Origin of the sequence: Paramicrobacterium humi (genome assembly GCF_900105715.1) — a bacterium.
Taxonomy (GTDB): domain Bacteria; phylum Actinomycetota; class Actinomycetes; order Actinomycetales; family Microbacteriaceae; genus Paramicrobacterium; species Paramicrobacterium humi.
Genome location: NZ_FNRY01000001.1, coordinates 676,416 through 1,121,098, shown reverse-complemented (window position 1 = coordinate 1,121,098; position 444,683 = coordinate 676,416). Strand labels below are relative to the sequence as shown.

The 444,683-nt window shown below is 66.3% G+C and carries 462 protein-coding genes, 3 tRNA genes and 3 pseudogenes (2 of these 468 cut by a window edge); 270 read left to right on the top strand and 198 right to left on the bottom strand.

What is annotated here, in order from left to right:
- From dnaA to BLV49_RS05595, 15 genes are all read left to right on the top strand, one after another.
- A protein-coding gene (gene dnaA, locus BLV49_RS05665) for a chromosomal replication initiator protein DnaA (RefSeq protein WP_091181129.1) crosses the window boundary here: on the top strand, positions 1-963 show its 3' portion. 471 nt of this gene lie to the left of the window's left edge; only the last 963 of its 1,434 coding nucleotides appear in the window; its start codon lies off the left edge, out of view; its stop codon occupies positions 961-963.
- Between the two features lie 392 nt (positions 964-1,355).
- A complete protein-coding gene (gene dnaN, locus BLV49_RS05660; protein WP_091181125.1) occupies positions 1,356-2,504 on the top strand; it encodes a DNA polymerase III subunit beta in 1,149 nt (382 codons plus the stop codon).
- A 29-nt stretch (positions 2,505-2,533) separates the two neighbouring features.
- A complete protein-coding gene (gene gnd / locus BLV49_RS05655) occupies positions 2,534-3,424 on the top strand; it encodes a phosphogluconate dehydrogenase (NAD(+)-dependent, decarboxylating) (protein ID WP_091181120.1) in 891 nt (296 codons plus the stop codon).
- 84 nt (positions 3,425-3,508) lie between these two features.
- On the top strand, positions 3,509-4,672 hold the full coding sequence (gene recF / locus BLV49_RS05650; RefSeq protein ID WP_091186825.1) for a DNA replication/repair protein RecF: 1,164 nt from the start codon (positions 3,509-3,511) through the stop codon (positions 4,670-4,672).
- Positions 4,665-5,156, top strand: a complete 492-nt coding sequence (locus tag BLV49_RS05645) for a DciA family protein (protein ID WP_091181117.1) — start codon at positions 4,665-4,667, stop codon at positions 5,154-5,156. Before recF ends, BLV49_RS05645 begins: the two co-directional genes overlap by 8 nt.
- Before the next feature lie 120 nt (positions 5,157-5,276).
- Complete coding sequence (gene gyrB / locus BLV49_RS05640) at positions 5,277-7,337, top strand: DNA topoisomerase (ATP-hydrolyzing) subunit B (RefSeq protein ID WP_091181112.1); 2,061 nt, start codon at positions 5,277-5,279, stop codon at positions 7,335-7,337.
- A 7-nt stretch (positions 7,338-7,344) separates the two neighbouring features.
- Positions 7,345-9,939: a DNA gyrase subunit A gene (gyrA, locus tag BLV49_RS05635; RefSeq protein ID WP_091181107.1), complete on the top strand. Its 2,595-nt coding sequence runs from the start codon at positions 7,345-7,347 to the stop codon at positions 9,937-9,939.
- Positions 9,940-9,941: 2 nt separating this feature from the next.
- Complete coding sequence (locus BLV49_RS05630; protein ID WP_091181103.1) at positions 9,942-10,346, top strand: DUF3566 domain-containing protein; 405 nt, start codon at positions 9,942-9,944, stop codon at positions 10,344-10,346.
- Positions 10,347-10,420: 74 nt separating this feature from the next.
- Positions 10,421-10,494 (top strand) — tRNA-Ile (locus tag BLV49_RS05625).
- Between the two features lie 34 nt (positions 10,495-10,528).
- Positions 10,529-10,601: transfer RNA gene (locus BLV49_RS05620), tRNA-Ala, on the top strand.
- Between the two features lie 1,228 nt (positions 10,602-11,829).
- Positions 11,830-13,155, top strand: coding sequence for a hypothetical protein (locus BLV49_RS16700; protein WP_143033974.1), 1,326 nt, complete (start codon positions 11,830-11,832; stop codon positions 13,153-13,155).
- Entirely contained in the window at positions 13,152-14,477 is a 1,326-nt protein-coding gene (locus tag BLV49_RS05610) for a DNA adenine methylase (protein ID WP_281245315.1), read from the top strand. The genes BLV49_RS16700 and BLV49_RS05610 overlap by 4 nt, the downstream gene beginning before the upstream one ends.
- Positions 14,431-15,195: a hypothetical protein gene (locus BLV49_RS05605; RefSeq protein ID WP_143033973.1), complete on the top strand. Its 765-nt coding sequence runs from the start codon at positions 14,431-14,433 to the stop codon at positions 15,193-15,195. The genes BLV49_RS05610 and BLV49_RS05605 overlap by 47 nt, the downstream gene beginning before the upstream one ends.
- Positions 15,195-16,319, top strand: a complete 1,125-nt coding sequence (locus BLV49_RS05600; RefSeq protein ID WP_091181089.1) for an AAA family ATPase — start codon at positions 15,195-15,197, stop codon at positions 16,317-16,319. Before BLV49_RS05605 ends, BLV49_RS05600 begins: the two co-directional genes overlap by 1 nt.
- A gap of 305 nt (positions 16,320-16,624) precedes the next feature.
- Positions 16,625-17,635: a hypothetical protein gene (locus tag BLV49_RS05595; protein ID WP_143033972.1), complete on the top strand. Its 1,011-nt coding sequence runs from the start codon at positions 16,625-16,627 to the stop codon at positions 17,633-17,635.
- 231 nt (positions 17,636-17,866) lie between these two features.
- On the opposite strand, the gene BLV49_RS05590 is transcribed toward BLV49_RS05595, so the two are convergent.
- Positions 17,867-18,811: a PDDEXK family nuclease gene (locus tag BLV49_RS05590; protein ID WP_091181082.1), complete on the bottom strand. Its 945-nt coding sequence runs from the start codon at positions 18,809-18,811 to the stop codon at positions 17,867-17,869.
- 414 nt (positions 18,812-19,225) lie between these two features.
- Here BLV49_RS05590 and BLV49_RS05585 point away from each other — a divergent pair, with 414 nt between their 5' ends.
- The 6 genes from BLV49_RS05585 (at position 19,226) to BLV49_RS05560 (ending at position 22,360) form a co-directional block, all read left to right on the top strand.
- Positions 19,226-19,819: an HAD domain-containing protein gene (locus BLV49_RS05585; RefSeq protein WP_091181079.1), complete on the top strand. Its 594-nt coding sequence runs from the start codon at positions 19,226-19,228 to the stop codon at positions 19,817-19,819.
- Entirely contained in the window at positions 19,816-20,157 is a 342-nt protein-coding gene (locus BLV49_RS05580; RefSeq protein WP_091181076.1) for a hypothetical protein, read from the top strand. Before BLV49_RS05585 ends, BLV49_RS05580 begins: the two co-directional genes overlap by 4 nt.
- 187 nt (positions 20,158-20,344) lie before the next feature.
- Positions 20,345-20,845, top strand: coding sequence for a GIY-YIG nuclease family protein (locus tag BLV49_RS17410; protein ID WP_091181073.1), 501 nt, complete (start codon positions 20,345-20,347; stop codon positions 20,843-20,845).
- Positions 20,846-21,003: 158 nt separating this feature from the next.
- On the top strand, positions 21,004-21,357 hold the full coding sequence (locus BLV49_RS05570) for a hypothetical protein (protein ID WP_091181070.1): 354 nt from the start codon (positions 21,004-21,006) through the stop codon (positions 21,355-21,357).
- Position 21,358: 1 nt separating this feature from the next.
- Positions 21,359-22,051: an SOS response-associated peptidase gene (locus tag BLV49_RS05565; protein WP_434061452.1), complete on the top strand. Its 693-nt coding sequence runs from the start codon at positions 21,359-21,361 to the stop codon at positions 22,049-22,051.
- A 57-nt stretch (positions 22,052-22,108) separates the two neighbouring features.
- Positions 22,109-22,360, top strand: a complete 252-nt coding sequence (locus BLV49_RS05560; protein ID WP_143033971.1) for a hypothetical protein — start codon at positions 22,109-22,111, stop codon at positions 22,358-22,360.
- Positions 22,361-22,727: 367 nt separating this feature from the next.
- Here the strand turns inward: BLV49_RS05560 and BLV49_RS05555 are convergent, their stop codons facing one another.
- Both BLV49_RS05555 and BLV49_RS05550 read right to left on the bottom strand, forming a co-directional pair.
- On the bottom strand, positions 22,728-23,561 hold the full coding sequence (locus tag BLV49_RS05555; RefSeq protein WP_091181064.1) for an aldo/keto reductase: 834 nt from the start codon (positions 23,559-23,561) through the stop codon (positions 22,728-22,730).
- A gap of 199 nt (positions 23,562-23,760) precedes the next feature.
- Positions 23,761-24,936, bottom strand: coding sequence for an ROK family transcriptional regulator (locus tag BLV49_RS05550; protein WP_091181061.1), 1,176 nt, complete (start codon positions 24,934-24,936; stop codon positions 23,761-23,763).
- Between the two features lie 313 nt (positions 24,937-25,249).
- Between BLV49_RS05550 and BLV49_RS05545 the strand changes: the two genes are divergently transcribed.
- From BLV49_RS05545 to BLV49_RS05515, 7 genes are all read left to right on the top strand, one after another.
- The gene (locus BLV49_RS05545; protein WP_091181058.1) at positions 25,250-26,539 is read left to right on the top strand and encodes an ABC transporter substrate-binding protein; all 1,290 of its coding nucleotides are present in this window, start codon (positions 25,250-25,252) and stop codon (positions 26,537-26,539) included.
- A 216-nt stretch (positions 26,540-26,755) separates the two neighbouring features.
- Positions 26,756-27,646 (top strand): carbohydrate ABC transporter permease, encoded by an 891-nt coding sequence (locus BLV49_RS05540; protein WP_218132597.1) that lies wholly within the window; start codon positions 26,756-26,758, stop codon positions 27,644-27,646.
- On the top strand, positions 27,639-28,535 hold the full coding sequence (locus tag BLV49_RS05535) for a carbohydrate ABC transporter permease (RefSeq protein WP_091181050.1): 897 nt from the start codon (positions 27,639-27,641) through the stop codon (positions 28,533-28,535). The genes BLV49_RS05540 and BLV49_RS05535 overlap by 8 nt, the downstream gene beginning before the upstream one ends.
- Positions 28,536-28,570: 35 nt before the next feature.
- The gene (locus tag BLV49_RS05530) at positions 28,571-29,734 is read left to right on the top strand and encodes a M20/M25/M40 family metallo-hydrolase (protein WP_176980734.1); all 1,164 of its coding nucleotides are present in this window, start codon (positions 28,571-28,573) and stop codon (positions 29,732-29,734) included.
- Positions 29,735-29,762: 28 nt separating this feature from the next.
- The gene (locus BLV49_RS05525) at positions 29,763-31,139 is read left to right on the top strand and encodes an aminopeptidase P family N-terminal domain-containing protein (protein WP_091181043.1); all 1,377 of its coding nucleotides are present in this window, start codon (positions 29,763-29,765) and stop codon (positions 31,137-31,139) included.
- A 36-nt stretch (positions 31,140-31,175) separates the two neighbouring features.
- Complete coding sequence (locus BLV49_RS05520; RefSeq protein ID WP_091181040.1) at positions 31,176-33,161, top strand: aldo/keto reductase; 1,986 nt, start codon at positions 31,176-31,178, stop codon at positions 33,159-33,161.
- Between the two features lie 45 nt (positions 33,162-33,206).
- Positions 33,207-35,666, top strand: coding sequence for a beta-glucosidase (locus tag BLV49_RS05515; RefSeq protein WP_091181037.1), 2,460 nt, complete (start codon positions 33,207-33,209; stop codon positions 35,664-35,666).
- Between the two features lie 982 nt (positions 35,667-36,648).
- Here BLV49_RS05515 and BLV49_RS05510 read toward each other — a convergent pair.
- Entirely contained in the window at positions 36,649-36,834 is a 186-nt protein-coding gene (locus tag BLV49_RS05510) for a hypothetical protein (protein WP_091181034.1), read from the bottom strand.
- Between the two features lie 259 nt (positions 36,835-37,093).
- Here BLV49_RS05510 and BLV49_RS05505 point away from each other — a divergent pair, with 259 nt between their 5' ends.
- The 4 genes from BLV49_RS05505 to BLV49_RS05490 all read left to right on the top strand — a co-directional run bounded on the left by BLV49_RS05505 (position 37,094) and on the right by BLV49_RS05490 (position 38,999).
- A complete protein-coding gene (locus BLV49_RS05505) occupies positions 37,094-37,678 on the top strand; it encodes a primase-like DNA-binding domain-containing protein (RefSeq protein WP_091181032.1) in 585 nt (194 codons plus the stop codon).
- 114 nt (positions 37,679-37,792) lie between these two features.
- Positions 37,793-38,089, top strand: a complete 297-nt coding sequence (locus BLV49_RS05500; protein ID WP_091181029.1) for a hypothetical protein — start codon at positions 37,793-37,795, stop codon at positions 38,087-38,089.
- A gap of 75 nt (positions 38,090-38,164) precedes the next feature.
- Entirely contained in the window at positions 38,165-38,584 is a 420-nt protein-coding gene (locus BLV49_RS05495) for a hypothetical protein (RefSeq protein ID WP_091181023.1), read from the top strand.
- Positions 38,577-38,999, top strand: a complete 423-nt coding sequence (locus BLV49_RS05490) for a hypothetical protein (RefSeq protein ID WP_091181019.1) — start codon at positions 38,577-38,579, stop codon at positions 38,997-38,999. Before BLV49_RS05495 ends, BLV49_RS05490 begins: the two co-directional genes overlap by 8 nt.
- A gap of 26 nt (positions 39,000-39,025) precedes the next feature.
- On the opposite strand, the gene BLV49_RS05485 is transcribed toward BLV49_RS05490, so the two are convergent.
- Positions 39,026-39,241 (bottom strand): hypothetical protein, encoded by a 216-nt coding sequence (locus BLV49_RS05485; RefSeq protein ID WP_091181015.1) that lies wholly within the window; start codon positions 39,239-39,241, stop codon positions 39,026-39,028.
- A gap of 109 nt (positions 39,242-39,350) precedes the next feature.
- A complete protein-coding gene (locus BLV49_RS16860; protein ID WP_176980733.1) occupies positions 39,351-39,509 on the bottom strand; it encodes a hypothetical protein in 159 nt (52 codons plus the stop codon).
- 173 nt (positions 39,510-39,682) lie between these two features.
- On the opposite strand from BLV49_RS16860, the gene BLV49_RS05480 reads away from it, so the two are divergent.
- The 12 genes from BLV49_RS05480 (at position 39,683) to BLV49_RS05430 (ending at position 48,833) form a co-directional block, all read left to right on the top strand.
- Complete coding sequence (locus tag BLV49_RS05480) at positions 39,683-40,351, top strand: helix-turn-helix domain-containing protein (protein WP_176980732.1); 669 nt, start codon at positions 39,683-39,685, stop codon at positions 40,349-40,351.
- Positions 40,348-41,319, top strand: a complete 972-nt coding sequence (locus BLV49_RS05475; protein ID WP_091181008.1) for a hypothetical protein — start codon at positions 40,348-40,350, stop codon at positions 41,317-41,319. The genes BLV49_RS05480 and BLV49_RS05475 overlap by 4 nt, the downstream gene beginning before the upstream one ends.
- A gap of 100 nt (positions 41,320-41,419) precedes the next feature.
- Complete coding sequence (locus BLV49_RS05470; protein ID WP_091181003.1) at positions 41,420-41,893, top strand: hypothetical protein; 474 nt, start codon at positions 41,420-41,422, stop codon at positions 41,891-41,893.
- Entirely contained in the window at positions 41,890-42,087 is a 198-nt protein-coding gene (locus tag BLV49_RS05465; RefSeq protein ID WP_091181000.1) for a hypothetical protein, read from the top strand. The genes BLV49_RS05470 and BLV49_RS05465 overlap by 4 nt, the downstream gene beginning before the upstream one ends.
- A gap of 123 nt (positions 42,088-42,210) precedes the next feature.
- A complete protein-coding gene (locus BLV49_RS05460) occupies positions 42,211-43,431 on the top strand; it encodes a Fic family protein (RefSeq protein WP_091180997.1) in 1,221 nt (406 codons plus the stop codon).
- A 22-nt stretch (positions 43,432-43,453) separates the two neighbouring features.
- Positions 43,454-43,741, top strand: a complete 288-nt coding sequence (locus tag BLV49_RS16695) for a hypothetical protein (protein ID WP_176980731.1) — start codon at positions 43,454-43,456, stop codon at positions 43,739-43,741.
- 772 nt (positions 43,742-44,513) lie between these two features.
- Positions 44,514-46,139: a translation initiation factor IF-2 N-terminal domain-containing protein gene (locus BLV49_RS17470; RefSeq protein WP_091180994.1), complete on the top strand. Its 1,626-nt coding sequence runs from the start codon at positions 44,514-44,516 to the stop codon at positions 46,137-46,139.
- Positions 46,140-46,246: 107 nt separating this feature from the next.
- Positions 46,247-46,474, top strand: a complete 228-nt coding sequence (locus BLV49_RS05450) for a hypothetical protein (RefSeq protein ID WP_091180990.1) — start codon at positions 46,247-46,249, stop codon at positions 46,472-46,474.
- A 35-nt stretch (positions 46,475-46,509) separates the two neighbouring features.
- Complete coding sequence (locus BLV49_RS05445; protein ID WP_091180987.1) at positions 46,510-46,722, top strand: hypothetical protein; 213 nt, start codon at positions 46,510-46,512, stop codon at positions 46,720-46,722.
- A gap of 227 nt (positions 46,723-46,949) precedes the next feature.
- Positions 46,950-47,663, top strand: coding sequence for an RNA polymerase sigma factor sigma-70 region 4 domain-containing protein (locus BLV49_RS05440; protein ID WP_091180985.1), 714 nt, complete (start codon positions 46,950-46,952; stop codon positions 47,661-47,663).
- Entirely contained in the window at positions 47,660-48,364 is a 705-nt protein-coding gene (locus BLV49_RS05435) for a hypothetical protein (RefSeq protein WP_091180982.1), read from the top strand. The genes BLV49_RS05440 and BLV49_RS05435 overlap by 4 nt, the downstream gene beginning before the upstream one ends.
- Positions 48,365-48,425: 61 nt before the next feature.
- Complete coding sequence (locus BLV49_RS05430) at positions 48,426-48,833, top strand: hypothetical protein (RefSeq protein ID WP_091180979.1); 408 nt, start codon at positions 48,426-48,428, stop codon at positions 48,831-48,833.
- A 46-nt stretch (positions 48,834-48,879) separates the two neighbouring features.
- Here BLV49_RS05430 and BLV49_RS16855 read toward each other — a convergent pair whose 3' ends face one another.
- From BLV49_RS16855 to BLV49_RS05420, 4 genes are read right to left on the bottom strand one after another with little or no spacing between them, the layout of a single operon-like run.
- Entirely contained in the window at positions 48,880-49,029 is a 150-nt protein-coding gene (locus BLV49_RS16855) for a hypothetical protein (protein WP_176980730.1), read from the bottom strand.
- Positions 49,026-49,262 (bottom strand): hypothetical protein, encoded by a 237-nt coding sequence (locus BLV49_RS16690; protein ID WP_143033969.1) that lies wholly within the window; start codon positions 49,260-49,262, stop codon positions 49,026-49,028. Before BLV49_RS16690 ends, BLV49_RS16855 begins: the two co-directional genes overlap by 4 nt.
- A gap of 58 nt (positions 49,263-49,320) precedes the next feature.
- Positions 49,321-50,367: a PDDEXK nuclease domain-containing protein gene (locus tag BLV49_RS05425; RefSeq protein WP_091180976.1), complete on the bottom strand. Its 1,047-nt coding sequence runs from the start codon at positions 50,365-50,367 to the stop codon at positions 49,321-49,323.
- Positions 50,367-50,672 carry a hypothetical protein gene (locus BLV49_RS05420; protein ID WP_091180973.1) on the bottom strand — a complete coding sequence of 102 codons (306 nt, stop codon included), beginning with the start codon at positions 50,670-50,672 and terminating at the stop codon, positions 50,367-50,369. Before BLV49_RS05420 ends, BLV49_RS05425 begins: the two co-directional genes overlap by 1 nt.
- A 113-nt stretch (positions 50,673-50,785) precedes the next feature.
- On the opposite strand from BLV49_RS05420, the gene BLV49_RS05415 reads away from it, so the two are divergent.
- Together BLV49_RS05415 and BLV49_RS05410 are read left to right on the top strand one after the other, a co-directional pair.
- Positions 50,786-51,037, top strand: a complete 252-nt coding sequence (locus BLV49_RS05415) for a hypothetical protein (RefSeq protein ID WP_091180970.1) — start codon at positions 50,786-50,788, stop codon at positions 51,035-51,037.
- A 199-nt stretch (positions 51,038-51,236) separates the two neighbouring features.
- On the top strand, positions 51,237-52,130 hold the full coding sequence (locus tag BLV49_RS05410) for a hypothetical protein (RefSeq protein ID WP_143033968.1): 894 nt from the start codon (positions 51,237-51,239) through the stop codon (positions 52,128-52,130).
- 1,540 nt (positions 52,131-53,670) lie between these two features.
- On the opposite strand, the gene BLV49_RS05405 is transcribed toward BLV49_RS05410, so the two are convergent.
- Genes BLV49_RS05405 through BLV49_RS05390 form a run of 4 tightly spaced genes read right to left on the bottom strand, consistent with a single transcriptional unit; the run spans position 53,671 to position 58,194 of the window.
- Entirely contained in the window at positions 53,671-55,110 is a 1,440-nt protein-coding gene (locus BLV49_RS05405; RefSeq protein ID WP_091180965.1) for an aldehyde dehydrogenase (NADP(+)), read from the bottom strand.
- Positions 55,111-55,120: 10 nt separating this feature from the next.
- Complete coding sequence (locus BLV49_RS05400; RefSeq protein ID WP_091180961.1) at positions 55,121-55,573, bottom strand: MaoC family dehydratase; 453 nt, start codon at positions 55,571-55,573, stop codon at positions 55,121-55,123.
- Positions 55,570-56,946 carry an MFS transporter gene (locus tag BLV49_RS05395; protein ID WP_091180958.1) on the bottom strand — a complete coding sequence of 459 codons (1,377 nt, stop codon included), beginning with the start codon at positions 56,944-56,946 and terminating at the stop codon, positions 55,570-55,572. The genes BLV49_RS05400 and BLV49_RS05395 overlap by 4 nt, the downstream gene beginning before the upstream one ends.
- Before the next feature lie 36 nt (positions 56,947-56,982).
- Positions 56,983-58,194 (bottom strand): CaiB/BaiF CoA transferase family protein, encoded by a 1,212-nt coding sequence (locus tag BLV49_RS05390; protein ID WP_091180955.1) that lies wholly within the window; start codon positions 58,192-58,194, stop codon positions 56,983-56,985.
- 121 nt (positions 58,195-58,315) lie between these two features.
- Between BLV49_RS05390 and BLV49_RS05385 the strand changes: the two genes are divergently transcribed.
- From BLV49_RS05385 to BLV49_RS05375, 3 genes are all read left to right on the top strand, one after another.
- Positions 58,316-59,362: a LacI family DNA-binding transcriptional regulator gene (locus BLV49_RS05385; RefSeq protein ID WP_176980729.1), complete on the top strand. Its 1,047-nt coding sequence runs from the start codon at positions 58,316-58,318 to the stop codon at positions 59,360-59,362.
- 81 nt (positions 59,363-59,443) lie between these two features.
- Positions 59,444-60,553: an ABC transporter substrate-binding protein gene (locus BLV49_RS05380; protein ID WP_091180951.1), complete on the top strand. Its 1,110-nt coding sequence runs from the start codon at positions 59,444-59,446 to the stop codon at positions 60,551-60,553.
- Positions 60,554-60,563: 10 nt separating this feature from the next.
- Complete coding sequence (locus tag BLV49_RS05375; protein WP_091186820.1) at positions 60,564-61,736, top strand: fumarylacetoacetate hydrolase family protein; 1,173 nt, start codon at positions 60,564-60,566, stop codon at positions 61,734-61,736.
- 28 nt (positions 61,737-61,764) lie between these two features.
- Here the strand turns inward: BLV49_RS05375 and BLV49_RS17310 are convergent, their stop codons facing one another.
- On the bottom strand, positions 61,765-62,028 hold the full coding sequence (locus BLV49_RS17310; RefSeq protein ID WP_281245311.1) for a sugar phosphate isomerase family: 264 nt from the start codon (positions 62,026-62,028) through the stop codon (positions 61,765-61,767).
- A 163-nt stretch (positions 62,029-62,191) separates the two neighbouring features.
- On the opposite strand from BLV49_RS17310, the gene BLV49_RS05370 reads away from it, so the two are divergent.
- Positions 62,192-63,160, top strand: coding sequence for a hypothetical protein (locus tag BLV49_RS05370; RefSeq protein ID WP_218132596.1), 969 nt, complete (start codon positions 62,192-62,194; stop codon positions 63,158-63,160).
- A gap of 2,192 nt (positions 63,161-65,352) precedes the next feature.
- Here BLV49_RS05370 and BLV49_RS05365 read toward each other — a convergent pair.
- Positions 65,353-66,990, bottom strand: a complete 1,638-nt coding sequence (locus BLV49_RS05365; RefSeq protein WP_091180948.1) for a DNA primase family protein — start codon at positions 66,988-66,990, stop codon at positions 65,353-65,355.
- A gap of 186 nt (positions 66,991-67,176) precedes the next feature.
- Positions 67,177-67,374: a helix-turn-helix domain-containing protein gene (locus tag BLV49_RS05360; RefSeq protein ID WP_176980728.1), complete on the bottom strand. Its 198-nt coding sequence runs from the start codon at positions 67,372-67,374 to the stop codon at positions 67,177-67,179.
- Positions 67,375-67,516: 142 nt separating this feature from the next.
- Here BLV49_RS05360 and BLV49_RS05355 point away from each other — a divergent pair, with 142 nt between their 5' ends.
- From BLV49_RS05355 to BLV49_RS05345, 3 genes are read left to right on the top strand one after another with little or no spacing between them, the layout of a single operon-like run.
- Positions 67,517-67,978, top strand: a complete 462-nt coding sequence (locus BLV49_RS05355; protein ID WP_091180940.1) for a hypothetical protein — start codon at positions 67,517-67,519, stop codon at positions 67,976-67,978.
- Positions 67,975-69,081 (top strand): tyrosine-type recombinase/integrase, encoded by a 1,107-nt coding sequence (locus BLV49_RS05350; RefSeq protein WP_091180936.1) that lies wholly within the window; start codon positions 67,975-67,977, stop codon positions 69,079-69,081. Before BLV49_RS05355 ends, BLV49_RS05350 begins: the two co-directional genes overlap by 4 nt.
- Before the next feature lie 49 nt (positions 69,082-69,130).
- Positions 69,131-69,532: a hypothetical protein gene (locus BLV49_RS05345; protein ID WP_245723724.1), complete on the top strand. Its 402-nt coding sequence runs from the start codon at positions 69,131-69,133 to the stop codon at positions 69,530-69,532.
- A 19-nt stretch (positions 69,533-69,551) separates the two neighbouring features.
- On the opposite strand, the pseudogene BLV49_RS05340 reads toward BLV49_RS05345, so the two are convergent.
- Together BLV49_RS05340 and BLV49_RS05335 are read right to left on the bottom strand one after the other, a co-directional pair.
- A pseudogene (locus BLV49_RS05340) lies at positions 69,552-69,843 on the bottom strand (transposase); the annotation flags it as partial.
- Between the two features lie 55 nt (positions 69,844-69,898).
- Positions 69,899-70,888, bottom strand: coding sequence for a LacI family DNA-binding transcriptional regulator (locus tag BLV49_RS05335; protein ID WP_091180933.1), 990 nt, complete (start codon positions 70,886-70,888; stop codon positions 69,899-69,901).
- A gap of 118 nt (positions 70,889-71,006) precedes the next feature.
- On the opposite strand from BLV49_RS05335, the gene BLV49_RS16850 reads away from it, so the two are divergent.
- The 11 genes from BLV49_RS16850 to BLV49_RS05285 all read left to right on the top strand — a co-directional run bounded on the left by BLV49_RS16850 (position 71,007) and on the right by BLV49_RS05285 (position 82,151).
- Complete coding sequence (locus BLV49_RS16850; protein WP_176980727.1) at positions 71,007-71,162, top strand: hypothetical protein; 156 nt, start codon at positions 71,007-71,009, stop codon at positions 71,160-71,162.
- A gap of 166 nt (positions 71,163-71,328) precedes the next feature.
- A complete protein-coding gene (locus BLV49_RS05330; RefSeq protein ID WP_176980726.1) occupies positions 71,329-72,510 on the top strand; it encodes a M24 family metallopeptidase in 1,182 nt (393 codons plus the stop codon).
- A 2-nt stretch (positions 72,511-72,512) separates the two neighbouring features.
- A complete protein-coding gene (locus BLV49_RS05325; protein ID WP_091180928.1) occupies positions 72,513-73,301 on the top strand; it encodes an SDR family NAD(P)-dependent oxidoreductase in 789 nt (262 codons plus the stop codon).
- A gap of 28 nt (positions 73,302-73,329) precedes the next feature.
- Positions 73,330-74,694 (top strand): ABC transporter substrate-binding protein, encoded by a 1,365-nt coding sequence (locus tag BLV49_RS05320; RefSeq protein ID WP_176980725.1) that lies wholly within the window; start codon positions 73,330-73,332, stop codon positions 74,692-74,694.
- Between the two features lie 71 nt (positions 74,695-74,765).
- On the top strand, positions 74,766-75,557 hold the full coding sequence (locus BLV49_RS05315; protein WP_091180921.1) for an ABC transporter permease: 792 nt from the start codon (positions 74,766-74,768) through the stop codon (positions 75,555-75,557).
- Positions 75,558-75,619: 62 nt separating this feature from the next.
- Positions 75,620-76,396, top strand: coding sequence for an ABC transporter ATP-binding protein (locus BLV49_RS05310; protein WP_176980724.1), 777 nt, complete (start codon positions 75,620-75,622; stop codon positions 76,394-76,396).
- A 92-nt stretch (positions 76,397-76,488) separates the two neighbouring features.
- Positions 76,489-77,259 (top strand): ABC transporter permease, encoded by a 771-nt coding sequence (locus BLV49_RS05305; protein WP_176980723.1) that lies wholly within the window; start codon positions 76,489-76,491, stop codon positions 77,257-77,259.
- A gap of 26 nt (positions 77,260-77,285) precedes the next feature.
- A complete protein-coding gene (locus tag BLV49_RS05300; protein ID WP_245723542.1) occupies positions 77,286-78,251 on the top strand; it encodes a polysaccharide deacetylase family protein in 966 nt (321 codons plus the stop codon).
- Entirely contained in the window at positions 78,244-79,428 is a 1,185-nt protein-coding gene (locus BLV49_RS05295; RefSeq protein WP_176980722.1) for an amidohydrolase, read from the top strand. The genes BLV49_RS05300 and BLV49_RS05295 overlap by 8 nt, the downstream gene beginning before the upstream one ends.
- Positions 79,429-79,494: 66 nt before the next feature.
- A complete protein-coding gene (locus tag BLV49_RS05290) occupies positions 79,495-80,958 on the top strand; it encodes an aldehyde dehydrogenase (NADP(+)) (RefSeq protein ID WP_091180906.1) in 1,464 nt (487 codons plus the stop codon).
- On the top strand, positions 80,955-82,151 hold the full coding sequence (locus BLV49_RS05285; RefSeq protein ID WP_091180902.1) for a fumarylacetoacetate hydrolase family protein: 1,197 nt from the start codon (positions 80,955-80,957) through the stop codon (positions 82,149-82,151). Before BLV49_RS05290 ends, BLV49_RS05285 begins: the two co-directional genes overlap by 4 nt.
- Before the next feature lie 186 nt (positions 82,152-82,337).
- Here BLV49_RS05285 and BLV49_RS05280 read toward each other — a convergent pair whose 3' ends face one another.
- Positions 82,338-83,183, bottom strand: coding sequence for an IclR family transcriptional regulator (locus BLV49_RS05280; RefSeq protein WP_091180899.1), 846 nt, complete (start codon positions 83,181-83,183; stop codon positions 82,338-82,340).
- Between the two features lie 132 nt (positions 83,184-83,315).
- A pseudogene (locus BLV49_RS05275) lies at positions 83,316-83,471 on the bottom strand (IS256 family transposase); the annotation flags it as partial.
- Positions 83,472-84,388: 917 nt separating this feature from the next.
- Between BLV49_RS05275 and BLV49_RS05270 the strand changes: the two are divergent.
- The 3 genes from BLV49_RS05270 (at position 84,389) to BLV49_RS05260 (ending at position 86,016) form a co-directional block, all read left to right on the top strand.
- The gene (locus BLV49_RS05270) at positions 84,389-85,000 is read left to right on the top strand and encodes a hypothetical protein (RefSeq protein WP_176980721.1); all 612 of its coding nucleotides are present in this window, start codon (positions 84,389-84,391) and stop codon (positions 84,998-85,000) included.
- Positions 85,001-85,077: 77 nt separating this feature from the next.
- On the top strand, positions 85,078-85,620 hold the full coding sequence (locus BLV49_RS05265; protein ID WP_176980720.1) for an RES family NAD+ phosphorylase: 543 nt from the start codon (positions 85,078-85,080) through the stop codon (positions 85,618-85,620).
- Positions 85,621-85,701: 81 nt separating this feature from the next.
- A complete protein-coding gene (locus BLV49_RS05260; RefSeq protein ID WP_091180885.1) occupies positions 85,702-86,016 on the top strand; it encodes a hypothetical protein in 315 nt (104 codons plus the stop codon).
- On the opposite strand, the gene BLV49_RS05255 is transcribed toward BLV49_RS05260, so the two are convergent.
- From BLV49_RS05255 to BLV49_RS05235, 5 genes are all read right to left on the bottom strand, one after another.
- A complete protein-coding gene (locus BLV49_RS05255; RefSeq protein WP_091180881.1) occupies positions 85,964-88,045 on the bottom strand; it encodes an oxidoreductase in 2,082 nt (693 codons plus the stop codon). The genes BLV49_RS05260 and BLV49_RS05255 overlap by 53 nt on opposite strands.
- 5 nt (positions 88,046-88,050) lie before the next feature.
- Positions 88,051-88,908 (bottom strand): SDR family oxidoreductase, encoded by an 858-nt coding sequence (locus BLV49_RS05250; RefSeq protein ID WP_091180875.1) that lies wholly within the window; start codon positions 88,906-88,908, stop codon positions 88,051-88,053.
- Positions 88,905-90,107 carry an acyl-CoA dehydrogenase family protein gene (locus BLV49_RS05245; RefSeq protein WP_091180872.1) on the bottom strand — a complete coding sequence of 401 codons (1,203 nt, stop codon included), beginning with the start codon at positions 90,105-90,107 and terminating at the stop codon, positions 88,905-88,907. The genes BLV49_RS05250 and BLV49_RS05245 overlap by 4 nt, the downstream gene beginning before the upstream one ends.
- Positions 90,100-93,132, bottom strand: a complete 3,033-nt coding sequence (gene aroA, locus BLV49_RS05240) for a 3-phosphoshikimate 1-carboxyvinyltransferase (protein WP_091180870.1) — start codon at positions 93,130-93,132, stop codon at positions 90,100-90,102. The genes BLV49_RS05245 and aroA overlap by 8 nt, the downstream gene beginning before the upstream one ends.
- 112 nt (positions 93,133-93,244) lie before the next feature.
- Positions 93,245-94,336, bottom strand: coding sequence for an LOG family protein (locus BLV49_RS05235; RefSeq protein WP_091180867.1), 1,092 nt, complete (start codon positions 94,334-94,336; stop codon positions 93,245-93,247).
- Between the two features lie 71 nt (positions 94,337-94,407).
- Here BLV49_RS05235 and BLV49_RS05230 point away from each other — a divergent pair, with 71 nt between their 5' ends.
- Entirely contained in the window at positions 94,408-94,821 is a 414-nt protein-coding gene (locus tag BLV49_RS05230) for an NUDIX hydrolase (protein ID WP_091180864.1), read from the top strand.
- 48 nt (positions 94,822-94,869) lie between these two features.
- On the opposite strand, the gene BLV49_RS05225 is transcribed toward BLV49_RS05230, so the two are convergent.
- Positions 94,870-95,385 (bottom strand): DNA helicase, encoded by a 516-nt coding sequence (locus BLV49_RS05225; RefSeq protein ID WP_245723696.1) that lies wholly within the window; start codon positions 95,383-95,385, stop codon positions 94,870-94,872.
- 110 nt (positions 95,386-95,495) lie between these two features.
- Between BLV49_RS05225 and BLV49_RS05220 the strand changes: the two genes are divergently transcribed.
- Together BLV49_RS05220 and BLV49_RS05215 are read left to right on the top strand one after the other, a co-directional pair.
- Positions 95,496-96,038, top strand: coding sequence for a peptidylprolyl isomerase (locus tag BLV49_RS05220; protein WP_091180857.1), 543 nt, complete (start codon positions 95,496-95,498; stop codon positions 96,036-96,038).
- 12 nt (positions 96,039-96,050) lie between these two features.
- Positions 96,051-96,914, top strand: coding sequence for a rhomboid family intramembrane serine protease (locus tag BLV49_RS05215; protein WP_091180855.1), 864 nt, complete (start codon positions 96,051-96,053; stop codon positions 96,912-96,914).
- Positions 96,915-96,923: 9 nt separating this feature from the next.
- On the opposite strand, the gene BLV49_RS05210 is transcribed toward BLV49_RS05215, so the two are convergent.
- Positions 96,924-97,694 (bottom strand): hypothetical protein, encoded by a 771-nt coding sequence (locus BLV49_RS05210; RefSeq protein ID WP_091180852.1) that lies wholly within the window; start codon positions 97,692-97,694, stop codon positions 96,924-96,926.
- Between the two features lie 289 nt (positions 97,695-97,983).
- On the opposite strand from BLV49_RS05210, the gene BLV49_RS05205 reads away from it, so the two are divergent.
- Both BLV49_RS05205 and BLV49_RS05200 read left to right on the top strand, forming a co-directional pair.
- Positions 97,984-98,811, top strand: a complete 828-nt coding sequence (locus tag BLV49_RS05205; RefSeq protein ID WP_091180848.1) for a siderophore-interacting protein — start codon at positions 97,984-97,986, stop codon at positions 98,809-98,811.
- Positions 98,811-99,338 (top strand): flavin reductase family protein, encoded by a 528-nt coding sequence (locus tag BLV49_RS05200; RefSeq protein WP_091180843.1) that lies wholly within the window; start codon positions 98,811-98,813, stop codon positions 99,336-99,338. Before BLV49_RS05205 ends, BLV49_RS05200 begins: the two co-directional genes overlap by 1 nt.
- Positions 99,339-99,425: 87 nt before the next feature.
- Here BLV49_RS05200 and BLV49_RS05195 read toward each other — a convergent pair whose 3' ends face one another.
- Entirely contained in the window at positions 99,426-99,662 is a 237-nt protein-coding gene (locus BLV49_RS05195; RefSeq protein ID WP_091186815.1) for a cell division protein CrgA, read from the bottom strand.
- A gap of 41 nt (positions 99,663-99,703) precedes the next feature.
- On the opposite strand from BLV49_RS05195, the gene BLV49_RS05190 reads away from it, so the two are divergent.
- From BLV49_RS05190 to BLV49_RS05185, 3 genes are read left to right on the top strand one after another with little or no spacing between them, the layout of a single operon-like run.
- Complete coding sequence (locus BLV49_RS05190) at positions 99,704-100,489, top strand: class E sortase (protein WP_091180839.1); 786 nt, start codon at positions 99,704-99,706, stop codon at positions 100,487-100,489.
- A 1-nt stretch (position 100,490) separates the two neighbouring features.
- Entirely contained in the window at positions 100,491-100,649 is a 159-nt protein-coding gene (locus BLV49_RS16845) for a hypothetical protein (protein WP_176980719.1), read from the top strand.
- Positions 100,650-100,658: 9 nt separating this feature from the next.
- A complete protein-coding gene (locus BLV49_RS05185) occupies positions 100,659-101,312 on the top strand; it encodes an anthranilate synthase component II (protein ID WP_091180835.1) in 654 nt (217 codons plus the stop codon).
- Here the strand turns inward: BLV49_RS05185 and pknB are convergent, their stop codons facing one another.
- The 7 genes from pknB to BLV49_RS05150 form a co-directional block, all read right to left on the bottom strand.
- Complete coding sequence (gene pknB, locus BLV49_RS05180; protein ID WP_434061468.1) at positions 101,313-103,034, bottom strand: Stk1 family PASTA domain-containing Ser/Thr kinase; 1,722 nt, start codon at positions 103,032-103,034, stop codon at positions 101,313-101,315.
- A 190-nt stretch (positions 103,035-103,224) separates the two neighbouring features.
- Positions 103,225-105,015, bottom strand: a complete 1,791-nt coding sequence (locus BLV49_RS05175; protein ID WP_091180828.1) for a protein kinase domain-containing protein — start codon at positions 105,013-105,015, stop codon at positions 103,225-103,227.
- Entirely contained in the window at positions 105,012-106,472 is a 1,461-nt protein-coding gene (locus tag BLV49_RS05170; protein ID WP_091180825.1) for a peptidoglycan D,D-transpeptidase FtsI family protein, read from the bottom strand. The genes BLV49_RS05175 and BLV49_RS05170 overlap by 4 nt, the downstream gene beginning before the upstream one ends.
- Positions 106,469-107,872: an FtsW/RodA/SpoVE family cell cycle protein gene (locus tag BLV49_RS05165; protein ID WP_091180821.1), complete on the bottom strand. Its 1,404-nt coding sequence runs from the start codon at positions 107,870-107,872 to the stop codon at positions 106,469-106,471. The genes BLV49_RS05170 and BLV49_RS05165 overlap by 4 nt, the downstream gene beginning before the upstream one ends.
- The gene (locus BLV49_RS05160; protein ID WP_176980718.1) at positions 107,869-109,188 is read right to left on the bottom strand and encodes a Stp1/IreP family PP2C-type Ser/Thr phosphatase; all 1,320 of its coding nucleotides are present in this window, start codon (positions 109,186-109,188) and stop codon (positions 107,869-107,871) included. Before BLV49_RS05160 ends, BLV49_RS05165 begins: the two co-directional genes overlap by 4 nt.
- A gap of 2 nt (positions 109,189-109,190) precedes the next feature.
- The gene (locus BLV49_RS05155; RefSeq protein WP_091180818.1) at positions 109,191-109,706 is read right to left on the bottom strand and encodes an FHA domain-containing protein FhaB/FipA; all 516 of its coding nucleotides are present in this window, start codon (positions 109,704-109,706) and stop codon (positions 109,191-109,193) included.
- Entirely contained in the window at positions 109,703-110,443 is a 741-nt protein-coding gene (locus BLV49_RS05150) for an FHA domain-containing protein (protein WP_091180813.1), read from the bottom strand. Before BLV49_RS05150 ends, BLV49_RS05155 begins: the two co-directional genes overlap by 4 nt.
- A 165-nt stretch (positions 110,444-110,608) precedes the next feature.
- On the opposite strand from BLV49_RS05150, the gene BLV49_RS05145 reads away from it, so the two are divergent.
- Positions 110,609-110,691, top strand: a tRNA-Leu gene (locus BLV49_RS05145).
- 229 nt (positions 110,692-110,920) lie between these two features.
- Here the strand turns inward: BLV49_RS05145 and BLV49_RS05140 are convergent.
- Positions 110,921-112,639, bottom strand: a complete 1,719-nt coding sequence (locus BLV49_RS05140; RefSeq protein WP_143033963.1) for a hypothetical protein — start codon at positions 112,637-112,639, stop codon at positions 110,921-110,923.
- On the bottom strand, positions 112,636-113,940 hold the full coding sequence (locus tag BLV49_RS05135; protein ID WP_091180806.1) for a site-specific integrase: 1,305 nt from the start codon (positions 113,938-113,940) through the stop codon (positions 112,636-112,638). Before BLV49_RS05135 ends, BLV49_RS05140 begins: the two co-directional genes overlap by 4 nt.
- A gap of 491 nt (positions 113,941-114,431) precedes the next feature.
- Between BLV49_RS05135 and BLV49_RS05130 the strand changes: the two genes are divergently transcribed.
- Positions 114,432-115,571 carry an LCP family protein gene (locus BLV49_RS05130; RefSeq protein ID WP_245723541.1) on the top strand — a complete coding sequence of 380 codons (1,140 nt, stop codon included), beginning with the start codon at positions 114,432-114,434 and terminating at the stop codon, positions 115,569-115,571.
- Between the two features lie 765 nt (positions 115,572-116,336).
- Here BLV49_RS05130 and BLV49_RS05120 read toward each other — a convergent pair.
- Positions 116,337-116,699, bottom strand: coding sequence for an ArsR/SmtB family transcription factor (locus BLV49_RS05120; RefSeq protein ID WP_091180794.1), 363 nt, complete (start codon positions 116,697-116,699; stop codon positions 116,337-116,339).
- 81 nt (positions 116,700-116,780) lie between these two features.
- Here BLV49_RS05120 and BLV49_RS05115 point away from each other — a divergent pair, with 81 nt between their 5' ends.
- On the top strand, positions 116,781-118,196 hold the full coding sequence (locus BLV49_RS05115) for an FAD-dependent oxidoreductase (RefSeq protein WP_091186808.1): 1,416 nt from the start codon (positions 116,781-116,783) through the stop codon (positions 118,194-118,196).
- A 65-nt stretch (positions 118,197-118,261) separates the two neighbouring features.
- Here the strand turns inward: BLV49_RS05115 and BLV49_RS05110 are convergent, their stop codons facing one another.
- The 6 genes from BLV49_RS05110 to BLV49_RS05085 are packed head-to-tail and all read right to left on the bottom strand — an operon-like array spanning position 118,262 to position 122,441.
- Positions 118,262-118,687: an arsenate reductase ArsC gene (locus BLV49_RS05110; RefSeq protein ID WP_091180791.1), complete on the bottom strand. Its 426-nt coding sequence runs from the start codon at positions 118,685-118,687 to the stop codon at positions 118,262-118,264.
- Entirely contained in the window at positions 118,684-119,700 is a 1,017-nt protein-coding gene (locus tag BLV49_RS05105; RefSeq protein WP_091180787.1) for a metalloregulator ArsR/SmtB family transcription factor, read from the bottom strand. The genes BLV49_RS05110 and BLV49_RS05105 overlap by 4 nt, the downstream gene beginning before the upstream one ends.
- Positions 119,697-120,806 (bottom strand): ACR3 family arsenite efflux transporter, encoded by a 1,110-nt coding sequence (gene arsB / locus BLV49_RS05100; RefSeq protein ID WP_091180782.1) that lies wholly within the window; start codon positions 120,804-120,806, stop codon positions 119,697-119,699. The genes BLV49_RS05105 and arsB overlap by 4 nt, the downstream gene beginning before the upstream one ends.
- Complete coding sequence (gene trxA, locus BLV49_RS05095; RefSeq protein ID WP_091180780.1) at positions 120,803-121,129, bottom strand: thioredoxin; 327 nt, start codon at positions 121,127-121,129, stop codon at positions 120,803-120,805. Before trxA ends, arsB begins: the two co-directional genes overlap by 4 nt.
- The gene (gene trxB, locus BLV49_RS05090; protein WP_091180777.1) at positions 121,126-122,121 is read right to left on the bottom strand and encodes a thioredoxin-disulfide reductase; all 996 of its coding nucleotides are present in this window, start codon (positions 122,119-122,121) and stop codon (positions 121,126-121,128) included. The genes trxA and trxB overlap by 4 nt, the downstream gene beginning before the upstream one ends.
- A 38-nt stretch (positions 122,122-122,159) precedes the next feature.
- Positions 122,160-122,441 carry a universal stress protein gene (locus tag BLV49_RS05085; RefSeq protein WP_091180774.1) on the bottom strand — a complete coding sequence of 94 codons (282 nt, stop codon included), beginning with the start codon at positions 122,439-122,441 and terminating at the stop codon, positions 122,160-122,162.
- Positions 122,442-123,001: 560 nt separating this feature from the next.
- Between BLV49_RS05085 and BLV49_RS05080 the strand changes: the two genes are divergently transcribed.
- The gene (locus tag BLV49_RS05080) at positions 123,002-123,370 is read left to right on the top strand and encodes an ArsR/SmtB family transcription factor (RefSeq protein ID WP_091180772.1); all 369 of its coding nucleotides are present in this window, start codon (positions 123,002-123,004) and stop codon (positions 123,368-123,370) included.
- On the top strand, positions 123,367-124,407 hold the full coding sequence (locus tag BLV49_RS05075) for a cation diffusion facilitator family transporter (protein WP_091180769.1): 1,041 nt from the start codon (positions 123,367-123,369) through the stop codon (positions 124,405-124,407). Before BLV49_RS05080 ends, BLV49_RS05075 begins: the two co-directional genes overlap by 4 nt.
- Before the next feature lie 63 nt (positions 124,408-124,470).
- Here the strand turns inward: BLV49_RS05075 and BLV49_RS05070 are convergent, their stop codons facing one another.
- From BLV49_RS05070 to BLV49_RS05035, 8 genes are all read right to left on the bottom strand, one after another.
- Complete coding sequence (locus BLV49_RS05070; protein WP_245723540.1) at positions 124,471-125,814, bottom strand: NADH-quinone oxidoreductase subunit N; 1,344 nt, start codon at positions 125,812-125,814, stop codon at positions 124,471-124,473.
- A gap of 111 nt (positions 125,815-125,925) precedes the next feature.
- A complete protein-coding gene (locus tag BLV49_RS05065) occupies positions 125,926-127,416 on the bottom strand; it encodes a complex I subunit 4 family protein (RefSeq protein WP_091180761.1) in 1,491 nt (496 codons plus the stop codon).
- A gap of 3 nt (positions 127,417-127,419) precedes the next feature.
- Positions 127,420-129,366: an NADH-quinone oxidoreductase subunit 5 family protein gene (locus BLV49_RS05060; RefSeq protein WP_091180758.1), complete on the bottom strand. Its 1,947-nt coding sequence runs from the start codon at positions 129,364-129,366 to the stop codon at positions 127,420-127,422.
- Entirely contained in the window at positions 129,363-129,665 is a 303-nt protein-coding gene (nuoK, locus tag BLV49_RS05055; RefSeq protein WP_091180754.1) for an NADH-quinone oxidoreductase subunit NuoK, read from the bottom strand. The genes BLV49_RS05060 and nuoK overlap by 4 nt, the downstream gene beginning before the upstream one ends.
- Positions 129,662-130,225 carry an NADH-quinone oxidoreductase subunit J gene (locus BLV49_RS05050; protein WP_091180750.1) on the bottom strand — a complete coding sequence of 188 codons (564 nt, stop codon included), beginning with the start codon at positions 130,223-130,225 and terminating at the stop codon, positions 129,662-129,664. Before BLV49_RS05050 ends, nuoK begins: the two co-directional genes overlap by 4 nt.
- Positions 130,226-130,227: 2 nt before the next feature.
- Entirely contained in the window at positions 130,228-131,163 is a 936-nt protein-coding gene (locus BLV49_RS05045) for a complex I subunit 1 family protein (RefSeq protein WP_091180747.1), read from the bottom strand.
- The gene (locus BLV49_RS05040; protein WP_143033962.1) at positions 131,160-131,996 is read right to left on the bottom strand and encodes a hypothetical protein; all 837 of its coding nucleotides are present in this window, start codon (positions 131,994-131,996) and stop codon (positions 131,160-131,162) included. Before BLV49_RS05040 ends, BLV49_RS05045 begins: the two co-directional genes overlap by 4 nt.
- Before the next feature lie 341 nt (positions 131,997-132,337).
- Entirely contained in the window at positions 132,338-132,688 is a 351-nt protein-coding gene (locus BLV49_RS05035) for an NADH-quinone oxidoreductase subunit A (protein ID WP_091186805.1), read from the bottom strand.
- A gap of 219 nt (positions 132,689-132,907) precedes the next feature.
- Between BLV49_RS05035 and BLV49_RS17405 the strand changes: the two genes are divergently transcribed.
- The 7 genes from BLV49_RS17405 (at position 132,908) to BLV49_RS17305 (ending at position 137,979) form a co-directional block, all read left to right on the top strand.
- On the top strand, positions 132,908-133,333 hold the full coding sequence (locus tag BLV49_RS17405; RefSeq protein ID WP_350339265.1) for a DUF6153 family protein: 426 nt from the start codon (positions 132,908-132,910) through the stop codon (positions 133,331-133,333).
- 89 nt (positions 133,334-133,422) lie between these two features.
- On the top strand, positions 133,423-133,998 hold the full coding sequence (locus tag BLV49_RS05030; protein WP_091180739.1) for a DUF305 domain-containing protein: 576 nt from the start codon (positions 133,423-133,425) through the stop codon (positions 133,996-133,998).
- Positions 133,999-134,129: 131 nt separating this feature from the next.
- Entirely contained in the window at positions 134,130-135,008 is an 879-nt protein-coding gene (locus BLV49_RS05025) for a F510_1955 family glycosylhydrolase (protein ID WP_091180737.1), read from the top strand.
- Positions 134,965-135,606, top strand: a complete 642-nt coding sequence (locus BLV49_RS05020; protein WP_091180733.1) for a TlpA family protein disulfide reductase — start codon at positions 134,965-134,967, stop codon at positions 135,604-135,606. Before BLV49_RS05025 ends, BLV49_RS05020 begins: the two co-directional genes overlap by 44 nt.
- Entirely contained in the window at positions 135,603-136,331 is a 729-nt protein-coding gene (locus tag BLV49_RS05015; RefSeq protein WP_434061451.1) for a cytochrome c biogenesis CcdA family protein, read from the top strand. The genes BLV49_RS05020 and BLV49_RS05015 overlap by 4 nt, the downstream gene beginning before the upstream one ends.
- 83 nt (positions 136,332-136,414) lie before the next feature.
- Positions 136,415-136,630: a heavy-metal-associated domain-containing protein gene (locus BLV49_RS05010; RefSeq protein WP_091180728.1), complete on the top strand. Its 216-nt coding sequence runs from the start codon at positions 136,415-136,417 to the stop codon at positions 136,628-136,630.
- 1,220 nt (positions 136,631-137,850) lie between these two features.
- Complete coding sequence (locus BLV49_RS17305; protein WP_281245310.1) at positions 137,851-137,979, top strand: hypothetical protein; 129 nt, start codon at positions 137,851-137,853, stop codon at positions 137,977-137,979.
- Positions 137,980-138,093: 114 nt separating this feature from the next.
- Here BLV49_RS17305 and BLV49_RS05000 read toward each other — a convergent pair whose 3' ends face one another.
- The 3 genes from BLV49_RS05000 to BLV49_RS04990 all read right to left on the bottom strand — a co-directional run bounded on the left by BLV49_RS05000 (position 138,094) and on the right by BLV49_RS04990 (position 139,870).
- Positions 138,094-138,750 carry a cation diffusion facilitator family transporter gene (locus tag BLV49_RS05000; RefSeq protein ID WP_245723539.1) on the bottom strand — a complete coding sequence of 219 codons (657 nt, stop codon included), beginning with the start codon at positions 138,748-138,750 and terminating at the stop codon, positions 138,094-138,096.
- A complete protein-coding gene (gene cmtR / locus BLV49_RS04995; protein ID WP_091180723.1) occupies positions 138,747-139,106 on the bottom strand; it encodes a Cd(II)/Pb(II)-sensing metalloregulatory transcriptional regulator CmtR in 360 nt (119 codons plus the stop codon). Before cmtR ends, BLV49_RS05000 begins: the two co-directional genes overlap by 4 nt.
- A 164-nt stretch (positions 139,107-139,270) precedes the next feature.
- Complete coding sequence (locus BLV49_RS04990) at positions 139,271-139,870, bottom strand: DUF305 domain-containing protein (RefSeq protein ID WP_218132595.1); 600 nt, start codon at positions 139,868-139,870, stop codon at positions 139,271-139,273.
- Positions 139,871-140,730: 860 nt separating this feature from the next.
- Here BLV49_RS04990 and BLV49_RS04985 point away from each other — a divergent pair.
- From BLV49_RS04985 to BLV49_RS04945, 9 genes are all read left to right on the top strand, one after another.
- Positions 140,731-141,279: a hypothetical protein gene (locus tag BLV49_RS04985; protein ID WP_091180720.1), complete on the top strand. Its 549-nt coding sequence runs from the start codon at positions 140,731-140,733 to the stop codon at positions 141,277-141,279.
- A gap of 54 nt (positions 141,280-141,333) precedes the next feature.
- A complete protein-coding gene (locus BLV49_RS04980; protein ID WP_143033960.1) occupies positions 141,334-141,624 on the top strand; it encodes a hypothetical protein in 291 nt (96 codons plus the stop codon).
- Positions 141,621-142,550: a metallophosphoesterase family protein gene (locus BLV49_RS04975; protein ID WP_091180715.1), complete on the top strand. Its 930-nt coding sequence runs from the start codon at positions 141,621-141,623 to the stop codon at positions 142,548-142,550. Before BLV49_RS04980 ends, BLV49_RS04975 begins: the two co-directional genes overlap by 4 nt.
- Positions 142,547-143,152: a hypothetical protein gene (locus BLV49_RS04970; RefSeq protein WP_091180711.1), complete on the top strand. Its 606-nt coding sequence runs from the start codon at positions 142,547-142,549 to the stop codon at positions 143,150-143,152. Before BLV49_RS04975 ends, BLV49_RS04970 begins: the two co-directional genes overlap by 4 nt.
- Positions 143,153-143,177: 25 nt before the next feature.
- Positions 143,178-143,492, top strand: a complete 315-nt coding sequence (locus BLV49_RS04965; RefSeq protein ID WP_091180707.1) for a hypothetical protein — start codon at positions 143,178-143,180, stop codon at positions 143,490-143,492.
- A 3-nt stretch (positions 143,493-143,495) separates the two neighbouring features.
- Positions 143,496-144,083 (top strand): HAD domain-containing protein, encoded by a 588-nt coding sequence (locus BLV49_RS04960; protein WP_143033959.1) that lies wholly within the window; start codon positions 143,496-143,498, stop codon positions 144,081-144,083.
- Positions 144,080-144,979, top strand: coding sequence for a hypothetical protein (locus BLV49_RS04955; protein WP_091180701.1), 900 nt, complete (start codon positions 144,080-144,082; stop codon positions 144,977-144,979). Before BLV49_RS04960 ends, BLV49_RS04955 begins: the two co-directional genes overlap by 4 nt.
- 204 nt (positions 144,980-145,183) lie before the next feature.
- Positions 145,184-146,695: an ApeA N-terminal domain 1-containing protein gene (locus tag BLV49_RS04950; protein WP_091180699.1), complete on the top strand. Its 1,512-nt coding sequence runs from the start codon at positions 145,184-145,186 to the stop codon at positions 146,693-146,695.
- A 65-nt stretch (positions 146,696-146,760) separates the two neighbouring features.
- A complete protein-coding gene (locus tag BLV49_RS04945) occupies positions 146,761-148,449 on the top strand; it encodes an SIR2 family protein (protein WP_091180696.1) in 1,689 nt (562 codons plus the stop codon).
- Between the two features lie 969 nt (positions 148,450-149,418).
- On the opposite strand, the gene BLV49_RS04940 is transcribed toward BLV49_RS04945, so the two are convergent.
- Complete coding sequence (locus BLV49_RS04940; protein ID WP_091180692.1) at positions 149,419-150,324, bottom strand: DNA-processing protein DprA; 906 nt, start codon at positions 150,322-150,324, stop codon at positions 149,419-149,421.
- A gap of 166 nt (positions 150,325-150,490) precedes the next feature.
- On the opposite strand from BLV49_RS04940, the gene BLV49_RS16675 reads away from it, so the two are divergent.
- Complete coding sequence (locus BLV49_RS16675) at positions 150,491-151,306, top strand: DUF8757 domain-containing protein (RefSeq protein WP_143033958.1); 816 nt, start codon at positions 150,491-150,493, stop codon at positions 151,304-151,306.
- Here BLV49_RS16675 and BLV49_RS04935 read toward each other — a convergent pair.
- Together BLV49_RS04935 and BLV49_RS04930 are read right to left on the bottom strand one after the other, a co-directional pair.
- Positions 151,303-151,755: a DUF488 domain-containing protein gene (locus tag BLV49_RS04935; RefSeq protein WP_218132594.1), complete on the bottom strand. Its 453-nt coding sequence runs from the start codon at positions 151,753-151,755 to the stop codon at positions 151,303-151,305. The two genes, BLV49_RS16675 and BLV49_RS04935, sit on opposite strands and share 4 nt — an antisense overlap.
- Before the next feature lie 345 nt (positions 151,756-152,100).
- Complete coding sequence (locus BLV49_RS04930; RefSeq protein ID WP_342706614.1) at positions 152,101-153,159, bottom strand: alcohol dehydrogenase catalytic domain-containing protein; 1,059 nt, start codon at positions 153,157-153,159, stop codon at positions 152,101-152,103.
- Between the two features lie 173 nt (positions 153,160-153,332).
- Here BLV49_RS04930 and BLV49_RS04925 point away from each other — a divergent pair, with 173 nt between their 5' ends.
- The gene (locus BLV49_RS04925; RefSeq protein ID WP_091186795.1) at positions 153,333-153,896 is read left to right on the top strand and encodes a dihydrofolate reductase family protein; all 564 of its coding nucleotides are present in this window, start codon (positions 153,333-153,335) and stop codon (positions 153,894-153,896) included.
- A 31-nt stretch (positions 153,897-153,927) separates the two neighbouring features.
- Here the strand turns inward: BLV49_RS04925 and BLV49_RS04920 are convergent, their stop codons facing one another.
- Positions 153,928-154,707, bottom strand: a complete 780-nt coding sequence (locus tag BLV49_RS04920; RefSeq protein ID WP_091180684.1) for an NAD-dependent epimerase/dehydratase family protein — start codon at positions 154,705-154,707, stop codon at positions 153,928-153,930.
- A gap of 90 nt (positions 154,708-154,797) precedes the next feature.
- Here BLV49_RS04920 and BLV49_RS04915 point away from each other — a divergent pair, with 90 nt between their 5' ends.
- Entirely contained in the window at positions 154,798-155,061 is a 264-nt protein-coding gene (locus BLV49_RS04915) for a DUF1905 domain-containing protein (protein ID WP_091180680.1), read from the top strand.
- A 26-nt stretch (positions 155,062-155,087) separates the two neighbouring features.
- On the opposite strand, the gene BLV49_RS04910 is transcribed toward BLV49_RS04915, so the two are convergent.
- The 3 genes from BLV49_RS04910 to BLV49_RS04900 all read right to left on the bottom strand — a co-directional run bounded on the left by BLV49_RS04910 (position 155,088) and on the right by BLV49_RS04900 (position 158,218).
- Positions 155,088-155,810 carry an NRDE family protein gene (locus BLV49_RS04910; RefSeq protein ID WP_091180677.1) on the bottom strand — a complete coding sequence of 241 codons (723 nt, stop codon included), beginning with the start codon at positions 155,808-155,810 and terminating at the stop codon, positions 155,088-155,090.
- A gap of 71 nt (positions 155,811-155,881) precedes the next feature.
- On the bottom strand, positions 155,882-157,576 hold the full coding sequence (locus BLV49_RS04905; protein WP_091180673.1) for an ABC1 kinase family protein: 1,695 nt from the start codon (positions 157,574-157,576) through the stop codon (positions 155,882-155,884).
- Positions 157,577-157,666: 90 nt separating this feature from the next.
- Positions 157,667-158,218, bottom strand: a complete 552-nt coding sequence (locus BLV49_RS04900; RefSeq protein WP_245723538.1) for a PadR family transcriptional regulator — start codon at positions 158,216-158,218, stop codon at positions 157,667-157,669.
- A gap of 119 nt (positions 158,219-158,337) precedes the next feature.
- Between BLV49_RS04900 and BLV49_RS04895 the strand changes: the two genes are divergently transcribed.
- Positions 158,338-159,216 carry a helix-turn-helix domain-containing protein gene (locus BLV49_RS04895; RefSeq protein WP_091180670.1) on the top strand — a complete coding sequence of 293 codons (879 nt, stop codon included), beginning with the start codon at positions 158,338-158,340 and terminating at the stop codon, positions 159,214-159,216.
- 134 nt (positions 159,217-159,350) lie between these two features.
- Positions 159,351-160,337, top strand: coding sequence for an aldo/keto reductase (locus BLV49_RS04890; RefSeq protein WP_091180667.1), 987 nt, complete (start codon positions 159,351-159,353; stop codon positions 160,335-160,337).
- Positions 160,338-160,351: 14 nt separating this feature from the next.
- On the opposite strand, the gene BLV49_RS04885 is transcribed toward BLV49_RS04890, so the two are convergent.
- Together BLV49_RS04885 and BLV49_RS04880 are read right to left on the bottom strand one after the other, a co-directional pair.
- Positions 160,352-160,711: a DoxX family protein gene (locus tag BLV49_RS04885; protein ID WP_176980872.1), complete on the bottom strand. Its 360-nt coding sequence runs from the start codon at positions 160,709-160,711 to the stop codon at positions 160,352-160,354.
- Positions 160,711-161,310: a TetR/AcrR family transcriptional regulator gene (locus tag BLV49_RS04880; RefSeq protein ID WP_091180663.1), complete on the bottom strand. Its 600-nt coding sequence runs from the start codon at positions 161,308-161,310 to the stop codon at positions 160,711-160,713. Before BLV49_RS04880 ends, BLV49_RS04885 begins: the two co-directional genes overlap by 1 nt.
- A 126-nt stretch (positions 161,311-161,436) precedes the next feature.
- On the opposite strand from BLV49_RS04880, the gene BLV49_RS04875 reads away from it, so the two are divergent.
- Both BLV49_RS04875 and BLV49_RS04870 read left to right on the top strand, forming a co-directional pair.
- Positions 161,437-161,976, top strand: coding sequence for a TspO/MBR family protein (locus BLV49_RS04875; RefSeq protein WP_091180659.1), 540 nt, complete (start codon positions 161,437-161,439; stop codon positions 161,974-161,976).
- A 109-nt stretch (positions 161,977-162,085) separates the two neighbouring features.
- Entirely contained in the window at positions 162,086-162,367 is a 282-nt protein-coding gene (locus tag BLV49_RS04870) for a hypothetical protein (protein WP_091180656.1), read from the top strand.
- Here the strand turns inward: BLV49_RS04870 and BLV49_RS04865 are convergent.
- The 5 genes from BLV49_RS04865 to BLV49_RS17300 form a co-directional block, all read right to left on the bottom strand.
- The gene (locus BLV49_RS04865; protein WP_091180653.1) at positions 162,361-163,629 is read right to left on the bottom strand and encodes an RNA polymerase sigma factor; all 1,269 of its coding nucleotides are present in this window, start codon (positions 163,627-163,629) and stop codon (positions 162,361-162,363) included. The two genes, BLV49_RS04870 and BLV49_RS04865, sit on opposite strands and share 7 nt — an antisense overlap.
- On the bottom strand, positions 163,622-164,062 hold the full coding sequence (locus BLV49_RS04860; RefSeq protein WP_091180649.1) for a YciI family protein: 441 nt from the start codon (positions 164,060-164,062) through the stop codon (positions 163,622-163,624). Before BLV49_RS04860 ends, BLV49_RS04865 begins: the two co-directional genes overlap by 8 nt.
- 216 nt (positions 164,063-164,278) lie before the next feature.
- Positions 164,279-164,665 carry a hypothetical protein gene (locus BLV49_RS04855; protein WP_091180645.1) on the bottom strand — a complete coding sequence of 129 codons (387 nt, stop codon included), beginning with the start codon at positions 164,663-164,665 and terminating at the stop codon, positions 164,279-164,281.
- Positions 164,556-164,873 (bottom strand): type II toxin-antitoxin system HicA family toxin, encoded by a 318-nt coding sequence (locus BLV49_RS04850; protein ID WP_091186783.1) that lies wholly within the window; start codon positions 164,871-164,873, stop codon positions 164,556-164,558. Before BLV49_RS04850 ends, BLV49_RS04855 begins: the two co-directional genes overlap by 110 nt.
- 246 nt (positions 164,874-165,119) lie before the next feature.
- Positions 165,120-165,668 carry a TetR/AcrR family transcriptional regulator gene (locus tag BLV49_RS17300; RefSeq protein WP_091180641.1) on the bottom strand — a complete coding sequence of 183 codons (549 nt, stop codon included), beginning with the start codon at positions 165,666-165,668 and terminating at the stop codon, positions 165,120-165,122.
- Between the two features lie 47 nt (positions 165,669-165,715).
- Here BLV49_RS17300 and BLV49_RS04840 point away from each other — a divergent pair, with 47 nt between their 5' ends.
- Positions 165,716-167,230, top strand: coding sequence for an MFS transporter (locus BLV49_RS04840; protein WP_091180638.1), 1,515 nt, complete (start codon positions 165,716-165,718; stop codon positions 167,228-167,230).
- Positions 167,231-167,551: 321 nt separating this feature from the next.
- Here the strand turns inward: BLV49_RS04840 and BLV49_RS16840 are convergent, their stop codons facing one another.
- Positions 167,552-167,818 (bottom strand): immunity protein CdiI family protein, encoded by a 267-nt coding sequence (locus BLV49_RS16840; protein WP_091180636.1) that lies wholly within the window; start codon positions 167,816-167,818, stop codon positions 167,552-167,554.
- A gap of 167 nt (positions 167,819-167,985) precedes the next feature.
- Positions 167,986-169,197: an MFS transporter gene (locus BLV49_RS04830; protein WP_176980717.1), complete on the bottom strand. Its 1,212-nt coding sequence runs from the start codon at positions 169,195-169,197 to the stop codon at positions 167,986-167,988.
- A gap of 85 nt (positions 169,198-169,282) precedes the next feature.
- On the opposite strand from BLV49_RS04830, the gene BLV49_RS04825 reads away from it, so the two are divergent.
- The 5 genes from BLV49_RS04825 (at position 169,283) to BLV49_RS04805 (ending at position 173,519) form a co-directional block, all read left to right on the top strand.
- Positions 169,283-169,792 (top strand): hypothetical protein, encoded by a 510-nt coding sequence (locus tag BLV49_RS04825; RefSeq protein ID WP_143033957.1) that lies wholly within the window; start codon positions 169,283-169,285, stop codon positions 169,790-169,792.
- A 157-nt stretch (positions 169,793-169,949) separates the two neighbouring features.
- Positions 169,950-170,537 carry a diaminobutyrate acetyltransferase gene (gene ectA / locus BLV49_RS04820; protein WP_091180626.1) on the top strand — a complete coding sequence of 196 codons (588 nt, stop codon included), beginning with the start codon at positions 169,950-169,952 and terminating at the stop codon, positions 170,535-170,537.
- Between the two features lie 48 nt (positions 170,538-170,585).
- On the top strand, positions 170,586-171,902 hold the full coding sequence (gene ectB / locus BLV49_RS04815; RefSeq protein ID WP_091180618.1) for a diaminobutyrate--2-oxoglutarate transaminase: 1,317 nt from the start codon (positions 170,586-170,588) through the stop codon (positions 171,900-171,902).
- The gene (locus tag BLV49_RS04810; RefSeq protein ID WP_091180616.1) at positions 171,899-172,288 is read left to right on the top strand and encodes an ectoine synthase; all 390 of its coding nucleotides are present in this window, start codon (positions 171,899-171,901) and stop codon (positions 172,286-172,288) included. The genes ectB and BLV49_RS04810 overlap by 4 nt, the downstream gene beginning before the upstream one ends.
- A gap of 283 nt (positions 172,289-172,571) precedes the next feature.
- Entirely contained in the window at positions 172,572-173,519 is a 948-nt protein-coding gene (locus tag BLV49_RS04805; protein ID WP_091186778.1) for an NAD-dependent epimerase/dehydratase family protein, read from the top strand.
- Positions 173,520-173,574: 55 nt separating this feature from the next.
- Here BLV49_RS04805 and BLV49_RS17130 read toward each other — a convergent pair whose 3' ends face one another.
- From BLV49_RS17130 to BLV49_RS04790, 3 genes are all read right to left on the bottom strand, one after another.
- A complete protein-coding gene (locus BLV49_RS17130; RefSeq protein WP_245723537.1) occupies positions 173,575-174,402 on the bottom strand; it encodes a VOC family protein in 828 nt (275 codons plus the stop codon).
- A gap of 14 nt (positions 174,403-174,416) precedes the next feature.
- A complete protein-coding gene (locus tag BLV49_RS04795) occupies positions 174,417-175,025 on the bottom strand; it encodes a GNAT family N-acetyltransferase (RefSeq protein ID WP_091180611.1) in 609 nt (202 codons plus the stop codon).
- Between the two features lie 74 nt (positions 175,026-175,099).
- The gene (locus tag BLV49_RS04790) at positions 175,100-175,924 is read right to left on the bottom strand and encodes a helix-turn-helix transcriptional regulator (protein ID WP_091180607.1); all 825 of its coding nucleotides are present in this window, start codon (positions 175,922-175,924) and stop codon (positions 175,100-175,102) included.
- A 76-nt stretch (positions 175,925-176,000) separates the two neighbouring features.
- Between BLV49_RS04790 and ilvD the strand changes: the two genes are divergently transcribed.
- The 8 genes from ilvD (at position 176,001) to BLV49_RS04750 (ending at position 182,167) form a co-directional block, all read left to right on the top strand.
- The gene (gene ilvD, locus BLV49_RS04785; protein WP_091180603.1) at positions 176,001-177,920 is read left to right on the top strand and encodes a dihydroxy-acid dehydratase; all 1,920 of its coding nucleotides are present in this window, start codon (positions 176,001-176,003) and stop codon (positions 177,918-177,920) included.
- A gap of 72 nt (positions 177,921-177,992) precedes the next feature.
- Positions 177,993-178,436, top strand: coding sequence for a hypothetical protein (locus tag BLV49_RS04780; RefSeq protein WP_091180600.1), 444 nt, complete (start codon positions 177,993-177,995; stop codon positions 178,434-178,436).
- A gap of 46 nt (positions 178,437-178,482) precedes the next feature.
- On the top strand, positions 178,483-179,919 hold the full coding sequence (locus BLV49_RS04775) for an HNH endonuclease signature motif containing protein (RefSeq protein ID WP_091180597.1): 1,437 nt from the start codon (positions 178,483-178,485) through the stop codon (positions 179,917-179,919).
- Between the two features lie 15 nt (positions 179,920-179,934).
- Positions 179,935-180,219 carry a hypothetical protein gene (locus BLV49_RS16665; protein ID WP_143033956.1) on the top strand — a complete coding sequence of 95 codons (285 nt, stop codon included), beginning with the start codon at positions 179,935-179,937 and terminating at the stop codon, positions 180,217-180,219.
- A gap of 44 nt (positions 180,220-180,263) precedes the next feature.
- Entirely contained in the window at positions 180,264-180,656 is a 393-nt protein-coding gene (locus BLV49_RS04765; RefSeq protein WP_091180590.1) for a hypothetical protein, read from the top strand.
- A 103-nt stretch (positions 180,657-180,759) separates the two neighbouring features.
- Positions 180,760-181,161: a hypothetical protein gene (locus BLV49_RS04760; RefSeq protein WP_091180586.1), complete on the top strand. Its 402-nt coding sequence runs from the start codon at positions 180,760-180,762 to the stop codon at positions 181,159-181,161.
- Entirely contained in the window at positions 181,158-181,730 is a 573-nt protein-coding gene (locus BLV49_RS04755) for an iron transporter (protein WP_143033955.1), read from the top strand. The genes BLV49_RS04760 and BLV49_RS04755 overlap by 4 nt, the downstream gene beginning before the upstream one ends.
- Before the next feature lie 26 nt (positions 181,731-181,756).
- Positions 181,757-182,167 (top strand): hypothetical protein, encoded by a 411-nt coding sequence (locus BLV49_RS04750; RefSeq protein ID WP_218132593.1) that lies wholly within the window; start codon positions 181,757-181,759, stop codon positions 182,165-182,167.
- 13 nt (positions 182,168-182,180) lie between these two features.
- Here BLV49_RS04750 and BLV49_RS04745 read toward each other — a convergent pair whose 3' ends face one another.
- Complete coding sequence (locus tag BLV49_RS04745) at positions 182,181-183,245, bottom strand: ABC transporter permease (protein WP_091180579.1); 1,065 nt, start codon at positions 183,243-183,245, stop codon at positions 182,181-182,183.
- Positions 183,242-184,207, bottom strand: a complete 966-nt coding sequence (locus BLV49_RS04740; RefSeq protein WP_245723536.1) for an ABC transporter ATP-binding protein — start codon at positions 184,205-184,207, stop codon at positions 183,242-183,244. Before BLV49_RS04740 ends, BLV49_RS04745 begins: the two co-directional genes overlap by 4 nt.
- A gap of 195 nt (positions 184,208-184,402) precedes the next feature.
- Between BLV49_RS04740 and BLV49_RS04735 the strand changes: the two genes are divergently transcribed.
- The 5 genes from BLV49_RS04735 (at position 184,403) to putP (ending at position 191,323) form a co-directional block, all read left to right on the top strand.
- Positions 184,403-186,136 (top strand): ABC transporter ATP-binding protein, encoded by a 1,734-nt coding sequence (locus BLV49_RS04735; RefSeq protein WP_091180575.1) that lies wholly within the window; start codon positions 184,403-184,405, stop codon positions 186,134-186,136.
- On the top strand, positions 186,136-188,253 hold the full coding sequence (locus BLV49_RS04730) for an ABC transporter ATP-binding protein (protein WP_091180572.1): 2,118 nt from the start codon (positions 186,136-186,138) through the stop codon (positions 188,251-188,253). The genes BLV49_RS04735 and BLV49_RS04730 overlap by 1 nt, the downstream gene beginning before the upstream one ends.
- A 36-nt stretch (positions 188,254-188,289) precedes the next feature.
- The gene (locus BLV49_RS04725) at positions 188,290-188,892 is read left to right on the top strand and encodes an SRPBCC family protein (protein ID WP_091180569.1); all 603 of its coding nucleotides are present in this window, start codon (positions 188,290-188,292) and stop codon (positions 188,890-188,892) included.
- Positions 188,889-189,554, top strand: a complete 666-nt coding sequence (locus BLV49_RS04720; RefSeq protein ID WP_091180565.1) for a DUF4166 domain-containing protein — start codon at positions 188,889-188,891, stop codon at positions 189,552-189,554. The genes BLV49_RS04725 and BLV49_RS04720 overlap by 4 nt, the downstream gene beginning before the upstream one ends.
- Before the next feature lie 209 nt (positions 189,555-189,763).
- A complete protein-coding gene (gene putP / locus BLV49_RS04715) occupies positions 189,764-191,323 on the top strand; it encodes a sodium/proline symporter PutP (RefSeq protein WP_091180562.1) in 1,560 nt (519 codons plus the stop codon).
- Here putP and BLV49_RS04710 read toward each other — a convergent pair.
- Positions 191,320-192,993 carry a glycoside hydrolase family 13 protein gene (locus tag BLV49_RS04710; protein WP_091180556.1) on the bottom strand — a complete coding sequence of 558 codons (1,674 nt, stop codon included), beginning with the start codon at positions 192,991-192,993 and terminating at the stop codon, positions 191,320-191,322. The genes putP and BLV49_RS04710 overlap by 4 nt on opposite strands.
- 104 nt (positions 192,994-193,097) lie before the next feature.
- On the opposite strand from BLV49_RS04710, the gene BLV49_RS04705 reads away from it, so the two are divergent.
- Together BLV49_RS04705 and BLV49_RS04700 are read left to right on the top strand one after the other, a co-directional pair.
- Positions 193,098-194,138: an alpha/beta hydrolase gene (locus BLV49_RS04705; protein ID WP_091180554.1), complete on the top strand. Its 1,041-nt coding sequence runs from the start codon at positions 193,098-193,100 to the stop codon at positions 194,136-194,138.
- The gene (locus tag BLV49_RS04700) at positions 194,135-194,911 is read left to right on the top strand and encodes a putative protein N(5)-glutamine methyltransferase (RefSeq protein ID WP_091180549.1); all 777 of its coding nucleotides are present in this window, start codon (positions 194,135-194,137) and stop codon (positions 194,909-194,911) included. Before BLV49_RS04705 ends, BLV49_RS04700 begins: the two co-directional genes overlap by 4 nt.
- Before the next feature lies 1 nt (position 194,912).
- Here BLV49_RS04700 and BLV49_RS04695 read toward each other — a convergent pair whose 3' ends face one another.
- The 15 genes from BLV49_RS04695 to BLV49_RS04625 all read right to left on the bottom strand — a co-directional run bounded on the left by BLV49_RS04695 (position 194,913) and on the right by BLV49_RS04625 (position 212,224).
- Positions 194,913-195,926, bottom strand: a complete 1,014-nt coding sequence (locus tag BLV49_RS04695) for a DUF2804 domain-containing protein (RefSeq protein WP_091180546.1) — start codon at positions 195,924-195,926, stop codon at positions 194,913-194,915.
- A gap of 62 nt (positions 195,927-195,988) precedes the next feature.
- Positions 195,989-198,859, bottom strand: coding sequence for an FtsX-like permease family protein (locus BLV49_RS04690; protein ID WP_091180542.1), 2,871 nt, complete (start codon positions 198,857-198,859; stop codon positions 195,989-195,991).
- Between the two features lie 4 nt (positions 198,860-198,863).
- A complete protein-coding gene (locus BLV49_RS04685) occupies positions 198,864-201,734 on the bottom strand; it encodes an FtsX-like permease family protein (protein ID WP_091180540.1) in 2,871 nt (956 codons plus the stop codon).
- Positions 201,731-202,456, bottom strand: a complete 726-nt coding sequence (locus tag BLV49_RS04680) for an ABC transporter ATP-binding protein (RefSeq protein ID WP_091180535.1) — start codon at positions 202,454-202,456, stop codon at positions 201,731-201,733. Before BLV49_RS04680 ends, BLV49_RS04685 begins: the two co-directional genes overlap by 4 nt.
- Positions 202,453-203,055, bottom strand: a complete 603-nt coding sequence (locus BLV49_RS04675; protein WP_091180532.1) for a PadR family transcriptional regulator — start codon at positions 203,053-203,055, stop codon at positions 202,453-202,455. Before BLV49_RS04675 ends, BLV49_RS04680 begins: the two co-directional genes overlap by 4 nt.
- Before the next feature lie 84 nt (positions 203,056-203,139).
- Positions 203,140-203,787 (bottom strand): NAD(P)-dependent oxidoreductase, encoded by a 648-nt coding sequence (locus tag BLV49_RS04670; RefSeq protein WP_091180528.1) that lies wholly within the window; start codon positions 203,785-203,787, stop codon positions 203,140-203,142.
- A 97-nt stretch (positions 203,788-203,884) separates the two neighbouring features.
- Complete coding sequence (locus BLV49_RS04665) at positions 203,885-204,277, bottom strand: VOC family protein (protein WP_091180525.1); 393 nt, start codon at positions 204,275-204,277, stop codon at positions 203,885-203,887.
- A 15-nt stretch (positions 204,278-204,292) separates the two neighbouring features.
- On the bottom strand, positions 204,293-204,637 hold the full coding sequence (locus BLV49_RS04660) for a DUF488 domain-containing protein (RefSeq protein WP_091180519.1): 345 nt from the start codon (positions 204,635-204,637) through the stop codon (positions 204,293-204,295).
- Between the two features lie 43 nt (positions 204,638-204,680).
- The gene (locus tag BLV49_RS04655) at positions 204,681-205,607 is read right to left on the bottom strand and encodes a DsbA family protein (RefSeq protein ID WP_143033954.1); all 927 of its coding nucleotides are present in this window, start codon (positions 205,605-205,607) and stop codon (positions 204,681-204,683) included.
- A 100-nt stretch (positions 205,608-205,707) separates the two neighbouring features.
- On the bottom strand, positions 205,708-206,655 hold the full coding sequence (locus tag BLV49_RS04650; protein WP_091180512.1) for a DsbA family protein: 948 nt from the start codon (positions 206,653-206,655) through the stop codon (positions 205,708-205,710).
- Between the two features lie 66 nt (positions 206,656-206,721).
- A complete protein-coding gene (locus BLV49_RS04645) occupies positions 206,722-208,023 on the bottom strand; it encodes a coiled-coil domain-containing protein (protein ID WP_091180508.1) in 1,302 nt (433 codons plus the stop codon).
- A gap of 40 nt (positions 208,024-208,063) precedes the next feature.
- A complete protein-coding gene (locus BLV49_RS04640) occupies positions 208,064-208,771 on the bottom strand; it encodes an HAD hydrolase-like protein (RefSeq protein WP_091180504.1) in 708 nt (235 codons plus the stop codon).
- Between the two features lie 79 nt (positions 208,772-208,850).
- The gene (gene nucS / locus BLV49_RS04635; RefSeq protein ID WP_091180501.1) at positions 208,851-209,546 is read right to left on the bottom strand and encodes an endonuclease NucS; all 696 of its coding nucleotides are present in this window, start codon (positions 209,544-209,546) and stop codon (positions 208,851-208,853) included.
- A gap of 67 nt (positions 209,547-209,613) precedes the next feature.
- Positions 209,614-210,855: a globin domain-containing protein gene (locus BLV49_RS04630; protein ID WP_091180498.1), complete on the bottom strand. Its 1,242-nt coding sequence runs from the start codon at positions 210,853-210,855 to the stop codon at positions 209,614-209,616.
- Between the two features lie 154 nt (positions 210,856-211,009).
- Positions 211,010-212,224: an MFS transporter gene (locus tag BLV49_RS04625; protein WP_091180495.1), complete on the bottom strand. Its 1,215-nt coding sequence runs from the start codon at positions 212,222-212,224 to the stop codon at positions 211,010-211,012.
- 115 nt (positions 212,225-212,339) lie between these two features.
- Between BLV49_RS04625 and BLV49_RS04620 the strand changes: the two genes are divergently transcribed.
- The 3 genes from BLV49_RS04620 (at position 212,340) to BLV49_RS04610 (ending at position 215,297) form a co-directional block, all read left to right on the top strand.
- Positions 212,340-213,404, top strand: coding sequence for a LacI family DNA-binding transcriptional regulator (locus BLV49_RS04620; protein ID WP_091180492.1), 1,065 nt, complete (start codon positions 212,340-212,342; stop codon positions 213,402-213,404).
- A gap of 70 nt (positions 213,405-213,474) precedes the next feature.
- Positions 213,475-214,764, top strand: a complete 1,290-nt coding sequence (locus BLV49_RS04615; RefSeq protein ID WP_245723693.1) for an amidohydrolase — start codon at positions 213,475-213,477, stop codon at positions 214,762-214,764.
- Complete coding sequence (locus tag BLV49_RS04610; protein WP_091180489.1) at positions 214,761-215,297, top strand: GNAT family N-acetyltransferase; 537 nt, start codon at positions 214,761-214,763, stop codon at positions 215,295-215,297. Before BLV49_RS04615 ends, BLV49_RS04610 begins: the two co-directional genes overlap by 4 nt.
- Here BLV49_RS04610 and BLV49_RS04605 read toward each other — a convergent pair.
- The 7 genes from BLV49_RS04605 to BLV49_RS04575 form a co-directional block, all read right to left on the bottom strand.
- Complete coding sequence (locus BLV49_RS04605) at positions 215,294-215,923, bottom strand: response regulator (RefSeq protein WP_091180485.1); 630 nt, start codon at positions 215,921-215,923, stop codon at positions 215,294-215,296. The genes BLV49_RS04610 and BLV49_RS04605 overlap by 4 nt on opposite strands.
- A complete protein-coding gene (locus BLV49_RS04600) occupies positions 215,920-217,116 on the bottom strand; it encodes a sensor histidine kinase (RefSeq protein WP_143033953.1) in 1,197 nt (398 codons plus the stop codon). The genes BLV49_RS04605 and BLV49_RS04600 overlap by 4 nt, the downstream gene beginning before the upstream one ends.
- Positions 217,117-217,150: 34 nt before the next feature.
- The gene (locus BLV49_RS04595; RefSeq protein ID WP_091180477.1) at positions 217,151-217,984 is read right to left on the bottom strand and encodes an ABC transporter permease; all 834 of its coding nucleotides are present in this window, start codon (positions 217,982-217,984) and stop codon (positions 217,151-217,153) included.
- Positions 217,981-218,886, bottom strand: a complete 906-nt coding sequence (locus BLV49_RS04590) for an ABC transporter ATP-binding protein (protein ID WP_091180472.1) — start codon at positions 218,884-218,886, stop codon at positions 217,981-217,983. Before BLV49_RS04590 ends, BLV49_RS04595 begins: the two co-directional genes overlap by 4 nt.
- Before the next feature lie 94 nt (positions 218,887-218,980).
- Positions 218,981-219,553, bottom strand: a complete 573-nt coding sequence (locus BLV49_RS04585) for an RBBP9/YdeN family alpha/beta hydrolase (protein ID WP_091180470.1) — start codon at positions 219,551-219,553, stop codon at positions 218,981-218,983.
- Positions 219,550-220,863, bottom strand: a complete 1,314-nt coding sequence (locus BLV49_RS04580; RefSeq protein WP_281245309.1) for an MATE family efflux transporter — start codon at positions 220,861-220,863, stop codon at positions 219,550-219,552. The genes BLV49_RS04585 and BLV49_RS04580 overlap by 4 nt, the downstream gene beginning before the upstream one ends.
- Positions 220,864-220,873: 10 nt before the next feature.
- Complete coding sequence (locus BLV49_RS04575) at positions 220,874-221,326, bottom strand: hypothetical protein (RefSeq protein WP_143033952.1); 453 nt, start codon at positions 221,324-221,326, stop codon at positions 220,874-220,876.
- Positions 221,327-221,410: 84 nt separating this feature from the next.
- On the opposite strand from BLV49_RS04575, the gene BLV49_RS04570 reads away from it, so the two are divergent.
- The 3 genes from BLV49_RS04570 to BLV49_RS04560 are packed head-to-tail and all read left to right on the top strand — an operon-like array spanning position 221,411 to position 224,733.
- On the top strand, positions 221,411-221,764 hold the full coding sequence (locus tag BLV49_RS04570; protein ID WP_091180464.1) for a VOC family protein: 354 nt from the start codon (positions 221,411-221,413) through the stop codon (positions 221,762-221,764).
- A gap of 45 nt (positions 221,765-221,809) precedes the next feature.
- A complete protein-coding gene (locus tag BLV49_RS04565) occupies positions 221,810-223,789 on the top strand; it encodes a M13 family metallopeptidase (RefSeq protein WP_091180460.1) in 1,980 nt (659 codons plus the stop codon).
- 38 nt (positions 223,790-223,827) lie between these two features.
- The gene (locus BLV49_RS04560; protein ID WP_091186757.1) at positions 223,828-224,733 is read left to right on the top strand and encodes a serine hydrolase; all 906 of its coding nucleotides are present in this window, start codon (positions 223,828-223,830) and stop codon (positions 224,731-224,733) included.
- A gap of 40 nt (positions 224,734-224,773) precedes the next feature.
- Here the strand turns inward: BLV49_RS04560 and BLV49_RS04555 are convergent, their stop codons facing one another.
- Positions 224,774-225,664: a ribonuclease Z gene (locus tag BLV49_RS04555; protein ID WP_176980715.1), complete on the bottom strand. Its 891-nt coding sequence runs from the start codon at positions 225,662-225,664 to the stop codon at positions 224,774-224,776.
- A 180-nt stretch (positions 225,665-225,844) separates the two neighbouring features.
- Here BLV49_RS04555 and BLV49_RS04550 point away from each other — a divergent pair, with 180 nt between their 5' ends.
- The 6 genes from BLV49_RS04550 (at position 225,845) to BLV49_RS04525 (ending at position 231,599) form a co-directional block, all read left to right on the top strand.
- Entirely contained in the window at positions 225,845-226,591 is a 747-nt protein-coding gene (locus tag BLV49_RS04550) for a DUF1684 domain-containing protein (protein WP_091180457.1), read from the top strand.
- 60 nt (positions 226,592-226,651) lie between these two features.
- Positions 226,652-228,151 carry an ABC transporter substrate-binding protein gene (locus tag BLV49_RS04545; RefSeq protein ID WP_245723535.1) on the top strand — a complete coding sequence of 500 codons (1,500 nt, stop codon included), beginning with the start codon at positions 226,652-226,654 and terminating at the stop codon, positions 228,149-228,151.
- A 61-nt stretch (positions 228,152-228,212) separates the two neighbouring features.
- Positions 228,213-229,175, top strand: a complete 963-nt coding sequence (locus BLV49_RS04540; protein WP_091180454.1) for an ABC transporter permease — start codon at positions 228,213-228,215, stop codon at positions 229,173-229,175.
- On the top strand, positions 229,172-230,035 hold the full coding sequence (locus tag BLV49_RS04535; RefSeq protein ID WP_091180452.1) for an ABC transporter permease: 864 nt from the start codon (positions 229,172-229,174) through the stop codon (positions 230,033-230,035). The genes BLV49_RS04540 and BLV49_RS04535 overlap by 4 nt, the downstream gene beginning before the upstream one ends.
- Positions 230,032-230,847 (top strand): ATP-binding cassette domain-containing protein, encoded by an 816-nt coding sequence (locus BLV49_RS04530; protein ID WP_091180450.1) that lies wholly within the window; start codon positions 230,032-230,034, stop codon positions 230,845-230,847. The genes BLV49_RS04535 and BLV49_RS04530 overlap by 4 nt, the downstream gene beginning before the upstream one ends.
- On the top strand, positions 230,844-231,599 hold the full coding sequence (locus BLV49_RS04525; RefSeq protein ID WP_091180446.1) for an ABC transporter ATP-binding protein: 756 nt from the start codon (positions 230,844-230,846) through the stop codon (positions 231,597-231,599). The genes BLV49_RS04530 and BLV49_RS04525 overlap by 4 nt, the downstream gene beginning before the upstream one ends.
- On the opposite strand, the gene BLV49_RS04520 is transcribed toward BLV49_RS04525, so the two are convergent.
- Complete coding sequence (locus BLV49_RS04520) at positions 231,566-233,086, bottom strand: alpha/beta hydrolase (RefSeq protein ID WP_091180442.1); 1,521 nt, start codon at positions 233,084-233,086, stop codon at positions 231,566-231,568. The genes BLV49_RS04525 and BLV49_RS04520 overlap by 34 nt on opposite strands.
- A 113-nt stretch (positions 233,087-233,199) precedes the next feature.
- On the opposite strand from BLV49_RS04520, the gene BLV49_RS04515 reads away from it, so the two are divergent.
- From BLV49_RS04515 to BLV49_RS04505, 3 genes are all read left to right on the top strand, one after another.
- Positions 233,200-235,419 carry an NADP-dependent isocitrate dehydrogenase gene (locus BLV49_RS04515; protein ID WP_091180440.1) on the top strand — a complete coding sequence of 740 codons (2,220 nt, stop codon included), beginning with the start codon at positions 233,200-233,202 and terminating at the stop codon, positions 235,417-235,419.
- 123 nt (positions 235,420-235,542) lie between these two features.
- The gene (locus BLV49_RS17400; protein WP_091180433.1) at positions 235,543-235,815 is read left to right on the top strand and encodes a type II toxin-antitoxin system Phd/YefM family antitoxin; all 273 of its coding nucleotides are present in this window, start codon (positions 235,543-235,545) and stop codon (positions 235,813-235,815) included.
- A complete protein-coding gene (locus BLV49_RS04505; RefSeq protein WP_091180430.1) occupies positions 235,812-236,210 on the top strand; it encodes a PIN domain-containing protein in 399 nt (132 codons plus the stop codon). Before BLV49_RS17400 ends, BLV49_RS04505 begins: the two co-directional genes overlap by 4 nt.
- A 1-nt stretch (position 236,211) precedes the next feature.
- On the opposite strand, the gene BLV49_RS04500 is transcribed toward BLV49_RS04505, so the two are convergent.
- Positions 236,212-236,640 carry an NUDIX hydrolase gene (locus BLV49_RS04500; RefSeq protein ID WP_245723534.1) on the bottom strand — a complete coding sequence of 143 codons (429 nt, stop codon included), beginning with the start codon at positions 236,638-236,640 and terminating at the stop codon, positions 236,212-236,214.
- 71 nt (positions 236,641-236,711) lie between these two features.
- On the opposite strand from BLV49_RS04500, the gene BLV49_RS04495 reads away from it, so the two are divergent.
- From BLV49_RS04495 to BLV49_RS04465, 7 genes are all read left to right on the top strand, one after another.
- Positions 236,712-237,119: an arsenate reductase ArsC gene (locus tag BLV49_RS04495; RefSeq protein ID WP_091180426.1), complete on the top strand. Its 408-nt coding sequence runs from the start codon at positions 236,712-236,714 to the stop codon at positions 237,117-237,119.
- A 55-nt stretch (positions 237,120-237,174) separates the two neighbouring features.
- Complete coding sequence (locus BLV49_RS04490; protein WP_091180423.1) at positions 237,175-237,501, top strand: DUF1990 family protein; 327 nt, start codon at positions 237,175-237,177, stop codon at positions 237,499-237,501.
- A gap of 62 nt (positions 237,502-237,563) precedes the next feature.
- Positions 237,564-237,911, top strand: a complete 348-nt coding sequence (locus tag BLV49_RS04485) for a hypothetical protein (RefSeq protein WP_143033951.1) — start codon at positions 237,564-237,566, stop codon at positions 237,909-237,911.
- A gap of 72 nt (positions 237,912-237,983) precedes the next feature.
- Positions 237,984-238,313 (top strand): DUF7882 family protein, encoded by a 330-nt coding sequence (locus BLV49_RS04480; RefSeq protein WP_091180417.1) that lies wholly within the window; start codon positions 237,984-237,986, stop codon positions 238,311-238,313.
- Entirely contained in the window at positions 238,310-238,543 is a 234-nt protein-coding gene (locus tag BLV49_RS04475; RefSeq protein ID WP_091180414.1) for a hypothetical protein, read from the top strand. Before BLV49_RS04480 ends, BLV49_RS04475 begins: the two co-directional genes overlap by 4 nt.
- Positions 238,544-238,658: 115 nt before the next feature.
- On the top strand, positions 238,659-240,044 hold the full coding sequence (locus BLV49_RS04470; RefSeq protein WP_091180411.1) for a glycine--tRNA ligase: 1,386 nt from the start codon (positions 238,659-238,661) through the stop codon (positions 240,042-240,044).
- Between the two features lie 135 nt (positions 240,045-240,179).
- A complete protein-coding gene (locus BLV49_RS04465) occupies positions 240,180-240,536 on the top strand; it encodes a DUF4190 domain-containing protein (protein WP_091180409.1) in 357 nt (118 codons plus the stop codon).
- Positions 240,537-240,725: 189 nt separating this feature from the next.
- Here BLV49_RS04465 and BLV49_RS04460 read toward each other — a convergent pair whose 3' ends face one another.
- A complete protein-coding gene (locus BLV49_RS04460; RefSeq protein ID WP_091180406.1) occupies positions 240,726-242,081 on the bottom strand; it encodes a glutamyl-tRNA reductase in 1,356 nt (451 codons plus the stop codon).
- Positions 242,082-242,182: 101 nt separating this feature from the next.
- Between BLV49_RS04460 and BLV49_RS16830 the strand changes: the two genes are divergently transcribed.
- From BLV49_RS16830 to BLV49_RS16825, 13 genes are all read left to right on the top strand, one after another.
- Positions 242,183-242,359 (top strand): hypothetical protein, encoded by a 177-nt coding sequence (locus BLV49_RS16830; RefSeq protein WP_176980714.1) that lies wholly within the window; start codon positions 242,183-242,185, stop codon positions 242,357-242,359.
- A 35-nt stretch (positions 242,360-242,394) separates the two neighbouring features.
- Complete coding sequence (gene hemE, locus BLV49_RS04455) at positions 242,395-243,510, top strand: uroporphyrinogen decarboxylase (RefSeq protein WP_091180403.1); 1,116 nt, start codon at positions 242,395-242,397, stop codon at positions 243,508-243,510.
- Positions 243,507-244,952 (top strand): protoporphyrinogen oxidase, encoded by a 1,446-nt coding sequence (gene hemG / locus BLV49_RS04450; protein ID WP_091180399.1) that lies wholly within the window; start codon positions 243,507-243,509, stop codon positions 244,950-244,952. Before hemE ends, hemG begins: the two co-directional genes overlap by 4 nt.
- A 118-nt stretch (positions 244,953-245,070) precedes the next feature.
- Complete coding sequence (locus BLV49_RS04445; RefSeq protein WP_091180396.1) at positions 245,071-245,436, top strand: hypothetical protein; 366 nt, start codon at positions 245,071-245,073, stop codon at positions 245,434-245,436.
- Between the two features lie 13 nt (positions 245,437-245,449).
- Positions 245,450-245,845, top strand: coding sequence for a phage holin family protein (locus BLV49_RS04440; RefSeq protein ID WP_091180393.1), 396 nt, complete (start codon positions 245,450-245,452; stop codon positions 245,843-245,845).
- Complete coding sequence (locus BLV49_RS04435; protein ID WP_091180389.1) at positions 245,835-246,053, top strand: hypothetical protein; 219 nt, start codon at positions 245,835-245,837, stop codon at positions 246,051-246,053. Before BLV49_RS04440 ends, BLV49_RS04435 begins: the two co-directional genes overlap by 11 nt.
- A gap of 75 nt (positions 246,054-246,128) precedes the next feature.
- Positions 246,129-246,866 carry a hydrogen peroxide-dependent heme synthase gene (gene hemQ / locus BLV49_RS04430; RefSeq protein WP_091186747.1) on the top strand — a complete coding sequence of 246 codons (738 nt, stop codon included), beginning with the start codon at positions 246,129-246,131 and terminating at the stop codon, positions 246,864-246,866.
- Entirely contained in the window at positions 246,863-247,900 is a 1,038-nt protein-coding gene (locus BLV49_RS04425) for a ferrochelatase (protein ID WP_091180386.1), read from the top strand. The genes hemQ and BLV49_RS04425 overlap by 4 nt, the downstream gene beginning before the upstream one ends.
- Positions 247,897-248,901, top strand: coding sequence for a hydroxymethylbilane synthase (hemC, locus tag BLV49_RS04420; RefSeq protein ID WP_091180383.1), 1,005 nt, complete (start codon positions 247,897-247,899; stop codon positions 248,899-248,901). The genes BLV49_RS04425 and hemC overlap by 4 nt, the downstream gene beginning before the upstream one ends.
- The gene (locus BLV49_RS04415) at positions 248,898-249,749 is read left to right on the top strand and encodes a uroporphyrinogen-III synthase (RefSeq protein WP_091180381.1); all 852 of its coding nucleotides are present in this window, start codon (positions 248,898-248,900) and stop codon (positions 249,747-249,749) included. The genes hemC and BLV49_RS04415 overlap by 4 nt, the downstream gene beginning before the upstream one ends.
- Before the next feature lie 31 nt (positions 249,750-249,780).
- Positions 249,781-250,755, top strand: a complete 975-nt coding sequence (gene hemB / locus BLV49_RS04410; protein WP_176980713.1) for a porphobilinogen synthase — start codon at positions 249,781-249,783, stop codon at positions 250,753-250,755.
- Positions 250,743-252,086 carry a glutamate-1-semialdehyde 2,1-aminomutase gene (gene hemL, locus BLV49_RS04405; protein WP_091180374.1) on the top strand — a complete coding sequence of 448 codons (1,344 nt, stop codon included), beginning with the start codon at positions 250,743-250,745 and terminating at the stop codon, positions 252,084-252,086. Before hemB ends, hemL begins: the two co-directional genes overlap by 13 nt.
- Before the next feature lie 71 nt (positions 252,087-252,157).
- Positions 252,158-252,946: a hypothetical protein gene (locus BLV49_RS16825; protein WP_176980712.1), complete on the top strand. Its 789-nt coding sequence runs from the start codon at positions 252,158-252,160 to the stop codon at positions 252,944-252,946.
- A gap of 3 nt (positions 252,947-252,949) precedes the next feature.
- On the opposite strand, the gene BLV49_RS04390 is transcribed toward BLV49_RS16825, so the two are convergent.
- Positions 252,950-253,954, bottom strand: a complete 1,005-nt coding sequence (locus tag BLV49_RS04390) for an MDR family oxidoreductase (protein WP_091180372.1) — start codon at positions 253,952-253,954, stop codon at positions 252,950-252,952.
- Positions 253,955-254,041: 87 nt separating this feature from the next.
- Between BLV49_RS04390 and BLV49_RS04385 the strand changes: the two genes are divergently transcribed.
- From BLV49_RS04385 to BLV49_RS04375, 3 genes are read left to right on the top strand one after another with little or no spacing between them, the layout of a single operon-like run.
- The gene (locus tag BLV49_RS04385) at positions 254,042-254,710 is read left to right on the top strand and encodes a TetR/AcrR family transcriptional regulator (RefSeq protein WP_143033950.1); all 669 of its coding nucleotides are present in this window, start codon (positions 254,042-254,044) and stop codon (positions 254,708-254,710) included.
- On the top strand, positions 254,707-255,624 hold the full coding sequence (locus BLV49_RS04380; RefSeq protein ID WP_091180367.1) for an ABC transporter ATP-binding protein: 918 nt from the start codon (positions 254,707-254,709) through the stop codon (positions 255,622-255,624). Before BLV49_RS04385 ends, BLV49_RS04380 begins: the two co-directional genes overlap by 4 nt.
- Entirely contained in the window at positions 255,621-257,279 is a 1,659-nt protein-coding gene (locus BLV49_RS04375) for an ABC transporter permease (protein ID WP_091180364.1), read from the top strand. Before BLV49_RS04380 ends, BLV49_RS04375 begins: the two co-directional genes overlap by 4 nt.
- A gap of 16 nt (positions 257,280-257,295) precedes the next feature.
- Here the strand turns inward: BLV49_RS04375 and BLV49_RS04370 are convergent, their stop codons facing one another.
- Both BLV49_RS04370 and BLV49_RS04365 read right to left on the bottom strand, forming a co-directional pair.
- Positions 257,296-258,120, bottom strand: coding sequence for an ABC transporter permease (locus BLV49_RS04370; protein ID WP_091180361.1), 825 nt, complete (start codon positions 258,118-258,120; stop codon positions 257,296-257,298).
- Positions 258,117-259,019: an ABC transporter ATP-binding protein gene (locus tag BLV49_RS04365; protein WP_091180358.1), complete on the bottom strand. Its 903-nt coding sequence runs from the start codon at positions 259,017-259,019 to the stop codon at positions 258,117-258,119. The genes BLV49_RS04370 and BLV49_RS04365 overlap by 4 nt, the downstream gene beginning before the upstream one ends.
- Before the next feature lie 135 nt (positions 259,020-259,154).
- Between BLV49_RS04365 and BLV49_RS04360 the strand changes: the two genes are divergently transcribed.
- Entirely contained in the window at positions 259,155-259,412 is a 258-nt protein-coding gene (locus tag BLV49_RS04360; protein WP_091180356.1) for a hypothetical protein, read from the top strand.
- Here BLV49_RS04360 and trhO read toward each other — a convergent pair.
- Complete coding sequence (gene trhO / locus BLV49_RS04355) at positions 259,397-260,305, bottom strand: oxygen-dependent tRNA uridine(34) hydroxylase TrhO (RefSeq protein ID WP_091180353.1); 909 nt, start codon at positions 260,303-260,305, stop codon at positions 259,397-259,399. The genes BLV49_RS04360 and trhO overlap by 16 nt on opposite strands.
- A 42-nt stretch (positions 260,306-260,347) precedes the next feature.
- Positions 260,348-261,160 (bottom strand): endo alpha-1,4 polygalactosaminidase, encoded by an 813-nt coding sequence (locus BLV49_RS04350; protein ID WP_091180350.1) that lies wholly within the window; start codon positions 261,158-261,160, stop codon positions 260,348-260,350.
- A 290-nt stretch (positions 261,161-261,450) separates the two neighbouring features.
- Between BLV49_RS04350 and BLV49_RS04345 the strand changes: the two genes are divergently transcribed.
- Both BLV49_RS04345 and BLV49_RS04340 read left to right on the top strand, forming a co-directional pair.
- Positions 261,451-261,987, top strand: coding sequence for a YbhB/YbcL family Raf kinase inhibitor-like protein (locus BLV49_RS04345; protein WP_091180346.1), 537 nt, complete (start codon positions 261,451-261,453; stop codon positions 261,985-261,987).
- A 45-nt stretch (positions 261,988-262,032) separates the two neighbouring features.
- On the top strand, positions 262,033-262,506 hold the full coding sequence (locus BLV49_RS04340; RefSeq protein WP_091180342.1) for a hypothetical protein: 474 nt from the start codon (positions 262,033-262,035) through the stop codon (positions 262,504-262,506).
- 102 nt (positions 262,507-262,608) lie between these two features.
- On the opposite strand, the gene BLV49_RS04335 is transcribed toward BLV49_RS04340, so the two are convergent.
- The 13 genes from BLV49_RS04335 to BLV49_RS04275 form a co-directional block, all read right to left on the bottom strand.
- Entirely contained in the window at positions 262,609-263,427 is an 819-nt protein-coding gene (locus BLV49_RS04335) for a YidC/Oxa1 family membrane protein insertase (RefSeq protein WP_091180339.1), read from the bottom strand.
- An 83-nt stretch (positions 263,428-263,510) separates the two neighbouring features.
- On the bottom strand, positions 263,511-263,807 hold the full coding sequence (locus tag BLV49_RS04330; RefSeq protein ID WP_091180337.1) for a DUF6412 domain-containing protein: 297 nt from the start codon (positions 263,805-263,807) through the stop codon (positions 263,511-263,513).
- Between the two features lie 34 nt (positions 263,808-263,841).
- Positions 263,842-264,666, bottom strand: a complete 825-nt coding sequence (locus BLV49_RS04325) for a hypothetical protein (protein WP_091180334.1) — start codon at positions 264,664-264,666, stop codon at positions 263,842-263,844.
- Between the two features lie 83 nt (positions 264,667-264,749).
- The gene (locus tag BLV49_RS04320) at positions 264,750-265,034 is read right to left on the bottom strand and encodes a WXG100 family type VII secretion target (RefSeq protein WP_091180331.1); all 285 of its coding nucleotides are present in this window, start codon (positions 265,032-265,034) and stop codon (positions 264,750-264,752) included.
- 101 nt (positions 265,035-265,135) lie between these two features.
- Positions 265,136-265,720, bottom strand: coding sequence for a hypothetical protein (locus tag BLV49_RS04315; protein ID WP_143033949.1), 585 nt, complete (start codon positions 265,718-265,720; stop codon positions 265,136-265,138).
- A complete protein-coding gene (locus BLV49_RS04310) occupies positions 265,704-266,315 on the bottom strand; it encodes a hypothetical protein (protein WP_091180322.1) in 612 nt (203 codons plus the stop codon). Before BLV49_RS04310 ends, BLV49_RS04315 begins: the two co-directional genes overlap by 17 nt.
- Positions 266,312-267,724 (bottom strand): hypothetical protein, encoded by a 1,413-nt coding sequence (locus tag BLV49_RS04305; RefSeq protein WP_091180318.1) that lies wholly within the window; start codon positions 267,722-267,724, stop codon positions 266,312-266,314. Before BLV49_RS04305 ends, BLV49_RS04310 begins: the two co-directional genes overlap by 4 nt.
- On the bottom strand, positions 267,724-268,056 hold the full coding sequence (locus BLV49_RS04300; RefSeq protein WP_091180315.1) for a ferritin family protein: 333 nt from the start codon (positions 268,054-268,056) through the stop codon (positions 267,724-267,726). Before BLV49_RS04300 ends, BLV49_RS04305 begins: the two co-directional genes overlap by 1 nt.
- 77 nt (positions 268,057-268,133) lie before the next feature.
- Entirely contained in the window at positions 268,134-272,630 is a 4,497-nt protein-coding gene (locus BLV49_RS04295; RefSeq protein WP_091180311.1) for a type VII secretion EssC family protein, read from the bottom strand.
- Positions 272,627-273,853 carry an RDD family protein gene (locus BLV49_RS04290; RefSeq protein ID WP_176980711.1) on the bottom strand — a complete coding sequence of 409 codons (1,227 nt, stop codon included), beginning with the start codon at positions 273,851-273,853 and terminating at the stop codon, positions 272,627-272,629. The genes BLV49_RS04295 and BLV49_RS04290 overlap by 4 nt, the downstream gene beginning before the upstream one ends.
- 87 nt (positions 273,854-273,940) lie before the next feature.
- Positions 273,941-274,675, bottom strand: a complete 735-nt coding sequence (locus BLV49_RS04285; protein ID WP_091180303.1) for an ABC transporter permease — start codon at positions 274,673-274,675, stop codon at positions 273,941-273,943.
- Positions 274,672-275,463, bottom strand: coding sequence for an ABC transporter ATP-binding protein (locus tag BLV49_RS04280; RefSeq protein WP_218132592.1), 792 nt, complete (start codon positions 275,461-275,463; stop codon positions 274,672-274,674). Before BLV49_RS04280 ends, BLV49_RS04285 begins: the two co-directional genes overlap by 4 nt.
- Before the next feature lie 33 nt (positions 275,464-275,496).
- On the bottom strand, positions 275,497-276,138 hold the full coding sequence (locus BLV49_RS04275) for a TetR/AcrR family transcriptional regulator (protein WP_245723532.1): 642 nt from the start codon (positions 276,136-276,138) through the stop codon (positions 275,497-275,499).
- Between the two features lie 166 nt (positions 276,139-276,304).
- Here BLV49_RS04275 and BLV49_RS04270 point away from each other — a divergent pair, with 166 nt between their 5' ends.
- From BLV49_RS04270 to BLV49_RS04255, 4 genes are all read left to right on the top strand, one after another.
- Positions 276,305-277,063, top strand: a complete 759-nt coding sequence (locus tag BLV49_RS04270) for a 3-hydroxyacyl-CoA dehydrogenase (RefSeq protein WP_091180299.1) — start codon at positions 276,305-276,307, stop codon at positions 277,061-277,063.
- Positions 277,064-277,093: 30 nt separating this feature from the next.
- On the top strand, positions 277,094-277,846 hold the full coding sequence (locus tag BLV49_RS04265) for an enoyl-CoA hydratase/isomerase family protein (protein ID WP_091180294.1): 753 nt from the start codon (positions 277,094-277,096) through the stop codon (positions 277,844-277,846).
- 22 nt (positions 277,847-277,868) lie between these two features.
- Complete coding sequence (locus BLV49_RS04260; RefSeq protein ID WP_091180291.1) at positions 277,869-278,705, top strand: SDR family oxidoreductase; 837 nt, start codon at positions 277,869-277,871, stop codon at positions 278,703-278,705.
- A 110-nt stretch (positions 278,706-278,815) separates the two neighbouring features.
- On the top strand, positions 278,816-279,832 hold the full coding sequence (locus BLV49_RS04255; protein WP_091180288.1) for an enoyl-CoA hydratase/isomerase family protein: 1,017 nt from the start codon (positions 278,816-278,818) through the stop codon (positions 279,830-279,832).
- Positions 279,833-279,836: 4 nt separating this feature from the next.
- On the opposite strand, the gene BLV49_RS04250 is transcribed toward BLV49_RS04255, so the two are convergent.
- Positions 279,837-280,715 (bottom strand): Fpg/Nei family DNA glycosylase, encoded by an 879-nt coding sequence (locus BLV49_RS04250; protein ID WP_091180284.1) that lies wholly within the window; start codon positions 280,713-280,715, stop codon positions 279,837-279,839.
- Positions 280,716-280,839: 124 nt separating this feature from the next.
- Between BLV49_RS04250 and BLV49_RS04245 the strand changes: the two genes are divergently transcribed.
- Positions 280,840-281,568, top strand: a complete 729-nt coding sequence (locus BLV49_RS04245; protein ID WP_091180281.1) for a PIG-L deacetylase family protein — start codon at positions 280,840-280,842, stop codon at positions 281,566-281,568.
- A gap of 13 nt (positions 281,569-281,581) precedes the next feature.
- Here the strand turns inward: BLV49_RS04245 and BLV49_RS04240 are convergent, their stop codons facing one another.
- On the bottom strand, positions 281,582-281,986 hold the full coding sequence (locus tag BLV49_RS04240) for a hypothetical protein (RefSeq protein WP_143033948.1): 405 nt from the start codon (positions 281,984-281,986) through the stop codon (positions 281,582-281,584).
- Positions 281,987-282,062: 76 nt separating this feature from the next.
- The gene (locus BLV49_RS04235) at positions 282,063-283,055 is read right to left on the bottom strand and encodes a malate dehydrogenase (protein WP_091180274.1); all 993 of its coding nucleotides are present in this window, start codon (positions 283,053-283,055) and stop codon (positions 282,063-282,065) included.
- Positions 283,056-283,219: 164 nt separating this feature from the next.
- Between BLV49_RS04235 and BLV49_RS04230 the strand changes: the two genes are divergently transcribed.
- The 4 genes from BLV49_RS04230 to BLV49_RS04215 are packed head-to-tail and all read left to right on the top strand — an operon-like array spanning position 283,220 to position 287,469.
- Positions 283,220-283,873 (top strand): GntR family transcriptional regulator, encoded by a 654-nt coding sequence (locus BLV49_RS04230; RefSeq protein WP_091180271.1) that lies wholly within the window; start codon positions 283,220-283,222, stop codon positions 283,871-283,873.
- A 24-nt stretch (positions 283,874-283,897) separates the two neighbouring features.
- Positions 283,898-285,421 carry an MmgE/PrpD family protein gene (locus BLV49_RS04225; RefSeq protein WP_091180268.1) on the top strand — a complete coding sequence of 508 codons (1,524 nt, stop codon included), beginning with the start codon at positions 283,898-283,900 and terminating at the stop codon, positions 285,419-285,421.
- Positions 285,421-286,320, top strand: coding sequence for a methylisocitrate lyase (gene prpB, locus BLV49_RS04220; RefSeq protein ID WP_091180266.1), 900 nt, complete (start codon positions 285,421-285,423; stop codon positions 286,318-286,320). The genes BLV49_RS04225 and prpB overlap by 1 nt, the downstream gene beginning before the upstream one ends.
- 33 nt (positions 286,321-286,353) lie before the next feature.
- The gene (locus tag BLV49_RS04215) at positions 286,354-287,469 is read left to right on the top strand and encodes a bifunctional 2-methylcitrate synthase/citrate synthase (protein WP_091180263.1); all 1,116 of its coding nucleotides are present in this window, start codon (positions 286,354-286,356) and stop codon (positions 287,467-287,469) included.
- Positions 287,470-287,487: 18 nt separating this feature from the next.
- Here BLV49_RS04215 and BLV49_RS04210 read toward each other — a convergent pair whose 3' ends face one another.
- From BLV49_RS04210 to BLV49_RS04185, 6 genes are all read right to left on the bottom strand, one after another.
- A complete protein-coding gene (locus BLV49_RS04210; RefSeq protein WP_091180260.1) occupies positions 287,488-287,829 on the bottom strand; it encodes a VOC family protein in 342 nt (113 codons plus the stop codon).
- A gap of 45 nt (positions 287,830-287,874) precedes the next feature.
- Complete coding sequence (locus BLV49_RS04205) at positions 287,875-288,738, bottom strand: hypothetical protein (RefSeq protein WP_091180256.1); 864 nt, start codon at positions 288,736-288,738, stop codon at positions 287,875-287,877.
- A 42-nt stretch (positions 288,739-288,780) separates the two neighbouring features.
- Positions 288,781-289,005, bottom strand: a complete 225-nt coding sequence (locus tag BLV49_RS04200) for a hypothetical protein (protein ID WP_143033947.1) — start codon at positions 289,003-289,005, stop codon at positions 288,781-288,783.
- Positions 289,006-289,090: 85 nt separating this feature from the next.
- Positions 289,091-290,407 carry an MFS transporter gene (locus BLV49_RS04195; protein ID WP_245723531.1) on the bottom strand — a complete coding sequence of 439 codons (1,317 nt, stop codon included), beginning with the start codon at positions 290,405-290,407 and terminating at the stop codon, positions 289,091-289,093.
- 125 nt (positions 290,408-290,532) lie between these two features.
- Positions 290,533-291,219 (bottom strand): GntR family transcriptional regulator, encoded by a 687-nt coding sequence (locus BLV49_RS04190; protein WP_091180244.1) that lies wholly within the window; start codon positions 291,217-291,219, stop codon positions 290,533-290,535.
- A 64-nt stretch (positions 291,220-291,283) separates the two neighbouring features.
- The gene (locus BLV49_RS04185; RefSeq protein WP_091180241.1) at positions 291,284-291,727 is read right to left on the bottom strand and encodes a VOC family protein; all 444 of its coding nucleotides are present in this window, start codon (positions 291,725-291,727) and stop codon (positions 291,284-291,286) included.
- Between the two features lie 122 nt (positions 291,728-291,849).
- On the opposite strand from BLV49_RS04185, the gene BLV49_RS04180 reads away from it, so the two are divergent.
- Positions 291,850-292,413: an acyl-CoA thioesterase gene (locus BLV49_RS04180; protein ID WP_091180237.1), complete on the top strand. Its 564-nt coding sequence runs from the start codon at positions 291,850-291,852 to the stop codon at positions 292,411-292,413.
- Positions 292,414-292,546: 133 nt separating this feature from the next.
- Entirely contained in the window at positions 292,547-293,296 is a 750-nt protein-coding gene (locus BLV49_RS04175) for a CPBP family intramembrane glutamic endopeptidase (RefSeq protein ID WP_091180234.1), read from the top strand.
- A gap of 11 nt (positions 293,297-293,307) precedes the next feature.
- Here BLV49_RS04175 and BLV49_RS04170 read toward each other — a convergent pair whose 3' ends face one another.
- Positions 293,308-294,672 carry an FAD-binding oxidoreductase gene (locus tag BLV49_RS04170; RefSeq protein WP_091180231.1) on the bottom strand — a complete coding sequence of 455 codons (1,365 nt, stop codon included), beginning with the start codon at positions 294,670-294,672 and terminating at the stop codon, positions 293,308-293,310.
- Positions 294,673-294,752: 80 nt separating this feature from the next.
- Here BLV49_RS04170 and BLV49_RS04165 point away from each other — a divergent pair, with 80 nt between their 5' ends.
- Positions 294,753-295,757: a DNA-3-methyladenine glycosylase family protein gene (locus tag BLV49_RS04165; RefSeq protein WP_245723530.1), complete on the top strand. Its 1,005-nt coding sequence runs from the start codon at positions 294,753-294,755 to the stop codon at positions 295,755-295,757.
- 24 nt (positions 295,758-295,781) lie between these two features.
- Positions 295,782-296,987, top strand: a complete 1,206-nt coding sequence (locus BLV49_RS04160; RefSeq protein ID WP_245723529.1) for an MFS transporter — start codon at positions 295,782-295,784, stop codon at positions 296,985-296,987.
- 29 nt (positions 296,988-297,016) lie between these two features.
- Here the strand turns inward: BLV49_RS04160 and BLV49_RS04155 are convergent, their stop codons facing one another.
- The 3 genes from BLV49_RS04155 to BLV49_RS04145 form a co-directional block, all read right to left on the bottom strand.
- A complete protein-coding gene (locus BLV49_RS04155) occupies positions 297,017-297,676 on the bottom strand; it encodes a hypothetical protein (RefSeq protein ID WP_091180228.1) in 660 nt (219 codons plus the stop codon).
- Positions 297,677-297,805: 129 nt separating this feature from the next.
- Positions 297,806-298,765, bottom strand: a complete 960-nt coding sequence (locus tag BLV49_RS04150; RefSeq protein ID WP_091180225.1) for a cation diffusion facilitator family transporter — start codon at positions 298,763-298,765, stop codon at positions 297,806-297,808.
- A 53-nt stretch (positions 298,766-298,818) separates the two neighbouring features.
- A complete protein-coding gene (locus tag BLV49_RS04145; RefSeq protein WP_091180222.1) occupies positions 298,819-299,760 on the bottom strand; it encodes an N-acetylglucosamine kinase in 942 nt (313 codons plus the stop codon).
- Positions 299,761-299,891: 131 nt separating this feature from the next.
- Here BLV49_RS04145 and BLV49_RS04140 point away from each other — a divergent pair, with 131 nt between their 5' ends.
- Genes BLV49_RS04140 through BLV49_RS04130 form a run of 3 tightly spaced genes read left to right on the top strand, consistent with a single transcriptional unit; the run spans position 299,892 to position 302,787 of the window.
- Entirely contained in the window at positions 299,892-300,119 is a 228-nt protein-coding gene (locus BLV49_RS04140) for a heavy-metal-associated domain-containing protein (RefSeq protein WP_091180220.1), read from the top strand.
- Positions 300,120-300,145: 26 nt separating this feature from the next.
- Positions 300,146-302,071: a heavy metal translocating P-type ATPase gene (locus tag BLV49_RS04135; RefSeq protein ID WP_245723528.1), complete on the top strand. Its 1,926-nt coding sequence runs from the start codon at positions 300,146-300,148 to the stop codon at positions 302,069-302,071.
- Positions 302,072-302,076: 5 nt separating this feature from the next.
- Entirely contained in the window at positions 302,077-302,787 is a 711-nt protein-coding gene (locus BLV49_RS04130) for a Crp/Fnr family transcriptional regulator (protein ID WP_091180214.1), read from the top strand.
- Between the two features lie 36 nt (positions 302,788-302,823).
- On the opposite strand, the gene BLV49_RS04125 is transcribed toward BLV49_RS04130, so the two are convergent.
- The 4 genes from BLV49_RS04125 to BLV49_RS04110 are packed head-to-tail and all read right to left on the bottom strand — an operon-like array spanning position 302,824 to position 305,126.
- Positions 302,824-303,588 carry an ABC transporter permease gene (locus BLV49_RS04125; protein WP_091180212.1) on the bottom strand — a complete coding sequence of 255 codons (765 nt, stop codon included), beginning with the start codon at positions 303,586-303,588 and terminating at the stop codon, positions 302,824-302,826.
- A complete protein-coding gene (locus tag BLV49_RS04120) occupies positions 303,585-304,385 on the bottom strand; it encodes an ABC transporter ATP-binding protein (RefSeq protein ID WP_091180209.1) in 801 nt (266 codons plus the stop codon). The genes BLV49_RS04125 and BLV49_RS04120 overlap by 4 nt, the downstream gene beginning before the upstream one ends.
- 26 nt (positions 304,386-304,411) lie before the next feature.
- Positions 304,412-304,774: a DUF1048 domain-containing protein gene (locus tag BLV49_RS04115; protein WP_091180206.1), complete on the bottom strand. Its 363-nt coding sequence runs from the start codon at positions 304,772-304,774 to the stop codon at positions 304,412-304,414.
- A gap of 1 nt (position 304,775) precedes the next feature.
- On the bottom strand, positions 304,776-305,126 hold the full coding sequence (locus BLV49_RS04110; RefSeq protein WP_091180204.1) for a PadR family transcriptional regulator: 351 nt from the start codon (positions 305,124-305,126) through the stop codon (positions 304,776-304,778).
- 135 nt (positions 305,127-305,261) lie between these two features.
- Between BLV49_RS04110 and BLV49_RS04105 the strand changes: the two genes are divergently transcribed.
- The 8 genes from BLV49_RS04105 to BLV49_RS04070 all read left to right on the top strand — a co-directional run bounded on the left by BLV49_RS04105 (position 305,262) and on the right by BLV49_RS04070 (position 313,265).
- The gene (locus BLV49_RS04105) at positions 305,262-305,546 is read left to right on the top strand and encodes a type II toxin-antitoxin system Phd/YefM family antitoxin (RefSeq protein WP_091180201.1); all 285 of its coding nucleotides are present in this window, start codon (positions 305,262-305,264) and stop codon (positions 305,544-305,546) included.
- Positions 305,530-305,952 (top strand): PIN domain-containing protein, encoded by a 423-nt coding sequence (locus tag BLV49_RS04100; protein ID WP_091180197.1) that lies wholly within the window; start codon positions 305,530-305,532, stop codon positions 305,950-305,952. The genes BLV49_RS04105 and BLV49_RS04100 overlap by 17 nt, the downstream gene beginning before the upstream one ends.
- 70 nt (positions 305,953-306,022) lie before the next feature.
- Entirely contained in the window at positions 306,023-306,256 is a 234-nt protein-coding gene (locus tag BLV49_RS04095) for a type II toxin-antitoxin system Phd/YefM family antitoxin (RefSeq protein ID WP_143033945.1), read from the top strand.
- A 3-nt stretch (positions 306,257-306,259) separates the two neighbouring features.
- Positions 306,260-306,631 carry a type II toxin-antitoxin system VapC family toxin gene (locus BLV49_RS04090; RefSeq protein ID WP_091180194.1) on the top strand — a complete coding sequence of 124 codons (372 nt, stop codon included), beginning with the start codon at positions 306,260-306,262 and terminating at the stop codon, positions 306,629-306,631.
- Between the two features lie 53 nt (positions 306,632-306,684).
- On the top strand, positions 306,685-308,115 hold the full coding sequence (locus BLV49_RS04085) for a DUF3375 domain-containing protein (protein ID WP_091180191.1): 1,431 nt from the start codon (positions 306,685-306,687) through the stop codon (positions 308,113-308,115).
- Complete coding sequence (locus tag BLV49_RS04080; RefSeq protein ID WP_091180185.1) at positions 308,112-308,726, top strand: DUF4194 domain-containing protein; 615 nt, start codon at positions 308,112-308,114, stop codon at positions 308,724-308,726. The genes BLV49_RS04085 and BLV49_RS04080 overlap by 4 nt, the downstream gene beginning before the upstream one ends.
- Positions 308,719-312,090, top strand: a complete 3,372-nt coding sequence (locus tag BLV49_RS04075) for an ATP-binding protein (protein ID WP_091180181.1) — start codon at positions 308,719-308,721, stop codon at positions 312,088-312,090. The genes BLV49_RS04080 and BLV49_RS04075 overlap by 8 nt, the downstream gene beginning before the upstream one ends.
- Positions 312,087-313,265 (top strand): Wadjet anti-phage system protein JetD domain-containing protein, encoded by a 1,179-nt coding sequence (locus tag BLV49_RS04070; RefSeq protein WP_091180178.1) that lies wholly within the window; start codon positions 312,087-312,089, stop codon positions 313,263-313,265. Before BLV49_RS04075 ends, BLV49_RS04070 begins: the two co-directional genes overlap by 4 nt.
- A 7-nt stretch (positions 313,266-313,272) precedes the next feature.
- Here BLV49_RS04070 and BLV49_RS04065 read toward each other — a convergent pair whose 3' ends face one another.
- Positions 313,273-315,162: a DUF5107 domain-containing protein gene (locus BLV49_RS04065; protein ID WP_091180174.1), complete on the bottom strand. Its 1,890-nt coding sequence runs from the start codon at positions 315,160-315,162 to the stop codon at positions 313,273-313,275.
- A 74-nt stretch (positions 315,163-315,236) separates the two neighbouring features.
- On the opposite strand from BLV49_RS04065, the gene proC reads away from it, so the two are divergent.
- Positions 315,237-316,082, top strand: a complete 846-nt coding sequence (gene proC / locus BLV49_RS04060) for a pyrroline-5-carboxylate reductase (RefSeq protein ID WP_091180170.1) — start codon at positions 315,237-315,239, stop codon at positions 316,080-316,082.
- Between the two features lie 9 nt (positions 316,083-316,091).
- Here proC and BLV49_RS04055 read toward each other — a convergent pair whose 3' ends face one another.
- Complete coding sequence (locus tag BLV49_RS04055; protein WP_091180167.1) at positions 316,092-316,760, bottom strand: potassium channel family protein; 669 nt, start codon at positions 316,758-316,760, stop codon at positions 316,092-316,094.
- Positions 316,753-318,192: a TrkH family potassium uptake protein gene (locus tag BLV49_RS04050; RefSeq protein WP_091180163.1), complete on the bottom strand. Its 1,440-nt coding sequence runs from the start codon at positions 318,190-318,192 to the stop codon at positions 316,753-316,755. The genes BLV49_RS04055 and BLV49_RS04050 overlap by 8 nt, the downstream gene beginning before the upstream one ends.
- A 71-nt stretch (positions 318,193-318,263) precedes the next feature.
- Between BLV49_RS04050 and BLV49_RS04045 the strand changes: the two genes are divergently transcribed.
- The 3 genes from BLV49_RS04045 to BLV49_RS04035 all read left to right on the top strand — a co-directional run bounded on the left by BLV49_RS04045 (position 318,264) and on the right by BLV49_RS04035 (position 319,199).
- A complete protein-coding gene (locus tag BLV49_RS04045; protein ID WP_091180159.1) occupies positions 318,264-318,701 on the top strand; it encodes an ArsR/SmtB family transcription factor in 438 nt (145 codons plus the stop codon).
- Between the two features lie 101 nt (positions 318,702-318,802).
- Positions 318,803-318,997 carry a helix-turn-helix domain-containing protein gene (locus BLV49_RS04040; RefSeq protein ID WP_091180155.1) on the top strand — a complete coding sequence of 65 codons (195 nt, stop codon included), beginning with the start codon at positions 318,803-318,805 and terminating at the stop codon, positions 318,995-318,997.
- 103 nt (positions 318,998-319,100) lie between these two features.
- Positions 319,101-319,199 (top strand): 30S ribosomal protein bS22, encoded by a 99-nt coding sequence (locus tag BLV49_RS04035; protein WP_003792170.1) that lies wholly within the window; start codon positions 319,101-319,103, stop codon positions 319,197-319,199.
- Between the two features lie 63 nt (positions 319,200-319,262).
- Here BLV49_RS04035 and BLV49_RS04030 read toward each other — a convergent pair whose 3' ends face one another.
- The 3 genes from BLV49_RS04030 to BLV49_RS04020 are packed head-to-tail and all read right to left on the bottom strand — an operon-like array spanning position 319,263 to position 322,015.
- The gene (locus BLV49_RS04030; protein WP_091180151.1) at positions 319,263-319,751 is read right to left on the bottom strand and encodes a GtrA family protein; all 489 of its coding nucleotides are present in this window, start codon (positions 319,749-319,751) and stop codon (positions 319,263-319,265) included.
- On the bottom strand, positions 319,738-320,496 hold the full coding sequence (locus BLV49_RS04025) for a polyprenol monophosphomannose synthase (RefSeq protein WP_091180147.1): 759 nt from the start codon (positions 320,494-320,496) through the stop codon (positions 319,738-319,740). Before BLV49_RS04025 ends, BLV49_RS04030 begins: the two co-directional genes overlap by 14 nt.
- Before the next feature lie 4 nt (positions 320,497-320,500).
- Complete coding sequence (locus tag BLV49_RS04020; RefSeq protein ID WP_176980710.1) at positions 320,501-322,015, bottom strand: glycosyltransferase family 39 protein; 1,515 nt, start codon at positions 322,013-322,015, stop codon at positions 320,501-320,503.
- A 172-nt stretch (positions 322,016-322,187) separates the two neighbouring features.
- Between BLV49_RS04020 and BLV49_RS04015 the strand changes: the two genes are divergently transcribed.
- The 4 genes from BLV49_RS04015 (at position 322,188) to BLV49_RS04000 (ending at position 325,392) form a co-directional block, all read left to right on the top strand.
- Positions 322,188-322,865, top strand: a complete 678-nt coding sequence (locus tag BLV49_RS04015; protein WP_218132591.1) for a response regulator transcription factor — start codon at positions 322,188-322,190, stop codon at positions 322,863-322,865.
- Positions 322,865-324,265, top strand: a complete 1,401-nt coding sequence (locus BLV49_RS04010) for a sensor histidine kinase (RefSeq protein WP_091180136.1) — start codon at positions 322,865-322,867, stop codon at positions 324,263-324,265. The genes BLV49_RS04015 and BLV49_RS04010 overlap by 1 nt, the downstream gene beginning before the upstream one ends.
- 108 nt (positions 324,266-324,373) lie before the next feature.
- On the top strand, positions 324,374-325,039 hold the full coding sequence (locus tag BLV49_RS04005) for a phosphatase PAP2 family protein (RefSeq protein WP_091180132.1): 666 nt from the start codon (positions 324,374-324,376) through the stop codon (positions 325,037-325,039).
- Positions 325,040-325,122: 83 nt separating this feature from the next.
- On the top strand, positions 325,123-325,392 hold the full coding sequence (locus BLV49_RS04000; RefSeq protein WP_091180129.1) for a hypothetical protein: 270 nt from the start codon (positions 325,123-325,125) through the stop codon (positions 325,390-325,392).
- A gap of 33 nt (positions 325,393-325,425) precedes the next feature.
- On the opposite strand, the gene BLV49_RS03995 is transcribed toward BLV49_RS04000, so the two are convergent.
- On the bottom strand, positions 325,426-326,025 hold the full coding sequence (locus tag BLV49_RS03995; RefSeq protein ID WP_091180127.1) for a hypothetical protein: 600 nt from the start codon (positions 326,023-326,025) through the stop codon (positions 325,426-325,428).
- 34 nt (positions 326,026-326,059) lie between these two features.
- Between BLV49_RS03995 and BLV49_RS03990 the strand changes: the two genes are divergently transcribed.
- The gene (locus BLV49_RS03990) at positions 326,060-326,317 is read left to right on the top strand and encodes a glutaredoxin family protein (RefSeq protein WP_091180116.1); all 258 of its coding nucleotides are present in this window, start codon (positions 326,060-326,062) and stop codon (positions 326,315-326,317) included.
- Positions 326,318-326,337: 20 nt separating this feature from the next.
- A complete protein-coding gene (locus BLV49_RS03985; RefSeq protein ID WP_091180112.1) occupies positions 326,338-326,640 on the top strand; it encodes a Dabb family protein in 303 nt (100 codons plus the stop codon).
- Positions 326,641-326,645: 5 nt separating this feature from the next.
- On the opposite strand, the gene aspS is transcribed toward BLV49_RS03985, so the two are convergent.
- Positions 326,646-328,430 (bottom strand): aspartate--tRNA ligase, encoded by a 1,785-nt coding sequence (gene aspS / locus BLV49_RS03980; RefSeq protein WP_091180109.1) that lies wholly within the window; start codon positions 328,428-328,430, stop codon positions 326,646-326,648.
- A gap of 216 nt (positions 328,431-328,646) precedes the next feature.
- Here aspS and BLV49_RS03975 point away from each other — a divergent pair, with 216 nt between their 5' ends.
- Genes BLV49_RS03975 through ccsB form a run of 6 tightly spaced genes read left to right on the top strand, consistent with a single transcriptional unit; the run spans position 328,647 to position 333,683 of the window.
- Positions 328,647-329,282, top strand: coding sequence for a histidine phosphatase family protein (locus tag BLV49_RS03975; RefSeq protein ID WP_091180105.1), 636 nt, complete (start codon positions 328,647-328,649; stop codon positions 329,280-329,282).
- Complete coding sequence (locus BLV49_RS03970; RefSeq protein WP_091180102.1) at positions 329,279-329,884, top strand: TlpA family protein disulfide reductase; 606 nt, start codon at positions 329,279-329,281, stop codon at positions 329,882-329,884. The genes BLV49_RS03975 and BLV49_RS03970 overlap by 4 nt, the downstream gene beginning before the upstream one ends.
- Before the next feature lies 1 nt (position 329,885).
- Complete coding sequence (locus BLV49_RS03965; protein WP_091180099.1) at positions 329,886-330,638, top strand: cytochrome c biogenesis CcdA family protein; 753 nt, start codon at positions 329,886-329,888, stop codon at positions 330,636-330,638.
- Entirely contained in the window at positions 330,622-332,304 is a 1,683-nt protein-coding gene (resB, locus tag BLV49_RS03960) for a cytochrome c biogenesis protein ResB (RefSeq protein WP_091180094.1), read from the top strand. Before BLV49_RS03965 ends, resB begins: the two co-directional genes overlap by 17 nt.
- Entirely contained in the window at positions 332,301-332,666 is a 366-nt protein-coding gene (locus BLV49_RS03955; protein WP_091180091.1) for a DUF3054 domain-containing protein, read from the top strand. Before resB ends, BLV49_RS03955 begins: the two co-directional genes overlap by 4 nt.
- A 21-nt stretch (positions 332,667-332,687) precedes the next feature.
- Positions 332,688-333,683 carry a c-type cytochrome biogenesis protein CcsB gene (gene ccsB / locus BLV49_RS03950; RefSeq protein ID WP_091180087.1) on the top strand — a complete coding sequence of 332 codons (996 nt, stop codon included), beginning with the start codon at positions 332,688-332,690 and terminating at the stop codon, positions 333,681-333,683.
- Positions 333,684-333,695: 12 nt separating this feature from the next.
- Here ccsB and BLV49_RS03945 read toward each other — a convergent pair whose 3' ends face one another.
- The 4 genes from BLV49_RS03945 to BLV49_RS03930 all read right to left on the bottom strand — a co-directional run bounded on the left by BLV49_RS03945 (position 333,696) and on the right by BLV49_RS03930 (position 335,781).
- Positions 333,696-333,893 carry a helix-turn-helix transcriptional regulator gene (locus BLV49_RS03945; protein WP_091180084.1) on the bottom strand — a complete coding sequence of 66 codons (198 nt, stop codon included), beginning with the start codon at positions 333,891-333,893 and terminating at the stop codon, positions 333,696-333,698.
- Positions 333,893-334,315, bottom strand: coding sequence for a hypothetical protein (locus BLV49_RS03940; RefSeq protein ID WP_091180080.1), 423 nt, complete (start codon positions 334,313-334,315; stop codon positions 333,893-333,895). Before BLV49_RS03940 ends, BLV49_RS03945 begins: the two co-directional genes overlap by 1 nt.
- 90 nt (positions 334,316-334,405) lie before the next feature.
- Entirely contained in the window at positions 334,406-335,386 is a 981-nt protein-coding gene (locus tag BLV49_RS03935; RefSeq protein WP_091180077.1) for an o-succinylbenzoate synthase, read from the bottom strand.
- Positions 335,387-335,433: 47 nt separating this feature from the next.
- On the bottom strand, positions 335,434-335,781 hold the full coding sequence (locus BLV49_RS03930; protein WP_091180073.1) for a DUF7882 family protein: 348 nt from the start codon (positions 335,779-335,781) through the stop codon (positions 335,434-335,436).
- 172 nt (positions 335,782-335,953) lie between these two features.
- Between BLV49_RS03930 and BLV49_RS03925 the strand changes: the two genes are divergently transcribed.
- From BLV49_RS03925 to BLV49_RS03915, 3 genes are read left to right on the top strand one after another with little or no spacing between them, the layout of a single operon-like run.
- Complete coding sequence (locus BLV49_RS03925; RefSeq protein WP_176980709.1) at positions 335,954-336,856, top strand: 1,4-dihydroxy-2-naphthoyl-CoA synthase; 903 nt, start codon at positions 335,954-335,956, stop codon at positions 336,854-336,856.
- 30 nt (positions 336,857-336,886) lie between these two features.
- Complete coding sequence (locus BLV49_RS03920) at positions 336,887-338,062, top strand: AMP-binding protein (RefSeq protein ID WP_091180063.1); 1,176 nt, start codon at positions 336,887-336,889, stop codon at positions 338,060-338,062.
- Between the two features lie 39 nt (positions 338,063-338,101).
- Positions 338,102-339,103, top strand: a complete 1,002-nt coding sequence (locus BLV49_RS03915; RefSeq protein WP_091180060.1) for a 1,4-dihydroxy-2-naphthoate polyprenyltransferase — start codon at positions 338,102-338,104, stop codon at positions 339,101-339,103.
- A 9-nt stretch (positions 339,104-339,112) separates the two neighbouring features.
- Here BLV49_RS03915 and BLV49_RS03910 read toward each other — a convergent pair whose 3' ends face one another.
- The gene (locus BLV49_RS03910; protein WP_091180055.1) at positions 339,113-339,373 is read right to left on the bottom strand and encodes a DUF4229 domain-containing protein; all 261 of its coding nucleotides are present in this window, start codon (positions 339,371-339,373) and stop codon (positions 339,113-339,115) included.
- 106 nt (positions 339,374-339,479) lie between these two features.
- Here BLV49_RS03910 and BLV49_RS03905 point away from each other — a divergent pair, with 106 nt between their 5' ends.
- Both BLV49_RS03905 and menD read left to right on the top strand, forming a co-directional pair.
- Complete coding sequence (locus BLV49_RS03905; protein WP_091180053.1) at positions 339,480-339,911, top strand: PLDc N-terminal domain-containing protein; 432 nt, start codon at positions 339,480-339,482, stop codon at positions 339,909-339,911.
- Complete coding sequence (menD, locus tag BLV49_RS03900; RefSeq protein ID WP_176980708.1) at positions 339,904-341,622, top strand: 2-succinyl-5-enolpyruvyl-6-hydroxy-3-cyclohexene-1-carboxylic-acid synthase; 1,719 nt, start codon at positions 339,904-339,906, stop codon at positions 341,620-341,622. Before BLV49_RS03905 ends, menD begins: the two co-directional genes overlap by 8 nt.
- A 75-nt stretch (positions 341,623-341,697) precedes the next feature.
- Here the strand turns inward: menD and BLV49_RS03895 are convergent, their stop codons facing one another.
- The gene (locus BLV49_RS03895) at positions 341,698-342,939 is read right to left on the bottom strand and encodes an isochorismate synthase (protein WP_091180048.1); all 1,242 of its coding nucleotides are present in this window, start codon (positions 342,937-342,939) and stop codon (positions 341,698-341,700) included.
- Between the two features lie 57 nt (positions 342,940-342,996).
- On the opposite strand from BLV49_RS03895, the gene BLV49_RS03890 reads away from it, so the two are divergent.
- The 5 genes from BLV49_RS03890 (at position 342,997) to BLV49_RS03870 (ending at position 348,376) form a co-directional block, all read left to right on the top strand.
- The gene (locus BLV49_RS03890; protein ID WP_091180045.1) at positions 342,997-343,707 is read left to right on the top strand and encodes a demethylmenaquinone methyltransferase; all 711 of its coding nucleotides are present in this window, start codon (positions 342,997-342,999) and stop codon (positions 343,705-343,707) included.
- 113 nt (positions 343,708-343,820) lie between these two features.
- On the top strand, positions 343,821-344,822 hold the full coding sequence (locus BLV49_RS03885) for a polyprenyl synthetase family protein (protein WP_091186731.1): 1,002 nt from the start codon (positions 343,821-343,823) through the stop codon (positions 344,820-344,822).
- A gap of 34 nt (positions 344,823-344,856) precedes the next feature.
- Positions 344,857-346,215 (top strand): FAD-dependent oxidoreductase, encoded by a 1,359-nt coding sequence (locus BLV49_RS03880; RefSeq protein WP_091180042.1) that lies wholly within the window; start codon positions 344,857-344,859, stop codon positions 346,213-346,215.
- A 43-nt stretch (positions 346,216-346,258) separates the two neighbouring features.
- Complete coding sequence (locus tag BLV49_RS03875) at positions 346,259-347,269, top strand: alpha/beta hydrolase (protein ID WP_091180039.1); 1,011 nt, start codon at positions 346,259-346,261, stop codon at positions 347,267-347,269.
- Positions 347,270-347,332: 63 nt separating this feature from the next.
- Positions 347,333-348,376 carry a hypothetical protein gene (locus BLV49_RS03870; protein ID WP_091180036.1) on the top strand — a complete coding sequence of 348 codons (1,044 nt, stop codon included), beginning with the start codon at positions 347,333-347,335 and terminating at the stop codon, positions 348,374-348,376.
- Position 348,377: 1 nt separating this feature from the next.
- Here BLV49_RS03870 and BLV49_RS03865 read toward each other — a convergent pair whose 3' ends face one another.
- Complete coding sequence (locus BLV49_RS03865; protein WP_091180033.1) at positions 348,378-349,808, bottom strand: PucR family transcriptional regulator; 1,431 nt, start codon at positions 349,806-349,808, stop codon at positions 348,378-348,380.
- 110 nt (positions 349,809-349,918) lie between these two features.
- Here BLV49_RS03865 and gabT point away from each other — a divergent pair, with 110 nt between their 5' ends.
- The 3 genes from gabT to BLV49_RS03850 all read left to right on the top strand — a co-directional run bounded on the left by gabT (position 349,919) and on the right by BLV49_RS03850 (position 354,244).
- A complete protein-coding gene (gabT, locus tag BLV49_RS03860; RefSeq protein ID WP_091180029.1) occupies positions 349,919-351,289 on the top strand; it encodes a 4-aminobutyrate--2-oxoglutarate transaminase in 1,371 nt (456 codons plus the stop codon).
- 9 nt (positions 351,290-351,298) lie between these two features.
- Positions 351,299-352,750 carry an NAD-dependent succinate-semialdehyde dehydrogenase gene (locus BLV49_RS03855; protein ID WP_091180026.1) on the top strand — a complete coding sequence of 484 codons (1,452 nt, stop codon included), beginning with the start codon at positions 351,299-351,301 and terminating at the stop codon, positions 352,748-352,750.
- Between the two features lie 72 nt (positions 352,751-352,822).
- Positions 352,823-354,244 carry an aminobutyraldehyde dehydrogenase gene (locus BLV49_RS03850; protein ID WP_091180023.1) on the top strand — a complete coding sequence of 474 codons (1,422 nt, stop codon included), beginning with the start codon at positions 352,823-352,825 and terminating at the stop codon, positions 354,242-354,244.
- Positions 354,245-354,311: 67 nt separating this feature from the next.
- Here the strand turns inward: BLV49_RS03850 and BLV49_RS03845 are convergent, their stop codons facing one another.
- Positions 354,312-355,304, bottom strand: coding sequence for a LacI family DNA-binding transcriptional regulator (locus tag BLV49_RS03845; protein WP_091180020.1), 993 nt, complete (start codon positions 355,302-355,304; stop codon positions 354,312-354,314).
- A gap of 170 nt (positions 355,305-355,474) precedes the next feature.
- Here BLV49_RS03845 and BLV49_RS03840 point away from each other — a divergent pair, with 170 nt between their 5' ends.
- Genes BLV49_RS03840 through BLV49_RS03825 form a run of 4 tightly spaced genes read left to right on the top strand, consistent with a single transcriptional unit; the run spans position 355,475 to position 360,726 of the window.
- On the top strand, positions 355,475-356,743 hold the full coding sequence (locus BLV49_RS03840; protein WP_091180015.1) for a sugar ABC transporter substrate-binding protein: 1,269 nt from the start codon (positions 355,475-355,477) through the stop codon (positions 356,741-356,743).
- 4 nt (positions 356,744-356,747) lie between these two features.
- Positions 356,748-357,830, top strand: coding sequence for a carbohydrate ABC transporter permease (locus tag BLV49_RS03835; RefSeq protein ID WP_091180011.1), 1,083 nt, complete (start codon positions 356,748-356,750; stop codon positions 357,828-357,830).
- Positions 357,827-358,732, top strand: a complete 906-nt coding sequence (locus BLV49_RS03830; RefSeq protein ID WP_091180008.1) for a carbohydrate ABC transporter permease — start codon at positions 357,827-357,829, stop codon at positions 358,730-358,732. The genes BLV49_RS03835 and BLV49_RS03830 overlap by 4 nt, the downstream gene beginning before the upstream one ends.
- The gene (locus BLV49_RS03825) at positions 358,729-360,726 is read left to right on the top strand and encodes a glycogen debranching N-terminal domain-containing protein (RefSeq protein ID WP_091180004.1); all 1,998 of its coding nucleotides are present in this window, start codon (positions 358,729-358,731) and stop codon (positions 360,724-360,726) included. Before BLV49_RS03830 ends, BLV49_RS03825 begins: the two co-directional genes overlap by 4 nt.
- Positions 360,727-360,746: 20 nt before the next feature.
- On the opposite strand, the gene BLV49_RS03820 is transcribed toward BLV49_RS03825, so the two are convergent.
- Together BLV49_RS03820 and BLV49_RS03815 are read right to left on the bottom strand one after the other, a co-directional pair.
- Positions 360,747-361,622, bottom strand: a complete 876-nt coding sequence (locus BLV49_RS03820; protein WP_091179999.1) for a sugar phosphate isomerase/epimerase family protein — start codon at positions 361,620-361,622, stop codon at positions 360,747-360,749.
- 46 nt (positions 361,623-361,668) lie between these two features.
- The gene (locus BLV49_RS03815; protein WP_091179996.1) at positions 361,669-362,157 is read right to left on the bottom strand and encodes a YajQ family cyclic di-GMP-binding protein; all 489 of its coding nucleotides are present in this window, start codon (positions 362,155-362,157) and stop codon (positions 361,669-361,671) included.
- 107 nt (positions 362,158-362,264) lie between these two features.
- Here BLV49_RS03815 and BLV49_RS03810 point away from each other — a divergent pair, with 107 nt between their 5' ends.
- From BLV49_RS03810 to BLV49_RS03805, 3 genes are read left to right on the top strand one after another with little or no spacing between them, the layout of a single operon-like run.
- Complete coding sequence (locus BLV49_RS03810) at positions 362,265-362,738, top strand: transporter substrate-binding domain-containing protein (RefSeq protein WP_091179993.1); 474 nt, start codon at positions 362,265-362,267, stop codon at positions 362,736-362,738.
- Positions 362,735-362,905: a hypothetical protein gene (locus BLV49_RS17360; RefSeq protein ID WP_342706612.1), complete on the top strand. Its 171-nt coding sequence runs from the start codon at positions 362,735-362,737 to the stop codon at positions 362,903-362,905. Before BLV49_RS03810 ends, BLV49_RS17360 begins: the two co-directional genes overlap by 4 nt.
- Before the next feature lie 3 nt (positions 362,906-362,908).
- Positions 362,909-363,727: a cation efflux transmembrane domain-containing protein gene (locus BLV49_RS03805; RefSeq protein ID WP_342706639.1), complete on the top strand. Its 819-nt coding sequence runs from the start codon at positions 362,909-362,911 to the stop codon at positions 363,725-363,727.
- 51 nt (positions 363,728-363,778) lie between these two features.
- Here BLV49_RS03805 and BLV49_RS03800 read toward each other — a convergent pair whose 3' ends face one another.
- The 3 genes from BLV49_RS03800 to BLV49_RS03790 all read right to left on the bottom strand — a co-directional run bounded on the left by BLV49_RS03800 (position 363,779) and on the right by BLV49_RS03790 (position 366,243).
- A complete protein-coding gene (locus tag BLV49_RS03800; RefSeq protein WP_091179991.1) occupies positions 363,779-364,129 on the bottom strand; it encodes a nuclear transport factor 2-like protein in 351 nt (116 codons plus the stop codon).
- Positions 364,130-364,214: 85 nt separating this feature from the next.
- On the bottom strand, positions 364,215-365,264 hold the full coding sequence (locus BLV49_RS03795; RefSeq protein ID WP_091179989.1) for a hypothetical protein: 1,050 nt from the start codon (positions 365,262-365,264) through the stop codon (positions 364,215-364,217).
- Positions 365,245-366,243, bottom strand: a complete 999-nt coding sequence (locus tag BLV49_RS03790) for a LysR family transcriptional regulator (protein ID WP_091179986.1) — start codon at positions 366,241-366,243, stop codon at positions 365,245-365,247. The genes BLV49_RS03795 and BLV49_RS03790 overlap by 20 nt, the downstream gene beginning before the upstream one ends.
- 128 nt (positions 366,244-366,371) lie before the next feature.
- Between BLV49_RS03790 and BLV49_RS03785 the strand changes: the two genes are divergently transcribed.
- Entirely contained in the window at positions 366,372-370,094 is a 3,723-nt protein-coding gene (locus BLV49_RS03785) for a proline dehydrogenase family protein (RefSeq protein WP_091179981.1), read from the top strand.
- 29 nt (positions 370,095-370,123) lie between these two features.
- Here the strand turns inward: BLV49_RS03785 and BLV49_RS03780 are convergent, their stop codons facing one another.
- Positions 370,124-370,378: a hypothetical protein gene (locus BLV49_RS03780; protein ID WP_091179977.1), complete on the bottom strand. Its 255-nt coding sequence runs from the start codon at positions 370,376-370,378 to the stop codon at positions 370,124-370,126.
- A gap of 90 nt (positions 370,379-370,468) precedes the next feature.
- On the opposite strand from BLV49_RS03780, the gene BLV49_RS03775 reads away from it, so the two are divergent.
- From BLV49_RS03775 to BLV49_RS03745, 7 genes are all read left to right on the top strand, one after another.
- Positions 370,469-371,149 carry a DNA alkylation repair protein gene (locus BLV49_RS03775; RefSeq protein WP_091179974.1) on the top strand — a complete coding sequence of 227 codons (681 nt, stop codon included), beginning with the start codon at positions 370,469-370,471 and terminating at the stop codon, positions 371,147-371,149.
- 80 nt (positions 371,150-371,229) lie between these two features.
- On the top strand, positions 371,230-371,661 hold the full coding sequence (locus BLV49_RS03770; RefSeq protein ID WP_091179970.1) for an SRPBCC domain-containing protein: 432 nt from the start codon (positions 371,230-371,232) through the stop codon (positions 371,659-371,661).
- Positions 371,662-371,694: 33 nt separating this feature from the next.
- Positions 371,695-373,095 (top strand): DHA2 family efflux MFS transporter permease subunit, encoded by a 1,401-nt coding sequence (locus BLV49_RS03765; protein WP_091179966.1) that lies wholly within the window; start codon positions 371,695-371,697, stop codon positions 373,093-373,095.
- 25 nt (positions 373,096-373,120) lie between these two features.
- Positions 373,121-374,359, top strand: coding sequence for an LCP family protein (locus tag BLV49_RS03760; protein WP_091179961.1), 1,239 nt, complete (start codon positions 373,121-373,123; stop codon positions 374,357-374,359).
- 86 nt (positions 374,360-374,445) lie between these two features.
- Entirely contained in the window at positions 374,446-376,044 is a 1,599-nt protein-coding gene (locus BLV49_RS03755) for an ATP-binding protein (protein WP_218132590.1), read from the top strand.
- Positions 376,041-376,730 (top strand): response regulator, encoded by a 690-nt coding sequence (locus BLV49_RS03750; RefSeq protein WP_091179956.1) that lies wholly within the window; start codon positions 376,041-376,043, stop codon positions 376,728-376,730. Before BLV49_RS03755 ends, BLV49_RS03750 begins: the two co-directional genes overlap by 4 nt.
- Positions 376,731-376,851: 121 nt before the next feature.
- Complete coding sequence (locus tag BLV49_RS03745; RefSeq protein ID WP_091179953.1) at positions 376,852-377,793, top strand: MIP/aquaporin family protein; 942 nt, start codon at positions 376,852-376,854, stop codon at positions 377,791-377,793.
- A 19-nt stretch (positions 377,794-377,812) separates the two neighbouring features.
- Here the strand turns inward: BLV49_RS03745 and BLV49_RS03740 are convergent, their stop codons facing one another.
- Positions 377,813-378,181 (bottom strand): GntR family transcriptional regulator, encoded by a 369-nt coding sequence (locus tag BLV49_RS03740; protein WP_091179950.1) that lies wholly within the window; start codon positions 378,179-378,181, stop codon positions 377,813-377,815.
- Positions 378,178-378,804, bottom strand: coding sequence for a TMEM175 family protein (locus tag BLV49_RS03735; RefSeq protein WP_091179944.1), 627 nt, complete (start codon positions 378,802-378,804; stop codon positions 378,178-378,180). Before BLV49_RS03735 ends, BLV49_RS03740 begins: the two co-directional genes overlap by 4 nt.
- A gap of 109 nt (positions 378,805-378,913) precedes the next feature.
- Between BLV49_RS03735 and BLV49_RS03730 the strand changes: the two genes are divergently transcribed.
- Both BLV49_RS03730 and BLV49_RS03725 read left to right on the top strand, forming a co-directional pair.
- On the top strand, positions 378,914-380,425 hold the full coding sequence (locus BLV49_RS03730; RefSeq protein WP_091179939.1) for an FAD-dependent monooxygenase: 1,512 nt from the start codon (positions 378,914-378,916) through the stop codon (positions 380,423-380,425).
- Between the two features lie 37 nt (positions 380,426-380,462).
- Entirely contained in the window at positions 380,463-381,362 is a 900-nt protein-coding gene (locus BLV49_RS03725; RefSeq protein WP_091179932.1) for an NADP-dependent oxidoreductase, read from the top strand.
- Positions 381,363-381,486: 124 nt separating this feature from the next.
- On the opposite strand, the gene BLV49_RS03720 is transcribed toward BLV49_RS03725, so the two are convergent.
- Entirely contained in the window at positions 381,487-381,951 is a 465-nt protein-coding gene (locus BLV49_RS03720; protein ID WP_143033944.1) for a hypothetical protein, read from the bottom strand.
- 192 nt (positions 381,952-382,143) lie between these two features.
- Between BLV49_RS03720 and BLV49_RS03715 the strand changes: the two genes are divergently transcribed.
- Positions 382,144-383,607 carry a lipase maturation factor family protein gene (locus BLV49_RS03715; protein ID WP_091179925.1) on the top strand — a complete coding sequence of 488 codons (1,464 nt, stop codon included), beginning with the start codon at positions 382,144-382,146 and terminating at the stop codon, positions 383,605-383,607.
- Positions 383,608-383,612: 5 nt separating this feature from the next.
- Here the strand turns inward: BLV49_RS03715 and BLV49_RS03710 are convergent, their stop codons facing one another.
- A complete protein-coding gene (locus tag BLV49_RS03710; RefSeq protein ID WP_245723527.1) occupies positions 383,613-385,055 on the bottom strand; it encodes a threonine/serine exporter family protein in 1,443 nt (480 codons plus the stop codon).
- Between the two features lie 119 nt (positions 385,056-385,174).
- Between BLV49_RS03710 and BLV49_RS16820 the strand changes: the two genes are divergently transcribed.
- Positions 385,175-385,339 carry a hypothetical protein gene (locus tag BLV49_RS16820; protein ID WP_176980707.1) on the top strand — a complete coding sequence of 55 codons (165 nt, stop codon included), beginning with the start codon at positions 385,175-385,177 and terminating at the stop codon, positions 385,337-385,339.
- Positions 385,340-385,460: 121 nt separating this feature from the next.
- On the opposite strand, the gene BLV49_RS03705 is transcribed toward BLV49_RS16820, so the two are convergent.
- On the bottom strand, positions 385,461-385,898 hold the full coding sequence (locus tag BLV49_RS03705; RefSeq protein WP_091179922.1) for an Lrp/AsnC family transcriptional regulator: 438 nt from the start codon (positions 385,896-385,898) through the stop codon (positions 385,461-385,463).
- A gap of 183 nt (positions 385,899-386,081) precedes the next feature.
- Between BLV49_RS03705 and ddaH the strand changes: the two genes are divergently transcribed.
- The 6 genes from ddaH (at position 386,082) to BLV49_RS03675 (ending at position 390,733) form a co-directional block, all read left to right on the top strand.
- Complete coding sequence (gene ddaH / locus BLV49_RS03700; RefSeq protein ID WP_091179920.1) at positions 386,082-386,939, top strand: dimethylargininase; 858 nt, start codon at positions 386,082-386,084, stop codon at positions 386,937-386,939.
- Positions 386,912-388,117, top strand: a complete 1,206-nt coding sequence (gene rocD / locus BLV49_RS03695) for an ornithine--oxo-acid transaminase (protein WP_091179917.1) — start codon at positions 386,912-386,914, stop codon at positions 388,115-388,117. Before ddaH ends, rocD begins: the two co-directional genes overlap by 28 nt.
- 100 nt (positions 388,118-388,217) lie before the next feature.
- The gene (locus BLV49_RS03690; RefSeq protein ID WP_091179913.1) at positions 388,218-389,276 is read left to right on the top strand and encodes a beta-ketoacyl-ACP synthase 3; all 1,059 of its coding nucleotides are present in this window, start codon (positions 388,218-388,220) and stop codon (positions 389,274-389,276) included.
- A 100-nt stretch (positions 389,277-389,376) separates the two neighbouring features.
- A complete protein-coding gene (locus tag BLV49_RS03685; protein ID WP_091179910.1) occupies positions 389,377-390,123 on the top strand; it encodes a polyprenol monophosphomannose synthase in 747 nt (248 codons plus the stop codon).
- A 32-nt stretch (positions 390,124-390,155) separates the two neighbouring features.
- Positions 390,156-390,362, top strand: a complete 207-nt coding sequence (locus BLV49_RS03680; RefSeq protein WP_245723526.1) for a ribbon-helix-helix protein, CopG family — start codon at positions 390,156-390,158, stop codon at positions 390,360-390,362.
- The gene (locus BLV49_RS03675; RefSeq protein ID WP_091179906.1) at positions 390,359-390,733 is read left to right on the top strand and encodes a type II toxin-antitoxin system death-on-curing family toxin; all 375 of its coding nucleotides are present in this window, start codon (positions 390,359-390,361) and stop codon (positions 390,731-390,733) included. Before BLV49_RS03680 ends, BLV49_RS03675 begins: the two co-directional genes overlap by 4 nt.
- 4 nt (positions 390,734-390,737) lie before the next feature.
- Here the strand turns inward: BLV49_RS03675 and BLV49_RS16815 are convergent, their stop codons facing one another.
- Positions 390,738-390,920, bottom strand: coding sequence for a hypothetical protein (locus tag BLV49_RS16815; RefSeq protein ID WP_091179903.1), 183 nt, complete (start codon positions 390,918-390,920; stop codon positions 390,738-390,740).
- A gap of 25 nt (positions 390,921-390,945) precedes the next feature.
- Between BLV49_RS16815 and BLV49_RS16810 the strand changes: the two genes are divergently transcribed.
- Positions 390,946-391,281, top strand: a complete 336-nt coding sequence (locus BLV49_RS16810) for a hypothetical protein (protein ID WP_091179900.1) — start codon at positions 390,946-390,948, stop codon at positions 391,279-391,281.
- Between the two features lie 139 nt (positions 391,282-391,420).
- Here the strand turns inward: BLV49_RS16810 and BLV49_RS03660 are convergent, their stop codons facing one another.
- Both BLV49_RS03660 and BLV49_RS03655 read right to left on the bottom strand, forming a co-directional pair.
- The gene (locus BLV49_RS03660; RefSeq protein ID WP_176980706.1) at positions 391,421-391,690 is read right to left on the bottom strand and encodes a hypothetical protein; all 270 of its coding nucleotides are present in this window, start codon (positions 391,688-391,690) and stop codon (positions 391,421-391,423) included.
- A gap of 67 nt (positions 391,691-391,757) precedes the next feature.
- Positions 391,758-392,291, bottom strand: coding sequence for a GNAT family N-acetyltransferase (locus tag BLV49_RS03655; protein ID WP_245723525.1), 534 nt, complete (start codon positions 392,289-392,291; stop codon positions 391,758-391,760).
- A 103-nt stretch (positions 392,292-392,394) separates the two neighbouring features.
- On the opposite strand from BLV49_RS03655, the gene BLV49_RS03650 reads away from it, so the two are divergent.
- Positions 392,395-392,883: a general stress protein gene (locus tag BLV49_RS03650; protein WP_176980705.1), complete on the top strand. Its 489-nt coding sequence runs from the start codon at positions 392,395-392,397 to the stop codon at positions 392,881-392,883.
- A 64-nt stretch (positions 392,884-392,947) separates the two neighbouring features.
- On the opposite strand, the gene BLV49_RS03645 is transcribed toward BLV49_RS03650, so the two are convergent.
- Positions 392,948-394,234, bottom strand: a complete 1,287-nt coding sequence (locus tag BLV49_RS03645) for an alpha-hydroxy acid oxidase (protein WP_091179889.1) — start codon at positions 394,232-394,234, stop codon at positions 392,948-392,950.
- Between the two features lie 10 nt (positions 394,235-394,244).
- Entirely contained in the window at positions 394,245-394,940 is a 696-nt protein-coding gene (locus tag BLV49_RS03640) for a FadR/GntR family transcriptional regulator (protein ID WP_281245306.1), read from the bottom strand.
- Positions 394,941-395,049: 109 nt separating this feature from the next.
- Here BLV49_RS03640 and BLV49_RS03635 point away from each other — a divergent pair, with 109 nt between their 5' ends.
- Both BLV49_RS03635 and BLV49_RS03630 read left to right on the top strand, forming a co-directional pair.
- A complete protein-coding gene (locus tag BLV49_RS03635) occupies positions 395,050-395,970 on the top strand; it encodes an RluA family pseudouridine synthase (protein ID WP_245723524.1) in 921 nt (306 codons plus the stop codon).
- Between the two features lie 36 nt (positions 395,971-396,006).
- Positions 396,007-396,741, top strand: a complete 735-nt coding sequence (locus BLV49_RS03630) for an SDR family oxidoreductase (protein ID WP_091179884.1) — start codon at positions 396,007-396,009, stop codon at positions 396,739-396,741.
- On the opposite strand, the gene BLV49_RS03625 is transcribed toward BLV49_RS03630, so the two are convergent.
- The gene (locus tag BLV49_RS03625; protein ID WP_091179882.1) at positions 396,742-397,545 is read right to left on the bottom strand and encodes a FadR/GntR family transcriptional regulator; all 804 of its coding nucleotides are present in this window, start codon (positions 397,543-397,545) and stop codon (positions 396,742-396,744) included. It abuts the gene before it with no gap.
- Entirely contained in the window at positions 397,542-398,360 is an 819-nt protein-coding gene (locus BLV49_RS03620) for an SDR family NAD(P)-dependent oxidoreductase (RefSeq protein WP_091179880.1), read from the bottom strand. The genes BLV49_RS03625 and BLV49_RS03620 overlap by 4 nt, the downstream gene beginning before the upstream one ends.
- Before the next feature lie 143 nt (positions 398,361-398,503).
- Here BLV49_RS03620 and BLV49_RS03615 point away from each other — a divergent pair, with 143 nt between their 5' ends.
- The 4 genes from BLV49_RS03615 (at position 398,504) to BLV49_RS03600 (ending at position 402,686) form a co-directional block, all read left to right on the top strand.
- Positions 398,504-399,799: an ABC transporter substrate-binding protein gene (locus tag BLV49_RS03615; RefSeq protein WP_091179878.1), complete on the top strand. Its 1,296-nt coding sequence runs from the start codon at positions 398,504-398,506 to the stop codon at positions 399,797-399,799.
- 85 nt (positions 399,800-399,884) lie between these two features.
- Positions 399,885-400,808, top strand: a complete 924-nt coding sequence (locus tag BLV49_RS03610; RefSeq protein ID WP_245723523.1) for a carbohydrate ABC transporter permease — start codon at positions 399,885-399,887, stop codon at positions 400,806-400,808.
- A complete protein-coding gene (locus tag BLV49_RS03605; RefSeq protein WP_091179876.1) occupies positions 400,805-401,674 on the top strand; it encodes a carbohydrate ABC transporter permease in 870 nt (289 codons plus the stop codon). The genes BLV49_RS03610 and BLV49_RS03605 overlap by 4 nt, the downstream gene beginning before the upstream one ends.
- 4 nt (positions 401,675-401,678) lie before the next feature.
- Positions 401,679-402,686 (top strand): zinc-dependent alcohol dehydrogenase, encoded by a 1,008-nt coding sequence (locus BLV49_RS03600; RefSeq protein WP_091179874.1) that lies wholly within the window; start codon positions 401,679-401,681, stop codon positions 402,684-402,686.
- 15 nt (positions 402,687-402,701) lie between these two features.
- On the opposite strand, the gene BLV49_RS03595 is transcribed toward BLV49_RS03600, so the two are convergent.
- Complete coding sequence (locus BLV49_RS03595; protein WP_091179872.1) at positions 402,702-403,649, bottom strand: NYN domain-containing protein; 948 nt, start codon at positions 403,647-403,649, stop codon at positions 402,702-402,704.
- A 108-nt stretch (positions 403,650-403,757) separates the two neighbouring features.
- Complete coding sequence (locus tag BLV49_RS03590; RefSeq protein ID WP_091179870.1) at positions 403,758-404,000, bottom strand: hypothetical protein; 243 nt, start codon at positions 403,998-404,000, stop codon at positions 403,758-403,760.
- A gap of 67 nt (positions 404,001-404,067) precedes the next feature.
- Here BLV49_RS03590 and BLV49_RS03585 point away from each other — a divergent pair, with 67 nt between their 5' ends.
- Positions 404,068-404,328 carry a hypothetical protein gene (locus BLV49_RS03585; RefSeq protein ID WP_091179867.1) on the top strand — a complete coding sequence of 87 codons (261 nt, stop codon included), beginning with the start codon at positions 404,068-404,070 and terminating at the stop codon, positions 404,326-404,328.
- A 73-nt stretch (positions 404,329-404,401) separates the two neighbouring features.
- Here BLV49_RS03585 and BLV49_RS03580 read toward each other — a convergent pair whose 3' ends face one another.
- The 5 genes from BLV49_RS03580 to BLV49_RS03560 form a co-directional block, all read right to left on the bottom strand.
- Positions 404,402-405,325 (bottom strand): 2-hydroxyacid dehydrogenase, encoded by a 924-nt coding sequence (locus tag BLV49_RS03580; RefSeq protein ID WP_091179865.1) that lies wholly within the window; start codon positions 405,323-405,325, stop codon positions 404,402-404,404.
- Positions 405,326-405,383: 58 nt separating this feature from the next.
- Positions 405,384-406,019 carry a PepSY domain-containing protein gene (locus BLV49_RS03575; RefSeq protein ID WP_143033941.1) on the bottom strand — a complete coding sequence of 212 codons (636 nt, stop codon included), beginning with the start codon at positions 406,017-406,019 and terminating at the stop codon, positions 405,384-405,386.
- A 75-nt stretch (positions 406,020-406,094) separates the two neighbouring features.
- Positions 406,095-407,507, bottom strand: a complete 1,413-nt coding sequence (locus BLV49_RS03570; protein ID WP_091179861.1) for a rhamnulokinase — start codon at positions 407,505-407,507, stop codon at positions 406,095-406,097.
- Complete coding sequence (locus BLV49_RS03565) at positions 407,504-409,540, bottom strand: bifunctional aldolase/short-chain dehydrogenase (protein WP_091179859.1); 2,037 nt, start codon at positions 409,538-409,540, stop codon at positions 407,504-407,506. The genes BLV49_RS03570 and BLV49_RS03565 overlap by 4 nt, the downstream gene beginning before the upstream one ends.
- 95 nt (positions 409,541-409,635) lie before the next feature.
- Positions 409,636-410,403, bottom strand: coding sequence for a DeoR/GlpR family DNA-binding transcription regulator (locus BLV49_RS03560; RefSeq protein WP_091186716.1), 768 nt, complete (start codon positions 410,401-410,403; stop codon positions 409,636-409,638).
- 155 nt (positions 410,404-410,558) lie between these two features.
- Between BLV49_RS03560 and BLV49_RS03555 the strand changes: the two genes are divergently transcribed.
- From BLV49_RS03555 to BLV49_RS03525, 7 genes are all read left to right on the top strand, one after another.
- The gene (locus BLV49_RS03555; RefSeq protein ID WP_176980704.1) at positions 410,559-411,374 is read left to right on the top strand and encodes a DeoR/GlpR family DNA-binding transcription regulator; all 816 of its coding nucleotides are present in this window, start codon (positions 410,559-410,561) and stop codon (positions 411,372-411,374) included.
- Between the two features lie 53 nt (positions 411,375-411,427).
- Complete coding sequence (locus BLV49_RS03550; RefSeq protein WP_218132589.1) at positions 411,428-412,462, top strand: autoinducer 2 ABC transporter substrate-binding protein; 1,035 nt, start codon at positions 411,428-411,430, stop codon at positions 412,460-412,462.
- A 77-nt stretch (positions 412,463-412,539) separates the two neighbouring features.
- Positions 412,540-414,141, top strand: a complete 1,602-nt coding sequence (locus tag BLV49_RS03545) for a sugar ABC transporter ATP-binding protein (protein WP_091179856.1) — start codon at positions 412,540-412,542, stop codon at positions 414,139-414,141.
- Positions 414,138-415,154: an ABC transporter permease gene (locus BLV49_RS03540; protein WP_091179854.1), complete on the top strand. Its 1,017-nt coding sequence runs from the start codon at positions 414,138-414,140 to the stop codon at positions 415,152-415,154. Before BLV49_RS03545 ends, BLV49_RS03540 begins: the two co-directional genes overlap by 4 nt.
- Positions 415,151-416,236, top strand: a complete 1,086-nt coding sequence (locus BLV49_RS03535) for an ABC transporter permease (RefSeq protein ID WP_091179853.1) — start codon at positions 415,151-415,153, stop codon at positions 416,234-416,236. Before BLV49_RS03540 ends, BLV49_RS03535 begins: the two co-directional genes overlap by 4 nt.
- A gap of 147 nt (positions 416,237-416,383) precedes the next feature.
- On the top strand, positions 416,384-416,569 hold the full coding sequence (locus tag BLV49_RS03530) for a DUF4160 domain-containing protein (protein WP_091179851.1): 186 nt from the start codon (positions 416,384-416,386) through the stop codon (positions 416,567-416,569).
- A gap of 19 nt (positions 416,570-416,588) precedes the next feature.
- Complete coding sequence (locus BLV49_RS03525) at positions 416,589-416,828, top strand: DUF2442 domain-containing protein (protein WP_091179848.1); 240 nt, start codon at positions 416,589-416,591, stop codon at positions 416,826-416,828.
- 9 nt (positions 416,829-416,837) lie between these two features.
- Here the strand turns inward: BLV49_RS03525 and rhaI are convergent, their stop codons facing one another.
- Positions 416,838-418,004, bottom strand: coding sequence for an L-rhamnose isomerase (gene rhaI / locus BLV49_RS03520; RefSeq protein ID WP_091179846.1), 1,167 nt, complete (start codon positions 418,002-418,004; stop codon positions 416,838-416,840).
- 105 nt (positions 418,005-418,109) lie between these two features.
- On the opposite strand from rhaI, the gene BLV49_RS03515 reads away from it, so the two are divergent.
- Complete coding sequence (locus BLV49_RS03515) at positions 418,110-419,126, top strand: LacI family DNA-binding transcriptional regulator (protein WP_091179844.1); 1,017 nt, start codon at positions 418,110-418,112, stop codon at positions 419,124-419,126.
- Positions 419,127-419,129: 3 nt separating this feature from the next.
- On the opposite strand, the gene BLV49_RS03510 is transcribed toward BLV49_RS03515, so the two are convergent.
- The 7 genes and pseudogenes from BLV49_RS03510 to BLV49_RS03480 form a co-directional block, all read right to left on the bottom strand.
- Positions 419,130-419,744 (bottom strand): hypothetical protein, encoded by a 615-nt coding sequence (locus BLV49_RS03510; protein WP_091179842.1) that lies wholly within the window; start codon positions 419,742-419,744, stop codon positions 419,130-419,132.
- A gap of 22 nt (positions 419,745-419,766) precedes the next feature.
- The gene (locus tag BLV49_RS17295) at positions 419,767-420,225 is read right to left on the bottom strand and encodes an FAD-dependent oxidoreductase (protein ID WP_091179840.1); all 459 of its coding nucleotides are present in this window, start codon (positions 420,223-420,225) and stop codon (positions 419,767-419,769) included.
- Between the two features lie 104 nt (positions 420,226-420,329).
- A pseudogene (locus BLV49_RS17290) lies at positions 420,330-420,821 on the bottom strand (FAD-dependent oxidoreductase); the annotation flags it as partial.
- Positions 420,814-421,509 carry a methyltransferase domain-containing protein gene (locus BLV49_RS03495; RefSeq protein ID WP_342706611.1) on the bottom strand — a complete coding sequence of 232 codons (696 nt, stop codon included), beginning with the start codon at positions 421,507-421,509 and terminating at the stop codon, positions 420,814-420,816. The pseudogene BLV49_RS17290 and the gene BLV49_RS03495, both read right to left, overlap by 8 nt.
- Positions 421,509-422,585, bottom strand: a complete 1,077-nt coding sequence (locus BLV49_RS03490) for a type III polyketide synthase (RefSeq protein WP_091186713.1) — start codon at positions 422,583-422,585, stop codon at positions 421,509-421,511. The genes BLV49_RS03495 and BLV49_RS03490 overlap by 1 nt, the downstream gene beginning before the upstream one ends.
- A 68-nt stretch (positions 422,586-422,653) precedes the next feature.
- Entirely contained in the window at positions 422,654-424,159 is a 1,506-nt protein-coding gene (locus tag BLV49_RS03485; RefSeq protein WP_176980870.1) for an MFS transporter, read from the bottom strand.
- 5 nt (positions 424,160-424,164) lie between these two features.
- Positions 424,165-424,590: a MarR family winged helix-turn-helix transcriptional regulator gene (locus BLV49_RS03480; protein ID WP_091179836.1), complete on the bottom strand. Its 426-nt coding sequence runs from the start codon at positions 424,588-424,590 to the stop codon at positions 424,165-424,167.
- Positions 424,591-424,669: 79 nt separating this feature from the next.
- Between BLV49_RS03480 and BLV49_RS03475 the strand changes: the two genes are divergently transcribed.
- The gene (locus BLV49_RS03475) at positions 424,670-425,515 is read left to right on the top strand and encodes an alpha/beta fold hydrolase (protein ID WP_091179833.1); all 846 of its coding nucleotides are present in this window, start codon (positions 424,670-424,672) and stop codon (positions 425,513-425,515) included.
- Here BLV49_RS03475 and BLV49_RS03470 read toward each other — a convergent pair.
- Positions 425,512-426,123 (bottom strand): histidine phosphatase family protein, encoded by a 612-nt coding sequence (locus BLV49_RS03470; protein WP_091179831.1) that lies wholly within the window; start codon positions 426,121-426,123, stop codon positions 425,512-425,514. The two genes, BLV49_RS03475 and BLV49_RS03470, sit on opposite strands and share 4 nt — an antisense overlap.
- Positions 426,124-426,175: 52 nt before the next feature.
- Here BLV49_RS03470 and lplAB point away from each other — a divergent pair, with 52 nt between their 5' ends.
- Positions 426,176-427,225, top strand: a complete 1,050-nt coding sequence (gene lplAB / locus BLV49_RS03465) for a lipoate-protein ligase LplAB (protein ID WP_091179829.1) — start codon at positions 426,176-426,178, stop codon at positions 427,223-427,225.
- Positions 427,204-428,103: a DNA-methyltransferase gene (locus tag BLV49_RS03460; protein WP_434061450.1), complete on the top strand. Its 900-nt coding sequence runs from the start codon at positions 427,204-427,206 to the stop codon at positions 428,101-428,103. Before lplAB ends, BLV49_RS03460 begins: the two co-directional genes overlap by 22 nt.
- A gap of 3 nt (positions 428,104-428,106) precedes the next feature.
- On the opposite strand, the gene sufU is transcribed toward BLV49_RS03460, so the two are convergent.
- Genes sufU through BLV49_RS03425 form a run of 7 tightly spaced genes read right to left on the bottom strand, consistent with a single transcriptional unit; the run spans position 428,107 to position 435,658 of the window.
- Positions 428,107-428,547, bottom strand: a complete 441-nt coding sequence (gene sufU, locus BLV49_RS03455; protein WP_091179827.1) for a Fe-S cluster assembly sulfur transfer protein SufU — start codon at positions 428,545-428,547, stop codon at positions 428,107-428,109.
- Positions 428,544-429,836 (bottom strand): aminotransferase class V-fold PLP-dependent enzyme, encoded by a 1,293-nt coding sequence (locus BLV49_RS03450; RefSeq protein WP_091179825.1) that lies wholly within the window; start codon positions 429,834-429,836, stop codon positions 428,544-428,546. Before BLV49_RS03450 ends, sufU begins: the two co-directional genes overlap by 4 nt.
- Before the next feature lie 41 nt (positions 429,837-429,877).
- Positions 429,878-430,915 carry a LacI family DNA-binding transcriptional regulator gene (locus tag BLV49_RS03445; RefSeq protein WP_091179823.1) on the bottom strand — a complete coding sequence of 346 codons (1,038 nt, stop codon included), beginning with the start codon at positions 430,913-430,915 and terminating at the stop codon, positions 429,878-429,880.
- 30 nt (positions 430,916-430,945) lie between these two features.
- Complete coding sequence (locus BLV49_RS03440) at positions 430,946-432,367, bottom strand: GH1 family beta-glucosidase (RefSeq protein ID WP_091179821.1); 1,422 nt, start codon at positions 432,365-432,367, stop codon at positions 430,946-430,948.
- Positions 432,367-433,251: a carbohydrate ABC transporter permease gene (locus BLV49_RS03435; RefSeq protein WP_091179819.1), complete on the bottom strand. Its 885-nt coding sequence runs from the start codon at positions 433,249-433,251 to the stop codon at positions 432,367-432,369. The genes BLV49_RS03440 and BLV49_RS03435 overlap by 1 nt, the downstream gene beginning before the upstream one ends.
- Complete coding sequence (locus BLV49_RS03430) at positions 433,248-434,291, bottom strand: carbohydrate ABC transporter permease (protein WP_091179817.1); 1,044 nt, start codon at positions 434,289-434,291, stop codon at positions 433,248-433,250. Before BLV49_RS03430 ends, BLV49_RS03435 begins: the two co-directional genes overlap by 4 nt.
- A gap of 53 nt (positions 434,292-434,344) precedes the next feature.
- Positions 434,345-435,658 carry an ABC transporter substrate-binding protein gene (locus BLV49_RS03425; RefSeq protein ID WP_091186706.1) on the bottom strand — a complete coding sequence of 438 codons (1,314 nt, stop codon included), beginning with the start codon at positions 435,656-435,658 and terminating at the stop codon, positions 434,345-434,347.
- A 223-nt stretch (positions 435,659-435,881) separates the two neighbouring features.
- Between BLV49_RS03425 and BLV49_RS03420 the strand changes: the two genes are divergently transcribed.
- Positions 435,882-436,772 (top strand): amidase domain-containing protein, encoded by an 891-nt coding sequence (locus BLV49_RS03420; RefSeq protein ID WP_091186703.1) that lies wholly within the window; start codon positions 435,882-435,884, stop codon positions 436,770-436,772.
- A 3-nt stretch (positions 436,773-436,775) separates the two neighbouring features.
- Here BLV49_RS03420 and pgm read toward each other — a convergent pair whose 3' ends face one another.
- On the bottom strand, positions 436,776-438,398 hold the full coding sequence (pgm, locus tag BLV49_RS03415) for a phosphoglucomutase (alpha-D-glucose-1,6-bisphosphate-dependent) (RefSeq protein WP_091179816.1): 1,623 nt from the start codon (positions 438,396-438,398) through the stop codon (positions 436,776-436,778).
- Between the two features lie 34 nt (positions 438,399-438,432).
- Between pgm and pheA the strand changes: the two genes are divergently transcribed.
- The 4 genes from pheA to gdhA all read left to right on the top strand — a co-directional run bounded on the left by pheA (position 438,433) and on the right by gdhA (position 442,039).
- The gene (gene pheA, locus BLV49_RS03410; RefSeq protein WP_091179814.1) at positions 438,433-439,392 is read left to right on the top strand and encodes a prephenate dehydratase; all 960 of its coding nucleotides are present in this window, start codon (positions 438,433-438,435) and stop codon (positions 439,390-439,392) included.
- Positions 439,393-439,458: 66 nt separating this feature from the next.
- Complete coding sequence (locus tag BLV49_RS03405) at positions 439,459-440,013, top strand: hypothetical protein (RefSeq protein WP_091179813.1); 555 nt, start codon at positions 439,459-439,461, stop codon at positions 440,011-440,013.
- Positions 439,983-440,540, top strand: coding sequence for a hypothetical protein (locus BLV49_RS03400; RefSeq protein WP_091179811.1), 558 nt, complete (start codon positions 439,983-439,985; stop codon positions 440,538-440,540). Before BLV49_RS03405 ends, BLV49_RS03400 begins: the two co-directional genes overlap by 31 nt.
- A gap of 173 nt (positions 440,541-440,713) precedes the next feature.
- Positions 440,714-442,039 (top strand): NADP-specific glutamate dehydrogenase, encoded by a 1,326-nt coding sequence (gdhA, locus tag BLV49_RS03395; protein ID WP_434061467.1) that lies wholly within the window; start codon positions 440,714-440,716, stop codon positions 442,037-442,039.
- Positions 442,040-442,127: 88 nt separating this feature from the next.
- Here the strand turns inward: gdhA and BLV49_RS03390 are convergent, their stop codons facing one another.
- Entirely contained in the window at positions 442,128-443,108 is a 981-nt protein-coding gene (locus BLV49_RS03390; RefSeq protein WP_091179807.1) for a diacylglycerol/lipid kinase family protein, read from the bottom strand.
- 38 nt (positions 443,109-443,146) lie between these two features.
- Here BLV49_RS03390 and serS point away from each other — a divergent pair, with 38 nt between their 5' ends.
- Together serS and BLV49_RS03380 are read left to right on the top strand one after the other, a co-directional pair.
- Positions 443,147-444,412 (top strand): serine--tRNA ligase, encoded by a 1,266-nt coding sequence (serS, locus tag BLV49_RS03385; RefSeq protein ID WP_091179806.1) that lies wholly within the window; start codon positions 443,147-443,149, stop codon positions 444,410-444,412.
- Positions 444,409-444,683 carry the 5' end (the start) of an HAD family hydrolase gene (locus BLV49_RS03380; protein WP_091179804.1) on the top strand. Its footprint extends 520 nt past the window's final position, so only the first 275 of its 795 coding nucleotides appear in the window; its start codon is at positions 444,409-444,411; its stop codon lies beyond the right edge, outside the window. The genes serS and BLV49_RS03380 overlap by 4 nt, the downstream gene beginning before the upstream one ends.

The following is a 444,683-nucleotide window of genomic DNA, read 5'->3' as shown; positions in this document are numbered from 1 at the left end:
GCCGCAGCGGTCGCCGTGTCGGAAGCGCCGGCAAAGGCGTACAACCCGCTCTTCATCTATGGCGACTCGGGGCTGGGCAAGACCCACCTGCTGCACGCCATCGGTCATTACGCGATGAACCTCTATCCCGGCATCCGGGTTCGCTATGTCTCCAGCGAGGAGTTCACGAATGACTTCATCAACTCCATCGCGAACAACCGAGGGCCGGCGTTTCAAGCGCGGTATCGGGACATCGACATTCTGCTGATCGACGACATCCAGTTCCTGCAGAACAAGGCGGAGACGCAGGAGGCGTTCTTCCACACGTTCAACACGCTGCACGACCACAACAAGCAAGTCGTCATCACGAGCGACCTCCCCCCGAAGCACCTCACGGGTTTCGAAGACCGTATGCGGTCGCGCTTCGAATGGGGACTCATCACGGATGTCCAGGCACCCGATCTCGAGACCCGCATCGCCATTCTGCGAAAGAAGGCGCAGAGTGAGCGCCTGCTGATTCCCGACGAAGTTCTCGAATTCATCGCGTCAAAGGTGTCGAGCAACATTCGGGAGCTCGAGGGAACGCTCATCCGCGTCACGGCGTTCGCGAGCCTCAATCACACACCCGTCGACATGACACTCGTGCAGACGGTGCTCAAGGACATCATCACGCTCGACGAGGACAACGTCATCTCACCCGTCGACATCATCAACACCACTGCGGCGTACTTCAAGCTGAGCGTCGACGACCTCTATGGCTCCAGCCGCTCGCAAGCGATCGCGACCGCGCGTCAGATCGCGATGTACCTGTGCCGCGAGCTGACGAATCTGTCGCTGCCGAAGATCGGGCAGCTGTTCGGCAATCGCGACCACACGACTGTCATGTACGCGAACAAGAAGATCGGCGACCTCATGCAGGAGCGTCGTTCCATCTACAACCAGGTCACGGAACTGACCAGCCGCATCAAACAGGGCAATCGCTGACTTCTCTGCTTCACCAGGCATTTTCTTCCCCTGTGGATAACTTGTGGAGAAGATCCGGAAAACTCGCCCCGGAATGGGGACAGCTATGTGCAACCTGTGAATGGCCGCCTCCGCGCCGGATCGGCTCACATCCGTGTAATTCCGCTGTTTCGACAGCAACTCAACAACTGACACTGCTGTAGTTCCGCGAAAGAAGCGGCGTGTCGGCAGTTATCCACAGTTTCCACAGCGGTTAAGAAGATTAAGAGAATTACTTAAAGATCATCGTGCGGGAACCTTCACCGTGGAGCGGCTCGTCGCGGGAGCGGCATCCGATTCCTGTCATTCGGGGCGGCGTCTCGTGGGACTAGCATGGGTTCCGACTTGTTCGACGAATCCGACAGGGGTACGAAGTGCGTTTCAGCGTCAACCGTGATGTTCTGAGCGAAGCCGTCTCATTCGCCGTGAAGCTGCTTCCGCAGCGCACAACCCTCCCGATCCTCAGCGGTGTGCTGATCGAGACGAGCGATACCGGACTCAAGCTCTCGAGCTTCGACTACGAGGTCTCATCGCAGACGGAGATCGACGCCGACGTCGACGAGCCGGGAACCATCCTCGTCTCCGGTCGTCTGCTCGCGGACATCGCTAGTCGACTGCCGAACGCGCCTGTGAAGTTCGCCACGGAGGAGAACAAGATCCGCGTCACGTGCGGTTCTGCGAACTTCACGCTGCTCTCGATGCCCGTCGAGGAGTACCCGACCGTGCCGCACGTCGAGGGGGAGACGGGTCTCGTTCCCGCCGAGGACTTCGCGACCGCAGTGGCCCAGGTCGCGGTCGCTGCCTCGCGCGACGACGTGACGCCGGTCATCACGGGCGTGCAGCTCGAGGTCGGCGACAACTCGCTCGGGCTCGTAGCGACCGACCGGTACCGTGTCGCGGTCCGCGCCATCGACTGGGACGGCAGCGACATCAGCAGCGACGAGCAGCTCACCGCGCTCGTTCCCGCCCGCACGCTGCAGGAGGTCGGCAAGACGTTCGGTCACGGCGGAAACATCTCCGTCTCGTTCGCGCACAAGGACGATCGCGAGCTGATCTCGTTCTCATCCGACAAGAAGACGGTGACCTCGCTGCTCATCAAGGGGTCGTTCCCGCCCGTGCGCCGCTTGTTCCCCGAGAACGTCGACAACTACGCGGTTATCAACACCGCCGAGCTCATCGAGGCGGTGCGTCGTGTGTCTCTTGTGCTCGAGCGGGAGGCCGCGCTGCGGTTCTCGTTCAGCATCGACGGACTCACGATGGAGGCGATCGGTTCGGAGCAGGCGCAGGCCTCCGAGTCGATCGACGCGCTGCTCACGGGTGAGGACATCGTGCTGTCGCTCAAGCCGTCGTTCCTCATCGACGGGCTCAACGCCGTTCGAAGCGAGTTCGTGCGCTTCTCGTTCACGAAATCGGAGAACACGAACAAGCCGGGGCCCATGCTCATCACGAGTCAGTCTTCGAAGGATCAGCCGGGCGCCGACAGCTACAAGTACCTGCTGCAGCCGAACCTTCTGCTGCGCTGACACCGGAGAACGAAGGGGAAGGTGGAAACATGCACATCGGCTTGATCGGCCTTGGCCGCATGGGAAGCAACATGCGCACGCGCTTGCGCAACGCCGGCATCGAGGTGACCGGCTACGACCGCAATCCCGACGTGAGCGATGTGGCGAGCGTCGACGAGATGATCGCGTCCCTTCCTTCCCCGCGCACGGTGTGGGTCATGGTTCCCGCCGGAAAGATCACCGACAGCGTGATCGAGGAGCTGAGTGAGAAGCTCGACGCCGGCGACCTCGTCATCGACGGTGGAAACAGCCGCTTCACCGACGACTTCACTCACAACGACCTGCTCTCGAAGAAGGGCATCGACTACATCGACGCCGGCGTATCCGGCGGAGTCTGGGGACTCGAGAACGGCTACGGCCTCATGGTCGGCGGTCCGAAGGAGCAAGTCGACCGCGTCATGCCGGTCTTCGATGCGCTGCGCCCCGAGGGTCCGCGGGACGAGGGCTTCGTGCACGCCGGCGAAGTCGGTGCGGGACACTACGCCAAGATGGTGCACAACGGCATCGAGTATGCGCTCATGCAGGCGTACGCCGAGGGCTTCGAGCTGCTCGAGAAGCGCAGCGATCTGCTCAAGGACGTTCCCGGCACGTTCAAGGCCTGGCAGCGCGGAACCGTCGTGCGCTCCTGGCTGCTCGAACTTCTCGTTCGCGCCCTCGACGAAGACGACGACCTCTCGGAGATCGAAGGCTACGTCGAAGATTCCGGCGAGGGGCGCTGGACCATCGAGGAGGCGATCGAGAACGCCGTTCCGGTGCCCACGATCTCGGCGTCGATCTTCGCCCGCTTCGTCTCGCGGCAGGACGACTCGCCCGCGATGAAGGCCGTCGCCGCGCTCCGCAACCAGTTCGGCGGCCACGCCGTGAAGAAGGCGGAAGACTAAGAAACCTCGACCGTGATCGCCGGATGCCGCAGCGGCATCCGGCGATCGTCGTCTGGGGCGGCCGTCCCGCCTACGATGGAACGTGTGATCGTCACGCACCTGAACCTCAGCGACTTCCGCAATTATGTGGGCGCCGATGTGGCTCTGCAGGGTGGTGCGAACCTGTTCATCGGCCGCAACGGGCAAGGCAAGACGAACCTCGTCGAATCGCTTGGCTACCTCTCCACGCTCGGCTCGCATCGCGTCTCAAGTGATAAGGCGCTCATCAGGGCGGGTCAGGATGCCGCGATCATCCGCGCCAGGCTGCATCACGCCGGCCGCGACCTGCTCGTCGAAGTGCAGATCAACCGCTCGGCGCCGAACCGGGCGCAAGTGAACCGCGGCGGAATCAAGCCGCGCGAGCTTCCCCGCTACTTCTCGAGCGTGCTGTTCGCACCCGAGGATCTCACGATCGTGCGCGGCGACCCCGGTGCGCGCCGCCGGTTTCTCGACGAACTTCTCGTGTTGCACACGCCGCGACTTTCGGGCGTTCTCGCCGACTACGACCGCACGCTTCGCCAGCGCAACACCCTGCTGAAGTCGGCGCGATCCTCGGGACTGCGCGAGAGCCAGCTCAGCACGCTCGAGGTGTGGGACGACAAGCTCGTCGCACTCGGCAGCGTCATCATCGACGAGCGAGTCGCGCTCGTGAACGCGCTGCGCCGCCCGCTCGTCGAGGCCTACGCCGCCGTCGTCGACGCCGACCACCGGCCGGGTCTCGAACCCGTGCTGTCCATAGCGGGGGCGGATGCCGAGGGCGACGACGATTCCGCAGATCGGAGCGCAGCGGTATCCGAGGGGGAGACCCGACCCACGGCCGACCGGTTCCGCGAGGCTCTCGTCGAACGGCGGCGCGCCGAATTCGACCGTGGACTCACTCTCGTGGGGCCGCATCGCGACGACGTGCGCCTCATGCTCAACGACCTGCCGGTCAAGGGCTACGCGAGCCATGGCGAATCGTGGTCGTTTGCGCTCGCTCTCAAACTCGCCTCCGCCCACCTGCTGCGGCAGGACTCGGCGCTCGGCGACCCCGTGCTGATCCTCGATGACGTGTTCGCCGAACTCGACAAAGGCCGGCGGTCGCGACTGGCCGAGGCGATTCGCGACTTCGAGCAAGTGCTCATCACGGCGGCCGTGCTCGAAGACATCCCCGAGGAGCTCACGGCGCACACCGTGCACATTCGCGCGGGGGAGATCGTCGATGCCTGAGGAGGAATTCGAGACCGAATCGTCCCGCGTGTATCACCGGCTCAAGGCGATGTTCGGCGGGCGCACCTCGGGAGCGCGTCGCGGCAAGCGACGCGACAGTGAGGGATCGAGTGTTCCGTTCGGATCCGGACGGGAGCCCAAGGGTCTCGGCGACGTGGTCAGCGCCCTCACCTCTCAATTGGGCTGGGACTCGCCGCTGGCCCAATCGGAGCTCATCCTGAAGTGGGATGAGATCGCCGGTGCGGACACCGCGGCGCACTCCGAACCGCTCGGCATCGAGCGAGGTGTGCTCACCGTGCGGTGCGAGTCCACGGCCTGGGCGACGCAATTGCGGCTCATGCGCGTGGAGATCATGAACCGCATCGCCGTGAGCTTCCCCGACGCGGGCATCGACAGCATCCGATTTCAGGGACCCAACGTCCCGTCATTCAAACGCGGTCCCAGATCGGTTCAGGGCCGCGGCGTGCGGGATACTTACGGATAACCAGACAAATCTGGTGGTTCTTGCTCTGAAAGGGGCTCAAACGGCCGTTCACGGCCTTTTACCCAGACTCGTTTGGTAGACTCAAATGTCGAATTCCCGACGGTTTGGAGTCCATTTTTCATGTCATCAGAACCGCAGAACGGCGCAGGCGACAACGAATACGGCGCAGATGCCATTCAGGTTCTCGAAGGACTCGAAGCCGTACGCAAGCGCCCTGGAATGTACATCGGATCCACGGGTCCCCGCGGACTGCACCACTTGGTGTCAGAGATCGTCGACAACTCCGTCGACGAGGCGCTTGCCGGTTATTGCGACACCATCCACGTGACGATCCTCGAGGATGGCGCCGTGCGCGTCGTCGACAACGGCCGCGGCATCCCCGTCGACATCCACGAGCGTGAGGGAATCTCGACCGTGCAGCTCGTGCTGACGGTCCTGCACGCCGGCGGAAAGTTCGGAGGCGGCGGGTACGCGGTGTCCGGTGGCCTTCACGGTGTCGGCAGCTCGGTCGTCAATGCGCTCTCGAGCCGGCTCGACGTCGAGGTCAAGCGACAGGGAAACGTCTACACGCAGACGTACCACGACGGCGTACCGGATGCTCCTCTTCACATGGGCGAGGAAACGGACGAGACGGGGACCACGATCACGTTCTGGCCCAACGCCGACATCTTCGAGACCGTCGAGTTCGACTACGACACCCTGCGGACGCGCTTCCAGCAGATGGCCTTCCTCAACAAGGGCCTCAAGATCACGCTCCGCGACGAGCGACCTGCTCACGAGCTCGACGAGCCCGACCCGAGCACGGGCGTTATGAACGTTGTGGACCCCGAGGCCGAGGGGGTCGACGTCAACACCGAGACGCCGGCCGAGCGCAAGATCCCGCACGAGATCTTCCTCTACGAACGCGGACTCGTCGACTACGTGACCTACCTCAACCGCGGCAAGCGCGGCGACATCGTGAACGAAGAGATCATCTCGTTCGAGAGCGAAGACCCAGAGCGCAAGATCGCCCTCGAGGTCGCGATGCAGTGGACGACCGCGTACACCGAGAGCGTGCACACCTACGCGAACACCATCAACACCCACGAGGGCGGAACCCACGAAGAGGGCTTCCGGGCTGCACTGACGACACTCGTGAACCGGTACGCCCGTGACAAGGGAATCCTGAAGGACAAGGACGACAACCTCTCGGGGGAGGACGTGCGCGAGGGCCTTACCGCCGTCGTGTCGGTGAAGCTCGGTGAGCCGCAGTTCGAGGGCCAGACGAAGACCAAGCTCGGCAACACCGAGGCGAAGGCGTTCGTGCAGAAGGTCGTCGGCGACCAGCTCGGCGACTGGTTCGACCGCAACCCCGTGCAGGCGAAGGAGATCATCCGCAAGGCGATCCAGGCCTCGACGGCTCGACTTGCGGCGCGGAAGGCGCGCGAGACGGCCCGGCGCAAGGGACTGCTTGAGGGCGGCGGCATGCCCGGCAAGCTCAAGGACTGCCAGTCGAAGGATCCGACGATCAGCGAGATCTTCCTCGTCGAGGGCGACTCCGCCGGCGGGTCGGCGACGCAGGGCCGCAATCCGAACACGCAGGCGATCCTCTCACTGCGCGGAAAGGTGCTCAATGTCGAGAAGGCGCGGCTCGATCGGGCTCTCGGCAACGCCGAGATCCAGGCGATGATCACGGCCTTCGGCACCGGGATCGGCGAGGACTTCGACGGCGACAAGGCCCGGTACCACAAGATCATCCTGATGGCCGACGCCGACGTCGACGGCCAGCACATCACCACGCTGCTGCTGACTCTGCTGTTCCGCTACATGCGGCCGCTCATCGAGATGGGGTACGTGTACCTCGCGCAGCCGCCGCTCTACCGCATCAAGTGGTCGAATGCTCCGCACGAGTACGTGTATTCGGATGCCGAGCGCGACGCGCTTCTGCGCGACGGCGCCGCTCAGGGCAAGCGCATCCCCAAGGACAACGCGATCCAGCGTTACAAGGGCCTTGGCGAGATGGACTACAAGGAGCTCTGGGAGACCACGATGGACCCCGAGACCCGGACACTGCTGCAGGTGACGCTCGACGATGCGGCAGCAGCTGACGAGATCTTCTCCATTCTGATGGGCGAGGACGTCGAGTCCCGCCGCAACTTCATCCAGAAGAACGCGAAGGACGTGCGATTCCTTGACATCTAACGACGACATGACCCCCGAGGACGAATCGGCGGACGGCGCCTCCTTCGGCATCCACGGCAAGATCGACCAGGTCGACCTGCAGCTGGAGATGCAGCGCTCGTATCTCGACTACGCCATGAGCGTGATCGTCGGGCGTGCGCTTCCGGAAGTCCGCGATGGCCTCAAGCCCGTTCACCGTCGCGTCATCTACGCCATGTTCGACGGCGGCTACCGTCCCGACAAGGCGTTCTCCAAGTGCGCTCGTGTCGTCGGCGACGTCATGGGAAACTTCCACCCGCACGGCGACTCGGCGATCTACGACACCCTCGTGCGCCTCGTGCAGCCGTGGAGCATGCGCTACCCGCTCGCACTCGGACAGGGAAACTTCGGTTCGCCCGGCAACGACGGCGCCGCGGCCCCGCGATACACCGAGACGAAGATGGCTCCGCTCGCGCTCGAGATGGTGCGCGACATCGACGAGGACACCGTCGACTTCCAGCCGAACTACGACGGTCGTACGCAAGAGCCGTCGATTCTGCCGGCCCGCTTCCCGAACCTGCTCGTCAACGGCTCGGTCGGCATCGCAGTCGGCATGGCGACGAACATTCCGCCGCACAACCTCCGGGAAGTTGCCGAGGGCGCCCTGTGGCACCTCGAACACCCCGAAGCTCCCCGTGAGGAACTGCTCGCCGCGCTCATGCAGCGGATCAAGGGACCGGACTTCCCGACCGGCGCGCAGATCCTCGGCACGAAAGGCATCCACGACGCGTACCGCACGGGTCGCGGATCGATCACCATGCGCGCGGTCGTCAACGTCGAGGAGATCCAGGGCCGCACCTGCCTCGTCGTCACAGAGCTGCCGTATCAGGTCAACCCCGACAACCTCGCGATCAAGATCGCGGACATGATCAAGGACGGCCGGCTCGCCGGCATCTCCGACATCCGCGACGAGACGTCAGGCCGCACCGGTCAGCGTCTCGTCATCGTGCTCAAGCGCGACGCCGTCGCCAAGGTCGTTCTCAACAACCTGTACAAGCACACGCAGCTGCAGGAGAACTTCGGCGCGAACATGCTCGCGATCGTGGACGGGGTGCCGCGCACTCTCGCCCTCGACGGGTTCATCACGGCCTGGGTCGCGCACCAGATCGAAGTCATCGTTCGACGCACGCAGTATCGCCTGCGCAAGGCCGAAGCCGACGCGCACATCCAGCGCGGCTACGTCAAGGCGCTCGACGCTCTCGACGAGGTCATCGCCCTCATCCGCCGCTCGCCCACGGTCGAGGAGGCCCGCGAAGGCTTGATTGGCCTGCTCGAGATCGACCAGCTCCAGGCGGACGCCATCCTCGCCATGCAGCTGCGCCGCCTCGCAGCTCTCGAGCGTCAGAAGATCATCGACCGGCTCGCCGAACTCGAACTCGAGATCGCGGACTACAAGGCGATCCTCGCCGACGAAGTGCGGCAGCGCACGATCATCTCTGACGAGCTGCGCGAGATCGTCGACCGCTACGGCGACGACCGCCGCACGGAGATCCTCTTCGGATACGACGGTGACATGTCCATCGAAGACCTCATCCCCGAAGAGGAGATGGTGATCTCGGTCACGCGCGGCGGCTACATCAAGCGCACGCGCAGCGACAACTACCGTTCGCAGCACCGCGGCGGCAAGGGCGTGAAGGGCGCGCAGCTGCGCGCCGACGACGTCGTCGAGCACTTCTTCGTCACAACGACGCACCACTGGCTCCTGTTCTTCACGAACAAGGGTCGCGTCTACCGCGCGAAGGCATACGAGGTGCAGGAAGCCGGTCGGGATGCCAAGGGGCAGCACGTCGCCAACCTTCTCGCCCTGCAGCCGGAAGAAGAGATCGCCCAGATCCTCGACATCCGCGACTACGAAGCGGCGGAGTACCTCGTTCTCGCCACCCGGTCCGGACTCGTCAAGAAGACGCGACTGAGCGAGTACGACACGAACCGGACCGGCGGCATCATCGCCATCAACCTGCGCGATGGCGACGAGCTCGTCTCGGCTCTTCTCGTGAACTCCCGCAACGACATCATGCTCGTCTCCAGGCACGGAATGTCGCTGAGGTTCTCGGCAACCGATGAGACACTGCGTCCGATGGGGCGTTCGACCTCGGGTGTGAAGGGAATGTCCTTCCGTGAAGGAGACGAACTTCTCTCGGCATCCTGGGTTCCCGAAGAGGGCGACTGGTTCATGTTCGTCACGACCGAGGGCGGGTACGCGAAGCGCACGAGCGTCGACCAGTACCGGCTCCAGGGCCGTGGCGGATTGGGCATCAAGGTCGCGAAGCTGAACGACGACCGCGGAAACCTCGCGGGTGCTCTCATCGTCGGCGAGGACGACGAGGTCTTGGTGGTTCTTGCCAGCGGCAAGGTGGTACGCTCTGCCGTGGCCGAGGTACCTGCGAAGGGCCGCGACACCATGGGTGTGGTCTTCGCGCGATTCGCGGAGAACGACCGCATTCTCGCCATTGCCAGGAACGGTGATCGTCATCTCGATGACGAGGAAGCGGAGCCAGGCGAAGCGGCCACTGATCTTGCACAAGCGGTAGACACGGGAGAGGCCGAGAGCGCCGCTCCCGAGGCTCCCGAACAGGAAGAGTAGTAATGACAAGCGTTGCCGACAAGCTGGCCAAGAAGTCAGCACGAAAGCCGTCAAGCAAGCAGGTGCGGCTGAAGCTCGTGTACGTGGACTTCTGGTCTGCGCTCAAGCTGTCGTTCTTGATCGCCATCGCGGTGGCGATCATCACGGTCGTGTTCTTCTTCCTGGTCTTCACGGTGCTCGAGGCGACCGGCGTGTTCAACCAGGTCTCGGACCTCTACAAAGAGGTCACGGGAGCGAAGGCAGGACTCGAGAGCATTCTCGGACTCGGTCGCATCATGGGCTTCGCGCTCGTGGTCGCCATCCTGAACCTCGTTGTCGTCACCGTGCTCGGCGCACTCGGCGCCGCGCTGTACAACTTGAGCGTGAAGGTCACGGGCGGTCTGCTCGTCGGCTTCACGAACAACTGACCGGCCGTTCCGCGGACGGTCGACCGATTGGGAAATCCCGGCTTTTTCGGGTAATCTCGAACTCGGTCAAAAACGGGGCTATAGCTCAGGCGGTTAGAGCGCTTCGCTGATAACGAAGAGGTCCCAGGTTCAAGTCCTGGTAGCCCCACTCACGGGATTCCCGTAAAATCCGTTTCACTCACGGGGCCTTAGCTCAATTGGTAGAGCGCCTGCTTTGCAAGCAGGAGGTCAGGGGTTCGATTCCCCTAGGCTCCACAATTCTGTTTGACTCCTTCTATCCATATGAAGACAGTGACGCTATCTGCTTACTCCCAGATCAAGCGGGATTTTCTAGCAATAGGTGGGTCGCTTTATGGTCTCGCACTAGACGATTAGATGCGTACACGCGGTAGCGGTTCGGTAGCTAAAAGGTAGTAATTCGTATTGGCTCAAGCGTGCCCCGTGTGCCCCGTCATCACCCGGATCGTTGGCACCGCTACCAGTCGGTGCGCCTTATGTGTGCCTTGCATTATCGAGAGATACGGGCCGCGACTCCAGTTGGTATCTCGCCATGTCTGTGTTCCACGAGGTGACCTCAACGGACTTGCTGACAAATGGCCCCAAGCTCGAGGACTAAGGCGCGACGAAATCCAATACGGCAAATCACCCTTAGGAGGTTTGCTGGCCAAGCGCGGTGAACCGTGGCACCGACCGTCAGTAATTGAGGAAGCCCTTCTTGACCATTCTCGCTACGTCAGCGGACCGGGGAAGTGTCTGCCGGGGTTGCGGTTAGCGCTCTCTGCATCGCGGTCAACTCCCCGATGCGAACGTATCCGATCGTCTGTGGCACCACACAAGGTGCGACCCACCCGTCCTTGAAACGGCGGAAGATGAATCCGACTTCGCGTCCTTGTTGGGAACTGCGTGCAATGACCCGATGTGTGATTTGAGTCGCCTCAGTGCTCTAGCGAGTACTGGTCCTATCGGCTTTCGATTTTCAGCTGGATGCGGCGGGCCAGCAGATACTCGTTAGTCGCGTTTCGCCACGTGATTCCGCAAATGCTGTCTTGGTTGGTCGTGGCTGGTTTGGGGTGGTTTCAGCGGAGCTACCCGGCGGGGCGCCGGCACGTCTGTCGAAGAGTGCACCACATCGAAAAACGTGGAACGAATATCGCGATCTACGATATAAAGGACGTATGACCGGAGAGGCAACGGACCTTAGAGCGTTGTCGGCTGTTGTCTGCGGCGCGAGGTATCGTCTAGAAATCTTGTGCGCGATCGCGGAAAAACGCACGTTCACGGCGACCGAGTTGCTTCGAGAGCTATGGCGTAGCGATGATCCACCTTCGCAGTCGACCGTTTCGGTAGAACTGAAGCGACTACGTGAGAACGGACTGATTCAACGGCAGGGTGGGAGCTCGACAGAGCGCTCAATCTATCTAGAGGCCGTCGACTCCCCGGTCTGGGACGCGGTTAAGAGCATGGTGGGAAGCAAATGAGAACGATGCAGCAGACAGAAGCATCTTCGTGGCGCCCCGTGCAGTTTTTGGGCAACAAGCTGCGCGTGCTTGATGAGGTCTCCAAGGTTGTGATCCGGGATCGTGAACCCGGTGCAACTGTCTGGGATGCGTTCTGCGGTTCGACAGTGGTGTCTCAACGTCTAGCGAGCCAAGGGATGCGAGTTCTGGCTACTGACAAGCTTGTGTGCAGCGTCACGTTCGCCCGCGCAATGTTGTCCATTGGGCGGGGCGAGAGAGCCGATGATCTCGACGCGCTTCGCGCGATCGGTTCGCTGCGGATGCCGGCTGACTATGAGCTGTGGGCGCCGTACGTAGAGGCTGAGGAAGTTGCTCTCACGCGTGGCTCTGCAGAAGATGCAATTGCTGTCAGTAGGGCGGTTCCCCTGCGATGGCGTGAGGCTTCCATGTCCCCTGCCTTCCGGAGTGTTTTTGACGAGGTTGACCGCGCATCGATGGATGGAGTCCACAGACCATTCGCCAGCATGACGTCAACATACGCGGGCACGTATTTTGGTGTAAAGCAGGCTATCGAGCTCGATCGGCTTGTGGGTGAAGTTATGCGTCTTTTTGCTCACGGCAAGATCCAGCGTTGGCAGGCTGATGCTGGCCTCACAGCGGTCGCCAGCGCCGCGTCAGCTGCGGTGTTCTCGGCCGGTAAGCATTTCGCCCAACCCATCAATGCAAACCAGCAGCTGACGCCGTTTCAGGCGCGTCGTCTTCTTCAGGATCGAAAGATTGATGTTTCCGAACTCTTCCTGGATGCGCTGAACCAAATTGAGCAGAGCGCGGAACGGAGCGGAACTCATAACGCGTTTGAGCTCGAAGCGGAACACCTCTCAAGTGATCTCCTTATCGAACACGACGTATCGACCGTGTATGCGGATCCTCCGTACACGGCGCAGCAGTATTCCCGGTTTTACCATGTTCTGGACACGCTCACTCTCGGCGTTCCGGCAAACCTGCAACGGAAGAATGGTCAGATTACTAAGGGTTTGTATCCGGTGGAACGATTTAAATCAGCGTTTTGTTCGCGGCGAGCGGCTCCGATTGCATTTCGGAATCTCGCTGAAAATGCCTACGATGCGTCGGCAAGACTAGTGATCAGCTATTCCGAGAGTGCGCCGGGATCAACAGGGAACAGCCGATCGATCAGTCTTGAAGAGCTGCTACAAACTGTGTCTGGGGTTTACGGTGCTTGCAACGTTGATGTGACTACGCTTGATATTCGATACCGACAGTTCAACCAATCATCCGCTGCATATGCATCGCGGGAAGATCCAGAAGTACTCGTTGTTGCGGAGCACCGTTGATTAGCCGATACCTAGGAAACAAGCAGTCCATCATGACTCCGCTTCTGGAAGCCATCGGCGCTCATGCACGTCCGGGCGATCACGTCGTCGACGCCTTCTCGGGAAGCCTCTCTGTCGCGATGGGGCTTAAGTCATCAGGCTATCGTGTAACTGCGAACGACATTAACCTTTTCTCGTCCGTACTGGCTGAGGCGTATCTCGTTCCGACCGCGCTCCCTGACTTTGATGCGTCACGAGGAATCGTCGAGAACCGCGTTGAATCGCTCAGTCGTGTGCGGCAGAGCGCTATCGAGTCTCTTCACCGCCCGGACTACGAAATGATTCTGAACGCCATCGACGAAAGACAGGTCGCTGCGTTGGCAAGTTTCATCGAGTTCCTGAATAGTTGTGATGATCTCGATCTGCCGGATAGCTATCGACGAACTGATTTCTATGACGCATATTGTGAGGCGGGCACCAATTCGCGGTTCGTAAGTTCACGTGGGCGGAGCGGGAACAGGCGATTCTTCAAGCCACAGAATGCTAGGCGAATCGATCGGATCCTCAATCATCTTCGATTTTGGAATCGCGAAGGGTTGATCCGTGATGCAACCCTCGCGATTCTACTGGCATCGACTCTCCGGGCTGTAGAGAAGGTGGCCAATACCCAAGGCACCTACCATGACTTTCCGCGATCGAATTGGGATTCACGCGCACTCAATCCATTGGTTCTTGAAATGCCTGATCTTCGCTACATATACGCGGGCGGCCCCCTTGACCATTACGCAGGGCGAGAGCAGGACACTCTAGAATTCATCTCGTCGGTGGATCATCATTCGGTCTTGTACTTGGATCCGCCTTACAATTTTCGGCAGTATTCTGCGTACTACTTCCTTCTCAATGTGATATGTCGATATGTCGAAATGGAAGATCCGAGTGCCTATTTCGGCAACCTCATGTTTGTGCGAGGGCAGAACCCTGATGACGACTTTGCGTCATCGTTCTGTAAGGCCTCTCGTTTTATTGAGGACATGCGTACGTTGATTCGTCGTGCGGACTGTGACACTGTCGTGATCAGTTACTTCAACGGCAAGAATCATTGGAGCAAGTTCGACAGTGGACCTGACAGCACTGGGCAGCTGCTTTTGGAACAGCTGCTCGCGGAGCCGATGTTCGAACAGGGCAGTCAGCGGACAGTGCTAGTTCCCCGGCGAAACTATGCGAGCTATGTCGGATACACCGCACGTGACGTGAGCGAACTCATTTTGTCGGCTCGGGTAGTGCAGGATAGGGAGGGTGACCCCACAGGAGCTGTTCGCCAGCCAGTACCGCAGATGGTTTGAATCCGTCTTTAGTCGTACTCGGGTGAGTCAAGGCGCTTCGCTTGATCCGTTCGCGACCTCACTCCGGCGAACCGGTGTCATGGTCGATCGTCTCGGCGAGATTCGTGCCACGGGTGTGCCAGGCGGCGATGCGAACCAGGTCGTAACGGATCTCTCGAGTGCCGGCCTAGTGGAGCGCAAGATCGGACCCACGGGCGCCGCAATTGCAGGTGAAGCCGATCTGAGCTCTCTTGGCGCTCGCCTGCTCGAGGAATGGGAATCACTCGGGATCGCGGAGACGACGGAACTCTATGAGCTCGCCAGGGCTGTCGCCCTTGTCCGGATCGGTGTTGAATCGGAACATGTCACGTATCTGAATTTCTATGATTTCTGGAACCAGCTGGTGAGTCTACAGCCCGCGGACTATTGGCTGCAGGACGGCTGGAGATTGTACGCACCGTCATATCTCAACCAAACAGACGACGCAGGGTTCAATCCGTTTTCTGTCATCTGCGTGTTACGGAAAGGCGACGTGTGGTCCCCGGACGCTTGGTTGGCATGGGCGGGCGCGGACCAGAAGCTGGCTCCCCACATCACCAAGTTTGTTGATCGGGTTCCAACTACTCGGCTCGCGGGCAGGCGGAACTTTTGTCGTGCGATGGAGATCTACAGGTTGCATGCCCTTGGATGCTCGCGCGCTCAACTTGAGTCGGTACTTATGAGTTGGAGAGAGAGCTAATGTCGCTTGAGATTGCCGATGAGGCCGCGCTCCGCGCCCTCGAGCGCCGCGCGGAATCGTTTGCGTGGACGCGGGATGTCGTGTCAGCTGCAGCCCCCCGCGTGCCGTTTGCAGAGCGTGTCGATGCGTTGGAGTCCGCTATGGATGACGCCGGTTTGCTCCTTGCGGACAGTTCCGCGCTGGCCAAACAACTTGTGACTGCGATTGAAGCCGGACACGTCGTTCTACAGGGCCCACCAGGAACAGGAAAAACAACGGTGGCACGGATCCTCGCTGAGGTCTACTCCGCGGATCTTCGGGTGACGACATCTACGGCAGACTGGAGCACCTACGACGTGATTGGCGGGTTGCGCCCAGTAGACGATGGGAGCTTCGCCCCAGCGCTTGGAGTCGTGTCCGAGGCAGTACTTGCCTGCGCAGAATCTGTGAACACGGGTGCGAAGAAGGCGACATGGCTCCTCATCGACGAATTTAACCGGGCGGATATCGATAAGGCCATTGGGCCGCTTTACACGGTACTTTCTTCGAACGCCCCGTCCCATCTGTTGGAAACTCCGCTAGAGCTTTGGTTTGAGCGATCAGGCAGAAAGGAGCTGTGGGTTCCGACGGCCTTTAGAATCATCGCAACGATGAATGATGTTGACGCGTCGTACGTCAACTCGCTCAGCCAAGGTCTTTCGCGGCGTTTTCAGTTCGTTTCTATCGGCGTTGCCGTTGACGAAACGGCGGTGATTGCAGAGAGCGAGGCGGCGCTCAGCATGGCTCGACAGAGGTGGTCTGAAGTGACGGGGCTATCCGCAGTGCCGGGAACACCTGCAATTGTAACGGTCTTGGCGAATGTTCTTCATGCGGTGCGTAATCCCGGAGGGAAAGTCCAGTGGCCCTTGGGCACCGCGCAGATCGTCGATGTCTGGTTCTCCCTGCTTGTACAGAGCGACGGGGACCTCTCAGCGGTGGACCTCGAGGCGCTCGATATCTGCTTTGCGGACACGGTTACTCACCAGGCCAGCAACCTGAGCTTGAATGCTTTGAAGGAGATGGCGGATGTGCTTCGTGATTATGAGCTAAGTGCATCTGAGCGCGCGGTTCGACATCTTGCGGATGCGTCCAGCACACGATTCTGAGCGCGACGATGTCCAACGGGGCCAAGGGGTATTTGACTGAATCGGCACGGCTAGCGTCGCTTCAAACTGCAACACTTCTTGCTAGTACGTACTTTAGGCGATCTGGCCAGGCGCGATCGGCACTGCACGGACTGTCCGTCGGTGGAGGTGACGAAGACCGTTCGGAACAGCTAGTTCGTGCGCTTCGCCTTCGCGTCGCTATTCAGAGCGCGGTAAAGCTGACGGATGCCGCGGACGAAATCAATCGACGCCCAACGTTTCACTACCGCCGGCGTCGTCATTCTTCTAGAGGTGAAGTGCGTGGGATGCTAGACCTCACGCGCGTTTCGGGTGGTGTGGGTCTGGTAGGCGAACCGGAGTACCCGATAGTGGTTGTAAAACGGGAGCACGCAGTCCCCGAGAATATCGCGGTGTGTGCTGCACTGCTCATTGTGCATCGCGAGCTAGATCTCGCTCGAGAGTTCATACCGAAAGCCAGAAGAGGTGGTCCGGAGTATGTGGCTGCGGTACGGCTTAATGAAGTAGTTCAGCGAATGCTTCGCCAACCGTGGCTCGCCGGGATACGTGACGAGGCGTTGAATGCCATCCGGAGGGGATCAATTGAGAGCGTGGCTGATGCTGCAAATGGACGCGTTGTTGCTGGGCACACGACAAGTCCGACCGCCTATAAGCGAGTCGTTGATTGGTTGATTGCGAGCCTTGAGGGTGCGCCAACCGAGGTCGGGGGTGAAATCGACTGGTCGTACTACGGATCTGATTTCGATGAGACGCTCTTTGAGCTGTGGTGTCTGGAGCAGATACGCGAGCGGATGAGCGCAAGGTACGGTGGCGAACGCAACGAGTGGATTTATGGTGATCCCCAGCCTGTGTTCGGCTCCGATGACACTCCGAACGGGACGCGACTCTCACTTTACGTGCAAAGTGGTCTTCGCAAGACACTCAATATTGAGCCGCGTTGGCGTAGCGTCGAATCGAGTCGCAAGAATGCTAAATCACGCCTGGGGGGTGTTCCGGATTACCTCGTGGTGGGGAGCGAAGGTCAGCACGTCATTCTTGACGCGAAGCTCCGCGATCGGTCCAGACGTCCAACTGAGGAGATCTATAAGCTTCTCGGCTATTTCAACAATTTCGCGCACCAAGACCCGACCTTTGGAGTCATCTTGTATTACGCGAAAAGCCCTCGTGTTCCTGCATATGAGATGTTCGAGACGGCTGAGGGCGGACAGATTCTCGCGTTCTCAGTAGACCCCGAGCGCCCCGATGGCAACGAAGAGGGCTGGACAGCCCTGCTGAATCTCTTGGACCGGGTCTGCTGACTCACGCACAGCGCGTGTGGTCACAGCTTAGGACCGCCCGGACCGCAGAATGGGAGCAGGCCGGAATTCCGAGGAAACGCACGAGTACATGCTCGGGTCGCACTCTGCGCTCGACTCGATTGTTAAGCGTTACCAGGTGACAGGCGGCCAACATTGCCGTTGGCCTCTTTGGGTGGGAGCCGTGACCCGCGACCCTTGCCTCGATGAATTGCTGGGTACGCTTCGTCTGTCTCATCCTGCGCCAGTCTTCCGCTGATAAGCCACGATGCGATGCCCGTCCGTGCGGGACGTCCGTGTCGACGGCTGCTCAATCAGGGGCAGGAAGGGATCAATTCTGGTCCCGGGCAGCAGATACACCCGCATCCATTCACCGGAGGACTCGAGGAGATTGCGTAGCTGTCTCGCGAACTGTCCCTCCGAAAGCGTGCTTAAGGAAGAACCTTCGGACATCTGAGCAGCCATCCACGCCTGATATATCCGGTGTGCTGACTGCACGAGCACGATATCCGCGACAAACCTGGGCGCGTAGAGGTGCCAGAACCACTGTAGGTCAATGCGAGGAGCATATCCCGGCGCTGCCATTTGCGTGGCCACTCGTGGACGCCTTCGTCGTTCCTGCAAAGGCCAGCGAGCACTCGACGCTTCGCTCTCGCCGTCTTCGATGCAAGCGGGACTGAGCGCCACGCCATCGACGTTCATGCCATATGTAAATGCCGTGATTTGGTGGCCCCTGTTCCGGAGATACAGGAGATTGTTTTCCGTTCGCGAGTGGAAGGACTGGGCGATCACAATGGCGTGCTGTGTTTCATTGATCGCTTCTGGAAGTGGAAGCCCGAACTCTTGCTGGAAGGCATTTAGCAAATCGATGCCGTGCTCGTCACGCGCAAGCCGGATGAACTCCTCCGGACTTCTGTTCTCGATGGCGTTCAGATAATCGAGCACCTGAGCGGTCGTCTCTGGCAATGCTGCCCCGAGCTTCAGCTCGATGACGTAGACGGTTCCGTCCCAGTCGATTGCCAGCAGATCGATTCGGCAGCGCGGCCCTGCGGAGACTTGTCTCCCGATGATCATCACATTCATGTCGAGGGATGCGAGGAGCTGGGGGAGCACAACTTCCAGGAAGCTCTCGAGGTCGGCCTCGCAGTCGAACTCGTCGGACGAGTCACGGTAGGTCACGGTTAGTCATCCTCCTCAAAGCACGGGTGAAGCTGAGCGCAGAGGCAGAATATGACGATCGCTGTGCGGTATCAGGGATCTGAAAGTCCAGCTGCCGAAGCGACACTGGAAGACGAGTTCAACGTGCGACTTGCCTCGAATGCACGGCGTGTCGTGCATTTTCCCTCGCTAACGAACGAATAGTTTGCCCAGGAGCCAGTGATGAATTCCGAGTCGACAGATAGCCGGCATATCGCATGTCCGAGGCGTGACAAGGTTTCAGCCGACACCGGTCGGTCTGAGCACATGCGGACACTCTAAACTAGAATCGTCCCTATAGAAACGCCAGTTCAGGCAGCAAAACGGATTTGCTGGTTTACGAGCAATTTACGGCCTTAAGGAGCCGCGGGGGACTTACGGACCGAGAGGAGCTTTATGCCGGAGCCAGATCTGACGCTGATCGCCTTGGACGTTGACGGCGTGCTCAACTCATTCACGAAGAAGCCAAGGACACCCCACGCGAAGGCGCTAGTGGGCCGGTGGAATATCCAATGGCAGCAGGCGGTCCTCGATCGGCTGAAGGCTCTCCTCGCACTGCCGAATGTCGAGGGCGCCTGGGTGACCACCTGGCTTGAGGAGCCATGGTTGCTGGATGAGCTTGAGCAAGCCCTCGGGCTGGAGGGGCTGGTTCCGCACCGCGCGGACCACCCAGCTGTGCAGACACGATCTGGCCACACCATCATCAACGACGTGTTCGATGAGTACATCTCGTTCTACCCGGAGACCCGTCACTGGTGGAAGCTCCGCGCTATGGAACTCCTTATCGATCGTCTGAGGCCCGCGCGATTGGCATGGCTCGACGACGACCTCGGCAGCGATCTCCATGGAGATTCCTGGCGGCTAGGAATCACTCCTGAGCGGTTCCTCTTGCGCCCTCATGCGGTTTCTGGGCTGCTACCGGGTGACATGAGCCAACTTGAGCACTGGGTGTCCATCGGCGACCCGCCAGCACGGAGGGGTACGGCATGACTCTATCGATCCGCGAAATTACCCGACGTCTGAATGCCGGACTCGGGCCTACCCTGGTCGCCGGATTGGCCGGCGCTAAAGACGCGAGAATTTCCCGGGAGTGGTCCAAACACGATGGGCCCGTACCGGGTCCCGCCGAGGCCAAGCAACTCGCCTTTGCCTATGAGCAGTGGCGGCGAGTGGTCGAGGTCGAGGGTGAGCAGGTCGCCCGGCTCTGGTTCACCGGAGGCAATCCTTGGCTCGGCGACTATGCTCCGGTGACCGCGATACGCGAAGACCGCTTCAAACAAGTCAATGCCGCTGCCCAGGCGCTGATTGATGATGCTAACCATCGGTAAACAGAAGAAACCGGGCTTTACGCTGGTTATCCGGTGGGACGACCTCCCGACACTCACGCGTTGGGTGCCCTCGTTTCAAAAGCAGATCGACAACGCGCGAGTAGAAATCGCGGGAAGTTGAGCCTGTCCGCTGCCGCCGCACGGCTTCTGTCTCGTTGATGTCCGTACAGTTCCTCGCGAGAAAGGCGTGTACGGCTGGTGGTTCACGCCTGATGCCCTTCCGGTCCCGCACAGCGAGTACGCAACCGCGCGAGGTCTTGAGCTTCTCTATGTGGGGATTGCTCCCAGGAAGCCGAGTTTGGCAGGTACGGAGAGCAACAGCCGTCTCCGGGACGGGCTCACTGCACATTCGATGAAGGACGCCTCAAGGTCGACACTGCGGTTGAGCCTCGGGGTGCTGTTGTCGGACGAGCTCGGACTCACCCTCGGCGCGTATGGTGGCAGGCTGAACTGGGGGCCGGCTAGCGAGGAGAAGCTGACGCGTTGGATGCTCGGACACGCTCGCATCAGTTGGGTCATCGATGACGCGCCTTGGGTCATTGAGAAAGAGTTGCTTGCGAGCATCTCGTTGGCGTTGAACCTGGACGGCCGTACCGACGGCTTTGCTATGTCACTCTCCGAAAGACGGCAGCGATTCCGGCGTGATGCTCGTGCGTCCGCGATGGCACCTTCCAAGAATGGAACTTGACTCTGTCCCTCGGCGCCGCGTGGTCACCTCGCGGTGTCGAGCGCATAGCTGCTTCGGAAGATCGTCGATGTTCTTGCTTCCTCAGCTGTCCTCCCGGCCGTTCTACTGAGAAGCAGTTGAGCCTTGTCACCGGCAACTGCAGGGGCGAGAATCGGCCCATGGTGATCACGCAGGCGGACTACATTGCGCACGAGGCTGCAGCTCTGCGCGACGCGCTGACGCGCGGTGACGAAGACGACGCCCGAGAGACCGCCGCCACACTGCGGCATGAGCTGCACTCACTCCTGCAGACATTCGACCCGGAAGGGACTCAAGAACCGAGAGTCACCATGGTGCGAGGCCGTTACGTGTATCCCGACCACACCGGTCTTCCGGACAACGTGTCGCCGCTCTGGCGGGGACCGTACGCGGACGCGCCATCAGCCGAGAGCGATGTTCTCGACGAGGAGTGGATCTCGACGCTCGATCCCGACAAACACCGCCTCTTCCCAAAACCAGGGGAGGAAGACTAGCGTGTGCGGTCGCTTTGCGATGAACAAAGAGACGGACGAACTGATCACCGAGTTCGTCGCCTCCGGCGGAGACTTCCGGGACTGGCGGCCTGCTTACAGTATCGCTCCTACGGACCCGGCACCCATCGTCCGTGAGTGGCGAGACGAGGCAGGGGACCTCCATCGGAACCTCGATGTAGCGAATTGGGGATTCCGGCCCAGCTGGGCCAAGCAGGGCGGTCCTTCACCAATCAACGCGCGTCTGGAGGGCGTCGCGAGCAACGGCATGTTCCGCAGCGCATTCACCGGGCAGCGATGCCTGGTGCCCATGATCGGCTACTACGAATGGGAGCAACAACCGGATGGCAAGCAGCCCTATTTCATACACTCCGGGGACGACTTTCTTGCAGCAGCCGGGCTCTATGCCGCACGGCGCGAAGGCGACGATTGGAAGATAACATTCACGATCATCACCCGCGCTGCTCGCGACGCGTCCGGGGAGATCCACGACCGGATGCCCGTGTTCCTGACCGCGGACGCGTGGGATCAATGGATTGCCCCCGAGAAGATCAAGGACAGCGCTGAAGCACTCGCGACGCTTGACGCGAGTTCGTCTGCGATCGCTTCAACAATGACTACGTATCCGGTAGACCGAAAGCTGAATAACGTACGCACCGCGGATCCAGAAGACGAGACGCTGATCGCGCGTATTTGACCACAAGGGAACGTTCGTTCTAATGAGTTCATGGGACTCAGCAGGTACGAGCGAGGCATGGACCGCGGCATCGATACGTTCCTCACGCGTACGCGTCCCATTTCCCTGAGCAACGAAGAGCTTGACCTCAAGAACAACCCGGTCCGGCGCCCGTCTGCGCCGATTCCGGTGCGCGCCTGGGTGCGCTTTTTCGAAGCCACAGTGCGACCTGACGCCGAAGCGATCGCATGGACAGATAAAGCGGTGCAGGCGCTGGGCGACACAGCAAGGGGCGACGCTCACGGCATGGGTGTGGGCGTCAGCAGTTGAGCGGCGCGGGTAAAGCTAGGGGGTGTTAGGAAGCTGGCTATAAGGGGCACCTGAGTAGCACGAATGAGGGCCCTGGAACGGCTGAACCGCCCGCTCGACTCTCGATTCCACTAACTCCATTCGCGCTCGTTGCCTCGTTCGGAGTAGCCGCGCCCAATGACGAGGTCAAATTGTCACCTGGCAAAAAGCGCCGTGACGCTCACAGGCCCCTCACTGGCTGACAGTATCCCCGAGCAGCCGCCATACGCCCGGTTGCTACCGGGCGCTTCCGGGCGACGACATCGAAGTGCCGAGCTCCGCTCCGACACCGACTTCGAGGTGAGCGAACATCGGTCCGAATTCTAATCGACAGGCCCGCTCGGGCAGATCAATTGAACTCATTCGGGTGCTTGTCGACCCGCCCATTCCGTTCGAGGGCGTCGATGGCGCCCATCTCGTCGCGGGTCAGCTCGAAGTCGAAGACATCGATGTTTTGCGCGATGCGCTCGGCGTGGTTCGACTTGGGGAACACGATGTTGCCGTGCTGCAGGTGCCAGCGGATGACGACCTGCGCGGGTGTCTTGCCGTGGGCGGATGCGGCATCCGCGACGGCTGGCTCGTCGAAGAGCGGGTACTTGCCCTGGCCGAGCGGGCCCCATGCCTCGATCGCGATGCCCTTCGAGTGGGCGAACGAAGTGAGCTCGCGTGACTGCAGTGCGGGGTGCAGCTCGATCTGGTCGACGGCGGGAACGGTGTCGGTCTCGGCGAGGATGCGGTCGAGGTGCTCGCGGAGGAAGTTCGAGACGCCGATCGAGCGGGTCCTTCCGTCGGCCTTGATCTGCTCGAGTGCGCGCCACGTCTCGACGTAGAGGTCGCGCTCGGGCGTTGGCCAGTGGATCAGGTAGAGGTCGACGTGGTCCAGGCCGAGCTTCTCGAGGCTGCGGTCGATCGCGTCGTGTGCCGACTGGGTGCCCTGGTCGGTGTTCCAGAGCTTCGTCGTGATGAACAGCTCGTCGCGGGCGATGCCGCTCTTCGCGATCGCCGCGCCGACGCCCTCTTCGTTTCCGTAGATCGCGGCGGTGTCGATGTGGCGGTAGCCGGCCTGGAGCGCGTCGGTGACGATGCGCTCGGCCTCGGCAGGGTCAACCAGAAAGACACCGAATCCCAGCTGCGGGATGGAATGCCGATCGTTGAGATTTATGGTCGGAACAGAACTGGTCATGTCTTAGCCAATCGTATGTATGAGTGAAGAGGAGCTGCTGCTCCGACTGCCGGAACAACTCTGTTGCGGGTGCCTGAGAACCGGGCTGGATTCGAATGTTAGATTCGGCGCCGTATTAATTTGCCGAACCGCGACGATTCCCGGCGAACAAGCCTTGTGAGAACTCCGGATGAGATTTTAAGAATTTGCTGCTGAGCGATCAGTCGCGGATCTCATAGAGCTGTTCCAGGTCGATGGGCACTATGCCGAGAGCAGCCCGGATGGTCGCATCATCTGGCAATTCGCTAGGGACGATCTGTATATCTGCAATTCCATGCATGGCTTTGAGATCAAACTCCGAGCGCAGGGGGCCGAAGAAGATTTCTCCCGCTCTCGGGAAGCAACCGCTGACGACGATCTTCTCGGGGTTGAGAATGTTTGCAACTTCTCCGAGAACTCTGCCTATGAAGTGACCGGCATCGCGGACTGCGCGAATTGCCGTGCGTTCACCTTCGTGGGCTGCCAGCAATACATCGTCAATTGACGTGTCGTCGCCGTGAAAGGGTCGTAGAACCGCAGCGACCGCGTCGCCGCCAGCGTATGTCTGCAGACAACCACGATTTCCGCAATAACAAAGAGGGCCATGCGCATCGATGGAAATATGGCCGATTTCGCCCGCCCGTCCGCTCGCCCCTCGATATATCTCCCCGTTGAGGACGATGCCTGCTCCAACGCCCGCGTGCGTAAGGACATGCAGCAAGCTCGTCACGTCGCGCCCGGCACCCCAACGAGATTCTGCAAGCGCGGCTGCGTCCGCATCGTTCTCTAGGAACACCGGCTTTTGCAGAAGGTTCTCGAATTCCTGTCTGATTCGCTCGCCGGTCCACCCGGGAAAGATGTGTTGTCCCTCGATTGTACGATGATCTGCATCCTGGGGGCTTGGCATTCCGAGGCCGACGCCTACTATACGACCTGAGTCGATTCCGGCATTCTCCATAAGGCGCTGCGTGGCGGAGATGATGCGCTGGGTTGCCTCATCAGAGGGTGTGTTGACGATGCTGCGCACCGTTTCGACAGATAGAGGCCGATACTCGAGATCACCAAGCGCCACCCGTGTAACGGTCTGCCCGATGTCGATGCCAATGACGTAACCGAGCTCGGGGTTGAAGGCTACAGCGGTGCCTCGGCGATCGGATGTCGCTGCGCCCAACTCCGAGTCGCTCATCACGACGAGTCCCTGAGCGCGTGCTTCTGAGACGATTGCCGACACCGTCGAAGTGGAGAGGTTGCAAGCTCGGGCGATCTCAGCCTGGCGCATAGGACCTCTGGCATGAAGCGTCTGTAATACCGACAGCCGGTTCGAACGCTTCACGTTTACCGAAGTGCCCGCAGTCATGTTTCTCCTTCTTCAAATCCCACCTCAGTTGTGGGCCCGTCGAACTCGTGGCTCACCAATCGTGCTTCTTTCGTACGAGTTGCGAGCGACTTCACGCTGTTTCGATGCTACACGCTCGCAGAGCGAGCAATAATGCTGAAACCACGCTCTTGCATTCCCATACATGTCCGGATAATGTACAACTGTTTCAAAAGAAACCCCCTGCAATGCCGGTTTGGTCCCGACTACGAGCGACCTCAAAAGGTGCTTGAGGTCAAGTCGCTGAATAGATCGGTCTTGCGATCCACCCGAACAACGAAGTTAAGGACGCAGCATGCGAAACAGGAAAGTAGTGCGAGGGGCAGTCGCTCTCTCGGTATCCCTTGCGACAGTTGCAGCGCTGGCGGGATGTGGGAGTTCCGCCAAAGGCGGCGGAGCCGGCGATGGTGGTCTTGAGATCTTGACGTATTGGACGGCCGGTGCGGAGTCGGAAGCTCTCTCCACCATGGTCGACCACTACATGGCAGAGAATCCGGACGCGAAGAAACCTACCGTCGCTGCCATCGCCGGTGACGGCGGAGAGAACGCGCAAGCCGCGTTGCAGTCTCGGCTTGCCGGCGGGAACCCGCCAGATACCTGGCAGACGTCCGCCGGTTACGGCGTGAGCATGTACACCGACGCGGATCTCCTGCAGGACCTAACGCCTTTGTACGAGAAAGAGGGATGGGCTGAGGACCTGCCGGCAGACGTCATTGATGCATCGACAGTGGACGGCAAGATCTATGGAGCCGTGAGTAACGTGCATCGCTCCAACACCCTTTGGTACAACGTGCCGCTAATCAAGAAGATTGGTGCTGATCCTGATTCCTTCAAATCCCTCGCAGACGTAATTGATCTTGCCCCGAAGATTGAAGCCGAAGGCGCTTCGACACTTTGCATGGCAGGTCAGAACGGCTACGGCGGACGCGTCTTGTACGAGAACCTGCTGTTCGCTGCACTTGGTCCCGACGACTGGCCCGCACTCTTCGACGGCTCCATTGGGTGGGACGACCCTCGAATTGTTCAAGCGACGAAGCTGTTTGTCGACTCGATCCCGGTGTGGAACCGCGACAACGCTTCATTGAACTGGCCCGATGCCGTGGCACCGGTTGGAGATGGCGGATGCGCGTTTACCGTCATGGGCGACTGGACCTACGGGCAGTTGCTGCTCAACGGATTCGAATATGAGAAGGACTTCGACTATGCGCTCTTTCCCGGCTCGAAGGGCACCTTCTTCGGAAACATCGACCTCTTCGTCGTCTCTAAGAATGCACCGAACCCAGAGAACGCCGAAGCCTGGGTGCGCACGGTGAACGACCCCGAGGCGCAGGTTGACTTCTCCGAAATCAAGGGGTCCGTGCCGGTGAGGTCGGATGCTGATCTCTCATCACTTTCGCCTTACCAACAGGAGACCGCCAAGCTCTTCCAAACGCAGAAGCGTGGATGGTCGTTCCAGCAGGGCAACATGGCGTCGGCCGACTACGTGCAGCAATTCACCGACCAGATGACGCTACTTACCAACAACCACGATGTTGACGCCTTCATCTCTGCGATGTCTGCGGTCGCCGATCAGCAGGGCGAGTAGTCATCCACGACATTGAAGGGGGTGGGATGCGGAGGCGCCCTGCCCCCTTCTCTCCAACAGGAGGGAAAGTCAGTGAGTAGAACTGACGTCGCGCCAGTTCAGCGCGCGCGAACGCGGAAGCGCCCGCTAACCAGCGCACCCAGATGGGTCATCCTCGTGCCAAGCCTGGTGGTCCTCGCGATCTTCGTATATGGATTCATTGGATTCACTGGGGTCGTGTCGGTCTCGCAGTGGCATGGCTTAGCGCAAGATCTGGCACCGACGGACAATATCAGCAAGAACTACGTGGATCTATTCGCCAACACCCGTTTCCAAAGCGGCATGCGAAACATGGTCATCTTCACAGTCCTCTTCCTTGCCGTAACCAGCTTGGTCGGACTTGGCTTGGCGCTACTCGTGAACCAGGTGGTCATCGCGAAGGGCTTCTTCCGAACGCTCTTCCTGTTCCCCTATTCGCTGTCGTTCGTAGTGACGGGCGTGGCTTGGCGCTGGGTCTTCAACCCCGAAGGAGGGGTGAACGTGCTGTTCAACGCCATCGGCGTCGACGACGCGCTTCGCGCAGTCGGGATCGATGACTTTGGGCCGCGATGGCTGAGCGATCCCCAGGTGTTCTTCGCCGTGAACGACGCGGTAGCCAAGATAATCCCCCCTTTTGGTGCTGTGCAGACACAGTTCGGAATTCCGGCGGCGTTGATCCCGGTAGTCATCGCGGCATGTTGGCAGTTCGGAGGCTTTGCGATGGCTATGTATCTCGCTGGACTCGGATCAATCCCGGGCGAGGTGATCGAAGCAAGCAAGGTTGACGGTGCGTCCGCCTGGCAAACGCTGCGGCACATTACATTGCCGTTCCTTAAGCCGATCACGGTTTCCCTACTCGTCATCCTCGGTTTTACAGCTCTCAAGATCTTCGACCTCGTCTACGTGATGAGTGGGACCGGCCCTGGGTTCGCCACCGATGTGCCCGGCATCTTCATCTACCAGGAGATGTTCCGCGCTCTGAATTACAACACCGCTGCAACCGCCGCGATCGTGCTTCTCGTACTGATAGCAATCATCGTCGTGCCATACCTGACGCGCACATACCGGAAGGCGGGCAGTGATGTCTGAGACCTTGCAAACCGTCGTCCCTTCACAGCGGCTCCGGTCTCCAGAACGGTTGCATGAAAAGGGTCGCTGGCAGGCGGACAGAGGCAAGAAGATTGCCACCCTCGTCGTGTTGGCGCTTGCCGCGGTGTTCGTCGTGCTTCCGCTCTATGTGGTGCTCACCAACGCGTTCAAGACGACTGAGGATGCGCAACTGAGCCAAATGTGGCTGTTGCCGCCCGAGTTCAGTCTGAGCGGGATGAGCCAGGCATGGACTCAGTTGCGCGGCAGCCTTGGCAACAGCATCATCCTCGTGATTCCTGCAACCCTCATCTCGGTGGGCATCGGGTCAATCAACGGGTATGTTCTGGCCAAGTTCCCGCCGAAGTACGCGAACGGCACGATGATCTTCATGCTTCTCGGGATGTTTATCCCATATCAAGTGATCCTTGTTCCGCTGGTTCAGACGCTGAACTTCATCGGACTGTACGGAAACATCCTCGGCCTCATCCTCACTCACATTGTGTACGGAATTCCCATCACAACGCTGATCTTCAAGAACTACTACGCGACGGTGCCGGATGAAATCATCGAAGCCGCGTCGATGGATGGGTCGGGGTTCTGGTCGACCTTCTGGCGAGTAATCATCCCAATCTCCATCCCAGGTTTCGTCGTGGGGATCATCTTCCAATTCACGAGCATTTGGAACGAGTTCCTTTTCGCCCTTGTCATCGTGCCGAACCCCGGGTCGCAGCCGATCACCGTGGCACTCAACAACCTATCGGGCACGTTCTCCGTGCAGTGGAACGTGATCATGGCAGGCGCAATCCTCACAGCACTGCCCACAGCGATCGTGTACTTCCTGCTCGGCAAATACTTCGTCAACGGGCTAATGGCGGGATCTATCAAATGACACTGCAACTTCCAAACACTCAAGGACTAAACGGAATGGATCAGGATCAGGCGCTTGCCGAACTCACGGAACTGACAGAGCTCGGCAATAGGTTCCACGGCGGCTACGGGATTGGGAAAGCAGCAAAGTGGCTCGTAGACCGTTTAAACGCGGTCGGCCTCACCGCGTCGCGCATGCCGGTGGCGCTTCCCGGATGGCACCCCGGAGCGACGGCTACTGTCACGGTCACCCATCCTTGGGAAGAAAAACTTGTGTGCTGGCCCATGCTCTGGAGCAACGGCACACGAGGACCGGTAACGGGACGCGTCGTATTCCTAGGCAATCAGGGAATATGGGGAGATTCGCAGCTGTGGAAGCGCCTATCGGTCGTCGACGATCAAGGGAGCGTTCTTGCGTTCCTCCACGTCCGTGACAAAGGCCCCGCAGCACCGCAGCCCTTACCCTCCGGGTCCGACAGTACGGTGCCTCACCTCTCGATCTCCCAATGGGACGGGGCGGCCATCATCGACCGCATCAAACAAGGCGAGACCGTACAGGTTGAGGTCAACGCTGACTGTCGCACAACATCTGACATGACCAGCGACAATGTCACCGTCACAATCCCCGGCTCGGGAACGGGCCGTGTTCTCGTGTGCGCCCACTACGACACTTTCTGGAATACTCCCGGCGCCTACGACAACGGAAGCGGCACAATTGCACTCCTCAACCTGGCACGGGATCTGTCAGCTAACCAACCCCAAAGAACCGTAGACCTCGCCTTCTTCACGGGCGAGGAGTGGCACCTGGGTGGTTCACGTCGGTATGTCGATGAAGTGGGATCAGAACGCCTGCAGGAGCTCGATTTCGTGCTGAACATCGATGGCCTCGGTGACAGTGACCATATCGAGTTGGCGAGCGGACCGGAAGAGTTCGAACAGCTTGTTTACTCGAAGATTCGAGCGAGTGTGGAACGAACCAGAGCCTCGACGACAGTAGCAACGCGTTTCCCACCGACAAAGGGCACTGACGATATGTCCTTTGCCGTTCAAGGGGTGCCAACTGCGTTTCTGACCTTCAATAACTGGCACAAACTCCACCAGCCAGATGACACTCCTAACGCGGGAATAGCACGGAACATCGCGTGGAGCGTGCCCGTCGTACGCGATCTGATCGAAACGCTAGATCGCCCTGACCGGCTTTCGCACGTCGACTTTCTCTAAGTACTCGAACGCAGATAAGGAACTTGACATGGCGCAGTTGACACATCTTCCGATTCCCAATGTGGTTGTCGGAACGCGGCCGGGGCTCATCCCGGTTGAAACCTATGCGGCACGTATTGCAGCTGCTCAGGAGCTCTTCGACGCGCACGAAATTGATGCGCTCATCGTCTATGGTGACCGGGAGAGCTTTGCCGACCTTTGCTATCTAACAGGGCTTGATCCAAGGTTCGAGGAAGCGATCTTCGTCCTCCAAAGCACGGGACTCGGCACGTTGCTCTTGGGTAACGAGAACCTTCACCAAGAGCCGGCCTCGCTCCTGAGCACCAAGATCGTGCTGTGGCAAGCCCTCAGCCCCGCAGGACAGAAGCGTGACCAGCCAGCCTCGCTGCCTGCGATCCTGCGCGAGGCGGGCGTTGAGCCTGGCATTCGCGTGGGCGTCGCAGGTGGTAAGGCGATGAATGTCGGCTATGTCGAAGACATCCAGCATGCGATCATGGCACCTGCCTACCTCGTCGACACTCTGCGTCAACTGGTCGGATCGACAGGTGACGTCGTGAACGCACAGGCTCTGTTCACCGATCCTCGAGCAGGTCTCCGCACAAGCTCGACAGCGGAAGAGATCGTGCGATTCGAATATGCGGCATCTATCACCGCGCAATCGGTGCAGCGCGCAATGGCAGCAATAGCCGTAGGCGTTCCGGAATATGTCGTCGCAGACGAACTGCGTGATGCAGGGCTACCGCACAGTTGCCACGCCATGATGCAGTTCGGTCCCCGCCAGGGGCTCTACAGTGCAACTGGGAACACGGCTTCGCTTGGAGATGCTTTCACGATCGCTTTCGGCTTGCGAGGCGGGCTCACCTGCCGAGCCGGTGCGGTGGCAGCAAGCGCTGACGATCTCACGGGCGAGAACGCAAACACGTTCGACCCTCTTATCCGGAACTACTTCGATGTCGTCAGCACATGGTGGGAGTCGGTCCAAGTTGACCGCACTACTGGAGCGGTATTCGAAGATGTGGATCGCGTACGTGACGAAACGGTTTTCGAGTTCTCATTGAATCCCGGCCACCACCTCCATCTCGAGGAATGGACGAACTCCGCCTTCGAAGCAGGAAGCGATGTGCCACTCAGATCTGGTTCATTGCTGCAGTGCGACGTGATTCCAGTCGTGCCGCGCAAGAACCAATACGTAAACATCGAAGACGGAATCGCTCTTGCAGACGGTGAGCTTCGCACCGAACTCTCCGCCGGGTTTCCCGAGTTCTGGGAGCGGATCGAACGGCGACGCGAGTTCCTGCGCAACAACATCGGAGTGAACGTGCATGAGTCCGTCCTGCCGCTCAGCGACATTGCGCTCTGGCACGCACCATACGCACTAAACCCCACGCAGGCGCTCACGCGATAGCGCGGCAAAACCTTTCAAGAGCACGAAGGAGACAAAATGGACGAGACCGGGAAACTGCGATGGGGGATCATCGGGCTAGGCGAGATCGCGGGAACGTTCGCTGAGGCGCTGAAGACTAGCTCCAAAGGCGCGCTGGTGGCGGTTGCCAGCTCAGATGCGGGCCGCGCCCGGGACTTCGCGAACAACCACCTCGCACGAGCGCACATCAGCTACGAGGCGCTCCTTGCCGATCCCGAGATCGACGCGGTTTACATAGCTACGGCGCACACGGACCACGCAGAATGGGCCATCAAAGCGCTGGAGGCCGGGAAACACGTCCTTTGTGAGAAGCCGTTGTCTCCCCACCCCGCTACCACCATGGCCATGATCGAGTGTGCCCGCCGCGAGGGAAGAGTCCTCGTTGAAGGTTACATGTATCGCTTTCACCCGCAGATCCAGCAGATGCTCGAGATGATCGCGAAAGGAGCGATCGGAAACGTACGACATGTCAAAGCGACGTATACGTTCAACGCCGATAGATCAGTAGCTCGTCTATACGATTCCGAACGAGCAGGCGGAGCAATTCTTGATGTCGGAGGTTACCCGATCTCCCTCGCTATGGAGGTCGTTGCAGGCGCGAACGGTCGTGCAGGCGCGTTCACCGAGCCTCGCGAGATACTCGCAACGGCGGAACTCTCTGACGAGGGAGTGGATCTGGTTACAACAGCTCACGCCGATTTCCCCGATGGCATCACTGTGCATCTGCGCGCTGGCATCGCCGTACAGCAGGAGCATCACGTTCGCATCACAGGGTCCACTGGATTTATCGAGCTCAAGCAGCCCTGGGCGCCGGCTCCAAGCGAGGCCGCCGAAATCTTGCTGAGTGTGGCTGGAGAAGAGCCGCATAGCGTCGAGGTGCGCTCGGCGAACTCGTACGCCCTTGAAGCAGACGCCTTTGCCGATCTCGTTCGCTCTGGAAAGACGAATAATGACTGGGCGCAGAATTCGATCGCGATAGCGCGCACGCAGTTCCGCTGGCGCACTGCGGCAGGAGTGGCCTATCCGTTCGAGTGTCGCCATGCCGACGTTCGGCCGACCCGCGGCGGGCGATTGAAGAAAAGATCATCGCGGATGAGATACGGGACGATCCCCGAAAGCGATAAGCGCATCTCTCGCCTCGTCATGGGATGCGACAATCAACCCGATCTCATACACGGGAGCGTGATGTGGGACGACTTCTTCGAACACGGCGGCAACGCCTTCGATACTGCGTATGAGTACAACGACAGGCTGCAGGAGAAGCTCCTCGGCCAATGGATGGCCAATCGAGGCGTTAGGGAGGACGCGTTTGTCATCGGTAAGGGGGCCCACACCCCCTACTGCACACCAGAAGATCTCGAAGCCCAGCTGCTCGAAACGCTTGAGGACCTGCAGACGGATTACCTCGACATGTACTTCATGCACCGAGACAACGCGGACATCCCAGTGGGCGAATTTGTCGACGTGCTCGACCGCTATTACCAGTCGGGAACAATCCGCGCGTTCGGTGGGTCGAACTGGAGCCGCCGGCGTTTCGAAGAGGCAAACGCTTATGCACGTGCCGGTGGCAAACAGCCGATGACCGCGCTCAGCAATCACTTCGGCCTCGCGGAAGCGATAGAACTGCCCTGGGCAGGATGTGAGCACGTGACGGACGATGCTTCGAAGCGTTGGCTGAGCGACGAACAGATCCCGGTATTTGCGTGGGCATCGCAAGCTCGAGGATTCTTCGCCCGTGCCGACCGGAACAACACGTCGGACCCGGAACTTGTGCGCTGTTTTTACAGCGAGGAGAACTTCGAACGATTGGACCGCTGCCGCAAGCTTGCGGTTGAGCTCGGTGTTATGTCGACTGCAGTCGCGCTCGCATATGTGCTTCACCAACAGTTCCCGACATTCGCGCTATTTGGCCCCCGTACGCTCTCGGAAGCCACTTCGTCGATGGACGCTGTCGGAATTGAGCTATCACCAGAACAGGTTGCGTGGCTCGACCTCCGCGATTGACGAACACTAAATCGCGTCATCACAGCTCAAGCCAGGAAGAGTTTCATGACTGACAACAACGAGGATCAGCGCTCGCATCGCATCGAACTGACAGCCGCAGACCTCACGCTCGAAGAACGACTGTCATTGACCTCGGGTGATGGCCCGTGGACGACACCGGCAGTTCCACGCGTCGGACTTTCATCGATCAAAATGACGGATGGTTCCAACGGCGCTCGGGGCGACTCCTTCCACGGGTCGACGTCCGTGTGCTTCCCGTCTGGATCTTCCGTTGGGGCCACATGGAACACGGAACTGGCATATGAGCTTGCGACTCTTCTCGCCAAGGAGTGCCGCCGAAAGCAATCAGACGTATTGCTGGGTCCGACTATCAACCTGCACCGGTATCCCCTGGCAGGGCGAAATTTCGAGTGCTACGGCGAAGACCCCTTCCACGCCGGAGCGCTTGCTCGCTCCGTTGTGCGTGGACTTCAGGACGGTGGTGTCGCTGCCGTCCCGAAGCATCTCGTCGTGAACGATTCCGAGATCGAACGCGAAAGTGTCAACGTGCAGGTTGCGGAACGGCCGCTTCGTGAGGTCTATCTCCTCCCGTTTGAGATGGCAGTTCGTGACGGTCGTTCCTGGGCCGTCATGTCTGCATACAACAAGCTCAACGGGACACATTGTTCTGCCAACCACCGTCTGCTTTCGGGAATCCTGAAGGACGAATGGGACTTCGACGGCGTCGTAATCTCTGACTGGGGCGGCGTGGACTCTTCTGTCGACGCGGCAAACGCCGGTCTTGACATCGAAATGCCAGGACCGCCGGACTATTTCGGTCATCACTTGGAAGAGCGCATTCATGATGGCACTGTTGCCGACGCGACGGTGTCCGATAAAGCGAACCGGGTCATCAAGCTGGCGCGCCGCGTCGGTGCGTTCGATCGTACTCCCGGCGCGGAAACATCCGTCGACGATCCCGCGGATCGCGAATTGGTCCGGCACGCCGCCATCGAGGGTATGGTTCTGCTATCGAACGACGGCATCCTTCCGCTGAAACGGTCGGAACTGAGGCGCCTCGCCGTCGTCGGCCCCAAGGCTGCTCTAACAGCGATCCAGGGCGGAGGGTCGTCCCTCGTCAACCCAGCACACGAAGTCAACGTGCTCGACGGAATCAAAGCCGCAGCGGGGCACAAGATCGAAGTTCTGCACGCAGAGGGCGGCTCCATCTCACGATTCGCACCGGTGTTGACGCGTTCCGTTCTCACCAGTGTCGACGGTCATTCCGGGGCAACGCTCGAGTACTTCCGCAGGGGAGAACTAGTCCGCACGGAAACGGTCAGCAAACTGGAGCTGACATGGATCGGAGCGCCTCTCCCAGAAGTCCCAATGGCCGAGACATCGGTGCGAGCCACGGCAGACCTCATTGTGCCGGCTACTGGGGAGTACACTTTCGGAATGGTCAGTGCAGGCCATGCAGTGGCCACGATCGATGGAGAGATCATTCTCGACTCGGACGATGCTGAAGGCGGCGGACCGCACTTTTTCGGCAGGGGTTCCGCTGAGACGTTGCATTCGCTACACCTAGAGTCCGGTAAGAGATATCGCGTGGTCGTCGATCTCGAGACACGGACCGAGAAGTCCGCGACAGCCGGTGTCATTCTTGGCATGCACGCGCCCCAGGCGGACGACCCGATGGCGGAAGCAGTTGCTCTCTCCGAAGATGCAGATGCCGCTGTCGTCGTCGTCGGTACCGGCGGCGAGTATGAGATGGAAGGCGGCGACCGCCCAAGCATGGAGCTGCCGGGCCAGCAAGCCGAGCTGGTAAGACGCGTGATCGCATGCAACCCGCGCACTATCGTGCTCGTAAACGCCGGGGCAGCGGTAGATCTCACTCCTGCAGACGGGGCCGCTGCCCAGATGTTTATCGGGTATGCCGGTCAGGAGATCGGTGCAGCTGTTGGTGACGTCCTCTTCGGCGATGCAGATCCAGGTGGTCGCCTTCCATTCTCCATCCCACGACGAATCGAAGACGCCGTTGAGCTCGGCTACGAGGGCGATGGCGGCGCAGGCTGGTCCGGGTCCGGAGGAACATTCACCTATGCGGATGAAGGGCGCATCGGTTACCGCCACCATGAGCATTCAGGGGTGCCAGCGCTTTACCCCTTCGGCCACGGATTGTCTTACGGCGAGGTGCAGATCAAGAACGTTCAAATGCAGCAGAATCGCCAAGGAGCGCTCGTGACTGCGGAACTCGTGAATTCCGGCACCCGCGCGGCGACGGCGGTCGTGCAGATCTACCTGAAGCTGGCCGATGGTGACGAGCCTCGGAAACTTGTCGCATTCTCTAAACACAAAGTGGCCGAGGGAGACCGTCTACCCATCGAGATTCCTATTGAGCCCCGTTCGTTTCGACAGTGGTCGACCAATGCCGGCCGGTGGGAGCATGTGGCAGGGTCATACCGTGTCGATGTGGCAGTGTCTTCAAACGACACAGTTGTATCGAGAGAACTCAATATCCGGTAGGTTGCCGACGGTTCGGCGCATTCACGCGGACACCTTTCACGAGGTCGTCTAGGGCGAGATCCGGCAGCTGGCTGCCTCAGGCGAAGGCGCCCGAAGCTGCTGCATGCCGAGGCACACCACGTGGTGGACGACACGTAGTCGATGCTCGTGTGCAATAAAGAGATTGACTGGCTCAAGGAGCTAGCTCGGCCAGCCAGAGAGCGTTCGCCGCGCATGGGCCGAAGACCCCGGGCTCAGCATCAGTGAGACGAGCTTCGCCGATGAAGTCGGTGATCCGCAAGACCCGAGTGTCGTCACGATTCGCGACAACGGGCTCACGGAGGTCGCCCCGGGTACGCCAACTGCCCGGGTCTACCTCGAGTAGCTCGTCAGGGCTCGAGTGCCGGCGATAGCATCCGGTAGGACGATCCACGGCCCTGGAACCACCGCGAACGAGCAAATGTACCCGTTTCGCTGGTACGCCGTGCTGAACGCGAAAACACCCGGTCAAGGCCAATATCGCACGGCCGCACCACAGCGCCCGCGCCTCCGTGTAACCGGCAGCAAATCGCAAACGGGTACTTGCGAATTGCTCGCTGACCGGGGATAGCTGTGCACAATCAGGCAAATGTTCCCGATGTACCGGTGTTTCCGCTAAACCCTATGCGTGTGCGCGCATGCGCGCACACGTGTGGAGTTTCTGACTTTTGCTGGTACATCGGGTACATCTCTCTCTATTTCTCTCTACTTCATTGAAATATCAAGCAAGAAGGCCCGCAGCGGCGTACCCTTTCGCAAAATCCACCGGTTACACAAAATCCACGCCTGAGCTTCAGAAAACAATGCTCACCAGCACTTCTTGCCCTCTGAGCAGGAAAAGCGAAACGGGTACATCCGGTGGTACATTTCGCTGATTTCCCCCTCAAGACTGCGCTGAGCACCCCTGAATGGGTGTCAACTGCGCTGCTCGTGGGCAGCTGCAACCCTTATCGAGCTGCCCTGCTCAGAGCTCTTCGGTGAACGGGTCGACCATCGAATGCGCGCCGTGCTCAGGGCACGAGAACGCGACGCGGACGCTGCTGCCCGTATCGATCACCTCAGGAGCACAGTCTCTGCCGCACACCGGACAAGTCCTGTAGCTGTCGTCCTCGGGCATGAGGCCGTCGAGGGGGTCGTCATGCTGTGCCATCTCTCGATCGCCTCCTGCGCTTCCTCGCGTGCACACGTCGAGAGTAGCGGGTGCGCGGCTATCCGTGCCCCGAAACCATTGCATTTATTGCAATGAAAGGCTCTGCGCTCGCGCCTCGAGCATCACCGGCCTTCCGTTCCGGTGCTGCAGCCGGCACAGCCGGCACGGGTGGTGTCCGGGACTGCGCTGTGCGCTCTCCAGCCCTGTGCTGCCCAGCTGAACCCAGCCCACTGTTCGTTCTCAACGAAGGAGAAGAGAAGTGCCTCTAGACCAGAAGACCCTCACCACCGCTCTCGTTCACCTGAGCCGAATCGACGTCGACCGCCCGGTCGGATTCGACGACCTCGTGAGCCTGAACACCGCCCGCGAAGCCGTGAACGATCTGTTCGACTCCTACGTCGACGAGCTGCGAGCCAATCCCGAGTCGACGCCGCTCTGGTCGGCGATCAGCTCTGCTCTGGAGCTGGAAGACCCAGCCCGAGCTGCTGTGGCTTCACGAGCTGCCAACAGCACATCCTCGCAGTCGCGCGACTCGCGCCGTGTGGCGATGTTCTGGAAGACCTTCGAGCCCGAATTCGCCTGGGACTTCCTGCCCGGAACGTTCCTGCACGAGCTCTACCGGCACTGGATGCGGAAGCGCTACCCGCGCGAGGTGCCGGTCTCCCGGCACACGCTCACGCGCCGGCTGAAAGAGATCACCGAGCGCACCGGCGACTGGGGCTACAGCCGCTCCCGTCCCGGCTCGCTGATGAACACTCCGGAGCCGCTTGCTGAGCAGCTCCCCGGCTGGTCGCCCGCGACCTCTGACGCGGCGATCTACGGCCTGAGGCGCCGCTGCGTCTGAGCACCAGGCTCCTCGGCCACCACCTCGAATCCTCCATTCCCCAATAGCAGCATCAATCAACGATCAGAGCCGTCGCGGCATCGCGTGCGGTCAATGCTTCAGTTAGGTCCAACCATGATTCTCATCTTCCGTATCTTCGGCGTGATCGCCGCGCTCATCGCTCTAATGCAATTCTTCAAGGTCCCTGGCGAGTGGGAAGCAGGCGACGGCTTTGGCAGCATCTTGCGCTTGACCTGGTCCATCGGCTGGACGATCTTCTGGTTCTGGCTCGCTCACTCGCGCGCCGAGGACCAGCGCCAGAAGCTCGCCTTCCTGCTCTCGCAGCCGTGCATGCAGTGCGGCTCGGAGGCCTCCATCGGATACCGAGTCTGCGGCAGCTGCGGCCGCGTCAAGCATCCTGAGTTGCGGTAGCCAAGGCAACCGCCCCAGCGTATACTGAGTACGTGACGTACGTGGAGTACGCACGGTACTGGAAAGGCCGAGATCATGTCGCTTGTCGCGGACTACCCGAACTACACGCAGGCGCGAACGCATCTCAAGGACGTGTTCGACGATGCCAAGCGCGGCCGCACCGTCACGCTCCAGCGGGACAACGACGTTGTCGCGGTCACTGCTGTGGATCGTCTCCGGGACTACTTCGCGCGTACCGTGTCGTCTCGGGTGTCTGTGACCCGCGAGGACGGCATCGTGATCGCGACGATGGAGGGCCGGCCGTTTGCATCGGAAGGCGCCACGATCACGGATGCGCTCGACGAGCTCGTCGAGGCACTGCGCGAGTACGCCGAGGACTGGGACGAGCGGCTGCAGTACGCGCCGAACCACCGCGATGCCTGGGGTCTCGTGCAGCTGGTGCGGCTGTCGTCGGACGAGCAGCTGAAGGACTGGATGTCGGCCGGAGGTGAGTAAGCACCCGCCTGGCACCAAGAAGGACCTCGACGCGTTCTGCGAGATCGAGGGCTGGGTTCTCGTCCGGACCGCGCGCGCTCAGAAGATCCGCCACCACAAGACGTGGGAACTCACTCTGTGGAACGGCGACATACTGCGCACGAGGATCTCGCGCCCCGTCAACGGGGAGACGTACTCGCAAGCGCTCTGGAAGCACATCCTGCGCGATCAGCTTCAGGTAACAGAGGATGAGTTCTGGGCGTGTGTCAAAGACAGCGTGAAGCCTGATCGCGGCGAGCCTGAGGCACCGCGCCCCAAGAAGTCTGTGCCGCTTTTCCTGGTCAAGCAGCTCACCGGCCTCGGCGTGCCCGAGGATGAGATCCTCGAACTGGACGCCAAGGGTGCCGCTGAGCTGCTCGCGAAGCTGTTGTCCTGAGCGTGCGGTAGAACCGATCCCCTGCCCTACCCACCGTCCAGCAAGCCGAGCTCATGGCTGGCCTGCAGCGCCCGGCACTGCACCGGGCTCAGATGCTCGGCGGCCAACTGCAGGTCCTCGACGGTGACGTTCCACGGGAAGCCGTCACCGAGGTAGGCGATCTGCTCGACGGGCAGCTTGTGGAGAAGGTAGTCCGCCTTGGTGCGGGCACACCAGAGCGCGGAGTCATGATCGGGCGTCATGGTGCTCCTCGGGTAGGGAGGCTCCCTATCTAACGCTCCGAGCCGGAGAAGCCACCAGACCCCGTGCTGGGGGTAAGTGCGCGAGCCCGCCGAGGGGCTTGAACTCCACCTACTCCGGCTCAGGCGCCTGCTCGGACTCGTGCGCTTCGCCGTTCCACCTGCCGTCCGAGAGGTACCGCAGATAAGCGGCGAAGACATCGGGAGTGATCTCGCCCTCTTGCGGCTCGTACGAGGCCTGGAACTCTTCCCAGCTCATCTTGTCGCTCATGCTCCATGACTACGCCGGCAACCCGGGTCGCGCAAGCTGCTGGACTCGCCGCTGCTATCACTCTGCGGCCGGGAACTGAAGAAACATCCCGTCCGGCATCAGCTGACCTTCGCGTGGTTGCAAATATGGAATCACGAGAGGAGGATTGCGTCATGGACAGTGCAGCAGAGCTCGTGCGCACGGCGCGTCGCTATCGCCGGCTCACCCAGAAGGAGCTCGCCCGAATCTCTGGCGTCTCCGCGGCCACGCTCTCACGCATAGAGAGTGGCCAGGTAGATCCTGCCTACGGCACCGTGGTGAAGCTCCTGCGCACGCTCGGTTTCAAGCCCGGACCGGATCTTCTCGAGCAGTCCACCGACGATCAGATTCTGGCCGCGATCCTCGTCGACCCCTCTCTCAACGAGCGCTTCGATGTCTACCGCGTCGCCGCCCAGGTCTCACCTGTCGCAGCACGAGTGGGCGCGAGAGCGGTGACTGCCGATCTCGGCGAGATGGCTGAGCTTCTGGAGAGCAGCGGCACCACGTACGCGTTCTCGGCGCTGGAAGGCTTCTACGGAGGCTGGAGTGAGCGCGGCCCGCAGTCGTTCTGGCCTGTGGTCTACATCGACGCCGGCTTCGAGCAGCCGTGGCACACACAGCCCATGCAGGGCGCACGGGGCACGGTATACACGTTGCCTCTGACCGAGAATGCCTCGCGCTTCGTCGAGCGAGTGAACACGCTCTCTGTGATGAGTCCAGACTGGTCGATCATCGACACCATCGCTTCCCCAGATCGCCAGTCAGACGTGGGGCTCGACCTGCTCGAAGCAATTGGCAACGCAGAAAAGAGACCAGCGGCATGACCGAGAAAGAGAACGTGCGCCCTCCACGAGGAAGCATACGCCGGGCACCCGCAGGAGGGTTCGTCCAGGATCTCGCCGACGACGCCGAAAGCGCGCGACTCTCGCGCCGGCTCCTCATAGATACGATCCGCCACCTGGAACCGTTCCGCGAGTCGCTCACCGTGATCGGCGCGCACGCTGTGTTCGCCCGGGTGCAGAGCGCTATTCCTGAGATGGAGATGCAGTCGACCAAGGACGCCGACCTCGCGGTGAACCCCGAGTTCGTCGCCAGCGAACCAGCGATCCGCGACCTGATGGCGGCAGCCGGTCTCGAACCTGCGCATCCTGATCGCCCGGGCATCTACGGCTACACGAGCGAATCGGGGACCAGGCAGGTCGAGCGCACGACGATCGACCTGATCGTTCCCGAGGCCTACGCAGGTGCAGGCCGGCGCGCTGCTCGCATCGCCGGGCAGAAGAATGCTGCCACGAAGGCCGAGGGCATCGAGCTCGCGCTTTACGACAGGTCGCCGATGGGGCTGCTGCCATTGCCCGGGGACCCGGATCAAGAATCCACCGAGATCATGGTGGCCGGGCACGCAGCACTGCTGGTCGCCAAGGCGTACAAGATCCGCGACCGGATCAAGCAGTACGACGACCGGCCTTATCGCCTGCGCGCGAAGGACTCGACCGACGTGGGATTGCTCATGCTGACCAGCGATCCGTTCGACGTAGCCGAGACCATGCACCGCATCTGTGCAGAGAGAACTGAGCTCGGCGGCATGGGCAAGGTCGCCGCAAACGTGATCGTGTCGGAATATCTGCGCGATGAAAGCGGCCTCGTCCGGTTGCCGATGCTCAGGCGACTCGAACAACTCGCCGGCCAAGACGCTTCCACAAAGGTCAACAGCTGGCTCCAAGACTTCGACGACGCATCAAGCGGGTGGCGCTCCGCGCAAGCCGACACCTCTCGACCGGGGACTGATTAGCTGGTGCTTCCCGCCAGGAACACATCACGTCGTAGTCATCGGGGCCCGATACGACCACCGAGCACCGCCACTACCACGAGATATCTCAGATAGATCCAACATGAGCACGAAGCGTCGCCTCCCCATCCCGACAGCGAAAGAGCAGCTCAACCGACAACCTGACGCGCCGCATCACGGCACAGCTGCTTCTCTCGCGCTCGAGGTCGCAAAGCAGGTGCGCCAACTCCAGGAGGATGACCTCCGCGGACGCGAGCTTGTCGCCCGGGTCATGATCCACGCCGTGCTGAGCTTCCCGGACAGTCACCTCTCCGATCTCGTGCGAGAACCGGCGAGCACCGGTGATCCGCGTTGGGATGCGCTCCTGCAAGGGCTTATCGCCTGGCGCTGCCAGAGCGCCGATGTGCCCGTAGCTACGCCTGCATGGGCACGTGAGGCTCGTCTCGATGAGGCATGGGCCCCGTTCGGCGGCTCGATCCGCGACGACGGCTGGTACACCTTGTCGGTTCTCGCCACGCCCGCCGCGCTACTGCATCGCGGAATCGTACTGGAGCGCTCAAACCTGAAGGAGCTTTGATAGCCGGCAGCAAAGACCTCGGCGCCGACGACATCCGGCGCCTCCTGCACAAGCTCGACGATGTGCTCACCGAACGCAGTCAGAGTGCCGTGCTGTATGTCGTGGGCGGAGCGAACATGGCTCTCGCGGTGAGCGACCGGCGATCAACAACGGACGTGGACGCGCACTGGGACAAGGTATGGGTCGCTCAGTGATCCCGCAGCACTATTCGGTGCGATGCCAAGCCCGAGGCATCAGACACGCCTGTTCCACTGACCGCTTATAAGTTCCCCATTTATACCAAAGGCTATGTCACTAGCCTTTGGTAAGCTTTCCTCATGACCACGGGTAACGAAGAGCGCGAGCGCGGCAAGCTGGCGCCCGGCTGGCCCGAGATCAGCTACGAACCGTATCCGTGGGTGCGAACCGGTGACGAGGTCGCCTCCCGCCGGGCCCTGCTCCAGGCTCGAGGCGACTACAGCGCTGCTGTTCCTGCGCTCATTGCCGACGCACAGGTTGCCCTCAGCGCCGAGGCGATTGCTCTGGCAGATGACGCGAGCCAGGAGCTCGCCCGGTTCGATGCCGAAGCCGGAACGGTCACTGCACCCTTTGCCTCGATCCTGCTTCGCACCGAGTCTGCGTCCAGCTCGGAGGTCGAGAACCTCACCTCGAGTGCCAAGCAGGTCGCCCTCGCCGAGATCGGCGAGTCCCGCTCCGACAACGCGCGCCTTGTCGTGGCAAACGTCAACGCCATGAAGGCCGCGATCGCGTTGTCCGACCGACTGGACGACACGTCGATCCTCGCCATGCACGACGCACTGCTGCGCGATACTGCGCCCCAGTATGTCGGCCACTGGCGCGAGGAACAGGTCTGGATCGGCGGCGGAGGTATTTCCCCTCACGCTGCGACCTTCGTTCCCCCGCATCACACTCGAGTGCCCGGGCTCATCGCAGACATGCTCGCGTTCGCCGGCCGCACCGATGTGCCGGTGCTCATCCAGGCCGCGATCGCGCACGCGCAGTTCGAGACCATCCACCCCTTCCCCGACGGCAACGGCCGGACCGGCCGTGCGCTCTTACAGGGCATGCTCCACCACGGACGGCTCACCCGCAACGTCACCGTGCCCGTCTCAGCAGGACTCCTGCACGACCTCGACGCGTACTTCAGCGCGCTGACCGAGTACCGAGCCGGGCGACCAGAGGCCATCGTCACCGCGGTGGCAGAGGCTTCTTTCGCCGCCATTCAGCACAGCCGCGCTCTCGTCACAGACATCAGGGCCACAGCGAAGCGCTGGGACAGCCAGGTCGTGGCTCGAAGCGACTCGTCCGTGCACCGGCTCAAGGCGTATCTGTTGCGCCAGCCGGTCGTGAACACGAGGACCGTCGCGGCAGAGCTTGAGATCAGCGAGGTTGCCGCGCAGAACGCGATCGACAAACTGGTCGACGCCACGGTTCTCACGCAGACGAGCACAGCGCGCCGCAACCGCACCTGGCAGGCGCCGGAGATCCTCGCTGCACTCGATGCGTTCGGCGCGCGGGCCAGACGCGGCCGCGGCTGAAACCGGCGCTTGCATGCGCGACATGATCAGCCACGATAAACGAAGGACAACCATGACTACATCAGTCGAACGTATGAACGCGCCGGCTGTGATCGGTCTGTCGTTGTGCCTCGCCGCCTATGCAATCAGCTTTGTGCCAGTGGTCGGCTATTGGCTGTCGTGGCCGCCGCTCGCGGTTGGGGTTGCATGCACTGTGCTCGCGTTGTCGCGGCGTAGTCGTGGTGGGCGCGGCTCATGGTGCGCCTGGGGCGCGCTCGCTGTGGTTGTGCTCGTGCTATTCGTGCCGGGCGTTGTCGTGTTGTCCTGGTGATCCGAACGAGGTCACGGAGAAGCAACTCGTCGAGGAGCGCTCGGCGAACCAGACGCTACGCGAGACGCTCAACGCTCTGATCGCGCGGATTCCTGCCGCTACTGACAAAGAGAAGTAGCATCGGGAACCTGATTATCAGCGAAGCCCGATTCGCCGAATTGCCTCCGGAGCGGCACAGATCGCCGCAAGATCAATGGTTTCCTCTGTCGGACTGGACAGAGCGGTTGCAGCGGAGTCTTCTCGTAAGGGGCTGCCGGCACCATATTGCCCCAGCATGGTCAGCTTTTGGTCAACCTCAGAGGGGTCCGCTCCGGCCGCTGCGGCCCTCTCCTGCTCGTTGAGCACAAACTCGGTCCAACGTTCACAAAGAGCGCCCGCGGCTGTGATTGATCCGGTGTACGTGCCAGCCGTCGAGAATAGGTTCAGAGCCAACGCTACTCCCGCTACGACTATTGACACCAGAGAAATCCCTACAGACCACCAGTTCGCCGTAGTCATTACTTTCGACCTCCTGCACGATCTAGTGGCTTGCAATTTTGACACAACCTCGCATACAGCGCTCTCACCGAGCGCGTCTATTCCTCGTCCGCTATGACCGTCCTCCCATAGGCAGCATGCTCGGCACGGTTACCGGGCAGAAGCTGCAGTCGCTCGTTGAGCGAGTGGGGCTGCTCGTCGGCGCGGTCACGGAACTAAGACCCCCCCTTGTGCGGGGGCCCAGTCGTCAGTACCTCTCGCTAGGGTCTGAAGGGACAGACAGGAAGGGATCGCAATGGCCGCGAAGCCACGCGTGTATGAGGTCGCAGCAGAGCTGGGGATCGACGCGAAAGTCGCGCTCAGGATGCTCAAAGACATGGGCGAATTCGTGAAGGGCCCGAGCTCCACGCTTCAGCCGCCTGTCGCGAGGAAGCTCAAGACGGCCGTGCAGGCTGGAACAAGACCACTCGGAGGCGCTGCGAGCAACGCAAGTGCGGCCATGAAGATGCCGAGACTGCCTGAGTCACAGACGCCGCGCGTGTTCGAGTTCGCCAATCAGCACGGCCAGGGTACGAACCGGGTGCTGCGTGTGCTTCATGATCTCGGGTTTCCCGACCTCAGAGAGACCTCTCGACTGCCGCCGCAGGCGCTTCGCCGGCTGAGCCGAGCGCTGGGGGTTGGTCCGGTGCCGGACGATGCCCCCGCGGAACCCAGTCTCCGATCCCGTGCGCAAGCTCGCGTTGCCCAGAATGCGGCGCGCGCGGGGAGAATGTACCGCCTCCGCGGTCTCGCTCGCGAGCGGTTCCGTGAACAGCTCACAGCGTTGATCCCCGACGTCTACGCGACGTTGAATGAGGGTCGTACCGAAGCCACGGCGCCGGTTCTCATCTTGTGCAGCCAGAACGACGGCACATCTCATACGACCCATGAGCTTCGCACGGTCGATGGCCTGCCGGCGGCAAGCATCGATACCGCCACTGTGTCCAGAGCTCTCCAGCCCATTCGAGATCTCTACGCCTCGTACAAGGCCAACGGCGACGTTCCGCCCTCCTTGTACATGGCAGTGGATTTCGATGCCGGTCACGCATGGATCGCTCGCTCGCTCACAACCCTGGGGCGGCGCGACCGCGCCGTCAACGCTGCGACCCTCGCCCCGGTACCACCGAAATGGCGACCCCCGATGCTTGCATCCAAGGGCTTCGTGGTTGATGCGAAGGCCGCTTCAGAGCTTGCTCGAACTGTCGGCGCTGCGGCGGATCGACCCGAGGAGACGTTCCTCATCAGCGATGACCTGCTGCGTCTGGCCGTCGACAGCCTCAATACCGCACCGCAGCTGCTGCCTTTGCCGGTGCACACCAACGCGCTGTGGGTGTTCGCTCGTCCCGTGGTCATGACGCTCCCGGACGGGATGGTGCGAGGCGTTCGTGCCATCTGGTTCAGGCAAGGCGGCACGATGTGGCGGCTTCGCACCTACGCAGGCAGCACGACGGAGATCAAGCAAGTGGGTGTTCAACTCTCCGGGCGGGTGCCTTTCGTTCCCTCGTGGGAAGAAGAGCACCCTGAGCAACAGGTTCTCGCTGCTGTCTGGGCTCTTATGACCCAAGGTGGTGTGACCGAATCCAGCGGCGAGCCGCTGGGACGTCACCTGGGGGACGCTGTGCCTGCGTCTCCCCGCGGTGCTCTCACCGTCGTCGACGTGAAACCGGGGACCTCGCATGCTGAGTTCTACGGGGGCACTCGTCATTCTGAGTCCGAACGACCAGCCTGGTCGGTGCGAGGTCACTGGCGCCGGCAACCATACCCTTCGCTCGGCTTGGACGAGAACGGCCGGCCACGGACGCAGATGATCTGGATCGCGACCTATACGAAGGGATCTCCCCACGCCGACCCGGCACCCAAGAAGGTGCTCCGCGTCGGGTAGATCGTCAAAGAGATTGTTTCCCGGAACCTTCCGGTATGAAGCGGTCGGAATTCAACGATGCGATCCAAGCTGCAAGCTCCGGTGGGCAGATCCGATAGCGTGCTCTTATGGCAAGATGCACCGAGTGCGGCACGCTCTTCGATATCGACGATGCACGCGACGACTACAACGCGGAGTTCAACGGCGAGCTGGACTACGACGAAGACTTCGTCGGCACAAAGTGCGGCAATTGCGCGATATCGCAGTCCGCGTCCGAGATCAACGTCGGCGCCGCCATCGACATGATGAACGGCGAGATTGAGTATGATGCCGACCACGTGGAGAAGTACCTGTAAGCCACCAGTTCTAACCCGTTTCCCGAGGAGATTTCATGCGTTTTCCTGACGTCGACTGGTCGTGCGATGAGTGCTTCACGTATCTCAATGAACAGCCCGGCTTCACAGACGAGAACGGCTCTTGGACGTGCACCAGCTGCGGGCACGAGTGCGCTGTCACCGCGGATAACATCCTGTCCGAAGAGGCGGTGGAGCGCGCCGAGCAGTGGCTGAGCAACTTTGACCCGAACAACTACCCCCAGCCCTGACGGGTCCAGGTATGAAGCGCTCCCAGCTCGAGCACGCCATTCGAGCTTGGGCGTGTCGGTCGTGCTCCAGACCCCTGGGCGTGGATCGACCGTCAGTACGCGGGCCCCAACCGCTGGGATGATGCTACTGGCATCTTCTGCACGAGCAACTTGCCGGTATCGGGCCATGTGCCGTAGCAATCCGCCCTAACGCCCACTAGACTAGTTAGCAAGCGTTAGGAGGACAAATGCCGAACACGATTGCACCCGGTGCACGCAACGGCAAGAAGGCTTCCCTGCGACAAAAGACCGAGGGATCGGTCACCTACGAAGCCTACGGTTTTGATCATGACGTGATCGACACGGACACCGAGGACGGAGTAGCGCTTTGTGAGCAGCTCGCTCTGCTCCATAGCAAGTTCCCCAACTCGGACCTGATCGACGTGCTTCAGGGTTTCAACGATGCAGTCGGCAAGGAAGAGGATCCTCGCCACACGTCGCTGACAGAGGCAGAGATCTCTGCTCTTCGCGAGGCCGGTTCTCTCGTCGAGGCTGCCGACGCGCTACCGATCAAGGAGCGGCCGAGCGTGCGGACCGCGCTGAGAGAGCAGCAGCTTCTCACAGAGTCGTACACGACCGAAGAGGTCGCAGACCTGCTCGGCGTCTCGGCGAGCAGGGTGCGTCAGCGCAGCGGGGAGAGGTCGCTCTACACGCTGCACGGAACCCACAGAGCCCTGCGCTTCCCGCGGTTCCAATTCACCGACCACGGCGAGCTGCCGGGCTGGGGAGAGGTCAGCAGAGTTCTTCCCGAGTCGGTGAGCCCCGTTGCCGTCGAGTACTTCCTCACGCACACGCACCCGGATCTGGCAGATGGAGAACTCTCGCCCGCCGCGTGGCTCGCCGCAGGCCGGACAGCCGACCCCGTCGTGGCTCTTGCCGAGCAGGCGTTCACGATTCAATGAGCGCGTTGCCCGCGCCCGACTCGAGTAGGTTCCCGACTTCGCTCAGCAACGGCGACGTGCGCACGTTACCCGCTGGCACAACCTTCGGCCGCATCTACGATGCCGGTGGGGCGCATCCGTCGCGCTGGCATGAGTTCCGCCGGTTCGGTCCGACGGGAAGCCGCTTCGATCACCATCCCGAGCCCTCGGGCGTCCACCCGGATTACGGGGTGACGTACGTGGTGCCTCAGATATCTGTCCAACCTGCTGCCCAGACGCAGCAGGTGCTCCTGATATGCCTTGCTGAGTGCTTCAGCGACCGAGGCGTCATCGAGAGAGGCGGCGGCAGTCCTGGCAGCACTCAGCCATATTTCACTCTCTTCAGCTCGGTCCGCGACGTGCAGCTCCTCGACCTCGTGGACTCGTCGTGGTTGGTCAATGCTGGAGGCAACGACACGATCAACACCGGGAACCGTGCAGAATCTCGACCCTGGGCTCGTGCTATTCACGCGAGCTACACCGACGTCGATGGCGTGTTCTACACGCCCCGCACGATTGCAGCCCGGAAAGACCTGCCCCCGGCGCGCGCTGTCGCGCTCTGGGAACGAGCGGAGGATGCTCTTCCGCCCAGTCCTACCGTGAACATCGCGCTCAGCTCACCGGGGCTCACCGTGACGCTGGAGGCGTTCGCGAAGAAGTTGAAACTGGGACTGGCAGGATGACTGCGGCGACGATTTCGTTACAAAGACCCGAGGCTCTCATACACTGACACCCAGAAGAACCATGCCAGCCCTCATCCCCACTAAGCGCATCTCCTCGGAGATCCGCAACCATCTCCTCGCCGGCGACCAGGCCGCAGCTCTTCGCGATGCCGTCGAGATCGCGGGGCGGATCAGAGCGCTCGGCACGATGCCGACTGAGGGTCTTCCTGCGTGGGCGACCGCGAAACCGCCGAGCACGGGAAGCGCTCGCTGGGACACCATTCTCGCCACGGGCATCGCATTCGCGATCGAACAGATCGGCGGCCGGCCGGAACCGTGGATGGAAGCGGTGGCGCCTTTGGATGAGCTGTCGACGCTCAGCGGCTACGAGCCCGGTGATCTGCTCCGAGAGCGACTGCTTGCTGAGACGCCGGCTCGGTTCCTCGGTATAAGAATCCTCTGCCGAGATCGGGACTGGACGATCGCATAATGAGTATCGCCACATGGAAGCTGGCGATATCAGGGGCAGCGCCGGGTCAGGATGCTTTCGCCAGGTCCTTGATCCACTGGGGAGTGTCCACCTTACGCGCCTGATCCGCGTTGACGCGGATGCGAGCAGCGATACGACGCTCAGCCTCGGTTGGCACACGACGACCGGAGCGGTTCTCGCTCTGTGACTTGTTCATGCCGAGCCTCCTGTCTTGCCTCGTGTACGTCGAATATCTCTCAACCGGCGGAGCTTTGTCCATAACGATGCACTTGTCTCGCGCACGCGCGGAGCGCCCGGCTCTTTGCCAAAGCGGCGAACATAGATCTTGCGCAGCTGCTGGAGCTGTTCGCGCTCAAGCTCGCTGATCGGCTCAGCCTTGCCCTCGGCGATGCGGCGCTGCAGACCGCTCGGCTGCTTCACCTTGCCCACGGGAACCACCTCCTCCGGCTACTTCACGCTCCCTGCAGGGAACCTGCTCCCCAGTGTTTCAAGATCCGGCCTCCGCCTCAATGCCCCGCGCCAGCTCATCCGCGAATGCCCGGGTGATCGCATCCTCATCCGGCAGAGCCTTCTGCGCCTCCTCGCCGAGCTCGTACCGGCTGACGGCCACCGGCTGCGTCGTCGACGCGAGCGCGTACCGCACCACGGTGTCGTTCTTGCCGGCGACGAGAAGGATGCCCACCGTCGGTTGGTGCTTGTCGTGTATGCGTAGCCGGTCGTCGACCACGGCGACGTAGAAGCCGAGCTGTCCGGCATCTGCCGGCGTGAACTTGGTCGTCTTCAGCTCGATGACGACGTACCGCAGCTGCTCGACGTGGAAGAACAGCAGGTCGATGTAGAAGTCGTCGCCATCGATGTCGAAGTGCACCTGGCGGCCGACGAACGCGAAGCCCGGACCGAGCTCGCGCATCGTGTCCAGGATCCGGTCGACCATGCGCTGCTCGAGCTCACGCTCGGAGGCATCTCCGTCGACGGCGAGGAACTCGAGCGCATACGGGTCCTTGGTGATCTCCTGCGCCTGATCGGAGTCAGGTCGCTCGAGCGCGCCGGCGAAGTTGCTCGGCGCGGCGGCCTCGCGCTCGTGTAGCCGGGTTGCTATCTGGTGCGCGAGCATCGGCCGGCTCCAGCCGTGGTGCACGTCCTTCGCGGCGTACCAGTCGCGCAGGTCTTGGTCGTCGAGCTTGTCAAGCAGCTCGATCACGTGGCCCCAGGGCAATTGTCCAACGGGTCGTTGGACAATTGCCTCCGAGTCGGGCCACGCCTCGGCGAAGCTGCGCATGTAGAAGAGATTCGCGCGAGAGAACCCCTTCATCGAGGGGAACTCGGCCCGGAGGTCTGTGGCAAGGTGCTCGAGCACCTTCGTTCCCCAGCCCTGAGCCGCTTGGCGTTCCAGGATGGTCCGGCCGATGCCCCACCACAGCCGCAACAGCTCGGTGTTCGCCTTTCGCTGCACCCGCAGACGTGCGGCATGCACTTGCTGCTTGAGCTCCTCGAGCGTGGCTGTGTAGTCGTCGGGGATCAGGTCTGTCGCCATCACTCCACCGTAGAGGCGCGGACCGACAATCTCGCGAGCTGCTGCGGACGGTTCGGGGCGGTCGCCCGCCCCGATAGGGGCACGCTGACGTTCACCGGTGCATCGTGCAGCTCGAGGAACTCGACGTACATCGCCATCGACGTGTTCTCGTGCGCGGGCTGAATCGCAGCGTCTCCTGTGCCGGCGCCGACTCTGAGCTCGATGAGAGCGAGCGAGTCAGGGAAGGCCACGAAGACGTTGGCGCGATCCCCGAACGCTTCCACGCGCTTGATGACCGTCGTGAGGTCGTCGTCGGGAAGAGCCACAACGATGGGTCGCGTACCGTCGGGGCGATGACAGAGATCACCCGGGTCGATGACCACATGCCGTCCCGGTGATTACCCATCAGAACCAACCACACAACGAAAGGGCACTCGCCATGAGCACCGTCCACACCACCTCCACCGCCGAACCCGCCGCGTCCTTCCATACGTGGGTGCTGAGGCAAGCGAGCCGCGACGATCCCATCGGGGATCTCGCCCGCGACTACAAGACCGGCGTGGGTCTCCGCGTGCACGGGCAGGCCAGCAGCCCCGACGGACTGATCAAGATCCTCCGGAAGCAGAACGCCATTCAGAAGGCCATCGACGCCGCAGACAGGCTTCGCGCCGAGTGGGAGAGCCGTCGATGATCCGGCTGCCAGCCCTAACGCATTCAGCTCGTTTACGTGCTCAGAAGCCCCGATTTCAACTCAGCCTCATCTCACTTCAAGGGGCTGTTTTCTGGCCCCCGATAATCGCACATTATCCCGGCTATCGGCGCGAAGCCCTCCTGTTGCAGTTCCACGTGGCTGACCGAAGGGCGAGTCAGCTCGAGGCTAGTGTGGGATCATGACGCGTCACTCAGCCTTCGGTATCGCGAACGCGTTAGGAGTCGATGAGCGAGCTGCGCTCGAAGCACGCATTGTGCATGCCACACGCCAGGGCGCCGATTTGAAGAGGATCGTCGACCGCTGGGTTTCGGGTACCACATTCACTACTCGGACGTCGCTGCTCGGTCCTAACGGAACAGGCTTCAACGTGTACGTCGAAATGTCGCGCCCCCACCCGCACGACCGTTGGGCGACGATTGCGAGCAGCATGGCGCATGCATCGCGCGCTGCGCTCGACAACCTTAACGATCGCTTGTTCGCCCGTTTCGCGAACGGGTCTTACGACCGGCAACGCATCTCGTTTCCAATCACCACGAACGGACGAGAGTGGCGCAAGTGGCGGCAGGCGCACCGGGCGCTTCCGGCATGGATCATCGAACGATATGAGGCGGTTCAGCCTTGGCCGGACAAGGTCGGGCACCACTACGTAGGACTCGCCGGTCTTCAGTGGTACGACAACAAGGATAAGCATGTGTGGTTGCAGGGCATCAGCCTTGCACCAACAGAATTCATCGGTTCCGGGCAGTTCGACATCGAGGGTCTAGACCCGATTCCGGAGATCGAAGTCGACGCACATGACGTGTTCATCTCTCACGGACAGACCCGTGTCCACGTCGCGACTGTCAGCACCCAACGGCGGCTCGTGAATGTAGGCGCCATAGGGGGACAGGAGATTGTCCCGGTTCTTCATTTCCATATCGATGGCGGCGACGGAGTAGACCGCACCTACACCTTGACGGAGATGGTCGAAATTCCTAAGCGTGTTCGGTATGTCCTCGACTACGTAGACGGAAACGCTGGAGCCTTGGCTTGGTTCCAGTCAAAGCCGCGGATTGGTGACAGTTCCTCGTAACCAGCCCTGGTCCAGTTTCGCCGTTCCGCCACCAATTGACCCCAGGCGTCAACCCGCGACTTCGGGCAGCGTTCCTCCGGCGGCCGCCCCGCCACCAGTTGACCCCACAGTTCGGCTCGAGGCCTCGGTCAACGGCTCAGCCCTTCGTATTAGACTCGCCCGCGAATGGCGGACATGGGCATCGGTTCAAAGGTCATCGCGGGGATGTCGAGAACGCCGGCATTGCCTGCGAACGTCGCGATCGAAGCTGATCACTCGGCGTCCGTCCGCGTGCTCAATGTCGCCATAGACGTCCGTGCGCCCGTGGACGGGGGAGCGCCGGAAGCACCGCGTCACCTACGCGCTGGACACGCTCGCGCTGTTCTACCGGAAGGGCGAGGGCGTCAGTGGGCCACTGGAGCGAGTTTCCGGCCAGTACCGCCTGCACCTCGGGAACAGCACGCGCGGGTGATTCGTGCGTGAGCAGCAGATCTGCGCATCCACCAGCAACTGCAGCGGCTTCCATTGCCTCTGTGATGAGATCTTCCTCGAACCAGTCCTTTCCAGGGGTCCGGTAAGACTTATCCACGCTCGATGCGCCACCGAGGGAGAGTACTTCGCGGCCCGCTACCCGAAAGCGGAACGGTCGGGGCAGCAGCCAGACGGCGTCGCTCACTCGGGAGGCCCTTCCGGCGGCGGCCCACTGGCCGGGCGCAATGCGGCCCCAATCTTCATGGCTGCCGAGAGCGACAAGGACGCGATCGATGCCGGCGTTCTTAGCCCAGAAATAGCACGATGACTCCCTCGGCCGAACCGGCCGGGGAGCGGTTTCCCGCGCCGGTTCGGGCAACGTGGGGGACGCGCAGACGCAGAAGGCAGGTCGTCGACCTCGTCCTCGAACGGGCGGTCAGCCGCTACTGCTCTCCACGGCCACTTTCGGGCGCTCTTCCTCGTGCACCTCCTGCTCCGCGTCGCCGACGTCAGCCTCGGATGGAAACTCCTTCCGCGTGACAAGGCGGCCGCCCTTTGCGGCTCAAATGCGTTTGACTCGTGTTGCTCTCGCCCGCCTCTCGCTGGGACTCGTGAGCGTGTTACGCGAAGGCGACTTCACACCGGCGGGCGTGCTTCCCATCCCATCCTCGGCCGAGTTGCTCTGTTGATAGCCTTCGCGCGCGGCGCGTTCCTCGCAGGGCGCGGCGATCGTCACCGCGTACGTCATGCACCAAAAGCCAACCCTGTCCGCCTCGGCGCTGCTGATCTTGTCCAGCGCATCGCTCTACGTCGCGATGATCCTGCTTCCTCTCGACTGGCAGGACGTTCGTGCCGTTGATGGCTCGGTGCAGGTTCCAGCTTATCCCGCATGCCGGAGGTTCTCTTCCTGATGCAAGAGAACCTCCGGCGCTCGCTGCGCCATAGCGTCACCGGAGGTTCTCAAACAACAATAGGAACATCACCCTCGACGGTGTGGAAGCGGCGCTCTGAATCAACCACGCATCCCGCCCACTGGCCCAACCGACACAAGCCCGACCCGTATCAGCCTCCGCACACGGAGCGACTCGGTTTAGCCCCGCTGTGCGGGCAGTCGCAGCTCTCCGTCAACCCGCTGCGGGATCTGGAAGGGGTTGGCATCGAGCAGCGCCGGGGGCAGGATCGCCTGCGGGGCGGACTGGTAGGCGATCGGCCGCAGGAAGCGTCGGATCGCCGTCGCGCCGACGGAGGTGAACAGCGAGGTCGTCGCGGGGTAGGGTCCGCCGTGATGCTGCGCCCAGCTCACCGCAACGCCCGTCGGCCAGCCCTCGAACAGCAGGCGCCCGACCCGGGGCGCCAGCGCGGAGACGAGTTGCGCGGTCTGCTCCCCCTCGGCCGCGTGGATGGTCCCGGTCAGACTGCCGGGGACCGCGGCGATCGCCTCCCCCAGCTCCTCCTGCGACGAGTACTCGACCAGCAGCGTGAGCGGGCCGAACACCTCCTCCGTCAATCGTTGGTCCGAGATGAGCGCCGCGGCGCTCGTGCGCACGACCATCGGGCCGGGGTTCTCCCCCTCCGCCGGTGCGGCCCCCGCAACCACGGTGACGCCGGCATTACCGGCCAGTTCCTCCGCCCCCGCCACATAGGCGGCGCGGATGCGGTCGTTGAGCATGAGAGCATCCGGCGCCCCGGCGCTCCGCGCGACCCACTCGGGAAAATCATTTCCCGCGGGGATGAAGACGATCCCGGGCTTGGTGCAGAACTGCCCCATGCCCATCGTGAACGAGCCGGCCAGCCCCGCGGCCAGCTCCTCGCCCCGCTCGAGCGCCGCACGCTCCGTGATGACGACGGGATTCACTGACCCGAGCTCGCCGTAGAACGGGATCGGCTCTGGCCGCGCCGCCGCCTGGTCGAATAGTGCCCTGCCGCCGGGGATCGAACCGGTGAACGCCCCTGCCGCGATGCCGGGGTGCTGGATCAGCGCGACGCCCTCCTCACGGGAGTGGATGAGCCGGATGCTGTCGGCCGGTGCGCCGGCGCGTGCGAGCGCCTCCACAGCCAGCTCGGCCGTCCTCACCGAGAGCTCGCGGTGACCGGGGTGCGCCTTCACTATGACCGCGTTGCCTGCGGCGAGCGCGGAGGCCGTGTCGCCGCCGAGGACCGAGAAGGCGAACGGGAAGTTGCTCGCCGCCCACACCGCCACCGGCCCCAGCGGCACGAGCATGCGGCGCAGATCCGGACGCGGCGGCACGTCCGCCGGATCCTCGTGGTCGATGGTGACCTCAAGGTAGGCGCCCTCCTGGACGACCAGTGAGAACTTCCGCAGCTGCGCGGTCGTGCGCGCGAGCTCGCCGTTCAGGCGCGGCGACCCCAGATGCGTCTCGCGATCCGCAATCGATACGAGCTCCTCGGCATGCGCGTCCATCGCGTCAGCGATGGCGGCCAGCCATCCGGCGCGCACGTCGAGCGCCGAGCCCGCCCACGCGGCGGATGCGCGCACGGAATCACGGACGAGGGCATTGATGTCGATCACTTCTTCTCCTTCAGGTCGCGTTCTGCGTGGCGGGGCGACGGGTCACGGCGATGAGGTGCTCGCACACCACCGCGACCGCACCGTCGTCCCTGGTGCCGGTGTAGCGCTTGACCACCAGCCCGATCTCGGGCCGCTTGTGGTCGCGCAGATCGATCACCTCGCTGGTTGCCGTGAGGGTGTCTCCGGCCAGCAGCGGGGACGGGAATCGCAGACGGTCGTAACCGTACGCCACTCCGTGCTCGTTGCGCTCGACGGTCATGCCGACGAGCAGGCTGAAGGTCAGCGCCCCATGGGCAAGCTGCCCTCCGAAGCGCTCCGCAGCGAAGTCTAGATCGGTGTGCGCCGGATGGTTGTCCTTGCTGAGCGTGGCGAACCCGAAGATGTCCTCGGAGGTGACGGTGTACGCGGGGAACTCCTCACGCTCGCCGATCGCGTAGTCCTCGAAGTAGCGGTTCGCGCTCATGACAGGCCCACGCGCTCGGAGCCGCGGGCGGGCGTCCGTGACGAGACGGTGCGGATCGCGCCGGTCGTGTCCTCCTCGAACCGGGCGTCGTCGAGCTGATCCTCGTCGGAGCGGAAGTACTTCGAGAAGTAGACGGCGATGAAGGCGATCACGGCGTTCGCGACCATGAAGACCGCGATCAGCGCCCAGTGACCCGTGGTGGCGAAGATGGCGGTGGCGATCAGGGGAGCGGTGCCGCCCAGCAGTGCCCCGCTGACCTCGCGTGCGAACGCGACACCCGAGTAGCGGATGGCCGGCGGGAACAACTCGGCGAGGAAGGCCGCCTGCGCGGCGTAACAGGTTGCGACTCCGCCGACGAAGCACACCGCCAGCGCCAGGATGACGATCACCGGCTGCTTGGTGTCGATCAGCATGAACATGGGGAACGCCCACAGCGCGCCGAAGATCGTGCCGATCATGAACAGCCGGCGGCGTCCGATGCGGTCGCCGAGCCGCCCGAAGAACGGCATGAAGACGGCACCAGAGACGAGCACGATGGCGTTGGTCGCGAGCCCCAGCACGGCGGCGAGGCCGATGTTGTTCGTCAGGTAGCTCAGCGCCCACACCTGCGGGATGTAGGAGAACCCGGAGAGCATGAAGTTCGAGCCGAGCGCGACGGCGAGACGGCGCTTCTCAGTGCGCAGCAGCACCATCAGCGGAACGCGCTGGGCGGTCTCCGTGCCCTTGACCTTCTCGAACTGCTTGGTCTCGTCGACGCGGTGGCGGATGAAGAGGCTCACCAGCAGCAACACCAGGCTCAGCAGGAACGGGATCCGCCAGCCCCAGGTGGAGAACCCGTCACCGGTGAGCGAGAGTGTGAGCTGGAAGACGAGGAGGCCGATTGCCGATCCGATCCAGACGCCCGCTCCCGACCACGAGGCGTAGAAGCCGCGCCGTCCGGCAGGTGCCGACTCGGACGAGAGCACCACCGCTCCGGCGTACTCGGCGCCGGCGCCGAGCCCTTGGAGCACGCGCAGGAACACGAGCAGTGCGGGGGCCAACACCCCGACGACGTCGTAGCTGGGCAACAGGCCGATAAGCGCCGTGCTGATGCCCATCAGGGTCAGCGTGATCATCATGACCGGCTTGCGGCCAATCTTGTCGCCGAGGTGACCGAAGACCATGCCGCCGAAGGGCCGGGCGAAGTAGCCGACGGCGAACGTCGCGAACGACGCCATCAGCCCCACGGCCGGGTTATCGGCGTGGAAGAAGAACTGATTGAAGACGAGGGCCGCCGCCGCGCCGTACAGCGCGAAGTCGTACCATTCGACGAGGCTTCCGATGGCGGAGGCCGTGGCCGCGCGGCGCGCGCTCTTCTCTGATTCGGTATCCATAAGTGCTCCTTTGCGATTGTGGATGATAGTCGGGATCTATGCGGATGCCGGTTGCAGGACGGTGCTCTGGTGGACGGCGCCGGCCGCGACGAGCTCGGCGATCTGCGCGGCGTCGAGCCCCAGCTCGGCGAGCAGCTCCTCGCTGTGCTGGCCCGCGAGCGGCGCCGGGCGGGTGACCTCCTGGGTGGAGGCGCTGAGCCGGAAGTTGAACCCCGGCGTCTTCACCCGGCCCTCGGTGGGATGCTCGTACTCCACGAAGGAGTTGTTGTGCGCGACCTGCGGGTCCTGCATCAGTCCGTCGTAGTCGTACACTGGGCCCACCCAGGCGCCGGCGTCGCCGAGCGCTGTCAGCCAGTGCTCCGTGGAGTTCTTGGCCAGCCCCTCAGTCACCAGCCGCGAGATCTCGTCCTTCTTCTCGAAGCCGTCGCGCTCCACGTCATACTGCAGGAACCGGTCGTCGTCTAAGACGGATGCCAGCAGTGGGGCGTCCGCGAACGACAGGGCGATGTAACCGTCGCTGGTCGGGAAGACGCCGTAGGGTGCACGGATGTAGGAGTGCGCGTGGATCTCCTCGGCGGGCATCTGCGGGATCCCGCCGACGGTGTGCACCGAGATCTCCTGCATCTGCGCGGCGATGATCGCGTCGAGCATGTTCACCTCGACCAGCTGCCCTTCGCCGGTGCGGAGACGGTGGATGATCGCGGCGAGCGTCCCCTCGAATGCGGAGTACGCGGCGAACGCGTCGACGAGGAAAAACGGCGCGGGACGAGGGGCCTCGCCCTCGCGGCCGGCGGAGTACAGCGCGCCGCTCATCGCCTGCAGGATGACGTCCTGCCCCGGCTTGGTCGCGTACGGTCCGCTGCCGCCGTAGCCGGACATGCTCACGTAGATCAGCCGCGGATTGATCTTGCGCAGGGTCTCGTAGTCGACGCCCAGCCGCTCGGCGACGCCGGTCCTGTAGTTCTGCAGGAAGACGTCGGCGGTCTCGACGAGCTTGTGGATCACCTCGCGGGCGGAGTCGTTCTTCAAGTCGAGGGCGATGGACCTCTTGTTGCGGTTGAGAGAGAGGAATGAGGCGTTCACCTGGTTCCCCCGCGCTCCTCCTGCCGCGGCGTGCCGCTGCCACTCGCCCGCGAGGGGCTCGACCTTGACGACGTCGGCACCGAGGTCCGCGAGCTTCTGGGCCGCGAACGGTCCCGACATGGCGATCGACACGTCCAGGACGCGCATGCCTTCCAGCGTCTTCATTACTCACTCCTTTGTCAGCGCTAACGGGAACGCTGCCGGAAACATTAGCACGGGCCCTCCGGCAGCCACCACCCATCCGCTGTTACGCTCGATCCGACCGCGCAACAGAAGGGCGGGTACCATGACCACCCCCGACGGAGCTCCGCGCCGGCGACGCATATCGACCAAGCGCGTGACGCTTGCCGACGTCGCGCGGGCGGCCGATGTGTCTGCGCAGACGGTGTCGCGGGCGATGCGCAATCACCCGGACATCTCCGACGAGACGCGGCGTCACGTACAGGAGACCGTGCGGCGGATCGGCTACGTCCCGAACCTCATGGCCAGCAACCTGGCATCCAATGTGAGCCGGCTCGTCGCGACGATCGTCCCGTCGATCTCCACTTCGGTTTTCGCCGACACCGTGTCCGCCGCATCCCGGGTGCTCGAGCCCGCCGGCTACCAGATGATCCTGGGGGTGACTGAGTACTCCTCCGTCCACGAGGAGCACCTGATCGAAAAGCTCCTGGGCCGCCGCCCCGACGGCATCCTGATGGTCGGCACGAAGCACACCGCGGCCGCATCCCGCATGCTGCGCGCCGCTGGGGTCCCCGTCGTCGAGACCTGGGGCTGGACGAAGCGCCCGGTGGGCAGCCTGGTCGGTTACGCGAACGACGACGCCATGCACGCCCTGGCGCAGGAAGTCCTGAGCGCGGGCTACCGGAACCCGGTGTTCATCGGGTCCGCCTCCGACGGTGATGAGCGCGCGCGCGCGCGCCATGCCGGCTTCACCCGCGCGATGCGCGAGGCCTTCCCCGAGCGAGAACCGCGATTCGTCGACACCGAGGGACGCTCGCTCACACTGCAGTCGGGCGACGAGATGCTCACCAGGGCACGCGAGCGCCACCCCGATGCCGATGTCGCGATGTTCGCCACCGACATCCTCGCTTGCGGGGCCGTGCTCGGCGCGGCGCGGCGCGGGCTGCGCATCCCGGAGGACATCGCCATCACCGGCTTCGGTGACTTCGAGCTGGCGACAGCGATGGATCCCGCGCTGAGCACGGTGACCATCCGGTCGGACCGCATTGGCACAGAATCCGCGGAGATCCTGCTCGCCCAGATGCGGTCGGAGACCACCGGGACCCAGAAAGTGGACCTCGGCTACGAGGTCGTCCTCCGCGGCACGACCTGAGATCGGACGGGGGATTCCGGCGACGCGGTTTGCACGATTTCCCCATGAGCGATACCGTTAGCGCTAACGAAGGAGTTCGCCATGATCTACCGCGGCCTGACCTGGGACCACCCTCGCGGCCTGATGCCGCTGATCGCGGCCGCCGACCGGCTCGCCGCGGCGACGGGGATCGAGATCCGCTGGGACGTGCAGCCGCTGGAGGGCTTCGAAGCCGCACCGATCGTGGAGATCGCCGAGGAGTACGACCTGATCGTGCTGGATCACCCGCACCTCGGTGAGGCCGTGCAGACCGGCTCCCTGCAGCCAATCGACCAGGTCCTCGGCGGCGCATCCAAGGAGCTCGATCCGTCGGCCTTCGTCGGGCCCTCGGTGCGCTCCTACCAGTTCGAGGGCCGGCTGTGGGCGCTACCGCTCGATGCGGCCACCCAGGTGTCGGCGGTCCGCGCCGACCTCGGACCGATGCCGGACACCTGGACGGATGCCGTGGCCGCGTCGTCGGCGCTTCGCACGATGCTCTGCCTCGGCGGGCCCCACGGCATCCTCATGGCACTGTCGATCGCACTGGCCGAAGGTGCCGAGCCCGACGAGCGCGGCGCGGTGCCCCTGGATCGCCTGCGCGACGCCCTTGAGCTCATCGGAGAGCTCGCCGCGAAGAGCCTGCCCGTGATCGACGTCAATCCGATCCGCGTGCTCGATCGCATGGCCGCCGGCGAAGTCGATTACTGCCCTCTCCTGTACCAGTACGTGAACTACGCGCTGCCGGGAGCGGGCCACCGCGTGCGCTTCTCGGGTGCCCCGCGCGGGGGCGCTGGGGTGCGCGGCTCGGTCATCGGCGGGACGGGCCTGGCGGTCTCCCGCCGATGCGAGCCGTCGCCCGAGCTGATCGATCATCTGTGCTGGCTCGTCTCGCCATCCGCACAGACCCGCTTCATCCCCCGCCACGAAGGGCAGCCGGCCAGGAGCTCGGCGTGGACGGATGACGGGCTCAACGACTCGTCGCTCGACTTCTACCGCGGCACCCTGCCGACCATTGAGCAGTCGTGGGTGCGACCGTGCCATGTCGGCTTCCCTCGCCTGCAGAATGTCCTCTCCGCACACGTGCGTGCGGTCGCCCGGCGCGAGGCACGCGCGGCAGAGGCCGCCGCGACCATCATCCGCACACTCGAGAAAGACGGCACGAATGCGCACTGAGCCGCTCCCCTTGCCCGCCCCATCCACCGCCCTGCCCCGCGACGCGGCATCCGCCATCCTGGTCGGACGTGTCTGGCGCCCTGAGCTCTCCGGCCCGAGCGTCGTCGTGATCCGCGAAGGGCGGGCCGTCGACATCTCGTCCCATCACGCGACCATGACGGACCTCGTCGAGCACGTCGCCGGCGGAGGATCGGTCTCTGACCTCTCCGGCGAGGACATCGGATCCGTCGACGACCTCGTCCGAAACGCCGACCCCTCCGCGCGCGACGAATCGCTCCCCCGGGTACTCTCTCCCATCGATCTGCAGGCCATCAAAGCGGCCGGGGTGACCTTCGCTGTGTCGATGCTCGAGCGCGTGATCGAGGAGCGGGCCGGAGGCTCCGCAGAGCATGCGGACGGCATCCGCGCGAAGGTGACGGAGGCGCTCGGCGGCTCGCTGGACTCTCTCGTCCCGGGTTCGGATGCCGCGGAGGAGCTGAAGTCGGTGCTCCGGCGCGAGGGGCTGTGGAGCCAGTACCTTGAGGTCGGGATCGGTCGTGACGCCGAGATCTTCACCAAGGCGCAGACGCTGTCATCCGTCGGCACCGGCGAGACCGCCGGCGTATACTCCCGTTCGACGTGGAACAACCCGGAGCCCGAGGTCGCGGTGATCGTCTCGTCCGGAGGGACGGTGGTCGGTGCGACGCTCGCGAACGACGTCAACCTGCGTGACTTCGAGGGCCGCTCCGCGCTGCTACTCTCCAAGGCTAAGGACAACAACGCCTCCGCGGTGATCGGCCCGTTCATCCGCCTCGTCGACGACGGCTACACGGTCGCCGACATCGCCGAGACCGAGGTCTCGCTGACCGTGCGCGGCGCCGAGGGCTTCGAGCTGCAGGGCTCCTCGTCGCAGGCCGCGTCCAGCCGCACCATCGACGCCCTCCTCTCGCAGCTGATCGGTGCGCACCACCAGTATCCGGACGGCGCGGTGCTGCTCCTGGGTACTATGTTCGCGCCGACGCAGGATCGATCCGAGCCCGGACTGGGGTTCACGCATCGCATCGGCGACGCGGTGACCATCTCCAGCCCGCGGCTCGGCACGCTGGCCAATCGCGTCGGCCATTCCGAGGACTGCGCGCCGTGGACCTTCGGCGTGTCGGAGCTGATGCGGAACCTGGCCGCTCGCGGGCTGCTCGGAGCCTGACCGTCCTCAGCCCCCAGCCCCGTGACGATCACCTGCACGTGCGCCTTGGCGAGCGCGGCGGCGATCGCGGGGGCTTGCGGTCGGTGACCAGCACGTCGATGTCCCGGAAGCTTCCGAGGCGAACGAGGTCGTTGTAGCCCATCTTGCTGGTGGCGGCGACGAGGACAACACGATCGGATGCGGCCATGATCCCTCGCTTCGCGGAGAGTTCGAGATCCCGGAGGCGATCACGACTTCGAAGCCGATCAAGTGTGTCGCCGATTCCTGGTGCGGGTAACGAGACACTTCGCAAGTGGTTGATCAGGTACCGCGAGGAACACGGCGGGACTTGAGGAAGAACTTATGGCGCCTGAGCGGGCCCGGTTGAGGGAGCTCGAGTGGGAGGGACACGAGCTGCGGGCAGAGACGGCGTTCTTAAGAATGCCCAGCACTTACTTCCCGAGGGAGCAGCGGTAGTGAGCAAATACGAATACATCGACTCCCAGCGCAACGGTCCGGCGAACACGAACCCGGTGGTGAAGATGTGCCGCTGGTTGGCCGTGTCGACATCAGGCTTGGGACCGCTGAGGAAGAGCCCGATCGCATTTTTCTGCCGCGCCGACGTCATGTTGAGTGCTACGGCGAACGACCATTTTGTGGTCGACGATTTCAACTCTTGCCTCGGGTTGTTCGTCGAGGGTGAAGATTTGCCGCGCAAGTTCCATTCGTTCGCGGCTTTGCGCAACACTGTCAAGGAAGAGGACTTCCAATGGGGAGCGCGGGTGTCCGTCGGCCTCGACCAGCTCATCAATGACTTCGAGCTCGATTCGCTCGCCTACTATCATCGGGGCCTCAACGGCGAACAACACGAGCGGCTGGGTGCCGGGATGATTCTTGGCGCATCGCTGCTCACCGCGAGGGGAATCCCGACGAGCGGAGAATACGAATTGAGGACAACCGTCGCGCAACTAGTCACTCAAGTAATCGGAGCCGGCGGCTCGTTCTGTGAAATCCAAGCGCTGAACTTCGAAGACGGTGTCGTGGAAATGGGCCACGATGGGCCCGCGCATCTCGCCATGTCATCACAGGATCCACTGCTCCGAGGACTCGGGGTGTATCACGGCAAACGCGGGTGGGGCGTAAGCGTCGAGTTCGACGTCAAGCACGGCCCCGTTACTCTCCTCGGACTAGGTCAAGACCGAGACGGAAGCCTGTGCTTCGTCGCTTCCGAAGGCGCAGTCGTAGCCGGTCCATTGCTCCAGATCGGAAACACAACAAGCCGCGTCGACTTCGGTAGAGACCCTGGAGAATGGGTCGACCAATGGGCAGCTACCGGCGTCGGTCACCACTGGTCACTCTCCATTGGACACCGAAGGGACGACTACCGCGCAGCAGCCTCACTACTCGGCATTCCCTTCCGCACCGTCGACGAAGGCACTAACTAACAGGGTCGGTAGGGCGCGTACGTCGAGCGACGCCGCCTCAGCATAAGGCTTCGATCGCAGTTCTTGAAGGAAAGACTGAACATGCAGAAAGGAAGTCGATATTTTCGAATGCGGGAAGGGCTAAGCCATCTGAGCATCGACATCATGGCGAGCTGGGAGGCTCGAGGCGGTGGAGGCCGACGAGGAGACCGTCAAACTGATTTCAGAGTTCGTCGACGGGAAGATCGCCAGGGAGGATCTCGCCACCACCGCTAGGCGCATCAAGCGATGAAGACGGCCAGCGGATTTGTGGCCGCTTCCCGGCCCCAGGCTGTCCATTTGCTGACCATCCACTGACCGTAATCTGGTCATCCGCTGACCATTGGCTGTCCAGGCACTGCCTTTATCGGGAAGCGGGCGGCTTTCGGAAGAAAACTCGCCATTGTGGCCGGGTTGTGACCACATTATGGTCCTCATCGGGACATCTTCCGCCCACCGTGGGCGGCGGATGGTCACCTCCCGGACACTGTGCCGCTTGCGCGACGCAAATCCGGCTTGTCGCGTCCAACCGAAGCGGGAAGTGTGCGACTCCAGGTGGCGAAGGTCGTTGGCGAAGCGGGAAGCCGATTCAACTCGGGGACTGGGCTCTACTCCACATTGAGAATCGACGAGTCCACGGCCGCCATGTCTTATTTGCTCGGCCGGCATTTCGTCTTGTGGAGCGACGTTGTCGATCCCGATTGCCGCTCACCCGAGTAGCTCGCGGGGACGGTGCAAACTCCGCCGCTGGAGGAAAAAGCTGGCCCCGCATCCATGTCTTCTTCTCGGCAGAACTAACAGGATGGGAAGTTTTGAACCTGCGCTCGATAGGTTCGGACAGGACTGGTACCTCGGTGCCACGAGAGCGAAAACTCTGGTACCAGCCAAACCGCGACTTTCCGCGGGAAAAGGACGTCTCTGGTACCAGTCCACCCATTGGTACCAGCCGATTTCGGGCTGGTACCCACTCGAGTGGTACCAGCATTCTGGAGAACAATGAGGTCTCCGCGATGCTGCGACCAGCGCTGTTGCAGTGCAATGGCAACCGCGCTGCCCGCGGCCGCGTCGGGGACGAATGAGCATGATGCAATGGGCGTCAACGCGCGCTCCCTCGCTTCGCTCGATGCTTGGGCCCACGGTGCCACTTCGTTCTGAACCGTGGGCCCAAGCAAACCCCGACTTTCCAACGGAAAAGGATGGCGATGGGCCCACACCACCCGTTGGGCCCTTCGGGTTCTGGTGTGGGCCCAAGAGTGTTGGGCCCATCCTTTTCCGCTGATACATCAGCAAATCTGACCTCGTTTCTCCGCTGAAGCTCCGAAACGAGGGAGAAAGGAAAAGGGCATAAGAGAGCGTGGCACCGGGCTGCGTTTCCTGCCTCGCTTCGCTCGTTGGAAACTTGCCCGCTGGTCGGCGCAGCCGACGCGCTTTCGGGCGTCCTGCCGACTTCGCTCCGCTCCGTCCTTGTACGCCCTCACCCTCGACGCTGACGCTCCTCGGGCTCTTACTGCGGAGCTGCGCTCCTTGCCCTGGGACGACTCGCTGGCCGTCCCAGGGTGCCTCCGACGATGCCGATCCTCCGCTCCGCTTCACCTCGGACACCGTCGGCTGACCGAGCACGGAAGTCATCCGCTCTCTGCTGTCGTCGATTCTTCGGCGGCTACCGTATCTCGACTCGGACACTTGATCATCACAGCAGTGTCGACAAGATCCCGTTAATAGTTCGCGGAATGATTTAGCGAATGATTTTGCAGGGTAAGCGCATCCTGGGCGCCTGTTGAGCAATCCAAAATTCCGTCGTGATGCAGTTGTGCAATTCCGGGTCATAACTCTCCAAGCGCGCCCGCGTAACTAGGTCTGGTTCCTGAACTTCACAATTGCATGATGTCGCGTTTGGTCGTGCAAGTCTGCTCCTGAGCATTTGCTTGACGACGGGAGCCGGTGGACGGCCGCACGCGGTGTGTGCGCCGCATCGAATGTGAGAGTGGGGATGACAGGTCGGCAGCAGCGCGGCCCAATTCTCGACTCACCACCGACAAGGTGTTCGCAACTCGAACTCGGGGGCATGAATGAGAAAGTCCCGTCCAACCGACAGGCAGAACGGGACTTCACTCGAACTGACGTTGCACACGCATCCATGCCATCGATGGACTGGACTGGACTGCGTGCGTCCGTCAGCCGGTATATGAAGGAGCGGGCGGAGACTTCCACATTTCTTCCGTAAGGTAATCGGTATTTCGCGCTGTAGCCGTGGCAGCGTTGGCGGGATAGCCCGGTTCCTCCTGCGGTTCGGAACCGGAGCGCTCCGAGGCGGCCGGTTGCTGGATGACAACGACACCGCCTGTCCTCTCGATCGCCAGTCCTTCGCGCACCATCCCACGGCTCTTCTTCACAGCGGGGAGCCCTAGTTTGTCAAGTGCGCGACCAAAGTCGGTACGTCCCAGACGATGCTCGCGAAAGATTCCGTCAGCGATCGCCCATTCGGTGTAAGCATCATGCAGCTCCTTGGTTGTGTCACCACCGTTCTTCGGGTTCTCGTCGCAGACGGCCTCGATGAAGCGACTGACATTGTCCTGTTTGGCGGCATAGTCGTTTGTTGCCACCTTCACGGCATCCGGCTCGCTGAGCCCGTGCTCCCAGTAGTCGCGCAATCCCTGCACCGCCCAGGTGACGATCCCATGAACCTCTACCTGCAGCTTTGCGGTCAGCTGGGGATCTCGCTTCTCTGGAGCGATGAAGATGTCGAACGGGATTACCCGCACGCGCTCCCACACCGCCGGGTCGTCTGCGGGGAGGGTTGGCAGGTGGTTAGTGACCAGAAGGATCAACCACGAAGCGATGAAGGTGATGGGATCCTTGTAAAGGCCCCGCGCCGTGACCGGATCGCCGCCCGTCAAGCTCTTGAGGAGAGCTGAGGCGATGCGTGCCATCTTCTCGGTCTCGGACAAGGCCACGAATCGAGCTCCTCGTAGGTCGAACAGTGCTGGGCTCGCGCCGTTGGCGTTGCCTTTGGTTTGTTCGAACAGCGTCGACGGCGCGAAGTGCGCGTAGTCGCCGATCGCATACCCTAACGTCTCGTAGGTGACTCCCTTGCCGTTTCGGCCGGTCCCCGTCGCGATAACCAGGATGTGCTCGAGTTGCTTGCCGACGAGTGCGACACCCAGTACGCGCTGCAGGTAAGCCCTCACATCAGCATCAGGCAAGATCTGCTTGAGGAACGCTTCCCATTGATCACACGAAGCCGAACGATCGTAGGAGCCGCGTGTGACCTTGGTGAGACGGTCTGCGGGATCGTGAGGATACAGCTCGAAAGTCTTTAGATTAAGTGACCCCGAGGGCGTGTTCAAAATGTAGGGGTCGGCATCAAGTTCCGCGGCTTTCACCGCGATACCCGGAAGGCTGGCGGCGAGCCCGAGTACCCCCTTCGCTCCGCTTGCTGTCTGCGACTTCACCAGGTCGTTGTACAGCTCCTTGTCGGCGATCGCGTCGGAAGCGAGTCGGCGGATTGTCTTCATGACTGCATTGGTTGCGGCTTTGTCCCCCTCGTCGACCACCCAGCGCGATCCCTCATATTGGAACCAACCGAGACCGGTGACATGCATAAGGCTCATCTGCGCGTCTGCCGCGAGCTCGTAGGCAATGCGCATGTGCTGCCGATGGTTTTTTGCTTGCTGACGGAGCCAGATCCCTTGCCACTCCAGGTCGAGCGTATCGGTGGCTTGGATAGAAGAGGTGTCGTCCTCATCGACAGGGAAGTGCTGTTGTTGGAACTTCAAGTCTTCGCTTGGTTCGGCGTCTGCTGGTAAAGTCATCGATAGGTTCTTTCAGTCATTCGGCGAGCTGCAACTCGTCGGCTGGAGACGGTTCTCATGTGAAACGCCTCGGCGAATGCCGGGGCGTTTCGTTTGGTCTTGCCCCTCGCGGGGCGGCTGCGTGACCTCACACGGGTTCGAGCTGCTGCTCGATCCAGAGGTCGACATCGGCTTGGCGCCCGGTGCTCAGGAGGCCATCAGGTCTCGGGGGCGGTTTTCGCGGCTCACCAGCCACGCGGTGAAGTCCTCTGGATCGATGCGCCATCGGGCCGACTTTCCGTAGGAGCCGACATTCATCGCCCGGATCTCCCCTTTCGCAATGAGTTGTCTTATCCACCACTCGGTGAGCCCGGTCAGCTCCGCGGCGTCCTTGACGGTGAGCAAGGCGCACTCTCTCTTAAGTTGTCGCAAGTGTGTCGTAATTGGCATGCCACCACGCTATTACACATTGGTAGCACTGGTAGCAAATGTGTGGCAATCTGTATTAGGCAACTCCGCGACCAATTTTGAGCGAAGGGAAGAACTTATGGCGGTGCACGATTTCACGTCCAATGACGAGCAGCGATCAGGAGGGGAACGGAGCGTCAATCCACCCGCGGAGTCGCTCCTCCTCAATGCGGCATATAAGAAGTCGGGCCTAACCGCCGCCGATTTGGCGGCAGCCACTGGCATCAGCGTTGGGGCAATCCGTATCGCGCTCTCGGGCCTTCGATATCGAGACGGGCAGCCAAAGGCGACAGTCCCGCCTGATCAGACTCTCGCTCGATTGGCGTCCGCGCTGGGGATTGTGCCGTCAGTCCTTCAAAGTATTGGCAGGGAGAGAGCGGCGGAACTCCTGGGCGAGGCCAAGAGCACCGCTATCGCCCCTGACCTTGACGCCACCGCGGCCATCGCTGCACGAGAGGCTCTGACCCGTCAGGTCCTCGCGGTGTTCTCCACCGACGAGTTGCGTGCCGAAATCAACCGCCGAACCGGGTCCGAAGGATGACCGTTCACGACCTCTGGAAAGACCTCTCCAAGAGCGAGATCGCGCAGCGCCGGCAGGCGGGACGCGACCGTTGGCAGCGACGCTGGCGCGAAGGTACCGGACGGGCGGCGCAGCAGCGAAAGCAGTCGTACAAGGAGCATCAGAAGGCGCAGGCGTATCTCGACGACGCGAACCACATGCAGAACCCTCGGGCTCAGCGCATTCGCCGCGAGTCAATCACAGTCGGTACTCTGCTTGACCGTCATCTTGCAGCCAAAGCAGACCGCGCGCCCAAGACCGTGGAGGCCGATCACCATCACGCTGCCGGCGTGCGGCGCCAGTTCGGTGATCGCCACGCCTCGACCATCGACACAACTGAGATTGAGGTGTGGTCTCAACGAGGTGACATCGCTCGGTCCAGTCGTAAGAAGCAACTCGAGATCTTCCGGGCTTCCATCAAGCGTGGTATTCGCGACAAGTTGATCGATCACGACCCCACAGAGGGGATCGTTGTGCCGCTGGGGCACAAAGAGCTACCTCACTGGTCTTCAGCCGAACTAATGGCGGTGATCGAAGCGGCAGCCAACGAGCGCGAGAAAGCCCTCCTCGCGGTGCTCGGCTTGATGGGCGTGCGTGCCGGCGAAGCGCGTTCGCTCCTCGTGGGCGACTACAGCGACGGGCGACTCAGCGTTACAACGTCCGGCGTTGACAGCGACACCACTAAGACGCGAGCGGGAAGGCGTACCCTGCCCGTCCCCGGGTTCGTGGTGCCACTTCTCGAGCGGCAGGTCGGCGACCGACCGAAGTCTGAGTGGCTTTTCCCCAGCCCGCGGCTCGCAGGGCAAGCGATCGGAAAGGGCTATGTCTCGGATACCGTCACTCGAGCGGTTGCCCGGGCAAACAAGAACCGCGAAGACCCGATCGAGCGGATCAATGTCCATGGACTACGGCACACATTCGCCGCCATGGCTTTGTCGGAGGCCGGCGCGGACTTGCTCTCCGTGTCCCGCGCAATGGGACACGCACGTCCGTCGATCACATTGGACCGTTACGGCCACCTCGCGCCGGCAGGTCTCGCTCCGCTGATGGACAAGATCGACCAGTTGGCGGTTGTGCAATCCTAGGGTGCTTCGGTGCGGCTTCTCGCGCCGTCCGCAGTGGGAAGATCGGGTCATGGATATCCTCGCACTAGTCATCTCGGCCCTGTCGCTGATCGTCGCCGGCGTCGGGACGTTCCAGGCGAACAAGCGTGCGAAGGAGGCTGTGGGTGAGGCGCGGAGGGCTGCAGCCGATGCACGGTGGTTTGGTGTTCAGGAGGCCGTGCAGCGTCTCGTTGGATTTGACCCTACGGCTGAGCCGGTAGGAGAGCGGCTGGCGAACCTGCGCATCGGGATGATCTCTCTCGTGGATCACCTGGATGACTGGGACGGCCTCGACGCTTGGCTGGACGCCGAACGAACACTTGGCGCGCCGTACGCTCGGCAGGTGATAGAGATTGCCGGGCCCGGCGACACGGTCGAGCAGCACATGACCAACCTCGAGCCCCTGATGACGTGGGCTCAAGCGCTAAGCTAAAATCTCCGGCGTTTCTGGCCCATCGTCCCCTGCCCTGCCCGATCGGGTCCAGGGCGCGAGTCATGAGATAGGCATTTCAGTGCAGAGACATCGTTCGGGAACTCTCCTCGTGCTCTCACTGCTCGACGATATCGTGCGTACAGGGAACTCGATCGCGTTGGTGGAGCAGATCACACGCAGGATCTCGGTGTCCCAATCGAGGAACGGCGTGAACTCGTTCCATGCGTGGTTCCGAAGTGTCAGGATCGCGGGGTATTGGTCTCCCATCTGTCAGCGAACTCATCGAACCGTGCTCGAGCTGCAGCCTCGGTCAAGCCGGCCCAGATACACCGTTCAATCCACAGTCCCTTCACACACGAAGAAAATCTAGGGGCGGCGGGCGGAACTGGATTCGCGTATGCGGAGAACCATCGGAAGCGAGTGCGTCTGCGCCCGCTCGCCGTTGTGTCCCCGCCGTAATTGGCGGAGCCCCTCGGTGACGATCTCCTGAACAGGCTGAACGACAGTGGTGAGCTTCGGCCTGAGCCATGCGCCTACGCCGATTCCATCGAACCCGATAATCGAGAGGTCGTCGGGAATCCGCACGCCATTCTGCTCAGCGGCGGATATGATCCCCACGGCCACAATGTCGCTTGACACGACAAGAGCGGTTGGGCGCGGATCGAGTCGCAGTACGTAGGTGAGCACGCTCGCTCCGAACGACTCGCTGTATGGTCCGCGGAAGATCAACTCATCATCAGGTGTATGCCCGTGAGAGCTGAGTGCCTCGCTGAATCCGCGCAATCGCTCGCGGGCCGACTCCAGGTCTTCGGGACCGCCGATGTGCGCGATGCGCTCGTGATTGAGGCTCAACAGATAGTTCGTCGCCTGATACGCGCCGCTGAAGTTGTCGGCGCCAACGAAAGGTAGCGAGTGCTTCCCCTTCAGCACCACAGGTTCGTCGAGCACGACAACCGGCGTTCTTTCGGCAACAGTTATGAGGGAGGGGTTTGTGCGGTTCATGCCCACATAAAGAATTCCGTGGAGCTCGGGCAGTGTCGAGAGCGACGTGAGGAGCTGCTGCTCTCGACTCGATATCCCGCCCGAGACAGCGACGAATGGGTCGAGACCCTGCTCCGCGCTGGTGCGCGACACCACGTCGGCGAGATCGGCGAAGTACGGGTTGGAAAGGTCGGGGACGATGAGAGCGACGCGTGACTCCCGGCCCTTCTGCCGCTTAGGGGAGTACCCGAGTTCATCCATGGCGGCATGGATCTGTGTCGCGGTCTCCGACGTGACATGCAGCTCACCCTTGACATAGCGGGACACCGTTGAGAGCGAAACACCGGCTTTGCGGGCGACTGCCGACAGGGTCATGACATGTTCCTTCGTTGATCGGCTCTTAAGCCTTGCGTGAAGTCCATTTCCAGCTTAGCATAGGACGCGCAAGGGTTTGCGCAAAACGTGCGCAAGATCGATACGAAACGGAGGTTCAATGGCAAAGCTGCTGCTTGCGAGCGTCCTGGATGAGCTTGGTAGTCGGAATGGGGACGAGTGGTTCTGCGTGCGAAACCAGACCCGCATGCATCACGTTTCGAGCGCGCTTCTGGCGGGTCTCGCCGGGCTTGACCCGCACAGCTACCTCGACTAGGGTGTCCGCAGTGCAAGCAGATCGTCTTGCATAGCAGAATAATAGGTGCGTACGCACAACGAATCTGGATCTATCGCTCCTCATCGACGAGGTATTTCGCGTCAACGATGAGGTCGCGTGGAATTGAAACAAAATTTGTCATTCTGACAAGCGAATTGGAGACAGTGTGGTTACTCATCGCTTCACCTCGGATCAAGAGCGAGAACGTCGTATGGACGCGGTCCGCTCGGAGATGAAGGAAAATGGTCTTGATGCCTTGGTAGTGGCCGGGGCTCCTGACATTAGGTTCCGGGGCCGGATTTTCTACCTAACTGATTACTGGCAACTCCTGGCCGACTCCCATGTGGTCATCACGATGGACGAGGGGCCCATTTACGTCGGAAATCTTGTTTGGGGCCTGTCTCAGGCGAAGCAGAGCGACTGGATTACCGAGTTCCGGATATCTGGTAAGCCCGGTATCGAGGTTGCTGATGTGCTGAGCAAGCGGGGGCTGGACAAGGCGCGGGTGGGCTTGGTCGGCCTCTCGGATGGCGCCTTCGCCCACCAGCACGTGGAAGATCTGCGTAAGAGCCTTTCCGGCGTGAACCTGGTGGATGCAACGGAAATGTTCGAACGAGTGCGCCAGGTCAACAGCGAGGAAGAGTTGGCCAATCTCGGGAAGGCGTCGGCTACTCGCCGCTCAGTTTTCGACGAGCTGCGCAAGTATATTCGTCCAGGCGCGACCGAGCGTGAAGTTGCCGCCCAAGGACACCGCATTTCACGGGAGCATGGCCTGCGGGACCCGATGGTCCTGGTCTGGTCTACCCCCTTCATTGGCGCAACAAGCTTCGGCGAGCCGCGGCCAATCGGCAAGGACTCTGTCGTCACCGTCTGGATCGAGTCGCCGGACGAGAACGGCTACTGGCTGGAATACCGGGAGTGCTATAGCTTCGGTCCGCCAACCAGCGAGTATACGGACTACTGGCAGCTTTACACCTCGGCTCTAAATGCCGGCCTGGACAAGCTGCGACCGGGCAACATGGCCAGCGAGTTTGCAATTGCTGTGCAGGAAGTCATGGCAACCGGTGGGTACAAGGTCGACTTCCCCGACCCCGGCTACCAGCATCAGCAGTACTCCCTGCATGGCATCGGATCTGATGCCATTCAGGGTGTCTGGACACCCGGCCAAGACCGGGGCCTGGCCCACAACGAAATGGTCAACGTCCATCCTGTGATCGTCCAACAGACGCCGGAGCTTGTTGCCAAGTTCGACGTCTTCGGTGTGACCGACAACGTCCTGGTCACTCCCGAGGGTGGCAAATGGGCTACCCACGACCAGAACATCACTCGCGGATTCACGGAGCTGTGAAAATGACTGAACGACTCAACGGCAAGACCGCAGTAATCACCGGTGCCTCAACTGGAATCGGACGGGCCATCGCGCTTCGCTTCGCTGCGGAAGGTGCAGCAGTCGTAGTGAACGACGTGAGCGAGACTCCGCTATGGGGTGGAACCGAGCCCACAGCGGAGGCGATCGCTGCTGGAGGCGGCCAGGCGACGTTCGTCAAGGGCGACGTTTCAGTTGCGGCTGACGTCGATCGCCTTTTCGATGAAGCGAAGAAGGTATACGGCAGTGTCGACATTGTCGTGAACAATGCGGCGATCTTCGATGCCACCAGCGTGTTGGAGACGACTGAGGAGTCCTGGGACCGGTTGATGGATATCAACCTCAAGGGACAGTTCTTCGTGGCCAAACGCGCCATCAAGGAAATGATGGAACAGGAACCCGTTAACGAGGTACGCGGCCGGCTGATCAACGTCAGTTCCCAGCACGGGATGGTAGGACCGCCAGATTTCTTTGCCTACGCGGTGGCTAAGGGCGGAACTGTGAACATGACTCGCCAGCTCGCAGTTGATTACGGCAAGCACGGCATCATCGTGAATGCACTGGCACCGGGGCGAATTCTGGTCCGCCACGAATCCGACGAGATTGCCGCGGCCGAAGATGACACGATCGCTTATTCGCAGTCGCGCACTCCGTTCCACCGCCTCGGTCGTCCCGATGATCTAACCGGTCCAGCGGTTTTCCTTGCCTCCGAGGATTGCACCTATGTATCCGGGCAAAACCTTCTAGTCGATGGTGGCTGGATGGCGTATTAGTACGCCGAATAAGACTAAGGAAAAAGAGATGAAGAAATATCACAGCCACCGTCGATCAGGCCTTGCTCGTCTCGGCATAACAGCGATCGGAGCGGGCCTAGCATTGACTCTGGCAGCTTGTAGCGGGGTAGAGGACGGCAGTGCCAATGCCGGGGTGAGCGAAGACAATGAGCTCCTTGAGAAGTACGACGTAGCCATACCTACAACGGACTTGAAGATGGGGCTAATGCCCTATGGGGACCACATGTCGATGGTCATCGCGTACGAAAACAATTGGTTCGAAGAGGCCGGGATCCAGGTCGACGACAAGCGGGCAACGTTCGATCTGGACCAACTACAGGGCTTGATGATCAACCGCACCTTCGACATCGCCACAAACTACATCCCGGACCAGCTACGGAACGCGCAGGGCTCACCAGACGTGAATTTCCTCGGGATCGTCGACATCACCAGCGGAACCGGTGTACTCGCTGCACCTGACTCAAACCTGAAAACGATCGAGAGCGAGCTCGAAGCTGGAGCCTCCTGGGACGACGCCGTAGCCACCGTGATGAACCAAATGGTCGGAAAGCGGTTCGGTATGGAGGACGTTGGAGCACACCGTGGCTTCATTGACACGGTGATGGATGAGGGCGGCATTTCCTTCGACGATCTGGGCGAGTTCCAGACCTCCAAGGATCCCCAACTGGTGCTAATGGCACGAGGCGACAAGCTCGACTTCGTGCTCCCGCAGGGCGGCGCGATTGAAGCGAAGCTGATTACCGAGGGCTGGTACCCGATCATTCAGCAGCATGATCTGATCGAAAACCTGCCCGCAGGTAGTCCCGAGGCGATCTCTGGGGTTGGAAACGTCGGGTTGTCTATCAACGAAAAATTCTACGAGGAGAATCCTGATGCCGCCTTGCGCATCGCCGGTGTCATGTTCCGAACTATCGACGCCGTGATCGAAGATGTCAACAGCGACACCACTGACAATGTTTCGCTAGTGGCACCGGTGCTGTCAGCTACTACCTCCGTGGAGATCACGCCGGAAGAGGTCTTGTCAATCTACCGTGATGTCGGCCCATTTATCTCCTTTGAGGATCAGGCCGACGTGTGGGCGAATGAGGATTCCCCGCTGTACTACAAGACCGTATACAACCTCCAAATCGAACGAGCTCGTGAAGCCGGCGTGATCACTGATCCGGATCTGGCGGCAGAAGACCTCGCCGGCATTGCCGAAGAGGTGTATATCGAAATGTCGAGGCTCAAGTCGGAATACGAGGAACTTGTAAAAGAGGCGGGCGACCTCACCGGTGAGCAGAAGGAACTGGCCGAGATCGCAGCGAAACATTACGAGAACCGTAATTACCTCGATGCACAGCGCATTTTGTCAGCTGCTCTGAACAGTTAGCGAACACCCACGGTGTGAGGGGCGGCATAGCTGTACCGTCCCTCACACTTGGACAGAGATTAGGAGCTAGAATGCGCTTCAAGTCGTGGGCCCTCACCCTATGTTATGGTCTCGCAGGAATCCTCGTATTGGTGGCCGTGTGGAGCGTCCTTGCTGCCACCCATCCCGGTACTGCGAGATTCCCTTCACTGCTATTCATCGCCGAAACCATCGATGAGAATCTGTGGAACTCGGCAGCGATTGCGTACGCTTCGTTTGGGACAGGTGGAATAGTCTCTAACGTCCTATCGACAGCCGTAAACGTCTTAATCGCTGTTGCTGTCGGCCTAGTGGTTGGTTATGCGGTGGGCATAGCACTCGTTAGATCGAGACGTCTTGCCAACCTTTCCAGCCTCAGCATCGCGCTGTTAGGCACGCTTCCAGTTTTGGTTCTACATCCCTTCCTCACCCTCTGGTTCGGCGTCTCTCAGATCGCGATGGGCGGAATGGTGGTTTTCTACACCATTCTCACCATCATCGAAGCAGTACGCTCCTCGACCGCACGCGCTCAGGACCGTTGGGGTGACTATTCCGCCTCGCTAGGTCTCTCCGGGCCAGGATTCATCACCTCCGTACTGGTACCGGCGAGCTTGCCCGCCACACTCGGCACCGCGCGTGCGGCAGTAGCTTTCGGGTGGGGATTTCAGGCCCTAGCCGAGGTTCTAGGTGGAGCTAGCGGAGCTGGCAGGCTTGTTCGAACGTTTGCCGATGCGACAAACACAGCGGGCGTTATCGGAGTACTGATCTGCCTCGGGATAGTCGCCCTGATAACCGATGCGGTCATCGCTGCTTTGGGTAAATGGGCCGTGAGGTGGAACGAATAATGATCGGATCGACACGAGTAACCGTGAAGTCAACATCAGACGACACCCGGACGGGATCTTTCATGGAGTCTACAGATATAGTTCCAGCGCTTGAAATAGTCAACGTAAGTAAGGAGTTCCGGCTCGAATCTGGAGAGGTGGTGATGGGTGCCCGGAACCAGAACCTCCGCATCGAAAGTGGTGAGTTCGTCTGTGTGATCGGACCTTCCGGGCACGGTAAGTCGACGCTGCTGAACATGATCGCCGGATTCACTAGCCCCACCGCCGGCAGTATTCAGGTCGCAGGGCGCCCGGTCACCAAACCCGGGCCAGACCGAGGCGTGGTGTTCCAACGCGATACGCTTTTCCTCTGGAAGCGTGTCGATGAGAACATCGAGTTTGGTCTCAAAGCTCAAGGAGTTCCCAAAGCGGAGCGAACCAAGATTGTCTCGGAGCTCCTCAAAGTCACCGGTCTGCAAGCCTTCGCCAAAGCCTGGCCTAAGCAGCTCTCTGGTGGTATGCGTCGCCGGGTAGCGATCGCTGCAGTCTTGGCTAACAAACCAGATGTGCTGCTCATGGATGAGCCGTTCGCTGGATTGGATTACCTGCGCCTTTCGCAGATGCACAGCTTCTTGCTAGACCTGTGGCAGGAAAGTGGTCACCGCGCCGTCGTCATGGTCACACATGACGTGGATGAGGCCATCAGCTTGGCGGACCGCGTCGTCTTGGTGAAGAACGGTACGATCGCGCTGAACAAACGAGTCGATCTGCCTCGTCCCAGAACCGCTTCAGACATCACCGGCGATCAGGCGAACGAGTTAAGAGCAGAGCTGCTGCGCGCGTTCGAGAGCGAGAACTGATGTTGCAAAAGAGTACTCAGACGCGTCGGGTTCCGTCGCCTACTCGCTCTTTCACGCTGTGGTGGGGTCTCCTGGGGCTCGCGTGCCTGATAGTGATCTGGCAGCTTCTGTCCATCATTCTCGGTGTATCGCAAGCAGGGGTTAAGCGAGTGCCAGGTCTGCAAGACATCATCGGTGCGATGATTCAATTCTCCGGCTACTGGCCAGGCGGCTTGGGTGCCGGAGATGTGACTCGGGGAGCCGAACGCACGATCTGGGGCGCGGTACTCGGTGCCGCTTACAATAGCTGGTTCACCCTGGTTCGGGTTCTGGTGGGTTTCGCGTTTGGTGTCATTGCCGGTGTTGGCTTAGGGCTGTTAGTTAGCTGGTCGCAAGCCGCGCGGCGGCTCTTCGGGGCCTCGGCACATTTCTTGCGGATGATGCCACTATTGGCGATGATGCCGCTTTTCGGGCTTTGGTTCGCGCGCAGCGAAACGGGTACTTACGTGTTCGTAGCTTTCGCAGTCGCCGTCCTGCTCTTCGTCATCACCCTTTCGGCAGTAGATGGCGTTCCCGAATATTACGTGAACTACGCGATGAGCTTAGGCGCAAGCAAGTTGTCCGTCTATCGTTCGGTTATCATTCCGGCCGCGCTTCCGGAGATTCGTAATGGGCTGCTTCTGGCAGTCCCCTTCGCTTGGAGCGCTGTGTTGGCTGCTGAATTTATTGGTAAGCAATACGGCTTGGGTCGGATCCTCAACTACGCCCAGCTATATGCGGAAACGGACGTCATTGCCGCAACCGGTCTCGTCGTAGTCCTGCTAGCCGCTATTTCATTCTTCCTCGTGCGTCGGTATTTGAACTACCTGACGCGTTGGGTCTAACCATTCCCCATGGGGCATTCTGCCCCATGGCTGCGACACTCGAAATGATTCTGAAAGGCAGACGGTTGCAATTCTCGAACAATCAAAACAGTATTGGGCCGATACGAGATTATATTGGCTACGGCGGGCAGTCGCCCACAGTGCAATGGCCCAATGATGCGAAGCTCGCGATCAACTTCGTGATCAACTACGAGGAAGGATCGGAGTACTCCTTCCTTCAAGATGGCGAGAACGATAACTACGTCGAGGTCACCTACAACTTTCCCGAGAACATACGGGACCTGTCTCGTGAGAGCATGTATGAATATGGCAGCCGAGCGGGGATCTGGCGGCTGTTCCGAATCTTGGAGGAGTACGGCGTTCCGGCCACAATGTACGCCTGCGCACAGGCCTTCGAGGTGAACCCAGTCGTGGCCAAGCACGCGCGGAATGCAGGCTACGACCTTCTTTCTCATGGATTGCGGTGGACCGAGACCTGGCGGTATTCCCGTGAAGAGGAAAAACAGGCCATCGAGACTGCCATCGCCTCTTTCCAAGAGACGTGGGGGGAACGCCCAGAGGCCTGGTACTGCCGGTATGGGTCATCGGTCAATACCCGAGAACTGGTTGTCGAAGAGGGCGGCTTCGTTTACGACTCCGACTCCTACAATGATGACCTACCCTATTATGCAAACGTTGAAGGTCAGCCGCATCTGGTGATCCCATACTCGCTCACCTACAACGATATGCAGGGCACCAAATCTCCGGCAACCTTCGTGGACTACGTCAAGCGCGGGATCGACGAGCTCTGGCGCGAAGGGGACGCTGGTAACCCGAAGATGATGTCCATCGGGCTCCACCCGCGGCTGATGGGGCAGGCGGGCCGTGCCAACGCTCTTCGTGAGGTGATCGAGTACGCGTTGGATAAGGGCGATGTGTGGTTCGCCAGGCGGATGGATATCGCGAAGCATTGGCTCCGGGAACACCCGGCATCGGTCAGCAACAATGCCTGAACTGCTTGAGTCCCTGCGTGACAAGCTCGCAACATTAGAACCGGTACTTTTCGAGCTGAGCGATTACCTGCACCAGAATGTCGAAGAATCCGGCCAGGAGTACCGCAGCGTCGAGCGGCTCTGTTCGGTACTTACGGAATTCGACTTCACCGTAACAAAGGGTGTCGCGGGCCTGCCGACTGGATTCCGCGCCGAATCCGGTCCGCTGGATGCCACCGCGACCGTTGCCTTCCTTTGCGAATACGACGGGTTGCCCCCCTACGGGCAAAGCTGCGGACACAATGTTAGTTCCGCGTGTTCGATTGGGGCCGCATTACTGGTGGCCCCAATAGCTTCCCAGTACGGGCTACGGGTAGTGGTAGTCGGCACTCCTGCAGAGGAGGGGTTCGGCGGCAAGTACGTAATGGCGGACAACGGAATTTTCGATGACATCGATGTTGCACTCTTGGTCTACCCCGGGATGGCAGACATAGCTGCTTCGCGAACGTTATGCGCCAGATCAATAGAGGTGACCTTCACGGGGGCCGCCGCACATGGTGCCGCACACCCGGAGCTTGGCAGGAACGCACTGGACGCGTTTGTCTTGGGTTACACGGCCGTAGCAACTTTACGCCAGCACATACACCCGCAGGCCAAGGTTCACGGAGTGATCCGAGAAGGTGGTTCCCATCCTCAGATCGTGCCGGACCAGATCAGGGGAACCTTCGTGATGCGTGCACCGAACCCAGCAATCCTAGAGGAGCTCCAGCAGCGGGTCACGAATTGCTTCGTAGGGGCGGCAACTCAGACCAACACAGGTGTGACAGTTTCCCCAAGTGCCCGGACGTCCAAGTCAATCCTTCCCAATACGGCATTAGCGCAGGCTTATGAGAATGCATTGAAAATCATTGGCAGGGATGCGATGCCGCCAGATGAGTTGACGGGAGCTTGGTCCACGGACGCCGGTTACTTGAGCAGAAAGCTGCCGCTGTTACAGCCGCAGTTGGCGATGACAGCGAATGACGTCTCACCACACTCGCATGAGTTCCACGCTGCAAGTACCGGAAACCAAGCGCAGGAAGCGATTCGTGCGGGTAGCTTGGCCCTAGCCCTGACCGCCTTAGACATCGCTACTAAATCTGAGCTGGCCGAGCGAATCCGCCAGGAGTTCAGTTCGCGTAGGCAGGCGGAATGTTAGCTAGACGACGAGGCTTGGGCCCATCGGATGACCAACAGCACCAGAAAACAGTGAAGGCGAGGATCGATGTCGACCACAATCGAGCAGCTTGATCGGATAGTCCGAACCGCACACGAGGCATTCGCGGCGGCGCGCGACGTCGCACCGCGAACCCGGGCGAACTGGTTGGAAGCCATTGCAACCGCGCTTGAAGGCGCGGGCGATGAACTACTTGCCCTAGCGCATGAGGAAACGCACCTGCCGGAGGGGCGCCTGCGCGGAGAGCTGGCCCGTACTGTCTTCCAGATCCGATTATTTGCTGATGAGGTACTTCGCGGGGAGCCGCTGGATGCCACCATCGATCACGTTGATCCCAGTTGGGGTATGGGGCCGCGTCCGGATCTACGGCGGGTAAACTTTCCATTGGGCGTCGTAGGAGTTTTCGGCTCGTCTAATTTCCCCTTCGCCTTCAGCGTGATGGGTGGGGATTCGGTCTCAGGGTTGGCTGCTGGCTGCGGCGTCGTGCACAAGATTCACGATGCCCACGAGAAGTTAGGGCAACGAACTGCCGAGATTGTGATCCAGGCCCTGCAAGCGGCCGGCGCCCCGCGTGGACTGTTCGCTACTGTCATCGGCCGCCCTGCAGGGGAGGAGCTGGTAACCCATCGGCTGGTCCGGGCCATCGGCTTCACCGGTTCCACCCAGGTGGGACGACTGCTGCTCGACCGCGCTGCTGCGCGGCCAGAGCCGATTCCCTTCTATGGCGAACTGGCCAGCATCAACCCGGTCTTTGTTACCCAGCGGGCGTGGCAGGCTCGCAAGGAAGAGATTCTGCGCGAATACGTCGGCTCTTACACCCTAGGTATGGGGCAGTTCTGCACGAAACCAGGACTGTTGTTCGTGCCTCAGCTTGACATGGCTACTTCGCGGATCCTGCAGGCGGCGGTTGCCGCAGTGCAACCCGCGCAGATGTTGACCTCAGCCTTGGCAGGGGGATACCGCAAGGTGCGCGATGAGATGCGACACCGACCCAAGGTCGAAGTCCTGGTAGCAGGCGACGACGGTGACTCGCCGGCACCTACCTTGTTGACCACATCGGTCGCTGCGGTACTCGAAAACCGCGACATTCTGGCCGAGGAAATGTTCGGCCCAGCCAGCATTATCGTGCAGTACGACGACGAGTCCCAGCTGACGCAGGTCGCTGCCACATTGGACGGTCAACTTACCACCACCGTTCAGGCTGAGCCGGGGGAGCAACTCACCGAGTTGATCAGCGAACTACAAGCTCGCTCCGGTCGAGTAATCTGGAACGCCTGGCCCACCGGCGTCACCGTTACCTACGCCCAGCAGCACGGGGGGCCTTACCCCGCCACCACTGCTGCAGGAACCACCTCGGTGGGAACCGCAGCGGTACGCCGGTTTCTGCGGCCAGTTTCCTACCAGGGCTTCCCGGATGAGGCTCTGCCCCTGGCGCTGCAAGAGAACAACCCCTGGGGGATCATGCGGCGGGTGGACGGGGAGTGGCAGCATGCCTCCAAGGTGGCCAAGTGAACAGGCAAAGGACCGGCAACGCGCCCGCCAGCTCGCAGGTGCTGCCAGCAGATGCAGCCGCTGCCCTGCTGGTGGGGCGTGTCTGGGACGCCGCGACCGGTGGACCGCGCCCAGTGAGGGTCGACGGTGAAGACGTCTATGATCTGTTCCCGGTCGCCCCGACTGTCGCGGCACTGCTGGAACGACCCGATCCAGTAGCAGACCTACTGGCGGTCACTGGGAGCCCGCGCTGGCAGTTGAGTGAGCTGTTAGCGGCGACTTTTGCTGAGGACCAGCACCGTTCGCAGCTGCTCACGCCAGTCGATCTGCAGGTGGTCAAAGCGTGCGGAGTGACCTTCGTGGACAGTATGATCGAGCGGGTCATCGAGGAACGTTGCGCTGGGGATCCCACTCGTGCTGCCAGCATCCGACAGTCATTAACTACGGTGCTCAGCGCCGAAATCGGGGACATTGAGCCGGGCACGGTCGAGGCCGATCGAGTCAAGCATGTCCTCCTTAAGGAAGGTCTGTGGTCGCAGTATCTAGAGGTGGGTCTTGGGCCAGATCCGGAGGTGTTCACCAAGGCACCGGTACTTGCTTCGGTGGGAACCGGGGCTCGGATCGGCGTGGCGTCCTTCTCGGATTGGAACAATCCCGAGCCCGAGCTGGTGCTCATCGCGGACAGCCGGGGGCAGGCGCGTGGTTGCACGCTAGGCAATGACGTCAACCTCCGGGACGTGGAAGGCCGCAGCGCTCTGCTACTCGGCATGGCCAAGGACAACAACGCCTCAAGTGCCATCGGCCCTTTCATCCGACTCTTTCACGACTCTTTCGCGCTGGAAGACGCGCGCGAGGAACGGCTCCAGCTTCGGGTGACCGGCGCTGCCGACGGCTATGAGCTGGTGGGTGAGAATAACGTGGCGCGGCTCAGTCGTAGCTTTGAACGACTGTTGTCGGCGACTCACGGGGATCACCACCAGTATCCCGACGGTTTCGCGCTTTATACAGGAACTCTTTTCGCCCCCGTCCAGGACCGAGGTGCCCCGGGGGAGGGCTTCACCCACCGGCTCGGGGACCAGGTCAACATCAGCAGTGAGCACTTGGGCGCTTTGATTAACGAAGTCGGGGCAGCGGAGCAGCTGCCCCGCTGGGAGTTCGGGATCCGATCCTTGATGGACTATCTCCAGCAGGAGACAAGACGCGCGGAAGATTAACCGGGCGGCTGCGCAATTTTCAGACAACTTTAGGAGTTGGTCATCTTTGGCCCGTCTCCTAACAGTTCTAGTTGCAGTTGCGACTGATCAAAACGCTCGTTTCACCTAGCGTGCAGTGACGACGCCGAGCTTCAAGCCATCGACGGACGTCCCAACCGGAGTTTTGGTTCAACTAACGCTAGAATCTCACCGTTTGATTTGGCTCGTCCATTCAAGGAGCGAGGGGCTCGCGCTAAGTCGTTGTGATATGAGCGCTGCTTCGCCAGACACAATCGTGCCAAGTTCCAGCAGAACGTCTCTAGTAACCCGGTTGTCTGGTCCAGCGATGCTGATCGCGGCAGTGGGACGGCCATTTCGGTCGAAGATAGCGGCACCGACGCAGCGTATTCCTGGTTCGTTCTCGACGTCATCTACCGCGTACCCGCATTCGCGAATTTTATCTAGTTCTCGGCGAAGCTCATGTGCATCAACAATGGTGGTTGGCGTGCGGCGCGGCAGGCCAGCATTAACCACTTCTTCCAAAACATCTTCGGGCAGGTGGGCCAATAACGCCTTGCCAGCACTCGTGCAATAAATTGGCATACGGCCACCAACACGCGAATGCATACGAAGAACTGCGCGGCTTTCGATCTTGTCTATGTAGATGACTTCGGTGCCCGTGCGCAATAGCAAGTTCGCGGTCTCGCCGGTTAGCTCGTTCAATTTTTGCAGGTGCGGTCGAACGATCTCGCGCAGATCCAGTTGCTCGAGGTAAAGGCCTCCGAGATACGCAGCGAAGGGACCGATCCCATAAGTCTTGTCATCGGAACGTTCAACCAGACCGGCTTCGGTAAGCGGCGCGAGAAGCCGGTGCAGCGTGCTGCGAGCAAGCCCGGTCTCTTCAGTGAGATCTTGGAGCGAACCTCCACGTCCACAGCGCTCTACGATACGTGCTAGGGCATCCAAAACTGCGATCGCGCGACGCAGAGATAGCGAGCTATTCCGTTTTGTCGTTGGAGGTGTCGGACTATCGTCAGGTGGTATTGCCGTCATGGGCCACTTCCTGATAGCGGGCTGGAAATGGATACCTCCGCCCTTCTTGTTGGTTAACAAGCTGTTCCACACGCCAGTTTTCCAGCTGAATATCGGCTACGCAACTACTGAGTTCGCGTAGCAGAAGTGTGCCTCCGACTCGAGCGCGGTCTCCAGAATGGTCTTCGTTAACCCGTCCAAAAGCCGATCAGGACCGACAAGACTGATTCCTTCCGCTTTGGCCCCAGCCAGCAGTTGCTTAGCCATCTTCTGCTGATCAATAATCTCTCCGGTTACGAGATCAATCATCACCGCGGACTCAGCCGCAGCCTCGATTTCCACAGACGTGTCTGACATTGTCTTACCTCTCGGTCAGACCAACCCAGACACACCGCTTAATCCACGGTCCCCCTGAGGCCGCGCGATCTCCGACGATTCACTGTCGAAGGGGGATCCGCTACCGTAGCTGCCTAGGCTTCGGGCAGTCGCGTTCACCGAAAGCGCAGCAATCCTGCTTTCGTCCGCCCGGTCATTGGGCTACGCCAGACCTTAGATTTGGCTGCATGAGTAAGGACGTCTCGCGCTTGCGGGACTCGTCCCACTCATGGCGAAAATTGGCGAAGCCGCTATCGGTGCGCCTCCGGTGCGCCTCGACTGATTCTGAGACTGCTCCTGATCAGGGTATATGCGTCCTGCCGCTATGCTTTGCAAGCAGGAGGTCAGGGGTTCGATTCCCCTAGGCTCCACCCAGTAGCACGTCTAGTTGCGGCTTCCCGCGGTAACGGTCGTACCTCGTGAAAAAGCAGGTCGGCGTTCGTGCCCCCACACCGGCTGACCCGCATCGGCAGCCGCCACGTGCTCCTGCCCGAACGCTTCGACCGCACGGCGCCAGATGGGCCGCATCAGTGCGATGACGCTCCTCGGCCACAGCGACGGCGATCCTGGCGAATATCTGGACATCGCCGAGTAGCTCTTGGAAGTGAGCGCCAAAGCAAAAGACGATGCACGGCAGCTGTTCCGTCGCTTCGCCGTCAGCGTAGGGCTGAACAACACCGACGACAGCCTCCGATACGCGCTACGGAGCTTATTCCTGACATGACGTCTCGCGGCCAATCAGGATCTTGCCTTGCGCTGTGCAAGCTTCCCGCTCAAAGCACCTGAGGCACGTCGACCCTTGTCCGCCACGAATCCTCCGATAGAATAGATCGTAGGAAATGGAGGTCATCATGGCTACGCTTGAAAGGCACCCTTCACCCGAATACGACGCAGAGTACGGCCGAATCCGCGAAGCCCTGAGTCAGGATGCTGGCATCGACCTGTCAACCCGCGAGGTCGTGCGCCTCGTTGAGATCGCACGGGAGCAGAGCTCCATCGACACTCTGTCCGACGCAATGGCACGGATGCCGGCACCGGTAGACCCGGCGGTTGCCCGCGCAATTCAGGCCGGGGAGAACATCAAGAAGCAGATCGAAACGGAGTTCGGCCTGCTCACGAGCGCGGAGGTTGCGGGGCTACTCGGCTCGAGCGCGAACCGTTCCGCTGTACGTTCACTCGCGCGCGATATGCGCGCCCGCGGCGAGCTGCTGGCCATCCGCAGGCTGAACAAGTACCTCTACCCGGGGTTCCAGTTCGACCGCTCCCGAGGCCAGGTACTCCCTGTCGTGAAGCCGCTGCTGCAGATTGCCGACGAGCGCAGCTGGGAACCCGAAGACGTGGTGATGTGGTTGTGCGCTCCGACGACGTACTTCGTGGATGAGAGCAGGCCAGTAGATCACATCAGCAGGGATCCGGATCTCGTCTTGAACGTAGCCAAGCAGGCCTGGGGAGTTCAGTGGTAGCAGCTGTCGTTCCCGACCCGCCGGAGCCCTTCGATGCACAAGCGCTGACTCTCCCCGCAGGCGGGAAACTATTCCGCGTGCACCAGAAGACGCGCCCTGGCAACGAGTTCAATCCCGGCATCGGTGCAGCCACGCGTTTCGCCTTCTTCGGTAACCCCGTCGTGCCTGTGTTGTATGCCGCAGCCACGGAACAGGCGGCGATCGCAGAGAGCCTGTTGCACGATATCCCTCTGAGAGGAGGCGCGCTCCAGCAGTCGGCGTACACCGGCAACCGCATGTCCAGGCTGACGACGACCCGTGATCTGCGACTGGCGCTGCTGGCCGGCCTCGGGCTGCGTCGTCTCGGTGTGATCGCTGACCAGGTCACCTCGACCCCCGCTGCAGAGTACTCCCGCACCGTGCTGTGGGCCGAGGCTGCGCACAAGGCCGGCTTCGATGGTGTGGCGTACATGAGCCGCCAGTGCAACTCAGACGGCGCTTACGCGTTCTTCGGCGACCTGGCTGGCGACGCCTTCGATCTCGATCTGTCATACCAGTGGAACTTCGGGGACGCTTCGACCGGTCGCCAGAAGCTCATCGACTTCTGCAGCGGGCTGCGGGTGAACGTCATCGTGCGTTGAAGACCAACCGCGGCCGCGAGAGCGCCCATAGGCAGCATCATCACATGAGCGCCCAGCATCCGGACGAACCCGATCGTATGGATGATCGTCGTGACAACGCCGATTGAAGCGGGTAAGCCCGTCGCCGTCATGCTCGACGTGAAGGTGCTCGATGAGACGGAACTGGACGGCTCCTCCGTCAAGGCTCGCGTCGTCGAGACGCTCGATTGCGGTTGCATCGGCGGGAGTCGCTTCCCGAAGCGGAAAATCTCCATCCATCTGTGTCTCTCAATCGCCACTGATCGATTTCTGGCTCTCGATCGAAAGCTACGCCTGAGGAACACCGAATTCGGCTGCCTTGACGTCACGAGCGTGCGGCGGCGTCGCCGGCGCGCAGACCCTGTTCAAAAGCGATGACGGCATTGAGATCGGCCGCGTCACGGGCGCCACCCACCACGGTGTGCGAAATCCCGAAATTCGAGAGTTCAGCGGACAGGATCGTGTGCGGCACTTGACCGGCCGCGACAACGACCGTATCGGCCTCGACCAGCCTCTCGACACCGTCGATCCCCACGCGAAGTCCTGACGACTCCATCCGGCGATAATCCACTCCCGTCAGAGTCTCCACACCGGCTGCGCGGATCGCCTGGACCGCCGCCCAGCGAGTGGTCAGTCCCATCCCGGCGCCGATCGGCCCATTCCGGCGCATAATCGTCACGGCGCGAGCGGATGCCGGAGGGAAACCGGCGGCGAGACCGTGTTCCACGAGGAAGCGGTGGCGCTCGTTACGAGCCTGGATTTCGGCAGAGTCTGACCCGGCCTCGGACGCCGTCACGAGGAAGTGTGCAAGATCCACGCCGATTCCGCCAGCGCCGACGATCGCCACACGTGGTCCCACTTCTTCCGGATGAGCGAACGCGTGTGCGTAGTCGAGGATGTTCGGTCCGCTGGGGTCCGTCTGCTCGATGCCCGGGATGGCGACTTGTCGGGGTAGAACGCCGGTCGCGATGATGATCTGATCGAAGCCCTCAAGCTCGGCTGCTTCTGAGACCCGGTGGCCGAGCGCGACCTGCACGCCGAGCCGTCGCAATTCCTGTTCGAAATATGCGACGGTTCCCAGGAAATCCTCCTTGCCGGGAACGCGTCCCGCCATGAGAAACTGGCCACCGAGTTGCTCGTCGGCCTCGAACAGGGTCACGTCGGCACCTGCCGTTGCCGCGGCGCGCGCGGCTTCGAGGCCCGCGGGTCCCGAGCCCACGACGGCGACCGTGCGGCGATGGGGTGCGAGGGTCGGCTCAATCGGGAACTCGATCTCGCGGCCCGCCCGCGGGTTCACCGTGCAGGAGATGGGCTCGCGGCCGAAGCTGCGATCGATGCACGCCTCGTTGCACCCGATACAGGGATTGACGCTCGAGGCGTCCCCGGCGAACGATGTCGCCACGATGGTCGGATCGGCCAAGAAGGGCCGCGACATCGACACCAGGTCGCACGCCCCATCGGTGATGAGTCGTTCCGCCTGATCCACCGCGTTGATGCGATTGGATGCGATGACGGGCGTGTCGAGGCCCGTGGTTCGAAGGGCTGTGCGGACCCGCGCGGCCACTCGCGCCCACACCGCGTGCGGCACCATCGACTGTACGGTCGGAACGCGGGACTCGTGCCAGCCGATGCCGACGTTGACGGCCGCGGCTCCCGCTGACGCCAGTTCGACGGCGAGCTCGTCGGCTTCCTCATCGGAGGACGAGCCGGGAATGAGATCGGCGCCCGACGTGCGGGCGATGACCGGAAGACCGTGCGATTCGTCAAGCACGGCTCGCATGACGGCGACGCCGAAGGCGCGCCGCCTCGCGGCATCCCCACCCCACGCGTCATCGCGCTGATTCGTCACGGGGGAGGCGAACTGGTTGATCAGGTAGCCCTCCGAGCCCATCACCTCGATCGCATCGAAGCCGAGAGCCGCCGCCGCGCGGGCGCCGGCCGCGAAGTCCGCGATCGTCCGCTGGATGTCTCCCTCCGTCATCGCGCGCGGCGTGGTGCGGGAGAACCGGCTGTAGACGGCGGAGGGTGCAACCGGAGTCAGCCCGAACGAGTCCTCGAAGGCGTACCGGCCGGCGTGGAACAGCTGAACGCCGATGCGGGCGCCCGCGGCGTGAACCGCGTCGATGACCGGCAGCCAGCGCTCCTGGTGCTCGGGCTCGTTGATGAGGAAGTAGCCGGCGTTGCCCGCGCCCTCACGGCTGACGGCGGCGCCGCCTGTAATCATGAGCGCGGCACCGCCACGTGCGCGAGCCGTGTAGAACGCGGTGAGCTGGGCCGACGAGTGCTCGCGATTGAGATGCATCGACCCCATCAGCAGTCGGTGCGGAAGCTCGAGCCCGGCCGCCGCCGATTCCGTGCGATTGCGCAGAATGATCGGAGTGCGCAGCGCCGGATAACGGTCGGCCATCGGGGTCAGCCTCGAGTGGGACGGTCGGGCAGCCCCAACGGCTCCGTCGTGTCGTGCCAGTAGGGCGGAGCGGCGACGGTCAGCCCGCCATCGACGACGATTGTCTGTCCCGTGATGTAGCTCGCCCGCGACGAGAGGAGGAACTCGATGGCGTCGGCCATGTTCTGCACGGATCCTGGCCGTCCCAGGGGGATCGCGTCGATGACCGACTGCATGGGCGCCATGCCGGGCATGGAGTAGAAGTACTCCAGCGAGTCGGAGTCGATGAGTCCGCCGTTCACCCCATTCACAGTGACGTCGTACGGTGCGAACTCGACGGCCATGAACCGGATGAACGATTCGACGGCGGCCTTGTACGAGCCGAGGGCGGCGTACGTGGGGAAACCACGCATGCTGCCGTAGCTCGAGACCGCGACGATTCGGCCTCCGTCGTCCATGAGCTTGATCGCCTCCTGCGCGCCCAAGACGAAGGGGCGCAGATTCATGGCGTACGAGCGATCGAGGTGGTGTGGCTTGAGGTCGAGGACGCGCTTGAAGGCGGCGGCCGCCGCATTGTTGACGAAGTAGTCGAGTCGGCCGTACTCCTCGGCGACCGTGTCGAAGAGTCGAGAGATGTCTTCGGGACTCTCCATGTCGGCGCGGACCGCGATTCCCTTGCCTCCGCGGCGCTGCGCTTCGGCGACGACTTCCTCGGCCAGGTCGGCGTTCTTCCGATAATTGACGACGACGGCGGCACCCCGAGACGCGAGATCAAGAGCCAGGGTGCGCCCGATGCCGCGGGAGGAACCGGTGATCAGTGCGACGCGACCGGCGTGCTCGCCCTCGCGTTGGTCGGGACGATTCGAGGCCCCAGAATCGGTCACTGCGCTGCTCCGTTCCGTTTTGAGTCGTCGGCATCGCCGAGAACAGCGCGCGCGACGATCGTCTTTTGGATCTCGTTCGTTCCTTCTTCGAAGCGCTGGGCGCGGGCGTCGCGGTAGACGCGTTCAATCGTCGACGTCTTCCAATAGCCGACACCGCCATGCACTTGAAGTGCCTTGTCGGTCACCCGGGTGAGCATGTCGACCGCGGTCATCTTCGCCATCGACGACAGCGTCGGCGCATCGGGAGAGTCCGCTTCCCACTCGCGCGCGGCATGCAACGTGAGCTGCTTGGCCGCTTGGATGTCGGCCGCATTCTCGGCGAGCATGAACGCGATGGCCTGCCGCTTGGCGATCGGCTTGCCGAATGTGACGCGTTCCCGCGCGTACACGACGGCGAGCTCCTGTGCACGCTCGGCGAGCCCGACGCAGCTCATCGCCACGGAGATGCGGCTCGGAGTCAGGAATCCGCCGAGCGCAATGCGCAGTCCCTCCCCCTCGTCGCCGAGCCGCTGGGCAACGGGAACCGGCGTCTCCTCGAACCTGAGGGTCGCGTGATCGGTGCCGCGAACGCCCATGGTGTTCGACGTGTCCTCGACCTGAGCGCCCGGCGCGTTCCGGTCGACGAGCAACGCAACGAGCCCATCCGGGCCCGTCGTGCCCTCAAGGCGGGCGAAGAGCAGCCAGTAGTCGCACTTGACCCCGAACGTGATGAGGTGTTTGCGGCCGCTCAAGTAATAGGTGTCGCCCTCACGGCGAACACTGCAGCTGATGTCCGCGCCCGAGCCGTTGCCCGGCTCGGTGAGCGTGAACGCGACGAGTGTGCGCCCCGCGATCATCGGCTTGACGTAGTTCTCGATCTGCTCCTCGCTCGCATAGGGGAGGATGGCGCGCCACGTTCCATTCACGACGTGTACGAGCATGCGGATGGAGGCATGCGATCGAGAGAAGATCTCCATGAGCCCCATCCATTGCGTGAAGCTCACACCGCGACCGCCGAGGTCGACCGGGGCCGCCATACTGAGGTAGCCCCGATCGCGCAGTTCGTCGAACAGTTCTCGAGGAACGTCATCGGCGGCCTCGATGCGCTCGGACCACTCTTCACCCGGCCCCCTGACCCAGTCGGTCACCTCCGTCAGAAGCGCATCGTACTCAGCGTCATCGATGCCCGCGGTTCTGGTTCCGACGGCGAAATCAGTCATTGCTGCTCTCCTCATGGGTGTTCGATGCGGCCTCTCCGGTGGCGGCTGCCAGAGCGGCGGCGCGATCCCGGAGCACGAACTTCTGGACCTTCCCGACAGCGTTGCGGGGGATCTCGTCGATGATCTCGAGCCGCTCCGGCCAGTAGTGCTTGGACACGTTCTGCTCGTCCAGGAACTGCTGCATCTGAGTGAACGAGAGACGCTGCCCGTTCGTGAGCGTGACGAAGGCGCACGCGCGCTCGCCGAGCCGTTCATCGGGCATCGCCACGATCGCCGCGTCGTCGATGGCCGGGTGCCGGTACAGCAGCTGCTCGATCTCGGACACCGGCACCTTCTCGCCACCGCGGTTGATGACGTCCTTGAGCCGTCCGGTCACCCGCAGGAATCCCGCGCCGTCGAGGGTCGCGAGATCGCCCGTGCGGTACCAGCCATCGGGCGCGAACACCTCGGCCGACAGATCCGGGCGGTCGAGATAGCCGTCGAACACCGTCGGGCTCGTGAGCTCGAGGTTGCCCTCGGTTCCCGCGGGCACGACGCCTCCCGCGTCGTCGACGATGCGCAGCTGCACTCCTGTCAGCGCTTTGCCGTCGGTTCCCCATGCCTTGCTCTCGGGATCGGACGGGCCGGCGAGGGCGCCGAGCCCCGTCTCGGTGGTGCCGAACGCGCCGCAGATCGCGGCGCCGAGCACGCGTGTGGCACGCTCCGCGAGGGCCCGGGGCACCGCGGCCCCCGTGACGACGAAGATGCGGAGGGATGCCGGCGCCGGAGTGCCCGACTCGACCTGGCGCACGAGATCGACGAGGAACGGTGTCGCGGCCTGCACGAACGAGCCGTCCCACGCCTGCATGACCTGGACCGCGCGCGCCGGATCCCACACGGCTTGCACGATCGCGGGGGCGCCGAGCACCCACGACAAGTACATGCCGTAGAGAAATCCCGTCTGATGCGCGAGCGGCGACGGCACGTAGATGCTGTCCGTCGTCGACAGCGGCAAATGCTCCACCTCCATCCAGGCCGCGCGGCTGAGGGACTCGTGGCGGTGAAGCACGCCTTTGGGCTCGCCGGAGGTGCCCGACGTGAACAGCAGTTGTGCCGCGTCTTCGGGAGCGGGGGAGCGCGCGTCGATCGCCGTCCGGTCCACCGTCGTCATGCCCATGGCGTTGTGCCAGACGTGCCAGCGCACGTCGCGGTTCTTGCACGGCGGCAGGATGTGCGCGGTGCCGGGGGTCGCGTGCAGCACGAGGACGTGCTCGAGGTTCAGCGTGCGCCCGGTCTCCGGGTCATCGAGGATCTGCGCCGTCTCGCGATCGTGCTGCCGACCGCGGAAGTTGTCGACGACGACGAGCACCTTCGCCTTCGAGCGCCGCAAGGCGAACGCCACCTCCCGCTGTCGGAAGATCGGCATGATCGGGCAGATCACGGCGCCGATGCGCATCGCCGCGGCGGCGATGATGACGAACTCGCGGCAATTGGGCAGCTGAACAGCGACCCGGTCGCCGTGCTCCACGCCGAGGTCGAGCAGCATGCTCGCGGCGCGATCGACCTTCTGGTCGAGCTCGAGCCAGCTCAGCGTGTCGGTGCGTGTCGGAGCGGCGTCCACGACCGCGAGCGCGTGCGGCTTCTCCTGCGCCCAGCGTCGGATCCATTCCGCACCGGTCACGCGGCTCGCGATCTCGGCGTCGCCGGTGGGCCGGGTGCGGCGTGCGCGGGCAGTGGGCTTTGCCGGTCCGCTCTCCACCTGCATGTCCACGTGCATGGTGTCCATGGCGTCGAGGAATTCCGGGTAGGAGATGCGATACGCGTTCGGGAAGGTGAGCGTCGAGCGCCCCTCGGAGCCCGACGCGGCGACAGCGAGCGACATGAGCACGCGGTGATCGTTGAACGACGACAGGTGGGCGCCGTGCAGGCGGCACGCGCCATGAATGCGCAGGTCCATGCCGTCGAACTCGAGATCCGCGCCCATGTCGTTGAGCTGCAGCATCGCGACGACGCGGTCGCTCTCCTTGAGCCGTACGTGCTGAACGTTGCGGAAGACGCTCTCACCGTCCGCGAACGCGGCCATGACCGAGAGCACGGGAAGCATATCCGGCAGGTCACGGCAGTCGAGCTGGATGCCGCGCAGCCGGATGCCGTCGTGGCGCACCCGCACGCCTCCGGCGTTCGCGTCGTACTGCATGGGCACGCCCATCTCGCGTGCGACGTCGAGAAACCCGCATTCGGGGTGGTCGACGTCAGCGGAATTCACGCTCGGGATGCCGGTGAGCAGCACGTCGGCGGGATGCACCGCCGCGACGGCGAACCCGAACGCGGCCGAGCCGATGTCCGGCGGAATCTCCAGGTCAGCGGGATGCGCGCTCTGGTTCGGGGGAATGTCGTAGCGGCGTCCGCCGTCGGAGACGTCCACATGCAGGCCGAAGTTGGCCATCATCCGGACCGTCAGGTCGATGTAGTGCCGTTCGTTGAACTCGCCGTCGATGACGACCGTCGTGTGTGCCGTGGCGAAGGGGGCGACGAGAAGCAGCGCCGACACCCACTGCGAGAGGGTGCCGGAGATGTGCACTTCGCCGCCGCTCGGCCGCCCGGAGCGCACCGTCACGGGCGGGCAGTCCGTCGGCGACGAGGCGTCGACGCCCATGTCGCGCAGCGCACGCAGCAGCGGCGCGATGGGCCGGCGCTGAAAGTACTTCTGGCCTGTCACGATCAGGTCGCGATCGGCGAGGGCCGAGAGCCCGACCATGAAGTAGAGCGTCGTGCCCGAGCTGCCGGCCGTGACCCAGTCGCGCCGCGGGTGGTAGCGGCCGCCGTGCACGACGAACGTGTCGCCGTCCACCTCGATGCGGGTGCCGAGGCTGCGCAGCATCGTGACGGTGTAGCGAACGTGGCGCGCGTTGCTCAACCCGTGGATGCGGCTGACACCCGGCGCGAGGGAGGCGAGGATGAGGGCGCGGTGGGCATGGTATTTCGAGTTCGGAACGCGAATCGAACCGTGTGCGCGGGCGGAGCTCCCGGTGACAGACAAATGCATGCGCTGCTCCTTTGCGACGTTGGCGACACCGCAACGGACCGTTCCCAGTTCCGTCGGGGGAGTCCCATGCCGGACGCTACCACCATCCGTCGGCTATCGGCAGAGGGCGGCTCTACTGCCGGCCCTCGAGCACGAGGGCCGCGGCATCCTGCACCGACTCGACGAGGTGCACATGCTGCTCCATCGGCCGGCCGGCCGCGAGGCTCTTCAGCAGCGGCCACGCCGGGAACTCGCGTGTCCAGTAGTCGCCGCCCACGAGCACCATGGGGGCGACAGCGGACTCGTCGGCGTAGTAGTTCTCGCACGCGTCCTGGAAGATCTCCTGCACCGTGCCGCCCGCCCCGGGCAGGAACACGATGCCCGCCTGGCACACCTCGAGCAGGATCGCCTCGCGCTGCGCGTTGTGGAAGTACTTCGCGATCGCCGAGGCGAACGCGTTCGGCGGCTCGTGCCCGTAGTGCCAGGTGGGAATGCCGAGGGATGCCGCTCCCGTGCCGTTCCGCTCGCGAACCTCGAACGCCGCACGCGACCACGCCCCGATGTCGGGCCGGAACCGCGGAACCCGGCGCAGCGTCGCGAGCGCGACCTCGACGGAGTCGGCATCCTCTGCCGAGAGGTACCCGCCGAGGTTCGCCGCCTCCATGGCTCCGGGGCCGCCGCCCGTCGCGACCGTGAGGCGCTGACCGAGCAGCCAGCCGAGCGTCGCGGCATCCGCGTACGTCGACTCGTCACGCTTGAACGCGTGGCCGCCCATGACGCCGACGAGCTCGCGGTCGCTCACCCACGCCGCCAGCGCGGCGTCGATCGCGTGATCGTGCAGCGCCTCGGCGAGAGTCGCGTCGATCGAATGGTTCTGCTGCGACCACGCGTAAGTTCGCGCGTCGAGGGACGAGTGGTAGTCCTCGGTGTCGTACAGCTCGTCCGGCGCGTACAGCGTCGTGCGATACGTGTCGACCGGCACGCTCGGCACCTCGGGAAACACGACGGCGCCGCGGGCGCGAACCGAGTCCTCGTCGTGGTTGTCGAACACGCAACCGAGAAACAGCGCCCCCGCGACGTCGGCGGCGCGCAGCTCGCGAGAGCGCTGCGACAGGTCGACGGCCATGATGCGCCAGCCCGAGAGGTCGCGCGCGCCCTGCGCGAAGCGGCGGTCGAACTCGTCGAGGCTGTCGATCTGCACGATGCGTCCGCGATTGCGCTTCATGCCCCGAGCCTACGAGGCCGACCGCGTCATGCCCAGCGGGCGGCCCCGTCCCGCTTGATAATGTTTCGGGCATGGACATCCGCGTTGCGGCGTATGCCGTCATCGCCGACGGCGATCGGATGCTGCTCGCGCATTGGAACGAGGGCGGCCGCAGCGGCTGGACGCTTCCCGGCGGCGGCATCGAGCCCGGCGAGGCGCCCGCCGACGCGGCGGTGCGGGAGGTGTTCGAGGAGACCGGCTTCACTGCGCAGATCGACGCGACGCTCGGCGTCGACTCGATCGTCATCCCGGCGGTCGCGCGCTTCGCAAGCGGAGCGAACGCGCCGCTGCAGGCGATCCGCATCGTCTACCGGGCGCACATCACGGGCGGCTCGCTCACGTACGAGCTCGACGGCTCGACCGACTACGCCGACTGGCACCGCATCGACCAGATCGGCGCGCTGCACCGGGTGTCGCTCGTGGATGCCGCGCTCCGCATGCTCTGAACGCGACGAAGGGCCGGGACGCACGTCCCGGCCCTTCGCTCCAGCGAGTCAGTTGCTCGGAAAGGCGTCTTCGTCGTCGGCGACCCACAGCTCGTCGTCGGCGCGGAAGGTCTGCCACACGGCGTAGGCCACGGCCGCGGCGGCGGCGATGCCGGCGGTGACGGCGATGGCGGAGCCGATGCCGGACTTCTTCTTCTCGACCTTCTTGGGCTGCACTCGGTCGAAAGCGGCCTTGACGCGCGAGTCGCGAGCGACGTCGCCGAGCGCCATGACGGTGCCGATGGCGCTGCCGACGGCGGGAAGCACCTTCGAGTCGAAGCTGCGCTTTGCCGACTGGCGGGCATCGTGCGTCGCGGCATCCATCTTGTGGACGACCGGCTGGACCTTCTCCTCATACGCCTTGACGACCCGGGGCGCGATCTCCTCGCGGCTGTACGCCTGAAGCTGGCGGCTCGCCTCACGAGCGACGGAGTTGGCCTGGTCGAGCAGATCCTGCTGTGCGGCCCACAGGGCGTTCGCGTCACCCTTGAGACGCTTCAGCTGCTTCTTGCGCTTGCGTGTCATGCTCACTGGGGACCTCCATTGATCTCGTGACGAACGACTCACTCCATCTTGTCACGAGACACTGGGAGGGTCACAAGGCCCACAGCATCCCTTGTGCAAGAATTGCATCTATGTCAAAGCACACCGCTGTCGCCACGATCCACACAAACTACGGTGACATCAAGGTCAATCTGTTCGGCGACCACGCCCCCAAGACCGTCGAGAACTTCGTCGGACTCGCCACAGGGTCGAAGGACTGGACCGACGAGCGCACCGGTGAGACCAAGTCCGGAACGCCGCTGTACAACGGTGTGATCTTCCACCGCATCATCCCCGGATTCATGATCCAGGGCGGCGACCCGCTCGGCAACGGCACCGGCGGCCCCGGCTACAAGTTCGACGACGAGATCAACCCCGAGCTCGACTTCACCGAGCCCTACATCCTCGCGATGGCGAACGCCGGCAAGATCATGGGGCGCGGCACGAACGGCTCCCAGTTCTTCATCACCGTCGGGGCGACGACGTGGCTTCAGGGCAAGCACACGATCTTCGGCGCGGTCGAGGACGAGGCGAGCCGCAAGGTCGTCGACAAGCTCGCGACCGTGCCGACGGACGCTCGCGACCGTCCGCTCGACGACGTCGTGATCGAGAGCATCGACGTCGAGAACGTCTAGTCCTCGGCATCCGTGAGCATCCCGACCGGCCGCGACAACTACTGCTACCGGCATCCTGACCGCCAGAGCTTCGTGCTCTGCCAGCGATGCGGGCGGACCATCTGCGCCGAGTGCCAGACCCCCGCGCCCGTCGGAGTGATCTGCCCCGAGTGCATGCGGGAGCAGCGGGCATCAGCGCCGCGCGTGAAGCCGCGGTCGGTGTCGCGGGTGACGAGCATCATGCGCGCCGACTCCGGCCAGCCCGCTGTCACGTACGTGATCATCGCGCTCACGCTGCTCGTGTTCGTTCTGCAGTTCGTGCCCGGTCTCGACGTGACCAACCGCCTGTTGTTCGCGGGCGTGTACGGCATGCCCGAGTTCGGCCACTTCGAGCCGTGGCGGATGCTGACGGTCGCCCTCGTGCACTCGACGAGCTTCTTCCTTCACGTCGCGCTGAACATGTACACGCTGTGGATCTTCGGCCGCATGATGGAGCCGATGATCGGCCGATGGCGGTTCCTCACGCTGTACCTCGTGACGACGTTCGGCTCGTCGGTCGGCGTCATGCTGCTCGACAACCCGCTGCAGCCGGTCGTGGGCGCGTCTGGCGCGATCTTCGGGCTCATGGGCGCCGTGCTCGTGATCGTGCGCCACCTTGGCGGCAACATGACGGGCCTGCTCGTTCTCGTCGTCATCAACCTCGTCATCGGCTTCATCCCCGGAACGAACATCGCCTGGCAGGCGCACGTCGGCGGCCTCGTCACGGGAGCGCTGATAGGACTCATCTACGCGACGACACGTCGGCGCAGCCAGCAGTCGCTGCAGAAGCTCGGCGTCGCCGGCATCGTCGCGCTTCTCGTGGTCCTCGCGGCCGTCGCGGGGTTCATCTACCACTGATCGCGGCGGTCACCCCTCGAGCGTGACACCGCTCGACGACACCGTCGCCTCGCCGCACGTCACCGACTGCGCCATCACGACGCGCGGGTCATCGGCGCTGAGCCCCGTGCCCACCGTCGTCGTCTCACCGTTGCGCGCCGCGTCGCCGTTCTCACTCAGCTCGATGACCGTCCGCCGTACCGTGTACCGGTCGTTCCCCGTCGGTGTCGCCTGGAATCCGACGAGGGAGTTGTCCACACAGCCGACGCCGGTGCCGTGGCCGCGCAGGTTCTCGAGATCGAAGGTGTACGGCTGGCCCTGCAGATTCGTCGGCTGCACGAAGCCGCAGTCCGTGATGACGTGCTCGAACGCCTCCCGGCCTACCGAGAGCAGCGAGATCGACTGCGCGCCGTTCAGCGTCACCACGAAGCCCGCCGGCGCGACGGGTGACCCGGTGTCGACGGAGTAGGAGAACGTGGCGCCCGAGGCTGTCGTCACGCCGAACCGCACGCCGCTCGACTCGCCCGGGGCGATCCACTCGGTGTCGGCGCGACCGTCGCCATCAACGTCAATCGTCTGGCGGGTAACCGCTCCGGCCGGTGTCGTTTCGTCCGTGGGGGAGCAGCCGGTCTCGACCGGCGAAGCGCTCGACGAGCCGCCCGACGGCGTGGGCCGCGGCGCGCTGTGCGAGGGAGCCGCCGTGGAGGACACGGGCGCCGGCTGCTCGGGCGCGCACCCGGTCACGACGAGAGCGAGAAGTCCCGCTGCCGCGCCGAGAGCCCCGAGACGGTGTGCGCGCATACGCCCAGAATGCCCGTCTCGCCGACGAGTCGCGAGCCCTTCCGCGGCGATTCTCGGAGCCCGCTCAGCTTCTCGTCCACATGCTTCCCACAACTCGTCCCCAGAGTTATCCACAGCCTTGTCCACACTGTGGAGAGAATTACACGACTGTAACTAGAACTCGAACTACACGCGTGTAACTCATCCACAGACGGTGCAGAACGCTGTTGATAACTCCAGTCTCGCCAGGGCGTACGCTGGGAAGACCGATTGTCATGCCGCCACCCGCGGGTACTCGAGAGGACCTACCATGCCCACACGTGAACGGATCCGACACGAGCTGCAGATTCGCCGCACGACAGTGCAGAGCGTGACCCCGCTCAACGACTCGATGGTTCGCGTCACGGTTGCCGACGAGTCTCTCCTCGGTTTCGACGCGCCAGGACCCACCGACCACGTCAAGCTCTTCTTCCCCGACCCCGAGACGGGCAGGCTCACGACGCCCGAAGTGACGGCGGAGGGCCTCAAGCGCCCGACCGACGGCGTCATCCTCTCGCGCGACTTCACGCCCCTCGTCTACCGGGAGGAGAACGCGTCAGGCCTGCCCGAGCTCGACATCGACTTCGTGCGCCACGGCGACGATGGTCCCGCGACGGCCTTCGCGTCTTCGGTCAAGCCCGGCGACCTGCTCGGCGTCGCGGGGCCGCGTGGCTCGAAGCTCGCGCCCGAGGGGATCTCGCGCGTCGTGCTCATCGCCGACGAGACGGCGCTGCCCGCGTTCACGCGCTGGCTCGACCTGCTGCCGACGGGAGTCAAGGTCACGGCGATCGTGCTCGTGAACGACGAGGACGCCGAGACCTACCTCACCGACGAGCACCGCTCGCGCACCAACATCGAGATGCTGTATCGCGAGGACGGTCCCGGGCAGCTGCTCGAGGCCGTGCGCTCGCTCGGCCCGCTCGACGCCGACACGTACGTCTGGGCCGCCGGGGAGGCGAGCGAGCTCGTTCCGGTTCGCCGGTATCTGCGCCGCGATCTCGGCCTGGGCAAGGAACAGGCGGAGGTCGAGGGCTACTGGAAGCGCGGCATCGTGAACCTCGACCACCACGCGCCGCTCGACCCCAGCGACCCCGACTGATGTCTCACGACGCGCACCTCGTCGATCCCACGCATGTCGAGCGCGCGGACATGGACCGCTACAGCTCTCTCGCCGGCCTCGTCGCGAAGGGCGTCGCGATCGTGTCGACGCGCTGGGGCCGGTACGACTACGCGACGACGGTCACCGACTTCCTCTCGGTGTCCTACGATCCACCGACGATGCTCGTGAGCCTCTACGGCCTCTCGCGCACGACGGAGGCGGTCGAGGGATCAGGGCGATTCGCCGTGAGCGTTCTCGCCGCGCCGCAGCGCGTGATCGCCGAGCGGCTGGGTGAGATCGGAGCGCCGCTGCGCGGCCTGCTCGATCTCACACCGCACTGGCGGCGGGAGGAGGGCGCCCCGGCGATCATCGAGGACTGCCTCGTCTGGTTCGAGTGCCGCGTCGCCGACGTGCACCCGGCGGCGACGCACCAGCTCGTCGTCGGCGAGGTCGTCGCGATGGGCCGCTCGACCACGCACGGCGAGAGCTCGCTCGTGCGCTTCCGCTCGGGCTACTCGTCGGCCTGACGGGCACAGCCCGGCGGCATCCGACCGAATTCGGGGTTAACGACTGCGGCCCCCGCGTGAGGCGGAGGCCGCGGTGTGCGAAGAGCGCTACCGCCAGCGCGTGGTCATGAGGAAGCCGACGAAGGCGATGCCGAAGCCGACGAGGATGTTCCACGAACCGAGCGCGGGAACCGGGAAGGCGCCCTGCGAGAGGTAGAAGACGATGATCCAGGCGAGCCCGAGCAGCATGAAGCCGAACATCACGGGCTTGAACCACACGGGGTTCGGTGCGTCGGCTCCACTGCGCTGTTCTGTCACCGCGGAGGAGTTCTTGGAGCGTGCCATGCCGCCCATTGTATATGGTCGACCTCAGTAGAATCAGCGTCATGGTGTCCTCTGTCGACAGCGAGACGGATGCCGCTGCCGCGACGCGCGCCGCACGGCGCAGGCACCGCACCGGCACGGCGGCACGACCGCGGCCTCGCGCGAGCGTGCTCGGCGTGTTCGGCGAACTGCTGATCACGGCCGGGGTGCTCGTTCTGCTGTTCCTCGTATGGCAGCTCTGGCTCAACGACGTGATCGTCCGCGCGCAGCAGGACGAGGTCGCGCAGCAGCGCTCGCAGCACTGGGTCGACGAGGCCGCGGGCGAGCCCGCTCCGCCGGGCGACGACATCATCGTGCCCGCCCAGCCGGACGACGCCCAGATCTTCGGCGTGCTGTTCGTGCCGCGCTTCGGCGAGGACTACGCCGCCGACATCGCGGGCGGCGTCTCGCGAGCGCGCACGCTCGACCCGATCGGGCTCGGCCACTATCCGGGCACGCAGATGCCGGGGGGGCAGGGAAACTTCGCGCTCGCCGGTCACCGCACGACCTACGGCAAGCCGCTCAACCAGATCGCATCGCTTCGCGTGGGCGACGCGATCGTCGTGCAGACGAAGGACGGCTGGTACACGTACCGGTTCCGCACGCTCGAGTACGTCACGCCCACGCAGGTCGACGTGCTCAACCCGGTTCCCCAGTCGGATGCCGCCGCGTCGGACCGCTTCATCACGCTCACGGCGTGCAGCCCCATGTACTCGGCGGCCGAGCGCATCGTCGCGTTCGGCGTGTTCGAGTCGTTCACGCCGACGGCCGACGGCCCGCCGGCCTCCCTCGACCCCGTGGAGAACTGACATGTATGCCGCCCTGTGGCGCTTGCTGCCCGGCCCCGTGTGGCTGCGCATCCTCATCCTGCTCGTACTGGTCGCGGCGGTGCTGTTCGCCCTGTTCACGCTCGTCTTCCCCTGGGTGCAGTCGCTCATCCCGGTGCCGGATGCGACGCTCGAGCAATAGGATTCGTACATGACCCGTGTGCTCGTCATCGACAACTACGACAGCTTCGTCTACACGCTGAACGGCTACCTGCAGCAGCTCGGCGCGCAGACGGAGGTGCTGAGAAACGATGAGTTCGCAGAATCGGATGCCGCCGCCCGCATCGCCGAGTACGACGCGGTTCTGCTGTCCCCCGGTCCGGGAAAGCCGGCCGACGCGGGAGTCTCGATCGCGATCGTGCACGCGGCGCTGGCCGCCGACCAGCCGTTGCTCGGCGTGTGCCTCGGCCACCAGGCGATCGCGGAGGCGTTCGGGGCGACCGTCACGAACGCCGACGAGCTCATGCACGGCAAGACCTCGGAAGTGACGCACGACGACAGCGACTTCTACAGTGGGGTTCCGCAGCCGTTCACGGCGACCCGCTACCACTCGCTCGCTGTCGTCGACGACACGGTTCCCGATGACCTCGAGGTCACCTCGCGCACCACCGGCGGCGTGATCATGGGCCTTCGGCACAGGTCCGCTCCGCTGTTCGGCGTGCAGTTCCACCCCGAGAGCGTGCTCACGCAGGGCGGCTACCAGATGCTCGGGAACTGGCTCGAGCTCGTCGGCCTCACGGGTGCCGCGGCGCACGCGGCGACGCTGCACCCGCTGCTCCGGTCAGACGGAGAGCGCACGGCGTAGCTAGCCGTTGCCCTTGCCGTTGTTCCCCGTGCCGTTCCCGTTGTTGCCCGTGCCGCTGTCTCCGGAGCTGCCGTCGTCGGCGCTGCCCGTGCAGTAGGTGAGCTCGATCGTCGAGTGCTGAGCCACATCGCCCGGTCCGACGGACTGTCGGGTGACGGGATTGCCGTCGGCGGCGGGGCACGAGCTGTCGGTGACCTCGATCACCGTGAGGCCGATGTCGCCGCCCTCGAGCTTCTGCTTCGCCGTGTCGTAGGAGTCGCCGACGACGTCGGGCACGGTCACCATGCCCGACGACACGGTGATGTCGACGCTCGAGCCCTGGGCGGCATCCTGCCCCTTCTCGGGCGAGGACGACAGCACGGTGTCCTTTGGCGCGTTGGGGGACGACTCGCTGCTGATCGAGCCGACCTCGAGGCCCGCCTTCTCGATCGCGTCTCGCGCATCGTCTATCGACATGTTGATGATGTCGGGCACCGTCGCCATCTCGGCGCCCGTCGACACGTACACCTTGACTTGCGAGTTCGGGGAGACCGTTGTCCCCGCGTCGGGATCGACGGAGATCACATGGCCGGCGGCGATGTCGGCGCTCGTCTGCTCGAACTTGGTGGGCAGCAGGTCGAGTCCCGTGAGGGTGTCTTTCGCGTCCTCCCACGTCGCGTCGGTGAGCTCGGGGATGGTTCGGGATGCCGTCGGCATCTGCGCGCCCTGGGGCAGGGTCATGACCCACCACAGAACCGCGAGCAGAATGACGGCGACGACGGTGACGCCGGCCCAGATCCACACCACGGGCGGACGCCGCTGCGTGCGCGTGACCGTGTCGTCGTTGGTGAGCTGACGCAGCGCGTGCTCGGTGACGTTCACGGGCGCTGGCGGCGCTCCGAAGATCTCCGTCGCGTCGTCGTAGCGCTTCGTCGACGTGGTCGCGGCGGGAACGTGCCCGGCGGCGGCCATGCTGAGCTGCTCACTGAACTCAGCGGCCGTCTGATAGCGCTGGAAGCGGTCTTTCGCGAGCGAGTGCACGACGACCTGGTCGAGAGCGGGCGAGACCTTGGGGTTGAGCGCCGAGGGACGCACGGGAGTCTCGCTCACGTGCTGGTACGCGACGGACACCGCCGTGTCGCCCTGGAACGGGGGCCGGCCCGTGAGCATCTCGAACAGCACGACGCCCGCGGAGTAGAGGTCGGTGCGCGCGTCGACGGTCTCGCCCTTCGCCTGCTCGGGCGAGAAATACGAGGCGGTGCCGAGGATCGCGGTGGTCTGGGCGACCGTCGAGGACGTGTCGCTCACGGCGCGGGCGATGCCGAAGTCCATGACCTTGACCTGGCCGGAGGGCGTGATCATGATGTTGCCGGGCTTGATGTCGCGGTGGACGACGCCCGCGCGGTGCGAGTACTCGAGCGCGGTGAGCAGATCCTGCTCGATGCGCACGGCCTCGTCGATATCGAGCGGTCCCTGAGCGATGAGGTCCTTCAGCTGGTGGCCCTCGACGTACTCCATGACGATGAACGGATCGCGGGCGAGCTCTCCGTCCGGCCGGCGGACGGTCTCCTCGCCGGCGTCGTACACGCGCACGATCGTCGCATGCGACATGCGTGAGGCGGCCTGAGCCTCCTGGCGGAAGCGGGTGCGGAAGGCGGGGTCGCTCGCGAGCTCCGATTTGAGGATCTTTATCGCGACGGTTCGCCCGAGCTTGGTGTCGGTTCCCTTGTAGACGACGGCCATGCCGCCGCGACCGATGACGGAACCTACGCGGTAGCGCCCCGCAAGCACGCGCTCTTCGTCAACCACCCCATGAACTCCGAATCGGTCGGGACCCCTTCAGTTGCGGGGCTTCGAACGCGTATAGCTTAGCCGCCGCTTGCTGGCAGGTTGCCTAGGCCGCCCGCTCGCGGAAACGGCTCGCCCGTTCGGCTCAGCGGCGGCTCGGAAGCACGCCGACGGCGCCCGGCAGTCCCTGAGAAGTGCCCTCGTCGCCCGGTGCGGGGGTCGACGAGCTGTCGTCCCAGGTCACTGTCGTGATGGTGTTGGGTGATTGGGCCGACTCGGCCTCCCCGCAGAAGACGCTCCACGAGACGGTGAGCTGGTTCGCCCCGTCATCGATCGTCACGGGAACGTTCTGGTTCCCGCCCGGGTCGATGTCCGTCGACTTGGCCGAGCCGCCGTTGATGTGCAGGCGGTAGCCCGTGACGCTCGTGCCCGTCGGGCAGTTCGAGTACGCGTCCCACGTGACGCTCACGGTCTTGTTCGACTCGCTGGCCGCGAACTGGCAGCCGCCGCCCGTGCAGTTGTTGACGCTCGGCGCGTTCGACGGCGCGTTCGGCGTCGCGAGCGGACCGTACACCGTGAGCGTGATCGTCGTGCCGGGGTCGACCTTGCCGTACGGGCTCACGTCGGTGACCTTGTCGACCTGCTCGCCCGAGGTCGCCGTCGCGCCGACCTTCTTCTCCACCTTCAGGCCGAGCGTTTGGAGTTCCGCGGCGACGTCGTCGTAGGGGCGCCCGACGTAGTCGCTCTCGACGATGTCGACCCGGGTGTCCTCCGGCGTCGGCTCTTGCGACGGCGTCTTGGGCGGCGTCGACGAGCGCGTCGCCGTGTTGGTCGCGGGAGTGTCGCCCGTGTTGTCCTGGTTGACGAGCGCGAGAATCGTGCCGCCGAGCACGAGGATGAGCACTGCGATCAGCACGATGAGCGGCCACGTCCACGGGCTGCGCTTCTTCTTGCCCGTCTCCTCGTCGCCCTCGGCGCCCGCGACGGGCAGTGCCGCGGTGCCGGTGTCCGTGTGCTCCGACAGCAGCTGTGTCGCCTGGTCGTTCCCGCTCGGCACGATGCTCGTGCCGCCCGTGCCCTCCGAGACCGCGGGAACCGCGGCGGTCGCGGCGGCGATGTCTCCTCGGCGCAAGGCGTTCGCGGCCCGCACGACGTGGGCCGCGGAGGCCGGTCGGTCGTCGGGGTTCTTCGCGATCATCGAGAAGACGAGGTTGCGCACGGGTTCGGCGACGGTCGCGGGCAGCTCCGGAGGAGCCTCGTTGATCTGCGCCATCGCGATCGCGACTTGCGACTCGCCCGTGAACGGGCGCTTGCCCGCGAGGCACTCGTAGGCGACGATGCCGAGCGAATAGATGTCGGTCGCGGGAGAAGCCGGGTGGCCGGAGGCCTGCTCGGGCGACAGGTACTGCACGGTGCCCATGACCTGCCCGGTCGCGGTGAGCGGAACCTGGTCGGCGATGCGCGCGATGCCGAAGTCGGTGATCTTCACGCGGCGGTCGGGCGTGATGAGCAGGTTTCCGGGCTTGATGTCGCGGTGCACGAGCCCGGCGGCGTGCGCGGCCTGCAGCGCTCCCGCGGTCTGCGCGACGATGTCGAGCGTCGCGTCGGTGGAGAGCACGTGCTCCCGCTCGAGTGTCGAGGACAGGGCCTCGCCGGGAACGAGTTCCATGACGAGGAACGCGGAGCCGTTCTCCTCGCCGTAGTCGAAGACGTTCGCGATTCCCTCGTGGTTGACCAGTGCCGCGTGCCGGGCCTCCGCACGGAAGCGCTCGAGGAAGCCGGGATCGCCCATGTACTCGTCTTTGAGGATCTTGATCGCGACGGTGCGGCCGATGACGTTGTCGGTGGCCTTCCAGACCTCGCCCATACCGCCGATGGCGATGCGAGACTCAAGCTCGTATCGTCCGCCGAAGGTCACCCCTGCCATGGGTCTCATTCGTTCAGCACCGCCTCAATCACCTTCTTGGCGACCGGCGCGGCGATCTGGTTGCCGCTGCCGGACTGGCCCTTTCCGCCACCATCTTCGATTACGACTGCTACTGCGACCTGGGGGTTGTCCGCGGGGGCGAAGCCGGTGAACCACAGGGAGTATGGCTCGTCGGGTCCGTTCTCGGCTGTGCCCGTCTTCCCCGCCACACTGACTCCGTCTATTGTGGCATTACTCGCGGCCCCGCTCCGGACACTGAGGACCATGGATCCGGCGACGTCGGAGGCGACGTCGGGGGAGACCGCCTCCTTGTACACCTCGGGAGTGAAGCTCTGCAGCACTTCGAGGTTGCGTCCCGTGACCCGGTCGACCAGATTCGGCTTCATGACCGTGCCCTCGTTCGCGATGCCGGCCGACACCATCGCCATCTGCAGCGGCGTCGCCTTCACGCTCGCCTGACCGAAGGAGCTCAGCGCCGTCTCGTCGTCGCCGAGGTCACCGGTCGGGAAGGTGCTCGTGCCGCACTGCAGCGGAATCGTCAGGTCGGCGTCGTTGAAGCCGTATGCCTCGGCGGCCTCGCGGATAGCGTCATCGCCGAGCTTGACGCCGAGTTCGGCCATCGGGATGTTGCAGCTGAGCCGGATCGCGTCGGAGATCGAGACCTCGTCGCCGCTGCCGCACGTGCCGCGGCCCGAGTTGTACACCTTCGTCGAGGTTCCCGGCAGCGTGTACGACTGCGGGTTCGGCAGCTTCGAATCGGGCGTGTAGTCGCCCGAGGCGTACGCCGCTGAGGCGACGACGAGCTTGAAGGTCGACCCGGGCGGGTTCTGGCTTCCGGCGATGGCGCGGTTGAAGAGCGGGTTCGCGGGGTCGTCGTTGAGCGCCTTGTACGCGTCGATGACCTTCTGCGAGTCGTGGCCTGCCAGGGTGTTCGGGTCGTACGTCGGCGTGGTGACCATGGCGAGGATGCGACCGGTCGCCGGCTCGATGGCGACGATTCCGCCCTGGTAGCCCTGCATCGCGTCCCACGCCGCCTTCTGCACGGCCGGATCGATCGTCACCTCGACGGCGGCGCCCTTCGGGTCCTGACCGGCGATGATCTGATTGAGCATGTCGAGGAACTGCGAGTTCGAGGTCCCCGACAGGTACGCGTTCATCGTCTGCTCGAGCCCGCTCGAGCCTTGGGTTGGATTGAAGTAGCCGGTGACGGCGGAGTACATCTCGCCCTCCGGGTACTCGCGCTGGTAGACGTAGCGGTCGCCCGTCGGCGTGGACTGCGCGAGCACGGTGTCGCCGGCGAGGATCGCGCCGCGCTGCGTCTGGTAGCTGTCGTACAGGGTGCGCGTGTTGCGGGAGTCCTGCGCGAGCGTGTCGGCCTGGAACACCTGGATCACCGTCGTCGACCCGAACAGGGCGAGGAACATCGCGAGCACGACGATGCTGATGCGCTTGAATTCCTTGTTCACGCGCTCACCCCCGCCGGCTGGCGCCTTACGCTGTCGCTCACGCGCAGCAGAAGCGCGACGATCATCCAGTTCGCCACGAGGGAGGAGCCGCCCGCCGCGAGGAACGGCGTCGTGAGGCCCGTCAGCGGGATGAGCCGGGTGACGCCGCCGACCATGATGAACACCTGCAGGGCGATCGTGAACGCGAGGCCGAGCGCGAGGAGCTTGCCGAAGTCGTCTTGGCCGACGAAGCCGATGCGGAAGCCGCGCGAGACGAGAACGAGGTACAGCACGAGAATCGCGAACAGCCCCGCGAGGCCGAGCTCCTCGCCGAGGCTCGCGATGATGTAGTCGCTCTCGGCGACGGGCGTGAGGTTCGGGCGCCCCTGGCCGAGCCCGGTGCCGATGAGCCCGCCGTGCGCGAGACCGAAGATCCCCTGCACGAGCTGGTAGCTGCCGCCGACCTTCGCGTCGTACACGCTCGGGTCGAACGCGTTGATCCAGTTGTTGAAGCGGTTGTGCACGTACGTGAGGTACTGGCTCGCGACGGCGGCGCCGACGGCGAACAGGCCGCCGCCGATGAGGATCCAGCTGAGCCGCCCCGTCGCGACGTAGAGCATGACCGTGAACATGCCGAAGTACAGCAGAGCGGTTCCCATGTCGCGCTCGAACACGATGATGAGCATCGCGAACACCCACACGACGAGGATGGGACCGAGGTCGCGCAGTCGCGGGAAGCGCACTCCGAGAACCTTCGTGCCGACCATCGAGAGACTGTCGCGCGTTCGCACGAGGTAGCCGGCGAAGAAGACGGCGAGGGCGATCTTCGCGACTTCACCGGGCTGGAACGACATGACGTCGCCGAGCCCGATCCACACCTTCGCCCCATTGACGCTGCGCCCGAGTCCGGGCACGAGGGGGAGCAGCAGCAGGACGAACGCCGTGAGGCCGAACAGGTAGGTGTAGCGGAACAGCACCCGGTGGTTGCGCAGCCACAGCACGACGATGATCGCGGCGATGATGGCGATCGCGCTCCAGGCGATCTGTCGGGTGGATGCCGCGTCCCAGCCGAAATCGCCGCGTGCGATGTCGATGCGGTAGATCTCCGCGATGCCGAGTCCGTTGAGCACGGTCGCGATCGGCAGCAGGAGCGGATCCGCCTGCACGGCGGCGTAGCGCAGGCAGATGTGCAGGCCGAAGACGAGCGCCGAGAGCGCCGCACCGAAGTAGATGAGGCTGAAGTCGAGCTCGCCGAGGGCGCCGAGCTGCACGAGCATGATCGCGACGGTGTTGACCACGCACGCGAACGCGAGCATCGTCAGCTCGCGGTTGCGCAGCTTCTGCGGCACGTGCAGCTTGCGCATGAGGCGGATGACCGCGGTGTCGGCGGTCACGGCGTCGTTCGAGGTCGCGGCGCTCATCCCTCACCTCCCGCGGTCGGGGTCCCGGTCGGAGTGGGGGCAGGGGTCTGCGTCTCGCCGGGCGCCGGCGTACCGGCATCCGACCCGTCGTCGACGCGCAGTCGGGACACGATCTGGCGCGCGTCGCCGAGGCTCGACGCGCTGATCGTGCGCTCGACCTCCTGCCGGTCGTAGAACGAGAGGCCGTCGAGCGGGATGCCGGTGTCCTGGTACTCGTGCGAGAGCGAGAACGGGCCGACGGACTGCTGGATGCCCTGGAAGATCACGACGGAGTCGTCGTCGGCGCCGACGTAGTAGCGCGTCTGCGTCCACGAGTAGGCGCCGAGCAGGCCGAGAACGAGGGCGAGCACGACGACGAAGATGCCGAGCGCCCACGTGAGCCGGCGGCGGCGCGCGCGGCGCGCGTCTTCTTCGATGAGCTCCTCGAGGTAGTCGTCGGCGGCGGGCTCGAAGTGCGACGGGTCGAGCGGCGCGACGCGGCCCGTGTGCAGCCGGAGCGCGGGAATGAGACCCGTGCGGCGCGAGGGACGCACCTCGAACGCGAGCGGCTGCGAGACCGAGCCGACGATGACGGGCTCCGACTTGGAGCTCTTCGCGCCGATGTCGAGCACCACGACCGTGACGTTGTCGGGGGCGCCGTTGTCGAGCGTCTTCTTGACGAGCCGGTCGGCGGTCTTCTGCGCGTTCTGCCCGGCCGAGACGATCTGCAGGGTGTCGCGGTCGTCGACGTAGTCGCTGAGGCCGTCGGAGCAGATGATCCAGCGGTCGCCGTCGTGGATCGTCATGGCGAACACGTCGAGCTCGGGCGAGGTGTCGACGTCGCCGAGCACGCGCATGAGCACCGAGCGCCGCGGGTGCATGCGCGCCTCCGCGGCGGTGATGCGTCCCGAGTCGACGAGGCGCTGCACGAACGTGTGGTCCGTCGTGATCTGCGTGAGCTCGCCGTCGCGGTAGAGGTAGATGCGGGAGTCGCCGATGTGCGCGATCGCGACCTCGTCGCCGACGACCATGAGCGCGTCGACGGTCGTGCCCATTCCCGTGAGCTCAGGGTGCTCGACGACGGCCTCGCTCAGCTGGTCGTTCGCCGCCATGACGGCATCCTGAAGCGCCATCTGCGCCGCCTCGACGGACTCGTACTTGGCATCCGCTTCCATGATGCGCTTCGCCGCGATGGCGGAGGCGACGTCACCGCCCGCGTGGCCGCCCATGCCGTCGGCGACCATGAACAGGTACTCGCCGGCGTACCCGGAGTCCTGGTTGTTCGAGCGGATCTTGCCGACGTCTGTCGCCGCCGCGCTGTTCGCCTTGATCGGCACGATCAGCCCCGCAGCTCGAACGTGGTCTGGCCGACCTTGACGGGAGCGCCGAGGCGCACCTGGGTGGGCGAGCCGACGCGCTTGCCGTCGAGGAAGGTTCCGTTCGTCGAGTCGAGGTCCTGCAGCATCCAATCGTCGTTCCACAGCAGCAGTCGCGCGTGGTGGGTGGAGGTGTAGTCGTCGCGCAGCACGAGCGTCGAGTCGGCGGCGCGGCCGATCGTGATGGGGCCTGTGCCGAGGGCGAACTCCGTGCCCGTCTTCGGTCCGGCGGTGATCACGATGCGCTTGGCGTTGTGCACGGTCGCGGTGCCGCTGCGGGCGGCACGAGGGGCGGATGCCGCCGGCGGAGGCGCCGCGGCGGGCGCCGTGCGCGGAGCCTGCGCCGCCGCCTGCTTCGGCTCGACCTTGCGGCCCTGGCCGAACAGGTCGGAGCGCAGGGCGTAGACGACGCCGAGCACGAAGAACCACAGCAGGATGAGGAATCCGAAGCGCAGGACGAGAAGGGTGAGTTCACTCACGAGGCCGGCCCCCAGAACCCGCCCATGTCATGGCGTCGGGTGGCGGCATCCGGCCCCGACTGGGGCGGTTCGGAGGCCTGGGCCAGCACGCGGAAGGTGATGCGCGTCCGACCGATCTGGATGACGGAGTCGGGCTGCAGCGCCGCTTGCGTGATGCGGTTACCGTTGAGCGTCGAGCCGTTCGTCGAGCCGAGGTCGCGCACTTGCGCGCGCTCGCCGTCCCAGAGGATCTCGACGTGCTTGCGGCTCGTGCCCGAGTCATCGACGGTGATGTCGGCGTCGCTGCCGCGACCGATGACCGTGCGGGACTGGCGGATCGGGTACCGCTTGCCTGCGATGTCGACGACGGGAGTCCAGCTGACGTCGCCCTTCACGTTCTGCGAGCTGACCTGCAGCATCCCGTCGCTCAGGGAGTCGTCTGCGGTGAGGCGGATGTCGATGCCGCCCGCGAACTGGTAGCCCTGCTGCTTGGCGTGCTTCTGCACGACGCTCGTGAGCTCGTCGACGAGGGCGGGGCCGATGCGCGTCATGCGCTCGTGGTCGGCTGTCGACATGGAGACGGTGAACCGGTTCGGGACGAGGATGCGGTCGCGCGTGACGATCGCGGCCTGGGTGTCGAGTTCGCGCTTGAGCGCACTGGAGATCTCGACAGGCTGGAGCCCGGCGCGAAAGGTCTTCGCGAACGCGCCGTTGACGGCTCGTTCGAGACCTCTCTCGAAGTTGTCCAGAATGCCCACTGGTCTCCCGTTCGGTTCGGTGGCTACGCACATGTTAGTGGGAAGGTCTGGGAGAGGCATCCTGCGCCGCCTGTTCTCGGGGGCTTCGAGGGGTGCCGACCGAATAGGAGTTGCTTGTCGTTTCGTGCTAATCTCGCTGAGTTGACACGCTGAGTGTGTCCACACGCGCGAGTGGCGGAATTGGTAGACGCGCTGGCTTCAGGTGCCAGTGCCCGCAAGGGCGTGGGGGTTCAAGTCCCCCTCGCGCACGCGAGGCTAGATCCGTTAATTCGGACGGCCGGATTCGTTTATTGCTTTTTGCGGGGCCTTTGGTCGCGGTTTTCTATGCGGTGAAGCGTTTTTCGCGTTTTTGCCAGCTCGGCCGGGTCTCTTTCGACAGTTAAAGCGATTCGGCCTTCTTTTTGGGCAGGCCGGATTGTTTCGTTATGCGGGGTGTTTTGCGGCGCTGGTCGCCGCGCGAGTGTGGGTTCGAGTGCGTCAGCTTGGTGGGGCTAAGGGCAGCGTCGTTGTGAGCCGTGCCAGGGGAGTGCCCGAGGGGTCTTTGCGGCGCCGAGCTCGCGTGCCTTCCTCTTCGGCTTGTTTCTCCTCGGCTTTGACGAAGAATTTGGCGATCTTTCGCAGGTTGCTCGCGACGATAGCGACGGTGGCTGCGATGTAGTTGAAGGTGTAGCCGCGTCCGCTTCGCTTGCCTTTATCGCCGAGGAAGGCGAAGCGTTCTCTCTTGCTCTCTTTGTTTTTGGTTTCGACGAGGTTTCGCATCCCGTAGTGCTTCCGCCATGTCTTGGTTTTGTAGGGGAATTTCTGGACGTGCTTGGCGGGGTCGGTTTCCCTTTTGTCGTCGGATTGTTTGAGGCTTGGGGGGAGAGTGACGCTGCCTCGTTCTGTGGGTCGGGGGATTCGCTTTCCTGTTGCGCGGTCGATGGCCATGTAGGTTCCGGGTTCAGGCAGGGTGAAGCGTTGGAAGCCGTCGGCGTCGGGGCGGCCCTTGGGGAGAGCTCGGTAGGGAGCACGGTTTTCGATGTACTGCTTGAACGTCGCCTTGTCGATCTTCTTGTCTGCGTAGTCTTTGGCTGCGTCAATGAGGTGTTGGGGCATGTGCTTGATGTACCAGTTGCCGTCGACGAGGATGAGATCGCCGTAGTGGCCTTGTAGGCCGAGGTTGTTGTCTTTGTAGTCGAAGACGAATTCCACGCCGAGCTTGCGTGCTGGGATCTGGAAGTTTTCGGCTTTGGAGTTGTTGTAGGCGCGGTCGGCGAGGGCGAGGAAGCGGTCGAACCCAAGGGATTTGTGGGATTTGATGAGTTTCAGGCCCTCACCGATTATTTCGCCGGGTCGGTGGAAGCTGACCGCGGTGGCGAGGGAGGGGAACAGCCCCTTCTCGCCGGGCTTGTTCCAGACCATGACCGCGAGTTCGAGTTCGTAGCCGGCTTTGTCGTTCTTCTTTCCTCTTCCGTCGTGTTTCCCGCCGCGGCGGTACCGTCCCGAGGTCGGGTCGGCGTTACCTCGCCGGTAGTTGGGGCTAGTCGGGTTGGGTTTGCCGGAGACCTCGATGAGCGTCGCGTCAATGGAGATGTTCCCTTGGTAGGCATCCCATTGTCTGCGGGGGAGCACCGCGATCGAGGTGTGGACGAGTTGTTCGCAGATCCAGTCCAAGCGGCGCAGCTTGAGTTCGGAGCTCTTCCGGGCCTTGGGTTTGTTCTGTTTCGCGACCAGTTTCTGGTATGCCTTGGGACCCAACCGTTTGTTGCGTCGTACGGGGTAGGGGTCGAGGTGCGAGAGCATCCGGTTTGATGCGTCCCAGATGCGCTTGTACCAGTCCGTGCGGTCGCCCGGAGCGTCGGTGATGCCGAGGAGCTTGAACTCCTTGATGCCGAAGCGGTGGTGGAGCGTATCGGCGAGATCCTGGTACTGCAGGCCGAGGTTCATTTGAGCGTGCAGGAGAAAGAGGACGAGCACGGCGCGGAACGGGATGTATGCCTTTCGTCCCGCCTTTGATTTGCGTGACGTGGTTCGCCATTCTTCGAGTTTGTCCACGACGCCGGACTTGTCGACGATGCGTATTGCGGAGGTCAGGTAGGCGGTGGGGACGGGGTTGCTCGCGTGGGCGCTGTTGTAGTCGGCGGCGTCTGCTCCGAAGAGCTCGAGCATCCTCGATTCCAGGTCTTCCGCTGCAACCTCGACAGGACCGCCGGTCATCGTGCACCGCCGTCGCGGAGCTGACGCCGGTACTCGGTGTCGTCGAGGGAGTCGACGAATTCGAGGTAGCGGGGTAGGTTCTCGAATTTGTCCTGCCCGAGTGCCTTCATGAGTTCCTTGACGCGCGTGCCGGCGCGCAGATGGTTCACAATCCAGGTCGCCCGCAATTGCTGGCTGTTGGGCTTTTTCCCGACGGTGTATTGGGTGAAGCTGCTGAGGAGGTTGCTGGCGTTCGTGCGGTTCGGTGTGCCCCACAGCGGAACGCCGGGTTCCGACTGTTGAAGGAGCGCGAAGAACCAGTCCTCCCAGTCCCGTGCCAGCGGGACTCGGCGAGGTGCTCGCCCTTTGATGCTGATGACGATGCCGGCCTCGTCGGCTGTGACATCTTCGGGGAAGATCTGTGCGATGTCGGAGGACTTCAGGCCGGCGCCAGTGCAGAGGACCAGCATCAGCATCGCCTTGCGGCGCTTCTCCGGCGTCAACTGCCCTAGCGCCCAGGTCCGGAACCCGGCGATCTCCTTATCCGTGTACGGCGTCGCGGTTCGCTTTCGGGCTAGGCCGTCGTACTTGTCCGGGTGCTCTTCCGGAGCGACAACTTCGGAGATCCGGGTGAGCATTGCCCGGTAGTTGCGCCGGGTGCCCTCGCTGCGGGCCTTGTTCTCTTCTGTGCAGTACTGATTGATTGCCTGCCTGCTGAACACGACGTCAGCCTGCATCGGCCAGCCTTGCTCATACACGCACCACACGACGAATGGCGTTGTCACAGTCATCAACAGCTTCGCCGTGTAGGCGGTCGCGGGTGCCGCGAGCGAGCAGGCGTCGGTGACGAATTCCTTGAGGGCATCCCATTCATCGGTCTTCTGTGGGCGATACGTCTTCAATGCGGTGAGTACCTCGTCACTCAGTTGGCTGTAGCTACAGCACTGTAGTACATCAGAGAGGTCCGACACTGCGGCCTCGGCGAAGCGGCCGACGGCGGGCGCTAGGCTCTCCACATGTCTCCGCGCCCCGCTCGTGTCACCCCAGCGGAGCTGTGTGTCGACTGGCCGACGACGCCCAGCGACGACCCGGTCGCCGAAGTCGCCCGGCAATTCGTCGTCACCCTGATTAGCGTGATTGGCGATAGAAGCGTTCGAAGCGTTGCCGAACAAACCGGAGTCCACCGGGCCGCCCTGGGAACCATCCTTCGAGGTGGAAGTTGGCCCGACTCCGCTACCGTCGCGCGGCTGGAGATCGGACTGGATGAGAGGCTGTGGCCTGCTCACGTCAGCCGAGCCTAGGGTTCTGGTTTTTTCGTTCATGTGATGTCCTATGCGGCGACAACGCACACGGGGTGTGGGACAGGCGACATCGTGGTGGATCTTGGGCGCGACCGAGTGTCGGTGGCGCGTATCCTCGGACTTTCGAATGCAGTAATCCTTGATCGACGTGACAAGGCGAACGCGATCGCGGACGTTGAGGCTCGCCGACTCGCTAACGACGAAACCGGCACCCAAGGGCGTCACAGTGCCGCTCCACGTGCCGAACGAAGCAGCTGATGAAGAACGCGCTCGGGGTCCGCTTACTGAACGCCCGGGCGTCGCGCATCTGCATTATTAGACTCAGGGACCGGCATCGTGCCGTTCGTCGATCGGGTACGGTTCGACGAGCGCAGATGTAGGTTCCAGAGGGGTTCCGGATGGGCAAACGGGAGACGCAGTCGCACGAGTCGAGTGCGATACGACACGGGCGTCTGAAACGCCGTAATGCTGGCAGGACGGTTCTCAAGGGCGTGGCAGCTACGGTCACTGTCGTGGCGGTTAGCGCCGTCGGCGTCGGGGCATGGGCAGTAACCGATGTGATGAACGATGTACAGCCAGGGGTTGCGCTGGTTGGCGAGACCCCGGGACAGATCATTCCGGACGTGAACTCCATAGAGGGCGGTATCAACCTTCTCGTCATCGGAAGTGACAGCCGTGCCGGTCAAGGAGATGGCTACGGTGATCCGAAGAAGGAAACCGGTGTTCTCAACGATGTGACGATGCTTCTCCACGTGGCTGAAGACCACAGCAACGCCACAATCGTTAGTTTCCCGCGTGACATGCGCGTTCCCATCCCGCAGTGCCCAAGACCGGAAGAAGACGGCGGCGGCTTTTACAGTGCAATGAGTTCGCAGCCCATCCATGCATCTCTTGGCTACGGGGGCATCGCCTGCACGGCGGAGACAGTCGAACAGTTAACCGGGCTGGATATCCCATTTGTTGGTCTTGTGCAGTTCAACGGTGTCGTTGCTCTGTCGAAGGCCCTCGGTGGCGTTGACGTATGCCTCGCGGCTCCGATCAGCGATAAGCACACTGACCTGGATCTTCCCGCAGGGAACGTAACGTTAGAGGGAGATCTCGCCCTTCAATTCCTGCGCACCCGGTATGGAGTGAGCGACGGATCCGACCTGGGTCGCATCAGCAATCAACAGATGTTCCTGTCCGCGACCGTTCGGGAGTTGAAAGAGGCGGGCACATTAACAGATCCGGTGACGCTTTACAGCATCGCCAAGGTGGCCGCACACAATATGGATTTCTCACAGAACCTCCGCTCCCTGAACACGATGGTGTCGATAGCGCTCACGCTGAAAGACATTCCGAACGACAAGATCACTTTCGTGCAGTACCCCAATCACTATGGGCCGGACGGTGAGGTTTATCCGACCATCCAAGCTGCCGAAGTGCTCATGGACGCGGTGAAGGCCGACAAAGACCTCACCATTACTGACGGAACGGGAGGGTCCGTTCCGAAGGACCAGAAGACAATCGCGCCGAACACTCCTGAAACGACCAACCCAAGCACTGCCTCGCCGGGATCATCAGAAGCTCCCGACGATTCGACTGTGGAGCTTCCACCCGGGGTTTACGGGCAAAGAGCCGACGAAGTGACCTGTGCAGCCGGAAACGGGTAGAAGACTATTCCGTGCACGTACGTCAAACGGTAATGAGGAGTTGTAGCGACCGAGAGCAAGGCGCCCCATCTCAGGGGATAAGGCGCGGGAGCCCTCATACGGGCAATTGTTGATCGCTTGTGCTGACCAGTGAAGTGAGGGATTCTGAGTCCATGGATGATGCGCTAAATTGCCCTCGGCCGCTCGCCAGGGCAGACGCGGTGGCGCTCATTGGGATTCTTGCGAACCTCAACGGGATGATAACTGTGCAAGCTATCGACGGCGCCGACTTCGAGGCCTTCCGTGCGCGTGCCGAAGAGGACGGATACATCCCACCCCAGGGCGGCCACTATGAGCTTCGGCAGGCGCTGGAGGACTTGACACAGCGGGTTAGATACGTGTTGGGGGAGTACGACCACCGCCGCGCTCAGAGCCGGTTCACCCGTCCCCAACCTGGAAGCGCGGGAAATCCGCCGACGGACGCGAACTCCGCATCGATCCCTAGTCGGTTCCGAATTGGGCCGGGTACAGGAGTCGCTACGAGCACGGCATAGACACTTTTCTGTGGGGCTCGGACCCCACATGGCTCAGCAATGTAGAACTCGACCTTGAGCATCATCACCCCACTACGCGCGCGAGCCGGCGCGGGGCAACGGGGCTCCATCTCAGCTCACACTATGCGGCAACGCGCAATCTGGGGCCAGTGAGCCTTGTGTCAAAAACAATCGTTTACGGCCAGTTCATCGCCTTCCTCGTGCCGATCACCTTGGACGCGAAGCGAAAGCCTCAATCGACGGAAATGACCGAAGTGAGCTTACGTGCGAGTTCCGGCAGCGTACCGTCCGCGAGGCGGTAATAGGCCCATCGACCGCGTTGCTCACGTGTTAGAAGTCCGTTGTCGACGAGGATCTTGAGGTGGTGGCTGACGGTCGGTTGTGACAAGCCGACGGGGGCTGTGAGGTCACACACGCAGGCTTCGCTCTCGGTGTGGGCGGCGACGAGAGCGAGCAGCTGTACGCGTGTCGGGTCGCCAAGCGCTTTGAATGCCGTTGCAAGCTCTCGGGCCGTTTCGGCGTCAACGCCGGTGTTCGTAGATGAGCAACAGGTGTTGTCGAGTACTGCCCCGGTGACCGCTTCTGTTGTCGTCATGACTCCATCTTGTCATCCATTGATGAATGTCGATAGGTTGGGTATCGCATTCATTGATGAACGTCGATTTGAGGAGTGATGATGAGTGAGGTTGCACGGGACCAGCTGCCGGTTGTCGTAATTGGTGCAGGGCCGGTGGGTCTGGCTGCGGTCGCGCACTTGATGGAGCGCGGCGTGGAGTGCCTGCTTCTGGAAGCTGGCGATCGGGCGGGCTCAGCGGTGGCGTCCTGGGGACACGTGCGGCTGTTCTCTCCGTGGCGTTATGACATCGACGGCGCGGCGCAGCGGCTGCTTGAGAAGACAGGCTGGGTCGCCCCTGACTTCGACGCGCTGCCTACCGGAACCGAACTCGTGCGCGAGTACATGGAGCCGCTGGCCAAAACGGCGGAGCTGGCATCGCGTCTCCGGCTCGAGACGCGCGTGATTGCGGTCGCTCGTGAGGGCGGAGACAAGACCCGCTCGCTCGGACGTGAGCGTCAGGGGTACCGAGTGCGCACTATGAACGCGGAAGGACGGGTTGAGGACGTGCTGGCCCGAGCCGTGATTGATGCCTCCGGCACGTTCGCGTCATCGAACCCGCTGGGCATGAGCGGATTGCCGGCGGCAGGCGAAGTGGAGGCCGCGTCGTTCATCACTGGGCCGCTCCCCGATGTGCTGGGCGTGCAACGCGACCGGTTCGCGGGCAAGCACACGCTGGTTGTGGGGATGGGGCACTCGGCCGCGAACACGCTCCTGAGTCTTGTCGACCTCGCGGAATCGGAACCGGGCACGACGATCACTTGGGCGATCCGCGGCGGCTCTCCGCGTCGTGTGTTCGGCGGCGGCATCGATGACCAGCTCCCGGCACGCGGACAGTTGGGAAGCCGGCTCCAGCAGGCCGTTGAGAGCGGAAAACTGACCCTGCTCAAGCGGGTGTCGATTGAGCAGCTCGTTCCCGGTGAAGAGACGGTGCAGGTGCTCGGCCAGAGCAGGGATGAGCCGTTGGCGCTTGATGTGCACGCGATCGTGAACGCGACAGGGTTCCGGCCCGATCTGACGATGTTGCGCGAGGTTCGCCTCGAGCTGGATCCGGCGGTGGAAGCGCCCACCAAGCTGGCGCCACTGATCGATCCGAACTTCCATTCGTGCGGCAGCGTGCCACCGCACGGTGAGGCGATGCTGTCTCACCCTGACGACGGGTTCTACCTGGTGGGAATGAAGTCTTATGGGCGGGCGCCGACGTTCCTGCTCGCCACCGGGTATGAGCAGGTGCGCTCGATCGCGGCCGCTCTTGCCGGTGACCGGGAATCGGCCGACAAGGTGGAGCTTGATCTGCCGGAAACCGGAGTTTGCTCGACTGACCTCGCGTTTGATGTTGATGGTGAGGCTGCGGGCGGTTCGTGCTGTGCGGTGCCGGCGGGCCCTCAGCCGGTCGCTCTCGGGGTCGGTGCTCCGACCGGGAATGGGTTTGCGACAGGTGTTGTGCACGGCCGTTCCGGCGACGACGCCAACAGCTAATCGATGCCAACAAAAGAGCTGCGGGCCGGGGCGCATTGCCCCGGCCCGCAGCTGTTGGTTGTTCCTCAGCTGTCCGTGCTGATGGGAGTGATTCCCAGTTCGTCGATCAGGGTGAGCACGCGGGAGCGGATATCGTCGCGGATTGGTCGCACGGCTTCGATGCCCTGTCCGGCCGGGTCATCGAGTTTCCAGTCTTCGTAGCGTTTGCCGGGGAAGAACGGGCAGGCGTCGCCGCAGCCCATTGTGATCACGACATCGGAGTCTTGCACAGCTTCGGTCGTGAGGATCTTGGGTTGCTCGGCTGTGATGTCGATGCCGACTTCGGACATCGCTTCCACTGCCACCGGGTTGATCTGGTCGGCGGGCATCGATCCTGCCGAGCGGACCTCGACAGCATCCCCGGCGAGGGCTTTCAGGAATCCTGCGGCCATTTGGGATCGGCCGGCGTTGTGGACGCAGACGAACAGGGCGGAAGGCTTGTTGGTGCTCATGAGTTTTCTCCGGTCTTCTTGAGAAGCAGGTTGGGTGTGAGTTCGTTCACCAGAGCGCGCACTCGGGTGGCGATGTCGTCACGGATCGCTTTGGCTCCGATTTCGGAGGCGAGAGCGGGGTCGCCCACGGCCCAGTCTTCGTAGCGGACGCCGGGGATGACGGGACACACGTCCCCGCAGCCCATCGTGACGACGACGTCGGCCGCGCGCACGGCATCATCGGTCAGCGGCTTCGGGAATGCTTCAGCACTGTCCGCGGCATCCAGCTCATCAAGCAGGATCCTGACGTTCGGGTGGATGTCTCGCGCCGGCCGGGAACCGGCCGAGCGGGCGATAACCCGGCCCTGCGCATAGTGGTTGACAAGGGCCGCTGCCAGCTGGGAGCGGCCCGCGTTGGCGACGCACACGAACAGCACTTGCGGCACCGTCTTGTCGCTGCGGGAGATGTCGGTGAGGCGTTGCCGCGCGAAGCGTTCGGTCAACGTCGTCAGGTGCGAGGTCACTGTGGCGTTTCTGGCCAGGGCTGTGTATGACTCCCGCACCGTGCGCAACACCAGATCCTCAGACAACGCGGGAAAGGCGCGCCGCAGGCTTTCGGCCGCATGAGTCAGCCCGCCGTCCACATCGGACAATTTAGTTGTGGCCGCAGGCAGGGCCGCCGATGCGGTCGCGGGTGCGAATGCGTCCAGAAGCGTCGTGATCGCCGGGTGCAGCTCCGGGATGATTCGGTACCACACCCAGGTTCCGCGTCGTTCGGATGTGAGGATCCCCGCGTTCTTGAGCACCTTCAAATGGTGCGAGACGGTGGGCTGGGACACGTTCGTCAATTCGGCCAGGTCGCACACGCACGCCTCGCCACCAGGGGTAGCGGCGATGTAGGAGAGGAACCGTAGCCTCAACGGTTCTGCCAGCGCTTTCAACGCCGTCGTGATCAAACCGGCCGCTTCATCACTGATCGCATACCCGGCGGCTGTCGGGCTGCACTCGACCTGTGGCTCGACAACGCTGCTCATGATCGCATTCTTTCTGGTTCGGCGGACCCGACGCTGCCGGGTTGCGGCGTGAACCAGCGTCGGCCGACCCATAGCGACACGTAGACGAGGCCGACCAGCACCGGCACTTCGATCAGCGGGCCGACGACACCGGCGAGGGCTTGCCCAGACGTAGCGCCGAAGGTGGCGATCGCCACGGCAATCGCGAGCTCGAAGTTGTTGCCCGCCGCGGTGAATGCCAGTGTGGCCGAGCGCTCGTAGCCCAGCGACAGGGCTTTGCCGGTGACGATGCCGATCGTCCACATTACCGCGAAGTACGCCAGCAACGGCAGGGCGATGCGCACGACATCCCAGGGGTTGCTGGTCACGGCCTCACCCTGCAGAGCGAACAAGAGCACGATCGTGAACAACAGGCCGTAGAGCGCCCAAGGTCCGACGCGGGGGATGAATGTCTCCTCGTACCACCGGCGGCCCTTGCGTCGCTCTCCGAGCCAGCGAGACGCGAAACCCGCTAGCAAAGGGACGCCGAGGAACACGAGAACGTTCAGCGCGATCTGTCCAACGGACACGTCCAGACCGTTTGTGTCCAGGCCAAGCCAGCCGGGCAGGATTGTCAGGTAGAACCAGCCGAGCAGGGAGAACGCGACGACCTGGAATACCGAGTTGATCGCCACGAGGACAGCTGCCGCTTCACGGTCGCCGCAGGCCAGATCGTTCCAGATCACCACCATCGCGATGCACCGTGCGAGGCCGACGATGATCAGGCCGGTGCGGTACTCCGGAAGATCCGGCAGGAACACCCAGGCGAGGGCGAACATCAGCAGCGGACCGACCAGCCAGTTCAGCACAAGGGAGGAGGCAAGCAGTCTCTTGTCGCCGGTCACCGCGGCGACCTTGTCATAGCGGACCTTGGCTAGCACCGGGTACATCATCACGAGCAGACCCAGTGCGATCGGCAAGGAGATCCCGCCGACTTCCATGCTCGCCAGCACATCAGAGACTCCGGGAATGAAGCGGCCGAGGGCAAGGCCGGCGATCATGGCTAGGCCGATCCACAACGGCAACCATCTGTCCAGCGTCGAGAGGCGACGGCTAGTGTTCGTGCCGATGCTAGTTGTCTGAGTCATGCCAGCAGGCCCTCGATCTTCTCCGCGATAACCGGTTTCGGGTGGGCGCCGATCAAGGTATCCACGAGCCGTCCGTTCTTGTAAAAATTCATCGTCGGAATCGAGGTCACTCCAGCATCCATGACGGTGGCTGGGTTCGCGTCCGCATCAAGCTTTGCGATCACCACGCGACCCGCATACTCGCCGGCCAGCTGGTCCAGGATCGGTGCGACACGTTTACACGGCCCGCACCACGTTGCCCAGATGTCGAGAACGACAGGCAGCTCGGAATTCAAGACTTCTTCGGTGAAAGTGTCATCTGTCACCGCTACAGGGGTGCTCATCGTGCAGCCTCCAATTGTGTGGGGATTACTTGCGGGTTTGGCGCCACGTCTTCTGCTCCTACCTGCTCGGCAAGAAAGCGCTGAGCGTCAAGCGCTGCGGCGCAGCCGGTGCCCGCCGCGGTCACCGCTTGGCGGTATCGGTGGTCAACCACGTCTCCTGCCGCGAAGACGCCCGGAAGGTTCGTGAGCGTTGTTGGCGCGTCCACGACGACGTAGCCGTTCTTGTCCAGAGTGATCTGGTCAGTGAGCAGTTCGGTTCGTGGTTCGTGGCCGATGGCGACGAAGATTCCCGTCACATCCAGCGGCCTCTCTTCACCGGTAGCTGTGTCGCGCAACGTCACAGATTCCACCTTGTCGGTGCCGTTGATCGCTGCAACCTCGCTGTTCCACGCGACATCGATTTTTGGATCCGCAAAGGCTCGGTCGGCCATGATCTTCGAAGCACGGAATGCGTCGCGGCGGTGCACGATCGTCACTTTGGACGCGAAGCGGGTGAGGAATGTTGCTTCTTCCATTGCCGAGTCTCCGCCGCCGATCACCGCGATGTGCTGATCGCGGAAGAAGAACCCGTCACAGGTGCCGCACCACGACACTCCGTGTCCGCTCAGACGCGCCTCGTCCTCAAGGCCGATTTTCCGGTACGCCGACCCTGTGGCGAGAATCACGGCCCGAGCCGTGAACGTTTCCCCGTTTCCGGTCGCGACCGTCTTCACTGGGCCATCCAGGTCCAGCGTCGCTACGTCGTCAAGGAGCACGCGGGCACCGAAACGCTCCGCCTGCACTTGCATGGATTCCATCAAGTCGGGGCCTTGAACCCCTTCGGAGAAACCGGGGAAGTTCTCCACCTCCGTTGTCGTGACCAAGGCACCGCCAGCGGTCACTGAACCGGCGATAACGACGGGGGATAGCCCGGCGCGTGCCGCGTAGATCGCGGCGGTATAACCCGCGGGGCCCGAACCCACGATCACAAGGTCTGTTGGCTGTATCGACATGCTTCTATATTGACATACATCGATTCAAGTTGAAACTTTCATCGCCATTTCCGCGAGGTGTGATCGTCGGGCACCACAAGCACCGGGCGCTGCTGTAAACGCGTGAGTGATGCAGCTATCGAGCCGCTGAGTAGGTCTTCCAACTCGTGGCTGATTCCCTTGCGAACGCCGCCGACAACAATCAACCGGGCATCGCACTCATCGGCAAGGCGGCTTAGGGCGTGAGCAGGATCGCCACCCAGCAATCTGAAATCCCAAGCGACCTGCCCGACAATAACGGCGCTCACCCGCTCGGTGATGCGTGTCGCTACTGAGCGCATCTCCTCATCAAAAGGGGGCGCAGGGATAAAGTCTCTCGACGGCTGGCTGGCTCCTGTTCAATGAGCGCACTGTTTATCTCGACATACGCAACGACCAGTTCAGCTCGAAGATCATGCGCCAGAGCTGCCGCAACTTCGATAACCTGCTCGATCCTCGACGGGGCAACGCCCACTAACACCGTCCCGCTACTGCCAGTCTCAATCATGTCCCTACCCCGTCCGCTGGATGGAAACTGGCTCTATATTGACACTTTTCGAAGTAGAAACCTATAGCCCAAGCCGGATTGAGCACCAGGGCCCTAAACGAACGTTTACGGCGCAAGCTACAGGTCGGTAAATGCGGCACATGACACGCCGAGCCCGAACGGGCTGAAACTGCGGGCCGAAACCAAGGGGTGCGGCATGGGGCGTGTCGAAGCTAGTTGACATCATGATCCTTCGGCCGGCTCGGGCCGAAAACTCAGTATGTCGACGCATCTCCACCGGCCGGAGCCGGTGTGAACTACTCCCCTTCATCACTCAGACTAGACGAATCAACAGCATCATGTAAGGATCTGCGTATGGATGCAGATAAAGCGATATGTGGTCGTGAAGTCGATAGTCAGTACGTTGAGCTGGCGGTTGAGGTGTTCTCCATGCTGGCGGACGCCACGCGCGTGCGGATCGTGCTCGCGCTGCGTGACGTGGAGGAGCTATCGGTGAATCACCTGGCGGATATCTTGGACAAGCCGTCGTCGGCCGTGTCTCAGCACTTGGCGAAGTTGCGTCTGGGACGGATCGTGGCGACGCGGCAGGACGGGCAGCGGGTGTTCTACCGGCTGGAGAACGAACACGCGAAGCAGCTCGTTTCTGACGCGATCTTCCAAGCCGAGCATTCGCTCGGCGGCGTCCCTCGACACCACCACGTGCAGGACGGGGAGAGTGCATGAGCCAATCCCACGAGCACGCGCACAGCCACGATTCCCACGAGCACCCGCACGGTCACAGCCATGACCATGAGCACGGTCATAGCCATCCCACGGGTTTCAAGGGATTCTTGTACGGGCTGTTCGTGCCACATTCGCATGACGCGGCGGACTCGATCGATGATGCCATGCAGAGCAGCGCAAAGGGCATCCGGGCCGTCAAGCTATCTCTCCTGGGCCTGGGCGTAACGGCAATATTCCAGCTCGCTGTGGTGCTGATCAGCGGTTCGGTCGCGCTGCTGGCCGATACGGTGCACAACTTTTCCGACGCCTTGACCGCGATCCCGCTGTGGATTGCGTTCCTTCTTGGCCGTCGCGCTGCCACTAGACGTTTCACCTTTGGCTACGGGCGGGCCGAGGACATGGCCGGCCTTTTCATCGTCGCGATGATCGCGCTCTCGGCCGTGATAGCTGCCGTGGAATCCATCCGCAGGTTCTTCGAGCCCCAGCCGCTGGACAACCTCGGCTGGGTCCTGGCCGCTGGACTGATCGGCTTCGCCGGCAATGAACTCGTCGCGATCTACCGCATCCGGGTGGGCCGTCAGATCGGATCGGCCGCGCTGGTCGCGGACGGGGTGCACGCCCGCACGGACGGCTTCACCTCGCTGGCGGTCGTACTGGGAGTCATCGGCGTATGGCTCGGCTTCCCGCTGGCCGACCCGATCATCGGCCTGCTGATATCCGTTGCGATCGCCGTCCTGCTGTGGGGCACAGCGCGGGACATCGGCCGTCGCCTGATGGACGGCGTTGATCCCGAGCTGGTCGGCCGCGCTGAGAACGCGATCGAACCTCTCGCCCCGGCCGGTTCAGCCGTTCGGATGCGTTGGATGGGCCACAAGCTGCACGTGGAACTCTCCATCCCCGCAGACGACGCCAGCACCGTGGAATTGAAAGACAGAAGCCGTTCCATGGAGCAAGCGATCCGGACCGCCCTGCCCAACGTCGGCTCCGTGGTCAGCATCCCGGTCTGGGACACACCGACCGAAACCGTTACCAGCTAGACCTCGCCCACATCCCCAGGAACCCCAGGTGGGGTTCCCGGGCCGGGGCGAGTGAGGCCACAATCAGGGACCAAGGGGAGACTTCGCGGTGATTGACAGGATTGCTCCGGCCAGGAGCCCGAGACCGAGCACGGATACTGCTCCGATGATTGCAGAGCAAGCTGCCCAGCGGCGTCTAACGGTTGCTATGCGGGCGATGGGTTCGGTGTCCGATGGGGAGGACGGATGTGCCTCTGTCCGGGAGAAAACCGGTACGAGCCAGCGAAGGTAGTAAAAGAGGCTGACCGCCGTGTTGATAGCTGCGACGATGACAAGCCATACGAGATCTCCATCCCAGGCCGCGGTGAAGACCGTGAGTTTGCCCACGAACACGGCGGTGGGTGGTGTGCCGACGAGTCCGAGCAGGCTCACGACGAGTGCGCCGGCGATCCACGGGTGGGCGCGAGCTGCCCCACGGTAGTCGGCGAGGGTGCGGCGAGTGGGAAGCGCGGCCACAACGGCGAAGGCTGTGAGGTTCGTTACTGCATAGCCCACCAAATAAAGGAGTAACGATGGCAGGGCGAGGTCGGTGCGCCCGGCGGCCGCGACCGGCAGGAGCAGGTAGCCGACCTGGCTGACGGTCGACCAGCCGAGCAGCCGGCGAACGTCGTCCTGCCAGAATGCGGCGAGGTTTCCCAGCGTCATGCTTGCCGCAGCGAGGATTCCGACCAGTAGTGGCCAGTCGATGCTTCCGGGGAGGGTGTCGAGGAGCCGGTAGGCCGCGACGAGGGCGCCGATCTTGGGAACGGTGGTGAGGAAGGCGGCGACGGTCTTTCCGGACGCCTGCGTTGCGTCGGGAATCCAGAAGTGTCCGGGTACACCGCCGGCTTTGAACATCAGGCCGCCGAGTATCCCGACGACCCCGACGGCGACTGCGGCAGCCGGCGCCTCGACCAGAGTGAGCCCGAGCTGACGGTAGGAGGTTCCCCGGCCGATTGCGAACAGCACGGTGACGCCGAGCAGCATCGTGATCCCGAGTAACGCACCAAGCAAGTACGTCTTCAGCGCGGCCTCCGCAGCACCCGGTGAACGACTCATTCCAACCAGGGCATACAGCGGGATCGAGGTGAGCAGGTATCCGGTCACGAGAATGAGGAGGTCGCTTGCGCCGGAGAGGACCATGGCGCCGAGTGCGGCGAGAAGCAGGAGGGCGTGGGTCTCGCTTTCCCGACGGGTACCGCTGAGCTCCTCGATTCCGAGCACGATGACGAACGCCGTGGCCAGAGCAATGATGATCCGCGCGAAACTGGAGCCGGCATCAATGGAGAAGCTCGACTCGAAAATCGTCATCGGCGGCTGGGCCGCTCCGGCCGCACTCGCGATCACACTCGCTAGCAGCGCCAGAATGGCGATCCACCGGGTTACCACCTGGCGATTCCGGGGGAGGAACGACCCGGCGAGGAGCGCGACGATCGCGCCGCCTAAGACGCACATCTCCGGCAGGAGGGCGAGTGTGTCAGATGTTAGATTCAACCGCTGTTACCGCCCGACGAGATCGACGACGACGGATGCCGCGGGCTCGATGACGTCGAGCAGGAAGCGTGGGAACACTCCGATGATCACCGAGAGCACCAGCAGTGACCCAATCGAGAGCACTTCGCTGGTTTTCAGGTCACCGAATCCGCTGGACAGCCCGCGGGTCTTCCCGGTGAGCAGGTGCTGCGACGCGCGGAGGAACAGTGCTGCGGTGATCAGGATGCCGGGGAGTGCGAGCAGGCTGAGCGGTACGGTTCCGATGCTGCCGGCGAAGATCTGGAATTCGGCGATGAATCCGCTGAAGCCTGGCAGCCCGAGCGAGGCGAAGGCTGCGACGGCGAAGAATGCCGCGTACCGGGGGGCCGGTGCGGCCAGCCCGCCGTAGGAGTTCAGGTCGTAGCTCTGCCGCCGTTCGTAGAGCACGCCGGCGAGGAGGAAGAGCGCACCGGTGATCAGGCCGTGGCTGACCATCTGCACCATGGCGCCGGTGACGGCGACCTGTTGCGCCTGGGCGGAGCTGTCGCTGACCACGCCGGCCGCGCCGACGGCCAGGACGATGTAGCCCATGTGGTTGACGGAGGTGTAGGCGATCATCCGTTTGACGTCGGTTTGGGCGAGGGCGACGAGTGCACCGTAGAGCACCGACACGACACCGATGATGATGATGACCCAGGCCCAGGAGCGCCAGGCGTCGGGAAGCAGGGGCATGGCGATGCGCACGAAGCCGTAGGTGCCCATTTTCAGCAGCACGCCCGCCAGCACGGCGGAGCCGATGGCGGGGGCGTCCGTGTGTGCCGGGGGCAACCAGGTATGGAACGGGAACGTCGGGGTCTTGATTGCCAGGCCGAGGAAGATGGCGGCGAGCACGAAGCCCCCCGCGACCGGGGCGTTCTGGAACGGGGCGGACTTTGCGAGTTCGACCATGTCGAAGGTGTGCGGCTCGGCGCCGAGGTAGAGCCCGATGAATCCGAGCAGCAGGGCAAGGGAGCCGAGGAAGGTGTAGAGGAAGAACTTCAGGGCTGAACGGGCGGCGTTGCCGTGACCCCATCCGGCGATGATGAAGTACATGCCGACGATCGAGAGGTCGAAGAAGACGAAGAACAAAATCAGGTCCTGCGCTGCGAACAAGCCGAGGCAGGCCGACTGGAGAAAGAGGAAGAGAGCGGCTTGCGGCCGTGGCCGGTCGGTTTCCCTGAGCGCGTAGACCGCGCAGGCGGTGAAGATCACGGCGGTGAGGGTGAGCAATGGGAGGGACAGGCCGTCGACGCCGATGTGGTAGCTGCTGCCCACGCTTGGCATCCACTGCAACTGTTCCTCGTAAGCGAGGGCACCCGGCTGCGGGTTGCGGTAGCCGATCCACATGCCCACAAGCAGCGCCACATCGATCAGGGTTGTCGCCAACCAGCTCCATCGGGCGACCCGGTCGGGAACCTGTGGCACCACGGCCAGCAGCGCCGCGGCCAGCACGGGGAGGAAGATGACAAGACTGAGCACGGGCTACCTCACAACGAGAAGAAGGACGACGGCGACAGCGAGAACGACGGTGATCTGCGCGTAATACTGGTGGAGCCGGCCGGTCTGCGGCCGCCGAGCTGCCGAGCCCAGCCGACGAGCCGTGCGGGCTGCGGCTTCGACCGCCGCATCGACGCCGCTGGTGTCAGCCGCCGCGGCGACGGATGCGGCACGCACGCCGGCACGAGCCGTCGCGGTGACCGCCGCATCCAGGCCTCGGTCATCGAACAGGGCCAGGCTGCGTGCTCCGCGCACAGCTTTACGAGCGACGGCGTGAATGCCGCGGTCGAGCACCGCGTCGTCGAAGCGGGCCAGCCGTTCACTCAGGGAGAGCACGGGAGTGACCACGAGTACACGGGTGGTCTGCTCCAACCCCAGCCACTTCTCCGCCCACGCCGGCTGGGGCATCCGTTTCCAGGCCACCAACCCGAGCACGAGGAGCGCCAGGATGGCCGAGCCGGCCAGTTCGAGCAGGCCCGGCCGGGGGTCGGATTGCGCTCCGAGCTCACCGCGCAGCCAGTTTCCGACGGGGGGAAGGGCGAGTACTCCGGATACTGCCGCGCCGGCTGCCAGTACGACCAGCGGTATCCGTTCCCAGGTGCCGACGTGCCGGGTGCCGGGCTGCTCGGTGTCGTACTCGTCGCGTGCGTTCGACAGCGGGCGACGCCACACCATGACGAGAGCCTTTCCTGCGTAGGCGGCAGAGAGCGCTGCGGCGGCCAGCCCGACGACATACAGCAGCGGGTTTGCCTCGAGCGCTCCGGCAAGAACATCGTCCTTCGTCGCCCAGAGCGAGAGCGGAACGACGCCGGCCAGTGAGAGCGCGCCGACGGCGAACGTCACTCCGACCAGCGGCCAGCGACGTGCCGCCCCGCGGAGGGCTGAGAGCTGTTTGGTTCCGAGGGCGCTCAGCCACGCGCCCGCGGCCAGGAACAGCAGGGCTTTCGTCGACGCGTGTGCGATCAGGTGCGCTGTTCCGCCGGCTATCGAACCGACACCCGCCGCTAGCACCACGAAGCCGAGCTGCGCTGCAGTGGATGCCGCCAGGAGCTGCTTGAGGTCGCGCTGGGCCACGGCGACTGCTCCCAGCAACAGGGCGGTCACAGCTCCCACCCACGCTGCCGTCGGGCCAGCCCAGCCGGTGACCTCCAGTAGCGGGGAGAGTCGGAGGAGGAGGTAGCCGCCCATCGCCACCATGGCCGCGGAATGCAGGAGGGCGCTGACCGGGCTCGGGCCTTCCATCGCCCGGGAAAGCCAGAAGCTAAAGGGCAGTTGGGCGGCCTTGCCGAATGCGGCCATCAGGATTCCCGCGGTGATGAGGTGGTGCCAGGGGGAGGCTGCTGTCGCGAGGTCCGCGAGTCCCAACCCGGCGCCGCCGGCTATTGCGGCTCCGGCCGCAATATAGAGGCCGAGATCTCCGATCCTTGTCGTGATGAACGCGGTTAGTCCCGCTGTGACCCGGAAGTCTTCCCGCCAGCGGAAACCGATCAGCGCATAGGACATGGCGCCCATGATCTCCCAGGCGAACAGCAAAGCGGGCAGTGTCGTGGCGGTCGCCGTCACCGCAACGGCCGCCGCGAAGATGAGCATCAGTCCGTGGAAGCGCGCCGGCGCTTCGGTTCCCTCAGCAGCTGCGAAGACCAGGACCGCGAGGGTGATGACGGCGACCGTCGGTACGATCATCGCCGAGAGCCCGTCCACCGCTAGCCCGAATGGGGCACCGGCTAAGAACGGGACTTCGACGGCGGGGCGGGAGAAGGCGACGACGAACGCCGACGCCACGGTCACGGCCGCAGTGCCAAGGGATACCGGAACCGCCACCCGGTTCGCGTGCTGGCCCGTGATGCAGAGCGCGATTCCCGCGAGAGCGGGCAGGCCGACGAGAAGCCACAGCGACGTCACACCAATCGCACTCACTGCTGCGGCGTTCATCCGGAGAGGTCCGTTGCCGAGTCGGTCATATCGGACCCGCGGGACCGGTGCAGGAGGGTGGCGACCGCGAAGCCCATTGCCATCTCGACGGTCATCGCTGCGATCACCACGAGCAGGAGCACCTGTCCGTCCGGGGTCGGTGCGAGGAACCACCAGAAGGCAGCCGCAGCGAGGATGACGCCGTTGAGCATCAGCTCCAAACCCATCATGACCATGACGACGACCTGCTGGGAGAGCGCACCGTAGAGCCCGACGCAGAATAGCGCCGCGGCGGCGATAAGAACGAGCTGCAGTGTCATTTGCCGAACCCTCCTTGCTGCGGGTCGTCGGGGCTGGGACGCTGCAGGTTGTCGCCCCACCGGTCATAGCGGCCGCGGGGGTTCGCGAGCACGAGTGCGGCGACGATCGTGGCGAACAGGATCGGGCTCACGGTGAGCATCACCAGCATCTTCGACCCCATGATCGCCTCGCCGAGGGATGCGGTCGAGTCGGTTGCCGGCGAACCGACGCGCGCCGGCCAGGGAACGAGCAGCGCCCCACCGGCCAGCAGGAGGAAGGTTCCCCCGGCGAGGATCGCCGACCAGCGCTTGTTATGCACCATGCTCATCGGCATGAGGGCGGGGTTCATGCCCATGAACATGATCATGTAGATCGCCATGATGGCCATCTCCATCACCATCATGAGAATCGTGATGACCCCGACGTAGTCGAGGTCGAACATCAGGAGCATCGCACCGACCGCGACGAACGAGACAGCCAGGGCGTAGGTCGCGCGCGCCATCGAGTCGACACGGAAGACCGCGATTCCCGAGGCGAGAGCAATGACCGCCAGTACAGAGAAAACGATGATCGACAGCATCCTCAACCCCTGACAGCCACGACGATGGAGACAATGAGCGTCTGCAGAAGAACGACGGGGAGCCCGATCATCCACGCGACCTCGGCGAGACGATCGGGGCGCACCTCCGGCATGCGATGCCGCACGGCGACGAACGCCGCAAGCAGCAGCAGGGTTTTCACGAGCGTCCACAGCCAGTCCGGTAACAGCGGGCCGGCCCCACCGCCCAGAAAGAGGGCAACGGCGAAGGCGGCGCCGGTCGTGAGCAGCGCATAGCGTCCCGCGAGAATCAACAGCCGGTCCACTCCGGAGACCTCGGTGAGGATACCGCCGGCGATATCTCCGCTCGCTGCGGTTGCGAACGGCCCCCAACTGGAGAAGGCGACGACGCTCAGGCAGTAGACGACGAAAGCGACGGGCATCCAGACGATGAACCACAGCTCCTGCTGAGCGGCAATCACATCGCTCACCCGCAAGCTCCGCGCCGCGACGGCGGGGGTGACCAGTGCGAACATCAGCGGCAGTTCATATGACACGGCTTGCGCGAGAAACCGGTAGCCGCCGATCAGCGAGTAGGCGCTGTTCGCGCCCCAGCCGATCAGCCAGACGACCGCCCAGACCATGACATCCATCGCGTTGAACCAGACGACCCCGACCGGTATGTCGGCCAGGACCCACGGCCCCATCGGGATAACCGCCGTCTTCAGCAACGCGACCACCACGAGGCCGGAGCAGCCGATACGCCACAGCAGCACGTCGGCCGCTACGGTGGTGCGCCGCCGCTGCCGCATCAGGCGAGCGAGCTCGAACACCGGAGCGGCCGCCCCCGACCGGAAGGTCCGGCCCTCGGCCCGGGCGACGAGGATCCCATTGAGAGCCGCTGCTGCCAGGGCGAGAAGGCCGAGCACGACCGGGGCGAGCAGGGCCCAGGCAGGATTCGTCCCGGCGGCGTCCATCATGTGCGCGGCTCTCGATCCTGGGCGATCTGGGCCGTCTGGATTGCCAGGCCGGCGACGATGAGTCGCGCCGTCGCAACATCCGTGCCGCTGAGCAGTCGTGGGATTGCGTCCAGAAGGCTCCGCTGCAGCTCCGGGTTGTCCGGCGACTCGTACGCTTCCCTGTTGTCCCGGGCGATGCGCCGCGCCTCGTCAAGCCAGCCGATGAGACGGTCTCGCACCGTCTCAGGCTCATCCTGGCCAATTCCTTCCCCGGCGTTCGCGAAGGCACCGCCGACGGTGATGCCTTTCAGCGCCCAGCGCAGAAGCCAGGAACGGCTGACGCTCCGCGCGAGGCCGTCGAGGTCCGCTGCAACGTCGACCAGTGCCGTGCCCGCCGACACCTCGTCGCGAATCCTTCGTGCGCGGCCTGCCGCATGCGACCATCCGGCCAAAGCAAGCACCTGCACAGCGGCATCGGAAAGACGGATGACCGTGCTCCGTCGTTCGTCCTCCGCCGACCGGTCATTGTTCCCGATAGGGCCGCCGTTGTTCGGTTGCAGTCCCGCCGGCAGGACTTCGGGTTCAGCGCTCACGATCACATCGCCCTGAAGCGCACAGTGCACCACGAGGCCCGCGGGCCAGTGGGGGAGTACCGGGCCAAGGGGCACGTGAAGGACATCCATCTCAAGGCCGTCGCGGTCAGACCCGCCGCTCGCCAGAGGAATTCCTCCCGGCATCGGCATGTCCATGCTCATGTCCATGTCCATGTCCATGTCCATGTCCATGGGCTTGCTGTGCTCGGCCGATTCCTCGTTCCCGCCGTGCTCTGCAGGCTCGGTCTCCCTCGTCTCCATCGGTTGGTGCGAGCGGGTCCGTGCATCGCCCTGCTGTCTGCCGTCATCGAGTAGTTCAGTCGCTGCCTTCTCCAGCGCTGAGGCGACGTCGCTTGCGCCGTGGACTGCTACCCGGGCACGCGGACCGGGAAGCTGCGACCAGATTCGTGCGCACACGGACTCGAGCTTCTTCCCCGGTACTCCACACACCAGTAGCACGTCGGCATCCGCCGGGGAACGTGCCGCCGCCCAGCCCCGGCGGGCGAGTTCCGCCTCGACCCGCATCCGAGTCACACCCCACCCAGGTGCCTCGACGACGAGAACATGGACGCTCTGCACCGCCCGGAGCGCGATACTTGCCCTCAGACCCACCGCAGCGCTCCCTCTCGCCAGGCCCAGACGACAGCAACCATGAGCACGCCGAGGAATACGAACATCTCGATAACGGCACCGATACCGTCTCGTGCGACGACCACTGCCCACGGATACATGAAGAGCATCTCCACGTCAAAGGCGAGAAAAAGCAGGGTCAACGGATACCACCTGGCGTGGTACCGGGATAGGGCATGTTCCTGCGCTGCCCAGCCGGAGAGAAACGGCATCCGTTCAAGCGGGTCTGCGGCCACGGCGGTATACCGGGCCAGCAGGTAGAGGCCACCGACTGCCAACAGCGCGGCGGCGAGAAGGACGGCAATGCTGATGTAGGTGGACACGCACTTCCTCCCGCCACTCCTCGATTCCACGGCGCTATCAGATCAATCAGTTCTCCGACCCAACATAACGCTCGGGTGCGCTTTTGCGCCGCGGAGATTAAGAGAACTAGCAGACGATGCTCGCTATAGGGGATGTTTTTGAACCAAACTGGATTTCGCAGACTCGACACATCGAGAACTGGAATAGTTAGTTAACAATCGAACGAGGGAGGTTTCAACGTGCATGCCCTGCAGCGACGCTTGACGCCGGATGGCGTGGCCTCTCGCAACCTGCTGCTGAGCGTTCTCGCTGTTCTTGCTATTGTTATCGGCTTGCTCTCAATGCACTCGTTCACAACGGCTCCGGAGCATTCCATAGGCGCCACGAGTCCGGTCATCACGACGTCGACAGTCGATGTCTCACCGATGCCTGATCATGGTCAAAACGCTGCCGATTGCACAGGAGCATGCGGCAGCGAACACGCAATGACCGTCATGGGATGTGTGCTCGCGCTGCTCCTCTTGCCCGTGCTTTTCGCTGTACCACTTCTGTGCACTCGGATTGCTGCCCTTGTTCGCCCTCTCACGCTGATGCAGGGCAACGCCGGAACTGTTTCTGTTCCGCCTCAGCCGTCACTTCACGCACTCTCAATCAGCCGTACCTGATTCTCTCCCGTGCCGGTGCTGTCACCGGTTGCACTCGCGCCTGGATGGGCGCGTGGGAATCATTCGTACCTGCTGATTGAAAGTGAACAATGAGAATTCGTACTATTTCGCTGTCCTCTGCTGCCCTGGCAGCAGCTCTTGTGCTCGCCGGCTGCTCCGACCCCGGCAGCGGCAGCGGTTCCACCGCCGACAACTCGCCATCGGCGCAAATCTCGTCGACGACATTTAATGACGCCGACGCCGACTTCGCGATGGGAATGGCTGCCCACCACGAGCAGGCGATCGAGATGTCCGACATGCTGCTGGCCAAGGACGGTGTAGACCGTCAAGTAGTAGCACTCGCTCAGAAAATCAAAGAAGCTCAGGGCCCGGGGATCGAGACGATGAACTCCTGGCTAGAGGCATGGGGCGTAGAGAGCGATATGCAGATGGATCACAGGATGATGTCCGGCGAGGACATGGGCAAGCTCGACGCTGCTAGTGGCGCGGACGCTTCCTCGCTGTTCCTTGAGCAGATGATCGAACATCACAGGGGCGCGGTCACTATGGCTGAGGCCGAGATCGATCAGGGAAACAACGCGGATGCGCTGGCTCTTGCCCAGAAGATCATCGACGACCAGAACGCCGAGATCCAGAAAATGCAGGACCTCCTCGAAACCCTGTAGCAAGAAGAACCGGGTGGTATCTAACTTCTGACTTTAAGGATTGATTCAGTGAATCTCTGTACATCCATGTTCGGCCTGTGCTTCGCAACATCAACCATTGCCGCAGTAGACGCGTTAGAAAGGGGTCGAGCATGACTCGCCTGCTTCGAACGGCGATGGCCGCCAGCACCTGTGCTGGCGTGATCCTGACGCTGGCCGCGTGCTCAACGACTCAGCCGCACGACGCGCCGGCAGCTGCGTCCGAACTTGCTCACATCCACGCGCTCTCGGAATCGACCGAGGGTGCTCTCCTGGTCGCCTCTCACAATGGGATCTACGAGGTCACCACGGGAGAAGCAGCGGAGATCGCCGGCCCTATCGGAGAAATCGCCTTCGACTCGATGGGTTTCGTCGCAGCCGGCGACACCTGGTACACCTCCGGGCACCCCGGAGAGAGTTCTCCGCGGGATTTCGCGGCACCGAACCTCGGCTTGCTCAAGAGTGAGGATCGCGGGAAGAACTGGACCCGCGTGTCACTGGCCGGGGAAGTGGATTTCCATAGTCTCACCGCAAGCCCGGCTGACTCCAAACGGTTGTACGGCATCCGGACCGACTCTCAGGAGATCCAGATCAGCACGGACGGCGGGGTGAGCTGGAAGCCGGGCGCCAGCCTGGTGGCTCGTGCACTTGTCGCGGACAACAACCCCGACATCGTGTACGCGACGACCGAGAACGGCCTCGCTATAAGTTCTGACGCCGGTGCCACGTTTAGCATTGCGACTGACGCCCCGCCACTGTTTCTTCTGGCCGCCGATCCGACACGTGGCGGCAGCCTGGTCGGCATTGACACCTCCGGCACCGTCTGGGAACAGCAGAGCGACCGCGACTGGGTCTCCGGCGGCACCATCGACGGGATTGCTCAAGCGCTCACCGTCACCTCGAAGGGTTCTCTTGTGCTCGCTCTCGAACACGGCATCGTCACATCCGATGACCTCGGTGAAACTTGGAGCACCATTGTTGACATCGGCTAAGACGAGCACGGCCACAAGGCGTCTCCTTGCTGCCGCGGCGGCTACGCTTCTCGCCATCACGCTGGCAGCGTGTTCCGGGAACGCGGACCTCTCTGCACAATACCGTTCTGGCAGCAACAAGGGATATATCGCCGGCGACGGCTCGATCCTGGAAATCCCAGTCCCAGACCGTGGAGCGCCGGTCACTTTTAACGGTACCAGCGACACGGGCGCAGAGATCAGCTCTGAGGACTATGCCGGTTCGGTTCTCGTCGTGAATTTCTGGTATGCCGCCTGCGCGCCATGCCGGGCAGAGGCCCCAGATCTGGTGAGCACGTACCAGGACCATCGTGCTGACGGTGTCAGCTTCCTCGGGGTGAACATTCGCGATCAGGCTGCAACCGCACGAGAGTTCGCCAACGCCTACGGCCTCAGCTACCCCTCCATCGCTGACACCGACGGGAGCGTAAAGCTCAGCTTCGCGGGCGAACTGGCACCGAATGCTGTCCCCACGACCCTGGTGCTCGACCATGAGGGCCGCGTGGCCGCGCGAGTGCTCGGCCGGGTGGATGGATCAACGCTGAGCGCACTGATTGACCGGGTGGTGGAGGAGGCGTGATCCCGGAACTGGTCTTCAATGGGCAGCTCATCGTTGCTGTCCCGCTCGCGGTACTCGCCGGAATCGTCTCCTTCGCCTCACCGTGTGTGCTGCCCCTGGTTCCGGCTTACCTCGCTTACGTGACGGGCACGGCCAATCCACAGGAAAAACGTGCGCGCGCGTTCCTCGGGGTGGGCCTATTCGTGCTCGGCTTCACCATCGTGTTCGTCACCTACGGTGCACTTTTCGGAACGATCGGTGCCTGGCTGATCCAGTGGCAGGATCTCATCACCCGCATCCTCGGCGCGGCCGTCATCGTCATGGGGCTGGCCTTCCTTGGCTTAGTTCCAATCCTGCAACGAACCGCACGCCTGAATCTCACCCCCAGCGCGGGCCTCACCGGGGCGCCGATTCTCGGCATCGCATTCGGGCTCGGCTGGACGCCGTGCTTTGGGCCGACGCTAGTGGCCATCTCCGCACTCAGTCTCGACTCGGCATCCGTCGGCCGCGGCGCCCTGCTCGGATTCGTATACTGCCTCGGCCTCGGGATCCCGTTCCTGCTTCTTGTGCTCGGGTTCGGCTGGGCCTCCCGTTCGATGGCGTTCCTGCGCAACCACATCAAAGCGATCAACATCCTCGGCGGCATCGTGATGATCCTTCTGGGCGTGCTGATGCTCTCCGGCCTGTGGACGTTCATCATCGGCAACATCCAAGGCTGGATCGGAGGCTACGAGCTTCCCATCTGAACCCGACCTTGAAGGAATATCCACGGTAGGTATGTCGTTGGCACGGATACCCCGAGGGGGTATCGAGTGAAGGAGAAGAACCCATGAGCGTAAAGAGCGAATATCAGGTCACTGGCATGACCTGCGGGCACTGTGAGATGTCCGTGCGGGAAGAAGTGTCGCAACTGGCAGGCGTAGAGCAAGTCGATGTCAGCGCGGCAACCGGCCGGTTGACTGTGACATCCGGGCAGGGCACCGAAGATGCGAAGGTGCTCGCTGCGGTCCAGGAGGCCGGGTACTCCGCCGCCGCGGTGTCATAGCGGACGCTGGCACGCAAACGACGGCCAAAAGAGTTGCTACCTCAGAAGTAGCGGCTCAGTCGACCACCAGCACCAGCACCAGCAACGGCAGCGGCGATCGTTGGGGTATTTGCCCATGAGGCATCGAGCGCGATTTGATGGAGGTTCTTGATCACCTGAAAGGTCGAGAATCAATGCCAGCAATGAAGAAATATCCGCCGGAGTTGAAGGAACGAGCGATTCTGCTCGCGACGAGCAGGGTGGCCGCCGCGGTGCGTGCAGCCGTGTTGGGCAGCAGCTCGGTATCAACGTCGGTGCTTTACGTGGCTGGGTCCAGCGTGCGAGGTCGATGAGGACTGCAGGCCGGGAACGACAACCGATGACGTGGCCTGTCGAGAAAGAACAGCACTTCTATTCACCGTGATGTGAGACATGTTCAAGAACAAAATGCTCAACATCACGATCATCAAGTAACAAGAAGTCGACCAGATGAAACAATTCCTCGAACGCTACTGACGCAACTCCGCCAAATAGCAAGGCGTGGCTGAGGGCAACGGCTCCTACGGGGTGCGGGTGCGAATTGACTGTCGTCACATCATCCTCTTAGCCGATTGAGGATTCGGGGGAAGAGAAGCCCATGAGCACGTACTGACTGGTCCTGGGGTTTGCGTTCCTGCCCGCGGCAGGAAACCTCGCCGGAGTTATCCTGGCCGAGCTATTTCGGATTTCGAGTCGCACACTTAGTCTCGCGCTGCACCTTGCGGCGCGGATCGTGCTCGCGTCATTGGCTTAGAACTCATGCCCCAAGCTCTAGGAGGAGAGCGGTCATGGGCGCCGCTACTCGCATTCGTCGCCGGTGGGGTGCTGTTTATTGGACTCGATCGACTGGTCGGACTGGTCAGGGCTCGCCTTGGGGGCACCGATCGGCAGGCCAGCGCCCTGACTATCTTCTCCGGGGTATCCATTGACCTGTTTAGCGACGGTGTGATTATTGGCACTGGGACCATCGTCTACCCGGTCCTGGGGCTGCTCCTGGCGATTGGCCAAGTCCCGGCAGATATCCCTGAGGGATTTGCGGCGATCGCTACCATGCGACGTGCTGGCATACCCTGACTCCAACGGATACTGTTCGCTGCTGGCTTCACTGTTCCGGTACTGCTAGGGGCCACCCTCGGCTATTTCGCCCTGCGCGAGGCTCCTGAGATCATCACGCTGTCCGTCCTCGCCCTAACCGGCGGGCCTTGACCGCCGTCGTGATCGAAGAGATGATCACCGAAGCCCACGAAGGCGACACCTCGCAACTAGGTCCCATCGCCCTGACCGCAGGGTTCGCGATCTTCGGCGCCATCTCTGTTTACTCGGGACTTTGAAGCGACCACTAGCCGATAGGAGGCCGAGAGCGATCAGGTGGCATGCATGGACAATTGCCCCAACAAGGTGTCCGCTTGGGATCGGAACTGGCCCGGAGATCGAGGTCGAACCAATCAATGGTTAGCGTCCTCCTCTTCGAGGCCCTCGAAAACTTCGAACGGTGATTCGGCGTCGCCGCGCCATGCTTCAATGCCTTCACGGATTGCGAGCACCGCGACGATGAGCGCGGCCACTGAGTCGGCCCACCACCAGCCGAACAGGCTGTTGAGGATGAGGCCAACGAACACTGTCCCGGACAGGTAAATGCAGAGGACGAGCTGCTTCGCGTCGGCCAGGACGCTCTTCGAGTTGAGTTGACGTCCTGTGCGCACCTCGAACCATGCCAGCAGGGGCATGATCATGAGGCTCAGCGCCGTGATACCCAAGCTGAATGGACTGTGCTCTGCACCCTCCTTCTGGACCAGGCTCAGCACGGCGTCGATCGTGACGTATACGGCCAACGCGAAGAACGCGAGCCCGATCGTGCGAACGGTCACCTTCTCCCACCGCTCCGGATCTTTCCGGGTGAACTGCCACGCGATCGCCGCCGCGGAGAGCACTTCGATGACTGAGTCGAGACCGAAGCCGATGAGGGCCGCTGAAGAAGCAGCTGTGCCGGCCCACACGGCCACAATGGCCTCGAACACGTTGTACGCAATGGTGAAACCCACGATGAAGCAGACACGACGGTGGAGCGCAGCACGGCGCTCGACCGATAGGGAAACGCTCACGACTCCACTTCCATCTCGCAGCATCCGGGGACCGTACAGGAGTCATCGAGACACGGTGCGTGCTCATCGACGGCGAGCGTCACATCGACAAGCGCAGTGAGCGCGGCCGCCAGATGCGGATCAGAGATCTCGTACCGCGTCTGCCGTCCTTCAGGCTCTGCAACGACGATCCCGCAGTCACGCAGACAAGTCAGGTGGTTGGAGACATTGGATCGCGACAACCCCAATGCCCGCGACAACACAGCGGGGTAGCTTGGTCCTTCGAGCAATGTCATAAGGATCCGGGAACGAGTCGGATCGGCCATAGCTCGACCGAGTCTGTTCATAACATCGATGCGGGTAGCGATAGCCAGCATGCAATGACTATACAGCAGTCGATGAACTAGATTGAATGAGCGGAATGCACCGGACTTCGCTCGTGAAGTGCGGTTTTCGCCAACTCAAGTTGGGCGATAGCAAAAGGTGGTAAAGGACACTTTGAGTCCCGAGTGCGAATGTCCTGGTTGTGGTCTTTACGCCGTTACTTTGCCGGACATTGGCGTTCGGCGGCCTCCTCAAAGTCGGGAACCGCCCGGGACTCAGCCTCCTCTCGTGTTTTGGCTGCACCGTTCCGTTCAATGTCCCGGATCAGCCAGTCCATCTCGAGGATCTCTCGCCGCTGGGACTTGCTGATCTCAACCGCCAGTTCGCATACCCGCACATCCTGGTTTTGGAAGCGCTCGGCGCGGGTAATCGCGAGGGAATGATGGGGGATCATCGCGCGCATGAACGCAGTGTCGTCGACAGTGATCTGGCTGCGGTCGAGCGCGATTCCCCCTCCGATGAGCAGCAGACTCGCGACGATCACGGCAACGTTGGCCTTCAAATTCTTGTACATGCCCAGCATCCAAGCGAGCATTATGAGCCCCATGGTGCCACCCATGGTGAGCGCCATGAATACGCGACTCTGGCTGAAGCGCACGTGGCTCCATTCCCAGGAGCCGGTGAACATGACAAAGTACATCAGCACCATCGCGGTGAGGATCATAGCGGCAAAGCGCAGATACATCGTCAGCGAGTGATGCTCCTGCTTCTGGTCATTTGGACGCCGCTCGGCATCGTCGTGTTCACCCTTCGACATTTCGCCTCCTCGTTTTCCTAGACACACCATTTGAGCCGCGTAGAAGGGGTGCCACAAGGGGGTTGCGCGAAGCCCGTGCACCATCGGTTGCATGGCCTTACGGCGCGGTGAGGGAGGGAAACTCACCAATACCGACCCTTCACCGGAAATATCAATGACCGAGCCACCTTGCGCTTGTGCGTTGGGGAAGGGTAAGCGGAGCGCCCTGCTCCGGTTCTTCGCGGCAGCTCCTGAGCCAGACGATCACAACGCAAGGATTTCTGCCGAGCCACAAACGATCGTTTATGGCGCACCTGACACGCCGAGCCCGAGCGGGCCGAAGCTACTGGCCGAAACTGGAACGGTGGCCGCACCCATCAGGTAACGTACCCCCCACCAGCGGGACCACCAGATTGTGTCTTGAAACCTTAGGGATACGAGACGTCTCATGCCCTACCGTTTCTGTCCTTCAAATATGCCGGGATCTCGTGGCCCGGCGATTCTAATAACTACGTCTCGTGACCTGATGTTTGAGTGACCGTACGCGCCGTTAGTAATGAGCCATGCCAGTCGAGCGTAAGCGCGTCGGGTTGGACCGGCTCGTAGATGCTTCTGTTGCCTTCTTCTTTTTCAGCGCTATGCCGATCAGATCCTCGAGCGATGCATGTGCGGGTCCTCCGCCATGCGGTGATTGTGGATCCGTGCACCACTAAACCGCTCTTTCGTGCCCTGTGGAGCGCGCAGATCAAAGTCCAGCATGCATTACTTTCCCGAGGGCGTTGCAGCTTGCGCGATCGCGGTGCTACTCGCCCAACACCATCAACTCGGATGCCGCGCATAAGCCTCCCGAGAACGCATCTCGCGTTTTCGGGAAGGAAAACGTGCACGACGCATTACGTGAACTCATCACGGAGTTCATCAACAATGGCAGTGATCCCCGGTCGGCAGTATTCGCTGCGAACGAATACGCCTTTCACACGGGCGCCTACCTTGAGGGTGGTGAACGTGTGCGGGAGTGGATTCGCCGGGTGAACGACCTTGATGCTTTCCTCGCCGGACACGGTCGGTTGCCGCGGGAGCGCGGCGAGCACACGTCCGCAGCCGAGGCTGCGCTTGCGGGCTGGGTGCGGTATCAGCGGCGGGCGGCGACTCGTGCCCAGCATTGTGTGTACCAGCAGCGGCGTCTTGAACTGGTGCCTGGTTTCAGCTGGGATCCTCGCAGGGATGCGCAGCTAGCTCACGAGCGTGACTACCTGGAGTTCTTCACAGGTCACGGTCAGGCACCCAGCTACCGCTCTGCTGAGGCGGGGGAGCGTCGCCTTGCTGATTGGGCGGCGAAACGGCGGATGGCTGCGCGGCGCGGTGATTTGTCTGCTGAGGAGGTGGAGCGGCTCCGAAGAGTGGGGATCACTGCCCCGCGACGGAAGTGAAGCGTATGCCAAAGCGGGAACGAGGCATCTGGTCGCGGGATTAGCTTCGCAGTTGTGCAGTCTCTCATTTCCAGTATGTCCGGCGCGTATCGCGTCCGCACGACCTCCGGTGCGTCCTATGTTCTTGATTTGACCCGGCGAACAATGATCCGCGAACGCGGGCTCACCGATTTCTCTGCGAAGCTTCGGCGTGATGGGGACGAGGCGATCCTGCTTCAGGTGATCCAGTGTCAGCTGGGCGCAGCCATGGTGTTGTTGATTGATCTCAGTTGGCCCGCGGTGATGAACACCACCCGGGTTACGACCGATGTGCTCAGCATTACCGAGATTGAGGACGCGGCATGACGTGCAAGGACCAGCCTGTCGCTGATTGCCCTGAGAACGCTATTCGGCGTGACGTGTCGGCCGACGTTGTCTGGCATGACGCGTCGGCGACATGGCCGCTCCTCGGCGGCCGTCGTATCGGGCTGATGGGTGATGTTCACGGGGACCGAAACCACATCTTCCGGGCCGCGAATATGTTCGGCCGCCGCGGCATCCGCGTGATAATTCAGCTGGGGGATTTCGGCATGATCTGGCCGCGCCGGAACTGGCCTATCGATTTGAATGCCCTCGACGTGTTCCTCGGGGACCAGGATCAGACGTTGTTGTTTGTCGACGGGAACCACGAGGATCACCCGTTGCTTGAGACATTCCCAGTCTCGTCGACTGGGATTCGGTGGGTGGGGGAGCGGATAGGGCATCTCCCACGCGGCTATCGCGCAGTGTTTTCGAACGGGATTCGGCTCGCTGCGCTAGGCGGCGCCAATAGCATCGACCGGTATCGAAGGCTGGAAGGCCGTGATTGGTGGGCGCAAGAGCAGATCACGCTCGCCGATCTCCGTGTGCTCGGGGAAGAGCCGGTGGACGTGCTTCTGTCGCACGACGTACCGCTTGGTGTCCCGTCTTTGGACCGGCACCTTGCGTCGATTCGCGACTTCGTGCCGCGGCAGGGGATCCGATATGCCGAGCGCGGGCGACGCATGTTCCATGAAGGATTCGTGCAGGTGCGCCCTCGGCTCTCACTGGCCGGGCACTACCACTGGCACGTCGACGAGACCATCGAGTTCGAGACCGAATCGGAAAGCTTTGCGACCCGCGTTGTCGTACTCGATGCTCAAGGAGCATCGCGGGGCAATTGCGCGATTCTGAACCTCGACGACCTCAGCGTTGAGGTCATCGATGTGGAGGGTCGGCCATACCTCCTCGACCACCTAGGAGTGCACCGATGAGTGAGCAGAACGAGCTGGACGGCCAGCTGGTGCGCTGGCTGCTCACACAACCGCTGGAAGAGCTCGAGGCCGAAGAGGAGTCGGAACTGCCGCGTCCGCGCGTGTCACTGACAGCATCCGAGTACTACGGCCTTGCAAGAGGCTTCCCGATCGAGGTTCACCTCCCGGACGGCAAGCGGATGCTGATCACACTTGGTAGGAACCCGGACGTGGCAACTCTGGAACACCCCACCAGAGGCAGCTGGTTCTCGGCAGTCGGCCCGGTATTCAGCGAGCATCAGCTCGCCGACTGGTTGGAACTAAGCAGTGCCGAGCTCCAATCGCTCGTCGATGCGCGCAGAGTCCTGACCGTGACGGGCTTGGACGAGACCGAGCCGCATTGTCCGATCTTCCAATTCGCGCCCGACAAGTCGCTCCTGCCGCGACTGCCCGAGCTGTACCCGATTCTGGAGAACATCGGCGGACCGTGGGACATCGCACTGTGGCTTAACTCGCCGTATTCGGGTTACGGGCGGTTATCGGCTGTTCAGATGCTGCGCCTCGGCCACGGTGATCTCGTCATCGCCCATGCGAAACGCGACGCCACCCGATCACGAGCCTGACTTGCGACGAAGGAAGGAGCACAGCATGAAGCAGCAACCGACACCGTGGCCCGGCGGCCTCAGGCTGCCGATCAACACCAGTATTGAAGACCTCATGAACCAACACGGCAACCTCGTAAACCTCCCTCCCATGCGGTGGCAGCTATCCCGGCACCTGGAGATCGACATCGAGGGCTGGCCGCTCAACGACTCGGCACAACAACGCGAACACACGACGCGAGCATGGGCTTCATCTCTCGGGCTACATGAACTTGACGACGTTTACTGTGAGGGCGTCGTCGATGACGTGACGATCGCACTCAGCCCCGAACCACTCGATGACGACCCCGCCGGCACCTGAACGATGAACAAAACACGACGCCCCGGCCGCATCAAGTTCTTTCTCGACTTCGACGGTGTTCTACAAACCCCAAATGCGTCCGAGCATTGGTCCCGCACCCGCACTCGACGCGTCACCTACCGCAACACAGACGGGACTCCCCATCCGGGTTTCGTGATCACCTGGGCGCCGGAGCTGGTCACGCAGCTCGAGGAGCTGATTGACGAGTTCGACCTCGAACTGCTGTATCTGACGAGCTGGCTCTACCCGGAATCTGCGCTAACCAGTTTCCTTGCCACGATCGGTGGCCTCCGAGGAGGACACGCGCTGCGCATGCCACAACGAGAGGACGGCCTCTACCTGCCCTGGCGGTGGAAGATCCAGGAAATACACCGTGTTACGACCGCTGAACCGGGACCGGTGATCTGGATCGATGACATCGACGCCAGAACCTTCGGCCACGAGATCAGCGAGAGCGAACTTGGACATCCCAGCCTTGTCCTCGCCCCGGACTCCGACACCGGTCTCACCCGTGATCACCTCGACCAGATCCGCACCTTCTGCCAAGGCGTTTCCACCAGGCAACAAGCCGCAGGAGGACAAGAGGCATGACGGTCCTCATCCTCGACATCGACGAAGTCATCCAGGCCCGCCACATCGGCGACGAATGGGGACACGCTCGCACCGCAAGGATCCAGCTGACGAAGGCACGATACGGTGCTGAGATCGCTGGAACCTACTATGTCCGCATTAGTCGCGAGCTCTTCGACGCCCTCAACGCACTGGACGTTGAGGTGTGGTGGTGCTCAACCTGGAACCAGAACAACGCGATCGAAGAGTTCCTCAACGAGACACGGCCAGGCGGCCGACTCGCCGAGGGCCGGGTTCTGCCCCACCCGCCGTTGCGTCCCGGCGCGACCTTGTCCGAGGACCCGAACTGGAAGATCACCACGATCAACGCCGCCCTCGACGAGTACCCACAGCCCTACATCTTCGCCGACGACATCTACGCCCACCCCGATTGCCAACGAGAAATCCTGCAGCGACACCCGGGCTTACCGGGCTTGTTCATCCAACCCCTCGCGCATCGGGGACTCACCCGCGAACACGTCGAGTCGATGCGCACCTTCCTGGAGGAGAACCGCACCGCCCCCTACATCGACACGATCGGGCCATGGGTCGCCGAGCACACAGTGCGTTCCCGTCTTGGGGCCAGCGAGGACGAACTCCGCGGAATGCGAGAACGCCACCAAATCCTTGGCGTGGACTTCAACACAGGCGCGTACTATCCCATCCAGCAGTTCAGGAACGGAACCCTTATCCCCGGGCTCCACCCTGTCCTCACGGCCCTGGCAGCCGGCTTTACGGACATGACTCAAGCAGGGTGGCTTGCCGATCAGGCCTTCGAGCGCGCCAGCACCACACGCTGGGATCTCCTCCGTGAAGGCAAGATCACCCTCATCAAACAATGGGCAATCGAGGACACGGACCGACTCACCCGACCGTAATCCTGGGCGAACGCTGGAGCAGCAGCAGTGCAGATCTGACGGCCATGTCGCGCATCATTCTCCGTGCTCGACACCCGGTGGATGACAGCCCGCATAGAACCCTGAACGCAGATCGTATTCGTCGCAAAGCGTCAGGGGCCACCAATCCGTCGACTGCGAAATTCGCAGTCTCTTGCATCAACGACGCCTTCCCATGCACTCCTTATGACCGGGCCCGACTACTTCGGGCTCTCGTTCGCCTGTTCGGATGCTCTCGTCAGCTCCCGGAGGGGGACGGAACACCTCGACAGGCTCGTGTTGTGCATACTGAAGTTCATGGACGGCGAGGGCGAGTTGAACGAGTGGCATGGCTACTGGTGGTTACCAGATGCCCCGGACGACCGTGTCCCCGGTCGGTTAAGTGTCGAAGCCAACGGTTCGACACACCTCGAGCTCATCGGCGGCTTCGACTTGACGAACAGAGCCGCCCGGCCTGGCCCAGTCGTGGCCAGCGAGCGGCATCGGGACGTGCCGGTGCTGCTCGGGGAGGCCGAGGGGACACCGATTACGCTGCTGGAGTGCTTCGAGCTGGCCAGCCGCGGTGGCTTCTTCTCGCGTCCGACGTTCCAGCGCATGCATGTACACCAAGCGCTCGTGGGCGCCCACATCACTGACGACGAACCGGTCTTTCGCTCGGCCCGCATCCAAATCGAGAATTTGGCCACCTGGCTAGCTCTTCCGACATCCATGCGATCTTCGGATCTTGGTAATGGAAGCCATGAGGCATCCGTGCGGCCCGCTGAACCGCGGACAGTCACGGTAGACGGGTGGAGGATCGAAGCTCGCGCACACGCACAGCACTTTCAAATGACGCGAACCCGGGAGCGCGAAACCGTCGCCAGCGACATCACGGCGTATCTCTTCCTCACTCCCGATTCATCCACGACCGCGACTGGGTTCGATGAGATGATCCTTCGAATCATGGACCTCGTAACCCTCGCGTCCGGGAAACCGTCCGGCCTCATCGGCGCGACACTCAGCCATGTTCGGGAACGTGAACACCGCATGGCTGATGGATCGACGCGCAGCTACCCCATCGAGGTCGAGTCCTACGGGCGCCGTGTACATACTGCTGAACCGGCCGCCCCCGGCGTATCGGAGCACGACTTCCGATTCACCTGCGACGACCTCGCGTTCGACCGGCTCTTGACTGAGTGGATGCGCATCCGCGACGCAGCGCCGGCCGCGTGCAATGTCTACTTCGGCATGAGCTATTCGAACCCTGGATTCACCGAAACACGACTGCTGATGTCCGTGATCGCCGCCGAAGCGCTGCATGGCTCCCTTCGCGGAAATATCACGGACATGACGAAGGAGCATTTCGCCAAGCTCCGTGATGATGTGCTCGCCGCTATTCCGGACGAGGACGACAAAGCCTGGGTGAAGCGCGCTCTTCGCAACGCCCCAAGCCTGAGGGAACGCCTTCGAGCACTCGCTTCCATACCCGACCAGAAGGCTCGCGAGGCACTCGTTCCCGACGTCGAAGAATGGGCTGGCCGGCTCGTCCGCGCTCGGAACGGGCTCGCTCACAGCGGAGACGAGAACGGGGATCCGAACATCTTTGAACTCGCCTGGGCGACCTCCGGACTCATCGCCCTCATACTGATGTCCGAGCTCGGTCTCCCTGCCACGGTGCAGCAGCGGGCCGCTACTAGCGTGCTAACCGTGGCACGCTGACGGAGAAACGGGGCAAAACTGGCAACATAATTGGGGGTTATCAGCGGACAAGGCGCTCTTTATGGGTGGCTGAGAGATTCTGGGGGAGGCCTAGCATTGACGTAGCGAGGAGCCTCGTTTTCTTGAGCTCAAGCGAGCAGGTTCTTGCGACGACGAATGAGGGGTTGATGGTGGAGGCCTTGAAGGAGATCAAATCTCTGCTCTCCAGTTCAAATACGTTACCGGTTCTCTTTGTTGGCTCCGGGCTATCTCAGCGGTACCTCGGTTCTCCCACTTGGGCAGGTTTACTCGAGTACGCTGCGACCCTGGTTCATCGGTCGCTGAGCTACTACGAGGGACTAGCCGCCGACGGTCCCTCTAATCTGCGGCTTCCGCGCATCGCGTCGCGGATTGCCGAGGATTTTTACCGAGAATGGTTCGACGATCCGGAGTATGTGGCTAGTCGCGACAAGTACGAAAAGCTTGTGCGCAACACGGGCGATCCATTGAAGATCGAGCTTGCCCAATACCTCCAGGGTCTCTCGATTACTAATGACGAGACGATAGCTGAGGAGATGGAAAAGCTCTCTGCTGTACGGACTCACGCAGTAATTACGACCAACTATGACTCGATCCTTGAAGATGCTCTCCCTGACTTAGAGCTTTATGTGGGACAGCAGTCGGTACTATTCTCTGCGACCCAAGCTGTGGGCGAGATTTACAAAATACATGGATCGGCCGGGGATCCGACATCAATGGTTTTGACAGATGAGGACTACAAGGAGTACTGGGCCCGCAACCCATACCTTATCGCAAAGGTACTCACGCTCTTTGTCGAGCATCCAGTGATCTTTCTGGGCTACAGCCTTACGGACTCTCACATCCAAAAGCTTCTGGGCAACCTCGTCGAGTGCTTGACGGAGGAACAGCTGGATACGCTCAATCGGCGTCTCATCTTCGTTAACCGTCCGAAAATCGATCGTGCGGAAGGCCTCCGGGACTCGACGATTACCGTTGAGGAACACAGTTTTCGCGTCCAAGAACTGATCATTGAAGACTATGGATCTCTCTATGATGTCCTGGCAGAGCTCCCGCAGCATTTTCCAGTTCGTCTGTTGCGGCAGTTGAGCGAAAGTGTGTACCAGCTGGCGTACTCGAGTGAGCCGACGGGACGCGTGTATGTCCTCCCCTTCGAAGAAGCTCGCGAAGACGAGGTTGAAGTCGTCGTCGGAGTCGGGACCATGGAGCGCCTGGGGCTCAAGGGATACTCGGCGTTCACTCGCACAGAGTTCTTTCTCGACATGCTTGTGGGCGCAACAGACCATAATGTTCCGAACATGATGAATGAGTTGCTGCCGTCGGTATTCCGAGTGGCAAAGTTTGCTCCAATTTGGTATCCCTTGTTTCTCGCCGAGCGAGCCGGGGACACCGTTGACCTTTCGGCGCTGCCCAGGCGGGCGCGAGCCTTGCTTGAAGGAGAAACTGCATTGACTCCATATCCTGGGCGCCGGCCGCCGGAGTGGGATCAGCTCCGTTTCTCAGAGCTGCTCGCCTCCTACCCGGATCTCGCGACAAATCTCGGCGTCGGTTGTCGGTACGAACTGGAAGATGTTCTTGTCCTACGTGAATACCTACGTCCCGAACTCGTTGGCAAGACGACCATACAAACACCCTTGGCTAAGCTGTGTTCTCGGTTCGATCTGCTTGCCTTTGGGCACGGATTCGACGGAGACCGGCGCGAACTGCACCGAGAACTGGGTTTCAAGTGTGCATAGCTTCGCTGCTGCGAGCAGTCTTCGTCGGCGTCCGCGGAGATGGAGCGCGGGCGGAAAGTATGTTCTGGTGAGTGTTGAGCGATCGAGCGTGTGTAGGGCATGTTCGGTCATACACGATCGCGGAGCACGTAGACACAAGCAGGAGCGTGGATTGGTGTATCTATGCTGGCGGCGGCTTCTGGCATCCGCTTATGCTGTCTCGTCGGGCTCGATGGACCGGACAGATATTGCTATCAAAGGGCGAGGCTTGATGGCATCGCAGAAACGTACCGTGGTCAGATCGGCTTGGGTCCAGGGCACGGCCCAGTACAACAGCACGCGTTGCGATCCCCGCAAGCTCGAACGCGGCAGCGACCGACTGAACATGCCCCCCACTGACCCACGTATCGTCGAGGATAAGCACGCGCTTGATCTCACCTAATTCCTCTGTATCGATGTGCCAGTTGGCAGGGTCTAACCGCCTACGCTCGTTTCGTTCGTTATCGGATCGCCCAACGTACCGAGGTGTAACCCGCGGAATTGAATTGGCGAACATCGACAGGAAGTTCGTTGTAAAGGGATGTGGGCCGTCGCGGAGCCCACTCGTACTGGGAACAGCTGCTATTGCGAATGACCGCTCGGTATGGTCCGGAATTATGCATTCGGCGTGTTTCGTAAAGGCCAGCCACATGAGAGAGCGAAGCCGGGCCTGCTGCATTGGTGTGCCGTCAGGCCGCTTGTAATGGAGAAGGTCCGAGTAGCCTTGACCCGAGTAATTCTCTATTTGCGCCATCGGTGCCCAACTGAGCATCACTACGCCGCGCGACAATTGACCGCCCCATCTGGAATGGTTTTCGCATGGAACACACATCGTGTAAAGCGGTCCACTCGTTGGGGCAGTGCATACCGAGCAAAGGCCCGCCGTAGCCGACGGCGGGTTGACGTAGGTACCGCGGATCTGGCGCTCAAGATCCTCGGCGGCCGGCTGGCTCAAGCGCGGAGGAGGGTGCCGAACCCCCAGTCGCCCGCTGCGGCCCTGCGGCTCCGGTGGATTTCCTGCACAGCAGTGAACGCCTCCCGCGGCGTGTCGACGACAGTCACTTCGTAGCCTTCGCGCTTAAGGTCACGTGCCCAGCCGGCTGAGCGCAGCACTTGGCTCGTAATGATGACTGGGCGCCCGTGTTTCACCGCGGCCTTGGCCTGATGCATAGTTCCCGACGTCTCTCCAGCTTGGACGATCACAGTCAGAGACGCAAACCCGGACATCGTGATGTTGCGCATTGGGAACTTCGGCTTCGATACGGCTGTTCCAGGGGCAAACTGGGAGAGGAGGAGGCTGTTCGCGACCTCGTCCTGAAGATCACGGTGCTCGGGCGGGTAGTAGACGCCGAGACCAGCGCCAATCACGCCGATGGTGCGTCCACCGGCCTCGAGGGAGGCGCGCATCGCCACGCCGTCGATTCCTCGAGCAAGACCGCTAACGACCGGCACTCCCTGAATTGCGAGGAGTCGCGCAAGACTACGGGCAAATTCCTTACCCCACTCATCGGGCGCCCGAGTACCCACGATGGCTACTGAGTCTTCGTCGCCGACGTCATGAAAACCTTGCCACCATAAAACGGGCGGGGCGTCGTGCACCGTGCGTAGCTGGCGGGGGTATCCATCACCTCTTATTGTCGAGAGATGGAAACCCTGCGCTTCATAGCTGTCTATTGCTTGGCTGGCGGTTCGGATTTCCTGATCGAATCCGTCATCGAGTAGCTCGTTGGAGAACTTCAACCTAAGTACTGCCTCAGCAGAACCGAACTCCTCAATACGCAGCCGAGTCTTGGCCCACGAGAATCGGGGAGTGGTTGCCATCGCGAACAATGCCAAGTCTTCCAATGGCCGTTCCATACGCCCAGACTAGTCCGAGGTCCCGACATTTGCCCTTTCCTCTCTGATGGGAAGGCACGTCAGAGCGAAGCGCGGCGCCGCTCGACGACTATCGCGTGGCCTCAACTGGGGCAGGTCTGCTTCACTTGCCAGAACTACATTCGTATTTATGCGCGTAAGTAGCGAGATGGCCGATGTTCTCATCACGGTGAAGACTTCGCCGCAACCATCCCTCAAGTACGGCGACACTGTGTGCGTTGCAGGTATCAGGATCGACGGTGGCCGCTTCGACTGGGTTCGAATCTATCCGATCCCATTTAGATGGCTCGGTTCGGATCAACAGTTCAAAAAGTACGACGTGGTCCGAGTCGAATTGCGTAGGCGAGACCAGGACTCGCGTCCTGAGAGTTATTCGCCCACCATCGATTCAATAGAGAGAGTTGCTCACAAGGACAAATGGAAGGATCGTGAGCCGATCATGCGGCACGTCGCCCGCACCTCGACCTGTGAAATGCGACGGAATGCATCGGTGGCACATAACGCGCCTTCGCTTGGCATGGTGGATATCGCTGAGATCGTTCGTTTTGACTTCGCTAAGCACCCCGGATGGACTCCCGCGGAAGCGAAGAAAATTGCGGCCGCAATGGAAATGCCGAGTGCCGACCTGTTCGGCTCAAGACTTGTACCGCCGAAGCTGGTAGCGCCGCGATTCAAAGTGAGCTATCGATACCGATGCTCGGAGCCACCGTGTCCCACGCATACGGGCCAAATATTGGATTGGGAGCTGAGCGAACTACAGCGACATCTCAAGGGGAAAAGTGACGAAGAACTTCGAGCTGCGGTCAAGACGAGGTTTGTTTACCAGATGATGAATCCGAGAAAGATGACGTCCTTCTTCATGGGCAATTTTGAGGACCCTCGGAAGAGGCACAACTTCAGTGTGCTTGGCGTGTATTACCCTGACCGGACTACCGCCATGGATGTGCCACTGTTCGACCTCTAGCAGGTCTGGGCGACGTCGAGCAAGAGATTCGCCTCGTGCAGAACTTCATGCCGATGACAATGAAGCTCGGATTGCTCAAAACAGAAGACTGCAACGTGTTGATGGGCAGCGAGCTCGGCCAGTTCGTGAAGTGCATCCGCGGCTGGCTTGGCAGCCAACCTCTCCCGGAAAGTTGCGCGGGCGGCGTTACCGTCATTTGTGCCGGTATATGCATAACCGGCGCGGTTGTCCTTTGGGTTACCTAGTGCCGGGCGATGGAGGTATGCGATCCCGTGTTCGGCTAGGTGAGCGGCTAGTCGGCTCTTCGAGAAACCGGGTTTTCGAGAGATAGCGTTGAGGCGAACGTCTACCAGCAGGGTGACGCCCCATCGCGAGAGTCTGTCCGACAGTTCTTCGACGGCTAAGCCCTCATAGCCAACGCCAATTAGCCCGCCGGTTTCAGTCCACATCGAAGCCATCCTCTCACGAGAACCGCTACTTCTTGAGTCGAGAGGCGGGAGTGCGAGGAACCGTGCCCCACCGCCGTGCATAGGAGCGAACCTTTCGTAGCCTAGCTGTCCCGGCTCGCCCGACTGCGTCGAATCGCCGACTGACTCTGAAGCTTGAAGCAGCGAGTCTCTCTTCCCACCGCCGGTCGACTCAAGACCGCAGAAACCAGCACTGAATCCCGCGCCGCGGAGCCAGCCGTCGCACCAGGCTTTGAGCTGCTGGAATGAGTCTGCTCTTAGCGTGGAACGGTCAGTTTCCTGTACGGTACGTGTCCAGCAATCAGGCGGCATCCGGGATTTACGGAATCACCCACGCGAATGAAGCAGCCCCTGATCAGGAGATTTGACCTCCGGATCTGGGGCTGTTCTCGTTCGCCCTGCGAGAAGAGGATCAGGCGCGCAGGAGCACTTTGCCGGCACGCCCGGGGCGGTTGTGGGCGGCGATGGCGTCGGCAATCCGTTCGAGGGGAAGACTTCCTCGACGGGAAGCGTGATGTCGCCGGCGACGGCCCGCTGAATCACCTCGCCGATCAGGGCACTGCGCGCCTCGGGAGCCAATGCGGGCATCACCTTCGCACCCCAGAAGCCCTCGATCGTGACGCCACGGAAGATGACGTCGGCGATCGCGGCCTCCATTCGCCACGAGGCCATGCCGCCGAACAGCACAAGCCGGCCGCCATCGGTGACCAGGCTGAGCATGTCGCCGGTCGCGGTCCCGCCGACTGAGTCGACGCCCGCGATGATCGCCGCACCGTCAGTGATCTCGGTGACGCGCTCGCGCCAGCCATCCGCGTCGGTAGCGACGATGTTCTGGATTCCTGCCTCCGCGAGCTCCTCGACACCCGCGCTGCGTCGCACGAGGCCGAGAACATTCACGTCCCGGCTGCGGGCGAACTGTGCGACCAATCGACCGACGGCGCCGCCTGCCGCGTTCTGTGCGATCCAGTCGCCCTGGCTCGCCTTCAGCGTGTTCAGCAGCGCGAGCGCGCTTGCTGGCATTGAGATGAGCTGGGCGGCGGTCCCGTCGTCGAGTGAATCGGGCACAGGGACGAGACCGGCCGCGTTCGCGACGTATTTCTCCGCCCAGGCGCCGAACGAACCGCCGGTCACGCGCTGGCCAATCGCGAGGTGAGAGACTCCCTCGCCCAGTGCCTCGACGACGCCGGTCGCCTCGGTCCCAGACGCGGCCGGCAGTTCGGGCTTGAAGCCGTAGTCGCCCGCAACGGTGAGCAGATCGTGGTTGTGGATGGGCGAGGCGGACATCCGAATCAGTACCTGGCCTGGGCCGGGAACCGGATCGGGGACGGTCTCGATGTGGAGTTCGCTGCTGGGGTCGCCGAAAGCGTGGTGGATGAGTGCGCGCACGAGACTAGCCTCCTGTCGGTGGGTCACTCGGTGCAACCCGGTTGTGCTTCGGAGCATTCCGGCGAGAGCATGCTCCATCTCAACGCTGTGAGGGGGCAATTTGTAGACGGGCAGCGATCACCGGTGGGAACCTATCGATGGGCGACGCGGCCCGCATCGAGGGAGAACACGAGATGAGACCACTTCGATACTCGATCAACGTCACGCTCGACGGCTGCTGCCATCACGAGGCAGGGCTTCCCCCGGACGAGGAGTCGATGCGCTACTGGTCCGCTGAGATGGCACGGGCTGATGCCCTGCTCTTCGGTCGGGTGACGTACGAGATGATGGCGCAGGCGTGGCGGAAGCCGGCCACGGGGACCTGGCCCGAGTGGATGGATGAGTGGGAGCTTCCGTTCGCCGAGGCGATCGACAAGGCGAAGAAGTACGTCGTGTCGAGCACCCTGAGCGGAGTCGATTGGAATGCCGAGCTGGTGCGCGGCGACCTAGGGCACGCGCTTGAGCGGCTCAAGCAGGAGCCAGGTGAAGGCTTGTGGGTGGGCGGCGTGACGCTGCCCCTGGCGTTGGCAGATCTGGGACTCATCGACGAGTACGAATTCATCGTGCAGCCGATCCTTGCCGGACACGGGCCGACGTTGCTGGCCGGCCTGCGCGAGCGCATCCAGCTTGAGCTCGTGGAGCGCCATGAGTTCCGGTCGGGAGCTGTCGCCGTGCGATACCGGCCCGTTCCGGCCTGACGATGACGCGGCGGCAGCGTGCGCGCTGCCGCTAGCTCCAGTGCTCGCCGGGCATATTGCGCGCCTCGGCGGCGGGGCCGGCGAGGCGAGTGTCGGGCGCCAAGGCGCTGGATGCAGAGACGGCTGCGCGCTCTGCGGGGTGGAAGCCGATTCCCTGCCCCTCGGCCACCTCGAGGGCGTCGGCTCCCGTAGCCGAGACGCCCCAGACGATGTGATGTCCTGGTCGGTCGAGAGCGTGGACGGCCTCGATGAGGCGGGCCGCGTCGGCTGGAGCGAACCAGGTTTGCGGCCCCAGTCCGGATTCGGGGTCGTCGGAGAATGCGCAGATGCGCGCGGAGACGACGGTCATCCCATACCGGTCGGCGTACATGCTGCCGAGGGCTTCCATCGCGGCCTTCGATACCCCGTAGAACCCCTCGGGACGCGGAATGAGCGTGCCGGTGCGACGCGCGTCTTCCATCGTCGACATTCCGACAGCGTGAATGGAACTCGCGAGCATGATGCTCCCGACGCGCGCGTCCTTCGCCGCCTCGAGCACAGCCTGCGTCCCGTCGATGTTCGTCTGCAGCAGGTCCTCCCACGCCGTCTCGCTCGGGATGCCGGCCAAGTGGATGACCGTGTCCGCGCCGCGGAACGCCTCGCGCAGCGCGTCACGATCGAGAATGTCCAGCTCGATGACGACATCATCGGATGCCGCTGAGCTGACGCGTTTCGAATCGATGAGCACGAACTCCCGTTCTGGTCGGCGCAGCAGCGGCAGCACAGTGGCGCCGATTCTCCCCGCCGCGCCGGTGATCGCGATTCTGTCCATCCGCGCCCCCACCTGTCGTTGGCTTCAGAGTCTTGCACACGGCCGGGCGGTGGCTCGAGAATGGGCACCGGACGAAACCAAGGAGCTGTCATGGCAGTCTTCCGCACTGTTCTCGAATCGACCGGCGGCAACAACGTGGGAATCGTCGTTCCCGAGGAGGTTGTGCAGAGCTTCGATCGAGGCAAGCGCGTTCCCGTCATCGTCACCATCGACGGCGGCTACGCGTACAAGAAGACCATCGGCGTGATGGGCGGTCGCTACCTCGTCTCGTTCAATGCCGACACGCGGAAGAAGACGGGTCGTGGTGCGGGTGACGAGATCGAAGTGGGGCTCGACGTCGACCCTGACCGCTGATCCCGTGCGGTCGGGCGGAGTCACGCTTAGGCGGGCGCGAACTCGAGACCGCCCCAATGGCCGGGCTCGGTCAGCTCACCGTAGGTCAGGTCGACGCCCTCGGACGAAACCGAGGCGGTGCACGCGAGAAGCGACAGGGTCGGGAAGCCGTGGGCGCGGTTGTCGCGGATGATCGCGTCGTCGTCGGTGGGATCGAGTGCCGCGGACCGAGCGACGAGCTGCAGCCACGGCTCCCACCAGCGCTCGCCGTCGGCAACGCCCGTGTCGCGGAATTCGTCAAGCCACCGGGCGATGCGCGGCGTCGCCGGGTCGTCCAGGCCGTCGTGCGCGATCATGTGCGAGCCGGGTTCGAGGGGCGTCGTCGTGAGCTCCACGCCGTTCCACGTGATCACTCGCGCGCCGTGCGCGTCGATCTCGACGAGGTTGAACCCGTGGGCCGGCGGCTCTTCGGCAGGGGAGCGGCCGGCGACGGAGTCGAGGACGATGGCGCCGCGCGAGACGAGCTCGGAGTCGGGGCGCCTGAGCACGTCGGCGCGGTTCAGCAGCACGGCGAGCCGAGACCGCGCCGGGTCGGCGGCGAGCCAGGCTCCGCCAGCGCGGACGTCGCGCACGCCAAGCACGCCGGGAAGGGTGTCGGGCCACCACGCGCCGAGCGGATTCCACGCGCGTGCCGGATCCTCATCGCGCACGGCGAGCAGGCGGATGGGAGCGTCAGCGGCATCCGGAACCCGAATGAAGACCGTGCACACGGCGCCCTCCGTTCTGTTCTGAAGCCGACACTTCCCGACTGTACCGCGTGGGTCGGCAACCCGGCCAAGCGTCACTGCGGCCCGCGGCGTTCGAGGAAGCCGGTGAGCAGCACGTGCACGAGCGGAATGACGGACACGACCATGAGAACGATCGCGACCGGTGTGTTGAAGGGCAGAAGCAGCGCTCCACCGATCAAGAGCCCGGCGAACAGGAGCGCGGAGACGGCGCGGAGGCCGATGCGCTCGAGCCGATTCAGGCGACGTTCGAGGCGCGAGGTGTCGAAGGTGATCTCGCCCTGCTCGATCGTCGTGATGACGGCGTCGATGCGCTGGGGCAGGCGCGCGGTGACGCCGACGGTCGTCCAGGCCTGCTGAGCGACCTCCTTCACGGTGCTGCGAGCCTCATCGCGCAGGAGCTGGTTCGCGTAGGGTTCGACGGCGTCCCACACGTTGAAGGCGGGATTGAGGCCGCTGCACATTCCGGAGGTGAGCGACACGGCGCGGAAGAGCAGCAGAAGCTTCTCGGGAAGCTGGAACGGCAGGGAGCGGATCGTGTCGCCGAACTCGCTCGCGAAGTCGCGGAACTCGCGCGGATCGATGTGGCTGAGCTCCACGAAGCCCATCCCGCCGAAGCGTGCGAACAACTGGGTCAGCGCGCGCTCGAACTCCGCCGTGTTGGCTGCCGGCAGCAGCATGCCGATCTCTTGGGCGGCCTGGACGAGCTTGTGCCCGTCGCGCGCGGCGACCGCGATGACGAGCGCGCGAAGACCGCCCCTGATGCCGTCGGGAACCTCGCCCATCATGCCGAAATCGATGAAGGTCAGCCGCCACGCGGGGCGCCCGCCTTCCGTTCGGCCGGCGATCGGCGTGACGAAGATGTTGCCCGGATGAGGGTCGGCATGGAAGAAGCCGTGGGTGAAGACCTGCTCGAACATGACATCGGCGAAGCCGTCGGCGACGTCTGCCGGGTCGATTCCGGCCGCGCGCAGGGCTGCCGTGTCGTTGATCTTTATCGCGGCGACGTTCGACAGGGTGAGAACGCGTCTTGTCGTGCGTTCCCAAGCGACCTCGGGAACGTTGACGCGCGAGTCGCCGGCGAAGTTCTCGGCGAACCGCTCGGCGCTCGCCGCCTCGTGGAGGTAGTCGACCTCTTCGAGGCTCGTCTGCGCGAACTCCTCGACGAGAGCGCGGACGTCGACGCGCTCCGAGACGATGCGCACCTTGCGCAGCCATCCCGCCGTGCGGCGAAGCGCCGCGAGATCAACGGCGATGATCTTGTCGATGCCAGGGCGCTGCACTTTGACGACGACCTCGCTGAACCCGGCGTCGGCCGCCTGGAGTTCCGAGAGACGGGCTCGGTGCGCCTGCCCGAGGGATGCCGCCGCGATGGGCGTTTCATCGAACCAGGCATAGGCCCGTTCGAGCGGCACACCGAGTTCGGCTTCGGCGAGCTTCTTGATCGCGTGAAACGGCACCGCGGGCACTTCATCCTGCAGATCGGCGAGTTCCGCCGTGACCTCGGGCGGGAGGACGTCCATGCGCGAGGAGAGGAATTGGCCGACCTTGATCATGAGGCCGCCGAGCTCGATGGCGAGCGTGCGGAACCGTCGGGCGAGACGCCGCGTGCGCGCCTTGCGGGAACGCTCCGCGAGCGCCTCGAGGCCGACCCGCGGGAGGAACAGCTCGTACCACCAGATCTGCACGAGCTGCCGTGCGGCAAAGCGCAGAATGCGGCGGTAGCGGGCGCGGTAGACGCCGTCCGTCATCGCGTCATCCTCTCACCGGCCCAGGCCGGGCCTGTGGTTTACCGAGCGACGTGAGGCGAGAAGCCCCGCCACGCCACCGCGTTCAGATCGTCAGCCCTCCGCAAGGATCGAGTACAGCTTACGACGCGCGTCGTCGAGGATGGCGACGGCCTGCTGCGCCTGTTCGGGGGTGCCCGTCCGGGCAACCTGCGCCGTCGCGCTCGCGAGGTCGATGCCGGCCTTCGTGAGCGCAGCGTGACGGGAGCCGTTCCGTGCGCCTTTCGCCTCCCACGGCGCCGGGGCGTCGGCCGAGTCCGCCGCTTCGCGACCGGTATCCGTGAGCGAGTAGGTCTTGCGGCCGTTCAGCTCTTCCGCCGTGATGAGTCCCTCGTCGGAGAGCTGTTGGAGAGTCGGGTACACCGAGCCGGCGCTTGGCTTCCATGCGCCGCCGCTGCGCTCTTCGATCTCGTGCATGATCTGGTAGCCGTGCATCGGCTCGATCGCGAGCAGCGCCAGCACGGCGGCGCGCACATCGCCGCGTGCCATGCGTGAGGGGCCGGCGTGCTGCTCGAAGGACTTGCGAAGCTGATCCATCGCATCGACGATCGCGGACGCGGGACCTCCCGCAGCCCCGAACATGTGTGAGTTGAATGAGTTGTTCACTGTGGCCTCCTCGAAGTGGTGGTTAACGATATATCGTTCACAGTCGGTAGGGAAGAGGTGCGCAACGGTGTACTGATGGTGCCTCCCATACCGTGGCGCGGAGATCTACCGTAGGAGTCATGGACCAGCGAGTCGAGATCTCGGAGTTTCTGCGCACACGTCGGGGCCGGATCACGCCGGAGCAAGCGGGAATTCTTGGTGGCACGCGACGGCGGGTCACCGGGTTGCGCCGGGAGGAAGTTGCGCTGCTCGCCGGCGTGAGCGTCGAGTACTACGCGAGGATGGAACGCGGCAACCTCGGGGGCGTCTCCGCCGAGGTGCTCGACAGCGTCGCCCGTGCCCTCCGGCTCGACGACGCCGAAGTCGACCACCTGATCGACCTGGCGCGGTCCGCGGGACCGCAGCCCGTCCGCTCCCGCAAGCGCCCCGCGGAGCAGGCGGTTCGCCCGACCCTGCAGCGGTTCTTGGACGCCGTCACCGGGGCCCCCGTCTGGGTGCGCGACCGACGCATGACCTTCGTCGCCGCCAACCCTCTCGGTCGCGCACTGTATGCGCCGATCCTCGATGACCCGGTGAACCAGGCGAACACCGCACGGTTCATGTTTCTCAATCCCGCCGCTCACTCGTTCTTCCCGGCGTGGGAGCCGTCCGCGGACGACCTTGTCGCGACCCTGCGAAGCTATGCGGGGCAGAACCCCCGCGATCGAGGCCTCACCGACCTCATCGGCGAACTCGTGACCCGAAGCGACTTCTTCAGAGAGCGCTGGGCCGCGCACAATGTGCGCCACCATCGAACGGGCATCAAGCGCATTCGGCACCCCGAGGTCGGCGACCTCGAACTCGCCTATGAGGCGGTGGAGCTGCCCGCCGACCCCGAATGGTCCATGTTCGCCTATACCGCGGAGCCGGGAAGCGCGACGGAGGAGCGTCTTGCCATCCTCGGCAGCCTTGCCGTCGACAAGACGAGGAGCGTCGCCGACGAGGCCGAGGCTCGCTGAGGGTGCCCTGCCAGTACATGGAAGATCCGTGACTGGTTGGCTGGCGGCATCCGCTATTGAGTGTTCATGAGCACGTTGGCGAACGCATCGCAACGGCAGGTGATTCAGTCGTCAAGAGAGAAGAGGAGCGACACATGCACACCAGGGCACTCGGACAAGGACTCGAGGTCTCGGCCGTCGGCTTCGGCGCGATGGGGATGTCGCAGAGCTACGGGCCGAATCCCGGAGACCGCGATGACATGATCGGCGTGCTGCGCTACGCCGTAGAGCAGGGAATCACCCTGATCGACACCGCCGAGGTGTACGGACCGTACGTGAACGAGGAGCTCGTCGGCGAGGCCATCGCGCCGATCAGGGACCGCGTCGCGGTGGCGACGAAGTTCGGCTGGAACATCGTCGATGGCCGCATGCAGGGCACGGATTCTCGACCCGAGCAGATTCGCCGAGTCGCCGAGGGCTCCCTCAAGCGGCTCGGCGTCGACAGCATCGACCTGTTCTACCAGCACCGCGTCGACCCGAACGTTCCCATCGAGGACGTCGCCGGCGTCGTGGGAGAGCTCGTCGCGGAGGGGAAGGTGAAGCACTTCGGCCTCTCTGAGGCGAGTGCAGCGACGATCCGGCGGGCGCACGCCGTCTTCCCGGTGACCGCCGTGCAGAGCGAGTACTCGCTGTGGACGCGGGATCCGGAGGCCGAGGTGCTGCCCACGTGCGCGGAACTCGGCATCGGCTTCGTGCCGTTCAGTCCGCTCGGCAAGGGCTTCCTCACGGGAACGGTGTCGCCCGGCGACACGTTCGCCCCGGGGGAGATCCGCGCGCGGGTGCCGCGCTTCGAGGCCGAGAACCTCGCCGCCAACGAGGCGCTCATCGACCACGTTCGAGCCCTCGCCGAGCAGCGGAGTGCCACTCCGGGCCAGGTCGCCCTCGCGTGGCTGCTGGCGCAGTATCCGTTCATCGTGCCCATCCCCGGCACGCGGCGACGTGAGCGCATCGACGAGAACATGGGTGCCACGGCAGTCGCGCTCTCAGCTGACGACATCGCGGACCTCAACGCGCTCGTCGAGCGAGTGGGTGTCGCCGGAAACCGCTACGACGATGCGGGGATGAGAATGGTCGGGCTGTAGCCGGCGGCGATGCCTCAGCCGAGGTAGGAGACCAGAAGTACGGCGAGTGACAGCGCGAGCATGCCGAGGCAGTTGACCCAGAACTCGCTGCGCATGAAGCGAACGCGGATGTGCGCGTAGCCGGCGACGGCGAAGTACGCGACGACGCCGGCGTTTGCGGCGAATGCGACCCCGGGCACCGCGAGGCCGAGGAGGAGACCCGCAGCTGCCAGAAGCTTGACGACTACGAGGGTCCACCACCACTCGCGCGGGAAGCGCACGCCGGTGAGGCAATCGCGAACGAAGCGCGGCGGCAACGCGGTCAGAATCGCGTCGCTGAAGATGATCAGGGCGAGAACGACGGTCGGCCACCAGGGACCGGGCAGGAGAATCATCACGACTCCGAATCTGGGCTGGACGAGATGACCGCGACGATGGATCTCAGCTCGCGCAGCGCCGCGGGGAGGTCTGAGCCGCTGCCCGCCCACGCGAAGAGGATTCCGAGGTAGGCGAAATAGACGGTTCGGGATGCCGCTGCCGCACGCTCCGGCGACAGCCCCGACCGGGTGAATTCGTGCGTGAGCGACTGGAGCAGCTCGTCGGCCAGACGCGTGAAGATGACGGAGTCGTGGGAGCCGCGCACCAGCAGTGCCGCATACTCTCGCGAGAGCTTCTCGTCACTCGAGAACAGCTCGAGGAACGGCTGAAGCAGCGCCAGGATGCGTTCTCCCGCATCGCCATCTGGCGCTGTCACAGGACGACGCTGCTCGCGCTGCATGGTGGCAACCGCGGATTCGAACACGGCGACGAGCAGTGCGCCCTTGTCGCCGGCGGCCATCACGGTGCCCGTGCTGACTCCCGCCTCGATTGCGATCTGCCTGATAGAGGTTGCCGAGAAACCCTGCTCCCGGAAGAGCCGCTCAGCCACCGAAATGACGTGCAGGCGGGTCTCGTTCCGACGGTCACTCCGAGACTGAACGCGTTCACTGAACATGTTCAGTACTGTAGCGCGCGGGAAGGCGCATCCGCAACCTTCACCGTCGTGGCGCGATCCGCCACCCCCTGTTCACCACGGGGCAGTCGACGTAGCATGGCGAGCAACTCTCGAAGGAGAAGATGCATGTTCGCAAGGAAGCTCCTCACAACGGGCGCTCTCGTCACCGCCACCGCGGCCGTGGGGTCGATCGCCACGCAAGACGTCGACAGCCGCTGGTACCGCAAACTGCGCAAGCCCGACTTCCAGCCGAGCCGCAGCGTGTTCCCGATCGTGTGGCCGGCGCTATACGCGAGCATCGCGCTCGCGTCGGCGGGCGTGCTCAGCGTCGGCGCAAAACGGCGCGCGGCTCGCACTCGACTTGTCACAGCGGCAGGGGGAGGGGAGGCCGCCGAAGCCGTCGCCCCGGACAACCCGGCGCGCGGCTACCGCCGCGCTCTGCTCGCGAACCTCGCGCTCAACGCCGGCTGGTCGTGGACCTTCTTCCGCATGCACGACCTCGACCTCGCTCGCGTCACGGCGAGTGGCTTGGCGGTCAGCAGCACAGACCTCGCGCGCCGCGCGGGCCGGGTGAACAAGGGCCTCGGTCTGCTGCTCGTTCCGTACGCCGCGTGGTGCTGGTTCGCATCGCTTCTCACCTCGCGCATCCGAGCGCTGAACAGCTGAGTCGCGCACCGAGGCAGAGGGGCCTTGCCACCAGTAGAGTGATGCGCGTCGAGGGAGGCGTGCGTGCGGCATTCACGCGTGGGGGACGCTGGGACTCGCGGTGGGCGCTGTGGCAATCCTTGGCGCATTCGGGGCGATCGGCATGTCGGATCGACCCCTGCAACGCTCCATTGCGTACCGTGTCGTCTCAGCCTGCTGGGGTGCAGGTGCAGCGACCATCATCGCGTGCGTCTTCTTGGCGGCTCTCGATGGATTCTCGGGCGGTATCTTCGTTTTCTACTTCGCGATGATCCTGGGGTTTCCCGCCGCGGTCACGGCGGGATTGCTCATCGGCCTGGCGGAAGCAGCAAAGACGTCCCGTGCGAGCCGGTCACGCGCGATACGTCAGTGAGCGGTTCGCCCGCCGCGATCCTGGATCTCGAAAGGTGTGAGCGCTTCAGCCTTGAGGATCAGCGCATGCTTCTCGCGTTCGTTCTGCGTCAGCTCCGCCGCGGCGATCAGCTCGACCCGCGCCTCCTCCCGCCTGCCCAGCCGGGCGAGCAGTTCGCCGCGCACGCTCGGCAGCAGGTGCGAGCCCCGCAGTGCGCCTGCCGCGGCCAGTTCGTCGACGATCCGCAGAGCGCTTGCGGGGCCGGTCGCCATCGACACGGCGACCGCGCGATTGAGATCGACGATCGGGTTGGGAGCGAGATTCCCCAGTGCCTCGTAGAGCAGCACTATCCGGTCCCAGTCCGTCGACTCGACGCTCGACGCGAGAGCGTGGCACTGCGCGATCGCGGCCTGAAGCGAATACGAGCCCCGTCCGCGGCCGAGCGCGTCGGCGCGAGCGAGGGACGCGCTGCCGCGACGAATCTGCGCCAGGTCCCAGCGCCCCCGCTCCTGGTCGGCGAGCAGAATCGGGTTGCCGGCGGCATCCGTTCGCGCACCAAACCGCGAGGCCTGGAACTCCATGAGGGCAACGAGCGCGTGCACTTCGGGCTCGCGCGGGAGCAGACCGGCGAGCACGCGGCCGAGCCGCAGGGCTTCGTTCGCGAGATCGGGACGCATCCACGCGTCTCCCGCCGTCGCCGCGTAGCCTTCGGTGAAGACGAGGTAGACCACGCCCAGAACGCCGCTCAGGCGCTGCGGCCACTCGTTGGGCTCCGGCGTCTCGAATGGCACGTGAGCCTCGGCGAGCGTGCGCTTCGCGCGGGTGATGCGCTGCTGAACCGTCGCGACCGGGGAGAGCAGCATCCGCCCGATCTCCACCGAGGTGAGACCGCCAACGACTCGAAGGGTCAGCGCCACCTGCGACTCGCGTGACAGCACCGGGTGGCACGCGGTGAACACGAGCCGGAGCACGTCGTCACCGATCGGCCGCCACTCGTCATCGCGAGCCTCCTCGAGGTTGCGCGCGAGCTCCCGGTAACGCTCTTCGAGCCGGTCCCGGCGCCGCCATGCGTCAATCGCGCGCCGCTTGGCGACGGCGGTGAGCCACGCACCCGGATTCGCGGGGACGCCGTCCGCGTCCCACTGCTCGAGGGCGGCGATGACGGCGTCCTGCGCGAGATCTTCGGCGAGGCCGACATCTCCCGTGACGCGCGCGAGGGTCGCGACGACCCGAGCGCCCTCGATGCGCCAGATCGCTGCGACCCTCGCGTGCAGATCAGCCATTGGCCGTGGCGCGCTTCGCCTGCTCGTCGCGCCAGCCCTCCTCCTTCTTCACGTACTCGTTGTCGGCGTAGTCCTCGAAGTCGGTCATGTCGGTGACGCGACGCACTTCGAGCTTGCTGCCCGGGCCGAGCGGGCACCGGCTCGCCCATTCGATCGCCTCGTCCTTGCTCGACACTTCGATGATCCAGAAGCCGTTGAACAACTCGTGGATCTCGCCGTACGGGCCGTCGGTGACGATCGGCGTCTCGGCGGCGAAGTCGACGACGAAGCCCTCGTCGGCATCCGACAGCCCTTCGCCGGCGAGCAGCACGCCCGCGTTCATCATGGACTCGTTGTATCGGCCCATCGCGTTGATGACCTCTTCGAAGTCCATCTCCTTGTAGGCCTCGACCGCCGTCTCGCTCACGTTGCGCATGATCAGCATGTACTTCATTGTGTGCTCCTTGAGTAAGAGGACGCCTCTGCGTCCTTCTACTATGTCGTCGAACGGCGAGGCACGGAATCGACATCGACGGAAAAGAAACTCGGATGCCGCCACTCAATCGCGCCAGAGCGCTCTGAGTACGCGAATGCTCTCATCGAGGTCGATGTTCGAGTGCTGGCTTGCCGACGACGAATATCTTTACGTCGAGCACCCGTAAATCGCAGACTATTTGTGGGCGAGTAACTGGTACACGCGAGCACGAGTGACCCCGAGGACACGTGCAGCGTCCATCACAGACATCCGATAGGTGTGACGAAGCGTGTGCGCCGCTTCTCGCCGACTGCGAGCGGCCTGCGTTGTAGCGACGTGCGCCTCTTCGTCGAGTTGTGCGGCGCGCTCGAGAATGGCGGCGACGTCGTCGGGTCGCACGATATCGACGTCGAGATCGAAGGAGTCGGGATCAATACGGAGCGCGCCGGCGACTAGGTCCCGTCCCATCTCGTCAACTCCGGCAAGTGAGCGTGCCTGGGTGCGGTAGTCGATGTCGGGGGCATCGATGATCCACCATGAACCCTGGCGGGAGATGTTGAGTTTGTATGTTGTGCGGACCATTACGTTGCTCATTCCAGATGTCAGGAACATGTCCGACGATCTTTTCTATGCTGCGCAGTACACCGGGCGATATCTTCCGGTGACGAGGCAGAGGAACCGCGCGAGAACCGTCCCTTGCCCACCACGTGTGAGGACCAGTTTCGCGCTCGATCGTGTACCCGATCGTCCGTAAGAATCGCTCGACCTCGCTGCGTTTGACGTCCTTCATAGCAATTGTATACCCCGGCATAGACAGACACTGTTTATCCCGCATAGGCACCGTCGAGAAGTGGAGCGGTGAACCAGATGCAAACACAACACCAGCATGAGCGACGTGTTCAAGTCTTGTCTCGAGGAGAGACGTGGATAACGGATTATGCGGCCTGCTGTGGAGGGCAACTTTGCGTTACCTCGCAAGACCCCGGAGCTCGGATGCCGCTGAGCGTCGTTCGCGCTTCCTGCCGCGTCCTGCTGCTCAGCGTGTGGTGAGGCGGCGGGCGACCGCCAGCATCCGTTCGGCGAAATCCGTCGCGTCGCGGCGGTTGAGTTCTGGATATGCCTCGGGCAGTGCGCTCGCGAAGTAGAGCCCGTCGCTCATGAACAGCAGGGCAAGAGCGATGTCGGCGTCGTGCACCTCGGCCATGAGTGCGTCGTGCCAGCGAGACCTCGTCTCGGCGAGGGCGGCGGTTGCGTCGCGGTCGCCGCCCTGTGCGAGCGCCACGGTGGCGTTGATCACCACGTCGTACTGCGTGCCGGCATCGGTCGACGTGCGGATGAAGTAGGCGACAGGTCCTTCGGGAGCCGCGGCCATGGCCACGTCGTCTTCCTCGACGAAGCGGTGGAGACGGGCGAGGACGCCGTCGACGAGCGCCTTCTTCGATCCGAAGTGGTACAGCAGGCCGCCCTTCGAGACACCGGCGCGCGCGGCGACGGCCTCGAGAGTCGCGCTCTTCTCGCCGCCCTCAATGAGCAGGGCGCAGAAGGAGTCGAGCAGGCGGTCGGCGGTGGTTCGGGTCTCAGCCATGATGCTACTATACCGTCCAGACGGTACAGTTTCGACGGAGGTGGAAAATGCAGACTGCGGAGGTCCCCGTGGTGCCCCGGGCCGGCATGCGCGAGTGGGTCGGCCTCGCGGTGCTCATGCTGCCCGTGCTGCTGATCTCCGTCGACAACACGATCCTCAACTTCGCCCTGCCCGAGATCTCGGAAGCACTCATACCGTCCGGAACGCAGCTGCTCTGGATCCTGGACGTGTACCCGCTCGTGCTCGCCGGACTCCTCGTGACGATGGGCAGCCTCGGCGATCGCATCGGGCGCCGCAAGCTCCTGCTGATCGGCGCCGCAGGATTCGGCATCGTCTCGGTGCTCGCGGCATTCGCGCCGACGGCCGAAGCACTCATCGCCGCGCGCGCGGCGCTCGGGCTGTTCGGCGCGACGCTCATGCCCTCGACTCTCTCGCTGCTGCGCAATCTGTTCCTCAACCGCGAGCAGCGGCGTCTCGCCATCGCCGTGTGGGGCAGTGGCTTCGCCGGCGGCGGCGCGCTCGGCCCGATCGCCGGCGGCTTCCTGCTCGAGCACTTCTGGTGGGGCTCCGTGTTCCTGCTCGCCGTTCCCGTGCTGCTTCCCTTGTTCGTGCTGCTCCCGCTTCTCGTCCGCGAGTCGAAGGACCCTGTCGGCTCGCGCATCGACCTGTGGAGTGCTGCGCTTGTGCTGCTCACGATGGTGCCGCTCGTCTGGGCGATCAAGAACGTCGTCGATCAGGGCGCGAACATCGCGTCCGGGCTCGCCCTTGTCGTGGCGATCGTGAGTGGCGTTCTGTTCGTTCGCCGGCAGCTGCACCTTGAGCACCCGCTGCTCGATGTCTCCCTGTTCAGGAATGCGGTGTTCAGCGGGGCGATCGCGATCAACCTTCTCAGCATCATCGCGTTCGTCGGCGGCCTGTTCTTCATCACACAGCACCTGCAGCTCGTGCTCGGCCTCTCGCCGATGATCGCCGGACTCGTTCTCGTGCCCGGACTCGCCGCGATGATCATCGCAGGACTCGTCGTCGTGCCGATCGTCCGACGTGTGCCCGCCCACATCGTCATCGCCGTCGGACTGGGCTTCTCGGTGCTCTGCTACGGCAGCATCGCCGTGCAGGGCGGCACGGTCAGCGCGTGGGGAATCGCCCTCGCCATGGTCGCGCTCGGCATCGGAGTCGGCGGCGCCGAGACCGTCTCGAACGACCTCATCCTCGCCAACGCTCCCGCCTCGAAGGCCGGAGCGGCGTCTGGACTGTCAGAGACGGCGTACGAGCTGGGATCCGTGCTGGGCGTCGCGACTCTCGGCAGCGTCCTGACAGCCTCCTACCGCGGCCACATCGAGATCCCTGCCGGCGTCAGCAGGGCGGATGCCGCGGCCGCAGGTGAGACAATCGGCGGCGCGATGCACGTGGCAGGCGAGCTGCCCGAGGCGATCGGCAACGCTCTTCGCGAGGCGGCGATCACCGCGTTCGGCAGCGGGGTGTCGATCGCGTCCTGGCTCGGCGCGGGCCTCATCGTGGTGGCGATCGTGGTGTCGCTCGTCACGCTGCGCCGCGCGTCGTAGGCGCCGTTAGTCATAATCGATGCATCGCACATTATGAGTAACGCCGTTACTCATAATCCTCGACACGGTTCTTATGAGTAACGCTGGTCCCTCTGGGATCGCACGTGGCTGTTGTCACCCGCCGCGGGTGGCGAGGATGACGATACCCGTGCCGTTCTCGTCACAGGCCTTCGAGATCGCGTCGCGTGTCTGCGAGACGTCGTCGATCACATCGAAGCGCTCCCTGAAGGGGCAGGGATCAGGGCGAGGCTCCATCGTCTCTTCAGCATGAGGTGATCCTAGCGACCTGCCCACGCACCGACGGTAGAGCTGCGGCCCAGCTCAACTCATGAAGCGCTGAACCACCTGCGCTCGGCACAGCAGCTCGGCCTCGAGGCGGTCCACGAGTTCGCGTCCTCGCTCCTCCCTCGCGGACCTTTCTGATGGCGAGGACCAGCCGGAATCCAGAGAGACGTTCGCTTCCCAATCGGCCTGCCACTGCCGCAGGTCCTCGCCGAGGCGACCGCTGATCCCGAGGTCCTCTGGCTCGAGCGGTGTGTGCTCGCCCCAGAGCGGATAGGCAACTGTCCACTCGGGGTAGACGAACACGATCGGGAGTTCCCCGACGAAATCATCTGCTGGTGTCGAACGCGTTCCGAAGCGTCACTGCCGCTGGCACTCGCCAAGCCCGGGAGCGTGCGGCATTGTGGGCCCTCCTCCCAGTCACGGCACACGTACACCGTGCCGAGGACGCGCAAGGATTGCAGGGCCCTCGGTCAGCTCGCCCGGCGCGCTCGCGCGGCGCGAGCGGCATCCGTTCCCACGCTCAGAAGGAGGCCGGCGGCGAACAGTGCGACGGTGACGGCCGGCAGCGTGCCGAGGCCGCTGTGCGAGAGGATCAGGCCGCCCAGAAGCGCTCCGCCGCCGATGCCGACGTTGAACGCGGTCGTCTGGAGCGCCGCGGCGAGATCGCGCAGTCGGAATGACGCGGTGTGCAGCATGCGCGTCTGCAGCATGGCCGGGATGCCGCCGAACGCGACGCCCCACAGCACGAACGCCGCGGTCGCGACGGCCTGGTTCGCGGTCGCGAGAGCGAACACGGTCACGGCGGCCATGAGGGCGAGCACCGCGATCGCGAAGCCGCGCTTGGGGAACCGGTCGGTGGCGAAGCCGGCGATCACGAGGCCCACGGCGCCGGCGCCGCCGAACAGGAACAGCAGGAACGCGACGCTGTCGGCCGAGAATCCGGCCGCTTGCACGAGCCACGGCGCGATGTACGTGTAGAACGTGTTGTGCGCCGTGAGCATGAACAAAATCACGATGCAGACGATGATGATGCCGGGCAGGCTGCGGTCGCGGCGCACGGGAATCGCGATCTCGCCCGTGCGGAGCGGGACCTGATGGTTCACGGCCGGCAGGAACCGCACGACGACGATCGCGAGCACGACGACGATGCCCGCGATGATGGCGAAGGCGGCGCGCCAGCCGAGCTGGTGGCCGAGCGCCGTTCCGACGGGAACGCCGAGCACGAACGCGGCCGATCCGCCGCCCGAGGTGATGGCGACGGCACGGCCGAGCTGGTGGGCGGGCACGAGGTGCGCCGAGTAGGCGGCGACGACAGCCCAGAACAGGCCGTGCGCGAGCCCGCCGAGGATGCGCGCGCCGACGAGCAGCTCGTAGGTGGGCGCGATCGCGGCGAGCAGGTTCGCGAGCGCGATCACGAGAAGCACGATGACCACGAGCGCCTTGCGCGACACGTTGCGGGTGACGGCGGCGAGCGGCGTCGTCGCGACGACGACCGTTCCCGCGAACACGGTGACGAGGTAGCCCGCCGTCGAGAGGCTCACGTCGAGCTCCTTCGCCATGTCGGGCAGCAGCCCCGTCGGCAGAAACTCGCTCGTGACCGAGACGAAGATCGCGCCGGCGAGGGTGAGCAGTCCGATCCAGGGGAAGCGTGCGTCGTCTGACGCGGAGTCGTGCGAGGACACAGCGGGCCGTTCGTGAAGGGGAAGAGCAGAAGCGTCCAGCTTACGGGTTCGCCGTTCGCCCAGTCGCCGCCCGTACGCTGTGCCCATGAGCGACATCGAGACCCGACGCAGCCCGTGGCTGCGTGTCGGAGTGTCGATCGGCACCATCCCCGCCTACCTGCTGCTCGTGCACCTGCTCGGCGGCATCGTCTACCGCGCCATGCAGAGCGGGCTCACGCAGGTCGACCGCCTCGTCTCGGCGGGCGTGTGGGCCGTTCTCGGCGCGATCGTCGTCGGCGGCCTCGGCGTGCTGCTCTCCCGGCGCGGCACCCTGTACTGGTGGGTCGCTCCCGTCATCGGTCTCGTCGCGCTCGCCGAACTCGTCATCGTCGTTGTCGCCCTGTTCGTGCCGGGCGGTGAGGCGCCGGCATCCGCTCTTCTCTCGCTCGCCTCGCCGCGCTTCTGGGCCGTGCATCTCTGGATGCCGCTGACGCTCGCCCTCTGCGTCGCTCCGCTGCGGCGGCGCTCCCCTGTCAGGGCGGCGCTCATCGGCGTGATCCCGTATCTTGCCGCGGGTCTCGTTTTCATCACAATGCTCTGGCTGGGGCTGTTCTGACGCCGCTCCGCTCGCGGCATCCGATCGCCGCCCCGCGAGATCATGCGGAACTTCGCGCCGCCATATATCACGCGGGATCGGGCAAATCTGAGGGGTCTCCGGGTATCTCGCCCAGCTGTTGAAGCGACTACAGGGCCTCGGTAACGTCGGGGGCCATATGTCTGTGACTGAAGAGATCACCCCTGTCCATGATGTCGAGACCCCGCCGGGCGCGCTGATCGTCGAACCCGAGGTTCGGCACGCCGCCGAGATGTGGCGCGTCGCGCGCGACTCGAAGACGCTCGACGTGAACTCCTCGTACGCCTACCTCGTGTACTGCCGTGACTTCGCCCGGACCAGCCGTGTCGCCGTCATCGACGGCCGCGTCGTCGGCTTCGTCATCGGCCACGTGCGCCCCGAGAGCCCGCACCACCTGTTCGTGTGGCAGATCGCGGTCGACGAGAGCGCCCGCGGCAAGGGACTGGCCGGGCGACTGCTCGACGAGCTGTTCGGCGCCGTCGCGGCATCCGACGATGTGCACTCCGTCGAGACCACGATCACCGACGACAACGAGGCGTCGCAGAAGCTGTTCGCCTCGTTCGCGAAGCGGTGGCAGAAGGCCCCGATCACCGTCGACCCGCTGTTCGAGCCCGCCCACTTCCCCGACGGGCACGACGCCGAGAAGCTCTATGAGATCGGCCCGATCTTCGTCCTCGACGACGGGATCGCCGACGATGCTCGCGAACTGGTGGCGACTGAGCCATAGCGGCGTCCTCGTCCATCCGCTCGATTTCCTCACACCGTTAGGAACCCCATGTCTCCCATTACCGACCGCACCATTTCCCTCGAGTCCGAGGTGCGCAGCTACTCCCGCTCGTGGCCCGTGGTGTTCGACCGCGCCCGCGGCAGCAAGCTCTACGACGACGAGGGCGCCGAATACCTCGACTTCTTCGCCGGAGCCGGTGCTCTCAACTACGGGCACAACAACCCCGCGCTCAAGAAGGTGCTGCTCGACTACATCAGCGACGACCGCGTCATGCACTCGCTCGACATGTTCACGTCGTCGCGAAACGACTTCATCGACACGTTCAACTCGCTCATCCTCGAGCCGCGTGGTCTCGACTACAAGATGGTCTTCCCGGGGCCCGGTGGAGCGAACGCCGTCGAGGCGGCGCTCAAGCTCGCCCGCAAGGTCACGGGCCGTGAGTCCGTCGTGAGCTTCACGAACGGCTTCCACGGCATGACGCTCGGCGCCCTCTCGGTGACCGGCAACTCGCTCAAGCGCGGCGGCGCGGGCGTTCCGCTCGTGCACGCCACGCCCATGCCGTTCGACGACTACTTCGACGGCGACTACCCCGACTTCTTCTACTTCGAGAAGATGCTCACCGACAGCGGCAGCGGCCTCAACACCCCCGCGGCCGTGATCGTGGAGACCGTGCAGGGCGAGGGCGGCCTCAACCCGGCGCGCGTCGAGTGGCTGCGTGGGCTCTCCGAGCTGTGCCGCAAGCACGACATCCTACTCATCATCGACGACATCCAGATGGGCTGCGGCCGCACCGGCACCTTCTTCAGCTTCGAGGAGGCGGGGATCGTTCCCGACATGGTGTGCCTGTCGAAGTCCATCTCCGGCTACGGCATCCCCATGGCGCTCACGCTCATCAAGCCCGAACTCGACGTGTGGGAGCCCGGCGAGCACAACGGCACGTTCCGCGGCATCAGCGCGGGCTTCGCCACGGCCGCCGAGACGCTGCGCGCGTACTGGGCCGACGACGCGTTCAGCTTCGAGATCCGCGCCAAGGCCGAGAAGGTCGCGAAGCGCTTCCAGTCGATCGTCGACGTCACGCCCGGCATCACCGTGGGCGTGAAGGGCCGCGGCCTCGCGCAGGGCATCGAGTGCGCGACAGGCGAGATCGCCGATCGGGTCAGCCAGGCGGCGTTCGAGCGCGGACTGCTCATCGAGACCGCCGGGCCGGAAGGCCAGGTCGTCAAGGCGCTGCCCGCGCTCACCATCACCGACGAGGAACTCGAGGCCGGGCTCGAGATTCTCGAGGGAGCCTTCGCGAGCGTCGCCTCGGGAGAGCTCGCCGACTCGGCATCCATCATCCCCGGCCGAGAGGAGAGCTACGCATGATCGTCCGCACACTCGACGAGATCACCGACACCGACGCCGACATCAAGACCGACAACTGGCGAAGCAAGCGCATCATCCTCGCCAAGGAGGGCGTCGGCTTCTCGCTGCACGAGACCACGCTTTACGCGGGGACCGAGAGCGAGTTCTGGTACGCCAACCACATCGAGGCCGTGTTCATCACGCAAGGTGAGGGCACCATCACCGACAAGGGCACGGGAGAGACGCATGAGCTCAAGCCGGGGACCGTCTACCTGCTCAACGATCACGACAAGCACATCGTGCGCCCGCGCACCGAGATCAAGTGCGTGTGCGTGTTCAACCCGCCGGTGACCGGTCGCGAGGTGCACGACGAGAACGGCGTGTACCCGCTCATCACCGAAGACTGAGAGATCGGATGCCGCCGACGGCGCCCCGCACGGGCCCCGTCGGCGGCATCCGTCGTTTAAGCCGCAGAGATCGCGCGGCTAATTTCTGCAAATGTGGACGACACGCCGATTGAGAACGGACTTGTGCGGCGTGGCGGCCCGTTCTGCAGATTTAAGCACGTGGTTTGAGGGCTCCTACCTCTCGTCGCCTGCGAGTATTGCTGATCTTCTGTAAACGGAAACGTGCTCGACCCGAGATATTGGCGCGCGACAATCGTCCACTAACGTGGCCGCGGAGGATTTCATGCGTGCGATCATCTTGGGCGGAACCGGTGCGATCGGTGGCGCCACCGCGTTGCGCCTCGCTTCGCGGGGCTGGGACGTCGACGTCACGGGGCGTCACGCGAATGCAATGCCCGGCGAGCTCCGCGACGCGGGTGTTGCCTTTCACGCCATAGACCGGGCGGATACGGGAGAGATCGCCACCCTGATGGGCGAGGGTGCGGAGCTTCTCGTCGACGCCGTTGCCTACTCAGCGCGCGATGTTCGCGCGCTTCTCCCTGTCATGTCGTCCGCGGCGTCAACGGTGCTGATCTCGAGCCGCGCCGTCTACGTCGATTCCGTCGGCAGACACATCAACGGCGACGAGCGGCCGCGCTTCGAGCTTCCGATTCGCGAAGACAACCGCACCCTGCCGCCCGCTGGCGACGAGGTCTCGCCGTTCACCCGCGAGGGCTATGCGCCCTCGAAAGTCGCCGCCGAGAACACAGCGCTCGACAGCGGGCTTCCCGTCACCGTCATCCGACCGTCGAAGGTGCACGGCCGATGGGCGCGGAACCCGCGCACGCGGTCGTTCGTCACACGGATGCTGCGTGGCGAGCCCGTGATCGCTCTCGCCGACCGCGGAGAATCCGTGGACCATCTCACTGCCGCCGTCAACACCGCTGCCCTCATCGAGACTGTCGCGCTCCGGCCGGGGCGGCGCATTCTGAACAGCGCCGATCCCGACGGTCCGACCGCGGCGCAGATCGTCGCCGCTGTCGGCGAACACCTGGGATGGAGCGGAAGGCTTGACCTCCTGCCGGCCGGCGCTGATGGCGGGGAGCATCCGTGGCACGCTGCGCATCCGATCGTGCTCGACACCTCCGCATCGCTCGACCTCGGCTACCGCCCGATCGGCACGGCCATCGAGCTGCTCGGCGACGAAGCACATTGGTGCGCAGATGTCGTTCGCCATGAGACGTCAGGCTAGTCATCCCACGCCGGAGCGCACGGCGTGAGGTAGAGCGGGCACGCGAAGTTCGCGGTCAGTCCCGGTGGGCGACGATGTTCAGGATGCTGCCATTCGGCGCGCGCACGAAGAAACGACGCACGCCCCACTCCTCCTCCGTGAGGGGATGGACGATCTCGTAGCCACGACGCTGGGCCTCGGCATACGCGGCGTCGACATCGTCGACGTGAACCGACAGCTGCGAGTCTTCCGGTGCCGTGGCATCGCGCGTGACGAGCTGCACGTGCGCGCCGGTGTCTGGTGAGGTGAAGCGCGCCACCCAGCCGAGGTTGAACTCCTCGTCGCTCAGGCCGAGGAACTCGACGTAGAACTCCTTGGCCGTCTCGATGTCGTCGACGGGAAGATTCGGGGTGATGACTCTTGCGTGCACCGCTTCCTCTGCCGATGGTGGCGTCGCTCGTTCCTCCGCGCCAAGCTCCTCGGCGAGTTCGACGATGATTCCCTCGGGACCGCGAACATAGCAGAGGCGGTAGATGTCCTCGTAGTCCTGCACCTCCCCGACCATGTCGTAGCCCATTTCTCGAAGATGCGCGAGCGTGGCATCGACCTCGTCGACGACGAATGCGAGGTGCCGCAGGCCGCGCCGGTTCGCAGGCGGCTGGTTCGGGGCGCCGTCGATGCCGGGGGAGTGGAACTTCGACAGCTCGAGCCACACGTCGCTGCCCGGCACCCTGAGGGAGACGATCTCGCTGCGCACTCCGTCGAGGCCGATGACCCTGTCGACCCACTCGCCGTCGACGGATGATCGCCCCTGCACGTTCACCCCGAGAGCAGCGAAGAACGAGATCGCGGCATCGAGGTCGTCGACCACGATCCCCACATGATTGAGGCTGCGCACACTCATGACTCGGCCGCCTTTCAGAAGTCGATTCGCATGACGACGCGGCGCTTCGTCGGCCGGCTCACCTCTGTGAACCCGGCATCCGCGAAAATCCCCCGGCTTCCCACGAAGAGCTCACCCCATGTCACCTTCGTGTCCGGGGTCGTGATCATCGGGTAGCCCTCGAGCGCCCTCGCTCCCCGATCTTGAGCGAAGCCGACGGAAGCGCGAGCAAGAGCGCGGCTCACACCGCGTCGACGAAAGCCCGTCCGTGTCACGAAGCAGGTCACCGACCACACGTCGCCGTCCGCTCGGTCCTCGTTCCGGCCCGCCCAAGGAATGGTCGAACGTGAACTGAGCAGCCGCGGGTACGCGGTGCGTGGCTCGACGGCGCACCAGCCGACGGGCTCATCGTCGAGGAACGCGACAAGCCGGCTCGTCGACGACGCCTCGGGATTCCCGCACTCCGTCTGTGCATAGTGCGCCTCGGTTCGCTCCTCGATGGGAGTGGCCCGGAACTCCTTCTGCTGTGACTTGAACCACTGGCAACGGCAGCGCGCCGGCTCGCCGCGCGTGCCGAAAATCACATCAAGCTGATCGGCGGTCGCCTCGTTCGCGGGAACGACTCGCATCTCCGGTTCGGCCATGAGTCCTCCTTGACGGTGCAGCCGCGTCACAAGGAAGGGTACGCCGCGGAGCCGGCGCAGTACACGCCCGCACGCTATTCGCGCAGTCGGGCGAGGCGCTCGGCGGCATCCGTCCCCGGCATCGGGGTGTAGACGACGACGTGGATCTCGGGGTGGTCGGAGAGAGCGAGCTGGTGGTGCTCGAGATGCAGCAAGCCGACGTCGGGGTGATCGAACAGTCGCTCGCGCGAGGCGAAGCGCTGGATGTCGCGGCTGTCCCAGCCCGCGCGGAACTCGGGACTCGCCTCGCGCAGGCGCTCGACGAGCACGCCGTGCGCCGGATCGCCGAGGCGGGGCCCGGTCTCGGCGCGGAACTCGCTGAGGAAGCGGCGGCTCGTGAGCTCCCAGTCGGGGAGCAGCCGGCGGACGTATCCGTCGGTGAACACCATCCACAGCAGGTTGCGGTTCTCGGGCGCCACGGAACCGATGCCCGGGTAGAGGCGCTCGTAGGCCTCATTCCACGCGAGCACGCCCCAATCGGGGGCGAGCGCGAAGGCGGGCACATCCCACGCGTCGAGCAGGCGCTTCAGGTGGGCAGGCGCCTCATGGCTCGGCGGTGCGCTCGCCGCGGGCGGCGCCGAGTAGCCGAGAAGGGAGAGGACGTACGCGTGCTCTGAGGCATCGAGGCGCAGGGTGCGCGCGATCGACTCGAGCACCTGGCGGGACGGATTGATGTCGCGGCCCTGCTCGAGCCACGTGTACCACGTGACGCTCACGCCCGAGAGGTACGAGACCTCCTCGCGACGAAGCCCGGTGTCCCCGCCTCGGCTGCGCGGCGGCAGGCCCACCTCGGTGCGCGAGAGCTGGGTGCGCCGGTCGCGCAGAAAGCCCCCGAGTTCCGTGCGCCGCGAATCCGCCATGACTCAACACTAGTAGTGCCACTACTAGTAGAAACACTGCCTTCCGGCATCCGCTCGACTGCCTCAAACTGCTTGCATGCCCCAATTGCGCTCTCGAACAGTCACCCACGGACGGAACATGGCCGGAGCCCGCGCACTGCTGCGCGCGGCCGGCGTCGCGGGAAGCGACTTCGGCAAGCCGATCATCGCGATCGCGAACAGCTTCACCGAGTTCGTCCCCGGCCACACGCACCTGCAGCCGGTCGGCCGCATCGTCTCCGAGGCCGTGAAGCAGGCGGGCGGCATTCCCCGCGAGTTCAACTCGATCGCGGTGGACGACGGCATCGCCATGGGCCACTCGGGCATGCTCTACTCCCTGCCGAGCCGCGACCTCATCGCCGACTCGGTCGAGTACATGGTCAACGCGCACTGCGCCGACGCGCTCGTGTGCATCTCGAACTGCGACAAGATCACGCCGGGCATGCTCATGGCGGCGCTGCGCCTGAACATCCCGACGGTGTTCGTCTCCGGCGGCCCGATGGAGTCCGGCCGGGCGACACTCGTCGACGGCACGGTGCGCTCGCTCGATCTCGTCGACGCGATATCGGATGCCGTGAACGAGAGCATCTCGGACGCCGATATGCTCCGCATCGAGGAGAGCGCGTGCCCCACGTGCGGTTCGTGCTCGGGCATGTTCACGGCGAACTCGATGAACTGCCTCACCGAGGCGATGGGGCTCTCGCTGCCGGGCAACGGCTCGGTGCTCGCGACCCACACGGCGCGCAAGGTGCTGTACGAGAACGCTGGCGCCACGGTCGTCGACATCGCGAAGCGCTACTACGACGAGGACGACGCGTCGGTGCTGCCGCGCTCGATCGCGACCCCCGAGGCGTTCGGCAACGCCATGGCGCTCGACATCGCCATGGGCGGCTCGACGAACACGATCCTGCACCTGCTCGCCGCCGCGCACGAGGCCGGCGTCGACTTCGGTCTCGACGAGATCGACGCGGTATCGCGCCGCGTGCCGTGCCTCGCGAAGGTCGCGCCGAACGTGGCGAAGGACCGCACCTACTACATGGAGGACGTGCACCGCGCCGGCGGCATCCCCGCGATCCTCGGCGAGCTGCGTCGCGGCGGTCTGCTCAACGAGGACGTGCACAGCGTGCACTCGCCCTCGCTCGTCGAGTGGCTCGACGCGTGGGACGTGCGCGGCGGAGCGGCATCCGACGACGCCATGGACCTCTGGTACGCCGCACCGGGCGGCAAGCGCTCGTCGACGGCCTTCAGCCAGTCGGAGCGCTGGGCGACGCTTGACACGGATGCCGCCGAGGGCTGCATCCGCGACGTCGCCCACGCCTACTCGAAGGACGGCGGGCTCGCGGTGCTGCGCGGCAACCTCGCCGTCGACGGCGCCGTCGTGAAGACCGCCGGCGTCGACGAGTCGATCTGGACGTTCTCGGGCCCGGCCGTCGTGTGCGAGTCGCAGGACGAGGCCGTGCAGAAGATCCTCTCGAAGGAGGTCGGCGAGGGCGATGTGGTCGTCATCCGCTACGAGGGCCCGAAGGGCGGCCCGGGCATGCAGGAGATGCTGTACCCGACGTCGTTCCTCAAGGGCCGCGGGCTCGGCAAGAAGTGCGCGCTCATCACCGACGGCCGCTTCTCGGGCGGCACCTCCGGCCTCTCGATCGGCCACATCTCGCCCGAGTCGGCATCCGGCGGGCTCATCGCCCTCGTCGAGGACGGCGACATCGTCTCGATCGACATCCCGAGCCGCTCGATGACCCTCGACGTCGACGAGGCCGTGCTCGACGAGCGCCGCCGCGCCCTGCTCGCGAACGGCGGCTTCAAGCCGCGTGAACGCGAGCGCGTGGTCTCGCCGGCGCTTCGCGCGTACGCCGCGATGGCGCTATCGGCCGACAAGGGCGCCGTGCGCGACGTCGACAAGGTCGAGCGGGCGCTGCGCCTGGTCGAGGCACAGGATGCGTTGGGGGCGGATGCCGCTGCGCTGCAGCCCTGACACCGCGCTGTCACCCCAACAGGTGTGACGCGATGGTCCGACGGCGTCGCCCGGCTGGTGCACACTGAAAGCATGTGGCGCTTCGGGAACATCGTGACGATGGTGCTCGCCGCGACCGTCGGAGGAGCCGTCGCGGGTGGTGGCTATACAGCCGTCGGCACGCTCATCGAGGGGGCGAACTCGCCCGACGGGATGGCTCCGGAGCTCGCCGTCGTGTTCGGGCTCATCTCGGCCGTTATCGGTGCCGTCGTCGGGCTCGTCGCCTCGGTTGCCGCCGCTCTCGTGCTCGTGCTGCTGAGGCACTCGAGCGACGCCCGCAGCCGGATCTGGATCGCGACCGCGGCCGCGCTCGTCACGGGCTGCGCCGCACTGACGTGGCTGTTGCACGAGATCGGTTCCCTGAAGCACGGCCTCGTGCTCATCGGCGTCTGGGGGCTTCTCATCGTTGTGCTCGCCTCGCTGGGCCTGAGCATCGCCGAGCGCGCGCAGCGAGCACGAGTGAGGAACTCTGGCTAGTACGCGTATTCGAATGAATGTCGGTGGCTCGTGATTGACTACCGTCATGAAATTCGAAGACGAATTACGGGGCAGACCCGATGATCCCGGCGGTCCTCGCCGTTGGGCCGACCGGCTCTCGGGCCTGGTCGACGACATTGCCGCCCAGCACGCGCGAATCGCTCGCGCTCAAGCGAAGATGACCGGCCAGCTCGTGAACGTTCTGGAACTCGCACTGTCGGACCCTCAACTGGTCACGGGCTCCGGGGCTGCCGACGGCAGGACCCGCGAGATGGTTCGTCGATCGCTGGGTGCCGACCTCGCGCTCGCGCTGCACGTGTCCGAAAGCAAAGTCCGGTCCATGCTCGAGACGGCCGAGGTGCTCGTCGCCGACTTTCCGGACACTCTCCGGTCGCTGAAGGCCGGCCGGATCTCGTTGCCGCACGCGGAGTGCATCGTTCGGGAGTCGACCGGACTGGATCGCGACGACCTCGCCGTGTTCGAGGAGGCGGTGTTGGAGTACGCGGAGACGAGCACACCGAGCCAGCTGAAGGCGCAGGCGATCCGCATCCGGGAAGGCCTTGCGCCGGAGTCGATCACCGAGCGCCACACGAGCGCCCTCGAGGAGCGGCGCCTGGAAGTGTGGAAGGGCCACGACGGCATGGGCTGGCTCGCCTGCTACGACCGCATCGAAATCGTGCAGAGCCTCTACAACGCGTCCCACGCCACCGCGAAGTCGTTGCGGAAAGCGGGCGACGAGCGCACCGTCGCCCAGCTGACCGTCGACTCGTTCGTCGACGCCGCGATGACGGGCTTCGTCAGCGGCACCGACCCGGCCGACGATGACGCGGCGACAGGTCCCGCGCTGGCTGGCCGTATGGGGGCGATTCGCCCGACCGTGCACGTGACGGTTCCGGTGTTCACACTCATGGGACTGAGTGACGAACCGGCGGATCTCGAGGGATACGGGCCGATCGACCCCGAGACCGCCCGCCGGCTCGCCGCACAGGCGCCAAGCTTCACCCGCCTGCTGACGAACCCCGAGACCGGCGCGGTCCTCTCGGTGGGCCGCGACCGCTACCAGGTGCCCGCGGACCTGCGGAAGGCGATCGAGATCCGGGACGTCACCTGCCGGTTCCCGGGCTGCAACCGATCAGCCCGGCAGTGCGACCTCGACCACGTGGTCGATTGGCAGTTCGGAGGTGAGACCGACCTCGACAACTGCCAGGCCACGTGCAGAGCGCATCACACTCTGAAGCACGCGACCAGATGGGCCGTCGAACGCGACCCGATGGGCAACGTCATCTGGACATCACCTCTCGGACGCAGCTACCGAATCCGGACGGAATCGAAGGTCGGATTCGAGCCCCTCGATCGGGACCGGCCGGTAGATGACCACGAGATCGCTGACCTCGTCGGTGCCGACGCCGATGAGCCAGTCGACGCGACCATCGCGGACGACGAGAAGTGGGCCGACGAATACCCGGAGAATCCGCAATTCTGACCTGACCTTCGACGCTTGGACGAAACGGGTTCACGCGTCGGGACAGACGAGAACGTCGAGTCGAGCCGACTATGGACGGTTCGGGCCGTTCGGGGTGCCCTGCGCATCCGTTTGGTGCTGCGCGTCGGCCCGCTGCTGCGCGTCGAGCGATTCGAGATGGCGCGCGCTCTGTTCGGTGACGACCGCGATGCGCCGGAGGGCCGCAGTGATGCTGATGGCAGAGAAAAGCAGAACCAGCACGAGGGCGATGAGAATCCACGTCACATCGATGGCGCGCGGCTAGCGATCAAAGCGGCTTGACGACAACCGATCCGGCCGATTGACTCGAGGCGGGGTGCTGCGACGTGCGCGGAAGCGGTCTGCTCCTTGTGGCGCTGGTCGTGTGCGGCATCCCTCTCGCGATCGGCATCGCATGGGGGCAGTCATGGCCGACGTACGTCACCTATGTCGCGTGGGGAGTGTTCGCGGTGGTTGCGATCATCCGATCTCTCGTGCGCAGGAGGCGGCGCAGCGTGGCCGGCTCCGTCATGGGAGCGGGCGAGGTGTACAACGAACTGTATCTCGGGCGGCCACGAACCACGGTGACGTATGGCTCGACAGACGAAGTCGTCGCCGAGGAGCAGCTTGTGCGCCGAGACGAGCTCGGCGAGGGAGTGGTTCACCTTGACACGTCCCCAAGCGACCATCCGGGTATCGACGGCGACAGCGCCGGCGATCACGGTGAGGAGCGCACGTGAGCCCGCGATTGTGCCACTCTCGTGCGCGAATGGGAAGGCATTGAAGCGGCGCGGGGGCGGCGCCTAGCGTGGCGGCATCCCCAATCGAATGCGGAGGTGCCCTATGGCAGACGGGACGCACACGAACGGCGGAGACGACGAGCTCCGCACCGGGCCGGACATGTCGGAGTCGGCCAAGCGGGCCCAAGTGATCGCATCACGCGAGGAGAAGCCCGATCATGACGGCGCGACCCTCGCCACGGCGAGCCACGACGTGATCGTGGCGTGGGCGGAAGCACGCGGGGGAACTCCGGCGACGGTCGAGGCGACCGAGCAGGGAGATCGTCTCGGCGTGCTCGAGATCGACTTCGTCCACGACGACGGTTCCTTGCGGGAAGTGTCGTGGGACGAGTGGTTCGGCACCTTCGACGAGCGCCGTCTCAATTTCATCTATCAAGAGACCAAGAGCGACGGAAGCCAATCGACGTTCTTCCGTCTCGACAACCCGGAGCGTGAGGACGCATGAGCAATCAGACACCGCCGATGGATCCGAACACCTCAGAGGCGACCCAGCCGCAGCTCGATCGCGCAGTCGCCCAAGGCGACGCGTATGGCGAGGCGCTGCGCTACATGACCGAGGAGGTCGCGAAGGACGGCGGAAAGCAGCGGGTCGGCGACTACCTGATCGGCTACGCGGTCGAGGACGCGGAAGGCATGTACGACTTCTCGAACGGCGAGCTGACGTGGCAGAACCCGCATGAGGAGAACCTGCACCTCGAGATCGTCGTGTGCGACGCGTCCGATGGCCGTTTCATCCCCGCGGTGTCGGTCAGCGCCACGCTCATCACGCCGAGCGGCGAGGAGCTTGGCCCTCACGAGCAAGTGCTCGTGTGGCATCCGATGATCTATCACTATGCGCGCAACTGGACGGTGCCCGAGGACGGGGATTACACGTTGCGCGTGCACGTCGAGCCGCCGACGTTCATGCGCCATGACGAGATCAACGGCCGCCGGTTCACACAGGCCGCCGACGTCGAGTTCACCGGCGTCACGGTGAAGCGCGGCGCCGAGCCCGTCGAACCACCGCAGTCGTAACAGCTGCGACAACGAGAGGAGCAGAGATGGCAGACAACACGGAAGATGTCGGTGCGGGACCGGACGACGGCAAGGTGCGGACGGGTTCCGAGTCGTCGGACTCGCTGAAGTACTCGCAAGAGATCACCTCGCCGGACGACGAACCCGAGCGGGAAGGACGCTCGCTCGTCACGACGAACCACGAGGTCATTAAGGAATGGGCGGAGGCGCGCGACGCGACTCCCGCGACCGTCGAGGGCACCGAGCACGGCGACCATCTGGGCGTGCTGCGCTTCGACTTCGGCGGAGGAAGCGACAACCTCGAGCACGTCTCATGGGACGACTGGTTCAAGACCTTCGACGACCGCAGGCTCAACTTCATCTACCAGGAGCAGAAGTCGGACGGCTCGCGGTCGAACTTCTTCCAGCTGGAGAACCCCGACCGCGAGGACGCGTAAGCGTCCCGCGCGCTCAGGCGATCCGGCTGCCCTTGGGCAGCCGCCCGGCGGGCGTGTGCGTGCGCGCCCACGCCCACCACAGCGCGCCTGCCGCGAGGAGAACGTGGATGCCGACGCCGGCGAACCAGCTCGGCACGGCTCCGTCGTGCACCTGCTGCGGCGTCTTGTAGCCGGGCGGAGTCTGCCCGGTGCCGATGGCTTCGCAGTCGTTCACGTAGGTGTCGAGCTCCGGCACAGTCTGCAGGGAGCGCACGCCGCTTGAGAGCGCGCTGAACAAGTTGGACGGATTTCCGTGCGTGTCGAAGCCGCCGGGTGCGGCATCCGCGATGACGACGTAGGGATTCGCCGCGAGAATTCCCCAGTACAGGTCGAAGCGCGGAACCTCGCTGTGGCTGACGACCGGCTCGGTGCAGACGGGATCGATCGGCTCTCCCGTCTCTTCGTCGTACGACGGGGCGTCATAGCCGACGTACGTGTAGGTCGCGGGGGAGCGAGTGACGCTGCCGAGCAGCCCGAACGAGATGAGGGTGCCGACGCTGAGGGCTGCGATCACAAGGTAGCTGAGCACGATCGAGAACAGCGGGCGCGTGACGATGCCCGACAGGCCCACCCCGATCGCGGCGAGCACTCCCAGTTCGATGCCGAGCACGAGGATCGAGACGGCGATCGTGGCGGCATCCAGATTGCCGAGCACGAGAGCGATGGCGATGAAGGGGACGCTCGCGACGAGGAACGCGAGGGAGCTGACCCAGGCGGCCACGAACTTGCCGAGAACGAGCTGCCACGTCGAGAGCAGGGTCACCTGTGTGGTGGCGAGGGTGCCGGACTCGCGCTCGCCGTTGATGGAGTTTCCGCTGAACGCGGGGGTGGCGAGCGTTCCGAGCAGCAGCACGAAGTAGACGATGAGCGAGTACAGCCAGCCGCCTGAGTCGTAGCCGCTCGACACTCCCCAGAGCAGGGCCGTGACGAGGCCGACGAGGAGGACGAAGATGCCGATGAGCACATACCAGGCGACGCCGCGCACCCGCTGGCGCAGCTCGAGGCCGATGACGAGGCCGATTCCGCGGGCGAATGTCATGCGACTCCTCCCTTCGGCTGGGGCGGCTGTTCCCGCGTGAGGTCGAGGAACGTGTGCTCGAACTCGCCGACGGCAGGCGCGAAGGAGCTGATCTCGATGCCGGCGGTGACGAGAGCTCTCAGCAGCGCGGCGGCGTCTGCTTCGCCGCTCACGCTGACGAGGACGCCGCGGCCGTCGGCGGCGATGCGGCCAGGATCCACGCCGATCTGCGGGAGGAGGGCGGTGAGCCGTGCGGCGTCGAGCGCACGGATGCGCCACTGCCGCGGAGCGGTCGCGGCACGACTGATCGCGTCGCGCGACGCGGTGACGCCGGCGGACATGTAGACGGCGGCATCCGCCATCTCCTCAAGCTCGGCCAGCACGTGGCTCGAGACGAGGATCGCGGTTCCTTCGTCCGCCAGCCGCCGGAGCAGCGTGCGCAGATCAGCGCGGGCGGCCGGATCCAGACCCGAAGCGGGTTCGTCGAGCAGGAGCACGCGCGGATTGTGCACGAGGGCGCGCGCGAGGCTCAGCCGCTGCTTCTGCCCGCGGGAGAGCACGCGGGCTGGCTGATCGGCCAACGCCGCGAGACCGACGAGGCCGATGAGCTCGGCGGCGCGCTGGCGTGTGGCATCCGTTCCGATCCCGTACATGCGCCCGGTGATCTCGAGCGCCGTGCGGGGACTGAGGCTCGCCCACGAGCCGAGGATGTCGGGCATCCAGCCCATGATCGAGCGCACGGCCGCCGGTTGCGTGACCGGGTCGTATCCCGCGATGCGGATCTCTCCCGCGTCGGGACGCAGCAGGCTCGCGAGCATGAGCATGAGGGTCGTCTTGCCCGAGCCGTTGGGGCCGATGAGGCCGGTCACGCTGCCCGCCGGAACCTCGAAATCGGCGGATCGCACGGCGTGCACGTCGCCGAAGGAGCGCGCGACCCCGCGGACGACGATTCCTGCGGGCGGCACGGCGGATGGGTCGCTCACGGCGCTCCCTTCTGGGATTTTGCTTGAGCCTAGCGGAGTGAACGGCCAGAGCCGGGCGGCAGAGCACGTCGCTGACGTCGAAGAAGGCAGAATATCCGCCTTCGGATGGATAGCGCCCGGCATCCCGACGGGGTTAGTCTCTATTGCTCGCTTGATCCGACTCCTGCGAGCCTGACTTCCGAACAGGACGTTCTCGTGGCCCTTCTTCGCCTTTCCCTTCACTATGCCCGGCCGTACTGGCCGTGGATCATCGGCGTCGTCGTCTTGCAGCTCGCATCGACGATCGCCACTCTCTACCTGCCCAGCCTCAACGCCCGCATCATCGATGAGGGCATCGCCAAGGGCGACACCGAGTTCATCTGGAACACGGGAGTCGTCATGCTCATCGTGTGCTTCGGGCAGGTGCTTGCCGCTATCGCCGCGATCTACTGCGGTGCTCGCGTCGCCATGGCCGTCGGCCGTGACTTGCGCCGCGCCGTGTACCGCAAGGTCGACAGGCTCACGGCCCTCGAGGTCGGGCGCTTCGGAACCCCGACCCTCATCACCCGCAACACGAACGACGTGCAGCAAGTGCAGATGCTCGTGCTCATGACCCTGAACTTCATGGTCTCGACGCCGATCATGTGCATCGGCGGCATCATCATGGCGTTGCGCGAAGACGTTGGCCTCTCGTGGCTCGTCTGGGTGTCGGTCCCCGTGCTCTTCGTCATCGTCGGCATCCTCGTCAAGCTCCTCCTCCCGCTCTTCCGAGAGATGCAGGAGCGCATCGACACGATAAACGGCGTGCTGCGCGAGCAGATCGTCGGCATCCGCGTCATTCGCGCCTTCGTGCGCGAGCCGCACGAGACCGAGCGCTACCGCGACGCGAACGAGGCGATCACCCGCGTGTCGGTGCGCGTCGGCAACATCTTCGTGCTCATGTTCCCGGTCATCATGATGATCCTGCACCTCGCGACGTCGGCCGTGCTCTGGTTCGGTGGTCACCGAGTGGATGCCGGTGAGATGCAGGTCGGCTCACTCACGGCCTTCCTGCAGTACCTGCTTCAGATCCTCGTCGCCGTCATGATGGGCGTGTTCATGGTCATGATGATCCCGCGCGCCGTCGTGTGCGCCGAGCGCATCGACGACGTGCTTCGCGAAGACGACCACGCCGTGTCCGACCGCCGGACGGCGGGAACGCCCGAGCGCGGTCGGGTGGAGTTCACCCACGTGACCTTCGGGTATCCCGGCGCCGAGCGACCGGTTCTCGACGACGTGAGCTTCGTCGCCGAGCCGGGGAAGACGACAGCCATCGTCGGTTCGACCGGCGCGGGGAAGACGACGCTCGTCAATCTCATCCCGAACCTCTACGAAGTGCGCCACGGCGCCATCACGATCGACGGTGCATCCGTGAGCGACCTCACGCGAGCGCAGCTCGCGAGCGTCGTCGGTCTTGTCCCGCAGAAGCCGTACCTCTTCTCGGGAACTATCGCGAGCAACCTGCGCTTCGGCCGTCCCGACGCGACGGACGAAGAACTGTGGGAGGCGCTGCGCATTGCGCAGGCCGACGACTTCGTCGCGGCAAAGCCGAAGGGGCTCGCCGAAGCCGTCTCCCAGGGCGGGACGAACGTGTCCGGAGGCCAGCGCCAGCGTCTGTGCATCGCACGCGCACTCGTCGCGAACCCGAAGGTCTTCCTGTTCGACGACTCGTTCTCGGCACTGGACGTCTCGACGGACGCGCGACTGCGGGAGGCGCTCGCCGATTCGATAACGGATGCCGCGATCATCGTCGTCGCCCAGCGCGTGTCGACGATCCGTGAGGCGGACGAGATCCTCGTGCTCGACGCCGGCGTCATCGTCGGTCGAGGCACGCATGACGAGCTGCTGGCCACGAACGAGACCTATCAGGAGATCGTTGAATCCCAGCTGAGCGTGGAAGGAGTCGCCTGATGGCCCGTCGCGACAAGAAGAATGCGGCATCCGCGACCGGGATCGCCGAGGCGGAAGCGCAGAAGACCGACGACGAGCTGCTCGAGTTCACGCCCGCGGAAGCCGACGGCGACATGTTCGGCGGCGCACCCGCGAAGAAGGCGAAGCACTTCGGGCCCTCCGCCAAGCGACTCATGGGGCTGCTGAAGCCCGAGCGTGCGGGAATGTCCATCGTCGTCGCGCTCGTCGTCGTGTCGGTCGTGCTGACCGTGATCGCGCCCAAGGTCCTCGGCGCGGCGATGGACGTCATCTTCAATGGAGTCATCGGCGCGCAGCTTCCCGCCGGAGTCCCGCTGCAGACGATCATCGACCAGGCGAGGGCGGCCGGGCAGGATGACTTCGCGCAAATGCTCGCGACCGCGAACGTCGTTCCCGGTCAGGGCATCGACTTCGTCGCGCTCAGCCGGCTCATCTTCATCGTGCTCGGCATGTACGTGGTCGCCTCGATCCTCATGTGGGCGCAGGGCTTCATCCTCAACGCTCTCGTGATGCGGGTCGTGTACCGCCTGCGCGAAGACATCGAGGCGAAGCTCAACCGGCTTCCGCTGAGCTACTTCGACACGCGCCAGCGCGGCGATCTCATGTCGCGCGTCACGAATGACGTGGACAACATCCAGGCCTCGCTGCAGCAGGCGTTCTCGCAGCTCGTGCAGTCGCTGCTCACGATCATCGGCATCGCCGCGATGATGTTCATCGTGTCGTGGCAGCTCGCGCTCATCGCGCTCATCGCCCTTCCGCTCTCGGGCATCATCGCCGGCGTCATCGGCGTTCGCTCGCAGAAGCTGTTCGCGGCGCAGTGGAAGAACACGGGAACGCTCAATGGCCACATCGAGGAGTCGTACTCGGGTCTCGAGCTCGTGCGCGCCTTCGGCCGCGACGCCGAGATGCTCGAGGAGTTCGACGACCGCAATGAGAAGCTTTTCACGGCGTCGTTCGGCGCGCAGTTCGTCTCGGGCATGATCATGCCGGCCATGCAGTTCGTCTCGTACCTCTCGTATGTGCTCATCGCCGTCGTCGGCGGCTTGCGCGTGGCATCCGGTCAGATGACCCTCGGCGACGCGACAGCCTTCATCCAGTACTCCCGCGAGTTCACGCAGCCGATCAGCGAGATGGCCGGCGTCGCGAACATGGTGCAGTCGGGCGTCGCCTCGGCCGAGCGCACCTTCGAGCTGCTCGATGCCGAGGAGCAGGAGCCCGACGATGTTCGCGCCACGCTGCCGTCCACGACCGATGGTCACGTGAGCTTCGAAGACGTCTCGTTCAGCTACTCGCCCGACACGCGTCTCATCGAGGACGTCTCGTTCGACGTGAAGCCGGGCCAGACCGTTGCGATCGTCGGCCCGACCGGCGCGGGCAAGACAACCCTCGTGAACCTCGTCATGCGGTTCTACGAGATCACCGGTGGCCGCATCCTGCTCGACGGCATCGACACGCGTGAGCTCTCGCGCGCCGACCTGCGCTCGCGCGTCGGCATGGTGCTGCAGGACACGTGGCTGTTCGAGGGCACCATCCGAGAGAACATCCGCTACGGGCGGCTCGACGCGACCGACGAGGAGGTCGTCGAGGCGGCCACCGCGACCATGGTCGACCGCTTCGTGCGCCAGCTTCCCGACGGGTACGACACGATGGTGGATGCCGAGGGCGGAAGCGTCTCGGTCGGCGAACGCCAGCTCATCACGATCGCCCGTGCGTTCCTGGCCAACCCGTCCCTGCTCATCCTCGACGAGGCGACGAGCTCGGTCGACACGCGCACGGAGCTGCTCGTGCAGAACGCCATGGCAGCGCTGCGCACCGACCGCACGTCGTTCGTGATCGCGCACCGGCTCTCGACGATCCGCGACGCGCACACGATTCTCGTGATGCAGCACGGCGCGATCGTGGAGCACGGCACGCACGACGAGCTTCTCGAGAAGCGGGGCGCGTACTTCGAGCTGTACATGACGCAGTTCCGCGGTGAAGATCGCGAGGAGCAGTTCGAGACGGAGGAGGCACTCGAGGCCGTGACCGAATCGCCCGTGACCCAAGACGTCCCCGCCGCGACGGGAGCGATCCCGACGGTGAGCGACACGGCGGAGTGACGCCGTTCTCGCGCGGCCGTGCTCCAGACTGGGAGCATGGCCGCGCGGGGGATCTACGTCGAGACGCTCGTGCGCGCCGATATCGACAGGCTCTGGCAGCTCACGCAGGACCCCAAGCTGCACGTGCGGTGGGATCTCCGCTTCAGCGCGATCACGCCTTTTGAGGATCTCGCCGGCGGCGGCTATCGCTTCCGCTACGAGCGCACCCTGCCGTTCCACACGATCGTCGGGACGGGCACGTCGATCGGCGAGAAGACCTCGCGTGACGGCATCCGCACGTCTGCCTTGCGATTCACGACCCGCGACCGGCTCTCGCCCCTCGGCGACGGCAGAGGGTACTGGCGCTACGTGCCGACGGCCGAGGGAACGCTCTTCGTCACCGGCTATGACTACGAGCCGGGCTGGGGTCGCGTCCTCGACCGCCTCGTCATGCGGCGGCTGCTCGGCTGGATGACGGCGTGGAGCTTCGATCGGCTGCGCATCTGGGCGGAGACCGGCGCGGAGCCGGCCTCCCTGTTCTCCGTTCTCGCCGTCTGGCGCGCAGACCGGCCCCGAGCCTCCCGGTGTCGCCGGCAGCCCCGCGCAGGACACGCGCTGAGCAAAGCCCCCGCCACCCTCGACACGCTGGAGGCGCCGTGACCTCGATCTTCGAACGCGCACTGGGCGCCGACTTCACCCGCCTGCATCCGATGATGCAGAAGCGCTTCGGCGTCGGCCTCTCGAGCGGCTATGCGTGCGTGGGGCGCGGCACCCTCACGATCACGCGCGGGCCGTGGTGGACGGTGCCGTTCCTGCAGTTCGGCCGGCTGCGCAACATCCTCACGCCCGTCACGGGGGTCGACGTTCCGTTCACGGTCGAGAACTATCCGTACCGCGACCCGCTCGGCCGCGAGACCGTCACCTTCGTGCGGGAGTATCGCGCCGGTCGGCGGCCGACGCGCTTCGACGCCACGATGGTGCTCGGCGCGCGCGGCGTGCTCGACTACCTCGGCACGCACCAGCACCTCGCGGTCGACCTCGAGCTCGCCGTGGACGCCGACGGCGGACTGCGCCTGGAATCCGGCCCGCAGCGCTTCTACGAGGGCCCGATCGCGTTCCGGTTCCCCATGCTCTTCAGCGGCTACGCGAGCTTACGCGAGCGGTTCGATGACGAAGCGGACCGGTACCGCATCTCGCTGCGCGTGAGCAACCGCGTCTTCGGTTTCCTCTTCGGCTACGAGGGAACCTTCACGTGCGAGTTCTCGGATGCCGCCGACGCCCCGGACCGGCTCAAACCCGTGCGCCACGAGCACCGCATGTAGTGCGAACCGCTGCATGCCGCTCGGCGCATATGAGCGATTCGACGCGCCTCTCGCACGGAACGGGTTTGCGGGCGCGTGCGAAATGCGCTTGGCTTGCTGAGGCCTCGCGGCGGAAACGACTCACCCGTTCGAGGGTCAACCTTGCCAAGGGCCTCTGCCATAGTGGAAGGAACCCTCACAGAGTCGTGAGGATGATTGCGAGGAGATTCATGTCCGACCAGACATTCCAGACCATCGCCATCGTGCTGTACTTCGCGGGAATGCTCACCATTGGATGGTTCGCATATCGGCGCACGAAGGACAATCTCGACGACTACATGCTCGCGGGCCGCGGCCTCAGACCCGGCGTCGCGGCGCTCAGCGCCGGAGCATCAGACATGTCCGGATGGCTCCTCATGGGCCTCCCCGGCGCCATCTACATCTCGGGACTCGTCGAGGCGTGGATCGCGATCGGACTCACGATCGGTGCCTGGCTCAACTGGAAGTTCGTCGCACCTCGCCTGCGTGCGTACACCGAGGTCGCCGGCAACTCCATCACCATCCCGAGCTTCCTCGAGCACCGGCTGCGTGACCGCTCCCGCGCGCTTCGCATCGTCTGCGGGATCATCATCCTCGTCTTCTTCACGTTCTACGTCTCGAGCGGCATGGTCGCCGCCGGCAAGTTCTTCGAGTCGAGCTTCGGCATCAACTACCTCTGGGGCATGCTCATCGTCGCCGTGATCACGATGATCTATACGCTCTTCGGCGGCTTCCTCGGCGCGACCCTCACCGACGTCGCGCAGGGCATCCTCATGCTCGCGGCGCTCATTGCCGTTCCCATCGTCGCCGTGATCAACGCCGGCGGACCGGCCGCGACCGTCAGCGCGATAAACGAGGTCGACCCGAACCTCCTGAGCCTCGTCTCGGGCGGAACGGTCCTCGGCATCATCTCGGCGGCGGCGTGGGGCCTCGGCTACTTCGGCCAGCCGCACATCATCGTGCGCTTCATGGCCCTGCGCACGCCGCAGGAGGCGAAGGCGGGCCGCCGCATCGGCATCGGCTGGATGGTCCTCACCGTTCTGGGCTCGATCGCCACGGCGCTCATCGGCATCGCGTACTACCACAACAACGGCGGATCGCCGACGGATGCCAAGAGCGGCGAGACCGTCTTTCTCGACCTCGCGCAGATCCTCTTCCACCCGTTCATCGCCGGACTCGTGCTCGCCGCAGTTCTCGCTGCGATCATGTCGACGATCTCATCGCAGCTCGTCGTCACCTCGTCGGCGCTTGTCGAAGACCTCTTCAAGATCATCGCGGAGAAGACGGGAGGCGTCGCGCGGCTGAAGGACAAGACGTATGTGACGCTCGGTCGTCTCGGCGTTCTGGTGGTCGCCATCATCGCCGTGCTTCTCGCGATCAACCCGTCGCAGAGCATCCTCGACCTCGTGGGCTTCGCGTGGGCGGGCTTCGGCGCGTCGTTCGGGCCGATCATCCTTCTGTCGCTGTTCTGGAAGAAGCTCAGCAACTGGGGCGCACTCGCCGGTCTCATCACCGGTGCCGTCGTCGCCTACGTGTGGGGCCAATTCGGGGCCGATATCTTCGGTGCGGAGTCGTGGGTCGCGCAGACGTACGAGATCATCCCGGGCTTCGTGGCCAACCTCGTCGTCGCTATCGTCGTGAGCCTGTTCACGTTCAGGCGGAACGGGGACATCGAGGAGGAGTTCACGCGCACCGCCGAGATCTCACTGCCGAACTACCGCGCTCCCGAGGTGGACGCCGCGGAACGCTAGGCGGGCCGGATCCACACCGTCGTCTCGGCCGGCACCTCAGCGTCGGCCGAGACGGCGCCGCTCGCGACGAGCACCCGGCCGCTCAGAGCGACCGGCTCGTCGCCGAAGTTGGCGATGACATGCCAGCCGTCGTGGCGCGCGAAATGCAGAACGTCGCGTCGAGGCGCGTCGAGCCACTCCAGCGACTCCCCGCGCTGAAGGCTCCGTCTCGCCGCGATGGCGTGCCGGTAGAACTCAAGCGTCGAACCCTCGGAGCCTTCCTCACCCGACGCGGCGTACTCCGCGAACCACGGCGGCTGCGGCAGCCACGGTGTTCCCGTCGAGAAGCCGAACGCGTGCGCGTCTGAGTCCCAGGGCAGCGGGACGCGGCATCCGTCTCGTCCTTTTCGCTCGTGCCCCGTGCGCTCCCAGATCGGGTCCTGCAGGGCGTCGGCCGGCAGATCGGGAACCTCGAACAGACCGAGCTCCTCACCGTTGTAGAGGTAGGCCGAGCCGGGAAGGGCGAGCATGAGCAGGGTCGCCGCGCGGGCACGACGCAGGCCCTGCGCGACGTCGACGGCAGGATCGGCGCCGTCGGCCATCTTCCAGCGGTCGAGGTCGGTTCCGGCCGGCAGCCCATACCGGCTCGGATGCCGCACGACATCGTGGTTCGAGAGCACCCACGTGCTCGACGCCCCCGAGGTCTCGGCCTCGGCCAGGTTCTTCGCGATCGTCATGCGGAACTCCTCAGCTCCCCACGGGGCGGTGAGGAGGTCGAAGTTGAACGCTTGGCCGAGCTCGCTCGGACGCGCGTAGAGTACGCGCCGCTCCGCGGGAACCCACGCCTCCGCCACGGCAGACCGCGGCGGGTCGTACTCATTGAGCACGCGGCGCCAGCCCTCGAAGATCTCGTGCACTTCGTCGCGATCATACAGCGGGTCGCTGCCGTCGAGCGGCAGTCCCTTGTCGAGCGTCGTCTGACTGCGCAGCGGCTCACTGAGGTCTTTCGCGAGTCCGTGCGCGACATCGACCCGGAAGCCGTCGACGCCTCGGTCGGACCAGAACCGGAGCGTGCGGTGGAAGTCCTCGCGCACCTCGCGATTGCTCCAGTCGAAGTCGGGCTGCTCCTTCGCGAACAAGTGCAGGTACCACTGCCCGTCGGGCACGCGCTGCCAGGCGCTGCCGCCGAAGTGGGAGCGCCAGTCGGACGGCGGCTCGTCGCCGTTCTCCCCTGTGCCGTCGCGGAAGATGTAGCGGGCGCGCGCCGCCGAGCCCGGCTCGGACGCGAGCGCCTCCCTGAACCACGGGTGCTCGCTCGAGCTGTGGTTCGGCACGATGTCGACAACGATGCGCATCCCGGAGGCGTGCAGCGCGGCGACGAGCTCGTCGAAGTCGTCGAGCGTTCCGAAGCGCGGATCCACGTCACGGTAGTCGGCGACGTCGTAGCCGCCGTCGGCGAGCGGAGAGGGATAGTGCGGACTCAGCCAGACGGCATCCACCCCCAGTCTCTTGAGGTAGGGGACCCGCGAGATGATGCCCTGCAGGTCGCCTTCGCCGTCCCCGTTGCTGTCGTTGAAGCTGCGCGGGTACACCTGGTACACGACCGCCTGGCGCCACCAGTCCCGGCCCGGAATCGGCTTGTCGGTATCGGATGCGTCAGCGGACACGGCGTTCTCCCATCGATCGAGCATGCACCTCGACCGTGCCGCACTCGCCGTGATTGCGCAAGACCGCGCGAAGCGCAACCCGCACGGCAGGCTTCGACGCGCCCACCGCGAGACGTTAAGCTCGCCGAATGACCTCACGCGCTGTCCGCGAGCCGGAGCCCCGAAGCCGGTACGCCGTTCGGCAGCTCCTGCTCGCGGCCGGCGCCGTGCTCGCCGCGATCGGCCTCGTCTTCTCGGCGAGCCCGTGGCCGTCGGTGCTGCTCATGCGCGCGGCCTTCGACCGGGGTGCGGCGGGCATCGCCGACGAGATGCGCGACCACCAGCCGACACTCGACATCGAGAGAACGCGTGACGTGCCGTACGCGACCGACAGCTCCGACGAGACTCTCGATCTGTATCGCCCGACCGGCGCGGGCCAGCCGCTGCCGGCCGTCGTGTGGATTCATGGCGGCTCGTGGATCTCGGGCAGCGCCGCGAACGTGCAGCCGTACCTCGAGATGATCGCGAACGACGGCTACGCTGCGATCGGCCTGAACTACACGCTCGGGCCCGAGGGCACGTACCCGACGGCGTTCGAGCAGCTCAACACGGCTCTCGGCTACATCTCCGATCACGCCGCCGAGCTGGGCGTCGACGCCGACCGCATCGTGCTCGCGGGCGATTCCGCGGGCGCGCAGCTCGCGAGCCAGCTCGCCGTGCTCGTCACGAATCCGCATTACGCGCACTTCACGGGCATCACGCCCGGTCTCGCACCGGACCAGCTCGACGCCGTGATCCTGCACTGCGGCGTCTACGACATGGACGCGATGGCCGACCTCACCGGCTTCGACGCCGCGGGACTCAAGATCGCGCTGTGGGGCTACACCGGTACGAAGGCATGGTCGCAGCTCGCCGCAGGTTCCCTCATGTCGACGATGGAGTGGGTCACCGAGGACTTCCCCGCGACGTTCATCTCGGGCGGCAACGGCGACGGCCTGACCTGGATCCAGTCGCTGCCCATGTCGCAGACCCTCCGCGACGAGGGCGTGGATGTGACCGAGGAGTTCTTCGCAGCCGACCACGAGCCGGCCCTGCCGCACGAGTACCAGTTCCACCTCGACCTCACGGACGCCCGCGCCACCTACGACAAGACGATCCAGTTCCTCGGCGCGGTGACGGCCCAGAAATGACAGCGAAGGATGCCGCCCAGCTGGCGAGCCGCCTGCGGGCAGCGGGCTGCGTGTTCGCGGAGGACGAGGCGGCGCTGTTCCTCGACGCCGCCGCCGCCGGTGACGAGGAGCTCGGGACGATGGTGGCGCGGCGGATCGCCGGCGAAGCCCCCGAGCACATCGTCGGCTGGGCCGAGTTCTGCGGACTGCGCGTCCGCGTGGCGCCCGGCGTCTTCATCCCGCGCCGGCGCACGGGCGCGCTCGTCGAGCAGGCGGCGCGGCTGTGCTCGCCCGGATCAGTCGTCGTCGACGTGTGCTGCGGCTCCGGTGCGATCGCGCGCGTGCTCGCCGAGCGGCATCCGGACATCGAGTCGTATGCCGCGGACCTCGATCCGGTCGCCGTCGCGTGTGCACGGGAGAATCTCGCGGGACACGGCGCCGTGTTCGAGGGCGACCTGTTCGACGCGCTGCCCGCACGCCTGCGCGGCCGCGTCGACGTGCTCGTCGCCAACGTGCCCTACGTCCCCTCGGCCGAGCTCCGGCTCATGCCCGCCGAGGCGCGCGAGCACGAGCCCGCGATCACGCACGACGGCGGAAGCGACGGCCTCGCCGTGTTCCGCCGGCTGGTCGCGGCGGCGCCCGGCTGGCTCGCGCCGGGCGGCAGCATCCTGAGCGAGATCAACGAGAGCCAGGCGGATGCCGCTCTCGCGGCGCTTCAGGGCGCCGAACTCTCCGCCAGCACCGTCGTCGACGACGAGCTCGAGTCGACCGTCGTGATCGGCGTGCGCGGCTGAGTCACCAGCGGTTGCGCACGTCTTCGGCCCAGCCGACGAGGTCATGGAACTCGATTCTCGTGCCGCGGTCATCGCGGAACCAGCCCGAGTAGCGACCAAAGCACTGGTGCGTGCTCGAGCTGAGGATCCCGAGGTCGGTGCGCGAGATCTTGTCGTAGAACGGTTCGAGGGTGAGCTCGATGCTCTCGCCCGAGATACGCCACGGCGCGAGGTAGTGCGCGGCGTCGAACTCCCAGCGCAGCTCCTCACTGATCTTGTGCAGTCGACCGTCGACGAGAAACGCGTTCTCGGTCGAGCCCGTGCCGTCGGTCCACTGACCGCCGATCTGGATGCCGAGCACGTGCCCGTTGCTCTCGCCGGAGCCGGCGCCCCAGTTCCAGCGCACGTCGTACGGCCAGCGACCGCGGCCGTGATCGAGCACGGCCCAGCAGTCGCCGTCGCGGAGGGGGAACTCGACGCCGTCGATCCACAGCATTCCGGACGCCGGTCGGGCGACGTCCTTCACCGTGTACTGGAACAGCCGGTCGCTCCACGGCACGACGACGCCGAGCCTCTCATGGCCTGAGGGAAGCGCGACTGCCACGTCAAAGCGGAGCCCGTCGATCTCGGCCCGGACACGAGTGCCATCGGGTTCCTCGCTGATCTCGATCGCGAGGTTCTTCGCCGTCGCACGCGCCGTGCCCTCGCCAAGGGAGCCCGGCAGCATGACACCGCCCGCGAACGGCGTGACCGCGTTCGCCGAACGCGCCTCGTGGCTGCGCCGGTCGAGCACCCACACCTCGTGCACGCCGGCATAGTCCAGCGATGAGACGGTCAGCGCGAGGATGTGGGTGGGGGTGATGACGTTCCAGTACTCCCACCGCTTGTTGCGGCCCCAGAACCGCGCGCCGCCGATGCCGCTCGTGTCAAGCAGAGGCTGACGTGCCCAGCCGACCGCTTCGGGATTGAGGCGCCCGTTTGGCCGCGTCAGCGACACGGGCTCGGTGATCTCGCGCTCGTGCAGATGTGGGGGCATCGGCGTCCTCCGTGTTCGGGGGTGAGCCGATCGTAGCGTGCCGCAGGGCGTCGCGGCATCACCTACCCGATCGCGACACGGCGCGCGAGGGTCGTGGGCTTGGACGCGACGAGCCAGCTGCCGATGGCGATGGCCAGCGGCATCCCGATCACGAGCGCCCCGAGCGCGATCCACGGCGGGTCGAAGGCGACGTACCCGCTCGTGTCGATGAGCGAGATGCCGTACGTGGTGATCAGCCCCGCGATCGTGCCCGTCACGGTTCCCACGCCGACGAGCACCACCGCCTGCCAGAACGCGAAGGCGCGGCGCAGCGACCGGGTCGCCCCGACGGCGGCGAGGGTCGCGTCGTCGGCGCGGCCGTCGGCGCGTGACAGGCCGATCGCGACCGCGCTGGCGCCCACGAACAGGGCGCCGGCGATCAGCAGCACCGCGAGGATGATGTACAGCCACGTCGGCTGGGGGCCGTTCTCGACCTGCACGTTCGTGCCCAGCGCGGTGAGACGCTCATTGAGGGCGTCGACCTGCGATTGCGTGAACGGCTCGTGTCCGGGTGCGGCCACGAGGGCGCGCGGCTGCGTCTCGATGCCGAGGGTTCGGGCCGTGGCCGCCGAGATGATGACCGGGTCCGAGGCGAGCACGGTGGGCTCCGCGTACACGGCGGGAATCGCGCGGGAGCGCTCCGGGGTGGCTCCCGCGTCCGGGTTCCAGCGCTCGGCGTCGGGCGCCCACCAGTCGAGGGTGACTTCCTGGTTCAGCAGGAACACCGGGTTCGTGGTGACGGCCGCACCCTGCGCGAACGCGTCCCGCGTCGCTTTGCTCGGCGCATGCCCGAGGAAGAGCGCGAGCCCGTCGGCGTCGGAGATGATGACCGTGTTCACGTTGCCCGCCCGGTTCATCAGCGGCATGTCACAGCGCGGGTCGGTGTCGGCGAGCTTTCGCGCGTAGGTGTTGTACTCGGCGCTCGAGAGCGAGTCGGCGAGTGAGGCGTCGTAGTCGGCCGAGCCCGGATCGGTGGGGCACATGTTCGCCGGTGGGTACACCGGCACGACGGACAGGCCGGAGAGCGGCTCGCCCGTGTCCAGATCCCAGACCACCTTCGGCTCGTCGTATCGGGCGGTGGCGGCAGGGGCCAACTCGTCGCGGACCAACGTGGTGAGCGCCGCCAGATCGGTCGGGTCCTCGTCGGGCGCGGCGGTGGGGATGTAGGTCACGGCCTGGCCCGGCTGGGCCTGGTACCAGTGGTAGGCCGCGTTCGAGGTGCTGGTGGACACGGTCACGTTGATGACGACCACGGCGAGGAAGGCCGTGACCATGATGGCCGCGAACGCGGGCACGGAGCGCGCCCGGTTGGCGGCGCTGTCACGAGAGGCGAGCCGCGCCCCGAGCCCCACGCGCGAGACGACGCGGGCGATCACCCGCAGCACCGCGCCGCCGCACATGATCACGCCCACCTGCAGCACGATCGGCCCGCCGATGACGCCGGCGAGGCTGAGCCAGAACCCCCAGCCGCTCATGGACGCGCCGGCCCAGTTGAGCGCCCGAAGGCCGAGGGCGCCGACCAGGGTCGCCGCCACGCCGATCACCAGGTAGCTGAGACCCCACCGCGTGGCCTTCGCCGAGACCTGCGCGGGCTTGCGGCTGCCGCGCAGGGCGGCGAGAACGTCGAACTTCACGGCGGCGCGCGCCGGGGCGATCGCGGAGCACAGGCCGACAAGGGTGGCGACGAGCAGGACCGCGCCGAGCGTGACCGGTTCGGCGTGGAACCCCCAGTACTGCGTGGCGCTGCCGTTGTTCGTGGCGCGCATGAACACCGCGGCGGCCGGCACGCCGAGAGCGAGGCCGATGACGCCGCCGATGAGGCCGAGAACGAGGCCCTGGCTCGTGACGACGCGATACAGCATCCGCCGTTCACCGCCGACGCTGGCGAGCGTCGCGAGCGCCCGCTGCTGCTTGCGCGCCCCGACCGCGAAGGCGGCGCCGGCCAGCAGCACGATCTCGAAGATCGCGAACGCCGCTGCGAGCAGGAGCATGACGCCGAACTGGCTCCAGAATCCGCCGCTCATCGCGAGCTCGCCGGCGCTCGCGTGTTCGAGCACGTTGCGCGAGAGCACGGTGACGCCCGCGTCGTTGAGGCCGTCGAGCTGGTCGCGCGTGATGACGGTGTCGGGCAGGTAGTAGCTGGTCTCCCAGGTCTCGAGCGCGGTGCCGAACGTCGTCGCGGGCGCGTAGATCCACTCCTCCTCGTCCGTGCTCATGGCGTCGTCGAGCACGCCCGTGATGTGCAGCGATTCGGCGGGGTCGGTGAGCGTGATCGTGTCGCCGACACGGGCGCCGAGCCGGGCGAGGGTAGCTTCGCTGACGAGCACGTCGCCGGGCTGCGCCGGCGCGGCACCGCGGACGATGTGCGTGCGGCCGGCGAAGTCGTCGCCCCAGAGCGGACCGAGGGCGACCAGCAGCTGGCCGACACCGCTCTCGGTCTCGGCGGTGACGGAGGCCGTGGTCAGGGTTGTGAGCCTCGCGCCGGGGAACAGGGCCTGCACGCCCGCCTCATCGAGCCGGTCGCCGGGCCCCCCGGACACCGGACCGTCGTCGGGCGAGTGGTAGTAGCGGGGTTCGACGGGATCCTGCACCATGCCGGAGTGCGTGCCGATGTCGGTGTAGAGCTTCGCCTCGTTCTGGCCGAGTTCGGCGGCGATCTTCTCCTGCGGCGTCGGGAAGGTGCTCTGCCCGATGACGGCCGCGGCGGAGAAGCCCGCCACCGGGAGCAGCACCATGATCACGACGATCAGGCTGGTGCCGCGTGAGCGCCACACGGAGCGGCGGGCGATGCGCAGCGCGAGCCGCCATTCGGCGAGGGAGCGCCGCAGCCGGTTCTGCTCGCGGTCGGGACCGCCGCGCTTGTAGCGCGGCTGTGATGGAGAGTGTCTGGGCAACGGTCTATCCAATCGCAACTCGACGGGCGAGGGTCGTCGGCTTGGAGGCTACGAGCCAGCTGCCGATCGCGATCGCGACCGGCATCCCGATGGCCACGAAGCCTAGGACGAGCCATGGTGGAGTGAAGGGTCCCGAGCTAAAGGCTCCTGCTACTCGGAGTCCGTAGCTGATCAGCAGTCCGGCAGTGGTGCCAATCAGTGTGCCCACGCCCACAAGGATGATCGCCTGCCAGAACGAAAATGACCGGCGCAACAGGCGGGTTGCTCCCACCGCAGACAGGGTCGCATCGTCGGCGCGCCCATCTGCGCGCGACAACCCGATTGCAACCGCGCTCGCGCATACAAACAGCACCCCAGCGAGGAGGGCGACGATCGCAATGATGTAGCGCCAGGTCTGGTCAGGGCCACGCTCCACGAAAACGCCGCTGTTCAGCGCCCCAAGGTCGCCATTCAATTTGTCGATTTGCGCTTGGCTGAATGCCTCGGACCCGGGTGACGCGACGAGGCGGCCTACTGCGAGTGAGATTCCCAGGGTCTCCGCCGTTTCGGTGGACATCAGCACTCTATGGGGAAGCGGGTATGTCGCCTTGACGCTGACGGCGCGCATCGTCGTCTCAGTGAGGGGTTGCTGGCTTGGAAGTTCAGAAGAGCTGCCTGAAGGCCCTTCGTCGGCCGCCCACCACTGCAAAGTGAGGTGGCCGTCATTGATCAACATGGGGGCCGAAGACACGACGCCGCCGCTCTCGAAGGTTTTTCGAACGTCATCCGGAACGTGACCTCCAAGCCAGATGGCCAGCCCGGCGAGAGTCGTCACGCTGATCTGGTTCCAACTGTGAGATACAAGCTCCGCGGACGCGCTGCAGCGCGCGTCCGTCGCCGTGAGATGTTGTTGTTCCAGAGCCGCTGCCGAACTCGACTCCCACACGCCGGCGTCATATTCGGGAGAAAGTGGATTGGATGGACAGAGGTGTGCGACCGGAACGCTGGCTGTCACGTGTACCCCGTCGCTCGGCATGCCCGTGTTCGGGTCAAGCTCTATAGCGGGATCGTAGAATCTCGCAACGCTTGCCATTGGCGCGTCCTCCGCGACAATGGCCTCGATATCGCCGACGGCGACGCGCTCTGAATTATCCAAGTTTTTCGGGATGAAGACCGTTGCCTGGCCTGGAAGCGTTGAATAAACGTATTGGGCAGTGAGCTGTTGCGTCTGCACGGTACCGATGCAAATCACCGTGATGGCGAGAAAAGCGGTCACCATAACGGATGCGAACGCGGGCACACTGCGACGAGTGTTCGAAGCGCTGTCCCGTGAGGCTAGACGGGCTCCGATGCTGAAGTGCGAGGTGAGACGAGAAATCGTGCGGAGCACAAGGCCGCCGCACATGATCGCACCGATCTGAGCGATGAGCGGACCGGCGATCATGGCGCTGAGCAGCACATCCGTGAGTGCTGGATGCGCGTCCCACTCGAGATTGCGGATGGATATGGCCGAACCGATCGTGGAGACGATGCCTAAGATCATGAACGCCAGACCGAAGCGCGGAGCCGCTCGCGATGGTGCAGCCGCCCTTCGACTCCCGCGTAAAGCGGCAAGCACATCGAACTTAGCGGCTGCACGAGCCGGAATAACGGCTGACGTCAACCCCACGATTACGGCGAGGGCAATGATGGCTCCGAGCACAAGCGGTTGTGCGTGAAAGCCCCAGTACAGCGTGGCGCTACCGTCGCTCGTGATGGCCATGACCACGGCCGCGGTCGGAACACCGATGACGACTCCAACGATTCCGCCGATGCCTCCGAGCACGATTCCCTGCGAAAGAACGATTCGCCGCATGACTCGCTTGCTTCCGCCAACGCTTGCGAGCGTCGCAAGTGCGCGTTGCTGCTTGCGCGCACCCACGGCGAAGGCAGCGCCCGCGAGCAAGACGATCTCAAAGATCGCGAATACGGCTGCCATCGCTATGAGAACACCGAACGGTTGAAAGGGACTCGATGCTCCTGCGAGTTCTAGGGACGTGGCGTGGGAGAGGATGTCGCGAGAAAGCACCGTGACCCCGGCATGGTTGAGTCGCGCGAGGTCGCCCATGTCCACAACAGTGTTGGGCAGAAAGTAGCCGTCGAGGCGCGTACTCAGAGTTGAGGCGAAATCGCCCTCCGGCAGGTAGATCCGTTCGACAGCATCCGCATTCTGTGCATCTCGGAGAACGCCAGTGATCGTGAGATCCGCCTGGCTCGGGCTCACGATGGTTACGCTGTCGCCAACGTGCGCACCCAGATGCTCGAGCGCGGCGGACGTGACAAGGACCTCTGAACCGGTGGACGGAGCACGGCCCTCGATGATGTTTGTGCGCCCTGTGAACGCGTCATCCCAGAGAGCGCCGACAGTAACTGGAAAGCTCGCAACTCCGTGCGAGGTCTCGGCCCGAACATCGCTGTTGCGGACGACGAACATTTCCGTGCCCGCGGGAAACAGAGCCCGCACACCGTCCTCATCGAGCGGCGTACTCGGCGTGGAACCTAACGATGGTGAGTTGATGTCATGGGGGTCAAAGCGATTCTGAGAGGCATGCGGATTCGGACCGATGTCGGTGTAGAGCTTCGCCTCGTTCTGGCCGAGTTCGGCGGCGATCTTCTCCTGCGGCGTCGGGAAGGTGCTCTGCCCGATGACGGCCGCGGCGGAGAAGCCCGCCACCGGGAGCAGCACCATGATCACGACGATCAGGCTGGTGCCGCGTGAGCGCCACACGGAGCGGCGGGCGATGCGCAGCGCGAGCCGCCATTCGGCGAGGGAGCGCCGCAGCCGGTTCTGCTCGCGGTCGGGACCGCCGCGCTTGTAGCGCGGGCGCTCCGTCGCGCCCGTGCCGTGGCGGTTCATCGCTCGACGGTTCCGGTGAGCAGAGACTCGATCGGGGTGACGGTCGACTCGTCGACGATGCGGCCGTCGCGCAAGAACACGATGCGGTCCGCCCAGGCGGCGTGGCGCGCGTCGTGGGTGACGAGGATGCCGCCCGCTCCCGCGTCGACGCGGCCGCGCAGCATCCGGAGCACGACGTCGCCGGTCTCGGAGTCGAGGGCGCCGGTCGGCTCGTCGGCGAGGATGAGCTTGCGTGGCCCGACCACGGCGCGGGCGATCGCGACGCGCTGCTGCTGGCCGCCCGAGAGATCGTCGGGGAAATGGTCTGCGCGGTCGGTGAGTTCGACGCTCGCGAGGGCGGCGTCGGCGGCGGACTTCGCCTTGCGGGGCTTCCAGCCGTCGAGCTCGAGGGGGAGCGAGACGTTCTCGCGCGCGGTGAGCGTGGGGATGAGGTTGAAGTCCTGGAAGACGAAGCCGAGCGTTCGGCGGCGCAGTGTCGCGATGGTCGCGGGCTTCGCCTCGCTCAAGTACGTGCCCTCGACGATGACCTCGCCGGCGGTCGGCGTGCTGAGCCCTCCCGCGACGGCGAGAAGCGTCGACTTGCCCGAGCCGGAGGCGCCCATGACGGCGACGAGCTCGCCCTCGCTCACGGTGAGGTCGACACCGGCGAGAGCGGTGACCGAGGTGGCGCCCTTGCCGTAGTGCTGCGACACCCCGTCGAGGCGCAGCAGTTCGGCGCTCATCGCGCCGCCCCCTCTGCGGGAGTGGAGACGGGTCTGCCGCGGCGCGGCCGCTCGGCGGCAACCGGCATGACCCGGTTGGCGTGACGCTTGAGCCGCGTCTCGACGTGATCGAGCCAGCGCACCTCGGCCTCGGCCTGGAAGATGAGGTTGTCGACGACGAGCTGCCAGGCGAGCTCTTCGGGGCCGTCGGCGTCGCCGCCGTTGTATTTGGTGCGGGTGAGGGACTGCAGGTTCGCGAGCGACGCGCGGCGCTGCACCTGCACGACCTGAGTGATGTCGACGCCCGGAAGGGTCGCCGCGAGGGCCAGTTTGACGGCAAGCTCGTCGCGCGTCGACGGGTTGCGCTCCACCGGGGAGGACAGCCAGCCGGCGACCTCGGCGTGACCGGCCTCGGTGATCTCGTAGTACTGGTGCCCTTCGGCATCCGTCTCGCTCTTGATCACGAGGCCGTCACGCTCGAGGCGCTCGAGCGTCGAGTAGGTCTGGCCGACGTTGAGCGGCCAGGTCGAGCCTGTTCGCCGGTCGAACTCGGCCTTCAACTGGTAGCCGTAGGCGGGCCCCTGATCCAGGATCGCCAGAAGGCTCTGCTTGACGCTCATTGATTCCCCCACCTATTGCGTACTCGGTATGCAGAAGTATATGCATACCGAGCGACTAAATGGGAGGAGTCCTTTCCGCGTGTTTCAGTAGGCGACGGTGAACCGGGCGCGGTTGTGCGTGGGCTCCTCGATCTCGTCGGCGAACGCGATAGCGAGATCGGCGCCCGAGATGTACGACTTTCCGTCGGCGTCGCTCAGCAGCACGTCGTCGCCGACGCGGAACGACCCCGTGCGCTCCCCGGGAACCCAGGAGCCGAAGTCGCCAGCGGGGCTCACGTAGAACCAGTCGACGTCGGTCTTGCCCGACCGCAGGTAGTCGAGCACCTTCTTGTGCGACAGCGACTCGTTCTTCGCGACCTCGGGGAACTCGGGCGTCTCGACCAGCAGCGGGCCGTCGTCGCTCACGAAGAGGCTGCCGGCGCCGCCGACGAGCCCGAGACGGGCGCCCTGAGCGGATGCCGCTGCGGCGACGCTCGGCATGGCGTCGAGCAGCTTCTCGCCGTTCTGCTCCGCCGCGCGAAGAGCGACGATCAGCACGTCGGCGCCCGTGCTCACATCGCGAACGAACTCCGCGTCGTGAACGCTGCCCTGTCGAGCCGTGAGCCCCTCCCGATTCGCGAGCGCGCTCGTATCGCGCGCGACGCCCGTGACCGTGTGGCCGCGAGAGAGCAGCTCATCGGTGATGTGCCCTCCCGCATATCCGGTTGCTCCGAAGACGACGACGTGCGACATAAGGGTTCCTCCAGCGATCAGGGCGGCGAAGTGCGCGCCACTGTCACCAACCGCGCCGGGACGAGAGTTGTTCCCCGAGGCGGGCCCGGAACCGCTGCTACTCCGCGCGCACCACGGAGAGCACGTTGCCCGCGGGGTCGCGGAACCACGCGATGAACGGTTCGCCGTTCTCGTCGCTCATGATGCCGTCGGCGTCCGTTGTCATCCCGGGAAACTCGTCATCGCCGTAGATCTTCGTCGTGACACCCCGTTCGTTCAGAATCGCTACAGCGGGCGCGACGTCGCGCACGGCGAAATTGAGCACCGTGAAGGTCGCCGGCACATGGTCGGGCTTCGCATAGATGAACGCGGTGCCGCCGCCGAAGAAGTGGAGGCGAACGCCGCGCTCGTCGCGATCGTGCGACAAGCCGAGAGTGTTGCCGTAGAACGCCTCTGCGGCATCCAGGTCGTCAACGGAGAATCCGCTGAATGCGGGCGTCTGACCGAACATGCTGTGCTCCTCTCGTCAGCCCTCGAGGTAGTCGCGAAGGACGCGCGCCTGGTTGCGCTCGGGGTCCTTGGCGCTGAACAGGAGGGTGAGCGTCTTGTGCGTGCGGGCGAGATCGCGCAACTCGTCGACGGCGTCGTTCGCGTCGAGCTCGGCCCGATACCGTGAGGCGAACTCGTCCATGCGCTCCGGATCGTGGCCGAACCACTTGCGCAGCTCCGTGCTCGGTGCGACGTCCTTGAGCCACGCATCGGCATGAGCGTCGTCCTTTGCCACGCCGCGCGGCCAGATGCGATCAACGAGAACCCGAAAGCCGTCGCCCGGGGCAGCGTCGTCGTACACGCGCTTGATCTCGATGCCCATGGCCGGGAGTCTACGCCCGGCCATGGGCACTCGCCAGAGGTCGCTACTTCGTGCTCGTGGCGGTCGGCTCAGGCGACTGGCCCGCCGACTCGTATGCCTGCTGGATGGCGCTCGAGAGTGCCGCGGGGTCGGTGATGCTGCCGCCGTAGAGCTCGCCGTCGATGAGCACGGTCGGCGTGCCCGAGAGCGGGGCGGGCGTCGCCATGTTCGGCAGGTCCTGCTTCATGGCGCGGTCGGTGGCCTGCGAGACCCACGAGCTGAACGTGCCGTTGTCGATGCAGCTCTTCACCTTCTCGTTCGTCACGCCCGCTCCCTGGATGAGCGTCCACAGTTCATCGTCACTGAGCCCTGACGTATTCTCCTCCGGCTGGTTCATGAAGAATGCCGAGTTCACGGCGAGGAAGCTGTCGGGCTCGTAGTTAGCCACGCAGGCCGCCGCGTTCGCCGCGCGCGTCGAATACTTTGTGCCGTTCGAGAGACGGTCGAGGAACGAGATGGGGTGCACCTCGAGGGTGATCGTGCCCTGCGCGGCCATCTGCGTCAGCTGGTCGCCGTTCGCGGTCTCGAACTGGCCGCAGTACGGGCACATGTAATCGAGGTAGACCGCGACGTGCACCGCGTCAGGGTACTTGCTCACGTCCGTTGCGACGGGATCATCGCCTGCCTTGAGCGCCGGAGTCGTCACGACGCTGGGCTGACCGGAGTCGCCCGCGATCAGAACACCGTCGCTGAGCATGTTCTGCGGACCCGCTGTCGTCTCGGTCGGCTTCGACGACGTCACGATGATGAGCACGATCACGACGACGGCCGCCACGACGACAGCTGCGATTCCGCCCTGCCACGCCCAGCGCACTCGTCGCTGGTGCCGCTCCTGACGTTCCCTCTCCTGCTTCGCGATCTCGCGAATGCGCTGTTTGCGCTGGTTCTTTGAACCTCCGGCGGGGCTGGGACTGCTGGGTTTCGGGCTCACGGCTCATCCTGGTCGAAGCGGGGAAGGGGACTTTTCGACCCTACGCCAGGCCGTTTGCCTTCTCATGTGTGAGGGCTGTGAGAAGTCGCGGCCCATACCCCTATTTCACGGGCGTCTCGGTGGGGGCGGGGGTCGCGCTCGGCGTCGGGCTGCTCGCGTCGGTTCCCGTCGACTCGTCCGAGCTGAGCATCTGCGAGATGAAAGTGATCAGGTCGGTGGGCTTTGTGATGTCTCCCGTGAACTTCTCGCCGTTGACGAGGACGAGCGGCGCTGTGGCGACCGCGTCGACCTTCGTGCCCGGGAGGGGACCGTTCGCGGCCTTCTGGGAGGCGTCGGCGACCCAGTCGTCGAAGCGGCCGTCGGTCACGCACTTCGACACGTCGGTGTTTGCTCCGCCGAGTGCGGGGGTGAGAGCGGTGATGACGCCTGCGGCGTCGATCGGCTTGTCGGTGACGGCCGGGTTCGCGTCGAGCAGTGCCGTGTTCGCGGCGAGGAAGCTCGACGGGGCGACGTCGGCCACGCAGGCCGCCGCGTTCGCGGCGAGGCTCGAGTAGTTGTCTGTCTTCGCGTCGTAGCCGTCGAGGGCGATCGGGTGCACCTCGAGCTGGATGTAACCGTACGTGAGCCACTGCTGAAGCTGCTGCATGTTGGCGGTGTCGAAACTCGCGGCATCCGTGCTGCCGTAGTCGACGTACAGCGTCAGGTCGACGACTCCCTTCGCGGGTGCGGGAGTGGGAACGGGGGCCTGGCCCCACTGACGAGCCGCCGTGGAGACCGGAGTGACGGACTGGCCGTCGCCCGTGAGCACGAGGCCGTCGCTCAACATGTTCTTCGGGCCTTCATGCGCGATCCGCAGGTTCGTCCACACGACGAGCGCGATCGCCGCGAGGAGGGCGACGACGAGAAGGACGAGTCCCGAGATGCCGAGGATCTTGTTGCGCTTGCGCCGCTTGCGCTCCGCCTCCCGCTTGATGCGGGTCATCTCTCGCTGCAGCTCCCGCCGTTCCTTCTTGGTCAGGCCGGCGAGTTCCTTCTTGTCGATCGTCATGCGGGGGCGCAGTTCCTTTGCTCGTGGTCTCGCACGAAGTGTAGTCGCTGCGACTATGGGGACTGCTCAGCGGCGGGCGATGGGTGCGGTGCGCGGTCCCACGTCATAGCGGGCGAGCGCGTCGGCGTCCTGGGCCACGCGAGCGGCCCGCCGGGCGGCATCGAGAGCAGCGACGGGATCGGACTCCGCTTCGGCGAGGGCAAGCTGCCGCTCCGCCTCCGCAAGGCGCGTGCGGGCGTCGGCCCCGACGCGCTGGCGGTTCGCGGTGATGAGCTCGCGCGCGGTCTCGAGATGGCTGCGCGCCATGAAGAGCGCTCCCGTGAGCGCCTCGCGGGCGTTGTCGATGCGCTGCTGCTGAGTGCGCGCTGTCGCGAGGGCCTCGTCGAGTCGATCATCCGCGGTGCGCACACGCTCGATGGCGGCCAATGGATTGCGCAGCCCTGTGTGGCTCGCCTCCGCGTCGAGCACTGTGCGGAGGGCCTCAACTGCCTCGCCGATCTCTCGAGCGGTGGCGGGCAGCTCGCTGGCGTCGCGCACGCGGGCGGCGTCGTCGGCGTGCCGTCGCGCGCGCTCGCGGATCTGGACCAGCTCGTCGTCGGCGGCTCGCAGCCGCTCCGCCGAATGCTCGAGGGCCGTGAGCGCGTCGGCGGCCGCGCCGACCGCCTGCTCGGCCGCTTCGATAGAGGGCACGGCAGGAACGGCGGAGTCCGTCGCCGCCGCAGCGTGACCGACTTGGCCCTCTGCGATCAGCAGCTGAGCCTTTGCCGTCGCGACGGCGTCCGCCTGGTCGGCGAAGGCCTCGGGCGCGTACTCGTGGCCGAGGCGCTCGCGCAGCTCGGCGGCATCCCGCAGTCGGGCCTTCACGCGCTCGAGTCGCTCGGTGAGCGTGCGGAGTCGGTCGGGGGCAGCGCGTTCGGCGGCTCGGCGATCGTCGAAAGTGGATGTCGTCGCGTCCAGCTCATTGCGGGTCTGCTCACACAGTTCGAGGATCCGCTCCGACCACCTGCGGCGTTCGCCGTCCGTGTCGGGCACTTCGTCGCTCAGCCGTTGCCGCAGCCGGAACGCCTCGCGCAGCGTCGTGCGAGCCGATTCGAGGGTCGCCGCGAACTGGCGCGTTGCATCGTCACCAAACTGGGCGACCGCGAAGTCGAGCTCTTGCGCGCCGCGCCGAACGGACTCGTCGGCGCTCACGAGCGCTTGGCCCGCCCGGATCTCGAGCTGATCCAGGCTCTCGGGGCGCGGATCTACGATGCGTCCCGCAGCGATCGCGCGACGCCTGCTCGCCTTCACGGCAAGGGTGATCGCGACGGCGATCACAGTCGCTGTGCCGAAGACGACGAGCGAGGGCACCCACCACAGACCTGCCATGTGACGAGTGTAGGAAACTCGCCTTGGCGTTGCAGTGGAGTCAGCCGAGCAGCAGCTCCCCGAGAGTGTCGACGGAGTGCACGATCGCCATGGCGCCCTCGGCCTCGGCGGGGGAGCCGTAGCCCCATTCGACGATGATCGAGGGGATGCCGTGGGCCGTCGCGCCCTCGACGTCGTAAGAGCGGTCTCCGATGTACACGCTGTGCGACGTGTCGACGCCCTTCTGCTGCAGGCGCTTCAGGGCGAGCGCGATGACATCGGCCTTCTCGCTCACGCTCTCGTCGGCGCTTGCGCCGCAGACGACGTCGAAGCAGTCGATGAGGCCGAAGTGCGAGAGAACCTTCGTCACCTGGTACTCGGGCTTGCTGCTGGCGACAGCCACAGGGACTCCGGCGGCCTTGATGCGCGCGATGAGACCGGCGAGGCCCGGGTAGACGGCCGAGCCGGCCCACGGGCCCTCGGCCTCGGAGATCGAGCGGTAGACGCCCAGCGCGTCGACGGCTTCGTCGGGGGTGAAGCCGTAGTTCTCGAGAGACTCGAGCATGGGCGGGCCGACCCAGCCGAGGAGCTCGTCCTCGGTGGCGGCGGGGCGGCCGACCTTCTCGAGAGTGCGGAAGATGCGGTTGACGATTCCGGGGGCGGAGTCGGTGATAGTGCCGTCGAGGTCAAAGAGAATGCACGACCACGTACGGGTGATCTGCGGGGCGGCCGTTGCCGCGTCCGCGAGGGAGGGGGATTCAATAGTCATGACCCGCCTATGCTAGATCACTTCCCCTGAGCGCGCTCTCATAACGATCGAACCTGACCCGAAGGTGGGGCAAGGCGGCTCAGAACAGGCGGCCGTCGATCAGGTCCATGCCGCGCATGGCGTCGTAGTCGAGAACCAGGCAGCGGATGCCGCGATCCTCCGCGAGCGTGCGCGCCTGCGGCTTGATCTCCTGGGCGGCGAAGACGCCGCTGACCGGAGCGAGCAGCGGGTCGCGGTTCATGAGCTCGAGATATCGGGTGAGCTGCTCAACGCCGTCGATGTCGCCACGACGCTTGAGCTCGACGGCGACGGAGGCGCCAGCGGCATCCCGAGCGAGAATATCGACCGGTCCAATGGCCGTCATATACTCGCGGCGCACGAGGGTGTGGCCCTCGCCGAGCAGGTTGATCTGCTCGGCGAGCAGCTTCTGCAGGTGGGCCTCCACGCCGTCCTTCTGCAGACCGGGGTCGATGCCGAGCTCGTGCGCGGAGTCATGCAGTACTTCATGGATGGAGACGACGAGCTGGTCGCTCGTCTTGCTGTGCGTCACCTTCCACAGCTGAGCGACGCCGAACTCGCGCTGCTCGTCATCGGGGTCGGCGACCGAGAGGGTGCACGGGGGGCTCATCCAGTTGAGCGGCTTGTAGCTTCCGCCGTCGGAGTGCACGAGAAGGCTGCCGTCGCTCTTGATCATGAGCAGTCGCGTGGCCAGCGGAAGGTGAGAGGTCAACCGACCCGCATAGTCAACCGAGCACTTCGCAATCACCAATCGCACCCTGCGAGTGTACCTGGCGCGCGCGAAGGAACCGACGGCGAGAGGCCTGCCGTCGGACCCGCCGGAATCAGGCTCCCGAGCCGACGAGCTCGCGGGGCGCGTGGGCCGGGAGCCAGGCATCCGGCCCGAACACCTCGTAGTGAACATTGGCGTCGTCGACACCGAGCTCCTCGAGCTTGGCGCGGACCGCCTTCATGAACGGCGCCGGACCACACAGGTAGACCTGCGCGTCCGGGGCGAGAGCGACCCGATCGAGGTTGATGAGCCCCTCGAACACGGCCTCCGTCTCCGGATGCGACGCCAGGTCCTCGTACCAGTGCATGAGCAGGGCGTTCGGCAGCTCGGTCACGAGGTCGGCGAGCTCTGCGCGGTGCGCGTGGCGGGCCATCGACTGGTCGGCGTGCAGCACGGTGATCTCACGCGGGCTCTGTCGGCTCGCGAGGTGGTTGAGCATTCCGATGATGGGCGTGCAGCCGATGCCGGCCGAGATCAGAACCAGCGGGCCCGTTCCCTCGTCGAGGACGAGGTCCCCGTAGGGGAGCGAGCAGCGCAGCCCGTCGCCCTCGAAGAGGGTGCGGTGCAGGTGGTTCGAAACCTGGCCGGCAGGGATGCCGCGCGCCTCCCGCGCCGGCTCGGCCTTGACCGTGAAGCCCCACGCGCGATTGCTCTGCGTGCGGGTGAGGCTGTACTGCCGGATCTGTCGAGCGCCGTCGGGCAGCGCCACCTGCACCGAGATGTACTGCCCGGGCAGCGCCTCGGGAAGCGGGCTGCCATCGGCATTCGCCACCTCGAACGAGACGGTGTCGGGCGACTCCTGGCGGCGGCTTCGCACGCGCAGCTCGCGCCACACGTCGTCCGGTTCGACCCCGAATCGGGCATACAGCGCGGTCTCGCGGCCGACAAGCACGGCGGCCATGTCCCAGTAGACCTCCGACCAGGCGTCCACGACCTCGTGCGTCGCGGCGTCGCCGAGCACGATGCCGATCGCCTCGAACAAGTGCTGGTGGACGATCGAGTACTGCTCCGGGGCGATGCCGAGCGACGCGTGCTTGTTCGCGATGCGGTTCAGCATGGCGTCGATGCTCGGGGCGTCGTCGCGCACGAGCAGGGTCGCGTAGGCGCCTATCGCTCCGGCCAGCGCCTTCTGCTGCCCGCCCTGGGCCTGATTGCCCCGATTGAAGAGATCCTGTTCCAGCTCCGGGTGGGCAGCGAACATGCGCTGGTAGAAGATCGGTGTGATGTCGCCGATGGCCGCGCTGATGGCAGGCAGCGTGTCTCGGACGATGGCGGTAGCGGATGCTGAAATCACGGTGTTCCTTGTTCTCCCCCGCCGGCGAGAGGCCCTGGAACGGACGGCGCTCGCCGGCTCACGTCGACTTCTACACAACGTAGAAGTTCTACACGTTGTAGAAGTATAGGTCGCGGGTCACCCCTGAGCGGGGGTCACGCCGTGTTTAATCGCGTCAGTTCACGGCGTGCTGCTTCGCACGCTCGCGCGCGGCGGGAGAGGCGATGCCGGCGAAGGCAATGAGCGCGAGCACAACGAACAGGGCATTGAGCAGGCTGATGTGGTCGGCGAGAAGGCCGATGAGGGGCGGTCCGACCAGGAACGCGCAGTAGCCGATGATCGCGACGGCGCTCACGCGAGCGGCCGCGTTGCGCGGCGCGTCTGCCGCAGCCGACATGCCCACGGGGAAGCCGAGGGAGGCGCCGAGTCCCCAGAGGATCGCTCCGACGATGAGCATCGGCAGTCCGGGGGCGATGATGAACAGGAACAAGCCGAGAACGGCAGACACCGAGCACGCAACGAGCACGGGAACACGGCCGAACCGGTCGAGGAACGGACCGCCGACCACGCGGCCGGCCGTCATCGCCGTGAGGAAGACCGCGAGCACCGTGGCTCCCGTCGACTCCGTGAGGCTGTGCCCGTCGACGACGGCGAGAGCGACCCAGTCGTTCGCGCTTCCCTCGGCGAACGCCATTCCGAGGATGATGACGCCGATCGCCAGCAGCCGCAGGTCCTTCCACACGGCGAGATTCGCGCGAAGGCGAGAGCGCCAGTTCTCGTGCGAGGCGGCCTCGTCCTCGAGCTCCTCGCGCACGGGGACGTACCGCACGGCGGCCACGGCCGCGGCGACGATGAGCACCGCCATGCCGAGCGCGTGCCAGATCAGAGGAACGTCAAGCAGCTCGGCCAGGGCGGCGATGCCCGCGCCGACGACGGTGCCGCCGCTGAAGCACGCGTGCATGAGCGGCATTATCGTCTTGCCGAGCGCCTTCTCGCTCGCGGCGGCCTCGACGTTCATGGTCACGTCGACGCTGCCGTTCCCGAATCCGAATAGGCCGAGGCCGATCCCCACGAGCGCGGGCGTGTAGAAGACGGCGGCGCCGAGCCCGATGAGCGTCAGGCCCGCGGCGACGAAGCTCAGAGACGTCACCATGCTGCGTCGGGCGCCGAAGCGCGCGAGCATGATGGGGGAGAGGATCAAGCCGATCACCGAGCACACCGACATGCACATGACGAGCAGTCCGACCGCTCCCGTCGTGATGTCGAGGTTGGCCTTGATCGTGGGCACGCGAGCCGCCCAGGTCGCGACGCTGAGCCCCGAGAGCGTGAATACGACGAAGATGGCGTTGCGCCAGGCGATGAGCTGCCCGCGGGCGATGGTGTGGGTCACGGTCGTCTCTCGAGAACGGGGATCGAATCGATTCGATCAAGGGAATCCAGCCTAAGCTAGCCGAGACGATCGCAGAGCGTCAAGCGTATCGACACTGATCGAGCAGGAGACAGTCATGCCGCGGAACCCCCTCCCCGACGGCCGTCCGACCCTCGCCGACGTCGCGTCGCGGGCGGGGGTGTCTCCGTCGACGGCCTCCATCGCGTTCAGCGGGCAGGGGCCGGTGTCGGATGCCACAAAGCAGAAGGTGCTGCAGGCGGCATCCGACCTGGGCTATGCCGGCCCGGACCCCCGGGCCGCGGGACTGCGCAAGGGACGCAGCGGCATCGTCGGAGCCGTGCTCGCCTCGCGCATCGGCGTCTCCTTTCGAGACCCCGTTCTCATCCAGACGCTCGACGGGCTCGCTGAGGAGCTGAGCGGAATCGGCGCCGGCCTGCTGCTCATGAGCGAACAGGACGAGGGATCAAGCCAAGTGACCATTGTGGACGCTCCCGTCGACGCGGTCGTGCTCATGGGCTGGCACGGCGACCTCGCGCAGACGATCGACGTGCTGCGTCGGCGCTGCGTCCCCGTCGTGGCGATCGAGTCGGACGATGTCGGCGACAACCCCGTGATCAGCGTCGACAATCGCGGCGGCTCCCGCCTTCTCGCGCAGCACTTGCGGGATCTCGGGCACGAGCGCGTCGCGGTCGTCACCCTCGGCATCACGCGGCCCACGCGTCCCGTGCCCCTCACGCCGGAGCTCGAGGCGCTGAGCGTCGCTCCCGCGAAGGCGCGCCTCGCGGGAGCGCGCGAGGTCTACCCGAATCTCACGGGCTGGGTCGCGGGCGCCAGCCGAGTGGATGCCGGCAAGCACGCGGCCCGCGCGCTGCTCGACGTTCCCGCCGACGAGCGCCCCACGGCGATCATCGCGCAGAGTGACCTCATCGCCGCGGGAGTCATCGCTGCCGCGGAATCGCTCGGGCTCGAGGTGCCGCGCGACGTGAGCGTGGTCGGCTTCGACGGCATCCGCGTCGACAACCTCGCGCCTCGCCTCACGACCGTCGCGCAGCCCGCGCAGGCAAAGGGGACGGCGGCCGGCCGTGCCGTCATCGCGATGCTCGAGGGGGAGCGCGCGGAGTCGACCTCGTTCGAGGTGCGGTTCATCGCCGGCGAGACGACGGCGCCGCCGCGGGCGTGAGCCGGCGGATGCCGCGAGCAGGCGTGCGGGATACGCTGGAGTCACGACGATCGGAGGCAGCGTGGCGAACGTGAAGGTGCAGGTCGAGCCGGTGGCGAAGGCCTCCGGCGACGCCGCCGACGAGCTGCGCTCGGTGTACGAGGACCTTCACCGCAACCCCGAGCTGTCGTTCGCCGAGCACCGCACGGCGGGCATCGTCGCCGAACGGCTGCGCTCGCTCGGCTACGCCGTGCAGACCGGGATCGGACGCACCGGAGTCGTGGGCGTCCTCGCCCGCGGCAGCGGCCCGACGGTGCTCGTGCGCGCCGACATGGACGCGCTCCCCGTGCGGGAGCAGACGGGGCTTGCCTACGCCTCGACGGCGACGGGCATCGATCCCGCGGGCAACGAGGTGCCCGTCATGCACGCGTGCGGTCACGACATGCACGTGACCGCCCTGCTCGGCGCCGCCGAGGTCCTCGCCGGCGAGGCCGCGGAGTGGGCCGGCACCCTCGTTCTCGTCTTCCAGCCCGCCGAGGAGAACGGCGGCGGCGCGCAGGTCATGGTCGACGACGGCCTGTTCGATCGAGTGCCGACGCCCGACATCGTGCTCGGCCAGCACGTGATGCCCCTGCCCGCCGGGACTCTCGGCGCCGTCGCGGGTCCCGCGTTCGCGGCGACGGACGAGCTCGACATCCGCATGTTCGGGCGTGGCGGGCACGGCTCGCAGCCCGAGTCGACGATCGATCCCGTCGTCATGGCGGCCGCCACGGTCATGCGGCTGCAGGCAGTGGTGTCGCGCGAGATCGCGGGGGCGGAGACCGGCGTGCTCACCGTCGGCCAGATCCACGCGGGAACCAAGAACAACATCATTCCCGACGAGGCCCGCCTCGGCGTGAACATCCGCAGCTACACCGACTCCGTCCGAGAGCGGCTCGTGGGCGCCGTCACTCGAATCGTGAACGCTGAAGCACAAGCATCCGGCGCCGCCCGAGAACCTGAGATCAGCCGCGGTGACGCGTTCCCCGTTCTCGTGAACGACGCGCAGGCGACCGCGAGAACTCTCGACGCCTTCCGTGCGTGCCTCGGCGACGGAGCCGTCATCGAGGTGCCCCGGCTCATGGGCAGCGAGGACGTCGGCAACCTCGCCGCCGCGGCCGGCGCTCCGCTCGTCTACTGGCTGCTCGGCGGAGCGGATCCGGCCCTGTTCGCGGACGCCGCGCTCGGCCCGTCGCTGCCGGCGGGCGTGCCGTCGAACCACTCGCCGTTCTTCGCGCCGCTGCCCGAGCCGACATTGCGGACGGGCATCGCGGCGCTCGTGACGGCTGCGCTGACCTGGCTCGATGACCCGAACGAGACGACAAGCAAGGGGGAGCGATGATCAAGGTTCTGTACTCCGACGACGGCGTCGTGATGCTGAGGCCGCTCACGATGGCGGATGCCGACGCGCACCTCGCCGGCCAAGACGTCGAGTACGTCACGTGGCTCGACGGGGCGGACGGCACCGAGGCGACGGAGAAGCGCCGTCTCGCCGACGCCGAGAAGGCCTGGGAGGCCGGTGGCCCCACGTTCGCCTTCGCGATCATGAGCGAGGGCAAGCTCGCCGGCACGATCACGGCGGAGGTGGGTCGTGAGGACTTGCACGACAACCAGGCCGACATCGTCTACGGGCTGTACCCCGACACGCGCGGTCGCGGAATCGCGACGCGCGCGGTGATGCTCATGGTGTCGTTCCTCGACCAGGTGCCGGGCATCTCCGAGGCGGTCATCCGTGTGTCCCCCGCCAATCCGCGCTCGCGCTCTGTCGCCGAACGCGCCGGGTTCGAGCCGCTCGAGACCGAGCAGACGGCGGGTTCCGAGTACGAGTGGCTGAGCAGTCGGGTCTCCCTCGTGCCGGCCGAGGCACGAGGCTAGAGCAGCCCGAGTTCCAGAGCGAGCGTGACCGCACGCGTGCGGTCGGAGACGCCGAGCTTGTCGAACGCGTGCAGCAAGTGCGTCTTCACAGTCGCCTCGCCGATGAACAGCTCCCGCGCGATCTGCGGGTTGCTGTGCCCCTTCGCGACGAGCCGCAGAACGTCGAGCTCGCGGGGGCTCAGTGCGGGAAGCTGCCGGTCGTCGGCGCCGCCGCGCATGCGCTGCACGAGCGTCGCCGCAATCGACGGCGCAAGCACCGTCTTGCCGTCGACAACCGCGCGAACGCCCGCCACGATCTCCTCCGCGGGCGCGGCCTTGAGCAGGTAGCCTGACGCGCCCGCCTCGATCGCGCTCAGAATGTCATCGTCGGACTCGTACGTCGTCAGCACGAGCACGCGCGTCTGCGGGCGCTCGGCGAGGATGCGCGCGGTGGCGCTCGCGCCGTCGAGCTCCGGCATCCGCAGGTCCATCATGACGACGTCGGGTTCTGTCGCGAGCGTGCGCTCGAGCGCCTGCGCGCCCGTCGCCGCCTCGGCCACGACCTCGATGCCGTCGGCGAGGTCGAGCAGGCCGACGATGCCGCCGCGCACGATCGGGTGGTCGTCGGCGACGAGAACGCGGATCACTGAAATGCCTCCTGAGGGTGAACGGATGGATGCGGGACGCGCACGGTCAGGCAGACGCCGCCGCCGGGGGCGTCCGTCACCTGAAGGCTCCCGCCGACGAGCGCGAGCCGATCGCGCATGCCGACGAGGCCGAAGCCGCCCTCGTCGGCGAGCCGATAGCCGCCGAGGCCGCGGCCGTCGTCGCGGATGACGAGCACGGCGAAGTCGCGCTCTGTCGCGAGCGAGAGCGACACCGCGGTCGCGCCCGCGTGCTTGCGAATGTTCGCCAGTCCCTCTTGCGCGCAGCGCAGGATGACGACCTCGAGATCGCGGGAGAGCGGAACCTCCAGGTGAGCGTCGACGGCCACGCGCACGGCCGTCTCGCGCTCGAAGCGCTCGCCCAGTCGCACGAGGCTCGCCTCAAGCGATCCGGATGCCGCCGAGGGGGTGACCGCCGCGTTCGAGGCGACGAGCGCGCGGGCTTCGACGAGCGCCTCGCGAGCGGTCTCCTCGATGAGCTGGGCGGCCTCCGAGCCGGTGTCCTCGAGGCGGAGGCGCTGGGCGAGCATGACGATGCTCGTGAGGCTCTGCGCGATCGTGTCGTGGATGTCGCGCGCGAGTCGCTCGCGCTCGGTGGCCGCCCCGGCCTCGCGGTGCGCCGCTTCAAGCTCGCCCTGGGTCGCGGTGAGCTCCTCGAGGAGCCGCTGACGTTCGACGCCCCACGTGGCGATGCGCGTGATCCACAGGCCGAGCGCCACGCTGAACGCGGCCGACACCACGGAGATCGTGAACCCCGTGCCGATGCTGCCGCTCGTCCAGCCGCCGCCGGCCGCGTACGCGGTTCCGAAGAGCGCAGCCGCGCAGATGTTCGCAATGACAGCGTGCACCGTCGAACGCGCGCTCATCCAGATCAGCGGCATGACGACGATCTGCGCCGACATCATGTTCGGGTCGACGAACACGCCGACCGTGACGAGGGCGAGCAGCGCCGCCTGCAGGCTGAGCCCGAGCCCGAGCGGCGGATCCTCATCGTCGGCGAGGTCGATCGCGATGAAACGGCGGGCGCCGAACGCGTACACGGCGCCGATCCCGGCAAGGACGCCGATGAGCACGATGCGCTCGCCGGCACTGTTGTCGGGGTTCACGAGGAACAGCGCCGCGAGCGCCACGAGAGTGACGCCGGCGGCGATGTCCCACCAGGTGCGAGTGTTCACGCTGATCACTGTCTCACGTCCGGCCCGGCCGCCCTCACTTGTCCTTGTGGATCCAGCGGAATGTGAGCCGCGCGAGCACGAGGCCCACGACGATCCACACGGCGAGCATGATCGCGACGAGCGGCAGATCCCAGGCGCCGCTCTGCTCCGCGGCGGCGTAGGACTCGGGCAGGAACGCTCCGCGCAGTCCCTGCGCCATCCAGCGCACGGGGAAGAATCCCGCGACGCTCTGCAGCCACTCGGGCAGCGCCGAGAACTGCAGGTACACACCCGAGATGAACTGCAGAACGAGCACGATCGGGATGATCACGGCCGACGCGGTCTTGCCGGAGCGCGGCAGCGCCGAGAGCGCGATTCCCGCGAACGAGCACGCCGCAATGCCGAGCACGTACACCCACGCGACGATCGCCCAGCCCTCGGCCGTGTCAGGCAGCGCCGCATCGAAGCCGAGCACCGCGACGCCGACGAGCAGCGCGAGCTGCAGCAGGCTCGTCACGACGACCTGCCCGAGCTTGCCGATGAAGTACGACACGGGCGACAGCGGCGAGCCGCCGAGGCGCTTGAGCGTGCCGTCGCTCTTCTCGACGGCGATGTCGCCCGCGAGGTTCTGCACGCCCGACAGCAGGATCGCGCCCGCGATCAGACCGGGCAGGTAGTAGGTGGCCATCGAGACGCCGTCGGGCAGCTCCTGGTCGCTGAACACCGTCGCGAACAGCGCGTAGATCAGCGTCGGGAAGAGGAAGGTGAAGAACACCTGGTCGCCCGCGCGGAAGTACATCTTCAGCTCGAGCGGGATGCGCCGCAGGCCGAGGCGAAGCGAGCGCCCCGCGGGAAGCGTCGGGATGAGCGGTGCGGTGAGGGCGGTCATGCTGCGAACTCCTGTTCGGTGTCGGATGCTGCGGCAGCGGTCTCGCCGGCGTCCGCGTTGATGAGGGTGAGGTAGACGTCTTCGAGCGTCGGCCGCACGATCTCGACGTCGCGCGGCTCCGCGCCGGCCTCGGCGACGAGTGCCGCGACGGCGGTGGCCGGCTCGTGGGTGCGGATCTCGCGGCGCCGGCCGGCGGCATCCGTCCACTTCACGAGGGGAGTGCGAGCCTCGCGGCCGCCGATCTCGTCGATAGCGCCGATGTCCACGAGGCGGCCGCCGGCGATGACCGCGGCCCGGTCGCCGAGCTGTGCGGCCTCGTCGAGGTAGTGCGTCGTGAGCAGAATGCTCGTGCCCTCCGCCTTGAGCGAGCGGATGAGCTCCCAGAACTGGCGACGCGCCTCGGGGTCGAAACCCGTCGTGGGCTCGTCGAGGAACAGCAGCTGCGGCCGGCCGATGATGCCGAGCGCGACGTCGACGCGGCGGCGCTGGCCGCCCGAGAGCTTGCCGATGCGGGTCTTCTGCGCCGCCTCGAGGCCGACGGCCTCGATGACCTCGTCGACGCCGCGCGGGCTGGGGTAGTAGCCCGCGAACTCGGTGAGCTGCTCGCGCACCGTGAGGTTGCCGGACTCGCCCGTCGACTGCAGCACGATGCCGAGCTGCGCGCGCCAGCCGAGGTCGCCGCGCTCGGGGTCGACGCCGAGCACGCGCGCCTCGCCGCCGCTGCGGCGGCGGTAGCCCTCGAGGATCTCGATGGTCGTGGACTTGCCCGCCCCGTTCGGGCCGAGCAGGGCGAACGTCTCGCCGCGGCGGATGTCGAAGCTCACGCCGTCGAGCGCCGTGAACGAGCCGTAGCGCTTCTGGAGGTCTCGTACCTCGACGATGTTGTCTGTGTGTGTTGGCATGCTTCCACACTGGCCGAGCGGATGCCGCCGGCAGAGCGTCCGACCGGCTGATTCCGCCCTCCACCGATCGGTGGATGCTTCGGTCGCTCGCGGCTCAGCCGTCCAGCATCCCGTCGATGATCGGGAGCAGCTCGGGGATGCTGCGGCAGCCCTGCCGCTGCACGAAATGACCGCCGTCCGGGATGATCGTGAGCGGGGCGGCGAGGTGCTGCGCGAGTCGGGCGGTGATCGGCGGGGCGACAGTCGTGTCGTTGTCGGAGCCGACGACGTGCCGCTGTCGTGCGCCTGCGATGATCGCTTCGAAGTCGACGGGCTCCGCCGTGAACGGATCCAGTTTCGGCAGGTTCGGCAGCGGTTCGGCGAAGCCCGCCACGAGGATGAGGCCGCGCAGGCTCCACGGGCGCGGCATCCGATCGAGAACCCGAAGCGTCGTGATGGAACCGAGGCTGTGGCCGATCAGGATCGTGTCGTCGTCCACCTCGCCGATCGCCTCGGCGAGCGTCGAGACCCATGGCTCGAGCTCGGGATCCGTGGAGTTCGGCAGCGCCGGCACGCGCACGACATCGTCGCCGAGCGTGCGCGCATAGTGCTCGCGCAGCCACGGGAACCAGTGCATCTGCGGGTTCGCGAGGTAGCCGTGCGCGACGACGATGCGAAGGCGGCTCATGCGCCGGTCCTCATCCACGTTGTCGTGCGGGAACGAATGCCGAGCGTGACGGCCCGCGCGGCGATGTAGCCGAGGCTGAAGGCCGCGGTCAGCCAGGCGAGCCCGGCCGCGCCCGTCGGCTGCGCGGCGTAGACCCAGAGGGCGAGCGGCACGTAGCAGGCGAGGTTCACGATCCCGGTGAGCGCAAGGTAGCGCGCGTCACCCGCGCCGATCAGCACCCCGTCGAGGACGAAGACGAACCCGCCGAGCGGGACGCTGACGCCCAGCACGACGAGCGCGGGCTGCATCTGAGCGGCGAGCTCGGCGTCGCCCGTGAAGAGGTGGCCGAGCACTCCGCTCAATCCGGCGATGATCGCGCCGATCACGACGCCCGCCCAGAGCCCCCAGACGATGCAGCGCGCGAGCACGGACCGGACGGCGTCGACGTCGGAGGCCCCGAGATTCTTGCCGATGAGGGCCTGCGCGGCGATCGCGAGCGCATCGAGTGCGAAGGCTGCCGTCGAGTACAGCGTCATCATGATCTGGAATCCGGCGAGCTCGCTTGTGCCGAGCGAGGTCGCGACGAAGATCGACAGCAGCATGGCCGCGCGCAGGCTCGCGGTACGCACGAACAGCCAGCCGCCCGAGAGCGCGGAGCCGCGCAGCCCCTCGCGGGTCGGGCGCACGGTGGCGGACGTGCGTCGGGCGTGGCGCAGTACCACGGCGACGTAGACGGCGACCATCGCCCACTGCGCGACGACCGTGCCGAGCGCGGAGCCCGCAATGCCGAAGTCGAGCACGTACATGAAGACGTAGTTGAGGCCGATATTCGCTGCGAACCCGCCGACGGCGACGAACAGGGGAGTGCGCGTGTCCTGCAGCCCGCGCAGGAGCCCGGTCGCGGCGAATACGACGAGCATCGCCGGGATTCCGGCCATCGAGATCGAGAGATAGGTCGATGCCTGCGCTGAGACGGAAGCGGTCGCCCCGAACGGTGCGATGAGAATCGGGGTCGCGAGCCAGCCGAGAAGGGCGAGAACGACGCCGAGCCCGAAGGCGAGCCAGATCCCGTCGATGCCGACGGAGACGCCGCCGCGCTCGTCGCCCGCGCCGAGCCGCCGGGCGACGGCCGGCGTGGTCGCGTAGGCCAGGAACACCATGAGGCCGATGATCGTCTGCAGCACGGCGCTCGCGATCCCGAGTCCCGCGAGCGGTTCGACGCCGAGGTGGCCGACCATGGCGGAGTCGGCGAGCAGGAACATCGGCTCGGCGATGAGCGCCCCGAGCGCGGGGACCGCAAGGCGCAGAATCTCGCGGTCGACGGCTTTCACGGCTTCGACTCTATCGGCGGGAGGCCGCCTCGACGCGCTGCGACTGCTTGATCTGGATCAGCGCGATCTCGAGGCGCGCGAACTCTTCCGCGACCTGGGTGAGATCGAGCTGGTCGTGCGCGCGCATCGACAGCGCGAGCTTCTCGACGACGGAGACCTGCACACTCGCCTGCACCCTCTCCTCGGGGAGCCAGGGGGCCTCGATGAAGGGGCGCAGCGCGTAGAGGAGGTCTTCCGTGCGCATGCATCTCGTGAAGGCGCGCCGGGGTTCGAACGTCTTCTCGAGGGTGAGCAGCTCGAAGGAAACGGAGCTGAGGCAGCGATGGCCCTCCGCCTCGAGGTACTCGCGCAGTCGCGCCTCGACCTGGAAAACGCGGCGCAGCCTGCGCCCCGTCTTGTGCTCAGTCAGATCGTCGAAGAACGGCACCAGGACTTCGTCAATCGTGGGGGAATTGCTGTCCATGCACGAAGGATGCCACCACCCTCCGACACCCGTTCTGGCGCCGGGGGCTACCGGAGGTCGGGGGTCTCCCGTACTCTCGACCGCATGATCGGAAAACTGCACGCAACCGTCATCGACTGCCCGGATCCGGCCGCGCTCGCGCCGTTCTATGAGGAGCTGCTCGGCATGGCTCGCGTCGAGACCGAGGACGACTGGATCACGATCGGCTACGCCGAAGGCATCCCCGCCGTGGCGTTCCAGCAGGTCGAGAACTATCGCGCACCGGAATGGCCCGACCAGGAGGTGCCGCAGCAATTCCATCTCGATGTCATGGTCGACGACCTCGACGAGGCGGAGCGGCAGGTGCTCGAGCACGGCGCAACCGACACCGGCAAGAAGTACGAGCACTTCCGGGTCTTCCTCGACCCCGCCGGTCACCCCTTCTGCATCGTGCACTGAGCCGGGTACGACTGCTCCGTCGGTCGCCTCACGTAGGCTGGGCGCATGACTGATGTTGCGCTGTCCTCCGGCATCGAAGCCGACAAGCTGAACCCGAACATCCGACCGCAAGACGACCTCTTCCGACACGTCAACGGCACGTGGCTCGACGAGACCGAGATCCCGTCCGACAAGGCGCGGTGGGGCACCTTCTATCAGCTGGCGGAGACCGCTGAGAAGAACGTGCAGCAGATCATCCTCGATGCGCAGAACGGCGTCTTCGACGACACGGATGCCGCGGTCGAGGCGCGCAAGGTCGGCGATCTCTACGCGAGCTTCATGGACACCGAGCGCATCGCCGAGCTCGGAACCGAGCCCATCGCGGAGCAGCTGCGGGCGGCATCCGAGATCTCGTCCATTCCCGAGCTGCTCGCCACACTCGGCCGACTCGAGAACGACGGCGTCGGCGGCTTCATCGGCATGGGCGTCGACAACGACCCGGGCAACCCCGAGCGCTACATCATGTTCATCGTGCAGTCCGGCATCACGCTGCCCGACGAGAGCTACTTCCGGGAGGAACGCTTCGCTGAGACCCGTGAGGCGTACCTCGGCCACCTCGAGCGCATGTTCACGCTCGGCGGCCTCGATGACGCGGCCGGTCGTGCTCGCCGCGTTCTCGATCTCGAGACGCAGATCGCGTCGCATCACTGGGACAACGTGGCAACGCGCGACGCGCAGAAGACGTACAACCTCTACACCGGAGACGACGCCTTCGCTCTCGTCAAGGGCGTGGATCTGACGCCGTGGCGTGAGGCCATCGACGTGCCGGCGTCCGCGCTCGCCGAAGTCGTCGTCATGCAGCCCTCCTTCCTCGAGGGCCTCGGCGACGTGCTCGTCGAGGAGAACCTCGACGCCTGGAAGGACTGGGTGGCGTGGAAGGTGCTGCACGGCGCAGCGCCGTACCTCACCGACGACTTCTCGGCCGAGAACTTCGACTTCTACAGCCGCACCCTGACGGGCACGCCCGAGCAGCGCGAGCGGTGGAAGCGCGGCGTCTCCCTCGTCGAGGGCGCGATGGGCGAGGCCGTCGGGCGCGTTTACGTCGAGCGTCACTTCCCGCCGCAGGCCAAGACCGCGATGGACGAGCTCGTCGCGAACCTCGTGGAGGCCTACCGGCAGTCGATCTCGACGCTCGAGTGGATGAGCCCGGCCACGCGCGAGCGGGCGCTCGAGAAGCTCGAGAAGTTCACGCCGAAGATCGGCTACCCCGTGAAGTGGCGCGACTACTCGAGCCTCGAGATCGATTCGAGCGATCTCGTGGGCAACGTGCGCCGTGCCGGTCGATTCGAGCAGCACCGCGAGGTCAGCAAGATCGGGAAGCCCCTCGATCGCGACGAGTGGTTCATGACGCCGCAGACGATCAACGCCTACTACAATCCGGGATTCAACGAGATCGTGTTCCCTGCGGCCATTCTGCAGTACCCGTTCTTCGATGAGACGCGAGACGCCGCGGCGAACTACGGTGCGATCGGCGCCGTCATCGGCCACGAGATCGGGCACGGCTTCGATGACCAGGGGTCCCGCTACGACGGGGACGGACGACTCGCCGACTGGTGGACGGAAGCCGATCGCGAGGCGTTCGAGAAGCGCACCGGCTCTCTCATCGAGCAGTACAACGCGCTCGCCCCTGAGCAGGTTCCGGACCATCACGTGAACGGCGCCCTCACGATCGGCGAGAACATCGGCGATCTCGGCGGGCTCAGCATCGCCTGGAAGGCGTACTTGATCTCGCTGGACGGGCAGGAGCCGCCGGTGGTCGACGGCTTGACCGGGGCCGAGCGCTTCTTCCTGTCGTGGGCGCAGGCCTGGCGGCAGAAGAGCCGCGACGCCGAGGTGATTCGCCTGCTCGCGATCGATCCGCATTCGCCGAACGAGTTCCGGTGCAATCAGATTGTCAGGAACATCGACGAGTTCTACGCTGTCTTTGGAGTCACGGAGACCGACGCGCTGTGGCTTGCGCCCGAGGAGCGCGTCACGATCTGGTAGCTGGAGCATCCGGTCTCGTATGAGGGAGTGTGACGCGCGTGTCATCACCGGCCCACCCGCCTGAGCGTCGAGTGCGCCCACGAGACCGGCGCGCGAGGCATCGGGCCAGCGAGCCTGCCGACAGCTTCGAGCGCGGGTTCACCGCCCTCGGTGTGCTCGCGCGCAACGGCGTGCAGGTCTCGGCTCGCATCATGGATCTGGCCAGCGGCCGCGAGCTGCTCGCAATCGACGACTACGTCGTGATGCCGACCGCCGGAATCGGCACGGTGTTGCTGCTCGCCGAGGTCGCGGCGCGACTCGACGATCCGGACTTCGAAGGGCTCGTCATCCTCGACCGCGAAGCGCGCGACAACGTGGGCGACGGCGGCATCTGGCAGCACTTGCAGGCGCCGTCGTTTCCCGTCGCCGACCTCGCCGTGTTCACCGCCGCGGCGGGCGACAACCTCGCCACAAACGTGCTGCTGCGCGAGATCGGACTCGAGAAGGTGCACGAGCGCACCGAGAAGCTCGGTCTCAACCGCACGGCCCTTCTCGACTCCGCACGCGACCAGCGAGGACCCGACGACGCGCCGCAACTCTCCGTCGGGTCGATGCGAGAGCTCGCCTGGCTGTTCTCGGAGGTTGCGCGCGGCGAGGCGACGAGTCCGACCGCGAGTCAGCGGCTCGTCGACTGGCTCTCGCTCAACATGGACCTGTCGCTCGTCGCGTCCGCCTTCGGGCTGGATCCGCTGTCGCATCGGCAGGGCACCCACGAGCTCACGCTCTTCAATAAGACGGGGTCGGATGCGGGCGTGCGCGCTGAGGTCGGTGTGCTGCGGGGGCCCCGGGCGGGCGTGGCGTACGCCGTCGCAACCTCGTTCAGCGACAGTGATCTGCTCACACGCCTCGCTGTCATCGACGCCCTGCGCACACTCGGCAACGACCTGCTGGAGTACGTGCACTGAGCAGTGTGAGCGCTCGCGCTATCCCAGGCATCCCTGGCCACTATCGCCGGCGTCGGGCCGGCATCGGGAAGCGATCGAAGTCGTCGGCTGCCGCAACGATCGTCTCCGGTGCGCGAGCCTGCGCTTGAGCGACGAGCTGATCCGTGTTCGGGTAGCGCGAGGAGAAGTGCGTGAGCACGAGATGCCGCGCGCGTGATGCCCGGGCAAGCTCGCCGGCCTGCCCAGCCGTCAGATGCAGATAGTCACGGGCGAGATCGGCGTCCTCATCGGCGAAGGTGCACTCGCTGACGAGCATGTCGACACCGTCGGCGAGCTCTTCCGCGCCGGCGCACGGAGCGGTGTCCATGATGAATGCGAAGCTCTGGCCGGCCCGTGGCACACTGACGTCGTCGAGACGCACGCCGCCCAGCGAGCCCTCTCGCCGCAGCCGTGCGATGTCGGAACCGAGGATGCCGGCTTCGGCGAGTTTGTCGGGGAGCATCGTGCGACCGTCCGGCTCCGTCAACCGGTAGCCGAACGCCTCCACGCGATGCCGGAGCGGCGCAACCCTCAGGTTCTCAGCGACCTCGCCGGCGGCATCGTGCGGGACCAAATGAAGGTTTGGCGGCGGAGTCGCCACCGAGACGAGCGCACGAACAAACTCTTCGCCGCTCGACGGGTAATGGAGCTGCACGTCGTGCTCGACGCCGTCGGCCGCCAGTCGGGAGATCACGCCCGGGAGACCATAACTGTGGTCGCCGTGCACATGAGTGAGGCAGATGTGCGTGATCTTCGACGCCGATACCCCGGCGAAGGTCATCTGCCGCTGCGTTCCCTCTCCAGGGTCGAACAGATAGCCCTCACCATCCCAGAGCAGCAGGTAGCCGTTGTGATTGCGCGTGCGCGTCGGCAGGTGCGACGACGTGCCGAGGACGACGAGTTCGCGAACCATCAGGCCTCCTTCGGGCCACGATAGCGCGCACAGGCCCCGCTCAGGGGCGCTCGGGCGGTGCAACCCGCGGAGTGATCGCCGCGATCGGTAAACGCGGGAATACGAACGGCCGTGCGTGCGCTGTCATTTTCGGACACGCGTTTTCGCGTGCGACGATTTCTGCTTCACGATCGAAGAGACATGACCGAACCCACCCTTGCCGCAGCGCGCGCCGATCACGATGCGTGGCGTCGCGAGCGCCGCGATTCCGTGACCGCGCCCACCGGAAACCTCGCCCTCGTCGAGACGCGGTGGCTGCCGGACGGCGCGCGGCCGAACCTCGCGTCTGAGCGACAGGGCGCGGCGGCATCCGTCACCGTCACGAGCCTCAAGCGCCGGAACATCGACACGGGCGCCGACGAGTACGGCCTGCGCTTCTGGGACGCCGCGTCGCCCGCGATCCGCGCGTTCGAGCAGATCTCGACGTTCCCCTACGACCCCGACTGGGTGGTCGAGGCGACGTTCACGCCGGTCGACGCCGGGCGTACGATCCCGTTCGAGCACATCCGCGACAACGGCGGCACACGCGAGCTCGTCGTGCCGGGCGATATCACCTTCCGCCGCGGCGGCGTCGACTACCGGTTCGCCGCGTTCGATGACGGCGGCGTGCTTCTGCTCGTCTTCGGCGATCCCACGAACGGCCGCGACGATGACACGGGAACATACGGTTCGGGCCGGTTCCTCTTCGTGCAGCGCGCCGACGACGGCGGGTTCGGCCAGCCGGGAACCGTGACCCTCGACTTCAACCGCGCCTTCGTGCCGCCGTGCGGCTTCTCGGCGCAGTACAACTGTCCGCTGCCGCCCGCGCAGAACCGCTTCGCGGAGCCGGTCATCGCCGGTGAGAAGCAGGTGCGGTTCACGGGCGGCTTCGACATCTACTCGGCCTGACCGGATGCCGCCGCCCGCGGCATCCGCTCGCCTCGTCTTTTTCAGTCAAGGAGAACAACAGTGAAGAGAACCCTGACCATCGCCGCCGCGCTCGTGAGCGCCGCGCTCGTTCTGACCGGCTGCTCGGCCGGCGGCGGAGGCGGCAGCTCGAGCGGCGGCGCCGACGCGACGATCGAGATCGGCTCGCTGTACGAGCCGCAGAACCTCAGCAACACCGGCGGCGGCGGGCAGGGCGTCACCGAGGCGCTCAGCGGCAACGTGTACGAGGGCCTCTACAAGCTCACCGACGACGGCAAGGTCGAACCGCTGCTCGCGAAGAGCGACGAGGTGAGCGACGACGGGCTCACGTACACGTTCACGCTGCGCGATGGCGTCACCTTCCACTCGGGCAAGACGCTCACGTCCACCGACGTGAAGCGCAGCATCGAAGCCGTCACGGCCGAGGACTCGCAGTCGGCGCGCAAGTCGAGCTTCGAGGTCGTCGACTCGATCGAGACGCCCGACGAGAAGACCGTGGTCGTGCACTTGAAGCAGCGCTCGATCTCGTTCATCTACAACCTCAGCTACGTGTGGATCGTGAACTCCGACGCGAGCGACCTCACGACGAGCGAAGATGGCACGGGTCCGTACACGCTCGGCGACTGGAAGCAGGGCAGCACGCTGAGCCTCGAGCGCTGGGACGGCTACTGGGGGCCCAAGGCGAAGAACGCCGAGGTCGTCTTCCACTACTACAGTGACGCGACCGCGCAGAACAATGCCCTGCTCACCGGGCAGATCGACATCATCACGAGCGTGCAGAGCCCCGACGCGCTCAGCCAGTTCGAGAACAACGACGACTACACCGTGAACGACGGCGCATCGACGACGAAGGAGCTGCTCGCGTTCAACGACCGCGTGAAGCCGTTCGACAACACGCTCGTGCGCAAGGCCGTCTACTCCGCGATCGACCGCGAGAAGCTGCTGAACTCCATCTGGGGCGACTACGGAACCCTCATCGGCTCGATGGTGCCGCCGACCGACCCCTGGTATGAGGACCTCACGAAGGTGAACCCGTACGATCCCGACCTCGCGAAGAAGGAGCTCGCCGAGGCCGGTTACCCCGACGGCTTCAGCTTCACGCTCGACACCCCGAGCTACGACCCGCACCCCGCCGTCGCGGAGTTTCTGCAGGCCGAGCTGAAGAAGGTCGGCGTCACGGTGAAGATCAACACGATCAGCGCCGACGAGTGGTACACGAAGGTGTTCCAGAAGCACGACTTCGAGGCGACGCTGCAGGAGCACGTCAACGACCGCGACGTCGTCTGGTACGGCAACCCCGACTTCTACTGGGGCTACGACAACGCCGACGTGCAGAAATGGGTCGCCGAGGCCGAGCAGGCCCAGACGACCGACGAGCAGACCGCGCTGCTGAAGAAGGTCAACGAGCAGATCGCCGAAGACGCCGCGAGCGCGTGGCTCTACCTCTACCCGCAGATCGTCGTCGCCGCGAGCGACGTCACGGGGTACCCGATCAACGGCCTCAACTCGCAGTTCTACGCGTACGACATCGTCAAGAAGTAAGCGAACGGATGCCGCGGCGCCCCGTGCCGCGGCATCCGCACGCCCGTTAGTCTGACTCTGCATGCTTGCCTACCTGCTTCGCCGATCTGTCTTCCTCGTGGTGTCGCTCATCGTGGCCCTCGTGGTGATCTTCGTGCTGCTCCGCCTGCTGCCCGGCGACCCCGCGAACGCGCTGCTGTCGGCGAACGCGACGCCCGAGCAGATCGCGGCGGCCCGCGCGCAGGTGGGCTCCGACAAGCCGCTGCTCGAGCAGTTCGGGCTGTGGGCGGGCCAGATGGTGCGCTTCGATCTCGGCGAGTCCTACATCAGCACGCTTCCCGTGGGCCCGGAGGTCGCGTCGCGGCTCGTCATCACGTTGCCGCTGACGCTGCTCTCGTTCGCGCTCGCCCTCGTGCTCTCGCTCGCCGCCGGCGTCGTGGCCGCCGTGAAGTCGAACCGCTGGTACGGCATCGCGCTCTCGGGCTTCGCGCAGCTCGGCATCGCCGTCCCGGTGTTCTGGGTCGGCATCATCCTCGTCTGGATCTTCGCGCTCAGTCTCGGCCTGCTGCCGAGCGGCGGCTTCCCGCGCGAGGACTGGGCCGACCCCGCCGACGCGCTCACCTCGCTTCTGCTGCCGATCATCACGATCGCCGTCGTGATGAGCGCCTCGCTCACCCGCTACGTGCGCTCGGCGACCCTCGACGTGATCGGCAGCGGCTACGTGCGCACCGCACGGGCGGGCGGCGCGAGCTTCGCCGAGGCGCTGTGGCGGCATGGCCTGCGCAACGGCGCCGTGCCCGTCATCGCGATCCTCGGCATCGAGCTCTCGACGACGCTGCTCGGCGCCGTCGTCGTCGAAAGCGTCTTCACCCTCCCCGGTCTCGGCAGCATGCTGCTCGACGCCATCGCCCAGCACGACTTCCCGAACATCCAGGGCGTGCTCGTGGTCAGCACTCTCTTCGTGCTGCTCGTCGGCTTCGCCGCCGACATCGTGCAGCGCCTCGTCGATCCGCGCTTGCGGCGATCAGTCTCGGGGAACCGATGAGCTCAATAGCCCTGCAGGATGCCGCTCCCGACGTGCCGCGCCGCAAGCGCCGCGGCCGCCGCGCCACGCTCGTGATCGGCATCGTCTTCGTCGCAGCCGTCATCGTGCTCGCCCTCGTCTCGCTCGTGTGGCTGCCCTACGGCCAGTCGGACACGAGCGGAACCAGGCTCGAGGGTCCGAGCGGAAGCCACCTGCTCGGCACCGACAAGCTCGGTCGCGACCTGCTGACCCAGCTCATGATCGGCGCCCGCATCGCGCTCCTGGTCGGCGCGGGCTCGGTCGCCATCGCCGCGGTGCTCGGCCTGCTGCTCGGGCTCATCGCCGCCTTCGCGAGCCCGTGGCTCGACGACACCCTCTCGGCCGCCCTCGACGTCATCATCGCGTTCCCCGTCCTGCTGCTCGCGATGCTCGTCGTCGCCGTGCAGGGCGCGTCGCTGTGGTCGGCGATCCTCGCGATCGGCCTCGCCCAGTCCGCCGTCGTCGGCCGACTCGTGCGCATCCTCGCCCGCCGCGTGCTGCGCGAGCAGTACATCACCGCGGCCCGCACGAGCGGCACTCGCCTGCCCGGCATCATCGCCGGCCACGTGCTGCCGAACATCGCCCCCATGCTCGGCGTCAACCTCGCCCTGCAGTTCGGCGTCGCCGTGCTCGCCGAGGCGAGCCTGTCGTACCTCGGGCTCGGCGCCCCGCCGCCCAACGCCTCATGGGGGCGGATGCTGCAGGAGGCGCAGGGCACCGTGCTCACCGCGCCGGTCGGCGCGATCGCTCCCGGTATCGCCCTCGTCGTGCTCGTGCTCGGCGTCAACTTCATCGCCGACGGTCTGCGCGACGTCGCGGATCCAACGAGGAGCAGTCGATGAGCCTTCTCGAGGTCTCCCGTCTCTCCGTGCGCACGGCCGACGGCGATGCGCTCGTCGACGACCTGTCGTTCTCCCTCGACGCGGGCCGGCGCCTCGGCCTCATCGGTGAGTCCGGCTCGGGCAAGTCCCTCACCTCCCTCGCCGTCACAGGGCTGCTCGGCGCGGGTCTCGAGGCGTCCGGCTCGGTGCTCCTCGACGGCCAGCAGGTGATCGGCGCCCCCGATCGGATGCTGCGCCCGCTGCGCGGCCCGGTCGCCTCCCTCGTCTTTCAGGAGCCGCTGAGCGCCCTCGACCCGCTCATGCGCGTCGGCCGGCAGGTCGCCGAGCCCATGCGCCGCCACCTCGGGCTGCGCGGTGCAGAGCTTGACCGCGCGGTCGCCGCCGCGCTCGCCGAGGTGTCGCTGCCGGATGCCCGCATCGCCCGCGCGTATCCGCACGAGCTCTCGGGCGGCCAGCGCCAGCGCGTGGCCATCGCTCTCGCTCTCGCAGCCGGACCGCGGCTGCTCATCGCCGACGAGCCCACGACGGCTCTCGACGTGACGGTGCAGGACGAGGTGCTCTCGCTGCTCGATCGTCTCGTGAACGAGCGCGACATGGCGCTGCTGTTCATCAGTCACGACCTCGCGGTCGTCGCGCGCATGGCCGAGAACGTCGTCGTGCTGCAACACGGTCGCGCCGTCGAGTCCGGGGACGTGCGCGAGGTCGTCGCGGCGCCGCGGGAGCCGTACACCCGTCGTCTCGTCGACAGCGCCCGCCTGCTCGACGCCGCCCTCGATCAGGGCCCGGACGCCGCGGACGGAGGAGCCTCATGAGCCTCCTCGAACTGCGCGACGCGAGCTTCGCCTACGGAAAGGGACAACCCGTCGTCGAGGGAGTGTCCGTCTCGCTCGACGCCGGGGACACCGTCGGCCTCGTGGGTGAATCGGGTGCGGGCAAGTCCACGATCCTCGCTCTCATGCTCGGCCTGTCCTCGCCCACGGCGGGCGAGCTGCTCTTCGACGGGAAGCCGCTCGAGCGCCGCGACGCCGCGACGATGCGCCTGTTCCGATCGAGCGTGCAGACGGTGTTCCAGGACCCGTACTCCTCACTCGACCCGCGGCAGCGCATCGACCGCATCGTCGCCGAGCCATTGCGTTCCCTGCGCATCGCCTCGGGCGACACGGCACGGCAGCGTGTGCGCGAGGCGCTCGACTCGGTCGGGCTGCCCGCCGATGTGCTCGAACGGTACCCGCACGAGTTCTCGGGCGGACAGCGGCAGCGCATCGCGATCGCGCGCGCGATCGTCTGCCGACCGCGCGTGCTGCTCGCCGACGAGCCCGTGAGCGCTCTCGACGTGACGACGCGCATCCAGGTCATCGACGTGCTGCGACGCCTTCGGTCCGAGACGGGCCTCGCCCTGCTGATGGTCTCGCATGACCTCAGCACCGTTGCGGCGCTGTGCGAGCGCAGCATCGTGCTCAAAGACGGCCGCGTCGTCGAAGAGGGGGCGACGCGCAGCGTCCTGTCGTCGCCGTCGACCGACTACGCCCGTCAGCTTGTCGCGGCGGTTCCGCGCCTGCCGTAGCCGGCGCTCGCGCGCTCGGCGACAGCCGATTCCCGCGCCATCCGGTTCACCTCGTCGGCGACGACATCGAGCGTTGGGGCGGCGCTCAGCAGCCGGAAGTGACCGGCGGCATCCACTTCGATGTTGCGCGCGCCGCGCAGCACGCTGCCCTCGGGAACGTGAGGGTCGAAGTGACCGTACACCGACGTGATGCGCTCGTCGACGGAAGTGTCGCCGGCAAGGGCCACGATCGTCTCGTCGTCGGGCAGGAACGCTCGGATGCTGGGATCGGGGGAGTAGCGGGCAAGATGGGATCCCGCGAACGGCGTGCAGATGGCGACGAGACCGAGCACCTCCACGCTTCCCCACAGCATGAGCTGCTTGCCGATCAGGCCGCCCTTGCTGTGCGCGACGATGATGCGGCCTGCCGCGGGCGCGGCCACCTTCGAGAGAGCGCGATCGAGCAGCTCGGCCGTGCGTGCGACGCTGAGCCGGTTGTAGCGCATGCCGTGCACGACGCTCACCCGGTAGCCGGCCGATGAGAGCCGGTCCGCGAGCGGCTTGAGGAACACCCAGGTCTCGTAGATCCCCGGCAAGATCACAATCGTCGGCTTAGACCGGTCGCCGCGAGAGTAGCGCGCCGGCGCACGAAGAAGCAGCGCGGCGATCTGCCAGCGCACGGCGTACACGTAGTCGAGCGCCCACCACAGCGCGGCGGCTCCAAGGCCGCGGCGAGCGGGAGGCAGGTCCGCGCCGGCCAGCTCCGGCTCGACGGCGCCCGCGTGCTCCGCGATCAGCCGGGCGATGCGTTCGCCGCCCGTGATCATCGTCTCGTGCCCGCGCCCCGGGATCTCGACGAGGCGCGCGCTCGGCGCAAGGCGCGTGACCTCGCGTGCCCAGTAACCGGGCACGACGGTGTCGCGTGCCCCGCGGATCACGAGCGTGCGCGCCGAGACCCGCGGCAGGGCATCCTCAATGCGATGCTCGAGCATCAGCCCGAGCTTCTTGAAGTACCAGCGCGGTCCCGCCATCGCGTAGTACATGAGCCCGAGCCGCATCACCTTCGGGTTCGACAGCGACACATCCTGCAGCAACCTCAGCGCCTGCATGATGCCCGAGCGCTCGCGCCGGTTCACGGTCGGTGCGATGAGCACGACGCAGTCGCTCACATCCGGGTGCCGCGCGACGGCCTCGGCGACGATCTGCGCGCCCATCGAATGCCCGACCAGCACAGGCCTGCTCAGTCCGAAGTGCCGCACGAGCTGAGCGAGCAGATCTCCGGATGCCGCCATGTCGAGTGCGTGCTCCGGTTCCGGTGCGTCACCGAACCCGGGCAGGTCGAGGGCGTACACGCGACCGGTCTCGGCGAGCGTGTCGGCGAGCGTCGACCAGTACCGGTGCCCCATGCCGATGCCGTGCACGAGAACGTAGTCGGGGCCGCCGTCGACACCCGAGATCGTCACAATCGTCGTGCGCCCTTCGCTGACGAACTCCCGGGTCTCGCTCATGAACAGAGTCTACGAATTCGCCGAACCGCCGTGTCGGGTAGTTTTGTAGAGGTGCGCGGGATCCACGCGCCGCGTTGTCACCGCAGAAATCGAAACCGAGGAAGCGCAAATACATGGCGACCATCATCTACACGCACACCGACGAAGCCCCGATGCTCGCGACCCACTCGTTCCTGCCGATCGTGCAGGCGTTCGCGAGCAAGGCCGGCGTCGCCGTCGAGACCCGCGACATCTCGCTCGCCGGCCGCATCATCGCGGCCTTCTCCGACAAGCTGCCCGAAGGCCAGCGCCAGTCCGACGCGCTCGCCGAGCTCGGTGCCCTCGCGCAGACGCCCGAGGCGAACATCATCAAGCTTCCCAACATCTCCGCCTCCGTGCCCCAGCTCAAGGCCGCGATCGCGGAACTGCAGGCGCAGGGCGTCGCCCTTCCCGCATACCCGGACGAGCCGGCGACCGACGAGGAGCGCGACACCCGCGCCCGTTACGACGCCGTCAAGGGCAGCGCCGTGAACCCGGTGCTCCGTGAGGGCAACTCCGACCGCCGCGCACCGCGCGCCGTCAAGGAGTACGCGCGCAAGCACCCGCACTCGATGGGCGCGTGGAGCGCCGACTCCAAGACGAACGTCGCGACGATGAGCTCGGGCGACTTCCGCTCGAACGAGAAGTCGGTCACGCTCCCGGCCGACGACGTGCTGCAGATCCGTCTCGTCACGTCCGACGGCGTCACCGTGCTCAAGGACGGACTGAAGGTCCTCGCCGGCGAGATCGTCGACGGAACGTTCATGAGCGCGAAGGCCCTCGACGCCTTCCTCGCCGAGCAGGTCGCACGCGCGAAGAAGGAGGACATCCTCTTCTCCGCCCACCTCAAGGCGACGATGATGAAGGTCTCCGACCCCATCATCTTCGGCCACGTCGTGCGCGCCGTCCTGCCCGGCGTCTTCGAGAAGTACGGCGAGCAGCTCGCGGCAGCGGGCCTCCGCGCCGACAACGGACTCGGCGCCATCCTCGCGGGCCTCGACCAGGTCCCGGCCGACGTCGCCGATGGTGTGCGCGCCGCGATCGACGAGGGCTTCAAGAGCGCCCCGAAGATCGCGATGGTCAACTCCGACAAGGGCATCACGAACCTGCACGTCCCCTCCGACGTCATCGTCGACGCGTCCATGCCGGCGATGATCCGCACCTCGGGCCACATGTGGGACGCCGACGGCCAGGAGGAGGACACCCTCGCCGTCATCCCCGACAGCTCGTACGCCGGCGTGTACCAGGCGGTCATCGAGGACTGCAAGGCGAACGGCGCCTTCGACCCGACCACGATGGGCTCCGTGCCGAACGTGGGCCTCATGGCGCAAAAGGCCGAGGAGTACGGCAGCCACGACAAGACCTTCCTGATTCCGCAGGACGGCTCCGTCGAGGTGGTCAACCAGACCGGCGACGTGCTCATCCAGCACGACGTCGAGGCCGGCGACATCTGGCGCGCATGCCAGACCAAGGACATCCCCGTGCGCGACTGGGTGCGCCTCGCGGTCGAGCGAGCTCGCTTGTCCGACACTCCCGCGGTCTTCTGGCTCGATGAGGACCGCGCTCACGACGCCGAGCTCATCATGAAGGTCAACGACGAGCTGCCCAAGCACGACACCGACGGCCTCGACATCCGCGTCCTCTCGCCCATCGAGGCGACGAAGCTCTCGGTCGAGCGCATCCGCCAGGGCCTCGACACCATCTCGGTGACCGGCAACGTGCTGCGCGACTACAACACCGACCTGTTCCCGATCCTCGAGCTCGGCACGAGCGCCAAGATGCTCTCCGTCGTCCCGCTTCTCGCCGGCGGCGGGCTGTTCGAGACCGGCGCGGGCGGCTCCGCTCCGAAGCACGTGCAGCAGCTGCTCGAAGAGAACCACTTGCGCTGGGATTCGCTCGGCGAGTTCATGGCTCTCGCGGAGTCGTTCCGGCACCTCGCCCGCGCGACCGACAACGCCCGTGCCGCCGTGCTCGGTGAGACGCTGGATGCCGCGACCGCGACGTTCCTCAATGAGAACAAGTCGCCGTCCCGCCGCGCGGGCGAGCGCGACAACCGCGGCAGCCACTACTGGCTCGCCCGGTACTGGGCCGAGGAGCTCGCCCAGCAGACGGACGACGCCGAGCTCGCCGCAGCGCTCAAGCCGATCGCTGAGGCGTTTGAGGAGAAGTCTGACGCGATTGAGCAGGAGCTCATCGAGGTGCAGGGATCGCCTGTCGACCTCGGCGGCTACTACCGTCCCGACGAGAAGAAGGCCGACAGCGTCATGCGTCCGTCGACGACGCTCAACAGCATCCTCGACACACTGCACGACTGACGCGCCTATCCGGCGAAACGGCGGCTCCTCGTACGGGGAGCCGCCGTTCGGCATGTGGTAGCGGCTCCTCGGCGGCTGACGCGCACCGTAGATAATTATCTACAAGACGGGTATCATTCAAATATGAGTCTTCCTGCCCGTCCAGAGGCGCACATCTCGCTCGGACAGCTCCGACAGAATCCGACGGAGATGGTGCGTAATGTGCGCGACGGTGACGAGTACGTTCTCACTGATCACGGGCGTCCCGTCGCCCGGATCGTGCCGATCGCACCTGATCCGTGGGTGAGTCGGGCAGCAGCGATGGTCGCGTTCCGGCACCCGGCCGATTCAACCTGGTCCTCTGAACTCAATGAGGAAAGAGCAGCGTCCGATCTGAGCGACCCCTTCGTGCAATGAGGGCGATACTCGACACCAACGTCCTCGTTTCAGAAAATCTGGGGACGTACCCCGATATCGACGCCTTCGCAGTCACCTCGGTCTCATACGCGGAGTTGCGATTCGGGGTCGCGGCGGCCAAATCAGGCGATGCCACGGCTTTGAGGCAAGTGCGATTGCGTGACATTGAACAGCAATTCGGTCCGGGCTTGCCCTTCGACGACCGTGCCGCCTTCAGTTTCGGGATCCTGACCGAGTTTCTGCTCGCACGAGGCCGTTCGCCGCGGGGCCGAGTAGCCGACATCATGATCGCCGCCATCGCTCACGCTCACGATGCGGCGATCATCACGCACAATGTCGACGATTTCCGCGGACTTGAGCGCGCCCTCACGGTCATCGCGGCAAACGAGAACTGAGTCAGTCGATCAGATCGGATGCCGCCAGGCGCCGCAGCACCTCGGCGCCAGCCGGCGGGCAGCGGTGCACGTCTGCCATGGAGATCCAGTGCAGCTCGCTGACTTCCGCAGAGGGTCGCGGAGCCACATCCGGTTCCCCGCCGAAGACGGTCATGCGCACCAGGCGCCCATCCGGCTCGCCGTGTGCCTGGGTCACGACGGTGAACAGCTCCGCCACGGTGTCGGGGACGAGGGTCGTGGAGATCTCCTCGCGCGCTTCCCGCTGCGCGGCCTCGAGGAGAGTCTCGCCTGGATCCACTTTGCCGCCCGGCATGTAGACGACGTCGCGGCCGCGAGCGGTGACCATGAGAACCCGTCGGTCGCGGATGATCGCGACGGCGGCGACGAGGATGTCGGGAAGAGTACGGCGGGTATTCGTGTCACTGCTCACTCCTCCAGTCTGCCCTGTCCATCTGCGCGTCGTCTCGCTCGGGCATACTGGGACCGAGCAAGGGAGAATGCATGTCCGAGCGCCCCACCACCCTCTTCGTCTGCGTGCACAACGCGGGCCGCTCTCAAATGGCCGCGGGCTACGCGCGCGAGCTCTCCGGCGGCAGGATCGACGTGCTCTCCGGCGGATCCGAACCCGGTGACCGGATCAACCCGGTCGCGATCGAGGCGATGGCCGAAGACGGCATCGACATCACCGATGCGGTGCCGCAGCGACTCGCGACGGATCACGTCGCAGCATCCGATGTCGTGATCACCATGGGCTGCGGAGATGCCTGCCCAGTCTTCCCCGGGAAGCGCTACGAGGATTGGGAACTGGAGGATCCTGCCGGGCAGCCGATCGAGGTCGTGCGCAACATTCGCGACGACATCAAGTCGCGCGTGCGAGCCCTCGTCTATGAACTACTCGCTCATAGTTGACGGAGATTGCTGAGGACGTTCTGACGATGAGTCTCACTTCTCCCGCAACTGAAGTGTGGGCGGCGCGAAATCACGGCCTTCGCTGCTACGAGGAGAGCACGACGCTCGGCGCGGGCGACGTTGTCTGGCGGCGGGCTTCGAGTTTGTGTGCACGGCCGTTCGAGTGGACTTCGCGTACCGCACGCTGCCCGGACACCCGATCAGCGGAGAAGAAGCGTTCATCGTCCATCGCAACGGCGATTCCGTGGTGCTCACGATTCGCTCGCTGACGCGGCCTGCAGATTCTCCGGTCTGGGCCCCCATGCACCCGTTCCTCCGGGCCGCTCAGGCCGCGCTGCGCCGCCGATACCGCTCCGCCCTCGGGATTGAGGCTACTGCTTAGTTTCCATCGCGGGCGATGTCAAGGACTGGTCGTGCGCTTCCCGCCCTTATTACCGTTCGGTGATGGATCGGATTTTCTACGCTGGCGGTGAGGCCGTCACCGGCACGGCTATCGCGAAGGCTCTCTTGGAGTACGCCGAGGGGCTGGCGAGATCGAACACATCGGCAACGGTCGATATTCCGACGTTGCTCGAGAACGGATCCGTCGGCCGATCGAAGTTTCTCATCGGGCCGGCAAGCCAGCTGATCACTGAGACAGAGCCGACCGAACATGACGAGATCATCGACGAAGCGCTCATCAAATCCTTCCAGGACGAAACGCGTGAACTGCGTCAGAATCAGCCCCACAGGCTTTCTGCCAAGGAGCAATCGCCGCAGATCGACGTCCCGAACTGGATCGATGATCTGTAGGTCGCTCGGGTCCGCACACCGATCGGGCAAACCTCGCTCACAGCGGGTCCGGCACGACGACGGGAGACACTCATGGGAATGCTGACGTATGACTCTACGCTCACTGTGGACTTTGAAGACCGGGTGCTCGCGCATCTGCAGCTGGTCATCGGAGCGAAGCTTCGCCGCAACGAGGCGTTCTATTTCTCATGGAAGGACGACCCGAAGATCGGGGACGGCAGAAGCACACTATGGATGCACCCGACGATTCCGCTTCACTTCAAATACAGCGGGAGCAAGTCCCCGGCGGTCAACCGTGACTGGATCGACGAACTGATGCTGACCGCGAACGCTCCAGGAGGGCTGCAGATCGTTCCGGAGCCTACCCATTCCGCCAACGTGACTACGGACGACGAGGCGTGAAACGGGTCAACGTGCTGTACGGTGGCGCCCAATACGCTGCCCGTGCGGAAGATTACGAACAGCTCAAGTCGCGCATCGCCGAAGCGGTCGAGAGCGGTAAGCCCGGCTGGATCCGCGTGAATCGCGGTGAGGGCAGGCCGACGCCGGCGGAGCTCCTCGTCGGCCCCGGAATTCCGATCGCGCTGGTGACACTTCCGACGGACGATGAAGTCCCAGCCGAAGAGGAATGAGGCGAGCGAGAAGGGAGTCGCATCGGGCGATGTGAGGGAGCAACGCGCACTCGTTAGACTGGGATCTGCCGCGTAATCCGGCAGTTCTCGACGACACACCCCCTCAGGAGCCACCGTGGCCGCACCCAGCAGACTCGACGCCGTCATCGCCCTCGCCCGCCACCGCGGGTTCGTCTTCCAGGCCGGTGAGATCTACGGCGGTTCGCGCTCGGCGTGGGACTACGGGCCCCTCGGCGTGGAGCTCAAGGAGAACATCAAGCGCCAGTGGTGGCAGAACTTTGTGCGCGGCCGCGACGATATGGTCGGTCTCGACTCGTCGCTCATCCTGCCGAAGCAGGTGTGGGAAGCCTCCGGCCACGTCGCCACCTTCACCGACCCGCTCGTCGAGTGCCAGCACTGCCACCACCGTCACCGCCAAGACCACCTCATCGAGGCGTTCGTCGCAAAGAAGGGCCGCCAGCCCAAGGATGGCATGAGCGAGATCCCGTGTCCCGACTGCGGCACCAAGGGGCAGTGGACCGAGCCGCAGATGTTCTCGGGCCTCGTCAAGACCTTCCTCGGACCCGTCGAGTCCGCGGCCGGGCTGCACTACTTGCGTCCGGAGACCGCGCAGGGCATCTTCGTCAACTTCAACAACGTCGTCACCGCCTCCCGCAAGAAGCCGCCGTTCGGCATCGGCCAGGTCGGCAAGGCGTTCCGCAACGAGATCACGCCCGGAAACTTCATCTTCCGCACGCGCGAGTTCGAGCAGATGGAGATCGAGTACTTCACGGCTCCCGACGACGCGGACACCTGGTTCAAGCACTGGGTCGACGCGTGCTGGGACTGGTTCGTCGACCTCGGCATCAACCCCGACAACATGCGGCAGTTCGACGTCCCCGAAGACGAGCGCGCGCACTACTCGGCGGGCACGATCGACTTCGAGTACCGCTTCGGCTTCGCAGGAAGCGAGTGGGGCGAGCTCATGGGCGTCGCCAACCGCACCGACTTCGACCTGCGCTCGCACTCGGAGGCCTCGGGAACCGAGCTCAGCTTCTTCAATCAGGCCACGGGGGAGCGCTACATCCCTTACGTGATCGAGCCGTCGTTCGGCCTCACCCGCTCGATGATGGCGTTCCTCGTCGACGCCTACACCGAAGACGAGGCGCCGAACACGAAGGGCGGGGTCGACAAGCGCACAGTTCTCAAGCTCGACCCGCGGCTCTCGCCCGTCAAGGCCGCCGTGCTCCCGCTCAGCCGCAACGAGGCGCTCTCGCCGCTCGCGCGCGAGGTCGCGGCAAACCTGCGCGCCCAGTGGAACGTCGACTTCGACGACGCGGGCGCGATCGGCCGTCGCTACCGCCGCCAGGACGAGATCGGCACCCCGTACTGCATCACGGTCGACTTCGACTCGCTCGACGACAAGGCCGTCACGGTGCGCGACCGCGACACCATGGCGCAAGAGCGCGTCTCGCTCGACCGCCTGTACGGCTACCTCGCCGAGCGGCTCAAGGGCGCCTGATCCACGGGCGGGCATGGGGACCCCTTCCCGTTGACGCCCGCTCCCGGGATGCGCCACGCTTGGAACAAGACGCCATGGCGGCGGGTGCGCCAGCCAGATGCCGCCGCACCATGGACGTGAGAAAGGAACCCACGCATGTCTAACACTCCTCCTCCCGCAGCACCGGCTCCCGGTCAGTACCCGGGCAACCAGCAGCCGTACCAGCAGCAGCCCTACCAGCAGCAGCCGTACGGCTACGCGCCGGCCCCGCAGGACAAATGGAACGTCCTCGCGATCGTGTCGTTCGTCGGCTCGCTCATCGGGTTCTCCATCATCGCTGCGATTCTCGGCTTCGTGTCGCTCTCGCAGATCAAGAAGACGGGCGAGAAGGGCCGGGGCCTCGCGATCGCGGCGGTCATCATCGGCATCGTGTCCGTCGTGATCCAGATCATCGTCGTCATCGCCGTGATCGCCGCCATCGGCGCCGCGTCCACCTACGACTACAACTACTGAGCTGGCGTCGCGCGAGAGCCCGCTTCGGCGGGCTCTTCGTGGTTAACGCGTCCGGCAGGCAGCTTCGCTAATTTCTGCGATTCTCGTGACACTCCGCCGCGCCTGAGTCCCGTTGCGGCGTGTCGGTCCGGATCGCAGAAAACGTGTCGGCAACGGCCATACGCGGGGAGTTGTCCTGCGCAGGCGCGGCTACGAAGCCGCTTCGCCGTCGCGTTCCGCAGCGGCATCCGCGTCGACGTCGATGCCGAACAGTGCCTCGAGGGCGTCCACGTAGCGCTCCGCCTCGCCGTCGCGTGCGAGCTCGCGGGCACGGGTCGTGGGAGTGTGCAGCAGGCGGCCCACCAGGTGGCGCAAGGCGGATGCGGCGACCCCGTCGGGATCGCGGTGCGCGATGCGCGCGATCTCCTCGTCGAGGATGCGCTGACCATGCGCGCGTAGCGCGACGACGGCGGGAGCGAGAGACTCCTCGTGCGTCACGCGTGTGAAAGTGCGCGCGGCCTTTCCGACCATCGCACGAGCGACCTCGGTGGCCTGCAGCTCCTCGAGCGGCGCGTGGATGCGGATGGTCTCGAGGTCGACCAGCTCGACGCCGTGCACGCTCGCCACGTCGGGGTCGACGTTGCGCGGCAGCCCGAGGTCGATGACAAGCTGGTACGCGTCGTGGTTGACCGGACAGCCGGGTGTGCCGTCGCGATGCAGAACGTCGCGTACGTGCGCCGATGTGTGGGCGAGCGCGTACTCCACCCGCGCCCGCTGCAGGATGTCCGCGTCGAGAACGAAGCCCTCGGTGACGGTGCACGTGACGATGACGTCGGCGGCGGCGACGACCGAGGCGAAGTCCGCCGGATCGACGGTGGCGATGCCGTGGTTCGCGGCGAACGTCGCGCCGCGCCCCGAGGGGGAGAACACGCTCACGTCCGTGACGCCGCGATCGCGCAGCGCCGCGAGGCTCGCTCCCGCGTACGCGCCCGTACCGATGAGCAGCACGCGCATGCTCGACCAGTCGGTCACGCGGCTCGAGGCGAGCTCGAGCGCGAGGCGCACGATCGAGCGGCCCGCTCGGCCGATCGGAGTGCGGTTCTTGATGCCCCGAGACGTCTGCGAGGCGCGCTGGAACAGTCGTTCGAGCGTCGCCGTCGTCGTGCCGGCCTCGCGCGCGCTCTCGAGCGAGCGCCGCACCTGGCCAGCGATCTCGCCCTCGCCGACGACGACGGACTCGAGACCGGAGGTCACGGCGAACAAGTGCTCGGCGGCACTCTCGTCGGTCTTGACGTGCCACGTGCGCTCAAGGGTCGCCGCGTCGATGCCGGACGCCCCGGCGACGACGGCCGTCGCGGCGGAGACTGCGCCCATTGCGGCATCCGGCCCGTCACCGTCGATGTCGACGTACACCTCAAAGCGATTGCACGTGGCCACGACGACGCTGCCGCGCACGCGCTCGGACGCGGTCGTGATGCTCGTGGCCACGGCGTCGGCGTCGAGGGAGAGCTGTTCCAGCAGATCGAAGGAGGCGTTCTTGTGACTCGCCGTCAGACTCATGAGCACGCGTTAAAGGGTACCCCGCCGAATCTGGACGAAAGTTCTATGCCACGTAGAAAACGGATGCCGCTACCGCGCACTCGCCGAGGCGGCGGTAACGTGTGCGAATGGACTCGAACTCATGGCTGGCCGGAGGCGGCGGGTGGCTCACGCTCGCGCTCGTGAACGCGGGACTCGCGGAGCAGAAGGGCCGCTCCCGGCTGGGCTGGTTCCTGCTCTCCTTGCTGCTCGGCCCGATCGCGACGGCGCTGATCGTCGTGTGGGCACCGCCATCGAAGCCGTGACGCCGCCTCCCCGTCCCGTTTGAGACAATGAGCGAGTGCACCTCGATTCTCGCCACCCTCTCGCGTCCGGGCTGACTCACGATTCGCGCCTCGTGCGCGCCTACCGCGGCGACCGGCCCGACGTGACGCCCGTGTGGTTCATGCGGCAGGCGGGGCGATCGCTGCCCGAATACCGCGCCCTGCGCGTGGGCACGGCCATGCTCGACGCGTGCCTCAACCCGGGCATGGCGAGCGAGATCACGCTGCAGCCGGTGCGCCGGCACAAGGTCGACGCCGCCGTGTTCTTCTCCGACATCGTCGTTCCCCTGCGACTCGTCGGCGTCGACGTCGAGATCGTGGCGGGCAAGGGCCCCGTCATGGGCGAGGCCATTCGCTCGAACGACGACCTCGACCGGCTTCTCGCTCTCGACCCGGCCGTTCTCGACGAGCGCCTCACGGCCGTGACGGAGGCCGTCGCCCAGACCGTCGCCGGACTGCGCCGCATCCCCGGGATCGACGGCGCGACGCCGCTCGTCGGATTCGCCGGCGCGCCGTTCACGCTCGCCGCCTACCTCGTCGAGGGCGGGCCCTCGAAGGATCATCTGCGTGCTCGCGCGCTCATGCACAGCGATCCCCTCGCCTGGTCGCGGCTCATGGCGTGGACGGCGGACGTCACCGGGCGCTTCCTCCGCGCGCAAGTGCTCGCCGGCGCCTCTGCCGCGCAGCTCTTCGACTCGTGGGCAGGCGATCTGTCGCTCACTGACTACTCCGAGCACGTCGCGCCGGCCTCGGCCCGCGCCCTCGAGTACGTGAAGGACCTCGGCTACGAGCGCGGCGGCGAGAGCCACAGCGTGCCGATCGTGCACTTCGGCGTCGGCACGGGCGAACTCCTCGCCGCCATGCACGGCGTGGGCGCCGACACGGTCGGCGTCGACTACCGCATCCCGCTCGACGAGGCCGAGCGCCGGCTCGGCGGCGGTGTGCCGCTGCAGGGCAACATCGATCCCGCGCAGCTGGCCGCGCCGTGGGAGGTGCTCGAGCGGCACGTGCTCGACGTGCTCGCGCGGGGCGCGAGCGCCCCCTCGCACGTGCTCAACCTCGGGCACGGGGTGCCGCCGGACACGGACCCGGAGGTGCTGACGCGCATCGTGGAACTGGTGCACGCACGATGACCGCCGGCGTACCTTCTGACAAGCACGTCGTCGTCATCGGCGGCGGAGTCGCCGGACTCGTCGCGGCGCTCGAGTGCGCCCGCATCGGCGTGCGCGTCACCCTCGTCGAGGCCGCCGACCGGCTCGGCGGCTGCATTCGCACGGAGGAGGTCGCGGGCGTCGCCGTCGACGTGGGAGCCGAGAGCTTCGCGACTCGCGGCGGGACCGTGCGCGCACTCATCGAGCGGCTCGGACTCGAGGAGGCCGTGATCGCCCCGAACAGTGCGGGCGCCTGGCTGCTCTTCGGCGATTCGGCGGCCCCGCTGCCGAAGGCCGGCATCCTCGGCATCCCCTCGAACCCGCTTGCCGACGACGTGCGGGCCATCATCGGCTGGAAGGGCGCGTGGCGCGCGTACCTCGACCGCGTCAGGCCCGTGCTCACGATCGGCGACGAGCGCAACCTCGGAGCGCTCGTCGAGAAGCGCATGGGGAAGGCCGTGCTCGAGAACCTGGTCGCGCCGGTCACGAACGGCGTCTACTCCGCCGAGCCCAGCCAGCTCGACGTCACGCGCGCGGCACCCGGACTCAATCGCGCGCTCACCGTCGCGGGCTCCCTCTCGGGCGCCGTCGCGACGCTGCGCGACAACGTGCCGGCCGGCTCCGCCGTCGGCGGCTTCCGAGGCGGAATGACCGTGCTCGTCGAGGCGCTGCGTGCCGCGCTTGAGAACTATGCCGTCACCGTGCTCACCGACACCCGGGCGCAGGCGATCGAGCCGCTCGACGGGGAACGCTGGCGCGTCGTGACGGAGACTTCCGAGGGGGAGGGTGCCGAAACCGACGCCGATGCGGTGATCGTCGCGGTGCCCGAACCCGTCGCTGTCGAGCTGCTTGCACCGCACGTGCCCGCGTTCTCCGCGCACGCGGCGGCGCGCCCTCCCGCTGTCGACATCGTGACGCTCGCGATCGACAGTCCCGAACTGGACGCGGAGCCGCGCGGCACCGGCGTGCTGACGGCCCGCTCGGCGAACCGCGTCGCCAAGGCGCTGACGCACTCGAGCGCGAAGTGGGAGTGGCTCGCCGAGAGCATCGGCGCACCGCACCGGCACATCGTGCGCGTGTCATTCGGGACGCAAGGCGCGTCGAGCCCCCTCGAGGGCCTCGACGAGGGCGCCGTCATCGACCTCGCGCGCCGCGAGGCGAGCGCGATGCTCGGCGTGTCCATCGCCGCAGACCAGGTTGTGGATGCCGTCCGCACCTCGTGGGCGGGCACGCTGCCGGCCGCGTTCTCCGGGCAGCGGGAGCGCGCGGCGGCGCTGCGCGACGCGATAGCCGCCGTGCCGGGACTCGACGCGACCGGCGCGTGGCTCGCCGGAACCGGTCTCGCCTCGGTCATCCCCGATGCGACGGAGGCCGCCGGCCGGGTGCGGCATCGGATCGTCGCGGAGGCGCTCGGCGCAGATTAGCCGCATCCGTTCATTCCGACCCGGGCATAGAAAAAGCTGGGCGGAAATGCAAGCCTTCGTCACAAGAGCCTGGGGGCGTTACGCTGGACACATTCGAGACGCGACGACAGGAGGCAACATGAAGGGGAAAGTGCTGTTCGTAGCCGGGCTCGCAACCGGGTACGTGCTGGGAACCCGCGCCGGACGTAAGCGTTATGAGCAGATCAAGTCCGGCTGGCAGAAGATCTGGCACACCGCACCCGTGCAGAAGCAGGTCGCGAACCTCGAGGGTTTCGCCATGGCGCGCGTCTCCGAAGTGCCGAAGGCGCTGTACACGGGGGCCAAGAAGCTCGCCTCCACGCTCAGCTCTGACACGACACCGGGTCAGAAGCTCGACGCGACGATCGCGACGGCGAAGGACACCGCGGAGGACGTGGCCGAAGTGAGCGAGCGCGCGCAGGCCGAGGCGGGCGGTTCGCCGTCGTCCGGCGCACCGAACAAGTAGGCGGGAGTCGACAATGACTGATCGCAGCAACGAGTCGCTGTTCACACTGATTCGCTCGCTTCCCGAGCTGTTCACCAACCTCATCAAGGCCGAGATCGAGCAGCTCAAGACCAAGGCCGTCCACATGGGGAAGTACGCCGGAATCGGCGCGGGCCTCTTCGTGGGCGCCCTCATCTTCCTCTACTTCGCGATCGGCGTGCTCGTCGCCGTCGGCATCCTCGCTCTCGCGCTCGTCATGCCGGCGTGGCTCGCGGCCCTCATCGTCTTCGTGGTCTTCCTGCTGATCGCCGTCGTGCTCGCGCTCGTTGGAGTCGCGTTCTTCAAGAAGATGGGCCAGGACCCGGACCCCGTCGAGAGCATCAAGCAAGACATCGACGCCGTGAAGGGAATGGGCACTTATGACCGCTGATCGCACTCCCTCGACTGCTGAGGCGCGAGCGCAGCTGACCGCCGCTCTCGACGCCATCGAAGACAAGCTCAACCTGCCCAAGCAGGCGAAGGCCCGCCTGGAGAAGCTGCGGATCGACAACCCGACAGCGCTCATCGCGGGAGCGGCGGGAGCCGCCGCCGCGCTGGGACTCGGCGTATGGGCCATCGTGCGCGCCGTCGTCAAATAGCCGCCGGTTCCTCACGCCGATAAGGTCGGCGGCGCCGTTTTGCTCTGCGCCCCCGACTGGTGGAGGATGGAGAACATGACTGCACCTGCTTCGGCAGAGGCATCGTCGAACCCCCACGACGCCTCCCCCTCAACTCCCGCGCAGGACGCTCCGGTCAGCGGTTTCACGCTCTGGGCCGTCTTCCGTCGCAATCCCGCCACCCCCGTCACCGTGACCGACACGTCGGTGAGCGAACTCGACGCGGCGGTGAGCGCCGCCGCCGAGCGCGGCGTGACGATCCGCGGCTTCTATGACGTCTCCGGCTTCAAAGCGGACGCGGACCTCATGATCTGGCTGCACGGCGATGAGGCGCACGACATCCAGGCGGCGCTGCGCGAGCTTCGCCGCACCTCGCTCATCGCTCCGCTTCTCCCCACGTGGAACGCGATGGCCGTGCACCGCGACGCCGAGTTCAACAAGCGGCATGTCCCCGGCTTCCTCCGCGGCCTCCCGCCGAAGAACTGGATCGTCGTCTACCCGTTCGTGCGCAGCTACGACTGGTATCTGCTTCCCGACGACGAGCGCTCGAAGATGCTCGCCGACCACGGCCGCAAGGGCGCACAGTTCCGCGGCGCGATCGCGAACACCGTCGCGGCGTTCGCCCTCGGCGACTACGAGTGGGTGCTCCCCATCGAGTCGGACGAGCTCACGGAGCTCGTCGACATGATGCGCGACCTGCGCTACACCGAGGCGCGCCGGCACGTGCGTGAAGAGGTTCCGTTCTACACGGGCCGTCGCATCGAGACGGCCGAGATCCCGGAGGTTCTCCGTTGAGCTATGACGCGATTCTTCTGGCCAGCTTCGGCGGCCCCGAAGGGCAGGATGACGTCATCCCGTTCCTCAAGAACGTGACGCGCGGCAAGGGGATCCCCGAAGAGCGGCTCGAAGAGGTCGCCGTGCACTACCGCCACCACGGCGGAGTATCGCCGATCAACGAGCAGAACCGGGACCTCAAAGCCGCCCTCGAGGCGGAACTCGCGCGTCGCGGCATCGACATTCCCGTCTACTGGGGAAACCGCAACTGGGACCCGTACTTCACCGACGCGCTGCGGGAGCTGCACGCCGACGGGAAGCGGGACGTGCTTGCGATCGTGACGAGCGCGTACACGTCGTACTCGGGTGTCAAGCAGTACCACGAGGACTTCGACCGGGCTCTCGACGAGACCGGGCTTCGCGACAGTGTCCGCATCACCCGAATCCGCGAGTTCTTCGACCACCCGGGATTCGTCAGCCCGTTCGTCGAAGGCGTGCGTGAGGCGCTCGATTCGCTGTCGGATGCCGCGAACACGCACGTCATGTTCGTCACCCACTCGATTCCCACCGCCGCCGCGACCGAATCAGGTCCTGAATACGGCGAAGGCGGAGCGTACGAGGCTCAGCACCGGGCTGTCGCGGAGGCGATCATGCGCCGTGCGGGCTCCGATGCGCCGCACAGCCTCGTCTACCAGTCCCGCTCCGGGAACCCCGCGACGCCGTGGCTCGAGCCGGACATCAACGACGCGATCGCGGAACTCGACGGCGTCGACGCGCTCGTGATCGTGCCGATCGGGTTCGTGAGCGACCACATGGAAGTGCTCTGGGACCTCGACAACGAGGCCCTCGAGACGGCACGCGAGAACGGCATCCGCGCTGTGCGCGTTCCCACCCCCGGCGTGCACCCGGCCTTCGTCGCGGGGCTCGTCGACTTGCTCGGTGAGCGCCTGCAGAACATTCCCGATGCCGAGCGGCCGCACGAGACCGACCTCGGTCCATGGCCCGACCACGCACCGCAGGGCGCAGATCTGGCGGGGGTGACCCCCGCGTCATGACCACGTTGCTGGTCGGCACCCGCGGCAGCGCCTTGGCGACAGCCCAGGCCGGCGGCGTCGCGCGCGCTCTCGCCGATGCGATCGGCGGCGAGGCCGAGCTGCTCACGGTCACGACCCACGGCGACACCTCCCGCGCCTCGCTCTCGACACTCGGCGGCACGGGGGTGTTCGCAGCGGCGCTGCGCGACGCGCTGCTCGACGGCGCGTGCGATCTCGTCGTGCACTCCATGAAGGACTTGCCGACGGCCGCCCTGCCCGGCCTCGTTATCGGCGCGGTTCCTGCCCGCGAGGACGCCCGGGATGCCTTGTGCGCGCGCGACGGGCTCACTCTCGATGAGCTTCCCCACGGCGCTCGCGTCGGGACCGGCTCACCCCGCCGCATCGCGCAGCTCAAGCATCGCCGGCCGGACCTCGACGTCGTCGACATCCGCGGAAACGTTGGGACCCGGCTCGGATTCGTCACGTCGGGCGAGCTCGACGCCGTCGTTCTCGCCGCGGCCGGCCTCGCGCGGCTCGGGCTCTCGGAGGCCGCAACCGAGTTCTTCGACATCGAGACCTGGCCAACGGCGCCCGCGCAAGGCGTGCTCGCCGTCGAGGTGCGCAGCACCGATCTCGAGACCCTCGCCGCCGACGCGCCTCTCGTGCGCGCCCTCACCGCGGTGACGGATGCCGCGGCCGAGGCCGCCGCCACAGCCGAACGTGCTGTCCTCTCCCGATTGGAGGCCGGCTGTGCGGCGCCCGTCGCCGCGCACGCGGTTCTCAGCGGGGGAGAGCTCACCGTCGATGCGCACGTGTATGCGCTCGACGGAACCGCCGTGCGCGCCCGACAGCAGCGCGTCACCATCGGTGACGTGTGGGCGCCCGCGTCGGGCCCGGATGCCGGACCGGCCGTCCACGACACGGGTGCGCTCATGAAGCGCGCCGCGCGCGCGGGTACCGAGCTGGCCGACGCCCTCCTGGCCGCTGGCGCGGCCGACCTTGCACCTCTGAGGGAATCATGACTACTGCACCGAGCAAACCGCTGAAGGGCTGGCGCGTCCTCGTGCCGCGCGGCGGCCCGTGGGGCGACGGGGTCGCGGCGGAACTTCGCGACCGTGGCGCGACGCCCGTCATCGCTCCCATGGTGAACTTCGCGCCCACGTCCGACCCGGAAGGCCTCGCCCAGGCTCTCAAGCGGCTCGAAGCCGGCTACTTCGACTGGGTCACCCTGACGAGTGCGACGACTGTCGACGTGCTGTACACGCAGAACGTCACGATCCCGCGTCGCACGAAGGTCGCCGCCGTCGGCGAGACCACGGCGGCCGCGCTGCTCGCCGTCGGCTACCACGTCGATCTTGTGCCGGCGAAGGACAACTCGGCGAAGGGCATGGTGTCCGAGCTCACGCAGCTCGAGCCGACGCCGAAGAAGTTCCTCACGCTGCGCTCCGAGATCGCGAAGCCCGTACTCACGAAGGGGCTCATCACGGCGGGGCACGACGTGCACTCGGTCGTCGCGTACCGCACGATCGGAGAACCCGTCACGCAGAAGGTGCGCGACGATGTCGCCAGCGGCCGCACCAACGCGATCCTCGTGACCTCCGGCTCGGTCGCCGAGCAGGTGGTCGAGCAGCTCACGCCGCTTCCACCCACGACGCTCATCGCGGCTATCGGACCGCGCACGGCCAAGGATGCCGCAAAGGCGGGCCTCGCAGTCCACATCGTGTCACGGCGACAGACCGTGACCGACCTCCTCGACGCGATCGTCAGGGTGGTCGAATCCGGCGGCCAGGACGCCGCCGTGACCTCGACGGCGCAAGGCGAGGTCATCACCTCGGCCATTCGCATCGTCGAGGAACGCAATGCGCAGTGACCCTGCGCGATCCCCGAGGGACAGGACTACGGTGACAAATCCCACCATCAGACCACGTCGCCTTCGCACGACCCCGGCGATGCGCCGGCTCGTGGCAGAGACGAGGCTGCACCCCGCCGAACTCATTCTTCCGATGTTCGTGCGCGAGGGCGCTACGGAACCCGTGCCGATCGGCTCGATGCCCGGGGTCGTGCAGCACAGCATGGACAGCCTTGTGCGAGCGGCAGAAGAAGCGGTCACCGCGGGAATCGGGGGCGTCATGCTGTTCGGTGTCCCCGAGACGCGCGACGCAATCGGCTCGCAGGCGACCGACCCCGACGGCGTTCTCAATGCAGCGACACGGCGGCTCGCCGACGAGTTCGGCGGCGATCTCGTCGTGCAGACGGACTTGTGCCTCGACGAATTCACCGACCACGGCCACTGCGGCGTCCTCGACGCACGCGGAAACGTCGACAACGACGCGACGCTCGAGCGATACGCGGAGATGGCGCTCGCGCAGGCTCATGCCGGTTCCAGCATATTGGGACTCAGTGGGATGATGGACGGCCAAGTCGCCGTCGTCCGGGAGGCGCTCGACGCGGCCGGATTCATCGATACGGCCGTTCTCGCCTATGCGGCCAAGTACGCGTCCGCATTCTACGGGCCTTTCCGCGAAGCCGTGGACTCGCAGCTCGCGGGTGATCGGCGCACGTACCAGCAGGACCCGGCGAATCGCCGTGAGGGCTTGCGAGAAGCGACGCTCGATCTTGCCGAGGGAGCGGACATCGTCATGGTCAAACCGGCGATGAGCTACCTCGACGTTCTCTCCGACGTCGCCGAGATCTCCGACATTCCGGTCTGGGCATATCAGATCTCCGGCGAGTACGCGATGATCGAGGCTGCCGCGGCGAACGGCTGGATCAACCGGCGAGCAGCGATCGAGGAATCGGTGCTGAGCATCCGCCGCGCCGGCGCCGACGCCGTGCTCACCTACTGGGCTATCGAACTCGCAGGATGGATCAAGTGAACGAGGAACTTTTCGCGCGGGCCAAGCAGGCTATCCCGGGAGGCGTGAACTCCCCGGTGCGCGCCTTCGGCTCGGTCGGCGGCACACCGCGCTTCCTCGTGAAGGCATCCGGTCCCTACGTGTATGACGCTGACGGCAACGAGTACGTCGACCTCGTCGCCTCCTGGGGTCCGGCGATCCTCGGCCATGCGGATCCCGCCGTCGTCACGGCGGTGCAGGACGCCGCGGCGCTCGGACTCTCCTTCGGCGCGTCGACGCCGAGCGAGACGCAGCTCGCGGAGCTCGTCGAGCGGCGCATCGTCGGGGCCGGACCTGATGGCGGCAGCATCCGTCCGGTCGAGCGCCTTCGCCTCGTCTCCACGGGCACGGAAGCGACGATGACCGCGATCCGTCTCGCCCGCGGCTTCACGGGCAGGGACCTGTTCATCAAGTTCGCCGGGCATTACCACGGGCACTCCGACGGGCTCCTGGCTGCGGCCGGATCCGGCGTCGCCACGCTCGCGCTCCCGGGTTCGGCGGGCGTTCCGGCGGCTATCGCGGCGCAGACTCTCGTGCTGCCTTACAACGATCTCGATGCGGTGCGCACGGCCTTCGCCGAGCGCGGCGACGAGATCGCCGGAATCATCGTTGAAGCCGCCGCCGCGAACATGGGCGTGCTTCCGCCGCTGCCCGGGTTCAACGCTGCGCTGGCTGAGATCGCACACGAGAACGGCGCGCTCCTGATCCTCGACGAAGTGCTCACCGGCTTCCGCGTGAGCGCCGCCGGCTACTGGGGCCTCTCGACGAACGAGGGCCCCGCGTACCAGCCGGATCTCTTCACGTTCGGCAAGATCATCGGCGGCGGAATGCCCGTCGCCGCGCTCGGCGGTCGAGCGGCCGTCATGGACTACCTCGCGCCGGCGGGACCCGTGTACCAGGCCGGCACGCTCTCCGGAAACCCCGTGGCTATGGCCGCGGGAATCGCCACACTCGAAGGCGCCACCGCCGAGGTGTACGCGAAGCTCGACGCGACCGCAGATACGTTCTCGTCGGCGGTGTCGCAGGCGCTCACCGCGGAAGGCGTCGCGCACACCGTGCAGCGCGCCGGCAATCTGTTCAGCTTCGCGTTCACGAGCGAGACGCCGCGCGACTACGCCGACATGCAGGCGCAGGACACGTGGCGGTATCCGCCGTTCTTCCACGCCATGCTCGACGCCGGAGTGTCCCTCCCGCCGAGCGTGTTCGAGGCCTGGTTCGTCACGGCCGCACACGACGAGCGGGCCCTCGGCCGCATCGTCGACGCCCTCCCTGCGGCGGCACGCGCAGCGGCATCCGCTACCCCGATGAGCTGACCAAGCTGGGCGTTACCTCTTTGTGAGGTTTCACCATCCCGATAACGGAATATGGACGGCAGACTAGAGGCATGGCTTCAATCCTGCTGCACGCCGATCGACTCGAGATCAAGCTGACCGCGGCAGAGAAGATGCTCGCCAGGCGCAAGGATGACGTCGTCATCCCACGCGAGAGCATCCGCTCCGTGTCGCTCACCGACGACCCGTGGATCTGGATTCGCGGCGTGCGCGCTCCCGGAACGGCCTTTCCGCTCACACTCGCGGTCGGACAGTGGAAGTTCCACGGCGGCAAGGACTTCGTCCTGCTCAAGGGCTCGCGCCCCGCCGTCGTCATCGACCTCATCGATGAGGAGTTCCGCCGGGTGCTCGTGTCGACACGCAAGGGACTCGAGCTGATCGCCGCGCTGCGACTCGAGGAGCGCAAGCCGCGCAAGGTACGCGTGCACATGGCTCAGCCGCGCACGAAGGCAGTGGCAAGCGTGACGACGCTGCCGACGGCGAAGAAGCCAGCGGCCAAGAAGCCCGCGGCGAAGAAGCCGGCGGCCACGATGACCTCTCCGGCCGCCCCGACGGCGGCCGAGAAGACTGCTCCGAAGAAGGCGGCTCCGAAGAAGGCGGCTCCCAAGAAGCCCGCCGCGCCCAAGAGCGCGCCTGGGTCGACGGTCGCCGCCGCCCCATCGGCGCAGGCGCCCGCAACGGCGAAGGCTGCTCCGAAGAAGCCCGCCGCCAAGAAGCCGGCGACGACGAGCGCGGCCAAGAAACCCGGGGCCAAGAAGCCGGCGGGCGACAAACCGGCGCCGAAGAAGCCAGCTCAGAAGCCCGACGAGACCGAGACCGGATCGCCCGGCCAGGAGTCGTAGCCGCTACGCCGTGACGTCGATGACGCTGCGGCCCCGCACTTTTCCGGCGAGCACGTTCTCGGCAATCGAGCTGGCCTCGGTGAGCGCGAACACTTCCGTCATCTCGTCGAGAAGCGCGAGGTCGAGGTCGCGAGCGAGCCGTGACCACGCCTCCTCGCGCAGCGTGAGGGGCGCGTCGACCGAGTTCACTCCCGCGAGCGTCACGCCGCGCAGGATGAACGGCAGCACCGTCGCCGGCAGATCGGCGCCTTGCGCGAGACCGCACGCGGTCACGACTCCGCCGTAGCGGGTCTGGGCGAGCGCATTCACGAGGGTGGCGCTGCCGACCGCGTCCGCGACGGCCGCCCACCGCTGCGACTGCAGCGGTTTGCCGGGCTCCGACAGTTCTGCCCGATCGAGCAGTTCGCTCGCGCCCAGCCGGCGCAAGTACGCGCCCTCGGTGTCTACCCGGCCCGTGGAAGCGACGACCTCGAATCCGAGGTGTGCGAGAAGGGCGATCGTGATCGACCCGACGCCGCCCGCCGCTCCCGTGACGAGCACGGGACCGTCGCCGGGGCGAACGCCATGCCGCTCGATGGCGAGCACCGCGAGCATCGCCGTGAACCCGGCCGTGCCGAGCGCCGCGGCCTGCGAGGGCGAGAACCGGCCCGGAACACGCACGAGGGAGGCGCCGTCGACGCGAGCGAGCTCGGCGAGACCGCCGTCACGGCTCTCGCCAAGGCCGGCGCCATTCAAGAGCACGCGATCGCCCGCGCTCCAGCGGCCCGACTCCGAGGAGCGCACCGTGCCGACCACGTCGATGCCGGCGATGAGAGGCCAGGTCCGGACGATCCCCGGCCGGCCCGTGAGGGCCATCGCGTCTTTGTAGTTGATGCTCGAGGCGGCGACGTCGATCCACGTGTCGCCCTCTGTCAGTCGCGCGGAGTCGAGTTCGCGCAACGTCGCAGTCTGGCGCTGCTCGCCGCCGGCATCCGTCTTCTCCACCAGCCACCCGCGAAACGTCGTCATGCCGCCAGCCTACGGGCGCGCCAGGCGGATTGCGAGAGCGTCGCACAGCCCCTTGCAACGCGGCTATACAAGCGTATAGTGCTGATCGTGAGGACGGATGACATGGGAACCGACGGCCGCACGCGGCTCATCGGCGCCGCAATCGAGAGCTTCGCGGCGTCGGGCTTCGGCGTGCCTGTTCGTGCCATCGCGGACCGCGCGGGTGTCACGGCGGGGCTCATCCGGCACCATTTCGGGTCGAAGGATGCGCTGCGCGAGGTGTGCGACGCCGAGGTGCTCGCGCGCTACCGCAGCCTCAAGCGCGACGCGATGGCGCAGAGCCCCCTGCCCATGTTCGGGGCCGTGTCGAAGAATCCCGGAAACGCGGTGCTCATCGTCTACGTCGTGCGCGCGGCGCGGGAGGGCGGCGAGACGGCGCGCCGATTCCTGGAGCGGTTCATTGCCGAGGCACTCGCGATCTCTCGAGAGGCGACGCACGACGGGCTGCTCGTGTCGAGCCGAGACGAGCAGGCTCGCGCGCGCTACCTGATCACGATGACGCTCGGGGCGCTCAGCATCCAGCTCGCGCTCAAGCCCGAGATCGCGCTCGCCGACTTCCCGCGCGTGCTCGACGAGGTCATGGCGGAAACGACGCTGCCCGCTCTCGAGATCTTCACCGAGGGAGTGTTCGCTGACCGCCGCTACCTCGACGCCTACCTGGAGTACCTGCACAGTGACAGCGCGCCGGATGGGCGCGACCAAGGAGTGGGATCATGAACGGCAGCACGGCCATCGAGATCACGGGTCTCGTGAAGCGCTTCGGGCGGGTGACGGCGCTCGACGGGCTCGACCTTCGCGTCGACGCCGGCCGCGTCGCGGGATTCCTCGGGCCCAACGGTGCGGGGAAGTCGACGACGATCCGCGTGCTCCTTGGGCTGCTTCGCGCGGACGCGGGCAGCGCGCGCCTTCTCGGCGGGGACCCGTGGCATGACGCCGTCGAACTCCACCGGCGCATCGCCTACGTGCCCGGCGACGTGAACCTCTGGCCCAACCTGACCGGCGGTCAGGCCATCGACATCCTCGCCCGGTTGCGTGGCGACCACGACGAGCGCCGCCGGGACGCGCTGATCGAGCGGTTCGACCTCGACCCGAGCAAAAAGGCGCGCACGTACTCGAAGGGGAACCGCCAGAAGGTCGCCCTCGTCGCCGCGCTCAGCTCCGACGCCGAACTCCTCATCCTCGACGAGCCGACCTCGGGCCTCGACCCGCTCATGGAGCAGGTGTTCAGCGAGTGCGTGCGTGAGATCGCGCACGACGGACGCAGTGTGCTGCTCTCGAGCCACATCTTCGCCGAAGTGGAGCGGCTGTGCGACACCGTCACGATCATCCGCACCGGCCGCACCGTTGAACAGGGCACCCTCGCCGAGCTGCGGCACCTGCATCGCAGCACGGTGACGGTCGTGTCGGATGCCGCCGGCGACACGCTCGCCGGAACCCCGGGCATCGCCGACCTCACCTCTGACGGCGACCGCATCAGCTTCACCGTCGACGACGAGAACCAGCCGGAGGTGCTCCGCCGCATCGCCGGGCTGCAGCCGCGCTCGCTCGTGATCACCCCGCCCTCGCTCGAGTCGCTGTTCCTGCGGCACTACGGCGGCGCGCTCGCCGACGAGGAGAAGGAGGCGTCATGACGCGCGTCGCACAGCCGCCTCTCGCGGGGCGGCATGTCACGCCCGCGGCGGTCCGCCCGGCGGCATCCGTCGTCTCAACCGCCGTCGGAACGGGCACGATGCTGCGGTTCGTGCTGCGCCGCAACTGGCTGCGCATGCTCATCTGGATCATCGTGCTGGCCGGCATGGTGCCGCTCGTGTACTCGAGCCAGCAGGAGGCGTTCCCGACGCAGGCGGCCCGCGACGCCTACGCGCAGGTTGCGAACACTCCGTCTGTCGCCGCGCTCACGGGGCTCCCGTACGCGGCGGGATCGCTCGGCGGCATCCTGGTCATCAAGCTCTGGATGACCCTCGCTGTCGGCATGGCCTTCGCCGTCGTCTTCCTCGTCACCCGCAACGGACGCGCCGACGAGGAGGCCGGACGCACCGAGCTGCTGCGCGCCGGCGTGCTCGGCCGGCACGCGCCTACGCTCGCTACGGCGGCCGCGACTGCGGCGTTCAGCGCGGTCATGGGGCTCGCGATCACCGCTCTCGCCCTGGCCTGCGGGCTCGACGGCGGCGGTTCGTGGACCCTCGGCGCTTCGATCGCGGGCACCGGGATCGCGTTCACCGGGGTGGCGCTCCTGTGCGGGCAGCTCACGCAGACCTCGCGTGCGGCCAACGCGCTCGGCAGCGTCATCATCGCGCTGGCCTACCTCGTGCGCGCCATCGCCGACGTGGGGGCCACGGACGCCACACCGCACCCGCTCAGCTGGGCCTCGCCGATCGGCTGGGCGCAGAACATGCGCGCGTACGGCGACGAGAACTGGTGGCCGTTCGCGCTTCTGGTCGCGCTCGGGGCGATCGGATGCTGCGCCGCGCTCGCCATCGAATCGCGCCGTGATCTCGGCGCCGGGGTGCTCCCGCAGCGGCCGGGCCGGGCACGCGCCGGCGCGGTCCTCGGTTCTCCGCTCGGCCTGCTCACGCGGCTGCTCATCGGACCGATGATCGGCTGGCTCGTGGGCGCGACGCTGTTCGGCGCGTTCTTCGGCGGTGTCGCCCTCAAGATGGTCGACGTGCTCGAGCCGGGCAGCGCCTACGCAATCGCCTTCGCGGGTCGGGGTGACCCGCTCGCCGGAATCCTCGGTCTCTTCAGCATGGTGAACGGCATGCTCGCCGGCGGCTTCGCCGTGCAGGCGGTGTGCGCGGCGCGCATTGAAGAGGCGAACGGGCGGCTCGAAGCGCAGCTCGCCACGGCCCTCTCTCGCACACGCTGGCTCGGCGCGCCGATCGTGCTCGCCCTCGTCTGGTCGGCGCTCATGCTGACCTGCAGCGGCGCCGCGCTCGCCGGGAGCTACGGCAAGGCCGGCGCCTTCGGCGAGCTCGTCGCGGCTTCGCTCAGCTACCTGCCCGCGTGCGTCGTGCTGATCGGCATCGCCGTCTTCACTCTGGGCTGGCTGCCGCGGCTGAGCATCACGATCTCGTGGGCGCTCTACGGAGCGTTCGTGGTGGTCGCCATGTTCGGCCCGCTGCTCCGCGTGCCCGACGACGTGGTGAACACGACGATCTTCGCCGCGACGCCCCGGCTGCCCGCCGACGATCCGCAGGCGACGCCGCTCATCGTGCTGAACCTCGTCGGCATCGTGCTCGCCGCGCTCGGGCTCTGGCGGTTCCGCCGCCGGGACATTCCGGCGTAGCCCCGCGCAGGCAGACTCACGTGATATCGCGGCGCCATGTGACGAGCCAGCCGATCACGGAGACGACGACGGCGATCGCCAGCAGCACGAGGCCGCCCTGCCACCACTCCAGACTCGTTCCGCCGCCCGCTCCCGCGAGAGAGTAGAAGCTCGCTCCCACGAGCGCATCGCTCGCCGCCCCGGGCAGCCACTTCGTCACGTCGCCGATCCAGTCCGCGAGAGTGCCGAGCGACCGAAGGATCGGCTCGACGAACTGCGTGAAGGCGAGCACGATGACGACGGTCGCGACCTGGTTCGGCACGGCGGATCCGAGTCCGACGCCGATCGCGGCCCACAGGGCCATCGCAAGCACCGAGCGTGCGATGAGCGCCCACGTGTCGCCCGAATCGAGCGCTGTGTCGATGTCGAACGCAGCGAGCACAGCGGAGCCTGCCCCGACCGAGCCGAGAAGCGCCACGACACCGAAGAAGGCGCCGATGACGAGCAGCGTGGCCCATTTCGCTCCGAGAACGATGCCGCGTTTCGGCGTCGCGAGGAACGTCGGCGTCAGCGTCTGGTGCCGGAACTCACCGGTCGTCGCGAGCGCGCCGAGCAGGAACGGGAAGACGTAGCCGACGGTCGTGCCGAAGCTGTAGACGAGCGGAGCGAGCCCGCTTGTCGGCATCCCCTCCACGCCTTGCGCGGCACCGAGCAGTCCCTTGGAGGTCGCGCCGAAGAGCGCCCCGATGCCGCCGGCGAGCAGCACGACGTACGAGAACAGGATGATGAGAAGAATCCACCAGATTCGCGTCGTGAAGACCTTCGTGAACTCGGCCCGAGTGGCCGCGATGAACATGCTCATGCGTCTCCTCCGCCCACGAGGGACAGGAACCGTTCCTCGAGTCCCGAAGCGCGCCGCGCGAGCGCGTTCAGCTCCACTCCCGCGACGAACGCGGCGTGCCCGACGGCGCCGGGCTCGACCTCGTAGACGGTGAAGCCCGATCGGGCGATATCGAAGCGGAACCCGGCCTGCTCGAGCGCCGCGCGCAGCGCCTCGCGATCCGGCGCGTCAACGTGCACGCTCATGCTGTCGCCCGCGTCGAGGTCCGCGAGGGTTCCCGTGTGCACGAGCTGTCCCTTCGCGATGATGATCACGTCGTCCACCGTCTGCTGCACTTCGCTCAGCAGGTGCGACGAGATGAGGATCGTGCGGCCCTCCCGCGCGAAGTGGCGCAGCAGCTCGCGAATCCACTTGATGCCCTCGGGGTCGAGGCCGTTCACGGGTTCGTCGAGAACGAGAACGCCAGGGTCGCCGAGCATCGCGTAGGCGAGCCCGAGGCGCTGCCGCATGCCGAGCGAATAGCCGCCCACGCGCTTCTCGCCGAATCCGGCGAGGCCCACGAGCTCGAGCACCTCGCCCACGCGCGACGATGGGATGCGCGCCGCTTGCGCGTAGATCGACAGGTGATGCTCCGCGCTGCGCCCCGGGTGAAAGCTCGACGCTTCGAGCGCCGCCCCGACGGTCGTGAGCGGGGAGGGCAGATCTCGATACCGGATGCCGCCGATCGTGGCGGTCCCGGAGGTCGGCGCGACCAGTCCCAGCAGTGAGCGCAGCGTCGTCGTCTTGCCGGCTCCGTTCGGTCCGAGGAACCCGGTCACGCGCCCCGGTTCGACAGAGAACGAAAGGTCGTTGACGGCGGTGAAGCCGCCGAAGCGTTTGGTGAGACCGGAAATCTCGATCGGCACCCCGGGACTCGGCATGCACACTCCTCTCCTGACTGTGCTCCAATTCTGGCGGATGCCGCGACCGGCGGGCATCCGCCGTCAGGCGGAGATTGGGCCTTGCCGTCGTGCCTCGGCGGCCGTACGGTCGAAGCACGAGGGAGAGGAGCTGACATGAGCGACCCCGAATTCGAACCGAACTTCCCCGAGACCGAGTCGTCCGTGCTCGCGGACGCCGAGGCGAACGAAGCCGACGTCATCGAGCAGCACCAGGACGATCTCAGCCAGACGCCGGAGGACGTCGACGAAGGCGACGCTCCCCAGGGCTACGGAGACGAGGCCGAGACGGAGCTCGACGACGGCAACGACTTCGAGGAGACCGCGAGCGACTACGAAGAAGAGGCGCAGGGCAGCGACTACGACGACGAGTGAGCCGCGTGCTCCACGCACAGGGGAGCGGATGCCGCGTGCTCATCGCACACCACGAGCTGCGTCCGGCATGCGGGGTCCGCGCAGTTCTGCATGTGCGCCGTCGCGCCCTCGCAGACGCAGCAGCGGCCGATGACGGCGGCCTTGTCTGAGAACGCGAGCGACATGCGCTTGTCGAACACGTAGAGCGAGCCCTCCCACAGCCCGTCGTCGGCGAACGCCTCGCCGTATCGGGCGATTCCGCCGTCGACCTGGTACACCTCGGTGAAGCCGCGCTTGCGCATGAGGCTCGAGAGCACCTCGCAGCGGACACCGCCCGTGCAGTACGTCACGACCGGCTTGTCCTTCAGCCCGTCGTACGCGCCAGAATCCAGCACGTCGACGAAGTCGCGCGTGTTCTCGACGTCGGGCACGATGGCGTTCCGGAACCGGCCGATCTCCGCCTCGAAGGCGTTGCGACCGTCGAAGAACACGACCTCGTCACCGCGTTCCGCGACGAGCGCGTTCACCTCCTCGGGCGAGAGCCGGATGCCGCCGCCGACGACGCCGCTCTCGTCGACCTCGAGCTCGCCTGGAGCGCCGAACGACACGATCTCGTCGCGCACCTTGACGCTCAGCCTCGGGAAGTCGAGGCTCAACCCGTCATCGTCGAGACCGGTGCCTTCCGACCACTTCACGTCGAGGTTCTTGAACGCCGGGTACTCCCGCGTCTTGCGCAAGTACCGCTTGACTGCGCCGAGGTCGCCGCCGACCGTGCCGTTGATGCCGTCCTTCGAGATCAGGATGCGCCCGCGCAGCCCGAGCGACTCGCACAGGTCCCGCTGCCACAGCCGAATCGCCTCGGGGTCAGCGAGCGGAGTGAAGGCGTAGTAGAGCAGGATCTTCGGGATGGCCACCGCTCGATTTTACGGTGACCACGCTGGGATCTTCCGGCACCGTCAACACTTCTCGTAGGCGTACGCGCCGTCGGCGTCGGCAACGAGATCGACGTCGCGGAGAATGGCGTCGTCGGGGAGGGCGCCCGCTTCGCACGCCGCATGAAAGGCATCCGGCGCGTACTCGATGTCGAGCACCCGATCGTAGCGCTTCTCGAAGACGGCGCATTCGTCGAACGCCCCGCACTCCTCGGTGATCGCGAAGTCGAAGTCGAGCCGTTCACCGAGCAGCTCGGCGGCGTTCTTCTGCGCCGCCGCGAGTCCCAGACCGTGAGCGATGCCGATGAGCGCATCGGCGAGGGCCGCGTTATCGGCCGTGCTCAACAGACCGTTCGACCGCTGGTACGAATCGAGGTTGTCGAACTCGACCGCGTCGAAGCCCGCGTCGGCGCAGCCCTCGAGCACCGGTGCGAGCCGTCCGGCTATCGCTTCGCGTGAAGCGGCCGTCGACGTGTCGAGGACGGCCTCGTCCGGCCAGTCCGGATCCATGACGGGCTCACCCGCATCGACGAGGACGAGGCCACTCCAGTCGTCCGCTTTCCCAGGCTGGGTCTGGAAGGCGTTGACGTAGCAGACATTGTACGCATCATTCAGTGTGGGAGCGGTGCTGTCGCGCACGACCGTGCCGACGCCCTCCGACGGAGCGTACGGGCCGCCGAGCTGATAGTCGAAGGGTCCGGGCGGCGGGAGCGCGACAGCTGCCGACGATCGCGGCATCCGCTCGCTCTGGTCGGGGCCGGAGGGCGTCTGATCGGACGTGCAGCCGGTGAGGAGAACGGCGACGCCCAGTGCGGCGCAAGCGACCCGGCGGCTCATGCTCCGAGTGTAGGGTGTCGCCGCGTCACACGCCCTTCGTGAGGAGCCACACGGCGGAGAACGCGCACGTCAACGCGACCACACCGACAAGGGTTGCGATGACGAGCAGGGACTTCGAGGTCTTCGTGATTTCACGCACGATCCAAGTTCATCGGATGCCGCCGGCCGCCGCGTCACCCGAAGGGATGGTTCCACTACGCCCCCGGTATGAGAACGGCCGTGGCGGCATCCGTTTCCCTGCCGCCGTCCCGTCGATAGGGTGGAGAGAACCCGACAGAACGGAGCTGTTCATGTTCGATTACGACCCGTACGCCCAGCTCGACGCGGTGCCCGCGTTCGCCGTCGAGAGCGATGACCTCGACCCGGACCTTCCGCTCAAGGCGCCGCAGTATTCGGCCTCAGCCGGCGGTTCAGACACGTCGCCGCAGCTGTCGTGGTCGGGATTCCCGCCCGAGACGAAGAGCTTCGCGGTCACCGCATACGATCCCGACGCTCCCACCGGCTCCGGATTCTGGCACTGGGCCGTGTTCAACATTCCCGCCGAGGTGACGTCGCTGCCCTCGGGTGCCGGCGCTGCCGACTCGGGTCTCCTGCCGGAGGGAGCGATCACGCTTCCCAACGAACTGCGCGAGCCCGCGTTCACGGGAGCCGCGCCTCCCGAGGGGACAGGCGTGCACCGTTACTTCTTCGTCGTGCACGCGGTCGACGTGCCCTCGCTCGACATCGACGCGCAGTCCACGCCCGCGGTGCTCGGCTTCAACCTGCACTTCCACACGCTCGCGCGCGGCATCCTCAAGGGCATCGGCGAGTTCGGCGGCGCTGCGTGACGGGTCGCTTGCCTCAAATGGCGATCTGCAGTCACATACGGCCTCGTGGCGGAAGAGGATGCGCATCCCGGATCACGGCTCGCGTCGCTCGGCTGGAACGGTGCGCAGTGGGTGCGTGGACAAGCGGCAACCGCACGAGCCTCGTTCGGCACGGAGCCGCAGGTCGGCGGCGGCCTTCTGCCGCGCGAGGTGGCCGTCGGCGCGCGACTGGAACTCGACGAGGGCACGGGCCGGCCGTACATCCTCTTCGAGGCGGCCGCGAACGACTTCGCCGACCCGAAGTGGGTGAGCGAGGCGCCGTGGAACGGCTCGCCGCGCTGGCCGCAGTCGCCGAGCCTCCTGTGGCCCGACGACCACGCGTGGCTGCTCGCGACCGAGATCGACTTCGACTCCACCCTTGTCGGCGGCAGCACCGCGCTGATTCGGGAGCTCGTGCAGACGCCGGGCATCGAGGCGCTGCCCCTGCGCCCCGACGCGGACCTGTCGTGGGACGGCGCCGAGGTCAACCGCCCGGCGTAGGCCGCCCGGCGCCTCATTTGTGGCAAAGTGCGCAGACGCTTCCCTGCGTTGAGCAGTTTGCCACCAACGAAGCTCTGCTCGAGGCGAGTGGGCCGCGCGAGCCTATGCCGGCTGCGGCGCCGCGCCGGCGGCATCCGTTCCCTCTGCCGGCTTGTCGGCGCCGAGAACTTTGCGCAGGATGATGCGCTCGCCGAGCGTCCACGAGACCGTCACGAGCAGGTAGATCGCGGCCGCGAGAGGCACGAAGGTCGCCACGATCGCGGTCATGAACGGCATGAAGCTCAGCACCTTCGTGATCTTGGTCATGTCGGGCAGCTGCGGCATGCCGGGCGCCGGCTCGGGACGGGCAGCGGCGGGCGGCGTCGCTGGCATGAGCAGCGAGCGCGATGCCTGGGCGACGACGGCGATGATCAGCACGATCGCCGCGTAGAGGAGAGCAGAGGCGAGGGCGACGGTGCCGGTCGAGATCTGATGGACGAGGCTGTCGCCGAGCTGCACGCCGAACACCGTGTGTGTGAGCAGGTCGTTGGCCTTGCCGCCGATGGTGTGCAGGATGAACAGTCCGTATACGGCCATGAGCACGGGGGTCTGCGCGAGCATCGGCAGGCAGCCGGCCAGGGGAGAGACCTTCTCCTTCTGATACAGCTCCATGGTCTTGCGCTGCAGCAGCTCGGGCTTCCTCTTGTACTTCTTCTGCAGTTCGGCGAGCTGCGGGGCAAGCCGCTGCCTGTCGATCTGCGCCTTCACCTGGGAGCGACCGACGGGAATGAGCAGCGTGCGCACGATGACGGTGAGCAGCACGACGGCGAGGGCGGCGCTCGCGCCACCGGCGAGCGGGGTGAGCAGGTCGCTCAGGAACGTGAGGACGGTATGGGCGATGTTGATGAGCGCCGCGATGGGCGCGAATTCGTAGAGGTTCATGGGTCACTTTCGACAGGGCGTGCGGGTGTCGTGTGACCGTCGACGGATGCTGCCGGGCAGCGTGCTTCAGAGCGAGCGCAGCGTCAGGCGACGGCCGGGACGCCGGCACCCGGTGCTCGCGGCTGCGGCTTGCCCGCGGCATCCGGAGCGCTCTGCGAAAGAAGTCGGGCGATGTCGCGCGGGGGGACGATGCGCTCGGGCGGGCGTGCGCCGAAGACGAGGGCCGCGAGAACGAGGCTCGTGCGCGCGTAGACGAGAACGGCGCCGCCGGCGAGGCCGATCGCGGCGAGGAGCGCGAACTGCCAGAGCGTGTGCTGGCTTGCGGACAGCTCGAACGCCGCGGTGAGGAACCGCGTGAGAATCTCGAGGTACTGCAGCACGGCGGCAGACTACCACCCGGGACTGCGAGCAGGCTCAGCCGCCGGTGACCTCGCGGCGCATGCGACGGCCGTACTGCACATTGTAGGCGGTGACGAGGCCGATCATGAGGGCGAGGCAGAGCCAGGCCACGACGCTCGGCAGCAGTTCGCCCTGGAAGCTCACCCACATGAGGAACTGGACGAGCATGCGGTTCGCTGTGAGGCCGCTGCCGGCGTCGGGGGCGACGAAGTACATTCCCACACCGAATCCGAGCGCAGCGGGAAGGATCAGAGCACCGCACACGAGCTCTCCGCGGGAGGCGAGGCCGCCCGAGAAGCGTTCGATGGAGGCTGCGGAGCCCTTGCGCATCGAGACGGCGACCGCGAGAACCGGCAGCACGATGATGAGGAAGACGACGCCGGCCCCGAGCGCCACGGCGATCAGGGCGAGCAGCACGAACAGCCCGATGATCTGGTAGATCGAGGAGAAGTCGTCGTCGAAGCCTGCAGTGGGAGTGCCGGGCGGGGTCACGATGAGCATGGCGACCGCGACCACGACGATGGGACCGAGGAGAAGGTAGGGCAGGGAGGGCGGCGTCGAGGTCAGGGCGTCGCCGAGATCTCGTGCGCCCCGGTTGCGGACGATGAGCATCGCGACCATCTGGACGGTCGAGGCGATGATAAGTCCGATCCAGTAGATGAGGGTGAACGCCGCATAATCCTGCGGTGTGGAGACGACGAAGGCGAGCCAGCTCCAGATGCCGAGCACGCAGCTGAGCGCGAACACTGAGATCTCGAGCATGCCGAGCCGTCCGACAGCGGCGCGCACCTTGTCGGACGCGCTCGCGGGGCGCTTGGGCTGTGACGTCTTCTTAGTCATTCTGCTTCCACGATACGGGGCATGCGAAGAGGGTGTGCGGCAAGCCTCGCTCGCCGCACACCCTCCGAAGTCTGCTGTGCCGATCAGCGGGCGTTCGACGCGTCCCACTCTTCAGCGGACTGGGCCATGTTGCGCAGCGCGCCGGTCATCTGCGTGATGCCGTCCACGGCCTGGTTCATGCTCGAGTTGAGCTTGTTGTAGCCCTCGCCAAAGGCGGGGGATGCCTTCTGGGTGACGAAGTTGCTGCCGAGGAGCGAGTTGACCTCGCTCTGCAGCTTCGTGAGCAGACCCTTGATCTCGCCCTGGCCGCCATCAAGCTTGGTGGCGGTCGACCGCATGGACTCCGGAGTGAGGCTGATGTCGTTCATTGTCAGACGACCTTTCTCTGTTGTTGTGCGGACCCGCGCTAGCGGCTCCCCTGCCGTACGGTATTCAGGCTATCGACGGGCCGATTTGAGGTCGATGGGGACTAGTCCCCAGTGCCGTCGTCGCCAAAGACGCAGCTCTCCATGAGAGCCGCGAGGTCGTCGATGGCGAGCGTGCCGTAGTCGAGGTCGGGAGTGGCGGCGTCGATCATCACAACGAAACCGGCCTTCTGCCCGATGAAGCTGACGTGCATGATGAGCCGACCGGAGCTCTCGTCCTTCGTATAACGAACGACTCGGGTGACCTGGCCGAACGCCTCGGAGCCGAGTTCGTCGACGATGGGCGGCCGTACGGCGTCGGCGTCGTAAGCGCCTCCCAGCTCGGAGAGACTCTGCTGTTCAAGCAGCACGCCGGGACCGAGATAGACCTTGGCAATGAGCGGCATCTTGAAGGGATCGCTCATGTACCAGAACATGTCGTATAGCCCTTCCCAGGGCTCGGCGGGGATGCTGCGGGCGTAGGCGACGAGCGAGTCGCGGATCGCCGCCGGGTCCGTTGTGCCGACCGAGTAGGCGTCGGCGACGGCATCCGCCCAGTCGTCCTTGTTCGCGTACGGCCCGAACGGATACTCCAGAGGAACAGGCGTCCACAGCATCGCGTCGTGGTTGACGTCAAGCGTTATCATCATGAACCCAGATCAGTGACTGCATCATCGCGTCGAAGATGAGCACGAGTATCTCTCGGTACTCGTCAGCGATCCCCTCGTGCTGCAGCACGTTGTACGTGAAAAGGATGCCGGATCCCTGCTGCGGCTCGGGCATCGGGAACAGGTAGAAGACATTCTCGGCGTCCAGGCCGGACAGCTCATCCTTGCCGTGGCTCGGAGCCGACCAGCGGTAGGCGGTGCCGACGGGAACGTCGACGGACTCGACCTCCCGGCCGTGTGTCAAGTGCGCGAGTGCGCCGTCCACGCCAGCGGGTCCGAGCGCGACTCGCATCGACGTCAGCGACGCGGGGATGGGAGCGTCTCGATCGTTGCCCTGCGGGATGAAGATATCGATGCCGCCGGAATCGCGAAGTGACTTCACCGCTCGGTACGTGCTTGCGCGAACTTGCGCGAGGAGCTCGCTGTTCCCTGACTGCTCGAGCACGCGAGAGATGTGCGCGAGCAGGCGTTCCGCCGTTCCACGCCCGACGGGAAACTGCTGCCATCCGGGCGGAAGCACGATCTCGTACGCGGTGATCTCCCGCCGTTCGCCCACAGCCGCCTCACGCGACGTCATCGTGTCGACGCGTAGGGGTTGTCAGTTGCGACGGCGTCCACCTTGTAGCCGGGATCCACGAGACGTTCCTTGAGATCCGTGTTCGTGGGCGCTGGATCGCTTGTCATCCAGCCATGCACCTGCTCGATCTTGCCTTCGATCGTGTTCGCCCTCTTGACCGCGTACTCGACCCCGGTGGCGACGGAGCCTTCCGACTTGATCACCTGCTGCGCCGCGTTGATGGGAGCGGCGTGGGCGCGGATGTGCGGGCTCAGCTCCTGAACGATCGCTGCCTGTCGCGTCTCGAACAGCCAGCCGCCGTGCTTCATCGTGTTCCACACGTCGCGAGCGCGCGAGGCGTTCGTGCCCCGTTCGATCGTCGAGTTGAGTACGTTGACGTGGTGCGGCCGGATCTTTCCGCTGTTGCTCAGCGTGACCTTCTTCAGCGTCTCGGTGTACAGCTTGCGTGCCTTGAGCGCGTTCGTCACCTTGGAGACGAAGCGGATGTTCTTGACGAAGCCGGCGCCGACGTTCTTGAACCGCGTGACCAGGGTCAGGCCCTTTCCAAAGAACTTCCCGAACGGGATCAGGCTGACGGCGCTGAGTATTGCGTCGCCCCAGCCCTTCTTGCCCGTGACGGCGAGCGTCGCATTGATGATCAGCGTCACCGCCGTGATCGCCGTCGCGACGGCGAACAGCACGAGGGCGAGGGGGCCCGTGGCGAACAGGGCAACGATCGTGATCGCCAGCGCAATCCAACCGAGGATGTTCTGCAGCCCTTCAAGGAAGCCGGCGAAGTTGTCCCACCAGCTGTCTTTCGCCGGGTTGTTGTCCGCGACGCCCTGAATGCGGCCGCGCGCCGTCTCCGCTGCCGTGTCGAGGTCGCCCTTGGCCTTGTCCCACTTCACCTTGTAATCGTGAAGCTCGCCCTGCAGGCGGTCCCGGGTGGAGTTCGCTGAGGTGACCGCATTGGACTTGCGCTCGATGTCGCGCATGTGGGCTTCCCTCTGCCCGTCATCCGTCGGGAGTGGCGCGTCCACCGCTTGCGTCTGCGCATTCTTCGCGGAGGCGGCGTTGTTCTCGGCCGTCGTGACCGAACCGACGATCGCTGTGGCGCCGTCCGTCGCCGCCTTGGCATCCGTCTGGCTCGTCTGCAGCTGCTGCTGGTACTCGCCGAGCGCCCAGCCGGTGTTGTTGTACAGCTTGCGGGCCTTGGCGAGGGCGTCACGCGCTTCACCGGCGGCGTCACGCAGCTCGTCGATCTTCTGACTCTGCGAGGAGCTGCTCGAGTGAATGTTGCCGAGCATCTCGGTGAGTTTGTCGATCGTCGAGGCGACGTTCTTCATCCGACTGACCTCGTTGCCGAGTTCGGTCGGGTTGCCCGTGAGGTAGGCCATGTGATGGCCGTTCGGCGTGCGAAGGTCAGCCATCAGTGTGCTCCGTTCGGGTTCTCGGGCCCCGGCTGGTTCTCAGGGCTGAGCTCTTCTGCCGTCTTCGTGTCCCACTCGGTCCAATCGTTGATGACCTTCTCGACGGCCTTCCGCATCTTCTCAGCGGCCTCGACGATGCCTTTGCGGTTGTCGTCCCACGAACTCTCGAAATGGTGGACTGCGCCTTTGAGGTCTGGCTCCGGATCGCCGATCAACGTGTTGATGTATCCGGTGATCTTTTTGATGTTCGACATTTCCTCGTGCACGAACTTGAGCCCGGACTCGATGTCCTTGAGCTCTTCGAGGTCGATGATCAGTGTGCTGTACCCCATGAGCCTCTTCCCTTCGACGACATCTTCGACGGTACCGATCGCTTGACCTCGGTGAAATGGGGAGCCCTCCCCATTCGTCAGTCCGCGAGCGGCAAGTGCACCTTCTTGACGGATGCCCCCGCAACGGCGAACCCGCGGCCGGGAGGGGATTCGTTGCGGCTGATGCGCGGGAACGGCACCTTGAACACCGAATCACCGTCATACGTGTCGGGCATGAGCACGATACCCTTTCGCGCTGCCTTGACCTCAGCGACGAGACCCCAGCCGGCCGAGAGGGCGCTGACATCGCCGTCGGTGAGGAGAGTGTGATCGCTGCGGTTCACGGCCTTCACGAGCTCGGTCATGGCGGAGTCGGCGGCGCCGCCCTGGAATTCGGCGACGGCGTCGACGACGATCACGAGCGGATTCGTGACTTCCTCGTCGTTCACGAGCGTCGTGAGCTCCCCGGCGAGCTCCATCGCAGCCTCGGGGTTGAGTGCGGACTCCACCCACGGCATCGCATCCCTGAGGGCCGAGCGTCGGCTGCCGAAGAAGAACGGCTTCGCCGCCGGGTTCGCACGCAGGAGCGACTGAGTGAGGGCCAGTACGGCGTTTGTCTTCCCGCTCGCCGGCGGGCCGGCGACGAGGAAGGTGCCGTATGGTTCGAAGCCGACGGGTGCGAGCGTCTCGTCCGCGACGCCGAGCACCGGCTGCGAGCCGACCGTCGCCGGGAGCTCCGCGAGAGCGATCTCGCGCGGCAGCTGACCGACGGCCGGTGCAGGCGCGCGGCCGAGGGCGCGGATCTGTGCGGAGATCTCCTCGAGCGCCTTCGACTGCTCGGACACGTTGGCGGTTCCGCCGGGAACCGCGATCTGCGCCTCGTAGCCGTCGATGATCGCCCGGCCCGGGGCAGAGCCGGCGTCGAGGATGTCCTTCGCAACATCGAACATGAGGTAACCGGTCTCGTCGGCGAGGCGGAGCACGATGCGCCGCTGGATGTTCGAGCTCACGGCGGTCGGCACGGACATCGCGCGGTCGGCAGTGAAGATCACGTGGACACCGAGCGGGCGCCCTTCGCCGAGGAACTGCACGAGCATGTTGTAGTACGCCGACCGGCCGAGGCCCGTGTCGTAGTCGTCCTTGAACGCCGGAAAGCCGTCGAGCACGAGAAGGATCCGAGGCTCGTCCGGCCGGTTCGCGATCTGGCGGTACTCGACGATGTTGCTCGCATTGCAGTCGGAGTAGCGCCTCGAACGATCGTCGATCGTCTCCCGAATCGTGGACAGCAGCCTTGTCACGCGCTCGTGATCGTCGCCGGTCACGACCGATCCGACATGCGGCAGCGATTCCAGCATGCGCAGACCGCCGGTGCCGAAGTCGAGCCCGTACACGTGGACGGGACCGCCCGTGCGGTTCAGCCCGGCGGCGACGGCGAGGCTCCGCAGCGCTGCGCTCTTGCCGGACCCGGAGGTGCCGAAGATCGCGAGATGTCCGTCGCGATCGGGAACGAACGTCGCGGTCTGCTGCTCCTGGAGCTCCGGCCGGTCGACCATGGCGAAGGCGATCTCGCTGTCGCTGGCCTGGTCGAGCGAGAGGATCTCGATCGTCGTCTCCAGCTCATCGAGCCACGGACGCCGGGGAGCCGGGATCCGGGCGATATCGGACCCGGAGATCATCGTCTGCACGAGGCGGGTCTGATCGTTCGGGCCGAGGTCGGCGTGCTCGATGTCGGGGTCGCCGACGGTCTCGACCTCCCAGCGCACCTCGGCGCCGAACCGCAGCTCCGAGACGAGCACCGTCACCGGCTCGGGCTCGCTGCTGGTCCACCCGCCGGCGTAGCCCGACTGGAACGGGATGAGCCGCCCGGGACCGGTCTTGGCGATGCCGCGGCCAGGGATCGACGGGTCGAATCCCCCCGCGACCTTGTCGCCGACGACGTCGGTGCTGTCGTTCTCGTCGGCCATGCGCAGCGCCACTCGGAGGTTCGTGTTCGCCCGCAGGTTGTCCTTGATCACTCCGGCCGGTCGCTGCGTCGCCATGATGAGATGGATGCCGAGCGAGCGCCCGCGCTGAGCGATGTCGACGACGCCGTCGACGAATTCGGGCACTTCACCGGCGAGCGCGGCGAACTCGTCGATGACAAGCACGAGCGCGGGCGGGCACTCGGGGTCGCCGCGCTTCTCGAGCTCGAGGAGATCCTTTGCCTTCTTGCGGTTGAGCAGGTGCTCGCGGTGGTGCAGCTCCGCGCGCAGGCTCGTGAGCGCCCGGCGCACGAGGTGCGGGCTCAGGTCGGTGACGAGGCCGACGCAGTGCGGCAGGTTGACACATTCGGCGAACGCCGAGCCGCCTTTGTAGTCGACGAAGAGGAAGGTCACACGATCGGGGCTGTACTCCGCGGCCATGCCGAGCACCCACGCCTGCAGGAACTCCGACTTTCCCGAACCCGTCGTGCCTCCCACGAGGGCGTGGGGTCCCTGGGTGCGCAGGTCGAGGTGCATCGCGTCGGGCGAGCCTTGGCCGATGAGCGCACGGAGCGTTCCGGCGCGCTTGCGGGCCACCGGCGGCGCGCCGCTGCGGTCGTGCACCGAATTGTTCTGCATCCATCGTTCGACGACGGCTGACGGATCCGACGCCAGATCCTCACCGAGCAGGGTCACGAGCGAGACCGTGCGCGGCAGGTCGCTCGAGTCGGCGACGACGGCGCTCGCGTCGACGACCGGTGAGAGCCGCTTCGCGAGCACACTGGCGTACTCGGCCGAGACGCCCTCGATGCGCACGCCCTCGATCCGCTGGGCCGTGCGCACGAATCCGACGACGGCGTCCTCGAGGCTGTCGTGCACCTCGACGAACGTGCGGCACGAGGCGGGAATCGCCTCGACGGTCGGCGCCATCCAGATCGGATAGATGCGCGCGTCGGCCGCCCGCTCGACCACTTGCACGAGGCGAGCGCGGTCGACGGGCGCGTTGTTGTCGACGAACACGATGAGAGCGGCATCCGGAACACCCTTCGCATTCCGGTCGCCGTCCCCGCCGATCTTTCCGCCGCGGTGCGAAGCGGCCTTCGCCGGCGACTGCGCCCCGCGCATCGTGCGGTCCTTCTCCTCGACGCGCATCGCGATGAGTTCTTCGAGCGAGTTCAGGATGCTGGTGCCCGTCGTCGCGCTGTCGGCGAGGTGCACGCCCTCGAGCGGGCTGTGCGGCGACGCGGTGTGCGGCAGCCACTTCATCCAGTCGAACTCCGGCGTCGACGCGGGGCTGAGGATCGCGGCGAAGGCGACCTCGGCGGGGGAGTGCAGCCCCGCATACTGCACGGCGAGGGCGCGGGCGGTGTCGGCGACGTTGGTTGGCGTGCCGCAGATGCCGAGCGCTCCGGCGAGGTGCAGGTTCTCGACGACGGGAACGTCGTCGATGAACTCGGTCTTCTCGCGGAGCCTGTCGACCATGCGCGTGTAGGCGGGAAGGCCCCTGCCGGTGTCGTTCTTCGCTATCGTGTTGCGGCTCGGCATGCGGCCGAGGCCGATGCGCACGTCGAGGAAGTTCCAGTGCTCCGGCCGTCTCGTCCAGAGCATGGGCCCGAGCTCGTGCGCCTGCGAGTACACCTCGGCCACTGAGGGCGCCTCGGCCAGGCGCGCCTCGCGTTCGCGGGGCTGCTCGTGCAGGAGCTGCTCCTCGAGCTCCTCGAGCTGCACTTCGAACTCCTCGACCATCTTCTTGAGCCGTTTCTTTCCGCCGCTCTTCTGCCCGAGAACGTTGCCGAGCATCATGAGGGGGGAGAGGAACACGATCGTCAGCACGATCGGGCTGCGCGTGGCCGCGAACATCACGACGCCCATCACGACGGGGGCGAGGATCATGATCCACGAGAACGACGGCGGATCCGATTCGGTCGGGACCTCCGGCACGGGGTAGCTGCGCTCGTTGTAACGCACCTCGACGCGCGGCGAGCGGTTGAAGCGCAGCGAGCCGCCGCGCTCGAGCACATGCTCGCCCGACACGGTTGAGCCGGTGCCGAGAAGCGAGACGCGCAGCTCGCTGTCCCCGAGAACCACGGGTTCGCCGTGCCCGAGTGCCACGCGCGTGACGAGGCCGCCGTCGATGACGATGCCGTTCGCGGAGTTGAGGTCGACGAGCTCGATCGAGCTCTCGTCGATCTCGAGTCGTGCGTGCCGCTTCGACACGAGCGGGTCGGTCAAGTGAACGGTGCTCGCCGGGTCGCGGCCGATTGTGCTGCTGCCGTGCGGCAGCGGCACTTCGAGGCCGGCATCCGGACCCGACTCGACTCGCAGAACCGCGATCGGAGCCGCCGCGCTGCCGCGCGGGCGATACGCCTCGGCGTGCACGACGCGAGCGTCAAAGCCGGAGCCGACGGGCGCCTCACCGATGGGCAGGGCGGGATCGAGCTCGACGAGCGACGCGCCGCCGGGAGGGGCGACGGCGAGAGTCAGGCGCTCCGTGGGCAGTGTCGCGCCCGTGCCGAGCGGGTCGGAGTCGACGATGGCGCGAGCGACGTCGCCGACCGTTGCCGTCGCGTCGGCGGTGACGACGATGTCGGCACTCGGGTTGGCAGAGCGCGCGAGGGTGAGCTTGAGCTTCACGATTCCACTCTCGGGTCGGGGGATCCGGCGACCCGGAACCAGCGGTCGCCGAGCTGAACGATGTCGTTCCAGCGCGCGGTCACCGTCGCGCCGGGCTCGACGGCCGTCACGGTGCCGTCGATCGTGCGCAGCGAGGTGCCGTTCGTCGACTGCCGGTCGGTGATGGCGAGGCCGCCGTCGACGACGGTGAAGTCGATGTGGGTCTTCGAGAGCGATCGGGACTCGTCGTGCACGGCGACGACGCTGTCGACGCGCGTCGCCTGGCGCGGGCTCGGGTCCCGGCCGAGGATGCCGCGACCGCGGACCTCGTGCGTGCTGCCGTCGTCGAGAACGAGGAGCGCCGTGAGCGCAGGCGCGGGCGCCGAAGCGACCGGCTGCGGTGACGGTGGGAGCGGCGGAGGGACGGGAACCGGTGGCACCGATGCCGTTGCGGACCCGGGAACCGCTGGCGGGGGAGTCGGGGCCGGGCCTTCAGCCGGTGTCACGCCTGCCGGAGCGCCGACGACGCCCGCGCGGGAGCGAGTGGCGAGAAGGAACGGCGCACTGTCGGCGCTTCCGCTCGCCAGCGACGGCAGCCGTGTCGCCTCCGCGACAGGTTCGGCCTCGACGGCCCGGCGCGCGTGGCGCAGCGCCTTCGCGTCGAAGGGGTCGAGACCGTGCCGCACGTCGATCATCCAGTTGCCGCCGATGACATCGAGCCAGCCGCGGCCGCGCGCGGACCACGCCGGCGAGCACAGCAGAACCAGCGCTCCGACGAGTGGCACGATGCTGTTCGCGGCGGCGAGCACGGCGGCGCGTGCAACGATGCGCCAGAACCCGGGCCGGTCGAAGCGGGCGACGTTGACGGAGCGGATGCCGAGCACGCGCTTGCCGATCGTGTAGCCCGTGCGGCCGTGCAGAGCCAGCTGCACCACGACATAGACGGAATACAGCAGCCAGCTGCTCGCCGTCACGATGATGACCGCGAGGATGTCGGCCTGGCCGAAGACCGCCTGCGCGGTGACAGCCTCGCCGACGAACCGCGCGACGAACGGCACGAAAGCTATCAGCGCGGGGAGAAGAAGGAGCAGCCCGAATGCGGCGTCGATCAGGAACGCGAGGCTGCGCCGAACCGGCGGCGCGGGTACGAGACCGAGCCGTTCGGCGTACGCGGGGTCGGGGCGCCCCTCGGAATCGACACCCGGTATCGGCTGCGGCTCCTCGGCCTCCAACGTGACGCTCACACGACCTCCTTCGCACGCCAGCATACGGTCTGGCCAGCGTGGTCACGCATGGGGAGTGCTCCCCGTCTCGCTGGGGATGCGCCGCGCCTACGGCGTGCGACGGCGCAGCGTGATGGAGGCGAGCACGATCGCGCCGACGACCCAGCAGCCGATGAACAGCACCCGCAGCCACACGTAGCCCGCGTCCTCATCACCGGTCGAGACGGCGGTGAGAGCGTCGATCGCGTGCGAGAGCGGCATCCAGTCGCCGATGACCTCGAGCACGTCGGGCAGCTGGTCGCGGGGAAGGAAGATTCCGCCGAGCAGGATCTGCGGGAACACGAAGACCGGCATGAACTGCACCACCTGGAACTCCGTGCGCGCGAACGCGCTCGCCGCGAGCCCGAGCGCCGTGCCGAGCAGGCCGTCGGCGATCGCGACGACGAACAGCAGCCCCGTCGACCCCTCGATCTCGAGCCCGCACACCCACACGGCGTACGCGACGGCGATGGCCGTCTGGATGACGGCGAGCAGCCCGAACGCGAGCGCGTAGCCGAGAATGAAGTCGCCCTTGCCGAGCGGCATCGCAAGCAGCCGCTCGAGCGTGCCGCTGCGGCGTTCGCGCAGGGTCGCGATGCTCGTGACGAGAAACATCACGATGAACGGGAACAGCGCGAGCATGGCCGGCCCGATCACGACGAACACGTCGGTCTCGTCGAAGATCCACGCGACGAGGCCGATCAGCAGGCTCGGCACGATCAGCAGCAGGGCGATCGTCCGCGGGTCGTGACGGATCTGCGTCAGAACGCGCCCCGTCGTGGCGAGGGTGCGCAGCGGGGTCATTGGGCGCCTCCCGCGTGGCGGCCGTGCCGGGGATGGTCGGATGCCGCCGCTTCGGGTGGGGCAGCATCCGAACTCTTCGCGTGTGCCTCGATCACCCGCAAGAACGCCTCCTCGGCATCCCGCGCGCCCGTGGACGCGAGCAGATCCGAAGGCGTCGTGTCCTCGATGATGGCGCCGTCGCGCATGAGCAGCAGCCGGTCGCAGCGCGCGGCTTCGTCCATGACATGGCTCGAGACCAGCAGGGTGGCCCCGTCATCGGCGAGGGAACGGAACAGCGTCCACAGCTCGGCGCGCAGCACGGGGTCGAGGCCGACGGTCGGCTCATCGAGCACGAGCAGCTCCGGGCCGCCGAGCATGGCGATCGCGAGCGACACACGCCCCGCCTGGCCGCCGGACAGCGCCCGGCACAGCTGGTCGCGCTGGCCGGTGAGGTCTGTGCGCTCGATGACCCGGTCGACCTCAGAGGCGGGTGCGCCCTGCACCCGTGCGAAGTAGCGCAGGTTCTGCCGAACGGTGAGATCGTCGTAGATGCTCGCCTGCTGAGTCATGTAGCCGATACGAGGACGAAGGGATGCCGCTCCGGCCGGCTCGCCGAGCGCGGTCACCGTTCCCGAGCGCACCGCCTGCACGCCGACGATGGAGCGCATGAGTGTCGTCTTGCCGCTGCCGCTCGGTCCGAGAAGACCCACGATCGCGCCGCGCGGGATGCGCAAATCGAGGCCGTCGATCACCGTCGCGCGTCCACGCCGAACGACGAGCCTCTCGATCTCGACCGAACTATTCATCATGTGATGAATTAAACGCCCTGCGGGCACCGACCGTCAAGAGTCGGCGCGGAATGTGCCGTCGAAGTGCGCCTGCAGCACAGGGGCGATGCGGGCGATGAGTGCATCGAGCGGCAACGTCGCAAGAGGCTCGACGCCGAGGACGTAACGCATCATGAGCACTCCCGCCATCTGGCTCATCGCGAGCTCCGCACGCACACGCGCCTCTCCCGCCTCGATGCCCGGATCGGTGCGCAGTCGCTTCGCAAGTGCCTCGACGAGTTCGCGCAGCAGGAACTGCCGGATGAGCGACGAGCCCGCCGTGCTCCCCAGGGCCGTGCGCATCATCGTCACGGCGATCGGTCGAAGATTCGGCTTGTCCCACGCGCTGAACACCGCGCGGGCCAGAGACTCGCCCAGTCCCGACCTCGGAGCATCCATTGCCGCGCTCACGATGCGATCGGGTCGAACGGGCACATCGATCACTTCGGCGAACAGCCCCGCCTTGCTCTCGAAGTAGTGGTGCACGAGCGCGGAGTCCACCTCCGCGCGACGGGCGATGCCGCGGATCGACGCGGCGTCGTAGCCCTTCTCCGCGAACTCGGCGGCCGCGGCATCCGCGATGCGCGCGCGGGCGTCGCCCGTCGCGCCCTTGCGCGGGCGCCCTCGCCGCCGCGGCCTGTTGCCGATCTCGTCCACGGTGTCAGCCTACGGCGCGACGCGGCGGGCGGGTTGTAGGGCGTGCACAACGAGCGCGGGCGGCGCCCAGCGGCATCCGTCACGCCGATCACAAGCGGGGTGGCCGCGCGCTCCCCGGCGACGTAGGCTCACGGCATACCGGAACCCGACGCTGGGAGGAACAGCAATGACGCTCGACGGCACTTCAGCACTCGTGACGGGAGGGGCGTCTGGCCTCGGCAATGCGACGGCGCGGCGTCTGGCCTCTCGCGGCATCCGTGTCGTGATCGTCGACCTGCCGTCGTCGGAGGGTGAGAAGGCGGCCGGCGAGATCGACGGGAAGTTCGTCGCGGCCGACGTGACCGACCCCGGGCAGGTGCAGGCGGCCGTCGATGCCGCCGTCGAGCTCGGCACGCTGCGCACGGTTGTGAACTGCGCCGGAATCGCGCCCCCGGCGAAGGTGCTCGGCAAGCAAGGGCCGCTGCCGCTCGAGGACTTCGCACGCATCATCAATGTCAACCTGATCGGCACGTTCAACGTGATCCGGCTCGCCGCCGCCGCGATGTCGCAGGCGCAGCCGAACGACGACGGCTCGCGCGGCGTCATCGTGAACACGGCGTCGGTCGCCGCGTTCGATGGCCAGATCGGGCAACCGGCCTATGCCGCATCGAAGGGCGGCGTGCACTCGATGACGCTGCCGATCGCCCGCGAGCTCGCCCGCTACGGCATCCGCGTGGTGACGATCGCGCCCGGCATCATGGAGACGCCCATGCTCGCCGCGCTGCCGCCGGAAGCGCAGGAGTCGCTCGGTCAGCAAGTGCCGTTCCCGCCACGCCTCGGTCGGCCGAGCGAGTACGCGCGTCTCGTCGAGCACATCGTCGACAACGGCTACCTCAACGGCGAGACCATCCGCCTCGACGGCGCCATCCGCATGGCGCCCAAGTAAGCCGGCCGCGCCTCGACTCAAGGGAGAACCATGTCTGACAGCATCCTGTTCGAGGTGTCCGGCGGCCTCGGCCACCTCACCCTCAACCGGTCCGCGCGCCTCAACGCCATCGATGCGGACGCCGCTCACCGGTGGCGCGACCTCGCGCGCGAGATCGTGGCGCGTGACGACGTGAAGGCTGTTCTGATGGATGCCGCCGGCCCGGCGTTCTGCGCGGGCGGCGACGTCGCCGCGATGGCGACGATGGGCGCGGCGGGCGACGCGATTACCGAGTTCGCGGACGTCATCCACGAGGGCCACAGGCTCCTCGCCGAGACGCCGAAGCCGATCGTCGCGGCCGTGCACGGCGTCGTCGCAGGCGGCGGCCTCGGCTTCATGCTGACGGCCGACTACGTCGTGGCCGGCGATGCCGCTCGCTTCGTGTCGAAGTACGCCGACATCGGCCTCACCCCGGACTGCGGCGTCAGCACGCTCCTGCCCGAAGCGGTCGGCACGCGCCGCGCTCTCGAGCTCACGCTCACCCCTCGCACGCTCAGCGCGGCCGAGGCTCTGGACTGGGGACTCGTGAACGAGGTCGTGCCGAGTGCGGAGCTCACCGCGCGGGCCCGTGAGATCGCGAAGCACTGGCTCGCCGGAGCGACCGCCGCCTTCGGGCAGGCGAAGCGGCTCATTCGCGCGCACCGCAGCTATGCAGAGGCGCTCGACGACGAGGCCCGCACGATCGGCGCCGCCTTCGACACTCCCGAATCCCGGCAGCGCGTCGCCGCGTTCGCCGCCCGCTGACCCGAATCCCGAAGGAGCCCCGATGGCCACGACCGATGCGCCGCTCACTGGAAAGACGATCATTATGTCGGGAGGCAGCCGCGGCATCGGCCTCGCGATCGCGCTGCGCGCCGCCCGCGACGGCGCGAACGTGGCGCTGCTCGCGAAGACGGACAAGCCCCACCCGAAGCTCGAGGGCACCATCCACACCGCCGCGCAGCAGATCGAGGATGCCGGCGGGCGCGCCATCGCCGTCGTCGGCGACGTGCGCAACGACGACGACATCGTGCGCGCGGTCACCGAGACGGTCGGCGAGTTCGGCGGCATCGACATCGTCGTGAACAACGCAAGCGTCATCGATCTCTCACGAACGCTCGACCTCGAGCCCAAACGCTACGACCTCATGCAGGACGTCAACGTGCGCGGCACCTTCATGCTCTCGCGTGCCGCACTCCCGCATCTGCGCGAGGCGGCGAACCCGCACATCCTCTCTCTGTCGCCGCCGCTCAACCTCGACCCGAAGTGGCTCGGAGCCCACACCGGGTACACGCTCGCAAAGTACGGCATGAGCCTCGCCACACTCGGGCTCGCTGCCGAGTTCGGGCGCGACGGCGTCGCCGCCAACACCCTGTGGCCGCGCACGACCATCAAGACCGCCGCCGTCGGGAACATCCTCGGCGGGGATAAGATGCTCGCGCGCAGCCGCACTCCCGAGATCTACGCGGATGCCGCCTACGAGGTGCTCACCAAGCCCGCGCGTGAGTTCACGGGACGCTCGCTCATCGTCGAGGACGTCCTCGACGACGCCGGCGTGACCGACCTGTCACAGTACTCGCCGGGCGTCGACGAGAGCGAGCTGTTCCCCGACATCTTCCTGTGACGGCGGGAGGCGGCATCCGACTACGTCAGACCGCTGACTTGTCACGGGATGCCGCCGGGCGGCGTGAGGGGCTGAGCCGATAGCGTTGGCGGCAGAAGGAGAGCACAAGAATGACCGACGAACCGCCACTGCTGGTGCGGGTTGAGAACGGCGTGGGACACCTCACGCTCAACCGGCCGCGCGCCATCAACGCCGTCACACACCGCATGATCACCGGCATCCGCGACGCCCTCGGCCAATGGCGCGTCGACCCGCGCGTGCACGCGGTGCTCATCGACGGCGCGGGGGAGCGCGGACTGTCCGCAGGCGGTGACATCCGGCAACTGCGTGAGAACAAGCTCGCCGACCGCGCGAACGACACCCGCGACTTCTGGCGGGACGAGTACACCCTGTGCGCCGTGATCGCGAACTATCCGAAGCCGTTCATCGCCCTCATGGACGGCGTGACGATGGGCGGTGGCGTCGGCGTCTCGGCGCACGGCAGCATCCGTATCGTCACCGAGCGCTCGAAGGTCGCGATGCCCGAGACGCGCATCGGCCTCGCTCCCGACGTCGGCGGCTCGTGGCTGCTCGCCCGCGCGCCGGGGGAACTCGGCACCTACTTGGGACTGAATGCGGCGACCATGACGGCGGCCGACGCGATTCTGTGCGGCTTCGCTGACCACTTCGTGCCGAGCGAACGCCTCGAGGACTTCCGCTCCGCGGTGCTTGCAGGCGAGGACCCGGCTGAGACGGTCGCACGATTCTCGGCCGATCCCGGCCCTGCGCCTCTCGAGACCGAGCGCGAGTGGATCGACGCCTGCTATTCCGCCGCATCCGTCCCCGAGATCCTCAGCCGGCTGCGCGCTCACGGAAGCGATGCGGCGCGCGCGGCGGCCGCGGAGCTTCTCGTGCTCTCTCCGACGAGCGTCGTCACGACGCTTGCGGCGATCCGCCGTGCCCGGGAGCGCGACTCGTTCCGCGAGCTTCTCGATCAGGAGTACCGGGTGTCGTCGTGGCTGCTCGACCAGCCCGATCTCGTCGAGGGAATTCGCGCCCGCGTTGTCGACAAAGACAACCAGCCGCGCTGGAACCCCGCGTCGATCGACGACGTGGACCCACGCGAAGTCGCTCGCGTCGTCGGCTGAGTCGTTACTTCAGGAGCCGCGAGAGCACGCGGTCGGCGAGAACCTTGCCGCCAGTCTGGCACGTCGGGCAGTACTGGAACGTGGAGTCGGTGTAGATCACCTGTCGGATCGTGTCCCCGCACACCGGGCAGGGTTCGCCGAACCGGCCGTGCACGCGCAGACTCGACTTCTTCTCACGCTTGAGGTCCGCCGCGGCGAGACCATCGGCGCGCGTCACCGCGTCCATCAATGTCGACCGGATGGCGTCGTACAGCAGCGCCGCCTCCTCGAGCGTCATCGTCGCAGGCTTGAACGGCGACATGCGGGCGGCATGGAGGATCTCATCCGAATAAGCATTTCCGATTCCGGCGATGAGCGCCTGATTTCGCAGCACTCCCTTGATCTGGGCGCGCCCTGCTCCCGCCAGAATGTGCGTGAACACGTCGAGTGTGAACTCATCGTCGAGCGGGTCGGGTCCGAGCCGCGCGATGCCCGGAACCTCGCCTGGATCTGCCACGAGATAAACCGCGAGGCTCTTCTTCGTTCCGGCCTCGGTGATGTCGAGACCGGACCCGGGAGCGACGTCTTCGCCGCCGGCGAGAACGAGCCGCGCCGCGAGCGGCCCCTTCCCAGGCCTCGCCGGAGTGGTCGGCGCACCGGCCCGCCACTTGATCCATCCGGCGCGCGCGAGGTGGATGATCAGATGGTCGCCGCCGATGTCGAAATCGAGGAATTTGCCGTGCCTGCTGACGTCGTCGACACTCTTCCCGCTGAGCGCGGTCGGAGAAATGGCGACGGTCTTGAGAGCCGACACAGCGAGCACGTCGAAGCGCTCGACGATCTGGCCGACGAGCCGGCGTCTCAGGTCGGCGACGAGCGCATGAACCTCCGGCAGCTCGGGCACGGCATCAGTATGGCTCATCCCAGCGACATCGCTCAACGGCCGCGCGATGCGCCTGACGCGGCAGATGAACCTGGCCGGTAAGCGTGGCACACTCGACACAAAGCCGTTGCCGAGGGAGGACAGCATGACCGATCCGGATGCCGCAGAGCTCACGTTGCTTCCCGATGACTGGCAGCGCGGCCTCGTGCTGATGGCACATCCCGACGATCCGGAGTACGGCGTCGCAGCGGCCGTCGCCTGCTGGACGGCAGCAGGAAAGGACGTTCGCTACGTCCTCGCCACGCGCGGCGAGGCGGGCATCGCCGGGCTCCCTCCCGCCGAATCGGCACGTGTGCGCGAGCAGGAGCAGCGCCGCGCGATCACGCACGTCGGCGTCAGCGAGCTCGAGTTCCTCGACCACCGCGACGGACAGCTCGAATACGGAATCGCGCTGCGCCGTGATCTCGCGGCCGTCATCCGCCGTCACCGGCCCGAGCTCGTCGTCACCATGAACTTCGCCGACACCTGGTTCCCCGGCGCATGGAACAGCGCCGACCATCGCGCCTTCGGACGCGCCGTCATCGACGCCGTCGCGGATGCCGCGAACGAGTGGATCTTCCCCGAGCTCACCGAGCAGGGGCTCGAGCCGTGGGCGGACGTTCGGCGGATCGCCGTCAACGCGCCGACGGGACGGCATGCGGTCGAGGTCTCCGCCGGTGTCGACGCGGCCATCGCGTCGCTCGCCGAGCACGAGCGCTATCTCGCGGCGCTCAGCGACGCTCCCGTGATCGAGCAGGCGCGACGCCAGGTGCAGATGGCCACCGGCGGCGCGGATGCCGAAAGGCCCGTCGTGCGCTTCGACGTGTACGGGTAGGGCGGGCTCCGGATCAGTCGGTTCGCGCGACCTGGAGGAAATCGCCGATGGTCTCGGACTCGGAGTTCTCCTTCACTGGCACGTCAGAGAGCATCACGCGAACGTCGTGCGAGATGCCGGCCACGGGGAGGCGTCCGCTGCAAACAGCCGCTCCCTCCTCGCCCGGCGGGACGATCATGACGCACGAATCCTCGCCCGAACTGTCCTTCTTCTTCGCGGCGAAGTACTCGTACCCCTCGGAATCGGCGCCGAGGAGTCGGACGCTCGAGCTGTCGAACTCGTCGCTCGAGAAACCTGCCGGGAGCTCCGCGGTCGCACCGGACGCGAACGGCCCCTCGCTCGACTGGCAGCCGGCCAGCAGCGCGACGGCGAAGGCTCCCATCATCGCGGCCAGTGCCGTACGCGTTCTGCCCGGCATCGTCGCCTCCCCCGTTCCGTTCACCCTGCCAGAGGGCGCGCCGAAAGTGAAGGATTCTCCGGGCTATGTTGGCACATCACCGCTCGCGCAGCAGCCCCAGCTCGCGCACCGCGTCACGCTCGGCCACGAGCTCCGCAACCGACGCGTCGATGCGCTCGCGCGAGAACGCGTCGATGTCGAGGTCCGGAACGATCTTCCAGTCGCCGCCGTTCGACGTCACCGGGAACGACGAGATGAGCCCCTCCGGCACGCCGTACGAACCATCGGAGACAACTGCCGCCGACGTCCACGCGTCCCCTGGTGTGCCGAGCACCCAGTCGCGCACGTGGTCGATGGCCGCGTTCGCTGCGGATGCCGCCGACGATGCGCCGCGCACCTCGATGATCTCGGCGCCCCGCTTCGCCACCCGCGGAATGAACTCGTCACGCACCCACGACTCCTCTACGAGCTCGCGGGCCGGTCGATCCCCGACCGTCGCGTGGCTGAGGTCGGGGTACTGGGTCGCGGAGTGGTTGCCCCAGATCGTGATTCCCGACACCGACCCGACAGTGGCGTCCGTCTCGTTGGCGAGCTGCGCGACGGCGCGATTGTGATCAAGGCGGGTCAGCGCCGTGAACCGCTCGGCCGGCACGCCCTCGGCATGCGAGGCCGCGATGAGGGCGTTCGTATTCGCGGGGTTGCCCACGACGACGACACGGGCATCGGATGCTGCGTTCGCGGCGATCGCCGCTCCCTGCGGGCCGAAGATGCCCCCGTTGGCCTGGAGCAGATCGGCGCGCTCCATGCCCGCTCCCCGGGGTCGGGCGCCGACGAGCATCGCCACGTTCGCGTCCTCGAATGCGACGTCGACGTCGTCGGTGACCTCGACATCGGCGAGCAGCGGGAACGCGCAGTCCTCGAGCTCCATCGCCGTGCCCTCCGCCGCCCGAACGGCCTGCGGGATTTCAAGCAGGCGCAGGCGCACCGGGGTGTCGTGACCGAACATCTGGCCGGAGGCGATGCGGAACAGGAGGGCGTAACCGATCTGTCCGGCGGCGCCGGTGACGGTCACAGTGAGGGGTCTCGTCATGCTGCTCACACTACGCGGCCTCGTCGCACGAGGGCAGTGTCATGTGCCGCCGCTCCCTCGCGCAACGGCGCGTGTATACAACGATGAGACCGATGCTGCAGAAGGAGGATGCATTGCATGACGGGAGACGGCTAATGTATACATAGACCGGATCGGGAGGTGACATGCGCGCAAGCGACAGGGTGTACCGGGCCCTCCGTGAGGAGATCCTCGACGGCCGCCTCGAGCCCGGTGCGACACTCGCCGAGGTCGAGCAGGCCGGCCGCTTCGGAGTCTCGCGCACACCGGTGCGGGAGGCGTTCGGCCGCCTCACCGCCGACGGGCTCGTCGCGGCGGCATCCGCTCGCGCCCTCGTCGTCACCGAAGTGTCTGAGCACGACGTCATCGCCCTCTACGAGCTGCGCGAGGCCCTCGAAGTGCAGGCCGCGCGCCTTGCCGCCGCACGTCGAGACCGCCCGGTCTTCGCCGACTTGCACGAGCGCTTCCGCGACGCCGCAGCCCTCGTGGACGCGGGCGAGAGCGGCATCCGTCGCTATTACGAACTCGTCACCGAGCTGGATGCCGCGATCGACGAGGCCGCCGACAACGGCTACCTCGCCCAAGCGCTGCGGAGCGTGCGGCTGCACTCGGCGCGCATCCGGCGCAGCGCGCGCCACAACCCGCAGCGGCTGCGCGCTGCAGCGGCCGAGCACCTGCTCATCGTTGCGGCGATTCGCGACGGCGATGTCGCGCTCGCCGGCCACGCCACGCACGTGCACTTGAACCTCAGCCGAGCCACCGTGCTCGCCACTCACGGTGACGACCGCGTCGCCTCCTGACCCGCCCGACGAAAGGGAACCCTCATGAAGACACACCACCTGCGCACGCACCGCAGCGACGAGAACCTGCCGCGCACCGGCCAGCTCGCCTGGGCGATCGCCGAGGTGGCCGCCGACGAGGTCGAGGTCGGCGACGACGTCACCGAGATGGTGATCAATCGCGTCATCGACAACGCGGCGGTCGCCGCGGCATCCCTCACGCGTGCCCCCGTCGCGGCCGCGCGCGCTCAGGCGCTCGCGCACCCGGTGTCGGTCGGCGGCGACGGCTCGACCGTGTTCGGCCGGGAGCCCGGCCGACGCGTCAGCCCCGAGTGGGCGACCTGGGCGAACGGCGTCGCCGTGCGCGAGCTCGACTACCACGACACCTTCCTCGCGGCCGAGTACTCGCACCCGGGCGACAACATCCCCGCCATGATCGCGGTCGGGCAGCACGTGGGCAGCACCGGTCGGGACATCGTGCGCGGCATCGCGACCGGCTACGAGATCCAGATCGACCTCGCGAAGGCGATCAGCCTGCACGCCCACAAGATCGACCACGTCGCGCACCTCGGGCCGTCGATCGCCGCCGGCCTCGGCACGCTGCTGCACCTCGATCGCGAGGTGATCTTCCAGGCGATCGGGCAGGCGCTGCACACGACAACGGCGACGCGGCAGTCGCGCAAGGGGCAGATCTCCACGTGGAAGGCGCACGCCCCGGCGTTCGCCGGCAAGATGGCGGTCGAGGCCGTCGACCGGGCGATGCGCGGGCAGACCTCGCCCGAGCCGATCTGGGAGGGCGAGGACGGCGTGATCGCGTGGCTTCTCGATGGTCCCGATGCCTCGTACGAGGTGCCGCTGCCCGAGCCGGGCGAGGCGAAGCGCGCGATCCTCGACAGCTACACGAAGGAGCACTCGGCCGAGTACCAGGCGCAGGCGTGGATCGACCTCGCCCGCAAGCTGCACAACGAGCACCCCGAGCTGCTTGAGCCGCACGCGATCCGCAGCGTCGTCATCCACACCTCGCACCACACGCACTTCGTGATCGGCTCGGGCGCGAACGACCCGCAGAAGTATGACCCCACCGCGTCGCGGGAGACCCTCGACCACTCGATCCCGTACATCTTCACCGTCGCGCTGCAGGACGGCAGCTGGCACCACGTCGACTCCTACGCGCCCGAGCGCGCCGGCCGCCCCGACACCGTCGAGCTGTGGAAGCGCGTCACGACCGAGGAAGACCCCGAGTGGACGCGCCGCTACCACTCCCTCGACCCGAACGAGAAGGCGTTCGGCGGCCGGGTCGAGATCGCGCTCGCCGACGGCCGCACGATCGTCGACGAGATCGCCGTCGCCGACGCGCACCCGCTCGGCGCACGGCCGTTCGCGCGCGAGAACTACATTCAGAAGTTCCGCACCCTCGCCGAGCCCGTGCTCGCGGCATCCGAGATCGACCGCTTTCTCGAGGTCGCACAGCGCCTCCCCGAGCTCACGGGGGAGGAGCTCGGCGGGCTCACGTTCGCCGCCGAACCGGGCGTGCTGGCCGCGATTCCAACCTCGAAGGGACTGTTCTGATGCTGTATTCGACGACGGATGCCGCGAGCAAGCGCGCCGCGTTCCGCGAACGCCTCGCGACCGGGGAGCTGCTGCGCCTCCCCGGCGCGTTCAACCCGCTCTCGGCCCGCCTGATCGAGCGGAAGGGCTTCGACGGCGTCTACATCTCCGGCGCGGTGCTGAGCGCCGACCTCGGTCTTCCCGACATCGGCCTCACGACTCTCACCGAGGTCGCGGCGCGCGCCGGGCAGATCGCGCGCATGACCGAGCTGCCGGCCATCGTCGACGCGGACACCGGTTTCGGTGAGCCCATGAACGTGGCACGCACGATTCAGGAACTCGAGAACGCGGGGCTCTCCGGAACCCACATCGAAGACCAGGTGAACCCCAAGCGCTGCGGGCACCTCGACGGCAAGCAGGTCGTCGACGAGGACACCGCGGTCAAGCGCATCCGCGCCGCCGCCGACGCGAGACGCGACCCGAACTTCCTCATCATGGCGCGCACCGACATCCGCGCCGTCGAGGGAATGGGCGCCGCCGCCGACCGCGCCCGCGCGCTCGTCGACGCGGGCGCCGACGCGATCTTCCCCGAGGCCATGCGCGACCTCGCCGAGTTCGAGGCGATACGCGCGGCGGTCGACGTGCCGATCCTCGCCAACATGACCGAGTTCGGCAAGAGCGAGCTGTTCACGACGCAGCAGCTCGCCTCCGTCGGCGTCAACATCGTCATCTGGCCCGTGTCGCTGCTGCGCATGGCCATGGGCGCCGCCGGGCGGGCGCTCGACACGCTCACCGACGAAGGCTCGCTCACCTCGCAGCTCGGCCAGATGCAGCACCGCGCCGACCTCTACGACCTGATCGACTACGAGTCCTACAACCACTTCGACAGTTCCGTTTTCAACTTCACCGTCACGAAGTAGAGTGCACGGAGTACGGCACAGCAAAGGAGCACGATGACCGACACCGACATCAAGAAGGGCCTCGCCGGAGTCGTCGCGGACTACACCGCGATCTCGAAGGTCAACCCCGAGACGAACTCGCTGCTGTATCGCGGGTACCCGGTGCAGGAGCTCGCGGCATCCTGCAGCTTCGAACAGGTCGCCTACCTGCTCTGGTACGGCGAGCTGCCCTCGGACTCGGAGCTCGACGCGTTCACGAAGGAGGAGCGCTCGCAGCGCGCCCTTGACGACAACGTCAAGCAGGCCATCGACCTGTGCCCGACGACGTGTCACCCCATGGACGTCGTGCGCACGGCCGTGAGCGTCATCGGGGCGAACGACCCGAACGCCGAGGACTCCTCGCCCGACGTCAACCTCGACAAGGCGCTCACGCTCTATGCGAAGCTGCCCGCGATCGTCGCCTACGACCAGCGCCGCCGCCACAACAGGGAGCTCATCGACCCGCGCGACGACCTCGGCTACTCCGCGAACTTCCTCTGGATGGTCTTCGGCGAAGAGGCGCACGAGATCGTCGAGAACGCGTTCAATGTGTCGATGATCCTCTACGCCGAGCACTCCTTCAACGCCTCCACGTTCACCGCGCGCGTGATCACCTCGACGCTGTCCGACCTCTACTCGGCCGTCACGGGCGCGGTCGGCGCGCTCAAGGGCCCCTTGCACGGCGGCGCGAACGAGGCCGTCATGCACGCCTTCGACGAGATCAAGACGGCGGATGCCGCCGAGCAGTGGCTCGACGACGCCCTCGCCGAGAAGCGGAAGATCATGGGCTTCGGGCACCGCGTCTACAAGAACGGCGACTCGCGCGTGCCGACGATGAAGAAGGCGCTCGACGATCTCGTCGAGTACTACGACCGGAAGGACATGCTCGAGCTGTACGAGGCGCTCGAGACGGCGATGGCGGATCGCAAGAGCATCAAGCCGAACCTCGACTACCCGTCCGGCCCCGCCTACAACCTCATGGGCTTCGACACGGCGACGTTCACGCCGATCTTCGTCGCGGCGCGCGTTGTCGGCTGGACGGCGCACATCGCCGAGCAGCTCGCGAACAATGCGCTCATCCGCCCGCTTTCGGAGTACAACGGCCGCGACGAACGGCACCTTGAGGGCTGATCAGCGAGCGAGCCGGCCTTATTCGACGGGCGCGTAGAGCGCAAAGCGCGTGCCCTGGTCGTCCGCGCACTCGACCCAGCGACCGTGCTCGGATGACCCTCCCGGCTCCTCTGCCGTGCCGCCGCGCGAGCGAATGCGCTCGATCGCGACGTCGATGTCGTCGGGCTCGAACGCGAGCGAATTGTCCGCGTGAGCGGAACGGAGCGGTCCGATGCCGCCCTGCGGATTCGAGCCGAGAACGTGGTATCCGCCCCCTGAGCCCTTCTCGCTGAACGACCAGTCGAAGACCTCTCGGTAGAAGTCCGCTGCCTTGTCCACATCGGCGACCCGCAACACCCAGTAGCTGACGCTCGCGGTCATGCTGCACCTCCTTGTGAGCTTGCGAGCACGATACGTCACGGGCGTTCATCGGGCAATCGGAGCGCCCTCCCGTCGCCTGCGCGGGCGCGGCTCACCTGCCGTCGATGATCGACATGAACCCGGCGAAGGCGAAGATCCCCGGAACCGCATACAGGACGGCGAGCGTCGCGATCCAGCCGAGCGCCCCGAACACCCACCGTGCCCCCGTATTCCGATCCCGGACGGTGAGCCGGCGACCATCCGGCCCGATGCGAGGCGCGGGCGGCGACAAGTCGCACCCGGGTTCTCACGCATCGTCCGGATCGCGGTCATCAGGCGCGAGGTCTCCTGCCCGGGCACGCGCTCGTCGAGATAGCGCTCCGCCTTTGTTGCCACGCGCGGGACGACGCGTTCGAGCACGGCATGAACCGACTGCCACGGACCCGGGTCGGCGAAGTCGGCGACGGGGCTCGTGAAGAAGACGATCCGGTCGTCGACGATCTCCACGTTGTAGCCGGCCGCGACGTCGATGAGCGCCGCCATCACGTCGGGCGTGAGCACGTAAAGCGCCGCCGTCTGGTAGCTGGCCGGCGCGTACGCGCGAAACCAACGGTCGAAGTCGCCCTCGAGCGAGATCCGCTGGCGGGGATCAACGCCCGTCGGCAAGTCGCTTCCGAGTCGATCGTTCGACGTCGCGTCGACGATCAGGTGCGGCAACGGCGCGGGGAGGGTCACGGCGAGGTAGTGCCAGCCGTTCCCGCGGGCCGACTGCGGCACGAGATTGCCGAATTCGACGCCGGGTGCGACGAATCTCGGGTATTCGTACGCGGCACCGCCGGAGTTGATGAGGGACGGGAACGTGGCGCGAGAACTCGGCTGGGGTTCGAACCCGTTGGCGAGAGCGGTGAGCGCCTGCCGCCAGTCCTTCAACCGTGCTCGCGGCGACGGCGGCTGTGCGGCCCAGCGGTGCAGTCAGTACGTTCCGTAGAGCCAGGCGGCGAGGATGGCCAAGCACACGGCGAGCCCGATGATGTCGGCCGCCCGAACGCGGCCGTCCTGATAGGAATCGACGCGAACGCCGACCGCCATGAACACGATGCAGAGGTACCAGAGGATCAGGCAGTGGTTGACGTGCACGAGCACTTGCCGCTTCGTCGGGACCCAGGCGGGCCGCGCGTCGCGGCGCAGGGCAGACATGGCCGTCGCCACCTCGTGGTCAGTGGCGCACAGCCAGCGCAAGTACACGCCCGACGGTCCTTTCGCTACGAGTTCGTCGCGTCCATCATCGTCGATTTCCCTCAAACGCGGGGCGGTCGCCGCGCGGTGCTCGCTCGCCGCGAAGGGTGAGGATGATCAGAGGCACGAGGGCGACCATCGCGACGACGGACAGCATCGAGAAGCTGCTGATGGCGAGCAGCGGACCCGCGGCGAAGGCCGCCGCTGCGCCGCAGAGATTCGAGAGGGCGTCCACTCCGCCTTGTGAGGATGCGCGTGTCTCGTCGCTGACGACGGCGCTGAACAAGGCGGAACCGGAGACGTTCACGAAGGACCAGCCCACGCCGAGCAGGATGAGTGAGACGATGACCCACGCCGTCTCGTCGGCTCTGACCGCACCGATCACGAGGGAGGCGAGGAAGACGACGATGCCAAGGCCGATCGTGAGCCGCTGGCCCATCCGATCGGCGAGATAGCCGACGAAGGGCGAGAACGCGTACATGCCGAGGACATGGAGGCTGATCGTGATGCCGACCACTTCGATAGACCCGCCCATGTGAACCATGTGCACGGGAGTCATCGTCATGACCGATGCCATCACGCTCTGAGCGGTGATGATCGCGATGACGGCGTACCGGGCGGAACGGTTCAGGCGCAGTTCCGCCAGAGCCAGGCGAACCCGACTTGGCCGTCTGCCAATGGGGCTTGTTGGGGCCGGGACGGTCCGTTGCAGATGCAGGAGAGGATCGGGGCGCAGCCAGATGAAGACGATGACGCCGGCCAGGCCGAGGCAGATGGCGGCGATGAGGAACGCGCCGGCGTAGACGGTGAGCCCGCTGTGGGCGCTGAGGAATTCTCCGGGGACGCCGAGGTTGGGGCCGAGCACGGAGCCGATTGTGCCGACCCACACGACGAGGGCGAGAGCCCGACCCTTGTGACGAGGGCGCGCCAGGTCGGTCGCGGCGAACCGAGCCTGCAGGCTCACGGCGGATCCGGCGCCGATGAGCAGCAGTCCGACGAACAGGGGAATGACCAGGCTGCCCTGCGAGGCGGCGACGAGGATCGCGCTGCCGATGGCTGCGATCCACCACCCGATGGATAGCGCGAAGCGTCGGCCGAATCGAGCCGCGAGATCGCCGAGCGGGAGACCGAGCAGTGCGGCGCCCAGGGTGCTCGCCGTTCGCGCGAGTCCCGCCCATGCCTCGTTCTGGGTGACCTCGCCGGCGAGGAGAACTCCGATGGAAGGCGCGACGCCGACGCCGATGGTGCCGACGATCTGCATGATGACGAGCACGACCATGGTGCGACGCTGAACGCGGCTTGTCTCGGGCGTCGCGGAGCCGAGGTCACCGGTCACCCGAGTGGAGAGCGGAGGCTCAGACACGCGTCCCTCCCTTTTCGCTCGTCGCCTTCTGGTACACAACATGTATCCTAGATGCGTTTGACGAGCCCTGGCAACGAGTTCTTGCGGGGAATCGACCGACCCGGCACGCCGCTTGTCGGGGGCCGTCACTCAGGCGAAACGGCCGCCGTTCGCAGGCCGCCCGTCGGTCGCGGGTTCACTTCACTCGGCACTTCCGCGATGTGATCGCGCAACGCCGTGGAGAACGCCTCGACGGAGCCCGTCCTGACGTGCGCGATCAGCCGTTCGTGCTCCCTGATGATCTCCGTGGCGCGAGCGCGGAGCCGATCGCCGGAGGCGAAGAGCACGAAACGGTGCCGATCGGAGAGCCGCTCGTACAGCTCGAGCAGCACGCTGTTGTCGCTCGCCTCGACGAAGCTGCGGTGGAACGCGCGCGTGAGATCGATGAACAGTCGCGTGTCATCGTTCGCGAGGGCCGCGCGCTGCTCGTCGAGCGATGCGTCGAGGCGGTCCGCAAGTCGCTGCCTGACCGCGTCCGAGGCGCGGTCGACGCCCGTCGTCTCCAAGATGAACCGGGCGTCGGCGAGCTCCGCGATCGTACGCTCGCTCAGTCCCTGCACGAGGGCGCCGCGCTTAGGGTAGACGACGATCCAGCCTTCGTCCTGCAGTCGCGCGAGGGCGACGCGCACGGGCGTGCGACTCACTCCGAGACTGGCGGCGAGCGGCGCTTCGCCGAGCATCGTTCCCGGCTCGTGCGTTCCATCGAGAATGGCGTCGCGGATCGTCTGGTACGCGCGCTCCGACGCGCTCGCGGCATCCGACGCGTTCGCCATCGCATGCCTCCTCTGCTTCGGCATCGAGATCGACGCGAAATCCACCGTGTATCCGCAAGCCTACCTACGCGTCGTCGGGGGAGGCGAAGCTGACCCTGCCGTCGTCGTCCACACGCCAGACGGGGTTGTGCGCGATCTCCCAGATCGCGCCGTTGGGGTCGGCGACGAGAGCGTGGAACACGCCGCCGAACGCTCCCTCCTGCGGCTCCTTCAGCACCGTTCCGCCGTGCTCGGCGAGGCGCGCGACGACGTGCTCGACCTCGGCACGCGATCCCACATTGTGCGCGAGCGTCACGCCGGAGACCTCCGCGGGAGCGGGCAGGCCGGCATCCTGGGCGAACTTGTCGGCGTCGAACAGGCCGAGGACCGTGCCGGGAGCGACCTGGTAGAAGAGGATCTCGCCCGGCACATCGAGCAGCGGCATCCATCCTGCTCCCCGGTTGTAGAACTCGCGCGCGGCGTCGAGGTTCGCAGTGGCGATCGTGATGAAGTGCACGCTCTGATCCATGGTGCGAGGGTAGCGCGCGGTTGTGACAGCAGGGCAAGGGGAAGGGGCGGCCGCCCACGGCGGATTGTGGGGCGTCGACAGCCGGCGTGCCGCGGCGGGCGGCATCCGATTAATCTCGCGGCATGCACATGATTCTTCGCACGCTGCTGGTGATCTCGCGAGCCAAGCGGCAGTTGCGACGGCGCGGGAAGGTCGACGCGTACGACGTCTCGCGGTTGAGCCTTCGGGTGCTGCCGACCGATCTGGACCTGCTGAGGCACGTCAACAACGGCGTGTACTTCTCGCTGTTCGACCTCGGCCGGTTCGACCTGCTGATCCGCAGTGGCATTTGGCAGACGTTCGAGGACGAGGGCTGGTACCCGGTGGTCGCGAGCGAGACGATCAGCTTCCGCAAGTCGCTGCGGCTCTGGCAGCGGTTCACGGTCGAGACGCGCATTCTCGGCATCGACGACAAGTCGGTGTATCTCGAGCATCGTGCCGTCGTGCGCTGTGAGATCTACACGCAGGCGTTCATCCGGGCGCGGTTCCTGCGGCATGCGGGTGGGACGGTGCCCGTGCCCGAGCTCATCGCGGCTCTCGGTGAGGGTCACGACCGGGAGCACAGCGTTCCCGAGTGGCTGAGCCGCTGGGGCGACGACGTCACGCTGCCCTCGACGCGGGTCGAGGCGCCGAGCGTGTGGGAGTAGGCGGCGCCTTCGCACACGACAAAAATCGCACTTCCGCTGAGAACGGGTTGGTCCTATTCTCAGACCAGAAAGCAACCGAGTGAGTGCCCCTGGCTCACGACTCGTCCCTCGTCTCCCTCAGAAGGCGCGCGCCATGCCCACTTCCCTCAGCCGCCCCCGCCCCGGCATGATGGCTCTCCTGCTCTTCGCAGTGTCGCTCGTCCTCCCTCTGGCGATCGGCGGCATACTGGCCGTTGCCGCGCCCGGAATGGACTCGCTGATTCTGCGACTCATCGCCGTTCTCGTCGGTGTTGTTCTGGCGCTGACCACCGCTGTGGCGGTCGATCGCCGGCTGCTTCGCGAGACGTGGGCGGCGCCGGTGCTGCTGATCGTCCCGCTTGTAGTGGCGCTCGCTCCGTTCGTCACGGGCCTCCGTGCGGAGCAGGCCGCGACGGCTGGGATTCTCGTCATCGGCTACCTCGCCACCGGGGTGTACGAGGAGTTCTGGTTTCGGGGACTGATGCTTCGCGCTCTCCGCGACTGGACCCCGCTGCGGGCGGCGCTCGTGTCGTCCGGGCTCTTCGGTCTCGCGCATCTCGCGAACATCGCGTTCGGCGCCAACATTGCGGTCACCCTGGCACAGGTCGTCGGCGCCGCATGTTTCGGCGTCGGCTTCGCCGCTCTGCGACTGCGCGGAGCGGGTCTCTGGCAGCTTGCCCTGCTGCACGCGCTCACCGACATCGGGCTGGCGCTGACAAACGTCGGCGGCGGCGCGAAGTGGGGGATCATGGTCGGCGGTGACGTGGCGCTTCTGATCTTCGGGCTTCTTGCCCTCCGCGGGCTTGGGCGGGACGGCGAGCGAGACCCACGACCGATCGAGGTGCGACCGACGGTGCTGGACTGAGCGTCTGTCGCTCAGTGCACGAGACCGCGCGGGTTTACGCGCGAGCGCACCGTGCGTAGGCGTTCGGCGACATCGGGTGCCCAGGCGCGGCGAGCGAACACGTCGGGATCGGACTCGTTGACGTAGTTCGCTGTCGTCTGGGGTGCGAGCCACGGGCCCAGCGCTTCGACGATGGGGGCCGCGGCGGCCGGGAAGCGCTCGAGCGTCGGCTCCGGAGTGAGCCCGTTCAGGCCGAACACGAACGCGCTGTCGCGTCCACCCGCCGCGCTGTCCACCGCGGTGCGCGGCGCCTGCTGGCCGCCGATGTGGCGCACTTCGGCGATCGCGAACGGTGACTCGGCGTCGCCGCCGATGTGCCGTACGAGCACCTCGACGAGCTCATCGTCGAGCCCCGTGAGGGCATAGCCGCTGCTCCACGCCTGGATCGGCGACGGACCGTCGGGGTCGTTGTGGATGCGGCCGATCTGATCGAGCGGGAGGACGCTCACGTCATCGAGCAGGGCCGGAGCGGCGGCGCGGAGCGGCGCGATGACGGCTTCGCCCGTCTCCGCGGGCCCTGGCACGGCCACGCGCACGCTCAGCACCGTCCGCCCGCGCATGGGCGGCGGGACCATCTCCATGTCGGGCAGTCGCAGGACCGCGACAGCGCTGGTCACCGTGTCGGGGACCTCGCGCGCCCACCGCGCCCACACGCGGAGCACGTCGTCGACGTGCGCGGTGTCGAAGAGCAGACTGCCCGCATACAGTTCGGGGATCGCTGCGAGTTCGACCGTGACCTCGGTCACCACGCCGAGCCCGGCCTTGCCGCCGCGGAAGGCCCAGAACAATTCCGGGTTCTCGTCGGCGGATGCGGTGACGAGCTCGCCGGTTCCGGTGACGAGACGCACGCTGCGCACCCAGTCGGCGCCGAAACCGTGACTGCGTGCGAGGGGTCCAACGCCGCCGCCGAGAAGGAAGCCGACGACGCCGACGCCGGGCGCGGACCCGGTGATCGGGGCGAGGCCGTGCGGCGCGGCTGCCGCGACGACGTCGGCCCAGCGCAGGCCGGCGCCGATGGTCGCCGTGTGCGCGTCCACGTCGACGTTCAGCGCATCGAGGCGCCGCGTCGTGATGAGCATGCCGTCCGCGTAAACCTGGTGCGCGCCATGACCCGTGGCCTGCACGCGGATCGGCAGGTCGTGGGCGTCGGCGAAGCGGACCGCCTCGACGACGTCGTTCTCGCTCGCGACCCCGACCGTGACTTCGGGACTGTGGCGCAGCTGGAGGTTGATTCCGGTGACCTCAGCGGCGAGGCCTGGGTCGTCCCTGGCGAGGACGGGACCCGTGACGCGCTCGGCGAGCACGGCGATATCTGAAGCGGAGAGAGAGGGAGACATGCAAGCTACAGTACGAGCATTTCTCACGATTGCGAAGGGCCGATTCTCCGTTGTCAGCTGCCGCGCATAGAGTCGGTGCCATGCCTCCCGAGTCGCGATCCGCCGTGCTGGCCGAGCTTCCGGTCCTCGCGACCGTCACCGAGGCACTCGGCGACTTGCGGCTTCCTCCGCAACCCGCAATGCACGCGTCGACGACCTACCGGCCGCGGCATCCGCTCGACGTGTTGCAGACGCTCTCTCCGCTCGCGCGCGGCGGCGACGGGCCCTGCTTCCGACGCACCGCCGACGGCGCCTGGCTGACATTCCGCACGCCCGAGGGGCCCGCCACGCTGCTCGTGCGGCAAACGGACGGGACGATCGAGTCGCACGCGTGGGGACCCGGCGCGGAGTGGGCGATCGCCGGCGTTCCCGAACTGCTCGGAGCGGACGATGACTGGAGCGAGCTCGACGTCTCCGCCAGTTCGCTGCTGAGCGAGGTTCTTCGCCGTAACCCCGGGGTGCGGCTCAGTCGAAACCGGCGCGTGTTCGAGATGCTCGTGCCCTCGATCATCGAGCAGAAGGTCACGTGCGTCGAGGCGTGGCGGTCGTGGCGGCTGCTCGTGCGGCGGCACGGGGAACCGGCGCCGGGCCCCGCTCCCGACGGCATGTGGGTGGCGCCTCCCGCCGAGCAGTGGCGACGCATTCCGAGCTGGGAATGGCACGCCGTCGGCGTCGGTCCCCAGCGCGCGCAGTGCGTCGTGCGCGCGAGCCGCGTCGCGACAGCGATCGATCGGACGGCCGACGAAGCGCCCGCCGCGGCATCCGCTCGGCTTCAGAGCCTGCCCGGAGTGGGCGCGTGGACGGCTGCCGAGGTCACCGCCCGCTCCCATGGCGATCCGGACGCCGTGAGCGTCGGCGACTTCCATCTCGCGGCCACCGTCGGCTGCGCGCTCACCGGCAGCGCTGTCGACGACGATGGCATGCTCGAGCTGCTCGAGCCGTGGGCGGGGCAACGTCAGCGGGTTCTGCGGCTCATCGCGCTCAGCGGCATCCGCAAGCCGCGTCGCGGACCGCGCATCACGATCCAGGACCACCGTCGGCACTGAGCGTGCGACGGATAGCCTGAGAGAGTGACCGACCCGCAGCCCGCCCCGAAACCGCGCCTCGGGCGCGACGTGTACGTGCTCGGCGTCGTCGCCTTCTTCGTCATGCTCGGCTTCGGCGTCGTCGTTCCCGTTCTGCCTGTCTTCGTGCGGAGTTTCGACGTCGGCTACCTCGAGATCGGCGCGGTCGTCTCGGCGTTCGCGCTCATGCGGCTCGCCGCGAGCCCCTTCTGCGGCTGGCTCATCCGGCGAGGCGGGGAACGCACGATCCTCGCGATCGGAATCGGGATCGTCGCGGTCTCGAGTGCCCTCGTCGGCCTCGCCCAGAGCTACGTCGAAGTGCTCGTGCTGCGCGGCGCCGGCGGCATCGGCTCGGCGATGTTCTCGGTATCGGCCATGACGCTGCTGCTCGGCTCGACACCGCTGTCGCTGCGGGGTCGCGCCGTGGGCTTCTATCAGGGCGGCTTCCTCATCGGCGGCATGGCCGGTCCCGCGCTCGGCGGCGTGCTCGCGCTCATCTCACTGCGGGCCCCGTTCTTCTTCTACGCCGGAACGCTCGCCGTCGCGGGCCTCATCGGGCTCTTCCTGCTGCACAGCACGGATGCCACGACCGACGCCGCCGCAGAGCCGCCAAGACCGTTTCGCGCCGTCGTGCGCGATGTTCGCTTCCAAGCGGCGTGCCTCGCGAACTTCGCACAGGGCTGGGCGGGGCTCGGCGTGCGCAGCGCGCTCATTCCCGTGCTCATCGTCGAGGTGCTGCACCACGATCCGGCCTGGACGGGCGTCGCGTTCGCCGTCGCCGCCGTCGTGCAGACGCTCATGCTCGGTCCCGCCGGCACGTTCGTCGACAAGGTCGGGCGTCGCCCTGCGATCATCGGCGCGTACGCACTCGGTGCAGCCGCGCTCGTGGCGATGCCGTTCGTCGTCGAGCTGTGGGTGCTGATCGTGCTGCTGTGCGTCTACGGTGTCGCGTCGGCGTTCACGGGAACGGCTCCCGCGGCCGCGGTCGGTGATGCGGCGGGCGCGCGCAGCGGCACGCCGGTCGCCGTGTTCTCGATGTTCTCGGACGCCGGCGCCATCGTCGGCCCGCTCGTCGCCGGTGCGCTCGTGGACGCGGTGTCGTTCAAAGCGGCGTTCGCGCTCGCGGCGGTTCTGCTGCTCGCGGCATCCGTCTATGCGTTTCGGATGCCGGGGCGGGAGCGCAGCGCCGCTGCCGGGGTCGCGGCCGGCTGACGGCGCGCGAACGAGCCCGCACCCCAGCGTCAGCGCGGAAGGCCCGCGTCGTCGATCTTGCGGTGGTAGTGCATTCCCGCGACGCCGCCGAGGATCGCCGCGCCGAGGCTGATGATCGCGACCACGATCGCCGTGATGATGCCCGTCACGGTGAGTGTTCCCTCGTTCACGGGGATGCGAGGGAAGCCGTTGATGTTGCCGAGGATGTTGTACTGCGCGCCGGCGATCGCCGCGACGATAGCGACGATGACAGCAACGACGATCGCCCAGATCCAGACGGCGAATCCCTGTTTGACTCCGGAGAAGCGAGCCATGCGCCCCGCCACGTATCCGCCGCAGTAGTACGCGATGAAGAGGATCACCGCGAGCACGATCGCGCCGATGATGCTCACGGTGCTCGCGTTCGTGGTCAGATCCTTCGCGGCCTTATCGACGTTGCCGTTGTTCGTTCCGAGGCCGACTCCCGCGCCGATAGCGCTGAGAATGGCGGTGAGCAACACAGCCATTCCCATGGCGGTGAGCCAGCCGAAGAAGGCCGAACCCCACTTGAACCCGCCGAACTCGTCCCGCTCCCGCGCCACGTCACGGTTCACCGTCGCGTCGCGGCGATCCTCGACGCGGTCTTCCGCTGGAGGAACCGGGTAGCGCTGCGTGGCGTCGTCGCGCGCATCGTCGTTGCGGTCAACCATGAGAGTCCTCCGATCCTGACGCGCCGCTGAGTGGCGGTGCCTCGTTTCCGGCAGAATCCCACGCCCGAGTGCGTTTCACGACGGGCTTGACCTTTCGAGGCGTGCGGGTCTAGTCGCTTCGTCGGCGGCTCAGTCCTCGCCGCGCACCACGATCGACTCGGTCGTCGGCGCCGTGGCGTCCGGGCGGTACACGTCGGGTTCCAGGTAGATGATCCGAGCGATCGGAACGGCCGCACGCAGCTTGCGCTCGATCGCATCGATCTCGGCCGCCACGCGCGCGAGCGGCATGTCGGTTCGGAATCCGAGCTTCGCCGCGACGAGAAGCTCCTCGGGTCCGACGTAGAGCGTCTTGATGTGGATGAGCTTCTCGATCTCATCGCTCGATTCGATCGCGGCGACGATGCGCTTGTGGTCCTCGAGGGTCGCGCCCTCGCCCACGAGCAGGCTCTTCGTCTCGATACCGAGCACGATCGCGACGAGCACGAGCAGCGCGCCGATGAACAGCGTGCCGATCGCGTCGAAGACCGCGTTCCCCGTTATGGCCGTGAGGCCGACCCCGACGAACGCGAAGACGAGACCGAGCAGGGCCGCGACGTCCTCGAGCAGCACGACGGGCAGCTCAGGGGCCTTCGCGCGGCGCACGAACTGGATCCACGACTGCGAGCCCCGCGTGTGGTTCGACTCCTTGATCGCGGTGCGCAGCGAGAAGCCCTCGAGGCAGATCGCGACGACCAGCACGAGCATCGGCAGCCACCACATCTCGAGCTCGTGCGGGTGCTGGAGCTTCTGCACGCCCTCCCAGATCGAGAAGAGCCCGCCGATCGAGAACAGGATGATGGCGACGACGAATGCATACACGTATCGCTCGCGACCGTAGCCGAAAGGGTGCTCGCGGTCCGCCGCGCGGCGTGCCTGCCGGCCGCCGAACAGCAGCAGGAGCTGGTTGCCCGAGTCGGCGACGGAGTGCACGCCCTCGGCGAGCATCGACGAGGAGCCCGAGAAGCCCCACGCGATGAACTTCGTGATGGCGATGCCCAGGTTCGCCGAGAAGGCGGCGATTATCGCCTTGTTTCCGCCCGATGCGCTCACTGTGCTCCTCTGCTCCCTGTGGGTCGTGGCACGAGTTTAGCGAGCGCGTCCGCTCAGCGTCCGGCGGTGGCGATCAACGCATGAAGCGGATGCCGCTCCGCGACGTCGAGCAGGGCCGCGACGCCGTCGATGGGCTCCGGGTGCAGCGGCTCGTTCACGGCCTCGCCGAGCCCGTGCTCGTGCAGCGCCTCCTCGAGGAGCCGGCGAAAGTACCGCGACTTCGTCGGCGGCGCGCCGACCGCGCTCACGCGCGTCGCCGTGCCCTCACGCCATCCCGCCTGCACGAGCGCCGAATGCGCCGAGTGAGCGAGCTCCGCGGCCGCCCGCGTGGCGATGCCCGCCGCGACGGCGTCGCCGCTCTCGGCGGCCTCCACAGTCGTGCGGCAGAACGAGGCGATGCGCGAGACGCGGCGCTCGTCGGCCTGCAGCGCCATGTAGATCTCATCGAGTGGCCCGAACTCCGCCGCTGCGGCATCCGTCAACGCCGTCTCCGGACCACGGCCGTCCCGAGCGCGCATGACAGCGTCGAGACCGGCCCGGCCGATCCAGTACCCGCTTCCCGCGTCGCCGATGAGGTAGCCCCAGCCGTCGACCTTTGCGACGCCGCGCTCGGAGGCGGCGAGCACGACGACGCCCGTTCCGACGGCGAGCATGACGCCCGGCGCCGTGCCGTTGGCGGCGAGGTAGCCGCTGATCGAGTCGTGCGCGACCGCGACGCGACGCACGCCGATGCCGTTCAGTGCCTCGAGCAGCGCCTCGGGACGCGTCGCCGACGGTGTGAGTCCCGAGACGCCGACCGCGACCTCGTCGATCCGCACGGCATGGGCCGCCGCGAGCGCACGCGCGCTCTCGGCGACCTGCTCGAGCACGGGACGGTCGGTCAGAACGCCGGGCCCGGATGCCGCGACCTGGCCCCCGTCGGGCAGATCAACGCGGAGCCGCATGCCAGACTGCCCGCCATCGAGCGAGAGGCGGGTGAGGGGGGAGCGCGTCATTCTTCGCTTTCGCCGAGGGGACGAGTGATTCCCGCTCGAGTTTACGCAGTTTCTCGCCTGCATGATCTGCGTCATTAACGCTTTCGCGTCGGCTTCGTACGGTGAGAACACACCCGCCAGAAGGAGGCATCATGACCACCGCAACCCGAACCGTCCTGCGCAGCTCCGAGTTCACGTGCCCGAGCTGTGTCGGCAAGATCGAGAAGGCCCTGCGCCGCGTCGAGGGCGTCAGCGAAGCGACCGTGCACTTCGAGACGGGCCGCATCGACGTCGAGCATGATCCCGTCGCCGCGCCCGTCGACGACCTCGTGGCCACGGTCGCGGCGGCCGGCTACCGCGCTGCCCCGTCCGCGTTCTGACCCGTCTGAAGAGAGATGAGATGACCATGCGTTCCCTGTCCGCCCTCCGCCGCTCGCCGTGGACTGTTCCCGCGGCGGGCGGCGCGCTCATCATCGCGGCCCTGCTCGTGCAGGGCGCCGATCAGTCGTTCGACCTCGCGGGCGCGCTCATGGTCGTGGCGGCGGCCGTCTCGGGTGCGGAGATCGCCGTTCGCGGCGTGCGCGCCCTCGCTCATCGCACGATCGGCATCGAGCTGCTCGTCACCATCGCGGCGATCGGCGCGATAGTGATCGGGGAGTACTGGGAGGCGGCCGCCGTCACCTTCCTGTTCGCCCTCGGCGGGGCGCTTGAACGCGTCGCGCTCGGCCGCACGCGCAGCGCTCTCACGGAACTGCTCGACGCGGCGCCGTCGACCGCCGTCGTGGTGCGGGACGGCACCCAGCTCGAGGTGCCGGCGGCATCCATTCGTGCCGGCGAAAGCGTGCTCGTGAAGCACGGTTCCGGCATTCCCGTGGACGGCACCATCGCCGAGGGGCGAATCGCCGTCGACGAGAGCACCGTCACGGGCGAGTCGATGCCGGTGACGAGGCACGACGGCGAATCGGTATTCGCCGGCACTCTCGCCGTCGAGGGCTTCGCGCGCATCACGGCGACCGGCGTGGGGGCTGACACGACCCTCGCCCGGGTGGTGCGTCGCGTCGAGCAGGCCCAGGAGCAGAAGGCCCGCACACAGAAGTTCATCGAACGGTTCGGCCGCTGGTACACGCCGGCGGTCATCATCGGCGCGATCATCGCTGGCCTCGTCTCCGGCCGCATCGAGCTCGCTCTCACGCTGCTCGTGATCGGCTGCCCCGGCGCTCTCGTGATCTCGATTCCAGTGTCCATCGTGGCCGGAATCGGCCGCGCCGCCCGCGATGGCATCCTCGTCAAGGGCGGCGAGCATCTCGAGACCGTCGGCCGGGTCGACGTCCTCGCTGTCGACAAGACGGGAACGCTCACATCGGGCCGCCCCAGCTTGAGCGATATCGCCGCAATCACCGGATCTCCAGCGGAGCTCGTCACGTGGGCCGCCGCCGCTGAAGCCGGCTCGGGCCACCCGCTCGCACGCGCCATCGTGGAGGGCGCGAAGCGGATGGGCGTCGACGTGCCGGCCCACGCCGACGAGGTGAACACCATCGTGGGCAGGGGCGTGGAAGCGAGGTGGCGGGGCCGCATGGTGCGCGTCGGTTCCGCGCGACTTCTGGCTGAAGCGGGCATCGTGATTCCACCGGCGGCGCAGGATGCCGCGTCGGCGCTCGCCGATGCCGGACGCACGCCCGTTCTCGTCTCCGTTGACGCCGTCGTTCTCGGCGTGCTCGCGGTCGCGGACCGCGTGCGTGAGGAGGCCGCAGCGGCCGTTCAGGAGCTGAGTCGCGCCGGAGTGCGCGTCGTGATGCTCACGGGCGACGACGCGCGCGTTGCCGCCTCCGTCGCCGCCGAGACGCGCATCACCGAGGTTCACGCGGTCCTTCTTCCCGAGGGAAAGCTCGAACTGGTCCAAGCGCTGCAGGCTGAGGGACACACGGTGGCGATGCTCGGCGACGGCGTGAACGACGCACCCGCATTGGCGGTTGCCGACGTCGGTGTCGCGATGGGCGCCGCCGGCTCCGACCTCGCCATCGAAACGGCCGATCTCGCTCTCATGCGCGACGATCTGCTGCGGCTCCCGCACGCGCTTCGGCTCTCCCGGCGCACCGTCTCGGCGATGCGGCAGAACATCGCGATCGCGCTCGCCACCGTCGTGGCGCTGCTCGCTGGAGTGCTGTTCGGCGGCGTCACCATGGCCGTCGGCATGCTCGTGCACCAGCTCTCGGTTCTCGCCGTGATCGGCAACGGACTGCGGCTCCTGCGCGCACAGCGGCAGAGGCCCCGGATTCCGGACTCGAGCGCGGGAGCCGCGAGCAACGGACGGCGGAGGGCGCTGGTAGCGTGACGACAATGAGCCCCACCCCCACCTGCTCCACCGACACGCGGCTGCACGTTCTCAGCCATGTGCCGTACTTCGCGGGGCTCGAGTCAACCACGATCGCCGAGATCAACGCGCTCATGACCGCCCGCTGGTACGCGGAGGACGACGCCGTGTACCAGGCGGGCGAACCCGGATCGCGACTTCACGTGGTCGCTGCCGGCCGGGTGAAGCTGGTGCGGCCGTCACCGTCGGGCACCGACGTGCTCGTCGACGTTCTGACGCCAGGCGGCAGCTTCGGCACGCTGCACACTCTCGGTTCCGACCGGTACTCCGACACAGCCCAGAGTCTGTCGGAATCGTGCGTGCTGTCGCTGTCGAACCAGGACTTCCGCTCGCTCATCCAGCGCTTCCCGGCGGTCGCGCTCGCCGTCGTCGACGACCTCGCCGCTCGACTCGACGAATCGCATCGCACGATCCGCAGCCTGTCTGCCGGAACGGCGGAACAACGAGTCGCGGCGGCGCTTCTCGGACTGCTCGAGAAGTTCGAGAGGAACGCCGGCCCCGTCGCGGTGCGCCGACTCACGATCACCCGCACCGAGCTCGCCGGAATGGTGGGGCTCACGAGCGAGACCGTCAGTCGCGTGCTCGGCTCGTTCAAGCGGCGCGCCCTCGTCGACATCGGCCGCGGCTGGGTCAGTGTGCTCGACGCCGAGTCGCTTGCCGATCTCGGCGCCGAGTGAGCCGCGACGGCACGCTGCCGCCTGCAGCATCCGATTTCACATGAACCTGCGCCGGTACCCGGTGATCGCGACGACATAGGCGACGACGAGAATGCCGACGAGCCAGCCGAGAGCGACCCAGATGTCCGCGCTGACGGGCTCTTGCGTGAGAAGGGCCCGGATCGTGTCGACGATCGAGGTCACGGGCTGATTCTCGGCGAACCACGCGACCGGGCCGGGCATCGAATCGGTCGGCACGAACGCGGAGCTGATGAACGGCAGGAAGATGAGCGGATAGCTGAAGGCGCTCGCCCCGTCGACGGTCTTCGCCGAGAGGCCCGCGATCACCGCGACCCAGGTCAGGGCGAGCGTGAACAGGATCAGGATGCCGGTGACGGCGAGCCACGCGGCCACCGAGGCGCCCGAGCGGAAGCCCATGATGAGGGCGACGCCGACGACGATGGCGAGTGAAGCGAGATTCGAGGCCAGCGACGTGAGCACGTGCCCCCAGAGCACGCTCGAGCGGGCGATGGGCATGGAGCGGAACCGTTCGACGAGGCCGCCCTGCACGTCGAGGAACAGCCGGTAGGCGGTGTACGCGATGCCGGACGCGATGGTGATGAGCAGGATGCCCGGAAGCAGGTAGCTGACGTACGGTTCGCCGGTGCCTGCGCTGATCGCTCCGCCGAGCACGTAGACGAACAGGAGCATCATCGCGATCGGCGTGATGGCCGTCGTGATTATCGTGTCGGGGCTGCGCAGGATGTGGCGCAGCGACCGACCCGTGAGCACCGCCGTGTCAGCGAGCGCGTGCGTGGTCATGGGGTTGTCCTTCCCGTTGGCGCGACCGCGACCGCGTCGCCGACGAGAGCGAGAAAGACGTCCTCGAGGGAGGGCTGCTTCTCGACGTACTCGACCTTGGCAGGCGGCAGGAGCTGCTTGAGCTCCGCGAGAGTTCCGTTCTGGATGATCGCGCCCTCGTGGAGGATGGCGATGCGGTCGGCGAGATGCTCGGCCTCGTCGAGATACTGGGTTGTCAACAGCACGGTCGTGCCACGCTCCGCGAGCTGCTTGACCGTCTGCCACACCTCCAGGCGCGCTTGCGGGTCGAGTCCGGTCGTGGGCTCGTCGAGGAAGATGATGCCGGGTTCCCCGATGAGACTCATGGCGATGTCGAGTCTGCGCCGCATGCCGCCCGAATACGTCGCCGCTTTGCGATCGGCCGCCGCCGTGAGCGAAAAGCGGTCGAGCAGATCGTCGGCGATGGCGTTGGGCTTCTTCTCGTGTCTCAGCCGGGCGATCAGCATCAGGTTCTCGCGCCCTGTCAGCACCTCGTCGACGGCCGCGAACTGCCCCGTGAGGCTGATCGAATCGCGCACGGACTCAGGCTTCTCGGCGACGTCGAAGCCGTTGACGGTCGCGGTTCCCGCGTCTGCCGTGAGCAGAGTCGCGAGAATGCGCACGAGCGTTGTCTTGCCTGCGCCGTTCGAGCCGAGAAGCGCGAAGACGCTCCCCGCCGCGACGTCGAAGTCGATGCCGCGCAAGACGTGCACGTCTTTGAACGACTTCTCGATTCCCCGCACGCGAATGGCTGGTTCGAGAGTGTGCTGAGCGGACATCTGCTGTCCTCCGTTCCGGTTGACGGTCAGGCTTCGCGTTCGGCCTCGTCGATGGCGTCGGCAAGGCGCTTGCGCTCCTTGTTGATCCACTGGCCGTCCGCGTAGTTCTCAATGAATGTGTCGGCGAACGCCACGGGATCCTCGCCGACGATGGCGCGCACGGGCGTTCCGTTGGCGGCGGCCCCCTCAATGAGGTCCGCGAGGTCCTCGAGCATCTGCATGAAGACGTCGCCCTTGACGATCGCGCCCGCGTTCATGACGTAACGCTCGATCCCGTCGATCGCGGTGCGATAGCTCTGAGGGAGCTGCTCCTTGCGTGACTTGTACTGACGCCAGCGCTTCTTGTCCTCGAACGATCCCGTGACGCGTTCGATCCATCCTGCGGCCATGCTATTTGCCTTCCTTCTGCGATTCTTCGACGATGTGGCGGAGCTGTTCTATGCGATCGGCGAGGAAGCCCCACGTGCTCCAGAACTCCTCCAGGTACCCGCGACCGCTCGCGTTGAGCCAATACACCTTGCGGGGCGGGCCCTTCTCCGACGGAACCTTCTCCACGTCGACGAGGCCGCGCCTCTCGACCCGCACGAGGAGCGAGTACACGGTTCCTTCGACGATGTCGGTGAAGCCCTGCTCGCGAAGCCGTGCGGTGATCTCGTACCCGTACGCGGGGCTCACGGCGAGGATCGCGAGGATGATGCCCTCCAGAATCCCCTTGAGCATCTCGGTCGACTGCTTCGCCATTCAGGACATCCTCTTCTGCTACTCGGTGTCACCGACTACCAGTAGATAGTATCACTGAGTACTGGCCTGTCAAAGGGTTTGGCTTCGCTTCGGGGAGAGGATGCAATTCTAGTATGTACGTACTAGAATTGTGGCGTGAAGACCGTAACCATGACCGAGTTCAACCAGCGGGTCTCGGCAGTCGTCCGTGATGCCATTGATCGCGGAGAGTCCGTACGGGTGACGAATCGGGGCCGCGTCGTGCTTCGACTCGTCCCGGAAGTCCAGGAATCCGCAACTTCGATCGACCAGCTTGTGGCATCCGGTCTCGCTACGGGTCCTCAGAAGGAACATCGCACCATTGGTAAGCGGGCGCCCGTCCCACTCTCACGTAACCTCGATGACCTGATCGAGGAGGTGAGCGATGACGCCGGTCTCTGAGCGCAGCTCCGCGTGGTACATCGACTCATCCGTCGGCTTGCGCATCGTCCTGGGGCACAGCCAATCCGCAATCGACTGGTTTGACGAATGCGCCGCTGCCGGCGACGCATTTGTCTCGTCACGTCTTATCGAGCTGGAGATGACGCGGGTCCTGCGCCGCGAATCGCTAGAAGTGCGCGCCGCACAGGAATTCGCAGCGGAACTCACATTGCTGCGAGTTGATGACGCCCTCCTTGAAGAGGCGGCCACGATCCGTTCTCACGTCAAAACCCTCGATTCTCTCCACCTTGCGTCGGCACAGCGGATCGGTCCGGCCTCCGTGGCCGTTGTCACGCACGACGCGAACATGGCCCGCGTGGCTGATGCGCTCGGCTTCGAGGTACATGACCCCGTGACTGAAATCTGAAGATCGGTTCAGTGCCAGGTGTAGGCGTACGTAGATAGACCAACCAGACCAACTAGCCTACGCTGGGTGTGTGACCAAGACTGTGAACGTGTACGAGGCGAAGACGCAGCTCTCCAAGCTCATCGAGCGCGCGCTGGCTGGAGAAGACGTCGTTATCGCAAGGGCCGGCAAACCTGCTGTCCGGCTTGTGAAGTGGGAGCCCTCGCACGCGCGTGTGCCGGGTCTGTGGCAGGGGCGAGTGCACATCGCCGATGACTTCGATGGCTTCACCGAGCGCGATGAGCGCGATTGGTACGGTGAGTGAACAGTGCGGCTGCTGTTGGACACGCACATATTGCTGTGGTGGGTCGCGAATGATCCCAGGCTTGCTTCCGATCACCGGCAGCTGATCGCCGACCCGTCCAATCACGTTTTCGTGTCCAGCGTCTCCATCGCCGAGATCTCGATCATGGTCTCAATTGGCAAGCTCGAGGCTCCTACCGAGGTTGCTGAGGTCGTTCTCGGCAGCGGGTTCGAGCTGCTCGCGTTCGACGCTGCACACGCTGAAGAGCTGCGCACGATGTCGTGGCATCATCGGGATCCATTTGACCGAATGCTTGTTGCTCAAGCGCGGGTCGAGGACCTCGTTCTTGTGAGCATCGACGAACGTATCCGCTTGTACGACGTCGAATGCCTGTAGGGGAACGGCCCGATTCAGAATCCGCGTCAGGGGTGTCGAGTACTCTGTCTGCCGTGAACATCGACGACATCACGAGCCTGAGGGATCAGCATCCTGCCTGGCGACTGCTTCGAGCAAACAACGCGCCCCTCGTGCTGTCGTTCTTGGGCCAGTTCTTTGTCGAGGAGAACCACGGCGCCTCGTCGGCAAGCCAGCTTGTCGATGCGTTTGACGAACATCTCTATGCGATTCACGCGCATAATCCGGAGCTGTACACGCGTGAGCCGTTGGAATACCTAGACGAATGGGCGGAGGCCGAACGAGGCTGGCTGCGCAAGTTCTATCCAGTCGACTCCGATGAGGTCCACTACGATGCGACATCGGCCGTCGAGAAGGCGTATCGGTGGGTTCAGGACCTTCAGAGCCGCAGCTTCGTCGGAACCGAGTCGCGCCTGCACACGCTCATCGAAATCCTGCGCCAGATCGTTCACGGCAGCGAGACGGATCCTGAGACGCGAATCGCAGAGCTCGAGCGCCGTCGCGCCGAGATCGATGAGCAGATCGAGATGGTGCGAAGCAATCGATGGGATCCCCTCGAGGAGTCTGCAGTCCGTGACCGTTATCAGCTTTTCTCTTCCACGGCCCGCGATCTGCTCTCCGACTTTCGCGAAGTCGAAGAGAATTTCCGCAAGCTCGATCGCACCGCTCGCGAGAAGATCGCAGGCTGGGACGGCAGCAAGGGCGAGCTTCTGACGGAGCTCGTCACGGGTCGAACGGATATCGCCACGTCTGACCAGGGCCGAAGTTTCCAAGCCTTCTATGACTTCCTCCTGTCAGAACATCGGCAATCGGAACTCGCGGATCTCATCTTTGCGGTCCAGAGGATGCCCGTTGTCGATGTCGACCGCCGGCTGCGTTTCATTCATCATGATTGGGCGGATGCCGCTGAGCGGACGCAGCAGACTGTTCGCAACCTCTCGGAGCAACTGCGCCGGTTCCTCGAAGACCAGGTGTGGCTTGAAAACCGACGCGTCCTCGACATCGTGCGGACCGTTGAACAGAGGGCGATTCAGGTGCGAAACACGCCGCCTGACGCTGAGCTCGGTCTCGTCATCGACGAACCCGGTCTGCCGATCAGCCTTCCGTTCGAGAGGCCACTCTACGAGCCCCAGCCCGAGACCCGAGTTGACAGCATGATCGAACCTGAAACCGAGGAACCCGTCGAGTACGATGCGCTGCTCGGGCAGCGCTTCGTGGACGCCACGAGACTTGCCGAGAACATTCGCGCGCTCATCCCGCGTCGGAGCACGGCTGAACTCACCGACATCATCAACTTCTATCCGATCGAGGAAGGCGTGGCCGAGATTCTCGGTTACCTTGCCCTGAGCAACGACGACATCCGCATCGACCTGCACGACGGCGAGGAGACGATCATCAGCTACACGGACATCGCGGGCACGCCGAAACGCGCCACTCTGCCGAGAACGACGGTGACCCGACTATGACAACAACCGACGAGCATGCAGTCGCAACCGCGATCATCAAACTGATGCAGGGCGTCGTGTATCGGGAGACGCATGAGGACGTGTGGCGTACCCTCGAGCGCAACTCGTCGGCCGTGCGCGACCACTTCTCAGAGATCGGTGTCGGTGTGATCGTCGACGACACCGAAGGCTACGCCTTCGTGAAGACGATCGAGCCCGACGAGGGGGAAGAACCGCTTCCACGACTGGTGAAGCGGCGGTCCCTGACCTACCACGTGAGTCTGCTTCTGCTCCTCTTGCGCAAGCGAATGGCCGAGTTCGAAGCAGGTGGCGGCGAGGGGAAGCTCGTCATGGAACGCGAGCAGATCATCGAGATGCTGCGCGTGTTTCTTCAGGAGACGACGAACGAAGCCCGCGCGATACGCCAGGTGGACCAGACCATTAGCCAAGCAGTGAAGCTCGGATTCCTCCACCCGCTCAGCAGTGCACGCACAAGAGCATCGAACAGGACACCCGCATGGGAGGTTCGCCGCATTCTCAAAGCGTATGTCGACGCCGAGGCGATGGCCGGCTTCTCGGAGCGCCTCGCTGATTACGCACGCAATACCGACGGGGAAGGCGACGATGACTGACACGCTGTTCTCGGCTCTCGAACTCGATACGTCGGCTAACGGCCGAACTGGATACCGGCTCCACCGGCTTGAGGTTTTCAATTGGGGAACCTTCGACAAGCACGTGTGGAGCCTCCAGCCGGATGGGAGCACCTCGCTGCTGACGGGAGACATCGGCAGCGGGAAGTCCACCCTCGTGGATGCCGTCACGACGCTGCTACTGCCCGCGAACAAGATTTCCTACAACAAGGCGGCAGGGGCAGGGGCTAAGGAGCGCAGCCTCCGGAGCTACGTGGAAGGGCACTACAGGTCCGAGCGGAATGAAGCAACGGGGACATCGCGTCCGGTCGGACTGCGGAACCACAACGCGTACTCGGTGATTCTCGGTGTCTTCGCCAATGAGGGCTATGGCGACACCGTTTCAATCGCTCAGGTGTTTCACCAGAAGGACCGCACGGGCCAGCCGGAACGGTTCTATGTCACAGCGCCTCAGCCGTTGGCGATTGGCACAGACTTCAGTGGGTTCGGCGACGATCTGAAGAACCTGCGCGCACGGTTGCGTGCGGCTGGCGCAGAGATCGACAACACTTTCCCTGAGTACGCGCGGAAGATGCGTCGCCTTCTCGGCATTCGTTCTGACCAGGCGATGGAACTGTTCCATCAGACCGTCTCGATGAAATCGGTGGGGAATCTGAATGATTTCGTGCGCAGCCACATGCTGGAGCCTGCTGACGCGAGCCCCAAGGTATCCGTGATCGTCGACCACTTCGAGAACCTCACGCGTGCCCACGAAGCCGTGCAGCGCGCCACCGCGCAGCTTGCGCACCTCGGTCCTCTCATGGCTGCGTCCGACAGATACGAGGCCGCCGTGAACCGGCGCGACCGGAGCACAGCAGAGCGCGAAGCTCTCGTGCCCTTCGCCGCCGAGATGACGCTCGACGTACTCACCGCCGCAATCGACGCTGCACAGGCTGAATTGGGCGCGCAACGGGACGTGCAAGCCGATCTCGAGCGGACGCGTGGGTCTCTCGTGACCCGCCGCGAGTCGTTGCACGCTGAGCGCCTCGGAGCCGGTGGCGACCGATTGGGCCAGATCGACGCGGAGGTTCCCGTCGCGGAAGAGCTTGTCAAGCAGCGCAGCGACCGGCGCGCACGATTCGACGATCACGTGCACCGCGCTGGTCTCGACGCTGTGACGGATACCGCGAGCTTCCGCTCACGTGTCGTCGACGCAGCATCGGCGCGAGACAGTGCGCGCGCCGAACGCGTGCGGTTGAACGAGACGAAGAACCCCCTCGTGCTGGAACACGGCACGCTGAAGGTCCAGGCCCGCGAACTCGACGGCGAGATCGCGAGCCTCAAGGAGCGGCGAAACAACCTTCCCCGCGACCTGGTTCGCGTGCGTGAGGAGCTACGCTCCGCGTTGGACATCGACGTGACTGAGCTTCCCTTCGTGGGTGAGCTCGTCGATGTCGATGCGGACCACCTGGAGTGGCGGGGTGCCGCCGAACGTGTGCTCCGCCCGTTCGCGACGTCACTACTCGTACCGCAGGCGCAGTACGCGCGAGTATCTGAATGGGTGAACGCCCACCACCTGAACGCGCGGCTCGTGTACCTCAGGGTGCCCGAGAGGCGGGTGAAGGCCGTTCCCGCTGAGGCCGGGAGCGGAGCTCGTCTCCGCGATGTTCTCGAAGTGGAACCCGGGAACTTCGCCGAGTACCTGCGAAGCGAACTCGGTCGGCGGGCGGACCATCGGCTTGTGTCTACTGTCGCCGAACTCCAGCTCGAGGACCGGGCAGTGACGCGCGAGGGCCTTGTCCGGGACCGGGACCGACACGAGAAAGACGATCGGCACTCGGTGTCCGATCCCCGCTGGTGGGTTCTCGGCCGCAGCAACGAGAGAAAGATCGCAGCGCTCGTTGAGGAAGTCGCCGGCGTTCAGGCGCGCATCGGAGATCTGGAGGGCGAGCTCAGGGAACTCGAACGGCGCGAAAAGAAGCTGACGGAATCGGAGACAGCGCTCAACCGGCTCGAGGAGTATGCGAACTGGGATGACATCGACGTGGACGCTGCTCAAGCCCGGCTTCGGTCGCTGCGGGAGGAGCGCGAACGCATCGTCGCGGGGTCCTCACGGCTTGCCGAGATCGACAGGCAGCTCACGGAACTCGCGGACGAGCAAAAGCGAGCTGACGATGACTATAAGGCCGCTCTCTCGCGTACGGGGCGCATCGAAGGCGATTTGGAACGCCTCGAGGCGAGGCGCGCAAGCACGACTGAGGCGCTTGCCCTGATTCCGCGCGAATCCGCGATCGCCGCACGTGAGCTGTATCCGGCATTACGCGAGCGGGCGGGCGCGCGTCAGCCGACCACTGTCGACGCCTGTGACGAGCTTCGGACGCGACTGAGCGACGAGCTGACGCGCGCGATCGAGTCGGCTCAGCGCGAGATGAACGGTCATACGACAAGCATTCAGCAGCAGATGAGCGAGGTGCTCAGGCTGTGGCCGGAACTCGAGAGTGAGATGGATGCCAATATCGCCTCGATCGGAGAATTCCGGCGCTTGCACGATCGCGTGAAGAGTGATGACCTTCCGCGCTTCGAGGCGGAGTTCAAGCGACAGCTCAACACCGAGGCAGTTCGGGAACTCGCCCAGTTCAACGCGTGGCTGGGCAGACAGTCGGAGGAGATCCGCGGTCGCGTTGAGACGATCAACGAGGCGCTCGGCGCGATCGACTACAACCCGGGCCGTGTCATCAGGCTCGTTGCAGAGCCGACGGTGAATACGGAGATACGCGATTTCCGTTCCGATCTCCGCGCTGCGACGGGAGACCTCCTCGGCGGAGAGGAGGTCGACGCCGAGCAGAGGTTCGAGCGCGTGCGCGTGCTGATCGAGAAGTTCAAGGGCCGCCCTAACCATGCCGACGCAGATAAGGCGTGGACGGTGCGCGTCACCGATGTCCGCAACTGGTATACGTTCGCTGCGTCGGAGCGCGACCGAGAGTCAGGGCTCGAGCATGAGCACTACACCGATTCGGATGGCAAGTCCGGGGGTCAGAAGGAGAAGCTCGCCTACACCATCCTCGCGGCCTCGCTCGCCTACCAGTTTGGTCTGGAATGGGGCGTCGAGAAGTCCAAGGATTTCAGGTTCGTCGTCATCGACGAGGCATTCGGGCGTGGGTCGGATCAGTCGACGCGGTACGCGCTCGAACTGTTCGAGAAGCTCGGGCTGCAGCTTCTCATCGTCACGCCCTTGCAGAAGGTCCACGTGATTGAGCCCTACGTGAGCTCGATCGGATTCGTCGACAATCCGGAGGGCTCCGCCTCCCGGGTGCACACGCTCACTGTCGAGGAGTACCGCGAACGGCGTGCGGCGGGAGCCGCGTGAACGAATGGACGACCCCGGCGGACATCGAGTCGAAGCTGCGACGTCGGTGGGTCTCGGGTGCGCTGCTGCGCGCATACGCGCTGCGTGAGCCGTTCGATGCGGTGGACGTGCCGTTGCGCGGCCCGACGGCGGCGGATCTCGCCGATCGTTTTGACGAAGCACGGCGCTGGGCGGCAGCGCTTGAGCGCGCGTCTGGCGACGGACAACGCTTCCGTGTTGTGACGCGATCCGTGGGTGGCCGGCATCTCGGTCGCACGGAAATCCCTTCGCGCGCTGTGGTCGAAAGCTTCGAGCAGGCGTGGCGGGTCCTCGGCATTCGCGGCGGGGCTGCGGGCAGTGAACTCGCGATCTTCGACGGGCTGCTCGCTGCCTCTCGTCATGTACCTGCGGTACGCGACTGGGTGCTCGCACACCCGATCCGTGCGCTCGAACGCGCCGACGACTGGAACGCGATCCTCGCCGCGCGCGACTGGCTCGAGTGGAACCGCGGTTCCGGCCTGTATCTGCGGCAAGTTGATGCGCCCGGAGTCGATACGAAGCTGTTCGAGCGCCACCGCAGTGTCCTTGCGGAGATGCTGAATGTCCCGTCCAGCGCGGCCGGCTTCACGAACGCGCTCGGTTTCGCGCTGAAGCCAAGCCTGATCCGAATGAGGTTCGACCCTGGCCTCTTCGGGATGCCGGCCGGTATCACGGAAGCGGAATTTCGGCTCGATGAGCTGCTTGGATTTGAACCAGACATCTCATGGGCGATCATCGTCGAGAACGAGATCAGCTATCTCAGCGCGCCCGTGCCGCCTCGTGGAGTCGTGCTGTACGGCAAAGGCTACGACGCGTCACAGCCGGCTTCCCTTGACTGGTTGCGAGGGGCGGCCGTTCAGGGCAACGCTCTCTACTGGGGCGACATTGACACTCACGGTTTCGCGATTCTCGATCGGGTTCGTGCCCACCTGCCAAACGTGCGCTCGGTACTCATGGATCGCGAGACGCTGCTGAAGCATCGGTCGCGCTGGGGAAGCGAGCCGACGCCCACAAACACGGCGTTGCCTCGGCTCACGGACGATGAGTCGGATCTGTACGCTGATCTGGTCACTGATCGACACGGGAGAGGCGTGCGCCTCGAGCAGGAGCGCGTCGACTGGAGCTGGGTCGAGACACGTCTCGCCGCGACGAAATAGCGGGTGCTCACACTTTCATGCGGAAGTCGTAGTCGACCGGCAGCTGCTCGTCGGGGAACACCGTGGACCACAGGTCGGAGACGGTCTCGTCGCCCTCCCGGAGGTTAGCCACTTCGATGCCCTCGTGCAGCATCTGCCCCGCCTCGTCGTCGCGGCCCAGCCGGTGCAGGGCGCTCGCCCGAAGGAAGCGCACACGGCCGATTCCGCGAACGTCGCTGTCGGCGCGGTCGATGACGCGCAGCGCCCCGGCCGTGTCGCCGGCCTCGAGCAGCACGGTGGCGCCCTCGACGACGAGCGCGCGCTGTGCGGCGGGCAGAGCGTAGCCGACGGCGGCGAGGTAGTCGTTCGCCGCCTGTTCCGTTCGTCCCGTCTCGATCCTCAGCCGCGCGCGGCCGCGGAGTGCGGGCATGTTCGGCGCGAGCGCGAACGACGCGGCGTAGTAGGCGCCGGCGCGCTCGATATCGCCGCGCGCGTGTGCCATCGCGCCAAGGTGTGCCGTCGTGCTCCACGTGCGGGGAGCCTGTTCGAGCAGTCGTTCCCACGCCTCGCCGCGCACGTAGGAGGGGTGCAGCTCGCGGCGGTTCGCGGCGGGCAGCGCGCCGGTCTCGAGCAGCTCGAGCCACACGCCGATCTCCGGCGTCACCGTCTCGAACCGCGTTCCCGCCGAGCCGACGGGCGGTAGTCCTGCGGCCTCGCGCCGTCGCTGCTCCAGGGCGCCCCAGCCACTCCCCGTCACGAGCGGCGCGCCGGGCGGCAGGTCGGCGTGCGAGCGCGCGTTCTCGAGCGCGCGGTCCATCGTCGCTGCCGGCCACAGCGCCTCGACGCGGTGCGCCGCGGCAGCGGCATCCGACCCGCCTGTCGCGATATTGCCGTACGCCTCGACCCAGTCCCAGCTCTCGCCCGCGGGCAGCAGCAGATGCTCGAACTGGGTGCGCGCGAGTCCGGACTGGATCTCGGCGTAGTGCCGGCCGTCGGGAGTGAGCCAGCGCTGCCAGCGATGCCCGCCCGCGCCCTCTCCCCAGCAGAACAGTTTGCGGCCCCGCAGCCGCTCGGTCGAGAGCAGGGCGAGCCCGTCGCCGTTCTCGTCGGTCGCCGCGACCCAGGGCCGCTGCCCCGGCACAGGGTCGAAGAAGTAGTCGGCGGCGTAGGGCGCTTGGGCAGGTGCGAGAATGTCGTCGGTGATCTCGACGGTCGAGATCGCGCCGTCGTAGCCGGTCGCGACAGAGCTCGTGCTCGGCGTGTGGATGCGCGTCGCCGGGGTCTGCGGCACGGCCGCGTTCGTCCACCAGTACATGGGTGCGTCGCGCCCCGACGTGTTCTGGATGCGCACGTACGCGAACAGCACGCGCGAATCCTCCGGCAGCCACAGGTCGACCTGGAACACCGTCTCGCGCAGCCGGTCGAATTCCCACAGGCGCAGGATGCCGCCGGCCTCCGTCTCGACGATCGCGGTGTGGAGGGGGCTCGCCGTGTGCGGCGAGTGGCCGCGCGTGCCGATGTTCCACTCGATGCCGCCCGCGAACCACGCATCGCGCAGGGCGAGGTTCGCGTACTGCACCGCCGAGTTCTCGTGCAGCAGCTCGACGCCGCGGTCGAGGTCGCGCAGCGACCAGATGCGCCCGCCGAGCTGCGGCAGCACACGGGCGCGCACGTGCGCGTTCTCGATCACGACGGATTCGAACGCGGTCGGCGCGAGCTCGCGCTCGTAGCCGTCTTGCATCGTGTAGGGGAAGAGGTTGCGCACGCCGCCGAAGCCCATGCCGGCCGCGATCTCCTCGGGTAGGGCGCCGCTCACCGCGTACGGCGGCTCGGACGTGTCGGCGACGGCGGCGAGCGGGTTCGGCTCGCCGAGAGCGGCGGCGGGGAGGGTGAAGAGCTCGGTCCGAACGGCGGTCATGGCGCGTCGCTTTCGTCTGCATCGTTGCACGGGTGACTCGATCGTAGCCGCAGCGGCGCTTCTAGGATGGAGCAATGAGCACCGCAACGACACTCCCCGCCATCGCGATCCTCGGAACCGGCTCGATGGGCTCCGCCATCCTCTCGGGGCTGCTGCAGCCTGGCGTGACCGTGGAGGGCGGCGTCCGGGTCACGAACCGCACCCCCGAGAAGGCGCAGGCGCTTGCCGACAACGACGGCGTCACCTCGTATGCGCTGCAGCAGACGCCCGATGCGAACGTGCGGGCCGTCGACGGGGCGAAGGTCGTACTCGTCGGCGTGAAGCCGGCCATGGTGCCCGACCTGCTGCGTGAGATCGCCGACGCGCTCGAGCCCGGCACGGTCGTGGTGAGCGTCGCGGCCGGCGTCACCGTCGCGACGTTCGAGCAGATCCTGCCCGAAGGCGTCGCCGTCATCCGCGCCATGCCGAACACTCCGTCCCTCGTCGGCAAGGGCGTCACGGGGCTCGCGGCCGGCACACGCTCGAGCGCCGAGGACCTCGCCCTCGCGCACGCCGTGTTCGCGACGGTCGGCGAGGTCGTCGAGGTGCCGGAGGACCAGATCGACGCGCTCTCCACGATCTCCGGCTCCGGGCCCGCTTACGTCTTCTACCTCATCGAGGAGTTCACGCGCGCGGCTCTCGACAAGGGCTTCACTCCCGCGCAGGCGGCCGTTCTCGTCAACGGAACGTTCGCGGGCGCCGCCGAGCTGCTTGTGCGCTCGGGCAAGACCCCGGAGCAGCTGCGCATCCAGGTGACGAGCCCGAAGGGCACCACCGAGAAGGCGATCGAAGTGCTGCAGCAGGGCGGTTTGCACGGCCTCTTCACGCGGGCGACGGATGCCGCTCTCGCGCGGGCCCGCGAGCTCGCGGCCGGCGCCTGAGCGGTCCGGTCAGCCGAGCGCCGAGAACTTCTCGATGTCGGCGGACGATCCGGAGACGATGATGAGGTCGTGGTCGGAGACGACAGTCTCGGCTGTCGCGTAGGTGAACGGCTTGCCGGGGGACTTCACGCCGACGACGGTGACGTGGTGCTTCGTCCGCACTCCCGACTCGGTGAGGTTCTTCCCGCGGATCGGCTTCGGCGGGTACATCTTCACGAGCGCGAAGTCGTCGTCGAACTGGATGAAGTCGAGCATCCGCCCGTTCACGAGGTGTGCGACGCGCTCGCCGGCCTCGGCTTCGGGATAGATCACGTGGTTCGCGCCCACGCGCTTGAGGATCTTCCCGTGCGACTGCGACACGGCCTTCGCCCAGATCTGCGGGATCTTCATGTCGACGAGGTTCGCCGTGATGAGAACTGACGCCTCGATCGAGGAACCGACGGCGACGACGGCGACGGAGAAGTCCTGCGCGCCGATCTGCTTGAGCGCCTCGATGTTGCGCGCGTCCGCCTGCACCGTGTGCGTGATGCGGTCGGCCCACTTCTGCACGAGCCCCTCGTCCTCGTCGATGGCGAGGACCTCGCGGTCGAGGCGGTCGAGCTCGCCCGCGCATGCAGCGCCGAAGCGACCGAGGCCGATGATGAGCACCGGAGTGTCGTGCTTGATGCGATCAACCAACGATCGGCCTCTCTTCCGGACGTCTGAACAAGCGGCCGTTGCTCGTCGAGGCGACGGCCGCGGCCAAGGTCACTGTACCAACGCGACCCATGAACATCGTGAGCGCGAGAACGTACTTTCCGGCGGTGGGGAGATCCTCCGCGAGGCCTGTCGAGAGCCCGACGGTGCCGAACCCGGAGATGACGTCGAAGAGCACGCGATCGAGCGGCTCTTTCGTGATCTGCAGCAGCACGATCGTCGAGATGGCGACGATCGTCGCTCCCCAGAAGAACACCGAGATCGCGACGCGCACGACGTCACCCGGGATGCGGCGGCCGAAGGCCGTGATATCGAGGCGGCCACGGGCCTCTGCCCAGGCGGCGAGAACGAGCACGGCGAGGGTCGTGACCTTGATGCCGCCCGCCGTCGAGGCGGAGCCGCCGCCGACGAACATGAGCATGTCGGCCACGAGCAGGCTCGAACCGTTGAGATCGGAGATGTCGATCGTGGAGAAGCCGCCCGACCGGGTCATCATCGAAAGGAAGACGGACTGGTAAGCAGTGCTCCCCGCGTCGAGCTTGCCGAACGTCAGCGGGTTGTCGTACTCGAGTGCGACGAACACGGCTGCGCCGACGAAGATCAGGATGATCGTCGTGATGAGCGTGAGCTTGACGTGCAGCGACCACTGCCGCGGGCGCCACAAGTGCCGACGCAGCGCGAAGATGACCGGGAAGCCGAGAGAGCCGAGGAACACGCCGAGCATGAGGATCGTGAGGAACCAGTGGTCGTTCGCGAACCGGCCGAGGCCGAGCTCGTTGGGCGTGAACCCCGTGTTCGTGAACGACATGGCCGAGTAGTAGATGCTGTGGGTGACGGCCTCGCTGAGCGCGATGCCGTCGAACAGCATGCGGACGCACAGCAGCACCGCGAGTCCGGCCTCGATGACGAAGAGGCTCACGATCACCGTCAGCAGCAGGTTTCCGATGTCGCCGAGTCGAACGGCCTGGCCCTCCGCCACGGGGCCGTGGTGCACGCGCAGCGGGTTGCTGTCGGATGCCGCGACGAGCTTCGCCCGCAGACCGAGTCGCCGCGAGATCACGAGGCCGAGGATCGAGGCGAGCGTCAGCACGCCGACCGCGCCGATCTGCACGCCGACGACGACGAGCACGTCTCCGAACCATGACCAGTGCGTGGCCATGTTCACCGTCGAGAGCCCCGTGACGCAGATCACCGACATCGCCGTGAAGAACGCATCCGCGAGCGGGGTCCAGCTGCGCGTCGCCGACGCGGCGGGGAGCGAGAACAGCAGAGTGAAGAGCAGAACGAGCGAGCCGAAGACGAGGATCGCGAATCGGGAGGGCGACCGTGTCGTGAAATCGTTGACGGCCTCGCGCAGTCTTCCCACCCGCGTGAAGGTGAGGAGCGGCGTGGGGACGGTGCGCTTGCGTGCCATCTAGCCCCTCCTCAGCCCGGACGCGAACGGTTGCCATGGTACTCCGCCGGGGGACTCACTAACCTTGAGGCATGGCCGACATTTTCGATGTGATCGCGGACAGCACCCGACGGGACATCCTGCACGTGCTTCTCGATCGTCACGCACCGGAGACGAACGGTGCCGTACGCGGCACGAGCGTGTCAGAGATCGTGGCGCAGCTGGGGCTCAGCCAGCCGACGGTGTCGAAGCACCTCAAGGTGCTTCGCGAAGCGGGGCTCGTCGAGGTGCGGGAAGAAGGACAGCACCGCTACTACAGCCTCGACTACGCTCCGCTCGAGACGGTGGAGGACTGGCTGATCCCGTTCCTCAGCGTCGATTTCGGTGAACAGGACCTCGCGAGCGAGATCCAGGCGCACCTTCCGGAGCAGGCGCGGCAGGTCGCCGACGCCATCGGGCACGTCGCCGCCGGCACTCGTCAGAAGGTATCGAGCGCCGTCACGGCGATGGGCAAACGGCTGGGCCGCTGAGGCGCGTCGCCTCCCGGCATCCGTCATCCGCTCGACAACCACTCGCTTCTCTCAGTAATGTTGGGTGAGATCGTGCCGTTCGGATGCTGGAAGGAGGACGCATGGCCAAGGATTTTGACGACGTGCGCTTCCTGACGGTCGCCGAAGTCGCCGACATGATGCGCGTGTCGAAGATGACGGTGTACCGCATGGTGCACGCGGGGGAGCTTCCCGCGATCCGCTTCGGACGCTCCTTCCGTGTGCCGGAATCGGCTATCGCGGCGGCGCTCACGCGGCACGTCGCCGACACCGCGTAGGCGGGCGGCGCCAGCGCCTCGCATCATCAGGTAAACTGGTCCGAGGCATTTTTCTGCCGGCCGCGGCACGCGCGGCCAGACCCGATACTTTTGTGAGGTTTTCGTGGGTTCAGTTATCAAGAAGCGCCGCAAGCGCATGGCGAAGAAGAAGCACCGCAAGCTGCTTCGCAAGACTCGCCACCAGCGTCGCAACAAGAAGTAAGCAAGCGACACCGAAGCGTCAGGCCACGCGGCCTGGCGCTTTTTGGTGCGCGGCACCCGCATCTCACGAGCGAGCCGACGTCTGGTCCGCCTGCGGGAGCACGGCGGGCGCGCCGTGGGTGCGCGCCGCCGCGAACACCCAGTACCGGTAGAGCGCGAAGCGGAACGCGGAGCCGAGGGCGAGACCGACAACGTTCGCCGACACGTTATCGGCAAGCGGCGACGTCAGGCGCAGGACATCGTGCGAGAGCCACAGGCACCAGAGCGCTATCGCGCCGCCCGCGAGGCTCACGGTCGCGAACTCGACGGCCTCGCGGAGGGTGTCGATGCGGCGCCGGCTGCGGAAGGTCAGATAGCGGTTCCCGATCCAATTCACGGTGACCGCGGCAAGCGTCGCGATCACTTTCGCCGTGAGCACGAGCGCGCTTCCCGCCGGCCGCAGGGCCGAGTAGGCGATCAGGTTGAACGTGCCGACGTCGACGAGCAGGCCGACTCCGCCGACGAGCGCGAAGAGCGAGGCGTCGGAGACGAGCGCCGAACTACGCAGGGACACGGCGGCCCTCCGGAACGTGGTCGATTGCGCGCAGGCGCCGCGGAAGGTCACGGAGCCCCCAGGCGGTGACGCGGACCATGGCCTCCGCCACGATGCGGCCGCTCATCTTCGACCGCCCGCTCAAGCGCTCCGCGAAGATGATCGGCACTTCCGCCACTCGCAGCCGCGCCTGGGCGGCGTGCCACAGCACCTCGATCTGGAAGCTGTAGCCCTGGCTGTCCATGCTCCGGGTCTCGAGCACGGCGAGCGCGTCTGCGCGGAAGGCACGGTAGCCGCCGGTCACGTCGTGTTGACGGATGCCGAGGGCGAGGCGCGCGTACGCGCTGCCGGCGCGCGACAGCAGCCGACGCCGGTACGGCCAGTCGATCGTCCCGCCGCCCGCGACCCACCGCGAGCCAACGGCGAGATCAGCGCCCGCAAGGGCGCCGAGCAGCGCGGGCAGGTCCTCGGGTCGATGCGAGCCGTCGGCATCCATCTCGACGATGACATCGGCTCCGTGCTCGAGCGCCCAGGCGAAGCCCTCACGGTACGCGCTGCCGAGCCCGCCTCTGCCGACGCGATGGAGCACGCGTAATCGCGGATCGCTCGCGGCGAGCTGGTCGGCGAGCACACCGGTCCCGTCGGGTGAGGCGTCATCGACGATGAGGATCTCGAGCTCCGGCACGGCGGCGCGCAGCCGGCGCATCACGAGGGGCAGATTGTCCCGCTCGTTGTAGGTCGGGAGGACGGCGATGGTGCGGGTCATGAGATCACTCCTTGACGAGTTTGTAGATGACGGTGCGGTGCACGTCGATCGTCTCCGCGACCGAATAGCCGAACGACCGAAGCGTCGAGACGTCGGGGCTGGCGAGCGACTCCTCGACAGCCCATACGACGCGGTGCGGCGCGAGATTCCCGGCCAGGGCCGGCAGCGGGGCGACCTCGTCCCACAAGGCCGTTCGGCCGCGGTACGAGCGCTCGAGCGCGACATCGTCGAGTCCCGCGAACGACGCGGGGTACAGATCCGCTGCGAGTCGCGGACGCCGCGACGGCTTCACCGACTCGTCGAAGACGACAGCATCGCCCGAGGTGGCGTTCGCCGCTATCGCCTGAGCGGTCTGCCTCAGATCGCTGCCGCCGTCCTTCCCGACCGGACCGCGCTGGGCGATGTACGAAGGCGCGGCGAGACCCGCCACGAGGCCGATGCCGAGAGCGACTGCCGTCAGGCGCGCCGCCCGATCGCGGAAGACGCCGCCGAGCGTGACGAGCCCGAGCGCCATGACGACCGCGACGGCGGGCACGCAGAACGTGACGTAGCGGAGGTTGTACATCGGGCTCACGACGTCATTGCCCGCGATCAGCAGACCGCTCGGCACGAAACCCCAGACGCCCACGAGCGCCGCGCCGCGCCACTCGGCCACACGCCGTGTGAGCACCCCGATGAGGGCGAGCGCGATCAGCGCCCACGCGGCGAGAGCGAAGCCGAGCGTGCCGAACCACTGGTGCACGAACACCGAGCTCGCCGTTGCATAGTCGCGCCGAGCGAGGAAGGCGATCTGGCCGCGTTGCGCGAAGCCGAGCGCAAGGATCGGCGTCGCGAGCACGAGTGCGAGCCCCGCCGACGCCGCCCAGCGCCACATCGTCGCACGGCCGGCCCGGAAGAGCAGCACGCCGACGAAGTGGGCCGCGAGAAGGAACACCAGGTACAAGAACAGGTAGACGGATGCCGCGGACGCGAGCGCGTACAGCGCCCAGAGCCGCCAGTCCGACACCCGCCGGCGCACGAGAACGACGACGAAGACCGTCAGCCACACGGCAGCGGCCATGCTGAACGCGTACGATCGCGCTTCGACGCCCATCCGCGTCACTTGCGGAATCACCGCGAAGAGCAGCCCCGCGATGATCCCGCTCGGCGTGCCGAACAAGCGACGCGCGAGAACGACGGTCCCCGCGGCCGCGACGCCGACAGCGACGGAGCTCGGAAGGCGAACCGCGGCCTCCGAGGAGCCGACGAGCGCGATCCAGTAGTGCAGGAAGACGTAGTAAACGCCATGAACGGCGTCGATGTGCCCGAGCATGCCGAAGAGGACGGGAAGCGGGCGGGCGGCGGCAAGCACGCTCGCAGCCTCATCGCCCCAATACGACGGGGTGCCAGCGCCCACAAGCGAGAGCGCGCCGGCGAACACTCCGATGCCGGCCGTCGCCGACACTCGCGCGGCTGTCGCGTGTGCGAGAGCGTGCAGCGGACGGAGGTGTGCATGGCGTGCGTCGAGCGTTGTGAGCATCCGCCGCCTCCTTCTCTCCGGCCATCGTCCGTGCGAAGTCTTGGGGAGGGGTGGGATATCAGCCATGCTTCGTGAAAGTGCTCACAGGAATCGGCGCGTCGCGGGCAGTGGCGGGCGATTTAGGATGAGGGCACATCGCGACAGCGCGGCCCACGTGCGGAAGGAGCCGCAGATGAGGATCCTGGCGGTTGATGACGAGCACGAGATGACGGCGCTCCTCGCGCGGGGTCTCGCGTCGGACGGCCACCACGTCATCGAGGCCCACGACGGAATCGACGCACTGAGCATCGCCCACAGCGACGCCGTGGACGTCGCCATCGTCGACGTCATGCTCCCGGGAATGTCCGGCTTCGAGTTGAGCCGCCGGCTGAAGGGTCTGAACCCCGCCATCGCGGTGATCCTGCTGACCGCCCGCAACGCCATCGACGACCGGGTGCGGGGCCTTGATTCCGGCGCGGACGACTACATGATCAAGCCGTTCGACTTCGCCGAGCTCGGCGCTCGCATTCGCGCCGTCACGCGTCGAGATGCGCCCCGAGAGACGACCCGCGTTGCGGTCGGTGAGCTGACGATCGACCTCGTCAGGCATCGCGTGATCTTCCGCGACAAGGACGTGCCGCTCAGCAGCACCGAGTTCGACGTGCTCCACGTTCTCGCCCGCCGGCTCGGCGAGACGGTCACGCGCCGGGAAGTCCTCGATGCCGTGTGGCAGACGGACGCGCACATCGACCCGAACATCGTCGACCAGTATGTGAGCTACCTGCGCCGAAAGCTCGACCAGCTTGCCGCCGGCGTCCGCATCGTCACCGAACGCGGCGTCGGCTTCCGACTCATCGTCGACGAGTCGTGATGGCCGGCTTCCCGCTGCTGCGCAACATGGGCATCCGAGGGCGCATCGCCGGAGGCAGCCTCGTGATCGCGATCCTCATCGCCATCACAGCGGGGATGGCCATCAACGAGCAGCTCGAGCGGATCGTGCGCGACGGGACGGAGGCGGTTCTCGCGAGCGACAGCTCGGCCTACACCGTGGCACTCACGACGGAGCCGAAGGACGCGCTGGACCCGCCGGGACCCTCGCAGCACATCGCCGTCGTCCGGCCCGATGGCAGCGTCCCCGTCGACACCCTTCCGGCCGGCCTCCTTCCGCTGCTGCCGAATCCCGTCGCCGATCGTGAGTCCGACGAGGTCTCGGTCGGCTCGTCGTCCTATGTCGTGCTGATCACTCGCGTCGATGTGGCGGGCGAACCGTGGACGGTCATCGCTGCCCGCGATGCGGCCGAAGAAAAGACGATCCTCGGCCAGATGCGCGCGCTCCTCGTCGTCGGACTTGCCCTCATCGCCGGGGGCGCCGCTGCCGCCGCCTGGGTCTTGGCGTCCGTGTCGCTTGGTCCCGTGCGGCGACTGCGGCGCAGCGCCGAGGAGCTCAGCGACTCTCCGTCGACGGAACTGCTCGAGATCGGTGAAGCGAACGACGAGATCTCGCAGCTCGCTCGAACCCTCAACGACCTCATCGCGCGCTTGAGGGACTCTGCTCTGCGAGAGCGGCAGCTCGTCTCGGATGCGAGCCACGAGCTGCGCACGCCGATCGCGCTCTTGAGCGCGCAGCTGCAGGTGGCCGTCTCGGAGGCCTCGTCGGTGGAGCAGATGGTCGACGATGTCGAGCGGGCGCGCCGGCAGCTCGACCGGTTGGCGGCACTCGTCAACTCGCTCCTCGATCTCTCCGCGATCGAGGCGGTCGACAGTGAGGGACGTTCCTCGCTCGCCGAACTCGAACGCGAGACGATCGAGGCGGTCGACAGGGCGCGATTCCGCGCTGAGGGCAGGGCGGTGGAGATCCACTACGTCGCTCCCGACAGCGCCGACGATGATGCCGCGACATTCGCGATCGAGCCCCAGGACTTCGGGCGCTGCATCGACAATCTCGTCGGCAACGCTCTCCGAGCGCTCGGCGACAGCGGCCGCCTCGTCGTCTCACTTGTCCGCGAGGAGCACAGCGTCATCCTCGAGGTCAGCGACACGGGCGGCGGCATGGACCCGGAGTTCGAATCGCTCGCGCTCGGCCGCTTCACTCGAGAGCGAAAGGGTGCAGCCGACTCGGGAGCCGGACTCGGGCTCGCGATCGTCGCGGCAATCGTGCGGAAGGCGCGGGGCACGATCGCTCTCCTCAATGAGCTGGGCGCCGGGTTGACCGTCCGGTGTGAGTTTCCTGACACGCGGTCGCGTGGCGAAGCGGCGGCGCGGGGCGTTTGACTCTCGGCGGATGCTGCCGGCTGAGAGGTTTCTCAGACGCGGGCTGCTGATTGCCGCCGTCCTTTCGAGAAGCGCTTGTAGCGTGCGACTCGGCTCGAAAGGAAACTCATGCTCTCGCCTCGTCCCCTCCCTGCACCGAACAAGGTCGCCGTCGTCTGCGCCATCGCCGTCATTGTCGCTGTGGGGGCGTTCGGCGCGTGGATCGGCCTGGCCGAGCATGGGAAGGCGGTGCTGGTGGACGCGCCCTGGCATGGCTTCGTGACGGCCTCGAGCTCTCCGTTCGCTGACGCTCTCGCCCGCACGCTCAATCTCGTCGGCGGCACAAAGAGCATGATCGTCATCACGGCGATAGCGATGTGCGCGTTCTTCGTGTTCAGGCGCTGGCGGGCCGGGATTGCGCTCGGGACGGGAGTGGTAATCGGCACTGTCGCGTCAGAGACCCTGAAGACCCTCGTCGACAGGCCGCGGCCGGCGGACCATATCCTGACGGCGGGCAGCGACTCCTTCCCCTCCGGGCACACGACGATCGCGGCAGTCTTCGCGATCACGCTCGCGCTCGTTGCCGACCGCGCCATTGTGTGGGTACTCGCATGTGCGTGGGTACTCGTCATGGCGTGGAGCCGCACATATTTGGCGATGCACTGGCTCTCCGACACCATGGCCGGCGCCCTCCTCGGCACGTCCGTCGCCATCGTTGCGGTCGCCGTAGTCTCCTACATCTCGCCGCGGCGATCCCTGTCCGATGAACCCGACGCGATGTCCGAGGTGTCGTGAATGCGGGCGATGACAAGCCCTTGCCCCGACCGGGCGAAGACGCGATAGTGGAGCCACACGATGACGAATCGCGAGGAGGCATCATGGCGGACAAGATCGGCACCCGGAGGATCGAGCACAAGGATCGCGAGTTCGAAATCGTGCCGACCGGTCCCACCGCGTGGTCTGTGACCGAGGTTCTCACGGGTGTCGTCTACGGCCACCTCGTGCTCATCAACATGAAGGGTGAAGAGGGCTCGCCCGTCTACGGTGCGGTGCTGCCCGACCATGCGACGCCGTTCATCGACGGCACCGACTGGGAGGACATCGTTCGAGCTCTCGCCAATCAGGTCGATTCCGGCATCGACGTCTGAACGCCCGCTGCCCGCGACCAGCGGAGCGAGCGCTCAGTTCGTGCCCTGCCGCGTCAGCGCGTCCGGCCCGACCGCGGCGCCAGGGTCCCTGAGCCATGCGGCGGCGGCGTCCGTCGCCACGAGGGTGCCCGCCGCCAGCAGCTGTCGACCGGGACGGCCGGAGTCGTGCAGCTCGAGCCCCGGAGCCGAAGCCGCTTCGAGCAGCTCCGCGAGAGCCGCGCGCTGCGGCATCCCGAGCGAGGAACGGCGACCCGCGATGACGTGAACCTGCGCGATCGTGCTATCGGCTCCGTCCCAGATGACAAGCCACGCGCTCCGCTCGGACCCGCCGAGGGTGACGCGGGCGATGCTCGAGAACGGCACTCGGCGCGACGAGACCCTGTCGTAGCGGATGCTGCGCTGCTCCGTGTCGAGAAGAAGCGTCGCGCGCGGCATCCACGCGAGCCACGCCGCGAGCGCGAGAGCGCCGATGATCGCGCCCTGCAGCATCATGCCGCGCAGGAAGAACGAGGGGTTCGCGATCATCGCCGCGAGCACGAGTGGCTCGGCGACAACGCACACGATGACGAGCAGCACCGCGGTGCGGCGCAGCGAACGTGCCGGAACGAGAGGGACGACGGCTGCCGAGGACACACGGTCAGCCTACGACGCGGATTAGGCTGGGACCATGACGCGCACCGTGACAATCATCGGCAAGCCCGGATGCCACTTGTGCGATGACGCGCGGGACGCCGTGAACCGCGTGATCGCGGGTCTCGGCCCCGCGGCATCCGTCACCGTCGATGAGAAGTCGATTCTCGACGACCCCGCCCTGAACGAGCGGTACTGGGAGCAGATCCCCGTGATCCTCGTCGACGGAGAGCAGCACACCTTCTGGCGCGTCGACGAGAGCCGTCTCGCGGCCGCGCTCAGCACCGACGCCTGACACAACCTCGAGGAGACACCATGGCCATTCGACACATCGTGATGTGGACGCTCGCCGGCGACGACGACGCAGCGAAAGACGAGGCCGCCGCCGAGATCGGGGCGCGGCTCGAAGGGCTCATCGGCGTCGTCCCCGGCATCCAGTCGCTGCGCGTGTCACGCAACGCAGCGTTCGCCGACGTGAACTACGACCTCGTGCTCGTCTCCGTGCACGATGATGTCGCCGCACTCAAGGCGTACCAGGTGCACCCCGTGCACTCCGAGGTCGCGGCATACATCCGCAGCGTCGTCGAGCAGCGCGCCTCGATCGACATCGAGGCGTAGCCGGACTACTCCGTGTCGCGGTCCTTCGGCTTCGCGTCGACGCCGGCCTCCTTGCGTTGCTGCGCCGTGATCGGCGCGGGAGCCTGCGTGAGGGGGTCGAAGCCGTTGCCGGTCTTCGGGAACGCGATGACCTCGCGGATCGAGTCGGAGCCCGTGAGCAGGGCGACGATGCGGTCCCAGCCGAGCGCGATGCCGCCGTGCGGCGGGGCGCCGAACGCGAAGGCGTCGAGAAGGAAGCCGAACTTCGTGCGCGCCTGCTCCTCGTCGAGGCCCATGAGCTTGAAGACGCGCTCCTGCACATCGCGCTCGTGGATGCGGATCGAGCCTCCGCCGATCTCGTTGCCGTTGCACACGATGTCATAGGCGTACGAGAGCGCGTTCTCGGGCTCGACGTCGAACGTGTCGAGGAACTCCGGCTTCGGCGACGTGAACGCGTGGTGCACGGCCGTCCACTTGCCGCTGCCGACCGCGACGTCGCCCGAGGCCTCCGCTTCGGCGGCCGGCTCGAACATGGGCGCGTCGACGATCCACACGAACGCCCACTGCGACTCGTCGATGAGCTCGGCCTTCTTGCCGACCTCGAGGCGGGCGGCGCCGAGCAGCGCGCGGGACTCGCGTGCCGTTCCGGCCGCGAAGAAGATCGCGTCGCCCGGCTTGGCGCCCGTTGCCTCCGCGAGACCCTCGCGCTCGGCATCCGTGATGTTCTTCGCGACCGGCCCGCCGAGGGTGCCGTCCTCCGCGATCGTGACGTAGGCGAGTCCCTTCGCGCCGCGTGAGCGCGCCCATTCCTGCCAGGCGTCGAAGCCGCGGCGGGGAGTGGCGGCGCCGCCCGGGAAGACGATCGCGCCGACGTACGGGTTCTGGAACACGCGGAACGGCGTGCCCGCGAAGTACTCGGTGAGCTCAATGATCTCGAGGCCGAAGCGCAGGTCGGGCTTGTCGCTGCCGTACTTCTGCATCGCCTCGGCATACGTCATGCGGGGGATCGGCGTCGGGATCGTGTAGCCGATGAGCTCCCACAGCGACGAGACGATCTTCTCGCCGACGGCGATGACGTCTTCCTGGTCGACGAAGCTCATCTCGACGTCGAGCTGCGTGAACTCGGGCTGCCGGTCGGCGCGGAAGTCCTCGTCGCGGTAGCAGCGCGCGATCTGGTAGTAGCGCTCCATGCCCGCGACCATGAGCAGCTGCTTGAACAGCTGGGGCGACTGGGGGAGGGCGTACCAGGAGCCGGGGGAGAGGCGGGCGGGCACGAGGAAGTCGCGGGCGCCCTCCGGCGTCGAGCGGGTCAGCGTGGGCGTCTCTATCTCGACGAAGTCAAGCTCGTCGAGCACGCGGCGCGCGGCCTGGTTGGCCTTCGCGCGCAAGCGGATGGCGCGCGCCGGCGCCGGGCGGCGCAGGTCGAGGTAGCGGTACTTGAGGCGTGCCTCCTCGCCGATGGTCTCGGTGCCCTCGAGCGCGGTCGACACCTGGAACGGCAGCGCCGCGGAGTCGTTGAGCACCCTCACCTCATCGGCGATGACCTCGATCTGCCCGGTCGGCAGGTGCGGGTTCTCGTTCCCCTCGGGGCGCTTGCGCACGGTGCCCGTGACCTGAAGAACGAACTCGGCGCGCAGCGGGTGCGCCACCTCTTCGTCGCGAATCACGACCTGGGCGATGCCCGAGGCGTCCCGCAGGTCGATGAAGGCGACGCCGCCGTGATCGCGACGGCGATCGACCCATCCGGCAAGGGTCACGGTCTGGTCGACCTGCTCGATCCCGAGGGATCCGGCGTTATGAGTGCGAAGCACGAAGAGGTCCTTCCCGGCGAGTCGTGGGAGTCACAGCCGGCGATTCGACGCCGGGGCTCCCGGAGGCATTCGACAAGTCTACCTACGCGCCGCCGTGCGTCTTTGCCGTGTTCGCGCGGCCGGTTGAGACGATCGGATGCCGCCGACGGCTCGCCCGCGCGCCCGCCGCGAAGCTCTCGGGAGATTCTTAGCTCTACAGAACGTAGACTTGGCGCTGTGGTAGCGTCCCTGATCCACCTCGTCCGTCACGGAGAGGTGCACAATCCCTCGCGTGTGCTGTACGGCCGCGTCCCCGGATTCGGGCTCTCCGATCTCGGGCACCGCATGGCCGAGGCGGCCGCGGCCGAGCTCGTGGAGCGCGGCGCGAACATCACGCGGGTCATCGCCTCCCCGCTCCAGCGCACACAGGAGTCCGCCGCTCCCATCGCCGCAGCCTTCGATGTCGACGTCGAGACCGACGAGCGTCTCATCGAGCCGTTCAATCACTTCGAGGGCAGCCGCATGAGCCGCGCCCTCCGCAATCCCCGCAACTGGCCCTCCCTGCGCAACCCGCGCAAGCCCAGCTGGGGCGAGCCGTTCTCCGACATCGCCGCGCGCATGCTCGTCGCGATCGAAGACGCCTGGGAGTCGACGGAGTCCGGCGAAGTGGCGCTTGTCAGCCACCAGCTGCCCATCTGGATGGTGCATTCGAGCCTCCTCGGCATCCCGCTCCACCACGACCCGCGCAAGCGCAGATGCTCGCTGTCGAGCATCACGACGATCGAGCACAACGGGCGCCGCTTCACCGAGGTCGACTACGACGAGCCGGCGCTCATGCTCACGGCCGGCGCGAACGACGTGGGCGCGGTATGACCGCTGCCTCCCGGGCGGGGCGGGCGCTCACCGCCGCCGCACTGATCGCCGTCGCGCTCACCGTCGCGGGGTGCAGCAACGACCCCCTCGCCGAGCAGTACCGCGAAGGAAGCAACAAGGGCTACATCGCGGGAGACGGCTCCGTCATGGAAGTCGCCGCCGACGACCGGGGCGCGCCGATCGAATTCTCCGGCACGACCCAAGACGACGAGACCCTCTCGTCCGAGTCGCTTGACGGCAAGGTCGTGGTCGTGAACTTCTGGTACGCCTCGTGCGCGCCGTGCCGCGCCGAAGCGCCCATTCTCGAGAAGCTGTACGACAAGTACTCGAGCGAGGGCGTCGCGTTCGTGGGCGTCAACCTGCGCGATCAGGCTGGAACGGCCGCGGCCTTCAACAAGACCTACGGCGTCAGCTATTCGTCCATCATGGATGCCGACTCCGGCGCCGTGAAGCTCGCCTTCTCGGGCACCGTGCCGCCCAACAGCGTTCCCACGACGATCGTTCTCGACAAGCAGGGCCGGGTCGCCTCGCGCGTGCTCGGGGCCGTGCAGGACACCTCGATCCTCGGCACGCTCATCGGCGACACTCTCGCGGAGAAGTGACGTGAACCCCGGAGACATCGTCATCAGCGGGCAGCTGCTTCTCGCCATTCCGATCGCCGCGCTCGCCGGACTCGTCTCCTTCGCCTCGCCGTGCGTGCTCCCGCTCGTGCCCGGCTACCTCGCCTACGTCGGCGGCGCGTCCACCGTGCAGCGTGGAAAGCAGGCGGCGAAGAAGGACCGCGCGCGACTCGTGCTCGGTGTGCTGCTGTTCGTGCTCGGCTTCTCCGCCGTGTTCACCGCCTACGGTCTCGCCTTCGGGCAGCTCGGCGCCTGGCTCGTGCAGTACGGGCCGCTCATCACCCGCATCCTCGGCGCCGTGATCATCGTCATGGGGCTCGTGTTCATCGGCCAGGTCACGGTGCTGCAGAACACCTTCCGGCCGTCGTGGCGGCCCAAGACCGGTCTGCTCGGAGCGCCGCTGCTCGGCATCGTCTTCGGCATCGGCTGGGCGCCGTGCGTCGGCCCGACGCTCGTGGCCATCCAGTCGCTGAGCTTCGGCTCCGGCTCCCCGTGGCGCGGTGCGCTGCTGAGCTTCGTGTACTGCCTCGGCCTCGGTCTGCCGTTCATCGCCATCGCCTTCGGTGCGACGTGGGCGACGAGGAGCATGTCGTTCCTGCGCAAGCACATTCGCGCGATCAACATCGTCGGCGGCATCCTGCTCATCGTCATCGGCGTGCTCATGGTCACCGGCGTCTGGACGTCCCTCATCAGCGAACTCGCGGGGGTGATGCCGAACTTTGCGCCGGCCCTCTGATTACACCGACGGTCACGACGAGCTCCGCGAGGAGCCCGCCGAGATCACGCAACCCTCCCTCGGCTTCACCGGGTGGCTGCGCTGGATGTGGCGACAGCTCACGAGCATGCGCACCGCCCTGCTCCTTCTGCTGCTGCTCGCGCTCGCCGCGATCCCCGGCTCGCTCGTGCCTCAGCGTTCGAGCGACCCGAACGGCGTCACGCAGTACTTCACGGAGCACCCTGACCTCGCTCCTGCGCTCGACAAGCTGCAGATGTTCGACGTGTTCACGTCGGCCTGGTTCTCCGCCGTCTACATCCTGCTGTTCATCTCGCTCATCGGCTGCGTCATCCCTCGGGTCAAGCACCACATCGGAGCCCTGCGCGCGCGGCCGCCGAAGACGCCCGTGCGCCTGCAGCGCCTGAGCGAATTCAGCGAGACCGTGTACGGCGACGACGACGGTGTGAGAACGGATGCCGCCACGGTCGTGGCGTCGGCGCGCGAGTTGCTCAAGAAGTCCGGCTACCGCGTCGAGCTGTACGAGAGCCCGGCGACGCACACCCAGCCCGCGAGCGTCTCGGTGTCCGCGGAGCGCGGCTACCTGCGCGAGACGGGAAACCTCGTCTTCCACTCGGCGCTCCTGCTGATCCTTCTCGTCGTCGGCATCGGCGGCGGCTTCGGCTACAGCGGCCAGCGCGTCGTCGTCGAGGGTCAGAGCTTCGTGAACATGCTCGGCGACTACGACTCGTTCAGTCCCGGCCGCTTCTTCAACGCGGGGCAGCTCGACCCGTACTCGCTCGCGCTCGACAACTTCGACGCGACCTACGAGACGAAGAACCTCGATGCGTACGGGCAGCCCATCGACTTCGCCGCCCACGTGACCACGACGACGCGCGACGGCGAGAAGCAGGACCGCACGATCAAGGTCAACGATCCGCTGCGCTTCGCGGGAACCGACGTCTACCTGCTCGGCAACGGCTACGCGCCCACCATTACGGTGAAGGATCCCGACGGGAACGTCGTGTTCACGGATTCCGTGCCGTTCCTGCCCCAGGACTCCAACCTCACGTCCGTCGGCGTCATCAAGGTGCCCGACGGGCTCACGAAGCAGATCGGCATGGTCGGCTTCTTCTACCCGACCGCGTACAAGCTCGACACGGGCGCGTTCGCGTCGACGTACGCCGACCTCACCTACCCCATGCTGAGCCTCAACGTCTACTCGGGCGACCTCGGCATCGACGGGGGCGTGCCGAAGTCGGTGTACTCGCTCGACGTCGACGACATGACCCAGCTCACGGGCGGCAAGACAGGCGTCGACTCGATCGAGCTCATGCCGGGACAGTCGACGAAGCTGCCGAACGGTCTCGGCACCGTCGAATTCGTCAACCAGTCGCCGCAGGCGAACGACTACTCGCACTCGGTGCTGCGCTTCGCCTCGTTCGACATCCACCACGACCAGACCCAGCTCGGCGTCGCCGTGGGAGCAATCCTCGTGCTGCTCGGCCTGCTCACGTCGCTGTTCGTGCCGCGCCGGCGCGTGTGGGTCAAGGCGTTCGACCGCGCCGACGGAACGGTGCGCGTCGAATACGCCGGCCTCGCCCGCGGCGAGGACCCCACGCTCGGCGACGCGGTCTCATCCATCGCGTACCGCCACGGCACGGCGCTCGGCAGGGATCGCGACGCATGACGGCCGCCGCTCTCGTCATCGACATCGTGCTGACTCTCGTCTTCGCGATCATCGGCCGCGCGAGCCACGCGGAGGCGCTCGACGTCGCGGGTGTGCTCGGCACGTGGTGGCCGTTCCTCGTCGCGCTGCTTGTCGGCTGGATCGTGTCGCTCGCGTGGCGCGCCCCGCTGCGCATCGTGCGAAGCGGCATCCCGATCTGGATCATCACCGTCGCGGGCGGGATGCTGCTCCGCGTCGTGAGCGGGCAGGGCACCGCGCTGCCGTTCATCATCGTCGCGACAATCGCGCTCGGCGTCTTCCTGCTCGGCTGGCGCGGGATCGCCGCCGCGGTCGCCGCCGTCCGGCGCCGATCCGCCGAATAGTCGAAGGAGTACCCTTAAGCTGTGGATCTGAACTCGTTCTCGCTGCTGTCGCTGTGGTCGGCGACGGCGCTGTACGCCCTCGCGCTCATCGCCTTCGCCCTCGACCTGGCACGACGAAGCGCCGAGGTCAAGCAAGCCGCAGACGCCGAGGCTCTCGAGGGCACCGGCTCACTCGCGACCGAGCAGGCCGCGGGCGGAGTCGCCGTCAAGGTGCGCCCGCCGAAGAAGGCCACGGGAGCCGCCGCCGTCACGGCGAAGCGCTCGCCGTCGCTGCGCTCCGCCATGGCGCTCACCGTGCTCGGCTTCCTCCTGCACGTCGCCGCCGACGTGACGCGCGGCCTCGCCGCGGGCCGTGTGCCGTGGGCGAACCTGTACGAGTTCGTCATGACGGGCACGATGCTCGTCATCGCCGTGTTCCTCGTCGTGAACATCAAGGTCGACCTGCGCTACCTCGGCACGTTCATCACCGGACTCGTCGTCTCGCTGCTGTGCATGGCGACCATCAACTTCTACGTCGCGGTCGCCCCGCTCCCGCCGGCCCTGCAGTCGGCGTGGCTCGTCATCCACGTGTTCGTCGCGACGACGGCGATGGGCTTCCTCGCGCTCGGCTGCGCCCTGTCGGTGCTGCAGCTGCTGCAAGCGCGCACCGAGGCGCGAGGCACCTCGCTCGCGAACATGAAGCTCAAGTTCATGGCCACGTTCCCGTCGGCCGAGCGGCTCGAGAACCTCGCGTACCGCACGATCATCGTCGGCTTCGTGCTGTGGACCTTCACGCTCATCTTCGGCTCCATCTGGGCCGAGGCCGCGTGGGGCCGCTACTGGGGCTGGGACACCAAGGAAGTCTGGACCTTCATCATCTGGGTGATCTACGCGGGCTACATCCACGCGCGCGCGACGCGGGGATGGCGCGGCACGCGCTCCTCGTGGCTCGCGGTCATCGGCTTCGCCGCCGTGATCTTCAACTTCACCGTCGTGAACATCTTCTTCAAGGGACTGCACAGCTACTCGGGACTGTAAGCCACTCGAGAGTCAACCCTCGTCGGGCGTGAAGAGCCCCTCGATCGGCTGTTCGAAGAGGCGCGAGATGCGAAAGGCGAGAGGCAGTGACGGGTCGTACTTGCCCGTCTCGAGCGCCACGATCGACTGACGCGACACGCTCAGTCGTTCGGCCAGTACGGCCTGGGTCCAGCCTCGCTTCTCGCGTTCGGCCCGGATCCGGTTCTCCATCAGGCGTCGGGGGCGCCGGTGAAGGCGTTCGTGATGAGCCATGCCGCAATACCGGCGAAGCAGACGCTCCAGCCGCCGTTCGGCGTGTGGATCCCGGCGATGTCGAGCGTGCCGAGCACGAGCGCCGTGACGATCGCGACGGTGAAGCCGACGGCAAGGCCGGGGACGAGAAGCTTGACCTGGTACTCGTCCATGCTCCGAACGCGCAGAATGACGACGAGCACCATCCATGCGACGGGCAGCAGCGGCAGTACGACCCACACCGCACGCCACGGGTCCCCGCCGTTCTGTGGCCCCCACAGGGAGAGCGCGAGGCTCGCGAGCAGGTAGCACGCGGCTCCCGCCCACATGCGGATGCGGAAGACGCGCCGGAGCCGGGCTTCGGTGGAGGACTCTCCGGCTGGGTCAAGGTCCCTTGTCATGCATCGATGCTACAGCTCGCTCGATGGGGATGTAAAGGAAGCTTGTCATCCACTGTCGGTGAAATGGTCACCCACCCGTCGGCGTCCCGTTCAGGCCCCGAGCACCGCGTAGCAGCGCGCGAGTCGATCCAGCCACCACGCGGTGCGCTCCCGTGACGCCGCGTGCTCGTCGAGCAGCGCCTCCGACACGTCGACCCGGCGCACGTCGATCGCGCCGTCGTGAGCGCGCAACGGCTGCTCGGTCACGTCGGCGGCGAGCAGCGACGCTGTCGCGAGTCCGCAGTCGAATTCGAGATCGGGGACGGATGCCGCGAGAAACGCGCCGAGCGACAGCCCGACGGAGGTGTCGAGAGCGCTCGACACCGTCACGGGCAGGCCGGCCTCCTCGACGATCCGCAGGGCGCGGCGCACGCCGCCGAGCGGCTGCGCCTTGATGATGAGCAGGTCGGCCGCCCCTGCCTTCGCGACGGCGACAGGATCGCTCGCCTTGCGCACGCTCTCGTCGGCGGCGACGGGGATGCCGAGGTACTTCGTGCGTCGCCGGTACTCGGCGAGCTCGTCCACGCTCGCGCACGGCTGTTCGACGTATTCGATGTCGAACTCCGCGAGAGCATGTACCGCACGCTCGGCCTCGTCCACATTCCAGCCGCCGTTCGCGTCGACGCGCACGCGGCCCTCCGGACCCATGAGGCGCCGCACCTCGCGAACGCGGGCGACATCGTCGTCAAGAATCTGGCCGCGCTCGGCGACCTTGACCTTTGCCGTTCGGCAGCCGTCGTAGCGGCCGAGCACGGCGGCGACGCCTGACGCGGGAACGGCAGGAACCGTCGCGTTCACGGGAATCCGCTCGCGCACTGGCGTTGGCTCGTCGCCCCAGCCGAACTCGAGAGCGGCCTGCAGCCACACCGCTGCTTCGGCGTCGTCGTACTCCACGAACGGCGAGAACTCGGTCGCGCCGTTCGGGCCGCGCATGATCAGCGCCTCGCGCACATCGATGCCGCGGAAACGCGTCGTGAGGGGAAGCGACACGACGTGGGCGGAGGCGAGCAGGTCATCGAGTGAGGGACGCATGGGCACTATTCTGCCGCGACCGGCACCCGACCGCCGAGGCTCGGGACTCAGTCCTGCAGTCGGCCGGGATACGCGTCGCCGGTCGCGTCGCCAAACACGAGCTCGCCGTCCTCGCCCGTGATGATGAGTCCCGTCGAGGAATCCGCCGACTGACCGAGCCGCATCAGCCACTCCCGGTTTATCGTCGGCACCTTGCCGCCCGAGAACTTGAACGTCATGGGCAGGGAGGGGGACAGCCAGATCGCGGTGCGCCCGTCACCCACCGAGGGACTGTCCTTCCATGACATGAGGAACGACTCACCACGGGAGAACTTCTGGACCACGATGATCTGAACGTGCGTCAGCACGCGGTCATCGAAGTGCGTGACCATGCTGTCGTAGCGGATCGATCCCATTTGGCTCCCTCGTTCCAGCCCAGGGAAGCGAAAGCCGCGTCGGTCCGGGTTACCCCGAGATGTCTCCCACGATCCTCGGTCGTTGCTCCCGCGTCAACCGCTGCCGCGGATGGTCAGCGAGATCGCAGGCGCACCGCCGGCGGCATCCGGTCGCCTGACTACGATGGAGGCCATGACGGTGTCCGAGATCTTCGACGAGAACGAGTGGGTGAGGGCGCCGGGGTTCGACGCGCTCACCGATATCACCTACCACCACACTCACGACGGCAAGGTGGCGCGCATCGCGTTCGACCGGCCAGAGGTGCGCAACGCGTTCCGTCCGCACACCGTCGACGAGCTGTATGCGGCGCTCGAGGACGCCCGCACGAACTCGAAGATCGGCGTCGTGCTGCTCACCGGCAACGGGCCGAGCCCGAAGGACGGCGGCTGGGCGTTCTGCTCGGGCGGTGACCAGCGCATTCGCGGCCGCGACGGCTACAAGTACTCCGACGCCGAGACCGCGGCCGGCATCGACCCGGCCCGCTCGGGACGCCTGCACATTCTCGAGGTGCAGCGCCTCATCCGGTTCATGCCCAAGGTCGTGATCGCCGTCGTCCCCGGCTGGGCTGCCGGCGGCGGGCACTCGCTCCACGTCGTGTGCGACTTGTCTCTCGCCGCCGAGTCCGCCAAGTTCAAGCAGACGGATGCCGATGTCGGATCGTTCGACGCGGGCTACGGGTCCGCCTACTTCGCGCGTCAGATCGGGCAGAAGTTCGCGCGCGAGGTGTTCTTCCTCGCCGACGACTACTCGGCGCAGCGCGCCTTTGAGATGGGTGCCGTGAACGCCGTCGTCCCGCTCGCCGAGCTCGAGGCCGAGGCGCTGCGCTGGGCCCGCCGCATCCTGACGAAGTCGCCCACGGCGATCCGCATGCTCAAGTTCGCCTTCAACGCGGTCGACGACGGGCTCGTCGGCCAGCAGGTCTTCGCGGGTGAGGCGACGCGCCTCGCCTACGGCACCGACGAAGCCGTCGAAGGGCGCGACTCGTTCCTTGAGAAGCGGGAGCCTGACTGGGGGCCGTTCCCCTGGCAGTACTGAGCCGGGCTCCGAACTCGTAGACTCAACCCCATGACGCGCAACCTCGTCGCGGTCGCGGCGGCCGAGCCCCTCCACCTCATGCACGCCCTGCGGGGGGCGCTCGATCGCTCGGGCCCCGCCGTCCTTCCGCTGCGGGCGGGCGCGGAACGCAGCGCGAACGGCCTCGAGATCGGCGCCGACATCGACCTGCCCGAGGCCCCGCAGGCGACGGCCGTCGTGATCCAGACCTCGGGCTCCTCGGGCGTGCCGAAGAACGTCTCGCTCAGCTGCGACGCCCTGCTGGCTTCCGCCTCGGCGAGCGAGAGCGTGATGGGCGGACCCGGCCAGTGGCTGCTCGCCCTGCCCGCGCACTACGTCGCGGGACTCCAGGTTCTCGTCCGCTCTCTCGCGGCCGACACGACTCCCGTCGTGCTGCCGCCCGGCCACTTCGACGTCGCGGCGTTCGTCGCCGCATCGCGCGAGCTCACGGGCGAGCTGCGGTTCACATCGCTCGTGCCGACCCAGCTCATGCAGCTGCTCGAGACGCGCGTCGGCGTCGCGGCGCTGCGCCGCTTCGACGGCATCCTCGTCGGCGGCCAGGCCGTGCCATTCGCCGTGCGGGACCGCATCGAGCTCCTCGGCCTCCCGGTGTTCCGCACGTATGGCTCGAGTGAGACGGCGGGCGGCTGCGTCTACAGCGGCCGTGCGCTGCCCGGCGTCGAGATCGGAATCGTCGACGGCCAGGTCGAGCTCACCGGTCCCATGCTCGCTGACGGCTACTTGAGCGGCGATGGCACTATCGACCGCGAGCTCACGGACGACGTCTTCGTCGAGCGGCACGGTCAGCGCTGGTACCGCACAGGAGACCTCGGCGAGCTCGTCGACGGAGTGCTCCACGTTCTCGGTCGTGCCGACAACGTCATCATCTCCGGCGGCATCAACGTCAACCTCGACCGCATCGAGCGAATCGTCCGTGGCATCCGCGGCCTCGAGGAGGCGGTCGTCGTCGGCGCGCAGCACGAGCGGTGGGGTGAGGTCCCCGTCGTCGTCGTCGCCTCCGACGCGTCGGCACGACTCGATCAGGTTCGGGATGCCGTCGGCGAGGCTCTCGGCGCCCCCTCCCGTCCCGACCGCATCGTCGTGATCGGCAGCATCCCCGTGCTGCCCTCGGGCAAGCCCGACCGCCAGGCCCTCACGCGGGCGGTGGCCACGCACCCGGAGTCATAGCCGGGTTTAGTAAAGTTGCCGCGGAGCAGGAGGACGTTCGTGGCAGCGAAACAGCAGAAGTCGGCCCAGGCAGCGAAGAAGAACGGCGCGGCGCGGCCCGTGGCCCGCAAAGGCAGGGGCAAGAGCGGCAACCCCGCCGCCCGCCCGCTGCAGCACGTGAAGCCGGCGACCATCGGCGACTGGATCGGCGCCGCCCGCATCCCCACACTGCCCATGTCGCTCGCGCCCGTCCTCGTCGGCACGGGCGCCGCTCGGCTCGCGGGCGACCCGGGGGAGTTCCACTGGGCGCGGGCGCTGCTCTGCCTCATCGTCGCTTTCGCGCTGCAGATCGCCGTGAACTACGCCAACGACTACTCCGACGGCATCCGCGGCACCGATAAGCACAGGGTCGGACCCGGCCGGCTCGTCGGCAGCGAAAAGGCGTCCCCGCGCTCGGTGCTCATCGTCGCGCTCGTGTTCTTCGCGATCGCCGCCGTCGCCGGAATTCTCATCACTATCGCGACGACGCAGTGGTGGCTGCTCGCCGTCGGGGCGGCGTGCATCGCGGCAGCCTGGTTCTACACGGGCGGCAAGCGGCCTTACGGCTACTACGCGCTCGGCGAGCTGTTCGTCTTCATCTTCTTCGGCCTCGTCGCGACCCTCGGCACCATGTGGGTGCAGGTCGGCAACGTCAGCCAGGAGGCCATCTACGGCGCCGTCGGGGTCGGCCTCATCTCGACGGCAGCGATCCTCGTGAACAACCTGCGCGACCGCGAGACCGACAAGCTCTCCCGCAAGCACACGCTCGCTGTGCTGCTCGGCGGGCTCGGCACACGCATCGTGTTCATCGCGATGCTGCTCGTGCCGTTCGTCATCGTCGCGTTCATCGCGCTGTTCTACCAGGCGCTGTGGCTCGCGATGTTCGCGCTTCTCGCGGGCCTGCCCGCGTGCCTCATCGTCGCGACGGCGCGCACAGCGAAGGAGCTCGTGCTCGCGCTCAAGCTCGTGGGCCTCACGCAGCTCATGTACGGAGTCGCGTTCTTCGTCGCGTTCTCGTTCTAGCCGGTCCGGCTAGAGGTTGTCTTCGACGTCCTCGTCGCTCGGCGCATCCGGGTGGTGCTCCGGGGTTCCGTGCCGCTTCTCGTAGAGGCTGTGCGACACCTTCTCACGCGAGCGGCGCAGGAAGATGAGCGACACCGCGAAGCCGACGAGTGCGGCGATGATCGCCGAGTACCACTCGTTGAAGCCCAGAAGCAGAAGGATCACGAGCGGAACGATGAAGGCGAGGAGCCGAAGCACCGTGTAGCTCACGGCGGGAGGGATGCGGGACACGACTCAAGTCTAGGTCGGCGACTCTTGTTGTCCGCTGGGACGCCGGCGACGCTCGTCCCACGGAACCGCCCAGCACATTAACGGTCGCAGTGGCTACCATGAGGGCATGGCACGTTTGCTCTTCATCCTGATCCCGTTGATCGTCGCCGTGACGATCTACACGGTGGTCGACTGTGCCATGATCGACGCTCGCCGCGTGCGCGGTCTCTCGAAGCCCGTGTGGCTCGTGCTGATCCTGCTGCTTCCGGTTATCGGGCTCGTGCTCTGGTACATGATCGGCCGCGGTCACGCGTCCCTCGCCCGCGACCTCGCACCCGACGACGACCCTTCGTTCCTCGGCGAGCTGCGCCATGACGTCATGCAAGACGACCGCATCCGGCAGCTCGAAGCCGAGCTCGCCGCCCTCGACGACGAGACCGACATCATCCGTCCGCGCGACGAGAAGAAGAAGCCGCGCACGAACCCTGCGCCCGATGTGGACGAGGGACACGAGAACGAGCCGGGTCACCGCACGGATCCGAACAGCAAGGATGCCTGAGGGCACATCACCCGCGACAGCGGCATCCCTCGCCCTTCTGAGCGAACTCACCGCACGCGGCCTGCGTGACGTCGTCGTCAGTCCCGGCTCCCGCTCCCAGGCGCTCGCGCTCGCCGCCGCCGCCCTCGAGACCGCGGGCGCCCTCACGGTCCACGTGCGCATCGACGAACGCTCCGCCGCGTTCTTCGCGCTCGGCCTCGCCGTCGAGACCGGCGTTCCCGCCGCGGTCATCACGACGAGCGGAACGGCCGTCGCGAACCTCCACCCCGCTGTGCTCGAGGCGCACCACTCGATGGTCCCGCTCATTCTGCTCACCGGCGACCGGCCGAGCGAGCTGCGCGGCATCCGCAGCAACCAGACCACCCGGCAGCCCGGCATGTTCGCATCCGCTGTGCGCCTCGAGCGCGACGTGGAGGCGCCGACGGGATCCGCCGCCGACGTGCGCCGCGCACGCGACCTTGCCGCCGAGGCGATGGCCGCGGCGGCAGGCGACTCGCTCTCCGGCGCGGGTCCCGTCCACCTCAACCTCGCCTTCCGCGAACCGCTGTCGTCGGCGCTCCCACCCGTCGAGATCGAGCGTGCGCTCGGCGAGGCGACCTCGTCCCGTTCCACCGAGTCGGATGCCGCTCCCGCGACGCCCGCGCGGCGGCCGCGCGTGCTGCTCGAGCGCGGCCCCCGCACCGTCGTCATCGCCGGGCACGCGGCCGGTCCGGCCGCCGAGGAGCTCGCGCACGCGGGCGGCTGGCCGCTGCTCGCCGAGGTGACGAGCGGCTCGCGCTACGGTCGCAACCTCGTCGTGCCGTATCGCGTGCTGCTGCGCGAGCCGGAGCTCGGAGGCCGCATCGAGCGCGCCATCGTCTTCGGCCACCCCACGCTCAGCCGAGAGGTCCCGGCGCTGCTGCAACGCGAGGACGTCGAGGTCGTCGTCGTCGCCCCGCACGGCGACGACGTCTACGACCCCGGCCGAACGGCGCGCGCCGTCTCCGCGGCATCCGTCGCCGAAGGCGCCGCCGACCGCGCGTGGCTCGGCGCCTGGATCGTCGCCGCCCGCGAACTGCTCGCCGCGGCCGATCTCGACGCGGCGCCCTCGCTCGAGGACGGGCACTCGCACGATCCCGAGGCGCGGCTGCGGTTCGCGAAGACGGAGTTCGAGGCCGTGCGCGCCCCCGTCGACCGCGCCCGGCTCGTCGACGCCGTCTGGCGGGCGACCTGGCCGCACGACCGGCTCGTGCTCGCCGCGTCGCGGCTCATCCGCGAGGCCGACACGCGCGTTCTCGGCAAGAAGATCCGCGTGCACGCGAATCGCGGTCTCGCGGGAATCGACGGCACGATCGCGACGGCGCACGGAATGGCGACGGCGAGCCAGCGGGAGTCCGACATCGGAGTCACGCGGGTCCTCCTCGGCGATCTGGCGCTGCTGCACGACGTCGGCTCGCTCCTCGGCGGGCACGACGAGCCCTGGCCGCGGCTGCAGCTGATTGTCGGCAACGACCGTGGCGGCACGATCTTCGACGGACTCGAGGTCGCCGCGTCGGCGGATCGGACCGCGTTCGACCGCGTGCAGTACACCCCGCACGACGTCGACATCGCCGCCCTCGCGACGGCGTATCACTGGGACCACGTGCGCGCCGTCACGCGCATCCAGCTCGATCAGGCGCTCACGTCGCCGCGCGATCGGCCCGTGATCATCGAGGTGCCGCTCGAGCGCTGAGCGGATTCCGCTGTCGCGAAGTGCTCGGGAGAGCGCTTGCAGAGCGCACTGTGCGACAGCGGAGCGGCAGCCGGCTCAGCCCTCGAGCGCGTCGGTGATGGGCCGGAACTTGATGCGCGTCTCGACGAGCTCCTTCTCGGGCGTCGACTCCTCGACGATTCCGCAGCCGGCATACGCGGTGAGCTGGTCGCCGTCGAGCTGGGCGCAGCGCAGCGCGATCGCCCACTCACCGTCGCCGTCGGCGCCCACCCAGCCGACCGGTCCGGCGTAGCGGCCCCGATCGAAGGGCTCGAGCTCGTCGATCAGGTCGATGGCGGTCTCCGTCGGCGCACCGGCGACCGCCGCGGTGGGGTGCAGCGCGGCGATGAGGTCGAGCGACGACGCGCCGTCGCTCAGCGCCCCCTCGATGTCGGTCGCGAGGTGCCAGAGGTTCGGCAGCTTGAGCGTGAACGGCACTTCGCTCGCGGCGAGGTGCGACGTGTGCGGCTGCAGTGCGCGGACGACGCTCTGCACGGCGAACTCGTGCTCGTCGTTGTCCTTCTGCGACGTCGCGAGGCCGACGGCGGCCTGCTCATCGGCGTCGGGCCCGTCGCCGCGCGCAGTCGTGCCGGCGAGCACGCGCGCCGAGACCGTTCCGCGCGTGACGCTCACGAGCGTCTCGGGGCTCGAGCCCATGAGCCCGTCCACCGCGTACGTCCAGCAGTCCGGGTAGCCGAGAGCGAGATCGAGAAGCAGGCGGCGCACATCGGCCCCCTGCGGGACGCCGCCCACGAGGTCGCGCGCGAGCACGACCTTGTCGAGCTCTCCCGCGGCGATGCGCTCGATCGCCGCCGCGACGTGTTGCGTGTACGACTCGGGGCTCTCGAGCCCCGGCCGGAAGTCGACGGCGAAGTCCTCGCCGACCGTCTGCGCGGTCACGGCGGGCGCGGCAACCGACTCGCCCTCGATGCGCACGCGCGTGACCCAGTGCTGGCGGCCGCGACGGCCGATCACGACGCGCGGCACGATGAGCACGCTCGACACCTCTGAGCGCGCCGAGAACGCGAAGGCGCCGAAGGCGACGAGGCCGGTGCCGGGGAGGTCCAGCGGGTCGGTGACGTGGGCGGATGCCGCGAGCCGGCGCCACGCGGCGGCGGCATCCGTCATGCGGGTCTCTCCGGAGAACTCGAGCCGAAGCGCCTCACCCACGCCGACGACGCCGTTGCCCTTGCGCAGCCAGATGAGGGGCTGATCGACGGGCGTGTAGGGAATGAGGAGGGAGATGTCATCGACGGGGGTGGTGCCGACGACCAGCCTCGGCGTGTCGGGGGTGGTCACTCCTCAAGCCTACGCTGGCGCGGGAAGGCCGTCGGCGTCGACGCCTACACTGGGAGCATGAGCAACAAGGCGGATCTCGACAAGCAGCCGGCGCAGGTCTCTGCCATGTTCGACCAGGTCTCCGACAAGTACGACCTGACGAACGACGTGCTCTCCGTCGGCAACGACAGGCTCTGGCGCATCGCGACAACCCGGGCCGTCGCGCCGACGCCGGGGGAGCGCATCCTCGACCTCGCGGCGGGCACCGGCACCTCGAGCGCCTCGCTCGCCCGCAGCGGCGCCTTCGTCGTCGCCGCCGACTTCTCACCCGGCATGATCGCCGTGGGCCGCCGCCGTTATGCCGGGGTGCCGAACATCGAGTTCGTCGAGGCCGACGCGACGGCCCTGCCGTTCGAGGACGACGAGTTCGACGCCGTGACGATCTCGTTCGGGCTGCGCAACGTCGTCGACCCGCAGAAGGCGCTCACCGAGATGCTGCGGGTCACGCGGCCCGGCGGGCGCATCGTGATCTGCGAGTTCTCGACGCCGCCGTTCGCGCCGCTGCGCGCCGCCTACAACCTGTACATCGCGAAGATCATGCCCGCGATCGTGCGGCTCGTGAGCTCGAACTCCGAAGCCTACGACTACCTCAACGACTCGATCCGCGCGTGGCCCGACCAGAAGCGCCTCGCGGGCTGGCTGCGCGAGGCGGGCTGGCGCAGCGTGCGCTACCGCAACCTCACGGCCGGCATCGCAGCGCTGCACCACGCCGTGAAGCCGCAGCAGTAGCGGCATCCCTTCGCACTGCCGACTCAGGAGTTCACGGATAGGGTAGTGGGGTGGATGTGAGCACGACCCCGCGCGACACTCGACTGTCACGTCAGCTGGGCCTGACCGAGCGCATGATGATGTCGCCGCAGATGCGGCGCGTCGTCGCGACCGTCGACGACGGTCTCGTCGAGATCGAGCGGCAGCTCACCGACGACCTCGGCTTCACCGACCCCGTCGCCGACACCGCGAGCCGCTACCTGCTCGAGGCCGGCGGCAAGCGCGTGCGCCCCATGCTCATCCTGCTCACCGCGCAGCTCGGCGACGGCAACACGCAGGAGGTGTTCGACGCGGCGAAGGCGATCGAGATCACCCACCTCGCCTCGCTGTACCACGACGACGTCATGGACCTCGCCGACCGGCGCCGCGGCGTGCCGAGCGCGCACACCGTGTGGGGCAACTCCGTCGCGATCCTCACGGGCGACCTGCTGTTCGCCCGCGCGAGCAAGCTCATGGCGAACCTCGGCGAGCGGGCCATCCGGCTGCAGGCCGACACCTTCGAGCGGCTCGTGCTCGGCCAGCTGCACGAGACCGTGGGACCGCAGCCCGGCGACGACGCTGAAGCGCACTACATCCAGGTGCTCGCCGACAAGACCGGCTCGCTCATCTCGACGGCCGCCCGCGCGGGCGCCCTGTTCGCGAACGCGCCCGAGGAGTACCAGGACGCCCTGCGCGAGTTCGGCGAGAAGATCGGCGTCGCGTTCCAGCTCGTCGACGACGTCATCGACCTCTCGCCGCAGCCCGAGGAGACCGGCAAGGTGCCCGGAACCGACCTCCGGCAGGGCGTCGCGACGCTGCCCATGATCTATCTTCGCCAGTCGGCGCTGACGGATGCCGCCGACGCGGAGCTCGTCGCCCGCATCGACGCCGACGTCGAGGACCCCGCTGCGGCGGCATCGGATTCGTTCACCTCCGCCATCGCCGAGCTCTACGCGCACCCGGTGACCGAGCGCACGCGCGCGGAGGCGAAGCGGTGGGCGAGCGAGGCCGTCGCGGCCCTCGAGGTCGTGCCGGACGGGCCCGTGCGCCAGGCGCTCACCCAGTTCGGCAACCGGCTCGCCGACCGACGCCGCTAGCGACACCTGCCGCAGGGCAGAGCAAAGGACACACGTGACACAGCTGAGACTCGCCGTGATCGGCGCGGGCCCCGCCGGCATCTACGCCTCCGACATCCTGCTGAAGGCCGAGCGCAAATTCGACGTCTCCATCGACCTGTTCGAGCAGCTGCCCGCACCGTACGGGCTCGTGCGCTACGGCGTCGCGCCCGACCACCCGCGCATCAAGGGCATCATCAACGCCCTTCGCGACGTGCTCGATCGCGGCGACATCCGCATCTTCGGCAACGTGCGCTACGGCGACGACATCACGCTCGACGACCTTAAGTCCCACTACAACGCCGTCATCTTCGCGACCGGCGCCGTGCGCGATATGAACCTCGAGATCCCCGGCGTCGATTCCGAGGGCTCGTTCGGCGCCGCCGACTTCGTCAATTGGTACGACGGGCACCCCGACGTGCCGCGCGACTGGCCGCTCGACGCCTCGAGCGTCGCCGTGATCGGCAACGGCAACGTCGCCCTCGACGTCTCGCGCATCCTCGCCAAGCACGCCGACGACCTGCTGCCCACCGAGATCCCCGACAACGTGTACGCGGGTCTCAAGAACTCGGCTGTCACCGACGTGCACGTGTTCGGCCGCCGAGGTCCCGCGCAAGTGAAGTTCACGCCCCTCGAGCTGCGCGAGCTCGGCGAGCTGAACGACGTCGACATGGTCCTCTACGACGAGGACTTCGACTACGACGAGGGCTCGAAGCAGGCCATCGCGAGCAACAAGCAGGTCATGGTCATCGATCGTGTGCTGCAGAAGTGGCGCGAGCGGGAGACCGGTCAGGCGTCGCGGCGACTGCACTTGCACTTCTACGCGAAGCCGCTCGAGGTCGTCTCCGACGACGCGGGTCACGTGAGCGCGTTCCGCTACGAGCGCACCCGGCCAGACGGCGAAGGCGGCGTCGTCGGCACGGGCGAGATCCGCGAGGTTCCCGTCGGCCAGGTGTACCGCGCGATCGGCTACTTCGGCTCGCCGCTTCCCGGCATCCCGTTCGACAAGCGCCTCGGCATCATCCCCAACCACGAGGGGCGCGTTCTCGACCGCAAGACGAACGAGCAGGTGCACGGCGTCTACGCCACGGGCTGGATCAAGCGCGGACCCATCGGCCTCATCGGGCACACGAAGTCCGACGCCATGGAGACCGTGTCGCACATCATCAACGACCAGAGCAGCTGGTGGTCGCCCGAGCACAGCGACGACCAGGCGATCGTCGACCTGCTCGACGAGCGGGGCGTGAAGTACACCGACCTCGACGGCTGGCACAACCTCGACGCCCACGAGGTCGAACTCGGCAGGCCGCACGAGCGCGCGCGCATCAAGGTCGTGCCGCGGGAGGACATGGTGCGCATTTCGCGCGGCGAGTAGTCGCCGGCGACCGGATGCCGCCCGGCTTCGCTAGCCTGAGGGCATGGTGAGCTGGCGGCCCGACGTGCTCGGCGAGAAGTACGAGCAGACCACGCTCGAGCTCGAGCCCGACGCGCAGGGCGAGGTGGTCGCCACGCTCGTGCGGCGCACGCGGTCGCTGTGGCAGCGGCTCGCGGCATCCGTCCGCCCGCTCTCCGACGTCGACGTTCTGTATGTGCACGGCTGGGCCGACTACTTCTTCCAGACCGAGCTCGCCGAGCTGTGGGAGCAGCTGGGCGCGCGGTTCCACGCCCTCGACCTGCGCAAGTACGGCCGCAGCCTGCGGGAGCACCAGACGCCCGGCTTCATCAGCGACCTCGCTACGTATGACGAGGATATCGACGCGGCGCTCGAGGTCATGGGGCACGCGCCGGATGCCGGGAACGGACGCCGCCTGATCGTCATGGCGCATTCGACCGGGGGACTGACGATGAGCCTCTGGGCGCACCGGCACCCCGGCCGCGTGGCGGCGCTCGTGCTCAACAGTCCGTGGCTCGAGTTCCAGATCGGCGGCGTCGGCCGCGAGGTGCTCACGCCCATGCTCGAGCTCGGCGCGCGCATCAGCCCGCTGCGCTCGCTGCCGCAAGTGGACTTCGGGTTCTACACGCGCACGATCTCGAACCGGTTCGAGGGAGAGTGGGAGATCGACCCGCGCTGGCGGCCCGATCAGGGCGCGGCGACGCACTCCGCGTGGCTCGCCGCCGTGTTCGCGGGGCAGCGGCGGGTCGCCACGGGGCTCAGCATCGACGCGCCCGTGCTCGTGCTGCTCTCGAGCCGCTCGACGATCCAGCGCACCTGGTCGGAGCAGATGCGATCGAGCGACATCGTTCTCAACGTCGACGAGGTCGCGCAGCGCGTTCCCCAGCTCGGCTCGTGCGTCACGCTCGTGCGGCTCGACGGCGCCCTGCACGACGTGCTGCTGTCGGCGAAGCCCGTCCGTGAGAAGGCGAAGGGCGAGATCCACCGGTGGCTCGGGGGCTACGGACGCAAGCCGAAGTCCGGCGATGCTGACTGAGAGGACGCGCCGGGAACAACTGCCCATGGATTCCGTCGCCGTCCGCCCGATAGCGTTGCCACCATGTCGGGAAACGAGCAGCCGCGTGACGCGTCGGACCACGAGCACCAGGGATGGCAGCCGGTTCCGCCGCCGGTGAACCCGCCGCCGGCGTACGGCATGCCGCCGTCACCTCGCTCCGTCTCCCCTCAGCAGGCCTCCGTGCGCAGCGCGCTCGCCGTCGCCGCGTTTCCGTTGGCCTTCGGTGCCACCACGACGATCATCGGTGCGATCGTGACAGGAATCTACGGGCCTCCCATTCTCACCATCGTCATCGGGCTCGCGGCGACCGTTGCCTTCGTCCTCGGCGCCTTCCTTTCCCTCACGTTCATCCGCCCGCTGCCGAGCGCGGCTCCTGTGGCGTCCGAGGTGGCCCCGCTTGCCGCCGCGGGCGCTCTCGGTGCGGCTCTCCTTCTCGTGGTCCAGCTCGCGTGGATGACGATCATGGGATTGTGGCGGTACGGCGCCGCCTCAAGCATCGTCGCCGCGATCGTTTCGGCGCTCCTCTTCTCCTTCGTGCTCGCACTCGGTGCGCTCGTGCACCGGGCCCACCGTCGCCCCGCTGAACTGCGCGCGGGAGTGCCCGCACCTCCGGAGACGGGCGCGCTTGCTCTCAATGCGGTGCTCATCGCGCTGGTCGGCATCGGAGCGGCAGCCGTGCTGACTGCATTCGGCGTTGTGCTTTCGGCGAGCGGCATCATTGCGGCCGTCGCGCTCGTCGTGCGGGCGGTGATCTTCAGTGCGGTGGCACTTGTCGGCCTGATTCTGCTGAAGCCGCTCAGCCGTGCGACGGGTTACAAGGACGTCGTGATGAGCGCCGCGATTGGCGGCGGACTCGGCACGATTGCTCTGCTGGTCGTCGACGTGATCGTCGCTGTGGTCCAGTTCGTCCCTGCCAGTTTCCTGCTCTACACGCTCAGCGGGGCGATCAGCGATGGCATCATGTACACCGGCGTGCTCGCTGCCGCCGTGTTTGCGGTGATGTTCTGGCGGGCCGAACGCGGGACGGCGGCCCGCCGAACGCCCGATGTTCCGCCCCATGGGGCGCCAAACCCGCTGCAGCCGTAGGTCACAGGTCGAGGGCGAAGATGAAATCGGCGCGAACGCGGGCTGAGCCCAGGTCGCGTCCGGTGAGGCGTTCGACGGCGCGGACGCGATTGCGGAGCGTATGGCGGTGCACCCCGAGGCTCTCCGCCGCGGGATCCCACGCGCCGTTGTGCGCAAGCCATGCTCGCAGAGAGGCGATAAGCTGAGTGCCGTGCGCCGCGTCGCTTTCGGTGAGGGGCCGAAGCACTTCGGCGCCGATTGCCCTGGCGTCGTCACCGCGGAGCATGGACGCATAGCCGTCGTCGGCGACGGCATCGAACTCCGTGATGGTCCCGAGCCGGCACGCGCGATCGTGCGCCAGCCGCGCCTGCCTCAGGCCTTCCGCCGCGGCGGCGCTCGGCACGAGGCGGGAAAGCCCCACAGGGGCGCCCGATTGCGCGTGAAGGACCCTCGCCCAGTCGGCGTCTGATGAGAGCACGATCGTCGAGTCGCCGTCGATGGCGGCGAACAGGTCACCGGCCGTCTCAGCGGCGGGCGCGTCGCCCGTCTTGAATATGCCAACCCGGAATGAGGCCGGTATGCGGGCTCCAGCCTTGGCTGCCAGTCGTTCGGCGAGGTCTCGCGAGCCGTGCACGAGCGCCTGCCACGTCGCGCCGCGCAGCGCAGCCTCCGCGGCGCCGAGCGTGCGGCGCTGCTCGAGCGCCATGGCGGCAAGCGCGAGCACCGCAGCCACAACCCCGTGCGCCGCCGGATCGAGCGATCCCGCGATCGCGAGGACGCCGCGAAGATCGCCGCCGCGTCCGATCGTCTGCAGCTCCACGCCGTCGGAGCTCGTCGACGCCGCACGAGCTCCGCGCGTCAGCAGTCGGCTGACCTCGGCGGTCGTCGCCGGCCCGAAGATCTCCACCGAGCCCTCGCTGACGGTCAGTCGACCGCGCGCGTCGAAGAGCGCGACGGCCGAGCCCAGCTGCCGCGACAGCTCGGCGATGGCGCGTCGGATTCCGTCGTCCTGCGTCGCGGCGAGGGCGATCGCACGCTGCGCCCCGAGCGCCCAGGCGCCACGCTCCTGCGCGGCCGCAGCAACCAGGTCGGCGACGTAGCGGATGACCGCGAGGAACGGCGTGCGGTACGGCACCTCGAACAGCGGGAGCCCGGACGCTGCACACGCGTCGACGAGCGCTGCGGGAACCTCACTCACGACCCCGACGCCGAATCCCACCGCGCGGATCCCGGCCGCGGTGAGACGCTGAGCGTACGACGTCTCGTCCGTTTTTTCGAGGAACTGCTGCCCCGTGGTCAGCACGACATTGCCGTCCCCGACGAACGGGGTGGGGTCAGGCACGTCCGTTCCGGCCACCCACGAGAGTGGCGCGTCGAGCTCCTCGCTCGGCGCCGTGAGCAGCCGCAGTCCGAGATCGGTGCGCCCGAGAAGCCGACGGACGGTGATGGCCATGCGACAAGGTTATACAGATTGGCAACGCAAGAAGTCACAACTCGACAAAACGGCACTGTTCGATGGCTTCGCTCACGCCTAGTCTGTGAGTAGTCGCCGAAGGAGGAACCATGACCGTGACGGATTCGGCAGCCCTCGCGCTGCGCGGCGGACCCGGCCTGGTCCAAGAGCGTCGACTCGTGACGCCGATCCCCGGCGCGCGCTCGGTCGAGCTCATGGAGCGCAAGCGCGCCGCCGTCGCGGGAGGCGTCGGGACAACGATGCCGGTGTTCGCGCAAGCCGCCGGCGGCGGCGTCGTGATCGACGTCGACGGCAACTCGCTCATCGACCTCGGCTCGGGAATCGCCGTCACGGGCGTCGGCAACGCGCACCCCGCCGTGGCGGCCGCCGTCGCCGAGCAGGCGGCGCGCTTCACGCACACGTGCTTCATGATCACCCCCTATGACGGTTACGTCGCCGTCGCCGAGGCGCTCAACCGCCTCACACCGGGCGATCACGAGAAGCGCAGCGTGCTGTTCAACTCGGGCGCCGAGGCCGTCGAGAACGCCGTCAAGATCGCCCGTGCCCACACCGGCCGGCAAGCGGTGATCGCCTTCGACCATGCCTATCACGGCCGCACGAACCTCACGATGGCGCTCACCGCGAAGGCAGTGCCCTACAAGAGCGGCTTCGGACCCTTCGCACCCGAGGTGTACCGTGCGCCCGTGTCGTACCCGCTGCGCGACGGCGGGCTGAGTGGACCGGATGCCGCTGCCGCGGCGATCCGCATGATCGAGAAGCAAGTCGGCGCGGCGAACGTCGCCGCGATCATCATCGAGCCGATCCTCGGCGAAGGCGGCTTCATCGTCCCCGCGGACGGGTTCCTTCCGGCTCTCGTGGACTGGGCGAACGCGAACGGCGTCGTCTTCATCGCTGATGAGGTGCAGACCGGCTTCGGCCGAACCGGCCGCATGTTCGCGAGCGAGCACTTCGGCATCGTCCCCGACCTCGTCACGACCGCGAAGGGCATCGCCGGAGGCCTCCCGCTCTCGGCCGTCACCGGGCGTGCGGAGATCATGGATGCCGTGCACGCCGGGGGTCTCGGCGGCACCTACGGCGGGAGCCCCGTCGCGTGCGCGGCCACGCTCGCCGCGATCGATGCCTTCGAGAACGAGGGACTGTGCGAGGCGGCCGAGAGCATCGGCGAGATCATCGTCCGCCGCTTCCGCGAGCTCGCGGCATCCGATCCCCGCATCGGAGACGTGCGGGGCCTCGGCGCGATGATCGCCGTCGAATTCGTGCACCCCGAGACGGGAGAGCCCGATCCGGAGCTGACCGCGCGCGTCGCGGCATCCGCCCACACCCAGGGCGTGATCGTGCTCACGTGCGGCACCTATGGAAACGTGATCCGCTTCCTGCCGCCCCTGACCATCCCCCTCGAGCTTCTGGTCGAGGGACTCGACATCGTCGCGACGGCACTGCGCGACGCACCCACGAACTGAAGGAGAACAATGACAACCGAATCCGAGCTTCTCGCCACGGTCCCCACCGGCCTGTTCATCGGCGGTGAATGGCGCGACACCGAGGCGACGATCGACGTGAACGACCCGTCGCGCGGCAGCGTCATCGCGCGCATCGCCGACGCGACTCCCGCCGACGCGACGGCGGCGCTCGACGCGGCCGTGAACGCGCAGGAGAGCTGGGCGGCCACGCCGCCGCGGCAGCGCGGCGAGCTGCTGCGCCGCGCGTTCGACCTGCTGCAGGAGCGCGCGGACGAGTTCGCGCTGCTCATGACGCTCGAGATGGGCAAACCGCTCGCCGAGTCAAAGGGCGAGGTCACCTACGGCGGCGAGTTCCTGCGCTGGTTCAGCGAGGAGGCCGTGCGCATCGTCGGCCGCTATGGGACGAACCCCGAGGGAACGGGCACGACGATCGTGTCGCAGCACCCCGTCGGGCCGTGCTTCCTCATCACCCCATGGAACTTCCCGCTCGCCATGGCGACGCGCAAGATCGCGCCGGCGCTCGCCGCCGGCTGCACGGTCGTCGTCAAGCCGGCGACGCTCACGCCGCTCACGACGCTGTACTTCGCGAAGCTGCTCGAGGACGCGGGCGTGCCCGCGGGCGTCGTCAACGTCATCACCTCCTCCCACACCGGCGAGATCTCCAGCGCCATAATCGATGACCCGCGACTGCGCAAGCTGAGCTTCACCGGCTCGACGCCCGTCGGGCAGAAGCTCATCGCGCAGTCGGCGAAGAACGTGCTGCGCACCTCGATGGAGCTCGGCGGAAACGCGCCGTTCGTCGTGTTCGACGACGCCGATCTCGACAAGGCGGTCGAGGGGGCCCTCGCCGCGAAGTTCCGCAACATCGGCCAGGCCTGCACGGCCGCTAACCGCTTCATCGTGCACGAGTCGGTGGCGGAGGAGTTCGGCCGCCGCGTCACCGAGCGCGTCACGGCGATGCGCGTCGGTCGCGGAACCGACGACGGCGTGACGATCGGCCCGCTCATCGACGGCAAGGCCGTCGCGAAAGCGACGGAGCTCGTCTCCGACGCCGTCGACAAGGGCGCATCGGTGCTCGCCGGCGGCGGCGCGATCGAGGGCGACGGCACGTTCTATCAGCCGACGGTGCTCGCCGACGTCCCGGAGTCCGCGAACATCCTGCGCGAGGAGATCTTCGGGCCCGTGCTCGCCATCACGACGTTCTCGGACGAGGACGAAGCCGTGCGCCTCGCGAACAACACCGAGTACGGCCTCGTGTCGTACGTCTTCACCCAGGACCTCGCGCGCGGGCACCGCATGATCCAGCGCCTCGCGACGGGAATGATGGGCCTCAACGCCGGGGTCATCTCGAACGCCTCGGCGCCGTTCGGCGGTGTCAAGCAGTCCGGCATCGGTCGCGAGGGCGGCTTCGAGGGCATCCACGAGTACCTGTCGACCAAGTACACCATGATCCCGGCATAGCGGTTCGCGGGCGGGTGCCGACCGGCATCCGCCCGGGACTCGACGGGCAGAACTCGCAAAGGAGCGATTGCTATGACGAGCACACTTCAGAACTTCATCGGCGGAGAATTCGTCGATGCGGCGGGAACGGCGACGATCGACGTGGTCAACCCCATGACGGAGGAGGTGGTCGCGATCTCGCCCGTCTCGGACCAGGCAGACGTGGATGCCGCGTTCGAGGCCGCGCTCGCGGCATCGGCGACGTGGAAGCGCACGACGCCCGGGCAGCGTCAGGCCGCGCTGCTCGCGTTCGCCGACGCGCTCGAGGCCCGCGCCGACGACATCGTCGAGGCGCAGCACCGCAACACGGGACAGCCGTGCGAGATGATCCGCGTCGAGGAGGTCGTCACGGGCTGCGACCACTTGCGCTACTTCGCCGGTGCCGCACGGGTGCTCGAGGGCGCGGCGGCGGGCGAGTACTTCGCGGGCCACACCTCGTACGTGCGCCGCGAGCCGATCGGGGTCGTCGCGCAGGTGACGCCGTGGAACTACCCGTTCATGATGGCGATCTGGAAGATCGCGCCGGCCCTCGCCGCCGGAAACACGACGGTGCTGAAGCCGAGCGACACGACGCCCGAGTCCACGCTCGTGCTCGCCGACGTGAGCCGCGGCGTGCTGCCCGACGGCGTGCTGGGCGTGATCCTCGGCGACGCGACGACCGGCGAGCTCATGGTCAGCCACCCGGTCCCCGGGCTCGTGTCGATCACCGGGTCGGTGCGCGCCGGCCAGCAGGTGGCGACGTCGGCGGCGAAGCACGTGCACCGCTCCCACCTCGAGCTCGGCGGCAAGGCGCCCGCGATCGTCTTCGACGACGCCGACCTGCCGGCGACCGCGGCCGCGCTCGCCGAGTCCGCCTACTTCAACGCCGGGCAGGACTGCACGGCTGTTACGCGCGTCTTGGTGCAGGATGCCGCTCACGACGCGTTCGTCGACGAGCTCGTGCGCGCGGCCGAGGCCACGACGACGGGGGAGGGCGACGACGCCTTCTACGGCCCGCTCAACAACGTGAACCACCTCGCGAAGGTGCAGGCGGTTCTCGACGATCTGCCCGCGCACGCCGTCGTGCGAACCGGCGGCCGGCGCGTGGGGGAGCGCGGCTTCTTCTTCGCCCCGACCGTCATCACCGACGTGCGGCAAGACGACGAGTGCGTGCAGAAGGAGACCTTCGGCCCCGTGATCACGGTGCAGCGCTTCACCGACGAGGCCGAGGCGGTCGCGCTCGCGAACGATGTCGACTACGGCCTCGCGTCAAGCGTGTGGACGACCGACCACGGTCGCGCGATGCGCGTCAGTCGCGACCTCGACTTCGGCTGCGTATGGGTCAACACCCACATCCTGCTCACCGCCGAGATGCCGCACGGCGGCTTCAAGATGTCGGGCTACGGAAAGGACCTCTCGATGTACGGGCTCGAGGACTACACGCGCGTCAAGCACGTCATGCACGCGCTCGGCTAGTCGGGTCGAGCCGCGCGCGTCCATATCGGCCAATCATCCGTCTGTGGGGAATCGGCGACCTCGTCGCTTACCGCAGCGTCTCCTCGCGCACCACGAGCTCCGGGGCGATGAGCCGGTGTCGCGGTCCGTTCGTCGAGTCCGTGAGCAGTTCAAGCACGCCGCTCGCGACGGCGGTCAGCTGCTGGTCGACGCTCGAGAACCCGAGGGATGCTGCGACGGGCGTGTTGTCGAACCCGACGACGGGCGTCGTCCCTGACGCGGCGACGAGAGCGCCGAGGGCGAGACCGTCACTCGCCGTGACGACCGCCTCGAGCCCCGGGTTTCGCGACATGAGCCGGCGCATGGCGGCCGTCCCCGCGCTCACGCTGTCCTCCGCTCGCTCCACGAGACCGTCGAGGTCGGGGACGGAAGCCGTGCGCAGCGTCTCCGCCCACCCGCCGTGCCGATCGTCGCCCGTTCCCGAGCCGCTCGGCCAGCCGATGTAGCCGATGCGCCGATGCCCGGCCTCGAGCAGATGCTCCGTCGCCTGGCGCACGCCGTCGCGTCCGTCGACGTCGACCCACGCGTGTGCTGGGTCGGTCATGTCGTTGATGCCCCACGGGCGGCCGAACGTCACGAAGCGCTGCCCGCGTTCGATGAGCCAATCGGTGCGCGGATCGCCGTAGTACGTCGAGGTGAGCACGAAGGCGTCGACGTCGGCCCCGTCGACGAGTCGTGCGAGCTGGCGGATCTCGTCGTCGGCGCCCAACGCCGTATAGAGCAGCACGCGGAGGCCGACCGCATCCGCCTGCTCGGTCAGCGCGTGCAGAAAGCGATCGAGAATGGAGCCCGAGATGCCGTCGGAGACAGGATCGAGTCGGATGCCGATCGTCGAGCTCGTCTGGGTGCGCAGTCGGCGGGCGGAGGCGTGAGGGCGGTAGCCGAGCTCTTCGATCGCTTTGCTGACGCGCTCCCGCGTCGCCTCGCGAACCCGATCGGGGGCGTTTAGCACGTTCGAGACCGTCTGTCGGGAGACACCGGCCGCCTCAGCGACGTCGGTGACCGTAGGAAGCCGCGACATCCAGCCTCCCAACGTGCCTTGACAGTGGTACTCGTGCGCACTAGCGTAACCAGCATACGCAATTTGATCGATCAAACTGGGTATTGCGTTGCGATGTTTGAACGATCAAACCACGTCACACGGCACAGTCGCCGCGGCAGCTCACACGGCGACCCGAATAAGGAGTCACCATGCAACGACGCAGAGGTCGTCGGCTCGCCATCGCAATGGCCGCCGCGGCAGCAACTTTCGCCCTCACCGCGTGTGGTTCGGGGTTCAGCGACGAAGGTGGAGGAAATGGAGGAGGCGGCTCCTCTCCCGGCACGCTCACCTCGTCCGACGACGCGCTCACCGTCATGATCGGGTCGAGCGGCGACGCCGAGACCAAGGCCGTCAACGACGCCGTCGCCGCCTGGTCGAAGGACTCCGGAACCGATGCGAAAGTCATCGCCGCGAGCGACCTGAACCAGCAGCTCTCGCAAGGCTTTGCGGCCAAGAAGCCGGCCGACGTGTTCTATCTCTCGACAGACGCGCTCGCGGGGTACGCCTCGAACGGCTCGCTCCTCGCCTACGGCGATCAGCTGAAGAACAAGGATGACTTCTACCCGAGCCTCGTGTCGTCGTTCACCTACGACGGCAAGTTCTACTGCGCGCCGAAGGACTTCTCCACGCTGCAGCTCATCATCAACACCGACATGTGGAAGGCCGCGGGTCTCACCGACTCCGACTACCCGAAGACGTGGGACGACCTCGAGGCGGTCGCGAAGAAGCTCACGACCGGTGATCAGACCGGACTCGTGACGAGCGGCGAGTACGCGCGTGTCGGTGCCTTCATGGTCCAAGCCGGCGGCAACCTCATGAACGACGACAGCACGAAGGCGACCGCCGATAGCGACGCCAACGTGCAGGCGCTCGAGTACGTGAAGAAGCTGTTGAACGAGGGCGTCTACAAGTTCGCGGCCGACGTCGGCGCCGGCTGGGGCGGAGAGGCGTTCGGCAAAAAGCTCGGCGCGATGACGATCGAGGGCAACTGGATCACGGGCGCCATGAGCGCGGACTTCCCCGATGTGCACTACGCCGTCGTGCCCCTGCCGGAAGGTCCGGCGGGCAACGGAACCCTGCAGTTCACGAACTGCTGGGGCATCGCCGCCGACAGTCCCAACCAGAAGGCCGCACTCGACCTGGTGGAGAACCTGACGAGCAAGGATGCCCAACTCGCCTTCTCTAAGGCCTTCGGACCCATGCCGTCGATCCAGTCAGCCGCCGACGAGTGGAAGAGCAACAACCCGAACCTCGCGCCGTTCCTCGACGCGGCCGCCTACGCGAAGGGCGTTCCGACGGCAAAGGGAGCTTCTGACGTCGTAGCCGACTTCAACTCGAAGATCGGGTCGCTGAAGTCGGGTGACCCGAAGCAGATCCTCGAAGCGACGCAGAAGAACCTCGAAGCCCTGCTGAAGTAGAGCCATGACCGAGACGATGACGCGGTCTCACCGCTCCGGGCTTCGGAGGGGTGAGACCGCCTCGGGATGGCTGTTCACCGCGCCCATGCTGATCCTGCTCGGCCTGTTCCTCGTCATCCCCGTGCTCATGGCCCTGTGGGTGAGCTTCTCCGACTGGAGCGGACGCGGAAGCCCGTTCTCGTCGAGCGTGTCGTTCACGGGGGTCGACAACTACGAGAAGCTCCTGGCCGGCGGCGGGCTCGCCGAGCAGGATTTCGGGACGTCACTGCGCAACAACGCTTGGTACGTTGTGCTCGTCGTTCCCATCCAGACGGCCGTGTCGCTGTTCCTCGCCGTGATGGTCAACCGCGCCGTGCTGCGCGGGCGCGGCTTCTTCCGCACCGCGTTCTACTTCCCCTCCGTCACGAGCTCCGTCGCCATCACCGTCCTGTGGCTGTTCCTGTTCTCCACGACGGGAGCGGTGAACAAGGCGCTCTCGTGGATCGGCGTGCACGGTCCGAACTGGTTCAACGAGCCGAGTGGCATCCTGCACAACTTCCTCGGTCTGTTCGGCGTCCAGTCGGGGCCGGCGCTGCTCACGGACCACGACTTCCTCGGGATCTCGTGGTGGGAGTGGCTCGCGGGCCCCTCCGTGGCGATGACGGCGTTCATCATCATGGCCGTGTTCACCACGAGCGGCACGTTCATGCTGCTGTTCATCGCGGCGCTGCAGAATCTCGGCGGCGACGTGCAGGAGGCGGCGATGATGGACGGCGCCAACGGCTGGCAGCGGTTCTGGCGCGTCACGCTGCCGCAGCTGCGACCGGCGCTGTTCACCGTGCTCACCCTCGGACTCATCGGCTGCTGGCAGGTCTTCGACCAGATCTACACGGGAACTCAAGGTGCGCCAGGGAAGACGACGCTCACGCCCGCGTACCTCTCGTACAAGGCGGCGTTCAACGACCAGCAGTGGGGGCAGGGCGCGGCGATCGCGTTCATCCTGTTCATCATCATCGTTCTGTTCACGCTCCTGCAGCGGTGGGTGCTGCGCGAGCGTCCCGTGTCGAAGCGACGGGCACGGCTCTACACGATCGGGGAGAAGCCATGACCGTGGCAGATGAGACGCGCATCGCCGTCAGCGGCGCGCCCGTGCGCCGTGCGGCGGGGCATCGGCCGCGCTCGACGGGCACGATCGCCGCGACCTCGATCGCCTACGCCGTGCTTATCGCGCTCGCGATCGTGTACATCATGCCGTTCCTCATCCAGGTGGCGACGTCGTTCAAGACTGACGCGGAAGCGGCATCCGATCCCATCTCGCTCATCCCGCAGAGCTGGAGTCTCGCCGCCTACACGAAGCTGTTCGCGTACTCCGATTTCCCCGTGTGGTTCAAGAACTCGGTCATCGTGACGGTGTTCGTGACGGTCGGCAGGGTGTTCTTCGATTCGCTCGCCGGCTACGCGCTGGCGCGGCTGCACTTTCGCGGCCGCAGCGCCGTGTTCGCCGGACTCGTCGCCGTCATGAGCGTTCCCGCTGTCGTGCTGCTGATCCCCAAGTTCCTCGTCATCAACCAGCTCGGCATCTTCGACTCGTACACGGGCATGATCCTTCCGCTGCTCGTCGACGCCGCCGGCGTCTTCATCATGAAGGGCTTCTTCGAATCGATCCCCGTGAGCGTCGAAGAGCAGGCCCGCATCGACGGGGCCGACACATTCCGCGTCTTCTGGTCGGTCGTGCTGCCGATGGCGCGCCCCGCGCTCATCACGATCATCATCCTGAGCTTCCAGGGTTCGTGGAACGAGTTGAGCCACTTCATCATCTCGACCCAGAGTCCGGCGCTCACGACGCTCACCAAGGGGGTCGCGTCGCTCGCGAGCGGGCAGCTGAGCCAGGGGAGCCAGTACCCGCTCAAGCTCGCCGCCGCCGCGATCATGACGATTCCCGTCGCCGTCATGTTCTTCATCTTCCAGCGCCGCATCATGAACACGAGCGAGGGGGCCGTCAAGGGATGATCGACGAAAACGAGGCCGGGCGGCAGCCGCTGCTGAACGATGCGACCATCGTGCTGCGCGCACCGACACAAGTGTGGTCGGATGCCACCGGCGACATGGGGGATGCCGCCATCCACGGCGTCTACCACGCCGACACGCGCGTGTTGTCCGCAGCACGATTGAGCGTCGGCGGGCAGCGGCCCGAGACGATCGCGACGCAGCCCCGGGGAGCGAGCGGAATCACCCACGTCGCACTGCTGCGCGGCCTCGACGACCCGACGCCCGACCCGCGTGTGCGACTTGAGCGAGTGCGCGACGTCACAGCCGGCGAGATCACCGAGCGGCTCGTGGTGCGCTCGGGCCTGCGCGAGCAGCTGCTTGTTCCGCTTCGCCTTGAGCTCGCGCCGGACGCGAGCTCCATGGCGCACGTGAAAGCGGGTGCGCCGGCGTCGGCCGACGTTCCGGTCGACGACGGGGGCGGTGCCTGGCGCGCGGGCGGCGTTCAGGTGGCGCTTCACGCACCCGGCGCGCGGGTGTCCGTGGAGAACGGGGTCACGGCGATCGAATGGCAGCTCACCGTGCCGCCGCACGGCAGCGCCGAAGCGCTGTGGGCGCTCCAGATGATCGAGGACGCCCCCGTCGTCGCCGACGCCATCCGCCCCGCCCCCTGGCAGGACGTGTCGGTGGCGACGGGGGACACGCGGCTCGCGCGCTGGATCGAGACGTCGCTCGCGGATCTCGACGCCTTGCGCATGACGCTCGCGCGACTGCCGGGAGAGGAGTTCCTCGCGGCGGGCGCGCCCTGGTTCTTCACCCTGTTCGGCCGGGACTCCATCTGGGCGGCGCGCTTCCTGCTGCCGCTCGGAACCGAACTCGCTGCGTCGACCTTGCGCGTGCTTGCCGCGCTTCAGGGCGATGACGTGGATGCGGCGACGGCCGAACAGCCGGGGAAGATCATGCACGAGCTGCGCGCCGACACGCTCGAGATGCCGGGCGAGGGAATCTCGCTTCCGCCGCTGTACTACGGCACGATCGACGCTACCGCACTCTGGGTGTGCCTGTTGCACGACGCCTGGCAGTGGGGCATGCCGGCCGACCAGGTCGAGAAGCTGCTTCCCACGCTCGAGGCGGCGCTCGCGTGGCTGCGGGACCACGGCGACAGCGATGGGGACGGCTTCCTCGAGTACGTCGACGAGACCGGGCACGGTCTCGCGAACCAGGGCTGGAAGGACTCCGGTGACTCCGTGCAGTGGAAGGACGGCAGCCTCGCCGAGGGGCCGATCGCGCTGTGCGAGGTGCAGGGCTACGCCTTCGAGGCGGCGATCGGCGGCGCCGAGCTGCTCGATGCGTTCGAGCGACCCGGAGGCGATGACTGGCGCTCCTGGGCGGCGAACCTCAAGCGGCGCTTCGCGGAGGCGTTCTGGCTGGAGGACGAGCGCGGCCGGTACCCCGCGATCGCGCTCGACGCTCGGAAACGGCCCGTCGACACGGTCACGAGCAACATGGGTCACCTGCTCGGAACCGGCATCCTCGGGGACGGTGACGCCGCCGCGATAGCAGCACGGCTCGCGTCCCCGCAGCTCGACAGCGGGTACGGGCTGCGGACGATGTCGACGGAGTCAGCGGGCTACTGGCCCCTGAGCTATCACGGCGGAGCCGTGTGGGCGCACGACACCGCCATCGCGGCGCGCGGCCTCGGCGTCGAGGGCTTCGACGACGAGGCCGGCAATCTGATTCGCGGACTCATGGCCGCGGCGGAGGGATTCGACTATCGAATGCCGGAGCTGCACTCCGGGGACGCGATCAGCGAGGCGACCCGCCCCGTGCCGTACCCGGCGGCGTGCCGCCCCCAGGCCTGGTCGGCGGCAGCCTCGATCCAGGCGCTCGCGACAGCGCTCGGACTCCGCCCGGACGGCGACCGGCTCGTGTCGAAGCCGCTTCACTCTGCACCGGCGGGGACGATCACGCTCAGCGGCATCCGTCTCGGTGATCGTCGTCTCGACGTCGGCGGCTGAGGGAACGGCGGCGAGCGTCGTCAGTGCAGCGCGATCGTCTCCACCGCGTGCAGGTGTCCGCGGATGAAGGCGTTCGCGTGTGCGGCGAGGTCGGCGCCGTCCTGCCAGAGGTTGCGCCAGATGCCGAGCGTGGCGGTCAGCTGCGGATCGACGACGGCAGAGGAGAACGACTCGAACACGATCGGGCCGTCGTAGCGCACGTGTCCGAGCGCCTTGAAGAACGTGTCGAAGTCGACGCTTCCGGTGCCGAGGTAGCCGCGGTGGCTCTCGCCGATGTGCACGTACTCGAGCCGTCCGGCCGCGTGCGCGGCGAGGACCGGTTCGAACATGCTCGATTCCTCGATGTTCATGTGGTACGTGTCGATGTGCGCGCCGACGTTGTCCCGGCCGACCTGCTCGACGTACGCGACCGCCTGCTTCGCCGTATTGAGAATGTTCGTCTCGTAGTGGTTGACGACCTCGAGCCCCAACCGGATCCCGAGCTCGGCGGCGCGGTCGGCGAGGCGGCCGATCGCCTCCTGGCCGTGCTGCACTTCGAGTTCCGTCGCCGTGCGCATGTGCTTCTTCATCGGCCCGTAGATCACACCGACAAGGTGGCTCGAGCCGAGCTCGTGCAGGATCTCAAGGATCTTCGTCAGGTGCTTTTCGCCGCGCTCGACGACCGCGGTGTCCTCGGAGCTGATGTTGATGTCATCGGTCAGACCGAGGGATGCCGTCACGGCGAGGCCGTGCTCGGCCGCGAGCGCCTTGGTGAGCTCGACGTTCCAGTCGTCGGGGTGGAAGAGCGGCAGCTCGATGAGGTCGAAGCCCGCCTTCGCGGTTCCCTCGAACGCCGTGCGCAGGCCGGCCTCGTCGAACGTGCCGGTCCAGACGGACGCGTGGCAGCCGATCTTCATTGTTCGTGCTCCTTGTCGTACGGCATCCGCTCGGGATGCCCGATCCTCAGCGGAAGTTGATGAACTGCAGGTCGATGTCGAGGTCGCTGCCCTTGAGCAGCGCGATCGTCGACTGGAGGTCGTCGCGGCTCTTCGACTGCACGCGCAGCTCGTCGCCCTGGATCTGGCTCTTGACGCTCTTTGGCGCCTCGTCGCGGATGAGCTTCGAGATCTTCTTGGCCTGGTCCGACTCGATGCCGTTCTTCAGACCGACCTCGATGCGGTACTCCTTGCCGCTCGGGTACGGTTCGCCGGCGTCGAGGCTCTTGAGTGAGATGCCGCGCTTGATGAACTTCGACTCCAACACGTCGAGAATGGCCTTCACGCGTTCTTCGGTGTTGGCCTTGAGCAGGACCTTTTCTCCCGACCAGTCCACCGAGGCGTCGGTGCCCTTGAAGTCATAGCGCTGCTCGACTTCCTTGCGGGCCTGGTTGACGGCGTTGTCCGCCTCCATCTTGTCGACCTTGCTGACGATGTCAAACGATGAATCTGCCATGCCCACATGCTAGCCCGAGTTGTCAGCACAGGTCTCGCGGATAGTCGGCGGTGCAAGCTCTTGTCAAGCACTCCCCGTCGCCGGCGCCGCTCTCCTGACGTCAGAGCATGCGATTACTTGTCGGCGCCCTCGCGCTGCTCGTGATGCTCACGCTCAGCGGCTGCGGCATCACGATCCCCACTGATCCGAACGGCTCCCTCGACCGCGCGAGCGGCGGCACCCTCCGCGTCGGCATCTCACCCAACGGTGACCTCGCCGTCGTCGACGACAGCGGCTACAGCGGGAAGGAAGTCGACATCGTTCGCGGCTTCGCCCGCAGCATCGACGCCGAGATCGACTGGACGGTGGGCAGCGAGGAGGCTCTCGTGCGCGGCCTTGAGACGCAGAAGCTCGACGTCGTCATCGGCGGAATCACCGACCAGACGCCCTGGACGGATCGGGTCGGGCTCACCCGGCCGTACCTGCAGACGACGGCGGACGACGGGGCGTCGCTGAGCGTCGTCATGCTCTTGCCGATGGGGGAGAACGCGCTGTTGAGCGAGCTTGAGACGTATCTCGATTCACAGAGGGTGGACGCATGATCGCGAACGTCGAACGAGTGAAGCGGGCGCTGCCCGCCGAGCAGGAGGACGCGCTCAAGAAGGCCGTGCGCCTCGAGTGGCTCAGTATCGCGTTCACGGCGTGCACAGTCACGATCGTGTACTTCGTCCTCGGCAACTCGCAGGCGATGAAGACGGCGTGGGTCTAAGACATCCTCTCGACCACACCGCAGTTCGCCTTCCTGATCGCAGTCGCGTTCATCGGCCGGAAGGCGAGTCGTTCGCACCCGTACGGCTACCACCGGGCGATGGGCGTCGGCCATCTCGTCGCAGCGGTCGCTCTCGTGCTCGTGGCCGCAAACCTCATCATCGAGGCCGCATCGGGCCTGATCGCGGCCGAGCACCCCACGATCGGCACCGTGAATCTGTGGGGGCACACGGTATGGCTCGGCTGGCTCATGATGGGCATCATGGCGCTCATCGCGGCACCGCCGGTGTTCTTCGGCCGCGCGAAGATGAAGGTCGCGCGTCGGCTGCACAACAAGCTGCTGTTCGCGGATGCCGACATGAGCAGCGCCGACTGGACCACGAACGTCGGCTCGATCATCGGCGTCGCGGGCATCGGGGTGGGACTGTGGTGGCTCGACTCCGCCGCAGCGCTGTTCATCGCCGCCGGCATCCTGTGGGACGGCGTGAAGAATACGAAGGCCGCTGTCCTCGATCTCATGGACAAGCGCGCGACGACGTTCGACCAGGAGAAGGCGCATCCGCTCGTGCATGACGTGCACGAATACCTGCGGTCGCTGCCGTGGGTCGTCGACGTCGGATCCCGCGTGCGCGACCAGGGGCAGGTGTTCCACATCGAGACCTTCGTCGTTCCGCGCAGGGGGAAGGTATCGACGGAGAAGCTCGAGGAGGCGACGCGGAAGTGCGCCTCGCTCGACTGGCGGGTGCAGGACATCGTGCTCGTGCCCGTCGCAGCGATTCCCGACATCGCGACGCGTCATCAGGGCGACGCGGATGAGCACTGAACTGGCGCCGGACGCGAACCGCGGCTGAGCTCGCGCGCTTCTTCGCCTGACTCAGTCGCGCGGCCAGGTCGTGTAGTGGATCGTCTGGGCGACGATGAGCCCGTCGACGACGAAATACGAGTCAGCGCCGTCGCGGATGATGTCGTCGTCGCCCTTCGCCGTCCACTCGAGGAACCCATAGTCCCGCTCGATCACGGTGCGGTTGTAGTTGAAGATGCCCGAGCTCACGGCCTCGGCGAGCAGAGCCGAGGACTGGCGGATGCCATCGTGGCCGCGGAACGTTCCGAAGCCCGAGAGGATCACGATGTCCTTCGAGAAGTTCTGCTCAATGTCGCCTTCCAGATCTCCCTCGAGGCGCTTCATCAGGTGATCGTGGATAACGTCGGTCGGCGTGCGGGTCATTGTTCCTCCTGTCACTCTCTCGCCAGCATCGTCGCCTCGACAGCAGAATCCCAGGCGTTGACAGAACGCGCCCGCGCGGCATCCGTCAGATCATCGTCATGAGCAGCCAGCCGATCGCTATGCACGCCATGACCGCGATCGTGCCCCACTGAACGCCCGTGCGCAGCCGGCGCCCCTGCGGGGCCACGAGGTTCGCGGTCGCCGCCTGCGCGTGCAGCGGTTCGGCGCCGTCCGGCAGCATCCGATCGTCCCTGTAGTTGTCGGAGCGAGCGATCGCCTTCGCCGCGACGGTGTCGACGATGCGCAGAAACCGGCGCCACGTGCCCGCCTCGAGCGGCTCGTACGAACCGCCGGCGTAGAGGAACATCCAGTCGTCGACGATCTCCACATCGAAGCCCGAGACCGTGTCGATGAGCATCGCCATGAAGTCCGGCGTGAACACGTAGAGCGCGTCGCGCTCGTACTCCCGCGGACAGTAGAGCGTGAAGTGCCGATCGAAGTCGCCCTCGAGCGAGAGCACCTGGTCGCGAGAGAACGCGCGCGGCAGGTTCGAGCCGAAGAGGCCGTTGTTCGAGCGCGAGTCGAGCACCATGTGCGGCAGTCTACGGTCGAGCTTGACGGCGACGTACTGCCAGCGATGCGTCGTGCTGCTCTTCCCACTGCCCGTCGTGTAGCGGTAGTTGGCGATGTCGAAGTAGCGGCCATTCGTCGCGTAGAGGCGATCGGATGCCGTGCGGTCGCGGCCCTGCCCGAAGATGAGCCCGGGGTAGCTCGGCCCGACCGTCTCCGGGCGCATGCCCCAGCCGTTGGCGGCGGCGAAGTTCGCGAGGCGCAGCCAGCGCGCCCAGCGCAAGTGACGGATCAGCAGGACGCCCGCGATCACGGCGGCGACGACGGCGACGGGGATGAACGCCGTTACCGAGAAGCCCGTCTCGGCCACGCCCGACACGATCGCAGGACCGATGACGAGGGCGGCGACGCCGACGATGACGAACACGAGGATGCTGCCGCCCCAGCCGGCTGCGCGCCGCGCCGCGACGCCGTACGAGCCGCTCGCCACGTCGTTCCGGAAGGCGCGGACCGCTGACCGATCGACGTGTGCGGTCAGGGCGCTCTCATCGATCGTGCGAGTCATGGCTCGATCGTAGAGCCGGGCTCTGCGTACGCTCAATCGGCAGCGGTCCCCAAGCGTCGCTTGTGCTGCGCGCGGAGATCTCGGCGACGGCGTCGGCGAGCGCCTCCCGCACCGCGACGACTCCCGGTCGGGCCGCGTTCGACGCGCGCGCCGACGTGAACAGCTCCCGCTGCGGGGAGCCCGGCAGATCGAGGAGCCGAACGCTCGGCACGTCGCCCGCCCACAGCAGGTCGGGCAGGATGCCGACGGCGCTGCCCGTGCGGATGAGCCGGACGTGCGCCATGAGGTCGGCGGTCTCGAAGCGAACGTCGGGCTCGAAGCCCGATTGGCGGCACAGCTGCAGCGCCCAGCTGCGTGACGCCGTTCCGCTCGGCTCCATGACCCACGGCACATGTCGGACGGATGCCGGGAGGCCCTCGCTCGCGTCGGCTGCGCTCACCGTCACGTGCGGCGGCACCGCGAGCCGCAGGGCGTCGAGGCCGAGCAGCACCCGATCGAGATCGGGGCGCATCGCGCGCGTGCGTCCCGGATACTGCTCGGCGATCACGAGGTCGAAATCGCGCGCGGCCACTTCGAACAGGGCGGCATCCGGTTCACGCTCGATCGTGAGTACGCGCAAGTCGGGATGCCGTCGCGCGACGAGCGCGATCGCTCGCGGCACGATCGCGTGCGCAGCCGACTGCAGCACCGCGAGGCGTACGGTGCCCGACACCGAGCCGAGCGAAGCGGTAACGGCGGACTCCGCCTCGTCGAGGGCGTCGAGCAGGCTGCCCGCGCGCTCGGCGAGCACCTCGCCCTGCGGCGTGAGCAGAACGCGCCGGCCGCTCTTCTGCAGCAGCGGCACCCCCACCTCGCGCTCAAGCTGCGCGAGCTGCTGCGAGACGGCGGACGGACTGTAGGCGAGCGCGTCGGCGACGCGCGCGAGCGTGCCGCGCAGCTTGAGCTCGTGCAGGACCCGCAGGCGGCGCATGTCCAGCATCCGTCCTCCTCAACAGTGAAGCAGGTTTGACGAATATCCTTCGAGAATAGTCGCTGTACCTGTTGAATTCGGCGATGCAGACTGAGCGGAGAAGCCCGAACGTCTGGCGGAGGAATAGTCTCGTGAGCATGGCTGAAGCGTCGATCGACACGTCCCGCGACCCCCTCGCCCGCGAGGCTGTGAAGCTCGCGGAGCACTGGGTGCGCGAGAGCGCCGACTTCCCGAGCGATCCCGCGGCGCAGCGGCTCGCCGGCGTTCTCAAAGACCCGAACGGATTGCCGTTCACCGTCGGCTTCGTCGACGGCGTCATGCGACCGGAGGACCTCTTCGTCGCGGGCTACGGGCTGCAGAAGGTGGCGAAGCTCACGCCCAAGTTCCTGCCCTGGTACATGCGCGCCGCCATCGCGTGCGGCGGCGTGCTCGGACCCGTCATCCCCGGCATCGTCATCCCCATCGCCCGTCGTGTGCTGCGCGAGATGGTCGGCCACCTCGTCGTCGACGCGACGCCCGAGAAGCTCGGTCCCGCGATCGCCCACTTGCGCGAGGACGGCTCGCGGCTCAATCTCAACCTGCTCGGCGAGGCGGTGCTCGGCGAGGCCGAGGCGCAGCGTCGTTTCGACGGCACGATGGCTCTGCTCGAGCGCGACGACGTCGACTACGTCTCGATCAAGGTCTCGTCGATCGTCGCGCAGCTGTCGATGTGGGCCTTCGACGAAGCCGTCGAGCTCGTCGTCGAGAAGGTGCTCCCGCTGTATCGCCTCGCCGCGGACCGCGAGCGGGCCGGGCAGCGCAAGTTCATCAACCTCGACATGGAGGAGTACCGCGACCTCGACCTCACGATCGCGGTGTTCACGCGACTGCTCGAGCATCCCGAGCTGCGGGATCTCGAGGCGGGGATCGTGCTTCAGGCGTACCTGCCCGACGCCCTCGCGGCGATGCAGGAGCTCAACGCGTGGGCGCGCACTCGCCGCGCCGCGGGCGGGGCGCCCGTCAAGGTGCGCCTCGTGAAGGGCGCGAACCTGGTCATGGAGAACGTCGACGCCGAGATGCACGGCTGGCCGCAGGCGCCGTACTCGCGCAAGCAGGACACCGACGCGAACTACAAGCGCGTGCTCGAGTGGGCGCTCACGCCCGAGCGGACGGATGCCGTGCGGCTCGGCGTTGCGGGCCACAACCTTTTCGACGTCGCCTACGCCTGGCTGCTCGCCGAGAGCCGCGGCGTGACGGACGCCGTCGAATTCGAGATGCTGCTCGGCATGGCAACGGGGCAGGCCACCGAAGTGAGGAAGGTCGTCGGCGACCTGCTGCTCTACACGCCCGTCGTCAACCCGCACGAGTTCGACGTCGCCATCTCCTACCTCATCCGCCGTCTCGAAGAGAACGCGTCGACCGAGAACTACATGTCGGCGGTGTTCGAGCTCAACGACAACCCGGCGCTGCTCGAGCGTGAGAAGAAGCGCTTCCTCGACTCCGTCGCCGAACTCGACCGGGACGGCGCCGAGCCGCCGGCGCGCAATCGCGACCAGGACCGCGCGAACGAGTGGCGCCTCGCCGGCGACGTGCCGAAGGACAGCCGAACGGATGCCGCTGACGGCGGCGCCGCGCCCGACGCGGCATCCGCCACCACTCGCCCCGCAGACGACGCCGTCGAGCTCGGACTCACGCAGCAAGTGCTGCACCTCGGCCGGCCGAAGGGCGAGATTCCCGGCCCGTTCGACACGACGCGCATCTTCACCGGCACCTTCGACGCCGTCACGCACAGCGAGGAGGGCATGCCCGGCTTCCGCAACACGCCCGACACCGACCCCGCGCTGCCCGCGAACCGCGTGTGGGGCCGCGGCATCATCGCGCGCATGGAGGATTCGCAGCTCGGCGTCGACACCGTCGCCGCGCACCGTGTGAGCGACCCCGCCGAGCTCGAAGGGCTCATTCAGACCGTGCGCGATGCCGGAGCGGCGTGGGGCGAGCGCCCGGCCGCCGATCGCGCCGCCGTCATCGACCGCGCCGCCGACGCGCTCGCCGCGCACCGCGACCGGCTGCTCGAGGTGATGGGCTCCGAGACGGGCAAGACGATCGCCGAGGGGGACCCCGAGGTGAGTGAGGCGATCGACTTCGCCCACTACTACGCGGCCCAAGCGCGACAGCTCGACCGCGTGCAGGGCGCCGTGTTCGTGCCCTCCCGGCTCACGGTCGTGACGCCGCCGTGGAACTTCCCGCTCGCCATTCCCGCGGGAGGAGTGCTCGCGGCTCTCGCCGCCGGCTCCGGCGTCATCATCAAGCCCGCGCCGCAGTCCGAGCGCACGGCCGCCGTCATGGTCGAGGCCCTGTGGGAAGCCGGAGTGCCGCGGGAGCTGCTCGCCTACGTCTCGCTCGAGGAGAACGAGCTCGGCACGGCACTCATCTCGCACGACGCCGTCGACCGCGTCATCCTCACCGGCTCGTGGGACACCGCGAAGCTCTTCCGCTCGTGGAAGCCCGACCTGCCGCTGCTCGCCGAGACGAGTGGGAAGAACGCGATCATCGTCACACCGAGCGCGGACATCGACCTCGCGGCATCCGACGTCGTCAAGAGCGCGTTCGGCCACGCCGGCCAGAAGTGCTCCGCGTCGAGCCTCGTCATCCTCGTCGGCTCGGTCGCGCGCTCGGAGCGCTTCCAGCGCCAGCTCGTCGACGCGACCATGTCGCTGCGCGTCGGATACCCCTCAGATCCCTCGACGCAGATGGGCCCGCTCATTGAGCCGGCGCACGGCAAGCTCTTGCACGCGCTCACCGAGCTCGGCGTGGGCGAAGAGTGGCTCGTCAAGCCCAAGCGGCTCGATCGAACGGGACGACTGTGGTCTCCCGGCATCCGCACGGGCGTCAAGCCCGGCTCGTACTTCCACCTGACCGAGTTCTTCGGGCCCGTGCTCGGCGTCATGCACGCGCGCACGCTCGACGACGCGATCCGCTACGTCAACGCCATCGACTACGGCCTGACGTCGGGACTGCACACGCAGGACCCGCAGGATCTCGAGGATTGGCTCGCGAGCGTCGAGGCCGGCAACCTGTACGTGAACCGCGGCATCACGGGAGCCATCGTGCAGCGTCAGCCGTTCGGCGGCTGGAAGCGCTCGTCCGTCGGCGCGGGCACCAAGGCCGGCGGACCGAGCTACCTGTACGGGCTCGGCTCGTGGCGCACCGCTCGCGGAAGCTCGAGCTCGACGCTGCACCTGCGCGGGCTCGACTCGCGCATCACCTCCCTCATCGAGGCCGCCCAGCCGTCGATGGGATACGAGGAGTTCGACGTGCTGCGGCGCTCCGCCCTCTCGGATGCCATCGCCTGGGCCGGCGAATACGGCGATGTGCGAGACGCGAGCGGCCTCACCGTCGAACGGAACATTCTGCGCTATCGACCGGTTCCCGTCGCCGTTCGCGCCGCAGCCGACGCGTCACTCGGTGAGACGCTTCGCGTCATCGTCGCCGGAGTGCGCGCCCGCTCGCATGTGAGCGTGAGCGTCGCAGAGCCCATGCCGACGGCGGTGCTGCGCATGCTCGACGCGCTCGGGGTCGTGATCACTGTCGAGTCGGATGCCGAGTGGATCGAGCGCACGGCGAATCCGCCGCTTCTCGACGGACCGCCGCAGGGCCGCGTGCCGCGCGTCCGGCTCGTCGGCGGCGACGCCGACCGGCGCGCTGACCTGCACCGCCGCCTGGCGGAGGCGCTCGACGGCGACCCCGACGTCGCGATCTACGCCGGCCCGGTGACGCAGTCCGGGCGCATCGAGCTGTTGCCGTTCCTGCACGAGCAGGCGATCTCGATCACGGCGCACCGGTTCGGAAACCTCGACCCGTGGAGCGAGCCCGTCATCTGACGCGTGTGTTGTCCCGCTCGGGTGGCCCGCTAAAGCACGCGCCGCATGCGACCGAGCCGGTCGAACTGCTCGACGGAGCCGAGAAATCTCATCTCTCCCGTGTGCCGGTCGACGAGCACGGGACCTTCACCGCAGACCGGGACGAGTTCGTCCACCATCCAGATGCCGAAGCCGATCGTGTACCCGTCCTTGTCGCCGTAGACCTCGGGAGAGACCTGCCGGTCAGACCGGTGAACCGCGAGGTAGGCCTCGGCGAGGACATGGGCTTGGGCAGGACTGAGCATGTGTGAACGATACGGGCGAGCACCGACATCCGGCTGCGGAGTCCAGCGCGGCCTAGTCTTGATGCACGCCCAGAGGTGGAGGAGGACGCCATGGTCGACACTCGCGACGCGGACGTCGATGCCGTCCTCGCCCAGCTTGCGGCCCTGGAGGATCCCAGGATCCGGGCGGTGAACGAGCGCCACGGCGATGACCACGGCGTCAACCTCACCAAGCTGCGCGCCATCGCGAAGAGCCTCAAGACGCAGCACGAGCTCGCCGGACGGCTGTGGGCGACCGGCGACACGGCCGCGCGTCTCGTCGCGATTCTCGTGTGCCGCCCCAAAGCGTACGATGCCGACGAGTTGGACACCATGCTCCGCGAGGCCCGGGTTCCGAAAGTGCACGACTGGCTCCTCAGCTACGTCGTCAAGAAGAACGCCAACGTCGAAGAGCTTCGGACGGCGTGGTTCGCAGATCCGGACCCCGTCGTCGCAAGTGCCGGGTGGTCGCTGACAAGCGCTCTCGTCGAGAAGAAGCCCGACGGCCTCCATCTGCCGGGGCTTCTCGATCTCATCGAGGCGCACATGAGGGACGCGCCCGAGCGGTTGCAGTGGGCGATGAACGAGTGCCTCGCCATGATCGGCATCCACCATCCCGAGCTCCGCGAGCGCGCGCTGGCGATCGGCGAACGCCTCGAAGTGCTCAAGGACTATCCGACTCCGCCGAACTGCACGTCTCCGTTCGCGCCGATCTGGATCACCGAGATCGCGCGCCGCCGAGAGCAGGCGTAGCGCCGACCGGAGCTCTCGCGCTTCCCGCTTCCGCGGGTGCGGCGTATTCTGCAGAGAAACAGGCATGAGGAGCCGCCGTCATGACCGAGAACCACATCGCCACATCCACGACCTCCATCTCCGCCACGCCGACTCGCGTGTGGTCGGTGCTCACCGATCCGGAGGCCATCAGACAGTTCATGTTCGGCACGGAGGTCGAGACGAGCTGGCAGCCCGGAAGCCGCATCGTCTGGCGCGGCACGTGGCAGGGCTCGCCGTACGAGGACAAGGGGGAGATCCTCGAATTCGAGCCGGAACACCGGATGGTGATGACGCACTTCAGCCCCCTCACCGGCCTCCCCGACGAGCCCGAGAACTACCACACGCTCACGTGGACGCTCACCGACGACGGGGATCGCACGGAACTGACGCTCGAGCAGGATAATAACCCGAGCGCCGAGGCCGCCGACCACTCCCGAGAAATGTGGGACGGTCTCGTCGCAACGGTAAAGGCCATCGCCGAGAAGGAGTGAGCCGCGGCCGCGCAACCGGCGCATAATCGGGGTATGGCTGACACGCAGGTCTCCGCCGGCGAGCGCGCGAAGCGACTCGTGCTCGTCGTCGCCATCCTCGCCTCGTTCGTGTCGTTCCTCGACGGCTCGATCGTGAACGTCGCCCTGCCGTCGATCGCCGACGAGCTCGGCGGGGGCCTTGCCGTGCAGCAGTGGGTCGTCGACGCGTACATGCTCACGCTCGGCGCGCTCATCCTGCTCGCCGGCTCCCTCTCCGACGCGTTCGGACGCGGTCGCGTCCTCGCCGCCGGCCTCGTCTGGTTCGGCGTGACGTCGCTGCTGTGCGCCATCGCGCCGACGGCGACGCTGCTCATCATCGCTCGCGCGCTGCAGGGGGTCGCAGCGGCCCTGCTCGTGCCGAGCTCCCTCGCCATCATCATGTCGACCTTTCCCTCGAAAGAGCAGGGCGGCGCCATCGGCCGCTGGACCGCATGGACGGGCACGGCCATGATCATCGGGCCGCTGCTCGGGGGCGGGCTCGTGGATGCTGTGAGCTGGCGTCTCATCTTCGCCATCAACGTCGTGCCCATCGTCGTGACGCTGTGGCTCATGCGGCGGATGCCGGCGCAGCCCCGCCCGGCCGGCGGCGCGCACGTCGACATTCTCGGCGCTGTGCTCGGTGCCGTCGGACTCGGAGGCCTCGTGTTCGCTCTCATCGAGCAAGAGCGTTTCGGGTGGACGAGCCTCGTCGTCCTCGTTCCGCTCGTGGTCGGCGTGGCGGCATCCGCTCTGTTCATCGTGTGGCAGGCGAGGGCGCGCTCGCCGATGCTGCCGCTCACTCTGTTCCGCGCCCGGAACTTCTCCGTTGGGAACGTCGCCACGGTGTTCGTGTACGGCGCGCTGAGCTTCGGCCTGTTCATCATGGTCATCTACCTGCAGCAGGCGGCGGGGTTCCCGGCGACGCTCGCGGGGCTCGCGACGATGCCCCCGACTCTCGTGATGCTCGCCCTGTCGGGCCGCATCGGCGCGTGGTCGAGCCGCATCGGACCGCGCCTGTTCATGGGCGTCGGACCGATCGTCGCGGGCATCGGCTTCGCCCTGACCGTGACGGTGCAGCCCGCGATCAACTACTGGCTGCAATTGCTTCCCGGTCTGCTGCTCTTCGGACTCGGGCTGTCGATAACTGTCGCGCCGCTCACGAGTGCGATTCTCGGCGCCATCAGCACCGAGCGCTCGGGCATCGCCTCGGCCGTGAACAACGCCGTCTCGCGGGTCGCGGGACTCGTGACCGTCGCGTGCGCGGGCCTCATCATCGGCGGCAGCGTCGACCTCGACGGATTTCGACGGGGCATGATCGTGACCGCGGCGATGCTCATCGTCGGCGGCATCGTCTCCCTCATCGGCATCACGAATCGCGACGTCGTCGAGACGCCGATCGATCAGACGGCCTCGTGAGCGTGGCCGCCTAGACTGTTCGGTTATGGGACGCGACGCCGCGAAAGACCGCAGCATCGCCGTCGTCCGGCACGGTCGACAGCGGCGCCGGGGTGCCGTGAGCGCGGCCGTGTCGGGCATCGCGATAGCGCTCGCCGTCGTGCTCGTCAGCACCGCAGGAGTCGCCGCGTGGGCCATCTACGACGTGCTGCACAGCTTCAAGCCCACGATCACCCTCGTCGGACCGGGCGGGACGACGGCGCCGCCCGTGCCCGACGTCAACGCGATCGAGGGCGGCTTCAACATGCTGCTCGTCGGCAGCGACACGCGGCAGGGTCAGGGCGGACGCTACGGCGACGCCTCTCAGATCCAGGGGCAGCGCAATGACGTGACGATTCTCGTGCACGTCTCCGAAGACCACTCCAACGCCGTCGTGATCTCGATCCCCCGCGACACGTTCGTGCCGATTCCCGCCTGCACCGATCAGAAGGGCGTGACGCACAGCCCGCGCAGCTCCGCGAAGATCAACGAGTCCCTCGAGATCGGCGGTCTCGCGTGCACCTGGTCGACGGTGAGCCAGCTGACCGGTCTCACCATCCACTTCGCGGCAGCCGTCACCTTCGAGGGCGTGACGGCGATGGCGGATGCCGTCGGCGGCGTGGACGTGTGCCTCGCCGATCCGATCGTCGACCCGAAGACCGATCTCAACCTGCCCGCCGGAAACGTCACACTGAACGGCCGTGAGGCGGCGCAGTTCCTGCGCACCCGGCACGGTGTCGGCGACGGGTCCGACATCGGCCGCATCAGCAACCAGCAGGTCTACATGTCGGCGCTCATGCGGAAGCTGCAATCGTCGGAGACGCTGTCATCCCCCGTGACGCTGTACTCGATAGCCAAGGTGGCGGCGAAGAACGTCACGCTGTCTGACGGCCTCGACAATCTCAACACCATGGTGTCGATCGCGCTCGCCCTCAAGGACGTGCCCGCTGGGAACTTCGCGCTCGTCCAGTACCCGGTCGCCGACGTCGCCGACGGCGTCGTGCCCATCACCGATGCCGCTCGGACGCTCATGGACGCGGTCAAGGCGGATAAGGGCCTCGTGCTCACGGGCGGGTCCGGCTACTACGGCTCGAAGCCGCAGAGCCCCTCGCCCGAAAACAGTGCGCCGCCCGAGACGCCGTCGACCGCGACGCCGGGTGCGACCGAGGCGTCGAAGGTCGAGCTGCCGCGCTCGGTCACGGGGCAGACCGTCGATGAGGTGCGCTGCTCGAACGGAAACGGGTAACGAGCACCCGAAGACGGGGCGTTGTGGTCATTGTGGTCACGTAATCGAGCGCGAAAGCGCGCTTCCTCGATGGGACAATGGTGGCCATGACTCGGCCGATGTCGCTTCGGGTGCACTTGCTCGTGCTGCAGGTGTCCATCGTGCTCATCACCGTCGTCACGGCGGGAGTAGCGTCATCGCTGTTCCAGGAGCATGCGCTGCGTGAGGCGTACAAGGACCGCATGGTCTCCGTCGCCGAGTCGATCGCCACGATGCCGGCCGTGCTCGAGGCGTACTCGAGCGACGATCCCGCCGCGACGATCCAGCCGATCGCGCAAGCCATCCGCGAGGCGTCGAACGTGACATACGTCGTCGTCACCGATGCGGAGGGCATTCGATACTCGCACCCCGTCGCGAGCCGGATCGGGAAACGCGTGTCGACGGACCCGTCGGTTCCTCTGTCCGGCGAGATGTACGTCGGCACTCAGACGGGGACGCTCGGGGAGTCGTGGCGTGTCAAAGTGCCCGTGTTCTCCGGCGACCGCGTGATCGGCACCGTGTCGGTCGGCATCCTCGAGTCGACCCTCGACGAGGCCCTCGTGGGCGACACCCTGCAGCTCGTCGTCGTGCTCGCGATCGCCGCGAGCCTCGGCGTGCTCGGCTCCGCATGGGCGACGCGCGTCATCCGCCGTCGCATCTACTCCCTCGAACCCGACGAGATCGCCGCTCTTCTCGAGACCCGCGACGCCATGCTCCACGGCATCCGGGAGGGAATCGTCGCCGTCGACGAGCGGCAGCGCATCGCGCTCATCAACGACGAGGCACGCCGCCTGCTCGACCTCGACGACGAGGTCGACTACGTCGGCAGTCCCGCGGCGGAGGTGCTGGAGGCCGACGTGCTCCAGCTCGTCGAGAAACGCGACGTCGACGAACGGCTCATTCTCGCGGGGCACCGTGTGCTCATCGCGCACAGCGACTCGGTCGCCGTGCCAAGCGGGCCGACCGCCGTCGTGCTGATCCTGCGCGACCACACGCACTTGCACGAGATGCTGCGGGAACTCGAAGGCGTGCAGGGCCTCGCCGAGGGACTGCGCGCCCAGGCGCACGAATTCTCCAACCAGCTGCACGTCATCTCCGGTCTCATCGAGCTCGGCCACACCGACGAGGCCGTCGCGTTCATCGAGCGCACGAACGGCGGAGGCGCCCTCACCGGGTCTGCCGCGCACCCGGGGATCGGGGATCTCGAAGTCAGCGCCCTGCTGATCTCGCTCGGTGCCCGCGCCCGCGAGCGCGTCATCGGCCTCGAGATCGACTCCGGCAGCTCCCTCCGTGACCTCTCGGGAGATGCGGATACGCGCATGGACGTGCTCACGGTGATCGGCAACCTCGTCGAGAACGCCCTCGATGCGTGCGAGCCGGGCGGCACGGTGACCGTCAGCATCCACGACGACGAGTCGTGCGTGATCACCGTCAGCGACGACGGCGACGGCGTGCCGAGCGAGCTTGCGAAGCGCATCTTCGACACGGGCGTGTCGACGAAGGAGCCGACGAACGGTCGGCGCGGCATCGGACTCGCGCTCGTGGCGCGGATCGCCCGGCGCCACGGCGGGGGCATCGACCTCGTGACCGATCCGGGAAGCGGCGCCACGTTCACGGTGACCCTCGTCGAGCGGTTCACGGCTCCGACAACGGCGGTCTCGCAATGAGCCCGCGCACGGTGCTCGTCGTCGACGATGACGTGGCCGTCGCGAGCATCCACAAGCGCTTCATCGAGTCGCTCGAGGAGTTCACCGTCGTGGGCGTCGCGCACTCGGGAGGGCAGGCGCTTCGCCAGGCGCACGCCCTGAAGCCCGAGCTCGTGCTGCTCGACCTCTACCTGCCCGACATCAACGGCCTCGACGTTCTCGCCCGGCTTCGGGCGGAGGACGCGACACGCGACATCGACGTCATCGCCGTCACGGCCGCGCGCGATCTCGAGAGCGTGCGGCGGGCGAAGCTCGGCGGCGCGTTCCGCTACCTCGTCAAGCCCTTCGGCGCCGGGATGCTGCGCGACGCGCTCGCCGAGTTCGCGCAGTCGAAGCGGCGACTCGACACGCAGCCGGGCGCTGTCATCGACCAGTCCGCCATCGACGCGATCATGCACGACGGCCGGCGACAGTCGACGTCCGCCCTGCCGAAGGGAATCGGCAAGGCCACGCTCGAGCGCGTCGCCGCGGCCCTCGCGCAGACGGAAAATTCCGCGTCGGCCGTCGAGATCGCGGAAGCGACGGGGATGTCGCGCGTGAGCGCTCGCCGCTATCTGGAATACCTCACGACCGCCGGCCGGGCGACGGTCGCGCCGCGGTATGGGCAGACCGGCCGCCCCGAGATGCGATATTCGCCCGTGAGCTGAGGGCCCGCTGGCCTATTGCCAAGCGGCGAGGGCGGGGGTACCGTGCCAATTGAGGCTTCGTCATGTACAGACGAGACTCGGGAAATACAGACATTGCGGTCAGAATCCCAGGAGGATCACCATGAGTGACGTGACTCCGCTACGCACCGCCCTGCGGCATGGAAGCGGCCTGAAACGCTTGGACAACACCTGGGGGGAGGTGCTCGCAGAGTTCCTCGGAACGTTCGTCCTTATCGCTTTCGGAGACGGGGTCGTCGCTATGGCGGTCGCCGGCCTGCCGGGATCGGGCCGAACCGCCGATCCCACGACGTTCTTCCAAGGCGCCGGTGACTGGCTGCTCATCACGTGGGGCTGGGCATTCGCCGTCGCCTTCGGCGTCTACGTCGCCGGCGGCGTGAGCGGTGCGCACATCAACCCCGCCGTGACGCTCGCCTTCGCCGTGCGACGACGGTTCCCGTGGCGAAAGGTGCTGCCGTACATGGCCGCACAGCTCGTCGGCGCCTTCGTGGGCGCGGCGCTCGTCTACCTCGTGTACCACGACGCCATCGACGCGTTCAACAAGGCGCTCGGCACCGGCCGCACCGATGCGGACGGAAACATCACGTTCTCGATCTTCGCGACCTTCCCGGCGCCGTACTTCAACGGCAACATGTTCGGGCCCTTCATCGACCAGGTCGTTGGCACGATGTTCCTCGTGATGTTCGTGGCGGCCGTGATCGACTTGCGCAACACGGCGGTCAAGGCGAACCTCGGACCGTTCATGATCGGCATCGCGGTCGCCGCGATCGGCATGTCCTTCGGGGCGAACGCGGGATACGCCATCAACCCCGCGCGCGACCTCGGCCCGCGCCTGTTCGCGTGGGCGGCCGGTTGGGGTGATGTCGCCATGCCGGGCACGGTCGACGGCTCGTTCAGCTGGTACTTCTGGGTTCCGATAATCGGGCCGCTCGTCGGCGGCGTGATCGGCGTCTTGGTCTACGACCTGTTCATCGGCGACGTGCTGCACTCCCGCTGGCTCGCGGGAGAGAAGGAACCCGTGGGCAGAACGACCGACGAAGTCTGACGGAGGGCGGTCGACAGAGCTATCGGATGCCGAGGGCGCGCTGCACGTAGGCGAGCGCGTCCTCGGCATCCACTCTGAGCTCCGCCATCCGCTGCGCGAAGTCGCGCGCCGCGGCTTGAGCCTTCTGCTGGATCGGGTCGCCGTGCGTCGAGACGAACGAGCCGCTGCGGCCGTGCGTCTCGATGACGCCGTCGGCCTCGAGCGCCCGATACGCCTTCGCGACCGTGTTCGCGGCAAGGCCGAGCTCGAGCGCGAGGCCGCGGACCGTCGGCAGCTTGTCTCCGGGCGTGAGCCGTCCAACGCGCACCCCGTCGATGACCTGGCGGCGGATCTGCTCGAACGGCGGCTCGGCGGCATCCGTGTCGATGCTCACGAAGGGCTCGGTCATGGGCTGTTCCTCTCGGTGGGCGGCGGGTAGGGGGCGACGCCGCGTTCGATGCGGCGGTCGGGGACGATCCACATGACGGCGACGCCCGCGTAGATGAGAACGGAGCCCCACGCGAGGCCCGGCAGTGCGAAGGCGGCGGCGCCGAGGGCGATGCCGACGGCGTACAGGGCGGGAGACAGGTGCCCCTTCCAGTCGCGGCCGATGAGTCGCCGCAGCCGGGACCCGGCGCCTTCCGCGCGGAGCACGGCGGACTGCAGAAGGAAGTAGGCGACGGCGCAGAGCAGCAGATCCGTGCCGTAGACGATGACGGCGGCGGGAGCGAGGCCGGTCGAGTCGAGCCACGCAGTCGTGAGCGGAAGCAGCGACAGCCAGAAGAGCAAGTGCAGGTTGGCCCACAGCACGGGGCCCGTCACTCGCTCCACGACCTGGAACATATGGTGATGGTTGTTCCAGTAGATGCCGACGTAGGCGAAGCTCAGCACGTAGCCGAGGAGCCCCGTGCCCACGGTCGAGAAGAACGCGGCGAACGAGCCGCCCTGCGGCACCGCGAGGCCGAGCACCATGATCGTGATGATGATGGCCAGCACGCCATCGCTGAACGCTTCGAGTCGTCCCGTCGTCATCCGCTGACTCTCGCCCGTCTGCTCGTTTGCGCCAAGTCTAGGGGCAGGGCCTCACGCGCTGCGTCACCGACTCTCGACGGGGCGCGGCCAGCGGCGTAGCGTCGAGGACATGGACACGGACGTTCTCGTCGTGGGAGCCGGGCCGACGGGGCTCATGCTCGCGAATTGGCTCGCGAAGCTCGGCATCGGCGCGATCATCGCTGACGCGAAGTCCGGCACGACGCGCGAGTCTCGCGCACTTGGGTTGCAGGCGCGCTCGATCGAGATCTACGCCCAGCTCGGCCTCGCCGACGAGGTTCTCGCGCAGGCGCGGGAGGCGCCCGCCGCGCGATTCGGCCTCGGACCGCGCATGTTCCACCGCGTGCCCTTCGCCGCGCTCGGCGAGGGGCTCACGCCGTATCCGCGCGTGTACATGCTCGAGCAGAGCCGCAACGAGCAGATCCTCGACGACAACCTGCGGCTGCTCGGCCGGGAGGTGCTCTGGGAGCACGCGTTCCAGTCCGTCACGGAGACCGGCGACGGCGTCGAGGCGCGTCTCGACCACGGCGGAGAGACGGTGAGCGTCACGGCCCGGTACCTCGTCGGCGCGGACGGCGCGTCGTCCGCCGTGCGGGAGGCCCGCGGCATCCGATTCACGGGAACCACAAACCCGCAGACGTTCTGCGTCATCGACGCCGACGGAGTCACGGGCATCGACGAGGAGGCGATCAACATCCGCCCCGCCACCACCGACTTTCTCCTCACCTTCCCCATGTCGGGCGCCGGGCACGCCCGTGTCATCACGGTCGTGCCGAGCGCCGTTTCTGACGGCGCAGACCCCGAGACCGCCGTCGCCGAACGCGTCGCCGCGCAGTTCGGCGTGCACTGGCGGTCGGCCTCGTGGTTCGCCGCATACCGCGTGCATCACCGCGTCGCCGAGCGCTTCCGCGACGGGCGCGTGTTCCTCGCCGGCGACGCCGCCCACGTGCACTCGCCCGTCGGCGCGCAGGGCATGAACACAGGACTTCAAGACGCCCACAATCTCGCATTCGCCTTCGCGGACGTGCTGCGCCGCGGCGCCGACGACGACACCCTCGACCGCTACGAGCGGGAACGCCGCCCGGTCGCGCTCACCCTCGTCGCGACGGCCGACCGGCTGTTCTCGTTCGTCACATCAGACCGGATGCTGCCGGCTCTCGCGCGCCGCATCGTGCCCCGCGTGCTCGGCGGCCCCGTCACCTCCCTCGTTCCACGCCTCGGCCGTGCCCGCCGGCTGTTCGGCTACTTGTCGCAGATCCGCGTGCGCTACCGCATGCCCGGCAGCGAGCACGACGGGCAGCGCGACAGCGTCGTCGGCCGCCGTCTGCCGTGGGCCGGCGAGAACTTCCAGGCGCTGCGCTCGTGCGAGTGGCAGGTGCACGAGTACGGAAGCGTCGCGTCCGCGGCGGTCGACGCGCTCGAGCGCTCGCTCGGGCTTACCGTGCACCGGTTCCCGGCCGCGCCCGGCACGCCGCTCGTCCCCGGAGAGTTCTACCTTGTGCGCCCCGACGGGTACGTCGCCGGTCGGGCGCGCGCTTCCGAGGCCGCCGCGCGCTTCGCCGCGCTCGTTCCCGGAGGGCGGCAGCCAGTGAACGCACAGTGACGGTGGCCAAGCTGGAGACAGATCGAAGGAGGCCGATGTGCGCGCTGTGACCTATGACCGGTTCGGGGACTCGTCGGTTCTGCACGTGACCGAGCGGGACGAGCCGCACGCGCGCGAAGGCCGGGTGCGCGTCCGGGTGCGCGCGGCCGCGCTGAACCGCGCCGACGTCAAGAAGCGCAGCGGAGACATGGGCGAGGCGACGTTTCCCGCCGTTCCGGGCTTCGACGCCGCCGGAATCGTCGACGAGGTGGGCGACGGCGTCGCGGATGTCGCGGTCGGCGACGAAGTGCTCGGCTGGGGATTCCGCACTCTCGCGGACTTCGCAGTGCTCCGGCACGTGGCCGTGAAGCCCGCCGGGCTCGGCTGGATCGAGGCGGCCGGCCTGCCGCTTGTCACCGAGACCGCCGAGCGGGCTCTGCGCCTCCTGAACGTGCAGGCGGGGCAGACTCTCGTCGTCGAGGGCGCGGCGGGCGGAGTGGGCGCCGCCGCCGTTCAACTCGCCCGCATCAGGGGCGCCCGGGTGATCGGCACGGCGTCGGAGCGCAACCACGAGTACCTGCAGAGTATCGGCGCCGAGCCGGTGCTCTACGGCGCGGGCATCGCCGCGAGCGTGCGCGACATCGCAGATCACGTCGACGCCGTTCTCGACACGGCCGGCTCCGGTTCGCTGCCCGAGCTCGTGGGTCTCGTCGACGACCCCTCGCAGGTCGTCTCGATCGCGGACTTCGACGCGCCGCAGTTCGGGGCGCGCGCGACGGGCGGCGGCGCCGACAGCGCGTGGGACGTACTCGACGAACTGCCGGGCCTTATCAGCGAGCACGGCTATGGCGCCCGCGTCGACTCGGTCTTCCCGCTCGTGGATGCCGCCGCCGCGTTCGACCGGCTCGAGTTCGGACGCCCACAGGGCAAGGTCATCCTCGACGTGTCGCTGTCGTAGCCGGTTGAGTTCGGGAGCCAGAACTGTCCCGCGGAGCCAGGATGAACGAGCTCCCAAAACGCATTCTGGCTCCCAACCGCTCCGGCCGCTCGCTTCGACGAGCGCAAACCCCTTCAGCGCGCGGTCACTGTCCGATCGCCGCGCGAATCTCGGGCAGCGAGCGCCCGCTGACGAAGCGGAACACCTCAACGGGCAGTCCATCAGCAAGGTTGACCGTGACGGTTGCCGATCCGAGGCTGAACCATTTGTCTCTCTGACGACGAAGCTCCGGCACCGGACGCGCGTCGAATGCGGGTAACGCGGGCAGCCCACGTTCGGTCCTGGTCGCCGCGCCGATCATGCCGACGAGCCACTGTTCCGCGGCACTGATCGGGCGAAGCGAGCCGATCGGCGGCACCCCCTGCCCGTCGTAGACGACCACCATCGTGTCGTGGAGCTGGGCGGACCACTCCTTCCCCGCGTGCGAGAAGTCGCAGACGGCGTCAGCGTGCAGGTCGACACGTGCTCCATAGTGGGCGAGAGCGTCGACGCAGGCCGGGCTCAGCAGCCGCTTGTCGCTCTCCCGCTCCCGGCGGCGGAGATCGGCCATGCGCTTCTCGGCGGCGATCGGCGCGTAGGCCCGTTCGAGGGGCTCCCGAGCCGCCGGCTCGCCGGCAGCTCGCCATGGAACGAGCCTATCGTCGGCCTCGTGAACGACGCCGTGCGAGCGCAACCCCTTGCAGCGCCGCAGGCACGGTGATGGGCTGGCACCGGTTGAACCCGACGCTGGGGGTGAGTGCACATGCAATGGACCGATTGGCTCACGTGGGCCTCGGCGAGCGACTACACGATCGCCCGCGAGATCATCGAACGCGGCGTCGCGGCGATCTTCATCGTCGCGTTCGCCTCGGCGATCGCGCAGTTCCCCGCCCTCCTCGGCGAGCACGGCCTGCTCCCGGCGCCCGCGTTCATCGCCCGCACGAGCGCAAAGCGATTCCCGAGCCTCTTCCGCTGGCGATACAGCGACAGGATGCTGCGCCTCACCGCCGCGATCGGCATCGCGCTCGCGGCATCCGTCGTTCTCGGCCTCCCGCAGCTCGGCCCGTCGTGGGTGCCGCTCGCCGTGTTCGCCGTGATGTGGGTGTTCTACCTGTCGATCGTGAACGTGGGGCAGACCTTCTACGGCTTCGGCTGGGAGTCGCTGCTTCTCGAGGCCGGCGCGATCGTCGGGCTGCTCGGCTCGAACGAGGCCGCGCCGCCGTTCCTCATCATCCTGTTCCTGCGCTGGCTCATCTTCCGGCTCGAGTTCGGCGCCGGCATGATCAAGATGCGCGGCGACCGAACGTGGCGCGATCTCACGGCCATGTACTACCACCACGAGACCCAGCCCATGCCGAACCCCGTGAGCCGGTTCGCGCACCTGCTGCCCAAGCCCGTGCACCGCCTGGAGACGCTCGGCAACCACATCGTGCAGCTCGGCATGCCGTGGCTGCTGTTCTTCCCACAGCCCATCGCGAGCTTCGCCGCGTGCCTCATCATCCTCACGCAGCTGTGGCTCGTGATCTCGGGAAACTTCGCGTGGCTCAACTGGATCACGATCGTCATCGCGTTCTGCGGCATCAGCGACTCGTTCTTCGACTGGATCACCGGGCACGGCTGGCCCGGCTGGGGCTGGGAGCACATCGGCGAGGGAGCGGGCGGCCCCATGCCGATCTGGTGGCTCGTGCTCACGACGCTCGCCTTCCTCGGTCTCGCGGCGCTCAGCTGGCAGCCGGTGCTCAACCTGTTCTCGCGCCGCCAGCTCATGAACGCGAGCTTCAACCGCTGGCACCTCGTGAACGCGTACGGCGCGTTCGGCAGCGTCACTCAGCTGCGCCGTGAGGTCATCGTCGAGGGCACGATGAGCGACGATCCCGGCCCAACGGACTGGAAGCCCTACGAGTTCAAGGGCAAGCCCGGCGACCCCACCAGAGTCCCGCGCCAGTTCGCCCCGTACCACTTGCGCCTCGACTGGCTCATGTGGTTCCTCGCGCTCGGCTCCTGGGACGACGTGTGGTTCCAGCGGTTTCTGCAGAGACTTCTCGAAGCGGATGCCGCGACGCTGCGGCTTCTGCGGGTCGACCCGTTCCACGGCGAGCGGCCGCGCATGGTGCGCGCTCGTCTGTTCGCGTACCGCTTCGCCACGCGCGAGGAGCGTCGCCGCACGGGACTCTGGTGGATGCGCGACGAGCTCGCGACGCTCGTGCCGCCGTCACGCTTGCGCTGAACGGCTCAGCGGGGGCCGCGCGTGCGTCGGATCGAGAGCTGAGCAGCGCGGTCGAGGCCGAACGCGCGCCGAGTGACGTGGCCGCCGATCGTCGTGCCCGCCGCAAGACCGATGCCGATCGCGAGAGCGGAGACGAACTCGACGAGCGAGCTGGATAGCCCGTGGTCGTTGCTCATGAGCGTGAAGATCGCGCGATACACCGTGAGGCCGGGGATGAGCCCGATGATGCCCGCCATCGTCATCGCCGCCTCGGGAACCTTGATCCACCGGTACAGCAGGTACGCCGCGACCCCCGCGACGACTCCCGCCGTGCCCTGCGCGAGACCCGGTTCGGGAGCGAGCGGCTGCACGACGAAGAAGACCGCGAACACGACAGCGGCGAGAATGCCCATGAGCGGGGCGATGATGAGACGCACATACGAGGTGAGCGCGAAGCCGATTCCGATGAGGCCCGCGCCGAGCATGCCGGCGGCAATGCTCTCGGTGCGCCCGAGCGACGTGCCGACGGTGATGGGGGAGCCGAGGCGCAGCGCGACGCCGAGCGTGACGAAGATCCCGACGGCGAGACCGAGAGTCATCATGAGCACTTCGAGCCCGCGCGCGGACGCCGTGATGTAGTAGCCGTCGATCGCGTCGCGCGCGGCGGCCGTGAGGCCGATGCCCGAGAGCAGAAGCATGATTCCCGAGATCACGATGACGGTCGGCTGATCCGCCCCCGGCAGGGCGAGCCCGAGCGAGCTGAACCACTTGAGCGCCGCGGCGATCGCCGTGATCACGGCAGCGGCCGCCATCTGCACGAAGAACGCCGAGACCCGCCACTTCTCGAGCCGTCGCGTGACGACGTCGGCGACGATCGCGGAGCCCGCCGCGACGAGCACGAGCACGATGCTCGCGTCGTACATCACGACGACGCCCGCCGCGAGCACGGCCTTGCCGAGCGACATGACCCAGCGGCGGTAGGGGTGCGGCTGCACGAGGATCCGGTTGAGCCGTTCGCGAGCGGCATCCGGGTCGACGGGCTCGTCGGAACTCGTGATGTCGTCGATGAGCCGGTACACGTCCTGCAGGCGCGTGTAGTCCGTCGTGCGCACGCGCACCACGCGCACGACCGAGATCGGGTCCTCGTCGACGCCGCGGTGCACCGAGACCGTTATCGACGTGAAGGCGATGTCGACGTGCATGCCGCTGATGCCGAAGCTCGAGCTGAGCCGCAGCACGGTCGCCACGACGTCCGCCGACGACGCTCCCGTCGCGAGCATCGCCTCGCCCATGCGCAGACACAGGTCGATGACCGACCGCGCGTGCTTCTGCGTGATCGCGTCGTCGCTGCCGGGAAGCGCGATGCGCGTTGTCGGCATGCCGGCCCCGCGCACCCAGCCGCCCGCGAGGTCGATGAGGTGCTGGCGCAGGCGCAATCGGAGGATCCTCGTGCTGCTCGTGCCGCTCACGCCTCCAGCGTAGTTGGAACCTCCAGCGTACGGTCAAGAAGTCTCGAGCGGCCTACCAGAGGAGCGAGCGCCGGGTCAACCCCATATCGGAGGCACAGCCTCCGAGCTATGTTCGGGTCATGAACATTCTGCTGATAATCGTCGCGATCATCGCCATCGTTCTCCTCTTCATCGGAGGGTTCGTCGAAGCGGTCAAGTTCCTGCTCTGGATTGGAATCATTCTCCTGATCCTCGCGATCATCGCGTGGATCATTCGGGCCCTGACCGGGCGCAACCGCGCCTAGTCAGCGGCACAACCGTTCGCGCACGACATGGGGGCCCGTGCTTTCGGGTGAGCACGGGGAGAGTGAGCGCGAACCAATGGAGGCGGAGCCACGTTCTGTGGCCCGCCTCCTTTTCTTGTGTTCAGTCGATCGGCCTGTCGATGAGCCGTGAGAGCACTATGGACGAGCGCGTGTGGTCGACGTTCGGCGCGACGCGCACGCGCTCGAGCGCATCCTCGAGCGCGGGGATGCTGCGAGCGCGGATGTGCACCATCGCGTCGGCGCTTCCCGACACCGTGCACGCGCCCACGACCTCGGGCACGCCGCTCATCATGCGCCGCAGTTCGGCGGGCGCGACAGTGCCGCGGCAGAACAGCTCAACGTAGGCCTCGGTGCTGCGGCCGTCGATGGCCGGGTCCACTTGCACGGTGAATCCGCGGATGACGCCGTCGGCGACGAGCCTGTCGACGCGCCGCTTGACGGCGGATGCCGAGAGGCCGACGACCTGCCCGATATCGCCGTAGCCGGCTCGCGCGTTCTTTCGCAGTTCGTCAATGATGCCGCGATCGATATTGTCCATGTTCGCCAGCTTAGCCGCGCATCCTTGCGTCAACCGTGGCGAGTGTGCACGAAAACTGCGTGCCGTCACAGGCAACTGCGTACTTCCGGTGCCAGACTGGAACGCGAAGGCGTGCCCGAGTGCATTCATTTGTCCGGGCCTCGAGGACAGTGTCCGCCGTTCCGAGTGCGAACTGGAGACGACATGACCAACACCCACACGATTTCCACGCCGAGCCGCGAGCACTCGCCGCAGCCGCGCAGCTACCTGATGTGCAGGCCCGAGTACTTCACCGTCTCGTACCGCATCAACCCGTGGATGGAACCCGCCAAACCGACCGACACCGCCCGGGCGATCGCGCAATGGGAGACCCTGTACGAGACGTACATCGGCCTCGGCCACAGCATCGAGCTCATCGAGCCGCTGCCCGGGCTGCCCGACATGGTCTACACCGCGAACGGCGGCTTCATCATCGACGGCGTCGCCTACGGCCCGAGCTTCCGCTACCCCGAGCGTCAGCCCGAGGCACCCGCGTTCATGCGCTGGTTCGCCGACAACGGCTTCCAGGTGGCCGAGCCTGTGAGCGTCAACGAGGGCGAGGGCGACTTCCTCCTCGTCGGCGACACGATCCTCGCCGGCACGGGATTCCGCTCGACGCCCGACAGTCATCGTGAGATCGCCGAGATCTTCGGGCGCGAGGTCGTCTCGCTCACTCTGACGAACGCCAACTTCTACCACCTCGACACGGCGATCTCGGTGCTCGATCCGCTCACCGGCGACGCCGACGCGAACATCGCGTACCTGCCCGGCGCGTTCGACGAGGCCTCTCGCGCCATCCTCGACGAGCGCTACCCGAACGCCATCCACGTGAGCGAAGAGGACTCCCGCATTCTCGGCCTCAACTCGATCTCCGACGGCTACAACGTCGTCATCGCCAAGCGCGCGACGGGCTTCGAGGCGCAGCTGCGGGAACGCGGCTACAACCCCATCGGCGTCGACCTGTCCGAGCTCCTGCTCGGCGGAGGAGGTGTCAAGTGCTGCACGCTCGAACTGCGCAGGTGAGCCCTCACCTCGCCCATAACTACGAGCCGCTCCCGGTCGTCATCGCCTCCGGAGAGGGCGCGTGGGTGACGGATGCCGAGGGCGTCAGGTACCTCGACTGCCTCGCCGCCTATTCCGCCGTGAACTTCGGTCACGCGAACCCGGAGCTTCTCGCCGTCGCTCATGACCAGCTCGATCGCGTCACGCTCGTGAGCCGCGCGTTCGAGAACGATCAGCTCGCGCCGTTCGCGGCCGAGCTCGCTGCGCTGTGTGGCAAAGACATGGTCCTGCCGATGAACACGGGCGCCGAAGCCGTCGAGTCCGGCATCAAGGTCGCTCGCGCGTGGGGTTACCGGGTGAAGGGCGTCGCGTCCGATCAGGCGAACATCATCGTGATGAACGGCAACTTTCACGGGCGCACGACGACGATCGTCGGCTTCTCCGACGACCCGACCGCGCACGACGACTTCGGGCCGTTCGCGCCCGGATTCCGCTCCGTCCCGTTTGGCGACGCCGCGGCGATAGCGGCCGCGATCGACGAGAACACTGTCGCGGTGCTGCTCGAGCCCGTGCAGGGCGAAGCCGGAGTCATCGTCCCGCCCGACGGGTTCCTGCGCGAGGTGCGGGAGCTGTGCACAGCGAACAACGTGCTCATGATCGCGGACGAGATCCAGTCCGGCCTCGGCCGCACAGGCTCGACCTTCGCTTGCGAGCTCGAAGGCGTCGTCCCCGACCTGTACCTCCTCGGCAAGGCGCTCGGCGGAGGCATCGTCCCGCTGTCCGCCGTCGTCGGCGACAGCGAGATCCTCGGCGTGCTGCGACCGGGCGAGCACGGCTCGACCTTCGGCGGCAACCCGCTCGCCGTCGCGATCGGCCGTGAAGTGGTGCGGATGCTGCAGAGCGGGGTCTACCAGGAGCGCGCCCGCACGCTCGGCGAACGCCTCGATGCCCGCCTCGCGCAGCTCGTCGGCCGCGGCGTCGTCGCCTACCGCCGGGTCGGGCTGTGGGCGGGCGTCGACATCGACCCCGCGCTCGCAACCGGCCGCCACGTGTGCGAGAAGCTCGCCGAGCGCCGCGTCCTTGCGAAGGACACGCACGGTTCCACGATCCGCCTCGCTCCGCCGCTCGTCATCGACGAGGGAGACCTCGACTGGGCTGTGGACCAGCTCTCCGCCGTGCTCGAGGACCTGCGCTCCTGATCGTCGCGTGAATCGCGGCCGGGCAGGCCCTGCCGTTGCCCGGCCGCGGCAGCGGAGTACGCTCGGAGCAACACGTCCGCAGCCGGTCTGAGGAGGAACCGTGGCGTTGCGAAGTTCTGAGGCGAGCGGGTACTCGCGGCTGCTGAGCGTCGGCGGGGCACGCGGCGAGACGATCGTGCCCAACGACGACATCGTCGGGCCGATCGACAGCTCCGACGAGTGGATCCGACGGCGCACCGGCATCATCACGCGCCGCTATGCCACGCGGGACGTGCTCGTCGAGCACCTCGCCGAGCAGGCGGGCCGCTACGCCGTCGAAGCCTCCGGCGTCGAGCCGGGCGACATCGATGCCGTCATCCTCTCGACCGTGTCGCGCATGCACGCGACACCGGGACTCGCGCCGACGGTCGCCGCGGGCCTCGGCGCTTCGCCAGGCGCTGCCGCCTACGACATCAACGTCGGCTGCGCCGGCTACTGCTACGGCATCGGGCAGGCCGACGCGATGATCCGCTCGGGACTCGCGCGGCACGTCCTCGTCATCGGCGCGGAGAAGCTCTCCGACTTCCGCGACCCCACCGACCGCAGCCTGTCGTTCATCATCGGCGACGGCGCGGGCGCAGCGGTTCTCGGCCCCTCCGATATACCGCGCATCGGACCGACCATCTGGGGCTCGGACGGCACGCGGGCCGACGTGATCGGCATGACGCGCAGCTGGCTCGACTTCAAGCACGCCGAGCCGGGAGAGAACGTCCCGTGGCCGACCGTGCGGCAGGAAGGGCCCTCGGTGTTCCGCTGGGCGACGTCCGTCGTTCCCGAAGCGGCGGCCCGGGCCATCGAGGCGGCCGGCGTGAGCGCCGAAGACATCGACGTCTTCATCCCGCACCAGGCCAACCTGCGCATCGTCGAGACGATGGCGCGCAAGCTCGGGTTGCGCGATGACGTCGTCGTCGCGCGCGACGTCGTCGACACGGGCAACACGTCGGGGGCGTCGGTCCCGCTCGCGACCGAGCGCCTGCTTCGCGAAGGGCAGGCGCACGGCGGCCAGCTCGCGCTGCAGTTCGGCTTCGGCGCCGGCCTCTGCTACGCCGCCCAGGTCATCGAGATGCCCGACGCCGTCGGCGGTGACGGGGAGTACCGAGGGGCCGGCTCGGAGCGCTGAGATCGGCTTCCTGGTCGCGTCGAAGCCGCATAGTCGCGGGAAGTAGGCTTGGAAGTCACGCCTGGCGAATCGTGTGGGCGAGGGGTGCAGAAGGGATGCCGTGACCGCGACGCTCGTTCTCATCCCCACCTACAACGAGCGCGCCAATCTCGCGGCGATCGTGCGTCGCGTGCACACGGCGGTGCCCGACGCCGATATTCTCATCGTCGACGACGCGTCCCCCGACGGCACGGGACTGATCGCCGATGAGCTCGCGGCATCCGATGAGCGCGTGCACGTGCTGCACCGGCCCGGCAAGCAGGGTCTCGGCGCCGCCTACGCTGACGCATTCCGGTGGGGGCTCGAGCGCGACTACGACCGGCTCGTCGAGATGGACGCCGACGGCTCGCACCAGCCCGAGCAGCTGCCCGCTCTGCTGGAAGCGTCGCGTGCCGGCGCCGACCTCGTTCTCGGTTCGCGCTGGCTTCCGGGCGGCGGCATCGAGAACTGGCCCTGGCACCGCCGCCTGCTGTCGCGCGGCGGCAGCGCCTACGCGCGCACCGTGCTCGGGCTGCCGTACCGAGATGTCACCGGCGGATTCCGCGTGTTCACGGCAGACGCCCTGCGGCGGATCCGCCGAGACGACGTGCACAGCCAGGGCTACGGCTTCCAGGTCGACATGCTGTGGCACGCTCACCGCGCCGGACTGCGCATCGTCGAGGTGCCGATAACGTTCATCGAGCGCACGCAGGGTCGGTCGAAGATGACGACGGGCATCGTGTTCGAGGCTATGTGGCGCGTCACCCTCTGGGGGCTCCGGAACGTTCCCGCGAGGTTCCGGAGGGCGGCGGACGTTCAGCGGCCCTAGCGACCTGGATCGTCGGTTGGTACCATTCTGGTATGGCGATAAATGTCAGACTGCCAGAAGCGCTGGATCGCAAGCTCGAACAGCTCGCAGCGGCTGAGCATGTCTCGAAGCACGCGCTCCTTCTGCAGGGCGCCGAGCTTGTCGTTCAGCGTCATGCGCGAAGAATCGCCGTGGACGAGGCGATCGATGATGTGCTCGACCGTGACGCGGCCTTGCTCGAGCGGCTTGCGGACGCGTGACTGAATTTCTGGAGATCGAAGACGCGCTGCAGGTCGTCAAGCGGCTCGGTTTTCACGTGCGCGATCTCGGTCTGCTTGCATCGGCGGTCGTGCGCCCTTCGATGTCGGTCTTCGGTGAGGACGCATATCCCAGGTTGAACGACAAAGCGGCGGCCCTGCTGGAGTCGTTGGCCCGCAGCCACGCGCTCATCGACGGAAACAAGCGCAGCGCATGGACGATCATGCGCACCTTCCTCTGGATCAACGGATTCAGGCTCACGTTCACAACCGAAGAGAGTTTTGATCTCGTGATCGGCGTGGCCTCGGGCAAGCTCCCATTGGACGAGTCATCCGCCCTCATCACTCGGCATCTCGTGCGCGTCGAGCGGTAGGCGCTCAGAAGCGGGGCGCGAGGCCCGGTTCGAACATCCCGCCCTCCGCCGGAACGTGCTCGCCCGAGCCGAGCAGGGAACGCGTCAGCCGTTCGGACTCTGATGTCATCTCCGCGAGCACCGCCTCCAGATCGCGGTCCTGCGCGTTCCTCTCGTCGCGCGCGGCGCGAAGCACGGCACGACGCACGGCCTCCTTCGCGAAGGAGCCCGTCGTGCCTTCGGACGCTTCGGCCGCGGCATCCAGGGACGGTGACCGGGATGACGGCGTACTCGGCCGGACCGGCACCCGTATCGACGCGACCGGAGACCGGCTCTTCCGCACGGCCGACGTCGGCGACGAAAGCCGAATCGCGGTCGAGGCGCGCGAGCGGTGCGCCCCGGCTGCGTCGATCGGCGACCCCGTCGACGATGCTGAAGAACGTCTCGCTCTGCTCAGGCAGGTTGTGCGTCAGGTAGCTCGTGAGCAGCTGCTGAGCCGAGCGGAACTCGAGGCCCGTGCTCGGGTCCGCGCCGCGAGCGAATGTGCCGAACTTCTCGGCCTCGTGTGAGAGCTCGGCCGAGATCTGCGAGTCCACGCGGGAGAACAGCGCCTTGCCAGTCACGAGAACGATGGTGACGACGGCAAGGGTCAGGATCAGGAGGATCCAGGCGAGGATCCGGGTGCGCGCGGTCACGCCGCGATGATGCTCAGTCGTCGTCATCGTCGTCGTCATAATCGTCGTCATCGTCGCCCGCGTCGGGCGGGGGAGCGGGCGGCGCGGTGGGAGCGCCATCGTCGGGAGGCGCCGAGCTCGGCGGGGTGCTTGGGGTGGGACGGGGAGATGGCGCGCTCGGCGTGACAACGATGCTCTCGCCCAGCTCCGGAGGCGCTTGAGCGAGCATCGCGTCTGCGGCCCACCAGACACCGGCGGCCACCAGAAGTCCCGCCGGTGCTGCTATCAAGCCCCACCGCGCCATAGGCCAAGTCTCTCGGAGTTTCGCGCCTCACGTGTGAGAGCTGGATGAGAGAGCTCTCATTTCACGCTCACGCCTCGACGCGGATGGGTTCGATCTGCGGCGCGGCATCCGTCGCGAGCCGGGCGTGGCGCTCGACGTCGAAGCGCTCGGTGCCGTAACGCAGCTTCTCGCGCTCGACGCCTTCCGTCGCGAAGCCGGCCCGCGTCGCGACGCCGCACGAGGCCGGATTGTTCACGCGGTGCCCGAGTTCGAGGCGATGCAGCGCCTGTTCGGTGAACGCCCACTGTGCGATGCTCGCGAGCGCCCGCGTCGCGAGACCACGCCCGCGTGCTCCCTCCGCGAGCCAGTAATACGCCCACGCGGTCCCGTGACTGTATTCGATGTTGCTCAGGCCGACGTTCCCGACGGGCACGTCGTCTTCCGCGATCGCGAGATTGACGACGGATGCCGTGCACGGCAGTCGCTCCGCGATGAATGACTCGCACTCGTCGATCGTCGTGAGCCGCGCCCCAGCGGTCTGCAGGGCGAGGTCACGGGTCGCGGCGGCGATATCGTGCAACGTGGCCGCGTCCTGCGGACGCCACGAACGAAGAGAGAGCACTCGACCATTGTGCCCGGTTCCGGCTCCCGTCGGCGGAGTGGGGAAGGGGGTTGACTCCGCGCCGACAACGCGGTGTGCTGGCGAAACGACGAAAGGAGCAGTTGTGTCTTCACCATCCTTCTCCGGCCAGAACCCCATGCCGTCCGTTCCGTCGAACGTCCTCGCTGAATTCGGCGACTACGCCGGCGCGCAAGCGCTCGTCGATCGGCTCTCCGACGGCGGATTCCCCGTCGAGCACGTGCGCATCGTCGGCGAAGGCGTGCGCATCGTCGAGCAGGTCACCGGCCGACTCACGAAGGGGCGCGCGGCGCTGCTCGGCGCGGGAAGCGGCGCCTGGTTCGGCCTGCTCATCGGCATCGTTCTCGGCTTCTTCGTCATCGGCCCAGCCTGGATCGGCGCCTTGCTTCTCGGGCTCGTCATCGGGGCCATCTGGGGCGCCATCTTCGGTTTCTTCGCGCACTGGGCGACCAGGGGCCGGCGTGATTTCAGCAGCGTGCGCGGGCTCGAAGCCGAGCGCTACGCCGTGCTCGTCGCTGTCGAGCATTTCGCCGAGGCGCAGCGCGTCGTCGGCGGCCCCGCGAAGTCGGTGTGACGACGCCGCGCCGCCGCTCACGGTCCGACGCCGCGCCGCCGCTCACGGTCCGGCGCGGCGTCCCCTACTTCTCGGCCGCGGCGCTCGCCGACGCCGACTCGGCGGCGAGAGCGGCATCCTTCGTCACCGGCGACAGCCGCGTGAGCTGCGTCACGTGGGCCGGCGTCAGCTCTTCGAGCGAGGAGACGCCGAGCAGCTTCATCGTGCGCTCGATCTCGCTGCGCAGAATCGCGATCATCCTGTCGACGCCCTGACGGCCACCGGCCATGAGGCCGTACAGGTAGGCGCGACCGACGAGCGTGAACTTCGCGCCGAGCGCGATCGACGCGACGATGTCGGCGCCGTTCATGATGCCCGTGTCGACCATGACCGTCGCATCGCGGCCGACCTCGCGCACGACGTGCGGCAGCAGGTGGAACGGAATCGGTGCACGGTCGAGCTGACGGCCGCCGTGGTTCGAGAGCACGATGCCGTCGACGCCGAGGTCGACGAGCTTCTTCGAGTCCTCGATGTTCTGCACGCCCTTGATCACGATCTTTCCGGGCCACATGCCGCGGATCACCTCGAGGTCTTCGAAGCTGATCGTCGGGTCCATCGCCGCGTCGAGAAGCTCGCCGACGGTTCCGCCCGTCGTCGTGAGCGACGCGAACTCGAGCTTCGGCGTCGTGAGGAAGTCGATCCACCACCACGGCCGCGGGATCGCGTTGAGGATCGTCTTCGGCGTGAGCTGCGGCGGGATCGAGAATCCGTTGCGCTTGTCGCGCAGGCGCGCGCCCGCGACCGGAGTGTCGACGGTGAAGAACAGCGTGTCGAAGCCGGCGGCAGCGGCGCGGCGGGTGAGACCGTACGAGATCTCGCGGTCGCGCATGACGTACAGCTGGAACCAGTTTCGGCCGTGCGGGTTCGCCTCCTTCACTCCCTCGATCGACGTCGTGCCGAGAGTGGAGAGGGTGAACGGGATGCCGGCGGCCCCTGCCGCGCCGGCTCCGGCGACTTCGCCTTCCGTCTGCATGAGGCGCGTGAAGCCCGTTGGGGCGATGCCGAACGGCAGCGCGCTCGGACCGCCGAGAACCGTCGTCGACGTGTCGACGTCGGTCGCAGGCCGCAAGATCGACGGGTGGAACTCGACGTCCTCGAACGCCTGGCGGGCGCGGGCGAGCGAGATCTCGCCTTCCGCCGCCCCCTCGGTGTAGTCGAATGCCGCCCGCGGTGTTCGGCGCTTCGCGATCGCTCGCAGGTCCGCGATCGTGAGCGCGGCGTCGAGACGGCGTCGGCGGGCGTTCAGATCGGGCTTCTTGAACTGCATGAGCTCGAAGATCTCCGCGGGCTTCGGCAGCTGTCGAGTGACCATTGTCGTCCTTTCAAGGGGTGATCTGGGCGTAGTACCCGGTGATGTGGTCGTGCATGTGCTCTCGCGCGGCGACGGGGTCGGCGGCGCGGATGGCGTCGACGATGCGGCGGTGCTCGGCACGCAGCCGCTCGACCGTCGCTGGCCAGTCGGCGATGCCTTCGCTGCCTTCGAGCACGTACGATTCGATGGCCGTGCGCAGTCCGGCCATGACCGCCGCGACGACGGTGTTGCCCGACGCCTCGGCGAGAGCGAGGTGAAACTGGGCGTCGAGAGCGAGGAACTCGGCGGGGGCGAGATCGGATGCCGCCATGGCGCCGAGCATCTCGTCGGCCGCCGCGAGATCGGGCTGCGCCTGCTGGGCGAGCTCGGCGGCGACCGCGGTCTCGAGCAGCAGTCGCGTGGCGACGACGTCGCGCCTGGCGAATCCGCTTGCGGCGACCTGGAGGCGAAGCAGCGTCGACATTCCGCCGCGCGGGGTCGCGACGATCATCGCTCCCGCGTGGGGGCCTGATCCGGCGGCCGTGCGCACGAGGCCGAGCACTTCGAGCACGCGAAGCGCCTCGCGCACGCTCGAACGGCCGACGCCGAGCTCGGTCGCGAGCGCGCGCTCGCCCGGCAGCCGCTGGCCGGGAGCGAGCGTTCCATCGAGCAGCGCCGCCTCGACATGAGAGAGCACCGTCTGCCATGCGCGCTTCTCGTCAGCCACGGCGCTTCCTCTTCGCTCGCTCATCGAACCTGTGGTCAGACCTCTGTGGTCAGACCACAGGCTAGCACGCGCTCAGCTTCGCCGCGAGCGGCACGAGTACTCTCGAGGCGTGCCTCGTTCGCCCCTGCCGCAGCGCCACGGGCTCGACGCTGCCTGGATTCGCACGCCGCGCGAGCGGCACTGGGCGACGATGCGCGATCACCTCGTCGAGCGGATGCCGCGACTCGCGCCCGATCGCATCGACGAGATGTTGGACGAACGCGCCTTCGTCGATGACGGCGGGACGCCGTTCGCGGTGGACGCCCCGTATCGACCGCACACGTTCGTCTGGTTCCACCGCGACCTGCCCGACGAGGTCGAGGTGCCGTTCGAGATCGAGGTGCTGCACCGCGACGAGCGCATCGTCGTGATCGACAAACCGCACTTCCTTTCCACCATTCCTCGTGGACGGCACGTGCAGCAGAGCGTCGTCGTGCGCGCCCGGCGAGCGCTCGGGCTGCCGCACCTCGTGCCGGCGCACCGCCTCGACCGGGTCACGGCGGGGGTGCTGCTGCTCACGACGGAGCCGCAGTGGCGCGGCGCCTACCAGTCGATGTTCGAGCAGCGCACGCTCGAGAAGGAGTACGAGGCCGTCGCCGCCGCGCCGGGCGAGCTGTCGTTTCCGGCCACGGTGCGCAGCCATATCGTCAAGCAGCGCGGCGTCATGCAGGCATTCGAGATCGAAGGCGCGCCCCCGAACGCCGAAACGCGCATCGAGCTGATCGGCGAGCGCGGTGATCGGGGGCTCTATCGCGCCGTGCCGCACACGGGGAAGACGCACCAGATCCGCCTGCACATGACAGCGCTCGGGCTGCCGATCATCGGCGACCCGTTCTACCCCGTCGTCACCGACGTCGCCGTCGACGACTTCTCGGCGCCGCTGCAGCTGCTCGCGAAGACGCTGCGGTTCGTCGATCCGGTCGACGGCGCGGCGCGCGAGTTCACGAGCCGGCGCATCCTCGACGCGTGGCAGGCGGCGCAGCCCGAGTAGGGTGGCGACTGTCGCAAGCACCACGAGGAGGAGAGCATGAGCAGCACCGTCACCTGGATCGTCGGAGCCACGTCGGGGGTCGGCCGATCGAGCGCGCTCGCGCTGGCGGCATCCGATCGAACGCTCGTGCTCAGCGGGCGCCGCGCCTCCGTGCTCGAGGAGGTGTGCGCGAGCGTGCGCGAACGCGGCGGCACCGCCGTCGCCGTGCCGATGGATGCGGCGGACGCCGCGTCGACGGCCGCGGCGCTCGAGCGCATTGCCAGTGAGCATGGCACGATCACCGAGGCCGTGTTCTGCGCGGGACTCAACGTCGCGAAGCGCCACTGGGACCAGCTCGAGATCGCCGAGTTCCAAGCGGTGGTCGAAACCAACCTCACATCCGTCGCGCGCGGCATCAGCGGCATCCTGCCCGGAATGCGGGAGGCCGGCGGCGGCCGCGTCGTGGTCATCTCATCGTGGGCCGGCTGGACCTACGGCCGCGGCGCCGGCGTCGCCTACTCGGCGAGCAAGACCGCGCTGCGGCCGCTCACCGAGTCGCTCAACGACCAGGAGAGCGCGAACGGCATCAGCGCGAGCCTCATCTGCCCGGGCGACATCGACACGGAGTTCGTCGACAAGCGGCCGACGGTTCCGGATGCCGCTGCGCGCAGCCGCATGCTGACACCGGATGACGTCGCACGCGCCGTGCGGTTCGTTCTCGACTCGCCGCGAGAGGTCTGCATCAACGAACTCGTCGTCTCGCCCGTGAACAGCCACTCCTACGGCAAGTGATCAGCGTGCTCGCGGGCGATCCTGCCGGCGCACCGCGAGGATGTGCTCGGTCTCCGCGAGCGTCGCGAAGATGATCGCGGACACCGCGTTCTGCGCCGCCGCAGCGTCGTGCGCCGCAAGGGCCTCGGCCAGCTGAAGGTGCCGATTCGCCGAACGAGCGTCAAGGCTCTGCGCGGCGGAGTATGAGCGCGACTCATGGCTGCCGCGAATGCGCAGCGCCGTCGTGACCGTCCCGGCGAACTGCGCAATCACGGCGTTGCCGCTGCCCTCGAGCATGAGCCGGTGGATCTCCGCGTCGGCGCAAAAGAAGGTGTACGCGTCCTGCTGCTCGAAGCTGCGCTGCATGAGGTGCCCCGCGGCGACGATCTCGGTGCGCGCCTGGTCGCTCATGCGCTCGGCCGCGAAGTGCGCTGCCGCCTGCTCCACCCCCAGCCGGAGCTCGAGCAGCTCGAGCATCTGCTGCAGGTACTCCGGTCCCTCGCCCCGCCACTCGACGATCCGGGGGTTGAGCAGATCCCACGCTTCACGCGGCTGCACGCGGGTGCCGCGCTGCGGTCTTGACTCCACGAGCCCCATCGCGCTCAGTGTGCGCATCGCCTCGCGCACGACCGAGCGCGAGATGCCGAGCTGCTCGCAGACCTGGTCGACGTAGATCGTCGTGCCCGGCGCGAGTTCCCCCGACACGATGCGCCCTCCGACGTCCGCGACGACGCGGTCATACAGCCCGTTGCCGCGCTGCAGGCCGTAGCGCGAGCTGACGGGCGCGAGCCCGTGCGGTCCAGGGTCGGCTGGCGAATCGCTCATGCCGGATCGACGCCCTCCTCGCCGTACGCGTTGAATCGGTCATACGCCTCAGACGGGATCTGGGTCGCGAGCTTCCCTCCGCTCACGTCGATGAGGGTGCCGGTGATGTACGAGGCCTGATCGGAGCTGAGAAAGCAGATGAGGTTCGCGATGTCAGCGGCGCTGCCCCAGCGGCGAAGCGTGAGCGTGTCGAGAAGCTCGGCCTTCTTGTCGTCGGGCAGCTCCGCGAAGTGGTTCATCGCCGTCGGGATCATGCCCGGCGCATACGCGTTGACGGTGATGTTCCACGGCCCGACTTCACCCGCGAGCCCGCGGGTGAAGTGCGCGACGGCGGCCTTCGACGTGGCGTACGCGATGCTCCCGACGCGCGGCGATATCGCGGCGAAGGATGCCGCGTTGATGATGCGCCCTGAACCACGTCGCTTCATGTGCGGGATCACCGCGCGGCACATCAGGAAGGTGCCCTTGACGTTGACGTCCTGAATGAGATCCCACGTTCCCTCGTCGAGTTCGTCGACGAGGGCGTCGCCGACGACGCCCGCATTGTTGACGAGGATGTCGATCCCTCCGAGGTTCTCGCTCGCCGTGTCAACGATCGAGCGGATCCCGTCGGCGTCTCGAACGTCGCACACCGCGTGCATGGCGTCGGGCGTGATGGCCTCGACCTCGCGTGAGAGGTTCTCGAGGTCCGTCGAGTTCAGGTCGAGGGCGACGGTGATGACGCCTTCCCTCGCGAGCGCGAGGGTGATCTCCCGGCCGATGCCCCTGCCGGCTCCGGTGACGATGGCGACCTTGCCGCCTAGATCTATCTGCATGCTGGCTCCGTTGCCCGTGCCCGTGAGTCGCGGTCACGATTTGGTCACGTCGTTGATAGGTATTACTTATTCTATATACCCTCGAAGGAGGGTGCTTTGGTGCCCGTACGGTGCAACGAGGCACAGCTCAGGAGGTCAACGCAATGAAGCATGGATCGATAAAGCGACTCGCCGCCCTGTCGGTGGCGGCACTGCTCACGGCGGGACTCGCCGCCTGCAGCAGCGGCGGCGGGGGCGGCGACGAGGGGTCGAAGACCCTCAACGTGACGCTCGCCAACCACGTCTGGACCGATGTGGTCAAGAAGAAGATCAAGGACTTCGAGAAGGAGTCCGGACTCAAGGTCGTCGTCAATCAGCTGAGCGAGGATCAGCTCGCCGACAGCTACAAGGTCAAGCTCAACGCCGGATCGAGCGACGTCGACGTCATGATGTACCGCCCTCTCCAGGTGGGCAAGCTCTTCGGCCAGAACGGCTACTTCGCCGACCTGACCGACAAGGTGAAGAGCGACAAGGACTGGAACTGGAGCGACTTCCAGGCCGGCCCCGTCGGCCTGACGACGTACGAGGACGAGGTCGTCGGCGTGCCGATGATCACCGAGAACGAGATGCTCTACTACCGCAAGGATCTGCTCGAGAAGGCGGGGCTCGACGTTCCCGGCACCATGGACGAGCTTGAGGCGGCCGCCAAGGCGATAAAGGAGCAGAACCCGGGCGTCGCCGGCATCGTGGCACGCAGCCAGGCCTCTGCCGCGGTGACGCAGTTCTCCGGATTCCTGTACAGCTTCGGCGGGGACTGGGTCGACGGCGATGGCAACTCCGCCATCGACAGCGACGCCGCCAAGGAGGCGTACGCGTTCTACGGGAAGCTCCTGCACGACTACGGTCCTGACCAGATCAGCACCGACATGAGCTGGCCCGAGTCGGCGGCCATCTTCGCGCAGGGCAACGCCGGATTCTGGGTCGATGCCTCGAGCCTGTACGAGAACGTGTACAACCCGGACAAGTCGAAGGTCGGCGACCAGGTCGGCTTCGCTCCGTTCCCCGAGGGACCCGCCGGATCCAAGCCGTACAACGTTGCCGCGTGGGCCCTTGGCATCAACTCGGCGTCGGAGAACCAGGACAACGCGTGGAAGTTCATCAAGTGGGCGACGAGCCCCGAGATGACACTCGAGATCCAGAAGGCGGGCGTGCCGAGTGCGCGCACTTCGGTCTGGGACGACCCGGAAGGCACTTCGAGCTTCCCTGACGAGCTCGCGAAGGCCATCGCCGAGAACGGCAAGAACGGTGTCGGCAACGACCGGCCGCTCGTCGTCGGAGTGGCCGAGGCTCGTGAGATCGTTGGTGCGCCCATCGTGACGGCGATAACGGGAGGCGACTCCGACTCCGCCGCCGACGAGGCGAGCAAGAAGTTCCAGCAGCTGCTGGACGACGAGAAGTAGAGGGTGCGGCGGGAGCCGGGCGACTTGGCCCGGCTCCCGCGGCTCCGTGCCGGCCGAGGCCACACGACACGAGTGAGAAGCTGACATGTCTCTGACCGCACAGGCGGACCTGCCCGCAAAAGAGCGGGTCTCTCGCTGGGTGAACGCGCACCGCAAGTGGCTGTTCGCGGCGCCGGCGATGATCTTCACGGCCATCCTGATCGGATTCCCGATCGGCTGGACCATCTATTTGAGCCTCACCGACGCCAAAGGCTCCGTCCGGCGTCCCGCCGACTTCATCGGCATCGAGAACTACATCGAGGTGCTCGGCGACGTCGACAGATTCTGGCCCGCCGTCCTGCGCACGGGCGTCTTCACGTTCGGCGCACTCGCCGTCGAACTCGTCGCGGGAATGCTCATCGCCCTTCTGCTCTGGCGGCCGTTCAAGGCGCAGCGCTGGGTGCGCGTCGCGATCCTGCTCCCGTTCGTCGCGACGCCCGTCGCGATCGCGATGATGTGGCGACTGATCTTCGAGCCGAACATCGGGTTCGCGAACCAGTTCCTGTCCTGGTTCGGCATCCCGCCCCAACCCTGGTTCTCCGAACCGGCCACGACGCTCCCGACGCTGATCTTCGTCGATATCTGGGAGTTCACCCCGATGATCGCGATAATCCTGCTCGCCGGGCTCACCTCCCTCTCCGACGAACCCGACGAGGCGGCGCGCATCGATGGCGCCAACGCGTGGCAGCGCTTCTGGTTCGTCACGCTCCCGCTGCTGCGGCCCGTCGTTCTCGTCGCGATCCTGCTGCGCTCGATCGACGCGCTCAAGACCTTCGACCTGCTCTACGTCGTGAAGGGCCAAGGCGGCGGGTCGTTCCATGAGGCCGAGACGCTCAACATCTACGTGTACGGCTTGAGCTTCCAGTACAACGACTTCGGAACGGCCTCCGCGGTTCTCATCATCTTCTTCCTCATGATCCTGCTCATCATGTGGCTCCTCACATTCCGAGGGAAGGGAGCGAAGCTATGACCGAGACCGTGGCCACGCGCGCCGCCGCAGACGTCGCACGTCGCAAGCACCCCGCGCGGGTGCGCGCCTACTCGGGGTTCCGCGGCACCATGATCGTGCTCGTCGTGCTCATGTTCCTCGTGCCTCTCGCCTGGATGGTCCTCGCCTCGTTCAAGACGAACGTCGACCTTCACGACACATCGAAGGCGTTCATCTTCACCCCGATCATCGACAACTACCAGCACGTGCTCGGCAACGACAACTACGTGAACTTCGTCTGGAACAGCTTCATCGTCGCGTTCCTGTCGACGGGAATCTCGCTCATCATCGGAGTCCCCGCCGCCTACTCGATGAGCCGCTTCAACATGCAGAAGTCTGCGCTCCTCGTTCTGCTCGCGCGCATCATCCCCGGCGTGAGCCTGCTCGTGCCGTGGTACTACGTGTTCGCGAATCTCGGCTGGGTCGGCGGCTACGGCGTGCTCGTCATCTCGCACATGTTCATCCTGATTCCGATCAGCGTGTACATCATGATGTCGTTCTTCGACTCCATGCCGCTCGAGCTCGAGGAGGCGTCGCTCGTCGACGGACTCACCCCCATCGGCGCGTTCCTGCGAATCCTTCTCCCGCTCTCGGTGCCGGGCATCGCGACGGCCGGCATCCTGTCGTTCATCTTCTCGTGGAACAACTTCATGTTCGCCCTCGTGCTCTCGGGCGCGCACACGAAGACGCTCCCGGTAGCGGTCTTCGACTTCGTGTCGTACGCGAGCATCGACTGGGGAGCGATCATGGCGGCCGCCGTCATCATGACCCTGCCGATCATCGTCATCGCCCTGTTCGCGCAGAAGTACATCGTCTCCGGTCTCACGGCCGGGGCGACGAAGGGGTGATCGGATGCCGCCAGAGCGCACTCTCGCCGTCGTGAAGGCCGCCGCGGGCGAGGCCGGCGTCGAGCTGCGCGAGATCCCCGTGCCCTCCGCGGCGCCCGGGTTCGCGCGGCTCCGCGTTGTCGCGACCGGTGTGTGCGGAACCGACGTGCACATCGCGCGCGACGAGTACGGGTACGAGTCCCCCGTGGTGATGGGGCACGAGATCCTCGGCGCGGTCGACCAGGTCGGCGACGACGCCGATGCCGGGCTGCTCGGCCGGCGGGTGGCAACCGAGACGTACTTCAGCACGTGTGGCAGCTGCGACTGGTGCAGGGACGGTCGCGTCAACCTGTGTCCGAGCAGGCGCTCGATCGGCTCCTTCGAGAACGGCGGGTTCGCCTCCCATGTCGTGGTCCCGGTCGGCAGCCTGCACCCGCTTCCGCCGGGGCTCGGCGACATAGACGGCGTGCTCTCCGAGCCCCTCGCGTGCGTCGCCCAATGCCTGTGCGACCCCGCCGTCGTGAGCCCGGGGGACCGCGTGCTCGTCACGGGCCCCGGCGCGATGGGGCAGCTCGCCGCGCAAGTCGCGGCGGCTTCGGGCGGGCGCGTCACGCTCGCCGGCCTGCCTGCGGACGCGAGTCGCCTGGAGGTTGCGGCGTCCCTCGGTCTCGCCGTGACGACGGAGGTCCCTCCCGCGGAGGCTTTCGACGTCGTCATCGAATGCTCCGGCAGCGCGCCGGGCGCGGCCGCGGCCTTGCGAGCGGCGCGACGGGGAGGCCGCTACGTGCAAGTGGGGATCTTCGGCCGAGAGGTCTCGATCCCGTTCGACCTCGTTCTCTACAAGGAGCTCACGGTGACGAGCGGATTCGCGTCGACGCCCGCGTCGTGGCGCCGGGCGATGGCGCTGATCGAACAGGGCCGCGTGAGTCTCGGTCCGCTCGTGACGGCCCGCGTGCCCGTTTCCCGCTGGTCCGAGGCCTTCGACAACGTGCGGTCAGGCGCAGGAATCAAGACCGTCATCCTCCCCGACTGATCGCTTTGCGCGCGCTCAGGCCGGCACGAGCCTGATGCGGCGGGCGGGATGGTCCTCGTCGAGCTCGACGAGGGTCTCGAGCGACTTCACGAACCCTGTGAATGACGAGAAGCCGAGTGCCCGCTCCTGGAACGTCGGGTCCATGCGCAGCATCTGGTTCTTGACGGCGCTGCTCGGCTGCCACTCCTCGTCGTTCTTCGCCGTACTCAGCTCGAGGGCGCGAACCAGCAGGTCGGCAGCCTCATCCTGCGGCGTCTTGGGCGGGCTCGACTTCTTCGACGGACGCTTCTTCGGCGGCTTCGCGGGCTCGGGTTCCTTCTGATCGGGTTCCTGCTTCTCCGGTTTCGACGGCTCGACCACGGTCTTCGCCTTCCGGGCACGCGCCGCCGCTGGCTTCACGCCGGGGAGGGCGTCGTAGTCGGCGAACTCGTCGCACGCTGCGGCGAGAGCCCGGCTGGTGGCGCCGGCGACGCCGATGCCGACGACGTGGCGGCCGAGCACCTTGCAGCGCTGGGCGAGGGCGATGTAGTCCGAGTCGCCGGCGACGATGACGACGTGCGTCAGGTCGGGCAGCCGGAACAGGTCCTCGACGACATCGACGGCGAGGCGGATATCGGCGCCGTTCTTCATCGATGCGACGACGGGGAACAGCTGCACCAGGTCGACGGCCCGCTTGATGAGCTGCTGTCGGTAGTCGGAGTTGACGGGAATCGACCAGTCCGCGTATGCGCGGCTGACAGCGATTGTTCCGAAGGAGGAAGCGAAGTCGAGGATCGCACCGAGGTCGATGGTCGCGGCGCTGATCGATTGCGCCATCTCGCCGGTCGGCTCGCTGCTGACCCGGAAGGTTCGAATGTGGTTCTTGAGGAAGTTCCCGCGACCGTGCAGCTGGTCGTATCGACTGATCACGATGTTGTCGAAGTCGATGTAGATGCCCACACGCGGTTCGTTCGAGGTCGCCATTGTGCCTCCGCTCGAGGTTCGCTCGATTCCGATGCTATCCGTCGGAGGCACGCGACCGGTTCTGAATCGGAGAATGCGCGCCGGGACGCGGGTCCCGGCGCGCACTCATCACCTGATCTGCTTCTCGAACGCGGCGCGCACGAAGTATGCGTGCTCGCGTCGCTCACGTTCGATCTCGTTCTGCCGAGCCAGGTGCGGGTCGCGCTCGACGCGACGTCGCGTGAACAGTGCCCGTAGGAAGCGCTCCGGGAGGGAGCGTCGAACGGTCTGCGCACGCGTCGGCGGCGGGTGCAACTGCACACTCGGATACTCGGCGGCGGTCGTGGTTGAGCGTGTCTCTGTGGTGGTCACAGTCGTGTCCTTTGTGAAAATGGCGTGGTTGAGCGCCCTCACGCGAAGAGGCGTTCGGGCAAGGCGAATGTCGTTTCGTCAGAAGCGCTCCGACGGCAGTGAGCGCATCGTGCATGAACCGGCGATGCGGTGCCGTGTGAAGGGAGCGGCGACAATCAGTCGCCGCACGATGGCGGCGAGGGCACGCGAATCAGCGTGCGGCGGGGAAGAGTTCGAGTTCTACGCGGCCCGGCGGAGGGAGCACGCGCGAACGGCGAAAGCTGCGCCGGCGATGGCGTTCTTTGTGATCATTTTCATTGCTCTCCTCCTTTCAACGGGTCAGTTCTGACGCGAACGACAAGAGATGACTGTAGTGCAGCGCGAGCGTGCCGCACAAGTGCCTTTCGAGGATTGCTCGAAAATCAGTCGCGGATGACGACGTTCTCCGGCTCCTCGCCGGCGAGCAGGTGATCGATCTGACGGCGCAGAAGCCGAGCCATGCGGGGCATCATCGCCGTGGAGGCGCCGCCGACGTGTGGGGAGATGAGCACATTGTGCAGTGCGAACAGCGGGTGTCCCTCGGGCAACGGCTCGGGGTCGGTGACGTCGAGGGCGAAGCGAAGGCGTCCCGAGCGCGCTTCGGCGAGCATCGCATCCGTGTCGACGATCGCTCCGCGGGAGACATTCACGAGCAGGGCGTCGTCGGCCATGCGAGCGAGGAACGCGGCATCCACCATGTGCCGAGTCGAACCGTTGAGGGGGAGAGCGAGCACGACGATCTCCGCATGGGGCAGCAGCTCGTCGAGCTCGTCAAGGCCGTGGATGTGGCCGCGCTCCGTGTCGCGCGCGCGAGTGGCGACCTTCGTCACGACAGTCTCGAACGGCAGCAGGCGGTCTTCAAGACAGACGCCGATGCCGCCGTACCCCACGATGAGGACGCGGCGGTCGGCGAGGCTCGCGTACCGTGCGGGGGCCCAGGTTCCCTTCTCGGCGGCGCGCACGAAGTCGGGGATGCCGCGCTGGGAGGCGAGGATGAGCGCCATCGCGAGCTCCGCCGTCGACGGTTCGTGCACGGTCGCGGCGTTCGCGAACGTGTGGCCTGACGGAAGGTTCTTCGCGACGTCGTCGTAGCCGATGGACTGGCCCTGCACGAGCCGTGTGCTCACGCCCTCGAGATTGCGCATCGGCTTCGAACCGCCCATGTAGGGCGGAACGGCGATGTCGATGTGCTCGACCGGGGCGGGTCCGTCCATCTTCCACTCGATGAACTCGACGCCTTCGGGCACCTCGCCAACGTAGTCGCGGAGAGTCTTGCCGGGGACACTGACGAGGAGCTTCGAAGCCATGCTTCGAGCTTACCGGGCGCCCAAAGCCGCTGTCGGCGGCCGGTCCGAGCTCGAGCGGTCAGTCGCCCTGGCTCACGACCTCGCCCGTGTACGCGGCGATCGTCACCTCGATGTCGTGGCCGGCGCCAGGTGCGATGTCGAACTGGTAGTGCGGGCCTTTGCCTGTGCCTTCGAGCTTCCACTCGTCGATTCGACCGGTGACGGCGTCCAGCGCGGCATCGCGCGCTTTCGTCCACGGCACGATCTTGCTGATGTCGATGACTTCGGCGGACTTCTCCGCCACGTCGTCCTTGTCCATCGCTTCCGTCTCCTCGTTCAACACCTCTCCGCTGTCGGCGCCGATCAAGGTCTTGTACTCCTCGGTGTCCGACAGCAGCTTCACGGTGTAGACGAACTGCGTGCTCTCCCAGCCCAGCTCGATGGACGAGACGTCGCCATCGAACTTCTGTTTCGCCTGGTCGAGGGCGTCCTCCCAGCTGAGTGAGAACTCGGCGGTTGCCAGATCGGTGTCTTCGCCCTTGTCGCTGTGCGGCGACGATTCCTCTGCGCTCGGCTTGCTGCTCGACGTCGGCTGGCTCGATGCGCCCGGCACGTCCGTGCCGCCGGCGCTTCCGCACCCGGTGAGCACGAGAGCCAGAGTGAGCGCGGCCACGCCGGACCATCCCCTGCTGCTTGCGCTGCGTGGTGTGTTCATGTCGGCCACGCTACGCGCGTGATTTTCTTGCGGCAGGGGCTTGCATATGCGGCGAAGCGTCCAGGAGAGGTGCGGCTAGGGCAGGTACCGGCGTGGCTGCACCGTGCGCGTCACGAGCTCGCGGAGCGATTCGAGACTTCCCGTTATCGCACCGAGCGCCCGCGCCTGCACGAGCACGTTGCCGAGCGCCGTCGCCTCGACCGGACCGGCGAGCACAGGCATGCCCGCGCGTTGGGCCGTGAGGCGGCACAGCAGCTCGTTCTGAGAGCCGCCGCCGACCAGGTGGATTGTGCGCACGGCCTTTCCAGACAGCTCGGATGCCGCGAGCACGGCGTTCGCGAACGCGTCGGCGAGGCTCTCGATGATGCAGCGCACCATTGCGGCGCGGGACTCGGGAACCGGCATGCCGTGCTCCCGCAGCCAGGTGGCGATGCGAGCGGGCATGTCGCCCGGTGCCATGAAGACCGCGTCGTTCGCATCGAAGACCGGCTGCAGATCGGTCACAGCGGCTGCGGCGGCCAGAAGCTCGGGCAAGTCGATCCGCTCCCCGGATTCGGCCTCCCAGGTGCGCACCGATTCCGAGAGCAGCCACAGTCCCATGACGTTGTGCAGGAACCGCACGCGACCGTCGACGCCGCCCTCGTTGGTGAAGTTCGCCTCCCGGCTGGCCTCGGTGAGAACGGGGTGCTCGAGCTCGACCCCGACGAGCCCCCACGTACCGCAGCTGATGTAGGCGGCATCCGGGTCCGTCATGGGAATCGCCACGACCGCGGAAGCAGTGTCATGGGAGCCGACCGCGGTCACGGGCACGGCCGGAAGGCCCGTCTCGTGCTGCACGCGGGCGCTCAGCTCGCCAATGCGCTCGCCCGGGCGCACCAGGGGCGGCAGGATGCTGCCGGGCAGCCCGAGCCGCTCGATCAGCGTCTCGTTCCACCCGCTGCCGTCAACGCGCAGCAGCCCCGTCGTCGACGCGTTCGTCGCCTCGGCGACGCGAGCGCCCGTGAGCCAGTAGGCGATGAGGTCGGGCACGAGAAGCGCCTGGTCGGTGAGGTGCAGCAGTCCCGCGGCGCGATCGGCCTCGAACTGGTAGAGCGTGTTGAAGGGCAGGAACTGCAGCCCGTTCGCGGCGTACAGCTCGGCGAACGGCACCCGCTCGTGCACGCGCGCGGCAGCGGCATCCGTTCTCGAATCCCGGTAGTGGAACGGCACACCGAGCAGTCGCCCGTCGCGCAGCAGACCGTAGTCGACGGCCCACGAGTCGATGCCGATCGAGGCGATGTCCGAACGTGCGGATGCCGCCTCGCGCAGGCCGGCCGTTATCGCGCGGTACAGCTCCACGAGGTTGAGGTGCAGCCCGTCGGGCAGCGCGACCGGACCGTTCGGGAAGCGCGCGACCGGCTCGAGCCGCAGCTCGTTCGGCCCGACGTGGCCGAGCATGACCCGGCCGCTCGTCGCGCCGAGGTCGATCGCGGCGACCGTCACCGTCATCGCAGGAACGCCGCCGCGACGCCCGCGTCCACGGGAATGTGCAGGCCCGTCGTGTGGTCGAGGTCGCTCGTGCACAGCACGAACACGGCGTTCGCGACGTTCTCGGGCACGACCTCGCGCTTCAGGATCGTGCGCTGTGCGTAGAACTTGCCGAGGTCCTCCTCGGGGATGCCGTACGTCTTCGCCCGGTTCGCACCCCAGCCGGAGGCGAAGATTCCCGAGCCGCGCACGACGCCGTCGGGGTTGATGCCGTTGACCTTGATGCCGTACTCGCCGAGCTCGGCGGCGAGCAGGCGCACCTGGTGCGCTTGGTCGGCCTTCGTCGCCGAGTACGCGATGTTGTTCGGGCCCGCGAACACCGAGTTCTTGCTCGAGATGTAGATGATGTCGCCGCCGAGCTTCTGGTCGATGAGCACGCGCGCTGCGTTCTTCGACACGAGAAACGAGCCCTTCGCCATGACATCGTGCTGCAGGTCCCAGTCCTTCTCCGTGGTCTCGAGCAGCGACTTCGAGAGCGAGAGCCCGGCATTGTTCACGACGAGGTCGAGTCCGCCGAACGCGAGAACGGTCTCGTCGATCGCGGCCTTCACGGCCTCCTCGTTCGACACGTCGGCGGCGATGCCGATGGCGACGTCGGTGGTGCCGATCTCGGATGCCGCCGCGCGCGCCTTCTCGATGTCGAGGTCGGCGATCGCGACGCAGGCCCCTTCTGACGCAAGCCGCGTTGCGATCGCCTTCCCGATTCCGGATGCCGCTCCCGTGACGAGCGCGATGCGCGTCGCGAGCGGCTTCGGCTTCGGCATCCGCTGGAGCTTGGCCTCTTCGAGCGCCCAGTATTCGATGCGGAACTTCTCCGCCTCGTCGATCGGCGCATAGCTCGACAGGCCCTCGGCGCCGCGCATGACGTTGATGGCGTTGATGTAGAACTCGCCGGCGACGCGTGCCGTCTGCTTGTCCTTGCCGTAGCTGAACATGCCGACGCCGGGGACGAGGGTGATGAGCGGGTCGGCGCCGCGCATGGCGGGGGAGTTCTCGTCGGCGTTGCGCTCGTAGTACGCGGCGTAGTCGGCGCGGTACTGCTCGTGCAGCTCCGGAAGTCGCTCGAGGATCTGCTCGATGCTCGCGGTGGAGGGCAGATCGATGACCATCGGCTTGATCTTCGTGCGCAGGAAGTGGTCCGGGCAGCTCGTGCCGAGCTCGGCCAGACGAGAGTGCTCGCTGTGCGCGAGAAAGTCGAGGACGACCTCGGAATCGGTGAAGTGTCCGACCATCGGCTTGTCCGTCGAGGCGATTCCGCGCAGCGTCGGCGCGAGAGCGGCGGCCTTCGTCCGCCGCTCGGCGTCGGGCAGCGCTTCGTAACCGTCGAGGACGGGCCCGAACGGCTCGGCCTTCGAGTTCGCGGCGATGTAGTCGGCTGCGGTGTCGATGATCCAGAGGGAGTTGCGCTCGGCCTCATCGGTCGAGTCGCCCCACGCCGTGATGCCGTGGCCGCCGAGGATGCAGCCGACGGCCTGCGGGTTCTGCTCCTTGATCGCGGCGATGTCGAGGCCGAGCTGGAAGCCGGGGCGCCGCCACGGCACCCAGACCACCTTGTCGCCGAAGATGGTCGTCGTCAGCTGCTCTCCATCGGCGGCGGTCGCAATCGCGATGCCGGCGTCGGGGTGCAGGTGGTCGACGTGCGCGGCGTCGACGAGCCCGTGCATCGCCGTGTCGATCGAGGGGGCGGCGCCGCCCTTGCCGAAGAGGGTGTAGTCGAAGGCGGCGACCATCTCGTCTTCGCGCTCGACGCCGGGGTACACGTTCTGCAGGGCGCGAAGCCGGTCGACGCGCAGAACGGCGAGGCCCTTCTCCTCGAGCGTGCCGAGGTCGCCGCCGGATCCTTTGACCCACATGAGCTCGACGTTCTCGCCCGTGACCGGGTCCGTCTCGAGCCCCTTCGCCGAGGTGTTGCCGCCGGCGTAGTTCGTGTTCTTCGGATCAGCGCCGAGGCGATTGCTGCGCTCGATGAGCTCTTGAGCAGTGGGATTTGTCATGAGGTCCTCCGCGGATGAGTGCTCGAGCGCCGGAGCACGAGCAGTCAATGTTCGATTGTGAAAAAGATTACAATAAATAACACGACGGCTACAGCCTACAGCAGATCGACGAACGCGCGATAGGGATCAAGCGTCGAGTCGCGCGGGTCGAGCTCGGTGACCATGAGCGCGAGACGGTCCCAGTCGAGCGCCGACACGAGCGCACGCTGGCCGAGCTTGCTTGAGTCGACGAGCAGCACCGTCGCGTCCGCGGCGTCCGCGAAGGCGAGCTTCACCTGGGCCTCGGCAAGCGTCACTTCCGAGGTGCCCGACGACGCGTCGGCGGCGGCCGCCGACGTGAAGTAGTGCGAGTAGTGCAGGGAGGCGGCGGCACGACAGGCGAGGAGGCCGACGAAGCTGTCCGTGCGCTCCTCCGCCTCACCGCCGATGAGCACGGCCCGAGATCCGGGTGTGCGGCGGGCGAACTGGAAATTCTCGTGCGAGTTCGTCGCGATTATGCGCTCGGTGGCCGGGTCGCCGTCGAGCTGGGAGAGCAGAACTCCCGACGTCGAGGACGCGTCGACGGCGATCGCGCCGCCGACGGGAACAAGGCGAGACGCCTTCGCGGCGATCGTCGCCTTCGCCTGCGCGTCGCTCGCCATGCGCTCTTCGAAGCTGCGCGGACGCAGCGACGCCACCGCGCCGCCGCGCACGCGACGCACGAGGCCACCCGACTCGAGGTCGGCGAGGTCGCGGCGCACCGTCATCGCGGAGACGCCGAGCTCGCTCGCCGCCTCGTCGATGAGAACCCGGCCGTCGCGATTGACGATCTCGACGAGAAGCTCACGGCGTCGTTCGCCGTCGACGGTGGAGGTTGTGGCCATGTCGCCGATGTTAGCCACTCGGCGGTTCCGCGGTCACCCGCTACTTGCGCTTCGACGCACGAAAGGTTTCATTTTGGTTTCGCTGTCTATCGCAACGTTGTCTTCTGGGGTAGGTTCAAGCCACGTTCTTCGATGAGGTCGGACGGGAGGTGACCGTGCCCGAGCGCTATGACTTCGTGCGTCGTGAGACGATCCTCGACGTGCTCGCCGACTCCGGCAGCGTCACGGTCAGCGAGCTCTCTGACCGCTTCGGCGTCTCGCCCGTTACGGTGCGCAAAGACCTCGACCGTCTCGAGGAGCGCCACCTCCTGCGGCGCGTCCGCGGGGGCGCGGTTCCCGTTGCCGACAACCAGGACGAGGGCGCCTTCGACATCCGGCTGCGCACGGACACGCTCGCGAAGAAGGCCATCGCCCGGCAGGTCGCGCTCCAGGTCCGAGACGGCGACAGCATCGTGCTCGACTCCTCGACGACGTCGTACTTTCTCAGCGAGGAGATCGCATCACGGCGCGGTCTCACAGTCGTGACGAACGGACTGCGCAGTGCATCGCTCCTGATGGATCAGAGCGATGCGACGGTGATCATGCCCGGCGGCATCCTCCGTCGCTCCTCCGGATCGATGGTCGGACCGCTCTCAGACGTTTTCGAGGGCAGGGGGCGGGTCCGGCTCGGATTCTTCGGTGTGGCTGGGCTCTCGACGACGCTCGGGCTGCTTGAGGTGTCCGTCGAGGAATGTGAAGTGAAGAAGGCGTTCGTGCGCGCCTGCTCGCAGGTGATCGCGATGTTCCCCTCGACGAAGGCGCGCGGTTTCGGGCTGCATTCCTTCGCCGAGGCGGGCCAGGTCGCGGAGGTCAGCACGGACGAGGGCATCGATGACGAGCTCGTCCACCAGTGGGAAGCGCTCGGAACGACGGTGACCTGCGTGCCGCTTGACGCGCGCGCAGCCGAGATGGCGGGAGCCGCTTCGGCATGATGACGACCACGCCGTAGGGACGCGGCGCGGAGAGATGAAGAGGAGGCACCACAGTGAAAAACGGAAAGAGGCTCCTTGCCGTTGGAGCGCTCGCGCTCTCAGCGGCGATGGTCATGACCGCCTGTACGAGCCGCAACGACGACGCGGGTTCGGGCAAGAGCACCTCCGGCGGCGATGAGAAGATCAGCGTCGCCTTCGTGCCGAAGCTGCAGGGCATCCCGTACTTCGAGGCTATGAACGCGGGCGGTCAGGAAGCGGCGAAGGATCTCGGCATCGAGTGGCTGTATCAAGGGCCGACCGAGGCGGATGCGGCCGCGCAGGCCGACATCGTCCGCTCGTTCATCCAGCAGGGCGTCGACACCCTCGTGGTCGCCCCGAACGACCCCGACTCGATGGCGCCGCTTCTGCAGCAGGCGAAGGACGCCGGCATCGCCGTCGCGACAAGCGACACCGACGCCCCGAACTCCGTTCGTGAGGTCTTCGTGAGCCAGGCGTCGACGGAGGGGATCGGCCAGGGGCTGACCGATGAGCTCATGAAAGCGATGGGCAACAAGGGCAAGTACGCGATCGTCTCGTGTGGTGAGACCGCCGCGAACTTGAACTCCTGGATCGAGGTGCAGAAGAAGTACACGGCCGAGAAGTACCCCGACGCCGAGATCGTCGACATCGTCTACGCCGGCGAAGACCAGGCCAAGGCGACGAGCATGGCGACGGACCTCATGAACGCGCACCCGGATCTCACGGGGCTCGTCGGTGAGTGCACGTCGTCGGCTCCGGGCGTCGCCCAGGCTGTGCAGGACGCGGGCAAGACCGGCAAGGTGTTCACCGTCGGCCTCGGAACGCCCAAGTCGATGGCTCCGTACCTGAAGGACGGCTCGTCGAGCGCTTCGATTCTGTGGGACGTCAAGGCGCTCGGCTACCTCACCGCGTGGGCCGGACAGCAGCTCGCCGAGGGCAAGTCGTTCGAGGCGTCGAACAAGGTCAGCGATGACCTGCCCGACGTGAAGTACGACGCCGACACCAAGGTCCTGCTGCTCGGACCGCCGCTCGTCCTGACCAAGGACAACGTCGACAACTACGACTACTAGTCGCAGGTGGGGTGCCGCTCGCGAGCGGCACCCCACCTGACATCGATGCGCACCGCGCCCGACAATCGGGAGGACCAGTGGAAGACGACGCTCCGTCGACCGAGGACGCCGCGCCGCGGCTCCAGCTCACGGGCATCACGAAGCGCTACGGCGGCGTGCGCGCCATCCGGCATGCGGACCTCACCGTCGACGCGGGCACCGTTCACGCGCTCGTCGGCGAGAACGGCGCGGGCAAGTCGACAGTGATCAAGATCATCGCCGGCGCGGAGCGAGCCGACTCCGGCGAAATCCGCTTCGATGGCGAGATCCAGCAGATCACCTCGACGAACGACGCGATCGCGCTCGGTGTGCAGACGGTGTACCAGGAGCCCAAGCTGTTCCCCGAGCTCTCGGTCGCCGAGAACATCTTCGTCGGGCGCGAGCTGCGCCGCGGCGTGCGCATCGACTGGTCTTCGCAAGCGGAGCAGGTGCACGACCTGCTCCGCACGGTCGGCCTCGCGGACTCCGTCTCGACGGTGCCCGTCGGCACGCTCTCCATAGCCCAGCAGCAGCAGGTGTCGATAGCGAAGGCGCTCGCCGGGGAGGCGCGAGTCCTCATTCTCGACGAGCCCTCGGCCATCCTCACCGACTCCGAGATCGACGTGCTTTTCGCGGTGATCAAGGGGCTCGCGCAACGCGGCGTCGCCGTCATCTACATCTCGCATCGACTCGACGAGCTGTTCCGCATCGCCGATCTCGTGACCGTGATGCGCGACGGCGAGACGATAACGACGAAGCCCATCGGCGAGCTTACGGTGCGCCAGATCGCTGAGCTCATGGTCGGCGGAACACTCGCCGAATCCGCAGAACGCGACGCCTCCGGCCCCGGCGAGGTGGCTCTCGAACTCGACAAGCTCACCGTCGACAAGCGCTTCGCCGACGTTGACCTCACCGTGCGCGCCGGGGAGATCGTCGGACTCTACGGCCTGATCGGCTCGGGCGCCGGCGACATCGCGAGCGCCGTGTACGGCATGGAGCACGTCTTGAGCGGCACGATGAAGATCGCGGGGAAGCCGACGATCGTTCGAAGCCCGAGCGCGGCGAAGCGCCGCGGCATCCATCTGCTTCCCGCCGACCGTTCCGCACAGGGCTCGTTCTCGTTCCAGTCCATCGCGTTCAACATCACGATCGGCGAGCTCGCCCTGCTCTCGAAGCTGCGAGGCTGGGTCGAGAAGCGGCGCGAGCGAAGCATCGCTCGCGAGTTCATCTCAAGGCTTGCGATCAAGACGCCGAGCGAAGGGCAGCCGATCAGCGCCATGTCCGGCGGCAACGCGCAGAAGGTCGTGCTCGCCCGACAGCTCGTCGAACGACCCAAAGTGCTCGTGCTCGTCGAGCCGACGCAAGGCGTCGACGTGGGCGCCAAGGAAGAGATCCACCGCATCATCGAGGAACTCGCGGCGTCCGGCACCGCGGCGCTCGTCGTCACGAGCGACCTCGGGGAAGTGCTGCGCGTGTCCGACCGCATCCTCGTGGTGCGCGCCGGTCGCATCGTCGCTGAGTTCGGGAAGGATGCCACGCAAGTGGAGATCCTCGCCGCGGCAGCGGGAGACGTGGGCGGCACACGCGAAGAGGCGTCGTCCGACGCCGGAGAAGCGCCCGACATGCTTGGCGACATGCACCGAGAGGAGTCGAACCAATGACGGCGACAGCCCCCGCGCGCGACACCGGTGAACGCGCCGTCGCGCGGCGCATCCTCCCACCGCCGATCACGGGACAGGAGTACGTTCTGTTCGGCGTCATCGTGGTCATGTGGATCCTCCTCGGCATCTTCACGCCCTCGTTTCTGAGCCCGTCCTCAATCCAGCCGCTTCTCGTGCAGATCGCGCCGATTGCGCTCATCGGGGTCGGCATGACGTTCATCATCATCACGGCGGGAATCGACGTCTCCGTCGGCGGCGGGATCGCACTGTGCGCCGTGGTCACGGCGAAGCTGCTCGTGAACCTCGACGTGCCGGCGATCGTCGCCGTGCTCGTGAGCATCGCCCTCGGCACGGTGCTCGGGTTCGTGAACGGAATCCTCACGGCCTACGGTCGCGTGCACTCGATCATCATCACGTTCGGCACGATGAACGTCTTCCAGTTCTTCGCTCTTCGGGTGTTCGGCTCCTCGACAGTGAACGGCATCCCGAACACGCTCGACATCTTCGGCCGCGGTGAGGCCGGACGCACGCTCGGGGTTCCGCACAGCTTCGCGATCACGATCGTCATCGTCATCATCGCCTGGTGGTACTTGCGGCATTCGAGCGGCGGCCGGCACTTCTACGCCATCGGAGGAAACGCGGACGCCGCGAGGCTCGCAGGCATCAAAGTCCAGCCGCGCACCGTGATCGCCTACGTCGTGACGGGAGCGCTCGTCGGCCTCGGCGCGTGCTTCATCGTCGCCTCGGGAACTTCGACGCTCGACCAGGCCGTCGGCTCGGGTCGCGAGCTGCAGGTCATCGCCGCCGTGGTCATCGGCGGCACGTCGATCACGGGCGGCCGCGGCTCCGTCATCGGGAGCCTGCTCGGCGCTGTGCTCGTGCAGACCGTCGGCTCGGGAGTCACCCAGCTCGGCTGGCCGTCGCAGCTCGCGAACTTCTTCGTCGGCGTCTTCATCGTCATCGCCGTCGGAACGGACATATTGCGAGAGCGCGCGCGAAGGAGGAAGCAATGACGACAACGACGCCGGAGACGCGCACCGGAAAGGACCGGTCGCAGCCGAACATCGTCCAGCGGGTTCTCGAGACGCTGCTGACGCAGCGCATCTGGCTGCTCGCCGTGCTCATCGTGATCCTCATCATCGTGATGACGATCCTCGACTCCGCCGGTCTCTTGCGCGGCTCCTACGACTCCGACTACCTCGCGGCCTCGCTCATCAGCGCCGTTCCGCTCGCGATGCTCGCGCTCGCCCAGCTGTTCGTCATCGTGTCCGGCCGAGGCGGCATCGACCTGTCCGTCGGCTCCATCGTCTCGATGACGGGGATCGCCTTCGGACTCACGTACGGGATCTGGGGCTGGTCGCTCGTCGCAAGCCTCATCTTCGCGGTTCTGGTCGGGGCGCTGCTCGGCGCCATCAACGGTGTTCTCGTCGCCTACGTCGGCTTCCCGCCGCTCATCGCAACGCTCGCGACGTACTACGCGTACGAATCGCTCGCGCTCGTGTGGAGCGGACAGCGACCCGTCAACTCGACTCAGATCCAAGCGTTCTACTCGGCGGCGAAGTCGATCGAGCTTCCCCTGATCGGGCAGTACGTCCCGCTCTTCCCCGTGGGGATCTTCACGTTCCTCATCCCGACAATCGTCATCTCGTGGGTGCTGCTGAACAAGACGACCTTCGGTCGGCGCATCTACGCCCTCGGCACGAACGACACGGCTTCTCTGTGGTCCGGCATCGACATCCGCACGAACCGCATGTTCGCCTACATCATCTCCGGCGTCATCTCAGGGCTCGTCGGCATCGTCACAGTCGCGCAGTTCGCGTCCGCCCGGCCGGATGCCGGAACCTCCGGAAGCGGGATGGCGCTGCCCTCGATAACGATCGCCGTGCTCGGCGGCGTTGCGATCACGGGCGGGATCGGGCGCGTCGCGGGCGTCGTGCTCGCGGCGCTGCTGATCGTCTGGCTCAACGCGGGCATCCTGCTCGCCGCGCCGGGAAACCTCGGCGTGCAGTTCCAGCTGCTCGCGCTCGGTCTCGTGCTGATCTTCGCCGCGCTGCTCAACTCACTCACGCGCCGCAAATACGGCGGCGTCGTCTAGGGCGGAGTCGCTGCAGGCTCACCGTCGGCCGTTCTTCGGCTGTGCACAAGTGGGCGGATTCTGCGTGATTCACAGTGAAGCCCGCAGCATGCACTCGTGAAGACAGCCACTCCTACTGTCGATGGAGGAGGTGGCCATGCCTACGCGATGCGACGACAAGGATTTCGCTTCTTCTTTTACAGTAACGAGGGCGCGGAGCCGCCTCACGTGCACGTAGCGAGGGATCGCTGTGAGGCGAAATACTGGCTAGCTCCGGTCGAAGTGGCGCGTAACCGTGGATTCGCTCCCCACGAGCTTCGCCGCATCGGTGCGATAATTGTTGCAAACGGCTAGTACTTGCGGGAGGTATGGCATGAGTTCTTTACTCCGCGGCAGTGAAGCCGTCGATGTTGCCGTCACGGAAGACGCGCTCACCGTCACTCTCAGTGACGGCCGTTGCATTTCGGCCCCACTCGTGTGGTTTCCGCGGTTGAAGAGTGCGACAGCCTCGGAACGAGCGGATTGGGAACTCATCGGTCCTGGTGACGGCATCCACTGGCCGCAAGTCGATGAAGACGTTTCGGTCCGCTGGCTGCTGTCTGGCCGCTGCTGACCCGGGCCGCTACGCGCCCCAGCCGGACTGCGTTCCGCCGATGCGCTCCTCTGCGATCTTCTGCTGGTATCCGGACGCAGCGTACGCCGCCATCGGGTCCGCCGGCAGTCCGCGTGACTCGCGCCACTCGGCGAGGGCCGGTCGGACGTCGGTGTAGAAGGCGTCCATGAGGATGCCGTTCGCGCCGAGCACATCGTGCTCCGCCTGCGCGGCGTTCAGCGCCTCACGGTCGAGCATCAGAGCGCGCGCCGTCATCTCCTGCACGTTCAGCACGGAGCGGATCTGGCCCGGGATCTTGTCTTCGACGTTGTGGCACTGGTCGAGCATGAACGCGACGTCCGGGTTCGCGTAGCCGCCGCCACGGACGACCTCGACGAGGATGCGGAACAGCTGGAACGGGTCGGCGGCGCCGACGATGAGATCGTCGTCGGCGTAGAAGCGCGAGTTGAAGTCGAAGGAGCCGAGCTTTCCGAGGCGCAGCAGCTGAGCGACGATGAACTCGATGTTCGTGCCCGGCGCATGGTGGCCCGTGTCGAGGCAGGTCAGCGCCTTGTCGCCGAGAGCGGAGACCTGCGCGTAGGAGGTTCCCCAGTCGGGAACGTCGGTGTGGTAGAACGCAGGCTCGAAGAACTTGTACTCAAGCACCATGCGCTGGTCGTCGCCAAGCCGATCGTAGATCTTCTGCAACGACTCGTGCAGGCGATCCTGGCGGGAACGGATGTCGTCCTGGCCGGGGTAGTTCGTGCCGTCGGCGAGCCAGATCTTGAGGTCGCGCGATCCGGTCTGGTCCATGACGTCGATGCACGCGAAGTGGTGGTCGATCGCCTTCTGCCGCACGGCAGGATCGGAGTGCGTGAGCGATCCGAACTTGTAGATGTCGTCTTGGAAGGTGTTGGAGTTCACGGTGCCGAGGGAGACGCCCTGCTCGCCGGCGTAGTCGCGCAGCGCCGCGTAGTCGTCGACCTTGTCCCACGGAATGTGCAGCGCGACAGTCGGGGCGAGGCCCGTGTGGCGGTGCACGGTAGCGGCATCCGCGATCTTCTCCTCGATGGTGCGGGGCGTACCCGGCGTGCCGAAGACCTTGAAGCGCGTGCCGGAATTTCCGAATGCCCATGAGGGCAGCTCGATGGCCTGCTTGGCGAGGTCGTCGGAGATTTGGCTGAACGGGATGGTCATGAGGGCTCACTCCTTCGTGCGGATACGGTTAGAGACTATCTGAATCGTTTCACGTTCGGCAAGGGGAGCTGCAGTTCGACGCTACGATTCAAGAGGAGGGAACCCATGGCTGTCAGCGTTCGCGATGTCGCGGCTCGAGCAGGCGTCTCGGTGGGCACGGTCTCGAACGTGCTCAATCGACCGGATCGCGTTGCCGCCTCAACGGTCGAGCGCGTCGTCGCGGCAATCGAGGAGCTCGGCTTCGTGCGCAACGACGCCGCGCGGCAGCTGCGGGCGGGGCACAGCCGCAGCATCGGACTTGCGGTCCTCGACATCGGCAACCCGTTCTTCACCGACATGGCCAGAGGTGCGGAGGACCGCGCTCGAGAGTCGGGCCTCTCGGTGCTTCTGGCCAACAGCGACCAGGATGAGCAGCGGGAGACGGCGCATCTCGATCTGTTCGCCGAACAGCGCGTCTTCGGCATCCTCATCACGCCGGTGGGCAACACGCCCCGGCGGCTCGAGTCGCTGCGCGCGCATGGCACGCCGACGGTGCTCGTCGACCAGCGGGCCGACAGCGACAAGTTCTCGTCTGTGGCCGTCGATGACGTCGCGGGCGGCTACCTCGCGGTCAGGCACCTGCTCGATCTCGGTCGGCGGCGCATCGCCTTCGTCGGCGGTCCCACTCGCCTTCGCCAGGTCGCCGAGCGGCTCGAGGGGGCGCGGGCGGCCGTCGCAGAAACGGCGGGCGCGACGCTCGAGGTTCTGGCGCGCGAGGCTCCCACTGTGCTGCAGGGCCGCGCAGCGGGGGAGGAGATTCGCGAGCGTCCGGCGTCTCGACGGCCGGACGCTGTCTTCGCCGCGAACGATCTGCTCGCCATGGGGGTTCTGCAGGCGTTCAGCATGCTCGGCAGCGTGCGGGTTCCCGACGACATCGCTCTCATCGGCTACGACGACATCGACTTCGCGCAGTCGTCTGTCGTCCCGATGTCCTCGATCCGGCAGCCGAGCCATGCCATCGGCCACACCGCCGTCGACCTCCTCATCCGGGAGAACGCGGATGGTGAATCCTTCGCGCCCGAGCAGATCGTGTTCCAGCCCGAACTCATCGTTCGCGATTCCACGGTCGGCGCGGCGGGCTAGCGCTCAGAAGGAGAGCGGCGGGGACTCGCCGTCCGCGAGAGGCGCAAGGCCGCGGTCGATGCGCAGATGCTCGGCGTCGACGTCGAGGCCGTCGAGCGGGATCGCGTGTAACCGCCTCACGCGGTAGCGACCGAGCAGGAACACTTCGTAGTACGCGTCGGAGCCGACCCACGAGGCTGCCCGCATTCCGATGATGAACCAGCGCTGCGCGAGATCGACTTCGTCCCTCAGCTCGAGCGTCTCGGCGATCGACTGGAGCCCGTGCAGATCATCGGTTCTCGCGCGCCGCACCTCGTCCAGGTAATGCAAGGCTGAGGCGCGATCGTCCCGTTCGAAAGCGAGGTCGAGCAGCTGCGAGTGAGCTCCCAGTGGAGGGCCGTCGCCAGCCGCCACGGCCGCCTGAGCGACGCGCCACGCTTCGTCGAGTTCTCCGGCCTTCTGGTACTTCTCGGAGGCGAGGGTCAGAAGGAACTGGGCGGTGACGTCCTCATCGAGCTCGAAGTTCTCGCGATCGGTCGCCCACGCCTCACAGATGCGGGCTTCCTCGATGTTCTCGGCGGCGTTGTCGGACAGGAACCCCATCTCGTCGAGATCTGCTTCCGTGATGAGTCTGGTCACGGGGCGAGCTTACCGATAGAGATCACAGCCGCTGCATCGTGAACGCGTCGGCGAGCCGGCGGCGAACCGGCGGGACGCTCAGTGCGCGGATCGCAGCGCGGCGAAGCGGCTGAACCAGCAAGGGAAGGGGCACACCGACCGCCATGTTGAAGGCCGCCTGGTTCATCGCGCGCAGAGCCGCCGGACGCCGCTCGCCCTCCCATCGAACCAGCTCATCGGCGTCGCCGCGGAGGGCGGCGACGAGCCGGGGCGCGAGAGCCGCGGCATCCATGAGTCCGAGGTTCATGCCCTGTCCGCCGATCGGGCTGAGCTCGTGGGCGGCGTCGCCGAGCAGCACGACGCGACCGGCCACCCAGTGCTCGGCGATGTGCTGCTGGGCGAGGAACGCGCTCGTCTCCTCGCGGGCGATGGCGGTCGTGATGCCGGTGCGCTCGGCGACAAGCTGCTCGAGGTCGTCGCGCTCGGGGAGCGGGCCACCCATCGGCGGCGCCGTCCCGGCAGCGGGAAGGACTCGACGACGCCGTAGGCGCCGAACCACAGCACGGCGAGCGTGTCGAGGTCGCCGTCATCGGGAACGTCGGCCATGAGGTAGCGGGCCCGACCGCGCCGCTGCGCCCAGCCGATGCCGAGTTGGGACCGGATGCCGCTGGCCACTCCGTCGGCGGCCACGACGAGCCGCGCGCCGATCGACCCGCCGCTCATGCGAATGCGCACGCCCGCGTCGTCCTGATCGATGCCGAGCACGCGCGTGCCGCGCAGCGGCGGACGCGCGAGCTGCTCGAGCCGGTGCTGCACGCCGTGCTGCGCGAGGGTGAGCACGGGCGGGTCGAAGCGCATGCCGGCGAGAACGCGGTCCCGATCGCGCGCCTCTCCGCGCGTGATCGGGAGGCTGCCCGAGAGCTCGACGCCCGCCCGGCGAAGGATCTCGACCGCCGGCGGGTGCAGTCCCACCGCGCGCGGGCGCTGCGAGATCTCCGTGCGCTGCTCGAGTGCGACGACGTCGACGCTCTCGCGTTCGAGGAGCACGGCGAGCAGCATCCCGACCGGTCCGGCGCCGACGATCACGACGTCAGGCATCACCGCCCTCCCGGGCGAGCAGCAGCCGTCTCGGCGTGTGGCGGGTGACGGTCCAGCCGGCGGGCGCCGCCTGCCGCAGCTCTTCCGCGGTGTAGCTGCGGCGAATCGAGCGCAGGCCGTCGACGCGCACGAACGTGCCGGGACTGAGCGGCACGGCGAGCAGGGCGAACCCGGCATATGCGCCGCGCGAGCGCTCGATGTCGCTGTGCAGCACGAGTCCTTCCGCTGTGCAGCACGCCGTCGTCTCGGCGAGAAAGCCGGGCAGGTCGGCGATGTGATGCACGACGTGGTTGGAGGCGACGATGTCGAAGCGCTCGTCGAGCTGCGAGGCCGTCGCCCGGACGAACCGGGCTCTCGCGCGGCCGCGGGCGGCGGCATCCTTCGCCACATTGATGGCCAGGCGATCGGGATCGACGCCGGTGACCTCCAGCTGCAGCCCATCGCGTGCGGCCCAGCGGGCGAGAGCGAGGGTGATGTCGCCGCCTCCGCAGCCGACGTCGAGCAGCCGTGTCGGGCGCTCCGCCGAGAGCCGCGGCCGGATCCGGGAGCGATACACCGACCGCCAACCCGAGACGAGTCGGTTCACGAGCGTGAAGCGCCGGTACGTGCGGCGCAGCGCACGCGGGTCGCAGTCGGGCTCGTCCATCTTCTCGACGAGCGTCGTCGCTCGCGTGGACAGGTCCACCATCACTGCACCGTCAGCAGCGCCGACTCGACGGTGAGACCAGGGCCGAACGCGACGGCGCACATGCGATCCCCCGCCACTGCGTCGCGCAGGATCCGTTCGATCACGAACAGCACCGTCGTGCTGCTCATGTTTCCGAACTCGTTCAGCACGGCGCGGGAAGCGCCGAGCTGGGCGGGATCGAGCTCGAGGGCGGACTCGACCCGGTCCACGATGCTGCGCCCGCCCGGGTGCAGCGCCCACCAGTCGATGTCGCGTGCCGGGGTGTCGCCCAGCAGAGGCGTCAGCGCTCCCGTGATGTGCTCGCCGATGATGTGCGGAACGTAGCTGCTGAGCACCATCGTGAAGCCCTCGTCGCCGATGGTCCACGCCATCGCCTCCTCGCCCGTCGGCGTGATGCGGGTGTCGAAGCTGTCGAGGCTCGCGAGGCCGGTTCCCGTGTGCACGATCGCCGCGGCCGCGCCGTCGGCGAACAGGGACGAGGCGATGATCTGGTCGGGATCGTTCGACGAGCGCACGTGCAGCGTGCACAGCTCGACGCTCACGACGAGCACCACGGCGCTCGGGTCGGCTTCGCACAGCTGGTGCGCGAGGCGCAGAGCGGGCATCGAGGCGTAGCAGCCCATGAAGCCGAGGTGATAGCGCTGCACGCCCGCGCGCAGGCCGAGCTCGCGAGCGATGAGGAACTCGGGTCCCGGCGCGAAGAAGCCCGTGCACGAGAGCGTGATGACGTGCGTGATCGTGTCGGTGTCGATGTCGGCGGTCGCCCGGCGTGCCGCCTCGACGTACAGCGCGCCGGCCGCCTCCGTGTACAGTTCGTTGCGAGCCTGCGTTCCCGGCGAGAGCAGCAGGCCGGAATCCCGGTCGTAGAACTGCGGCTCGTCGACGTGCGTGTCGTTGTCGAACTCGACGATCGCCGACCGCCTTGTCGAGATGCCGGACTGGTCGAAGCTCGTCGAGATCAGCCGCTGCGCGAGCCGGCTGAGGTCGGGCTGCGACGCGAACACGTCGCGCACCTCGGACTGGACGAGGACGGTGTCGGGGGTGAGGCTCGCTATCGATGCCAGGGTGATCGCCATGCGCCATGGTAGGCACGCGTGATCGGATGCCGCGCGGCCTTGCGTCGTCTGCCGCGATCTGACAGGGCTCAGTCGTCGCGCGGCAGGCGCAGCTGCCCCGTGAGTGCCTCCGGCTCGGAGACGGGGATCGCCTGCGGGGCGGAAGCCGGGCTTCCGGCGTTCGGGATGCGCCGTGCCTCGGGGCAGTCTTCGGCGTCGTCGGTGGCGGCCACGGGGATGGGCTTCGTGTCGGGCCGCGCGCTCTCGGCCTCGTCGCGCACGACCGCGATCGGCGAGGTCAGGCCAAGGGGAGTGAAGCTCGCCGTCTCGGTTCCCGGCAGGGGGCGGCCGTAGTGCGTGACGACGAGGCGCCAGCGCGAGCGCGGGTCGCGGCGCAGCCGCAGCTTGCGGGCGACGACGAGCCAGCCGAGTCCGACCGCGAGCGCCGCGAAGCCCGCCATCGCGCCGACGCCGAGCGTCCAGCGGGCGCCGAACACGTTCGCGACCCAGCCGACGATCGGTGCGCCGACGGGCGTGCTGCCCATGAGGATCGCGCCGTACAGCGCCATCACGCGCCCGCGGATGATCGAGCTCGATGTCGTCTGCACGAAGCTGTTCGCCGTCGTCAGAAGGGTCACGGTGGAGAAGCCGACGAGGATGAGGGAGACGGCGAAGAGCCAGTAGCTCGGCATGACGCCCGAGATGGTCGAGGCGACGCCGAAGAAACCGGCCGCGACGATGACCACGCGCATCTGCGGTCGCGCCCGCCGCGCGGCCATGAGCGCTCCCGTGAGAGAGCCCACGGCGAGGATCGACGAGAGCGCGCCGTACTCACCGGCTCCGCGACCGAACTCGACCGCCATCGTCGAGGCGACGATCGGGAAGTTCATGCCGAACGCGCCCATGATGAACACGATGATGAAGATCACCGTGAGGTCGGGGCGGGCGCTCACGTAGCGGAAGCCCTCCACGATGTTCTTCAGCGGGCTTCCCGTCGCGCGCGGGCTCTTGTGCAGCTCGTCGACGCGCAGCATGAACAGCGCGCACAGCACGGCGAGGAACGAGGCCGCGTTGATGAGGAACACCCAGCCCGAGCCGATGAGGGCGATAAGGATGCCGGCGACCGCGGGGCCGATCAGGCGCGCCGTGTTGAACGACGCCGAGTTGAGCGAGACGGCGTTCACGACGTCCTTCTCGCCGACGAGGTCGGAGACGAACACCTGCCGGGCCGGCATGTCGATCGAGTTGACGACGCCGAGCAGGAACGCGAAGACGAACACGTGCCACAGCTGCGCGTACCCGCTGAGCAGCAGCACGCCGAGCCCGACCGCGAGAAGCATGAGCGAGGTCTGCGTGAACATGAGGATCTTGCGCCGATCGAAGTGATCGGCGATGTAGCCGGAGATCGGCACCATGAGCAGCTGCGGGCCGAACTGCAGGGCCATCGTCGTCCCGACGGCGAGCGCGTCGTTGTCGGTCAGGTCGACGAGCACGACCCAGTCCTGTGTCGTAGCCTGCATCCACGCGCCGACGTTCGAGACGAGGGCGCCGACGAACCACAAGCGGTAGTTGAAGCTCGACAGCGAGCGGAACATGGCTTTCACTGAGTGGTGAGGCTCCTCATGATGTCGGTGGCGGCGGCGAGCGTGGCGCGATCCTCGGGGCTGAGCGAGCGCAGCTGCTGGTGCAGCCAGCGGTCGCGCTTCTTCACAGTGTCTTTGACGGTCGCCTGCCCGGCGTCGGTGAGCGCGATGATGACCTTGCGGCGATCGCTCTCGTCGGCGACGCGCTCGATGTAGCCGCCCTCCTCCAGGCAGTTCACCGTGCGGTTCATCGACGGCGCCGACACCCCTTCGCGCTCGGCGAGAGCGGTGAGCGTGAGAGCGCCGTGCCAGTGCAGTCCGGCCAGCACCGAGAAGTGTGCGTCGCTCAACTCGCCGTCCGCCTTCTCGGCGCGCAGCCGGCGGGCGAGACGGAAGGTTGCGATTCGCAGCTCGGTGGCCTGTTCCCCAATAGTCTTTGCCACAGCTGCTTAGTCTAGCTTATTAGCCTTGCTAAGTAAATAGGAGAAGGCTGACGGATGCCGCCGGCGCTACGCTTGGCGCATGACCCAGCCCGACGCCATTCGCTCCCTCGTCGACGACGACAGCGTGCGCATCACCTACTACGAGTGGACGGCGCCCGACCCGCGCGGCGTCGTGCACATCGCCCACGGCGCCGGCGAGCACGCCCGGCGCTACGGCGCGCTCGCCGGGGAGCTCGTCGCCGCCGGCTACACGGTCGTCGCCGACGACCACCGCGGGCACGGGCAGACGGGACTCGACTACCTGGGGCTCGGCCACCTCGGTCCGCACGGCATCCGCGGTGCCACGTCAGCGGTGCAGAAGGTGGGCGAGTCGCTGCGGGAGCGGCATCCGGACCTGCCCCTGTTCCTGCTCGGGCACAGCTGGGGCTCGCTCATGGCGCAGAAGATCGTCGCCCGCACCGACCTGTACGACGGCGTCGTGCTGACCGGCACGTCTCTCGCCGTCATCGGCGTGCTCAACGGCGGCGACCTCAACAAACCCTGGCGAGGCACCGGCGCGACGGGACTCGAGTGGCTGAGCCGCGATGAGGCCGTCGGCGCGGCGTTCACGGCCGACCCGCTGTGCTTCGACATCGCCGAGAAGCCCGTATGGACGCTGCCGCAGTCGCTGCAATTCCTCGGCCGGCCGCCGCGGCACCTGCCACGCGACCTCCCCGTTCTCATCATGGCCGGCTCCGACGACACGCTCGGCAGCGGCCGGGGTGCTCGACTGCTCGCCGACGCCTACCGGGACCGCGCGGGACTGAGCGACGTCGAGGTGGAGATCTACCCCGGCGCGCGGCACGAGGTGTTCAACGAGACGAACCGCGACGAGGTCATCGCCCGGCTCGTCGACTGGCTCGGCCGGCACAGCACCCGGCGTTAGGCGACCGGCGGCACGTTGAAGTCGAGCAGGGCGGCCTTGTCGCCCTCGAACTCGAGAGTCGTGAGCGCGCAGTTGCCCACGACGGGAAAGATGTCGCGGTAGCGGTTCGGGTCGATCGAGAGCAGCGTGCACACGACGAGCCGCATGAGCGTGCCGTGGCCCACGACGAGGGCCGTGCCGCCGTCGGCCTTGAGGATGATGCGCGCGAGCACCTTGAGGGCGCGCGCGACGGCGATGGCGCCCGGCTCGCCCGCCGGCATGGGCGACTGCGCGGGAGCCTTCTCGAACGCCGCGGCGGCATCCGGGTACTGCTCGTACAGCTCCGCTATCGTGAGCCCCTCGCCCTTGCCGAAGTCGACTTCGTTGAGCCCCTTGTCGGCCCAGTGGTCGAGCCCGGTGGCCTTGGCGACGGCGTCCGCCGTGTTCCACGCCCGGCTGAGCGTCGACGACACGAGCACATCAGGTCGATGCGTGACCGCCCAGGCCGCGAGCTCCTCGGCCTGCTGAAGTCCGCGATCGGTGAGGGCGATGTCGCTCGAGCCGGCGTAGCGGTGCTCGGCGTGCCACACCGTCTCACCGTGTCTGGTCAGGATCAGCTTGGTCGTCATACCCCCATTCTGCTCTCCCCGCCGACGCGGCGGGCGGCGATAGGCTTGCAGCATGCACGGTGAGTACAAGGTTCCGGGCGGAAAGCTCGTGGTCGTCGACCTCGAAGTGGAAGCGGGAACCATCACGCGCTTCGCCCTCGCCGGCGACTTCTTCCTCGAGCCCGACGAAGCCCTCCTCGCGATAAACGACGCCGTGACGGGAATGCCCGCGGCGAGCGACTCGGCGACCTTCGCGGCATCCGTTCGATCTGCCCTTCCGGCCGAGGCGACGCTGCTCGGCTTCACGCCCGAGGCCGTCGGCGTGGCGATCCGTCGGGCGCTCGCGCAAGCCGCGAACTGGCGGGACTACGACTGGGAGATCATCCACGCGGCATCGGTGCCGCCGCGCATGCACCTCGCGCTCGATGAGGTGCTCACGGGCGAGGTCGGCGCGGGGCGCCGCGGCCCGACGCTGCGCATCTGGGAGTGGGACGAATCAGCTGTCGTGATCGGCAGCTTCCAGTCGGTGAAGAACGAAGTCGACATGGCCAACGCCGAGAAGCACGGCTTCGAGGTCGTGCGCCGCATCACGGGCGGCGGCGCCATGCTCATGAAGCGCGGCGAGGTCATCACCTACTCCCTGTACGTGCCGGCCGACCTCGTGCAGGGCATGTCGTTCGCCGACTCGTACGCCTATCTCGACGAGTGGGTGATCGAGGCGCTGAACTCGCTCGGCGTGCGCGCCGAGTACAAGCCACTCAATGACATCACGAGCCCGGGCGGCAAGATCGGCGGCGCCGCGCAGAAGCGGCTCGGCAACGGCGCCGTTCTGCACCACGTCACGATGAGCTACGACATGGACGGCGAGCTCATGACGAAGGTGCTGCGCATCGGCCGCGAGAAGATGAGCGACAAGGGCACGACCTCCGCGGCGAAGCGCGTCGACCCGCTGCGCAGCCAGACGGGCCTCAGCCGCGCGGAGATCATCGAGCGGATGAAGCAGGTGTTCGTCTCGCAGACCGGCGCGACGATGGGCGGGGTCACGCCCGAGGAGTACGCGGCCGCCGAGGCGCTCGTCGACTCGAAGTTCTCCACCGACGCGTGGCTGCACCGGGTGCCGTGACGATGTCCGCCGACGACGCGGCTGCGGCGGCATCCGACCCCCGACGACTGCCGCAGAGCAGCGTGATTCTCGCGGGCGACAACCTCGAGCTGCTGCCCACGCTCCCGGATGCCGCGTTCCGGCTCGTGTACATCGACCCGCCGTTCAACACCGGGCGGGAGCAGCGGCGCAGCGCGACGACGCACGTGCGTGCGGCGGCGGGCTCGGGCACCGTGACGGGGTTCAAGGGGTACAGCTATGAGCGCATTCGCGGGCAGCTGCACCGGTACGACGACGCGTTCGACGACTACTGGGCGTTTCTCGAGCCGCGGCTGCTCGAGGCGTGGCGACTGCTCGCCGACGACGGCACGCTGTACTTGCACCTCGACTACCGCGAGGCCCACTACGCGAAAGTGCTGCTCGACGCGATCTTCGGCCGCGACTGCTTTCTCAACGAGATCATCTGGGCGTACGACTACGGCGCGAAGTCGAAGTCGCGCTGGCCGACCAAGCACGACACGATCCTCGTGTACGTGAAGGACCCGCGGAACTACGTGTTCAATTCCGACGACATCGATCGGGAGCCGTACATGGCGCCCGGGCTCGTCACGCCCGAGAAGGCGGCGCGCGGCAAGCTGCCGACCGACGTGTGGTGGCACACGATCGTGTCGCCGACGGGCAAGGAGAAGACCGGCTACCCCACCCAGAAGCCCGAGGGCGTGCTGCGGCGCATCATCCAGGCCTCGAGCAACGAGGGCGACTGGGTGCTCGACTTCTTCGCCGGCAGCGGGACCACGGGCGCCGCCGCCCGGAGCCTTGGCCGCAACTTCGTGCTCATCGACCAGAACCCCGAGGCCGTCGCGATCATGCGGCAACGGCTCGGCCTCGGCCAGGTGTGAGGCTCAGGGCAGCTGCGCGAGGTCCGCTTCGAGTGCGACCCACGCGAGCATCGCGCACTTCACCCGAGCGACGTAGCGTGAGACGCCCTCGAGTACGGCGGCGTCGCCGAGCGCCTCGTCATCGTCGATGCCGGCGCCCTTCGAGCGCATGAGCTCACGGAACTGGGCGATCCGCGCGGGCGCCTCGGCCAGCGGCATCCCGGCCGCGAGATCGCTCAGCAGCGACGCCGACGCCATCGAGATCGAGCAGCCGGCGCCCTCCCACGATACTGACTCGATGCGCTCGCCGTCGGCGCTGACGTGCAGCTCGAGGGTGAGGTCGTCGCCGCACGTCGGGTTGAACTGATGGCTGGATGCCGCTGCGCCCGCGCGCAGCCCGAAGCCGTGCTTCTCGCGCGCGTGGTCGAGGATCACCTGCTGGTAGAGGCTCTCGAGCTCGCTCATGAGCCGGCTCCGAAGAACGGGCGCACGTCGGCGAGGGCCTCGAGGAACAGCTCGACGTCGTCGAGCGTGTTGTAGAGGTAGCTGCTCGCCCGCGTGGACGCCGTCACCCCAAGGTGGCGGTGCAGCGGCTGCGCGCAGTGGTGCCCGACTCGGACGGCGATGCCCTTGTCGTCGAGGAACTGTCCCGCGTCGTGCGCGTGCACGCCATCGACGTCGAACGAGGCGAGACCCGTGCGCTGGTCGGCGTCACGCGGGCCGAGCACGCGGATGCCGTCGATCTGCGTGAGCCCCTCGAGCAGGCGCCGACCGAGGGCGTGCTCGTGCTCGGCGATGTGGTCGAGCCCGATGCCGGAGAGGTAGTCGCAGGCCGCCGCGAAGGCGATCGCTTGCGAGATGCGCTGCGTGCCGGCCTCGAAGCGCTGCGGTGCGGGCAGGTACTCGGCGCGCTCGAGCGTGACCGTCGTGATCATCGAGCCGCCCGTGAGGAACGGCGGAAGCGCGTTCAGCAGCTCCCGGCGCCCGTACAGTGCGCCGATGCCGGTGGGCGCGAGCATCTTGTGGCCCGAGAACACGGCGAAGTCCACGTCGAGGGCATGGAAGTCGACGGGCATGTGCGGAACGGACTGGCAGGCGTCGAGAACGACGAGAGCGCCGGCGGCATGCGCGAGATCGACGAGCTCGGCGACGGGAGCGATCGCCGCCGTCACGTTCGACACGTGCGCGAAGGCGACGAGGCGCGTGCGCTCGCCGATGATCGCGGTGGCCTCGTCAAGGCGCAGCACGCCCTCGTCGTCCACGGGGATGGCGCGCAGCACGGCTCCCGTGCGTGCGGCGAGCTCCTGCCACGGGATGAGGTTCGCGTGGTGCTCGGCTTCGGTCACGACGATCTCGTCGCCGGGGGAGAGGCGGAATCGGGCGGCGGCTTCCCCGCCGCGTCCCGCTGTCGCATTCCCGATGGCGTAGGCCACGAGGTTGATGGCTTCCGTCGCGTTCGAGGTCCACACGAGCTCATCGGAGGCGGCGCCGACGAAGGCGGCGACAGTCTCGCGCGCCTGCTCGAAGAGCTCGGTCGCCTCGGCTGCGAGCGTGTGCGCGCCGCGATGTACGGCCGCCGTGTAGGTCTCGGCGAAGGCGCGTTCGGCGTCGAGAACCGGCGCGGGCTTGAGGCTCGTCGCCCCCGAGTCCAGATACACGAGCGGTCGTCCGTTGACCGGTTTCGCGAGCTCCGCGAAGTCGGTGCGGATGCGGCGGACCGCCGTGTCGTCGAGGGGGACAGTGGAGGTGATCACTCTTCCATTGTCCCCCGACCGGGAGGACGGCGGGGCCGTGTTTACTCAGCCCTGCGCGATGTGGACGCGCGCACCACGAGTTCCGCCGGCAGCCGTGTGGCGCGCGGCACGCTCTCGTCGCCGTCGATGAGCCGGATGAGCACTTCAGCCATCTTCGCGCCCATCCGCTCGGTCGACTGGTTCACGGTCGTGAGGGGCGGCGTCGCCGTCGGAGCGTACTTGTCATTGTCGAACCCGACGACCGACACGTCGTGGGGGACGCTCAAGCCCGCCTCGTGCAGCGCCGAGTAGGCGCCCACGGCCATCTGGTCGTTCGCGGCGAACAGGCCGTCGATCGGCACCCCGCGGGCGAGCAGCCGGCGCATCGCCTCGGCTCCCGACTGCGGGGAGAAGTCGCCGTGCTCGACGAGGGAGTCGTCGAGCCGGGCCCCCCTCAGCGCCGTGCGCCACCCGGCGAGCCGGTCGACGCCCGCGGGCATGTCGCCCGGTCCGGAGATGATCGCGATCGACGTGCGGCCGGCGTCGATGAGGTGCTGCGTCGCCACCCGGCCGCCCTCGACGTTGTCGGCGTCGACGAAGTAGCTGTCGGTCTCGCTCGGGTTGAGCGGTCGCCCGCCGAAGACGAGCGGAATCGAGGCGCCGAGCCGCGTGTAGGAGTGATCTCCCGAGTGGTGCGACACGACGAGGGCGCCGTCGACGTTGCCGCCGCGCAAGTAGCGCCTGGTCTTGTCCGACGCGGTCTCCGAGGCGATCAGCAGGCTGAGCGTGTACTCGGTATCCGCGAGGTGCAGCGCGATTCCCTGCACGATGTTCGAGAAGAACGGGTCGTCGAAGACCTTCGCCGCCGACTCGGGCAGGATGAGCGCTATCGCCTGCGTGCGCCGGCTCGCGAGCGAGCGCGCCGCCCGATTGGGCACATAGCCGAGCTCGTCGATGGCGGCGTTGACGAGCGCCACGACTTCGTCGGTGACCTTCGGCGAGTTGTTGACGACGCGCGAGACCGTCGCGCGCGAGACGCCGGCGCGGGCGGCGACGGCTTCGAGGGTGGGCGCGGTCGACGTCGGAATCCGCTGACTCATCGCGCCCTCCCTCTCGCCGTTGTCACCACCTTAATGGGCGGATGCCGCTGTGGCGCGGTTGCGCTCGCGAATTTCCGCGGTGAGCCGCGCGTATTCGAGGCCGGAGTCCTTGACCGTGCGCTCGAAGGTGTCGTAGTCCACCCGCACGATGCCGAAGCGCTTGTCGTAGCCCCATGACCACTCGAAGTTGTCGAGCAGCGACCAGACGAAGTAGCCGCGCACGTCTGCGCCGTCCGCGATCGCGTCCGACACCGCCTGGATGTGGTCGCGGATGTAGGCGGTGCGCTCCGCGTCGTGCACGTGGCCGTCGGGAGAGACGACGTCCTCGTAGGCTGCGCCGTTCTCGGTCACGTACAGCGGCGGCAGGTTCTCGTACTCGTTGCCGAGGCGGACGAGCAGGGTGCGCAGCCCGGAGGGGTTGACCTCCCAGCCCATCGCCGTGCGGGGCAGCCCCCTGCTCGGGAAGCTCAGGTTCTCGCTGCCGATCCACGGCGAGGCGATCGCGCGATCCGTGGCGCCCGAGTGCCCGTCGCCGCCGGGTGCGGGATGACCCGAGACCTGGTCGTCGTGGTAGTGGTTGACGCCGAGGAAGTCGATCGGCGCGCCGATGAGCGCCATGTCGCCCGGGTGGATGAGCTCGCGAAGGCCGAACGGCTCCAGGTCCTCGAGCGTGTCGTCCGCGTAGCGTCCCGTGACCACGGGGTCGAGGAATACCCGGTTCTGCAGCACGTCGAAGCGGCGCGCGGCCTCGAGGTCGACGGGGTCGGTCGCGTCGAGCGGAATGGCGTTGGAGAGGTTGAGGGTGATGCCGATCTGCTCGGCGCCGAGCTCCCGCAGCCGCGTCACGGCGAGCCCGTGGGCGAGGTGCTGGTGGTGGATCGCCGCGACCGCAGCGCGCGGATCCTGCCGGCCCGGTGCGTGCACGCCCGAAGCGTAGCCGAGCAGGGAGGAGCAGAACGGCTCGTTGAACGTCGTCCAGTGCCGCACTCGATCGCCGAGCGCGCCGTAGACGACCTCGGCGTAGTGCGCGAAGCGCTCCGCGGTGTCGCGGTTGGCCCAGCCGCCCTTCTCCTCGAGTGCTTGCGGCAGATCCCAGTGGTAGAGCGTCATCCAGGGCAGGATGCCGGCCTCGAGGAGATCATCGACGAGGCGGCTGTAGAAGTCGAGCCCCTTCTGGTTCACGTGCGCGTCGCCCGGGAGGATGCGGGACCAGCTCGTTGAGAAGCGGTACGCGTCAAGTCCGAGGCGGGCCATGATCGCCACGTCCTCCGCCGAACGGTGGTAGTGGTCAACCGCGGTCTCGAGGTCGTCGCCGCGGGCGATGGCACCGGGGACGCGGGCGAAGGCGTCCCAGACGGAGTCCTCCTTGCCATCGGTGTGCCCGGCTCCTTCCACTTGCGCGGCGGCGGTCGCCGAGCCCCACATGAACGTCGGGGGAAATTCGAGTGTCATCAGCCCTTCACGGCTCCTTGCATGATTCCTGAGATGAGTTGCTTTCCTGCGATGATGAACAGGATAAGCAGAGGGATGGTCGAGATGACCGCGCCCGCGAGCACGACCGAGTAATCGACGTAGTGCGCCGACTGCAGCTGGCTCAGCGCGGTCTGCAGTGTCGGGTTCGTCGAGTTGAGGACGAGCAGCGGCCAGAGGAAGTCCGTCCATGCCGTCATGAAGGTGAACAGTCCGAGGATCGCCATCGCCGGCCGCGCGGCGGGCACGGCGACGTGGAAGAACGTCCGGATCATGTTCGCGCCGTCCACGCGCGCCGCTTCGATGAGCTCGTCCGGGATGACGTCGACGAGGTACTGGCGCATGAAGAACACGCCGAACGCGGTCACGAGCATCGGCACGATCACGGCGCCGATGTCGCCCGTCCAGCCCCACGTGCGCATGAGCATGAACAGCGGGATGATGCCGAGCTGCGTCGGCACCGCGAGGGTCGCGACCACGAACACCATGAGCCCGTTGCGGCCGGGGAAGCGCAGCTTCGCGAAGGCGTAGCCCGCGAGCGTCGAGAACGCGACGACCGAGATCGTGATGACGACCGAGATGATGACGCTGTTGCCGAGCGCCTTCCAGAACGGGATCGACTCGAGAACCGTCTGGACGTTCGTCCAGAAGCGGCCGCCGGGCAGCAGCGGCGGCCAGGTCAGCCCCAGGTCGGAGTTGCTGCGCGACGCCATGACGAACGACCACCACAGAGGGTAGGCCGAGCACACGAGGAACACGGTGAGAAGACCGTAGGTGAGAAACCCCGGTCGGCGGTCGATGCCGTAGAACTTGCGGCGTCGACCAGCGGCGGTTCCCGGTTCCCTGCTGAGGGTCGTGCTTGTCATCGGATTCCTCCTTGTGCGGCGCTGCGCTTCGCAGCCCGTCGGGCCTTCCGGTTCACGGCGGTCTTCGTCTCGGCCGTCGCGATGGTCTTCGAGAGCAGGAAGTTCACGATGCCGAACGCGATGATGATGAGGAACAGGATCCAGGCGATCGCGGAGGCCTCGCCGAAGTTCTGGCGGAAGAACGCCATCTCCCACAGGTAGAGCACCGTCGTCTGGAACTGGCGCTGTGAGCCGCCGGCGGTGGCGGCGTCGAACAGGCGCGGCTCGACGAAGATCTGCAGTCCGCCGATCGTGGCCGTGATGATGACGAACACCATGGTGGGTCGGATGCCGGGAAGAGTGATGCTGAAGAACCGGCGGATCGCGCCGGCGCCGTCGAGGGCGGCCGACTCGTGCACGTCGCGGGGCACGGACTGCATAGCGGCGAGCAGGATGAGGGCGTTGTAGCCCGTCCATCGCCAGTTGACCATCGTCGCAATCGCGATGTGGCTCGCGAGCGTGTCGGTCTTCCAGCCGATCGCGTCGAGGCCGAAGTTCTGCAGGAGGTTGTTGATGAGGCCGTACTGCTCGCCGAACATGTTCGAGAAGATCAGGGCGACGGCGGCGGGCGTGACGACGTAGGGCAGGAGCACGCTCATGCGCCAGAACGTCTTGCCGCGGATGTTCTGGTCCAGCACGGCCGCGATGACGACGGCGGCGATCAGCTGCGGGATGGAGGAGAGCACGAAGATGCTGAAGGTGTTGAACAGGGAGTTCCAGAAGAACTCGTCCTGCAGCACGTGCACGAAGTTGGCGAGGCCGACGAAGTCGCCCTGCCCTTTCAGGAGGTGCCAGTCGTAGAGCGAGACGACGAACGTGTAGATGAGGGGGAAGAGACCGACGAGGCCGAACAGGATGAAGAACGGGGCGACGTAGAAGTACGGAGACGCCTTGACGTCGAAGCGGCTGAGGCGATGGCGCCACGCCGGCTGCGGCGCCGAGGCCCGCGCGGTCCCGCTGCGAGGCGAGCTGGCCTTCTCGGGGCTGAGTGTTGCAGTCATGGGATACCCAATCAGGAGGAGGCTCCCGGCGTGAACCGGGAGCCTCCCGTTCATCAGTTGTTGACGACGAGCTGGTCGAGGAGGTCGAGAGCCTTCGCCCACGCCTCATCGGCCGTCGCCTTCTTCTGGTCGAGCAGCTGCAGGGCAGGGCCGAACACGTTCTCCTGAATCACGGAGTCGTCGGGTCCCTTGAACTGCGCCTTCACGCCCTCGGCGCGCTTCGCGAGGATCGCTCCGGTGGGCGCGTTGTTGAACAGCTCGTTCGGCGTCGCCTCATCGGCGAGCGTCTTCTCGGCGTCGAGCGTGCTCGGGAAGTTGCCGGCCTCGGCCGACTGCTTGACCTGCTGCTTGGGGTCCGTCAGCCACGCGGCGAGCTTCGCAGCCTCGTCCTTGTGCTTCGAGCTCTCGGGGATCGAGAGGAACGATCCGCCCCAGTTCACGGGACCGCCGGGGAACACGTCGGCGAAGTCCCAGCCGGTGCTCGCGTCTCCGCCGCCGGCCTCGAGCTGCCCCTTGATGGTTCCGAGCATCCAGCCCGGGCACACGAAGGTCGCGAAGGAGCCGTCCACGAACGCCTTGCCCTTGCCCCAGTCCCACGCGGTCTGCGCGGCGGACTGGCCGCTCAGCGTCGCGTCGGCGAGCTGGTCGAAGCGCGACTCCAGCTCGTCATTGCCCTTGACGTTGAGTTCGCCGTCGGCGGTGTAGTAGCCCTCGTCGAGCTGGTTCACCATGGAGTTCCAGACGAAGCCCGAGTGGTCGTACCAGGCCTTGCCGGTCTTCTTCGTGTATTCGGCGCCGACCTCGAAGTACTTGTCCCAGCTCGCGTCGGCTCCGCCGAAGAGCTCGGCGACAGCGTCACGGTCGCTCGGCAGTCCGGCCGCTTCGAAGAGCTTGCCGTTGTAGCAGAGTCCCGTTGGACCGATGTCGGTGCCGTAGCCGATGACGCGGCCGTCGGGGTCTGTGCCCTGCTGGAACTTCCAGTCGAGCCAGCGGTCCTTGATGTCCTGCGCGCCGTAGTCGTTGAGGTCGACGAACTGGTCGGAGACCTCCATGATCGCGCCGAGCCAGCCTTCCTCGATGGCGACGATGTCGCTCAGGCCGTCGCCGGCCGCGAGCTTGGTGAAGGTGTCGGTGCGGGCGTTGCCGCCCGTGTCGATGTTCGTCGCCTTGATGGTGACGTTCGGGTTCAGCTTCTCGTACTCCTTGTAGAGGCCGTCGTAGCCGAAGGTGCCGAACGTGGTGACGGTCAGTTCGACCTTGCCGTCGGCGGCGGCGTCCGAGCCGGCGGAGCAGCCTGTCGCGAGAAGCGCGAACGCTGCGGCGCCCGCGACGACCCCGGAGACGGTGGTGCGGCGTGAGAGTTTCACGATCACTCCTTTGTGGATGGTGTGGAAAGGGAAAGGGAGGTGTGAGAGCGCTCTCACACTCGTGCATGAGAGCGCTCTCACGGTTTCGAGCACCGACTCTAGGTCGGTTCGTGAGGGCTTGTCAACACCGTGACCGAATTGTGATCATGGTGGAGTCACAGTGCCCCTCAAGCCGGCGTCCTCTAGCATGGAGCTGCCCCGACCTTCGATTGAGAGCCGATTCATGCCCCGAGCCGCTCGCTCCCGCTCTGCGATCGCGGCGGCCCTCGCGCTGTCGGCGCTGCTTCTCGGCGGCTGCGCCGCCGGTCCCGGTGCGGCGTCGACTCCCGTGCGGCCCGTGCCGAGCGCTCCCGCCGCGGCCGCCGCGATCCCCTCCGTCGCGAGCATGTCGCCGTCGACGGGCTCCGTCTCGGGCGGCGACACCGTGACCCTCACGGGCGCATCGCTCGGCACCGTGAGCGCCGTCGAATTCGGCGGCGAAGCGGCATCCGAGGTCACCGTCGTCGACGAGAACACGGTGACGGCCGTCGTTCCGCACGCGGCCGAGTACCAGGCCGGATCGGTCGACGTGTCGGTGCGGATCGGCGAGGAAGCGGTCACCCCCAAGGACGCGCTCGACTTCGACTACGCGGTCGTCTCACCGGTCGACAAGCAGCTGCAGTACGCGTTCGACCACTGGGACGACTACAACATCGCCGCGTGGGGCGATTACAACCCGCTCGGCGGAGACTGCGCCAACTTCGTCTCACAGACGCTCGTTGCGCGCGGCTGGCAGCAGACCCCCACGTGGCACAACAACGGCGGTCGGGCGACGAGCGCCTGGTCGTACGTGCCGGCGATGGACAACTGGCTGAAGTCGAACCCGGAGGTCACGCGGCTGAGCGACGATCAGCGCAGCGACGTCAAGGTCGGTGACATCGCGATCTTCGACTGGACCGGCACCGGGCGCCGCGATCACGTGATGATCGTCTCCGACGTGGTGCCGGCGGCCGACGGCAGCGTCGACATCAAGCTCATCGGCCACAACATCGACTACGACTACCGCGACCTCGACGAGACCCTCACCGAGGAGCACCCTGGCGGTCAGGTCTGGTTCTACTCGGTCCCCGCGTAGGCCTCAGCCGCCAAGGGCGGCGTCGACGATGCGCTTTGCCTCGTCCTGCACCTGCGCGAGGTGCTCGGCGCCCTTGAACGACTCGGCGTAGATCTTGTAGACGTTCTCGGTGCCGCTCGGCCGCGCCGCGAACCACGCGTTCTCGGTCACGACCTTCACGCCGCCGATCGCCTCGTCGTTCCCGGGGGCGCGCGAGAGCTTCGCGACGATCGGCTCGCCCGCGAGCTCGGTCGCCGTTATCGCGTCGCCGTCGAGCTTCTTGAGCGCGGCCTTCTGCTCGGGAGTCGCGGGAGCGTCGATGCGCTGGTACGCCGGGGCGCCGAAGCGCGCCGTGAGGTCGTCGTACAGCTGCGAGGGCGACTTGCCCGTCACCGCGCGGATCTCGGAGGCGAGCAGGCACAGCAGGATCCCGTCCTTGTCGGTCGTCCAGACCGTGCCGTCCTTGCGCAGGAAGCTCGCTCCCGCGCTCTCCTCGCCGCCGAACGCGACAGAGCCGTCGATGAGGCCGGGGACGAACCACTTGAAGCCGACGGGAACCTCCCACAGCCGCCGGTCGAGCGACGCGGCCACGCGGTCGATCATCGAACTCGACACGAGCGTCTTGCCGATCGCGGCCTCGGGATGCCAGCCGCGCCGGTTCTGGTACAGGTAGTCGATCGCGACGGCGAGGAAGTGGTTGGGGTTCATGAGCCCCGCATCGGGCGTGACGATGCCGTGACGGTCGGCGTCCGCGTCGTTTCCCGTGATGATGTCGAAGTCGCCCTGGTGGTCGAGCACGGAGGCCATTGCGGATGCGCTCGAGGGATCCATGCGGATCTTGCCGTCCCAATCGAGGGTCATGAACCGCCACGTGGGATCGACGAGAGGGTTGAGGACGGTCAAGTCAAGGTCGTAACGCTCAGCGATCGCCTGCCAGTAGTGCACGCTCGCGCCGCCGAGGGGGTCGGCGCCGATCGTGATTCCGGAGTTCTTTATCGCCTCCATGTCGATGATGTTCTGCAGATCGTCCACGTATATGCCGCGGAAGTCATACGTGTCGACGCCGGTCGGCTCCGCGCGCTTCACGTCGCTGAGCCCGCTCGCGATGAGCTCATTGGCGCGTTCGGCGATCCAGGAGGTCGCGTCGGTGTCCGCGGGACCGCCATGCGGCGGGTTGTACTTGAAGCCGCCGTCGCCGGGCGGGTTGTGGCTCGGCGTGATGATGATGCCGTCGGCCTTCTTCTTGTTGGCCGGATCATTGTTGTAGCGCAGGATCGCGTGGCTCAGCGCCGGCGTCGGGACGTAGTCGTCGTACTCGTCGACGAGCACGTGGATGCCGTTGCCGACGAGAACCTCGAGCGCTGTCGTCTTCGCGGGGTTGCTCAGCGCGTGCGTGTCGGCGCCGAGGAACAGCGGCCCCTCGATGCCGATGGACGCGCGGTACTCGACGATCGCTTGCGTCGTCGCCGCGATGTGGTGCTCGTTGAACGCGGTGTTGAACGACGAGCCGCGATGGCCGCTCGTGCCGAACACGACGCGCTGCTCGGGAATGCTCACGTCCGGCTGGCGTCGGTAGTACGCCGCGATGAGTTCTTCGACGTCGATGAGGTCGTCTGCTGTCGCCTGTGTTCCCGCCCGATCGTTCATGTGGCCATTCTGACAGGCGACTAGGCTCAGTGCTATGCCCTCGCACGATCCCGCTGCCCTCCGGACGTACAGCTATCTCGGTCCCCGCGGAACCTTCACGGAGGCGGCCCTCGCGCAAGTGCCCGATGCGACCGGCCAGAACTGGCGCAGCGTCAACAGCGTGCCCGAAGCGCTCGCCGATGTCACCTCGGGCGTGAGCGACGGCGCCGTGATCGCGGTCGAGAACTCGATCGACGGCGGCGTCTCGGCCGCCCAGGACGCGCTCGCGACGACGCCCGGACTGCGCATCGTCGGCGAGTATCTCGTCGCCGTGGACTTCAGCCTCGTCGCGCGCAAAGGCACGCGCCTCGAAGACGTGCGCGTCATCAACGGCCACCCCGTCGCCTACGCGCAGAGCCGCATCTGGATCGACGCGAACCTTCCCGGCCACGGCCACATCCCCGCGACGAGCAACGTGGCGGCGGCCGCGAACCTGCTCGAGAACGAGCTCGCGGATGCCGCGATCGCGCCGCCCTCCATCACCGAGCACTACGACCTCGACGTGCTCGCGGAGCACATCGGCGACAACCGCAACGCCGTGACGCGCTTCGCCCTCGTCACGCGCGACCGGCGCATCCCCGAGCCGACGGGGGCCGACAAGACGAGTCTCGTCGCCGAGCTTCCCGTCGACCAGCCGGGCGCGCTGCTCGACATGCTCGAGCAGTTCTCGACGCGCGGCGTGAACATGACGATGATCCAGTCGCGGCCCATCGGCGACGCGCTCGGACGCTACCGCTTCGTCATCGACCTCGACGGACACATCCGTGATGAGCGTGTCGCCGACGCGCTCATGGGCGTGCACCGGTTCAGTCCGCACGTGCGGTTCCTCGGCTCCTACCCGCGCGCCGACAAGAAGCCCATCCGCTTCGATCCGCGCTACGACGACGACGTCTACATCGAAGCGCGCGACTGGCTGCGCGGCCTCATCAGTTCCGAACCGGGCGCTGACGACTGACCGCTCTCTCGCGAGCGCGGTCGGGAGTACGGCAGACTAGCCCGTAACAAGGCGAAGGAGCAGGCAGTGACGCCACCCGAGTTCGACCCGCGCTACGATCCGCGCTTCCAGCCCGGCTACGACCCCGACCGGCATGGTTCGCCCGCGGCGCCGCCCGCCGAGTCGAGAGTCGATGAGCATCGGGTGCCGTCGCCGACCACGGCGACCGCCGCGCACGCCCGACGCGCGGCATCCGACGACGACGTGGACGTTTTCCACGCCGATGAGCTCACGCCCGAGGCGATCGCCGAGGCCGAGGAGATGGCCAAGGCGGATGCCGCTCCCGCGCGGCTCGGTCCGGTCGCGCTCCTGCTGCGCAATCCCTTCCTGTGGGTGATCGTCGTGGTCAGCATCGGACTGATCGTGTGGGGGCTCAGCGCCTACGGCGACGCCACGGCGGCGATGGTGGACCGGATGTTCGGCGGCTTCACGAACCAGGAAGACGACGTGAAGGAGTACGTCGCCACTCAAGTCAGCTGGGGAATCGCGCCGCTCGCGGTGCTCGTCGGCCTGCTGGCCGCCGTCGGGGCCGTGTTCTTCGCTGCCGCGACGTGGCTGCGTGGGCGCGCGGGAAACCGCTGACCGTGCGACTGATCTCAGGCGCCGGGATCGCTGCACTTGTCGGAGTGGTGCTGTGCGCGGCAGGAGTCTTCTCGACGCACACGGGCATGACGCACCGCATCGAGAGTGCGCAGTCCGCGATCACGGTGCGGGAGGGAACGCCTCCGGACGGCAGCGCCCGTCTGCTTTTCGGCTCCATGGAGGATGTCGAGGGCGGTGTCGGTGACCTTGAGGTGGAGTCGATGCTGCAGTCCGCGCGCCAGACGCTGCTCGCCTACGCCGAGCTGTCGGGAGAGTTCTCGACGATGACGGCGACGATGTGGGTGGACCACGAGAGAGGCTCGATCGCGGTCGCCTTCGACGAGCATCCGCCCCCGCTGAACGTCGTCGTCACGTACTTCAGCGCCATGCGCTGGCAGCCGTTCGCGTACATGATCCCCGCATTTCTCGGCGCGCTGATCGGGCTGGGCGGTCTGTTCTGGATGGCGGCACGCTGGCAGCTCGCGGCATCCGATCGTCATCGTGAGATTGACGAAACCCGCTCCTAGCGACCAAACTGTGTCTGGCCCCACGAAAGGCCGACCCCCTCTGTCTCGGCGCTTCACGCGCCGCCATCCCACGTGCGCGTATCTGCCAAGACGAGCTTCAGCCGGTGCTGTCTGATGCTTTCCCGCAATACACAGAAAGACCGCATGTGACGACTTCTTCCGTCAACGAGTACATTGACTCCGTCTACACGACCGCGACAGCGCGCAACGCCAACGAGCCCGAGTTCCACCAGGCCCTGCATGAAGTGCTCGAGTCGATCGCACCTGCACTGAAGGAACACCCCGAGTTCATCGACGCGCGCATTCTCGAGCGTCTCGTCGAGCCCGAGCGTCAGCTCATGTTCCGCGTGCCGTGGACGGACGACAAGAACCAGGTGCAGGTGAACCGCGGGTTCCGCGTGCAGTTCAACTCGGCGCTCGGCCCGTACAAGGGCGGACTGCGATTCCACCCCACCGTCAACCTGTCGATCATCAAGTTCCTCGGCTTCGAGCAGATCTTCAAGAACGCGCTCACCGGGCAGGGCATCGGCGGCGGCAAGGGCGGCAGCGACTTCGACCCGCACGGCAAGAGCGACGCGGAGATCATGCGCTTCTGCCAGTCGTTCATGGACGCGCTGTACCACCACATCGGCGAGTACACCGACGTTCCCGCCGGCGACATCGGCGTGGGCGGCCGCGAGATCGGCTACCTCTTCGGCCGTTACCGCAAGCTCACCAACCGCCACGAGTCCGGCGTGCTGACCGGCAAGGGCCTCGGCTGGGGCGGTGCGCAGGTGCGAACCGAGGCGACCGGCTACGGCGCCGTGTTCTTCGCCGAGGAGATGCTCGCCGTCAAGGGCGAGGGCATCGAGGGTCGCACGGCCGTCGTGTCCGGCTCGGGCAACGTCGCGACCTACGCGATCGAGAAGGTGCAGCAGCTCGGCGGAACCGCCATCACGGCATCCGACTCCTCGGGCTACATCGTGGACGAGGACGGAATCGACGTCGACCTGCTCAAGCAGATCAAGGAAGTCGAGCGGCTGCGCATCTCGGAGTACGCGAACCGCAAGAGCTCGGCGCGCTTCATCAGCGACGGCTCCGTCTGGGACGTGAAGGGCGACATCGCCCTGCCGAGCGCGACGCAGAACGAGCTGAGCCTGCGCGACGCCGAGACGCTCATCAAGAACGGCGTCGTCGCGGTCTCCGAGGGCGCGAACATGCCCACGCAGCCGGACGCCGTGCGCGCGTTCCAGGAGGCCGGCGTGCTGTTCGGCCCGGGCAAGGCCGCGAACGCGGGCGGGGTCGCGACCTCCGCACTCGAGATGACGCAGAACGCGTCGCGCGAGCGCTGGTCATTCGACGACAGCGAGCACCGCCTGCACGAGATCATGCGCAACGTGCACCGCTCGGCCTTCGAGGCCGCGGAGCGCTACGGCCACCCGGGCGACTACGTCGTGGGCGCGAACACCTCCGCGTTCGTGCAGGTCGCGAGCGCCATGCTCGCGCAGGGCGTCATCTAGACACCGCACAGCTGGTCGAGAGGCGGCCGGGACGAGGACAGGTTCTTCGGCCCGGCCGCCTCTTCGCGTCTCCCGGCGCAGGGAGGGCTCAGCGCTTCGCGGGAACCCGCACGCGGAGCGCTCCCGGATCCACCGTGAAGCGCACCGCGCTCGCCGCGCCGAACTCGTCGCCGTCGAGCTCGAGTTCCTGACTCTCGTCGGGCCGAATCGTTACGCTCGGCGACCGCAAGTATGTGATCGTGCTGTCTTTGCCCTCTGTCGCCTTGATGATGCGGCGTCCGATGCTCGATCGCCGCAGCATCCCGTTCTCCCAGCGCACCTTGCGCCACACCTGCAGCCAGCCGAGCACGCCGTTGGGCTGCAACACGGCGACGTCGAGCTGACCGTCATCGATCCGCGCATCGGGCAGCAGCTCGATGCCGGCAGGCAGCGTTCCGCAGTTCGCGACGAGGATCGTGCTGACGTGGGCGCTGTGCCGCGGACTGTCGGCGAGCTGGTAGCGGATGCGGAACGGCTTGAGCCCCGCGACCGAGCGGATGACGGCATCCGCGTACGCAAGCCAGCCGACGGTCTTCTTGAGCTCGTCGTTCGTGTTCGCGATCATCTGCGCGTCGATGCCCATCCCCGCCATGACGAGGAACGCGTGCTCGCTCGTGGGACCGTTCGGCGGCTTGACCTCGGCGATGCCCAGGTCGATCGTGCGGGTCTCGCCCGTGTACGCGATCGTCGCGGCCTGATGGATGCTGCCAAGCGGAATGTCGAGGTTGCGTGCGAGAAGGTTTCCCGTCCCCGACGGCACGAGCGCGAGGGGCACGCCACTGTCGCGCAGTCCCTCCGCGACGCAGCGGACCGTGCCGTCGCCACCCGCCGCGACGACGATCGCCGCGCCGTCGGCGACGGCCTCGCGCGCCATGGCCACGCCCGGGTCGGCCTCGCTCGTCTCGATGAACTTCGGAGCGGCCCAGCCGTGTTTCTCGGCGCCCTCGGTGAAATGGCGCTTCACGCTCGACGCATTGCCCTTGATCGGGTTGTAGACAACCGTCGCGAACTTCCCACCCTCACCGCTCATAGCAGAAACCTATCGGCATCACGCTTAGACTTGGCAGTGTGATCGATCCCGTACTCTTGCGCGAAAACCCCGATATCATCCGTCGTTCGCAGCAGGCGCGCGGATCACGCGTCGACCTCGTCGATGAGGCCATCGAGGCGGATGCCGCCAGGCGCAGCGCCATCAACGAGTTCGAGCAGCTGCGCGCCGAGCAGAATGCGTTCGGCAAGAAGGTCGCGAAGGCGCCCAAGGAGGAGAAGAAGGCGCTCGTCGCCGAAGTGCAGCAGCTCGCCGCGCGCGTGAAGGAAGCGCAGCACGAGGCCTCGGCCGCGGAGACCCGGTTCGGCGAGATCGCCGGCGGCATCCAGAACGTCATCATCGATGGCGTGCCGGCGGGCGGCGAGGCGGACTTCGTGACGCTGCGCACCGTCGGCGAGAAGCCGCGCTTCGATTTCGAGCCGCGTGACCACCTCGAGATCGGCGAGAGGCTCGACGCTATCGACATGGCGCGCGGCACCAAGGTGTCGGGCGCGCGGTTCTACTACCTCAAGGGCATCGGCGCGCGTCTCGAGATCGCCCTCATGAGCCTCGGCCTCGACCGTGCGCTCGCCGCGGGATTCACGCCGCTCATCACCCCGACGCTCGTCAAGCCTGAGATCATGTCGGGAACCGGGTTCCTCGGCGAGCACGCCGACGAGGTGTACAAGCTCGAGGCCGACGATCTGTTCCTGACGGGCACGAGCGAGGTCGCGCTCGCCGGCTACCACGCCGACGAGATCCTCGACCTCTCCGCAGGCCCGCTGCGCTACGCCGGCTGGTCGACGTGCTACCGGCGCGAGGCCGGCTCGTACGGCAAGGACACGCGCGGCATCATCCGCGTGCACCAGTTCAACAAGCTCGAGATGTTCGTCTACACGACTCCCGACGCAGCGCAGGCGGAGCACGAGCGCCTGCTCGGCTGGCAGGAGGACATGCTGCAGTCGCTCGGCCTGAGCTACCGCGTCATCGACACCGCGGCGGGCGACCTCGGCTCGAGCGCGGCCCGCAAGTTCGACGTCGAGGCGTGGGTGCCGACGCAAGACGCGTACCGCGAGCTCACGTCCACCTCGAACTGCACGACGTACCAGGCGCGTCGGCTCGACACCCGCTATCGCACCGAGAGTGGGAAGACGGCTCCCGTCGCGACCCTCAACGGAACCCTCGCGACGACGCGCTGGCTTGTCGCGATCCTCGAGACCCACCAGCAGGCCGACGGTTCGGTCGTCATCCCGGAGGCGCTGCGCCCCTACCTGGGAGGGCTCGAGGTCGCGGAGCCCGTCGCGTGAGCCCGGACGGCCCCCTGCTCGTCGCGCTCGACGTCGACGGCACGGTTCTGCACGAGGACGGCGAGATCTCGCCGGCCGTGCGGAAGGCCGTGCTCGCGGCATCCGATCAGGGTCACGAACTCATGCTCGCGACCGGCCGAAGCTGGGAGTCGACGAAGCCCGTTCTCGACGAGCTCGGCCTGCAGAGCGACTACGCGGTGTGCGCGAACGGCGCGCTCATCATGAAGCGCGAGGGCGACGAGTACGTGCGCCATCACGTGGAGACCTTCGA

What these genes read in the sequence shown, in the direction of transcription:
- gnd (WP_091181120.1), top strand. Translation starts at nt 2,534, where the DNA reads ATGCACATCGGCTTGATCGGCCTTGGCCGCATGGGAAGCAACATGCGC.
- BLV49_RS05645 (WP_091181117.1), top strand. Translation starts at nt 4,665, where the DNA reads ATGCCTGAGGAGGAATTCGAGACCGAATCGTCCCGCGTGTATCACCGG.
- gyrB (WP_091181112.1), top strand. Translation starts at nt 5,277, where the DNA reads ATGTCATCAGAACCGCAGAACGGCGCAGGCGACAACGAATACGGCGCA.
- gyrA (WP_091181107.1), top strand. Translation starts at nt 7,345, where the DNA reads ATGACCCCCGAGGACGAATCGGCGGACGGCGCCTCCTTCGGCATCCAC.
- BLV49_RS05630 (WP_091181103.1), top strand. Translation starts at nt 9,942, where the DNA reads ATGACAAGCGTTGCCGACAAGCTGGCCAAGAAGTCAGCACGAAAGCCG.
- BLV49_RS16700 (WP_143033974.1), top strand. Translation starts at nt 11,830, where the DNA reads ATGCAGCAGACAGAAGCATCTTCGTGGCGCCCCGTGCAGTTTTTGGGC.
- BLV49_RS05600 (WP_091181089.1), top strand. Translation starts at nt 15,195, where the DNA reads ATGTCGCTTGAGATTGCCGATGAGGCCGCGCTCCGCGCCCTCGAGCGC.
- BLV49_RS05595 (WP_143033972.1), top strand. Translation starts at nt 16,625, where the DNA reads ATGCTAGACCTCACGCGCGTTTCGGGTGGTGTGGGTCTGGTAGGCGAA.
- BLV49_RS05585 (WP_091181079.1), top strand. Translation starts at nt 19,226, where the DNA reads ATGCCGGAGCCAGATCTGACGCTGATCGCCTTGGACGTTGACGGCGTG.
- BLV49_RS05580 (WP_091181076.1), top strand. Translation starts at nt 19,816, where the DNA reads ATGACTCTATCGATCCGCGAAATTACCCGACGTCTGAATGCCGGACTC.
- BLV49_RS05570 (WP_091181070.1), top strand. Translation starts at nt 21,004, where the DNA reads ATGGTGATCACGCAGGCGGACTACATTGCGCACGAGGCTGCAGCTCTG.
- BLV49_RS05560 (WP_143033971.1), top strand. Translation starts at nt 22,109, where the DNA reads ATGGACCGCGGCATCGATACGTTCCTCACGCGTACGCGTCCCATTTCC.
- BLV49_RS05555 (WP_091181064.1), bottom strand. Translation starts at nt 23,561, where the DNA reads ATGACCAGTTCTGTTCCGACCATAAATCTCAACGATCGGCATTCCATC.
- BLV49_RS05550 (WP_091181061.1), bottom strand. Translation starts at nt 24,936, where the DNA reads ATGACTGCGGGCACTTCGGTAAACGTGAAGCGTTCGAACCGGCTGTCG.
- BLV49_RS05545 (WP_091181058.1), top strand. Translation starts at nt 25,250, where the DNA reads ATGCGAAACAGGAAAGTAGTGCGAGGGGCAGTCGCTCTCTCGGTATCC.
- BLV49_RS05535 (WP_091181050.1), top strand. Translation starts at nt 27,639, where the DNA reads ATGTCTGAGACCTTGCAAACCGTCGTCCCTTCACAGCGGCTCCGGTCT.
- BLV49_RS05530 (WP_176980734.1), top strand. Translation starts at nt 28,571, where the DNA reads ATGGATCAGGATCAGGCGCTTGCCGAACTCACGGAACTGACAGAGCTC.
- BLV49_RS05525 (WP_091181043.1), top strand. Translation starts at nt 29,763, where the DNA reads ATGGCGCAGTTGACACATCTTCCGATTCCCAATGTGGTTGTCGGAACG.
- BLV49_RS05520 (WP_091181040.1), top strand. Translation starts at nt 31,176, where the DNA reads ATGGACGAGACCGGGAAACTGCGATGGGGGATCATCGGGCTAGGCGAG.
- BLV49_RS05515 (WP_091181037.1), top strand. Translation starts at nt 33,207, where the DNA reads ATGACTGACAACAACGAGGATCAGCGCTCGCATCGCATCGAACTGACA.
- BLV49_RS05510 (WP_091181034.1), bottom strand. Translation starts at nt 36,834, where the DNA reads ATGGCACAGCATGACGACCCCCTCGACGGCCTCATGCCCGAGGACGAC.
- BLV49_RS05500 (WP_091181029.1), top strand. Translation starts at nt 37,793, where the DNA reads ATGATTCTCATCTTCCGTATCTTCGGCGTGATCGCCGCGCTCATCGCT.
- BLV49_RS05495 (WP_091181023.1), top strand. Translation starts at nt 38,165, where the DNA reads ATGTCGCTTGTCGCGGACTACCCGAACTACACGCAGGCGCGAACGCAT.
- BLV49_RS05485 (WP_091181015.1), bottom strand. Translation starts at nt 39,241, where the DNA reads ATGACGCCCGATCATGACTCCGCGCTCTGGTGTGCCCGCACCAAGGCG.
- BLV49_RS16860 (WP_176980733.1), bottom strand. Translation starts at nt 39,509, where the DNA reads ATGAGCGACAAGATGAGCTGGGAAGAGTTCCAGGCCTCGTACGAGCCG.
- BLV49_RS05475 (WP_091181008.1), top strand. Translation starts at nt 40,348, where the DNA reads ATGACCGAGAAAGAGAACGTGCGCCCTCCACGAGGAAGCATACGCCGG.
- BLV49_RS05470 (WP_091181003.1), top strand. Translation starts at nt 41,420, where the DNA reads ATGAGCACGAAGCGTCGCCTCCCCATCCCGACAGCGAAAGAGCAGCTC.
- BLV49_RS05460 (WP_091180997.1), top strand. Translation starts at nt 42,211, where the DNA reads ATGACCACGGGTAACGAAGAGCGCGAGCGCGGCAAGCTGGCGCCCGGC.
- BLV49_RS16695 (WP_176980731.1), top strand. Translation starts at nt 43,454, where the DNA reads ATGATCAGCCACGATAAACGAAGGACAACCATGACTACATCAGTCGAA.
- BLV49_RS17470 (WP_091180994.1), top strand. Translation starts at nt 44,514, where the DNA reads ATGGCCGCGAAGCCACGCGTGTATGAGGTCGCAGCAGAGCTGGGGATC.
- BLV49_RS05450 (WP_091180990.1), top strand. Translation starts at nt 46,247, where the DNA reads ATGGCAAGATGCACCGAGTGCGGCACGCTCTTCGATATCGACGATGCA.
- BLV49_RS05445 (WP_091180987.1), top strand. Translation starts at nt 46,510, where the DNA reads ATGCGTTTTCCTGACGTCGACTGGTCGTGCGATGAGTGCTTCACGTAT.
- BLV49_RS05440 (WP_091180985.1), top strand. Translation starts at nt 46,950, where the DNA reads ATGCCGAACACGATTGCACCCGGTGCACGCAACGGCAAGAAGGCTTCC.
- BLV49_RS05435 (WP_091180982.1), top strand. Translation starts at nt 47,660, where the DNA reads ATGAGCGCGTTGCCCGCGCCCGACTCGAGTAGGTTCCCGACTTCGCTC.
- BLV49_RS05430 (WP_091180979.1), top strand. Translation starts at nt 48,426, where the DNA reads ATGCCAGCCCTCATCCCCACTAAGCGCATCTCCTCGGAGATCCGCAAC.
- BLV49_RS16855 (WP_176980730.1), bottom strand. Translation starts at nt 49,029, where the DNA reads ATGAACAAGTCACAGAGCGAGAACCGCTCCGGTCGTCGTGTGCCAACC.
- BLV49_RS05425 (WP_091180976.1), bottom strand. Translation starts at nt 50,367, where the DNA reads ATGGCGACAGACCTGATCCCCGACGACTACACAGCCACGCTCGAGGAG.
- BLV49_RS05415 (WP_091180970.1), top strand. Translation starts at nt 50,786, where the DNA reads ATGAGCACCGTCCACACCACCTCCACCGCCGAACCCGCCGCGTCCTTC.
- BLV49_RS05410 (WP_143033968.1), top strand. Translation starts at nt 51,237, where the DNA reads ATGACGCGTCACTCAGCCTTCGGTATCGCGAACGCGTTAGGAGTCGAT.
- BLV49_RS05400 (WP_091180961.1), bottom strand. Translation starts at nt 55,573, where the DNA reads ATGAGCGCGAACCGCTACTTCGAGGACTACGCGATCGGCGAGCGTGAG.
- BLV49_RS05395 (WP_091180958.1), bottom strand. Translation starts at nt 56,946, where the DNA reads ATGGATACCGAATCAGAGAAGAGCGCGCGCCGCGCGGCCACGGCCTCC.
- BLV49_RS05390 (WP_091180955.1), bottom strand. Translation starts at nt 58,194, where the DNA reads ATGAAGACGCTGGAAGGCATGCGCGTCCTGGACGTGTCGATCGCCATG.
- BLV49_RS05385 (WP_176980729.1), top strand. Translation starts at nt 58,316, where the DNA reads ATGACCACCCCCGACGGAGCTCCGCGCCGGCGACGCATATCGACCAAG.
- BLV49_RS05380 (WP_091180951.1), top strand. Translation starts at nt 59,444, where the DNA reads ATGATCTACCGCGGCCTGACCTGGGACCACCCTCGCGGCCTGATGCCG.
- BLV49_RS05365 (WP_091180948.1), bottom strand. Translation starts at nt 66,990, where the DNA reads ATGACTTTACCAGCAGACGCCGAACCAAGCGAAGACTTGAAGTTCCAA.
- BLV49_RS05355 (WP_091180940.1), top strand. Translation starts at nt 67,517, where the DNA reads ATGGCGGTGCACGATTTCACGTCCAATGACGAGCAGCGATCAGGAGGG.
- BLV49_RS05350 (WP_091180936.1), top strand. Translation starts at nt 67,975, where the DNA reads ATGACCGTTCACGACCTCTGGAAAGACCTCTCCAAGAGCGAGATCGCG.
- BLV49_RS05345 (WP_245723724.1), top strand. Translation starts at nt 69,131, where the DNA reads ATGGATATCCTCGCACTAGTCATCTCGGCCCTGTCGCTGATCGTCGCC.
- BLV49_RS05335 (WP_091180933.1), bottom strand. Translation starts at nt 70,888, where the DNA reads ATGACCCTGTCGGCAGTCGCCCGCAAAGCCGGTGTTTCGCTCTCAACG.
- BLV49_RS16850 (WP_176980727.1), top strand. Translation starts at nt 71,007, where the DNA reads ATGGCAAAGCTGCTGCTTGCGAGCGTCCTGGATGAGCTTGGTAGTCGG.
- BLV49_RS05325 (WP_091180928.1), top strand. Translation starts at nt 72,513, where the DNA reads ATGACTGAACGACTCAACGGCAAGACCGCAGTAATCACCGGTGCCTCA.
- BLV49_RS05320 (WP_176980725.1), top strand. Translation starts at nt 73,330, where the DNA reads ATGAAGAAATATCACAGCCACCGTCGATCAGGCCTTGCTCGTCTCGGC.
- BLV49_RS05315 (WP_091180921.1), top strand. Translation starts at nt 74,766, where the DNA reads ATGCGCTTCAAGTCGTGGGCCCTCACCCTATGTTATGGTCTCGCAGGA.
- BLV49_RS05310 (WP_176980724.1), top strand. Translation starts at nt 75,620, where the DNA reads ATGGAGTCTACAGATATAGTTCCAGCGCTTGAAATAGTCAACGTAAGT.
- BLV49_RS05300 (WP_245723542.1), top strand. Translation starts at nt 77,286, where the DNA reads ATGGCTGCGACACTCGAAATGATTCTGAAAGGCAGACGGTTGCAATTC.
- BLV49_RS05295 (WP_176980722.1), top strand. Translation starts at nt 78,244, where the DNA reads ATGCCTGAACTGCTTGAGTCCCTGCGTGACAAGCTCGCAACATTAGAA.
- BLV49_RS05290 (WP_091180906.1), top strand. Translation starts at nt 79,495, where the DNA reads ATGTCGACCACAATCGAGCAGCTTGATCGGATAGTCCGAACCGCACAC.
- BLV49_RS05280 (WP_091180899.1), bottom strand. Translation starts at nt 83,183, where the DNA reads ATGACGGCAATACCACCTGACGATAGTCCGACACCTCCAACGACAAAA.
- BLV49_RS05270 (WP_176980721.1), top strand. Translation starts at nt 84,389, where the DNA reads ATGGCTACGCTTGAAAGGCACCCTTCACCCGAATACGACGCAGAGTAC.
- BLV49_RS05260 (WP_091180885.1), top strand. Translation starts at nt 85,702, where the DNA reads ATGATCGTCGTGACAACGCCGATTGAAGCGGGTAAGCCCGTCGCCGTC.
- BLV49_RS05255 (WP_091180881.1), bottom strand. Translation starts at nt 88,045, where the DNA reads ATGGCCGACCGTTATCCGGCGCTGCGCACTCCGATCATTCTGCGCAAT.
- BLV49_RS05245 (WP_091180872.1), bottom strand. Translation starts at nt 90,107, where the DNA reads ATGACTGATTTCGCCGTCGGAACCAGAACCGCGGGCATCGATGACGCT.
- aroA (WP_091180870.1), bottom strand. Translation starts at nt 93,132, where the DNA reads ATGCATTTGTCTGTCACCGGGAGCTCCGCCCGCGCACACGGTTCGATT.
- BLV49_RS05235 (WP_091180867.1), bottom strand. Translation starts at nt 94,336, where the DNA reads ATGAAGCGCAATCGCGGACGCATCGTGCAGATCGACAGCCTCGACGAG.
- BLV49_RS05230 (WP_091180864.1), top strand. Translation starts at nt 94,408, where the DNA reads ATGGACATCCGCGTTGCGGCGTATGCCGTCATCGCCGACGGCGATCGG.
- BLV49_RS05225 (WP_245723696.1), bottom strand. Translation starts at nt 95,385, where the DNA reads ATGACACGCAAGCGCAAGAAGCAGCTGAAGCGTCTCAAGGGTGACGCG.
- BLV49_RS05220 (WP_091180857.1), top strand. Translation starts at nt 95,496, where the DNA reads ATGTCAAAGCACACCGCTGTCGCCACGATCCACACAAACTACGGTGAC.
- BLV49_RS05210 (WP_091180852.1), bottom strand. Translation starts at nt 97,694, where the DNA reads ATGCGCGCACACCGTCTCGGGGCTCTCGGCGCGGCAGCGGGACTTCTC.
- BLV49_RS05205 (WP_091180848.1), top strand. Translation starts at nt 97,984, where the DNA reads ATGCCCACACGTGAACGGATCCGACACGAGCTGCAGATTCGCCGCACG.
- BLV49_RS05200 (WP_091180843.1), top strand. Translation starts at nt 98,811, where the DNA reads ATGTCTCACGACGCGCACCTCGTCGATCCCACGCATGTCGAGCGCGCG.
- BLV49_RS05195 (WP_091186815.1), bottom strand. Translation starts at nt 99,662, where the DNA reads ATGGCACGCTCCAAGAACTCCTCCGCGGTGACAGAACAGCGCAGTGGA.
- BLV49_RS05190 (WP_091180839.1), top strand. Translation starts at nt 99,704, where the DNA reads ATGGTGTCCTCTGTCGACAGCGAGACGGATGCCGCTGCCGCGACGCGC.
- BLV49_RS16845 (WP_176980719.1), top strand. Translation starts at nt 100,491, where the DNA reads ATGTATGCCGCCCTGTGGCGCTTGCTGCCCGGCCCCGTGTGGCTGCGC.
- BLV49_RS05185 (WP_091180835.1), top strand. Translation starts at nt 100,659, where the DNA reads ATGACCCGTGTGCTCGTCATCGACAACTACGACAGCTTCGTCTACACG.
- pknB (WP_434061468.1), bottom strand. Translation starts at nt 103,034, where the DNA reads ATGGCCGTCGTCTACAAGGGAACCGACACCAAGCTCGGGCGAACCGTC.
- BLV49_RS05175 (WP_091180828.1), bottom strand. Translation starts at nt 105,015, where the DNA reads ATGAGACCCATGGCAGGGGTGACCTTCGGCGGACGATACGAGCTTGAG.
- BLV49_RS05165 (WP_091180821.1), bottom strand. Translation starts at nt 107,872, where the DNA reads ATGAGCGCCGCGACCTCGAACGACGCCGTGACCGCCGACACCGCGGTC.
- BLV49_RS05140 (WP_143033963.1), bottom strand. Translation starts at nt 112,639, where the DNA reads ATGACCGGCGGTCCTGTCGAGGTTGCAGCGGAAGACCTGGAATCGAGG.
- BLV49_RS05135 (WP_091180806.1), bottom strand. Translation starts at nt 113,940, where the DNA reads ATGAACGAAAAAACCAGAACCCTAGGCTCGGCTGACGTGAGCAGGCCA.
- BLV49_RS05120 (WP_091180794.1), bottom strand. Translation starts at nt 116,699, where the DNA reads ATGACGACAACAGAAGCGGTCACCGGGGCAGTACTCGACAACACCTGT.
- BLV49_RS05115 (WP_091186808.1), top strand. Translation starts at nt 116,781, where the DNA reads ATGAGTGAGGTTGCACGGGACCAGCTGCCGGTTGTCGTAATTGGTGCA.
- BLV49_RS05110 (WP_091180791.1), bottom strand. Translation starts at nt 118,687, where the DNA reads ATGAGCACCAACAAGCCTTCCGCCCTGTTCGTCTGCGTCCACAACGCC.
- BLV49_RS05105 (WP_091180787.1), bottom strand. Translation starts at nt 119,700, where the DNA reads ATGAGCAGCGTTGTCGAGCCACAGGTCGAGTGCAGCCCGACAGCCGCC.
- arsB (WP_091180782.1), bottom strand. Translation starts at nt 120,806, where the DNA reads ATGACTCAGACAACTAGCATCGGCACGAACACTAGCCGTCGCCTCTCG.
- trxA (WP_091180780.1), bottom strand. Translation starts at nt 121,129, where the DNA reads ATGAGCACCCCTGTAGCGGTGACAGATGACACTTTCACCGAAGAAGTC.
- trxB (WP_091180777.1), bottom strand. Translation starts at nt 122,121, where the DNA reads ATGTCGATACAGCCAACAGACCTTGTGATCGTGGGTTCGGGCCCCGCG.
- BLV49_RS05085 (WP_091180774.1), bottom strand. Translation starts at nt 122,441, where the DNA reads ATGCGCTCAGTAGCGACACGCATCACCGAGCGGGTGAGCGCCGTTATT.
- BLV49_RS05080 (WP_091180772.1), top strand. Translation starts at nt 123,002, where the DNA reads ATGGATGCAGATAAAGCGATATGTGGTCGTGAAGTCGATAGTCAGTAC.
- BLV49_RS05075 (WP_091180769.1), top strand. Translation starts at nt 123,367, where the DNA reads ATGAGCCAATCCCACGAGCACGCGCACAGCCACGATTCCCACGAGCAC.
- BLV49_RS05060 (WP_091180758.1), bottom strand. Translation starts at nt 129,366, where the DNA reads ATGAACGCCGCAGCAGTGAGTGCGATTGGTGTGACGTCGCTGTGGCTT.
- nuoK (WP_091180754.1), bottom strand. Translation starts at nt 129,665, where the DNA reads ATGACACTGCAGCTCGTTCTTATCGCCGCCGCGGCGCTATTCTGCGTC.
- BLV49_RS05050 (WP_091180750.1), bottom strand. Translation starts at nt 130,225, where the DNA reads ATGCTGTCGATCATCGTTTTCTCTGTACTGGCGGTCATTGCTCTCGCC.
- BLV49_RS05045 (WP_091180747.1), bottom strand. Translation starts at nt 131,163, where the DNA reads ATGATGGACGCCGCCGGGACGAATCCTGCCTGGGCCCTGCTCGCCCCG.
- BLV49_RS05040 (WP_143033962.1), bottom strand. Translation starts at nt 131,996, where the DNA reads ATGGAGACGAGGGAGACCGAGCCTGCAGAGCACGGCGGGAACGAGGAA.
- BLV49_RS05030 (WP_091180739.1), top strand. Translation starts at nt 133,423, where the DNA reads ATGAGAATTCGTACTATTTCGCTGTCCTCTGCTGCCCTGGCAGCAGCT.
- BLV49_RS05025 (WP_091180737.1), top strand. Translation starts at nt 134,130, where the DNA reads ATGACTCGCCTGCTTCGAACGGCGATGGCCGCCAGCACCTGTGCTGGC.
- BLV49_RS05020 (WP_091180733.1), top strand. Translation starts at nt 134,965, where the DNA reads ATGACCTCGGTGAAACTTGGAGCACCATTGTTGACATCGGCTAAGACG.
- BLV49_RS05010 (WP_091180728.1), top strand. Translation starts at nt 136,415, where the DNA reads ATGAGCGTAAAGAGCGAATATCAGGTCACTGGCATGACCTGCGGGCAC.
- cmtR (WP_091180723.1), bottom strand. Translation starts at nt 139,106, where the DNA reads ATGCTGGCTATCGCTACCCGCATCGATGTTATGAACAGACTCGGTCGA.
- BLV49_RS04990 (WP_218132595.1), bottom strand. Translation starts at nt 139,870, where the DNA reads ATGTCGAAGGGTGAACACGACGATGCCGAGCGGCGTCCAAATGACCAG.
- BLV49_RS04975 (WP_091180715.1), top strand. Translation starts at nt 141,621, where the DNA reads ATGACGTGCAAGGACCAGCCTGTCGCTGATTGCCCTGAGAACGCTATT.
- BLV49_RS04970 (WP_091180711.1), top strand. Translation starts at nt 142,547, where the DNA reads ATGAGTGAGCAGAACGAGCTGGACGGCCAGCTGGTGCGCTGGCTGCTC.
- BLV49_RS04965 (WP_091180707.1), top strand. Translation starts at nt 143,178, where the DNA reads ATGAAGCAGCAACCGACACCGTGGCCCGGCGGCCTCAGGCTGCCGATC.
- BLV49_RS04960 (WP_143033959.1), top strand. Translation starts at nt 143,496, where the DNA reads ATGAACAAAACACGACGCCCCGGCCGCATCAAGTTCTTTCTCGACTTC.
- BLV49_RS04955 (WP_091180701.1), top strand. Translation starts at nt 144,080, where the DNA reads ATGACGGTCCTCATCCTCGACATCGACGAAGTCATCCAGGCCCGCCAC.
- BLV49_RS04950 (WP_091180699.1), top strand. Translation starts at nt 145,184, where the DNA reads ATGACCGGGCCCGACTACTTCGGGCTCTCGTTCGCCTGTTCGGATGCT.
- BLV49_RS04940 (WP_091180692.1), bottom strand. Translation starts at nt 150,324, where the DNA reads ATGGAACGGCCATTGGAAGACTTGGCATTGTTCGCGATGGCAACCACT.
- BLV49_RS16675 (WP_143033958.1), top strand. Translation starts at nt 150,491, where the DNA reads ATGGCCGATGTTCTCATCACGGTGAAGACTTCGCCGCAACCATCCCTC.
- BLV49_RS04935 (WP_218132594.1), bottom strand. Translation starts at nt 151,755, where the DNA reads ATGTGGACTGAAACCGGCGGGCTAATTGGCGTTGGCTATGAGGGCTTA.
- BLV49_RS04925 (WP_091186795.1), top strand. Translation starts at nt 153,333, where the DNA reads ATGAGACCACTTCGATACTCGATCAACGTCACGCTCGACGGCTGCTGC.
- BLV49_RS04920 (WP_091180684.1), bottom strand. Translation starts at nt 154,707, where the DNA reads ATGGACAGAATCGCGATCACCGGCGCGGCGGGGAGAATCGGCGCCACT.
- BLV49_RS04915 (WP_091180680.1), top strand. Translation starts at nt 154,798, where the DNA reads ATGGCAGTCTTCCGCACTGTTCTCGAATCGACCGGCGGCAACAACGTG.
- BLV49_RS04905 (WP_091180673.1), bottom strand. Translation starts at nt 157,576, where the DNA reads ATGACGGACGGCGTCTACCGCGCCCGCTACCGCCGCATTCTGCGCTTT.
- BLV49_RS04895 (WP_091180670.1), top strand. Translation starts at nt 158,338, where the DNA reads ATGGACCAGCGAGTCGAGATCTCGGAGTTTCTGCGCACACGTCGGGGC.
- BLV49_RS04890 (WP_091180667.1), top strand. Translation starts at nt 159,351, where the DNA reads ATGCACACCAGGGCACTCGGACAAGGACTCGAGGTCTCGGCCGTCGGC.
- BLV49_RS04885 (WP_176980872.1), bottom strand. Translation starts at nt 160,711, where the DNA reads ATGATTCTCCTGCCCGGTCCCTGGTGGCCGACCGTCGTTCTCGCCCTG.
- BLV49_RS04880 (WP_091180663.1), bottom strand. Translation starts at nt 161,310, where the DNA reads ATGTTCAGTGAACGCGTTCAGTCTCGGAGTGACCGTCGGAACGAGACC.
- BLV49_RS04875 (WP_091180659.1), top strand. Translation starts at nt 161,437, where the DNA reads ATGTTCGCAAGGAAGCTCCTCACAACGGGCGCTCTCGTCACCGCCACC.
- BLV49_RS04865 (WP_091180653.1), bottom strand. Translation starts at nt 163,629, where the DNA reads ATGGCTGATCTGCACGCGAGGGTCGCAGCGATCTGGCGCATCGAGGGC.
- BLV49_RS04860 (WP_091180649.1), bottom strand. Translation starts at nt 164,062, where the DNA reads ATGAAGTACATGCTGATCATGCGCAACGTGAGCGAGACGGCGGTCGAG.
- BLV49_RS04855 (WP_091180645.1), bottom strand. Translation starts at nt 164,665, where the DNA reads ATGGTCCGCACAACATACAAACTCAACATCTCCCGCCAGGGTTCATGG.
- BLV49_RS04850 (WP_091186783.1), bottom strand. Translation starts at nt 164,873, where the DNA reads ATGAAGGACGTCAAACGCAGCGAGGTCGAGCGATTCTTACGGACGATC.
- BLV49_RS17300 (WP_091180641.1), bottom strand. Translation starts at nt 165,668, where the DNA reads ATGGCTGAGACCCGAACCACCGCCGACCGCCTGCTCGACTCCTTCTGC.
- BLV49_RS04840 (WP_091180638.1), top strand. Translation starts at nt 165,716, where the DNA reads ATGCAGACTGCGGAGGTCCCCGTGGTGCCCCGGGCCGGCATGCGCGAG.
- BLV49_RS04825 (WP_143033957.1), top strand. Translation starts at nt 169,283, where the DNA reads ATGAGCGACATCGAGACCCGACGCAGCCCGTGGCTGCGTGTCGGAGTG.
- ectA (WP_091180626.1), top strand. Translation starts at nt 169,950, where the DNA reads ATGTCTGTGACTGAAGAGATCACCCCTGTCCATGATGTCGAGACCCCG.
- ectB (WP_091180618.1), top strand. Translation starts at nt 170,586, where the DNA reads ATGTCTCCCATTACCGACCGCACCATTTCCCTCGAGTCCGAGGTGCGC.
- BLV49_RS04810 (WP_091180616.1), top strand. Translation starts at nt 171,899, where the DNA reads ATGATCGTCCGCACACTCGACGAGATCACCGACACCGACGCCGACATC.
- BLV49_RS04805 (WP_091186778.1), top strand. Translation starts at nt 172,572, where the DNA reads ATGCGTGCGATCATCTTGGGCGGAACCGGTGCGATCGGTGGCGCCACC.
- BLV49_RS17130 (WP_245723537.1), bottom strand. Translation starts at nt 174,402, where the DNA reads ATGAGTGTGCGCAGCCTCAATCATGTGGGGATCGTGGTCGACGACCTC.
- BLV49_RS04795 (WP_091180611.1), bottom strand. Translation starts at nt 175,025, where the DNA reads ATGGCCGAACCGGAGATGCGAGTCGTTCCCGCGAACGAGGCGACCGCC.
- BLV49_RS04790 (WP_091180607.1), bottom strand. Translation starts at nt 175,924, where the DNA reads ATGGCGGATTCGCGGCGCACGGAACTCGGGGGCTTTCTGCGCGACCGG.
- ilvD (WP_091180603.1), top strand. Translation starts at nt 176,001, where the DNA reads ATGCCCCAATTGCGCTCTCGAACAGTCACCCACGGACGGAACATGGCC.
- BLV49_RS04780 (WP_091180600.1), top strand. Translation starts at nt 177,993, where the DNA reads ATGTGGCGCTTCGGGAACATCGTGACGATGGTGCTCGCCGCGACCGTC.
- BLV49_RS04775 (WP_091180597.1), top strand. Translation starts at nt 178,483, where the DNA reads ATGAAATTCGAAGACGAATTACGGGGCAGACCCGATGATCCCGGCGGT.
- BLV49_RS04760 (WP_091180586.1), top strand. Translation starts at nt 180,760, where the DNA reads ATGGCAGACGGGACGCACACGAACGGCGGAGACGACGAGCTCCGCACC.
- BLV49_RS04755 (WP_143033955.1), top strand. Translation starts at nt 181,158, where the DNA reads ATGAGCAATCAGACACCGCCGATGGATCCGAACACCTCAGAGGCGACC.
- BLV49_RS04750 (WP_218132593.1), top strand. Translation starts at nt 181,757, where the DNA reads ATGGCAGACAACACGGAAGATGTCGGTGCGGGACCGGACGACGGCAAG.
- BLV49_RS04745 (WP_091180579.1), bottom strand. Translation starts at nt 183,245, where the DNA reads ATGACATTCGCCCGCGGAATCGGCCTCGTCATCGGCCTCGAGCTGCGC.
- BLV49_RS04730 (WP_091180572.1), top strand. Translation starts at nt 186,136, where the DNA reads ATGGCCCGTCGCGACAAGAAGAATGCGGCATCCGCGACCGGGATCGCC.
- BLV49_RS04725 (WP_091180569.1), top strand. Translation starts at nt 188,290, where the DNA reads ATGGCCGCGCGGGGGATCTACGTCGAGACGCTCGTGCGCGCCGATATC.
- putP (WP_091180562.1), top strand. Translation starts at nt 189,764, where the DNA reads ATGTCCGACCAGACATTCCAGACCATCGCCATCGTGCTGTACTTCGCG.
- BLV49_RS04710 (WP_091180556.1), bottom strand. Translation starts at nt 192,993, where the DNA reads ATGCTCGATCGATGGGAGAACGCCGTGTCCGCTGACGCATCCGATACC.
- BLV49_RS04705 (WP_091180554.1), top strand. Translation starts at nt 193,098, where the DNA reads ATGACCTCACGCGCTGTCCGCGAGCCGGAGCCCCGAAGCCGGTACGCC.
- BLV49_RS04700 (WP_091180549.1), top strand. Translation starts at nt 194,135, where the DNA reads ATGACAGCGAAGGATGCCGCCCAGCTGGCGAGCCGCCTGCGGGCAGCG.
- BLV49_RS04695 (WP_091180546.1), bottom strand. Translation starts at nt 195,926, where the DNA reads ATGCCCCCACATCTGCACGAGCGCGAGATCACCGAGCCCGTGTCGCTG.
- BLV49_RS04685 (WP_091180540.1), bottom strand. Translation starts at nt 201,734, where the DNA reads ATGAACCGCCACGGCACGGGCGCGACGGAGCGCCCGCGCTACAAGCGC.
- BLV49_RS04680 (WP_091180535.1), bottom strand. Translation starts at nt 202,456, where the DNA reads ATGAGCGCCGAACTGCTGCGCCTCGACGGGGTGTCGCAGCACTACGGC.
- BLV49_RS04675 (WP_091180532.1), bottom strand. Translation starts at nt 203,055, where the DNA reads ATGAGCGTCAAGCAGAGCCTTCTGGCGATCCTGGATCAGGGGCCCGCC.
- BLV49_RS04670 (WP_091180528.1), bottom strand. Translation starts at nt 203,787, where the DNA reads ATGTCGCACGTCGTCGTCTTCGGAGCAACCGGATATGCGGGAGGGCAC.
- BLV49_RS04665 (WP_091180525.1), bottom strand. Translation starts at nt 204,277, where the DNA reads ATGTTCGGTCAGACGCCCGCATTCAGCGGATTCTCCGTTGACGACCTG.
- BLV49_RS04660 (WP_091180519.1), bottom strand. Translation starts at nt 204,637, where the DNA reads ATGGGCATCGAGATCAAGCGCGTGTACGACGACGCTGCCCCGGGCGAC.
- BLV49_RS04650 (WP_091180512.1), bottom strand. Translation starts at nt 206,655, where the DNA reads ATGACGATCGACAAGAAGGAACTCGCCGGCCTGACCAAGAAGGAACGG.
- BLV49_RS04645 (WP_091180508.1), bottom strand. Translation starts at nt 208,023, where the DNA reads ATGGCAGGTCTGTGGTGGGTGCCCTCGCTCGTCGTCTTCGGCACAGCG.
- BLV49_RS04640 (WP_091180504.1), bottom strand. Translation starts at nt 208,771, where the DNA reads ATGACTATTGAATCCCCCTCCCTCGCGGACGCGGCAACGGCCGCCCCG.
- BLV49_RS04620 (WP_091180492.1), top strand. Translation starts at nt 212,340, where the DNA reads ATGCCGCGGAACCCCCTCCCCGACGGCCGTCCGACCCTCGCCGACGTC.
- BLV49_RS04610 (WP_091180489.1), top strand. Translation starts at nt 214,761, where the DNA reads ATGATCAAGGTTCTGTACTCCGACGACGGCGTCGTGATGCTGAGGCCG.
- BLV49_RS04595 (WP_091180477.1), bottom strand. Translation starts at nt 217,984, where the DNA reads ATGACCGCCCTCACCGCACCGCTCATCCCGACGCTTCCCGCGGGGCGC.
- BLV49_RS04590 (WP_091180472.1), bottom strand. Translation starts at nt 218,886, where the DNA reads ATGCCAACACACACAGACAACATCGTCGAGGTACGAGACCTCCAGAAG.
- BLV49_RS04585 (WP_091180470.1), bottom strand. Translation starts at nt 219,553, where the DNA reads ATGAGCCGCCTTCGCATCGTCGTCGCGCACGGCTACCTCGCGAACCCG.
- BLV49_RS04575 (WP_143033952.1), bottom strand. Translation starts at nt 221,326, where the DNA reads ATGGACAGCAATTCCCCCACGATTGACGAAGTCCTGGTGCCGTTCTTC.
- BLV49_RS04570 (WP_091180464.1), top strand. Translation starts at nt 221,411, where the DNA reads ATGATCGGAAAACTGCACGCAACCGTCATCGACTGCCCGGATCCGGCC.
- BLV49_RS04565 (WP_091180460.1), top strand. Translation starts at nt 221,810, where the DNA reads ATGACTGATGTTGCGCTGTCCTCCGGCATCGAAGCCGACAAGCTGAAC.
- BLV49_RS04555 (WP_176980715.1), bottom strand. Translation starts at nt 225,664, where the DNA reads ATGGTTCGCGAACTCGTCGTCCTCGGCACGTCGTCGCACCTGCCGACG.
- BLV49_RS04550 (WP_091180457.1), top strand. Translation starts at nt 225,845, where the DNA reads ATGACCGAACCCACCCTTGCCGCAGCGCGCGCCGATCACGATGCGTGG.
- BLV49_RS04540 (WP_091180454.1), top strand. Translation starts at nt 228,213, where the DNA reads ATGCTTGCCTACCTGCTTCGCCGATCTGTCTTCCTCGTGGTGTCGCTC.
- BLV49_RS04535 (WP_091180452.1), top strand. Translation starts at nt 229,172, where the DNA reads ATGAGCTCAATAGCCCTGCAGGATGCCGCTCCCGACGTGCCGCGCCGC.
- BLV49_RS04530 (WP_091180450.1), top strand. Translation starts at nt 230,032, where the DNA reads ATGAGCCTTCTCGAGGTCTCCCGTCTCTCCGTGCGCACGGCCGACGGC.
- BLV49_RS04525 (WP_091180446.1), top strand. Translation starts at nt 230,844, where the DNA reads ATGAGCCTCCTCGAACTGCGCGACGCGAGCTTCGCCTACGGAAAGGGA.
- BLV49_RS04520 (WP_091180442.1), bottom strand. Translation starts at nt 233,086, where the DNA reads ATGAGCGAGACCCGGGAGTTCGTCAGCGAAGGGCGCACGACGATTGTG.
- BLV49_RS04515 (WP_091180440.1), top strand. Translation starts at nt 233,200, where the DNA reads ATGGCGACCATCATCTACACGCACACCGACGAAGCCCCGATGCTCGCG.
- BLV49_RS17400 (WP_091180433.1), top strand. Translation starts at nt 235,543, where the DNA reads ATGAGTCTTCCTGCCCGTCCAGAGGCGCACATCTCGCTCGGACAGCTC.
- BLV49_RS04505 (WP_091180430.1), top strand. Translation starts at nt 235,812, where the DNA reads ATGAGGGCGATACTCGACACCAACGTCCTCGTTTCAGAAAATCTGGGG.
- BLV49_RS04495 (WP_091180426.1), top strand. Translation starts at nt 236,712, where the DNA reads ATGTCCGAGCGCCCCACCACCCTCTTCGTCTGCGTGCACAACGCGGGC.
- BLV49_RS04485 (WP_143033951.1), top strand. Translation starts at nt 237,564, where the DNA reads ATGGATCGGATTTTCTACGCTGGCGGTGAGGCCGTCACCGGCACGGCT.
- BLV49_RS04480 (WP_091180417.1), top strand. Translation starts at nt 237,984, where the DNA reads ATGGGAATGCTGACGTATGACTCTACGCTCACTGTGGACTTTGAAGAC.
- BLV49_RS04465 (WP_091180409.1), top strand. Translation starts at nt 240,180, where the DNA reads ATGTCTAACACTCCTCCTCCCGCAGCACCGGCTCCCGGTCAGTACCCG.
- BLV49_RS16830 (WP_176980714.1), top strand. Translation starts at nt 242,183, where the DNA reads ATGGACTCGAACTCATGGCTGGCCGGAGGCGGCGGGTGGCTCACGCTC.
- hemG (WP_091180399.1), top strand. Translation starts at nt 243,507, where the DNA reads ATGACCGCCGGCGTACCTTCTGACAAGCACGTCGTCGTCATCGGCGGC.
- BLV49_RS04445 (WP_091180396.1), top strand. Translation starts at nt 245,071, where the DNA reads ATGAAGGGGAAAGTGCTGTTCGTAGCCGGGCTCGCAACCGGGTACGTG.
- BLV49_RS04440 (WP_091180393.1), top strand. Translation starts at nt 245,450, where the DNA reads ATGACTGATCGCAGCAACGAGTCGCTGTTCACACTGATTCGCTCGCTT.
- BLV49_RS04435 (WP_091180389.1), top strand. Translation starts at nt 245,835, where the DNA reads ATGACCGCTGATCGCACTCCCTCGACTGCTGAGGCGCGAGCGCAGCTG.
- hemQ (WP_091186747.1), top strand. Translation starts at nt 246,129, where the DNA reads ATGACTGCACCTGCTTCGGCAGAGGCATCGTCGAACCCCCACGACGCC.
- hemC (WP_091180383.1), top strand. Translation starts at nt 247,897, where the DNA reads ATGACCACGTTGCTGGTCGGCACCCGCGGCAGCGCCTTGGCGACAGCC.
- BLV49_RS04415 (WP_091180381.1), top strand. Translation starts at nt 248,898, where the DNA reads ATGACTACTGCACCGAGCAAACCGCTGAAGGGCTGGCGCGTCCTCGTG.
- hemL (WP_091180374.1), top strand. Translation starts at nt 250,743, where the DNA reads ATGGATCAAGTGAACGAGGAACTTTTCGCGCGGGCCAAGCAGGCTATC.
- BLV49_RS16825 (WP_176980712.1), top strand. Translation starts at nt 252,158, where the DNA reads ATGGCTTCAATCCTGCTGCACGCCGATCGACTCGAGATCAAGCTGACC.
- BLV49_RS04390 (WP_091180372.1), bottom strand. Translation starts at nt 253,954, where the DNA reads ATGACGACGTTTCGCGGGTGGCTGGTGGAGAAGACGGATGCCGGCGGC.
- BLV49_RS04380 (WP_091180367.1), top strand. Translation starts at nt 254,707, where the DNA reads ATGAACGGCAGCACGGCCATCGAGATCACGGGTCTCGTGAAGCGCTTC.
- BLV49_RS04375 (WP_091180364.1), top strand. Translation starts at nt 255,621, where the DNA reads ATGACGCGCGTCGCACAGCCGCCTCTCGCGGGGCGGCATGTCACGCCC.
- BLV49_RS04370 (WP_091180361.1), bottom strand. Translation starts at nt 258,120, where the DNA reads ATGAGCATGTTCATCGCGGCCACTCGGGCCGAGTTCACGAAGGTCTTC.
- BLV49_RS04365 (WP_091180358.1), bottom strand. Translation starts at nt 259,019, where the DNA reads ATGCCGAGTCCCGGGGTGCCGATCGAGATTTCCGGTCTCACCAAACGC.
- BLV49_RS04360 (WP_091180356.1), top strand. Translation starts at nt 259,155, where the DNA reads ATGAGCGACCCCGAATTCGAACCGAACTTCCCCGAGACCGAGTCGTCC.
- BLV49_RS04350 (WP_091180350.1), bottom strand. Translation starts at nt 261,160, where the DNA reads ATGAGCCGCCGGGTCGCTTGCGCCGCACTGGGCGTCGCCGTTCTCCTC.
- BLV49_RS04345 (WP_091180346.1), top strand. Translation starts at nt 261,451, where the DNA reads ATGTTCGATTACGACCCGTACGCCCAGCTCGACGCGGTGCCCGCGTTC.
- BLV49_RS04335 (WP_091180339.1), bottom strand. Translation starts at nt 263,427, where the DNA reads ATGAACCTCTACGAATTCGCGCCCATCGCGGCGCTCATCAACATCGCC.
- BLV49_RS04325 (WP_091180334.1), bottom strand. Translation starts at nt 264,666, where the DNA reads ATGACTAAGAAGACGTCACAGCCCAAGCGCCCCGCGAGCGCGTCCGAC.
- BLV49_RS04320 (WP_091180331.1), bottom strand. Translation starts at nt 265,034, where the DNA reads ATGAACGACATCAGCCTCACTCCGGAGTCCATGCGGTCGACCGCCACC.
- BLV49_RS04315 (WP_143033949.1), bottom strand. Translation starts at nt 265,720, where the DNA reads ATGATGATAACGCTTGACGTCAACCACGACGCGATGCTGTGGACGCCT.
- BLV49_RS04310 (WP_091180322.1), bottom strand. Translation starts at nt 266,315, where the DNA reads ATGACGTCGCGTGAGGCGGCTGTGGGCGAACGGCGGGAGATCACCGCG.
- BLV49_RS04305 (WP_091180318.1), bottom strand. Translation starts at nt 267,724, where the DNA reads ATGGCTGACCTTCGCACGCCGAACGGCCATCACATGGCCTACCTCACG.
- BLV49_RS04300 (WP_091180315.1), bottom strand. Translation starts at nt 268,056, where the DNA reads ATGGGGTACAGCACACTGATCATCGACCTCGAAGAGCTCAAGGACATC.
- BLV49_RS04285 (WP_091180303.1), bottom strand. Translation starts at nt 274,675, where the DNA reads ATGACCCCGCTGCGCACCCTCGCCACGACGGGGCGCGTTCTGACGCAG.
- BLV49_RS04280 (WP_218132592.1), bottom strand. Translation starts at nt 275,463, where the DNA reads ATGATGAATAGTTCGGTCGAGATCGAGAGGCTCGTCGTTCGGCGTGGA.
- BLV49_RS04270 (WP_091180299.1), top strand. Translation starts at nt 276,305, where the DNA reads ATGACGCTCGACGGCACTTCAGCACTCGTGACGGGAGGGGCGTCTGGC.
- BLV49_RS04265 (WP_091180294.1), top strand. Translation starts at nt 277,094, where the DNA reads ATGTCTGACAGCATCCTGTTCGAGGTGTCCGGCGGCCTCGGCCACCTC.
- BLV49_RS04260 (WP_091180291.1), top strand. Translation starts at nt 277,869, where the DNA reads ATGGCCACGACCGATGCGCCGCTCACTGGAAAGACGATCATTATGTCG.
- BLV49_RS04255 (WP_091180288.1), top strand. Translation starts at nt 278,816, where the DNA reads ATGACCGACGAACCGCCACTGCTGGTGCGGGTTGAGAACGGCGTGGGA.
- BLV49_RS04245 (WP_091180281.1), top strand. Translation starts at nt 280,840, where the DNA reads ATGACCGATCCGGATGCCGCAGAGCTCACGTTGCTTCCCGATGACTGG.
- BLV49_RS04240 (WP_143033948.1), bottom strand. Translation starts at nt 281,986, where the DNA reads ATGCCGGGCAGAACGCGTACGGCACTGGCCGCGATGATGGGAGCCTTC.
- BLV49_RS04235 (WP_091180274.1), bottom strand. Translation starts at nt 283,055, where the DNA reads ATGACGAGACCCCTCACTGTGACCGTCACCGGCGCCGCCGGACAGATC.
- BLV49_RS04230 (WP_091180271.1), top strand. Translation starts at nt 283,220, where the DNA reads ATGCGCGCAAGCGACAGGGTGTACCGGGCCCTCCGTGAGGAGATCCTC.
- BLV49_RS04225 (WP_091180268.1), top strand. Translation starts at nt 283,898, where the DNA reads ATGAAGACACACCACCTGCGCACGCACCGCAGCGACGAGAACCTGCCG.
- prpB (WP_091180266.1), top strand. Translation starts at nt 285,421, where the DNA reads ATGCTGTATTCGACGACGGATGCCGCGAGCAAGCGCGCCGCGTTCCGC.
- BLV49_RS04215 (WP_091180263.1), top strand. Translation starts at nt 286,354, where the DNA reads ATGACCGACACCGACATCAAGAAGGGCCTCGCCGGAGTCGTCGCGGAC.
- BLV49_RS04210 (WP_091180260.1), bottom strand. Translation starts at nt 287,829, where the DNA reads ATGACCGCGAGCGTCAGCTACTGGGTGTTGCGGGTCGCCGATGTGGAC.
- BLV49_RS04200 (WP_143033947.1), bottom strand. Translation starts at nt 289,005, where the DNA reads ATGTCTGCCCTGCGCCGCGACGCGCGGCCCGCCTGGGTCCCGACGAAG.
- BLV49_RS04190 (WP_091180244.1), bottom strand. Translation starts at nt 291,219, where the DNA reads ATGGCGAACGCGTCGGATGCCGCGAGCGCGTCGGAGCGCGCGTACCAG.
- BLV49_RS04185 (WP_091180241.1), bottom strand. Translation starts at nt 291,727, where the DNA reads ATGGATCAGAGCGTGCACTTCATCACGATCGCCACTGCGAACCTCGAC.
- BLV49_RS04180 (WP_091180237.1), top strand. Translation starts at nt 291,850, where the DNA reads ATGCACATGATTCTTCGCACGCTGCTGGTGATCTCGCGAGCCAAGCGG.
- BLV49_RS04175 (WP_091180234.1), top strand. Translation starts at nt 292,547, where the DNA reads ATGCCCACTTCCCTCAGCCGCCCCCGCCCCGGCATGATGGCTCTCCTG.
- BLV49_RS04170 (WP_091180231.1), bottom strand. Translation starts at nt 294,672, where the DNA reads ATGTCTCCCTCTCTCTCCGCTTCAGATATCGCCGTGCTCGCCGAGCGC.
- BLV49_RS04165 (WP_245723530.1), top strand. Translation starts at nt 294,753, where the DNA reads ATGCCTCCCGAGTCGCGATCCGCCGTGCTGGCCGAGCTTCCGGTCCTC.
- BLV49_RS04155 (WP_091180228.1), bottom strand. Translation starts at nt 297,676, where the DNA reads ATGGTTGACCGCAACGACGATGCGCGCGACGACGCCACGCAGCGCTAC.
- BLV49_RS04145 (WP_091180222.1), bottom strand. Translation starts at nt 299,760, where the DNA reads ATGACGCGCTCCCCCCTCACCCGCCTCTCGCTCGATGGCGGGCAGTCT.
- BLV49_RS04140 (WP_091180220.1), top strand. Translation starts at nt 299,892, where the DNA reads ATGACCACCGCAACCCGAACCGTCCTGCGCAGCTCCGAGTTCACGTGC.
- BLV49_RS04135 (WP_245723528.1), top strand. Translation starts at nt 300,146, where the DNA reads ATGCGTTCCCTGTCCGCCCTCCGCCGCTCGCCGTGGACTGTTCCCGCG.
- BLV49_RS04130 (WP_091180214.1), top strand. Translation starts at nt 302,077, where the DNA reads ATGAGCCCCACCCCCACCTGCTCCACCGACACGCGGCTGCACGTTCTC.
- BLV49_RS04125 (WP_091180212.1), bottom strand. Translation starts at nt 303,588, where the DNA reads ATGACCACGCACGCGCTCGCTGACACGGCGGTGCTCACGGGTCGGTCG.
- BLV49_RS04120 (WP_091180209.1), bottom strand. Translation starts at nt 304,385, where the DNA reads ATGTCCGCTCAGCACACTCTCGAACCAGCCATTCGCGTGCGGGGAATC.
- BLV49_RS04115 (WP_091180206.1), bottom strand. Translation starts at nt 304,774, where the DNA reads ATGGCCGCAGGATGGATCGAACGCGTCACGGGATCGTTCGAGGACAAG.
- BLV49_RS04110 (WP_091180204.1), bottom strand. Translation starts at nt 305,126, where the DNA reads ATGGCGAAGCAGTCGACCGAGATGCTCAAGGGGATTCTGGAGGGCATC.
- BLV49_RS04100 (WP_091180197.1), top strand. Translation starts at nt 305,530, where the DNA reads ATGACGCCGGTCTCTGAGCGCAGCTCCGCGTGGTACATCGACTCATCC.
- BLV49_RS04080 (WP_091180185.1), top strand. Translation starts at nt 308,112, where the DNA reads ATGACAACAACCGACGAGCATGCAGTCGCAACCGCGATCATCAAACTG.
- BLV49_RS04075 (WP_091180181.1), top strand. Translation starts at nt 308,719, where the DNA reads ATGACTGACACGCTGTTCTCGGCTCTCGAACTCGATACGTCGGCTAAC.
- BLV49_RS04065 (WP_091180174.1), bottom strand. Translation starts at nt 315,162, where the DNA reads ATGACCGCCGTTCGGACCGAGCTCTTCACCCTCCCCGCCGCCGCTCTC.
- proC (WP_091180170.1), top strand. Translation starts at nt 315,237, where the DNA reads ATGAGCACCGCAACGACACTCCCCGCCATCGCGATCCTCGGAACCGGC.
- BLV49_RS04050 (WP_091180163.1), bottom strand. Translation starts at nt 318,192, where the DNA reads ATGGCACGCAAGCGCACCGTCCCCACGCCGCTCCTCACCTTCACGCGG.
- BLV49_RS04045 (WP_091180159.1), top strand. Translation starts at nt 318,264, where the DNA reads ATGGCCGACATTTTCGATGTGATCGCGGACAGCACCCGACGGGACATC.
- BLV49_RS04040 (WP_091180155.1), top strand. Translation starts at nt 318,803, where the DNA reads ATGGCCAAGGATTTTGACGACGTGCGCTTCCTGACGGTCGCCGAAGTC.
- BLV49_RS04025 (WP_091180147.1), bottom strand. Translation starts at nt 320,496, where the DNA reads ATGACCCGCACCATCGCCGTCCTCCCGACCTACAACGAGCGGGACAAT.
- BLV49_RS04020 (WP_176980710.1), bottom strand. Translation starts at nt 322,015, where the DNA reads ATGCTCACAACGCTCGACGCACGCCATGCACACCTCCGTCCGCTGCAC.
- BLV49_RS04015 (WP_218132591.1), top strand. Translation starts at nt 322,188, where the DNA reads ATGAGGATCCTGGCGGTTGATGACGAGCACGAGATGACGGCGCTCCTC.
- BLV49_RS04010 (WP_091180136.1), top strand. Translation starts at nt 322,865, where the DNA reads ATGGCCGGCTTCCCGCTGCTGCGCAACATGGGCATCCGAGGGCGCATC.
- BLV49_RS04005 (WP_091180132.1), top strand. Translation starts at nt 324,374, where the DNA reads ATGCTCTCGCCTCGTCCCCTCCCTGCACCGAACAAGGTCGCCGTCGTC.
- BLV49_RS04000 (WP_091180129.1), top strand. Translation starts at nt 325,123, where the DNA reads ATGGCGGACAAGATCGGCACCCGGAGGATCGAGCACAAGGATCGCGAG.
- BLV49_RS03990 (WP_091180116.1), top strand. Translation starts at nt 326,060, where the DNA reads ATGACGCGCACCGTGACAATCATCGGCAAGCCCGGATGCCACTTGTGC.
- BLV49_RS03985 (WP_091180112.1), top strand. Translation starts at nt 326,338, where the DNA reads ATGGCCATTCGACACATCGTGATGTGGACGCTCGCCGGCGACGACGAC.
- BLV49_RS03970 (WP_091180102.1), top strand. Translation starts at nt 329,279, where the DNA reads ATGACCGCTGCCTCCCGGGCGGGGCGGGCGCTCACCGCCGCCGCACTG.
- BLV49_RS03955 (WP_091180091.1), top strand. Translation starts at nt 332,301, where the DNA reads ATGACGGCCGCCGCTCTCGTCATCGACATCGTGCTGACTCTCGTCTTC.
- BLV49_RS03945 (WP_091180084.1), bottom strand. Translation starts at nt 333,893, where the DNA reads ATGGAGAACCGGATCCGGGCCGAACGCGAGAAGCGAGGCTGGACCCAG.
- BLV49_RS03940 (WP_091180080.1), bottom strand. Translation starts at nt 334,315, where the DNA reads ATGACAAGGGACCTTGACCCAGCCGGAGAGTCCTCCACCGAAGCCCGG.
- BLV49_RS03935 (WP_091180077.1), bottom strand. Translation starts at nt 335,386, where the DNA reads ATGCGTCCCTCACTCGATGACCTGCTCGCCTCCGCCCACGTCGTGTCG.
- BLV49_RS03930 (WP_091180073.1), bottom strand. Translation starts at nt 335,781, where the DNA reads ATGGGATCGATCCGCTACGACAGCATGGTCACGCACTTCGATGACCGC.
- BLV49_RS03925 (WP_176980709.1), top strand. Translation starts at nt 335,954, where the DNA reads ATGACGGTGTCCGAGATCTTCGACGAGAACGAGTGGGTGAGGGCGCCG.
- BLV49_RS03920 (WP_091180063.1), top strand. Translation starts at nt 336,887, where the DNA reads ATGACGCGCAACCTCGTCGCGGTCGCGGCGGCCGAGCCCCTCCACCTC.
- BLV49_RS03905 (WP_091180053.1), top strand. Translation starts at nt 339,480, where the DNA reads ATGGCACGTTTGCTCTTCATCCTGATCCCGTTGATCGTCGCCGTGACG.
- menD (WP_176980708.1), top strand. Translation starts at nt 339,904, where the DNA reads ATGCCTGAGGGCACATCACCCGCGACAGCGGCATCCCTCGCCCTTCTG.
- BLV49_RS03890 (WP_091180045.1), top strand. Translation starts at nt 342,997, where the DNA reads ATGAGCAACAAGGCGGATCTCGACAAGCAGCCGGCGCAGGTCTCTGCC.
- BLV49_RS03885 (WP_091186731.1), top strand. Translation starts at nt 343,821, where the DNA reads ATGATGATGTCGCCGCAGATGCGGCGCGTCGTCGCGACCGTCGACGAC.
- BLV49_RS03875 (WP_091180039.1), top strand. Translation starts at nt 346,259, where the DNA reads ATGGTGAGCTGGCGGCCCGACGTGCTCGGCGAGAAGTACGAGCAGACC.
- BLV49_RS03870 (WP_091180036.1), top strand. Translation starts at nt 347,333, where the DNA reads ATGTCGGGAAACGAGCAGCCGCGTGACGCGTCGGACCACGAGCACCAG.
- BLV49_RS03865 (WP_091180033.1), bottom strand. Translation starts at nt 349,808, where the DNA reads ATGGCCATCACCGTCCGTCGGCTTCTCGGGCGCACCGATCTCGGACTG.
- gabT (WP_091180029.1), top strand. Translation starts at nt 349,919, where the DNA reads ATGACCGTGACGGATTCGGCAGCCCTCGCGCTGCGCGGCGGACCCGGC.
- BLV49_RS03855 (WP_091180026.1), top strand. Translation starts at nt 351,299, where the DNA reads ATGACAACCGAATCCGAGCTTCTCGCCACGGTCCCCACCGGCCTGTTC.
- BLV49_RS03850 (WP_091180023.1), top strand. Translation starts at nt 352,823, where the DNA reads ATGACGAGCACACTTCAGAACTTCATCGGCGGAGAATTCGTCGATGCG.
- BLV49_RS03845 (WP_091180020.1), bottom strand. Translation starts at nt 355,304, where the DNA reads ATGTCGCGGCTTCCTACGGTCACCGACGTCGCTGAGGCGGCCGGTGTC.
- BLV49_RS03840 (WP_091180015.1), top strand. Translation starts at nt 355,475, where the DNA reads ATGCAACGACGCAGAGGTCGTCGGCTCGCCATCGCAATGGCCGCCGCG.
- BLV49_RS03835 (WP_091180011.1), top strand. Translation starts at nt 356,748, where the DNA reads ATGACCGAGACGATGACGCGGTCTCACCGCTCCGGGCTTCGGAGGGGT.
- BLV49_RS03830 (WP_091180008.1), top strand. Translation starts at nt 357,827, where the DNA reads ATGACCGTGGCAGATGAGACGCGCATCGCCGTCAGCGGCGCGCCCGTG.
- BLV49_RS03825 (WP_091180004.1), top strand. Translation starts at nt 358,729, where the DNA reads ATGATCGACGAAAACGAGGCCGGGCGGCAGCCGCTGCTGAACGATGCG.
- BLV49_RS03820 (WP_091179999.1), bottom strand. Translation starts at nt 361,622, where the DNA reads ATGAAGATCGGCTGCCACGCGTCCGTCTGGACCGGCACGTTCGACGAG.
- BLV49_RS03815 (WP_091179996.1), bottom strand. Translation starts at nt 362,157, where the DNA reads ATGGCAGATTCATCGTTTGACATCGTCAGCAAGGTCGACAAGATGGAG.
- BLV49_RS03810 (WP_091179993.1), top strand. Translation starts at nt 362,265, where the DNA reads ATGCGATTACTTGTCGGCGCCCTCGCGCTGCTCGTGATGCTCACGCTC.
- BLV49_RS17360 (WP_342706612.1), top strand. Translation starts at nt 362,735, where the DNA reads ATGATCGCGAACGTCGAACGAGTGAAGCGGGCGCTGCCCGCCGAGCAG.
- BLV49_RS03800 (WP_091179991.1), bottom strand. Translation starts at nt 364,129, where the DNA reads ATGACCCGCACGCCGACCGACGTTATCCACGATCACCTGATGAAGCGC.
- BLV49_RS03795 (WP_091179989.1), bottom strand. Translation starts at nt 365,264, where the DNA reads ATGACTCGCACGATCGATGAGAGCGCCCTGACCGCACACGTCGATCGG.
- BLV49_RS03790 (WP_091179986.1), bottom strand. Translation starts at nt 366,243, where the DNA reads ATGCTGGACATGCGCCGCCTGCGGGTCCTGCACGAGCTCAAGCTGCGC.
- BLV49_RS03785 (WP_091179981.1), top strand. Translation starts at nt 366,372, where the DNA reads ATGGCTGAAGCGTCGATCGACACGTCCCGCGACCCCCTCGCCCGCGAG.
- BLV49_RS03780 (WP_091179977.1), bottom strand. Translation starts at nt 370,378, where the DNA reads ATGCTCAGTCCTGCCCAAGCCCATGTCCTCGCCGAGGCCTACCTCGCG.
- BLV49_RS03775 (WP_091179974.1), top strand. Translation starts at nt 370,469, where the DNA reads ATGGTCGACACTCGCGACGCGGACGTCGATGCCGTCCTCGCCCAGCTT.
- BLV49_RS03770 (WP_091179970.1), top strand. Translation starts at nt 371,230, where the DNA reads ATGACCGAGAACCACATCGCCACATCCACGACCTCCATCTCCGCCACG.
- BLV49_RS03765 (WP_091179966.1), top strand. Translation starts at nt 371,695, where the DNA reads ATGGCTGACACGCAGGTCTCCGCCGGCGAGCGCGCGAAGCGACTCGTG.
- BLV49_RS03760 (WP_091179961.1), top strand. Translation starts at nt 373,121, where the DNA reads ATGGGACGCGACGCCGCGAAAGACCGCAGCATCGCCGTCGTCCGGCAC.
- BLV49_RS03755 (WP_218132590.1), top strand. Translation starts at nt 374,446, where the DNA reads ATGACTCGGCCGATGTCGCTTCGGGTGCACTTGCTCGTGCTGCAGGTG.
- BLV49_RS03750 (WP_091179956.1), top strand. Translation starts at nt 376,041, where the DNA reads ATGAGCCCGCGCACGGTGCTCGTCGTCGACGATGACGTGGCCGTCGCG.
- BLV49_RS03745 (WP_091179953.1), top strand. Translation starts at nt 376,852, where the DNA reads ATGAGTGACGTGACTCCGCTACGCACCGCCCTGCGGCATGGAAGCGGC.
- BLV49_RS03740 (WP_091179950.1), bottom strand. Translation starts at nt 378,181, where the DNA reads ATGACCGAGCCCTTCGTGAGCATCGACACGGATGCCGCCGAGCCGCCG.
- BLV49_RS03735 (WP_091179944.1), bottom strand. Translation starts at nt 378,804, where the DNA reads ATGACGACGGGACGACTCGAAGCGTTCAGCGATGGCGTGCTGGCCATC.
- BLV49_RS03730 (WP_091179939.1), top strand. Translation starts at nt 378,914, where the DNA reads ATGGACACGGACGTTCTCGTCGTGGGAGCCGGGCCGACGGGGCTCATG.
- BLV49_RS03720 (WP_143033944.1), bottom strand. Translation starts at nt 381,951, where the DNA reads ATGGCCGATCTCCGCCGCCGGGAGCGGGAGAGCGACAAGCGGCTGCTG.
- BLV49_RS03715 (WP_091179925.1), top strand. Translation starts at nt 382,144, where the DNA reads ATGCAATGGACCGATTGGCTCACGTGGGCCTCGGCGAGCGACTACACG.
- BLV49_RS16820 (WP_176980707.1), top strand. Translation starts at nt 385,175, where the DNA reads ATGAACATTCTGCTGATAATCGTCGCGATCATCGCCATCGTTCTCCTC.
- BLV49_RS03705 (WP_091179922.1), bottom strand. Translation starts at nt 385,898, where the DNA reads ATGGACAATATCGATCGCGGCATCATTGACGAACTGCGAAAGAACGCG.
- ddaH (WP_091179920.1), top strand. Translation starts at nt 386,082, where the DNA reads ATGACCAACACCCACACGATTTCCACGCCGAGCCGCGAGCACTCGCCG.
- BLV49_RS03680 (WP_245723526.1), top strand. Translation starts at nt 390,156, where the DNA reads ATGGCGATAAATGTCAGACTGCCAGAAGCGCTGGATCGCAAGCTCGAA.
- BLV49_RS03660 (WP_176980706.1), bottom strand. Translation starts at nt 391,690, where the DNA reads ATGGCGCGGTGGGGCTTGATAGCAGCACCGGCGGGACTTCTGGTGGCC.
- BLV49_RS03645 (WP_091179889.1), bottom strand. Translation starts at nt 394,234, where the DNA reads ATGGTCACTCGACAGCTGCCGAAGCCCGCGGAGATCTTCGAGCTCATG.
- BLV49_RS03630 (WP_091179884.1), top strand. Translation starts at nt 396,007, where the DNA reads ATGAGCAGCACCGTCACCTGGATCGTCGGAGCCACGTCGGGGGTCGGC.
- BLV49_RS03625 (WP_091179882.1), bottom strand. Translation starts at nt 397,545, where the DNA reads ATGAGCGATTCGCCAGCCGACCCTGGACCGCACGGGCTCGCGCCCGTC.
- BLV49_RS03620 (WP_091179880.1), bottom strand. Translation starts at nt 398,360, where the DNA reads ATGCAGATAGATCTAGGCGGCAAGGTCGCCATCGTCACCGGAGCCGGC.
- BLV49_RS03615 (WP_091179878.1), top strand. Translation starts at nt 398,504, where the DNA reads ATGAAGCATGGATCGATAAAGCGACTCGCCGCCCTGTCGGTGGCGGCA.
- BLV49_RS03610 (WP_245723523.1), top strand. Translation starts at nt 399,885, where the DNA reads ATGTCTCTGACCGCACAGGCGGACCTGCCCGCAAAAGAGCGGGTCTCT.
- BLV49_RS03605 (WP_091179876.1), top strand. Translation starts at nt 400,805, where the DNA reads ATGACCGAGACCGTGGCCACGCGCGCCGCCGCAGACGTCGCACGTCGC.
- BLV49_RS03600 (WP_091179874.1), top strand. Translation starts at nt 401,679, where the DNA reads ATGCCGCCAGAGCGCACTCTCGCCGTCGTGAAGGCCGCCGCGGGCGAG.
- BLV49_RS03595 (WP_091179872.1), bottom strand. Translation starts at nt 403,649, where the DNA reads ATGGCGACCTCGAACGAACCGCGTGTGGGCATCTACATCGACTTCGAC.
- BLV49_RS03585 (WP_091179867.1), top strand. Translation starts at nt 404,068, where the DNA reads ATGTCGTTTCGTCAGAAGCGCTCCGACGGCAGTGAGCGCATCGTGCAT.
- BLV49_RS03580 (WP_091179865.1), bottom strand. Translation starts at nt 405,325, where the DNA reads ATGGCTTCGAAGCTCCTCGTCAGTGTCCCCGGCAAGACTCTCCGCGAC.
- BLV49_RS03575 (WP_143033941.1), bottom strand. Translation starts at nt 406,019, where the DNA reads ATGAACACACCACGCAGCGCAAGCAGCAGGGGATGGTCCGGCGTGGCC.
- BLV49_RS03570 (WP_091179861.1), bottom strand. Translation starts at nt 407,507, where the DNA reads ATGACGGTGACGGTCGCCGCGATCGACCTCGGCGCGACGAGCGGCCGG.
- BLV49_RS03565 (WP_091179859.1), bottom strand. Translation starts at nt 409,540, where the DNA reads ATGACAAATCCCACTGCTCAAGAGCTCATCGAGCGCAGCAATCGCCTC.
- BLV49_RS03560 (WP_091186716.1), bottom strand. Translation starts at nt 410,403, where the DNA reads ATGGCCACAACCTCCACCGTCGACGGCGAACGACGCCGTGAGCTTCTC.
- BLV49_RS03540 (WP_091179854.1), top strand. Translation starts at nt 414,138, where the DNA reads ATGACGGCGACAGCCCCCGCGCGCGACACCGGTGAACGCGCCGTCGCG.
- BLV49_RS03535 (WP_091179853.1), top strand. Translation starts at nt 415,151, where the DNA reads ATGACGACAACGACGCCGGAGACGCGCACCGGAAAGGACCGGTCGCAG.
- BLV49_RS03530 (WP_091179851.1), top strand. Translation starts at nt 416,384, where the DNA reads ATGCGACGACAAGGATTTCGCTTCTTCTTTTACAGTAACGAGGGCGCG.
- BLV49_RS03525 (WP_091179848.1), top strand. Translation starts at nt 416,589, where the DNA reads ATGAGTTCTTTACTCCGCGGCAGTGAAGCCGTCGATGTTGCCGTCACG.
- rhaI (WP_091179846.1), bottom strand. Translation starts at nt 418,004, where the DNA reads ATGACCATCCCGTTCAGCCAAATCTCCGACGACCTCGCCAAGCAGGCC.
- BLV49_RS03515 (WP_091179844.1), top strand. Translation starts at nt 418,110, where the DNA reads ATGGCTGTCAGCGTTCGCGATGTCGCGGCTCGAGCAGGCGTCTCGGTG.
- BLV49_RS17295 (WP_091179840.1), bottom strand. Translation starts at nt 420,225, where the DNA reads ATGGGTGGCCCGCTCCCCGAGCGCGACGACCTCGAGCAGCTTGTCGCC.
- BLV49_RS03495 (WP_342706611.1), bottom strand. Translation starts at nt 421,509, where the DNA reads ATGGTGGACCTGTCCACGCGAGCGACGACGCTCGTCGAGAAGATGGAC.
- BLV49_RS03490 (WP_091186713.1), bottom strand. Translation starts at nt 422,585, where the DNA reads ATGGCGATCACCCTGGCATCGATAGCGAGCCTCACCCCCGACACCGTC.
- BLV49_RS03485 (WP_176980870.1), bottom strand. Translation starts at nt 424,159, where the DNA reads ATGTTCCGCTCGCTGTCGAGCTTCAACTACCGCTTGTGGTTCGTCGGC.
- BLV49_RS03475 (WP_091179833.1), top strand. Translation starts at nt 424,670, where the DNA reads ATGACCCAGCCCGACGCCATTCGCTCCCTCGTCGACGACGACAGCGTG.
- BLV49_RS03470 (WP_091179831.1), bottom strand. Translation starts at nt 426,123, where the DNA reads ATGACGACCAAGCTGATCCTGACCAGACACGGTGAGACGGTGTGGCAC.
- lplAB (WP_091179829.1), top strand. Translation starts at nt 426,176, where the DNA reads ATGCACGGTGAGTACAAGGTTCCGGGCGGAAAGCTCGTGGTCGTCGAC.
- sufU (WP_091179827.1), bottom strand. Translation starts at nt 428,547, where the DNA reads ATGAGCGAGCTCGAGAGCCTCTACCAGCAGGTGATCCTCGACCACGCG.
- BLV49_RS03445 (WP_091179823.1), bottom strand. Translation starts at nt 430,915, where the DNA reads ATGAGTCAGCGGATTCCGACGTCGACCGCGCCCACCCTCGAAGCCGTC.
- BLV49_RS03440 (WP_091179821.1), bottom strand. Translation starts at nt 432,367, where the DNA reads ATGACACTCGAATTTCCCCCGACGTTCATGTGGGGCTCGGCGACCGCC.
- BLV49_RS03435 (WP_091179819.1), bottom strand. Translation starts at nt 433,251, where the DNA reads ATGACAAGCACGACCCTCAGCAGGGAACCGGGAACCGCCGCTGGTCGA.
- BLV49_RS03430 (WP_091179817.1), bottom strand. Translation starts at nt 434,291, where the DNA reads ATGACTGCAACACTCAGCCCCGAGAAGGCCAGCTCGCCTCGCAGCGGG.
- BLV49_RS03420 (WP_091186703.1), top strand. Translation starts at nt 435,882, where the DNA reads ATGCCCCGAGCCGCTCGCTCCCGCTCTGCGATCGCGGCGGCCCTCGCG.
- pgm (WP_091179816.1), bottom strand. Translation starts at nt 438,398, where the DNA reads ATGAACGATCGGGCGGGAACACAGGCGACAGCAGACGACCTCATCGAC.
- pheA (WP_091179814.1), top strand. Translation starts at nt 438,433, where the DNA reads ATGCCCTCGCACGATCCCGCTGCCCTCCGGACGTACAGCTATCTCGGT.
- BLV49_RS03390 (WP_091179807.1), bottom strand. Translation starts at nt 443,108, where the DNA reads ATGAGCGGTGAGGGTGGGAAGTTCGCGACGGTTGTCTACAACCCGATC.